The following is a 448,472-nucleotide window of genomic DNA, read 5'->3' on the forward strand; positions in this document are numbered from 1 at the left end:
ACACTGGACAGCGCGGCCGATCGTGCGGGGCCGAGACGCCCGAACGCCGCCCCGGCGATTAGGTCGGGCACGCGGCATCCGGTAGCATCGAGGTTTGTCTGCGCGCACTCCAGCGTGTAGTTCGTACCCCTCCTTCGAAGCCGGCCCACGGTCGCGCCCGAATCGGGGTGCAGACAAGGGATCTTGGGTGGCACCGTCCGGTGTCACGGTACAGAAGGAGACATCACCATGGCAGCAGTGTGCCAGGTGACTGGAGCGGTTCCCGGCTTCGGTCACAACATCTCGCACTCGCACCGCCGGACGAAGCGCCGCTTCGACCCGAACGTGCAGAAGAAGACCTACTACGTTCCCTCGCTCGGTCGCAAGATCACGCTGAACGTGTCGGCCAAGGGCATCAAGGTCATTGACGTCCGCGGCATCGAGTCGGTCGTGAAGGACCTCATCGCGAAGGGTGTGAAGCTCTAATGGCGAAGAAGGCTCAGGACGTTCGTCCGATCATCAAGCTGCGCTCGACCGCCGGCACGGGGTACACCTACGTGACGCGCAAGAACCGCCGCAACAACCCCGACCGCATCGTGCTGAAGAAGTACGACCCGGTCATCCGCAAGCACGTCGAATTCCGAGAGGAGCGCTGATCGCATGGCCAAGAAGAGCAAGATCGCGCGCAACAACCAGCGCAAGGAGATCGTCGAGCGCTACGCGGCCAAGCGGGCCGAGCTGAAGAAGGCTCTCGTCAGCCCCACCAGCACCGACGAGGAGCGCGAAGCCGCCCGCCTGGGCCTGCAGAAGCTGCCCCGCGACGCGTCGCCCGTTCGCCTGCGTCAGCGCGACGCCATCGACGGCCGTCCGCGCGGAAACCTCCGCAAGTTCGGCATCTCGCGTGTGCGCTTCCGCGACATGGCTCACCGAGGCGAGCTGCCCGGTGTGACCAAGTCCTCCTGGTAACACGCGCCAGCCGCTGAAGGGCGGGAGTTCTCCGGAGCTCCCGCCCTTCACGCATCCCCGAGGACACCGAGGACCCCGATGCCCCTTGACCCGATCTTCGCCGAACGCCTCCGGGTGCACCGGCGCTACCTCATCGGCCAGGCGCTCGCCGCCGCGAAGAAGCGCCTCACGTCGCTCTGGCCGTTCGCGCACGCGCTGAGCGCAGGGACGCAGAAGACGCGAACGGATGCCGCGGCGCGCCCATCCCGCCGACCGGCGGCCCCCGATCGCACCCCCGCCGGCCCGCGCGCCCGCGCGCGGGCGAAGCATCGCCGGGCGGCGCTCGCGTGGGACCGGAAGGAGCTCGAGACCGTCGGGATCCCGGGCCCCGACATCCGGACCCAAGAGCACCTCGTCGACGTGCCCGGGCGTCCTGCCGTGCGCGTGCGCGTCTACGACCCGCGCCCGTCGCCCGACCCGACCGGAGACCCCACCGGGCCGCGCACACCCCTTCCCGCCGTCCTCGCCTTCTTCGGCGGCGCGTTCCGCATCGGCGGGATCGACTACCCCACCACCGACGCCGGCTTCCGTCGCCGGGCGGTCGACGCCGACATCGTCCTCGTCGCCGTCGACTACGCCCTCGCTCCCGAGCACCGCTATCCGGTCGCCGTCGAGCAGAGCGCGGTCGCGCTCCGCTGGCTGTTCGCCCACGCCGCCGAGCTCGGGGTCGACGCCGGCCGGATCGGCATCCTCGGCACCTCGGCCGGAGCGAACCTCGCGGCCGCCGTGACGCTCATCAACCGCGACCATCCGGATCCGCTCCCTCTCCGCCTCCAGGTGCTCGAGGTGCCGGTGCTCGACCTCACCGGTCGCCATCTCGATCTGGGGGCGACCCGTGCGCTGGGCGTGCCGACCGTCATCGCGCTCCGCGAGCTCCGCTCCGTCGCTCGCACCTACCTGCCCCACCGCCGGGCCGCCCGGGAGCCTCTCGCATCGCCGCTCTGCGCCGCCTCGCACGAGGATCTTCCCCCCGCGGTCATCCTCACCGCCGAGTTCGATCCGCTCCGCGGCGACGGTGCCGCGTACGCCGCGGCGCTCCGCGCGTCCGGCGTCGACGCCAGCGCAGTGCAGTACCTCGGTGTCACCCACGACACCCCGATCTTCACCGGGGTCCTCCCGGCCGCCCGGCGCTGGCACGCCGATGTCGTCGCCGCCCTCCGGCGGCTTCACGGTGCCTGACCGATTCCCCGGCCGAGGTCGGCGATCCGGCGCGTCCGCGCGCCTCAGGCGTCACAACAGCACCACAGATCGGGCGACACGCCGCCCATTCCGTCCGCCAGGAGCCGAAATCCGCGAAATTCCGCGGTTCCGTGGGTATATTCGACCCCGGTCGGTCCGACCAGCCGGCGGCGAACCCCGCCCCGGTCCACGTAGCAGAAGGCGACCCGCGGTCGCCCTGGAGGACAATCCACATGGCTGACAAGTCCATCACCAAGACCGAACTCGTCGCGAGCATCGCGAGCGCCACGGGTCAGAGCCAGTCCGCCGTGTCCGGCGTGCTCGACTCGCTCTTCTCCACGGTGTCGGAGGCGGTGGCCAAGGGCAGCAAGGTCTCCATCCCCGGATGGATCTCCTTCGAGCAGGTCGAGACCTCGGCTCGCACCGGCCGCAACCCGCAGACGGGTGAAGAGATCAAGATCCCCGCGGGCAAGCGCGTCAAGGTGACCGCCGGCTCCAAGCTCAAGGCTGCGGTGAAGTAATCACCACCGCACGCTGATCAGAAGGGGGATGTCGCACACGCGGCATCCCCCTTCGGCGTTCCCCGGCACCCAGCCCTCGCCCACCGCCCCCACGTAGGCTGGAGGGGTGAACTCCCGCGCGCTGCGGGCCGCCGGGCCCGTGATCCTGGTGGCCGCGGCGCTCGTCACCCTGATCGCAGGACTCGCCCTCGGCGGGGGCGCCGCCCCGCTGCTCATCGGCGACCCCGGCCCCGTCGCCCGCTGGGGCCTGCCGGTCGTAAAGCTCCTGGTCAACCTCTCCGCCGCCGGCATGGTCGGCGCCCTGGTCCTCGCCCTCTTCGCCCTCCGCGCGGGCGAGCGCGAGTTCGACGTCGCCCTCGACACCGCCTCGGTCTCGGCGGCGATCTTCACCGTCTCCGCCGCCGCCACCGGCTTCCTCACCTTCGTCGACGCGTTCAACCCGGCCATCAACGCCGGTGCGGAGTTCGGCGCCCAGCTGGGCCGCTTCCTCGTCGACACCGAGCCCGGGCGCGCCTGGCTGATCACCACGATCGCGGGCGCCGCGCTGACGGTCCTCACCTTCGCGGTGCGCTCGTGGCTGGCCACGATGATCGTCGCGATCGCCGCCATCGCCGCGCTCATCCCGATGGCGACGCAGGGTCACTCCGGCGAGGAGGCGAACCACAACTCCGCCGTGGTCGCCCTCGCCCTCCACATCATCGCCGCGGCGGCCTGGCTCGGCGGGCTCCTCCTCCTCGTCATCCTCCGGCCGGTCCTGGACCGCTCCCGCCTCACCGTCGTGCTCAGCCGCTACTCGAGCATCGCCCTGGCCGCGTTCCTCGTCGTGGCCCTCTCGGGAACGGTCCGCGCCGCCATCGGCGTGGTCACCCCCGCGGCCCTCCTCAGCCCGTACGGCGCGATCCTGGCCGTCAAGGTGATCGCCCTCCTCGCCATCGGTGTCTTCGGAGCCTGGTACCGCCGCGGCGCCATCGCGCGACTGGATCAGAAGCCGGATGCCGCGGGCCGCCGCTTCTGGGGAATTATCGCCGTCGAACTGGCCTTCATGGGCATCGCCAGCGGCGCCGCTGCGGCGCTCGCCCGCACGCCCCCGCCGGTCGACACCGCCCTCCCCACGGTGCGCACCCCGGCCGAGGTGCTCACCGGCGCCCCCCTGCCGCCCGAGTTCACCCTCGACCGGTGGCTGACGGCGTGGGACCTCGACCTCCTCTGGGCGACCGCCGCAGGGTTCGGGCTGTTCTTCTACCTCGCCGGCGTCTGGCGCCTCACCCGCCGCGGCGACCGCTGGCCGCTGTACCGCACGGTGCTGTGGACCCTCGGCATCGTGCTGCTGTTCTGGGTGACGAGCGGGCCGATCAACGCCTACCAGGACTACCTCTTCAGCGTGCACATGCTCGGCCACATGCTGCTGTCGATGGCGATCCCCGCCCTCCTCGTCGCGGGTGCCCCGGTGACCCTGGCGGCGCGGGCGATCCACAAGCGCGACGACGGCACCCGCGGCGGGCGGGAGTGGATCCTCTGGGCCGTGCACACCCCGCTCTCCCGTATCCTGACGAATCCGTTCGTCGCTGCCGGGCTCTTCATCGGGTCGCTCTGGGCGTTCTACTACACCGACCTCTTCCGGTGGTCGCTCTACGACCACCTCGGCCACGAGTGGATGATCGCCCACTTCCTCATCACGGGCTACCTCTTCGCCCTCACCCTCATCGGCATCGACCCGGTGCCCTGGCGTCTTCCCTACGCCGGCCGACTGCTGCTGCTCATCGGCGTCATGGCCATGCACGCCTTCTTCGGGGTGGCGATGATGATGCAGACCGGCCTCATGGTCGCCGAGTGGTTCGGGTCGATGGGACGCACCTGGGGGCCGACCCCGCTGGAGGACCAGTACATCGGCGGAGGCCTGGCGTGGTCGATCGGCGAGATCCCGACCCTCATCCTCGCCATCACCGTCGCGATCCAGTGGAGCCGCAGCGATGCGCGGGATCAGAAGCGCAGCGACCGTCACGCCGACCGCACGGATGACGCCGAACTCGAGGCCTACAACGCCCAGCTCGCCGCGCTCGCCAAGCGCGACGCCGAGCGTGCCGAGCGCGACGCCCGCGTCAGCCGCTGACTCCCGGACGACCCGGCGTCGCGGGCGTCACCGGCTCACTGCGTCTCCGAGCTCGTGATCGAGATCGTCGCCCGGTTCTCCGGGTCGACCGTGATGCTCCCCGCCAGGGTGAACGGCACGTCCTCCTCGGTGCTCTCCACGCGGCCGTCGAAGAGCGAGCGGATGTCGACGGCGATGCGCGCCACGGCCGGGGTCGGCGGGATGATCCAGTTCGCCCCGTCCGGCTCGAGGCGGACGACCGGCTGCTGCGCGATCGACCAGGTCGGGGGTGAGACGATGCGGTCCTGCACGCGGTAGCCGAAGGGGCATCCGGTCGGCTGCAGCACCTCCTGCGCCGCGCACTCGGTGAGGAAGGTCTCCACCCGCTGCTGCACGACCGAGACGAACTCCTCGGTCGGCTGGGCCTCTAGCGACACCGGCACCGAGGTGAAGGGGCTGTCGGAGACGACGGCGACCCCGGGCGTCGACGCGATCGGCGTGTCGACCGAGACGGAGTAGATGCCGGGGGAGAAGACCAGCAGCGACACCGGCGCCGACGGGTCGGCGTCGATGCCGTCGGGTGAGACCTGCCGCTTGTCGAGGGAGAAGCCGTTGACGTCGAAGGTCATCGACCCCTGCACCGCCACCTGCATCACCGCAAGCGGGCTGGTCGCGAACCGCCAGGTGGGAAGCGGCCCCACCGAGCCGTCGCGCTCGACCTCGAACGTCGTCGTGCCCTCGAACTGACCGGTCCGGTACGCGGCGGTCACGCGCGTCACGCTGCGGTCCTCCTCCTCGCCGACGATCTCGACGCCGCCGAGGGCGGCGAGGGCGTCGCGGCGCAGCAGGGCCTGCGACGCGGTCGGGGGAAGACCCGCGGCCTCGAGCGCCTCGATGTCGACGGCGACCCCCGGGGTCGCGAGCGCCTCGGCGGCCCGTCCGTCGGCGAGGAGCCCGAGGTAGCGTTCGACGAAGGCGGCGGGGCTGTAGAACTCGCGGTAGAGCGTCGCGCCGGCGGCGAGGAAGGCGGCGACGAGCAGCGCACCGACGACGCCGAGCAGCGCGAGGTCGGTGGCCAAGCGCGAGCGCGAGCGCCGCCTGCCCCCCGCCGCCCCCTGCTGCATGGGCCCAGTCTAGGAAACCGTTCCCCGCTCCGCGTCGATCTCCCGCGCGACGAGCTGGTGAACGGCCGCCGCGGCGGCCAGCTGACCCGCCGCGATCGCGACGGCGAGCGATGCCATCGGTCCGGGCATGGCCGCGGTGTGCGCCATGTCGCCCGCCGCGAAGACGCCCGGCACGCTGGTGCGCCCCATCGGATCCACCTCCACGCTGCCCGAGGCGAGCGTCCGAAGCCCCAGCTGCGCCGCGAACGGCGCACGCTGGGTCGAGGTGGGCTGCACGAACAGGCCCCCGACCTCGATCGCCTCGCCGTCCCGCAGCCGCAGCACCAGACCCTCGGCGACTCGGTCGACGCCGACCACGACGCCCGGATCGACCACCACGACCTCCGATCCGATCGGCGAGAGCATCGCCCGGTGCGCCGCCGCGTGCGCCCCCGACCCGAGTACCGCGATCCGGCGCCCGCTCAGCTCGTGCCCGTGGCAGAACGGGCAGTGCGCGACCTCTCGCCCCCACGCCTCCGCGAGCCCCGCGATCGGCGGCAGCTCGTCACGCAGCCCGGTCGCGAGGATCAGGACGGATGCCGCGAACACGCCGTCCTCGGTCACCGCGGCGAACCCGCCGTCATCCCGCGCCTCGACGGCGCGAACAGTCGTGTCGACGATGCGCACCGTGTCGTAGTCCGCGAGGTCGGCGCGGGCGAGCCGCCGGATCTCCTCGGGCGCCCGGCCGTCGTGCGTCACGAGGTTCTGAGCGTGCGCGACGGAGGCGTTGCGGTACTCGCCCGAGTCGAGCAGCCCCACCTCGCGGTGCATCCTGCCCAGGGTCAGGGCGGCCTGAAGTCCGGCGGGTCCCCCGCCGATCACGATGGCGTCGAACATGATTCCTCCTCGAGAGTTGCGATGAGGGCCATCGTGTGACTTCATGTCGACATGAAGTCAAGCGGTCTGTCCATCGGCGATGCGGCGGCGCGCTTCGCCCTGCCCACCCACGTCCTCCGGCACTGGGAGGACGCGGGCCTTCTCGCACCGGATCGCGACGGCGGGGGACGCCGGAGGTACGGCGACGACGATCTCGTGCGGATCGCCGTGATCCTCCGCAGCAAGGCGGCGGGGATGTCGCTGGAGCAGATCCGCGTGCTGCTGGATGATCAGGCGCCCGAACGCCACCGCGTGCTCGAGGCCCACCTCGCCGACCTCGCCGAGCGGATGGCGGAGATGGAGCGGTCGCGCCTCATGACCGAGCACGCCCTGCGCTGCCAGGCCCACGACATCTCCACCTGCCCGCGGTTCCGCGAGATCGTCACCGGCGTCGTGGCGGGCACAAGGCGCTGGCCCACAGATCCCCCGGTCGAACAGACGCCGGGCCGCGGCATCCGTCTACCATGAACCGGTGACCACGCCCGCGCTCTCCGCCGAGCAGGAGGCGCTGTTCCGGCTCATCGAGGACTCGCGCGACCACGTCTTCGTCACCGGTCGCGCCGGCACCGGCAAATCGACCCTGCTGCAGCACCTGGCCTGGAACACCTCCAAGCAGATCGCGGTCTGCGCGCCGACGGGCGTCGCGGCGCTGAACGTCGAGGGGCAGACGATCCACTCGCTGTTCCGGCTGCCGATCGGACTCATCGCGAACACCGACCTCGACCAGTCCGATGCGACCCGGCGGATCCTCAACGCCATCGACACCCTGGTGATCGATGAGATCTCCATGGTCAACGCCGACCTCATGGACGGCATCGACCGCGCCCTCCGGCAGGCGCGCGGCCGGCGGGCCGAGCCCTTCGGCGGCGTGCAGATCGTCATGTTCGGCGACCCCTACCAGCTCGCCCCCGTGCCGCCCCGGGGTGATGAGATGCGCTACATCCGCGACCACTACCGCTCGTTCTGGTTCTTCGACGCCAAGGTGTGGACGGGCGAGGTCGCCGGCGACGGTCTGATGGAGCTCGGCGCCTACGGCGCGTCGCTGCACGTGCGCGAACTCGCCGAGATCCACCGGCAGGCAGACCCCGCCTTCAAGGCCATGCTCAACGCCGTCCGCCACGGACGGGTCACCGCCGACATCGCGCAGGTGCTCAACGACACCGGCGCCCGCACGCCCCCGCACCCCGACGACGGCGAGCACCCGATCATCACGCTCGCCACCCGCAACGACATCGTCAACAACATCAACCGCCGTCACCTCACCGAGCTGGTGGGCCGCGAGCAGACCGCGGTCGCCGAGATCAACGGCGACTTCGGGCGGGGCGAGGCGAACTACCCCGCCGACACCGAGCTGAAGCTCAAGGTCGGCGCGCAGGTGATGTTCCTCCGCAACGACACCCAGGGCTACGGCGACCCGCCGCGCTGGGTCAACGGGACCATCGGCACGGTCACCCGCATCGCCGGCGGCTCGGTGCGCGTCGAGGTCGACGGGCAGGAGTTCGACGTCGAACCGGCGGTGTGGGAGAGGTTCCGCTACGCCTACAACGCCGGGTCGCGCACGCTCACCCGCGAGGTCGTGGCCGAGTTCACCCAGTTCCCGCTGCGGCTGGCGTGGGCGGTGACGATCCACAAGTCGCAGGGCAAGACCTACGACCGCGCGGTGATCGACCTCGGCTCGGGCGCCTTCGCACCCGGGCAGACCTACGTGGCGCTGTCGCGTCTCACCTCGCTCGACGGGCTCTACCTGTCACGGCCGCTCCGGCCGAGCGACATCCGCGTGGATCCGGATGTCGCAAGATGGATGCACGAGCACGTCCGCCGGCCCGCGGCATCCTGATCCTCAGGCGACGGCTGCGGCCTTCGCGGCGGCGAGGTCCTCGAACAGCTCGGTGTTGTAGCGGTAGGCCCGCAGCACCTCGCCGATGACGCGCTCCTGCTCGTCGGCGTCCCACGGGGCGGCGTCGAGCTGCTCGCGGTAGACCTCCTTGAACGCCCGCGGGTCGGCGATCTCGTCGAACAGGTAGAACCCGATGCCGTTGGTCTCGAAGCCGAAGCGTCGGGCCATGAGGCGCCCGATGAACAGGCCCCCCGACAGATCACCGAGGTAGCGCGTGTAGTGGTGGGCGACGAATCCGCCGGGCCAGGTGGCGCCGACCTGTCGGATGCGCTCGACGTAGGCCCGGGTCGTCGGCAGCGGGCTGATGCGGTCGCGCCAGTCGTCACCGAGCAGGAAGGCGAGGTCGGCTTCCAGGGCGGGGAGCCGGGTCAGCTTGTCGGAGATGAAGACGGATGCCACGGGATCGCGGCGCATCCGCTCGGCGGCCGACTCCAGCGCGTCGTAAATGAACCAGTGCTGGGCGACGAGGGCGATGTAGTCCTCACGGGTTCCCGCGCCCTCGAGGAGATCGGCCATGAAGCCGGAGCGCTCACTGGACGAGTGCGCGCTGCTCGAGCGCTCGCGCAGCGCCGCCGAGAACGGGATGAGGTCGGCCATGCGCTCATCATAGGCGACTTAGGGTCACCTAACCAGCGCGGATCAGTGCGGGCGCGGGGTCACGCCCAGGCGACGGCAGGCCTCGTCGTAGAGCGCGACGATCTCGCGGCGCACCTCGGGGCGCTCGGTGATCGCGCCCCCGGGCCAGTCCACCCGCACCGCGACCTCCTCGCCCGCCTCGGTCTCGGCCGCCCATTCGCCGCCGGCGCCGTCGAGCCCGGTCATCCTCGCAGCCCGGTACGTGCCCGACGGGCCGAAGGCGCTGACGATGAGCACGTTGTCGCCTCGATGGTCGTCGTTCATGTGGCGGAGGATCGCCGCGACGGTGGATTCGTCGAACCGGTGGGTCACAGGGGAAACCCTACGGCCCGGGCGATCGCACAGCCCCCGTGTGCTTAGATTCTCCGAGGACGTCGATGCTCCTGGGGGGTGACATGCGGCTGCGTTCGGATCGATCGCGCGCTGTTCGTGGTGCCCTCGCGGCCGTCATGGCAGGCGTGGTCGCGCTCGGCCTGTCCGCCTGCTCTCCCGATCAGACGGTGCCGATCGATGTGCCCGCTCAGGTCGAGGGCTCGCTCCCCGACGACATGGTGACGCAGCTGCAGGACGCCGTGACCTTCGCGATGGCCGCCACCGGATCATCCGGCGCAGTCGTGGGCGTCTGGGCGCCGTGGAGCGGCTCATGGGTGTCGGGCGTCGGAACGAGCGCCCCCGGCGGTGCGGAGACCTCCGCCGACAGCACCTTCCGCGTCGGCCAGGTGACCCGGGCGATGACCTGCGACGCGGTCTACGTCGTCGCCGAGCGCGGACAGATCGACCTCGACGCCCCGATCACCGACTACGTCTCGGGGTTCGCCGGGCTCGCCGACATCACCGTCGAGCAGCTGTGCGACGGGACGTCGGGCCTCGGGGATTACGCCCCGCGGCTGCTCGGGAGCTTCCTCACGACGCCCAACCGCGTGTGGAACCCGCGGGAGCTCGCCGGGTACGGCGTCGGCACCACCGCCGATGTGACCCCCGGGGCGGCGTTCCGCGACTCCGACGCTGGTTACCTGCTCGCGGGGCTCGTCCTCGAGCGCGCCACCGGCCGGAGCGCCGCTGAGGTGCTGCAGGACGAGGTCTTCGACCCGCTCGCCCTCACCGGCACGCGACTGCCGGGCCCCGCGGCATCCGCACCGGCGGCGGAGGGGCCGGTGCTCGACGGACTCTGGTCGCCCGACGGCGAGGGCGGCATCAATTGCGCCGAACCGCTGAACCTCACCGAGGCCTCGGCGAGCTTCGGCTGGACCGACGCCGGGGCCGTGTCGACCATCGCCGACCTCGGCCGCTACGCGCAGGGTCTCGCCGCGAACGCGCTCGGCATCGACACCGACGAGCGCTACGACGCGCCGCTCCCGCCCTACGACGGTGCCCCGTCGTGGCAGACCACGGCCGGCGGCGTCGTGCAGGCGGGCTCGATGATCGGCCAGTACGGCTCGACCCCCGGCTACATGACCGCCGCCTTCGCCGACCCCGCGACGGGCCTCACCGTCGCGGTGTCGCTGAACAACTCCCGGGCCGCCGACGGCATCGGCGCGTTCCTGGCTTGGCAGCTCGCCGCGATCGCGTCGAAGGCGCCCGCCGCCTCCGGCCAGACCGCCCCCGAGGCGGGGCTGCCGTGGACGCCCGAGCAGCAGCGCGACGCCATCGCCCAGAACGCGATCTGCCCCCTACCGTGACCCTGCCGGTCTGGTGAGCGCCCGGGCTCCGAGCCCCGCCGTCCTCCTGGTGGTGGCGGGCCTCGCCTGCCAGGAGGTGGGCGCCTCGATCGCGGTGCTGCTGTTCCCGCAGGTCGGTCCCCTCGGCATGGTGCTGCTGCGACTGGCGTTCTCGGCCGTGCTGCTGCTCGCGATCGCCCGCCCCGCGCTCCGCGGGCACTCCCGCGCGGCCTGGCGCGCCGTCATCCTGTTCGGTCTGGTGCTCGCCCTGATGAACGGGCTGTTCTACCTCGCGCTCGAACGGCTCGCCCTCGGGGTGACGGTCACGATCGAGGTGCTCGGGCCCCTTGTCCTCTCCATCGTCGCGTCCAAGCGGGCCTCGCCATGGCTCTGGGCCGTGCTCGCCTTCGCCGGCGTCGTCGCGCTCGGGGGCGGCGGGTGGGACCGGCTCGACCCGATCGGGGTGCTCTACGCCCTCGGGGCGGCGGCGAGCTGGGCGTTCTACATCCTTGCCTCGGCACGGGTGGGACGGGAGTTCCCGAAGCTCGACGGGCTGGCGATCGCCATGGCCGTCGGCGCCGTCGTGATGCTGCCGCTCGGGATCTGGGATGCCGGGTCCGCCCTCCTCCGCTGGGATCTCCTCGCCCTCGGCGCGGCTGTCGCGGTGCTGTCGTCGACGATCCCCTATGCGCTCGAGCTCATCGCGCTCCGCCGGCTCCCCGCGGCCGCCTTCGCCATCCTCATGAGCCTCGCGCCGGCCACCGCCGCGCTCGCCGGTTTCCTGCTCCTGGGCCAGGAGCTCGCGTGGCTCGAGATCCTCGGCATCGCCCTCGTCATCGCCGCGAGCATCGGGGCGGTGCGCTCGTCATCCCGTGCTGCGCGCGAGACCGCCGAGCCGCTGCCGTAGGCCGCCGGCGGCCGCCTCCGCTTGCGAGCGAGCCGCACACTGTGTGCAATATGTCAGGTGCCGATCCCTCCCGCGTCCTCGTCGCTTCCCCGCAGCCTGCTGCGCGATGACGTCTACCTGCGGCTGCGCGATGCGATCGTCGACGGCACCTTCGAGCCGGGCGAGCAGCTGAAGGACGCAGACCTCGCCGCATGGCTCGGGGTCAGTCGCACCCCCGTGCGCGAAGCGCTGCTCCGGCTCAGCGCGAGCGGACTCGTCGTGGCGCAGCCGGGCCGCTCGACGACGGTGAGTCCGATCGACGAGACGGCGCTGCGCGACGCCCGAGACGTCGTCGCCGTCATGCACGAGCTCGCCGTCCGCGAGACGGTGGCACGGCTGGACGCCGACGACATCGCCCGCATGCGCGAGGCCAACCGGCGCTTCGTCACCGCCGCCGAGGGCGGCGACGTCTCGGCAGCCCTCGACGCCGACGACGATCTGCACGCTGTCCCCGTCGAGGCGCTCGGGAACGCGGCGGTGACGCGGGTTCTCGAGCAGTTCGGTCCGATCGTCCGCCGCGCCGAGAGGCTGCGCTTCGGCACCGACGCGTCGGCGGCCGCCGAACGCCACGAACGGTTCATCGCGCTGTGCGAGAAGAGGGATGCCGCCGCCGCAGCCATGATGGCCTACGAGACGTGGCACACGCTGCCGGTGACGGCGCCGCGAGCGACCGGCTGACCTGCGGCCCGCGTGAGATGTGGAGGGGGTGACGGGAATCGAACCCGCGCTCTCAGCTTGGGAAGCTGATGTTCTGCCATTGAACTACACCCCCGAAGGGTGCGCCGGAAGCGCCCCGCAAGGATAACACCAGCGACCGCGATAGTCTGATCCGCGTGCTGCTGAGCGACCGCGACATCCGCTCCGAGATCGACGCCGACCGCATCGGCCTGACGCCGTGGAACTCCGAGATGGTGCAGCCCTCGAGCGTCGATGTGCGCCTGGACCGCTACTTCCGGCTATTCGACAACCACAAGTATCCGTTCATTGATCCCGCGCTCGACCAGCCCGATCTCACGCACCTCATCGAGGTCGATCCGGCGGAACCCTTCATCCTCCACCCGGGGGAGTTCGCACTCGGCGCGACCTTCGAGCAGGTGCGGCTCCCCGACGACATCGCCGCGCGTCTGGAGGGCAAGTCCTCGCTCGGACGTCTCGGGCTTCTGACCCACTCCACGGCCGGGTTCATCGATCCCGGATTCACCGGGCACGTCACGCTCGAGCTGTCGAATGTGGCGACCCTGCCGATCAAGCTCTGGCCGGGGATGAAGATCGGGCAGCTGTGCTTCTTCCGACTGTCCTCGCCCACCGACACCCCCTACGGGTCGGGGCCGTACGGCAACCGCTACCAGGGCCAGCGGGGGCCGACCGCGTCGCGCTCCCACCTCAACTTCCACGTCACCGACGTCGGCGCGACCGACGCCGGAGCCCGCGGCGCCTGAACGCCACGGGCTCGGCTGTCAAGCCTTTGCCGTCGGGAAGGGGACGGGCGAGGCTGGGGCCATGCCCGCACTCGCACTCATCCTCCTCATCGTCGGCATCGTGCTGCTCCTCCTCGGCGTATTCGTCGAGGCGGTGAAGTTCCTCCTCTGGCTCGGCATCGTGCTGCTGGTCCTGGCGGTGATCGCCTATCTGATGCGCTTCATCCGCCGCCAGACCTGATTCCGCTTCGGTCAGACCGCGTCCGCGTCGGGACGGGGGCCCGCACCGCGGAAGCCATGGTGCGGGTTGCCGCCGAAGCGGTTGACCGGGCGTGGACGCGCCGCGGCAGCGGCCGCCCCGGTTGCGGCGACGACGGTGTCGGCGAGAAGGGCGCGGCGCGCGCGGCCGTCGGCGGTCAAGGCCCACGCGTCGCCGTCCCGCGACACCCAGCCGTGCGCGGCGAGGCGGTCGAGCGTCTCGGCAGCGACGTCGGGGGCGCCGGGGTCTGGGATCGCCCCGGCCAGAGCGCTCAGCGCCATCCATTCATCGCGGTCGGCACCGTGGTGCGCCAGCGCGGCGTCGATCGCGCGTGAGACCTCCGCGTGGGGATTCATGTCCGACAGCATGTCACCCTGGCCGCGATCACGCGATCGCGCGACGGATGCACGACGCGTGGGACGGGTGTGGTCTGGTGGGGCGCCCGAGCCGCGGCAGGCCGGGTCGGCCGTGCTACCGTCGCGCCTCAGCGCGGGGCGCGCACCGGCAGCAGCAGGAGAAGTCCGACCAGTACGACCAGCACGATCCCGAGGATGCCGAAGGCGGTGACCCCTCCGATGATGATGAAGACCGACCACATCGCCGAGGCCATCCAGCTCGCCGCGCGCCCCGTGGTGGCGTAGAGGCCGAAGATCTCGCCCTCGCGGCCCGCGGGTGTGACCCGGGAGAGGAAGGACCGCGCGGCGGCCTGCGCCGGGCCGACGAAGGCGCAGAGCACGAGACCGCCGATCCAGAACACCGTGGTCCCGGCGTCGACGAGGAAGAACACGGCGAGCCCCGCGATCACCATGCCGGACAGGGAGAAGACGATCACCGACTTCGGGCCGAAGCGGTCGTCGAAGCGGCCGGCGATGATGGTCGAGACCCCGGCGATGAGGTTCGCGGCGACCCCGAAGATCACAAGGTCGAGAAAACCGAACCCGAACACCTGCGCGGCGATGACCGCTCCGAACGCGAAGACCCCGCCCAGTCCGTCGCGGAAGACGGCGCTGGCGAGGAGGAACCAGAAGGTCTGGCGCGTGCCGGGGTTCTTGTACAGCCCGATGACGTCGCGGACGAGCAGGCCGTAGGCGGCGAAGAAACCCACCTTCCGCTCGGGGCGCCCCGTGGAGGGCTCGGGCACGGCGAGGAAGATCGGGATCGAGAACACGATCGCCCAGATCGCGCAGCCGACGGCGATGATGCGGAACGGCAGACCGTCGGCCTCGGAGAGCCCGAACCAGTCGGCGCTGTAGAACACGACCACGAGCACCAGGGCGATGATGCCGCCGAGATAGCCGAAGCCCCATCCCAGGCCCGACACCCGGCCGATCGTCTTGCGGTTGGCGATGCCGATGAGCATCGCGTTGGAGTTCACCGCGGCGATCTCACCGAAGACCGTCCCGGCGGAGATGAGGGCCACGCCCAGCCAGAAGAACGCCGGTGCGGGCTCGACGAACCACAGCCCGAACATGCAGAGGATGAGAGCGCCCGTGCCGATGCCGAGCCACAGTTTCTGCCGGCCGCGGGCGTCGGCCTGCTGCCCGAGGATCGGCGCGATCGCGAGGATCAGCAGCCCCGCGATCGTGCCGCCCCACCCCAGGCCCACCGCGAGATCGGCGAGCGCGGCCTCCTTCGCCGGCGCGTCGTCCGGAAGGGCCGCGATGTCGGCGGGGAGGAAGGCGTCGGTCGTGAGGTAGAGCGCGGTGAAGATGAAGGTGAGGATCACCGTGTTGAACGGCTGGGTCGCCCAGTCCCACAGCGCCCACGCGTAGATCTGACGCCGCGGCGCGGAGGTGTCCTCCCGCAGGTCCAGCCCCATGACGGGGATGGCGGCGCTGTCGGCGGTGGCGGGCGGAACGCCCTCGGCGGGTGCGGTCATGACCGTCACGCTAGGCCCCTTCGATGAACGGGGGAAGAAGCGCGCGGTCGCGTCGCGGCATCCGAACTTGAGCCAATTCATATCAAGTTCATTTGACGGATGCCACGGCGGCGGCGTAGTGTTGAGCCAACGCGACTCAACCCTCGTTGACCGTCGCACGCAGACTTTCGGACAACGCCCCGGGTCGAGGCTCTCGGCCCCGTGAAAAGGAGAAACACACATGGCACGTGCTGTTGGTATCGACCTCGGAACGACGAACTCCGTCGTCGCGGTGCTGGAGGGCGGCGAGCCCAAGGTCATCGCGAACGCCGAGGGCTTCCGCACCACCCCCTCGGTGGTCGCCTACACCAAGGACGGCGAGATCCTCGTCGGCGAGACCGCGAAGCGTCAGGCGGTCACCAACGTCGACCGCACCGTCTCGAGCGTCAAGCGCCACATGGGCACCGACTGGTCCTTCGAGGTCGACGGCAAGAAGTGGACGCCGCAGGAGATCTCGGCCCGCATCCTGCAGAAGCTCAAGCGCGACGCCGAGCAGTACCTCGGCGACACCGTCACCGACGCGGTCATCACGGTTCCCGCCTACTTCAACGACGCCGAGCGTCAGGCCACCAAGGAGGCCGGAGAGATCGCGGGCCTGAACGTCCTGCGCATCATCAACGAGCCCACCGCCGCTGCCCTGGCCTATGGTCTCGACAAGGGCAAGGAGGATGAGCTCATCCTCGTCTTCGACCTCGGTGGCGGTACCTTCGACGTCTCCCTCCTCGAGGTGGGCAAGGACGACGACTTCTCCACCATCCAGGTGCGTGCGACCGCCGGCGACAACCGCCTCGGCGGTGACGACTGGGACCAGCGCCTCGTCGAGTACCTCATCAAGCAGTTCAAGGACACCACCGGGGTGGATGTCTCGGGCGACAAGATCGCGCTCCAGCGCCTGAAGGAGGCCGCGGAGCAGGCGAAGAAGGAGCTGTCGTCATCGACCTCGACGAGCGTCAACCTCCCGTACCTCTCGCTGACCGACTCGGGCCCGGTCTCGCTGTCGGAGACGATCACCCGCGCGAAGTTCGAGGACCTCACCAAGGACCTCCTCGACCGGACCAAGAAGCCCTTCGAGGATGTCATCCGTGAGGCCGGGATCAAGGTCGCCGACATCGACCACGTCGTGCTCGTCGGCGGCTCGACCCGCATGCCGGCGGTGTCGGAGCTCGTCAAGCGTGAGACCGGCAAAGAGCCCAACAAGGGCGTGAACCCGGATGAGGTCGTCGCCGTCGGCGCGGCCCTCCAGGCCGGTGTGCTGAAGGGCGAGCGCAAGGACGTCCTCCTCATCGATGTCACCCCGCTGAGCCTCGGCATCGAGACCAAGGGCGGCATCATGACGAAGCTCATCGAGCGCAACACCGCCATCCCGACCAAACGGAGTGAAACCTTCACCACCGCCGATGACAACCAGCCGTCGGTGGCGATCCAGGTCTTCCAGGGCGAGCGCGAGTTCACCCGCGACAACAAGCCGCTCGGCACCTTCGAGCTCACCGGCATCGCCCCGGCCCCCCGCGGTATCCCGCAGATCGAGGTGACCTTCGACATCGACGCGAACGGCATCGTTCACGTCTCGGCGAAGGACAAGGGCACCGGCAAGGAGCAGTCGATGACGATCACCGGCGGCTCGTCGCTGCCGAAGGAGGACATCGAGCGGATGGTGCGCGAGGCCGAGGAGCACGCCGCCGAGGACAAGAAGCGCCGCGAGGCCGCCGAGGTCCGCAACCAGGCGGAGACCCTGGCCTATTCGGTCGACAAGCTCATCAAGGACAACGACGACAAGCTCCCCGCCGACGTCAAGGAGTCGGTCCAGGCCGACGTCGACGCGCTGAAGACTGCGCTCGCCGGTGACGACGACGACGCGGTGAAGTCGGCGTTCGAGAAGCTGTCGCAGTCGCAGGGCAAGATCGGCGAGGCCATCTACTCGGCGAACCAGTCGGCGCCACAGGCCGACGGTGCGGCGACCGGCGACGAGGGGGGGCCCGCGGGCGACCAGCCCTCGAACGACGAGGACGTGGTCGACGCTGAGGTCATCGACGACGAGGAAGACAAGAAGTAATCATGGCCGAAGACAAGGACGACCCCACGTTCCCGGGCGAGGAGCCCGAGAACGCCTCGTCGCCCGAGTCGGCTGACGGCAACGGCGGCGGCGAGGGTGCGGACGACTTCACGGTCGACGACATCCTCGGCGCCGCCCAGTCCGCCGATGCGGCGGCGGCGGATGACACCGACGCCGTCGCCGACCGCGTCGAGGCCCTCGAGTCGCAGCTGCTCACCGACCTCAAGCGCCTGCAGGCGGAGTACGCCAACTACCGTCGGCGCACCGAGGAGCAGCGCGAGATCGAGATCGAGCGCGCCAAGGGTGCGGCAGCCAAGGGCCTCATCCCGGTGCTCGACGATCTGGACCGTGCCGAGAAGCACGGCGACCTCGGCGAGGGCACCCCTTTCGCCGCGATCGCCGAGAAGGTGCGCGCGGTCGTGGAGCGCATGGGCGTGGAGGCGTACGGCGCGGCCGGCGAGGCCTTCGACCCGCAGCAGCACGAGGCGATCTTCCAGCAGCCGACACCCGGCGCGACCGAGGCGACGATCCTCGAGGTGGTCGAGACCGGCTACCGGCTCGGCTCGGTCGAGCTTCGTCCGGCGAAGGTCGTCGTCGCGGTGCCGGCAGAGTAGGCCGGAGACGCGATGGCGAGCCAGGACTGGTTCGAGAAGGACTTCTACAAGGTGCTGGGGGTCTCCAAGGAGGTCTCCGACGCCGATCTGAAGAAGACCTACCGGAAACTCGCACGGCAGTACCACCCCGATTCCAAGCCGGGGGATGCTGCGGCCGAGGCGAAGTTCAAAGAGATCAGCGAAGCGTATGCGGTGCTCTCCGACCCGGAGCAGCGTGCTGAGTACGACCAGATCCGCGCCATGGGCTCGGGCGCCCGCTTCACGGCGGGCGGCCCGGGCGCCGGCGGATTCGAAGACGTCTTCAGCGCGTTCGGACAGGGTCTAGGAGGTGGGCGCTACGAGTCCGCCGACTTCGACGACATCTTCTCGATGTTCAACCAGCAGCAGGGCGGCGGCTTCGGCTCGGGCCGGTTCGGGCAGCCCACCGGCGGCTTCCGCGGCTTCGGCGGTCCCACCCGCGGGGCGGATGTCACGGCCCGCACGACGATCGACTTCGTCACCGCCACCAAGGGCGAGACCATCACCCTGCAGGGCGAGGACGGCAAGCCGTTCAAGGTGAAGATCCCCGCCGGCGTCGCCGACGGACAGCGCATCCGCCTCCGGGGCCGGGGTCGTCCCTCGCCCGACGGCGGCGAGAGCGGCGACATCGTCGTACAGGTGACGGTGCGCCCGCACCCGGTGTTCACCCGTGAGGGACTGAACCTCCGCGTGGTGGTGCCGGTCACCTTCACCGAGGCCGCGCTGGGCGCGACCATCGAGGTGCCGACCCTCGGCGGTGACCCCGTGAAGCTCCGGGTCGCGCCGGGCACCCCCTCGGGGCGCGTGCTGCGCGTCAAGGGGCGCGGTGTCGCCACGCAGAAGGGCACCGGAGACCTCCTCGCGGAGGTGCAGGTGGTCGTACCGTCGCACCTCGAGGGAGCCGCGCGCGAGGCGCTCGAGCGGTTCCACGAGGTGGAGCCGAAGGAGAACCCGCGGGCGGACCTCATGGCCAAGGCGCGCGGCTGACACGGGAGGGACGGATGACGGACCACGTCGACATCGACGGCGACGCGCCGATCTTCGCGATCGCCGCGGCGGCGCAGCTGTCGGGCATGCACCCGCAGACCCTCCGTCAGTACGACCGACTGGGCCTCGTCGTCCCCGCCCGCACCGAGGGAGGCTCGCGACGCTACTCCCTGCGTCACGTCGAGCAGCTGCGCGAGGTCGCGCGGCTCTCGGCCGACGGCATGAGCCTTCCCGCGATCGCCCGGCTCATCTCCCTCGAGCAGCGGGTGCACGATCTCACCCGCCGGGTCCGCGACCTCGAGCAGCAGCTCGAGATCGAACGCCAGTCCCGTCCCGGGGCCCGGGTCTTCGCCGCGGGGGCGACGGGATCGGTCGTCACCCTCCGTCACGGCACGCGCGTGCGCCGTGCCACCGAGCTGGTGGTGTGGCGTCCGCGGCACCCGCTCTCTCCCGGCGCCGAGGACGAGTCGGCCTAGCGCCGGCAGGCTCAGGCGTCGATCGCCCGGTGGCGGCGGAAGGTCTGCCAGTCCTCGTACGACAGGTCGGCGTAGGCGTACGCCCACTCCACGACCGCCTCGGCGAACCTCCCGCCGTCGCCGCTGTACCCCGCGGCCGTCGCCCCCGCCGGTGACTGCCCGTGCGCGCGGGCGAGCGTCGCCGCGCAGGCCACCGCGTACCAGCGGAACGGCTTGTCCTCCATCGCCTCGAGGTCGAAGCCGCCCTTCATGTCGTGGAACTGGCGGACGTAGAAGTCGCGCAGGGCGCCCTCGGATGATCGACGGATATGGCCGAGGAACGGGTCGGACACCGCCTGCAGGATGCGCTGCAGCGCGACGACCCGACCGCCGTTGCCGAACTCCTCGATGAAGCCGGCGACCGCCGGGGGCTGCGCCACGCGCCCGTACTCGACCAGGACGCTCTCACCGGCCTCCTTCCCCTGGAGGAGGAGCACACCCCCGTCGCCGTCCTGCAGCGCGATGAGGAGGCAGCGGGTGCCGACGCTGCCCACGCCGACCACGCGCGCGGTGACGTCGGCCATCGCGTACTTCTGCAGCAGCAGCCGGATGTCGACGTTGACCGACAGCTGGTATTCCTCGAAGACCCGCCAGGCCCGCGCCTCGGCGCCCGAGGGAAGGTGCGTCATCACCGGGGGATCGACCACCGCCGCGGTCTCGGGGTCGCTCGAGAGGTGCGCGCCGAGGGCGTCGAAGTGATCGAAGTACCGCTCGAGCGGGGAGCGCTTCGCGGCCGCGCAGAGGGCACGCTGATAGGTGCGGACGGCCTGCCGCGCAGCATCCTCGATGACGGAATCGTCCCGCGAGGTCGCGCGTCCGGCGATGACGACGCTCGTCGCCAGGCGCTTGACGTCCCACTCGGAGGGCGCCCACGCCGACTCGTCGAAGTCGTTGAGGTCGAACACGAGCGTCCGCTGGGGCGAGGCGTAGAGGCTGAAGTTCGACAGGTGGGCGTCTCCGCAGGAGGCCACGAGGATGTTCGTGCTCGGGCACCGCGACAGGTCGTCGGCCATGATCGCGGCGCTACCGCGGTAGAACGCGAAGGCGCTCGCACCCATGCGGGCGGTGCGCAGCGGCACCAGCTCGGGGACGCGGTCGACGTCCTGCGCATCGAGCACCGCCATCGGGTCGCGGCCGGTGCGCACGAGGTGCGCCAGCGCCGAGCGGGGGACCCGGCCTCTCTCGACCTTGCCCTCGGCGGCGTGGGCGGCGCGACTCGGGGGTGCACGCCAGGGGTCGTGTGGCATCGCCGCTCCTCTCGTCCGGCGGGCATCTCGTCGGCTGGGAATCTCGTCCGGCGGGTATCGCCTGATCAGAACGTAGGGGGTGCGGGCCGCGCGACGCCAGCATCGGCGCGCGCTCCCGGCCTCGCGGGGCGGTGGCCGTTAATGTCGTGCCGTGACGCAAGAGCGGTGGCACCAGCTGACCTACTGGCCGCTCATCGTCACGTCGCTGATCTTCATCGTGGTGTACTCCTGGCAGGTGATCGCCGACCTGCAGGGGTCGGCCTACCTCGCCGCACGCGTCGTCATCGCGGCGACCTGGGTGGTCTTCGTCATCGACTACATCGTGCGCTTCGCACTCGCCGATCCCCGGTGGCCGTGGTTCCGCGCGCACCTGTTCGACCTGGCCGTCGTGGCGATCCCCGCGCTCCGGCCGCTGCGGCTCCTGCGGGCGCTGACCGTCGTGCAGACGCTGCAGCGCACGGCGGGCTCGGCGATCCGCAGCCGCGTGGCGATCTACGGAGCGGGCGCAGCGGCGATCCTCATCTGGATCGCCGCCCTCGCCGTCCTCGAGGCCGAGCGCGGCGCCCCCGGCGCCAACATCGAGAACTTCGGCGACGCGGTGTGGTGGGCGTTCGTCACGATCACGACCGTGGGCTACGGCGACTTCTACCCGGTGACGACCTGGGGCCGCATCGTCGCGGTGCTGCTCATGTGCGGCGGCATCGCGGTGGTCGGCGTCGTGACGGCGACGGTGTCGTCGTGGGTGATCGAGCGCGCGGCCGCCACCGCGGGCGATGACAGCGAGCCGGCCACGCGGGGCCAGGTGCGCGACCTCGCGCATCAGCTCGCTGCGGTCAGCGCGAAGCTGGGCGATCCGCCCGCACGCTGACCGGCCGCGCCTACGCTGGCGTGATGGCTCCCGTTCTCGTCCTCATCGACATCCAGCGCGACTACTTCCCCGGGGGTCGATTCCCCCTGGTGGGATCGGATGCCGCGGCGGAACGCGCGGCGGAACTGCTCGGGGCGTTCCGCGCGGCCGGGCTCCCGGTCGTGCACGTGCGCCACGCGGCATCCGGTGCGGGAAGCTTCCTCGAGTCCGGGACTCCGGGAGCGGAGATCGACCCGCGGGTCGCGCCGAAGGGCGACGAGCAGGTCGTCGTCAAGCATCACCCGAACGCGTTCAAGGACGGGGTCCTCGGCGGGGCGCTCGCCGCCCACGCCGGCGCTCCGCTCGTCGTCGCCGGGATGATGACGAGCATGTGCATCGACGCCGGCGTCCGCGCGGCCTCCGACCTCGGGTGGGAGGTGACGGTCGCCGCCGACGCGTGCGCCGCGCCCGACCTGACCTTCGGGGGCGTCACCGTCGGCGGAGCCGACGTGCACGCGGCCTTCCTCGCCGCGCTCGCGAGCGCGTACGCGCGGGTCGAGCCGGTCGCGGCGCTGGTCGCGGCGCTCGGCGCCCGCACCTCGGCCTGACCCGCGCCCGCGCGCCACGCGCCCGCTCGCGCGCCCGAGCCTGCCCGCCGCGATCCGTCGATGAATGCGGCCTGGCTCGCCCGTGGGTGACGTTTTTCGACGGGTCGCGCGCCGTTCGACGTCTCCTGCACAGGTCGCCGTGCCCACGTGTCATCCACCGATCACGCGATGGCGCGGCATCCGCCTCTCGCGATCATCGACGCTGGGCTTCATGCCGTCCCCGAAGCCGCTGCCTGCCGCCTTCTCGGGTCGTGCGTTCGCCGTTCCGGTCGCCGTCGCCTCCGGTGTGACGGTTTCCCGCCTGCGCGCGGGCGACCTCGACGCTGCGTTCCATGGGGTGCGGGCGCCGCTCGGGCGCACGCGATCCTTTCGCGACCACGTGCGCGCCGCTTTGCCGCGTCTGCGACCGGGCGACTACTTCAGCCATCTGGCCGCGCTCGCCCTGGTCGAAGCCGACGTCATCGGCAGCCAGCACTCGCCGGTCGACGTGAGCTCGCTGTCGCCCCTGGCGAGAGTGAGGGCCAGGGGGTTCCGCGGCCACGAGATCGGCGCCGAATCCGTCCGCCTCGGCGCGGTCGGGGGGGGGGTGCCCCTATGTGGTTCGTCAAGCGAAGTGTTCTAGAGCAGCGATCCGAGGTCGGAGCCGAGCGAGGGGTAGGTGGCGGTGGCGGATTTGAGTTGCTGGGTGGTGAGGCCCAGCTTGATAGCGAGTCCGAAGGTGTTGATGAGTTCGGAGTAGTCCAGGCCGAGGAGATGTGCGCCGAGGATCCGGTCGGAGGCGGTGTCGATGATGATCTTCGCGGCCGCGGCGGTTTCGGCGACTCGGTAGGTGGAGTACCAGTGGCTGGTGTCGGTGAACCGGACCGCAATGTCGTGCCCGGCTTCGACCGCTTCGTGCTCGAGGAGTCCGACACGGTTCAATTCGGGGATGGTGAACACAGTGGTGGGCACGCCGGTGTAGTCGGGAGCGGTAGTGGTGCCTCTGATCATGTTGGATGCGGCTACTTTGCCTTCGAACACGGCGACGGGGGTGAGAGGGCGGCCAGGCGTGTCTGCGGCGTCGCCGGCGGCGTACACGGCCGGGTTGGTCGTGCTCCTTAGGTGGGCGGCGACCGTGACACCGCGCGAGCCGCTCGCGATGCCGGCGTCGTCTAGATGCAGGCTGGCGAGGTTGGGGACCCTGCCGGCACCGTGGACGACGAGGCCTGTGTCGATGCTGCCCGCGCTGCCGGTGGTGTCGATGCCTACCCGGTGGCCGGCCGGCGTGGCTTCGACTCCGGTGACGGTCGTGTTGCGAAGGACACGGATGCCGGCCTGCTCGGTTCGGCTGATGAGCAACTCGACAAGGTCGGGATCGAACTCGCGCAGCGGGCGCGGCCCGCGGTCGATGATCACGCAGTCTGCGCCCGCACGGGCGGCGATGTGGGCGAATTCGAACGAGATGAAGCCGCCGCCGATGAACACGATCTTTTGCGGTAGCTGATCGAGATCGAGGAACCCGGTGCTGTCGATGAGATTCCCGGCACCGGGGAAGTCCAGGGGGCGCGGGGTCGCACCGGAGGCGATGAGGAACCTGTCCGATCGATGGGCGGTGCCGTCGATGGTGAGCTCGTTGGTTCCGGTGAACTCGGCGTGCCCGTGGAAGGTGGTGACGCCATTGCCGGTGAGTTCGTTCTCCATCCGCTTCGGGACACGATCCGTGAAGCCGCGTTTCCGCTCCATCAGCGCTGGCCAATCCAGGGCCATCCCGTTCTGGTCGATACCGGTGCCGCTCATCAGTTGAGCTGCGTCGATGACCTCTGCGCCACGGCGCAGGATCTTTTTCGGATCGCAGCCGCGCAGCGCGCATGTTCCGCCGTAGGGGAGTTCGTCGACGATCCCGACCCGCCATCCCTGCGTGGCGCACTTGTTAGCCGAAGCGATTCCCGCCATGCCCGCGCCGATCACGATCAGGTCGAACGTGTCGCTCATTCCGCAGCTGCTTCCGCGTGGGCGATCGCGTCGCGCAACTGTTCCAGCGTCGGGGATCCGGCAAGACCGTTCGGGGTCAGGTAGACCCGGCAGGACAAGCCCGGCGGCGCATCTGGCGCGGGGAACAATGCAGCCCCCTCGAGGAGAAGCGTGGGGGAGCCACGGAAATCCAGCGCTTCCGCGTCCGCCTGCGTGGCTACGCGCTGACGTTTCACCGTGAGCTCAGAACGCTCCGCGGCGATCATTGCGACGCGTTCCGCGGCGGTCTCCCAGTTCGGACACCCGTCGAAGTACTGCACCGTGATCTCCATGCACCGACCATAAACGTTGTAGTCAGATGCAAGGTCAAGTGGTGTGATGGAGACATGCGCATCGGAGACCTCGCCGAAATGTCCGGCGTCAGCACACAGACCATCCGGTTTTACGAACGCGAAGGTCTGCTGCCGGCCCCCCACCGAGAGAGCAACGGATACCGGTCGTACGAAGACCGTACGGTCGCACGAATCGGGTTCATCCGTGCCGCGCAGGCCGCCGGCCTGAAGCTGACCGATATCGCAGGAGTTCTCGAGCTGCGAGAGGCTGGACAAGCTCCCTGCTCACATGTGGAATTCCTGCTGGCCGAGAAACTCTCCGAGGTCCGTGCGCGGCAGGAAGAGCTTGCCCGACTCGAAGCGGAACTTGTCGGCATGATTGCGGCAAGCCCGATGCTTGACCCGGCGGAATGCTCCGCAGGCAGCGTCTGCAACCTGATCCCGCAGTAACTGCCTGCGCAATGCGACGCTCTCCACGTCGAGGCCATAGACCTGGCGCCGCCTCAGCTGGCGTCTTCCCGGAGCGAGCAGCCCATACAGGTCGCGAAGGATGCTCGCCGGTAGCATCTGGCTTGTGCAGAATGCCGATATCGACCCGAAGCCAGCGGTCGCACTAGGGTGCTCATGCTGCGGACGAAGCTATCAGCGTTCGAAACTTCACGCACTGGGGGACTCGGGGGCCTTCATCTGTCGGCGCTGCGGTCTATACGTCGCGCTCCGACTTAGACACGACCCCGTCCCGCGAGCGGACGAGTAGCCCACCGCTAAGCCGGATTGTCGTGACAACCATTGCATCTCACTGTAGGCGGCGGCCCAGCGGGGCGTCTGAAGTTGTTGTGCCTCAGGCGACCAGTCTCGTCGGAGACGGCTGGTAAAGGCTCCCGTCCCGGAGCATCGCGTAGAGGACGTCGGATCGTCGGCGGGCGAGAGCGAGCAGCGCTTGGTTGTGGCGTTTGCCCTGGCTGATCTTGCGGTCGTAGTAGGCGCGGGATTCGGGGTCGCGTAGCGCGGCAAAGGCGGAGAGAAACATCGCGTTCTTGAGGATCTTGTTCCCGCGGCGCGATGAGTACTCACCCCGGATCGAGGACCCCGATCTTCGAGTAACGGGTGCCAAGCCGGCGTAGGCGGCGAGGTGTCCGGCGGTGGGGAAGCGTTTGCCGGCGACTTCGGTGAGGAGTCTGGCTGCGGTCCTGACGCCGACTCCGGGCATGCTCGTCAGCACGGGCTGAAAAGGGTGCGCATCAACCATCTTCTCGACCTCCGCCGCGACATCGTCACGTTGCTTCCGCAACGTTGCGAGCTGCGCGGCCAGTCGCGGGACCACCATGGCGGCCGCGTTCGTGCCGGTGACCACGACCGTCTGCTTGCCGAGCGCGGCAATGATCTCGTGCGCCCAGTCGCGACCTTTGCGCGGTGCGTGTTTCAGCATTCGCGTAGCGACCCGTTTCTCGCCGGCGGCGCGCATCGCAGCCGGTGAGGGGTATCGCTGCAGGATGTCGAGGATCGCGGGGTGATCGAGCCGTGGCCCGATGGCGCGTTCCAGTGCGGGGTGGATCTGGGTCAGCAGTCCGCGGACGCGGTTGCCGACTTGGGTGATCTGGGCGGCGAGGTCGTCGTCGAACCCGCAGAGCATCGCGAGCTCGGCAACCTGTTCATCCGTCGCCTGGATCGAGCGAAGCGTGTGCGGCATTGTCCGCGCGGTCTCCGCGATGATCGCCGCATCCCGCGCATCGGTCTTCGCCTCGCCTGGGTGCAGATCTGCGATGCGGCGCATCGCAAGTCCCGGTAGATATCCGACCAGGGCGCCCGCGGCTTGCGCAACCGCGATCGGCAGCGCGCCGATCGTTGCCGGCTGATCCACGATCATCAGCACGATCCCGTGCTTCTGCAGGTTGGTGAGCACCGCGCGGAGTTTGCGCTCGTCGTTCGGGAGCGCCCGGTCGTAAAGCTTCTTGCCGGTGCGGTCGAGAGCGACCGCGTGGTGCTCGCCTTTCCCGACGTCGAGACCGATGAACACGTCGACCTGGTCGTAGTTGTCGATCTGGATGACCACTGCTCCTCCGTTCGGTTGGGAACGACAGCTGCGACGGTGCGTCTCGGCATCCACGTTACGAACGACCTCGAGCGTGCTCGGGCCTGGCCCCTATCAGCGATCACCCACCGCCAACCAGGCTCGGTGACAACACCCCCCGGATCATCAAGGACAGGGGGGACCAATCATGCCGAGCCCGGCAGGCTGCCACCGCCCGGCATGCTCACCAAGCGGCTACGAAGAAGGTAACGGGGGGGTTCCTGCCGTGCATCCGGTCGATGCCTGGTGTCAGCTGGCGGTGCACGCCTCGGTCACCGAACTCGTGCTCGTCGGCGATGCACTGGTGAGACGCCGGAAACCGATCGCGCAGCGTGACGACCTCCGCGACGCCGTGAAGCGGTGGGCCGGTCGTCGCGGGGCAGGGCGCCTCCGCGAGGCGGAGGCTCTCGTGCGCGACCGCACGGCCTCCCCCCGTGAAACCCGCCTGCGCCTTGCGGCGGTCGATCATGGCCTCCCGGAACCCGTCGTGAACTTCCCCGTCTACGACGAGCACGGCGTGTTGGTGGCGATCCTCGATCTGGCGTACCCGGAGTATCGCGTCGGGCTGGAGTACGACGGCGATCACCACCGCACCGACACCGTGCAGTTCCTCCACGATGTCGAGCGGCTCGACGCCCTCAGCGCCCTCGGATGGCGCGACATCCGCATCACCAAAGAGCATCGCGGCGATCTGCTGACAGCTGCGCTGGAGCGCGTGCGCATCGCGCTTCGCGAGCGCGGATGGTCGGGCGCGGCTGCGCGGCCGCGATCCGTCGCAAAAGGCGGTGAACGTCGCTGACGGGCCGCATCCATTGACGGGTCGCGCGCCCGGCGGCACGCACGCGGGAGAGCCCGCGCGGATCAGGCGCGCGGCTCGATGCGCAGCACCTCGGGGGAGTCCCCGAGCGTCAGATCATCGATGACACGGATGCTGCGAGCCACCTCATCCACGTAGGGGATGACCGTCCCCACCCGCTCGCGGTCGGAGCACACGGCGGTGAGCGTGACGAGGTGGGTGCCGGTGTCCCACGTGTAGGTGGCGAACGGAGGTGTGTGCGGCTCGGGCGGAAGCGCCATCACCAGGCGCTCGCCGACACCGAGGTGCGGGTTGTGGAACGACTCGGTGTCGTCGTACTCGATGGGCATCATCGCCCGCGCGGTGCGCAGCTGCGGGGTCAGCTCCTGCAGTTGGGCCATCATCACGACGAGCTCGGGGTCGGCCTTCCAGACCCAGATCAGCACCCGGCCGTCCGCGCGGCGCATGAGCAGCGGTGCCGCCTGGCTCATGATCCAGGCCATTCCGCGGCTCCCGGGTCGCTCCTCGGCGCCCATCGCGCGATTGGCCTGGCCCAGCAGCATCCGGATCGCGGCCTTCCGATGGCGACGCCCGCGGAATCCGAGCGAACCGGTGACGGGAACCCAGCGATCGGGCGAGGCATCGGCCTGGAGTCGAGGCATGACCCCAGGGTAGGCGTGCGGCCTGCGGAAACCCTCGACGCGCGTCCGCGGGCGTCGCGCACCTCGGCGCACGGCCCCGCCTCGATTAGAGTGGGACCGCCGCGCGCCCCTGCGCGGCGCCATCCTCCGCCGCAGAGAACAGGCACACCTCCCGTGACCACCCCCGCGACGCCCGATGACCCCACACGCTCCGACGCCGTGAAGCGACCGCTCCGGGTCCTCATCGGCTGCGACACCTTCGCCCCCGACATCAACGGCGCGGCCCGCTTCGCCGAGCGCCTGGCCGCCGGTCTCGTGGCCCGCGGCCACGACGTGCACGTCATCGCCCCCAACAGCGCCTACCGCAAGAGCCCGCCCCACACCGAGGTCATCGAGGGCGAGCCCATGACCATGCACCGGCTGCCCTCGGTGCGCTGGCCCCCGCACGACTGGCTGCGCTTCGTCTGGCCGTGGCGGTCCAAGCACTACGCCCGGAAGGTGCTCGACGAGGTCAAGCCCGACGTCGTGCACATCCAGTCGCACATCGTGATCGGTCGAGGGCTGGCGCGCGAAGCGCGCAAACGCGGCATCCCGATCATCGCGACCAACCACGTGATGGCCGAGAACATCCTCGACTTCACGACCCTCCCCGACGCGATGAACCGGGTGGTGCTGAAGCTCGCCTGGGCCGACGCGCGGCGCACGTTCCAGATGACCCGCGCCGTGACGACCCCGACGCGCCGCGCCGCCGACTTCCTCGAGTCGACGATCGAGATCAAGAACGTGATCCCGATCAGCTGCGGCATCGACCGCTCCAACTACGCGCCCGACCTCGCGCCGCGCGACCGCCGCCGGGTGCTGTTCGTCGGGCGCCTCACGAGCGAGAAGCACATCGACGTCCTCCTGAACGCCGTCGCGACGCTCGACCCCGCCCTCGACGTCTCGGTCGACATCGTCGGCGGCGGCGACCAGCGCAAGAACCTCGAGCATCTCACCGCGCAGCTCGGGCTCACCGACCGGGTCACCTTCCACGGCCACACCTCGGAGGAGGAGCTCCGCCGGATGTACTCGCGCGCGAGCGTCTTCGCGATCGCCTCGATCGCCGAGCTGCAGTCCATCGCGACCATGGAGGCGATGGCGTCGGGGCTGCCGATCGTGGCGGCGAACGCCGTCGCCCTCCCGCACCTCGTGCACGACGGCGAGAACGGCTACCTGTTCGAGCCGGGGAACGTCGCCGAGATGGCCGACAAGCTCACCGCCGTCCTCACCGCCACCCCCGAGGAGCGGCAGCGGATGCAGCAGGCCTCGCTCGACGGGGTCATCGTCCACGACATCGGCCGCACGCTCGACACCTTCGAGGCCCTGTACCGCGGCGAGCCCATCCCGCAGTGAGGCGCCGGCCGTGCACATCGTGATGTTCGGCGACCAGCACGTCGAGTCCTCCGGCGGTGCGCAGGTGTCCATGAGGCTGCAGCGCCGATTCCTCGAGCGCGCCGGACACACGGTCACGATCGTCCAGCCGCGCCTGCACGCCCGGCCGGTCGCCGACCCCGCTTTCCTCGATCTGCCCTCGCTGCCGGTGACCCTCGACCGGGAGTACGGGATGACGCTGCCGACCCGCGCCGCCGACCGCGCCGTCGATGCGGGGATGGTCGGGCGTCCGCCGGTGGACGTCGTTCACGTGCAGGGCGACTTCTGGGGCGCGATCCTCGGTCACCGGTTCGCGGCCCGGCACGCGCTCCCGGTCGTCCACACCATGCACAACCGCGTCGACGTGGGGATCGCGGCGACCACCCCGTTCCCGCGCCTGGCGCTGCGAGTCCTGAACGCCTGGGCGAGCCGGGCGATCCGACCGCGCGCGCCGCGGGAGTCGGGAACCGACGGGTGGGCCTACCTCCGCCGCTTCGGCGCGCGCGCCGCAGCGGTGACCGCGCCGTCCTCCCACTTCGCCCATCGCCTGATGGCCCACCACGTCCGTCCCGGCGGGTCACCCGACGGCCGGGTCGACGTGGTGTGGAACGGCATCGATGACGAGATGCTGGATGCCGCGGGCGCAGCCCCCGCGCCGGCGCCGGCGAAGACGCCCCCCCGCCTGGTGTGGGTCGGCCGGATGAGTCCGGAGAAGCGGCTGCTGCCCTTCCTCGACGCCCTCGCCGACTCGGGCGTCGCCGCCGACGTGACGGTGATCGGCGGCGGCGGGCAGGCGCGCGCGGCGCGACGGCTCGTCGCTCGGCGCCGCCCCGCCGCGCGGGTGACCTTCGCCGGTCGACTGCCGTACGCCGAGACGCTCCGGCGGCTCGCCGCCGCCGACGCGCTGGTGCAGAGCTCTGTCGGATTCGAGACGCAGGGGATGACGGTGTTCGAGGCCGCCTCGCTCGGCACCCCGGCCATCGTGGCAGACCCCGACATCGCCGACGAGCTCGGCGGGGGAGTCTGGCGGGTCGGTACGGAGCCGGAGGCGTTCGCAGCAGCGCTCCGCGACGCCGTCGCCGACATCGACGCCGGGCGCGCGCCGCGGCCGCGCCCCGAGATCGCCGAGTCGTTCCGGCAGTCGTCGCGCACCGAGGCGATGATCGCCGTCTACGAGCGGGTCAGGCGGCGCTGAGGATCACCGGGTAGAGCACGTTCCACAGCACGGCGCTCACGAGGGCCAACCCGCCCGCCCCGAGGGCGATCGCCGCGAGCACGGGCGAACGGTCGCGCTGGAAGAGTCCGACCAGGCCGAGCACGACGGTGATGAGGGCGACGAGTCCCTCGACGATGCCGAGGATGCCGGTGATCGGCCCGAACAGGTCGTACGTCTGCGACAGCAGCACGGCCACCTGGGCGAAGAGCTGCAGCACGAGGACCAGCACCAGGACAGCGGCGGAGATGATCGCGGCGAGACCCCAGGGGTTCCTCCGCCCGCGCGTTCCGGCCGGCCGCGGGTCGACGCCGGCAGGCGCGTAGCCGGGCGGCGGCGCGAACCCTGCCGCCGGACCCGCCGGAGAGGCGTTGGACGCGGGGGTGGGCTCAGCGGGAGTGGGGTAGGACACGGCGACCTCGTCTCATCGAGGTTCCGAGTCTAGGGTCACGGCAGCCGGGCACGATCGGTCGGCACGCGGCGGTAGCCGTCCCGGCGAACGGCGATGGTCGTGGCGACGATGCTCCACACGGAGGCGGCGGCGAGGATCAGTAGAAGAGTCATGGCAGAAAAGCTACGCCTGGCGCTATTCTGCCACCAGTGGCAGGATGGACACTATCCGAGTGATTTCTGCCATACGGTGAGGGGCGGAACAGACCGCCTAGAGAGGAGACACACGCCGATGAAGACCGTCGCCTGCATCGTCACCCCCGGGTTCGCGCCGTTCGAGTTCGGCGTCGCGTGCGAGGCGTTCGGCCTCGACCGCTCCGCCGACGGGGTTCCGAACTTCGACTTCCGCGTCGTCACGCCCGATCCCGGAACCGTTCCGTCCAAGCTCGGCTTCTCCCTCCTCGTCGACGCCGATCTGACTTTCGCCGACGAGGCCGACCTCGTGGTGGTCTCGCCCACCCCGCAGGAGTACTGGGGAGATCCCGACCCGCGGGTGATCGAGGTGATCCGTCGTGCCGTCGATCGCGGCGCCTGGGTGCTGAGCGTCTGCAGCGGCTCGTTCGTGCTCGGCGCCGCCGGCGTGCTCGATGGCCGACGGGCGACCACGCACTGGATGTACGCGGCGAAGATGGCGCAGATGTTCCCGGCGGTCGAGGTCGACCCCGATGTGCTCTACGTGCAGGACGGCCGCATCATCACCAGCGCCGGCACGGCGGCGGGCATCGACGCGTGCCTGCATCTGCTCCGCCAGGAGCTCGGCGCCGAGCTGACGAACAAGATCGCCCGCCGCATGGTCGTACCGCCGCAGCGCGACGGCGGTCAGGCGCAGTTCATCGACAAGCCCCTGCCGGTGTCGACGTCGCAGTCGCTCGCGCCGGTCACCGACTGGATGCTCGACAATCTGCGCAGCGACCTCACCGTCGAGCAGCTCGCCGCGAAGGCCCACATGTCGCCGCGCACCTTCGCCCGCCGGTTCAAGGCCGACCACGGCGCGACCCCCGCCGCGTGGCTCGCGCGCCAGCGTCTCATCCACGCGCAGCGGCTGCTGGAGACCACCGATCTGGGCCTGGACCGCATCGCCTGGGAGAGCGGCTTCGGATCGGCCGCCGTCCTTCGCCAGAACTTCGCGCGCACGCTCGGGATCACCCCCACCGCCTACCGTGACCGGTTCTGCTGCGTGCGGGAGGGGTCCATGACGAACAAGACGGATGCCGCGGCGAACGTCGTCGCCGCGGCATCCGTCTTGGAGCCCGTGGGCTGAGCGTCAGCGCATCGCGACCTCGGTGTGGTGGCCGTGGTCGTGCAGGAACCCGCCGCCCGGCGTCGAGGAGCCGCCCGTGGCGCCCGCGGAACCGTCGTCGGCGGTGAGGATCGACGTGTCGAACGCGAACGTGATGACCGCCGACGCAAGCGCATCGGAGTTCACGTCCAGGGCGGTGCGGTTGACATTGCCCGTGAGGCGCTGCTTCACCGACCGGGCGAGGTCCTTGTAGACCGCCTCGTCCTGGCCCTCACCGGTGAGGTTGTCACACAGCTGGTGGTAGCAGGGGTCGTAGGCGACACCCGCCAGCCCGCCGAAGCGTGCGGCCTCCTCCTCGGTCTTGATGCCCTCCGCGCCGGTGAAGAGGCCGCCCGCCGGAATGCCGACGGCGATGAAGGGGCCGTAGTCGGAGCGTCCCGAGAACTCGGTGTCCTGGAACGGAACACCCTGCGAGGCGTAGAACCGCTCGAAGACGTCCTCGATCTGCGCGGAGCCGGCCGGGATGAAGCCCTCCGGAGCGGTGCCGCTGGAGTTGTCGCCGTCGTAGACCCCGTAGACGTAGTTCGGCGAGCCGATCATGTCGAAGTTCAAGTACAGGGCGATCTCGTCGATCTCCTCCGGGGTGAGGTTGGAGACGTAGTAGTCGGCTCCGAGGAGGCCCTCCTCCTCCGCGCCCCACCACGCGAAGCGCACGGTGTTGGTGGGTTCCACGCGCTGCATCTGGATGGCCGTCTCCAGCAGCGCCGCGCTGCCCGACCCGTTGTCGTTGATGCCCGCGCCCGCCTGCACGCTGTCGAGGTGCGCGCCCGCCATGACGACGTTGGAGTCGTCGCCGGTGTTGGTCTCGGCGAAGACGTTGTAGGTCACGCGCTCCTCGGCGAAGTAGTCCACGGTCACCGTGACCGTCGCTCCGGGCGTGGCGTAGAGGTCCTGCCCGACCTCGGTCGAGGCGAACACCGCGGGGATGGTCAGGCCCGTGGCATCCCCGATCATTCCGACAAGCCCTGCGCGACCGTCGTTGGAGACGATCACCGCCGAGGCTCCGGCGGCCTGGGCGTTGACCGCCTTGAGGGAGAAGTCGCACGAGCCGCGCTGCACGAGGGCGACGCCGCCGGCGGGGAAGCCGGCGAAGTCTTCGGCCTCGCATCCGCTCGTGCTCGTGCCGTCGGCGGGGAAGGCGGGTTCGAAGTCGACCGGGACGAGGGGCCCGGTGCCCGTTCCCTCCGGGCTGCCGCTGTCGAAATTGTTGCGGAGGAAGTCCTGGCCGTCGACCCACGTCGTCGCGGGGTCTTCACGGGTGAGCGCGCTGTTCTCCTCGGCGTAGGTGAAGGGGAACTCCTGCACCTCGGGCGCGTACCCGGCCCGCGTGAGCTCCTTGACGATGTAATCCACGGACGCGTCGTAGCCGGGAAGACCCGACGCGCGGTTGCCGTCATTGGCATCCGCGATCCGCTGCAGCTGCTTCAGGTGATTCATCACCTGGCTGATCTTGACGGCTTTGACGATCTTCTCCGGTGTGTCGGCGACCGGCACCGCGTAGGCCGGTGCGGCCAGTCCCATCGTGGCGATCACTGCCGTGGCGGCGGTGACCGCTGCGATCCTGCGCTTCGTGAGCGGCATGGCTCTCCCTTCGGATGTCGGCGACCTCGTCGACGCCGACTCTCCCGACCGTAGTGACGCGCGACCGGGCGGGAAAGGGAAATCTGACGAGATGAGAGGGGTCTCATCTGCGGCCCCCGTTGCCCACGCGGCATCCTGCTGGTAAAGTTGAGTCATCTTGACTCAGGTTTGAGTCCCACAGATTCCCAGGAGACCCCATGAACGCCACCCAGATGCCCGGGCAAGAGGAGCAGCAGAGCGCCCTCGAGCAGTTCGGGATCAACCTCACCGACCGCGCCCGGCAGGGCAAGCTCGACCCCGTCATCGGGCGCGACAGCGAGATCCGCCGCGTCAGCCAGGTGCTCACCCGCCGCACGAAGAACAATCCGGTGCTGATCGGCGAGCCGGGCGTCGGCAAGACCGCCGTCGTCGAGGGTCTCGCGCAGCGCATCGTCGCCGGCGATGTCGCGGAATCGCTCAAGGACAAGGAGCTCATCACCCTCGACATCTCGGCGCTCGTCGCGGGCGCGATGTACCGCGGGCAGTTCGAGGAGCGACTGAAGAGCGTGCTGAAGGAGATCACCGAGTCCGACGGGCGCATCATCACCTTCATCGACGAGCTGCACGTGCTGATGGGCGCGGGCGGCGGCGAAGGATCGGTCGCGGCGTCCAACATGCTCAAGCCCATGCTCGCCCGCGGTGAGCTGCGGCTGATCGGCGCGACGACCCTCAACGAGTACCGCGAGTTCATCGAGAAGGATGCGGCGCTGGAGCGGCGCTTCCAGCAGGTCTACGTCGGCGAGCCGTCGGTCGAAGACACCGTCGCCATCCTCCGCGGCCTCAAGGAGCGCTACGAGGCGCACCACAAGGTGGCGATCTCCGACGGGGCGCTCGTCGCCGCGGCATCCCTGTCCCATCGCTACATCCCGAGCCGCCAGCTGCCCGACAAGGCCATCGACCTCATCGACGAAGCGGCCTCGCGGCTGCGGATGGAGATCGACTCGGCGCCGCTCGAGATCGACGAGCTGCGCCGGCACGTCGACCGGCTGAAGCTGGAAGAGCTGGCGCTGAAGAAGGAGAAGGATGACGCGTCGCGCGAGCGTCTTGCGGCGCTGCGTGACAGCCTCGCGAAGGAGCAGGCGAAGCTCGACGAGCTTCAGGCTCGGTGGGAGCGTGAGCGGTCGTCGCTGAACCGGGTCGGTGACCTCAAGACCCGACTGGATGCCGCCCGCATCGAGGCCGAGCGCGCGCAGCGCGAGGGGAACCTCGAGAAGGCCTCGCGGATCCTGTACGCCGAGATCCCGCGGCTGGAGCGCGACCTCGTCGAGGCGGAGCGCGAGGAGCCGGCCGGCGACCGGATGGTGAACGACCAGGTCACCGAGGAGGACATCGCCGCGGTGATCGCGGCCTGGACCGGGATCCCGGTCGGGCGCCTCATGCAGGGCGAGACCGAGAAGCTGCTCCACCTGGAGAAGGAGCTCGGCAAGCGCCTGATCGGCCAGCGCGACGCGGTGCGTGCGGTGTCGGACGCCGTCCGCCGCTCGCGGGCGGGCATCAGCGACCCGAACCGGCCCACGGGGTCGTTCCTCTTCCTCGGCCCGACCGGTGTCGGCAAGACCGAGCTGGCGAAGGCCCTGGCGGAGTTCCTCTTCGACGACGAGCACGCCATGGTGCGCATCGACATGTCGGAGTACGGCGAGAAGCACTCGGTCTCGCGGCTGGTCGGCGCCCCTCCCGGGTATATCGGATACGAGCAGGGTGGACAGCTGACCGAGGCCGTGCGTCGTCGGCCGTACTCGGTCGTGCTGCTCGACGAGGTCGAGAAGGCGCACCCCGAGGTGTTCGACGTGTTGCTGCAGGTGATGGATGACGGGCGCCTGACCGATGGGCAGGGGCGCACGGTCGACTTCAAGAACGTGATCCTGATCCTCACCTCGAACCTCGGGTCGCCGATCCTCATCGACCCGACCCTGACGACCGAGGTCAAGCGCGAGCAGGTGCAGGCCCTCGTGCGGCAGGCGTTCAAGCCCGAGTTCATCAACCGGCTCGACGACATCGTCATCTTCCAGGCGCTCACCGAGGACGACCTCGCCCAGATCGTCGAACTCGCCGTCGACGCACTGCAGCGACGGCTGAAGGACCGGCGACTGACGCTCGCCGTGACGCCCGACGCGCGCGCCTGGCTCGCCGAGCGCGGGTACGACCCGGTGTTCGGGGCGCGGCCGCTGCGCCGGCTCATCCAGTCCGAGATCCAGGACCGCCTGGCGATGGCGATCCTCTCGGGCGGGGTGCGCGACGGCGACCTCGTGCGCGTCGACGTCGCCGCCGACGGGTCGGCGCTGGTGCTCACGAGCGACGGTCCGGCGGCCGCGCCCGGGGGCGGCGCCGGCGGTGCGGCCGATGCGGACGACGACGAGGTGATCGAGGCGATCCTCGAGGACTGACACGCCGCGGCGCCCCGGGCCGCGGGGGTCCGGGGCGGCCCGGCCTGCCCGCGAGGGTGCACTCCCTGCCCGCGAGGGTGCACTCGCCCGATAGCGTCGAGGGATGCGGATCGTCCGGGCGCTGTGGGGCTCCTCCCATCCGGGGCCGACCCTCGTCGTCACCGCGCTGTCGGCCTGCCTCGGCCTCGCGGCGGGTCTGGATCCCTGGCGCATCGCGCTCGTCGCAGCCGCCGTGTTCTTCGGGCAGCTCTCGATCGGCATATCCAACGACGCCATCGACGCCGCCCGCGACCGCGCCGTCGGCCGCACCGACAAGCCCCTCGCCCGCGGCGAGATCAGCGTGCGAACGGCGTGGATCGGCGCGGTCGCCTCGATCGTCGTCGCGCTCGGCCTGTCAGCCTCGTTCGGGTGGGGCGTGGTCGCCGGCAACGCCGTGATCATCCTTTCGGGATGGATCTACAACCGGCCGCTGAAGTCCACGCCGTTCTCGATCGTCCCCTTCCTGATCGCCTTCGGATCGCTGCCGTCGCTGGCGACGCTCGCCGCGCCGGCCCCGTCCGTCGCGCCCCTGTGGGCCACGGTCGCCGGCGCGGTGCTCGGCGCCTCGGTGCACCTCACCAACGTGCTGCCCGACCTCGACGCCGACCGGAGGACCGGGGTGCGGGGGCTGCCGCACCGGCTCGGTGCGCGCGCGTCGACCGTGCTCGCCGCCGCCGGTGTCGTCGGGGGCGCGCTTGCGGTGCTGATCGGGCCCGTCGGGGGTGACATCTCGCGGGTCGCCGTCGTGTCGTGGGTGCTGTTCGCCGCTGTCGTCGCGGTGGCCGTCTTGACCGTCGTCCTGACGCTCAACCGCGCCCCCGGGCGCACGCTCTTCCGGCTGGTGATGCTGGCGGCCCTGCTGCTGGCGGCGCAGCTCATCCTCTCGGGCGGTGCCCTGCGGGCATGACCCGGGTACGTGTCGGGGTTTCGCACCAGGGTCACCGGGAATCTGCAGAACCCCGACATCGCTCGGGGGAAGGGGAGGACTCCGGAGCGCCGGACGTGAGGGTCAGGGGGCGACGACGCGGAACGTGCAGGCGCGGGCGCGAGGGGTGATCGTCTCCTCGACCGAGGAGGGCTCGTCGGCGTACTTGTCCCAGAGCGCGGTGTCGATGCGGTCGTTGATCGGGTCGTCGGCGGGGATCGCCTCGAGGGCGACGCGTTCGCGGGGAAGCGTCAGCGCCGCGTCCTTATCGCGTTCGGCGATCGCACCATCCGCCATCGCGAACTCGACCTCACGGCCGGCCATCACGTGGCGACACCACCAGGCCTTCTCGCCGTAGGCGGATCGCACGTATGGCTCGCCGTCGATGACGACCGCCCAGATGGGGGTGGCCGTGGGCGACCCGTCCTGTCGGCGGGTGATGATGGCGACGACGCGGGTGGCGTCGAGGTGGTTCACGACATCGATGAAGGACACGCGTCCACGCTACGCGCCCCGCGCCCCGAGCCGCCACGGCCCCAACTCCTGCAGAATCGCGTCCTGCGATCTCGAACCCTCTCTTGAGCGAGGTCGGAAGCCCGGCGTGCAGGAGTTGAGGACACCACGGCACGCACCCTCACGCGTCGCGGTCGAGGCCCATCGCGTACGCGTGGGCGGAGGCCCGCCCGCCCGGTCCGGCGAGGAGGGCGCGCAGCGCGGCGCGCCGCGCCGCATCGCCGGCGGCGCCGAGCGGTCGACCGAGGCCGGTGTTGAGCGACGCCAGCAGCGCCGCGCGCCGCGCCGAGGCGACCCGCCGCCGCTCCCACCGGCCGAGCTCCGCGTCGGGCGCCTCGCCCCCGCGCACCCACGCCGCCACAAGCGGGGCGAGGGTCGCGGCATCCAGCAGCCCGAGGTTCATCCCTTGCCCGCCGATGGGGCTGACCTCGTGCGCCGCGTCGCCGATCACGACGATCCGCCCGCGGCGAAGGCGCGGGGCGACCGCCCGCCGCACCCCGAACGACGATGCGCTCCCGATCGCCGCCCCGGCGGCAGGGCCCACCCGCTCCACGACGGCGGCTCGCAGCCGGGCCGCGCGCGCGGCGGGGTCGTCGTCGCCGGGCGACGGGTCCCAGGCGACGAACCGCCGCACGCCCCCGGGCATCGGGAACGACTCCAGCACTCCGCCCCGGTCGAGGTGCACCTCCGCCACCGCGCGGCCCTCGCCCGGAGCATCGGCCATGAGGTAGCGGTCGGGGTACTCGTGCACGGCGACCGCGCCCGGGCGGAAGACGAGATCCCGCGCGCCCGCGCCGGACGCCACGATCACCACGCCCGCGCGCACCTCGCCCGCTCCGCCCTCCCCCCGCTCGACGTCGATCCGCACGCCGCCGCGCTCGGCGGACACGCCGCGCACCGTCACCCCGCGCTCGACCCGCGGCGCCGCATCGGTCAGCACCCGCTCGGTCACCGCCTGCGGCAGCGTCGCGACGAACGGGAAGCGACGAGACAGCCGGTCGAAGCGCACGACCCCCAGCACCCGACCGCCGCTGCGCGCCTCGCCGCGGTCGACCCGCAGCGCCTCGGCGAGCAGTCGATCGGTGTATCCGCCCGGCTCGAGCGCCGAGAGTGACGGCGAGTGCAGCCCGATCGCCCGGGAGCCGGGCCCCGCCACGGGCCGGCGCTCGAGCACGGCGACGTCGATGCCGTGTCGGCGCAGCTCCGCCGCCGCCAGCAGCCCCACCGGTCCTGCGCCGACGACGACGACCTCAGGCATCCCGACCCTCCGCGACGGCGAGCACCCGGAAGGGCGCCGGCTGCTCGACCCGCCACCCGGGCCCGAGAGCGTCGGCCAGTTCCGGCGCGGTGAAAGAGCGACGGATGCTGCGGAGTCCGTCCGTGCGCAGGAACGACCCGGGAGCAAGCGGCGTAATCCCCACGGCATACAGCCCGTACGCCGCGCGCCCGCGCGCGATGTCGCCGTGCAGCACGAGCCCGCGAGGACCGCCCTCGACCAGGGCGAGCGAATCGTCGCGGAACGCGGCGAATGCGGCCTCGTCGAGGTGGTGCAGCACGTGGTTCGAGATCACCAGGTCGAACCGCTCACCGGCGGCGCGGAGCGCCGCCGAGTCCGTCGCCTCGAACCGTATGCCCGGACCGGCATATCGTCGGGCGACCGCCAGGGCCCGCTCATCGGGGTCGACACCCACCCATTCGGCCACCAGGCCCTCCCGTCGCGCGAGCGCGGCGAGCCGGGCGACGACGTCGCCGCCGCCGCATCCGAGGTCCAGCACCCGCGCGGGCCGCCCGAGCCTCCGCAGATGCGGCGCGACCCGCGACCGGTAGACCGCGCCCCACCCCGACACCAGGCGATTGACCATCGAGAACCGTCGCAGGGTCGTGTGCAGGCGCGCGAGGTCGCAGTCGGGGTCGTCCATCAGCTCCCGCAGGCGAGTGTCGCGCGCGGCGAGCGTCACGGCCGCCCGCCGGTGCGCGCGGTGAGGAGGGCGGCTTCGACGGTGAGGCCGGGACCGAACGCCAGGGTGGCGACCCGCTCGCCCTCGGCCACGCCGCCGCCGAGCACCCGCTGCAGGATGAACAGGATCGTCGCACTGGACATGTTGCCGAAATCGCGCAGCACCGCCCGTGAGGTCTCCAGCGCCGGCCCCGGGAGCGCCAGTCCCGACTCGATGCGGTCGAGGACGCTCCGCCCACCGGGATGCACCGCCCAGGTCGTGGGGCGGTCGTCGCCGAGGAATCCGCCGACGGCCTCCTGGATCTCGCGCCCGATGATGCGCGGCACCTCGGCCGACAGGGTCATCTCGAACCCCTCGTCGCCGATCGTCCAGACCATGTCGGTCTCACCCTCGCTCGTGAGCGTCGTGGCGAACCGGTCGAGGTCGAGCACCGTGCCCGCCACCCGCTCGGCGAGATCGTCGCGTGCGGTCACGACGGCTGCCGCCGCCCCGTCGGCGAAGACCGACGCCGCGACGATCTGCTGCGGATCGTCCGAGGCGCGGATGTGCAGCGAGCACAGTTCGGCGCAGGCCACCAGCACGACCGCATCGGGCTCGGCGGCCGAGATGCGCGCGGCGGCGCGGAGCGCCGGAATCCCCGCCGCGCAGCCGATGAACCCCAGGTGGTAGCGCTCGACGGTCGGCGACAACCCGAGATCGCGCACCAGGCGGTAGTCCGGTCCCGGTGCGAAGAAGCCGGTGCACGAGACGGTCACGACATGGGTGATCTCGGATGCCGCGACGCGGCCCCCCGCCAGCGCCTCGCGTGCCGCCCGCGCGTAGAGCTCGGGAACCAGGGCCGTGTACGCCGCGTTGCGCTCCCCGGTGGAGGGGACGCGAAGCTCGCCCTCCGGGCCGACGAACCCTCCGCCGGGCGCCGCGGGCGCGGCATCCGTCCCCCTTTCACCCCGCAGGCGACCGAACTCGTGCAGCACTGTGTGCCGACGCTCGATCGCGGCGGCGTCGAAGGCGGCGCCGATGAGCCGCGCGGTCAGCCGGTCGACCCCCGGCTGGGCGACGAAGAAGTCGCGCACGTCGCCCTGCGCGAGCACGGTCGGCGGCACGGCGGTGCCGATCGAGAGGATGCGCGCGACCATGCTCACACTCAACCACGCTCCCGGGCGGCGCGGGCCGGGGGTTGCCTACGAGGGCGGCGGCGTCTACGCCTCGGCGTGCGCGTCGGGGAGCTCCCGCATGCCCCAGAAGGGTCCGATCACGACGAACAGGCACGACAGCAGCTCGCCGGCGGCGGCGAGCCACAGCGTCGGCACGGTGCCGATCCACGTTCCGAGGGCGCCGGCGACGAGGGCCGCGATCGGCATCACGCCCCACACGACGAACCGGATGGACGCGTTCATGCGGCCGAGGAGGCGCGCGGGGGTGATGCGCTGGCGGAACGAGACCTGCGTGATGTTGTACAGCAGCACCGAGAAGCTCAGCCCGAAGAACTGGATGACCAGCAGCGGGAACGCCAACTCCGGGACGAGCGAGATCGCGGGGAGGAAGAAGGGCACCAGGCAGAAGATGATGGCGCTGATCGGGATGGCGCGGGCCTCGCCGATGCGCTTGACGATGTGAGGGGTCGCGATCGCGCCGAGGAGCCCGCCGACGGCGGAGAGCGAGAAGACGACGCCGAGCATCTCGGGGGAGAGGCCGAGCTCGCGGAGCACGAAGATCGGCAGGAGCGTCGTGGCGATCGTGCCGAAGAAGTTCGCCGTGCCCGTCGTGCAGACGATGCGGCGCAGGAGCGGGTTGCCGAAGACCCACCCCAGCCCCTCGCCGATCTCGCGGTGCAGCGGCCGCCGGCTCTCGCGCTCGTGGGGTGGCTCGTGATCGCGGGTGAACAGCAGCGCGACGAAGGAGGCGAGGTAGGTGGCCACCGTGGCGAGGATGGCGACGGGGGCGGCGAGGACGCCCACGAGCCATCCGCCCACCGCCGGTCCCGCGAGACCGGCGACCTGGTGGGTCGCCTCGAGCTTGCCGTTGGCCTCGGCGATCTGGCCGGGCCGCACGAGTGAGGGGATGAGGCTCTGGTACGACACGTCGAAGAACACCGTGGCGACACCCATCACCAGGGCGACGACGATGAGGTGCCAGATCTCGAGGATGCCGGCGAACCACAGCAGCGGCAGCGAGCCGAGCGCGAGCGCGCGGACGAGGTCGGCCCAGATCATGACGTGGCGCTTGCGCATCCGGTCGATCCAGGCGCCGGCGGGAAGCCCGACGATGAGGAACGCCGCGACGTTTGCCGCGTTCAGCACCCCGACCTCCCACTCGGTCGCCTGCAGCAGGATGACGGCGAGGACGGGGATCGCGAGCTCGGTGATCTGCGAGCCGAACTGGCTGAACGCCTGCCCGGTCCACATCGTGAGGAAGTTGCGGTCGCGCCAGAGAGACCCCTTCGGTGCGGTGTCGGTCGCGACTGATTGAGACATGTCGATCAGTGTGACGCGGTGATTGAGAGATGTCAATCGGTGTGATTGGGTGGGGACGTGAGTCGCGAGCGTGTCGAGCTGCGCCCGGGGGATCCCGAGGCCGAGGCGCGCATGCGCGCGCTCAGCTCGCCGCTGCGGCTGCGCGTGCTGCGCCTGTGCGCCTTCGAGGCGCGCACCAACAAGGAGCTGGCGGAGCTTCTCGGGGTGAACCCGGGCACGATGCTGCACCACGTCCGCACGCTCGTCGGCACGGGCTACCTCGTCGCCGAGGCCGAGCGCAGCGGTGCGCAGGGTGCGCGCGAGGTGCCCTACCGGGCGACCGGGCTGTCGTGGCGCACGTCGATGTCCGGCGGGTCGCACGTGCTGGTCGAGACGTTCCTCCAGCAGATCGAGGGGCTCACCGACGACGACCTGGATGCCACGTGGCTGGGTCTGAAGCTCAACGAGGAGCATCGGCGCGAACTCCAGGACCGGCTCTACGCCCTCGCGAACGAGTTCAAGGAGCGCGGGCCCGATCCCGACGGCGACACCTATTCCCTCTTCACCGTGCTGCACCCCGACCGGAACCCGCCCGGCGCCGGCGCCGGGCCGCTCTAACTCCTGCAATCCGCGCCGGAACAGCCGTTCCGGCCGCCTCCGCCGGGCGGAAACGCCGATTCTGCAGGAGTTGGGGACGAGCCCGATCGGCGCAACTCCTCAGAAATCGACGCGAAGCGCCCTGCGGGCCCTGATTCCGACTTCCGTGGCCCGGATCGGAGGAGTTGTGCAGGCGCAGGCGCGGCGGTGCGGACGCGTGCGGGGCTGGACGCGCACCGCGCGACGCGTCAGGCTGGCACCACACCGCTCAGGAGGACCCATGTTCACCACCGACCACGCTTTCCCCGGCTTCAGCGTCGACGACATCGACGCCGCACGGCGGTTCTACGGCGAAACGCTCGGGATGACCGTCGCCGACGACGACATGGGCTTCCTCGTGCTCGACTTCGCCTCGGGCGGGCGCGTGCTCATCTACGACAAGCCCAACCACCAGCCGGCGAGCTACAGGATCCTGAACTTCCCGGTGCGCGACCTCAGCGCCGCCGTCGACGACCTCAACGCCCGCGGGGTGAACACGAAGATCTACTCCGACGACGAATTCCCCACCGACAGTCGAGGCATCGTCCACGCCACCGACAACGGGCCGGACATCGCCTGGTTCAAGGACCCGGCCGGCAACGTGCTCGCGGTCTTCCAGGACGACGATCTTCCCGGATGACGGCCGACCTCCCGGCCCCTCCGGCCCGACCACCGGTCTTCGACGACGACTTCTCGCGGGGGCTCGACCCCGACCGGTGGGTCGCGCACTACCTGCCGCACTGGACGACGCCCGACCGGTCGGCCGCGCGCTACGCGCTCGGCAGCGACGGTCTGCGCCTGCGGATCGAGGCCGATCAGCTCGACTGGCGACCAGAGGATGCTCCGCTGCGCGTCTCGAACGTCCAGACCGGTACGTTCTCCGGCCCGGTCGGATCCACCGTCGGAACCCATCGCCACCGCGATGACGGGCTGATCGTCCGCACCGAGACGCCTACCCGGCTGCTCTGGGCACCGACTTCCGGCCGGGTCGACATCACCGTCTCCGCCTCGACCGATCCGGGCTGCATGCTCGCGGCCTGGTTCGTGGGCACCGAGCACCTCTCCTCCGACGACGCCGGCGAGATCTGCGTGTTCGAGATCGACGCCGCGGCGGTCGGCGCCACCACGACCGCGCGCACCGGCATCAAGGCCCACTCCGATCCGCGTCTGGTCAGCGACATGACCGAGGTCGCGCTCCCCTTCGACGCGTCGCGGCCGCACACCTGGACGGCGATCTGGGGTGGCGGGCAGACTCTCATCGGCTGCGAGGGGCGGGTGCTGAAGCGGATGCCGCAGGCCCCCGTCTCACCGATGTTCCTGCTCATCGATCTCTTCGAGATCGGTGCGCCCTCGGGTGCCTACCCGAAGACGGCGACGGTGCATCGCGTCCGCGCGTGGGACGGCGAGGCCCCCTAGCCCGGCGGCCTACGGCCGCGGCCACCCCTCCGGGCCGTCGGTCCCCGCGGGGTACTCGTCGAGGGGCACCTCGCCGCTTCGCCAGGCATCCAGCACAGGCTGCACGATCCGCCAGCACTGCTCGGCGGCGTCGGCGCGCACGGCGAGCATCGCGTCGCCGTCGAGGATGCCCGACAGCACTTCGGCGTAAGCCTTCAGCGTCCCCTCGCCGAGGTCTGCCACGAGCGGGGCGCGCTCGAGCTCGAACGCGTCTCCGTCGCCGCTGACGTTCATCTCCAGCGTCATCCGGTCGGGGCCGAGGGCGAAGCGCAGCACCGTGGGCGCGGTGCTGCCGGTGAGACCCTGGGGCAGGTGCCGGACGGGCTTGAAGCGCACGATGACCTCGCGCTCGGCGTCATCCAGCGCCTTTCCCGACCGGAGGGTGAACGGCACCCCCTGCCAGCGGGCGTTGCGCACCTCGAAGACGACCTCGGCCAGCGTCTCGGTGTCGCGCGCCGGGTCGACGCCCGGCTCGTCGACGTAGGACGGCAGGGGTCGGGCCTGGACGACGCCGGCGGTGTACCTGGCGCGACGGGAGGATGCGACGGGGTCGCCCTGCCACACGTGGGTCGCCCGGAGCACGGCACCCGTCGCCTCGCGGAAGTCGATCTCCGACAGCGACGCCGGCGGCTCCATCGCCACGATCGCGAGCACCTGGAGGAGGTGGCTCTGGATCATGTCGACTAGCGCCCCGGCGTGGTCGTAGTAGCCGGCGCGTCCCTCGAGCCCGAGGGTCTCGTCGTAGCCGATGAAGATCGACTCGATGTGCTCGGCCGACCACACCGGCTCGAGCACCCGATTGGCCAGTCGGGCGCTCAGAATGTTCAGGGTCGTGGAGCGACCGAGGAAGTGGTCGATGCGGAAGATCTGCGTCTCGGGCACGATCTTCGCGATCGTCTCGTTCAGGGCGTGCGCGGTGGCCTCGTCGCTGCCGAACGGCTTCTCGATGGCGAGGATGAGCCCCTCGGGCACCTCGAGGGTCGTCAGCGCCTGGCAGGCGCGCTCGGTCACCGCCGGCGGCACGGCGAAGTACAGCGCGATGCGGCCGTCGTTTCCGGCCAGCAGCGCGGTCAGGTCGGCGGGGTCGGTGATGTCCGCCTTGGTGTAGGTCGTCGCCGCCACCGAGGCGAACGCCTTCTCCGACCCGGTCGTGGCGAACGAGGCCTTCACCGTGTCGCGCCAGCGGTCGTCGTCCCAGTCCTCCATCCCCGCGCCGCGCAGACGGATCTTCCGGTCGGGCTCGCGCGTGAGCAGCTGCCCGAGGGCGGGGAGGAGCAGCCGCGAGGTGAGGTCTCCCGAGGCCCCGAGGATGATCAGCGTGGTCAGGTCGGTGGCCGTCTTCTGCGCAGCGCTCATGCTCGCCACCCTAGTTCGCCCAGAAGAAGAGGGGGGATGCCGGCACTCCGGCATCCCCCCTGGCGCGGCGCCTCAGGCGGCCAGCGCCTCCCGCAGCTTGACGCGTGCCCCCATGCGCAAGAGCGAGTTCTCGTAGATCTTCGCGCCGACGAGGATCGCCCCGACGCAGGTCGCGGCGAGGATCGCCAGCGACACCAGCGGCTCCCACCACTGCGCCTCGCCGAGGAAGAGCCGCATCGGCATCCCGACCGGGGCCGAGAAGGGTACGTACGACATGATCGTCAGCACCAGCGAGTTGTCGTTGAAGAAGATCACCAGGAAGTACGGCGCCATGATGAGCATCGTCAGCGGGGTCGTGGTCGAGCCGATGTCCTCCTGACGTGACACCATCGCCGCCGCGGCGGCGAACAGGGCCGCCAGCAGGATGAAGCCGAAGAGGAAGAACACCGCGAACCACGCGATCGCCGAGCCGAGCCCCTGAAGAAGCGCCGTCTGGCCGGTGACGGTGAGTCCCACGACCGCCACCGCGGCGAGGATCAGGATCTGACCCATCGCGAGCACGGTGTTGCCGATGACCTTCCCGGCCAGCAGCGCCCGGGTCGGCACGGCCGAGATCAGCAGCTCGACCACCCGGGTCTGCTTCTCCTCCACCACGCTCTGCGCGATCGTGCCGCCGAACAGCGAGGCGGCCAGGAGGAACACGATGCCGAACCCGAGGGCGACGAAGTAGCGGATGAGCGGATTGGTCTCATCGGGGTTCAGCAGCTCCACCGGCGGCACCTGGGCGAGCAGGAGCATCAGGTCGGTGGGCGGGCTCGAGTCGGCGAGGATGACGAAGCCGAGGGGCGACGACGAGTCGCCGACGACGGCGGCGTCGACATCGCCCGCGGCGACGAGCTCCTCGGCCTGCGCGCGGTCGCTCACGTCGGTGACGTCGAGGCCTTCGACGCCGTCGACGTACTGCGAGGCGTTGCTCGTCACCGCGACGGGCGTGCCGGAGGAGTTCTGCGCGCTGAAGCCGCCCCAGATCACCAGCGCGAGTGCCCCCAGGATGAGGATCGCGGTGGAGATGATGAAGGCCTTGCTGCGCAGCTTCGACCCGATCTCGCGCTCGGCGACGAGCCAGACGCTCTGCGCCGTGCTGGGCGCGGTGGGCAGGGTGGACGTGCTCACTGGATGACCTCCTTGAAGATCTGGGCGAGGGTGGGATGCTGCGGGGCGAAGCTTGCGACATCCCCCTGGGCCACCGCGCGGCGGAGCACCCGCTGCGCGGCGTCCTCGGATTCGACGTCGAACACGGCATAGCCACCGTCGAAGTCGATGACGCGCACGCCGGCCTCGTCGCGAAGCCATCCGGCGTCCCCGGCCGACACCAGCTCGTAGCGGTGGGCGGAGTGCTGGGCGCGGAGCGCATCGCGGGCGCCGGCAGCGCGCACCTGTCCGCCGGCGATGATGACGAGGTCGTCGCAGAGGCGCTCGACGACGTCGAGCTGGTGGGAGGAGAAGAGGACGGATGTCCCGGCCGCGGCCCGCTGCTGCAGGACGCCCGCCACGACGTCGACCGCGAGGGGGTCGAGGCCGGAGAACGGCTCTTCGAGGATGAGCACCTCGGGCTGGTGCACGAGGGCGGCGGCGATCTGGGCGCGCTGCTGGTTGCCCAGCGACAGCGTCTCGACGTTGTCGTCGAGGCGCTCGCCGAGACCGAGCTCCTGCAGGAGCGAGGTCGCGCGGGCGGTGGCGTCGGCCTTGGAGAAGCCGTGCAGGCGCGCCAGGTAGACGATGTGCTCGAGCACCTTCATCTTGGGGTACAGCCCCCGCTCCTCGGGCATGTATCCGAAGCGACGGCGGTCGGCGGGGGTGACGGGCGAGCCGTCGAGGGTGACGGTGCCGGCATCCTTCCCCAGGACGCCCAGGATGATGCGCATCGTCGTGGTCTTGCCGGCGCCGTTGCCGCCGACGAAGCCCGTCAGCCGTCCGGGGCGGACGTCGAACGAGACGTCGTCGAGCGCGCGGCGGCCGCCGTACGCCTTGGTGATGCCTCTCAGCTCCAGCATGGATGCTCCTTCTGTCGTGACCGGCGGGGGATGACATCGACGTTACGGACGGCGCCGCGCGGCGACATCCGTCCCCGGGTGGGTTTCCCGCCCGGCCGGTCCTCCCCCCTGCGGGGGATACTTCGACGTCGAGAGAATTTTCCATACGCGGGAATACATAAGGGATGCCGCGACTTTCACCCTCTTGGAATGTCCGACGGCGGTCTCCCGCCGGGAGACACCATCTATGGAGGAGAACTCAATGAGCAACCGCACCATCGGGTACATCGTCGGGAGCATCTCGTCGACGTCGATCAACCGGCGCCTGGCCGAGGCCCTCGCGCGCCTCGCCCCCGAGGGCACGACCCTCGTCGAGATCCCGATCAAGGACCTGCCGTTCTACTCGCCCGACTACGACGCCGACTACCCCGAGGTCGCCCGTGACTTCAAGCAGGCGCTCGCCGACGTCGACGGCGTGATCATCGTCACCCCCGAGTACAGCCGTTCCATCCCCGGCGTGCTGAAGAACGCCCTCGACTGGGCCGCGCGTCCGTGGGGTCAGAACTCCTTCGACGGCAAGCCCACCGCCGTCATCGGCACCTCGCAGGGCGGCATCGCGACCGCCGCGGGTCAGCAGCACCTGAAGGCGATCCTCAGCCACTTCAACGCTCCGTCGCTCGGACAGCCCGAGGGCTACATCCAGACCACCCCGGGTCTGTTCACCGACTCGGGCGAGGTCACCAACGACGAGACCGCCGCGTTCCTCGTCGGCTACCTCGAGGCGTTCAACGCCCTCGTCGACCGCTACGCGCGCGAGCTCGTCAGCGCCTGACGGATTCCCCCTCGACAGCCCCGGTCCCGCTTCGGCGGGCCGGGGCTGTCGCTCTTCCCGCCGCACCCGAACGGGGCGAGGATGGTCATCGAGCACGCCGAGGGGGACCCCATGACCGGACGCATCACGATCGACCTGTTCGTCTCGCTCGACGGTGTCGCGCAGGCGCCGGGCGCGCCGGACGAGGACCGCGCGGGCGGCTTCCCGTACGGCGGCTGGCAGGCGCCGGTCTCGGGCGAGAGGGAGGGTCGCGAGATCGCGCGGGGCATCGACGAGATGGACGCGCTCGTGCTCGGGCGCCGCACGTACGACATCTTCGCGGCGTGCTGGCCGCACCACGTCCAGGGCGACGGGGCCGGTCGGATCGGTCGGAAGTTCGCCGCCATCCCGAAGTACGTCGCGTCCCGGGGCGCTCCGGCGCTCGAGTGGGAGGGGTCGATGCTTCTGGGTGTGGACGCGGTGGCGGATGTCGTCGCGCTCCGCGAGGTGCACAAGAGCATCCACGTTATCGGGAGCGTCGACTTCGTCCAGTCCCTGCTGGCGGCTGACGCCTACGACGAGCTCCGCCTCTACACCTACCCGGTCGTGATCGGGCGTGGGAAGAAGGTGTTCCCCGAGGGTGCCGCGCCCGCGACGCTCGCGCTGCTCGGCGACCCGATCGTCTCGGAAAGGGCGCGGTCGTTCTGCGATACGGCCCCTCGGGCCCACTCCGAACCGGCGCGATGGGCGACTGAGCCGGGGCGGGTCAGGTGAGGCCGTGGCGGTGGGCGTAGACCACCGCGGCGACCCGGTCGCGCGCGCCGAGCTTCTGCAGCACGTTCGACACGTGCGTCTTCACCGTGGCCTCACCGATGAAGAGGCGCTCGGCGATCTCGGCGTTGCTGAGCGCCTGCGCGACGAGGCGCAACACCTCGGTCTCGCGATCGGTGAGCTCGACCGCGGGCGCGGCGGGTGCGGCCGGCGCCCCGGGTGCGGCGTCCGTCGCCGCCGTCGTCGGCCCCGGCGCGGACATTCGGCCCAGACGCGGACAATCTGACGCGAGAGATCCGCCGCTGGGCCGATTCTCCGCGCGCACGCCGTCGCCGTCGCCGGCGTCCGCGCCCGCGAAACGCCGGATCACCCGGCGGGTGACCTCGGGTGCGAGCAGCGCATCGCCGGCGGCGGCGACGCGCACCGCGTGGACGAGTTCCTCGGGCCCGGCGTTCTTCAGCAGGAACCCGCTCGCCCCGGCGGACAGCGCTTCGAAGAGATAATCGTCGCGGTCGAAGGTCGTGACGATCAGCACGGCGGCCTCCGACCCCGCGGCGACAAGCGCGCGCGTCGCCGCGATCCCGTCCATCCCGGGCATCTGCACGTCCATGCAGATCACGTCGGGAGAAAGAGCGGATGCCGCGGCGACCGCCTCCGTGCCGCTCGCGGCCTCCCCCACCACGGCGATGTCGTCTTCGGACTCCAGGATCATCCGGAACCCGGCCCGCATCACCGCGTGATCGTCGACGAGGAGCACCCGGATCATGTGGTCACTCCTTCGCCGACAACGGTGTCGTCTGCAGGGTCGGCGGAAGCGGTCGCGGGCGCCGGGACCGCGCGGTCGGGGCCGACCTGAACCCGAACCCGCACGCGGAATCCGCCACGCGAACGGGGACCGGTCTCGATCTCACCGCCCGAGGCCGCCGCGCGTTCTCTCATTCCGACGAGACCGAGTCCGGGCCGGATCATGGTCGCGACCCGCCCGGTGTTGGTGATCTCGAGCTCCACCGCGTCGCGGTCGTACCGCAGGCGCACGTCCGCGCTCGCGTCGGGTCCGGCGTGGCGGCGGGCGTTCGTCAGCGCCTCCTGGGCGATGCGGTAGAGGTTCACCTGCACGACGTACGGCACCGGCGTGGGGTCCCCGATCACGGTGAAGGTCGTCGGGAGGCCGTTCTCCTCCGCGTAGGCGATCAGCTCGCCGAGGTCGTCGAGCGACAGCGTCGACCCCTCGGTCGAGCCCGCGTCGGGTGTCCGCAGCGTCTCGAGCAGCTGTCGCAGCTCGTGCAGGGCGGAGCGGGCGGAGGTCTCCACTCCCGAGAGCGCCGTGCGCGCAGCATCCGGATCCTTCTCGATCACCGCCCGTGCGGCCCCCGCCTGCACCCCCATCGCCGAGACGTGGTGGGCGACGACATCGTGCAGTTCCCGCGCGATCTTCACCCTGTCCAGAGCCACCGCCTGCGCGGCAGTGACTTCTCGCTCATGCTCCAACTCGGCGGTCCGCAGCTCGAGCGCGCGGCGCTGCAGGGCCGATGCGTAGGCCCGGTCGCCCATGTAGTACGCCCCCCCCGAAGAAGGCGACGTTCACGAGGAACTGGATGAGCATGTAGGCGACGAACGGGGAGAAGATCCCCTCCCGGGAGAGTCCATCGTCGGTCGGTGCGGTGGCAGCCTGGAACGTCGTCACCAGCAGCCAGAAGAACATGCCGACGGTGATGAGCACGCGGACGAGGATGGCCCGCCGACGATCATCGACCCAGGCGCCAACCGTGTAGAAGGCGATGAACACCGCGATGTTGCCGACGTAGAGTTCCGGGACGCGAGCGCTCATCCCGATGAAGAACACCAGCGACACCGCGACAGCGATGATCTCGGGGTAGCGGCGGCGGAGTGCCAGGGGGAGGGTGAGGGCTGCCCCGTAGAGCAGGGACCACTGGATTTCCGCAGTGTCGGTGCCGTAGAAACCGGCGACGGAGCCGAGGGCGGCGCTGAGGATCGCACCGACGAAGAGGCCCACCGCCAGAACGAGGTCGGCTCGGCGATCGGCAGGTGTCGCCGGTGCCCGCGCGATCGTGGGTGGCAGGACCGTCATGCTTCCACGGTACGGGGGGTCGCTCGACGGGACATCCGCCTGCGGGCGGATCGGCGGGATTCCACCCCGCGGGGGAGGCGCGTGGCCTTCCATGTTGACAGAGTGTTCCCGAACGAACGGAAGGAGCGCACGATGTCGAAGATCGAGAACCTCCTCTGGGGCGACCGAGACGACCCCCGGCGCGAGCTCGCCGAGCTGTTTCCCGGAGAGGGGGAGTCGGTCACGGTGCGTGCCCGCGACTGGGCCCGCCGCGTCGTCGATGAGGCCGGTGTACCGGGCGATGACGAACTCCGGGTCATCAAGACCCTCCGTGACGCGGAGCCGCGGCTCTCGCTGAAGCCCGCGCGCTACCTTGCGGCGCAGTTGAACGTCTGAGGCCCGGATCCTCGGTGTCCGGGTCATCCGCTGCTAGCGTGCGGCGGGTGAGCGAACAGCAGCAGACCGACGGGCCGGCGGCGACGGAGCGGACGGTCCCGATCGGGGTCGTGATGGTCGGGATGTCGCTGGTGGTGTGGTGGCCCGCCTTCACGATCGGGGCCTGGGGTGACCTCTTCTTCGATCAGCTCCTGACCCTGTGGGCGGCGTCCACGGCCGCGCTCGTGTTCGTCCTCGTGGAGCGCAAGCCCGTCGGCGCGAAGCTCGTGCGCGCGCTGCTGCTGCTCACCCCGTCGCTGTGGATCGTGCTGTCCTTCGTCTTCAACGAGAACGAGACCAACATCGCGGTGCTGCTGCTCGCCGTCGGCGGCATCCTCGTCATCGTGGCCGGTCTACCGCTGACCATGTGGGTGCTCGTGCGCATCGTCTGGCCCGACTTCGCCTCGTTCACCCGCCGCTCGACGCGGTGGCTCATCCTCGGGGTGGTCGGGGGGATCGCGATCGTGTCCTTCGTGCTCGGACTCACCCAGTCGCAGTGGCTGTACTGCGAGGACTTCGCGATCAGCGGCAACTCCGAGCCCGCCGGGTGCACGCCGGAACCTCCCGACCTCTACGAGTGAGGCTGCGATCTCAGCGGGGGGCGCACCTCGCCGTAGAACTGGCCGTGATACCCGTGCAGCACGGCGTGCGGAAGCTCGGCCCGTGCGACCTCGGTGAACGACGTGGCGTCGAGCACCAGGAGGAACGAGGTCTCGGCCGCGGCATCCAGGACCACCGACAGCACCACCCCGTCGTCCTCCGCCTCGCGGCCGGGGCGCCCGACGAAGACGCCCTCACCGGGGTAGCAGCCCTCGGCATGCCAGGTCAGCGTGGTGCGGGAGGACGTGTCGATCTTCACCAGCCGGTCGTAGAACCCCGGCTCGTCGCCGAGGCTCACCCCGTAGACGTAGCGGTGGTCGGGGCGGGTGTTCATGCGCGCGTAGTCGAGGCTCGGCAGCTCGATCGGCGTCGGCGAGAGCTCCTCGCCGGTCACGGTCTTGGCCCCGCCCGCGAGCGGCAGGCGGAACCGCCGGAGCGTGCCGGGAGGGATGCGGGCATCGGGCTCTTCGAGCCGGTGGAGGTAGAACGCCTCGATCACCGAGGCGTCGTCGTAGCCGACGAGGTCGACCACCACCTCGTCGCCGTCGTCGTAGGCGTTGACGTGGTGGAAGGCGAAGAAGGCCGACGACGTCAGGGTCTTCACGTGCGCCCCGGTCCGCCGGTCGAACACGTGGAACTTCGTTCCCCGCTCCGGCCTCCAGCGGAAGTTCTCGATGTAGGGCTTCAGCCACAGCAGGAGCGAGATGGGGTTCACCACGAGCGGGAACTCCGCGAGGACGAGGTAGCGCTCGGACATCCCGAAGGAGTGGATGTAACCGGGTTCACCCACCCTCTTCCGCGCCAGCGTCGTCGGCGACGCGCCCGGGGTGGTGGTGTCGAGGTGGCGGAAGACGTACTGGCTCGAGGCGTTGAATCGGGTGACGAGGTTGATCGCCTCCCCGCGGGCGTCATCGAGCTGGGGGTGGACCGTCGTCATCCGGCCGAAATCCGACGTGTCCCACCCGGTCACCCCGACCGTCTTGAGCGTCACCGGGTCGAACTCGACCTGGATGGGCGTCTCGGCGAGGGCGAGGAATTTCTCGGCGACCTTGGCGATGTTCACCTTCGCGCTGTCGGTCGGCTTCGGGTCGAATACGGCCATGGCGCGGGCGAACAGCGACCGGCAGGGATCGGTGGCGAACTCGGGAAAGGCGATCCGGCCCTCGTCCCGCGCGGCGCGGTAGGCCTCGGTCTCGAGGAAGCGGTTCTGGTACGACACCCGGCCACCCGAACCGGAGCCCTGCGAGATCGTGAACCGGTGGAGCATCGCCAGGCCGTCGAACCAGTGCCGATACCGGCGCTCGCCGACCTGGAACGACCCCGGCCCGTTGCGCAGGAGCGATCCCTCCAGCCAGTCGGGAAGGATGCCGCGGACCGGCACGTCGTCGATCTCGACCTCGGGGCTCTCGCCGAAGCCGGCCGCGAAGCCCTGCGCCGTCGTCCCCGCGCTCATGAGGGCACCTCGTCGGCGATGCGCGTCGTGTCGGCGTCGCCGGCGCGTCGGGCGCCGACCGGAGGGAACTCCGCCGCGATGAGCCCGGCGGCGATCTTGCCCGAGGCGAGCACCGCCGGAACCCCGGCGCCGGGGTGCGTGCCGGCGCCGACGAGGTAGAGGCCCCGCACGGCGCGCGACCTGTTGTGGGGGCGGAACCAGCCCGACTGGAAGAGCGTCGGCTGCAACGAGAAGGCCGCGCCGCGGGGCGTCTGCAGAACGTCGCGGAAGTGCTCCGGCCCGATCGCATGCTCGGCGACGATGTGATCGGACAGGCCCGGGAGGAAACGCTCGTCGAGCGTGTCGAGCACGAGGCGCCGCACCCGCGCGGCCTCGTCGACGGCGGCCTCGGGTGACCGCGCACCGTGTGCGGGGAGGGCCGGGGAGGCCACCAGCACGTACAGCGCCTCGCAGCCGGGCGGTGCGACCGAGGCGTCGGTGCGGGTCGGCACGTGCACGTAGAGGAACAGGTCGTCGGCCGTCAGGTGCGCGCTGCTGTCGAGATCGCGGGGCTTCGGGCGGAAGACCCGCTGCATGACCGTCTGCGCGTCGCCGCCGAGGAGCAGGTTGTGGTGGTGCAGCGGGGTGTCGGGCCAGGTGCGGTCGGCGCCGAAGTACAGCACGTGCAGCGACATGCTCGGCGTGCTCCGGCGCATCCGCATCCGCGACGGCGCCGCCTGCGGCGTTCCGGCGAGCAGGCGCTCGTACGTGGCGCCCGGGTCGGCTCCCGAGACGACGACGTCGGCCTCGATCTCCGACCCGTCGACCAGTCTCACCCCCGTGACGCGGCCGCCCGCGTGCAGGATGCGGTCGACCTCGGCTCCGCACCGGATGGTGCCGCCCAGGCGCTGCACGAGTGCGCCGATCGCCTCGACGAGGGCGCTGGTGCCGCCGATGGCGTAGTGGACGCCCCAGCGCCGCTCGAACTCGACGATGAGGGCGTAGAGCGACGGGGTGCGCGCGGGGTCGCCGCCGATGAGGAGCGGGTGGAAGGCGAGCGCCCGGCGGAGGAACGGCTCGCGGACGGTGGTGTTCACCAGGTGCTGCATGCCGCGTGCCGCACCGTGGCGCAGGAGGTACGGGAGCATCCGCAGCATGACGTGCAGCTGCATCATCGGGCGCTCGGTGTAGGGGTAGAACGCGTCGAAGATGCCGCTGATCTTGCGCTGCAGGCGGTCGAACCCGCTGACGTCCGCCGGGCTGCGCCTGGCCACCTCCTCGCGGAAGTCCTCCAGCGCGGCACGGAAATCGAAGCGTCCGCCCTCGGCGTCGAAGGCCCGGTAGAACGGGTCGAGCGGGACGAGTTCGACATGGTCGGAGAGCTTCTCGCCGGCGAGGGCGAACAGCTCCTCGAACATGAATGGGGCGGTCAGCACCGTGGGGCCGCCGTCGAAGCGGAACCCGTTGATGTCGTACCGGTACGCCCGGCCCCCGATGAGGTCGCGCTTCTCGAGCACGGTGACCTCGTGGCCGGCGGCGGCGAGGCGGGCGGCGGCGGCGAGCCCCCCGAATCCGGCGCCCACGACGACGACGCGCGCGCCCCCGGCGATCACCGGCGACCGCTCGGTGCGACGGCCGCCACGGAGAGCGAGGTCATGGCCACGGCCACGCCTCGTCCCCACCCGGAGGATGTCCCCCGGGTCTCTGGCACGCTCCCCATTGCGCTCCCCTTTCGAGGATGTGGGGCTAGCATACGGCTCCCCTGAGCGGGGCAGGGTTGTCGGGGCGAGGCTTCGGGGTTCAGCCGAAGATCATGGGGCGGTCGTCGTCCTCCTCGACCGGCGGCTTCAGATCGAGGTCGACCACCACCGGCACGTGATCGCTCGGAAGCTCGCCCTTCCGCTCGTTGCGGTGGATCTCGGCGCCGGTGACCTTCTCCGCCAGGCCCGTCGATCCCAGGATGAAGTCGATCCGCATCCCCTCGTTGCGGGGGAACTTCAGCCGCTTGTAGTCCCAGTAGGTGAAGCCGGTCGGAACGAGCGGGCGCACGACGTCGGTGAGCCCCGCCGACTGCAGGGCCGCGAAGGCCTCACGCTCGGGCGGGGAGACATGGGTGGAGAACCCGGGCACCACCGCGGGGTCGCCGTTGTCGGCGTCGGTGGGGGCGATGTTGAAGTCGCCGACCAGGGCGAGCGGGAGGGTCGGTTCGGCGGCGAGGGTGTCACGGGTGTACTGCTCGAGGGCGGCGAGCCAGTGCAGCTTGTAGTCGTAGTGCGGGTCGCCGAGGGCGCGGCCGTTGGGCACGTAGAGGCTCCACACCTCGACCCCGTCGATGCGCGCGCCCAGTGCCCGCGCCTCCTGCGGAGCATCCGGACCCTCGTGTCCCTTCGCGAACCCGGGCATCCCCGGGAAGGCGGTCCGGACCTGCTCGATCGGCGCCTTGCTGGCGATCGCGACGCCGTTCCACTGCGAGAACCCGTGCGCCTGCACCTCGTAGCCGGCCTCATCGAAGCGCTCGTAGGGGAACTGCTCGGCCTTGCACTTGATCTCCTGCATCGCCAGCACGTCGACGCTCTCGCGGACGGCGAAGTCGACGATGCGGTCGACGCGGGCGCGGATGGAGTTGACGTTCCAGGTGGCCAGGCGCATGCCTCCAGCGTAGATCCGCGCCGGATCTAGACTCGTCGTCGTGACCGTCGCCTCCACTGCCGAGCTCGAAGCCGACCGCCAGGCCCTCATCCGCCTCATCACCGACGAGGCGGTGTTCCACGGCGACTTCACGCTCTCCAGCGGCAAGAAGGCGTCGTACTACGTCGACATGCGCCGGCTCACCCTCGACCACCGCGCCGCGCCCGCGATCGGGCGGATCATGCTCGACCTCATCCGCGATGTCGACGGCGTCGTCGCCGTCGGGGGACTGACGCTCGGTGCCGATCCGATCGCCAACGCCGTGCTGCACGAGTCGGTGCGGGCGGGGCGCCCGCTCGACGCGTTCGTCGTGCGCAAGGAGCCGAAGGACCACGGCCGGGGCCGGCAGATCGAGGGAGCGGATGTCGCGGGCAAGCGCGTCGTCGTCGTCGAGGACACCTCCACCACCGGCCAGTCGGCGCTGAAGGCCGTCGAGGCGCTGCGCCGCGAGGGTGCCGAGCCGGTCGCGGTCGCGGTGATCGTCGACCGCAAGACCGGGGCGCAGGATGCCGTCGAGGCGGCCGGGCTGCAGTGGCTCGCCGCGATCGACCTCGACGATCTGGGTCTCGCGCCGCAGTAGACCGCTCCGCGCGCTCAGCCGGGGCTACTCGCCGTCGCGCGGCCCGCGGCGGGAGCGGATGAGCTGCCACAGCAGCACCACCAGGGTGCCGGCGACGATGATGGCGCTGGTGATCAGCAGGAGCGTCTGCTCGGTCTCGGAGATCATGGGCGTCGTCCTTCCCTCGCGTCGACGACGATCTTCCCGATGCGCGCCGCGCGGGTCTCGGGTCTGCGGGCGGTGTCGACCTGGGTGATGCCGAACTTGCGGGATGACGGCGGGAAGCCGTCCCACGCCGCGCGGGCCTCGGGCGCCGCATCGAGGGCGGCGGCGAGATCGTCAGGCTCGCGCAGCGCCTCGGCGTTGTCCAGCACGCTCCAGGACCCGTTGGCCTTGGCGACCTCGATCGCGCGGACGCCGGCCTCCTCGAGCAGCCCCTCGGCCTCCAGTCGTGCGACCCGCGCCTTGTTCGTCGCCGCCCACCCGCTCGTCGGCCGGCGTGGCGCGAACCACAGCCCGCTCGTCTGCTCGTCGAACACCCTCACCGGGCCGTCGACCCAGCCGAAGCACAGCACCTGGACGATGGCGTCTTCGTAACCGACGAGCTCGAGTCCCGAACCCGGCCGGGGGCGGACGAGCCAGGCGCCGGTCGACGTGCGGTGGTTCTCGGCGAGCCACGCCCGCCAGACGGCGGCGTCGGCCGCCGTCACCTTCTCCCCGTCGTCGAGGGCGCCCATATCCGTGCCGCCGGGGTCACACCCCCTCGGGCATCTCCGATTCCAGCGGTTCGGGGGCGAGCAGGTCGGCGACGGAGTCGACGACCTCGTCGGGGCGGAACGGGTACCGCTCGATCTCGGTCTGATCGCTGATGCCCGTGAGCACCAGCACCGTGTGCAGGCCCGCCTCGATGCCGGCGACGACATCGGTGTCCATCCGGTCGCCGATCATGCCGGTGGTCTCGGAGTGCGCTCCGATGCGATTCAGCGCCGACCGGAACATCATCGGGTTGGGCTTGCCGACGACGTAGGGCTCCTTGCCGGTCGCGCGGGTGATCAGCGCGGCGAACGACCCGGTCGCGGGCACCACTCCCGAGGGGGTCGGCCCCGTGGCATCCGGATTGGTGATGATGAATCGCGCCCCGTCGTTGATGAAGCGGATGGCCTTGGTGATCGCCTCGAAGTTGTATTGCCGCGTCTCGCCGACCACGACGTAGTCGGGCTGGGTCTCGGTCATGACGTAGCCGGCCTCGTGGAGCGCGGTGGTGAGCCCCGATTCGCCGATGACGAAGGCGGTGCCGCCGGGAAGCTGCGAGCGGAGGAAGTCGGCCGTGGCGAGGGCGGAGGTCCAGATCCGCTCCTCGGGGACGTCCAGGCCCGACCGGGCCAGCCGGGCGCTGAGATCGCGCGGGGTGAAGATCGGGTTGTTGGTGAGGACGAGGAAGGGCGTCGCCTGATCGCGCCACTGCGCGAGCAGCTCGGCGGCGCCGGGGATCGGACGGTTCTCGTGGACGAGGACCCCGTCCATGTCGGTGAGCCAGCATTCGATATCGGCGCGGGTCCGCATGGTGCCAGCGTACCGGGGGAGTCGGGGGTGCCACCGGGCGATTGAGGTCTACTGTCGGAGGGTGACCGCGCCCGAGTGGGACCCCGATGCGCTGCCGGACCTGACCGGCCGCACCTACCTCGTCACGGGTGCCACGCGGGGCCTGGGGTACTTCGCCTCGGAGCAGCTGGTGCGGGCGGGGGCCCGGGTCGTGATGACCGGCCGCAATCCGAACCGTCTCGTCGCGGCGCGCGCGGCCGTGGAGCGCCGGGTGCCCGAGGCCGCCACGGTCGGCCCCACCAAGACCCTGCTGCTGGACACCAGCAACCTCGGCTCGGTGCGGGCGGCTGCGGCGACGGCGCGCGCCCGGTGGAGCATCGACGGTCTGCTGCTGAACGCCGGCGTCGTGCACCCGCCCCGCACGCGCGAGACGACCCACGGCGGTAACGAGGTCGTCTTCGCCACGAACGTGCTCGGCCATTTTGCGCTCGCCGGGGCGCTCCTGACGTCGCTGTCGGCGGCGGAGGGGCGGATGGTGTGGGTCGGCAGCGTCTCCACGACGATCTCGCCGTACGACCCGGTCGACCCGCAGCTCGTCGAGGGCTACACGCCCTGGCGCGCATACGTGCAGTCGAAGGTGGCGTGCACGGCGCTCGGGCTCGACGCCGACCGCCGCCTCCGCGAGGCGGGGGTGCCGGTCTCGAGCGTCGTCGCCCACCCGGGCTACAGCATCAGCGGGCGCACCCCGGGCATCCACGGCGTGAACGAGCCGTCGCGCTGGGCCCGGTTCGTCGACAACCTGCAGGGCCCGGTTACCCAGTCGAAGGAGCAGGGCGCGTGGCCGCTCGTGCGCGCGCTCGTGGACCCGGTGGTGGAGGGCGGGGAGTTCTGGGGCCCGCGGTTCACGCTGCGGGGCCGACCTGCGAAGCAGCGGGCGTCGAAGATCACGCGGGACCCGGAGATCGCCGACCGGCTGTGGCGCTTCTGCGAGGAGACCTCGGGCATCCACTGGCCCTGAGGGAACGGGCGGTCAGGCGCGCAGCCACACCGCCGACGCCGCACCCTCGGGGAGGGTGAGCGGCGCGCCGCCGTCGACCGACACGCGTCCGGCGGGGCGCACCTCGATCTCGTGGCCGACGGCGACGCCGATGGCCTCCAGGGCGCGCAGCAGGTCGGGGTCGCGGTCGCTGACGCGCAGCACCCGGCCGCGGTGCCCCACCGGCGCCACCTGCAGCAGCACGAAGGGCTCGCGCTGCACGCGCCCGTCGGCGTCGGGGATGGCGTCGCCGTGCGGGTCGAACCGCGGGTGCCCGAGTCGCTCGTCGATGCGGGCGAGCAGCCGGTCGCTGACGGTGTGCTCCAGAACTTCGGCCTCGTCGTGGACCTCGTCCCAGCTGTACCCGAACTCCTGCACCAGCCAGGTCTCGATGAGGCGGTGCCGGCGGATGATCGCGGCGGCGCGCCGCTCACCGGTCTCGGTGAGCGTCACCGGGCCGTAGGGGCGGTGGGTGACGAGGCCCTGCGCGGCGAGCTTCTGCACCATCTCCGTCACGCTCGAGGGCGCGAGGCCGAGGACCACGGCGAGCTGGGACGGCGTCATCCGGGCGTCCTGCCACTCGGTGTGGTGGTAGATCGTCTTCAGGTAGTCGTCGACGGCGGGGGAGGCCACCGCTCCAGGCTACCTAGGCCCCGGGACGCAACCGGCGGGTGAGCCGCCACACATTGCCGCCGGCCTCGCCCGAGTGCTCGAGCTCGTCGAGCGTGGCGAGCGCCAGCGCGAGCCCGCGGCCCGACTCGGCGTCGTCGTCGGGCATCGACACGTCGCTCAGGTCGATCAGCGCCGGGTCGGCGTCGTCGAAGAAGACGGCGCGGAGGCCCTCGTCGTCGACCGACAGGTCCAGGCGCACCGAGATCTGCTCCCGGGCGCGCGCGTGTTCGACGATGTTCGTCGCTATCTCGCTGACGGCCAGCGTGAAGAGGGTCCGGTCCTCCTCGTCGACGTCGGGGCGGCTCGTCCACAGCACGTCGAGCACCTGGTGCACCTCGTCGATGAAGGCGTCGTCGGCGCGGGCCTCCACCCGCATGCCCTCAACGCTCATCGAAGGCCGCCTCGACGGTGTCGTACTCCCGGAGGACCCGGTCGAGGTTGGTGAGCTTCAGCACCCGTCGCACCGGCTCGGTGACCCCTGCGATCCGCAGGTCGCCCCCGGCGAGACGGGCCGACTTCAGGCCGCCGATCAGCGCGCCGAGTCCCGACGAGTCGACGAACTCGGTGTTCGAGAGATCGATGACGACCCGGATGCTGCCGGCATCGACGAGTTCGCTGATCGCCGACCGGAGGCGCGGCACGCTCGGGGCGGTCAGGCGGCCCTCCAGGGCGATCACGGCGTAGGCGCTGCCGGGGGTGACGGTGAGGTTCACGAGGCGATCTGCCTTTCGTCGGTGAGGGTGGCCTGGGGGCCACGATAGAGGGCGGCCTGGATGATCACGCTCAGCACGGCGAGGTCGTAGACGACCCAGACGGTGTTGACCAGCGTGCCGGTGCCGTCGGCGGTGCCCACAGCGATGCGGGCGAGCCCGATCCCGAGGGCGAGCACGAGCACGACGATGGCGGTCAGCTGCGGCCAGATCTGGCGCCAGGGCGGACCGCCCTCGGCCCGGCCGTCCTTCTTCGTCACCGCGAAGCCGAGCGGCTGCTTCAGCACCACGTTGGCGAAGGCGGTGACGCACGCCTCGATCCACACCGGGAAGAGCGCGAGGGCGTACTGCTGCCCGCGCCAGGTCTTGATCCCGCGCGCGACGACGAGGAAGAGGATCTGGTTGATGATGAAGTACGGCAGGAACCGGGCGAAGAAGTCCACGCTCCAGGCCGTCACGGGCATGACGCCGAAGACGAGGTAGATGACGGGCGCCGCGAGGTACACCAGCGCGGTGAAGCCCGACAGGTAGCTCCACATCGTGGCGAAGTACATCAGGCGCTGCCCCGCCGACAGCCCCTTCTTCACCAGCGGGTTGTCGCGGAGCATCACCTGCAGGGTTCCCTGCGCCCAGCGCAGGCGCTGGGTGAGCATGGTGCGGAGGTCTTCGGGGGCGAGACCGTGCGCGAGGATCTCGTGGTGGTACACGCTCCGCCACCCGAGCGAATGCAGCTGCATCGCCGTCGCCATGTCCTCGGTGACCGAGATCGTCGCCATGGGCTGCACCGGCTGCGCCTCGCCCGGGCGGTCCACGCGCAGCGCGTCCAGGAGCGCCGAGACCGACTCGACCGCGCCGAGCGGCGACATCTCGCGGGTGGCCAGGGCGTCGAGGGCGGCGTCGTCGATCACGAGCGCGTCGAGCTCGCTGTCGCGTTCGATCGGCAACCGCGCGATGACGTCGAGGTCTGCCTGGAGCGCCGCGAGATCGCGGGAGACGAGACGGCGGGATGCCGCGTCCACGGCGCTCTGCACGCGGTAGGTCACCTCGCCGATGGGTGCGCCGTCGGCGATCAGCCGGCGCGCGCCGGCGACCTCGTCGCGGAGCGCGGTCAGCTCGCTGCGCACCGCGTCGTCGGCGTCGCGGTCGCGCGCCGCGCGCGAGAGCAGCGACTCGGCCGCCTTCAGCGTCCGCGCCGTGGACTGCTCGAGGTCGCGCACATAGCCGACGATCCCGAGCTGCATGAGCGCGTCGCGGCGGAGCACCGCGTTGGACCCGCAGAAGAAGGCCGCGTTCCAGCCATCCTTCCCCTGCTGGATCGGGCCGTAGAACAGCGGCGCCTGACTGCCCAGCGGATCGGCGTCGTCGACGTTGACGAACCACTGCGGCGTCTGCACGAGCGCGACCTCGGGGTCGTCGGCGAAGTAGCCGAGGGTGCGGTGGAGGATCAGCGGATCGGGCACCTGGTCGGCGTCGAGAATCAGCAGGAACTCGCCGTCGGTGTCCATCAGGGCGTTGTTGAGGTTGCCGGCCTTCGCGTGACGGGGCTTGCCCGTCCAGTCCTCCGAGCGCGTGATGTACCCGAGCCCCGCCGCCTCGGCGGCGGCGGCCATCTCGGGCCGCGACCCGTCGTCGAGCACCCAGGTGCGGTGGGGGTAGGCGATCCGCTGCGCGGCCAGGGCCGTGGCCATCACCATCTCGATCGGCTCGTTGTAGGTGGTGATGAAGACGTCGGCGGTGCCCTGCGGCGGTGAGGTCGGGGCGGGCCGATCGCGCGCCCGCCACATCGTCACGGCGAACAGGAAGGTGTCGATGAGGCTGTATGTCTCGGCGATGACGAGCGGGACGGCGATCCACCAGGCCGACCAGTTGATCGAATCCAGCCACCGCCACGCGATGTAGTTGACGCCGAGGAGGACCGACAGCAGCGCCAGAATGCGGATCCAGACGAACCGTGCCGTCATCGATCCCTCCGCACCATCAGCACGGTGACGTCGTCGGGGGCCTTGCGCTCCTCGGCGAGCCGGAGCGCCTCGAGGACGGCTCCGGCCGGTCCCTGGTCGCCGACGACCCGGGAGACGTGGCCGAACGGGTCGTCGGGGTCGAGGATGTCGAGGAGCCCGTCGCTGCAGCACAGGAACGCGTCGCCGGGCTCGAGCTGCACCGTCGTCACCGAGCGCTCCATGTCGAAGCCCATGCCCAGCGGCAGACCGGTCGAACGGAGGGGCCGCCACTCCCCGGACGCACGGAGGACGAACGCCAGGCTGTGCCCGGCGTCGACCCAGCTGAGCGTCCCGGTGGCGGGGTCGAGCTCGGCGTGGACGGCCGTGACGAAGATGCCCGAGCGTCCGATGTCGTTCTCGAGCAGCCTGTCGACCTCGCTCACCGCGGCGGCGAGATCGCGGTCGGGTGCGGTGCGCAAGGCGGCGCGGACGGATGCTGCGATGATCGCCGGGCCCGTTCCCTTGCCCATGACGTCGGCCAGGCTCACCCGGAGCTTCCCGTCGTGCAGGTACCAGTCGTACATGTCGCCCATGAGCTGCCCCGACGCGATCGCGGCGCCCGCCAGGGTGTAGCCGGGCACCTCGGGGGAGCCGTCGGGAAGCAGGGCGCGCTGCACCACGGTGGCGAGGTCCAGGTCGTCCTCGGCCATCAGCTCCTTCTGCACCCACGTCGCCATCTCACGCAGGAGTTCGATGTCGCGGGCGTCGAGGGTGCGCGGCTGGGTGTCGAGGATGCAGAGTGTGCCGACGTGCTCGCCGCCCGGGGCCTGGAGAGGGTGCCCGGCGTAGAACCTCAGGTGGGGGTCGCCCACGACGAAAGGGTTGTCGGCGAAGTAGTCGTCGACGCTGGCGTCTTCGACGATGAGCGTGTCGCCGGTGCGCACGGTGAGATCGCAGAACGCCCCCTCCCGGGGGGCCTCGTTACCGCCGAGGCCGATCTGCGACTTCCGCCACTGGCGGTCGCGGTCGATCAGGGTGACGCTCACCATCGGGACGTCGAAGAGCTCTTGGGCGAGGCGGGTGACCCGGTCCACGCGCTCGTCGGGGCGTGAATCGAGGATGCCCAGCGCCTCGATGGCGCGCTGACGCCTGTCGTCGTCGAACAAGGAATCCCCCACATGGTCTCGCCGTCGCCGAGTCTCCAGTATGTCGGGGAATCGCCCGCGGCGGGAGTTTCGGAAAGGGGTTCCAGGCCCGGCGGTAGCCTGGTGCGGTGGATGCCGCGCCGACCGATCCCGACCCGTCGGACCCGGTGCTCCCGCACGGCGTCGGACCCTGGCCGGGTGGTCCGGATGCCTGGCCGGACGACCCGCGATACGACCGCGAGCTGCTGGCCGCCGGCGACACCCGCAACGTCGTCGATGCGTACCGCTACTGGCGGATGGACGCGATCGTCGCCGATCTCGACCGGCGCCGCCACCGGTTCCATGTCGCGATCGAGAACTGGCAGCACGACATGAACATCGGCTCGATCGTGCGGAGCGCGAACGCCTTCCTCGCCGCCGAGGTGCACATCGTGGGGCGACGTCGCTGGAACCGGCGCGGCGCCATGGTCACCGACCGCTACCAGCACGTGCGCCACCACGAGGATGTCGCGGCCTTCGCCGCGTGGGCGGCGAGCGAACAGCTGCCCGTCATCGCGATCGACAACGTCGAGGGCTCGGTGCCGCTCGATCGCGCCGTTCTTCCCGAGCGCTGCGTGCTGCTGTTCGGTCAGGAGGGCCCGGGCCTGTCGCCCGAGGCGCTCGCCGCCGCGTCGGCGGTGGTCGAGATCACCCAGTACGGCTCGACCCGGTCGATCAACGCCTCGGCCGCGGGTGCGGTCGTGATGTACGAGTGGTGCCGCCGCTGGGCGTGAGCCCCGACGGGCCCCGCCCCGGCAGGCGGCGGCCCGGCGCGCCGTTCCCCTGGTCCGGGCAGGCGCTGCCCGCCATGCTGAGACCATGACGCTGCTGCGTGCCGTGTGGCGATACCCCGTCATCACCGCGACCGTCCTCGTTCTGGCGGCCGTGGTCGTCATCGCGAACACGACCGGCGCGGGCGCGGCGCGGTGGGTGGCGAGCGCGTACGTCGCCGTCTTCGTCGCGTTCACCCTCGTCCGGATGATCCGCGACGTCCTGCGCGGTCACGTCGGGCTCGATGTGCTCGCCGTGGTGGCGATGGTCGCCACCCTCGCGGTCGGCGAGTACGTGGCATCCCTCATCATCGTCCTGATGCTCTCGGGCGGCGAGGCACTCGAAGACGCCGCCGCGCGCCGCGCGACGCGGGACCTCACGGCCCTCCTCGATCGCGCGCCTCGAACAGCGCACCGGGTCGCTGCCCGACCCGGCCCGGGGGGCGCCGAGCGGATCGACGACGTTCCGGTCGACGAGGTCGCCGTCGGCGACATCCTGCTCCTGCGGCCCGCCGAGATCGTCCCCGTCGACGGAGAGCTTCTCAGCGCGTCGGGCACCTTCGACGAGTCCTCGCTCACCGGCGAGAGCATGCCGGTGAGCCATCCGCAGGGGAGCGAGGTGTTCTCGGGCGCGGTGAACGGGTCGTCGGCGGTGCGCATCCGGGCACGGCGGCGGAGCGCCGACAGCCAGTACCAGCAGATCGTCGCCCTCGTCAGCCAGGCGCAGGCGTCGCGGGCGCCGGTCGTGCGCCTCGCCGACCGGTTCGCCGTGCCGTTCACCGCCGTCTCGCTCGTGCTGGCGGGCACCGCGTGGGCGATCTCGGGCGACCCGACCCGGTTCGCCGAGGTGCTCGTGCTCGCCACCCCGTGTCCGCTGCTGATCGCGGCGCCCGTGGCGTTCCTGGGCGGACTCTCGCGCGCCGCGAAGGCGGGGGTGATCGTCAAGGGCGGCGGAGTGCTCGAGCAACTCGCCCGGGTGCGTTCGGCGTGCTTCGACAAGACCGGGACCCTCACCGCCGGACGGCCGGAACTGGTCGAGGTGCGCCCCGCCGACGGTGTGGACCGCGACGAACTGCTCGCGCTCGCCGCCTCGGCCGAGCAGTACTCCACCCACGTGCTCGCCGAGGGGGTGCGCCGCGCCGCCGTCGCCGAGGGCCTCGCCCTCCGGCCCGCCGCAGAGGCCCAGGAGGTCGCCACCAACGGTGTCACCGCGGTCATCGGCGAGCGGGTGGTCGCGGTCGGAAAGCCCGCCTTCATCGCCTCGCGTGCACCGGCGCTCGTACGGTCCGACCTCGCCCCCGGGCAGGCCGCCGCCTACGTCGCGATCGACGACCGGTTCGCCGGTGCGCTGATCCTCGCCGACGCGGTGCGCCCCGAATCCGCCGGGGTCGTGCAGTGGCTGCGGGGGAACGGCGTGGAGCGGGTGACGATGCTCACGGGCGACGCCGCCCCCACCGCCCGGTCGATCGCGGGGCAGGTCGGCATCACCGAGGTCCACGCCGAACTCCTCCCGCCCGAGAAGGTGCACCTCGCCGCCGGGATGCGCCCCCGCCCGACCCTGATGGTCGGCGACGGGGTGAACGACGCACCGGTGCTCGCCGCATCGGATGTCGGGGTCGCGATGGGGGCGAGGGGGGCGACGGCTGCCGGCGATGCCGCCGACGTGGTGGTCGTCGTGGACTCCCTGGCCAAGGTGGTGGAGGCGATCGCGATCAGTCGGCACACCCTGCGGGTCGCGCTCACGGCGATCTGGATCGGGATCGCCCTCAGCATCGGTCTCATGCTCGTGGCGATGACCGGCGTCATCCCGGCGGTGGCGGGCGCCCTCATCCAGGAGGGCGTCGATCTCGCAACGATCCTCTATGCCCTCCGCGCGCTGCGGGGGACGGTTCCCGACCTCGCCGCCCCGCCCGTCACGCCCCCGCCCGTCACGCCCCCGCCCGTCACGCCCCCGCGGTCAGCCACGCCCGACCGCGCACGCGGCGCCCGAGGGTGACCAGCCGCGCGAGCATGTAGACGCCGAAGAACGCCACCGCGAGCCAGGCGAGACCCGCGGCGCCGGTCGGCGCGAGCATGGCCACCGCGATCAGCACCGGCACGAACGGCACGAGGTTCAGCACCCCCACGATCGCGAGGTATTTCCCGTCGCCGGCGCCGATCAGCACCCCGTCGAGCACGAACACCACGCCGCACACCGGCTGCGCGACCGCGAGCACGAGAAGGGCCGGCTGCACGAGGGTCGCGAGCGCAGGGTCGCCGGTGAAGACCAGGCCGATGACCCCGGACGCCGCGGCGATCACCGCACCCACGATGACGCCGAACCACGCTCCCCACGCGACCGTGCGGCCGAGGACGCGCCGCACGAACGGCTCGTCGTCCGCGCCGAGCCCCTTGCCGATGAGGGCCTGCGCGGCGATCGCCAGGGCGTCGAGCGCGAAGGCGGCGGTGGAGAAGATCGTGAACGCCACCTGCCAGCCGGCGAGCTCGTCGGTGCCGAGACCGGTCGCGACCGCGACGGTGGCGAGCAGCGCCGCGCGCAGCGACACGGTGCGCAGGAACATCCACCCGCCCTGCAGGGCCGAGCCGCGCACGCCCTCGCGCTGCGGACGGACGGATGCCGCGTGCCGGCGCGCCAGCCGGCCGATGACCACGACGTAGGCGGCCACCATGCCCCACTGGGCGACGACCGTGCCGGCGGCGGAGCCTGCGATCCCCCAGCCGAAGACGTAGATGAAGATCCAGTTCAGCAGCGCGTTCGCGCCGAACCCGAGCCCCGCGATCCACAGCGGCGTCACGGTGTTCTGCATTCCGCGCAGGAGCCCCGTCGCGGCGAAGACGATGAGCATCGCCGGCAGGCCCCACATCGAGATGCCGAGGTAGATCTGCGCGTCGGCGGCCACATCGGCGCCCGCGCCGAAGAGCCCGACGAGGAACTGGGTGGCGAGGTACCCGGCGAGGGCGAGGATCGCCCCGATGCCGAGGGCCAGCCACATGCCGTCGATGCCGACCGACACCGCCCGCGTCGGATCGCCGGCGCCGAACCGCCGGGCGACGGCGGGGGTGGTGGAGTAGGCGAGGAACACCATCAGCCCGACGATGGTCTGCAGCACCGCCGCCCCGATGCCGAGCGCCGCCAGCGGCACCACCCCGAGGTGCCCCACGAACGCCGAGTCGAGGATGAGGAAGAGCGGCTCGGCGATGAGCGCGCCGAGCGCGGGGACGGCGAGCCGCAGGATGTCGCGGTTCAGCGTCATCCGCCCGGTCTTCTGATCGCTCTCGCTCACCCCACCGAGCGTAGGACCCGTCGGCGACACCGCCCGAGATCTGCTCCCGGGTCGAGGAGAAGAAGCGCTCGGAAGGGGGCGGCGCGGACGCGGGTGGGCCCGCCGGCGACACCGCTCGGACGTCCCGCACAGAAACCCGCGCCTATCCTGGAACCCATGACCGATGCACTCCGCTCCGGCCTTGCGCTCGACGACCTCAGCGACGAGATCCGCCCGCAGGACGACCTTTTCCGCCACGTGAACGGGTCGTGGCTCGACCGCACGGAGATCCCCGACGACAAGGCGCGGTGGGGGTCGTTCCACCTCATCGCCGAACAGGCCGAGAAGGACGTCCGCGCGATCATCGAGGAGTCGCAGGACGCCGAGCCCGGCACCGAGACCCGCAAGATCGGCGACCTCTACGCCAGCTTCATGGACACCGCCCGCATCGCCGAGCTCGGCGCCGCGCCGCTGACCGCGCAGCTCGCGCGCATCGACGAGGTTGCGAGCATCCCCGATTTCCTCCGCCTCGTGGGGGCGTTCGAGCGCGAGGGTGCCGGTTCGCTGATGGTGCTCTACGTCGAGCCCGATCCGGGTAACCCGCAGCGGTACGTGCCGTTCTTCGTGCAGGGCGGCCTGAGCCTCCCCGACGAGAGCTACTACCGCCTCGAGAACTTCGCCGACACCCGCACGGCGTTCCGGGCGCACCTGGAGAAGATGCTCGAGCTGGCCGGAGTCGCCGACCCCGCGGCATCCGCCGATCGCATCTTCTCCCTCGAGACCGAGCTGGCGACCCACCACTGGGACAACGTCAAGAGCCGCGACGCCGTCGCGACCTACAACCTCCGCACCTGGGAGCAGGTGAAGAGCCTCGCCGGGGCCGACCTCCAGCCGTGGCTGGAGGGCCTCGCTCCCGGGTACGAGGGCGCGTTCGACGAGGTCGTCGTCTACCAGCCGAGCTTCATCGAGGGGCTCGGCGGGCTGCTGCGCGAGGACCGGCTCGAGGACTGGAAGGCCTGGCTGCGCTTCCAGGTCATCCACGCGCTCGCACCGTTCCTGTCGGATGACTTCGTCGAGGCGAACTTCGCCTTTTACGGCACTCAGCTCACCGGCGTCCCCGTCAACCGCGAGCGCTGGAAGCGCGGGGTGGGCCTCACCGAGGCGGCCATGGGCGAGGCGATCGGCAAGGTCTACGTCGACCGGCACTTCCCCCCGGCCGCGAAGAGGGCGATGGACGAACTCGTCGCCAACCTCATCGAGGCCTACCGGCAGAGCATCTCGGAGCTCGAGTGGATGACGCCCGAGACCCGCGAACGGGCGCTGGCGAAGCTCGGGGCGTTCACGCCCAAGATCGGGTATCCCGTGACCTGGAAGGACTACTCCTCGCTCGAGATCGACGCCGCCGACCTCGTCGGGAACGTCCGACGCTCGCACATCTGGGAGCACGACCGTCAGCTGGCCAAGGTCGGCGGGCCCATCGACCGCGACGAGTGGTACATGACGCCCCAGACGGTGAACGCCTACTACAACCCGCTGATGAACGAGATCGTGTTCCCGGCGGCGATCCTGCAGTACCCGTTCTTCGACGAGACCCGGGACGCCGCGGCGAACTACGGCGGCATCGGGGCGGTCATCGGTCACGAGATCGGTCACGGCTTCGATGACCAGGGCAGCCGTTTCGACGGCGACGGGTCGCTCCGGGACTGGTGGACGGATGCCGACCGCGCGGCCTTCGAGGAGCGGACGGCGGTGCTCATCGAGCAGTACAACGCCCTCGTGCCGCAGGGTCTGTCGGACGAGAATCGCGTGAACGGCGCCCTGACGATCGGTGAGAACATCGGCGACCTCGGGGGCCTCGGCATCGCGATCAAGGCCTACCGCCTCTCGCTCGGCGCCGACGTCGACGGCGCCCCGATCGAGGGACCGGAGATCGACGGGTTCACCGGCATCCAGCGGCTGCTGCTGTCGTGGGCGCAGATCTGGCAGCAGAAGGGCCGGGACGCCGAGACTATCCGGCTGCTGACGATCGACCCCCACTCGCCGAACGAGTTCCGCTGCAACCAGATCGTCCGGAACATCGACGCGTTCTACGACGCGTTCGGTGTCACGGAGTCCGACGCGCTGTGGCTCGAGCAGGACAAGCGCGTCACCATCTGGTGAACCGGCCGCCCTGGTGGTGACCGCGGTCTTCGCGTAGACATTTGATCGAACCGTCTGGCAGGAGGGAGAGTCGCGTGGCGATGCCCATCGAACCGCCCTCGCGGGGCTCTTCCACCCCGGGCTCCCGCCGCGAACCCGACGCGCTGCGCGGACCCCGGCGCGGTCGCGCCCGCACCTCCCGTCGCGGGGGCGGTGGTGCCCGCAGGTTCACCTCGACCCTGCGCGCGCTCGACACCGTCGCCGCCTCGGGCGCGCAGGTCTCGGTGCGCATCACCGACCTCGATCGCGGCACCACCGTGCTCGCCGGCGACGACCACGTCACGCAGCCGGTCGCCGGCCTCGGGGTCGTGCCGCTCCTCATCGAGGTCGCCTCTCAGTTCGAGGCGGGCACCCTCGATCCGCTCGAGCTGTTCGACCGGGCGAGCCTCGCCGGCATCGAGGGAGCGGGGCTGTGGCAGCACCTGAAGGTGCCGACGCTGCCCCTCGTCGACATGGCGGTGCTCGCGGCTGCGACCGGCGACGGACTGGCCGCGAACGGACTGCTCGAGCGGGTGGGCCTGCCGGCGGTGCGGGCGCAGATCGAGGCGCTGGGACTCGGCCGAACGGCGCTCCTCGACCGGTTCCGCGACCACCGCGGACCCGACGATGCGCCGCACTTCGCGCTCGGCTCCGCCCGTGATCTCGCGGAGGTGTTCGGGGCGCTGGTGAACAGCCAGGCGGTGTCGCCGGCGGTCAGCGCCCAGGTGGCGGAGTGGCTCACCCTCAATCACGACCTCTCCCTCGTCGCCTCCGCCACGGGACTCGACCCCTTCGCGCACGAGAGCGACGAGCACGGACTGCTCTTCCTCAACAAGACCGGCCGCGACCGCGGCATCCGTGTCGAGGCCGGCGTCATCGCCGGTCCTCGCGCCGGTGTCTCCTACGCGCTGATCGTGTGCTTCGACGACCTGTCGGTCATGCACCGCGTGCGGGCGCACGAGGCGTTCCGCACCCTCGGGGTCGAGCTCATGGAGTACGTGTACTGAAGCGGGGCGGGGACTCATTCCCCGGCGGTGGCGAGGGGGCGAGGAGTGCCTCGACCTCGTCGGCGAGGTCGGACACCGGTCGGCGCCCGTCGAGCTCGAGCGTCGCCGATCGGCGGAGGAGCGGCTCGACCTCGATCGTGTAGTGGCGGATGTCGTCCTGCTGCTCCGCTGTCTTCCCGTAGGGGTTGTCGGTGCGGCGCCGGACGCGCTCGAGCAGGACCTCGATCGGTGCGCTCAGCAGGATGACGTGGGCGAAACGATCGCGGAAGATCCCCTGGTTCTCGGCGGTGCCCGAGACGACGACGTCCTCGTGTGTCGCGAGCAGTCGCGACATCCGCTCCTCGTCCCAGGGCCCGCCGTCCCCGTCGGTCCAGCCATCATGATCGGTGTCGACGGTGAGGTGGCCGCGGCGGGCGAGTTCGGTGAGGAGCGTCGATTTTCCGGCGCCCGACATGCCGGTGAGGAGGATGCGGGGCACGCGGCCCTCCTCAGTTGTTGTCGTTCGACTTCTCGGGCAGGTAGGGCTCGATCGCCGCGGCGAGTTTGGCGGGCGTCATCGACTGCAGCCAGACGTGGCCGGGCCCGTGCAGCTGGGCGAGGAAGAGCGAGTCGCCGAAGAACTTGTTCTTGATGCCCTTGATGCTGGCGAATTCGAGCGGCATCTCAGCCCGGTATAGCGCGAGGTGCCCGGGATGGATGAGGAGCGACTGCCCCGCCGCGAGGTCGTACTCGACGATCTCGCCCGCCAGCTGCACCCACGCGGTGCCGTTGCCCGCGAGCTTCTGGAAGACCACACCGGCGCCGCCGAAAATGCCCGCGCCCAGCTTCTTCTGCAGGCCGACCGAGACTTCGACGGCAGGAGTGCTGGCCATGTAGGCGCCGGACTGCACCATGAACTGGTCCTGCGGGTCGATCGCGATCTCGCGGATGGTGCCCGGCAGCTGGGCGGTGAACGCGACGAAGCTCCCGGGCGCCTGCGCGGTGTACTGGGTGAGGAAGAGCTGCCCGCCGCCGACCATGCGCTTCAGACCGCTCATGAAGCCGCCCTTGCCGCCCGAGCCGAACGCGGTGGAGGTCTGGATGTCGAACCCGGGGGTGAGCCACGACACGTCCCCTCCTTCGGCGATGATCCGCTCTCCCGGGTCGAGCGTGAGCTCGAGAACCGGCATGGTCGTCCCGGCGATGGTGGCCTTCATGCGCACACCATAGCGAGGCGTCCGGTCGGGCGATACCCGCCGCCGGGAGCGTGCGACCTGCCAGGATGTCGGAATGGCCCTCGCCGCGTCATCCGATCTGACCTCCTCTCCGGGGGAGGCCGCGACCGGTGGCGGTCGGCCGCTTCGCAAGGTGTCGCCCGCGCGGCAGGTGCTGACTCTCTTCGGCGACTACTGGTGGCGCAACGACGATCCCCTTCCCTCGGCGGCGCTCGTCGGTGCGATGGGCGATCTCGGGATGAAGGAGCCCGCGGCGCGGGCGACGCTCGCGCGGCTCGTGCGGTTGGAGCTCCTCGAGCAGCGTCGGGAGGGCCGCCGGACCACCCACGGCCTCACCTCGCGGGGACGGGCGATCATCGAAGACGAGGCGCTGTGGCTCGAGAGCTTCGGGGTCGCGCCGGTCGTGTGGGACGGTGCGTGGAGCGTGGTGACGTTCTCGATCCCGGAGTCGCAGCGAGCCCTCCGCCACACGGCGCGCTCGCGGCTGAAGTTCCTGGGATTTGGACCGCTCTACGACGGCGTGTGGATCTCCCCCTCGGATGTCGCGGCGCTCGCTCGAGCGGAGCTGCTCGCCCTCGGGGTTCCGGATGTCACGACGATGCGTGCGCAGCTGGATGTCGCGGGGCCGGGCGGACCGCAGCGCGCGTGGGATCTCGCCGGCGTCGGTGAGCGCTACGAGGTGTTCCGTCGCGAGCTGGTCGCCTCGACGGCGGAACTCACGGGGGCGGCGGCTCTGGCGGAGCGGACGGGGCTGATGATCCAGTGGCAGGCGTTCCGGGGCGTGGATGCGGGGCTTCCGGCGGCGCTGCTGCCCGCCGATTGGCCGCGCGAGGATGTGCGCGCCCGGTTCGGCAGGCGCTTCGACGAGCTCGGCCCGGCCGCGGAGGATCGGATGCGGTGGCACGTGTCCCGGGTGGATGAGCCGCTCGCGCGCGGGGTGCTCGAGCGGCGGCTCGCGGAGTCGTAGATAGTTTCGTATTTTCGAAGTATTCTGTCCGATCAATGTCGGAACCCTCTGCGATGATGTGGGTAGGTCATCGAGACGGGGATACGAGTGGACGCGGACGAGAAGCGGCGGCGGGCGGAGGAGAAGCGCGCCGGGGTGTTCGCGGACGAACTGGCGAAGCTGCGCCGGCGGCGGGCGGCGTTGGAGGCGAAAGAGGCCCGGCTGCTCGCGGACGCGTACGCGTTGACGCTGGAGCAACGGTCACGGATCGGGTCAGTGTCCTCGCGAGAGCGGGACATGCCGCTGCGGTCCATGGCGCTCGAGCTCGGCATGGCCGTGCGGGTGAACGACCGGTCGATGCAGACACAGATGCATGACGCCCACGAACTGGTCGAGCGGTTCCCGCAGACGATGGAAGCCCTCGTCGAAGGCCGGGTGTCGCGGGCGCATGCGCAGGTGATCCAGGACGCAGGCCGCGTGATCGAGGACCCGGTGGATCGGGCGTCGTTCGAGCGGGTCGTGTTGGTGGAGGCGGAGCGGCAGACGGTGCCGCGGACGAAGACGTACGCCCGCCAGCGCGCCGCGGTGTTGGATCCGCGGCCGTTGCAGGAACGACACGATACCGCGATACGGCAGCGGCGGGTGTGGGTCACCGACCTGGATGACACCCTGTCGGCGTTGACGATCGTGGGCGGCAACGTCTACATCCACGGCGCCTACCACCGCCTCACCACCCAGGGCACCACCATCAAGAACGTCGACCGCGCGAAGCGGCGCGCCTACGCCGCCGCGCGGGCCGAAGCGGAAGCGAACGGTAGCGACGGCGCGCCCGCTGAGGATGCGGAGCCGTGGTTCGATGAGCGGACCCTGGATGAGATCCGCTGCGACCTCGCGCTGGACATGCTCCTCGCAGGTTCCCCGGTGATCGACCCCACCGACCCCACCACCGGCGGTGGGCTCGGCGCGATCCGGGCCGAGGTGCAGATCACCATCCCCATCACCACGCTGACGGGGGTGACGAGCTCGGGGGCGGAGTTGAACGGGGTCACCCCCGTCGACCCGGACACCGCGAGGCGGATGGCCGGGACCGTGAAGATCTGGGAACGGGTGATGACCGACCCCATCACCGGCGTCGTCACCGCCGTCGACAGGTACCAACTCCATCCCTCGCAAACCCGGTATCTGAATGCCCGGGATGTGACCTGTCGAACACCGGGTTGTCGAAGGCCCGCGAAACTGTGCCACATCGATCACTCGAAGGACTTCGCCCACGGTGGGAAGAGCTGCAACGACAACCTCTGCAACGAATGCGCGCGACACCACACGCTGAAACACGCCACCAACTGGCACGTCGAACAACTCCCCGGCGGCATCCTGAATTCACCAGCCCCGGCGGGAAGACCTACGACAGCCACCCACCCTCCCGCGTCACCTTCATCCCCACCGGCGACAACGGCGGACTCGCCGTCGCACCCTTCTGATCCGATTGCGCGTACGCTCGCGCAGGGGGGACGACGATGAAGCGAACCATGGGGGCCGTGTGCCTGACGGCGACGATCGTGGCGACGGTGGTCGCGCTGACAGCCGGGATGAGTCCTGTACCGGTCGCCGCGGCGGCCGAGGACGACCTTGCGATCTCGGTGCCGGAGGGGCTCGTGGTCGAAGATCTTGTGAAGCCCGGCGTCGTCGGCGACATCCTCATCGAGGGATGTGCGGACGGCACCAGTCTCATCAATCTCTTCTACTCCCCGCTCGATCGCTCAGACGATCCCGGTCCGTCGCTGCGGGATGTCTTCTTGATCCCCGACGATGACGGTGTGACGCGCCTGCCCGTACAGACGGTGTCGACCTGGTTCTCCTCGGCGCCCCGCCCGCCCGGTGGCTCGGTCGAGATCACGGTCGAATGCGACACCGCCGGTGTTCGCGAGTACGCCCTCGCCGCCGTCGCGTCGATGGGGCTCCGCGTGGTCGTTCCTGCGGGCATGACGGTGGGGACGCTTCGCGCCGCCGGCTCACCGAGCGCCGTGACGATCGAGGGCTGCACCGGCGGCGCCGTCTCCGCACAGTTCAGCTACGCCTATCCGCTCGCCCCGGGGGTGCCGGAGGTGTCGACGCCGATCGTCCTCGTGCCGCCCGTCGAGACGGTGGACAGCTCCGTCGCGATCCCCCTCGCGGCCGTCTCGGAGTGGCTGCGTCTGAATGTTCCCGAAGCACGGGAGGGGGAGCGGATCATCGTTGCCGCGCAGTGCGTGGGACGAGACGGCGCCGACGGGGTCATCCCGTCTGATCTCTCGGTCGTGCCCGAGATCCCCGACGCCGAACCGCTGCCCGACGCCGAGCCGGTCTCCGGGGTCGCCCCCGTTCGCGAGAGCGGGACCGGCTCTCCTCAGCAGGGACGCCCGCTCCCCGCCACGGGCTGAGGCGCGAGCCTCCGCCGAGACCGTGCCCCCGGGGCGGTGCGTGCCGCGCCCGGGCGGACCTCGGCGCGCCCGAACATCGACTACAAACTTTCATTGACGCTCGTCACTGTGACTTCTACTATGACTCGCGTGCGACGATGACGCCGCATGTCAACGACGATGACGTCGAAAGGTTCGGGACCTATGACCTCTGCTCGAGCGCGCCTGTGGGCGTGTACGACCGCGACGGTGGCGCTCCTCGCCTCCGTCCTCACCCCGGTGGCGGCCTTCGCCGCACCACCAGACGCGGCCATCGAGGTGCTCTCCGGACGCGCCGACAGCGTCTCGGGCGGCGACGCCCTCATCGGCATCTCCGGTGTCACCGACGAGATGCGTGTCACCGCAGCCGGCGCGGACGTCACCGCGGCGTTCGCGCCGCTCGACGGCAGACTCGTCGGCGAGGTCACGGGCCTCCCGGTCGGCGTCAGCGAGATCACCGTGACGTCGGCGACGGGGGCCGAGGTCGCGAGCCTCGAGGTCGAGAACCACCCGGTCACCGGTCCGGTCTTCTCCGGCCCGCAGCATCCGATGTACTGCACCGCGTCGGGCGCGCCCTGGAATCTCGGACCCGTCGACGAGGACTGCCACGTCGAGGCAGCCGTCGTGTCCTATCGCTACCGCACCACGGGCGGACAGTTCGCGAACTACCCGACCGACGGCTCGACCCCGGCGGATGTCGCCACCACGACGACCATCGAGGGTGACACGGTTCCCTACGTCGTCCGCATCGAGCGGGGCACCATCAATCGCGCGGTGTACGAGACCGCGATGCTGCACCAGCCCACCGACCCCGAACCCACCCCGTTCGCGAGCCCCGCGGGATGGAACGGGCGCCTGGCCTACACCTTCGGCGGGGCCTGCGGTGTCGGGTACTGGCAGGGGTCGTCCACCGGCGGTGTCGAGAACGACCTCCTCCTCAGCCGCGGGTACGCGGTGGCATCGGCGACCTTCAACGTCTACGCCCAGAACTGCAACGACGTCACCAGCGCCGAGACCGCGATGATGGTCAAGGAGCACGTCGTCGAGCAGCTCGGCCCCGTGACGTACACGGTCGGCTCGGGCGGGTCGGCGGGAACCATGCAGCAGCTGCTGCTGTCGAACAACTACCCCGGCATCCTCGACGGCGTCCTGGGCGAGATCGGCTACCCCGATGAGCGCTCGACCACCATCGGCGGACACGACTGCCGCGGTCTGCTCGGCTACTGGAACTCGCCCGCCGGAGCCGGCTGGACCGACGCGCAGAAACTCGCCGTCACCGGCCACGCCACCACGGGCACGTGCTTCGGCTTCACCTTCTTCGACGGTGTCGACGACCCCAACCGCGGCTGCAACCCCGCGATCCCGGTCGAGGACCGGTGGTCGCCGACCAACCCCGACGGCCTCCGGTGCACGATTGCCGACATGGTGAAGAACGTCTACGGCACCGACGAAGAGGGCCGCGGCCTGCGCGTGGAGCCCGACAACGTCGGCATCCAGTACGGATCGAACGCCCTCGCGGACGGGGTGATCACCGCCGAGCAGTTCCTGTCGCTCAACGAGAACATCGGCGGCATCGACGTCGACGGCGCCCGCACGGCAGAGCGCTCCGAGGCGAGCGTCGAAGCGATCGAGCGGGCGTTCGCCACGGGCCGGGTCAACATGATGACCGGCGGACTGGAGACCATTCCGGTGATCGAGATCCGCAACTACACCGACCCGACGGGCGACTTCCACGAGCGGTACCGGTCCGCCATCATCCGTGAGCGGATGCTGCAGGCCTGGGGTGATGCCGACACCCACGTCAACTGGACCGGCCCCAACAACGGCCCGGCGACGGCGGCGATGCGTGCCGAAGCGCTGACCCAGCTCGAAGCGTGGCTCGACGCGATCGTCGAGGCAGGAGGGCCGGGCGATCGTGCCCGCACCGTCGCCGCACGGCCCGCGGGCCTGAGCGACGGGTGCTTCGACGCCCAGGGCGGCTTCATCTCCGAGGTGCTGGACTACGACGACCCCACCACCACGTGCAACACGCTGTATCCGTACCACTCGCAGCCGCGAGCGGAGGCGGGGATGCCGCTGTCGGCCGAAGTGCTGAAGTGCCGGCTCACCGAGCCGGTGCGGGGCGACTACTCCGAGATGACCGATGACGAGTGGAACCGTCTCACGGCGCTGTTCGACACCGGTGTCTGCGACTACACCCAGCCGAGCCAGGGCTTCACCGAGCTCGAGGGAACCTGGCTGGACTTCGGCGACACCGAGGTGGCAGCGCTCGACGGTGTGGGGATCACCGGCAGCGCGCGTCTGGGTGCCGAGCTCACCGCGACCGGCACCTCGTCGACCGCGGAGGCGACGCTGTCGTACCAGTGGTTCGCCGACGGGCAGCCGATCGAGGGTGCGACCGGAGCGACCTACGTCGTCGAACCAGGCGTTGCCGGGGCGGCGATCACGGTGCGGGTGACGGCATCGGCGCCGGGTTTCGTCGACCGCAGCGTCGTGTCGGACCCCACCCTCCGGGTGCTGCAGGCCACGACGCCGACGATCGACGGCACGCCCGTGGTCGGAGAGCGGCTCACCGCGGTGCCGGGCGCCTGGACCGAGGGGGCGAGGCTCACCTATCAGTGGTACGTCGGCGATCGCGCCATTCGCGGTCAGAACAGCGCCACGCTGAAGGTGAGCGCGGCCTACCTCCGCCAGCCGCTCAGCGTCGAGGTGACCGGCACGCTCGACGGCTACGAGACGGTGACGCTGCGGTCGGAGCCGACGCTGAAGACGGCGCTCGCCACCGAGGGCTTCGTCATCGGACTGCCGTGGGTGGGGACCAAGGTCACCGCCGTGGCCGGGGTCTGGACCCCCGGCGCGTCGATCAGCTACCAGTGGCTCCGCGACGGGGAGCCGATCCCCGGTGCGACCGGCCGCCAGTACACGCTGACGAGGGATGACCGCGGCGCGAGCATCTCGGTCGCCGTCACCGGCACGCTGGAGGGGTACCCGACGGTCACCCTCGAATCGCGGAACGCGGTGCGACTGCGCTGATCGGAAAGCTCACCCCTCGACACACGTGACCCCGTGTGTCGAGGGGTGAGCGCCGCGCCGGCGCCGTGATTACGCTCGACCCATGTCCACGCCACCGTTCCGCGCCGACATCGTCGGCAGCTTCCTCCGTCCGCCCGCGCTCGCCGAGGCGCGCGCGCGACACGCCGCCGGCGAGCTGGATGCCGAGGGGCTGCGGGTCGCCGAAGACACCGCGATCGCCGAACTCGTCGTGCAGCAGGCGGACGCGGGGCTGCAGCTCGCCACTGACGGCGAATTCCGTCGCTCGTGGTGGCACTTCGACTTCTTCGGCCTGCTCGACGGCGTCGAGATCGTCGAACTCGACCACGGCATCCAGTTCCAGGGCGTGCAGACCCGGCCGCGGGGCATCGAGATCACCGGGCCGATCGGGTTCAGCCAAGGGCATCCGTTCCTCGACCACTATCGGTCGCTGGCGTCGCTGCTCGAGCGGACGACCGGCGCCGTGCCCAAGTTCTCGATCCCCGCGCCGACCGTGCTCGACTTCCGCCTCGAGCCGGGGCACATCGACGCGGGCACCTACGGCGGGCGTGACGACATCGTCGACGACCTCGTCACGGCCTATCGCGACGCGCTGCAGGCGTTCTACGACGCGGGCGCCCGGTACCTGCAGTTCGACGACACCGCCTGGGCCTACCTCTGTTCCGAGGAGGAGCTGGCCAAGGCCGCCAGCCGCGGCATCCGCACCGACGGCATCGCCGAGCGGTACGCCGATCTTCTGAACCGCATTCTCGAGGGGCGGCCCGACGACCTCACCGTCACCACGCACGTGTGCCGCGGCAACTTCCGGTCCACGTGGATCTCGTCGGGCGGATACGAGCCGGTCGCCGAGCAGCTTCTGGGAGTGGTCGATTACGACGGCTTCTTCCTAGAGTACGACAGCGAGCGCGCGGGTGGCTTCGAGCCGCTGCGATTCCTGCCCGAGGGCGACAAGACGGTGGTGCTCGGGCTGATCACGACGAAGAGCGGTGCGCTGGAGGATCCGGATGCCGTGCGTCGTCGTATCGACGAAGCCGCGGCGTTCGCGCCGCTCGGGCAACTGGCGCTCAGCCCGCAGTGCGGTTTCGCCTCGACGGAGGAGGGCAACCTGCTCACCGAGGACGAGCAGTGGGCGAAGATCCGCGAGGTCGTCGCCGTCGCCGACGCCGTCTGGGGCTGATCGACCGGGTCAGGGCTTCTTGTAGGGCTCGCCGCGCATGGCGGCGGCGTCGATCTCCTCCTGGTTCTCCACGAACGGGGTGCCGTGCGTGTGGAAGGTGGGAACCGTTTTCGCGCCCCAGGCCTGACCCTTGGCACGCTCGGCCTGGCTCCACTCCACGACCGGCCAATCCGGGTCGAGGATGAGCCGCGCCCCGGCGTTCGCCAGCTCGATCCGGTTGCCGCCCGGCTCCCAGACGTAGATGAAGAACGTCTGGTTGATCGCGTGCTTGTACGGCCCGAACTCGATGTGCACGCCGTTCTCGAGGAAGATGTCGGCGGCCTTGAGGATGTCCTCGCGGGTGTCAGGCGCGAAGGCGAAGTGGTGGAAGCGCCCCCGCTCGCCGGTCCAGTCATCGGAGTACACCACGTCGTACGACTTCTGCTGGAACCGGAACCACCAGGCTCCGTAGCGACCGTCGTCCAGGCGCACTCGTTCCGACTCGCGCGAGCGCATCACGTCGCGCCAGAACTCCCCCGCCGCGTTGACGTCGGACGCGAGGTAGTTGATGTGGTCCATGCGGCGCGCATTGACCCCGCGCCCCGGGAACGCCGACGCCTGGTTCTTCAGAGCCGGCCGGTCCTCGTCGTCCGAGACGTAGTGCTCGGTGTCGTAGTACACCGCCATCAGATGCCCGTCGGGGTCTTCGAACTCGTACGACCGACCGACGCCGACCTCGGGCTCACGCCATCCGTGACCCAGCCCGGTCGCCTCGATCGCCGCGACCCGCCGCTCCAGCGCCTCGGGGCTGGTCGTGCGGAAGAGCGTGCGGCCGATGCCGTTGGTGTCGGAGGAGGTGAGCTTCAGCGTGTACAGCTGGTACTCGTCCCAGCACCGCAGGTACACCGAGTCCCCCTGCTCGGCGACGACGCGCATCGCCAGCAGATCGCGGAAGAAGTGCAGGCTCTCGTCGAACTTCGGGGTGAACAGCTCGACGCCGCCGATGTGGGCGAGGTCGAAGTTCTCGCTGCTGGCCATGATCGGTCCTCTCTGACGCGGGTGGGTCTGACGTTGGCGGGGTGGGCGGTCAACGGCGCGGCCGCGGGAACACGGTGCCGTCGAAGATCTTGCGGGCGGTGCGTAGGGACGCGGATGTCGCGCGCCAGACGCCCTGGTCGCCGGCGGCAACCCGCACCCGTGAGGTGAGGATGCCGCTCGGGTGCTCGATGTCGAGCGCGAGGCCGTCGGCCGGCTCGCCATCCGGCTTGCGAGCGACGTCCGCGGCGACGGTCCCGGGCACGCAGATCCCGGCAGCAACCGACGCCGCCATCAGCACGCCGATCGAGGAGTGGACCCGATGAGGGATGAAGGCGCGCGTCGAGACCGCCCCCTGCGCGGCGGGGGGAGACACGAGGATCACCTTGGGCACGGTCTGGTCGGCCACATCACCGAGCCCCATCAGCGGGCCTGCCGCACGACGCACCTCTTCGACGGCGGCGCGCACACCGGTGTCGGCCTCCAGGGCGTCGGGGGTCTCCGCCCCCGTCGCGCCGACGGCTTCCGGACGCACGAGCACCACCGGCATCCCGTTGTCGATGAGGGTGACGGTGCGGCCGGCGACGACGTCGGTCACATTCCCGGTGGGGAGGAGGGGACGGATGCCGCCCGATTCCAGTTCGATCGGAGCGGCCGTCCCCGGCACGCCGTCGATCGATGCGTCGCCGTCGTAGCGCGGCATCCCGCCCTCGAGCGGGAAGGTCGCCGTCGCGACATCCCCGGTGTTGACCAGGCGTATACGGATGACGGCATGGTCGCCCTCGACATCGACGAGCCCGCGGTCCACAGCGAACGGACCGACGCCGGCGAGCAGATTGCCGCAGGTCTGCGTCGTGGCGACCGTGGGCTCGTCCACGCCGACCTGGAGGAACAGGTAGTCGACGTCGACGTCAGGCTCGCTCGACCGGCTGACGATCGCGACCTTCGAGGTGAGCGGGTGCGCACCGCCGAGCCCGTCGATCTGGCGAGCGTCGGGGCTGCCCATGATGCGCAGCAGGAGGTCGTCTCGGGCGTCGGCGTCGGCAGGGACATCGCCCGCGACGAAGTACGCGCCCTTGGAGGTGCCGCCCCGCATCAGCATGCAGCGAACGCCGTCAGCGCCCGCCACGGTGATATTCCTCCTGCGTCATGTACGTGACACCGAGCTCCGCCAGCAGCGGTCGAAGCCCCTTGCGGTCGAGGCTCAACTCGCGTCCCGAACCGTACGCCTCGCGATCGGCGTCCTCCTTGGTCACGCGCGCGTCTGCGGCGGCCAGCGCCGTCTCGGCCTCAGCGCGCGGCACCACCACGACACCGTCGTCGTCGGCGATCACCACATCTCCCGGGTTCACCACGGCGCCCGCGACGACGACCGGCACGTTCACCGAGCCCGGCGTCGCCTTCACCGTGCCCTGCGCGTGCACGCCGTTCGACCAGACCGGGAAGCCCATGGCGCGCAGGTCCGCGATGTCGCGAACGCCGGTGGTGGTGACCAGGCCGCGGACCCCGCGCGCCTTCAGCGCCGTGGCGAAGAGGTCGCCGAAGGCCCCGTCCGTGGAGGGCGAGGTGGTGGTCACCACGAGCAGGTCACCGGCACGGCACTGCTCGATCGCCGCATGGATCATGAGGTTGTCACCCGGGGCCGAGGAGACGGTGACGGCGCTGCCGGCCACGCGCGCGGCATCCTGAATCGGACGGATCCCTGGCCCCACGAGGCCCCTGCGGCCCATCGCCTCGTGCACCGTGGCGACCCCGTGGGCTGCCAGGGCATCGATCACGCCGGGGTCGGCCCGGGCGATGTCGGTGACGATGACGGGCCGGGCGCTCATGACAGGACGTTCGTGACCTGCGGGAGATAGCGCATGTACGCCTCGCCCATGGTGTCGTGGGGGAGGCCGAGGTTCGGGCCCGCGTTGCGCTTGACCTGCACCCCGCGACGCACGGCGAGGTCGGTGTAGTACGACCACATGTGCTTCTGGGCGGGGAGGCACTCCATCGCCGCGCGCTTGCGGGGGAACGCCTCGGTGATGTCGAGCAGCACGTTGGGGGTGAAGTCGCACTGCTCGGGCTGGTGCGGCTCGAAGAAGAACACCGGCGGAGCGCCGATGATCTGCTCCTTCGTGGGCGTCGATCCGTCGCCGTTCGGGACGCCGATGGCCTGCGCGAGGATCCGCGCCTCCAGGGCCATCCGCGCCGCGGCGGGGTGGTCGCCGTTGTAGGGATCGTGCAGGGTGTGGGTGAGCACGACGGTGGGCTGCACCCGCCGGTAGAGGTCGACCAGCTTCACCACGGCCTCGCGCGACTCGACGAGCGGGTAGTCGCCGAGGTCGAGGAACTCGATCTCGGCGCCCAGAGCGGATGCCGCGGCCTCGGCCTCTTCGCGGCGGATGGCCTTGATCTCGTCGAGCCCCTTGCCCTGCAACCACTGGCTGGCGGACTCGCCCCGCTCGCCATAGGACAGGCAGGCGACCACGGCACGGTCGCCCCGCATCGCCGCGGACGCGATCGCGCCCCCGGCCCGCCACACGAAATCGCCCGCGTGGGCGCTGACCACCAGCAGTGTGCCCTGAGCCTCTGACATGCCGTAAGGGAATCACACCCCTAGCGGAATGGTCAAGATTTTGTCTACAATCTGGGCTACCGGATCCCTTCGCTCGTAGGGATGTCGCCCACCGTCGCCGCACGTGCGGATGCCGTGCTGACAAGGAAGTCGAGGACGCCCCATGGCCGCCACCCTCCAGGAACTGCTCGATGAGCGCGGGAACACCGTGGAGATGCTCCGCAACTCCCGCCTCGGCACCTACATCTACCCCGTGGTGCCCGCCGAGTTCACCAACTGGCGACGCGAGCAGAAAGCCTGGCGTGAGACCGCCGTGCTCTACGACCAGTCGCACCACATGGTGAACTTCTTCATGTCGGGCCCCGGTGCGCTCCAGCTGCTCTCCGACACCGGGATCAACAGCTTCGCCGACTTCCCCGTCAACGTCGCCAAGCAGTTCGTCCCCACCGCCTCCAACGGCGGCGTGATCGGCGACGGCATCCTCTTCCACGAGGCCGAGAACGACTACGTCTACGTCGGCCGCGCGCCCGCGGCGAACTGGCTGCAGTTCCACGCCGAGACCGGCGGCTACGACGTCGAGACCCGCTACGACGACCGCTCCCCCTCCCGGCCCTACGGCGCCGCCGTGCACCGCGAGTACTACCGCTTCCAGATCCAGGGCCCGAACGCCTGGGCGATCATCGAGAAGCTCGCCGGAGGCGAGGTCGAGAAGGTCAAGTTCTTCCACATGGGCGAGATGACGATCGCCGGCGAGAACGTCCGCACCCTCCGCCACGGCATGGCCGGTGCCCCGGGCCTGGAGCTGTGGGGTCCGTACGAGCACCACGGCAAGATCCGCGACGCGATCCTCGAGGCCGGCGCCGAGTTCGGCATCGAGCCCTGCGGTTCGCGCGCGTACTCCTCCAACACCCTCGAGTCGGGCTGGATCCCCTCGCCGCTTCCGGCCATCTACACCGGCAGCGACATCGAGCGCCGCTACCGCGAGTGGCTTCCCGCGAACAGCTACGAGGCCATCAACGCCCTCGCCGGCTCCTTCGTCTCCGACAGCATCGACGACTACTACCTGAACCCCTGGGAGCTCGGCTACGGCTCGTTCGTGAAGTTCGACCACGACTTCATCGGCCGCGAGGCGCTCGAGCAGATCGACCCCGAGCGTCAGCGCAAGAAGGTCACGCTCGCCTGGAACGACGAGGACCTCGCGAAGATCCTCGCCTCGCCCCTGGACCGCGAGGGCCCCGGCTACCAGTTCTTCGACCTGCCGAACGCCAACTACGGCTCGTCCAACTACGACGCCGTCATCGACGCCGACGGCAACACCGTCGGGCTGTCGCTGTTCACCGGCGTCACCGCGAACGAGAAGCGCGGCCTGTCGCTGGCGACGGTCGACCGTGACGTGCCGATCGGCGCCGAGGTGCGCGTGGTGTGGGGTGAGCCCGACGGCGGGTCGGGCAAGACGACCGTCGAGCCGCACGAGCAGATCGCGGTGCGCGCCGTGGTGAGCCCTGTGCCCTACGCCGAGACCGCCCGCACCGAGTACCACGGCGGCTGGCGCACCACCGGTCAGGCCTGAGCGACGCGGGGCGTCGCCGGTCCGCCCGGCGGCGCCCTCAGTCCGGGGCGCCCGCGGCGCGGAGCCGCGCGAGCCACGCGAGCGTCGCGCGCGTCATGTCGGTGGGGGCGCCCAGGGCCTCGAGCTCCGCAAGGGCGTCGTGCATCTCCTGCTCGCGCCGGGCGGCGTGCGTGCGGGTGCCGTCGACGAGTCGTGCGACGCGCTGGGGACCCTCGCCGTCGACGTCGAGCTCGGCGGCGATGTGGTCGCGCATCCACGTCTCCGCGCCCGCGGCGCGGGCGGCGTCGAGGCTCTCGAGCACGACGGCGGCGAGCCCCTTCATGAAGACGCTCCGCAGGAGCTTGCGCTCGGCAGCCGCTCCCGCGGGCGCGTCGATCACCTCGACAGGCACCCCCAGGGGGCCGACCAGGGCGGCGAACGACGGGGCCCCGTCGCCGGACGCGAGGAGGGGTGTCCCGTGGCCGGCCCGCGGTACGGGGGCGAGCACCGCGACATCCGTCATCGACACCCCGCGCTCGGCCGCCATGCGCGCGACAGTCCGCATCGCGTCGGGTGAGGCCGCGTTGAGGTCGGCGTAGACCGTGGGCGGCGTGATGTGGGGGAGGAGGCTCGAGGCCACCTCGAGCGCGAGCCTGCCGTGGACGAGGCTCAGCACGAGATCTGCTCCGGCGACCGCGGTCGCGGCATCAACGGCGTGGGCGACGCCGGGGAGGTCGGGGGCGTGGTGCGGATCGAAGCCCCGCACCCGGGCGCCGGCGGCGGCGAGCCCCGCGGCGTAGCGGCTCCCCGCTTCCCCGAGTCCGATCACGGCGATCGTCGGCTCACTCACCGCGCACCACGATCCCGGCGTCGTGAGGGTCGCTGGTGAGCTGCTCGAAGTACTCCAGCGATCGCTCCGACCCGCGCACGAGCGAGCGGATGCCCAGGGGGTGCTCCTCCGCGTCGGCCCGATACGCCTCGGCGAGGTCCTTCGCGATGCCCGCCGCCGCGCGGCGGAGCAGCCCGATGTACGGATGCGGCGACGCGCCGTCGTTGGGGACGACGAACCCGACCGCGGCGTAGACCGAACCGTCGGGCCCTGAGACCGGCACGGCGATTCCCCGCGACTCGGCATGGATGTGCCCGTCGTTGACCGCGAAGCCGTCGGCGCGCACCTGCCGGAGGCGTGCCCGCAGATCCTTCTCGGTGCGGAGGGTGTGCTCGGTGTAGACGCGGAGCCCCTGCCGGATCACCTCGGTCACGAGCGCCGGATCGGCGAAGGCGAGGAGCACGAGTCCGCTCGAGGACGCGTGCAGCGGCATCCGTCCCCCGATGAGAGTGGCGTTCAGCACCGCGTCGCGGGTCGAGAGCCGCTCGATGAAGAGCACGTCGGTGCCGCTCAGCACCCCCAGCTGCGTGTGCTGTCGCACCCTCTCGTGCACGGCGGCGAGCCACGGGCGGGCGATCTCGCGCAGCCCCAGGGCGCCCGGCGTGCGGCTGGCGAATTCCCAGAGGCGCACGCCCAGACGGTAGGTCCGGTCCGGCAGGCGCTCGAGCAGACCTTCGCGCTCGAGTTCGCCCACGAGGCGGTGCGCACTGGATCGAGGCAGCCCCGAGGCATCCGCGATCTCACTCAGCGTCAGGAACGGATGCCACGCGTCGAAGGTCTCCAGGATGCGGAGGTGTTTGTGGAGCACCGACTCCCCCGCGGATCCGCGTGCCATGGAGTCATTCCTGCCTTCGCGCTTGCCGCGCGTCGCGGCGCGCGCGCAGGGCGAGCAGTGCCGCGACGGTGAACGGCACCATCGCGAGGTGGCAGAGGGCGAGGGCGACGGTGCTGCCGGTGTCGAAATCGGCGGGGATCGTGAGTGCGAAGATCGTTCCCACCTCGAGCAGCACCGCCACGACCAGGCCGACGAGGAACACCCAGCGCCACCAGTGCCCGACGATCGCCGCCACCGTCAGCCCGACGAGAAGCGGGACGGCGGTGAATTGGATCAGCACCGGGGGCAGCACCTGCAGCGGCCCGCCCGCGGCGGTGAACCAGAACTCCACGCCGGCCAGGCGCGCGACCCCGTAGATCGCGAGGTTCGCCAGCACGGCGCCCACCACCGCGATGAGGATGATCCAGACCGATCTCAATGACGCATATCGGTCCATCGCGCGGCGCATGCTCGCACGCTACCCGAGATCAACCCCTCCTCGAAGCGTCGTGCGCGTCGCGCCCACACGGATATCCGCGCTCCTGAGGACCGATCCGGGGGGCGCGGTCCTCAGGAGCGCGAATCTCCTCGCGACGGAGGGGAAAGCGGCCGACGTGAGCGAGCCGGCGCGCACCGCGCGACGGGTCAGTCGTTCGCGCGATACACCGTGCGGGCGTACTCGTGGTACGGCGCCGGTGCGACGGTCGCGCGGATGCGCACCTGGCGGTGCTGTTCGACCGAGTGCTTGCGCGAGATCGGGTCCTCGCCCCAGAGCACCTCGACCTCGGCGCCCTCGGGCACGTCGTTGTCCAGCGTCGCGAGCGACATGTACAGCTGATCGAAGGCGACGTAGCCTGCGTCGGTCGAGATGCCCACGCGGCGCCCGTCCTGCTGGATCTCGTCCATCTGGTAGAGGCCGTATCGCGCCTTGGGGAAGTCGAGGTACTTCGCCGGCACGCCGGGCTCGACCTGCGACCGGACGACGTCGGCGACATCCGAGGAGTTCCAGATCAGCGTCACCTTGCGACGAGCCGGGGCCTCGGCGATTTTCTCCAACGCCTCCCGGCCGTGGAAGTCGTGGTCGAAGCGCACCGATCGACCGAGACCCAGATCGAACGGCGTCATGTAGTAGTCGTGGATGTCGGTCGAGTACAGCGATCCGCCGATCGACCCGATGCGCGCGGCGGGGAGCCACTCGCGATACTCGGCGAAATCGTCGTCGAAGACGGCGGGGAACGGGGTGGGCACCCATCCCGACTCCAGCGGCGACGACGAGTAGGCCTTCGCGCCCACGCGACGGATGTCGAACTCCTCCCCGGCCTCCATGATCGCGTTCAGCACGATCTCGTTGTCCTCCCACGGACCGTAGAACTCGAAGCCGGGCTGCCCGGCCATGCCGTGGCGAAGCGCCTTGACGGGGCGACCGGCGATTTCGACGTCGCCGATGTGGAAGAACTTGATCGCCGGAGCCGGCCCGCCGAAGATCTTCTCCATCACGCGGTCGGCGTGGGGGCCCTGCAGCTCGTAGCGGTAGAACGTCGGGGGACCCTGACGCATGTGCGAGTTGGGGTCGAGGCGGTACCGCACGTCCTTGCCGGCGGCCTCGGCCTTCTCGATGTTGAACCGCACCCAGTCGATGAGCATGTGGTGCCCCACCAGCACGAGGCCGTCGGGACCCTCGTGGTTGTAGAACAGGATGCCGTCGCCGATGAGATAGCCGTCCTTGTTCACCGAGATGAGCTGCTTGGCCACACCGGGCCGGAAGGTCGCGAACGTGTTCGGCGAGATGCTCTGCAGCAGGGGGATCAGGTCGGCGCCGTCCATGAACAGCTGCGTCATGTGGTGGGACTGATCCATCAGCGCCACCGAGGTGTTCCAGGCGCGCTGCTCGTCGCGCCAGTTCGTGAACTCCGGCGCCACCGGGAAGGTGAATGCGGGCCAGTTCTGGTTCCGCAGCAGTTCCACCGGGCTTCCCTCGCGGGCGATCGCCTGGGCCAGTGTTTCGGTCATCGTCGACCCTCCATTCGTCGGCGTCACACTATGCGGCGAGATCGTCACCGCGGCGCGTTGTTCCGTTCAACGGAAATCTACGGCAGCAGCCGGCCGACCCGCGCCACGATCGGACCACGAGGTCACGAATGGGCCACAGTCATTCAATCTGCGCACCAAAATCGTTGACAATTTCTACGAAGATCGCGTAGCGTCCCCTCACGGGATGACTCGATCCCTGGTCAGAGCAGAGACGCGACGACGGAAGGCGGGCAATGGGTGCTCGATTGACGGTGTCGGACGTCAGCCTCCACTTCGGCGGTGTCCGGGTGCTCGAGGATGTCTCCTTCACCGTGGAACCCGGAAGCATCGCGGGGCTCGTCGGTCCGAACGGAGCCGGCAAGACCTCGCTGTTCAACTGCATCAGCGGGCACTACAAGCCCTCGAGCGGGTCGATCACGATCGACGGATCCGAGGTGCTGGGGTCCACTCCCGCGAGCCTGGCCAAGCACGGGCTCGCCCGCACATTCCAGCATCCCGCCCTCCAGCTGCGGGAAACCGTGCTGGAGAACGTGCTCCTCGGCGCCCACGGACGACTTCCCGGCGGCGCTCTGGAATGGTCGATCCGGATGCCGCGGACGCGGCGTACCGAGAAGGAGCTGCGTGCCGAGGCGCTGGCCCTGCTGGAGCGCAACGGCCTCGCATGGACCGCGAACGTGCGGGCCGACGAGCTGTCGCACGGCCTGCACAAGGGCATCGAGCTCTGCCGGGCGCTGATGAGCCGGCCCTCGCTCCTGCTCCTGGACGAGCCGGCAGCGGGCCTGCCGCACAACGAGGTCGAGCAGCTGATCGAGACCGTCCGACGCGTTCGCGACGACGGCATCACCGTCGTGGTGGTCGAGCACAACATGGGCCTCATCGCGGCGCTCACCGATCACGTCGTCGTCCTCGACCACGGGCGCAAGCTCATGGAGGGCACCGCCGCCGAGGCCCAGTCCGATCCGCGCGTGATCGAGGCGTACATCGGAAAGGACGCCGCCGATGACGCTGCTTGAGCTGAAGGACGTCACCGCGTTCTACGGACCCGTCCAGGTGCTGGAGGGGGTGTCGCTGAGCGTCCCGGACGGCGGTGCCGTCGGCATCCTCGGGGCCAACGGCGCCGGCAAGACGACCACGCTCCGGGCGATCAGCGGCACGGTCCGCGCCGGCGGCAGCATCCTCTTCGAGGGCAAGGACATCCGCGGCTCCAAGCCGGAGAAGGTCGCGGCGATGGGGATCGCACACGTGCCGGAGGGACGCGGCACGCTCGGGGGCCTGACGGTGCGGGAGAACCTCCGCGTCGGCGCCTACCTCCGGCGCGACCGCAAGGGGATCGAGAGCGACATCGAGTACTGCCTCGACCTCTTCCCGCAGCTGCGCGACCGCATCCGTTCGAACGGGTCGGCCCTCTCGGGCGGCGAGCAGCAGATGCTCGCCGTGGCCCGCGCCATCATGGCGAAGCCCCGCCTCATGCTCCTGGACGAAGCGTCGCTCGGGCTCGCGCCCTCCACCGCCAAGACCGTCTACGAGGCGATCGGGCGGCTGCGCCGCGAATCGGGCATCGCGATGCTCATCGTCGAGCAGAACGCGAACCTCGCCTTCACCCTCGTCGACAGCGCCACGGTGCTCGAGACGGGACGCAACGCCCTGACCGGCTCGACCGCGGAGCTGCGGGGCATGGACGAGATCCGCCGCGCGTACCTGGGAGGCTGACGTGCAGACCTTCATCCAACTCGTGGTCGACGGCCTGTCGACCGGGTCGATCTACGCGGCGCTCGCGCTCGCGATCGTCCTGGTGAACCAGGCCACGGGCCTGATCAATTTCGCCCAGGGCGGCATCGCGGTGCTCTCGGCCTACATCGCCTACCAGTTCACCGTGTGGGGGCTGCCGCTGATCCTGGCGATCCTCGCCTCGGTGGTGGTGTCGTTCTTCGTCGGCGCCTTCATCGAGCGCTACCTCATGCGCCGCTTCGAGAAGGGCGACCCCGACACCGCGGTCGTGGTCACGATCGGCCTCCTCACGCTCATCACCGGCATCTGCGCGTGGATCTGGAGCTACAACAACCTCCAGTTCCCCTCGCTCTTCCCGCTCGACACCGTCACCATCTTCGGCGCCGTGGTCAGCGTCCGCTCGCTCGGGACGATCTTCGTCATCGTCGTGATCATGCTGATCCTGCAGGGCCTGTTCGTCGGCACCAAGCTGGGTCTGGCGCTGCGGGCGGTGGCGATCAACCCCGAGTCGGCGTCGTTCTCGGGATTGAAGGTCGGCCGGCTCCTGATGGTCGGCTGGGGGCTCGCGGCAGCTCTCGGCGCCGTCGCCGGCGCGATGGTCGCCCCCCAGCTCACCCTCACCCCCGGGATGATGGACGGCGCCCTGGTCTACGCCCTCGCCGCCGTCATCATCGGCGGACTCTCCAGCCCGCTCGGTGCTGTGGTCGCGGCGTGGCTGATCGGTGTGCTGGAGAACCTCGCCGCGGTCTACGTGCCCTTCATCGGGTACGACCTCCGGATCGCGGTGCCCTTCATCCTCCTGTTCATCGTCCTCATCCTGAGGCCGCAGGGCCTGTTCGGCCGGAAAGTCGTGGTGCGGGTGTGATGACGACGGCAACCGGCTTCCTGCAGCGCCCCTGGGTGAGATGGGCGGGTCTCGCGCTCGGCGTGCTCGCTGCGATCATCCTCCCGCTGGTCTTCGACGCGGGGACGAACTCCACCCTCGCCCGCATCGGCGTCTTCGCCGTCGCCGTCCTCGGGCTCAACGTGATCATGGGCTACACCGGCCAGGTCATGCTCGGCCAGATCTTCTTCGTCGGGCTCGGGGCCTACATCACCGCCTACGGGGTGTCGCAGGAGTGGAACATCATCCTGGTGTTCATCCTCGCCCTGGCCCTCACCGCCCTCGTCGGTCTCGTCATCGCGCTGGCCGCCGCCCGGCTCGGGGGGCTCGCGATCGCGATGGTGACCATCGCCCTCCCCATCGTCGGCGTTCCGCTCGCTCGGCGCCTCGGGGAGTTCACCGGCGGATCGCAGGGCCTGTCGGCGCGGTTCTCGGGCGCCCCGGAGTGGGCGCCCCTATACGACGACCAGTGGCAGCTGTACCTCGTGCTGCTGATCGGCGGCATCACCTTCCTCCTCACCCGCAACCTCGTGCGGGGGAAGTACGGTCGCGCATTCGCCATCGTGAAGGAGAACGAGGCGGTCGCGGCATCCATGGGCATCTCGCCCTACAAGTACAAGGTGCTCGCCTTCACCATCGCCGCCCTCATCGGCGGGGTGAGCGGGTTCCTCTACATGGTCGTGATCCAGTACACCTCGCCCGAGACGCTGAGCTTCGGTCACTCGATCGAACTCGTCATCTCGATGGTCGTCGGTGGGGCGGGCAGCATCGTCGGGTCGATCCTCGGCGGCGCCTACTACGTCCTCGTCCCGCAGCTGACGAACATCATCGACCCGAACCTGACCGCGATGCTGCAGGGCGCCATCCTGCTGCTCGTGCTGTTCCTCCTCCCCGGCGGGCTCGTCTCGCTTCCCCGGGTCATCGGGCGGCTGGTCCGCCGCGGTGATCGGGGGGGAGGACCCGGCGCGCGGTCTCAGGCGGCGACACCGCAGCCGGTCGCCGCATCCCACCCATCCACCGAGAGAGAGCAAGACACATGAGCGAGTTCCACACGAAGACGTGGGGACGCCGGGCACGGGTGACGACCGTCGTCGCCGGCATCGGCATCCTCGCCCTGGTGGCCACGGGCTGTGCCCGCGGCGCGAACACCGGGGGCGGCGACGCCTCGGGCGACGCCGTCGCGGCGAGCCCCGGCATCACCGACGACAGCATCACCCTCGGCATCACGACGCCGCTGTCGGGCCCCACCGCCGGCCCCGGCACCTGCACGGTGGCGGGCCTGGAGGCGTACTTCGGCGCCGCGAACGCTGCGGGAGGCATCGAGTTCGGTGACGGCAACACGCGCACCGTCGAGATCGAGGCCCTAGATGACGCCTACGACCCTCAGCAGGCGGCGGCGAACTTCGAGCAGCTCAAGGACAGCGTGTTCGCCATGACATCGGGCCTCGGCACGCCGACCAACCGCGCGTGGCGCGAGGCGGCGATCGACGATGAGGTGCCCCAGGTGCTCATCATGACCGGCGACCCGCTGTTCTCCAACACCGACGAGAGCCCGTGGCAGCTCGGCTTCGTGCCGATCTACCAGAACGAGGGCGCCGCGTTCGGCGAGCTGCTGGCAGCCTCCGGCGAAGACCACAAGGTCGCCATCCTCGCGCAGAACGACGACTACGGCGAGGGCTACGTCGAGGGCTTCAAGGAGGCGATCGAGGGCGCCGACAACGTCGAGATCGTCGAGGAGCTCACCTACGAGGCGACCGACACGTCGGTCGATGCGCAGCTCACCGAGCTCGCCGCGTCGGGCGCCGACGTCTTCTTCAACGCGATGTCGATCACTCCGCTGGTGATCTCCTCGCTGCAGAAGGCGCAGGAGCTCGGATGGCTCCCCTCGTGGTTCCTGCCCTCGAACACCTCCAGCCCCACGGCGATCCTGGAGCCCGGTGGCGCGACGGCCTTCCCCGGCGTCTACTCGGTGTCGTTCGCCAAGGCGCCTGCGAGCCCGGCCTACGCCGAGGACGAGGACGTGCAGAACTTCCTCACCAACCTCGCCGAGTACGCCGACTACCCCGATGTGCCGGCGTTCCCGCACTGCATGTGGAGCTACATGATCGGCGGCACCCTCGAGCAGGTGTTCGGCGAGATGACCGAGCCGACCCGCGAGAACTTCATGGAGGCCCTCCGCAACGTCTCGGGCTACGAGGCGCCGCTGATGCTCCCGGGCACCCTGGTCGACACCACCGAGGCCGGCCAGCCCGCCGTCTCGAGCGTCGTGGTGCAGAAGTACAACGGCCGCGGTTACGACACGGTCGAGTCCTTCGAGTAACCCGTCGTCCCTTCGCGAGGCGCGTCGTCCCGTTCGGGGCGGCGCGCCTCCGTGTGCGCGGCGGGGGCTGGGCGTGTGCGCGACCCGTCGCAGGATGCGGCTCGAGGCGCGCGCAGGCCGCAGTTTCTGACGGGTCGCGGGTGGAAGCTGCGGGTGTGGGCAGATCGTGCGGGTGGCGGGGCGCAGGGTTCACCACGACGCGCGCGACCCGTCACAGGATGCCGCCCGTGCCGCGCGCAGGCCGCAGTTTCTGACGGGTCGTGCGCGGGCTGGCGCGCGCAGGCCGCAGATTTCGACGGGTGGTGCGCGGGCTGCCGCGCGCAGGCCGCAGTTTTCGACGGGTCGCCGGCGGGCGGGGCAAGGGTCGAGCGCGCGGGAAGGGGATCGCGCGGTCCTGCGCGGGAGGTCAGCCGAGCGCGTGCAGCACGCCGACGATGCCGTTCAGGTGAGCCCGGGTCGCGGCATCGGCCGCCTCGGGGTCGCGGGCGAGCACCGCGTCGATGATCGCGATGTGCTCCGGCGCCGACTGCGACGCCCGCCCCGGGTGGAACGCGAGGCGGAACTGGTGCCGCGCCGACTGGGCGCGCAGTCGCTCGAGCAGCTGGGTCGCGGTGACGTGGCCGCTCTCCTCGCGCAGGCACCGGTCCATCTCCTGGTTCAGGCGCGCGTACTCCACGAGGTTCCCGGTCGCGATCGCCTCCTCGATGCCGTCGCGGATGGCGCGCAGCTCGGCTTCGCCCGCCGGGGAGAGGTTCTCGGCGGCCTTGCGGGCGCACAGCGACTCCAGCCCCACGCGCACCTCGACGATCTCGACGGCCTCGTCGATGCTGATCGCGCGCACGCGGGCGCCGCGGTTCGGCAGGCGCTCCACGAGGCCCTCGCCGGCGAGGTTCAACAGCGCGTTGCGCACCGACGCCCGCGACGCGTCGAAGCGTTCGCTGAGGTCTGCTTCGATGAGCCGCTGATGGGGGGCGAACTCCGCGCTCAGGATCGCGTCGCGGATGCGCTGCGTGAGGTCGGGGCGCGCGGGCGCGTCATCCAGAACGTCTGCGTCGGTCATCCGCTCCACCTCTCCATCGACGTCGACCGGGCACGCGGCCATCGCCGAGGAGAAGGATCCGCCGCGTACGCTCCGAGCGTACTCCGAAACGGCGATTGCCGACGAGATCGCCGCGGATTATGTCGCCAATCCGGCGGGCCTGCGCACTCGAGCGTCAGCTCACCCGATCGACGAGATCGAGGCCGCGCCGGGCCCACTCGATCTCGCCGCGGGCGCGCTCGACGAGCCCCTCGTAGGCGAAGCGCTTGTAGGCGATCGTGCGCTCGCGTTCCTCGTCGGGGGTGCCGGCGAGCCGGCGGACGAGCATGGGGTTGCTGAGCGCATCGATGCGGGCGAGCTCCCCCTCCCACTGGGCGAGCTCGGCCGACCAGACGGTGATGTGGCGGGCGAGGAACTCCCGCGCCGCTTCGGGCGTCGTGGTCTCGAGGTAGGCGGCGCGAAGGTGGGCGGGGTCGCGCACCCGCTGGTAGTCCAGCGGCGCCGTCATCCAGTCGAGGAACGCCCGATCACCGGCATCCGTCACGTGGTAGAGCCGTCGACGGCCGCGCTCGCCGCGGGTCTGCTCCTCGGCCTCGACCAGGCCCTCCTGCTCCATCTTGCGCAGCTCGGGATAGATCTGGGAGTCCGGTGCGTGCCAGACGTGACCGACCGAGAGCGAGAACTGCTTCTGCAGGTCGTACCCCGAGAGCGCGCCGACCCGCAGGATCGCCAGCAGCGCGTATCGCAGACTCATGAAGCTCCTTGCCGGGGTCTGGGGGTGAGGGTAGCAAAAGGGCCCGGACGCGTACGCCCGAGCCCCTCCGCCATCACGGTCAGTCGTTCTTGTATCCGGTGCGCCATCCGCCCTGGTAGGTCTGGCGGGCCACCGTGGAGTACGGCACCGGCGAGACCACGACGCGGACCTCGGTCTGCTCGTGCGGCTCGACCGACGCCTTCGACGAGCCGCCGTTCGGCTCGCCCCAGACGACCTTGAGCTCGGTGCCCTCGGGCACGTCGGGGTCGACGGTGCCGAGCGACAGGCCGCGCTTCTCGTTGGCGCTGTACCCGGTGAACATCGAGAACCCGACGACGGTGCCGTCGGCGTCCACGACCGAGTCGTAGTTCGCCGAGCCGTAGTTGGCCAGCGGCAGGTCGAAGAACTTGTAGCTCGGGCCGTCGACGTCCAGGAGCGACGACCACACCCGGCCGAGGTCCTCGGCGTTCCAGGCCAGCGTGACCTTCTTGCGCTGGGTGGCGGGGTCGATCTTCTCCAGCGCGTCACGTCCGATGAAGTCGTGGTCGAACTTCACGAACGAGCCGTAGCCGAGCTCCCACGGGGTGAGGTAGTAGTCCTCGATGTTGTTCGACACGAACGAGCCGGCGAGTGTGCCCGTCGCCTCGTAGCTGTCGACGCCGAGCCACTCGCGGTACGCGCGCTCCTCTTCGCCGGTGTAGATGGCGGGGAGGGGAGAGGGGATCCAGCCCGACTCGAGCGTGTTCGAGGGGTAGGCGCGCGAACCCACCGGCACCAGGCCGAACTCGGCCCCGGCCTCGACGATGATGTCGCGGACGCGGTGGTGGTCGGCGTAGGGACCCCAGATCTCCAGACCCGGAGCGCCGGCCATGCCGTGGCGGAGCGTGCGGACGTTCATGCCCTCGATGTTCATCGTCGACATCGCGAAGAACCGCAGCTGCTCGAGCGGGCCGCCGTTGAGCTTCTCGATGACCTTCCAGGCCGCGGGGCCCTGGATCTGGAAGCGGTAGTACCGGCGCGAGACCGCGTCGCCGTAGGGACGCGACGGCGAGCGGCGGTCGACCTCGATCTCGAGGTTCTTGTAGCCGCCGGTCTCACCGTGGAACATCAGCCAGTTCGACGCCGGCGCGCGGCCGACGTAGACGTACTGGTCCTCCTCCTCGTGGAAGAGGATGCCGTCGCCGATGACGTGACCCGACGCGGTGGTCGGCACGTACTGCTTGGCGCGGTTGACGGGGAAGACCTCGACCGAGTTGATCGCGGTGTCGCGGATCAGGTTGATCGCGTCCGAGCCGCGGAGGAACACATTGTCCATGTGGTGCGACTGGTCGTACAGGACCGCGGTGTCGCGCCAGGCCTTCTGCTCCTTGATCCAGTTCTGGAAGTCAGCGGGCACGACGGGGTAGATGTACGAGCCGATCTGGGAGTTGCGGAGCAACTCGACCGGGCTTCCCTTCTCGTCCAGCAGCTGCTGCAGATTCTCTGCCATGGGTGGAACCTCTCTGTTCGGTAGGTGGTCTTCGGGAGGGTGCGGGGGATCGTCAGGGGCGGTCGCTGAAGACGATCGTGTGGTTGCCGTGACGGATGACGCGGTCCTCGGCGTGCCACTGCACGGCGCGCGAGAGCACGGCGCGCTCGACGTAGGCGCCACGGGCCTGGAGGTCTGCGGCGGTCATCCGGTGATCGACGCGGGCGACGTCCTGCTCGATGATCGGTCCCTCGTCGAGGTCGGCGGTGACGTAGTGGCTCGTCGCGCCGATGAGCTTCACGCCCCGCTCCTTGGCCTTCTTGTAGGGGGCCGCCCCGATGAAGGCGGGGAGGAAGGAGTGGTGGATGTTGATGACCGGCACGCTGATCTTCTCGAGGAAGTCCTCGGAGAGGATCTGCATGTAGCGGGCGAGCACGACGAAGTCGACGTTGCCGTCGAGGAGCTTGAGGATCTCCGCCTCGGCGGCGGACTTGTCGGGGCCCTGCGAGTGCACGTGCACGAACGGGATCCCGAACGAGCGGACGTCCTCGGCGGTGTTGGTGTGGTTGGAGATGACCATCGGGATGGTGACGGGAAGCTCGCCGCGGCGGTGACGCCAGAGCAGCTCCAGCAGGCAGTGGTCGCTCGTCGAGGCGAGGATCGCCATGCGCTTGGGCACCGACTGGTCGGTGAGCACCCATGTCATGCCGAGCGGGCCGAGGGTCTTCTCCAGGTCGGCTTCGATCGCCGGCATCGTCGCGGTGAGATCGGCGCGGTGGAAGACCACGCGCTGGAAGAACTCCCCGCCCTCGGGGTTGTCGGAGTACTGGTCGAGGGTGACGATGTTGCCCTCGTTGCGCGCGATCAGCGACGACACGGCCGCGACGATCCCAGGCTGGTCGGGGCCGTGGACGATCAGGCAGGCGTGGTCGCGCCGGGCATCGGTGTGCAGCGTCATGAGAACTCCTCAGGATTGTGGGGCGCGGAAATCGCGCACCCACTCCGAGGTCGCGCGCAGGCCGCCGAATGTGTAGAAGTGCAGTCTGACATTGCCGAGCGTGCCGTTCTGCGCCAGTAGGTCTGCGAGGTCGGTGACGAAGCGGTCGGGGCCGGCGGTTCCCATCAGGTTGGTCAGGGAGAAGCCGTACTTCTTCACGATCATGGCGTTCGCGCCGATTCCGAAGCGGCGGGCGAAGCCCAGCAGGCGCTTGATGCCGGCGGGTCCGGGCGTGCCGATCCGGATCTCGGCGGTGATGCCGCGGCGGCGGACCTCCTGGATCCAGGCCATCACCGGGTCGGTGTCGAAGGCGAACTGGGTGAGGATGACCGCGTCCAGGCCCTGCTCCGAGAGCGCGGCGATCTTGTCCTCGAGGTGGCGCCACAGGATGTCGTCGGCGATGTCGGGGTGACCCTCGGGGTACCCCGCGATGCTGACCTCCTTCACGCCGTACTCCTGCAGGATGCCGGAGCGGATCACCGACAGCGAGTCCTCGTACGGGCCCTCGGGCTCGGCCGGGTCACCGCCGACGGAGAAGACGTGCTCGCTGGCACCGACGGTCTGGAGGTGGGAGAGGAATTCCCGCAGCTGCTCGGCCGACTTCAGGCGCCGCGCCGAGATGTGCGGAACGGGCACGAAGCCCGCCTCCTTGACCGCCTTGGAGGCGGCGACCCGCATCTCGAGGTCTTCGTTGCCGAGGAAGGTCACGTTCACCTTGGTGCCAGCGGGGATCGAGTCCCGTGCCTCCTGGAGACCCGGGATGTCCTTCCCTGTCATCTCCAGCGAGTAGTCCTGTACCAGCGCGCGAGCGGCTGCGGAATGTTCGGAGGTGGTGCGTGCCACGTCGAGGTCCTTTCCTCTGCGATGAGCATCGGTGCTCTCGAGATCACGATAACTATGTCCATAGGTAATGGCAAGAGGCATTTCCGACTGGCAGATTCAACAATTCGGTGACGCTCGTCACAAAAGTCTTGACAAGCGGATGTCGCCTGACCGACCATGAACACGTCAGGCCACGAGGATGTGACGACCCGACGCAGCACCGACGTCACGCCTCGAGACCGGCTCCACTCCGACACCAACGAGAGGCCCGTCAATGAAGAAGAGGCTCGCCGCATTCGGCCTGATGGCCGTAGCCGCACTCGCCCTCGCCGGTTGCACCGACTCCGCAGCCGGCCCCACCGCCGAACCCAGCGACAGCGCCGACGCCGGCGGCACGACCGAAGAGGTCCGCGATGTCCGCGTGGCCGCCCTTCCCATCGCCGAGTCCGGCGCGCTGTGGGCGGCGATCGACGAGGGGATCTTCGAGGAGTACGGACTGAACGTCGAGGTCGTGCCCGCCCAGGGCGGCGCCCAGGCCATCCCTGCCCTCCTCAGCGGCGACATCGACTTCGCGATCGGTCAGCCCTTCGGCCCGATCCGCGCCGATTTGCAGGACCTCGGCGTCGTGATCTTCAGCAACTACGCCTCCTCGCTCACCTCGGGTGAGGACGTCAACGCCGTCGTCGCCCTCGGCGACGCGGGCATCGCCGGCCCCGCCGACCTCGCCGGCAAGCGCGTGGCGGTCAACAGCCTCGGCGCCGCCGGTGACCTCACCATCCGCAAGGCCGTCGACGACGCCGGCGGCGACTCGTCCACCATCGAGTTCGTCGAGGTCGCCTTCCCCGACGCGCAGGCGCAGCTCGAGGCCGGCAACATCGACGCGGCGTGGGTGCCCGACCCGTTCCGCGGCATCGTCGTCGGTGGCGGCGGGGTCGAGGTCGTGGCGCCCTACCAGGCGACGATCCCGGGCCTGACGGTGCTGACCAACTTCACCACGCAGGCCAAGATCGACGAAGACCCCGAGCTCGTCGCCGACTACGCCGCGGCCATGGCCGACGCGCTGGAGTTCGCCTCGCAGAACAAGGACGCCGTCCGCGCCGCCATCGCGACGAACCTCGAGATCCCCGAGGAGGCTGCGGCGGGCATCGTGCTGCCGGAGTTCACCGCCGACCTCGGCAGCGCCGGCATCGAAGACCTCGCCGCCCTCGCGGTCGAATACGGCTACATCGACGCCGAGCCCGACTTCTCGCGGCTCATCCAGCAGCAGTAGTCCGCGCGGAGCGGGCGGCCGCGCTCCCGCGCGCCGCCCGCTCCGTTCCCCCTTCGATCCCGAGAGGTCCCCCGTGTCCGAGAACGCGGTGCTCCCATCACCGAAGACGACCGTGCCCCCACGGCAGCTCCGACCCGAGGCCCCGAACCGCCTGCGCTCGGCCCGTCGGGCCCGCACCTTCCGCAAGGTCGCCCTCGGAGCGCTCGGCATCGCCGGGTTCCTCGTCACCTGGCAGCTGATCCCCACCCTGGGGCTGCTCGACCCGCGCTTCTTCCCGCCGCCCACCGAGGTGCTCGCGCGCCTGGCCGCAGACCTCCGCGACCTGGAGTTCTGGCGCAACATCGGCCGCACGATGACCGCGTGGGCCATCGGCCTCGCCATCGCCACGGTGCTCGCCGTCGTCCTCGGCACGATCATCGGACTCGTCCCGTTCCTGCGCAAGGCCACCCACACCACGGTGGAGTTCCTCCGGCCGATCCCCTCCGTCGCGCTCATCCCGCTCGCGATCCTCATGTTCGGCCTCCGCATCGAGGCGGCACTCGTGATCGTCGTCTACGCCAGCTTCTGGCAGATCTTCGTGCAGGTGCTCTACGGCGTCGCGGACGTCGACGCCGTCGCCCGCGACACGGCCAAGAGCTTCCGGCTGCCTCGCGCCGAGCGCATCCGCTATCTCATCCTCCCCACGGCGCTGCCCTACCTCATGACGGGTCTGCGCCTGGGCGCGGCCGTCGCGCTGATCCTCGCCGTCACCGCCGAACTGACGATCGGAAACCCCGGGCTCGGTCGCGCGATCGTCGTCGCGCAGTCGGCGGGCGACTACGTGCGCGTCTACGCGCTGGTCATCGTCACCGGCATCCTCGGCCTCATCATCAATCTCGTCTTCCGGGTCATCGAGCGCCGCTCGCTCTCGTGGCACCAGTCGGTGCGAGGGGAGGAAGTGCTGTGACCCTCTACACCAGCACCGTGGTCACGCCGAAGCCCCGTTCGCGTCGCTGGGCAGGGCTCGGCTCGGGCATCGGATACGCCCTCGGCTTCCCGCTTCTGCTCCTGGTCATCTGGGGTGTCTGGTCGTCGTTCGCCACGACCCCGTTCTTCCCGAGCCCGCTCGTCATCGCCGAGGCGTTCGTGGAGACCTGGGTCGGGCCGGCCTTCGTCACCGACGTGCTCCCGAGCCTCGGGCGGCTCGTCGTCGGTGCGGCGCTGTCCATCGTCGTGGGCATCGTCGCCGGCCTCGTCATCGGACTCACCCGGTGGCTGAGCGAACTCCTCGAGCCGATCCTGGAGTTCTTCCGCGCCATCCCGCCGCCGGTCCTCATCCCGATCGTGGCGGTGCTCCTCGGACCCACCGACTCGATGAAGATCGTCGTCATCGTCGCCGGCTCGCTCTGGCCGGTGCTGCTCAACACGATCGACGGCGTGCGTGCGACGGACAGCGTCATGACCGAGACCGCCCGATCGTTCGCGCTGACGCCGGGCGAACGCATCCGCTACCTCGTCCTTCCCGCCGCGAGCCCGCGCATCATGACCGGGGTGCGCCAGGCCCTGTCGATCGCGCTGATCCTCATGGTCATCTCCGAGATGTTCTACTCCTCGTCGGGGCTCGGCTACCGCATCGTCTTCTTCCAGCGGAACTACCTCATCGCCGAGATGTGGAGCGGCATCGTGTTGCTCGGCCTCATCGGCGTGCTGCTCGCCACGATCTTCGGATTCGTCGAGCGGCGGGTGCTGCGCTGGTACCACGGAATCAAGGAGGTGGAGCGTGCCTGAAACGCTGCTCGAGGTCCAGAACCTCAAGAAGGTCTACGAGGCGGCGACCGGGAACGTCGAAGCCATCGGCGACATCAGCTTCCAGATGAGGGCCGGCGAGCTGGTCTGCATCGTCGGTCCGTCCGGCTGCGGCAAGACGACCCTGCTGAAGTGCATCGCGGGACTCCTGCGTCCGACCGCCGGCTCGGTGGAGCTCGACGGCCAGCCCGTGACGAATCCGCCCGAGAGCATGGCGCTGGTGTTCCAGGAGTACGGCCGGTCGCTGTATCCGTGGCTGACCGTGCGCGGGAACGTCGAGCTGCCGCTGAAGCACAAGCGGATGTCGCGGGCCGACCGCGACCGCCTTGTCGACGACGCACTGAAGGCCGTCGGCCTGGATCACGCCGACAAGAGCTACCCCTGGCAGCTGTCGGGTGGGATGCAGCAGCGCGTCGCGATCGCGCGAGCCGTGGCCTATCAGCCCGAGGTGCTGATCATGGACGAGCCGTTCGCGGCCGTCGACGCCCAGACCCGCGCCGACCTCGAGGACCTGGTGCGCACGCTCCACCGCGAGCGCGGGATGTCGATCCTCTTCGTCACCCACGACATCGACGAGTCGGTGTACCTCGGTGAGCGCGTCGTGGTGCTCTCGAAGTCGCCCACCTGGGTGCAGGAGGATCTGGCGATCGACCTGCCGCCCACGCGCGACCAGATCACGACGCGCGCGATGCCCCGGTTCACGGAGCTCCGCACCCACGTGTACGAGCAGATCCAGCGCGCCAAGCGCGGCGAGGCCGTGAGGCCGGGCGCAGTGGCGTGACCTCCCCCGTCCTCCGGTCGGCGCCGCCCGACCGCACCTTCCTGACGCGCAAGCCCCGTCAGCTCCTGCTGGCGTTCTTCGGCGAGTACGTGTGCGACCGCTACTTCGAGCCGCTGCGTGCGAGCGTGCTGCTGGGCGTGCTGGAGGGGGCGGGGGTCGCGGGCCCCGCGGTGCGGACGAACCTCGACCGGATGGTCTTCACCGGACTCGTCGAACGGCGCCGCCTCGGGCGGGAGATCGGCTTCGTGCTGACCCCGCACGGCAGCGACGTGCTGCGCGAGGCGTCGCACCGCGTGCACAGCCCGACGCCGTTCGCGCGGGAGGGGGAGGGGTGGACGCTGGTGACCTTCAGCGTTCCCGAGCATCAGCGCACCCTCCGCCACCGTCTGCGGGCGGCGCTCACCTGGTCGGGGTTCGCGCCGCTGCGCGACGGCCTGTGGATCGCCCCGGGGGAGGTCGATCTGGCGGCGGCGCTCGCCGCCATCATCCCGGATCTCAAGCCCGGCTCGGTGACGGCGTTCGCCGCCCGGCAGCTCGAGGGCTTCCCGATGGGGGAGGCGGTACGCACCGCGTGGGACATCGCGTCGATCCGACGCGCGCACCACGAGTTCCTCGCCCAGTGGGATGACGAAGTCGACCCCGACGCTCCCGGTGCGCTGGCCACCCGCATCCTGCTCGTCGCCGACTGGCTGGCGCTGCTGCGGGCAGACCCCGCACTGCCGGCGCAGTACATGGATGACGACTGGCCGGCCGAGCGCTCGCTCGAGCTGTTCACCCGCCGCCACCGCGAGCTGGCGTTCCCGGCGGTGCGAGAGTTCGCCGCGCTCGTCGGGTGAGGGTCAGCCGCGGGGCGTCCGGATGAAGGTGACGTGGACGACGCCGCTGGAGGAGACCTCCGACGACACGTCGTAGTCGCGGTCGAGGCCGCGCAGTTCGTCCCAGAGGCGGATGCCCTTGTCGAGGATGATCGGGGTGATCCCCACGTGCAGCACGTCGACGAGGCCGGCGCGGAGGTACTCGCGGGCCATCGTCGGTCCGCCGCCGATGCGGATGTCCCTGTCGCCCGCCGCCTCGCGCGCGATGGCGAGCGCCTCGGTCGGGGAGGCCTCGAGGAAGGTGAAGGTCGTTCCGCCCTGCATCTGCAGGGGCGGGCGGGGGGTGTGGGTGAGGACGAACACGGGGGTGTGGAAGGGCGGGTCATCCCCCCACCAGCCGCGCCAGTCCGGGTCATCCGGGTGGGCGTGGAGACCGAACTTGCCGGCGCCCATGATCTCGGCGCCGACCCCGTCGAAGTAGCCGCGGGCGTACTCGTCGTCGAGTCCGGTGGTGCCCGCGCCGCTGGTGTCGTGCAGCACCTGTTCGCGGAAGGTGCGTGTCTGCGTGTAGGCCTCGACGAGACGGCCCCAGTCCTCCCCGAACGGGTTCTCGGGTGTCTGGTCGGCCGTGGCGGCGATGCCGTCGAGGGAGATGTTCAGGTCCATGCGAACGAGACTCATGCGCCGACCCTGACACGGCCGGGGGCTCCGCCTCAAGGGGAGCGCCGGGCGTGCGGCGGTCGCCGGGGCTGCACGAGATCGGGGTGGCGAAGGTGGTCGCGTTTTGTCGCGGGGTGCGACCATTTGTGCCACGTCGATGTGGTGGGGGTGATCGGGGTGGCGGAGGTGGTCGCGTTTTGTCGCGGGGCGCGACCATTTGTGCCACGTCGATCACTTCGCCGCGGATAGCCCCGCTCCGCTACCCGCCGAAGCGCGTGCGCAGCTCGGCCTTGCGCACCTTGCCCGACGCGGTGCGGGGCAGCTCGTCGACCACGACGACGTTCTTCGGGATCTTGTACCGGGCGATCCGCCCCTCGAGGTGTCCCCGCACATCCTCGAGCGACACCTCGGTGCCCGGCGCCACGGTGAGGATCGCCCACGGCACCTCGCCCCAGCGCTCGTCGGGCACGCCGATCACGGCGACCCCCGTCACGCCGGCGACGTCGCTGATGAGGTTCTCGACCTCGGCGGGGTAGATGTTCTCGCCGCCCGAGATGATCATGTCCTTCAGCCGGTCGGCGATGAAGAGGTACCCGTCGGCGTCGAGGTATCCGAGGTCTCCCGAGCGGAACCAGCCGTCTGCGGTGAACGCCGCGGCCGTGGCATCCGGCAGGTTCAGGTACCCTGCGAACACGTTCGGTCCCGAGATCTCGATCTCGCCCACCGTGCCGCGCGGCACCATCGCGCCCTGCTCGTCGGCGATGCGCACCTCGGTGAAGAAGTGCGGCAGACCCACGCTCCCCTGCTTCTCGCGCGTCTTCTCCGGCGACAGCGACGTCGCCCCGGGGGAGGTCTCGGTCATGCCGTAGCCCTGCGAGAACGACATCCCCCGCTCCTCGTAGGCGTTGAGGATGCGGGTGGGCACGGCCGATCCACCGCACGTGAGCTTCCGCAGCGACGACAGGTCGGTGCCGGCCCAGTCGGGATGATCGGCCATCAGCTGATACGTGGTGGGCACACCGCTCAGCATCGTCACCCGGTGCCGCGCGATGAGGGCCAGCGCCCGGCCCGGGTCGAAGCCCTTCTCGAGCACGAGGGTGCCGCCCTTGAGGAAGACCGGCAGCGCCCCCATACCGAGCGAGGCGACGTGGAAGAGCGGCGAGATCATCAGCGCGATGTCGGTCGAGACCACGTCGTAGTCGATGATGCAGTTCAGCGCCACCCACGTGAGATTCCCGTGGGTGAGGACCGCACCCTTCGCCTTCCCGGTCGTGCCGGAGGTGTAGATGATCGCCGCGGGGTCGTCGGGGCCGACTTGCTCGTCGGCGTGACCGCCGGACGCCGCGCGGATGAGCTGATCAAGTCCCGGATGCTGCGCATCACCCTCCCCGGTCGGGATGACGTCGCCGATGCGGGCCCCGTCGATCCCCGGCTGAGCGCGCTCGCGAAGCGCGGGGTCGACGATCACAACGCGGGCGCCCGAGTCGGCGAGCACGTGGGCGACCTCGGGCGGGGCGAGCCGGGTGTTCACGGGTACGAACACGGCACCCAGCTGCGCCGCGGCGAACATCACCTCGAGGAACTCGGGGCAGTTCTCACCGATGTAGGCCACCGCGTCGCCGCGTCCGAGCCCGCGGTGGCGGAGCACCGACGAGATGCGGTCGGCCTGGTCGGCGAACTGCCGATAGGTCACCTGCACGTCGCCGGCGACGATCGCCACCTTGTCGGGGCTCTTCCGGCGGCGTGTGGCCGCCCACGCTCCGATGCCGTGGTTGTGCATGCACTTCTCCTTCGAAGTCGGATGCCGGGACGCGCCGCCGAACGGCGCTCAGGCGTAGAAGCGGTACAGGCCCCGTGCGACGACGGCGGGCTTCTCGGCGCCCTCGATCTCGATGGTCTGGTCGACGGCGAACTGGTAGCCGCCCTTGACCTCGGTGACCTCGGCGATGACGGCGGTCATGCGCACGCGCGCGCCGACCTTCACCGGCGAGACGAAGCGCACCTTGTCCAGGCCGTAGTTCACGCGGGTGCTGACACCGGTGACGTCGAACAGCTCCGACCAGAACTTCACCGTCAGCGACAGCGAGAGGAAGCCGTGCGCGATCGGCGCGCCGAAGGGTCCCTCCGCGGCGCGGGCGGGGTCGACGTGGATCCACTGGTGGTCGTCGGTGGCGTCGGCGAAGAGGTTCACCCGGTCCTGGGTGACCTCGAGCCAGTCGGTGTAGCCGAGGTCGGTGCCGGCGAGGCCGGCGACGTCGTCGTAGCTGACGGTGGTGGTCATGGATGTCTCCTTGGGTGCGGTGAGCGAGGTGGCGGGTGGTCAGGTGAACGCCGAGGCGCCGGTGAGGGCGCGCCCGACGATGAGGGCGTTGATCTCGTGCGTGCCCTCGTAGGAGTACACGGCCTCGGCATCGGCGAAGAACCGCGCGGCGTCGTGGGCCAGGAGGATGCCGTTGCCGCCGAGCACCTCGCGGCCGAGGGCGACGGTCTCCCGCGCGAGGCGCGCAGTCTGCATCTTCGCCAGCGCCGAGTTCTCGTCGGCGCAGGCTCCGGAGTCGTCCTGATGCGCCGACAGCTCGACGACGAGCGCGAGGGAGGCGACGGTGTTGCCGAGCATGCGGGCGAGCTTCTCCTGCACGAGCTGGAACCCGCCGAGCGGCCGGTCGAACTGCCGCCGCTGCCGCGTGTAGCGGACGGCGGCGTCGAGCACGCCCGCCTGGAGGCCGGCGGCGATCCACGCGACATCCGACCTCATGGCCCGGAGGATCCGCGCGACGTCGCGCCAGCCGTCGACCCGCTGCAGCCGGTCGGCCTCTGCCACCCGCACCCCGTCGAGCGTGATGCGGGCGTTCTGCATCGGCCGGAGCGAGGTCTTGCCGGTGATCGCTTCGAGGCCGACGCCGGGCGCATCGGTCGGCACGAGAAAGGCCTTGACGGCGGAGTCGGCGACGTCGCGGGCGAAGACGACCAGAAGATCGGATGCCGCGGCCCCGCCGATCCACGTCTTCGTCCCGTCGATGACCCAGGCGTCGCCGTCCCGGCGCGCCGTGGTCGACAGACCCCCGGCGATGTCGGAGCCGTGGTCGGGCTCGGTGAGGGCGAAGGCGCCGGTGACCTCGAAGCTGCGCACGCGCGGATCGAGCGCGGCCGCCTGCTCCGGTGACCCGCCGAGCGCGACGGCGGAGCGGAAGAGGCCCGACTGGGCGTTGTACAGGGTCGCGACCGACACGTCGGTGCGGGCGAGGACGTAGTTGCGGAAGCCCGAGAACATCGTCGAGCGCGCCTCGGCGGCATCCATCCCCGACGGCTGCATCAGGTCGAGCGGGATGAGCGCGTCGAGGATCGCCTCAGGCATCACCGCACGCTCCCAGGCGTCGGCGAGGAGCGGGCGCGCGTCGCGGTCGAGAGTCGCCTGCAGCCGCGTGAGCGCCGCACGCGCCGCCGGGCTGAGGTGCCGTGCGGCGATCGCGTAGGGGTCGAACCCGAACGCCTCCTCCGGCTCGAGCGCGGGCATGTCAGCCGCCGAGGCCGAGGAGCCGCACGGCGTTGTCCTTGAGGATGCCCGGCATGACCTCGGGTTTCAGTGCCGTCGCGGCCGCGTCGCGCTGCCAGCGGTCGGGGGTGAGGAGGGGGAAGTCCGACCCGAAGAGCACGCGGCTCTTCAGGTACGAGTTCGCCGCGCGCACGAGCGACTCGGGGAAGTACTTCGGGCTCCACCCCGACAGGTCGATCCAGGTGTTGTGCTTGTGGGTCGCCACCGACAGCGCCTCGTCCTGCCACGGCACGGAGGGGTGGGCCATGATGATCTGCAGATCGGGGAAGTCGGCGGCGACGGGGTCGAGGAGTATGGGGTTCGACAGGCCCAGGCGCATGCCGCGCCCACCGGGCAGCCCCGCCCCGATGCCGGTCTGGCCGGTGTGGAAGAGGGCGACGACACCGGCATCCTGCAGGATCGCGTAGAGCGGATACCAGCGCTCGTCCGAGGGGTCGAACCCCTGCACCGTCGGGTGGAACTTGAACCCGCGCACCCCGGAGTCGTCGATGAGGGCGCGCATGCGGTCGGCGGCGTCGGGGCGGTGCGGATCGACCGAGCCGAACGGGATGAGGACGTCGTTGTGGCGGGCGGCGCCCGCGGCGACCTCGGCGCTGGAGATCGGCGGATGCCCGAGCGTGTGCTCGGCGTCGACGGTGAAGACGACCGCGGCCATCGCGCGTTCGCGGTAGTGGTCCGCGACGGAGTCGAGGTCGGGGCGGGGGCCGTCGGCGGAGAAGTACCGGGATGCCGCGGCGACGAGGTCGTCCGGGAGGGAGTGATGTCCGTGCCCGTCAACCTCGATGTGCACGTGGACGTCGATGGCGGTGATCGCGTCGACGTCGATCGCGGGCTCGTATCTCATCGTGTTCCCCGGTGCGCGAGCCCGGTCGTTGAGCGAGGACGCGCGCAGCGCGCCCGAGTCGACACGCGTCTCACCGCTGCAGATCCTCGGGAAGCGGCGGGAACTTCTCGCCGACGCTCTGCAGCTCGCCCACGGCATCGCCGAAGCCCTCGACGAGCGCGTCGTAGGTCCAGCCGCCCTCGCGGTACGCGGTCGCGACGGCCTCGGGGTGCGACCACAGCTGGAGGCGGTCGCCGCCGATGCCGATCGCCTGACCCGAGACGCCGGAGGCGGCGTCGGAGGCGAGGAACGCGATGAGGCCCGCGACGTCGTCGGAGGTGCCGAAGCCGAGGTCGTGACGGAAGAACGCCGGCATCGGCTCACCCTTCTCGTCGGCCTCGACGGCGGCGGCGAAGTAGGGCACGGTCGCCGTCATCGCGGTCGCGGCGACGGGGATGACGGCGTTGGCGGTGATGCCCGCCTTCTTCAGCTCCAGCGCCCAGGTGCGGACCATCCCGACGATGCCGGCCTTGGCGGCGGCGTAGTTGGTCTGGCCGAAGTTGCCGCGCTGGCCGGTGGGCGAGCCGATGCAGATGATGCGCCCCGCGATCTCGTTGGCGCGCATGTAAGTCGCCGCAGCGCGGACGCACGTGAAGGTGCCGCGCAGGTGCACGCCGATGACGGTGTCGAAGTCGTCGTCGCTCATCTTCCACAGCACGGTGTCGCGGAGCACCCCGGCGTTGGTGACGAGGATGTCGAGGCGTCCGAAGGTGTCGACGGCGGTCTGGACCAGCTGCTCGGCGGTCTCGGTCGGGCCGACCGGGGCGACGACGGCGACGGCCGCACCCCCCGCGTCGGTGATGCTCTTCACGGCGGCATCCGCAGTGGCCGCGTCGACATCGTTGATGACGACCGATGCGCCCTGCCGTGCGAGTTCCTGGGCGTAGGCCAGACCCAGGCCGCGACCCGAGCCGGTGACGACAGCGACTTTGCCGTGAAGTGACATGAGAGCTCCTTCGATCACCACCCATTGAATCGGACGATGATTGAAGTTGTCAACTATTCGCGCGACGGTCGGATGCCGCTACGAATCGAATCCCATCCCGACGGCGTCGAGCGTGCGGAGCAGGAGGTTCCGGCGGCCCTGGTTGTGGTCGGCGCGATCGAGCGACCACTTGGTGAGGGTGACGCCGAGCGCCGCCACGGGCTCGGGCGGGAAGGGGATCGGCTTGTCCTTCACCATCTTCAGCTCGGTGCGTTCGGTGGGCGTTCCGCCGAGGAGGTCGAGCATCACGTCGGCGGCGAAGCGCGTCGCACCCACACCGAGCCCGGTGAAGCCGGCCGCGTAGGCGACCGTGCCGCCGCGCGCGACGCCGTAGAAGGCGCAGAACCGTGAGCAGGTGTCGATCGGACCCGACCACCGGTGCGAGAAGCGCAGACCCTCGAGCTGCGGGAACGTGGTGAAGAAGTGCGACGCGAGGGTGCGATAGCTCGACGCCCGCTCCTCGTAGGCGGGCCGCACCTTCCCGCCGTAGTGGTAGATCGCGTCGTATCCGCCGAACAGGATCCGGTCGTCGCGGGTGAGCCGGTAGTAGTGGAACTGGTTGGCGAGGTCGGCGATCCCCTGCCGGCCCTCCCACCCGATCGCCGCCTTCTGCTCGGACGTGAGCGGCTCGGTCATGAGCACATAGTCGTAGACCGGCACGGTGTAGAGCCGCGTGCGGGTGAGGAGCGAGGGGAAGACGTTCGTCGCGAGCGCGACCTTGGCGGCCCGGACGGCACCGCCGTCGGCGGTGCGGACGATCGGGCGCGCTCCGGCCTCGGAGTCGATGTCGACCACGCGGGAGTGCTCGAAGATCTCCACGCCCGCCTCGACCGCGACCCGAGCAAGCTCCGCGGCGAGCTTCCCGGGGTGCACGAGCGCTGTCTCGTCGCGCTCCCAGGCGCCGGCGAGGTAGGTCGGCGAGTCGACGAGGGCGCGCGTCGCCGCGGCATCCAGGAACCCCTCCTCCTCTGCCAGCCATTCGATCTGGTGGGGTTCGACGGCGACGGAGAGGGTTCCGGTGCGCTCGAACTCGGCGTCCATGCCGTACCTGGCGACGGTCTCGCCGATGGCGTCGAGATTCTCGCGCCCCAGCTCGTCGAGCCGGGCGATTTCGTCGGGCCACCGGGTGGCGCCGTTGTCGTGGCCGTGGGTGAGGCTCGCCTCGCAGAAGCCGCCGTTGCGGCCGGAGGCTGCCCAGCCGACGGTGCGGGCCTCGACGACGATGACGCGTCGACCGGGGTCGCGCTCCTTGGCGCGCAGCGCCGTCCACAGACCCGCGTACCCGGCTCCGACCACGACGAGATCCGCGAGGTGCGTGCCGACCATCCGCGGGTAGGTGGGCGGGGTGATGTCATCGAGCCAGAACACGCTGTGCCGAGTGGTGGCGAGCGCATGGTCGATCACCGAGGCCGCGGGCGGGCGTCGTTCGAAGACGGTCGTGTGCATCGGTCCTCCTCGAGCGTGGCGAAGTCCGCTCAGCACCACTGTGCACATCGGCGGTGCGATTCGCCAGTGGCGCGCGCTGCGCGCCGCGCGGCGCGACGCTCGGCGCTCAGGAGGCGAAGGCGAGGCGGCGCAGCAGCGCCATGAGGGTCCGACGCTCATCGGCGTCGAGGTCGCCGTGCACCGCTTCCTCGGCGCGGCGGGCGGTCTGCTGGGCGTCGCGGGCGAGCTCCTCGCCGGCGGCGGTGGCGACGACGGCGTTGGCCCGACGGTCGTGGGGATCGGCGCGGCGCTCGACGAGGCCCCGCTGCTCGAGCTGGTCGATGAGCGCGACGACCTGGCTGGGGTCCAGGCGCAGGAAGTCGGCGAGCTCGCGCTGCGAGGGCGGCGGGGTCGCGCAGGCGGCGACCAGCACGGCGTAGGAGCGGGCCTTGAGGTCGTGCGCGGCGAGGGCGGCGTTCCCCGCGCTGAGCGACAGCGCGTTCGCCCGGGCGAGGAGGAAGCTGAGGTCGTCGCCGAGGACGGATGCCGCGAGCCCCGTGCGCGCGAGCGACGGCGCCGCGGTCGTGTCATCCCTGGTCGGCATGACGCCGATCGTAGCGCCAGATCGTTGAGTTTCCCAACGATTCGGGCGGGGTCACTCCAGCACGAAGCGCGGTCGCCCGGCGAGGATGCCCACCCCGCTCTGACCCAGGAGCACCAGGAGCAGCAGGGTGAGGGGCCAGATCCACGAGCCGGTGGCGGCATACAGCGCGCCGAAGACGATCGGGCCCGCCGCGGCGACGAGGTACCCGACCGACTGCGCCATCCCCGACAGGGCCGACGAAGCGACGTGGTCACGCGCACGCACGGCCATGAGGGTCAGCGACATGCCGAGCGACGCCCCGGACGACAGCCCGATGAGCACCACCCACCCGGTGATGAGGTCGGGGGCGACCATGAGTCCGACGGTGCCGACCACCGCGAGCACCGGGACGGTGGCCGGGGCCCAGCGCTCGAACCGGCCCCGCAGCAGCAGCGGCAGCACCAGCGCGCCGGCCGTGGAGAAGAGCTGGTAGAGCATCACATCGATGCCCGCGGCGACTTCGCTCCTCCCCGTCGAGACCGAGATCGCGGCGAACCACGTGACGCTCATGTAGAACATCGCCGACTGCAGTCCCATGTAGGCCGCGACGAGCCACGCGACGCCGTCGCGCCAGATTCCGGTGCTGCGGCGGGGCGGCCGGGCCGCGGCATCCGCTCTCCGCCGACCCGACGCCGCCGCCCACCCGGCGATCGCCGGAGGGATGAGCACGCCGCCGACGAGCACGAGCGCCCACCGCCAGCCGAGCTCGCCGCCGGCGCTCGGCAGGTGGGACAGGGGGACGACGACACCCGAGGCGAGGGCGCCGAACCCGCCGAGGAGCGCGGTGTAGACGGCCATCATCAGCGGCACCCGGGCGGGGAAGTCGCGTTTGACGACGGCCGGCATGAGGACGTTCACCACCGCGAGGGCCATGCCGATGAGGGCGGTGCCGATCCACAGGAGCGCGACGGGTCCCGGGAGTGAGCGGACGACGGCGCCGACGAGGAGGAGCACGAGCGCGCCGAGGATCGCGCCGCCGAGCCCGAAGCGCCGCGCCACGTCGTGCGCGAGCGGCGAGAACAGTGCCCACGCGGCGAGCGGGACGGCGGCGAGGACGCCGAGCACGGCGAGCGAGAGGCCGGTGTCGGCGCCGATCTGATCGAGCACCGGCCCGAGCGCGGTGATCGTGGGGCGCATATTGGCCGCGACCAGGCAGACCGCGACGACCAGGAGGGCGGTGCGCGCCGCGGTGCGGGACGTCGTGCGCCCCGGCTCGCGCGTGGGAGGCCGCACCGGTGAGGTCATGAGCACCGAACCTAGCCGAGCCCCGCCCGCGGTCGACCCGCGGGCTCACTCACCGGGACCGCGGGGGTGCACTCCCTCCCGGCGTGGGGGCACGCACCCGCGCACTAGCCTGGGCGGGATGTCCGTCCGAACGCCCCGCTCACCGGCACCCTCGCTGTGGGGCGTCGCACTGACGATCGTCCTCACCGCGGCGGTGCTGCGCTCCCCGATCGTCGCGGTCGCCCCGGTGGCCCGCGACATCCAGGCAGACCTCGCCGTCTCGGCGGGCGTCGTGGGGCTCCTCACCAGCATCCCGGTCCTGGCCTTCGCCGTCTGTGCCCCGCTCGCCGTGGCGACCATCCGCCGCCTCGGGCCCGACCTCGCCCTCACCCTGGCCCTCGCCGGGGCGGTGGTGGCCTCGGTCGTGCGGTCGGCCGGAGGGCTCCCCGCGGTCATCCTCGGCACGGCCCTGCTCGGCGTCTTCCTCACCGTCGGCAACGTCGTCGTGCCGCTCATCATCAAGCGGGAGTTCCCGCCCGCGCGGGTGCCGTGGGTGACGAGCCTGTTCACCTCGGCCATGAACGTCGGCACCATGACGGTGACCCTCGCCACCGTGCCGATCGCGGCCGTCACCGATTGGCGGGTGGCGATCGCGGTGTGGGGCGGTTTCGGACTCGCCGCGCTCGGCGTCTGGGTCGGCCTCCGTCGCGCCGAGGCCCTGCGACCCGACCCCGAGGCGTCCACGGCGACCGCGGTCGCCGGGCGCCTGGACGGAAGGGGGCGCGCCGCGGCCCTGACGCTCAGCACCTGGCTGCTCGCCCTCGCCTTCGCCGGGCAGGCGTTCGCCTTCTACGGAACCACCGCGTGGCTGCCCTCGCTCCTGGTCGACGGCGGGATGCCGGCGGTGCAGGCCGGGGCGGTCGCGGCGATCTTCCAGGTGATGGGTGTGGCCGGCGCCCTCCTGACCCCCGTCCTCACCGGCCGTTTCTCGGCCGCGCCGGCGGCCGTCATCATCGGGGTGGGATGGCTGGCGATTCCGCTCGGCTTCCTCCTGGCTCCGGACGGATGGCTCGTGTGGTGCCTCGTCGGAGGTCTCGCCCAGGGGGCGGGGATCACCTGGGTCTTCATCATGCTCAACGGCTTCGGCGGCGATGAGCGGGTGGTCGCGGGCAGGTCGGGCACGGTGCAGGGGGTCGGCTACGCCGCGGGCGCCCTCGCGCCGCCGCTCCTCGGCGGCGTGCACGACGCGACCGGCGACTGGACGCCGGCGCTGCTGATCCTGCTGGGAGCCGTCGTGGTGCTCCTCATCGCCGGAGCGGCGGGCGCGAGGATCGGGGTGCGCGAAGCCCGCGAACGCTGGTGAACCTGCCCGGCCGGCTGTGACGCAAGGCCGGATGCTGCGGCGCCGCGGCAGACCCGGCTCAGCCCGCCTGCGGCAGCGGCCAGCCCGTGTAGGCCTCCGCGAGGTAGGTCTTCCCCGCCTCGGACTCCACGACCGAGCGCAGTTCGCCGATCTGACGCTTGCGGTCGAAATCGGTGGCGTCGGGAGCGACGTGGAGCATGCTCGTCATCCACCACGAGAAGTGCTGCGCCTTCCAGATACGGGCGAGCGCCGTCTCGGGGAAGGCCTCGATGAGGCGGGCGTCGTTCTCGAGCAGCAGGGCGCGCAGCGCCCGCTCGAGCACGATCACATCGGCGATGGCGAGGTTCATGCCCTTGGCCCCGGTCGGCGGAACGGTGTGGGCGGCGTCGCCGATGAGGGCGACGCGGCCCCGGAGCAGCTCGTGGGCGACGAAGCTGCGGAACCGCAGGACGTCGCGCTGGAAGATGGGCCCCTGGTTCAGGGTCGTCCCCGGCACCCGCACCTGCAGCTCGTGCCAGAGCTGCTCCTCGCTGTAGGAGGCGGGGTCGACCTCGGGGTCGCACTGGAAGTACATCCGCTGCACGGTGGCGTTCCGCTGGCTGATCAGGGCGAAGCCGTCGGGGGAGTTGGAGTAGATCAGCTCCTCCGAGCTCGGCGGCGCCTCGCAGAGGATCCCGAACCACGCGAACGGGTACTCGCGGAAGTAGCCGCCGGTCGCCGATCCCGTCACCGCGGGGCGCACCACGCTGCGCGAGCCGTCGGAACCCACGACGAAGTCGGCCTCGATCTCGAGCGGCCGGCCGTCGGCATCGACGGCGATGACCCGCGGATGGTCCGTCTCGGCGTCTTCGACCCGCTCGGCGGTGACGCCGAGGCGGAGGTCCTGTCCCTCGGCCAGGCGCACGGCCACGAGGTCTTTCAGCACCTCGTGCTGCGGGTAGAGCCACACCGCGCGGCCGGTCACCGACGGGAAGTCGATGCGGTGACCCTCGCCCTCGAAGCGCAGCTCGATGCCGTCGTGGCGGTTGCCGACGGTGCGCACGCGCGAGGATGCGCCACTGGACTCGAGGATGTCGACGGTGCCCTGCTCGAGGATCCCGGCGCGGATGGTCGTCTCGATCTCCTCGCGGGTGCGCTGGTCGATCACCACCGATTCGATGCCGGCCTTGGCGAGCAGGTGCGACAGGAGCAGGCCGGCGGGGCCGGCGCCCACGATCGCGACGCGGGTGCGGATGCGGGTCATGAGGTCCAGTGTGCCGCGGCCCGGGCCCGCGGCATCCGATATTTCTCGTTCAATGAGAACTCGACCGCAGCGCGTGTTCCACGCCCGCGGCGGCCGACCGCAGCTCGTCGCGTGCCCCCGCGGTCGGTGCGTCGCGGGGGAGGACGACCGACAGTGCCGCGACGACAGGCCCCGACCGGCCCTCGCGGATCGGCACCGCCACTCCGGTCGACACCGCCTCCACCGTGCCGGCGGCGACCACGAAGCGGTCGCGGCGGATCCGGGCGAGAAGGCGCCGGAGCTCCGCGGCATCCGTCACCGTCTCCGGAGCCAGCGCGGTCAGGGGGCCGGCGAGCACCCGCTCCTGAACCTCCGGGGCGGCGAAGGCGAGGAGCACCAGTCCCGATGACGACGCGTGGAGCGGGAGCCGTCCCGCCACGCGCGTGATGTTCGCCCCCGCCTGGGGGTGGCTGAGACGTTCGAGGAACAGCGCCTCGCCCTGCTCGAGCACGGCGAGCTGGGTGTGCTCGCGCACCCGTGCCTGGACCCGCTCCATGAAGGGCAGCGCCGCCTGCCGCAGGCGCAGCGCCAGCGAGCCGCGCTCGGCGAGCTCCCACAGCCGAAGGCCGAGCCGCACCCGGTGATCCTCGTCGCGCTCGAGCAGCCCGGCGGCGACGAGATCGCCGACGAGGCGGTGCGCGGTCGAGGGAGGAAGACCGGCGCGGCGACCGATCTCGGACGCCGTCTGCAGCGTGCGGTCGGCGTCGAAGGTCTCGAGCACGCGCACGAGGCGGTCCAGACCCGAGTCGCCGGAGGGCGAGTTGGCCATGCCCACACGATCTCACGACGGGACCCTCAGCCCAGGTGATCGTCGGCGGTCAATTGCCGGATCCCGTCGTCGTGCAGCACGAACTGCGCCCGGAGGTCGACGCCCTCCGCGCCGCACTCGAGCGCCATCGCCCGCGCCCACGCGCGCTCGTCGGGGGTGAAATCGCGCGATCCGCGCCGCTCCCAGACGATCACCGCCCGGGCCGCGCCGATCCCCGTGAGGAGACCGCCGATCCAGGCCGCAAAGATCTCGGCGCACGGCACGAGTCCGAGGTCGTCGGTCTTCTCCAGCCCGTAGGGATCGAGCGGGTAGTCGTCGCACGGCATCACCGGGCCGGTGAGACGCTGCTCGGCGTCCAGGAACAGCAGCCACACCTGCCGGGGGTTCAGTGCCCGGTCCAGGAGCAGTTCGAGCACCTCCTCGAGGTCGCTGTCGTGGCGCAGCACACGGTCGGGGCTGAGTCTGCTGTCGGGACTGGGGTGGGAATCGGCCATCGTCATGCCCTCACGCTGGCCGATCCAACGGCGCGGACGACGCCCCCCGGCGCATCTGGGGACAGCTCGCCGCACCGGGGCGCCTGTGCAGGAGGGAACGCGGGGACCGTAGTGTCGGAGGGTGCGCGAGGATGCCGAACAGCGGGAAGACCGGGCCCCTTCGGGGGAGGGCCTGCTCGACCGCGCTCTCCGGGTGCTCGGATCGTTCAGCGAGGACGATCCCGCCCTCACCGCCGCCGAGCTGGGTGCCCGGGCGACCCTGTCGTCATCCACCCTGCATCGCCTCCTCGCGCGACTGGTCGACCAGGGCCTGCTCGTGCGGCTCCCCGACCGCCGTTATGCCATCGGCCCCCGGCTGTGGGAGCTCGGCGAACTCTCCCCCCTCGCCCTGCGGCTGCGCGAGACCGCGCTCCCGCACATGCTCCGCCTCTACGAGGCCACCGGCGAGAACGTCCATCTCGCCGTCCTCGACGGGCCGAGCCCCGAGGGCTCTGCGGCGCTCTACGTCGGGCGGGTGACCGGGCGCCACTCGATCCCGACCCTCAGCCGTATGGGCGGCCGCGGGCCGCTGCACACCACCGGCGTCGGCAAGGCGCTGCTGATGACGAGGGATGACGCGTGGCTCGCGCGCTACTTCACCGCACCTCTCGAGCGCGAGACCGTGCACTCGCTCACCGACGAGAACGCCCTGCGCACCGACCTCTCCCGCGCTCGCGCGCGGGGCTTCGCCACGACGCGCGAGGAGATGACGCTCGGAAACGTCTCGGTCGCGGCGCCGCTGCCGCGCATCGACGGGCTGCCGCCTACGGCGATCGGACTCGTCGTGCACCTCGAGCGCGCCGACGAGCGACGCCTCGGACCCCTCGTCATCCAGACCGCTCGGGAGCTGGCCGACGACCTGCGGTAGGCGCACACCCCCCGTCGCCCGCCCCCTTCGCCCCGCCCCGCCACTTCTTGCTCACTTCGCCGCGCTCCGCCCCGCTCGACGCGGCACACGGAGGAGATCCGCACAGCGGAGGCGCAACCGTGCGCGGCTCACCTCCCTCGTGCGGATCTCCTCCCGTGTGACGGCGACGAAAGCGCAAGCGCCCCGCCACGGCATCCTCCCTCCCACCCAGTGAGACACCGACCCGGCTCACGCGCCCCGCGGTGTCACCCTGGACGCACCCGGACCCGTCGAAGGAGACCCCGATGACACTCGCGGACCAGGCGTCCACGCCCCCCGCCGCCGCGGCCTCGAACGGCCAGGCCCACGCCGCGGCCCCGGAGTCGCTGCTCGCGACCCCGGTGCAGGTGAGCCAGGCCGAGATCACCCAGGAGATCCGCGATCTCCACGCCGAGTACGAACGGCGAGAGGCCGCGGGCGAGCAGCTCCCCGCCACGATGTGGGACTTCCCGCCCTATCGCTCGAGCATCCTGCGCCACCCGACGAAGAACCCCAAGCTCGTCGACCCCGAGACGATCGAGCTGCTCTCCCCGGCCTTCGGCCAGCGCGACGTGGCCGCGATCGAGTCCGACCTCACGCTGCAGCACTCCGGCGAGCCGATGGGTGAGCGCATCACCGTCCGTGGACGTCTGCTCGACTCGTGGGGCCGCCCGATCACGAACCAGCTCATCGAGATCTGGCAGGCCAACGCCGCCGGGCGCTACATCCATCAGCGCGATCAGCACCCCGCCCCGCTCGACCCGAACTTCACCGGCGCCGGCCGCACGGTCACCAACGACCAGGGCGAATACCTCTTCACCACCATCAAGCCCGGGCCCTACCCCTGGAAGAACCACACCAACGCCTGGCGTCCCGCGCACATCCACTTCTCGGTGTTCGGGAGCGCGTTCACGCAGCGCATCGTCACCCAGATGTACTTCCCGGGCGACCCGCTGTTCGCCCTCGACCCGATCTACAACACCATCCGCCGCCAGCGCGACCGCGATGCGCTGATCAGCATCTACGACCACGACCTCACGGTGCCCGAGTTCTCGATGGGCTACCGGTTCGACATCGTCGTGGACGGCCCCGACGCCACCTGGTTCGAGCCCGAGGAAGAGCACTGATGCCCCGCCCCACCGGTCCGAAGACCCACACCCCGTCCGCAGGCCAGACAGTCGGCCCCTTCTTCCACTACGGCGTGACCTACGACGCCATGCACCAGGTCGCGTTCCCGCATTCGCCGGGGGCGATCGTGCTGTCGGGCACCGTCACCGACGGCGCGGGCGCGCCGATTCCTGACGCGCTCGTCGAGATCTGGTCGGCCGACAGCGACGGCACCGTCTCGCGCGCCCGCGGCGCGCTCCGCCGCGACGGCCACACCTTCACCGGATACGGCCGCTCGGGCACGACCGACGACGGCCACTACGAGTTCTGGACCCGAAACCCCGGGGCCGAGGCGGGCAAGGCCCCGTTCTTCGCGGTGATCGTCTACGCCCGGGGCCTGCCGAACAAGCTGCACACCCGCATCTACCTGCCCGACGACGAGGCGCTCCTCGCCGCCGACCCGCTGCTGGCCTCACTCGACGCCGACGAGCGCGCTACGCTCATCGCAACGCGCACCCCCGACGGACATCTGCGCCACGACATCCGGCTGCAGGGGGAGAAGGAGACCGTGTTCCTTGCCTTCCCCGACGCCCCCGCCTGACACGTCCGACGACGGTGCGATCGACGTCGGCCTGCTGAGCCCGGTCACCGTCGGTCATGACGCCGGGGTGTCGGATGCCGCTGTGCTCGACGCCCTCGTGACGGCCGAGGTCGCCCTCACCCGCGCCTACGGCCGAGTGGGTGCGGCACCTGAGGTCGCCGTCGCCGAGGTCGCCTCGACCTTCGGCTGGCGGGACGGGCAGAGCGGATGCCGCGGGCACGGCGTCGCACTGGGTGATCTCGCCACCGCGGCGGTGGCCGGGGGGAACCCCGTCATCCCGCTCGTGGGCGCGCTGAAGGCCCGGGTGTCGCCGGAGGCGGCGACGTGGATCCACCGCGGGGCGACGAGCCAGGACATCCTCGACACCGCCCTCGTCCTCGTCGCCCGCGATGCGACCGCCGAGGTCGCCGCCTCCCTCGCCGCCACCTCCGTCTCCCTCGCGCACCTCGCGCGCGCGCACCGCGACGAGGTCGCCGCCGCCCGCACGCTCACCCAGCACGCCGTTCCCACGACCGTCGGCGCCCGGGTCGCGGGCTGGCTCCGCGGGGTCGACCGCGCGCGGGCGCGGCTGGACGCCGCGCGCGCGGCGCTCCCCGCGCAGCTGGGCGGCGCAGCAGGCACGGCCGCGGCGTTCACCGAGCACCTCGGATCGCCCGAGGACGCCGCCGCGCTCATCGACGCCTACGCCGCAGAGCTCGGCCTCGCGGCCCCGGCAGCCCCCTGGCACACCGAGCGCTGGCCGATCACCGAGCTCGGCGACGCGCTCGTGCAGGCCATCGACGCGGTCGGCAAGATCGCCACCGACGTCGCCACCCTCAGTCGCACCGAGATCGGCGAGGTCGCCGAGGCCGCCGGCGGCGGCTCGTCGGCGATGCCGCAGAAGCAGAACCCCGCGGCATCCGTCCTTCTCCGTTCCGCGGCGCTGCGCGCCCCGCAGCTGGGGGCGACCCTGCACCTGGCCGCCGCGCTCGCCGCCGACGAGCGGCCCGACGGGGCCTGGCACGCCGAGTGGCCGACGCTGCGCGAGCTCCTCCGGCTCGCCCTCGGCGCGAGCGCGCACGCCGCGCGGCTCACCGGCGGCCTGCGGGTCGACGCCGCCGCGGTGGCGCAGAACCTCGCCACCACCGGAGGCCTCCTCGTCTCGGAGCGCCTGTCGATCGTCCTCACGCCGCTCGTCGGCGCGGCGCGTGTGCGCGACCTCGTCGCCGCCGCCGGACGCGGTGAGGATCTGGCCGCGCTGCTGCGCACCGTCCCCGAGCTCGAGGGGACGGATGTCGCCGACCTCCTCGATCCCGCGCGCTACACCGGGCTGGCCGGCACCTTCGTCGACCGCTCGGTCGCAGCCTCGCCCGCCCCCGACGCTGCGGAGGACGCCCCATGACCCGCCCCGTGCTCACCCTCACCGACGCCGGCGGCCCGGCGGGCGCACCCCTCGTCGTCCTCGGCAACTCGCTCGGCACCTCCACGATCCTGTGGGACGAGGTCGTTCCGGCGCTGCGCGCCCGGTTCCGGGTGCGCGCGTTCGACCTCCCCGGCCACGGTGTCTCCCCGGCGGCGACCGACGCGTTCACCGTCGCCGATCTCGCCGACGCCCTCGCCGCCGACATCGCCGAACCCTTCCACTACGCCGGGGTGTCGCTCGGCGGCGCTGTCGGTTTGGAGCTCGCCCTGCGGCATCCCTCCCTCGTCCGCTCCGCGACGATCATCGCCTCGGGCGCGAAGATCGGCACCCCCGAGGGGTGGCACGAGCGGGCCGCCCAGGTGCGGCAGCAGTCGACCTCGTCGCTCATCATCGCCTCGGCGGGGCGGTGGTTCGCCCCCGACACGATCGCCGGGAACCCCGACCTGACCGGGCGGCTCCTGCACTCGCTGCGCGACGCCGACGCCGAGAGCTACGCCCGCTGCTGCGAGGCGCTCGCCGCCCACGACGTGCGGGGCCGCCTGGGCGAGATCACCGTTCCGGTGCTCGCGGTGTGGGGCGGACACGACCAGGTCACCCCCGAAGCCCTCGCCCGCGAGATCGCCGACGGGGTCGCGCGAGGCCGCGCCACCGGCATCCCGGGAGCTGCCCACCTGCCGCCTGCCGACGATCCCGCCGCCACGACGACGGTGATCGCGGACTTCATCAGCGAGATCGAGAGGACAGCGGATGACACGGCCTGACGGCGAAGGACTGACCGACCAGGAGCGCTACGACCAGGGCATGACGGTGCGCCGCGAGGTGCTCTCGGACGCCCACGTCGACCGGGCGATCGCGGGGACGACCCCGCTGACGGCCGACTTCCAGGACTTCATCACGCGTGTCGCCTGGGGAGATGTGTGGTCGCGCCCGGGGCTCGATCGACGCTCCCGCTCGGTGGCGGTGCTCACCGCGCTCATCGCGCTCGGGCACCACGAGGAGCTCGCGATGCACCTGCGCGCCGCGCTTCGCAACGGGCTCACCGTCGACGAGGTGCGCGAGGTCATCCTGCAGTCGGCGATCTACTGCGGGGTGCCCGCCGCCAACACGGCGTTCCGCATCGCTGCGGAGGTCTACGCCGACGCGTCATGATGTGAGCATGAGCGCAGAGCCGCCCGTCGCGGATGCCACCGCCCCCGCCGATCGGGTGACGATGCGTTTTCTCGCCCTTCCCCACGACGCTGCGGCGGGCGGACTCACCGTCGCCGCGGGAAGCGTCATGGAATGGATCGACCAGGCCGGGTATGCCTGCGCGGTCGGCTGGAGCGGGCGGTACTGCGTCACGGCATACGTCGGAAACGTGCAGCACACGCGCCCGATCGCGCCCGGGTCTCTCGTGGCGGTTCACGCCCGGGTCGTGCACACCGGCCGGTCGAGCGTGCACGTCGCCGTGACCGTCGAGGCCGGCGACATCCGCTCGCGCCGGTACGAGCCCGCGACCACCTGCATGCTCGTCTTCGTCGCGGTCGACGACGACCGCCGACCGGCGTCGGTGCCGCAGTGGACACCGCGCACCGACGCCGATCGCGCGCTCGGCGAGATCGCGACCTCGCGCATCGCCGCGCGCGACACGATCAAGAAGGCAATGCTCGGCCAGGTGTACACCGAAGACACCGCGGCGCCCCGCTCGCAGATGCGCTTCCTCGCGCCGCCGAGCGCGGTGAACTTCGGCGGCGCCGCGCACGGCGGCACGGTGATGGGGTGGATCGACGAGGCCGCCTTCGCGTGCGCGGCGGCGTGGTCGTCCGACAAGGCCGTCGCGGTGTACTCCGGCGGCATCCACTTCCTCGCCCCGGTGCGGATCGGACACCTCGTCGAGCTCGACGCCCGCCTGATCTACACCGGGCCGCGCAGCATGCACATCGTCGTGCGGGTGCGCTCCGCCGACCCCCGCACCCCCGCCGAGAAGACCCTCACCACGCAGTGCATCATGGTCTTCGTCGATCCCGGTCCCGACGGCCGCGCCCGGCCCGTGCCGCGGTGGGAGCCCGAGCTCGCCGAGGACGTCCGGCTCGTGAGGCATGCCGTCGAGCTCATCCACGAGCGGGAGCGGATCGTGCCGATCCCCGCCGAGCTGACGCTGCAGGACTGAGCCCGCGCCGCTTCGCTGTCCCCAACTCCTGCAAAACCGGCTTCTGCCGCGTGATTCGGCCCATTCCGGCGCTGCGCGTTTTGTTTTGCAGGAGTCGGGGACACCCACGTTCCCGCGAAGGTCGAATCGGCGCCCCCTGTCGTTCCTTCCCCCGTTCATTCGTCGCATACGTACGCGGGCCGGGCCAGAACACGTACGTTTGCGACGGACGAACGGGGTGGTGCGGGTCAGGCGAACGGGGGTGGGTGCGGGTCGGGCGAACGGGGTGGTTCGGGAGAGGCGAACGAGCGACGCCACGAGGGGGTCGCGACGACCCGCGCCGCGGCGTACACTGAGTACGACATACGTACAGGTGTACGTATCGCGAACACAAGGAGAATCCGGGTGATCGACAAGACCGTGGCGGGCGTCGCAGACGCCGTCGCCGACATCCCCGACGGGGCCACCGTCATGATCGGCGGGTTCGGCCGCGCCGGCCAGCCGGTCGAGCTCATCGACGCCCTCATCGCGCAGGGCGCGAAGGACCTGACCATCGTGAACAACAACGCCGGCAACGGCGACGTCGGGCTCGCCGCGCTCCTCGCCAATCGGCGCGTGCGCAAGATCATCTGCTCCTTCCCCCGTCAGAGCGACTCGTGGGTCTTCGACGGCCTCTACCGCGACGGCGACATCGAGCTCGAACTCGTTCCGCAGGGGAACCTCGCCGAGCGCATCCGCGCCGCCGGCGCGGGGATCGGCGCGTTCTTCTCGCCCACCGGGGTCGGCACCGAACTCGCCGAGGGCAAGGAGGCTCGCGAGATCGACGGCCGCACCTATGTGCTGGAGTACCCGATCAAGGCCGACGTCGCCCTGATCAGCGCGCTGAAGGGCGACCGGTGGGGCAACCTCGTCTACCGCGAGACGGCCCGGAACTTCGGCCCCATCATGGCGACGGCGGCGACCCGCACGATCGCCCAGGTAGACCAGATCGTTCCGCTCGGAAGTCTCGACCCCGAGTCCGTGGTGACCCCCGGCATCTTCGTCGACCGCCTGGTCGCCGTCGGTGAGCGCCCCTGGCTGAAGGACGGCACCTTCGTGGGCGGCGTCGACCTGGAAGGACGGCCCCTCTGATGAGCACCCGCATCTCGCGAGACGACCTCGCCCGCCGCATCGCCGCCGACATCCCCGAGGGTGCGTACGTGAACCTCGGGATCGGCGCCCCCACTCTGGTGGCGAACTTCCTCCCCGCCGACCTCGAGATCATCCTCCACACCGAGAACGGCCTCCTGGGCATGGGACCGGCGCCGGAGGCCGGCGCGGTGGACCCCGACCTCATCAACGCCGGCAAGCAGGCCGTCACCGCACTCCCCGGGGCGGCGTACTTCCATCACGCCGACTCGTTCGGCATGATGCGCGGCGGCCACCTCGACGTCTGCGTGCTGGGCGCGTTCCAGGTGTCCGAGACCGGCGACCTGGCCAACTGGTCGACCGGCGCGCCCGGCGCGATTCCCGCCGTCGGCGGCGCGATGGACCTCGCCATCGGCGCCAAGGACGTCTACGTGATGACCGACCTCCTCACCAAGACCGGGGAGTCCAAGCTCGTCGAGGCGTGCACCTACCCCCTCACCGGCGTCGGCTGCGTCACCCGCGTCTACACCGATCACGCGATCTTCGACGTGACCCCCGAAGGCTTCGCAGTGCGCGAGGCGTTCGGTGAGAACACCGTCGCCTCGCTGCAAGAACTCACGGGCCTGCGCCTGGCCCCGGCGGAAGGACACTGACATGCCCGCGACCTACATCTACGACGCCGTCCGCACCCCGTTCGGCCGCGCCGGCGGCGCCCTCTCCGGCGTCCGACCTGACGACCTCGTCGCCGTGGCCATGAAGGCCGTCGTCGAACGCGCGGGCCTCGACCCCGCTCGCATCGACGACGTGATCTTCGGTGACGCCAACCAGGCCGGCGAGGACAACCGAAACGTCGCGCGGTTCGGCGCGCTCCTCGCGGGGTTCCCCACCACGGTTCCCGGGGTCACCGTCAACCGCCTCTGCGGGTCGAGCATGGAGGCCGTCATCCAGGGATCGCGGGCGATCGAGGCCGGCGACGCCGACGTCATCCTCGCCGGCGGAGTGGAGTCGATGAGCCGCGCGCCCTTCGTCGTGGAGAAGTCGCCGAAGCCCTGGCCTGCCACCGGCAACCAGACGATGTGGAACACCTCGATCGGCTGGCGCATGACCAACAAAGCGCTTCCGAAGGAGTGGACGATCTCAAACGGTGAGTCCGCCGAGAAGCTCGCGTCGATCTACGGGATCTCCCGAGAAGAACAGGATGCCTTCGCCCTGCGCAGTCACGAGCGTTCCGCCCAGGCGTGGGCGGACGGCGTCTTCGACGGTGAGATCACCCAGGTCCCCGGCGCCGAGCTCGCCCGCGACGAGGGCATCCGCGCCGACACGACGCTCGAGAAGCTCGGAGGCCTGCGCGCGCTCTTCGCCGCCGACGGCACCGTGACCGCCGGCAACTCGTCGTCGATCAACGACGGCGCCGCGGCGATCCTGCTCGGCGCCGAGGGAGCCCTCGAGGCCGAGCCGCTCGCGCGCATCACCGGCCGCGCCGCCTTCGGCAACGATCCGGACGTCTTCGGGGTCGCCCCCGTCGAGGCCGCCAACCGGGCGCTCGCACGGGCCGGCCGCACGTGGGCCGACGTGGACATCGTGGAGCTCAACGAGGCGTTCGCGTCGCAGAGCCTGGCGTGCCTGAAGCTGTGGACCGAACTCGACCCCGAGAAGGCGAACGTGTACGGCGGTGCGATCGCGATCGGGCACCCGCTCGGCGCCTCCGGCGCCCGTGTCATCGGCCGCGCGGCGCACGAGCTCGCCCGCCGCGGCTCGGGCGTCGCCGTCGCGGCGCTCTGCATCGGCGTCGGCCAGGGGCTCGCGGTGGTCCTCGAGCGGTGAGCGCCGAAGGCTTCGAGCCCTCGAGCGAGTTCGTCCAGTCGCTGGCGCGCGGGCTCGGAGTCATCCGCGCCTTCGACGGCGAGCATCCCTCGCTCACCCTGAGCGACGTCGCGCGTCGCACCGATCTCACTCGCGCCGCGGCGCGACGGTTCCTGCACACGCTGCAGACCCTCGGCTACGTCCGCAGCGACGGCCGCGCCTTCGCGCTGACGCCGAAGGTGCTCGAGCTCGGCTTCAGCTACCTGTCGGCACTGTCGCTGCCAGAGGTGGTGCAGCCGCACCTCGAGGCCCTCTCGCGCGAGGTGGACGAGAGCGTTTCGGCGGCGGTGATCGCCGGTGCCGAGGTGGTTTACGTCGCGCGCGTGCCCACTCGTCGCATCATGAGCGTCCGCATCACGATCGGCACCCGGTTCCCCGCGTACGCCACCTCGATGGGAAGGGTGCTGCTGGCCGCGCTCCCCGAGGCGGCGGTCGCCGACATCCTCGCCCTTCTCCCGCCCGAGCCCCTCACCGATCGCACCCTCACCGACCCCGAGGCGCTCTCCGCCGAGCTCGCGAGGGTGCGCGCTCAGGGGTGGGCGCTCGTCGACGGCGAGCTCGAGTCGGGGCTGCGCTCGATCGCGGCCCCCGTCCACGACCGCACCGGTGCGGTGGTAGCGGCGGTCAACGTGTCGACGAGTGCCACGCGCGACACCGTCGACCGGGTGCGCGAGACCTACCTCCCGGCGCTCCTGGCGACGACGCGCGCGATCGACGCGGATCTGCGGCTGGTGTAGGAGGGCGGGCGTTTCGCCTCGCTGCGGCGCGGTTCCTGAGCCTGTCGAAGGGCGCTCAACGACCGGGGCAGTCGTCGGGCGGGTTACGGTGGGCTCATGCGGTCTCGGTCGGTGGCGCTGCCCGGCGTCCTGATCTGTGCAGCGGCGCTGGCATCGTGCTCGGGTGCGTCGCCCGACTCGCCCGAGACGCCGCCCACCGCGACCGGCGATCCCGCCGCCAGAGCCCAGGCGGAGGCCTGGCTGGAGGCCGCCGCGCTCCCACCCGGAGCCGAGCCGTCGGACGAGGATGCCGCGGAATTCCTCTCCTTCACAGGGTGGCCTTGCACCCCGGTCGAAGAGCTCGAGGGCTACTGGATCATTCCCGGGGCGACGGTGGCCGAAACGGCGAACTGGCTGCAGGCCAACCCGACAGCCGACCTCGTGACGACGGCGACCGGCCCCTACCCCGACGCCCCAGAGCTCGACAACCTGACCGTCGGCTACATCCCCGCCGACGGCGCACAGGAGGGCGTCGTCTACACGATCGTCCGCACCCCCGACGGTGTCGCCGTGCGCGCCGAGGTCGCCGCCCTCACCGCGTCGGCGGAGTGTCCGGAGCTGCCCGACGGGGGAACGCTCGGCTCTCCCGGGCAGGGCTGAGGACCGGCAGGATGAAGGGGTGACGAGAGCCGCGAACATCGAACTCCAGGGGACCATGGTCCTCGTCCGGCACGGCGAGACCGAATGGAGCAAGAGCGGACGCCACACCGGGCTCACCGACATCCCCCTCACCGAGACCGGAAGGTACAAGTCCGAGCTCGCCGGCACCCTCCTCGCCACCCGGCGCTTCGACCTCGTGCTCACCAGCCCCCTCCGCCGCGCGGTCGAGACCGCCCGGCACGCCGGTTTTCCCGGCGCCCGACCCGACGAGCGCCTCCACGAGTGGGACTACGGCGCCTACGAGGGGCTCACGACGCCGGAGATCATCGCGCAGCTCGGCCACCCCTGGTCGATCTGGGACGACGGCGCTCCCGCGGGTGAGACCCCGGGGGAGAGCGTGGGCGAGGTCACCGCTCGCGCGGAGTCGCTGCTCGGCAGCATCCGTCCCCGCCTCGAACGCGGCGAGCACGTGCTGATGTTCTCCCACGCCCACTTCATCCGCGCGCTCACCGGCACGTGGCTCGGGCTGACCGCCGCAGGCGGCCGCTACTTCTGGCTCGGCACGTCTGCGGTGAACGAGCTCGGCTACGAGCACGGGCGGCCGGTCGTGCTCGAGTGGAACCACGTGCGCGGGCGCTGACGATCCCAAGCCGGGCCCACCCCGCCGCCGGATCGATGTGGCGCAGATCGCCGCCGGCGAGCCTGAAAGGCGACCATCTCCGCCACCTCGACCGCACCGCTGCCATCGAGGTGGCACAGATTGCCGCCCGCGCCGCCCGAAGGCGACCACTTCCGCCACCTCGATCGCGCAGCCGGCGGGCCCGACCTCAGCCCGGTGCCCGCACCGCGATGTCGGACCCCCGTGCGACGATGCGCCCGGGGAGGAGGCCCGATGCGCGACGAGGCGACCGTGCTGCACGCCGATCTCGACGCGTTCTACGCCTCGGTCGAGCAGCGCGACGCGCCCGCGCTGCGCGGCCGCCCGGTGATCGTCGGCGGCGGTGTCGTGCTCGCCGCCAGCTACGAAGCCAAGGCTCGTGGCGTGCGCACCGCGATGGGCGGACGTCAGGCGCGGGAGCTCTGCCCGGATGCGATCGTCGTTCCCCCTCGCATGGAGGCGTACTCGGCGGCCAGCAAAGCCGTGTTCGAGATCTTCCGCGACACCACGCCCCTCGTCGAGGGGCTCTCGATCGACGAGGCCTTCCTCGAAGTCGGCGGGCTCCGACGCATCGCCGGCCCTCCCGCCGACATCGCGGCGCGGCTGCGCGAACGCGTGCGCACCGAGGTCGGACTGCCGATCTCGGTCGGGGTCGCGCGCACGAAGTTCCTCGCCAAGGTCGCCAGCGCCGTGAGCAAACCCGACGGGCTCCTCGTCGTCGAGCCCGACGGGGAGGAGGCGTTCCTCCTGCCGCTGCCGGTGGAGCGGCTCTGGGGCGTGGGGGCGAAGACCGCCGAGAAACTGCACGGCCTCGGCATCCGCACCGTCGGACAGCTCGCCGAGCTCGAGGCGGCGACCGCTGAGCGCCTGCTCGGCCGGGCGGCGGGCGCGCACCTGCACGCCCTTGCGCGCCTGCGCGATCCGCGGCCGGTCGACACCACGCGCCGCCGCCGCTCGATCGGGTCGCAGCGCGCCCTCGGCACCCGCCCCCGCACCCCCGACGAGCTCGACGTCATCCTCAGTCAGATCGTCGACAGGCTGGCCCGCCGCCTTCGCGACGGCGACCGGGTCTGCCGGAGCGTCGTCCTCCGCCTCCGCTTCGGTGACTACACCAAGGCGACCAGGTCACGAACCCTCCGGTTCCCGACGGATCGCACGTCGCTGCTGCTCGACACGGCACGGATGCTGCTCGCCGCCGCCTTTCCGACGATCACCGAGCGCGGGATCACCCTCCTCGGTCTCTCGCTGTCGCACCTCGAGCGCGCCGATGCCGTCCAGCCCGAGCTGCCGCTCGACTTCAGCGGGGAGGGGGAGGTCGACGGCGCCCTCGACACCGTGCTCGACCGGCTCCGCGATCGCTTCGGCGCAGCCGCGGTCGCCCGCGCCGCGCAACTCGGTCGCGACCCCGGATGGTCGACCCCGATCCTCCCCGAGCACGAGTAGAACGAAAGGACCATCGGCCCGATCGCTTCGACCGCCTCCGCCTATCGTGCGGCCATGAACACCGTTCCCTCGTTCCGGGGCGCCGCAGGGTGATCGTCTTCGTCGTGCTCGGCGTCGCGCTGGGCTTCGCCATCGGCATCCCGCTGGGCCGGCGCATCGACCGCGCCCACCCGACGCAACGGCCGAGCGCGCTGGCCTGGACAGCCCTCGCCCTCAGCGTCGTCGCGGTCGGGCTGCTCGCGGGCGCACTCCTCTCCCCGCTGGCCCTTTCGGGCCCCGCCGGCTCGGCCATCAACGCCACACCGCTCTCGATCGCGCTGTCGATGGCAGGGGTGACCGCTGCGGCCTGGGCGATCGCCCGAGGCTACCGCCGCTGGGTCTCGTGGACCGCGGGCGGGATCGCTGCTCTCCCCACGGTGTTCTGGATCGTCTTCGCGCTCGGGTATCTCATCGACCTGAGCCCCGCGCCCGGGTGACACATCCCACGGCGGCGCCCGCAGGGCTCTCGATCAGCTGCGCGGCGCGGAGGCGGTTTCCTCACGCTGAGCGATAATCTCGCTCCGTGCACGGAAATGAGCGGGGTTCATGAGTCTCGACGTCGACGGGTTCCGCGCCCAGTTCCCGTCCCTCGCCTCAGGGATCGCGCACTTCGACGGCCCCGGCGGCACGCAGACGCCCCTCGCGGTGGCCGAGGCGATCGCGCGCACGCTGACGGCGCCGCTGTCGAATCGGGGCTCGTCGGTGCGGAGCGAACGGAACGCGGATGACGCGGTCACCGCGTTCCGCGAAGCGGTGGCCGATCTGCTGGCCGCTGACCCTCGGGGCGTGGTCTACGGGCGCAGCGCCACGCAGCTCACCTACGACCTCTCCCGCACGCTCGCGGACTCGTGGGCGGAGGGCGACGAGATCGTCGTCTCCGAGCTCGACCACGACGCCAACGTCCGTCCCTGGGTGCAGGCGGCCGAGGCGCGGGGCGCCACCGTGCGGTGGCTGCGGCTCGATCCCGCCACCGCCGAACTCGACCTGACACGCCTCGACGAGATCGTCAACGAGCGCACCCGGCTGGTCGCGGTCACCGCGGCATCCAATCTCCTCGGCACCATTCCGCCGGTCGCCCGCATCGCCGCCCGCGCCCACGCCGTCGGCGCCCTCGTCCACGTCGACGGGGTGCACTACGCCGCCCACGCGTCGGTGGATGTCACCGCCCTCGGGGCCGACTTCTTCGTGTGCTCGCCGTACAAGTTCTTCGGGCCGCACTGCGCCGTGCTCGTCGCCGATCCTGCGCTGCTCGAGACCCTGCATCCCGACAAGCTCGTGCCCTCGAGTGATCGGGTGCCCGAGCGCTTCGAGCTCGGCACGCTCCCCTACGAGACCCTGGCGGGCGTCACCGCCGCTGTCGAGGTCATCGCCGACCTCGCCCCGGCGACCGGCGAGCCGGGCATCACCCGCCGCGAGCGCCTCGTCGCGGCGCACGAGCTCATCGACCGGCACGAGACGGCTCTGCGCGAACGCATCGAGACCCGCCTGGCAGAGCTCGGTCTCCAGGTGCATTCGCGGGCCGCTCGGCGCACACCGACGCTCTACGTCACCCTCGGCGACCGCGTCGCGGCGGCCGCGTCGAGCTTCCTCGCCGAGCGCGACATCCTGGCCCCCTCCGGAAGCTTCTACGCCTGGGAGACCTTCCGGGCGCTCCGCCTCCCGGTGGAAGCCGGCATGCGCATCGGGGTGGCCGCGTACACCAGCGACGACGACGTCGATCGCCTTCTCGAAGGACTAGCGGAGTTTCTGACACGATGACCACTTCAGTCCCCACCCCCGCCCCGACGTCCTCGGCCGCCGAGCAGCCGCGCCTGTCGGGGCTCTTCGGCGACATGGAACTGCTCGTCGTCATCCTGCTGGGCATCGTGTCGGTGGCGACCGCGTACACCTCGTTCCAGTCCACGCTCTACGACGGGATGACCGCGTCGTCGTACTCGCAGGCGCAGAACACCCAGACCGAGGCGGAGTCGCTGTTCCTCGAGGCCAATCAGGTCTACGTGCAGGACGTGCAGACCTGGGGCCGGCTCACCGAGCTCTCGGTCGACATGGACAACCCCGACCCCGTGATCGCCGAGGCCGCAGCCGCCAAGTTCGACACCCTGCAGTTCGTGCTCGTCGACGAGATCTTCGACGCGGCCATCACCTGGTCCGACGAGGAGACCACCGCCACCGGCGATTACGTCGGGCCCTTCGACTCCGAGGAGTACTTCGCCGCCCGCTTCGGCGCGTGGGCGGACGAGGACGAGCGCAGCACCGCGCTCTTCGAGACCGCGGAGGAGTACAACACCCTCGGCGACCGGTTGCAGCTCAACACCGTGCTCATGGCGATCACTCTGTTCCTCCTCGGTGTCGCAGCCGTGGTCAAGCGCCGTCGCATCCAGTGGATCCTCATCGGATTCGGTATGACGATCTTCACCGTCGCCGCGGTGCTCACGGCCCTGGTGCCGTTCGCCTGGTTCTGATCGGATGGTTCTGGCCGGCCTGATCTGAGGAGACGACACGATGGCATCCACTCCCGAGGACTCCGACCGGCCGGTGCTCACCCCCCTGGCCGCCCTGACCTCGAGTTTCGTCACCGAGCAGTCGGTGTACGGGGTGATCCTGGTGTCGGGGATGATCGTGGTGAGCGGCGCCGGAGACCCGACGAGCCTCAGCGTCTTCGTCGTCGTCGTCAGCACCGTCGTGGTCTTCTGGGGCGCGCACGTCTACGCCGCCACGGTGGCCGGGCACGGCTTCGGGAGCGATGCGCGTCCGCTCTCGCACGCGTTCCGCCGAGCGGTGCGGCAGTCGAACGGGCTGCTGGTCTCCGCGCTCATCCCCTGCGTGATCCTTCTGCTCGGCACCGCGCGCCTGGTCGACGACCAACTCGCCATCTGGGCGGCTCTTCTGTCGGGAACCGTGCTGCTCGCCGCGCTCGGATGGATCGCGTTCCGCCGGCGCGGCGCCTCCGTGGCGCGGAGCCTCGCCGGTGCGGCCATGACAGCCGCCTTCGGCGCCGTCATGGCGCTGCTTAAGGTCATCGTGGTGCATTGACCGCCGCCTTCGGCGCGGCCATCGCGCTGCCGACGGTTGTCGTCGTGCGTCGATCGCGGTGAAGACGCGTGCGCCGCTACGGTGAGTGCGTGCCCTTCGCCGTCGCGCTCACCGTCCTGCTCGTCCTTCTCGGCGCGTTCCAGCTGGCCCTTGCCGCCGGCGCTCCGCTCGGCCGCTTCGCGTGGGGCGGGCAGCACCGCGTGCTGCCGACCCGGCTGCGCATCGGGAGCGTCGTGTCGATCCTGATATACGCGGTCATCGTGCTCCTCGCCTGGAGCCGCGTCGGCGCGATCGACCTCTTCCCGCTCGTCGTGTCTAAGGTGGGCATGTGGGTCGTGTTCGGCTACTTCGCGCTCGGCATCGTGATGAACGCGCTGTCTCGTTCGAGGCCGGAGCGGTTCACGATGACGCCCGTCTGCCTCGTTCTGGCGGCGCTGTCGTTCTTCATCGCGATGGGCTTCGACGACATCGAGATGGAGACGCTGACGCTGGCGCTCTGATCGGCGTCTCCGCGCACTACCGCGCCCCCCAGGTCCACGCCGGCCGGTCGAGCACTCCCTGCCCCGCGACCTGCGTGCCGCCGGTCCCGCCCTCCAGCCGATGGGTGAGAGAACCGGATCTCTCGAGCGCTGCGGCGAGGCGTTCGGCGTGTGTGACGACGATCACCTGGGACTGAGCGGATGCCGCGGCGATGAGTTCGGCGAGCGGGTCGAGCAGGTCGGGATGCAGGCTCGCCTCCGGCTCGTTCAGGACGAGAAGCGGCGCCGGGCGGGCCGGGAGGAGTGCCGCGCACAGCAGCAGGTAGCGCAGGGTGCCGTCCGAGAGCTCGCCGGCTGCGAGGGGACGGAGAAGGCCCGGCTGCCGCATCGCCAGGGTGAACCGACCGTCCGCAGCGTCGATCTGCACGCGAGCGCCCGGGAAGGCGCGGGCGACAGCGCCGTCGAGATCGGCGCCGACGCCGGCATCGCGGATGGTCGCCCAGACCGCCGCGAGGTTCTCGCCGCCGTGCGCCAGGGTGTGCGAGCGTGTGCCGACCTGCGGCGTTCTGGCGGGAGCATCGGCATCGACGCGGAAGTGGTCGTAGAAGCGCCAGCCGGCGAGAGTGCGGCGGAGCGTCAGGAGCTCGGGCCCGGTGTCGCCGTCGGCGAGGTCGGTGACGATGCTCTCCCACGCAGCGAGCGGCTGGGCGAGGGTCGTCCATGACTCATCCCGCACCCGCGTCGCCGCACCTTTGCGGTCGATGAGCAGCGCAGCGGGCTTCGCGACAGGCCCCGCGAACACCTGCTCGCGTTTGATCTCAGGGTCCCTGCCGAACAGGCTCTGATCGGCCTGGGGGATGCCGAGGTCGACGAGGAAGCCCAGTTCGTCCGAGGCATACCCGAGCTTCACCGCGATCGGCTCGCGCCGCACGGTTCCCTGCGAGCCGCCGTTCTCAGGCCCGGCCCACAGCAGCGAGGGCAGGCCGCCCTCGCGCGCGACGGCTCCGATGAGCGAGCCGGTGGCGGTCTGGGCGAGGAGGCGCATCGCCCGGTAGAGGTTCGATTTGCCCGACCCGTTCGGGCCGGTGATCACGGTCAGCGCGTCGAGCGGAAGCGCGAGGTCGCGCAGCGACCGGTACCCGGCGACGGCGAAGGTGGTCAGCACCCCGCCATCCTGTCAGGGGCCGACGACGTCGTCGCGCAGCCGGTCGGAGAGCACCTTGGCCCCCGCGGATGAGGCGAAACCGCCGTCGACGGGGATCTCGGCGCCGGTGACGTAGGCCGCGGCATCCGAGAGCAGGAACGCCACCATCTCGGCCACCTCCTCCGCCTCACCGGTGCGCTCCAGCGGCGTGAGATCGAGCTGCGCGGCGCGCATCGCGTCGGGTGCGTTCCGGGTCATCGGCGTCTCGATGAACCCGGGGTGCACGATGTTGACGCGGATCCCCCGCGGCCCGAGCTCGGTCGCCGCGGCGTGGGTGAGGCCCCGCAGGGCCCACTTCGAGGTGGTGTAGGCCACGGGGTAGTGCCCGCTCACCGCCGCGATCGAGCCGACGTTCACGATCGACGACCCGCGCTCCATGAGGGGCGCGAGCGCCTGGATGCCGAGCATCGCCCCGGTCACGTTCACGGCGAGCACCCGGTCCCAGTCGATGCGGGCCACGGCGCCCAGTCGCGCCCGGTGGGTGATCCCGGCGTTGTTGACGAGGCCCCGCACCGGAGGGCCGCCCGCGAGTTCGGCCGCGAGCGCGCCCCAGGCGCCATCATCCGCGACGTCCATCGACCGGTAGGTCACGCCTGATCCAGCCAGTGCGGGAGCCTCCACGGCGAGATCGGTCGCGATCACCCGCGCTCCCTCCCGCGCGAGCAGGACCGCCTCGGCGGCCCCCTGTCCTCCGGCGGCGCCGGTGACGACCACCACGCGGTCGGCGAGTTCCGGATGACGCCCGTTCGGCGTCATCCGCTACTTCACGCCCTTCATCAGCGCGAGCACCGGCTTGACCGACACCAGCAGCCCGATACCGACGACGATCGCGAGCCCGCCGAGGATCGCGAAGTACGGCCCCTCGTTGTTCACGTCGAAGAACTGGGCGAGCCAGCCCGAGATCGAGGTGCCGAGCGCGACCGACAGGAAGAACAGCGCCACCATCTGGGTGTGGAACATCTCGGGCGCGAGCTTGGTCGTCACCGACAGGCCCACGGGCGAGACCAGCAGCTCGGCGACGGTGAAGACGAACAGGATGCCCACGAGCGCGAGGAGCGGGGTGGAGTTCGGCCCTCCGCCGGCGAACGGCAGGAAGAGCAGGAAGGCGACGCCCATGATCATCGTCCCGATCGCGAACTTCACCGGCGTCGACGGCTGGCGTGTGCCGAGCTTCAGCCACAGGGTGGCGAAGACGCCGGAGAGGATGATGATGAAGATCGGGTTGATCGACTGCACCCACGACACCGGCATCGTCCAGCCGAAGATGTCGCGGTTCAGCTTCTGGTCGGAGTAGATCGTCACCACGGTGAACTGCTGCTGGTACAGCGACCAGAACGCGACGCTGGTGATGAACAGCGGCAGGAACCCCCAGACCCGCGAGCGCTCGGTGGAGGTGATGCGGCGGCTGGAGAGGATGACGAAGAAGTAGGCGATCGTCGCGCCGAGGGTCACCACGATGACGACCAGCGAGAGGTTGTCGACCGTGATGACGCCGACGAGCAGCAGCACGACGATGAGCCCGAGCCCCGCGGCGGCGATGCCGATGAAGAGGCCGTAGCGGTGGCGCGGAAGCGGGTTCGGCACGATGCTCGCCTCGGGCGGGAGCTGCTTGCGGCCGAAGGAGTATTGGATGAGCCCCAGGGCCATGCCGACCGCAGCGAGGCCGAAGCCCCAGTGGAACCCCATCGTGGTCTGGAGGAGACCGGTGAGGAGCGGACCGAAGAACGCGCCGAGGTTGATGCCAAGGTAGAACAGCGAGAACCCGGCGTCGCGACGCGGGTCGTCGGCGGTGTACAGCGTGCCGACCACGGACGTGGCGTTGGCCTTCAGTCCGCCCGAGCCGAGTGCGACGAGGATGAGGCCGACGGTGACCCCGAGGAATCCGGGGAGGAGCGCGAGGGCGATGTGCCCCGCCATGATCACGATCGCGCTGTAGAAGAGCACCCGCTCGGATCCGAGGATGCGGTCGGCGATCCAGGCGCCGAGGATCGTGGAGAGGTACACCGAGCCGCCGTACGCGCCGACGATGCCCGCCGCGACCGTCTCGGGCAGGCCGAGTCCGCCCTGCGTCGTGGAGTAGTAGAGGTAGATGAGCAGGATGCCCTGCATGCCGTAGAAGCTGAAGCGCTCCCACATCTCCACGCCGAAGACATGGGCGAGCGCCCACGGCTGACCGAAGAACCGGGTGTCGTGGTCGCCCTTGCCGCGCCCGAAGGTGGCCGCGGCGTCGGTGCCGCTGTTTTCGGCGGCGCGCCGACCCGCCCGGGTGCGGACGTCGGGGTCGGCCGCCGCCGTCGCGCCGGTCGGTGGTCCGACGGGGACCTGCTCGGGTGCCCGGTCGCGGTCGTCGCTGTCCATGCGATGACGATACGCCCGCGGGTGCGCCCGTGCAGACCATTTCGCCGAGGCGAGGAAAACCGGCCGAGCCGCGTACATCCGCGGCTGGAACGTCCGCGCCCCGGCGGATCGTACGCGTCTCAGCCGGTGACGCGCTCGTGCTCGGGCAGCGCGGGATGGCGTTCGCGGGCGTCGTGGCGGCGCGGGATGAAGAGGGCGACGACGAGCGCGACCGCCGCGGCCGCCCCGCCGAGGATGAAGGAGACCTGGAAGGCGGTGCCGGTCGGCACGTCGACGCCCTGGTACGGCGTGACGTAGGTGGCGAGCACCACCCCGATGACGGCGGCGGCGGTGCTCGTGCCGAGCGAGCGGAACAGGGCGTTCAGGCCGTTCGAGGCGCCGGTCTCGGACTGCGGCACCGATCGCATGATGAGCATCGGCATCGCGGCGTACCCGAAGCCGATGCCGACGCCGATGAGGATGTTCGCCACGAGGATCTCCCACACCTCCTGGGAGAACAGCAGCGTGTAGCCGTACGCGGCGATGAGGGCGAGTGCCCCGAGGACGAGGAGGAGGCGCGGCCCGAAGAGGCGCGCGAGACGCCCGGAAAAGGGCGAGAGGAGCATCATCATCAAGCCCGCGGGCATGACGACGAGGCTCGCGGCGATGAGTGAGAGCCCGAAGCCCCCGGTGGCGACGGGGAGCTCGAGCATCTGCGGGTACACGACGTTCGAGGCGAACAACGAGAACCCCATCGCGATCGAGGCGATGTTGGTCAGGAGCACCGGGCGGCGCGCCGCGACACGGAGGTCGAGGAGCGGGTCGCTGATGCGCAGCTCGTACCACCCCCAGGCCAGAAGGACCACGAGCCCGCCCATCCCGAGTGCGAGCACGGCGAGTGAGGCCCATCCCCACTCGTTGCCGCGGGAGATCGCGAGGAGGACGCCGAGGAGCCCGATCGACATGCCCGCCGCGCCGACGAAATCGAAGCGCCCCGCGGTGCGGAGGGTGCTCACCGGCACGATCCACAGCACCAGGACGAAGACGACGACGCCCAGGCCCGCCGACATCCAGAACAGCACGTGCCAGTCGCTGCGCTCGGTGATGAGTGCGCTGATCGGCAGGCCAAGCGCGCCGCCGACGCCGAGCGTCGCGCTGATGAGCGCGATGGCGGTGTCGACGCGGTTCTCGTGGAGCACGTCGCGGAGGATCGAGATGCCGAGCGGCACGACCCCGGTCACCGCCCCCTGCAGGGCGCGGCCCACGATGACCCCGACGATCCCGGGCGACAGAGCGGCGATGACCGAGCCGACGACGAGGAGACTCAGGAGCACCAGCACGATGCGGCGCTTGCCGTACATGTCGCCCAGGCGCCCCGCGACCGGCGTGCTGATGGCGGCGGCCAGGAGCGTGGCGGTGACCACCCAGGCGGTGTCCTCGCGGCTGGCGTCGAGAAGCTCGGGGAGTTTGGACTGGATCGGCACCACGAGGGTGAACATGAAGGATGACGCGAGTCCGGCGACCGCGAGGACGGCGACGATCGCACCCTGCCGGGGCTGTCGGCTGAGGTTCTTCCGGACGCCCTCAGCTCGATCTCGCACCGACTCAGCCTACTCCCGAAAGGCGGTGGCGGCGCTCGCAGTGTGAACGAGCGTGCGCTCAGCGCACATCGATCCTCCTGTCGACGACAAGCCTGATCGCGGTGGGTAAGTTGGGCGCATGCCCGAGGCATCCGTTCCCGCTCCGCCCGGAATCACGCTTCGCCCGCTCGACACGGTCGAGGCGGTCCACACCGCCTCGGCGGTGCTGTCCGAGGTGTGGGGCGGCGACCGGTCGGGCATGCCGCCGAACCTCCTCCGGGCTCTCGCCCACGCCGGCAACTACGCCGTGGGTCTGTACGAGGATGACCGGATGGTCGGCGCATCGGTGGCGTTCTTCGCCGCGCCCGCCGCCCGATCGATGCATTCGCACATCACCGGCGTGCTGCCCGGGCGGCAGAGTCAGGGTCTCGGGCGGATGCTGAAGCAGCATCAGCGCGAGTGGGCCCTTGCGCGCGATGTCGGCCACATCACCTGGACCTTCGACCCGCTCGTCGCGCGAAACGCCCATTTCAACCTGCAGGTGCTCGGCACCCGGGTGACCGAGTACCTCGTGAACCACTACGGCGCGATGGACGACGGGGTCAACCGCGGCGACGAGACCGATCGCATCATGGTGTCGTGGGCTCTTGCCGCGCCGCCGGTGCCGACGCCCCCCGACGACCGGGTCGTGGCCGAGGTGCCAGTGCCCCCCGACATCGCCGCCATCCGCCGCGACACCCCGGCCGAGGCCGCCGCTTGGCGGCGGCACGTGCGGGCGGCCCTCCTCGGGCATCTCGCCGACGGTCTCGTGATCGGCGGCTTCGACGCCCCGCGCGGCTACCTGCTGGTGCGCCCGTGATCCCGGCGGACTGGACCCCTCACCGGCGCGACGACGGCGAACTGATCGGCTGGATCCGGCCCGAAGGCGAACACTGGGTGGCGATGGACCTCTTCGGTCGGCCGTCGTCCGGGGCCGTCGAGTGGCTCGAGGCGGAGGAGGTGCTTGAGCAGCGCGGACTGTCGTGGTTGGCCGAGGTGTGGATGCTCGAGCGGGAGGACGGAGAGCCCCTGCGCGTCCGCATCGCCGAGGTGACCCCCGGTGGCGTCGGAGAACAGGGTCAGGTCGTCGTGCACACCGATGACTTCGGGGCGATCGACGTACCGTACGAGCGCATCGCGCTGCCCTGGCCGGTGCCCGCGACGCTGCGACCCCGGCGTCCGGATGACCCGGACGGGCGTCTGTTCGGCTGAGGCGTATCAGACCGGGCCGTCGGGCCTCTCCTCCTGTGACGCTGCGGCGTCGACGACAGGGGAGTCCGACATGAATCTGCGCACCGCACTGCTTCCGAGCACCGCACTGTTCCCGACGAGCGCTGACGACGCGGGTCGCCGCCTCACAGCGCGCATGGCGCGGCGCCTTCGCCCGCGCCGCGCGCGGTCGACCTTCCGCCCGCTCATCGCCCCGCGCACCGCCTGAGCCCCGGCGTACGCTGAGCGCATGCCGATCGCTCAGCCCGCTGCATCCGTGTCTCTCGACGGGTTCGAGTTGCGGGTGCTGCATCTGCCGCTGGTTTCGCCGTTCACCACCTCGTTCGGCACCGAGACGGTGCGCGAGGTGATCGTCGTGCGGGCGCTCACCGCCGACGGCGAGGGGTGGGGCGAGATCGTCACGGGGGCGGCGCCGCTGTACTCCAGCGAATACACGCAGGGCGCGTGGGATGTCGCCACGCGCTTCCTCATCCCGGCGCTGCTCGAGCGTGGCGACGTCGCGCCGCACGAGGTGCCGGGCGTCTTCGCGCCGTTCCTCGGGCACCGCATGGCCAAGGCCGGACTCGAGCTCGCGGTCGTCGACGCGGCGCTGCGCGCCGAGGCGCGCTCGTTCGGCGACTACCTCGGCGCGGCGGTCGACCGGGTGCCGTCGGGGGTCTCGGTGGGGCTGCAGCGCGATCCCGCGGCGCTCGTCGACGCCGTCGGAGCCTACCTCGCCGAGGGGTACGTGCGCATCAAGATCAAGATCAAGCCCGGGCGGGATGTCGCCGACACCGCCGCGGTGCGCGAGGCGTTCGGCGAGGTGCCGCTGCAGGTCGACGCGAACTCCGCGTACACGCTCGCCGATCTCGACACACTCGCTGCGCTGGACGCCTTCGACCTGCTGCTCATCGAGCAGCCGCTCCAGGAGGACGACCTCGTCGATCACGCCGTGCTCGCCGAGCGGGTGCGCACGCCCATCTGCCTGGACGAGTCGATCGTGTCGGCCAAGGCCGCCGGCGATGCGCTTGCCCTGGCGGCGGCGAAGGTGATCAACATCAAGGCCGGACGTGTCGGCGGATACCTCGAGGCCGTCCGCATCCACGATCTCTGCGTCGCCGCGGGGGTGCCGGTGTGGTGCGGCGGGATGCTCGAGACGGGGATCGGCCGGGCGGCGAACGCCGCCCTCGCCGCCCTTCCGGGCTTCACCCTGCCCGGCGACGTGTCGGCCGCGAGTCGGTTCTACCACCGCGACATCGTGACCGAGCCCGCCGTGCTCGAGGACGGGCACGTGCGGGTGCCGACGGGTCCCGGCCTCGGGGTCGAGGTCGACCGCGCGTTCCTCGACGAGGTCACCGTTGAGCGGCTGGAGATCCGGAGGTAGCGCCGGTGCGGTCTGCACAGCTCCTCAGATCCGGGCGCCCTCGGGCGCGCCACGCCGGGATACGGCGCGGTGGCCGCGTGTTTCTGAGGAGTTGTGCGGTCGCGGTCGTCGGGCTTGCGCTGGTCGGCTGCGCCGGCGCCGGCGCCGGCGCGCCGGGTGAACCCGCCTCCCGCGGCTCGACGGCCCTCGCCGCGGGCGTCACCGTCGAGATCGTGCAGCTTCGCGCGGATGTGGCGCTGCGCCAGGCGCAGGTGCACGTCGTCAACGGCGGCGACACCGACCTGCAGATCGGCGAGGTCGCCGTCGACGACCCCCGCTTCACCGCCCCGGCGACCCGCGTGCTCGCCGGGCGCACGAGCACGGTGCCCGCGGGCGCCGAGGTCGACATCCGCGTGCAACTCCCCGAGGTCGCCTGCTCCGCCCCCGTGGCGGCGGCGGCGCAGCCGGCGGTGGAGCTGACCTTTCTCGCCGACGGCGTCGGGGGCACGGCGCGCGTCGTCGCCGCCGACCCGCTCGGCTTCCTCGCACCCCTCCACGAGCGGGAGTGCCGGGCCGCCGCGCTCGCCGAGGCGGCGACGCTGGCGTTCACCGGGTTCACCCCCGCGCCGCCCGGGCAGCCCGCGACCCTCCAGCTCACGGTCACCCCGACCGGTCGCGGCGAGGCGACCGTCGTGGCGGTGCAGGCCACGAACCTCCTCGACTTCGGACCGGCGACCGTCGACGGCGCGTTCCCGCTCGATCTGCCGGTGGTGCCCGGCGACACCGACCCCACCGTCGTCGACATCCCGCTCCTGCCCTCGCGGTGCGACCCGCACGCGGTGCAGGAGGACAAGCGGGGCACGATCTTCGACATCCGGCTGAGCCTCGACGGCGAGCCCGGCGAGATCGAGCTGTTCGTCGGCGACGCGCTGCGCGGCGACATCCTCACCTGGGTGTCGAGCTGGTGCGGGTTCGCCGGCGCCGGTTAGGACGGCGGCTCGGGAGCGACCCCGCCATGCACCGCGACCCCGTCGAGCGCGTCGAGGATCGCGACGCCGAGCGCGCCGCCGGCATTCCACGGGGTGTAGGCCTCGGTCCACCAGCGTGCGTCCTCGGGTGGAGTGGTGCCCGGGAGCACACGCGCGAGTTCGCCATCGCCGGGCACGAGTCGCGGCCGGAGCACCGACAGCACCACGGCGCCCTCGGCGACGACCTGCAGCACCGCACCGTCGTCGACGGGACGCAGCTCGAAGGGTGCGGCGTCGGCTCCGGCGACCTGATCGTGGACGGATGCCGAGGCTCGCCCGACAGCGGCCGCGTCGACCGGCTCGCGGGTGAGCACCACAGTGCTACGGGGCATCGGTCATCCTCCGTCGGCGTCGGGGTCCGGGGGCGGCGGGCTCGGTGTCCGGTCCTGGCGTGGGCTCCGGCTCGGCCACCGCCGGCACCACCCCCGCCGGCGCCGCCGCCGGCGCCTCCGCCGCCGGCGCGGGCGCCACCGCCGCACCCGCCTCGAACCGCGCGACCTGGACGAGCGTCGGTCGTTCGCCGCGGCGGGCGAGCCGTCCGCGGCCGGCGATCATCGGCTCGGCGTAGAGCTTGGGCAGCAGCTGCCCCTCTGCCCGGTCGCCCGACATGATGAGGGCCGTGCCGCCGGTGTCGCGGATGCCCTGCAGTGCGAGGTCGAACATCGCCCGCGACGCCCCGGCCACCGGCCGACTGACCACGACGTTCAGGCGCAGGTCGCGGGCCGAGGCGAGGTAGGGCAGCAGCGGGCGGAGGGGCTCGGTGCCGCCGGCGGCGAGGATGTCGAAGTCGTCGGCGACGACCAGGATGCGCGGTCCGGGGGCCGAGCGGTCGAGGGCGCGCTTCTCCAGTTCGGTCGCGATCGAGTCCGCCAGCTGGCGGGCCTGCCGGCCCGAGGTGGCGTGGCCGCCGAGGTAGGCGTCGGGAACATCGGCGGCGAGCTCGCCGCGCGCGTCCATGAGCCCGACGACCAGCTCCTCGGGTGAGAACCGGTCGATCGCCCCCTGCACCAGGCCGCGGAGGGTCGTGGTCTTGCCGCATCGGCTGTCGCCGAAGACCAGCAGGTGCGGGTCGCCGGCGGCGAAGTCGAGGGCGACCGGCTGCATCGTGTCCTGCCGGATGCCGAAGGGGATCGCGTCGGGCTCGTCGAGGGCGTCGGGCAGCTCGGCGGGCTCGAGCACCTCGGGGAGCAGCCGGATCGGCGCGGCTTCGGGGCCCTCCCACCGTGCCGCGCTCTCATGGGCGATGCGCTCCAGCGCCGCGCCGATGTCGTCGTCCTCGGCCTCTTCCAGGAGCGGCAGCGCGATCTGTGCGAACAGCTTCTCGTCGGTGAGCACCCGTCCCGGCTCGTCGGCGCGGAGGGTGGTGGAGAGCTTCCGGGCGATCTGCGAGTCGGCGGGGTCGTTCAGCTTCAGTTCGAGCCGGGTGCCGACGAGGTTCTGCAGGTTCATCCGCAGCTCGTTCCACCGCGACAGGGTCACCACGACGTGGATGCCGAAGCTGCCGCCCCGCTCCAGGAGCTGCGCGATCGGCGCTTCGAGATCCTCGAACTCGGTGCGGACGGCTCCGAGGCCGTCGACGAGCAGCACGACGTCGGCGCTCGGTAGCTCGGGGAGCCGGCCCGCGGCGTGCTGGCGGCGCATGTCGGCGAGCGAGTCGAGATTCTGCTCGCGGAACACCCGCTCGCGCACCGCGAGCATGCCGGTGAGCTCCTCCAGGAGGCGCCCGAGGCGTTCGCGATGCCCGCGGGTCGCGACCCCGCCGACGTGGGGGAACGGCTCGATCCGGGCGAGTCCGCCGCCGGTGAGGTCCATGCCGTACACGCTCACCTCACGCGGCGAGTGGGTGAACGCCAGCGCCGTTGCCAGGGTCCGCAGGAACGTCGACCGGCCCGATTGCGGGGCTCCCATGATCGACACGTGGCCGCCCGAGCGGGTGAGGTCGAGCAGCCACGGCTCCTGTCGCTGCCTGCTCGGGTCGTCGAGCAGACCGATGGGCGCCCTGAGGGTGCCGGCCACGGCCTCCTCCTCGCTGCTGGGGAGCACACCGCCGAGGGTGAGCACCGGCGGGAGGGGTGGGAGCCACACCGGGCGCGTGCGGGCGACACCGCGGGCGACGCGCTCGGTCGCCGCCTGCACGAGGGTGCGCCCGGTCACCGGGACCTCGGGCTGCGAGCTGTCGAGTCCGTCCGCCTCGGCGGGGTCGGGATCGCTGACGCGCAGGTCGTAGGGCGGGAGGGCGAGGACAGGGGGTGCGGCGTCGCGCTCGGGACCCCGCTCGATCCGCTCGGGGACGGGGCCCGAGACGTATCCCGCCCGGAACCGCGTGTACACCGAGGTGTCGACCTTCAGGTAGCCGAACCCGGGGATCGCGGGCAGGTGGAACGCATCGGGGCTGTCGAGGACGACCGCCGACTCGGCCTCGCTGAAGGTGCGCAGACCGATGCGATACGACAGGTAGGTGTCCAGGCCCCGCAGGCGTCCCGCCTCGATGCGCTGGCTCGAGAGCAGCAGGTGCACGCCGATCGATCGACCGATCCGGCCGATGGTGAGAAGCAACTCGACGAAATCCGGCTCGGCGGTGAGGAGCTCGCCGAACTCGTCGATGACGAGGAAGAGGTGCGGCAGCGGCGGCAGATCGTCGCGTTCCCGGCGCAGCTGACGGTAGTGACCGATGGATGCCGCGTTGCCGGCCTCCTTCAGCAGACGCTGGCGGCGCACCACCTCGCCCTGGATGCTCGCGCGGGCCCGCTCGGTCAGCTGCGGATCGTCGGCGAGGTTGTCGATGATCCCGGCGACGTGCGGAAGCTGCGCGAAGGGGGCGAAGGCCGCGCCGCCCTTGTAGTCCACGAGGATCATCGACAGGTCGTCGGGGGCGTGGGTCAGCGCGAGCCCGAGGATGAGGGTGCGCAGCAACTCGCTCTTGCCCGACCCGGTCGCGCCGATGCAGATGCCGTGGGGGCCCATACCGAGCTGGGCGGATTCCTTCAGGTCCAGCAGGACGGGCGCGCCGCGGTCGTCGATGCCGATCGGCACGCGCAGGAAGTCGCCGGCGCTGCGCGGTCGCCAGGTTGAGGCGACGTCGATCGCGTCGACGTCGGCCACCCCGAGCAGCTCGGTGACGTCGGGGGCGAGCACCGCGCCGCTGTCGGTGGAGCTCGTGCGGGTGAGGCGGAGGCCGGCGAGCGGGCGCGCGATCACTTCGAGCAGGGCGATGTCGACCGGATCGGGCTGGATGTCGGTGACCGCCGGCTCCCCGCTTCCCGGCGTCTCCACCGTCGCCGTCCCGTCCGCAAGGGTGATGCGGGAGGCCACGGAAGAGGGCTCCTTCAGCCGGTCGTCGACGAGGTGGATGACGGTGACGCCGAGGTCGGCCAGGTCGAAGGCGGCGTCGATGCGGGGGAGCGGGGTCGCGGGCCCGCCGTCCTCATCGAGGAAGATGACGAGTCGCCCGGGCTTCGTGCGACGTCCGGCGCGGCGGGCAGCGGCCGTGGCGGCGGCGCGGTCGCGCAGTTCGTCGCGAAGAAGGGTGAGGAGCTCGGGAAGGCTCGGGGCGATGCGTCGCGCGGCGAGGGCGCCGGCAGGGATGTCGCCGGCGGCGACGTGGGGCAGCAGGTCGAAGCCCCGCCACTCATCGCGCACCCGCTCGGGGAGGACGGCGGCGAGGTGGACATCGTCGGGCGAGTGGAGCGCGGCGATCTGAGCGGCGAGGCTGCGGCAGACCCGGAGGGTCTCGTCGCGGTCGCCGACGACCGACACCTGACCGCCTCGTTCGAGGTCGACCAGGGCCGGCATCCCCTGCGACAGGCCGGCCAGGCGCACCATGCGCTCCGCCGATTCGCGCATGACGGGATCGAAGGGCTGGACGGGGTTCTGCTCCGGCGGCAGCGACACGTCCACGGCACGCAGGTCGGCGGTCCCCATCCTCACGCGGAGGAAGTCGGCGTCGCCGGGGCGACGCTCCCACCGTCGCGCGGGGTTGAGGGCGATCTCGACGAGGGTGGCCGGTGCCGGGTGCAGCGCGAGCGCGGCCTCGCGGTGGGCATCGGCGAGATCGCGCACCTCGCCGCGGGTGCGTTCGAGATAGTCGAGGTAGCGCTCGCGCTGCAGGCGCCGCTGTCGGGCGGCGTTGCCGCGCGAGCTGAAGGCCATGCCGACGCCGCCGACGAGCGCGACGACGAGGATGACCGCGCCGACGACGACCATGATCGGGTTGTTGCGCAGCAGCACGATCATCGTGATAGAGGACAGGCTGCCGACGACCGGGAGGAGCGACTGGATCGGGAATCCCGACGCCCCCTCGCCGAGCGGCGGGGGCGGGGCGAGGGTGATCTGGGCGGGCGGCTCGACAGGGGTGGTGACCCGGGCGGGACGATGGATGACGCGGAGGGTCATGCCGCCACCTCCCGTCCACCGGCCATGAGCGCGGCGGCAAGGCTCAGCACCGCGCGTCGCGCTGCCCGCGCAGCGCGCGGGACGAAGACGACGGGATGCGACGAGGTCGCGGCGACCGCGCGGGCGACCGCCGCGGAGTCGGGATCGGTCTCGGTGAGCGCCAGAACCACGGCGGGGCTTTCGGGGAGGGCGGAGATCGCCGGGATCACGGCGCGGGCATTCTCGGCCGCGCCCCGTGTCGCGTCGGCGACGAGGCACACGACGTCGCTGAGCGCCGCGCACGAGCCGAGATCGGCGAGCGGGTGGTGGGCACCGAAATCGGTGACGGCCACCTCGAAGAAGCGCGCGATGGGTGCCGCCTCCGACAGCCACGCGCCCACCGGGTCGTCGGCGACGGCGGGCGGACGCAGGCCCACGATCCCGCGGCGATCCTCGAGGCCGGTCACCGCCTCGACGCTCGTCCGCGCACCGGCACGCGTCTCGCTCGGAGAACTCTCGGCGATCTCGAGCGCGCGAGCCAGACCCCCGTCGGCGGTGACATCGACCGCGAGCACCGATTCCGCGCGGCGGGAGGTGATCGTGCGCGTGACCTGCAGCGCGAGCGGTGTGACGGACTCGTGCGCCGTGAGGGAGAGGAACCCGATGCGACGCGTCGTGGAGAGGGGTGCGCGGATCGCGGCATCCTGTGTCGCCAGCACGGTCTGGGCGGCGGTGGCGCTGCCGAAGACGATGCGGGGAAGGGAGGCCAGACCGTGACTCATGCGCCGCCGCCGAACATGCCGAGCAGCTCGTCGTAGACGCCGAGCGCGCCGAGGAGGAGCGGCAGGAGGGAGACGACGGCGAGGGTCTCGAGGATGTTGCCGAGCCCGCGCAGGCGCGCGCGGGCGGCGGGGCGCGGCGAGACGATGCTCGCGGCGGCGATGACGGCGGCGACGGCGACGCCGACGGCGGGGGCGATCCAGCCGAGCGCGGCGAGCTGGGTGAGGAACGCGGTGAGCGCGATCGCTCCGACCGCCGCCCACAGTGCCCAACCCTGCGCCCGCAGCGGGAACGCGCGGAAGCGGAGTGCGGCGACCACGGCGATGGCGAGGGCGACGAGGCCCGGCCAGAGCGCGTCGGCGAGGACGAGCGCGACCCCCGTGATCGCGAGGGCGGAAGCGACCGCGAGCACGCTCCAGGTGAGGGCGGCGTAGGCGTCGTCGATCGCCGAGAACGCCCGGCCGCGACCGATGCGCTCCCCGGCGGCGGCCTGGGCGTCGAGGGTCGTGAGCCCGGCGGCCGACAGCGCGATCCAGGGGAGCGGGCCGGTGGCGAAGGCGGCCACGACCCCCGTGATCGCCGCGGCGGCCGGGTCGGAGACGCCGGCGAGGAGCAGGACGAGGAGGAGCGTGCCGAGAACCGCCCCGAGAGCGCCGCCGGCGAGGGCGCCGGGCGCGCGACGGGCGACGCCGATCGCGACGAGTACGGTGGTCGCCGCGGTGGCCAGTGCGACCGCGGCGCCCAGGAGCAGATCGGACGTGAGGGTGGCGGCGAGGATCGCCAGCACCGCGGCGAGACCCCCGGCCGCGGCCCCGACCGCGGCCGACACGCGACGGAGCCCGCCGAGCCCGAGCCCGGCCGAGGCGGCGAGGAGGACGGCGAACGCGGTGATCTGGGTCACCGCGGCTGCCTCTCCGGGAAGGGGGAGCAGCAGCGCGCCGCCGCCGACGGCCGAGGCGATGCCGATGCCGGCCGCGAGCGCTCGGGCCCGCGCGTCCCAGCGGTCGGGTCGGTCGTCGTGGGCGTCGGCCGCGGCGTCGGTGACATCGATCACCACCGGTGAGGGCGGGGCGGCCTCGAGCCGCTCCAGGCGCAGCAGGGTGCCGTCGAGCAGGTCGAGCTGCGTCGGGGTGCGGGCGATGTCGAGCTGCTCGCCGTCGGGGGTGACGAGGGTGAGCGGCCGCGCGACGGTGCCCTCGGTCTCGCCGAGGAGGTCGAGCAGACGCGGAAGGGCCGAGCCGAGCGACTCGTCGCTCGGGACGACGACCTCGGCGCGGGCGTGGGCGCCGGCGACGGTGACGCGGGTATAGATGCTCACGAGGCCTCCGGTGCGTAGGGCAGGACGATTCCGGCCGGGGTCGCATTCGCCTGCTCCCGCGCGGCCGCCTGATCGGCCAGGAGCTGGCTGACGAACGAGATTCCCGCGCACACGGCGCAGGCGATCGCCGCGACGATGATCGAGCCGATCAGTCGTTTCATGTGGTCGTTGACGGTGCGGCGCTCATCGATGTGCCCGTAGAGGAGGGCCGACCCCAGTCGCATCCGCTGGATCTTCGCCTGCTCGATGAGCACGGCGTCCTTCTGATCAGGCATCGGCACCCCTTCCGCGGTCGAAGAACGTCCGGGCGACAGCCGGCGCGAGACCCAGCAGGCGCCACAGCTTCTCGCGGTCGAGGGGGGCGACCACCTCATCGAGACGCTGCCATCCGCCGCCGTCGATCGAACCCAGGGGGATCAGGACCCCGGGGAGGCGGGGGCTGCCGACCGTCGTGCCGCCCACCTCGGCGGTCCAGGAGGCGGCGTCGACCCCGAGGGCACGGACGCCCGGGGGACCGACGAGCAGGGCGAGGGGCTCGGGTGCCGGCGACGCGGTCGCGCGGCGAGCGAGGTCGGGTGCGCCGAGGGCGCCGAGCGCCATGCCGATCAGCGGCATGCCGACCGTCGCGGCGGCCGCGAGCGAGCGGCGGGCGAGTCCTGCGAGATCGGCCGACGCCGCGTCATCCGCTCCCGCTACGTCGGAGACGACCCGCGTCGTCTCCTCCAGCCCCTGGCTCGTGCGGCCGATCTGCAGGGTGGCGACGAGTGGGCGGGGGGAGTGCGAGACGGCGATCCAGCGACTGTCGCTCGGCATGCGGCGACGGCTGCGCTCGGTGAGGTCGTCGCGGTCCCAGGCGGCCAGCAGCGGTTCGAGCGCGCCCCAGTGCGACGGGGGTGCCTGGGTCACGGCCTCCGACACGGCGTCGAGGACGCCGCCGAGGCGCACGGGACGGCTCACCCGGTGGCGGGTGGACACCGTGACGACCAGCTGCACGCGGCTCTGGATCGTCGCGCGCACGAACGCCGGGTGCACACGGCTCGGGTCGAGCGGACCGCCCGGCGAGAGGACGGCGTCGGGGGTGTCGAGGCGCACGCCCGAGCGGGCGTCGTAGAAGCCGTCGCTGCGCGTGCGGATGATCCAGTGCCCCTGGGTCGCCGAGAGGGCCTCGGCGAGCGGTTCGGTCATGCGCGCGTGCTCGCCCGAGACGACGAGGGGGCGGCGCCCCTCGGCGGCGGTGCGCCCGATGAGGTCGCTCAGTCCCTGCGACAGGCTCAGCACCTCGCCGTGGATCTCGGTGAGCACCCAGCCCTCACCGGTGGCATCGGCGAGCGGGTGGTCGATGGTGAGCGTCATCGTGCCTCCGTCACCGACAGGCTCCGGTCGCCGAGGTCGATCTCGGCGGGGAGCGGAAGCGGGGTGCGCTGGTGCGCGATGAGCGGATGCCGGCTGCCGGCCGTGCGCACGAAGGTGCCGTTGGTCGAACCGAGGTCGGTGATCCACAGGCGCGCGCCGTCCCATTCCAGGCGCGCGTGCGACTTCGACAGCGAGCGCGAGAGGTCGGGCCACTGGAACACTTCGGCCGGTGCATCGGCGGGGGCGAGCGGGGTGCGTCCGAGGATGAGCGCCGACTCGAGCGAGAGGCGCTCGCCGGAGTCGAGGCGGACGAGCGGCGCGCCACCACGCGCCCCGGCGCGGGGGCGCGGCGCGGGGGCCTGGGCCTCGGGGAAGGTGACCGGCGCCAGGGCGGGCGCGAACGGGTCACGGCCTCGGCGGAGGTCGAAGGTCTCGAGCTGTCCGCGCAGGAGCGTCGGCAGGAACGAGCGACCCGCGGCCGCACCGGTGCGTGCGCTCACGGTGCGAAGGCCCACGGCGAGACCGCCGAGGGCGCGGCCGGTGCGCGCGAACTGCACAGCGGTGACGGCGACGAGGAGCGCGGCGACGACGAGGAGCGCGATGCCGAGGGCGGGCGCGCCCGTGACGAGGGCCAGGATGCCGCCGATCGTGGCCACGAGCGGAGCGGCGAGGTCGATGAAGACGGCCCCGGCGAGCTGTCCGGCCCGAGCGCGGGCGGTGAGCACGAGGGGGTCGACGTCAGCCAAGCGCAGCGATTCCTGTGTGGTCATCGTGTTCTTCCCGTTCCGGCGAACCCTCCGATCCTAGTCGGGGGCTGCCCGGCGCCCCCTATCCGGGCACCGCCGCGGTCATCGTCAGAATGACTCGCCCTCCCGAAGCCGCGCGAGCATCTGGAGAGCGATGCGGTGCGCCTCCGCGGCGTCGACGACCTGCCTCGCTCGCGGGTTCACGGCGTCGCGATCCGCCGCAGTTGTCCTTCTCGTACGAGGTCGCGGATGCCCATCGAGGGATCCTGGACCGCGAATCGGATGCCGCCCCCTTCGCGTCCGAACCACGGCGGTGTGACGGTGGCGGCAACCCGGATCGGTGCCGTCGTGAGGAACGACTGAAGGGGCTGCTCCAGGGCGGTGACCGGAAGCGAGCGCGCCTCCAACGACGTGCCGGTCGGGTAGAGGAGGAACCCGTCGAGGGCTCCGATCCGGTCGACCAGCAGGCCGGCGGGGAGGTCGATCACGGTGTCCCTCACCCCGCGGCCGGCCAGATCCATGACATGCGGAGCCGCCCACGTCAGAAGCCGTTCGCGCTCGGCGTCGGGGATGTTCTGCGGCTCGGGGAGCGGCGAGAGTGCGTACTGGTAGAGCGCGGTGACGATCTCCGCCGCTGATGGGCGCCGCAGCAGCACGCGTACCGTTCCGTAGTCGACCGTCGAGAGCGTCCACCGATCGCCGGCGTCGGCGACGACGAGCGCTCCCTCCCACGGCACCCCGTCATCCCCAGGGAGGAGGACAGCTCGATCGTGGATACCGTTCTCGCGCAGGGTTGACCGGACGTCACCCCAGGAGGTTTCGGGCGTCATCAGTCTCCTCTTCCATCGCGAAACACCGCAGACAAGCCTATGCACACGGCCGGATCGTCGCTCGACAGCAGAATAGGAATATGGATGACGCTGGGATTCTCGCGATGTGGGCTGACCGCCTGGGCTACCTCCCGATGACGAGCGACGGGACGTTCCTGGTCGGGTGGGGCGACCTGGAGACGGCATTCGCCATTCGGCAAGCCCGCGAGGGGTTCACCGTCGACAAGCAGAGTCGGGGTCAGTGGGCAACGCTCGGATGGTTCTCGTCGCGGTCGGAGGCGGAGGCCTTCCTCACGGTCTGCCTGGCATCGATCTGGCGCGCGGACCGTGGGCTCGGGGATGTCTTTCCCGCCGAACCCGCACCGGACGCCGCCGTCACACGGACCGATCAGGGATACGACGTCGAAGCCCGAGGAAACCGAGCGTCCTTCCGTCAACGGACGGACGCGAAACGCTACACCTACGTCGCCGGCCGCGGACTGCGTCAGGTCAACGACTTCCTCATGCAGTAGACGGGCCGGCCGGGTGATCCTCCGAAGCCAGCGCTCGAATCTGTGCGTCCACGTCACGAACCGAAGGAAGCGCGAACGGCGCCCCACCGTCCTTCGGCACGACGATCGGCGCGTTCCCGATCAACATGGCGTCGATGTCGCCGCCCTCGACGTATCCTCGCCCCTGGTAGAAGAACACCCAGTGCCGACCGGACTCGACCGGATCACCGAGGACGATGCGCTCGATACCGTCCTCGGCCGTCGACTGCTGGAGTGAAGCTTCGACGAGTCGGCGAGCCTCCTCCGCCGTCCGCGCGCTCACGAGGCGGCGTCATTCGTCGGTACTGGACCGTCGAGCGCGCAATTCAGGACCTTGCCTTCGGCCACCGCGAGGTTCGACACGGTGTCGGTGCCGCGCGGCGTCGACACCTCCAGTGTCGGGTTCCGCCCCGCGTGCGCCATGACGGAGATCACCTCGTGCGCCCGCTCTGCACGGAAGTTCAGGGGGTCGTCAGCGGTGATCGTCCATCCGGCGCTCGCCACCCCATCTCGCACGCGACGGCCCAGCAGTTCGGCCAGCTCGGGCTCGGAGGCGTCCGCTCCGGTCGCGAGAAATGCATCTCGGAGCCGGAACGCCTCGTCACCGAACCAGCGCGAGACCTCGGCGTCATCGAGCTCACCGATCGGCCGGTCGTGGGTTCGCAGCCACGTTCCCGCCGCGGTCCACCAGAGCTCACTCACAGCCCACCTGCTGACGAGGATCCGCACGTCTGCGTTTACCTCACACCTCTCCGCTTGCAGTTCTCAGCTGTTTCATCTGCTCGCGCGCGGGCTCCGCGCTCACCAACCGCGAGCGAACGGCGAGATGATCACTCACGCTCGCGGATGCGGGCGAGCTGGACGTCGGCCGGCTCCGCGCTCCCCAGGCGGAACGGCGGCGACCCATCCTTGGGTATGGCGAAGGGGCCATTGCCTGCGAGAGCCTGCATGACGTCCCCGTCCTCCATGAAGGCGCGGCTCTGGTAGCCCTGCACCCACCAACGACCGTGATCCTCTGGTTCACCGACGAGCACGCAGGGGACGCCTCCGCTCCGCTCTCCCTCGGCCAAGAGCTCCACGGCGATGCGCTGCGCCTCGACAGCATCGACGACGTCAGCCATTCTTCGTCACCATGAGTCCGATCCTCGACACATCTTCGAGGCGGGCGAATGAGCCGGTCTGCGCATCCAGGAACACCACGCCGTTGCGATCGTGAATGACGTTGAACACGTGAGCCGACCCATTCGGTCGCGCGATGTAGACGACCCCGCGGCTGCCCTCGGGCATGGCGGTCATCTGCGTCACGATGTCCTGATATCCGCCCATCCACTGGAAGTTCGGCTGGATGCCGAGACCGGTGAAGATGTCTCCCACGTCGCGTGGCACGGCGGAGGGCATCGCTGATGCCGGAGTTCCCTCCATGACGCGATCGAACGCGATCACGCAACGCGTGCAATTCTGATCCCATCCCCGAGCCGCGAATGCCGGGTCGAGGGTGCCGGCCTGAAGTCCGTCGAAGCGCGTCGCATTCACGCCGAGGAGCCCCGGGTACTCGTGCCGGATGATCGAGCGCTGCAGATCGGCGGGGATGCTGTCGAAGTGAAGTGCCGTCACATCCACGGAACCGGGGACCGGCGAGGAGAAGTCGCTGAGCGCGTTGGCGCCCGCGTCGAGACCGGAGGGCACCGTCGGGGTCGTCGACTCGATGATCCGGTAGTCGTTGGACAGCAGCTGCTCGACGCTCAGAACACCGTCGACGTCGTCGACGAACTGCAGCTGGATGCCGCCACCCGGCTGACCGAACGCCGGAGCGACCTCGGAGACCTCGATGTGGACCCCGGGAGGCAGCTCGTCGGTGAGGCGGAACACGTGATACCCGGCGTTGAGGTTGCCGCCCGGCAACGCCCGCTGCTCGAACAGCACCCCCTCCGGCGAGAGGTACGCGCCGCCGCTCCCGCCGAAGCGGTCGATCGTGTCGCCGTAGTCACGGCGGAACGCCTCCATGTCGGTGTACGACACCCGGGATCCAGGAACCGCGCCGTCGTTGCCGGGGTAGATGGGCCGGTTGTCCGGACCCATGTACCGCTCTTCCCATTCGGCCCGGGTGTAGGGCTCGCCGTCCGCACCGCGACCGTAAGGCGCCTCCGGATCGGAGACGAGGTGCCGGATGTCCGCCGGCACCTCCGCCGGCGGCGCGTACTGGTCGGCGAGCGTGCCGTGATCGGCGCGAGGCTCGCCGTACTCGGGATCGATGTCTCCCCCGCGGTGCTCCGGGCCCTGCGTCCAGCCGTCGCCCTCGCCGCCACGATCGACCGGAGCCGAACCGTCGCCCGGTCCCGAACCGTCGCCCGCACCAGCCGCGTCTCCGCGCGGTGCATCCGCATCGCCGCCAGACGTGCCGTCGCCGCCGGACCCGCCGGTCTCGGTGCGCACGGGCGCCTCGTCGACGATCGCATTCACCGGCGCAGGGGCCGTCTCGCCCCGCACGCCCCCGGCGTTCACCAGTTCGGGCTCGCGCACGGGCGCCGTGACGGAGGCATCGGTCCCGCCGCCGCGCAGGCCACCGCCCGCGGCGTTGTCGAACGTGCCCGCCGGCATCTCGATCACACCGCCGGGGAACTCCAGCACGGGCGTGCCGTTCTCATCGACGCGGGCGAAGACGTTCTGCGGGTCGACACCGGCCTCGTCGAGGAGGCGCATCGCCGACGCCGAGTCGGTCGCGGTGTACACCTCAACCGGGCCGAGGTTCATGTCGACGGGCGTGGTGTCCAGGCGCCCGATGAGGTTGTCCAGGCTCCCGAGCCCGGCGCTTCCAAGACGCATCGTGCCGTTCACGGCCCAGGCGGCCGGGTCGACGAAGTCGGCGACGCGCGCCATCCGGGAGAGGACGGATGCTGCGGTCGAGGCCGTCTTCACACCGGCGACGGCCGCGCCGCCCACCGGGATGAGCGCGGTGCCGACGTTGAACACCGACTCGCCGAGCGCGGTGCCCGGGTCATCGGCCCACTTGTCCCAGGCGATGAGCGCCTTGCCGGTGTTGATCGCGGCCTCGTCGGCCTGCGCCTTGAAGTCCCGCACCTCCTGCGGGAGGAACCCGTCGCCGCCGAGGTGCTGCATGAGCGTGTCGGCGTGGAAGATCGGGGCGAGCACGCCGCCGTTCGCCATCCCCGCGAAAAGCAGATTGCCGAGGTTCCCCCACGCGGCGCCGTAGGCGTCGCCCGAGAAGAACTCGCCGGTCGCGGGGTTGTAGCCGAGCACGAGGGTGCCCAGGCCCTCGACCGTGCCCCAGATGCCGCCGACGGCGATGCCCTCCCAGAGGAAGTCCTTGAAGACGAACTTCGCTGTCGCCTCGCCGCAGCCCTCGGTGCGCTCCACCTCGGCGCCCCAGGGCATCTCGGTGCCCTCGGGGATCTCCTCGATGCCGTAGCCGAGCGCGTCGTCCTCCGACTGCGCCGCCCGGAGCGGATCGGCGCCGTAGAGGGCGCGGATGGTGTTCGCGCAGTCGCGCTCGGCCTCCCACAGCAGCACCTGCTGGGCGTTCACCTGCGCGATGAGATCGTTGTTGCGGTCGACGTACTCCTGGACCTCGTGCCACTCCTTCGTGACGGTCCGGTACTGCTCCACCGGCTCGGACGCGCTCGTCGAGCCCGCCGCTCCGTAGGCGTTCCACGAGCCGGAGTACGACGCCGCGGTCGTGCCGTACGACCCGTACGCGGTGTAGGCGGGGTTCAGCTCCTGCACCTGCACGCCACCGGCGATCTCCGCGCGGAACGCCTGCGCGTCCAGGCGCAGCTGATCCAGCGCCGCCTTGATCGGGCGCACCGCCTCGGCGAACCCGCTCAGCGCCTGGGAGACGACGGAGAGGTTGTCGCCCACCTGCGTGGACTGCGTGTTCACCGGCTGCATGAGATCCAGCACGGTGCCCGATTCGGGCGCCTCGTACACCGCAGCCATGCCCTGCCACTTGGTGTGGACGGCAGCGCCGTGATCGCGCACCTGTCCGGAGATGGTGTTCACCGTGCCCGCGTGGAGCTCGATGGTGTCCGGATCGATGTCTTTACCCGGAATCGCGTCCGGATCGATGGCACTCGGCATCGGTCACCTCACTCCCGGCGGCAGCACGGGCGGATAGACCGTCGCGTGCGCCGCGGACTGCGCGTTGGCCGCCATGTCCAGGTCGCCCTGCACGTACGCCTCGGTCGCGCTCACGACACCCGTCGCGGCAGCGCCGATCCGGGTGCTCATCCCCTGGATGCGGGGACCTTCTTGAATCTGGAAGTACGACTGCACCGCCTCAGCGATCGCGGCCGACTGCGTGGCGGTCACCGCCCCCTCGAGGGCGGGACTGAGGTTGTTCAACGCGGTGCCGAGGGCCTCGGCATCGACGTTGACGTCCTGCAGTACGGCGACGACCCCTGACGGTTGGATTCTCCAGCCCGTCACAGGTCAGCCCCTCTCAGCCGATGGATTCGACCGCGGTGCGTGCCTTGCTGAGGGCGGTCTGCGCCGACTCGTCGTTGCGCTCGAGCGACGAGCGGAGCGTCTGGATGATCGAGCGCACCTCGCCGGCGGCGTTCTTCCACCGCAGCTCCTTGGCCCGGTAGTCCTCCGAGACGCCGTCGGCGGCGTAGTCGGCCATCGCCGCGTTCACGTCGCGGTCGTGCGCGTCGATCAGCGTCTCCAGCTGAGCGGCGACACGGTTGAAGTTGTCCTGCGCGTTCTGCGATGCCGGGATGCTGTAATCCCGACGGTCACCCTGATTGGCCATGATGATCCCCTCCCGTCATCGAGCGCCGAAGCGCGCCGCGTCGAACGATGAACCCGACTCGAGGCTGGTGGTGGAGTCGACCATCGACGCCTCACCCTCCTGGAACGACCGGTCCATTCCGGCGATACCGCCAAGCACGCCGTCCAGGGCGAGCTTCAGCTCACCCGAGATCGCGTCCGTGCGGGCCTTGAAGCGGTCGAACGCCACGCGTCCCGCGCCCTGGAACTGGCCCTCCAGCGGCTCCGCCGCCTCCAGCAGCTGGCGCACCAGCAGCGCGAGCTCGTCGCTCGACCCCGAGGTCGCCTTTCCCAGCACGCCCAGCGTGTCAGCCCCCATCGCGAACTTCATCGCGTACCTCCCCGAACCGTTGACAACGACGTCACCACCCTAAACAGGGCCGATACTTCGGTCCAACCAGATGAGAGAACTCTCCTTTTCGCCCGTGTCACCTGCCACGATGGGTCCAACGGCCACGAGAGGCCGGAGGGGACGGGACTCGTGGCGGACTACCCCAACATCGCCGACCACGGCGTGATCGGCGATCTGCAGACCGCGGCCCTGGTGTCGACGGACGGCACGATCGACTGGTTCTGCGCGCCGCGCTTCGACGCGCCGAGCATCTTCGGCTCGCTCCTGGACGCCGAGCGAGGCGGGTTCTGCAGCATCCGCCCCATCGCCGACGACGTGGTGACCCGGCAGCTCTACCTCCCCGACACCGCGATCCTCGTCACCCGTTTCATGACCGAGGACGGTGTCGGCGAGGTCGTCGACTTCATGCCGATCGCCGGAAGAGGGCACACCCAGCGTCATCGCATCGCCCGGCTCATCCGCGTCGTCCGCGGCGTCATGGAGTTCGAAGCCGAGGTCCGCCCCCGCTTCGGCTACGGGCAGCACCCCGAGAGCATCGAGGCCTCCCCCGAGCACGGCGTGGTGTTCGCCGGCGCCGGCCAGACCCTGACCGTGCATCGTGTCGGCGACGTCATCGAGCGCGACGGCGCCCCCGCGGGCCACCTGGAGATGGTGGACGGGGCCTTGCGCGTCCGCGGCGAGCTGCGCGCCGGGGAGAGCACCGGGCTGCTGCTCGAGACCGGGGGTGCCGCGGCATCCCGCATCGACGCCTCCGAGCTCGACCGCATGTTCCGTCGCACCCAGCGCTTCTGGCGCGAGTGGGTCGACCGCTCCACCTACCGGGGTCGGTGGCGCGAGATGGTCAGCCGCTCGGCGATCACGCTGAAGCTCCTCACCTATGCGCCGAGCGGCGCGATGGTCGCCGCTCCCACGACCGGGCTCCCCGAGCAGGTGGGCGGCGAACGCAACTGGGACTACCGCTACACGTGGATCCGCGACGCCTCGTTCTCGGTGTCGGCGCTCCTCGGCCTCGGCTACGTGGACGAGGCGGAGGCGTTTGTGGGCTGGCTGACCGACCGCGTGCAGGAGAGCGTCGGCGACGATTCGGGGCCGCTGAAGATCATGTACCGCGTCGACGGCACCTGCGACCTCGACGAGACGACCCTCGCGGGCTTCTCGGGCTATCGCGACTCCCGGCCGGTGCGCATCGGCAACGGCGCCGAGAATCAGCTGCAGCTGGACATCTACGGCGAGGCGATGGACTCCATCGCCGAGGCCGACGCGCACGGCCTGCGCCTGCCGCACCGCGGCTGGTCGCAGGTGAGCCGCATGCTCGACTGGGTCTGCGACAACTGGCAGCGCGACGAGGAGGGCGTCTGGGAGACCCGCGGCGGGCGCCAGCGCTTCACCTTCGGTCGCCTCATGTGCTGGGTGGCGCTGGACCGCGGCATCCGATTGGCCGAGTCGGGCGGTCGTCCCGCCGACATCGTCCGCTGGCGCACCGAGCGCGACGCCCTGTACTCGGAGATCATGACGGCGGGATGGGATGACCGCCGGCACGCGTTCATCCAGCACGAGGGCACCCACGTGCTCGACGCCTCCCTGCTGGTCATGCCTCGGACGGGTTTCCTCTCGCCTCGCGACCCGATGTGGATCTCGACGCTGAAGGCGATGGACGAAGAGCTCGTCTCCGACAGCCTCGTCTACCGCTACAACCCGGCCGCCTCGCCCGATGGACTCCGCGGATCGGAGGGGACCTTCACCCTCTGCTCGTTCTGGTACGTCGACGCCCTCGCCCGATCGGGACGACTGGATGACGCGCGGCTGACGTTCGAGAAGATGCTGACCTACGCCAATCACCTGGGCCTGTACGCCGAGGAGATCGGCCTCACCGGGGAGCAGCTCGGCAACTTCCCCCAGGCCTTCAGCCACCTCGCCCTCATCAACGCCGCCGTCAACCTCGACAGGATGCTAGGAAAATGACCACGCCACCACCCGTCCCGCCGTCCGCCCAGCCGATGAGCGCCGCCGACGAGAAGCTCTGGGCCACCCTCGTCCACCTCGGCGGACTCTTCTTCGGATTCCTCGCCCCGCTCATCGGCTACCTCGTGCTGAAGGACCGCGGCCCCTTCGTCCGCGCGCACACCGCCACGGCGCTGAACTTCCAGCTGACGCTGATCATCGCCTACTTCGCGGGCGTCATCCTGACGTTCTTCTTCATCGGCCTTCTCGTCATCCTCGCGGCCTACGTGCTGAACATCGTGTTCTGCATCATCGCGGCCGTGAAGGCCAACCGCGGCGAGTGGTACACCTACCCGATGTCGATCCCGATCGTCCGATAGCCCTCACTAGACTCGACGGGTGCCCGACCAGTCCCGTCTCGATAAAGTCATCGCCCTCGCTCGCCACCGCGGGTTCGTCTTCCAAGCGGGCGAGATCTACGGCGGGTCGCGCTCGGCGTGGGACTACGGTCCCCTCGGCACCGAGCTGAAGGAGAACATCCGTCGCCAGTGGTGGCAGACGTTCGTGCGCGGGCGCGGCGACATGGTGGGCCTGGACTCCTCGATCATCCTGCCCAAGCGCGTGTGGGAGGCCTCGGGCCACGTCGCCACCTTCACCGACCCGCTCGTGGAGTGCCTGCAGTGCCACAAGCGCTTCCGCGCCGACACCCTCATCGAGGACTTCGAAGCCCGGAAGGGCCGCGTCGCCGAGAACGGACTGGCCGACGTGCCGTGCCCGAACTGCGGCACGAAGGGGCAGTACACCGAGCCGAAGGCGTTCTCGGGCCTGGTGAAGACCTACCTCGGCGTCGTCGACGACGAGTCGGGTCTGCACTACCTCCGCCCCGAGACCGCGCAGGGCATCTTCGTCAACTTCTCCAACGTGCTCACCGCGAGTCGCAAGAAGCCGCCCTTCGGCGTCGGGCAGGTGGGCAAGGCGTTCCGCAACGAGATCACGCCGGGGAACTTCATCTTCCGCACCCGCGAGTTCGAGCAGATGGAGATCGAGTTCTTCACCCCGCCGGCCGAGGCCGAGACCTGGTTCCACGACTGGGTCGAGGCCTGCTGGAACTGGTTCGTCGACCTCGGCATCGACGAGGCCAACATGCGCCGCTTCGACGTTCCCGCCGAGGACCGCGCGCACTACTCCGCCGGCACGATCGATCTGGAGTACCGCTTCGGGTTCCCGGGCAAGGAGTGGGGCGAGCTCATGGGTGTCGCCAACCGCACCGACTACGACCTGAAGAGCCACAGCGAGGCATCGGGTCAGTCGCTGACCTTCTTCGATCAGGCCTCGGGTGAGAAGTACACGCCGTACGTCATCGAGCCCTCCTTCGGACTGACCCGGTCGATGATGGCCTTCCTCGTCGACTCGTATCACGAGGAGGAGGCGCCCAACGCCAAGGGCGGCACCGACAAGCGCACGGTGCTGCGCCTGGACCCGAGGCTGGCGCCGGTGAAGGCCGCCGTGCTGCCGCTCTCGCGCAACGAGCAGCTCTCGCCGATCGCCCGGGAGGTCGCCGACGACCTGCGCGGAGCGTGGAACGTCGACTTCGACGACGCCGGCGCGATCGGTCGCCGCTACCGTCGTCAGGACGAGATCGGCACCCCGTTCTGCGTCACGATCGACTTCGACTCGCTCGAAGACCGCGCGGTCACCGTGCGCGACCGCGACACGATGGGTCAGCAGCGGGTGCCGCTCGAGGGCCTGCACGCCTACCTCGCGGAGCGGCTGAAGGGCGCCTGATCAGCTCGTCACCGTGATGGCGGCGTACTCGCCGCCTCCGCTTGTGACCGACGCGAAGCTCTGCACGAGGATGTGGCGCAGCACGTCGAGATCGACCTTCTCGAGGTCGGTGATGTAGAGGCACGACACGCTCGAGGTGTGCGGTCCGAGCTTCGCCAGGTCGTCGGTGTGCGCGGCGACCGCGTCCACGTAGACGGTGGTCGAGGCCTTCCTCGGCGCGAACGACAGCAGGGGCATGTCGCCCTCGGTGCCGGTGGGGTAGCGGTAGTGGCAGCTGCCGAAGCCGATGATCGTGCCCCAGAGCTCCGGCTCGCGACCCGAGATCTCGCGCATCATCGTCACGAGCGTCTGCGCGTCGCGGCGGCGACGCTCCGGCGTCACCGCGGCGATGTACTCCTCGACGCTCCCGCCGGTGGCCTTCACGACGACTCCTTCGCCTTCGCCTTCGCCGCGCGCTTGTACTCGCGCACCTTCGTCAGCGACTCCGGCGACACGATGTCGGCGACGCTGCGGAACGACCCCTCCTCGCCGTACGGCGCCGACGCCTCCCGCCAGCCCGCGCCGGTGTAGCCGTACTGCTTGCCGAGGAGGGCGAGGAAGATCTTGGCCTTCTGCTCCCCGAAGCCGGGGAGCTTCTTCAGGCGCTTCAGCACCTCGGCCCCGTCGGGTTCGCCGCGCGTCCAGATCGCCGCGGCGTCGCCGTCCCACTCTTCCACCACCGCAGCGCACAGCGACTGCACGCGCGCGGCCATCGATCCGGGGAAGCGGTGTACCGCGGGGGTCGCCGAGAACAGCGCCGCGAACGCGTCGGGTTCGAAGCTCGCCAGCGCGGCCGCGTCGAAGGTGCCGGCACGCTCGGAGATCTTCAGCGGTCCCGCGAAAGCGGTCTCCATCGCGACCTGCTGGTCCAGCAGCATCCCGATCAGCAGGGCCAGCGGGTCGTCGGTGAGCAGCCGGTCGGCGGTCTCATCACCGGTGATGTGCAGCGTCATGCCGCCAGTCTCCCACCCGTTAGGTTGTCAGGAGCCATCGATGCGGACGACCAGCGATGAGACCAGGAGGTGCGTGACGTGGCGGATTCGCGCAGTCTCGTCACCGCCCGCCTCGTCCTGCACAGAGCCCGTGCCCGCGCCGGCTCCCTCCTCGCCCTCACGGCCACCGTCGCCGCGGCGGTCGCCGCCGTCATCCTGATCCTCGTCGTGACCGACGGTGCCGCCGCGCTCGGACGCGCCGCCGCGCCCGCGGGCACGCCCGACGACGAGGTCGCCGCCGCGGTCTCGATCGGCGCCGCCTCGCTCTCGTCGGCGCTTCCCTCCCTGCTCCTCACCGTCGCGGTCGTCGCGGCGGCCGCGGTGGCGCAGCTGGGGCGCCTCCTGGCCGCGGCGCGTGAGCACGAGACCGACACCGTCCGGGCCAGGGGGCTCTCGCGCGGCCAGGCGCTCGCCCTCCACACGATCGAGGCGGTGATCGTGGGCATCGCCGGCACGGCCGCGGGCGTCGTCCTCGCCGCCGGACTGGCGATCGCGGTCGGGGGGACGGATGCCGCGGGCGCGGCCCTCTCACGGTCGGCGGCCGGTGCGGTGGTCGCGCTGCTGCTCGCGATCGTCCTCGTCGCGGCGCTCGCGCGCCGCTCGGTCACGCGACGCCGGGGAGCGCGGGCGACGAGCATCGCCGCCGTGGCCCTCATCGTCGCCGCCGCGGCCCTCGGCCTGTGGCAGCTCGGGTTCGCCCGGCCCGGCGGGTTCGACCCCGTCGTGGCGCTCGCCCCGACCGTCGTCCTCCTCGCCGCAGCTCTGGCCGCGCTCGCCGTGTTCGGCGCGATCGCACGCGTCGCCGCGCTGCCGGCGGGCCGCGCGAGAGGGCTCGAGGCATCGCTCGCCCTGCGCCAGATCGCCCGACGGCTTCCCCTGTCGGGCGTGGCGGTGCTGCTGGTGGCCCTCACGGTCGCGCAGGCGATCCTCGCGGGCGCGTTCGCCGGAACGTGGACCGCGGCCGCGACCGACTCCGCGGCGCTCCGCGTCGGCGTCGACCTGCGGGTCGACCTCGCGCCGCAGAGCGCCTCGCCCGCCGAGGTCGCCGCGGTGTCGGGGATCGACGGCATCGACGAGGTGGCCGCGGCGGTCACCGAGATGCTCGAATTCGGCGACGACGAGGTCAGCCTCGTCGCGCTTCCCGCGCCCCTCGCGCCCGTCGTGATGGCCGACGCCGGTGGTGCGGCCGACCCGGCGGCGCTCGTGCGGGCGGTGACCGGCGGGGCGGACGGGGATGACGGCCGGGACGGCGACAGCGGAGACGTCGGTGCGTCCGCCGCCGGCGCGGTCCGCGCCGACCCCGTCCCGCTCGGCGACGACGCCACCGGGCTGTCGCTCGCGGTGACCGCCGAGTGGACGGGCGCCGATGCGAGCGCCTCGCTGCAGCCGCTCGCCGTCCTTCGCGACGGGCGTGGCACCGTGATCGCGCAGCCGCTCACCCTCTCGGCGGTGAGCACCGATCAGGTGACCGCCGCCGCGACCCTTCCGGAGGGGGACGGTCCCTGGTCGCTGATGGCGCTCGTGATGCGGATCGGCCCGACCCCCGGCGTTCCCACCGGGTCGGTGACCCTGCAGGAGGTGTCCGCGGTGGGAGGGGAGGTCCTGGACCTCTCCGGGACGGTGACCTTCGAGGGCGGGGATCGCGAGCGGGTGATCTGGCTCGCCGACGGCCGGGACGCCGCCGCGGTGGACGCAGCCGCCGACGGCCCAGCCCCCCAGGCGCTGCGGGTCGCCGTCTCGGACGCCTTCTCCGCCCGGTTCGGTGTGGGGGAGGGTGACCGCCTCGACTATCGGGTCGCGGGCACCGGTCGACGCGGCGAGGTGCTCGTCGCCGCGGTGGTCGAGGCGATCCCCGGCGCATCGCGCGCGGACGCGGTGTTCGCGACGACCGACGATCTCCTCGTCGCCTCCCTCCAGCGGGGGACGACGTTCGCGCCGGCGACGAGCGTGTGGGCGGCCGGCCGGACCGACGCCGACGGCGCCCTGAGCGCGGCGCTCGACGACCGCGCCGTCCGGGTCGCCGCTCCCGGTGTGGCCGATCGCATGGTCGGGGTTCTCGTGACGGGATGGTGGGTGTCCGCCGCCGGCGCGGCCGTCCTCGCGCTCATCGCCACCCTCGCGATCGTGCAGTCCCTCGCCCTCGCGCGGGGTCCGGAACTCGCCGTGCTCCGCGCGCTCGGAGTCACCGCCGGTCGGCAGGCGCGCCTCCGGGCCGTCGAGCTCACGGTGATCCTCGGCGGTGCCGCCCTCCTCGGCGCCGGTGCGGGCGCGGCGGTCGCGCTCCTTCTCACCGCGCCTTTCGTGGCGGCGACGACCCCCGGCATCCTCCCGGTCGCCCTCTCGCTCGAGCCGGCGTGGGGCCCGCTGGGAGGCCTGTGCGCGGGGCTCCTCCTCGGGCTCGCCCTCATCGTCGGGGGAGCGAGCGCGCGGGTTCGTCGCGCCGCTCGCGACGCCCTCGTGGACGAGGAGGCGCGATGAGCGGCCGGGTGAGCAGGGCGGCGCTCCTGCGTCACCACCTGGGCTTCGCCTCGGGCGGCGGCGTTGTGGTCGCCGTGCTCGTCCTCGTGCTCACGGTGCTCGCGACCGCCGCCCCGGTCGCGCTCGCGCGCCTCGGGGATGCGACCGTGCAGTACCGGCTCGCGGGCCTGAGCGCCGTCGAACGCGACGTCGCGGCCGACGAGAACGGCATCCCGCAGCTCGCCCCCGAGGTGCTCTTCTCCAGCCCCACCGAGGTCGCGGACGTGTGGGACGGATTCGCCGCCGAAGTCGAGCGCATCCGCGCCGAGGCGGCCGCGCCGCTTCCCGACATCCTGCAGCCGGCACGCACCGTCGCCGTCGGCTCGGCCTCCGCCCTCGCTGACGAGCCGGGAACCGCCGAGATCGCCGTCGCCGTCGACCCCGCCTACGAGGGCGAGATCGATATCGTCGAGGGGCGGCTGCCCGATCCCGCGGTGTTCACCGCGCTCGGCGAAGAGACCGCGGAGGGGCAGGCGTTCGGCAGGATCGAGATCGTCCTCTCGACCGACACCGCCGACGAGCTCGGCTGGGACGTGGGTGTGACGCGTCAGATCACCGGCGCAGGCGGCGTGGTCGACATCGTGCTCGTCGGTCTGTTCGCCCCCGCCGATGCGGGCAGCCCCTACTGGCAGCACGTCCCGTCGGTGCTCGAGCCGAACATCTTCGACGACGGGAACAGGCCGCGCGTCGTCACCGGCACGGGTTTCACCCACCCCGCCTCCCTCCGCGCGACCTTTCCGCAGCAGGCCGCCGTGACGACCACCGTCTGGTACCCCTTCGACGAGACCGCCGTGGACGCGCGGGACGCGGAGGACGTCGCCGCAGGGCTTCGCCTTCTCACCGCCGTCGGGCACACGGTCGCCGAGACCTCCGCCGGCACCGGCGGCATCCTGAGTCTGCGCTTCACCGCCGACGTGATCGGCGCGATCGAGGCGGCGCTGGCCCAGGAGGCGGCGACCGCGGGGGTGGTCGCCATGATCGCGTCCGGCCCGGTGGGCGTGGCCGCCGCCGTGCTGATCCTCGGGTGCCGGCTCGTGTTCGAGCGGCGTCGGCCCGCCCTCCGCCTCCTCTCGGCCCGCGGCGCCGATCACCGGCAGCTGCGCGTGCTCCTCGCCCTGGACGGGGTCGCCTGCGGCATCCTTCCCGCGCTCGCCGGCGTCGGGATCGGCGCCGCCCTCACCCAGGCGACCCTCGGCGCCCCGCCGGAGGCCACCGGCGCCCTCCTCGCGCTCGCGGTCGGTCTGCTCCCGGCCGTCGTCCTCGCCGCGCTCGCCCCCTCGGCTGCGGACCGACGCCCCCGCGCCGACCTCGGCGGACGGGGCTCTCGCCTCCGGGTCATCCTCGAGGGCGCCGTGCTCGTCCTCGCCGGGCTCTCGCTCACCCTGCTGCTGGTGCGCGGGGCGGGTGACGGCGCCGACCTCCTCACCGCCGCCACACCGCTCCTCCTCGCGCTCGTCGCGTGCGTCGTCACGCTCCGGCTCTACCCGATCCCGCTCGCGGCGCTCCTCCGCCGGTCGCGCTCGGGGCGCAACCTCGGCGGCTATCTCGGTGCGGTGCGGGCGCTGCGCGAACCCGCGATCGGCCTCACCCCGGTGCTCGCGCTCGTCGTGGGTGTGTCGGTGGCGGTCTCCTCCGGCATCCTCCTCTCCACCGTCCAGGCCGGAATCGACCGTTCCGCGCGGGCGCAGATCGGCGCGGACATCCGGGTGGCGGGCGGCATCATCACCCGCGACCAGCTCGCTCAGCTCGATGCGATCGACGGCGTCGCGGGGGCGACGGGGATCTCGGGCGCCGACCCGGTCACCCTCGACATCGACGGCGAGCGGGTGGGCACCTCCGCCTTCGTCGTCGACGCCGAGAATCTCCGCGCGGTGCAGGGCGAGGGACCCGGGATGCTGCCGCCCGGCGTCTCGCTCACCCCGACCGGGGGCCCGCTCCCGATCGTGGTCTCGACCGCGCTCGCCGCGGAGATCGACGGGCGCGGGGGCCTGCGGGTCGGCACCGTCCCCGCCGAGGTGGTGGGGGTGCTCGACGGTCCAGCGCCGATCGGTGCGCGGGCGGCGTGGCTGGCGCTGGACTCCTCGGCCGCCGAGGAGGCGCTCGGGCGGGACCCGAGCGACCGCACTGCCGTGCTGCGGCTGGCTCCCGGCGCCGATCCCGCCGCGATCGTCGAGGAGGTGCGGACGGTGGTGAGCCCCACGCTCCGCATCGACACCGCCCGCGAGATCATCGACGACGTCCAGGCGAGCCCTGCTGTCGCGGGCCTGCGTGCCGCGCTCCTCACCGCGACCGCGCTCGCCGCCCTCCTCGGCGCCGTGGCGGTCGTGATGACGCTCACCCTCGCCGCCGCGCCCCGGACGAGGCTTCTCGTGCTCCTGCGGACCCTCGGCGCGCCCGCCCGGATCGGGCGGTCGCTCGCGACGTGGGAGGTGGCTCCGGCCGCCCTCGCCGCCCTCGTCGCCGGCACGCTCTTCGGCGCTGTCGTCCCCCTCGTCGTGCTCGCCGGGGTCGACCTCCGCTCGTTCACGGGGTCGACCGCGGCGCCCGCCTACGCGGTGGACCCCCTCATCCTCGGGGTCACCCTCGGTGCGTTCGCCGCGCTCGTCGCATCCGCCACCGTCATCGCCCTCGCGGTCTCGCGCCGCGCCCGTGCCTCGCGCTTCCTGCGCACGGTCGAGGAAGGATAGGACCATGCACTCCACCACCCGTTCGCACCCGGGCGCGGCGCCGGACGCCGACATCTGGTGCGCCGACCTCGTGCGCATCTTCCAGGTGCCGACGGCCTCGGGCCCGGGGATCGAGGTGCAGGCGCTGCAGGGCCTGAACCTCCGGGTCGACCCGGGTGAGCTCGTCGCCGTCGTGGGAGCATCCGGCTCGGGCAAGTCGACGCTCCTGTCGATCCTCTCCAGCCTCGACCGGCCGACCGCCGGCGTCGCCGTCGTCGCGGGCCACGACCTCCTGACGATGAAGGAGAAGGAGCGGGTGGGCTTCCGGCGACGCAGCGTCGGGTTCGTGTGGCAGCAGACCTCGCGCAATCTCCTCCCCTACCTCACGGCGGCCGAGAACGTCGCGGCGAGCCTGGCCGTGACCGGCGAGCCGCGCGGGGCCGCCGCCCGGCGGACGCGGGTGACGGAGCTTCTCGATCTGGTCGAGGTGGGGCACTGCGCGGCGCGGCGGCCGGCGGAGATGTCGGGCGGCGAGCAGCAGCGGGTCGCGATCGCCGTGGGCATCGCGAACAACCCGCGGGTGCTGCTCGCCGATGAGCCGACCGGTGAGCTCGACGACACCACGAGCGCCCACGTGCTCGAGGCCCTGCGCACCGTGAACCGCGAGCGCGGCATCACCACGCTCATCGTCACCCACGACCCCGGGGTGTCCGACCACGTCGCCCGCACCGTGCAGATCCGCGACGGGCGCACCTCCACCGAGGTGCTGCGCTCCACCCGCGTCGACGAGCACGGTGCCGAGGAGCACATCGCCGAGGAGTACGCCGTGCTCGACCGGGTGGGGCGGCTCCAGCTGCCCGACGAGTTCGTCGCCGCGCTCGACCTCCGCGACCGGGTGCGCCTGGCTCTCGAACCCGACCACGTGCAGGTGCGCCCGGGGGAGAGAGCGGATGCCGCGGCGCAGACCTCCGGCGAGGATCGGCCGTGAGCGCGGCCGGCTCGGTGGCCCTGCGCGGGGAGGGCCTGTCGCGGACATTCCGCAGCGCCGCCGGCGACGTGCACGCCTGCGTCGACATCGACCTCCAGGCCCGCCCGGGTGAGCTCGTCGTCGTCACCGGCCCCTCGGGCGCGGGGAAGACGACCCTCCTGAACATCCTCGGCACCCTCGATCGCCCCGACGCCGGTCGCGTGTGGGTGGGCGAGACCGAGGTCACCGCGCTCGACGAGGAGGCGCTGTCAGAGGTGAGGCGACGCGACCTCGGCTTCGTCTTCCAGTCCTTCGGCCTGATCCCGGTCCTCTCCGCGGCCGAGAACGTCGAGCTGCCGCTGCGGATCGCCCGCACCGATCCGGCCGAGCGCGAGGCGCGCGTCGCCGAGGCGCTGCGGCTGGTGGGACTCGCCGACCATGCCGCGCAGCGCCCCGGTGAACTGTCCGGCGGCCAGCAGCAGCGGGTCGGCATCGCCCGCGCGATCGTCGCCGAACCGCGCGTGCTCATCGCAGACGAACCGACGGCGCAGCTGGACTCGCGCACCGCGGCCACGGTGATGGACCTCATCGTCGATCTCGTCCACACCCGCGGGATCGCCGCGGTGGTCGCCACCCACGATCCGATCCTGCGCGCCCGCGCCGATCGGGTCACCGAACTGCACGACGGCCGACTGCTGGCCGCCGAAGGGAGACTGCGCCGTGACCGACGACGCTGACGCCGCCACCGTTCCCGCGAACCCCGCCGACACGGCGGTGGTCGTCGTGGGCGGCGGGATCGCGGGACTGGTCGCCGCGCTGGAGTGCGCCAAGGTCGGGATGAATGTCACCGTGCTCGAGCGCGACGCCCGGGTGGGCGGGGTCATCCGTCGCGAGACGCTCGGCGGCGTCGAGGTCGACCTCGCCGCCGACGGCTTCTCCCTGCGCGGCGGGGTCGTCACCGCGGTCCTCGACGAGGTGGGGCTCGGCGGTCAGGTGGTCCGGCCCGATCACGGCGGGGTGTGGATCGCCGGTGGGAGCGGGCCTGCGCCGCTTCCCGACGACACGGTGCTCGGCATCCCCGCGAATGCGTGGGCCGAGGACGTCCGCCGTCACATCGGGTGGTCGGGCGCCTGGCGGGCCTACCTCGATCGTCTTCGACCCCCGCTCACGATCGGACAGGAGCACAGCCTCGGACGACTCGTGCGGACGCGGATGGGCGATCGCGTCCGTGACCGGCTGGTCGCACCCCTGAGCGTCGGCGGCTACGCGGTCGACCCCGACGACGTGCTCGTCGACGTCGCCGCACCGGGCCTGAACGCCGCGCTCACCCGCACCGGATCGCTGGCCGGCGCCGTGGCCGCGCTGCGCGCAGAGCGCGAAAGCGGGGCCGGTGAGGACGGTGACGGTCTTGCCGGACTCCCGGGAGGGATGTCGCGGCTCGTCGACGCACTGGTCGCGCGCCTCGACGACTTCGGCGTCGAGATCCGCACCGAGGCGGCCGTCAGAGGGATCCGATCATCCGGAGTCGCGGGCGCAGCGCCGTGGCGGGTCGAGACCGGTGACGGCGAGATCGACGCCGACGCCGTCGTCGTCGCGGTCGACGAACCCGCCGCGAGGGGGCTTCTCGCCGAGGCTGCTCCGTCGTTCGCCTCGCTGTCGGCCGATGTCGCGCCGACGGTGTCGCTCGAGTGCCTCACGCTCGTCTTCGACGCCCCGGGCGGCGCCGCGGACCGCCCCGGGCCGGTGGTGCACGCGGTGCCCGGCACCCGGCGCGCTGCGACGCTGCTGCACCAGACCGGCCGGTGGGCCCCGCTTCGCGAGGCGGCGGGCCCGCGGGGGCTCGTCGTGCGCGTGACCTTCGGCGGCCCGGGGGCGGCACCCGCCACGGCCGATCTCGACGACGCTTCGGCGACCGCGATGGCGCTCGCTGAAGCATCCGCTCTCCTGTCCGTGCCGTTGGACGAGGTGCGATTGCGCGGCACGCGCCGCGACCGCTACGCGCAGCCCCCGCCTGCGACGGCCCGCGGCGTGGCCGAGCGTGCCGCCCGCGCCCGGGGCGCGCTCGCGCCGGCGCCCGGGCTCGCGATCGTGGGTGCGTGGCTCTCGGGAACGGGGCTCGCGCAGGTCGTCGAGGACGCTGTCGCGGAGGCCGATCGGCTGCGGCGACGGCTGCTCTTCGGCGGCGCCGCCGGGTGATTGTGCCCGGCGCGGGTGCGCGCGTCAAGAGCGGATGCCGTCAGAGGAATACGCCGCTACTGTGTAAGGGATTTCACCCGACGAACGTGAGGAGACGTCATGCGAGGCAAGATCGGGCTGGTCATCGGACTGGCCGCCGGCTACGTCCTGGGATCCCGTGCGGGGCGTGAGCGCTACGAGCAGATCAAGACCCAGGCCGAGAAGCTGTGGAACCAGCCCCCGGTGCAGAAGCAGGTCGCGAAGGTGACGGAGTTCGCCAAGTCCAGCGCCGCCGCCCTCCCCAGCACCCTGTGGGACAGCGCGGTCAAGGTGACGAAGGCCGCCACGTCGAAGGACACCAGCGGCGACCAGAAGGTCGCCGAGGTCAAGCGCGCCGCGAAGTCGTCGGCGGAGGCTGTGAAGGACGTCGCCGCCGACGCGGCGTCCGACGCATCGGCTGCGGCGGCCAAGGCGTCGCCCGCGTCCCCCTCCGGAGCCTGATATGACGACACCGCGGGGATTCCGCGATCGGGCCGACGACAGCCTGCTGACGCTCGTCGGCGAGATTCCCGAGCTCGTCAAGAACCTCATCGTCGCCGAGATCGACTCCGCGAAGAAGTGGTTGGCGAAGACCGCGAAAGATGCCGGCATCGGGGCTGGCTGGTTCATCGCCGCCCTGTTCGTGCTGTTCTGGTCGGTCCCGGTCCTCGGCACCTTCGTCATCGCGGGTCTGTCGTCGTGGTGGCCCGTCTGGCTGTCGGCCATCGTCGTGTTCGCCGTGATGATCCTCATCGCGGTGGTGCTGGCCCTGTTCGGCTACTTCCGCTTCCGGCGGCTGTCGAACCGCGAGAACCCGGTGCAGTCGATCGCCCTCGACGTGAAGGAGGTGCGCGATGAGCTCTGAGATCTCGCCGCGCAAGAGCGCCGTGGCCCCGGTCCCCGTTCCGCGGACCGCGGTTCCGATCGGTATCGCCGACCCCGTCGAACAGGCGCGGGCCGAGCTCAAGGCGGCGCTTGCCGCCATCGAGGTCAAGGCGAACGTGCCTCGTCGGGTGGCGGAGGTGACCGACCGAGAGATCGAGCGCGCCCGCGATTTCGCGCGGCGCAGTCCCGGCGCCGCGACAGCCGCCGTGGTGGCCGCCGCGGCCGCGGTGGGCGGTCTTGTCTGGCTGTTCGTGCGGTCCTACACCCGGTGATCTGAGATATCGGTCGCGAGGCGGTCTCGCGCGGCCCGGGGTATGCTCGGGAAGCAGGCAGTGCAATGGAGCGGATGCTGCCGATCGCGCGTGTGCACCCGCGCGCGTCGGTTGCTCGAAGCGCGGGCGGCCGAACACGCCCCACGAGAGTCGACTGAATGAACCACGCAGCTCAGGACCCGCACGCCAAACCCCTGGGGGGTTGGCGCGTCCTCGTGCCCCGCGGCGGCCCGTGGGGTGACGGCGTGGCCGCTTCGCTGCGTCGACAGGGGGCGACGCCGGTGATCGCTCCCTTGATCAACTTCGCCCCCACCCGCGATCACGAGACGCTCGAGAAGGCCCTGGCCGACCTCGCTGCCGGCGCGTTCCGCTGGCTGACCGTGACGAGCGCCACCACCGTCGACGTCCTCTACGCCTACCGCGCGACCATTCCGGCCTCGACCAAGGTCGCCGCCGTGGGAGAGACCACGTCCGCCGCCCTGCAGGCCGTCGGCTATCGGGTCGATCTCGTTCCCGAGCGCGACAACTCCGCCGCGGGCATGGCCGAACAGCTGATCGCCCTCGAGCCCGAGCCCGTCGACATCCTCACCCTCCGCAGTGAGATCGCCAAGCCGGTGCTGACCCGCAGCCTCAGCGACGCGGGTCATCGCGTGCGCAGCGTCGTGGCCTACCGCACCGTCGGCGTGCCGGTCGCCGACCGCGTCGCCCGCGACGTCGAGAGTGGACGCATCAACGCCATCCTCGTCACCAGTGGGTCGGTGGCCGAGCAGGTCCACGCCCAGTTCCCCCACATCCCCGACACGACGGTGATCGCGGCGATCGGTCCGCGGACCGCGCGCGACGCACGGCGTGCCGGTCTCGAGGTCGATGTCGTCGCCGACACCCAGACCGTCGAAGCGCTCATCGCCGCCGTCGCGACGTTCTCGCTGCCTCACGCGGCCGACGAGTTCGCACCGCAGACCGGGGTCATCCGGCTGCCGGGCGTCGCCCGCGAAGACTGAGGGGTGCCCGACCTCAGCGCATTCGCGTGGGTGCTCCTCGCCCTCGCCGCGGTCGTGATCGGGCTGTCTAAGACGGCGGTTCCCGGTGCCGGCACCCTCGCCGTCGCGGCGTTCGCCGCAGTGCTGCCCGCGCGGGAGTCGACCGGCACGATCCTGCTGCTGCTGATCCTCGCCGACATGTTCGCCATCACCATGTACGTGCGGCACGTCAACTGGCGCGCGCTGCTGCGCCTGGCCCCGGCGATCGTCGCGGGCCTCCTGGTCGGGGTTCTCTTCCTCGCCATCGCCGACGATGCGTGGGTCAAGCGCACCATCGGCGTGCTGCTGCTCGGCGTGATCGCGGTGACGCTCGTGCGTCGCCGGATGGCGTCGGCCCTGGCCGATGGACCCCCGCGGCGCGGTGCGGCCGCCGTGTACGGCACCCTGGGCGGCTTCACGACGATGGTCGCCAATGCGGCGGGACCGGTGATGTCGATGTACTTCCTCGCCGCACGCTTCCCGGTGAAGGAGTTCCTGGGCACGGCGGCGTGGCTCTTCGCCATCGTGAACATCAGCAAGGTCCCCTTCTCGGTCGGGCTCGGCCTCATCACGGTCCCCGGTCTCGTGCTCGACGCGATCCTCGCCCCGCTCGTCGTGGCGGGCGCCCTCGGCGGGCGCTGGATCGCCGACCGCATCGACCAGCGGCTGTTCGAGCGCCTCGTCATCGTCCTCACGGTCGTCGGCGCGGTGTACCTGCTGATCTGAGGGCGGTCGCGCGGTAGTCTGCCGCCGTGACACCGCTTCGCACCGAGAGGCTGCTGCTCGCCCCGCTCGACGCCGGCGATCGCGACGCGTTCGTCGCCTATCGCCGCGACCCCGACGTCGCGCGGTGGCAGTCGTGGACTCCCGACTTCAGTGCCGACGACGCGGGCCGCCTTCTCGAGGGGCAGCCGACCGGGTTCCCGCCGCCGGCGGGCGAGTGGCTGCAGATCGCGGTGCGGGATGCCGCCTCCGGCGCCCTCCTCGGCGATGTGGCCGTGCACACGTCGGCCGACCAGCCCGACACCTATGAGGTCGGCGTCACGGTCGCGGCCGAGCATCAGCGTCGGGGTATCGCCGGCGAAGCGCTGGGCGCGGTCGTCGCCGCACTCTTCGATGACCACGGGGCGCACCGGGTGACGGCGACCTCGGACCAGAGGAACACCGCTGTCGCGCGGCTGCTGACGGCGCTGGGCTTCCGGCACGAGGGGCGAGCGGTGGAGGCGGACTGGTTCAAGGGCGAATGGACGACCCTCGACTCGTGGGCGATCCTGGCCCGAGAACGGTGAGGTGTCTGCGGTCGAACCCCTGACGGGCTCGGACCCCCGACGATAATGGACCGGTGGAGCCCTGGCAGATGCACGAGTGGTTCGCCGACTACATCGATGCGGCCAATCGCCACGACCTGGAGGCGATCCGCGGGTTCGTGCACGCCGAGGTGCGGCGGGCCCATCGCCCGGCCGGGGTGGAGGCGTGGCTCGCCGATCTGGCCGATCTCTTCCATGCGTTCCCCGACTGGCGGTGGCGGATCATCCAGGTGGTGGCCGAGGACGACCGCGTCGCCGCGCACGTGCGCGGTAGCGGTACCCATGCGGGCGTCTGGGAGGGCATCGCGCCGACGCGGCGTCACGTGAACGTCGCCGAGTTCGCCGTCTACACGCTGACGGCAGGGCGGGTCGCCGCGTTCTCGGGGTCCGAGCCGTTCGAGCTGCGGGCGCAGCTCAGCGAGTCCCGCGTCTGACGCGTGCGGAGCCGCTGGGTCGTCGAGCCCAGTCGGGTGCCCGCTCGGGCCTGACGCCCACCCCGATCGCGAATGCCGGGATGACCGTGAGCGCGGGGAAGACGTGCACGAGGCGCAGGAGCCAGGCGGGCGGGTCGAGCGGCGCACCGCGCAGGCCCGGCATGATGAAGCGTGCGTGGAGGATCCGCTGGAGGGTCTGGATGACGACGACCGCCGGGAGGCGGCGACGCCGGACCCGGCCGAGCAGCCGGCTCCCGCCGGGTCGCTGAAGCTCGCCGCGGGCGAGCGGGCCCGCGAGAAGGCGGGCCGTGGCGACGGCGTCCTGGATCGCGAGGTTGATGCCCACGCCGCCGACCGGTGACATCGCGTGCGCGGCGTCGCCGATGCACAGGACGTTGTTCGCGTGCCATCGGTCCAGGCGCTCCAGGCGCACATCGAGGTGCTTGACCTCGTCCATGCTCTCGATCCTGTCCGCCGCGTCGGCGAGTTCGGGGAAGAGGGTCGCGGCGTCGGCGCGGAACGCGCCGACGCCGCGGGCGCGCACCTCGGCGTCGGTGCCCTTGGGGCCGAGGGCGGCGACCTGCACGTAGCCGCGGCGGGGGATGCCGATCGCGACCTTCCCGTCGCGCACGCGGGGGAGGAGGCTCTCGTCCAGGTGTCGGTCGGAGGTCAGGCGGTACCACCAGACATCGAAGCCCACGGGGATCTCGCGGACCGGGAGCCCGACGCTTCGGCGCACAGTGGACCAGCGGCCGTCGCATCCCACGACCAGGTCGGCGGTGAGCAGGCCGTCGCCGGACGGCGAGCGGTAGGCGACGCCCGTCACCCGGCCGTCGCGTCGCGTCACCGTCGTCACCTCGTGCTCGCGAAGAAGGGTGAAGGTCGGTTCGGTGGCGGCGGCCTCCGCGAGAAGATCAAGCAGATCCCACTGCGGAACCATCGCGATGTAGGGATGCCGCACCGGCAGCCTGCGGAAGTCGGCGAAGACGTCGGTGCCTTCCCGGCCGGGGAAGTACGCGCGACGGATCTTCGAGTGCGGGAGGGCGTCGAAGCGCGCGAAGAGCCCCAGGTCGTCGAGGAGGCCGAGGGTGGCGGGGTGCACGGTGTCGCCGCGGAAGTCGCGAAGGAAATCGGCGTGCTTCTCGAGCACCGTCACCGCGATGCCCGCGCGGGCGAGCAGGAGTCCGAGGACGATGCCTGCGGGGCCGCCGCCCACGATGGCGCAGGTCGTGTGCGCGGGCGCGGCGGCGGTGCCTTCGGTCACGCGACGAAGATACTCGGGGGAGAAGGTGTTCCGCGAGCAGAGAGCCGCGGGAGAGGGAAGGAGCGATGAGGATGGATCTCGACAGGGTCGACCCTGAACTTCGCGCCGCGACACGTCGGGTGCGCCTGCCCGACGTGTCGCGGCGATGGATCCGTTCCCCGCTGCGGTTCGTCACGCGTGTGATGCCGGTGCCGCGGATCGAGGGTGTCCGGGTGGATGTGCGCCGCGTGGGAGCGCAGCGCCTCCGGGTGTATCGGCCGCAGGAGCGTTCAGGAGAAGCTGTGCTGCTGTGGGTGCACGGCGGCGGGCTCCTCTTCGGCGATGCGCGCCAGGACGAGCGGCTGTGCGCCGACACGGCGCGTGACCTCGGCATCGTCGTCGTCTCGGCGAACTATCGGTTCGCGCCCGATCATCCGTTTCCGGCTGCGCACGACGATGTCTACGCCGCCTGGGGGTGGCTGAAGGCGGAGGCCGGCCGGCTGGGGGTGGACCCCGCTCGGGTCGTCCTCGGTGGAGAGAGCGCCGGCGGGGGACTTGCGGCGGGCGTGGCGCAGCGCCTCCGCGATGAGGGCGGCGTGCAGCCGATCGGCCAGTGGCTGTTCGCGCCGATGATCGATGACCGGACGGCCGCCGATCGCTCGCTGGATGCCCTCGATCACGCGGTGTGGAACAACCGACACAACCGGGTCGGCTGGACCGCCTATCTCGGGGGCCCGGCGGGTGGAGGATCGGTGCCGCCCTATGCCGCCCCTGCGCGACGCGAGGACCTGACCGGGCTTCCGCCGACCTACCTTGCGGTGGGTGACATCGAGCTCTTCTTCGCCGAGGTGCAGGGCTACGCACAGCGTCTCGCCGCCGCCGGAGTGCCGACGACCCTCGATGTCGTACCGGGCGGTCCGCACGGCTTTGAGAGCTGGGCCCGCGACACCGAACCTGCTCGAGCGCTCCTCTCCCGTGCCCGCGCCTGGCTGAGGGATGTCATCTCGACGCCGGCCTGACGGCATCACTCCTCCATCAGATGGGGGCTGCACCAGCTCAGAAGGGTGCAACGCTGTACCCGCCGTCGTCGGTCGGGACGAACGCGACCCGTGAGGGTGGGTGGCTGTCGTAGGTCTTCCCGCCGGGGCTGGTGAATTTCAGGATCCCGCCGGGGAGTTGCTCCACGTGCCAGTTCGTCGCGTGTTTCAACGTGTGGTGTCGGGCGCATTCGTTGCAGAGATTGTCGTTGCAGCTCTTCCCACCGTGGGCGAAATCCTTCGAATGGTCGATGTGACACAGCTTCGCGGGCCTTCGACAACCCGGTGTTCGACAGGTCATATCTCGGGCGTTGAGGTACCGGGTTTGGGAGGGATGGAGCTGGTACCTGTCGACGGCGGTGACGACGCCGGTGATGGGGTCGGTCATCACCCGTTCCCAGATCTTCGCGGTCCCGGCCATCCGTCTCGCGGTGTCCGGGTCGACCGGGGTGACCCCGTTCAACTCCGCCCCCGATTTCGTCACCCCGGTCAGGGTGGTGATGGGGATGGTGATCTGCACCTCCGCCCGGATCGCGCCGAGCCCACCGCCGGTGGTGGTGGGGTCGGTGGGGTCGATCACCGGGGACCCGGCGAGGAGCATGTCCAGGGCCAGGTCGCACCGGATCTCATCCAGGGTCCGCTCATCGAACCACGGCTCGGCGCCCTCATCGGGCGCGCCCTCGTCGCTACCGTTCGCTTCCGCTTCAGCCCGCGCGGCCGCATACGCGCGGCGCTTCGCACGGTCGACGTCCTTGACGGTCGTGCCCTGGGTGGTGAGGCGGTGGTAGGCGCCGTGGATGTAGACGTTCCCGCCCACGATCGTCAACGCCGACAGCGTGTCATCCAGGTCCGTGACCCACACCCGCCGCTTCCGAATCGCGGTGTCGTGCCGTTCCTGCAACGGCCGCGGGTCCAACACCTCGGCGCGCTGTCGGGCGTACTTCTTCGTCCGCGGCACCGTCTGCCGCTCCGCCTCCACCAACACGATCCGCTCGAACGACGCCCGATCCACCGGGTCCTCGATGACCCGTCCGGCATCCTGGATCACCTGCGCATGCGCCCGCGACACCCGACCCTCCGAAAGGGCCTCCATCGTCGCGGGGAACAACTCGACCAGTTCGTGCGCGTCATGCATCTGCGACTGCATCGACCGGTCATTGACCCGCACGGCCAGGCCGAGCTCCAGCGCCATGGACCGCAGCGGCATGTCCCGCTCCCGCGAGGACGCGGACCCGATCCGCGACCGCTGCTCCACCGTCAACGCATACGCGTCCGCCAGCAGCCGGGCCTCCTTCGCCTCCAACGCCGCCCGCCGCCGACGCAGCTTCGCCAACTCGTCCGCGAACACCCCGGCGCGCTTCTCCTCCGCCCGCCGCCGCTTCTCGTTCGCGTCCACCTGGTGACCCCGTCTCGATGACCTACCCACATCATCGCAGAGGGTTCCGACATCGGCGTGCTGACAAGGGTCGATAGCTAGAAGAAAAGTACGAAGAGTGGCGCGCCCCGACTCACGCCCACCGGATGTCCGCCACACCCGAGAGCTCTCGCCACCCGTCCGCCCGCGCGCCCGCCGGCGACAGCACATCCGCCCCGACGAGCGGACCGAAATCGACGCCCGACGCCGCGGCGACGTCGCCGATCGGCACCTGGAAGGTCCGGAACGCCCCCAGCCGATCGACCGCGACCACGCCTTCACGGGTGTCGACCAGCGCAGACTGATCCAACACGAACCCCGTCGCCTCGAGCGCCCCGGCGCGCACCCACGCGGCGACCTTGAAGAACCGTAACGGCACGCGCACGCCGCGGTACGGCGGATCCACCTCGCCGAAGATGGGCGCCGTGAACACGCTCACCCGCTGATCGGATGCCTCGGCGAACGCCAGTACGTGGTCCTCGAGCCCGAGCCACAGCTCCTTGGACTGGTTGAAGTCGGCGGCCTGGGGAGCGGCGTTGGTGTAGAAGAAGGTCGCCTCCGTGGCATCCCGTGCTTCGGCGGGCGTTCCCCAGCCGGGATCACGCCGTCGCACCAGGTGCCCCCGGTCGAGGTCGTTGCGGGCATAGACCTCCGGCCCCACCTGCTCGCTCTCCGGTGCGCGGGGGTCGAGGCGCCATTCGCCGGTGCGCGGCAGGTCGAGCAGCCGTGCGCCGTCGATGTTCACCCCGGTCACGGCGGCAAGCCGTCGCTCCGCATCGAGCTGCACGCTGAAGCGCGGGTAGGTCAGCAGCCTCCCGCCCCGCGAAGACGCGGGCAGCGGTACATCGATACCGAGGAACCCGGCGTCGTAGCCGCTCATCCGAGCACCGCCGTCGTCCGCGCTCCGAGTCCGATCCCGCGGGCCTCCCGCAGCTGCTCGGCCGTGTCGACGTCGCGCCGGAGCGTCGAGTCGCCCGGTACCTCCAGCACCTCGCAACCGAGGGCGCGATGCGCGGCGAACGATCCCTCGCCGAAGGCCGATTCCCAGGCGAGACCGGCGCGGGCCGTCACGAGCGTCGACCCCGTGCCTTCGGCGTCGGCGACGACACCGCGGTCCACGGCCGCCGCGGCGTGCAGCGCGACGGCCAGGTCCTCGCCCCGCAGCGACGGCACATCTCCGAGGAGTGCGGCCCGCGGCATCCGCTCGCCTGCGGCCTGCATGCCGGCGGCGATGGCGGCGTTCAGCCCGCGGGCCTCGCCCTCGGGGACGAATCGCAGCCCCGCGATGTCGGCGGCATGGAGCGGCAGGGTGGCCTCGTCGGTGACGACGATCACCTGCGACACCGCGGAGCAGGATGCCGCGGCGGCGATGGTGTCGAGCGCGATCGCCCGCGCGAGCGCGGCGCGGTCCACCCCGTCGACGGCCAGGCGCGACTTCCCCCGGGTGGCCGCCTTCACGGGGACGACGACCACCCAGGAGGAGGGGTCAGGCATCGGCGAAGCGGGCACGCAGACGCGGCAGGATCTCTTCGCCGTAGGTCCGCAGGAACTCGGCCTGGTCGTGACCGGGGTCGTGGAAGACGAGGTGACGGAACCCGAGGTCGACGTAGCGGGCGATCCGCTCGACGTGCTCCTCGGGGTCGGTGGAGACGATGAACCGCGACGCGGCGCGTTCGATGGGCAGCTCGGCGGCGCGGCGCTGCATCTCGATCGGGTCGTGGATGTCGCGCTTCTCCTCCGGAGACAGGGCCAGCGGCGCCCAGAAGCGGGTCTTCTCCATCGCGGTGGCGTGGTCGGGGTGGTACGAGACCTTCACCTCCATGAGGGTGTCGATCGCGTCGCTCGGGCGCCCGGCCTTCTGCAGCCCCTCCTCCAGCGCCGGCAGCAGGGTGTCGGTGTAGAGCGAGGGGTCCTTGCCGCTCGTGGTGATGTACCCGTCGGCGATCCGGCCCGCCAAGCGTGTGGCGGCGGGACCCGACGCGCCGATGTAGATCGGCACCTTCTGGTCGGGCCGGTCGTACACCGTCGCCCCGTCCACCGAGTAGTAGGTGCCCTCGAAGGTCACCCGCTCGGCCTCCCACAGCTTCTCGATGAGTTGGATCGACTCCTTCAGGCGCTGGAACCGCTCGGGCGGGTCGGGCCACTCCAGGCCCAGCGTCACCTCGTTGAGCGCCTCGCCGGTCCCCACCCCGAGCACGACGCGTCCCGGGAACATCACCCCGAGGGTCGCGAACGCCTGCGCGATCACCGCCGGGTGGTACCGGAAGGTGGGGGTGAGCACGGAGGTGCCCATGATGATGGTCGAGGTCCGCGCGCCCACGGCGCCGAGGAGCGGGATGGCCGCCGGGGCGTGCCCGCCCTCGTGCATCCACGGCTGGAAGTGGTCGGAGACGAAGACGGAGTCGAACCCCATCTCCTCGGCGAGCACGGCGAAGTCGGCGAGCTCGGTCGGACCGAACTGCTCCGCCGACGCCTTGTATCCGAACCTCAGCGGTACCGTCATGTCGATTCCTTTCCTCGTGCTCCCACCGGTGTGCCGGTGAATTCCGATCCATCCGCTTCTGCCAGCCGCCGCCGGAAGGCGTCGACCGTTCCCGGCCAGAGGAGCGTCAGTCGCCCCGACCGTTCGTCCACGTACCAGTTGCGACAGCCGCCCGAAAGCCAGGGGGTGGATGCCGCGGCGGCGGCGATCTCGCCGACGTAGGCCTCCTCGGCGGCGGGGTCCACCCGCAGCACCCCGTCCGGCGCGAGTGCGCGGCGCTCGAGCGCCGCGACGGCATAGGCCGCCTGCTCCTCGATCATCAGCACCGAGGAGTTGTGGCCGAGCGACGCGTTCGGCCCGTTCAGCACGAAGAGGTTCGGGAAGCCGCTCACCACGGTCGACGCGAACGCGCTCATGCCGTTCGACCAGTGGGCGGCGAGGGTCGTCCCGGCCTCGCCGCGGACGAGTTCGGCGTACGGCTGGCGCGTGGAGGCGAACCCGGTGGCGAGCACCACCGCGTCGACCTCGACGCGGCGCCCGCTCGCGGCCACGAGCGTCGACCCTTCGGCTGCCGCCAGGGCCGAGGGCTCGAGGGTGACCGCGTCGGAGGCGACCGCGGGGTAGAAGTCGTCCGAGAGCAGCACCCGCTTGCACCCGAAGGCGTAGTCGGGGGTGAGGGCTCGGCGGAGCGCAGGGTCGTCGACCTGCCGGCCCAGGTGCGCCAGCGCGAGCGCGCGGGCGGATTCGGATGCCGCGGCGTCGCCCGAGCGCGAGGCGAACCGTCGCTCCCCCTCGAGGTAGAGGGTGTCGCGCAGGCGCGCGAGCTCCTCGGGATGGGCGGCGAAGCGCGCCCGCTCGGCGTCGGTGTAGGCGCGCGCCTCGCGCGGGACGATCCACGCCGGCGTCCGCTGGAAGAGGGTCACGTGTGCGGCTGTGCGGGCGAGCTCCGGCACGAGTTGGATCGCGCTGGCCCCCGTTCCGACGACCGCGACGTGCCGACCGGCGAGGTCGGCGCCGTGATCCCACCGCGCCGAGTGGAACAGCGGGCCGGGGAAGGTCGCAAGGCCCGGCACCTCGGGGATGAGCGGCTCGGTCAGCCGACCGCAGGCGAGCACGAGGGCTTCGGCGGTGATCTCGCCCGCCGGTGTGTGCACGCGCCACCGCGCAGCATCCTCGTCCCACTCGGCGCCCAGCATCGGCGTGCGCAGCCGGATCCGTTCGCGCAGGCCCTCGCGGTCGGCGACGTCGTCGAGGTAGCGGCGGATCTCGTCGCCGCGCGCGAAGACGCCCGACCAGTCGGGGTTGGGGTGCGCGGCGAAGCCGTAGAGGTGGCTCGGCACGTCGCAGGCGACACCCGGGTAGGTGTTGTCGCGCCAGGTGCCCCCCACCGCGTCGGCCCGCTCGAGGATGACGAGGTCGTCGTGTCCGGCGCGCCGAAGGGCCATCGCCATGCCGAGACCGGCGAACCCGGCGCCGATGATGACGACCTCGGCGCTCCGCGGGAGCGGGAGCGGAGGTTGAGTGGGGATGCGGGTCACTCGGCCGCTCCGTTGCCGGGAGCGGGATGCTGAGGGGTGCGGTAGTCGGTGGTCCGCAGCCGGAAGGGGCGGAAGAGGCGCGCGGCGATCGCCGCGGCATCCGCCACCGACAGCTCCTGGCCGTGTTCGACGCCCGCCGCGGGCTTGACCCGCCCGTCCAGGAGCGTCCCGCCGAGGTCGTCGCCGCCGGCGCCGAGGAGCACGGCGGCGTCCGCACGTCCGACCCGCGTCCACGGGATCTGGATGTGCGGGATGCTCCCCGACAGCAGCAGACGCGACACCGCGACCATCGCGCGGTGCTCGTCGATCGCGGCGCGGCCCGCGACGAGCGGCACACCGCCCGCGGGTCCCGGAAGGGGGATGGGGACGAACTCGGTGAAGCCGCCGCCGGCCTCCTGCAGATGCCGGAGCCGGCGGAGGTGCGCGACCCGCTCGGCGGCGGTCTCGACGTGGCCGTAGAAGAGCACGGAGGTGGAGCGGAAGCCGGCCCGGTGGGCGGCGGTGATGCCCTCCTCCCACCGGTCGATCTCGAGGTCGCCCGGTGCGACGGCGACGCGGACGCGCTCGCTCAGCACCTTCACACCCGTGCCGGGCACGGTGTCGACCCCCGCCTCGCGGAGGGCCTGCAGCGCGCCGGTGAGACCGAGGCCGCCGCGATCGGCGAGGTCCCAGACGTCCTGCGGGCGGTAGGCGTGCAGGTGCAGCGTCGGGGCCGCCGCGCGCGCTGCCCGCGCGATGGCGAGGTAAGCGCGCGGGTCCTCTCCGGCGGGGAGGCGCCCCTGGATGCACAGCTCCGTGGCGCCGAGCAGCGCCGCGTCGGCGGCGATCTCGGCGACGTCGTCGAGGTCGAACGTGTCGGGTCCCTCGGCTCCCGCGGCGCGGAAGCCCGTCGAGGTGAGGTTGCGGTTCACCACCAGGCTCACCGCCTCGCCGACGGTGTACCGGCGCACATCGTCGGCCGTCGCCGTGAGTGCGTCGAGATCGGAGCCGGTCGCCGCCAGCAGGCGCTCCCACTCGGCGTCGTCCACGGCGAGCGGGTCGGCGGCGGCCCGCTCGAGCAGGACGCCCAGATCGCGGCCGCCGCCCGCAGGGGAGAGGCGCAGTTCGGTGCGGGGCGGGCGAGCGGATGCCGCGTGCGGCGACGTCTCGGGCTTGGCCAGGCCCGTCGCCGGGTCGGCGAGGAGCGCCACCGCATCGTGGAGGCCCGGGTCAATCCACTCCGTTCTGGCGGTGACGTACTCGGGCTGGGCGGTCAGGCGCTCGGCGAGGGTGAAGCCGAACTCGGCCGTGCGCGCCGCGAGCTCGTCGATCTGCGGCCACGGCCGCTCGGGGTTGACGTGGTCGGCGGTGAGCGGCGAGACCCCGCCCCAGTCGTCGGCGCCGGCGCGGACGAGGAGCTCGAGTTCGCGCGGGTCGGAGAGGTTCGGCGGCACCTGAACCCGGGCGCGGGGCCCCAGGACCAGCCTCGCCGTGGCGACCGCCGCGAGGTACTCGCGCATCGTGGCGTCGGGGGCGCCCTGCATCGCCGTCCGGGGCTTGGCCCGAAAGTTCTGCACGATCACCTCCTGCACATGCCCGAGTCGCCGACCCCCCGGGCCGTCGACGCGATGCGCCTCGTCGGCCGCGCGGATCGCGACGAGCGACTCGGCGCGGTCGCGGATCGTCTCGCCGATCCCCACGAGGATCCCCGTCGTGAACGGCACGCGTGCGCGACCGGCATCCTCGATCACCGCCAGGCGGACGGCGGGGTCCTTGTCGGGCGAGCCGTAGTGCACCTGGCCGGGCTCGGCGAAGAGCCGACGCGAGGTCGTCTCGAGCATCATCCCCATCGAGGGGGCGGTGGGCCGCAGCTGTTCGAGCTCGCTCAGCGTCATCACGCCGGGGTTCAGGTGGGCGAGCATCCCCGTCTCGGCGGTAATGAGGCGGGCGATGTGGCCGACGTAGTCCAGCGTCGAGGCGAAGCCGTGCTCATCGAGCCACGCGCGGGCCTCGGGCCACCGATCCTCGGGGCGGTCGCCGAGGGTCAGGAGCGCCTCCTTGCAGCCCATCGCCTGACCTTGGCGCACGACGGCGAGCACCTGTTCGGGCGACATGAAGGCCGGCTTGTGCTTCTTCTTCAGCTGCAGCGGGGTGTCCACGAACACGCAGTAGTGGCAGCGGTCACGACACAGCGTCGTCAGCGGAACGAACACCTTCCGCGAATACGTGAGGATCCGGCCGCGTCCGGCGGCGTCGAGACCGGCCGTCCGCACCGCGGCGGCGAGCTCCAGCATCCGCTCGAAATCCGCGCCGTCCGCCTGGAGCAGGATCTCGGCGTCGTCGACGTCCAGTCGCGCGCCGGACTCCGCTCGCGCGAGGACGTCGCGGGCGGAGAGATGGGAGGTGCGGACCGGATCGAGCAGGGTCACGCTCCCAGTCTTGCACCGTCGCCCGACAGCCGGGCGCGGCGATCGTTGCGGCTCTGTGAGCAAAAGCGTTCTCGAGCGCCCGCCGGGCGCTGGCAGACTAGTCGCATGGTGACCCTGCTGCTCGACTCGACGCGGCTCGAGGTCGCGCTGTCGGTCACCGAGCGCGCGCTGTCATTCCGGAAGGGGAATGTGCTGATCGAGCGGTCGGCGATCACCAAGGTGCAGTTGACGGATGACCCCTGGACGTGGCTCCGCGGCGCCGCGAGCCCCGGCACGTTCGTGCCCGGGATGGTCGCGATGGGGACCTTCAAGATCGCCGACGGCGCCGATTTCGCGATCGTCCGGCGACGACGGCCCGGTGTCGTCATCGACCTCGACGGGCACCCCGAGTACGCGCGCGTGATCCTCACCACGCGCCACGGCGTCGCCCTCGCCCAGGCCCTGCGCCTCGACACCGACGCGACCCCCACCGACGTCGTCGACATCATCGCCGCCACCGGGCCGATGGAGACGATCGCGCCGCCGATGAAGAAGAAGCCGCGCCGGCGGCCGTCGCCCTCTCCGGCGCCCGCGCCCGCTCCCTGACGGGCTCGGGGTGCGAGTGGCTGTGCCTGATGGACCGGATGCGCCCTGATGGACCGGATGCGGGTCAGGTGACGTCGCGGCGCCAGCTGACGAGGTGCCCGAGCACGACGAGCACAACGGCGTAGCCGACCAGCACGAGGCCGCCCGCCCACCAGGCGAGGGGCTCGGCGCCGCCGGCGCCCGAGGTGGCGGTGAGGATGCTCTCCCCGACGAGGGCGTCGCTCGCGGCGCCGGGGAGGAAGCGCAGTGCATCGCCGAGGCCCTCGACGAAGGACGCGGCGAGGCGCGCGATCGGCTCGAGGAACAGGGTGAAGACGAGCACCCCGACGATGGCGCCCACCTGGTTGCGGACCAGCGCACCCACGCCGATGCCGACCCACACCCACACCACGAACGCGACGAGCATCCGTCCGATCAGGGCCCAGGTGTCACCCGAGGTGAGGTCGGTGTCGAGGCCGTAGCCGGCGAGGAAGGCCGCCGACGGGCCCACCGCGGCGATCACGCCGAGCGCCCCGAACAGCAGGCCGACGACGAGCCCGACGACGAGCTTCGCCCCGAGGACGAGGCCGCGGCGCGGGGTGGCGAGGAATGTGGAGGTGAGCGTCTTGTGGCGGAATTCGCTCGTCACCATCAGCGTGCCGATGAGGAGGGGGAAGACGTAGCCCACCGCGGTGGCGGTGCTGTAGAGGAGAGCGGGGATCCCTTCCGCCGGCGCCGGCGGCGCGCCCTCGCCGCCGAGCGCCCCGGTCGAGGCGGCGGAGAAGACGAAGGCCAGGGCGGCGGCGTTCAGCCCGATGTAGCCCACGAGGACGATGGCGAGCACCCACCAGATCGACGTGGTGAACAGCTTCGTGCTCTCGGAGCGGCTGGCGGCGATCAGGCTCATCGCGCACCTCCCTCATCGCTCGAACGGTCGCTGTCTCCGCGGTCGTCGCCCGCGCGGTCGTCTTCGGGGCGGATGACGTCGATCACCCCGGTGCTCGCCACGGAGAACGAACGATCGGCCGCGGGGGCCGGTTCGCCCACGGGATCCGGGGGCGTCACGCGATCCACCGCGGTGCCGGGCGGTGGGCCCGCCTCAGGCTCCGGCTGGAGCTCCGCCTGAGGCTCCGGCTCCGGCTCCGGCGCCGGCTCTGGCTCCGGTGCCGGCTCGGACTCCGGGGCGGGCGACGTCACGGCGTCAGCGGCTGTCGGCCCCGCGGCGCTGGGGTGCGTGCGCACGCCGTTGACGAGTTCGAGGAACACCTCCTCGAACGCCGGGCCCTTCCGCTGCAGCGACGAGAGGGCGACGCCCGCCTCGGCGGCGACCCGGCCGATCTCCTCGGTCGAGTGCCCGCGGACGGTGAGGCCGGTGCGCAGCACCTCCCCCTCGATCCCCGCCGCCGCCATCGCCGCCACGAGCGCCGCGCGGTCGGGGGCGTCGACGACGGTGGCGAACTCGGCCGGATCGGCGAGATCGGCGATCTCGCCCTGGAAGACCAGGCGCCCTCGCGAGATGATCAGCAGCGCGTCCACGGTCTGAGCCACCTCCGCGAGGAGGTGCGACGAGACGAACACCGTCCGGCCCTCGGCGGCCAGCTGACGCAGGAACCCGCGCATCCACTTGATGCCCTCGGGGTCGAGACCGTTGGAGGGCTCGTCGAGCACGAGCACGCCGGGGTCGCCGAGCAGGGCGTAGGCGAGCCCCAGGCGCTGGCGCATGCCGAGGGAGAATCCGCCGATGCGCCGGCCCGCGACATCCGCCAGTCCCACCAGGCCCAGCACCTCGTCCACGCGCGAGTCGGGAAGAGACGCCGCCTGCGCGTACACCTTCAGATGGTTCGCGGCGCTGCGCCCCGGGTGGTAGCTGGAGGCCTCGAGCACCGCGCCGACGGTCTGCAGCGGATGGCGCAGCTGCGCGTAGCGCTCGCCGCCGATGAGTGCGGCGCCGGCATCGGGGCGCACGAGACCCAGCAGCATCCGGAGTGTGGTGGTCTTGCCGGCGCCGTTCGGGCCGAGGAAGCCGGTGACGACGCCCGGCTCGACCCGCGCCGTGAACCCGTCCACCGCCGCGACGGCGCCGAACCTCTTGGTCACCCCGGAGAAGTCCAGCACGTGTCCGTCGGGCATGCCGAAGTCCCCTCGTCATGGAAAGCCTTCCCCCCATCTTGGCCGATCACCCCTTTCCGGGCGAAAAGGCCCGCGGCCGGTAACGTGGCACTGTGACCGACACCGACCGTTCTCACGTGCTCACCCGCGTCGCGAACGGGCTCGGCCGCCTCACGCTGAACCGCCCACGAGCCATCAACGCGCTCGACCTCGGCATGATCCACGACCTGCACGCGGCCCTGGACGCCTGGGAGCGGCATCCGGGGGTGGACCTCATCGTCCTCGACGGCGAGGGGGAGCGCGGGTTCTGCGCCGGCGGTGATGTCCGGGGCCTGCGTGAGCAGATCCTGGGTGGAGATCCGGATGCCGCGGGCGTGTTCTTCCGCGCCGAGTACGCGCTGAACGCGCGGATCGCCGAGTATCCCAAACCGATCGTCGCCCTCGCCGACGGCGCCACGATGGGCGGCGGCATCGGCCTGGCCGGGCACGCGGCGGTGCGCGTCGTGACCGAGCGGTCGCGGCTCGCGATGCCCGAGACCCGGATCGGATTCACCCCGGATGTCGGGGGCTCCTGGCTCCTCGCCCGGGCGCCCGGGCGTCTCGGCGAATACCTCGCGCTCACCGGGCGCACGATGGACGCCGCCGACGCCCTCTACGCCGGCTTCGCCGATCACCTCGTCGTCGCCGACAACCTCGACGCGCTCCGCGAGGCGCTGCAGAATCGCGCCGATCCCGCCAGCCCCACCGAGATCGTGCTGCTCTTCGACGACACCGCCGGGGCGCCCTCGCTCGCGGCCGCTCGGCCGTGGATCGACGACGCCTTCGCCGCCGACACCGTCGTCCAGATCGTCGAGCGCCTGCGCGCCCGGCCCGAGTCCGAGGCGGCTGCGACCGCCGACACGCTGGCGGAGCTCTCGCCCACCGCGCTCGCCGTGACGCTCGAAGCGGTGCGCCGCGCCCGCGCGCTCCCCGACCTTCGCTCCGCCCTCGCGCAGGAGTACGGCCTGGTGCTGTGGTTCGCCGCGACGCAGCCCGACCTGGTGGAGGGGATCCGCGCGCAGCTGGTCGACAAAGACCGCTCGCCGCGGTGGAACCCCGCGCGGCTCGGCGACGTGTCGCCCGAGACCGTCGCCGACGCCTTCGCCTTCTCGCCGTCCCGGCCGCTCTGGGGGTGACCACGATGTCGCCGAGGTCGGAGCGTGCGCGGCGTCGCCGCATCTCGCGCGGGGCGGCGGTCGACTGGTTCTTCTTCGTCTTCGCGGGTCTCGCCGCCATCTGGCTGGCCTACCTCAGCCTCACCGAGTCGTTCCGGGTCGGCTGGTGGGGGATCCTCGTCGCCATCGCCTTCTGGGTGCTGCTGGCCTACCTCGTACTTCCGCGCCTGCACCGCATCCTCACGACGATCTACGTGCCCGACTACTTCATCGGCCGCACGCGCACGAGCGACGGACTGCTCGGCGACCCCGTGAACCTCGCGTTCATCGGCGAGGCGGAGCAGATCAAAGCCGCCCTGCGCGCGGCCCGCTGGACCGAGGCCGATCCGGTCACGCTCGCCTCGTCGTGGCGCATCGTCACCTCGACGCTCAGCCGTCGCAGCTACGGCGAGGCGCCGGTGAGCCCGCTGTTCCTGTTCGGACGCCAGCAGGACTTCGCCTTCCAGCAGGAGGTCGACGGCAACCCGGCCAAGCGTCACCACGTGCGGTTCTGGCGCTGCCCCGACGACTGGCTGCTGCCCGGCGGCTACCGTGTCGACTGGCTCGCCGCCGGCACCTTCGACACCGCCGTGGGATTGTCGCTGTTCACCCTGCAGATCACCCACCGCATCGACGCGGACACCGACATCGAGCGCGACCACATCGTCCGCTCGCTGCGGGAGGGGGCGCCGGAGATCACCGTGAACGTCATCGCCGACTTCTCCACCGGCTACCACTCGAGAAACGGCGGCGGCGACAGCATCCGGACCGATGGCGACCTCCCGGTGGTCGACGTGCGCGCGGTGCGGGTGCCGCCCGTCGAGGCGCCGCGGAGTGCGGGGGAGGTGAGCGCATGAGGCAGGACGACCACCCCAAGAAGCGGGTCGCCTTCGAGCCGGCCGAGCGTCTGCTCCAGCCCACCGGCTACGACCCCGACATGAAGCGTCCGCCCACGATCATCGCGGGCACCCTGCTCGTCCTCCTCGGCGTGCTCGCCGGGGCCGCGTGGGTCGTCGCCTCCTCCGGCGTCTGGCCCGAGTGGGTGGGAGAGGTCGCCGCGATCGTCGGCGGCGACGGGGGAGACGTACCCGACCGCGTCGAGCAGAGCACCTTCATCGTCTTCGCGGCATTCAGTGCTGTGTTCCTCGCGGCCGAGGCGACGATGGCGCTGCTGGTCTTCCTCGGGGTGAACTGGGCGCGGGTGCTCGTCATGGTCTTCGCGGCGCTGACGATCTCGGCGGCGTTCGTGCGGTGGTGGGCCGAGGGTCAGCAGATCGAGATCACAACCACCTTCGTCTCGCTCGGCATCGACATCCTCATCCTGCTCGCGCTGTCGAGCCGGAGCGCCGCGGCCTACGCCCGGCGGAAGGAGCGCTGAGTCGGGCCGGCGCGGCCGGTCAGGCGCCGGCGGTGAGCCGCGACAGCTCCGCGACGAACGCGTCGACGTCGTCCTCCGTGGTGTCGAAGGAGCACATCCAGCGCACCTCACGGCGCGCGGCGTCCCAGTCGTAGAACCGGAACCTCGCGCGCAGCTGATCGGCGACCCCCTCGGGGAGGATCGCGAAGACGCCGTTGGCCTGCGTCGGCTGGGTGAACTCCACTCCCGAGATCGAGCCGTCGGCCAGGCCCGCCTCGACACCGGCACGCAGGCGCTGGGCCATCGCGTTGGCGTGGCGGGCGTTTCGCAGCCACAGGTCGCCCTCGAGGAGGGCGACCAGCTGCGCCGAGACGAAGCGCATCTTGCTCGCCAGCTGCATGTTGAGCTTGCGAAGGTAGGTCAGCCCCGTCGACGCTGCGGGGTCGAGCACGACGATCGCCTCGCCGAGCATCGCGCCGTTCTTGGTGCCGCCGAAGCTCACCACGTCGACGCCGACGTCGCGGGTGAACGCCCGCACCGGCAGGTCGAGCGCGGCCGCCGCGTTGGCGATCCGCGCCCCGTCCAGGTGCAGCCGCATCCCGAGCGGGTGGATGTGATCGGCGATCGCCCGGATCTCCTCGGGGCTGTACAGGGTGCCGAGCTCGGTGGACTGCGTGATCGAGACGACGAGCGGCTGGGCACGGTGCTCATCGCCCCAGCCCCACGCCTCCCGATCGATCAGCTCGGGCGTGAGCTTGCCGTCCTCGGTGGGAACCGTGAGGAGCTTGATGCCCGCCACGCGCTCAGGAGCCCCGCCCTCGTCGACATTGATGTGCGCGTTGGATGCGGCGATCACGGCGCCCCAGCGCGGGAGCATCGACTGCAGCCCGACGACGTTGGCGCCGGTGCCGTTGAACACCGGGAAGGCCTCGACCCCCTCGCCGAAATGCGCCGCGAAGACCTCCTGGAGGCGTTGGGTGTACACGTCTTCGCCGTAGGAGATCTGGTGGCCCTCGTTGGCGGCGATGATGGCCGCGAGCACCTCGGGGTGGATGCCGGAGTAGTTGTCCGAGGCGAAGCCGCGCACGGCGGTGTCGTGGATGGTCGTCACGTCGAACAAGCCTAGGTGTACGGATCAGGCGTCGAGCGTGACGACCTCGTCGTTGACCGTCGACGCGTCGGCGGAGAACAGCGCGACGAACTCGGTGGCGACGCGCTCCTCGAGACCCTCGAGGCTCTTCACGCGGAAGACGACCGCGGCGCCCGACGCCGGTTCACCGGCATCCCTCGCGGCCTTGGCCAGGCCGTGCGCGACAGCGCGCGTCCACGCCTCGCTCGCGGCCTTCACCGCGGCATAGTTCGCGCCGCCGGCCAGCGGCCGGGCGACCGCGGTCGAGGAGATCATCGCGAGCCGCCCGACGGGCGAGGCCACGAGGTCGTCGAAGAACGCGCGGGTGACGTGCCGAAGGGCGGTGAGCGAGGTCTCGAGCACTCGGTAGTCGTGGTCGCTCTGCCCGGCCAGGCCGCCGCCGCCGCGCCATCCGCCGACGAGGTGCAGGATGCCGTCGACGCGGCCGTGCGCGGTGCGCACCCTCTCCGCGAGCCCGGTGACGGCTGCCTCGTCGGTGAGGTCGACCGTCTCGGTCGCGACGCCGGAGACGGCGGCGGCGAGAGCGGCGAGCTTCTCGGGATCGCGCCCCGCGACCACCACCCGCGCGCCCGCGGCGGTGAGGGCCTCGGCCGCGACACGACCTACGGTGCTCGTGCCGCCGGCGAGCAGCACGACCCGGCCGGCGACGGGGTCAGTCATCGGTGCCCCGGATGCCGGCGGTCGACTCGATCACCGGACGCATCTTCTTCTCCAGCGCCTCGAAGAACATCGACAGCGGGAACTCGTCGTCCAGCACCGCGTCGGTGTACCCCTTCGGCGCGCCCGCGAGGACGTCGTCGGGGAGCCCGCGTGCCCAGCGCGACGCCGGGTGCGGGGCGAGGGTCTGTCGCACGAGGTCGTAGGCCGCGAGCCAGTGGGCGGTCTTCGGCCGGTCGATGGAGCGCCAGTACAGCTCGTCGATCGCGTCGCCGAGCGCGACGACCGCGGCGGGAACGCCTTCCCAGTCGAACGCTAGCGAGGTGTCGGTCCAGTGCAGCACCCCGCGCTGGTGGAGCCACGCGAACAGCAGCTGCCCGCCGAGACCGTCGTAGTTGCGCACCCGCGAGCCGGTGATCGCGAAGCGGAAGATACGGTCGAAGATCACCGCGTACTGCACCAGGATCGCGTGCTCGAGCGTCTCGGCGTCGGTGTCGCCGAGGGTCTCGCCCGCCTCGACCCGGGCCCGGAGGCGCGCGGTGAGGCCGACGCACTCGCGGAACGCGGTGAGGTCGCAGCGCAGCTCCTCCAGCGAGTACAGGAAGTAGGGCATCCGCTGCTTGATCATGAACGGGTCGAAGGGCAGGTCGCCGCGCATGTGGGTGCGGTCGTGGATGAGGTCCCACATGACGAAGGTCTTCTCCGTCAATCGCTGGTCGTCGAGCATGCGCGCGGCACCCTCGGGAAGGTCGAGCTTGGTGATCTCGGCGGCGGCCCGGGTGACCCGGCGATAGCGGGCGGCCTCGCGGTCCTGGAAGATCGCGCCCCACGTGAAGGTCGGGATCTCCCGCATCGCCACGGTCTCGGGGAACAGCACGGCGCTGTTGGTGTCGTAGCCGGGGGTGAAATCCAGGAGCCGGAGCGACAGGAAGAGGCGGTTGGTGTACTCGGTCTCGAGCTGGGCGATGAACTCCGGCCAGATCACCTCGACGAGCACGGCCTCCAGGTGGCGGTTCGGCGAGCCGTTCTGGGTGTACATCGGGAAGACGACGAGGTGGCGCAGGCCGTCGACCCGGTGCTCCTGCGGCTGGAAGGCGACGAGGGAGTCGAGGAAGTCGGGCTCGGCGAAGCCGCCGTCGGCCCAGCGGCGAAGGTCGACGACGGATGCTGCGAGGTAGGCCTCGTCGTGCGGGAAGCGCGGTGCGAGGGCGGTGATCGCGTCGGCGATGACGGCGACGAGCTCGCGGGCGCGGTCGTGCACCTGCGGATCGGGTATCGAGCCGTCCTTCACCTGCAGGGTCTGGATCTCGATGGCGGCGGACTTCAGGGCGAGCCACTCGGGCGAGGTCTCGACTCCGGACGCAGTCAGCGATGCCGCGGGCGCAGGGATGACGGTGCTCATGCGCCTCAGTATAGGAAAGGTTCCGGTCATTCGCCATTTGGACAGGATGATTTCCTGTCGCGCGAGCGTGCACGCTACGCTCGACCCATGAGCGGAGGCGACGCGAACGGCCCGACTCCCCGCCTCGACGACGACATCGACGCCGGGATCGTCTCGGTCGTGAGCACCAACGCCCGCGCCACCCTCGCCGAGCTCTCCGCGGCGGTCGGGCTGTCGGTCTCGGCGGTGCAGACGCGCCTGCGGCGCCTGGAGGCGCGCGGGGTCATCACCGGCTACCGCGCGCAGCTCGACGCCGAGGCGGTCGGCAAACCCCTCTCGGCGTTCGTCGAGATCACCCCGCTCGATCCCGGTCAGCCCGATGACGCCCCCGAGCGCCTGGAACACCTCGCCGAGATCGAGGCGTGCCACTCCATCGCCGGCGATGCCAGCTACATCCTGTTCGTCCGCGTCGAGAGCCCGCGCCATCTCGAGGCGCTCATCCGCGACATCCGCGCTGCCGCCCAGGTGAACACCCGCACCACCGTCGTGCTGCAGACCTTCTACGAGAACCGGCCGATCCGGGTGCCGCGGGGTACGGTCGACCAATGACGACCGACGGTTCGGGCCTGCTCATCCTCCGCAACAGCCGGTCGGGGACAGCGGTGATCCGCACCGACCCCGCCGACCTGTTCGCCGAGCGTCTCCCCGGAGCGCGGGTGTACGAGCTGTCGCAGGGACAAGATCTGGCGGATGCCGTCGACGCGGCGTTCACCGGGGGCGACCCGCCCCGCGTGCTGGGCGTCCACGGCGGCGATGGATCGGTGTCCCGCATGGCGGGCCTCGCGCGGGAGCGCGGAGTGCCGCTGCTGGTGATGCCCGGGGGGACCTTCAACCACTTCGCCCGCTCCGCCGGTCTCGAGGAAGTCGAAACCGCGGTCGATGCCTACCTCGCCGGCGACACCGTCGAGGTCGCCGCGATGGAGGTGCGCGAGGGGCAGGGGGAGGCGATCCTCGCCCTGAACGCCGCGTCGGTGGGCGCCTACCCCGAGCTGATCGAGGAGCGCGACAAGCGGCGCCGCCGGTTCGGGAAATGGCTCGGCGGCATCATCGCCGCGTGGCGGACCATGCGCACCGCCGAGCCCCTGGAGATCGTCCGCGACGGACGCCGGGCGCGTGTCTGGTCGGTCTTCGTCGGCGTCGGTACGAACGACCCGAAGCGGGTGGCGACCATGCAGCGCGAGACGCTGGAAGATCCGGTGCTCGACATCCGGATCCACCACGCGCGCGGCACACGGCTGCGGGCGATCGCTTCGCTCGCCTTCGGCAAGCGCACGGCGGCGGTGCTCCGCGCCGTGCGGCTGATGCCCGAGAAGCGCGACGTCGAGCGGCTGCTCGAGACCGAGTTCGAGATGACCGTGCGTCCGGGGCCCGGCCGGCCCGAGGTGTGGGTGCACGACGGCGAGCTCGAAGAGCCGCGCGGCGAGGAGTTCACGCTGCGCTTCACCGTGATCCCCACCGCGCTGACGGTCTTCGCCCCGCGCCCTCGCTAACCCCCTCCTCTGATCCGCGAGAGTGCATCTGGGCGCCGAGGATGCGGGTAGACCCCTGATTCTCGGCGCGCAGATGCACTCTCGCGGTGGAGAGTGGAGAACGAGGCGCGTCAGCTGTGCTGCGGGAAGCCCAGGTTGATGCCGCCGTGCGACGGGTCGAGCCAGCGGCTCGTCACCGCCTTCTCCTGCGTGAAGAAGTCGAACCCGTGCGGCCCGTACGCCTTCGCGTCGCCGAAGAGCGACGCCTTCCACCCGCCGAACGAGTGGTAGGCCACAGGCACCGGGATCGGCACGTTGACACCGATCATCCCGACCTGCACCTCGTGCTGGAAGCGACGAGCGGCACCGCCGTCGTTGGTGAAGATCGCGGTGCCGTTGCCGAAGGCGCCGGAGTTGATCAGCTCCAGCCCCTCCTCGTACCCGTCCACCCGGACGACCGAGAGCACCGGGCCGAAGATCTCGTCGCGGTACGCCGCCGAGGTGGTCGGCACACGGTCGATGAGGGTCGGTCCGACCCAGAACCCGTTCGGGTCGCCGTCGACCTCGATGCCGCGTCCGTCGACGACGACGTCCGCGCCATCACCGGCGGCCACATCGACGTACGACGAGACCTTGTCGCGGTGCGCGGCGGTGATCACCGGGCCCATGTCGCAGCCGCGCGTGCCGTCGCCGGTCCGCAGCGTCGCCATGCGCGCCGAGATCTTCTCCACCAGTGCGTCGGCGACCGCGTCGACGGCGAGGACGACCGAGATCGCCATGCACCGCTCGCCCGCCGACCCGAAGCCGGCGTTCACCGCCGCGTCGGCGGCGAGGTCGAGGTCGGCGTCGGGGAGGACCAGCATGTGGTTCTTCGCCCCGCCGAGCGCCTGCACGCGCTTGCCGTGCCGGGTTCCGGTCTCGTAGACGTAGCGGGCGATGGGAGTCGAGCCGACGAACGAGATCGCGCGCACCTCGGGGTGCTCGAGCAGGGCGTCCACGGCCACCTTGTCACCGTGGACGACGTTGAGCACGCCGTCGGGAAGGCCCGCCTCGGTCAGACGCTCGGCCATCCAGTTCGCCGCGGTCGGGTCCTTCTCGCTGGGCTTGAGCACCACGGCGTTTCCCGCAGCGAGGGCGATCGCGAAGAACCACATCGGCACCATCGCGGGGAAGTTGAACGGGCTGATGATCCCGACCACGCCGAGCGGCTGGCGCAGGGTGTAGACGTCGATGCCGGTGGAGACGTTCTCGGAGTACGCGCCCTTGGTCAGGTGCCCCAGGCCGCACGCGAACTCCACGACCTCGAGGCCTCGCGCGATCTCGCCGTGGGCGTCGGAGATCACCTTGCCGTGCTCCGAGGTGAGGATCGCGGCGAGCTCGTCCTTGCGCTGATTCACCAGCTCGCGGAACGCGAACATCACCTGCTGGCGTTTGGCGATGCTGGCGTTCTTCCACTCCGCTGCGGCGGCCGAGGCGACACCGACAACGTGGTCGACGTCATCGGTGGTGGCGAAGCGCACCTCCTTCTGCACCGTCCCCAGGGCGGGGTTGTACACCGGGCCGGTGCGGTCGCCCGCTCCCGCCCAGGGGGCTCCTCCCACCCAGTGATCGAGGATCGCGGTCGCGGACGGCGTCGTCTGCTCCAGGGTCGTGGTGTCGGTCATGTCTTCCTTCCGGTGGGTCCCCTCGTGAGGGACACGTGGTTCCAGTCTGTCGTCAGAGTCGAACGGTCGCGAGGGCGGCGTCGTAGATGTCCAGCGCCTCGGCGACCTCATCGGCGGTGACGACGCACGGCGGCACGACGTGGATGCGGTTGTCGGCGGTGAAGGGCAGCAGGCCCCGCGCCATGAGGTCTTTCTTCAGCGCGCCGACGGCGGCTGCCGGCAGCGGTTCACGCGTTTCGCGGTCGGTGACCAGCTCCAGGGCCCAGAAGACGCCCTCGCCCCGCACCTCCCCGATGACCTCGTGCTTCTCCGCCAGAGCGACCAGCCCTGGGCCGATCGCCTCCGCACCCATACGGCGGGCGTTGTCGACGATGCCCTCGGACTCCATCGCATCGAGCGCCGCGATGATGGATGCCGCGGCGAGAGGGTGCCCGCTGTAGGTGAGGCCGCCCGGGAAGACGCGCTCGTCGAACGTGGCGGCGATCTCGTCGGAGATGATCACCCCGCCCACCGGCACATAGCCGGAGTTGACGCCCTTGGCGAAGGTGATGAGGTCGGGCACCACGTCGTAGCCGTCGAACGCGAACCAGCGCCCGGTGCGACCGAAGCCCGCCATCACCTCGTCGAGGATCAGGAGGATGCCGTAACGGTCGGCGAGCGCGCGGACACCCGCGAGGTACCCCGGCGGGGGGAGCAGCACCCCGGCGGTGCCGGGCACCGACTCCAGCAGAAGAGTGGCGATGCTCGCCGGGCCCTCGGCCTGGATGACCCGTTCGAGGTGGTGGAGCGCCCGTGCGCTCTCCTCCTCGGGCGTGGTCGCCCAGAACTCCGAGCGATACAGATACGGGCCGAAGAAGTGCACGTGCCCGCGGGCGTACTCGTTCGGGATGCGGCGCCAGTCACCGGTCGCGACGATCGCCGCCCCGGTGTTGCCGTGGTACGAGCGGTAGGTCGACAGCACCTTCTCGCGCCCCACCTCGCCCTTGGCGGCGGCGTGGAGGCGCGCCATCCGGATGGCGTTCTCGATCGCATCCGCCCCGCCGTTGGTGAAGAACACCCGGTTCATGCCCTCGGGGGCGCGAGCGACGATGCGGGCGGCGGCCTCGCCGCGCTGCAGGTTGGCCGTCGCGGGCCCGATCGTCGCCAGTCGCGCGGCCTGCTCCTGGATGGCGGCGACCACGGCGGGATGCTGGTGACCGATGTTGACGTTCACGAGCTGGCTCGAGAAGTCCAGCATCCGATTCCCGGCGTGGTCCCACACCGTCGTCCCCGACCCGCCGGCGATGACGGGAAGGTCCAGGCCCGCCTGCGCCGACCACGAGTGGAAGACGTGCGCGCGGTCGAGCTCCTTGGCCCGGGCGTCGAGATCGGTCTGGATGTCGGTGGTCATGGTTGCTCCTTCGCAGCAGGCCCCTCATCCGCGAGGCCGCACAGGCAAGTCTCGCGGATGAGGGGGCGGTTGGGGAGAGGGCTAGTTGCCGCCCTCCTGCAGCTCGACCTCGATGGGCTCGAACGACTCGCCGAACACATCGACGCCGTCGGCCTCGAGCTCGTCGAGCGCCTGCTGGATGTACTCGTTCGAGTACGCCGTCGCCGGCGGCTCTTCGGTGATGAGGCGCGCGCCGGTCTCGTTGACCGCGGCGAGGGCACCCTCGACGGTCTGGGTCCAGGCGGCCTCGTCGATGATGCCGATGCCGTCGGCGGCGGGCCAGATCAGCTTGTTGGTCTCGTTCATCATCCACAGCTCGTGGCTCGGGCCCCAGCCCGACCCCGACGCGAGGGTGATGTCTGCCGCCTCCTCGGGGTTGTCGCGCGCGAACGCCCACCCCTTGATGACGGCCTTGAGGAAGGCCACGGCCGTCTCGGCGTACGCCTCGTCGGATTCGAGACGCTCGGTGTCGGCCCAGATGGCGTCCTGCAGCATGGCGCCGACGGTGTCCTGATAGCTGATGACCGAGAAGTCCTCGGGCTGGTACAGCTCACCGGTGTCGGGGTCGACGGTCTCGAGCAGCTGCGCGTACTCGTTGTAGGTCATCGCCTGGGCCGCGTCGATGTCGCCCTGCAGGAAGGCGTTCATGTTGAAGTCCTGCGTGATGATCTCGACCGTGGTGGAGTCCAGGCCCTCGGCGGCCATCGCCGCGAAGATCTCCCACTCGTTGCCGAAGCCCCACGAGCCGATGCGCTTGCCCTCGAAGTCGGCGACCGACTCGATGCCCGCGTCGGCCCACGAGACCTGAAGGGTGCCCGAGCGCTGGAAGATCTGCGCGATGTTGGTGAGGTTCGCGCCCGCCTCGATCGAGCCGAGCACCTTCGGCACCCACGCGATGGCGAAGTCGACGTCGCCGGCGGCGAGGGCGTCCTGCGGCACGATGTCGCCGCCGGAGGGGATGATCTCGACATCCAGGCCCTCCTCTTCGAAGAAGCCCTGGTCGGCGGCGGCGAAGTAGCCGGCGAACTGCGCCTGCGGCAGCCACTGCAGCTGGAGCTTCACCGGGGTCAGTTCGCCGTCGGACCCGCCGCCCGAAGCGTCACCCCCGCCCGCATCGGAGCCGCCCGAAGAGCAGGCGGAGAGGACGAGCGCCGCGGTCAGCGCGGCGGCTCCGGCCGCGAGGATGCGGCGTGTGCTGTGTCTCATGGTGGTTTCCCTTCGAATCCCTCGCGGGATCACGTCGTGCGATGGGATGGTGCGGTGCCGGCCCCGCCGGGTGCGGGGACGCTGTCGGAGGCGGGCATCATCGCCCACCTCTCGGAGCCAGGCGGCGCAGGACCAGGCGCTCCAGAGCCGCGGTGGCGAGGAAGAACAGCAGGCCGAGCGCGATCGCCGCGGCGACGTAGGCCCACGCGCGGGCGTAGGCGCTCGTGGCGGCGGAGGTGGAGATGAAGCTCCCCAGGCCCCCGCGGGGTCCGCCGAAGTATTCGGCGACGAGCGCGGAGATGACCGCGAGCGAGCTGGCGATCCGGATGCCGGTGAGAAGGAACGGCGCCGCCGTCGGCAGCGTCACCACGCGGAAGGCCTGCGCGGAGCTCGCCGCGTAGCTGCGCATGAGGTCGCGGTGCACCGGCCGGGTCTGGCGGAGGCCTCGCAGGGTGTTGACGAAGACGGGCACGAACGAGGCCAGCGCCGCGATCGCCTGCCGCCCGAACTGGCTGTCGGCCCCGAACATCGAGTTCAGCACCGGGGCCAGCGCCACGATCGGCACGACGGCGAGGGCGGCGACGATCGGCGCCGACATGCCGTCGACCGCCTGCCATCGGGCGGCGAGGGCCGCGAGCACCACCGCGAGGATCGTGCCGACCACCAGGCCGATGAGGGCGTTCGTGCCGGTCACGAGCGTCGCGTCGGCGATCGCGGGGGCGAAGGCGACGAACTCCTCCGCGATGGCCGCGGGGCTCGGAAGGAGGTAGTCCGAGACACCCACGACTCCCACCAGCAGCTGCCAGACGCTGAGGAAGACCAACCCGACGACGATCGGGGCGATGATCCGGAGGCGCTCAGCGGTCGCGGTCGTCATCGCATCTCCCGGGTCGCGGCGCGCTCGCCGTCGGTCTCGCCGTGGAGTGCGGCGCGCACCGCGGTGACGCTGTCGAAGAAGACGGATGCCTCGCGGAGGGCCTCGTCACGTCGGGTGGCCCCGAAGCTGACGTCGACCACCGCGGTGATGCGGCCCGGGCGCGGCGACATCACGACCACCCGGTCGGAGAGGAAGACCGCTTCGGGGATGGAGTGGGTCACGAAGACGACCGCCGCCCCCGTCTCGGTCGCGATGCGGGCGAGTTCTGTCTGCATGCGCTCGCGGGTCATCTCGTCGAGCGCGCCGAACGGCTCGTCCATCAGCAGCAGCCGCGGCTGCTCGGCGAGGGCTCGGGCGATCGCGACGCGCTGCTGCATCCCTCCCGACAGCTGATCGGGGTACCGGTCGGCGAAGTCGGTGAGGCCGACCATCTCGGTGAGCTCGGTGACGCGCGAGCGTCGCTCCGCGGCCCCGACGCCGTGGATCTCGAGGGGAAGGGCGATGTTCGCCGCCACGGTGCGCCAGGGGAGGAGCCCGGCCTGCTGGAACGCGATGCCGTAGTCCTGGTCGCGGCGCGCGCGGGACGGATCTTTGCCGAACACCTCGATCCGCCCCGACGAGGCGATGTCGAGGTCGGCGATGAGCCGCAGCAGCGTCGACTTGCCGCACCCCGACGGACCGATGAGCGACACGAACTCGCCCGGGGCGACGGTGAGGTCGACGGCGGTGAGCGCCTGCACCTCGCCCGCCGCCGTCGCGAACGTCTTCGTCACGTCGGTCACCGAGACCGCGGCGGTCGTGGTCGGTGCTTCGGTGGTGGGGGTGGGGGCGCTCATGCGGTGACCTCGCCTCGTCGGTAGTTCTTCAGGATGACGCCGAGGAGCGCGATCGACCCGGCGGCGATGAGTCCGAGGGCGACCGCGCCGAAGATCGGGCCCCAGGCCTTGGCGGGGTCGCCCGATGCCTGCCCGGCGAACTGGATGAGAAGGCGCCCGATCCCGCCCTGGAGGCCGGTGGACACCTCGGCCACCACCGCGCCGACGACGGCGTTGGCGGCGCCCAGGCGCAGGGCCGGGAGGAGGTAGGGGACGGCGGCGGGGAGCCGAAGGCGCCAGAGTGTCTGCCAGTACCCCGCGGAGTAGGTGTGGAAGAGCTCGGCATGAAGGCGCTCGGGGGACTGCAGGCCCCGGAGGGCCCCGACCGCGATGGGGAAGAAGGCCAGGTACGAGGCGATGACCGCCACCGACATCCAGTCCTGCCACTGGGCGCCGGCGATCTCGATGCGCGACCCCCAGCTGCGGACGATCGGCGCGAAGGCGATCAGCGGGACGGTCTGACTGAGGATGATCCAGGGGAGGAGTCCCCACTCCGCCAGACGCCAGCGCTGCATCACCAGGGCGAGCGCCATGCCGACGACGAGGCCCACGAGCCATCCGGCCGCGGCGATCCCGAGCGTGGTGAGCGCGGCGAGCGCCACCGCCGCCCAGAGCGGAGGCGAGCCGTCCTGCCGGGTGACCGGTTCTGCCAGGCGCACGACCATGTCCCAGACGTGGGGCATCGCGAGGTCGGTGGTGCGCGGAAGGATCCGCACGTCGGCGACGATGACCCCGTCCTCGGGGGCGAGGAGCTTGTACCCCTCCCAGAGCAGGATGACCGCGGCGACGCCCACCACACCCCACAGCCACGCCGCACCCCGGCGCCGGCCGCCACGCCCCGCGGGGCGCGTGGCGGTCACCGACGTGGACCGGGCGGCGGCGGTGACGACGTCGGGAGCAGCATCCGCTCGTGTCATCCGGCCCTCACTTCTTGGCCGCCACGTGCGCCTGAAGGGCCGGGATCACCGTCTCGCCGTACACGCGGAGGGTCTCCTCCTTGTTGTCGTGCTGCAGGTAGCCCGCGAACTGCGTGACCCCGAGGGCGCGCAGCTGCTCGAGCTTGGCGATGTGCTCCTCGGCGGTGCCGAGGATGCAGAACCGCTCGACGATCTCGTCGGGCACGAAGTCGACGTGATCGTTGTCGGCCTTGCCGTGGGTGTTGTAGTCGTACCCGGTGCGCCCCGCGATGTAGTCGGTCAACGCGTCGGGCACGGCACCGTGCTGGCCGTACTTGGCGACGATGTCGGCGACGTGGTTGCCGACCATGCCCCCGAACCACCGGCACTGCTCGATCATGTGGGCGCGGTCGGTGCCGATGTACATCGGCGCTGCCACGCAGAACGCGATGCTGTCGGGGTCGCGGCCGGCGGCCTCCGCGGCGTTCCGCACGGTCGTGATCATCCACGCGGCGATGTCGACGTCGGCCAGCTGCAGGATGAAGCCGTCGCCGACCTCGCCGGTGAGCTTCAGCGCGAGCGGGCCGTAGGCGGCGACCCACACCTCCAGCTCGGAACCGCGGCTCCACGGGAACTGAAGGGTCGCGCCGTTGTACTCCACGGGGCGGGAGTTGCCGAGCTCCCGGATGACGTGGATGGACTCCCGCAGCTCCTTCAGCGTCGTCGGCTTGCCGTTCGTCACCCGCACCGCCGAGTCGCCGCGGCCGATGCCGCAGATCGTGCGGTTGCCGTACATCTCGTTGAGGGTCGCGAACACCGAGGCGGTGACCGTCCAGTCTCGGGTCGCCGGGTTCGTCACGAACGGACCGACGATGACCCGTTTGGTCTCGGCGAGGATCGCCGAGTGGATCACGTACGGCTCCTGCCACAGCAGGTGCGAGTCGAAGGTCCACACGTGGCTGAACCCGTGCGCCTCGGCGAGCTTGGCCAGCTGCACGGTGCGCGCCGCGGGCGGGTTGGTCTGCAGGACGACGCCGAAGTCCATGGCCGCACTCATACGAGGTACTGGCTCAGGCCGCGACGCAGGTACTGCCCGTCGCCCTTGCTGCCGTGGTAGGTGCCGCCGTCGACGATGATCCTGCCGCGCGAGATGACGGTGTCCACGTGCCCGTCGACTTCGAAGCCCTCCCACGCCGAGTGGTCCATGTTCATGTGGTGGCTGGCCGCCGAGATCGTGGTGTGCCCGTGGGGGTCGTACACCACGACGTCGCCGTCGGCGCCGGGCTGGATCACCCCCTTCTTGCCGTAGAGCCCGAACATCCGCGCCGGGGTCGTGGAGGTCAGCTCCACCCAGCGCTCAAGCGAGATCTTGCCGGTGACGACACCCTGGTACATCAGATCCATGCGGTGCTCGACGGAGCCGATCCCGTTGGGGATCGCGCGGAAGTCATCCTTTCCCAGCTCCTTCTGCCCCTTCATGCAGAACGGGCAGTGGTCGGTCGAGACCATCTGGATGTCGTTGGTGCGCAGGGCCTGCCACATGTGGTGCTGGTGCCCCTCGCCGCGGCTGCGCAGCGGCGTCGAGCACACCCACTTCGCCCCTTCGAACTGGCCCCACTCCTCGCTGAACGCCCCGAGCTGCTCCTCGAGGGACAGGTAGAGGTACTGCGGACAGGTCTCGCCGAACACGTTCCAGCCCTGGTCGCGCGCCCAGGCCAGCTGATCCACGGCCTGCTTGGCGCTCACGTGCACGACGTACAGCGGCGCGCCGGTGAGGTTCGCCAGCATGATCGCGCGGTGGGTGGCTTCCTCCTCCATCTGCCAGGCGCGGGCGATGCCGTGGTAGTACGGCGCCTTCTTGCCCGCCTCAGCCAGCTGGGCGGCGAGCACGTCGATCGCGGGGCCGTTCTCGGCGTGCATCATCGTCAGCAGGCCCGTGTCGGCCGACTTCTGCATCGCCCGGAGGATCTGCGCGTCGTCGGAGTAGAACACCCCGGGGTAGGCCATGAAGAGCTTGAAGCTCGTGACGCCCTCGTCGATGAGCGAGTCCATCGCCCGCAGCGAGTCGTCGTCGACGCCGCCGATGATCTGATGGAAGCCGTAGTCGATCGCGCAGTTGCCGGCGGCTTTCTCGTGCCAGGCGGCGAGGCCGTCTTCGACCCGCTCGCCGTAGCGCTGCACGGCGAAGTCGATGATGCTCGTCGTCCCGCCCCAGGCCGCTGCACGCGTGCCGGTCTCGAAGGTGTCCGAGGCGGCGGTGCCGCCGAAGGGCAGCTCCATGTGCGTGTGGGCGTCGATGCCGCCGGGGATCACATACTTGCCGGTCGCGTCGACGACGGTGTCGACGGATGCCGCCAGGTCGGTGCCCAGCAGCTGCGAACCGGGCGCGAGCACCGCGACGATGGTCTCGCCGTCGATGAGCACGTCGGCCTCGCCGCGGCCGGTCGCGGAGACGACGGTGCCTCCGGTGATGAGTGTGGTGGTCATGAAGTGATCTCCTTGGTTGTTGCTGCGCGGCGCAGGCGGCGCCGACGTGCGATCCGGCTTGCGGCGGCCGCTGCACGATCCGGCGGTCGCCGACGCATGCCCCCGCGGCGGCCTCCGGCCACCGCTCCCGCCAGACCCGATGCCAGCGTCGGCGACCGCCGGATCGCTCCGCTCGGATGCGCTTGAGTGCCGTCCATGTCGTCGCGGATCAGGGGCGGGCGATCTTCGTGTAGGAGTCGGGGCGGCGGTCGCGATAGAACTGCCAGTCGTCGCGCATCTCGCGCACCATCTCCATGTCGAGGTCGCGCACGAGGATCTCCTCCTCGGTGCCCGAGCCGCGCTCGCCGACGAAGTTCCCCCGCGGGTCGATGACCTGGCTGGTGCCGTAGAAGTCCACGGCGAGGTCGCCGTACTCGTTGTCCTCGCGTCCCACGCGGTTGGGCTGCAGCACGAAGTAGCCGTTGGCGACCGCGGCCGCAGGCCCCTCGACCTCCCAGAGCCGGTTCGACAGGCCGGGCTTGGTGGCATTGGGGTTGAACACCATGTGCGCGTCGTTCAGGCCGAGTTCGCGCCACCCCTCCGGGAAGTGCCGGTCGTAGCAGATGTACATGCCGATCCGGCCGACAGCGCTGTCGAAGACGGGGTAGCCGAGGTTTCCCGGACGGAAGTAGAACTTCTCCCAGAACCGGTCGAGGTGGGGGAGGTGGTGCTTGCGGTACTTCCCGAGGATGGTGCCGTCGGCATCGACCAGCACCGCGGTGTTGTAGTACACGCCGGTCTCCGCCTCCTCGTAGATCGGGAGGACCATCACGGTGCCGAGCTCCTTGGCCACCGCGGCGAAGCGCTGCACGATCGGGCCGTCGGCGGCCTCGGCGAAGCGGTAGTACTTCTTGTCCTGCGTGATCCCGAAGTAGGGCCCGTAGAACAGCTCCTGGAAGCACACCACCTGTGCGCCCTGTGCGGCGGCATCCCGAGCGAAGCCCTCGTGCTTGTCGAGCATCGACTCCTTGTCGCCGGTCCAGGTGGTCTGTGTGATCGCTGCGCGCACCGTCGTCATCTACGCATCTCCATCCGTGTCGTCCAGTACTTCTTCGTGCTGACGCCGACGGGGACCGGTGTCGGGACCGTCCGGTGAGTACTCACCCCGTGGACTGATCCTTCTTCCCGGACGTTTCCCGCCGGTTTCGGCCTGTGTCCGGACAGTAAAGCCTCGGGCCGCACGCCCACAAGGGGGGGGTGTCCGCGTCGCGGAGATACATCGGAGGGCGGATGCCACGCGGCATCCGCTCCTCTAGCGTGAAACGGTGTTCCGACCGCTTCGTCCCCTCCAGACCGCGACCGACATCGCGCTGGCGGCCGGCTTCTTCTTCGTCGCTGTCGTCTTCGAGCTGAACGCGGGTGTCGGGGTGCTCGGGCCACCCACCGGGACGCTGACCGTGCTCGGGGTCGTCGGTTACGTGCTGCTGTTCAGCGTGGCGCTGGGGTTCCGCCGGTTCTCGCCGGGGGTGGCGCTGGCGCTGGCGTGGGCGGGCGCTGTTCTGCAGATGAGCCTGCTGCGCGGGCCGAGCCTGGTCGACGTCGCGATCTTCGGCGTGCTCTACGCCGCTGCCGCCTACGGGAGCGTCCGGGTGTTCTGGGCGGGGCTCGTCTCGGCAGTGACGGGCGCCGTCGTGATCACCCTCTACCTGTACCTGGGTCCGCTGTACTCGGGTCCGCTCGACCTGTCGGTGCTGCCCATCGCGGTGATCGTGCTCGGAGGAGCGACCTTCGCGCTGATGCTCGCCTGGACCTGCGGGGCGCTCGTGCGCACCGCGCGCCGCGCGCGGGAGAACCGGCTGGCCCAAGAGCGGGCCGAGGAGGAGGCGCGGTCGGAGTTCGAGCGCGCGCGGATCGCGCGCGACATGCACGACGTCGTGGCGCACTCGCTCGCGGTCGTCGTCGCGCAGGCCGACGGCGCGCGGTACGCGGCCGCGGCCGACCCGCAGGCGGCGACCGCCGCGCTCCAGACGATCGCGTCCACCGCGCGGGCGGCGCTCGCCGACGTGCGTCTGCTTCTCACCCAGCTGCGGCACAGCCAGGGCGATGGGCCGCAGCCGGGCCTCGCCGACCTCGAGGAGCTGTGGGCGCAGGTGCGCGCCGCCGGCGTCGACCTGCGCGTCGACATCGATCCCGCCCCGCCGGGCGAGCCGCCGGCATCCGTCCAGATCGCCGTCTATCGCATCCTGCAGGAGGCGCTGACGAACGCCCTCCGTCACGGGGAGGCGGGCGGCCCGGTCGATGTGCACCTGTCCTGGTGGGCGGACCGCGTCGATCTCACCGTGCGCAACCCCGTCGCGGCTGGGTCGTCGGCGTCGACCCGCACGGGGCACGGGGTGATCGGCATGCGGGAGCGCGCGCAGCTCGCCGGCGGCGACTTCGCCGCGGCGGAGGAGTCGGGGTCGTTCGTGGTGCGGGCGTCGATCCCCGTGGAGGGGCGCGCATGACCCGGGTGCGGCTGCGCACTCGGCGGCCGGGCGCAACGGCTGCGTTCGCGCCGCCGCCGGGCGCAACCGCGGGTCTTCCGGGCGACACGCCGGGCCGCGTTGTCGGTGGGCGGCGTGTCGCCGCGGCGACCCGCTGTTGCGTCCGCATCAAGGGGGGAGAGCGATGATCCGCGTCGTGCTCGTCGACGATCAGGCGCTCTTCCGGGCGGGGATCCGAATGGTCGTCGACTCTCAGCCCGACCTCGAGGTGGTCGGCGAAGCCGCCGACGGGCGCGAGGCGCTGGCCGTCGTGCGCGCGGCGCGACCCGACGTGGTGCTGATGGATATCCGGATGCCGGTGATGGACGGCCTCGCCGCCACCGCCGAGTTGCTGGGCGACCCCGACCCGCCGCGCGTTGTCATGCTGACGACGTTCGACCTCGACGAGGCGGCGGCGCGGGCGATCCGCGGGGGCGCGAGCGGATTCCTGCTGAAGGACGCCGATCCCGAGTTCCTCCTGGCCGCGATCCGCACCGTCCACGCGGGGTCGGCGGTGATCGCGGCGTCGGCGACGCGAGATCTGTTCGCCCGATTCGCCGAGGCCGCGCCGCGGCCCGTGCCGCCGGCCTACGGCGAGCTCACCGAGCGCGAGCGGGAGATCTTCGCCCTCGCCGCGCGAGGTCTCTCGAACGCCGAGATCGCCGCGCGGGAGTACCTCTCCGAGGCGACGGTGAAGACGCACATCAGCCGCATCCTGACCAAGCTCGCCCTGCGCGATCGCGTGCAGCTGGTGGTCTTCGCCTTCGAGCACGGCCTCGCCTGAGCGAACGGCCGTCCGCGGTCGCGGGGTGGGATCGAAGTGGCGGAGGTGGTCGCTGTGGGGCGTTCTCCCCGGCCATTTGTGCCACCTTGATGTCGGGGGTCCGATCCGGGTGGCGGAAGTGGTCGCTGTGGGGCGTTCTCCCCGACCATTTGTGCCACCTCGATGTAGGGGTGGGATCGAGGTGGCGGAGGTGGTCGCTGTGGGGCGTTCTCCCCGACCATTTGTGCCACCTCGATGTAGGGGTGGGATCGAGGTGGCGGAGGTGGTCGCTGTGGGGCGTTCGGCCTGGCCATTTGTGCCACCTTGATGGGGGCCGTGAGAGGTGGCGACGCGGCCCCGCGTCATCCTTCCGATGTACACGGATCGGCCCCGGGGCCGACGCGCGAGCACCCCGTCGATTCCTAGCGTCGAAGGCATGCACATCTCCTCCACCGACCTGGGCCTGGCCGCCCGGGTGCAGCAGCTGACCAAGACCTACGGCACGGGCGACAGCGCCGTGCGCGCGCTCGACGGCGTGACGATCGGCATCCGTCGCGGCGAGTTCACCGCGATCATGGGACCGTCGGGCTCGGGCAAGTCCACGCTCATGCACGTCATGGCGGGGCTCGACGCCCCCACGTCGGGCCGCGCGTGGCTCGGCGACACCGAGATCACCGGGCTCACCGACCTCGAGCTCACCATCCTTCGCCGCCGCCGAGTCGGGTTCGTGTTCCAGGCGTTCAACCTGGTGCCGACCCTCGACGCGCTCGGCAACATCCTCCTGCCCTTCGACCTCGACGGACGGCGCCCGTCCGCCCTCGAACGCGCCCGCATCGACCGGCTCGTCGACACGCTCGGCCTCACCTCGCGCCTCGGACACCGCCCGCACCAGCTCTCGGGCGGCCAGCAGCAGCGCGTCGCGATCGCACGCGCCCTGGCCACCGCCCCCGACGTGGTGTTCGCCGACGAGCCGACCGGCAACCTCGACTCCCGGAGCGGCCGGGAGGTGCTCCGCCTCCTCGCCGACGCCAGCCGCGAGCACGGTCAGTCGATCGCGATGGTCACCCACGACCCGGTCGCGGCGAGCCACGCCGACCGCGTCATCGTGCTCGGCGACGGCCGCATCGCGGCGGACAAGCCGCGACAGAGCGCAGAGGAGATCGCCGCGTTCCTCCTCGCCGGCGAACTGTCGGGCTCCGCATCCGCGCAGGTGACGGCATGAGCGCGCTCGCCCTCGCAGAGAGAACAGACCGGATGCCGCGGACCGCCGCCCCGCGAGGGGCATTCCTGCGCGAGCGCGGCATGGGCGCGAGCATCCTCGTCGCGGCGATCTCGAGCGCGTTCGGTGTGATCCTCGTGTCGGTCACCGGCTACCTCGCGGCGATCCTCCGCGCCGACCCCTACATCGGCGACAGCGGGACGCTGGCATTCGTGCTCAGCTTCCTCACCGTCATCCTCGTCGGTGTCGCCGTCTACGTCGCGGGCATCGTCACCGCGAACACCTTCGCCACGGTCATCGCCGGACGCACCCGGCAGATCGCCCTGCTGCGCCTCATCGGCGCGTCGGCACGCGCGCAGCGCCAGGAGGTGGCCCGGCAGGGACTGGCCGTGGGCGTCATCGGCGCCCTCGCGGGGCTCATCGTCGGCACCGTAGTCGCCGCCGTGGGTGTGGCCGTCGGCACGGAACTGCTGGGGATCGAGGATGTCTCCTATGGGGTGGTCACGCCGGAACTTCTCGTGCCCGCCGTGATCGTGGCGCTCACGACCTGGGTCGCCGCGTGGGCCGGGTCTCGGCGCGTCCTGACCGTCACCCCCATGCAGGCGCTCGGGAGTGCCGTCGAGGCGACCCGCGACGAGGTCACCCGCCGAACCGGACGCAACATCACCTCCGTTGCGCTGTTCGCGGCCGGCGGGGCGCTCCTCGCCGCGGGAATCGTGCTCGGTCTCGTCTCACCGCTGGGTGTCGCGGTCGCCTTCCTCGGGGGCATCCTCTCCTTCACCGGGATCGCGCTCGGCGCGACCCTCCTCATGCCGCCCGTTCTGCGGCTGATCGGCCGCCTCTTCGGGGGGTCGGCGACCGCGCGGCTGGCTGCCGAGAATGCACTCCGCTACCCCGAGCGGTCGAGTCGCATGGCGATCGGCGTCGTGATGGGCGTGACGCTCGTGACGATGTTCGCCGTGGCCATCGAGTCGACCAAGGCGGTGCTCACCGCGTCGGCGGGGGGAGAGCTGCCGAGCGAGATGGCGACGGTGCTCGACACCTTCGCCGCGGTGATGATGGTGCTCGTGGCGATCTCTGCGGTCATCGCCGCGGTGGGCCTGGTGAACCTGCTGACCCTCGGTGTCGTGCAGCGCCGTCGCGAGCTCGGGCTCCTCCGCGCGCTGGGCCTGACCGCCCCGCAGGTGCGGCGGGTCGTGCTGCTGGAGGCCGCGCACCTCACCATCGCCGCGCTCGCCACCGGGCTCGTGCTGGGGGTGGCGTACGGATGGGCGGGGGCCCAGTCGCTCCTCGGATCGGTGCCGGGCGACCCGAGCCTGCCGGCGGGGCCGACCCTCGTGTGGCCGGCCGTGCCGTTCCTGCCGGTGCTGATCGTGGTCGCGGCGACCGCGGCGCTCACCCTCATCGCCGCCGTGACCCCCACGCGCCTGGCAACCCGGGTCGCGCCGGTGGAGGCGCTCGCGGAGTGACGCGGGCGCCGCGGTCCTGCGGGGGCGCGCGGGCGGGTCCTGCGGGGGCGCGCTCGCCGGGCCGCTCGCCGACACACGGGAGGAGATCGACACACCGGAGGACGCGCCGCGGCGCAGCCGCCTCCCTCGTGTCGATCTCCTCCCGTGTGTCTCCGAGTGAATGGGCTCGGCGCGGGACGTCAGGACGCGGGCGCCGCGTCCGATCCCGACGCGGGCGCCGCGTCCGATCCCGACGCGGGCGCCGCGTCCGCGGGCTCCGGATCGTGCGCCCACGTCGGGGCGAGCGCGCGGATGCGCGCCGCGCGCCACTGCCAGGCTGCCCACAGCCCCGGCCAGAGCACGGGAGCCGCCGCCCCGCCGATGACGAGACGGTCGCGCCACAGGGTCTTCGTCGGATCGCCCGGCGCGGGGGAGACCGCCATCTGGTGGTCCCACACGTCGAGGCTCGCGAGCGGCCCGGAGATCGGGATCCCGCTGTCGCGGAAGATGCGGATGGGGCCGTCCGGACCCTTCATCGTCCGATCGCTCGCGTGGATGATCTGCCGTCCGAGCGACACCCGACCGCCAAACCTCATCTCGACGCCGACCTCGGCGCCCGGCTCCCACGCGGTCGGCAGCTCGTCGGGGTCGAGGGGGGTCAGCTGCACGAGCGGGCCGTAGAGTTCCGCGACCGCGCGCGGGGAGTGCAGCGCCCGCCACGCGGCATCCGCATCGCAGTCGATGACGAGCTTCAGCATGATCCGCATAGGCCCACTCTGTCATTCCGCGCCGGCGTGCTCGCCCGTTTAGGCTGACGGAATGCCCGCGCCCTTCGATCAATCCCGCTACCAGGTGCGCCTGGACTGGGGGCTGGACGCCCTCGCGCGCCTCGCGCCCGCCGACGTTACGGTCGTCGTCGACGTGCTCCGCTTCTCCAGCACCGCGATCGACGTCGTCGACCGCGGCGAGGAGATGATGCTGGATGACACCGCCTTCGCCGTGTCACTGAACGGCGCCCGCGTCGCCGCCGCCGCCGCCGCAGCCGCGGGGCCCGAGCCGGTCGGCCTCCACGCGGTCGAGGACGAACCCGCCGGCCCGATCGTCCTCCTCGCGGGTCTTCGCAACGCCTCCGCCGTCGCGCAGGCCATCGCCGACGAGCAGTCCAGGCGCGGCCGGCGCACCTCGGTCGCGGTCATCCCTGCGGGCGAGTTGGGTCACGGCGGGGCCCCGCTCCGCTTCGCCGTCGAAGACCTGCTCGGCGCGGGCGCCGTCATCGACGCCCTCGCCACGCGCGGGATCGATCACTCCTCACCCGAGGCCGCGACTGCGGGCGAGGCGTTCCGCGGCCTGCGCGGCGCGGTGCGTCACCTGCTCACCGCGAGCGGCTCGGGCCAGGAGCTCATCGAGAAAGACCTGCGGCCCGATGTCGTCCGCGCCGCCGAGGTCGACGCCTCAGATGCCGTGCCGGTGGTGCGCGGGGACCGCATCGCCCGACTCTGATCCGCCCGGACCGGCATCGGGTCGCGGTGTCAGCGCCGCGAGCCGCGTCGCGGCGGAGATCTCGCGCCGCGTCCAGGTGAACAGGTACCGGCGGTCGAACCGCGGTGCGCAGGCGACGCACGACGTCGCCCGCGGTGGTCGCCGGTGCCGGTAGGCCGTGTGCCCCGCGGGGCACACCCCCACCCAGGGCGCGAGTTCGACCGCGGTCTCACCGTCGTGGGTGGTGCCCCCGACGTACCCCAGCTCCCGCGCAATGCTCTTCCACTCCGCGCCGTGGCCCGCCGCGGGCCCCGCGAGGGCGTGGGCGACCTCGTGCAGGAGCATCTGGTGATTGGTGTCGTCGTCGTACCGCGCCGACAGGTAGCGCGAGACGCTGATGCGCTTGCGGCGGAAGTCGCACAGGCCCGCGCGCCGCTTGGCGTTGTCGAAGCCGAAGGACCAGGAGGGATCGAGGTGCTGCCGGATCAGCGCGTTGGCCCAGACGCGCACACGTTCAGGTTCTGACATACCCGAGACGGTAGAACGTACCTACGACACTCAGCTCGCGACCGACGTGCGCATGCGCCGCCGCTCGGCCGCGTCGATGGCCAACAGGGTCGATTCGAGCTGCTCGTCGGGCGCGCCCGACTCCTGGCGGAGGAACAGCGCGCGCTTGAAGTCGGTGCGCGCGGCGTCGTAGTCCTCGCCGTCGTACCGGGTCTTGCCGCGGTGCTGGTACGCGAAGGCGGCGATGGAGGCCCAGCCCTGACCGTCGGCCTCCTCGGCGCACGCCGTGAGTTCCTGATCGGCGGCGGCGAGCTGTCCGCGCACCTGCAGCACGGTGGCGTGCAGGATCCGAGCGCGCAGGAGGTCCTTCCGCGTCCCCGCCATCCGGGCCACACGCACCGACTGCTCCGAGAGCACCAGCGCGTCGTCCAGGCGATCGAGCACCTTCAGCAGCCACACCCGCTCGAGGAGGGCGGGAAGGCTCCGCTGCTCGCCGATCTCGTCGAGACGCCCTTCGCAGCGGTCGGGGTCGACCTGTTCCCGCAGAGTGTCGGGGTCGTATCCCAGGATGTAGCTCATGATCGACTCCTTCCACGCCCGAGGGTCCCGCGCCCACGCTCCCCCAGTCTGCGCGACCGCGACGCCGGCGCCGGCGTGGCACGCCGCAGGGCGGCATCCGGATCGGAATTCATCGTTCGAAGACGGATGCCGCGGGCTTGGGCGACGGCGTGGAGTCGGCGTCGGTCGCGATGCGCGCTCCGCGCGCGAACTCGACCACCTCCTCGCCCTCGGCGACCTTCGCCGGGTGCGGGCCTGCGGCCATCAGCCGCGGGAGCCACTGCGTGGGAAGGGGCGACGGGGAGGCGGCGACGACGAGGTTGCCGAACCGGCGGCCCTTCAGGGTCTGCACCTCGGCCAGCACGATGACGTGGGGGAGCACCTCGCGCACCGTCGCCACCTGTCGACGGGCGAAGGCGAGCCCCGCACCGTCGGCGACGTTGACCAGCAGCACGCCGTCGGGAGCGAGCAGCGCGGCGGCCTCGCGATAGAACTCCACCGTGGTCAGGTGCGCCGGGGTCTGCGCCCCCGCGTACACGTCGGAGACGAGCACGTCGACGGCGCCGTGCAGGGCGCGGGGAAGTCGCGCCAGCCCGATCCGCGCATCGCCGATCCGCACGCGGATCGCCGCGCCGCGCGGCAGCGGCAGATGCTCGCGCACGAGGTCGACGAGGGGCTGCTCGAGCTCGATGACCTGCTGGCGCGAGCCCGGCCGGGTCGCCTCGATGTAGCGGGGCACGGTCAGCGCCCCGGCGCCCAGGTGGACGGCGGTGAGCGGTTGACCGGGGAGCCTCAGGCGGTCGATGACCGCCGCCATGCGCGACACGTACTCGAAGTGCAGGTGCGTGGGGTCGTCGAGGTCGACGTGCGACTGCGGCGTCCCATCCACGATGAGCTCCCAGCCGGTGTCGTACTCCGACGGCGCGATCATCGCGAGCGTCCCGTCGCTCAGCCGCGCCCAGGGTCGCACCTGTTCCACCCGAGCGCGCGCCATGTCTCAACGCTAGTCCGCGGCATCCGTCCCCCACGCCGTGAGCGTCGAAACAGAATCGCAACCTCACCGTGACCATCCGCGCGACGACGCGCGGGTACGGTCGAGGAATCACACTCCGTGGGCCGGTGCTGTCACGCGCATCGCTGTGCTCGCGACCCGGATGGGGGCCTCTGAGAGGCCCCGCAAGGGAACCCCCGAAAAGGAAGGTGCAGTACACGATGCTCCACTCAACGAGGAAGCGCCTGTTCGCAGGCGCCGCCGCCATCGCGATCGGATCGCTGATCCTGACGGCCTGTGCGAGCCAGCGCGAAGAGGGCGGCGGAAGCGAGGAGCCGAGCGAGGTCGATTCGACGTTCATCTTCGGCGCCTCCGGCGACGTGTCGAGCCTGGACCCGGCGTTCGCCAGCGACGGCGAGTCGTTCCGCGTCTCGCGGCAGATCTTCGAAGGCCTCGTGGGCGTCGAGCCCGGCACGGCCGACCCCGCTCCGCTGCTCGCCAGCAGCTGGGAGCAGTCGGAGGACGGCCTGAGCTACACCTTCACCCTCGAGGAGGGCGTGACCTTCCACGACGGCACCCCCTTCAACGCTGAAGCGGTGTGCTTCAACTTCGACCGCCAGAACAACTTCACCGGCATCGCCCAGAGCGAGAGCCTGTCGTACTACTGGGGCAAGCTCATGCGCGGCTACGCCGACACGGGCACCTCGATCTACGGCGGCTGCGAGCCCAACGGCGACACCGAGGTCACCGTCACGCTGACTGAGCCCTTCGCCGGGTTCATCCCGGCCCTGTCGCTCCCCGCCTTCGCGATGCAGAGCCCCACCGCCCTGGAGGAGTACGGCGCCGACGACGTCGGCGGCACCTCCGAGGCCCCGACCCTCAGCGAGTACGCCACCGGGCACCCCACCGGCACCGGTCCGTTCCAGTTCGAGTCGTGGGACCCGGGCAGCACCACCACCCTCACCGCCTACGAGGACTACTGGGGTGAGCAGGGCGTGGTCGAGGAGATCATCTTCCAGGTGATCGGCGACACCACGGCGCGCCGTCAGGCGCTCGAGTCCGGCAGCATCGACGGCTACGACCTCGTCGCCCCGGCCGACCTCGGCGCGCTGGAGGAGGCGGGCTTCACGCTCATCAACCGCGACCCGTTCAACGTGCTCTACCTCGGCATGAACCAGGCCGTGCCCGAGCTCGCCGACGAGCGCGTCCGCCAGGCGATCGCCCACGCGATCGACAAGGAGCAGCTCATCTCCCAGGTGCTCCCCGAGGGCACCGAGGTGGCCACGCAGTTCATGCCCGACAGCGTGATCGGCTGGAACCCCGACGTCACCACCTACCAGTACGACCCCGAGCAGGCCCAGGCGCTGCTGGCCGAGGCGGGCTTCGACGAGTCGAACCCCCTCACCATCACGTTCAACTACCCGGTCAACATCTCGCGGCCCTACATGCCCAACCCCGAGCAGATCTTCACCAACCTGCAGTCGCAGCTCGAGGCGGTCGGAATCGTCCTCAACCCGGTCTCCAACGAGTGGGGCGAGTACCTCGACCTCATCCAGGGCGGCAGCGAGCACGGCATCCATCTGCTCGGCTGGACGGGTGACTACAACGACCCCGACAACTTCGTGGGCACGTTCTTCGGCGCCCCGTCGAACGAGTGGGGCTTCGACAACAGCGAGATCTTCAGCGCCCTGACGACCGGACGCGGCCTCGCCACGGCCGAGGAGCAGGAGTCGGCCTACGCCGACGCGAACGCGCAGATCATGGAGTTCCTCCCCGGCATCCCGCTCGCCCACCCGGTGCCGACCCTCGTCTTCGACGAGCGTGTCACCTCGTACCCGGCGAGCCCCGTGCAGGACGAGGTCTACAACCTGGTCGAGCTCTCGGAGTAAGTGACGATCCGGATGTCGCGGCGCGGCCTGAGACGCCGCGCCGCGACATCCGCTCGTCTTCTCCTCCGCTCGTCGTCGAAGGCTGTCATCCGTGATCCGCACCATCGGCAAGAGGATCCTCTTGCTCATTCCGACGCTGTTCGGGCTGTCCATCCTCCTGTTCCTCTGGGTCCGCGCCCTGCCGGGCGGGCCCGCCGTCGCGCTCCTCGGTGAGCGGGCGACCCCCGAGGCGGTCGCTGAGATCAACCGCCTCTACGGGTTCGACCGGCCGCTGTTCGAGCAGTACATCGTCTGGCTCGGGCGCCTGCTGTCGGGCGACTTCGGCACGTCCATCCAGACCGGGCGGGCCGTCACCGAGGAGTTCTGGCGCCGCTTCCCGGCGACGCTCGAGCTCTCCAGCGCCGCGCTGCTCATCGCCGTCGGCGTCGGCATCCCGCTCGGGTACTGGGCCGCCCGCCGGCACGGCAAGGCCACCGACCACCTCACCGTCGCCGCGAGCCTCCTCGGCATCACGATCCCGGTGTTCTTCCTGGCGTTCCTGCTGAAGTGGGTGTTCGCGGTCCAGCTCGGCTGGCTGCCCTCGGAGGGCCGCCAGGACCCGCGCATCGATGCGACGCACTACACGAACTTCTACATCATCGACGGCATCATCACCGGTGAATGGGATGCCGCGTGGGACGCGATACTCCATCTCATCCTCCCCGCGGTGGCCCTCGCGACCATCCCGCTCGCCATCATCGTGCGGATCACCCGCGCCTCGGTGCTGGAGGTGCAGAACGCCGACTACGTCCGCACCGGCATGGCCAAGGGCGTGTCGCAGGGAACGATCCGGGGACGGTTCATCCTGCGGAACGCCCTGCTGCCGGTCGTGACGACGGTGGGCCTGCAGACGGGGCTGCTCATCTCGGGGGCGGTGCTCACTGAGACGGTGTTCGCCTTCCCGGGCATCGGGTCGTTCCTGGCGCGCGCCATCTTCACGCGCGACTTCCCCGTGCTGCAGGGCTTCATCATCTTCATCGCGATCGCCTACGCGCTGATCAACCTGATCGTGGATGTCTCCTACAGCTTCATCGACCCGAGAGTGAGGGTCCAATGACCTCGGCGATGCTTCCCCCCGCACCCAGCGGCGGGCCGGTCGACGACACCGCGATCGACGACCGGGAGCTCCTGGGCGCGCAGGTGCGCGGCGGCTTCTGGCGAGACGTGTTCCGGCGGCTGCGCCGCAACCCCTCGGCGTGGGTGGGCGCGGTCATCATCGCGCTGTTCATCCTCGTCGCCGCGCTCGCACCGGTGCTCGCGCCCTACGGCCCCACCGATCTGCCGGGGCAGCGGTACATCACCCCGACGTACATCCCGGGTCCGGGCGAGCTGGCGCAGTTCCCGCTCGGACTCGACCGCTTCGGCGGCGACGTGCTGTCCAAGCTGATCTGGGGTGCGCAGGCGTCGCTGACGATCGGCGTGGTGTCCACGGCGTTCGGGCTTCTGGGCGGCATGCTGCTCGGCCTCATCGCCGGCGCCTTCGGCGGGTGGGTCGACGCGGTGGTCATGCGCTTCGTCGACATCCTGCTCTCGGTGCCCTCGCTGCTGCTGGCGGTGTCGATCGCGGCCATCCTCGGTCAGACCCAGCTGTCGGTGATGATCGCGATCGGTGCCGCGCAGGTACCGGTCTTCGCGCGGCTGCTGCGCGCGTCGATGCTCCAGCAGCGCTCGGCCGACTACGTGCTGTCGGCCCAGACGCTTGGCCTCGGCCGCGGCAAGATCACGATGAGCCACGTGCTTCCCAACGCGATCGGCCCGGTCATCGTGCAGGGGACGCTGTCGCTTGCGACCGCGGTCATCGAGGCGGCGGCGCTGTCGTTCCTCGGGCTCGGCGGCGGATTGCCGCAGACCGCGGAGTGGGGGCGCATGCTCACCTATGCGCAGCTCGAGCTCGCGATCGCGCCGTGGCTGGCGTTCCTCCCGGGTGCATGCATCACGATCACCGCCCTCGGGTTCACCCTGCTCGGCGAGGCGCTGCGCGAGGCGATGGATCCCCGCACCCGGGCGCGGTAGCGCCGGCTCGTCGCGGCCCGCTCCTCCCTCCCCTCGCGCGGGCTCCCCCGTCACGTTCGGCCTCTCCTCGCCGCTTCCCCCGTCACGTTCGGCCCCTCCTCGCGCTTCCCCCGTCACGTTCAGCCCCTCCTCGCGTCGGAGAGGGGCGAATCGTGTCGGGGGAGCGGCGGGTGGCGGCGGAGTGGGGGCTTCGCCTGTCGCGATCGGCGCGTCGGCGGGTCGCCGCGGCCGGTTCTCCTCCCCGGGCGCTCCCCCGTCACGTTCGGCCCCCTCCTCACCGGTTCCCCCGTCACGTTCGGCCCCTCCTCGCGCCGGTGAGGGGCGAATCGTGTCGGGGGAGCGGCGGGGGATGCCGGTGTGGGGGCTTCGCCTGTCGCGATCGGCGGGTCGGCTCGACCGTTTGCGACAGGTGAAGGTCGCCCGGCGGGACGCCGCCCGCCGCCCGCCGCCCGCCGCGACCCCCGCCGCGGGGCGCGACAGCTAGACCGCGATGTCGAGCTCGTTGCCCGGGATCGATGCGAGGAGGCGCCGGGTGTAGGGGTCGCGCGGGTTGGTGAAGATCTCCTCGCCCGACGCCGCCTCGACCAGGTGGCCGTCCTTCATCACGCAGACGTAGTCGCTGATGAGCCGCACCACCGCGAGGTCGTGGGAGATGAAAAGGTAGCTCAGCCCGTACTCGCGCTGCAGGTCGCGCAGGAGCCGCAGCACCTGGTCCTGCACGAGGACGTCGAGTGCCGAAACGGGTTCGTCGCAGACGATCAGCTCGGGCGACAACGCGAGAGCCCGCGCGATCGCCACGCGCTGACGCTGGCCGCCGGACAGCTCCGACGGATAGCGCCTCATCATGGACGCCGGCAGCGCCACGTCATCCAGCAGCTGCCGCACCCGCTTGGTGCGCTCGGCCGATGAGCCTCGCCGGTAGAACTCCAGCGGCTCCTCGATCAGCCGCTCGATGGTGAACATCGGGTTCAGCGACGAGTAGGGGTCCTGGAAGATCGGCTGCACCTTCTGGCGGAAATCCCTCAGCGCCCGACCCTTCAGGGTCGACACGTCGACCCCGTCGAACGAGATCGTGCCGCTCGTGGGCTCGACGACCTTCAGCATCATCCGCGCGGTCGTGGTCTTCCCCGACCCCGACTCCCCGACGATCGCGACGGTCTGGCCGCGCGGGATGGCGAACGAGACGTCCTTCACGGCGACGAAGTCGTCCTTCTGTCCGCGCACCGGGAAGACCTTCGTCAGACCCTCGACCTCGACGATGTGGTCGGGCGCAGCCCCGGCACCCGGCGCACCCGGCTCACCGGGCGCAGCCGGCTCGGTCACCACGACGGGCGCGGATGCCGCGGGCACGGCCGGCTCGGCGGCATCCGTCTTCTCGGCCCGGCGGAAGACCTCGGGACGAAGCCGCACCGCCGCCACCGACGGCGCGGCCTTGACGAGCGCCTGGGTGTAGGGCTGCTGCGGGTCTTCGAGGATCTGCCGCGCGGGCCCCTGCTCGACGATGCGTCCGCGATGCATCACCACCACCCGCGAGGCGCGCTCGGCGGCGAGCCCGAGGTCGTGCGTGATGAGCATCACCGAGGTGCCGGTGTCGCTGGTCATCCGGTCGAGCTGGTCGAGGATCGTCTTCTGCACCGTCACGTCGAGCGCGCTCGTGGGCTCGTCGGCGATGAGGAGCTTGGGGTTGCACGCCAGTCCGATCGCGATGAGCGCGCGCTGGCGCATGCCGCCGGAGAACTCGTGCGGGTACTGCTTCGCGCGGGCAGCGGCATCGGGGAGGCCGGCGGCCTCGAGGGTCTCGACGACCTTCCGGTCGACGTCCTTGCGGGTGGCCAGGCCGTGCGCGAGGAGGGTCTCGGCGACCTGGGTGCCGATCTTCGCAACCGGGTTGAGGTTCGACATCGGGTCTTGAGGAACGAGGCCGATCGAGCGGCCGCGCACCTGGCGCATGACCGACTCGGGTGCTCCGACGAGGTTCTCGCCTTCGAAGAGGATCGAGCCCTGCGTCACCCGTCCGTTGCCGGGCAGGAGGCCGATCACGGCCATCGCGGTCGTCGACTTCCCCGACCCCGACTCGCCGACGATGGCGAGGGTCTCGCCGGCGGCGAGATCGAGGTCGACCCCTTCGACGGCGTGGACCGTCCCGTCGACGGTGCGGAACTCCACGGCCATGTCGCGGACCTGCAGCAGCGGCGTCCCTGCCGCGGGCCGCTCGAAAGATCGAGGCATCCCCCCATCCTGCCTCGGCGCGGGGGTGGGCGCATCCGCCGGGGGGAGCCTTTACGCATCCGTAACGTTGCGCCTCGGCGTAGCGTGAACGCATGGGCGCGATCGACCTGAATGCCGACCTGGGAGAGACGGTCGACGGGATGCCGACGGCCGACGATGCGGCGATGTTCGCCGTGATCTCCAGCGCGAGCATCGCCTGCGGCGGGCACGCGGGCGACGAGGCCTCGATGCGCGAGTCGGTGGCGCGCGCGACCGCTCACGGCGTGGCCGTCGGGGCGCATCCGTCGTATCCCGACCCGGCGAATTTCGGACGGGTGCCGATGGCGATCGCGGCGGCCGACCTGCGGATCGAGGTCGCCGAGCAGCTGCGGGCGCTCGCCGCCGCGGGCGCCGAGATCCGGTACGTCAAGCCGCACGGCGCGCTCTACCACGCGGTGTCGGCCGACGCGGACCAGGCGGGCGCGGTGGCCGAGGCCGTGGCCGCGTTCGCGGGATCGCTCGGCCGCGCGGTGCCGATCCTCGGAATGCCGGGCGAGATCGCTCGGGCCGCCGAAGCGGTCGGCCTGCCGTTCGTGGTCGAGGCCTTCCTCGATCGGGGATACCTCCCGGGCGGGGGCCTGGTGCCCCGGGGGCGTCCCGGAGCGGTGCTCGACGACGCGGCCGCGGCGGCGGAGCGGGCGATCCGGCTGGCGCGATCGGGGGAGGTCGTGGCCATCGATGGGACGGTGCTCGACGTCGCGGCCGCCTCGCTGTGCCTCCACGGCGATTCGCCGGCCGCCGTGGCGATGGGGGAGGCGGTGCGACGCGCGCTGGATGCTGCGGGCGTGACCGTGCGGGCGCCGTGGTGAACATCCTGACGATGGGCGACCGGGCGGTCCTCGTCGAGGTGGCGGGACTCGACGAGGTGCTGGCGCTGCACGGCCGCCTCGTGGCATCCGTCCCCGCCGGCGTCATCGACATCGTCCCCGCGGCGCGCACGGTGCTCATCACCGTCGATCCCGCGGTGCTGAGCCTCTCACGCGCGCGGGCCTGGGTGACGGATGCCGCGGGCGCGGCCCCACCACGGGCGGCGGCGGCCGCCGCGGAGGTCGTGCTCGACATCCGCTACGACGGCCCCGATCTCGCCGAGACCGCGGAGCTGCTCGGAGCGTCGGCCTCCGAGTTCGCGCGGCGCCACGCGGACGCGACGTGGACCGTCGCGTTCACCGGATTCGCGCCCGGGTTCGGGTACCTCGTGAGCGACGAATGGCCCTTCGACGTGCCGCGGCTGGACACCCCGCGCACCCGCGTGCCGGCCGGAGCGGTGGGGGTGGCGGGGCAGTTCTCGGGGGCGTATCCGCGCGAGACCCCCGGCGGGTGGCGCCTTCTCGGCACGACCGACGCGCCGCTTTTCGACCCCGCCGCAGAGAACCCGGCGCTCCTCGCGCCGGGAACGCGGGTGCGGTTCCGCCCGGTCGGCGCCGTCACCGCGGCACCCGGAGGCGCCGCACCGGTCCCCGTCCCCGCGCCCGGTATGGGGCGCGACTCTCCCTTTGGGGCGGAATCGTCGCGCCCCGACCGGAGAAACGCGCCCCGAACGGGGGGGCCGAAGCGCACCCCGGCGGGCGCGGGGGCAGCGAAGGAGGCGGGCGCGGGGGCGATCCGGGTCGAGGAGCCGGGGCTGCTCGCCACCGTGCAGGATCTCGGCCGGCCGGGGGCCGCGGCTCTCGGCATCGCCCGGTCGGGCGCGATGGACCGCCGGGCGCTCGGCGCCGCGAACCGCCTCGTCGGAAACCCCGAGGGCGCGGCGGCGATCGAGATCACCCTCGGCGGGTTCCGCGCCGTCGCCCTCGCCGAGCTCTGGTTCGCCGTCACCGGCGGGGGCGGGCCGCTCCGACTCGCCGGGCGCGACGTCGATCCCTACGTCGCGCACCCGTGGCCCGCCGGTGCCGAGCTCGAGGTCGGGTGGATCGAGCGCGGCGCGCGCGCATACCTCGCCCTCCGCGGCGGCGTCGAGGCGCCGACGGTCCGCGGCTCGGCGGCCACCGACATCCTCTCGGGCCTCGGACCCGCACGCCTCGCCGCGGGCACCGTGCTCGCCGTGGGCGCCCACTCCACAACCCCCGTCCCGCCCGCCCCCGACGCCCCGTGGGGCGCGCCCGACGGTGACGATCTCGAGGTCGAGCTCGCTCCCGGGCCGCGCGCGGACTGGTTCACCGCCGACGCGCGGGCAACGCTCTTCGAGGCGATATGGACGGTCTCGGGCGCCGCCGACCGCGTCGGCATCCGCCTCGACGGTCCGGCGCTCGCTCGCGCGCGCCACGGCGAACTCCCGAGCGAGGGAATGGTGCCCGGCGCCCTGCAGGTGCCGCCGTCCGGCCGGCCCACGATCCTCGGACCCGACGCCCCCGTCACCGGCGGCTACCCCGTGATCGCGGTCGTGACGGATGCCGCGCGCGACGCGCTCGCTCAGGCCCGGCCGGGCAGCCGCATCCGCTTCCGCCACGCGCGTCCTCCCGACTGACCGCCGCGCGCGCAGGCCTCACCAGTGGGCGAGGAGCGCGGCGGCCTCGTCGCGCGCGTCCGCGGGAAGGGCCAGCGCGATCGCCTCGGCGAGCGTCAGGTCGTTCCCGCGCTGCTCGCCGGCGGCGACCGCCGCGGGATCGGCCGCGCGCATCGCGTCGAGCTGGGGCGTGTGCACCGTGAACGCCTCGGCGTCGAACACGCCGATGCGGTGACGGATGACCGCCGCGACAGCCGACAGCGCGCCTGCCCGTTCGCCGTCGCCGCGAGCGGCGGCCACGGCGCACAGCCCTTCCAGTCCGTACGCGATCCCCTCTTCGAAATGCAGGCGCAGCGACACCAGGAGCGTGCGGACGCACTGCGCCTCGGCCGTGTCGATCTCGCCGCGCACGAGCTGAAGGCGCGCGAGGTGGTTGCCCGCCACCGACGTGGTGAAGAGGTCGCCGCCGGTGGCGGCCGCTGCGGTCGCGCGATCGAAGTGGGCGAGCGCGTCGGCGGTCTGGCCGCGGAGCCAGGCGAGCCGCCCGCGGGCGACCTCGGTGATGGCCTCGGCCCAGGTGTTGCCGAGCTCGTGGAGCCTCTCCACCGCAGAGGTCAGCTCGCGATCGGCGGTGTCGAGGTCGGGGAGCTCGAGCTGCAGGCGGGCCGTTGCCCGTGCCGCGAGCGCCATCGCCGCGGCATCCTCGTCTCCGCTCTCCTCGAAGAGCCGGATGCACTCGCCGAGCCCGGCCACCGCCTCCTCGCTGGGGCGTTGCCACATCTCGCCCCACAGGGCGAAGAACCACGCGACGGCGCGGGTGTGCGGGGTGATCGGCTGGTCCTTGCCGAGGAGTTCGAGCATCCACACCCGGACCTCGGCGAAGAAGCCCGCCACCCACCAGTAGATGAGGAGCGACCACGCGAAGTCCCCGGCGTCGTCGAGGCGGCCGGTGTGGATGAGGTGACGCACCGCCGCGCGCAGGTTCGGCAGGTCGAGCCCCAGCTCCGCGACGGCGTCGGCTTGGCCGGGCCCGCCCAGCCGCGGGGCGATGCGGGCGACGAGGTCGCGATAGTGATCGGCGTGCGCGGCGCGCACCGCCGCGGCATCCCCCCGTTCCTTCAATCGCCCCACCGCGTATTCGCGCACCAGCGCCAGGAGCGAGAACACGGGGCGACCGGCGACGTCGACCGGCTTGACCAGCGACGAGTCGACGAGGGCGGCGAGGTCTTCCATCGCGTTCTGCCCCCAGGATCTTCCCCGTCCGATCGCCTCGACCGCGTCGAAGGTGAACCGGGTGGCGAAGACGCCGAGGTCCTCCAGCAGCGCACGCTGCGAGGGCGGGAGGAGGCTGACGCTCCACTCGATCGTGGCGCGCATCGTGCGGTGACGGTCGGGAAGGTCGCGCACCGCCGCGGTCAGCAGCGGCAGGCTCTGCTCCAGACGCTCGGCGATCCCGCGCGTACCGAGGACCCGCACCTTGGCCGCGGCGAGCTCAATCCCCAACGGCAGCCCCTCCAGGCGGCGGCAGATGTCGGCGACGTCCTGCGCGTTGGTGTCGGAGAGGGCGAAGCCGGGACTGACCGCACCGGCCCGATCGGCGAAGAGACGGCACGCGGGGGTCGCGCGCACGCGTTCGAGCGTCGCCCGGGTCCACGAGTCGGGGACGGGCAGCCCCGAGACGTCGAACACCTGCTCCCCGCGGATGCGCAGCACGATGCGGCTCGTGACGAGGAAGGTCGCCATGGGCGAGGCGTGGGAGAGGCGCACGAGGAGGGGTGCGGCCTCGATCACCTGCTCGAAGTTGTCCAGCACCACGAGCACGCGCCGGCCCGACAGGGCGCGCGCGATGCGCTCCTCGAGCGGTGCCTCGCCGTTGTCGCGGACCCCGAGGGAGTAGGCGATCGTCGGGACGACCAGACCGGCCTCGAGGACGCCCTCCAGAAGGACGAAGTACACCCCGTCGGGGAAGAGGTCCTCGCTCGCGCGGGCGACCTCGATCGCCAGCCTGCTCTTGCCCACCCCGCCCGGGCCGATGAGGCTCACCACGTGAGCGGAGCCGGTCAGCAGATCGCGGATCGCCGCGACATCCCCCTCCCTCCCGATGGTGGTGGTGTACGGGATGGGGACCTTCGGCGCCGCCACGGGCACGACCTCCGACACCTCGAGATCGGCGGGCGGTCGGGAGGCGTCGAACCGTTCGGCGAGGAGGGTGGCGAGGTCGTTGCGCACGTGGTCGCGCAGTTCGTCGACCGACGCGAAGGGGAGGTAGGCGGCGGTGTCATCGGCGCGGATCCGGTCGATGAGCTCTTCCAGGCGCGGATCGCGGCCCGTCGATGCGCGGATGTAGATCAGCTTCGGCATGTCGCGTGGCGCGAGGTTGTACTCGTCCTCGAGGCCCGAGACCTGATCGTCCGGGGCCACCCACCCGTAGCTGTCGCCGTAGATCCCCACGAACACGTCGCTCTGCGCGAGGTAGGAGCGGTAGAGCGCGCGGGGAGGGTGCGGCCGCGCGCCGAGCTCGAACATCACCGGCGCCAGCCGCAGGCTCTCGATGGCCTCGCGGACGGCGACCCGCTCATCGGCGAGTTCGCGCAGCGTGGAGCTGACGAAGATCCTCAGGCGCTGGTCGGGCGTGCGGATCACCCGCTCCCGCCCCGCCCCGGTCGCGGACTCGACGAATCCCGCGGTGGCGGCGTCGCCCCCCGTCATGGAGACATCATGGCGTTCGACGCTCCTCTCCACCAGATCCCGGGGAATGACGGGGGATTTCGCGGGGTTATACCCGAGGAACATCCACTCGTCAAGGATTGCGCTGGACACGGCGCGTCATCCGGACTATGCTTGTTCCTTGCGCTCTTGGTTTCCCCCTGCCCTCATATGGTGGTCGGCTGTGACTGCACGCCCCCGCTTCACCGCGGTGCGCGACGTGCAGGCTTCGGGGACGACTGAGCACTCCACCTGACGACAAGGAAACGAAGCCCGACACCGGGCTCACGGAGGTTATCCCCTTGGCTGCTGCGCCCAACGCATCCAATCCCACCACCACCCCCAAGAACGGCCGCGGCGCATCGCGGCTCTCGTTCGCGAAGATCTCCGACACGCTGACGGTTCCCGACCTTCTCGCGCTGCAGACCGAGTCCTTCGACTGGCTCGTCGGCAACGACCAGTGGCGCGCCCGCGTCGCCGAGGCCAAGGCCGCCGGCCGCAGCGATGTCCCCGAGATGAGCGGACTGGAGGAGATCTTCGAGGAGATCTCCCCGATCGAGGACCTGAGCGAGACGATGCAGCTCTCGTTCACCAACCCCTACCTCGAGCCCGAGAAGTACTCGATCGAAGAGTGCAAGGAGCGCGGCAAGACCTACGCCGCCCCGCTGTACGTCGAGGCCGAGTTCATGAACCACCAGACCGGTGAGATCAAGACCCAGACGGTCTTCATGGGCGACTTCCCGCTCCAGACCGATAAGGGCACGTTCATCATCAACGGCACCGAGCGTGTCGTGGTCTCGCAGCTCGTGCGTTCCCCCGGTGTCTACTTCGACAAGACCCCCGACAAGACCTCCGACAAGGACATCGTGTCGGCGCGGATCATCCCCAGCCGCGGAGCGTGGCTGGAGTTCGAGATCGACAAGCGCGACCAGGTCGGCGTCCGCATCGACCGCAAGCGCAAGCAGTCGGTCACGGTGTTCCTGAAGGCCCTGGGCCTTTCCAGCGAGGACATCCTGAACGAGTTCGCCGGTTTCGACTCGATCGAGGAGACCCTCTCCAAGGACACGATCCTGTCCAAGGAGGACGCGCTCCGCGACATCTACCGCAAGCTCCGTCCGGGCGAGCAGGTCGCCGCCGAGGCCGCCCGCGCGCTGCTGGACAACTTCTACTTCAACCCCAAGCGCTACGACCTGGCGAAGGTGGGTCGCTACAAGATCAACCAGAAGCTGGGGCTGGATGCTCCGCTGTCGGACTCGGTGCTCACCGTCGACGACATCGTCGCCACCATCAAGTACCTCGTGCGCGTGCACCGCGGCGACGAGACCTTCGAGGGTGTCCGCGGTGGCAAGAACGTCGAGATCCGTCTCGACGTTGACGACATCGACAACTTCGGCAACCGCCGCATCCGCGCCGTCGGCGAGCTCATCCAGAACCAGGTCCGCACGGGCCTGTCGCGCATGGAGCGCGTCGTCCGCGAGCGGATGACCACGCAGGACATCGAGGCGATCACCCCGCAGACCCTGATCAACGTGCGCCCCGTGGTCGCCGCGATCAAGGAGTTCTTCGGCACCTCGCAGCTGTCGCAGTTCATGGACCAGAACAACCCGCTGGCGGGCCTGACCCACAAGCGCCGCCTCTCGGCGCTGGGCCCCGGCGGTCTGTCGCGCGAGCGCGCCGGCGTCGAGGTCCGTGACGTCCACCCGTCGCACTACGGCCGCATGTGCCCGATCGAGACCCCGGAAGGCCCGAACATCGGTCTGATCGGATCGCTGGCCTCGTTCGCCCGCATCAACTCGTTCGGCTTCATCGAGACCCCGTACCGCAAGGTCGTCGACGGCAAGGTCACCGACCAGATCGACTACCTCACGGCCAGCGAGGAGAGCGACTTCATCATCGCCCAGGCCAACGCGCCGCTGAAGGCGGACGGCCACTTCCAGGAGGACCGGGTCCTCGCGCGGAAGATCGGCGGCGAGGTCGACCTCATCCCCGCCGATGAGATCGGCTACATGGACGTCTCGCCGCGCCAGATGGTGTCGGTCGCGACATCCCTCATCCCCTTCCTCGAGCACGACGACGCCAACCGCGCGCTCATGGGTGCGAACATGCAGCGCCAGGCTGTGCCGCTGCTGCGCAGCGAGTCGCCCGTGGTCGGAACCGGTATGGAGGGCTACGCCGCCGTCGACGCCGGTGACGTCGTCACCGCCGAGAAGAGCGGTGTGGTCCTGGAGGTGTCGGCCGACGTCGTCACCATCCAGCTCGACGAGGGCGGCACGCAGGACTACTTCCTGCGCAAGTTCGACCGGTCCAACCAGGGCACGAGCTACAACCAGCGCGTGATCGTCTCGGCGGGCGACCGCATCGAGGCCGGCGAGGTCATCGCCGACGGCCCGGCGACCGAGAACGGCGAGCTCGCGCTCGGCAAGAACCTGCTCGTGGCGTTCATGACCTGGGAGGGTCACAACTTCGAGGACGCCATCATCCTCAGCCAGGACCTGGTGAAGGACGACACCCTCTCCTCGATCCACATCGAGGAGTACGAGGTCGACGCCCGCGACACCAAGCTCGGCAAGGAGGAGATCACCCGTGACCTCCCCAACGTCAGCCCCGACCTGCTGAAGGACCTCGACGAGCGCGGCATCATCCGCATCGGCGCCGAGGTGCGCCCCGGCGACATCCTCGTCGGCAAGGTCACGCCCAAGGGCGAGACCGAGCTCTCGGCCGAGGAGCGACTGCTGCGCGCCATCTTCAACGAGAAGAGCCGCGAGGTGCGCGACACCTCGCTGAAGGTTCCTCACGGTGAGCAGGGCACGATCATCGCGGTCAAGGAGTTCAACGCCGAGGACGGCGACGACGAGCTCGGCTCGGGCGTGAACCGCCGCGTCGTGGTCTACATCGCCCAGAAGCGCAAGATCACCGAGGGTGACAAGCTCGCCGGCCGTCACGGCAACAAGGGCGTCATCGCCAAGATCCTGCCGGTCGAGGACATGCCGTTCCTCGCCGACGGCACGCCGGTCGACGTCGTCCTGAACCCCCTCGGCATCCCGGGCCGCATGAACTTCGGCCAGGTTCTGGAGACCCACCTCGGGTGGATCGCCAAGCAGGGTTGGAAGGTCGAGGGCAACCCCGAGTGGGCCGTGCGCCTGCCCGAGGAGGCTCGCGAGGCCGCTCCGGGCACGAAGGTCGCCACCCCCGTGTTCGACGGCGCCGCTGAGGAGGAGATCGCGGGTCTGCTGGACTCGACGACGCTCACCCGCGACGGTGTGCGCCTGATCGACTCGTCGGGCAAGACCCAGCTGTTCGACGGCCGGTCGGGTGAGCCGTTCCCGGCGCCGATCTCCGTCGGGTACATGTACATCCTGAAGCTGCACCACCTCGTGGACGACAAGATCCACGCCCGTTCCACCGGCCCCTACTCGATGATCACGCAGCAGCCGCTGGGTGGTAAGGCGCAGTTCGGCGGTCAGCGGTTCGGTGAGATGGAGGTGTGGGCACTCGAGGCCTACGGCGCCGCATACGCGCTCCAGGAGCTCCTCACGATCAAGTCCGACGACATCCCCGGTCGCGTCAAGGCGTACGAGTCGATCGTCAAGGGCGAGAACCTGCAGGAGCCCGGCATCCCCGAGTCGTTCAAGGTGCTCATGAAGGAGATGCAGTCGCTGTGCCTGAACGTCGAGGTCCTCTCGGCCGACGGCACCGTGGTCAGCCTCCGCGACAGCACCGACGAGGCGTACCGCGCCGCTGAGGAGCTCGGCATCAACATCTCGAGCCGCTTCGAGTCGTCGTCGATCGACGAGATCTGATCCGTCGACGCCGACCGCAACCCACTTTTGACAACAGGAGAACTAGTGCTCGACGCAACAACGTTTGACGAGCTTCGCATCGGCCTCGCCACGGCCGACGACATCCGCCGCTGGTCGTTCGGCGAGGTCAAGAAGCCCGAGACCATCAACTACCGCACGCTCAAGCCCGAGAAGGACGGCCTCTTCGGAGAGCAGATCTTCGGGCCCAGCCGCGACTGGGAGTGCGCCTGCGGCAAGTACAAGCGCGTCCGCTTCAAGGGCATCGTCTGCGAGCGCTGCGGCGTGGAGGTCACCAAGTCCTCCGTCCGCCGCGAGCGGATGGGTCACATCGAGCTGGCCGCCCCGGTCACCCACATCTGGTACTTCAAGGGCGTGCCCTCGCGCCTGGGCTACCTGCTCGACATGGCGCCGAAGGACCTCGAGAAGGTCATCTACTTCGCCGCCTACATGGTGATCTCCGTCGACGAGGAGGCGCGTCACCGCGACCTCGCCACCCAGGAGAACAACATCCGCCTGGAGATCAAGACGCTCGGCGACCGCCGTGACGCCAAGATCGCCGCGCGCCTGTCCAAGCTGGAGGAGGAGCTCGCTGCCCTGGAGGCGGAGGGTGCCAAGGCCGACCAGAAGAAGAAGGTCAAGGACGCCGCCGAGAAGGACATGGCGCAGGCCCGCAAGCAGGCCGACGACGCCATCGCCAAGCTCGAGCGCGTGTGGGAGGACTTCCGCACCCTCGAGGTCGGCTCGCTCAAGGGCGAGGACGAGATCTTCCAGGAGCTGCAGGACCGCTTCGGTCAGTACTTCGAGGCCCACATGGGCGCCGAGTCGATCAAGCGGCGCCTGGAGTCGTTCGACCTGGCCGCCGAGGCGGAGAGCCTGCACCTGCAGATCGCCGAGGGCAAGGGCCAGCGCAAGATCCGCGCGATCAAGCGCCTGAAGGTCGTGAACTCGTTCCTCCAGACCGGCATGAGCCCGGCCTCGATGGTGCTCGACGTCGTCCCGGTGATCCCGCCGGAGCTGCGCCCGATGGTGCAGCTGGACGGTGGCCGCTTCGCGACATCCGATCTGAACGATCTGTACCGTCGCGTGATCAACCGCAACAACCGTCTTCGTCGCCTGATCGATCTCGGCGCTCCCGAGATCATCGTCAACAACGAGAAGCGGATGCTGCAGGAGGCCGTCGACGCGCTGTTCGACAACGGCCGTCGTGGTCGCCCCGTCACCGGTACCGGGAACCGTGCGCTGAAGTCGCTGTCGGACATGCTGAAGGGCAAGCAGGGTCGGTTCCGCCAGAACCTGCTCGGAAAGCGTGTCGACTACTCGGGCCGTTCGGTCATCGTCGTCGGTCCCCAGCTGAAGCTGCACCAGTGTGGCCTCCCCAAGCAGATGGCGCTGGAGCTGTTCAAGCCGTTCGTGATCAAGCGCCTGATCGACCTCGGTCACTCGCAGAACATCAAGGCCGCCAAGCGCGCCGTGGAGCGCACCCGTCCCGAGGTCTGGGACGTGCTCGAGGAGATCATCCGCGAGCGCCCGGTGCTGCTGAACCGTGCGCCCACCCTGCACCGCCTGGGCATCCAGGCGTTCGAGCCGCAGCTCGTCGAGGGCAAGGCCATCCAGCTCCACCCGCTCGTGTGTGCGGCGTTCAACGCCGACTTCGACGGTGACCAGATGGCCGTGCACCTGCCGCTGTCGGTCGAGGCCCAGGCCGAGGCCCGCATCCTGATGCTCGCCTCGAACAACATCCTGAAGCCCTCGGATGGCCGTCCGGTGACCCTGCCCTCGCAGGACATGATCATCGGCCTCCACCACCTCACCACGGTGAAGGAGGGCGCCGCGGGCGAGGGTCGCGTGTTCGGCTCTGTCTCCGAGGCGATCCTGGCCAAGGACGAGGGCACCCTCGACCTGCAGGCGAAGGTCCGCATCCGGGTTCCGGGGCTCACCTTCCTCGAGGGCGAGGCCCCCGAGGGCTACGAGCGCCACGGTCTCGTCGACACCTCGCTCGGCCAGGCGATCTTCAACGACGCGCTGCCCAAGGGCTACCCGTTCGTGCGCGAGCAGGCCGACAAGGGCAAGCTCTCGCAGATCGTCAACAAGCTCGCCGAGGAGTACCCCAAGGTGGAGGTCGCCGCGACGCTCGACCGCATCAAGGACGCCGGCTTCTACTGGGCCACGCGTTCGGGTGTGACGGTCGCCCTCAGCGACATCCTCACCCCGCCCAACAAGGCGGAGATCGTGGGGCGCTACGAGAAGCAGGCCGCGAAGGTCCAGTCGCAGTTCGAGAAGGGTCTCACCACCGACGCCGAGCGTCGTCAGGAGCTCATCAAGATCTGGACCGAGGCGACCGACGAGGTCCAGAAGGCGATGCGGGACAACTTCCCGGCCGACAACACCATCAACCGCATGGTGTCGTCGGGTGCCCGTGGTAACTGGCTGCAGATCCGGAACATCGCCGGTATGCGAGGCCTGGTGAACAACCCCAAGGGTGAGATCATCCCGCGTCCGATCATCTCCTCGTACCGCGAGGGGCTGTCGGTGGCGGAGTACTTCATCGCCACGCACGGTGCCCGTAAGGGTCTGGCCGACACCGCCCTGCGTACCGCCGACTCCGGGTACCTCACCCGGCGCCTCGTGGACGTCTCGCAGGATGTCATCATCCGCGAGGAGGACTGCGGCACGTCCAAGGGTCTGGAGCTGCCGATCGCCGCTCCCGGCTTCGACGGCACCCTGGTCAAGGACGCCAACGTCGAGAACTCCGTGTTCGCGCGCACCCTCGCGGCCGATGTCGTCAGCCCCTCCGGCGAGGTCCTCGCCGCCGCGGGCTCCGACGTCGGTGACGTCGTCATCAACGCGCTGGTCGAGGCGGGTGTCGAGACCATCAAGGTGCGCTCGGTGCTCACCTGCGACTCCGCTGTCGGTGTCTGCGCCCGCTGCTACGGCCGCTCGCTCGCCACGGGCAAGATGGTCGACATCGGCGAGGCCGTGGGCATCATCGCGGCCCAGTCGATCGGTGAGCCCGGTACCCAGCTGACGATGCGTACCTTCCACACCGGTGGGTCGGCGTCGGCGGATGACATCACGCAGGGTCTGCCCCGCGTGCAGGAGCTCTTCGAGGCCCGTACCCCGAAGGGTGCGTCCCCGATCGCCGAGGCCGACGGCCGCATCACGATCGAGGAGACCGACAAGAGCAAGAAGATCATCCTCACGCCCGACTCTGGCGACGAGCCGGTGGTCTACCCGGTGCTCAAGCGCGCGACGCTGCTGGTCGAGGACGGTCAGCACGTCACCGTCGGTCAGCCCCTGCAGGTCGGCACGCTCGACCCCAAGGAGGTCATGCGTGTCATGGGTGCCCGCGAGGTGCAGAAGTACCTCGTCAACGGCGTCCAGGGCGTGTACCGCTCGCAGGGTGTGCCGATCCACGACAAGCACATCGAGGTCATCGTGCGCCAGATGCTGCGGAAGGTCACCGTGGTCGACCACGGCGACACCACGCTGCTCCCCGGCGAGCTGGTCGACCTCAAGCGCTACCAGGGCATCAACCGCGAGGCCGTCGCCTCCGGCAAGCGCCCGGCGTCGGGTCGTCCCGAGCTCATGGGTATCACCAAGGCGTCGCTCGCGACCGAGTCGTGGCTGTCGGCCGCGTCGTTCCAGGAGACCACGCGTGTTCTCACGCAGGCCGCCATGGAGGGCAAGAGCGACCCGCTGGTGGGCCTGAAGGAGAACGTCATCATCGGAAAGCTCATCCCCGCCGGCACCGGCCTTGCGAAGTACCGCAACGTCGTGGTCGAGGCGACGGAGGAGGCGAAGAGCGAGCGGTACCCCAACCGCATCTTCGCGTCGGACGGCGCCTACAGCGACGCCGACCTGAGCTACGTCGACTTCGACAGCTTCTCCACGGACGACTTCGGCACCTACAACTGAGTCGAGGCGGGTCTCGTCGAACCCCGCACCACCGAAGGGCCCCGGCATCGCCGGGGCCCTTCGCGTTGCCGGCGGGGGAGGTGCGCGACGCGCGGCGAGCCGTACCAGGCGGCGCCCGTGCGCCGCCGTACCGTGGATCCGGAGGTGGAAAGGTGGCGCGCATCCCGGGTCGGAGCCTGTGGCTCTCCGCCCCGGTCGGACTTCTCTGCGCGGCGGTTGTCGCAGCACTGGTGTGGCTGGCCGCCCCGATGGTTCCGACCGTGGTGACCTGGGCCGGCGACACCCTCCGGGCCGCCACCGCCCGCGCCGAGGCAGCGGCCCCCGACGATCCCCTCGTGGCCGCCCTCGCCGGCGAGGCGCCGCTGGACTGTCGCGACATCTACCCCGACGACCTGTGGCGTCAGCTGGCGTGGTTCCCCGGTGCCCTCCTCGCGCAATCGGCGGCGGTCCCCGAGACGGCCGCGCCGCCCCTCGTCGACGCGCTCGCCCCCGACATCCGCATCTCCTGCCGCTGGCACACCAGAGACGGCGCGACCCTGCAGACGGCGCTCGCCACCGTCGCCCCCGACGCCGTCGCTGCTGGCGAAGCGGCGCTGCGCGCCGCCGGCTTCGCGTGCACCGCCGCGGCGCCGGGCACGACCTGCAGCCGGACGGCCGGCGACTTCGTCGAGACCCACGTCTTCCGCGACGGGTGGTGGCTCGTCAGCGTCGAGGGCGGCTGGCACCCCGAGGACTACGCAGGCCGCATCGCAGCCCGACTCTGGGGGTGACGGGCGAAGACGGCTGCCCCGGCGTCATCCCGCTCTCTCAGCCCGCGGGCCAGATCGCCGACACGATCGAGGACGTGTAGCCGCTCGGCGCCAGATTCGAGTACGAGGTGTCGATCAGCAGGTCGTCGCGCCAGAAGAGCGTCCGCCCGTTCGTGACGGGATACTGCTCGCTCTCCCACGTCTTCTCGCACCGCGTGCCGCCGTCGGGGGTGTAGCAGGTGAATCCCTCCTCGGCGGCGAGCCCGTTGAGCAGATCGAGTGCCGGGCCGCGGTTCATCGGGACGTACGAGGTCTCCAGGAACGTGGTGTCGGCCTGCGGATAGCGCCAGAGGCACACGAGCGACCCGTCGGACTGCGGCCCGAGCTCACCGCCGCCCGTGGGATCGTTCAGCGGAATGCCTTCGAGCTGCGCGAGCACCCCCTCCGACAGCGGCGCCTCGCAGTCCTCGGGCACGGCGGCAGCGCCGACGGCCGTGGTCGGCGTGGGGGTGGGTGAGGGCGAAGGGGAATCGGATGCCACGGGGGACGGTGTCGCGCCGGCGTCGGCCGTGGGGGCGGTCATCGTCCTGTCGTACCCCTCCGGCGCGCAGCCACCGAGTGCCGTAGTCAGAAGAAGGACGGATGCCGCCGCTGCCGCGACGACCGCACGGTGCGCCATGGCCCCACTGTACGAAGGTGTCAGGCGGGCCGCCGGAAGACGCGCGGGAGAGCGGACCCGCTGCCATATTCCCTGCGGGGAATGCCGCGGAAGCGGCGGTGACGGGCCGGATCGGCGAATCGGAACGCCGCCGCGCGGCACGCCTGCGCGGTTCCAGGCCCCGGTGCCGCTAGTTTCGCTCTGCGGGACGCCAGTCCCGCGTGAGGAGTGCGAACGATGAGTGATTCCAAGTCGTCGTACGGCGACCCCGTCGAGGAGCCCCGTCCGGCGAACGACGACGTCGTCACGCGCGCGAACGAGGGTCTCGCCGACGCCGAAGCCGCCCGTGCGGCCGCCGTGCGCGAGGATGCCGCCCGCGCGGCCGATCCGGCAGACCACCGTGTCGACGGTTCGCACCAGGACAGCACCGCCGACCGCCCCGTCGACGACGGCGAGCACCGTGTCGCCGAGGCGGCCGCGCCCGCGGACGACCGGGCCTACGCCCCCGCGAGCGAGCCGGCGCGATGGGACGCCCCTGCGGATCGGGACAGCGCCGCCTACCAGGACAGCGCGGACTTCCGAGACGACGCCGAGCGCGATCGCTTCGCCGCCTACGCGGCCTCCGCCGACAGCCCGGCCGACACCTCCGCCGACCGCTCTGCGGCACCGGCTGCCGGCGCCGCCGCAGCGGGCGCCGCCGCGGGAGCCGGAGCCGCCGCCGCATCCTCTCGCCCCCAGGTGACCGCGAGCGAACCTGCCTCCGACCGCGGTCATGACGCCCCCACCGTCGTGGCCGCCCCCCTCCCGCAGCAGACCGCTGCGCCGCAGCCGATCTTCGTGCAGGCGCCCGAGGCCCCGCGACCCCGCGGCAATCGCGCCGCCGCCGGCGCGATCGGTCTCCTCGCCGCGCTCCTGTTCGGGCTGCTCTACCTCGCCGCGTGGGTCGGCCTCGGCGCCCTCGCGGGCGACGTCACCGTGGACAACCTGACATCGACCACGCTCGCCGCGCTCGCGAGCTGGTCGCTGTGGATCCCGGTGCTGGTCTTCTTCATCGCGTTCTGGCTGCTGGGTGCGATCATCAACCGCGGCCGCTGGGGCGCGTGGGTGATCTTCGGGCTCCTCGTCGGTCTCGCCGCCTGGGCCGGACACATCCTCGGCCAGCTGTTCCAGGCGCCGTTCTGGACGCTGACCGCCCGCGAGGGCGCGGAGATCACGGCCGAGCAGGTGCTCGCACCGCTCGCGATCGTGGCCTTCATCCTCGGTCGTGAACTCACGATCTGGTTCGGTGCCTGGGTGGCCTCGCGCGGCCGACGCGTCACCGAGCTCAACGACGAGGCGCAGCGCGAGTACGAGCGCACGCTCGAGGCCGGGCCCCAGCTCGTCCGGCAGTGAACCGGGCGCGCTGAGGCGACGAGGCCGCTGAGACCGATCCCCACCGGCGGCGGCAGGGCGACGTGACCAGTCGATGTGAGATCCCTCGACGTGACCGGGGCGAGACGATCGGGGTGACGTGATCGAACCTGTCGACGACCGACCCCGGGTGCCGGTCCCCCCGCTCATCGCGGTCACGTTCGCCACCGTCGGGTATGTCGCGCTGATGATCTTCGGGCTCGGGATGACGAGCCTCGCGCTCGACCGGAGCGTCATCGAGGTGCAGGGTCTCGGCCCCCTTCCCGGGGTCTTCGCCGCCACCGCCTCCACGCTCGCGGTCGCCGGAGTGCTGTTGAGCGCGATGCCGCGCCCGCTCCTGCCACCCCCACCGCTTCACGCCCTCGCCCCCGAGGCCGTTCCCGCCGCGCCCGACAGCCCGGCACCGCTCGCCGCACCGCGGTACTCGGTCGGGCTGTGGACGGCGCTCGGCGCCTACGTCGGCTATGTCGTGGTCGTCGGGATCGCGGTCGTGGCCTCGGGCGAGGAGCTGCGCACCGCGACGACCGTGGCCGGCGGCGTCGCGGCATCCTGGTTCGGCATCGTCCTGGCCGCCGCCGGGGCGATCGCGGGCATCAGCGGCGTCGCCATGGTGCGCACCCTCGGCTCGCGTCCGCGCTGGCCCTGGGAGGGGGAGGACAGGGATGACACCTGACGCCGCCGGTCCGCAGCGATACCGTGGGAGGGTGGAGCGGTCGCTCGAGACCCAGGTCAGCCAGGCGGTGGACGCCTGGCTGCGGTGGCTGCCGCGCTGGGAGCCGGCGACCCATCGCGGGCGGGTGGCACCCTGCCGGCGGTGCTTCGGTTCGCCCGTGCTGTCGGCAGCGGGGCTCGGGGCCGACGTGCCGCACGGTGTGCAACACGGGCTGTCCACCCGGATCAAGACCATCGTCGACCACGCCGTGGCCGAGTACACCGCGCTGAACCTGCCGATGCTGCAGGCCGAGCTCGATCAGCAAGCCGCCCGCAACCGCGCGCGCAGCTACCGGCCCGGGGAGGGACTGGAGCCGGAGTTCGAGGGGCTGCCGCTGGATCCCGAACCGACCCCCGGCGCCCCGTTCCTGTTCACCCTGACGGGTCTCGCCGCCCAGGCCGACTCCGACGTGCCCGAGCTTCCTCCCCTCACCGAGGAGGCCAAGGCCGCGCTCCGACAGGAGGTGGGGCTCGCCGACGACTACGCGAACATGGTGGGGCGCGAGGTCTGCACCATCCTGCTCCATCATCGACTTCGCATCCAGGCCGGGATCACCGAGTACGTCGAGCCCCAGATCGAGGCCATGCTCGACGAACTCACCCGATCGCTCGACGCCCCGTTCGATCCCAACGATCCGCATCCGCTGCCCTGATCCGGACGGGCGTCGGTAACGATCCAGGCGCGGTTCCCAGGGCTCTCCGCAGCCCTGGGCGAGGGTGCAGGCGGGCTTTGTTAGCATTGCCGGGTTTCCAGCGTCGTTGCGCTGTGATCCCGCCGGTCGGGCGGGTGGGATTCCGGGGAGGGGATGCGGTGACGACTCGCCTGCCCTCCGCACCCCCGATCCTGCCGGGGCTGTCGTACATCCGTCCCCTCGGCTCGGGCGGTTTCGCCGACGTCTTCCTCTACGGGCAGGACATGCCGAGGCGGGATGTCGCGGTTAAGGTGCTCCCGAGCGACGTGGGCGACCCGGAGCTGCGGCGCATGTTCAACGCCGAGGCCGACGTCCTCGCCCACCTCTCGGCGCACCCCTCGATCGTGACCGTCTACCAGGCCGGGATCTCCGCCGACGGCCGTCCGTACATCGTGATGGAGTACTGTCCGGGCTCGCTGGCGCAGCGCTACCGGATCGAGCGGATGCCGGTGGACGAGGTCCTCACGATTGGTGTGAAGATGGCGAGCGCCCTGGAATCCGCCCACCGGGCGGGGCTCGTGCACCGCGACGTCAAGCCCAGCAACATCCTCGTCACCACCTTCGGTGCCCCCGTGCTCGCCGACTTCGGTATCTCCTCCTCGCTCGCGCGGGTGAGCGCCGGCGAGGTGCTGGCCATGTCGATCCCGTGGAGCGCCCCCGAGGTCGTCGCCGAGGAGACCGCGGGCACGATCGCCAGCGAGGTGTGGAGCCTCGGCGCGACGGTCTACTCGCTCCTGGCCGGTCACAGCCCGTTCGAGCGACGCGAGAAGGGCCAGAACACCAAGGAGCTGCTGCGGCGCCGGATCGCGAAGGCCAGCTACACCCCGATCAACCGCAGTGATGTGCCCGACGCCCTCCAGGATGTCCTCGGCCGCGCGATGAGCCGCGATCCGCGCGAGCGGTACGCCACGGCACGGGAGCTCGCCGACGCGCTCCGCGAGGTGCAGTCGGGGCTCGGCCTCTCGCCGACGCCGCTGGAGGTGCCCGTGGCCGACTGGGCCGCGAGCGGCGGAATCGATCTCTCCGACGACGCCCTCCGCGGCCCCGCCCGCAGCCGGCTCGAGCGCGAGGTGACCCGCAAGCGCGTCGCGACGACGGGCGTCGCCTCGCTGCTGCGCGATGAGGACACCTCCCTGTCCTCGCCCGCGCCGGCGCCCGCGCCGCACCGCGCGCTTCCCTGGATCCTCGGGGGCGCGGGCGCCGCGGCGCTCGTCGCCGTCGTGCTGGCGGCCCTCCGTGCGGCGGGGGTGCTCTGATGGCCGCGCGACGGGCACGGCCGGCGCACGCCCCGCGGTCGGGGGCGGGGCGGATCCCCCGCCGCGGGCCCCTCCTCGCCCTCGTCGCCGGCGGGGTGGCCGTCGCGACCGTCGTGGTGGCGAGCATCGTCTGGCCCGGGCTCGACGCGCAGGAGACGCCGCCCGTGGACACGACGGTCTGGGCGCTGCAGACCGGCGAGGGCACCCGCTACGCGCGGGTGAACACCTCGATCCTCGAGCTCGACACCGTCCGCACCGTCTCCGATCCCAGCCAGGTGGCGCAGTCCTCGGCGGGCACGTTCCTCTTCACCGGCAGCAACAGCCGGGTGACCCGCGTCGACGAGGCCCTTCCCGTCGACCTCGACGATGAGGCGCTGCGCGAGTCGCCGGCCACCCCCGACGGAACCGTCGAGGTCGTCACGGCCGGCGAGTTCGTCGTCTACCGCACCGAGTCGGGCGTGCTCTACACCGGCACCCTCTCCGAGGGGCGTACCCCGACGCGACTGGAGCCGTTCCCCTCCGACGACGAGGACGCGCCCTCCTACGCCGCCGACGCCGTCGCCCTCGACGACCGCGGCATCCTCCTCAGCTTCTCCGAGGGCGACGGGTCGGTCCTCACCTACGACATCCCGGCCTCGTCCGTGCGCTCCCGCGACGTCGTGTCGATCGACGATCCCGCCGATCCCGCGATCACCGGCGCGGGCGACGCCTGGGTGCTGGTCGATCGCGAGGACGGGTCGTACCTGGTGGAGGGGACGGATGCCGCGCGGCCGGCGCCGGTCACCGGAGCCGTGGTCGCGAGTTCCCCCGACCCCGACGGCGACGCGGTCTACCTCGCCTCCGACACCGGTCTCGCCCGGATCCCGGTCGACGGCGGTGAGCCCGAGCCCGTGGTCGGCGACACCACGCTCCTCGGCACGCCGGCCCAGCCGCTCGTGCAGGACGGCGTGGTCCACGCCGCGTGGCTGGCCGAGGGCGACCTCGGCGGGCAGCTGTGGACCTCCGAGCGCGGCACCCTCAGTCCTCTCGACTACGCCGGCCAGGAGCTCTCCGACCAGCGGCGTCCCGTCTTCACCTCCAACGGCGACACCGTGATCCTGAACGAGACGCGCACCGGCTGGGTGTGGACCGTCCCCGACGGGCGCCTGGTGCCCTCGAGCCAGCGGTGGAGCCTCGACGACGAGGTCGTCTCGGATGCGCAGCCGAGCGAGGAGCAGCTGAGCGTCGTCATCGACCCGAAGGCCCCGATCGCCGAACCCGACGCCTTCGGGGTGCGACCGGGGGCACTGGTGAGCCTCCCGGTACTGCTGAACGACCACGATCCGAACGAGGATGTCCTCAGCGTCGACCCCGCCTCGGTGACGGGGCTCGACCCGGGCTTCGGCACGGTGTCGATCACCGACGACGGGCAGCGCCTGGCCGTCCGCGTCGCTCCGGGGGCGAGCGGTGCGGCGAGCTTCTCCTACGCCGTCACCGACGGCACCGCTCCCGGCGGGCTCGCGTCGCCGTCGACGACGGTCACCCTCCTCGTCGCCGGCGACGAGCAGAACGGCGCCCCGGTATGGTGCGGCGTCGAGCGGTGCCTCGCCGAGTGGCCGAGCCCCGAGGTCGCCCGCGGCGGCACGGTGACCGTACCGGTGATGACCGGCTGGGTCGACCCCGATGGCGACCCGATGCTGCTGCTGTCGGCCGAGAACGCCTCCGGGGTCGGCAAGGTGGCCGCGACCCCCGCGGGTGACATCGTCTACCAGCACGCCGATGACGGCAGCGGCGCCGAGCAGCTCATCGAGATCGTGGTGTCGGTCGCCGACACCCGCGGGGCGGTGGCGACGAAGTCGCTGGTCATCCGGGTCTCGCCCCAGCCGACGCTGTCGATGCAGTCGTTCGCCGTGGTCGACACCGTCGGGGCCACCACGACCGTCGACGTCGGACCGCATGTCACCGGCACCGCCGGGACCGTGCGCCTGGACGCGGTCCGCGTGCTCGACGACGCGCGCGCGAGCGCCACGATCGTGGGCGGCTCGACCTCCTTCGACTTCCGCGCCGAAGAACCGGGCACCTACCGCGTGGACGTGACAGTCACCGACGGCACGACCCAGGAGAACGGCACCGTGCGTGTCACGGCGCTCGCCGCCGACGCGCCGACCGAGCTCGCCACCGCGCCGGTGGTCGCCTTCGTCCGCCCGCAGCAGGACGCCACCCTCGACATCCTCGCCGCGGTGTCGAACCCCACCCGGCGCGTGCTGCTGCTCAGCGACGTGCAGGCCCAGCCCGACGCGGGGGCGTCGCTGTCGTTCGACACGCTGTCGCAGAACTATCTCCGGGTCTCGGGGTCGACCGCCGACGGTGCGCCGGGGCGGCTCGGCACGATCACCTACACCGTCACCGACGGCACCGAGAACCAGGGGTCGTCGGTGGAGGGTCAGGCCACGGTCTACCTCCTGCCCCCCGCCCCCGAACTCGCCCCCATCGCGGTCGACGACACCGTCGTGGTGCGCGCCGGCACGCAGATCGACATCCCCGTCCTGGAGAACGACGTCGCCCCCGCCGGCGGGCGCCCGACCCTCAATCCGGCGACGGTGACCTCGACCTCGCCCGCCGCCCTGGCCTTCGGCGCGGGCGAGGTGCTGCGCTACCTCGCCCCCGACGAGCCCGGCGAGTACGCCGTGGACTACGACGTCTACACCACCGGCGCCCCGTCGCTGTCGGATCAGGCGCGGGTGACGGTGCAGGTCCTGCCCGACGACGAGAATCGCGCGCCGGCCCCCGACACCGTCGAAGGGCGCGTGCTGAGCGGTCAGTCGACGCGGATCGAGTTCGACGGCTACGGCGTCGACCCCGACGGCGACACGGTGTCGCTGGACCGCATCATCGCCCAGCCCGAGTCGGGGGTCGCCACCATCTCAGCCGAGGGCGACGCCATCGTCTACACCAGCGTCTCGGGGTTCAGCGGCCAGGTCACCTTCCCCTACCGCGTGGTCGACGAGTTCGGTCAGACCGGGGAGGGCATCGCCCGCGTGGGTGTGCTCGACAGCGATGCGAACCCGAGCCCGGTGACCTTCACCGACTACGTGCAGGTGCAGGCGGGGGCGGACAGCACCATCCGCGTCAATCCCCTCTCCAACGATAGCGACCCGACGATGGGCGAGCTGACCGTGGAGGAGGTGCGTCCCGACGTGCCCGAGACGCTCGAGGACGGTTCGGAGAACCCCGAGTTCGCCCGCCTCGACGAGCGGATCCGCTCCGTCGGCGAGCGGCAGGTGGTCATCGCCGCGGGCACCGAGCCGGGCACGATGTCGTTCCTCTACGACGTCTCGTCGACTTCGGGGAACACCGGGCGAGGACTCATCGTCGTCACGGTGGTGCGCGAGAGCGTGCCGGACTACCCCGTCGTGGAGGACACCGTCCTCACCGCCGAGACCCGGGAGGACTTCGTCGACGGGGTCGACGTGCTCTCGGGCAACGTGTCGTGGTCCGGCGGCGACATCAACGATCTCGAGCTCGCCCTCTGGGGCGAACCCGGCGACGTCGCCGTGCGCGGATCGGAGATCTCCGGTCCGCTCCCCGACACCACGCGCGTCATCCCCTTCTCCGTCACCGGCGAGGGCGCCTCCGGCGAGGTGACCAGCTACGGCTTCCTCCGCGTGCCCGGCGACGCCGACCTGTCGCTGGCCCTGCGCTCCTCGGCGCGTCCCGTCGAGGTGCCCGAGCTCGAATCCGTCACCTTCGACATGGACGACCTCGTCGCGATCCCCCGCAATGCCGACCTCGAGGTCGGCGACGACGTGCGGGCCTCCGGCGCACGGGGCGAGGCGGTCTGCACGGCCGTGGGTGACGGGCAGATCCGGTACGACGCGGGCGCCGGTGCCCCCTGGACCGACGCCTGCCAGGTGCCGGTGCGAGTGGCCGGCACCGAGGACTTCACCTACCTCGCCGTCCCGATCCTCGTCGAGGCGACCGACCCGCAGCCGGAGCTGCGCCCGGGTGCGCTCACCGTCGGGCCGGGCGAGACCGCGACATTCGACCTCCGCAACATGACCACGTGGCAGCTGCGGGAGGACTGGGACGGCATCGCCTACGCCCTGTCCTATCCCGGCGGGGCCTTCGAGGTGTCGCTCGAGGGTTCGATCGTCACAGTGACCGGTGCGGACACCGCCGTCCCGGGGCGCGAGGAGGTCGTCACCGTCTCGGCGCCGAGCCATCCGAACACCCCGCCCTCGCGGCTCATCCTCCGCGTCGGGCAGGCGCCGTCGACCCTTCCGCAGGGCGGATCGGTCACCCAGCAGTGCTCCCAGGCGGGCGGCTCGTCGTGCACGATCACCGTGATCGGGGCCGCCGGCGAGATCAACCCGCTGCCGAGAACCCCCCTCGAGGTGGTCGACGTGCGCCCCACGGGCGCGTGCGCGGGCGTGAGCTTCCAGGTGTCCTCTCCGCGGACGGTCACGGCGTCCTGGGCGCCGGATGCTCCGGGGGCGACGTGCTCCGCGACGTTCTCCGTCGTCGACGCGCAGGGCCGGCGCACCGCGGGCGAGCGGGACGGCCGTGTGCTGCTCGACCTCCAGGGCTTCCCGCGGCCGCCCGCCGCGCTCGTGCAGACTGCGTTCGGCAACGAGTCGGTCACCCTCCGGGTCGACCCGGGCGACGCGCGCCTGGCCTATCCCGGGCTGAGCGGCTTCCGCATACGATACGCCGGTCAGGTGGTCGCCGAGTGCGGCCCGGGCGGCACCTGCCCGCCCATCTCGGCGCCCAACGGCGAGCGGCGGACCTACGAGGCCGTCGCCGTCAACGCCGTCGGCGAGTCGCGGGGCGCGGTGCGCACCGAGGCGTGGGCGTACGACGCCCCGCCGGCGCCGAGCAGCGTGCAGTGGATCCCTCTCGAGACGCGCGGCGAGGGCGGATACATCGCCCTCCGGATCGAGGGGGTCGACCCCTCGCGCACCGGGTCGCTCGAGATCACCAGCCCCACCGGCGAACGCTCGGTGGTGAATGTCGGCAGCCGCGACACCACGGTCGACGTCCGCTCCTACCGGGTCGGGTCCAACGCCCCGACGCCCGTCACGGTCACCCCCTATTCGCGCTTCGACCGGCCGCCCGGGCTCGGCGGTGGCGGGGTGAACGCCGGCGCCTCGGTCACCGTCAACGCCAACGGCGTGGGCGCGCCCCTCAGCCCCGCGCTCGACCTCGAGTCCGTCTCCGACGGCGACGGCACCTCGACGATCACGGCGCGTGCGAGCGCGGGGCCGAACGGCGCAGGCTCCACCCTGCGGTTCGGGATCGTCCAGGAGGGCGACCGCTGCGTGACGAGCGACAACGGGGCCACCGCGACCTTCCCCGGCTTCGAGGACGGCGAGGAGTACGAGTTCGAGATGTGCGTCGACTCGGTCTTCCAGGGCGAGGTGTACGGCACCGCGACCGCGACCGCGACGGTCCGCGCCGCGCAGTCCGCCGCCGCCCCGACCGGGTACACCTTCGTCGTCGACGGGCGGCCCAACGTCGGGCAGAACCGCGCGGACTGGATCATCCGGGACCAGCCGACCTCGAACGCGGAGGTCCCCAACCGCAATCAGGTGCGCTTTTCGGGCCTTCCCTCGACGGTCTTCGGGCAGGACCCGCGCGTGCGCGTCTGGTACGAGCACCAGTTCTGGGGTACGCGCTCGGCCGAGGCGACCGTCACCCCGCGGGAGGGGAGTGCCCCGTGGCAGATGACCGCGTCATGGCGGGCGACCTCCTGCGTCGGCGGCAGCACCCTGACCCTCGTCGGCGACTCGTCCACCGGCCCGGGGGGCAACGGGGCGGCCATTTCGTTCAGCCCGGCGAACCTGCGGTACTTCGACGCCGACAACAACGTCCTGCCCCACACGGCCGACTCCTTCGCCGTGCCGCAGGGCGCCGACCGGGTCGAGGGCATCACCGTGACCGTCGATTGGTCGGCCCGTGGCTGGGGCCTGCAGAACGTCACCGAACGGTTCAGCGCCGACTGCCAGCCCGGCGCCGGCGGCGCCCCGCCCACCAATCCCTGATCCCACGCTCCACCGACCACCGAGGAACGACACGATGACCATCACGCAGGAGCAGGCGACCTGGTTCGCGCAGACCTTCAGCCAGCTCGCCGACAACGTCGAGCGGGCGGTGCTGGGCAAGCGCCACGTGGTCGAGCTGGTGCTGACGGCGATGCTCAGCGACGGTCACGTTCTCCTCGAAGACGTCCCCGGCACGGGGAAGACCTCGCTCGCCCGCGCGATGGCGCAGTCGGTGCAGGGCACCAACACCCGCATCCAGTTCACCCCCGACCTGCTGCCGGGAGACATCACCGGCATCTCGGTCTACGACCAGAAGAGCGGCACCTTCGAGTTCCACGCCGGGCCGATCTTCGCCAATATCGTCCTGGCCGACGAGATCAACCGCGCGAGCCCCAAGACCCAGGCCGCGCTCCTGGAGGTCATGGAGGAGGGCCGGGTCACCGTCGACGGCGTGAGCCGCCAGGTGGGCGTTCCCTTCCTCGTGCTGGCCACGCAGAACCCGGTCGAGCAGGCCGGCACCTACCGGCTTCCCGAGGCGCAGCTCGACCGCTTCCTCATGCGGACCTCACTCGGCTACCCCGACCATGCCGCGACCGTGCGGATCCTCGACGGCGCCGCCGTCGCCACCTCCGACCTGCCTCCGGTCATCACCCCGCAGGCTCTCGTGGGCATGGCCGACCTCGCCGCGAACGTGTACGTCGACGCGCTGGTCCTGGACTACATCGCGCGCCTGGTCGACGGCACCCGCTCCGCCGACGAGGTGCGGCTCGGCGTCAGCATCCGCGGCGCCCTCGCGCTCACTCGCGCCACCCGCACCCGCGCCGCCTCCCAGGGCCGCACCTACGCGACCCCCGATGACGTCAAGGCGCTCGCCGTGGCGGTGCTCTCGCACCGCCTCATGCTCCAGCCCGAGGCCGAGTTCGACGGGGTGACCCCCGAAGCCGTCGTCGGTCAGGTGCTGCTGGACGTCGCGCCCCCGACCCGTCGCGAAGCGACCGTCTGAGGTTCCTCCCCGATCCCATGAGCGCCACCGAGTCCCGCGTGACCCGCACCTCCCGCACCGGGGGGCGGACCGGCGCGGGCGGGCACACCCTGCACAGCACCGTGCAGGGGACGGGGCTGCAGAGCACGACGCAGCTGGCACCGGGAGGGCGCTCGGGCCGGCTCGTCCGCGCCGCGGTCGCCGTGACCTCGGCCGCCCGGGCCCTCGGCGACGCCTCGCGGGTCGCCGGCTCGTGGGCGGCGCGCACCATCCGCCCCGCCGGCGCGCTCGTCGCGCTCGCCGCGACGGCGGGCCTCGTGATCGGCATCGTCTTCGGCTGGACGGAGTGGGTGGTCGCCGGCGGCATCTCGCTGGTGCTGCTCCTCCTCAGCATCCCGTTCCTCTTCGGCGCCCGGGCGTACGACGTCGACCTCGCCCTCACCCATGAGCGGGTGGTGGCGGGCCAGGGCATCTCGGGCGAGATCACCGTCCGCAACGACAGCCGGCGGATCGCCCTCCCCGGACGCCTCGACATCCCGGTCGGCCGCGGGCTCGTCGAGTTCGGCGTGCCGCTCCTGCGCCCGGGCCACACCGTCTCCCAGCCGCTGGAGATCCCCTCGCTCCGCCGCGGGATCGTCCCGGTCGGACCGGCGACCACGGTGCGGTCCGACCCCCTCGGACTCCTCCGTCGCGAGCACAGCTTCGACGACGTGCACGAGGTGTTCGTCCACCCCCGCACGGTCGCCCTGCCCTCCACGAGCGCGGGGCTGGTGCGCGACCTCGAGGGAAGCCCCACCCGCCGTCTCGTCGACGCGGACATGTCGTTCCACGCGATCCGCGAGTACGCCGCAGGAGATTCGCGCCGGCACATCCACTGGAAATCCACCGCCAAGACCGGTCGACTCATGGTGCGCCAGTACGAGGAGACGCGCCGCTCGCGGATGGCGGTGGTGCTCGGCGTCGCCGAGAACGAGTACCTCGACGACGACGAGTTCGAGCTCGCCGTCAGCACCGCCGCCTCTCTCGGCCTCCGCGCCGTCCGCGACGCCCGCGACCTCGACATCGTGGTCGGATCGGAGATCCCGCGCGTCGTGCGGGGGCGGCTCCGCGCCATCCGTCACCTGCCGACCATCTCGCCGCGCGCGATGCTCGACGGCTTCAGCGGGGTCGAGCGCCTCGAGAGCACGATGCCGATCGCCGATGTCTGCCGCCTCACCGCCGAAGCCAACGAGCGGCTGTCGGTGGCGTTCCTCGTGGTGGGGTCGACCGTGACCCTGCCCCGCCTGCAGCAGGCCGCACTGACCTTCCCGGCCGACACCGCCGTGGCCGCGGTCATCTGCGACGAGCGGGCCCACCCGCGGATGCGGGTGCTCACGGGCCTCAGCGTCCTGACCGTCGGCACCCTCGACGACCTCTCCGGCCTCCTCGTGCGGGGGGCGGCCTCGTGAGCGCCGTCGCCCAGGCACCCGAACGGGCCGTGGCGGAACGCGCCGACCGGCCGAGCGCGCTGCCGCGCCTCCTGGCGGGGGGTGTGTTCACCCTCCTCATGGTGCTGATCGCCGCCGTGGCCGCGTGGCCGGTCTACCGATCGGCGTCGTTCGTGATCCTCGTCGCGGTGGCGGCCACGCTCGCCGCGTCGATCGTCGTCGTCGCGCACCTCCGGCGATGGAGCGGATGGCTCGTGGCCGCCCTCCTCGCGGGCGTCTTCGTCGTCGCCGGGGTCCCCCTCGCGGTGCCGTCGCGCCTGACCGGTCCGGGGGAGTTCCTGCGCGGTCTCGCCGAGCTCGGCGCGGGCGCGGTCGTCGGCTGGAAAGACCTCGTCACCGTCGAGCTGCCGGTCGGGTCGTACCGCAATCTCCTCGTCCCCGCGCTGGTGGTCTTCCTCGTCGGCACGGCCGCGGCCCTCCGCCTGTCGTGGCGCGAGGACCGCCTGGCCTACGCCGCGGTGCCGGTGGGCCTGGCCATGGCCGGTTTCGGCCTGCTCTTCGGTCAGCCCGTCGTCAGCCCCCCGCTCGCCATCGGTCCGCTCACCCTGGCCGCCCCCGTCGAGACGGCGATCGGGGCTCTGGCCGTCCTCACCGGCATCCTGTGGATGGCCTGGCGCACGCACGACGAACGCACCCGCGCGCTCCAGCGCGCCGCCCTTTCCAGCGGCGTGCGCATCACCCGCCGCCCGTCGCGCAGCGAACGGCGCCGCACCCTCCTCGGCGCCGGCATGGTCGTCCTCGCACTCGTGATCGGAGCGGGCGTCGTGCCGCTTCTCACCCCCGCGGGCTCCCGCGACGTGCTGCGCTCGGCCACCGGTCCCGACCTCGACCTCTCGCGCGAGGTCAGCCCCCTGGCCGAGTACCGCGCCCTGTTCGCCGACGACCGCGCCGATGATGTGATCTTCACCGTCACCGCCGACGGCGAGCGGACGCCCGAGAGGGTGCGGCTTGCCACCCTCGACACCTACGACGGCGAGGTGTTCCGCAGCGGCGCCGACGCGGCATCCCGATTCGTCCGGCTCCCCTCGGCGCTCGATCCGGGAGCAGGCGCCCCGATCACGGCCGAGATCGAGGTCGGCGAGTACGACGGGATCTGGATGCCGGCGCTCGGCCGCGTCGCAACGGTGCGCTTCGAGGGCGACCGGGCGGACGCCCTCACCGATCGGTTCTACTACAACGCCGACCTCGCCGCGGCCGTGCAGACCGCCGACGGCGGACTCGCGACGGGCGACCGGTACACCGTGGAAGGCGTGGAGCCCGCGCTGCCCGCGCTGTCGAGCCTCACCGCGCCGGGAGCCCCGGACGACGGCGCCCCCGCCGCTCCCGAGAACCTGTCGAGGTGGGTCGAGCGTCACGCCGCGGGAGAGGGCGGGGCGGCGCTGGAAGGTCTGGTGTCGCTGCTGCGCGAGCGCGGATACCTCAGTCACGCGCTCGAGATCGGCGAGCCGGCGCCGGTGTGGATGAGCGATCTGCCCGACTACCGCTTCCAGCCGAGCGCTGCGGGCCACTCCCTCGCCCGCATCGACGACATGTTCGACACCCTGCTCGAGCGCGAGAGCGATCCGCGTGCCGCCGAGACGGGCAACTACGTCGCGGCGATCGGCGACGACGAGCAGTTCGCCGTCGCCGTCGCCCTCATCGCGCGCGAGCTCGGCTTCCCCTCGCGGGTCGTCGTCGGCACCCGGCTCGCCTCTCCCGACACGGGGGTGTCGGTGTGCGATGCGGGGGTGTGCCGCGCGCAGGACGTCTCGGCGTGGACCGAGGTGCAGGGCGGCGACGGCCGCTGGGTGCCGATCGACGTCACGCCGCAATACGCCCAGTCGCCGAGCCTCGAGGTCACCGAGCAGCGCGATCCCGAGAACGTCACCGAAGTGCTGCCCGATCCGGTCGAAGAGGTCGTTCCCCCCGACCCCACCCAGGAGGACTCCGCCCGCGATGCCGCTGACGACGAGCAGCAGGGACTCGATCTCGCGTGGCTCTGGCCGATCCTGCGCGTCACCGGGCTGGTGCTGCTCGTCCTGCTGCTGGTCTTCGGGCCCTTCCTGGCGATCATCCTCGCCAAAGCGCTCCGCCGCCGGGACCGGCGTCGCCGGGGCGACGCGGCCACCCGGGTCGCCTCGGGCTGGGACGAGTACGTCGATGCCGCCGTCGACGCCGGCCGCGACGCGCCGGCGTCGCTGACCCGTTCGGAGTTCGCGGCCGCGCTGGATGCCCCGGCGGGACGGGCGCTCGCCGCCACCGCGGACCGCGCCGTCTTCTCCCGATCCGACCTCTCCGAGGCCGAGGCCCGCGCGTTCTGGCGGGGCGTGGACGCCGAACGGCGGCGGCTCCGCCGTGAGCGTGGCTTCTGGCGCGGACTTGCCGCGACCGTATCGTTGAGATCGTTCATCCGACATCTGTCGCCCGGGGGCGACAGCCCGCGCACCGTCGAGAGGGGGAAGCGCCGGGGATTCCTCCCTGCGCGCGCAACGACATGAGCGCAACCGACGCATCGCTGGTCGTGACGGTGGGGGTCTCCAGCGCCCTCGTCGTGATCGTGGTCTACGTGTGGACCGCCCTCGCTCTCGGCGCGGTCTTCCGCAAGTCCGGCGAGCAGAGCTGGAAGGCATGGGTGCCGATCCTGAACCTCGCGGTGCTGCTGCAGCTCGGCGGGTTCTCGGGGTGGCTGGTCCTGCTGCTGCTCCTGCCGGTCCTCGGCGGTCTGCTGGTGTGGGTGGCGATGATCGTCGCCTGCCACCGCATCGGCCGCGAATTCGGCTTCGGGGCCGGGATGACGGTGCTCGCCGCGCTCCTCCTCCCCGTCTGGGCGTCGGTGATCGGCTTCGGGTCGGCCCGGTGGGTGGGAACCGACGACGCGGGTCCCCGCCGAAGCGTCAATCCCGACCTCGGGGGAGCGGTCGACGACTTCGACGACAGGGTCTACGGCGTGCCGACCGCCCGCGGGGCGGTCTACACCCCGCTCCTCCCCGCTCCCGACTACGCCGCATCGCACGGGGGAACCCGGAGCGAGGCGTCGTGGGACGACACGGTCCGAGGCTCTGGTGAGGGGGACCCCGCGGAGACCGATCTCACCGCACCCGAACTGGATGAGGACTCCTCGACCGATGAGGCGCGGCGGTCGTCGTCCGGTGCCCCGGTCGTGGCCGCCGAGTCCAACGACACAGCGCCTATCGCGAGGGGCGGGGCCGGGAGGCTTCGCGGGAGCGACGACACTATCGACGGCGACGGCGCGGCGGACCTGGACGATGCCGACGCCGCCGATGCCGGCGACAACGCGCTGGCCGGTCTCTTCGCCGAAGCCGACGTCCCCCGCTTCACCCCGCCGGTGGGGGATCCCGGGCCCGAGCCTGCCTCCGCGCCCGAGCCTGCCTCCGCGCCCGAGCCTGCCTCCGCGTCGGGGGCTGACGGCGCGGCATCCGATCCTTTCTCGATCCCGTCGTGGCCGGCGGTCCCTCCGACGGCCGAGCCCGAGGCGCCGGTCCGGTCGGGTCCGGTGTGGCCGTCGGTGGAGCCCTTCCGCCCGGTGCGGTCGTGGGATCCCGACCCGGTGACGGACGTCCCCGCCGCCGCGACTCCCGCCGCACCGCGCGGCGAGGGCGCCTCGGGGCCCGAGGTCGTCGCCGAGGCGGTCATCCGCGCGTCCGCCGAGGAACCCGGCGGCGATGCGGGGGATGCCGGCCCCGCGTCGTCCCGCGCCGAGATCCGCCGCTCCGAGTCGGTGTGGAACGGCTTCGTCCTCGATCAGGACGTCACCGGCGAAGTCACCGGCGCCGTCACCGGGGCTCCCGCGCCGATCGCCGCCGTGCCGGGGGCCGTGGGAACCCAAGGCTCCGACGACGCCGTCGACCGAACGGGCGACGAGACCGATGGTGGCGGCGTCCCCGGCATCCGACGCCGCAGCGCCGACGCCGACGCCGACGAGGTCGACGCCGGTGGGGACGCCGCCCCCGCGTCATCCGCCCCGCTCTTCCAGGCCCCGCTCACCCGGGTGCCGCCCGCCGACCCCGCGCCGTCCGCGCCTGTCGCGCCCGCCCCGACGCCCGCCGACGATGAGCCGTGGCGCCCTGCGCACTCGCCCATGCCCGAGTCGGAGCCGTTCCCCGAGACCTCGGGGCCGGTGTCGGCCATCGCGGGCGCGCCGGTGGCCGGTGCCCCCCGTGCCGCGGGCGGCGCGGTGTCGGCGCAGTACGCACGCCCCGGGGTGCCCGACCTCGACGACGGTCTCGACCAGACGATCGTCGCGCGTCGCCGCCGCACCAACTGGGCCGTCGTGACGCCGGCGGGGGAGTCGATCGCGATCTCCTCCGACGTCGCGATCCTCGGCCGCCGGCCCGCACCCGACGCCGAGTACCCGCGCGCCCAGCTGATCCGCATCGACGACTCGACGGTCTCGAGCACGCACGCGCGGCTCGAGCTGCGCAAGGACACCTGGTACATCACCGACCTGGGCTCCACCAACGGCGTCGTGTTCGCCACCCTGATGGGCACCGAGGTGGAGGCGCCCTCGGGCGTCGAGGTCGAGGCGGGCGACCGGTTCTTCCTCGGCGACGCCGAGATCCGTCTGGTGCGCAGCAACAGCTGACATGACCGATCACCCCGACGAACGGACTGCGCCGTCGCAGCGCCACCCTCCCGAGGCGCAGGAGCCGGTCGAGAGGACCGTGCTGTCGCGGCGTCAGGCTCCGGCCGAGACCACCGAGCCCTCGGCCAGGCGCGCCCCCGCCGAGGAGACGGCGATCTCGGGGCGTGCGCGCAGTCGAGGCGACGGTGTCGACGAGTGGACGGTGCGCACGGCGGATGCGCGGTCGACAGGTGTCATCCGTCCGGCTCCTGACGCCGAGGGGAGCGAGGCCGACGCGTCCTCGCGCACGGCGCGCCGCCCGGGCGCCGACGCCCCCGCGTACGCACCCCGCGCCGACACCGCCGCCCGGGTGCCGCGGACGGCCCCGGCTCCGCAGCCGGCGCAACCCGTCGTCGACGCCGCCCGCGCGGCGGCCGAACGGCGACGGCGGACGCGCTGGCGGGCCGCGGTGGTGGTGATCGTGGCGGCGATCGTCATGGCGGCGGCGGTCGCGGGAGTCGTCGCGCTCCTCGCGCTTCCCGCCTGAATTGCCCGGTCCCCGAAAGGGGCGTATCATTGAGCGGGTGTGCGCTCACGCGCGCCGTCCGCTGTGCCTCACGACAATCGAGTCCGGCGAGCGGCCGTCCCGGCGCCGCACAGGGATTGGTTCTGCGAACAGGCCACCCCCACGGCATATCCACCCTCGAAATCGCGTCAGGTCATTCTGCTGCGCCGGTGGATCTGTGGTGAAACCACGACGCTGTCACCGTGCAGCACTGACAAGGAGAGAACGTGCCAACCATTCAGCAGTTGGTTCGCAAGGGTCGCTCGCCCAAGGTCTCGAAGACCAAGGCGCCCGCCCTGAAGGCGAACCCGCAGCAGGCGGGCGTGTGCACCCGCGTGTACACCACCACCCCTAAGAAGCCGAACTCGGCGATGCGCAAGGTCGCCCGTGTGAAGCTGCGCAACGGCACCGAGGTCACCGCCTACATCCCCGGTGAGGGCCACAACCTGCAGGAGCACTCGCTGGTGCTCGTGCGCGGCGGTCGTGTGAAGGACCTCCCCGGTGTCCGCTACAAGATCGTCCGCGGCGCCCTGGACACCCAGGCCGTGAAGAACCGCAAGCAGGCCCGTAGCCGCTACGGCGCGAAGAAGGGTTGAGTTAGATGCCTCGTAAGGGACCCGCTCCTCGCCGCGTCGTCGTCAACGACCCGGTCTACGGCGCGCCGATCGTCACCCAGCTCGTCAACAAGATCCTCGTCGACGGCAAGAAGTCCATCGCCGAGTCGATCGTCTACAACGCCCTGCGCGGCGTGGAGGCCAAGAACGGCCAGGACGCCGTCGCGACCCTGAAGAAGGCGCTCGACAACGTCCGCCCCACCCTCGAGGTCAAGAGCCGCCGCGTCGGTGGTTCGACCTACCAGGTGCCGGTCGAGGTGAAGCCGCACCGCGCCAACACGCTCGCCCTCCGCTGGCTCGTCAGCTACGCCAAGGGCCGTCGTGAGAAGACCATGACCGAGCGCCTCCAGAACGAGATCCTGGATGCCTCGAACGGCCTGGGTGCCGCGGTCAAGCGCCGTGAGGACACCCACAAGATGGCCGAGTCGAACCGCGCCTTCGCGCACTACCGCTGGTAATCAGCCTTCGCGTCGCCGCGTTTGTCTCGCGGCTTCGCCGCTCGCTCGACGATCGGCCGGATGACCGGTCGTCGAGCGGGCGAAGCGAGACGAAACGCTCCACCGCAACCACAAGTTAGGAAGACACCCCGTGGCACAAGAAGTGCTCACCGACCTCAAGAAGGTCCGCAACATCGGCATCATGGCGCACATCGATGCCGGCAAGACGACGACGACCGAGCGCATCCTCTTCTACACGGGCGTCAACCACAAGATCGGCGAGACCCACGACGGCGCTGCGACCACCGACTGGATGGAGCAGGAGCAGGAGCGTGGCATCACCATCACCTCCGCCGCGGTGACGTGCTTCTGGGAGAAGAACCAGATCAACATCATCGACACCCCCGGTCACGTCGACTTCACCGTCGAGGTGGAGCGCTCGCTCCGCGTGCTCGACGGTGCCGTCGCCGTCTTCGACGGCAAGGAGGGCGTCGAGCCCCAGTCCGAGACCGTGTGGCGTCAGGCCGACAAGTACGACGTCCCCCGCATCTGCTTCGTCAACAAGATGGACAAGCTGGGCGCCGACTTCTACTTCACCGTCGACACCATCGTCAACCGCCTGAAGGCCAAGCCCCTCGTTCTGCAGATCCCGATCGGCGCCGAGAACGACTTCGTCGGCGTCGTCGACCTGGTCTACATGCGCGCTCTGGTGTGGCCCGGCGATGCCAAGGGTGACGTCACCATGGGTGCGAAGTACGAGATCCAGGAGATCCCGGCCGACCTCGTGGACAAGGCCAACGAGTACCGCGAGAAGCTCATGGAGACCGTCGCCGAGAGCGACGAGGTTCTCCTGGAGAAGTACTTCGGCGGTGAGGAGCTCACCCACGAGGAGATCAAGGGTGCCATCCGCAAGATGACGATCGCCAGCGAGGTCTACCCCGTGCTGTGCGGCTCGGCGTTCAAGAACCGCGGTGTGCAGCCGATGCTCGACGCGGTCGTGGACTACCTCCCCTCGCCCCTGGACGTCCCCGCCATCGAGGCGAAGGACCCCAAGAACGAAGAGATCATCATCGAGCGTCACCCCGACCGCGATGAGCCCTTCACGGCGCTGGCGTTCAAGATCGTCACGCACCCGTTCTTCGGTCGCCTGACCTACATCCGCGTGTACTCGGGTCACCTCGACTCCGGCGCCCAGGTCGTCAACGCGACCAAGGGCAAGAAGGAGCGCATCGGGAAGATCTTCCAGATGCACGCCAACAAGGAGATGCCGGTCGACTCGGTCACCGCGGGTCACATCTACGCCGTCATCGGCCTGAAGGACACCACCACCGGCGACACGCTCTCCGACGCCGGCAACCAGGTGGTCCTGGAGTCGATGACCTTCCCCGAGCCGGTCATCGAGGTCGCCATCGAGCCCAAGACCAAGGCCGACCAGGAGAAGCTGGGTCTGGCGATCCAGAAGCTCGCCGAAGAGGACCCGACGTTCCGCGTCGAGCAGAACGCCGAGACCGGCCAGACGGTCATCCGCGGTATGGGCGAGCTGCACCTCGACATCCTCGTGGACCGCATGAAGCGCGAGTTCAAGGTCGAGGCCAACGTCGGAAAGCCCCAGGTGGCGTACCGCGAGACGATCCGCAAGACCGTCGAGCGTCACGACTACACCCACAAGAAGCAGACCGGTGGTTCGGGTCAGTTCGCGAAGATCCAGTTCGCGATCGAGCCGCTCGAGGTCACGGCCGACAAGACGTACGAGTTCGAGAACAAGGTCACCGGTGGCCGCATCCCGCGCGAGTACATCCCTTCGGTCGACGCCGGCTTCCAGGACGCGATGAACGTCGGTGTCCTGGCGGGCTACCCGATGGTCGGCGTGAAGGCCGTCCTCCTCGACGGTGCGGCGCACGACGTCGACTCGTCGGAGATGGCGTTCAAGATCGCCGGGTCGATGGGCTTCAAGGAGGCCATCCGCAAGGCGAACCCCGTCATCCTCGAGCCCATCATGGCCGTCGAGGTGCGTACTCCCGAGGAGTACATGGGTGACGTCATCGGCGACCTGAACTCCCGTCGCGGGCAGATCCAGTCGATGGAGGATGCCGCCGGCGTCAAGGTGGTGCGTGCCAACGTGCCGCTGTCGGAGATGTTCGGCTACATCGGCGACCTGCGCTCGAAGACCTCGGGCCGTGCTGTGTACTCCATGGAGTTCGACAGCTACGCCGAGGTTCCGCGCAACGTCATGGACGAGATCGTCCAGAAGACCAAGGGCGAGTAACCCTCCGGGGCTGCGCGCACACCAACCACCAGAAACCCTCTCTACTACACTGAGAGCCATCCCCGTAGACGACCGGTCGCAAACCAGTGCCCGGAACTTCTACACGACCGTCCTGAGGAGGACCCAGTGGCTAAGGCCAAGTTCGAGCGGACCAAGCCGCACGTGAACATCGGAACGATCGGTCACGTCGACCACGGCAAGACCACGCTCACCGCCGCGATCTCGAAGGTGCTCGCCGACAAGTACCCGTCGGCCACCAACGTGCAGCGCGACTTCGCGTCGATCGACTCGGCTCCCGAGGAGCGTCAGCGCGGTATCACCATCAACATCTCGCACGTCGAGTACGAGACCCCCAAGCGTCACTACGCTCACGTGGACGCCCCGGGTCACGCTGACTACATCAAGAACATGATCACCGGTGCCGCTCAGATGGACGGCGCGATCCTCGTGGTCGCCGCCACCGACGGCCCGATGGCTCAGACCCGTGAGCACGTTCTGCTCGCCAAGCAGGTCGGCGTGCCGTACCTGATGGTCGCGCTGAACAAGGCCGACATGGTCGACGACGAGGAGATCCTGGAGCTCGTCGAGCTCGAGGTCCGCGAGCTGCTGTCCAGCCAGGGCTTCCCCGGCGACGACGCTCCGGTCGTCCGCGTCTCGGGCCTGAAGGCCCTCGAGGGCGACGAGAAGTGGGTCGAGTCGATCATCGAGCTGATGGACGCCGCCGACGAGTCCATCCCCGACCCGGTGCGTGACAAGGACAAGCCGTTCCTCATGCCCATCGAGGATGTCTTCACCATCACCGGTCGTGGCACCGTCGTCACGGGCCGCGCCGAGCGTGGCACCCTCGCCATCAACTCCGAGGTCGAGATCGTCGGCATCCGCCCGACGCAGAAGACCACTGTCACCGGTATCGAGATGTTCCACAAGCAGCTCGACGAGGCGTGGGCCGGCGAGAACTGTGGTCTGCTCCTTCGTGGTCTCAAGCGTGACGACGTCGAGCGCGGCCAGGTCGTCGTGAAGCCCGGTTCGGTCACCCCGCACACCAACTTCGAGGGCACGGCGTACATCCTGTCCAAGGAGGAGGGCGGCCGTCACAACCCGTTCTTCACGAACTACCGTCCGCAGTTCTACTTCCGCACCACCGACGTCACCGGCGTCATCTCGCTGCCCGAGGGCACCGAGATGGTCATGCCCGGCGACACCACTGACATGACGGTCGAGCTCATCCAGCCGATCGCCATGGAGGAGGGCCTCGGCTTCGCGATCCGTGAGGGTGGCCGCACCGTCGGCGCCGGCACGGTGACCAAGATCCTCAAGTGATCTCCGCGCCCTAGGCGCACCCTTCGAGAACCCCCCGGGCTGACGCCCGGGGGGTTCTCGCTTTCCCCGCGAGGGTGCACCCCCTCCCCGCGAGGGTGCACCCCCTCCCCGCGAGGGTGCACTCGCTCCCCGCGAGGGTGCACTTGTTTCCCCGGAGGGCTTCCGTGCCGACATCCGTGGAGGCCATGATGGGGGCACGACGCCGAAGGAGTCATCATGGGAATCGACGACCTCGTCAACCAGGGCAAGCAGTTCCTCGATCAGAACAAAGACAAGATCGCAGAGACAGTGAAGTCGGAGCAGGCTGAGGACGTGAGCGACAAGGCGCTCGACGCCGCAGCGGAGTTCGTGAAGAAGGTTGCCCCGGACAGCGTCGATCAGCATGTCGACAACGTGCGGGACAACATCGACAAGCACATCGGCAACCAGTAAGGGCCCACCGCTCCTGCACAGACGGGGATTCCGCGATCGTCTCCACCGATCGACGGCGATCCCCTCTGTCGGCTGTCGATGTGGGCCACGCTCTACGGGTGACGACCACGCCCACCCCCGACATCCTTCGCAGCTCTTCGTTCCGCACACCACCGCACGGCTTCTCGAAGTTGCGCGCCGGCGCTCTCGTCCGCACCGAGGTGTGGGTGGGCGCCTTCGCCGACCACCGGCAGATCCTTCGAGCCACCGCCGTCGCCGGGTCGGCGCGCTCCGCCATCGTCTTCTCGCATGTGACGGCAGCGGCGCTCCACGGGATTCCCCTGAGTCGCCCGCACGATCGTGTGCACATCATCCCCCGGGGGGAGAACCCGCCCAAGACGCGGGGCGACGTCATCCGACACAAGCTGGCACTGCCCGATGGGGACATCGTCGAGATCAACGGGATGCTGGTGACGAGCCTGGATCGCACCGTCGCCGATGTCATCCGCGTGTTGCCCGCGCCGGCTGCCCTCGCCGCGTTCGACGGCGCGATGCGTCTCGTCGCGTGGGACGACGCGCGGCGCGAGCTCGATCAGGCTGCGGCTGACGCGTTCCGCGGTCGCGTCCGGAAGCGGATATTCGCCGCCCGTGGTGGTCGGGGAGTCCGTGTAGCTCGCACGTTGGTCGAGATCGCTGACGGACGCGCCCAGCTCCCAGGTGAGAGCGAGAGCCGATATCTGATGTGGGAGCTCGGGATGCCGACCCCCGCGCTCCAGCTGCCGGTTGACACGTCCATCGGTCGCTTTTGGCTGGACTTCGCCTGGCCGGCTCTCCGCCGATTCGGTGAGTTCGATGGACAGGTCAAGACCAGCGAACCGCGATTCACCCGCGGACGGTCGGGGCCGAAAGTCCTCGTGGATCAGGCCGAGCGTTCCAAGGCGATCCAGGCGGCGACAGGCTGGACCGGCATGCACTGGGGCTGGGTGGAGAGGGCGGATGCCGCGACCCTGTGGGCCTCGCTGGTCGGCCAGGGCTGGCCGACCCGTGCGCGCATGTGAGTGATGAGCGCACCCTCGCGGGTGGGGAGCGCACCCTCGCGGGTGGGGAGCGCACCCTCGCGGGTGGGGAGCGCACCCTCGCGGGTGGGGAGTGCACCCTCGTGGGTGGGGGCCGCCCGACATGCGGGCGCGACACGCCCGAGTTTGCGACACGCCCGGGCGACACGTAGACTGTTCCAGTTCCACATTCCGGCGCGCTTCGGCGTGCGACGGATCACTGCCAGGGCAGTGCATAGGCGGTGCGCAAGCGCCAGAGGCCTAGGCCGCGGGCAGCAGAACAACACAATCCTTCCCCATCCGGCTCGAGAGCCGCGCGCACGCGTGCCGAGGGACAAGGATGCCGGGGGCCGAGCGTGCCCGGATTGACAGCAGAACAGCGGTGCAGCACGCACTGCGCAAGCGGTGCGAAAGTGCCACGGCGCGTCAGCGCCACCGTGCGTCCAATGCCCCCGGGCCCTCCGGGACGGTAAGACGCGGAAAGAGAGTGAGCAGACACATGGCGGGACAGAAGATCCGCATCCGACTGAAGTCGTACGACCACGCCGGTCTCGACTCGTCGGCGCGCAAGATCGTCGACACCGTGACCCGTGCCGGCGCGACGGTCGTGGGCCCCGTGCCCCTCCCCACGGAGAAGAACGTCGTCGTCGTCATCCGGTCGCCCCACAAGTACAAGGACAGCCGCGAGCACTTCGAGATGCGCACCCACAAGCGTCTGATCGACATCATCGATCCCACGCCCAAGGCCGTCGACTCGCTGATGCGCCTTGACCTGCCGGCCGACGTCAACATCGAGATCAAGCTCTGAGGTTCGTCGACATGGCACACATCAACGAAAAGGTTTCCAAGGCTCTGCTGGGCACCAAGCTCGGCATGACCCAGGTCTGGGATGAGAACGGCAAGCTCGTTCCCGTCACCGTGATCGAAGTGACCCCCAACGTGGTCACCCAGATCCGCACCGCGGAGAAGGACGGCTACTCGGCCGTCCAGATCGCCGCCGGCGCCATCGACCCCCGCAAGGTGAACAAGCCCCTGACGGCCCACTTCGAGGCCGCGGGCGTCACTCCCCGCCGTCACCTCACCGAGGTCCGCACCGCTGACGCCGCTGACTACTCACTCGGTCAGGAGCTCACGGTGGACGGCGTCTTCGAGGCCGGCCAGCTGGTCGACGTCGTCGGCACCAGCAAGGGCAAGGGCACCGCGGGTGTGATGAAGCGTCACAACTTCGCGGGCGTCTCGGCCTCGCACGGTGCACACCGCAACCACCGCAAGCCCGGTTCGATCGGCGCGTCGTCGACCCCGAGCCGCGTCTTCAAGGGCATGCGCATGGCCGGCCGTATGGGCGGCGAGCGTGTGACCGTTCTCAACCTCACGGTGCACGCCGTGGACGCCGAGAAGGGTCTGCTGCTCGTCAAGGGCGCCGTCCCCGGCGCCCGTGGCCGCACCGTCTACGTCCGCAACGCAGTGAAGGGTGCCTGATCGACATGGCTGACTCCACTCTCGCGCTCGACGTCCTCAAGGCCGACGGCACGGCGGCTGGTTCCGTCCAGCTGCCCGCCGCGCTCTTCGACGTCAAGACGAACATCCCGCTCATCCACCAGGTCGTCGTCGCCCAGCGCGCCGCCGCCCGCCAGGGGACGCACGCGACCAAGACCCGCGGCGACGTCTCGGGTTCGGGCCGCAAGCCCTTCAAGCAGAAGGGCACGGGTAACGCCCGTCAGGGCTCGGTCCGGATGCCGCAGCACCGCGGCGGTGGCACCGTCCACGGTCCGCAGCCCCGCGACTACTCGCAGCGCACCCCCAAGAAGATGATCGCCGCGGCGCTCCTGGGCGCCCTGAGCGACCGTGCCCGTGGCGAGCGCCTCCACATCGTCGAGTCCCTCGGCGTGACCGATGCGCCCTCGACCAAGGCCGCGGCATCCGTGCTCACCGCACTCGGCGCCGTCAAGAACGTCCTGGTCGTGGTGGAGCGCACCGACGAGATCAGCGTCATGAGCGTCCGCAACCTCGCGTACGTCCACGTGCTGTCCTTCGACCAGCTCAACGCCTACGACGTGCTCGTCTCCGACGACATCGTCTTCACCAAGGCCGCGTACGACGCCTTCGTGTCGGCTCGCACGGCCACCACCCAGGAGGTCTCGGCATGAGCAACATCGCCGTCAACAAGGACCCGCGCGACATCATCCTGAAGCCGGTCGTGTCCGAGAAGAGCTACGGGCTCATCGACGAGGGCAAGTACACCTTCCTCGTCGACCCGCGCGCGACCAAGACCGAGATCAAGCTCGCGATCGAGAAGATCTTCGGCGTCAAGGTGGCCGCGGTGAACACGCTCAACCGCACGGGCAAGGCCCGTCGTACCCGCTTCGGCATGGGCAAGCGCAAGGACACCAAGCGCGCCATCGTCACCCTGAAGTCGGGCACCATCGACATCTTCACCGCGGTCGGCTGACCGGCGGGATAAGGACGAGAGAACATGGCTATTCGCAAGTACAAGCCCACGACCCCCGGTCGCCGCGGCTCGTCGGTGGCGGACTTCGCCGAGATCACCCGATCGACGCCCGAGAAGTCCCTCCTCCGCCCGCTGGCTAAGACCGGTGGCCGCAACAACCAGGGCCGCATCACCACCCGTCACATCGGTGGTGGCCACAAGCGCCAGTACCGCGTCATCGACTTCCGTCGTGACGACAAGGACGGCGTGAACGCCAAGGTCGCGCACATCGAGTACGACCCCAACCGCACCGCGCGCATCGCGCTGCTGCACTACGTCGACGGCGAGAAGCGTTACATCCTCGCGCCGAACAAGCTGGCGCAGGGCGACGTGGTCGAGTCGGGTCCGTCGGCCGACATCAAGCCGGGCAACAACCTGCCGCTGCGCAACATCCCCACCGGTACCGTCATCCACGCCATCGAGCTCCGCCCCGGCGGCGGCGCGAAGATGGCGCGCTCGGCCGGCGCCGCGGTGCGTCTGGTCGCCAAGGACGGCCCGTACGCCCAGCTGCGTCTGCCCTCGGGCGAGATCCGCAACGTCGACGTCCGCTGCCGCGCGACCATCGGCGAGGTCGGCAACGCCGAGCAGTCGAACATCAACTGGGGCAAGGCCGGCCGCAAGCGCTGGAAGGGCGTCCGCCCGACCGTGCGCGGTGTCGCCATGAACCCCGTCGACCACCCGCACGGTGGTGGTGAGGGCAAGACCTCCGGTGGTCGCCACCCGGTCTCGCCGTGGGGTCAGGCCGAGGGCCGCACCCGCCACGCCAACAAGGAGAGCGACAAGCTCATCGTCCGCCGTCGCAACGCCGGCAAGAAGCGCAAGTAGGTAGGAACTTCAGATGCCACGCAGTCTTAAGAAGGGCCCCTTCGTCGACGAGCACCTGCTTCGCAAGGTTGTTTCGCAGAACGAGGCGGGAACCAAGAACGTCATCAAGACCTGGTCACGTCGCTCGATGATCGTGCCGGCCATGCTCGGCCACACGATCGCCGTGCACGACGGCCGCAAGCACATTCCGGTCTTCGTCTCCGAGACGATGGTCGGCCACAAGCTGGGCGAGTTCGCGCCCACCCGCACCTTCCGCGGTCACGAGAAGGACGACAAGAAGGGCCGCCGCCGCTGACGCGGGGGCGCAAGGAGAGAGAAATGGTGGAGTCCATCGCACGCGTGCGACACATCCGCGTGACCCCTCAGAAGGCTCGTCGTGTCGTCGCTCTCATCAAGGGCAAGCAGGCCCAGGAGGCCCTGGCCATCCTGAAGTTCGCTCAGCAGAGCGCCAGTGAGCCCATCTACAAGCTCGTCGAGTCGGCCATCGCGAATGCTCGCGTCAAGGCCGACAAGGAGAACGAGTACCTCGACGACGCCGACCTGTACGTGAAGAACGCGTACGTGGACGAGGGCACGACGCTCAAGCGTTTCCAGCCCCGTGCCCAGGGTCGCGCGTTCCAGATCAAGAAGCGCACCAGCCACATCACGGTCGTCCTCTCGACGCCCGAGGTGGCCGAGTCCGCTCCCGCAGCTCCGACGAAGAAGGCGAGCAAGTAATGGGACAGAAGGTCAACCCGTACGGCTTCCGCCTCGGCATCACCACCGACCACGTGTCGCGGTGGTTCTCCGACTCGACGAAGCCGGGTCAGCGCTACGCCGACTACGTCGCGGAAGACATCAAGATCCGTCAGCTGCTGCAGAAGCAGCTCGACCGCGCCGGTGTCAGCAACATCGAGATCGAGCGCACCCGTGACCGTGTCCGCGTCGACATCCACACCGCCCGTCCGGGCATCGTGATCGGTCGCCGCGGCGCCGAGGCCGAGCGCATCCGCGCCGACCTCGAGAAGCTCACCGGCAAGCAGATCCAGCTGAACATCCTCGAGGTGAAGAACCCCGAGGCCGACGCTCAGCTGGTCGCCCAGGGCATCGCCGAGCAGCTCTCGGCTCGCGTGGCGTTCCGCCGCGCGATGCGCAAGGGCCTGCAGGGCGCGCAGCGCGCCGGCGCCAAGGGCGTCCGCATCCAGGTCTCCGGCCGTCTCGGCGGCGCGGAGATGAGCCGTTCGGAGTTCTACCGCGAAGGCCGTGTGCCCCTGCACACGCTCCGCGCGAACATCGACTACGGCTTCTACGAGGCCAAGACCACCTTCGGCCGCATCGGCGTGAAGGTCTGGATCTACAAGGGCGACCTCACCAACAAGGAACTCGCACGCGAGCAGGCCAACGCGCCGAAGTCGCGCGGTCGTGACGACCGCGGCGACCGCCGCCGCGGCCCCCGCAGCGAGGCCCCCGTCGCAGAAGGAGCGTCGGCGTAATGCTCATTCCCCGCAAGGTCAAGTACCGCAAGCAGCACCACCCGGGTCGCTCGGGCCAGGCCACCGGCGGCACGAAGGTCTCCTTCGGCGAGTTCGGCATCCAGGCCCTCACCCCCGCGTACGTGACGAACCGTCAGATCGAGTCCGCTCGTATCGCGATGACCCGTCACATCAAGCGTGGCGGCAAGGTGTGGATCAACATCTACCCCGACCGACCGCTCACCAAGAAGCCCGCCGAAACCCGCATGGGTTCCGGTAAGGGTTCGCCGGAGTGGTGGGTCGCCAACGTCAAGCCGGGCCGGGTCCTCTTCGAGGTCTCGGGCGTGAACGAGCAGCTCGCTCGTGAGGCGCTGACCCGTGCCATCCACAAGCTGCCCCTGAAGGCACGCATCATCAAGCGCGAGGAGGGCGACGCGTAATGGCGATCGGCACCAAGACGCTCGCACCCAGCGAGCTGGACACGTTCGAAGACCAGCGCCTGGTCGAGGAGCTGCGCAAGGCCAAGGAAGAGCTGTTCAACCTGCGCTTCCAGTCGGCCACCGGCCAGCTCGAGAGCCACGGCCGCATCCGCGCCGTCAAGCGCGACATCGCGCGGCTCTACACCGTGATCCGTGAGCGCGAGCTCGGCATCCGTGCCACGCCCGCGCCCGTCGAGACCGCGACGAAGACGAAGAAGACAACAAAGGCCAAGCGGCGGGTTGAGCCTGTCGAAACCAAGGCGGATGCCGCTGACTCGGCCGCGAAGGAAGAGGGGGCTGAGTGATGGCCACCGCCAAGAAGGCCGACGCCGCCACGGAGCAGGTCAAGGGCCACGAGAGCGCCGAGCACGATGTGCGCGACGCCGGTGCCCGCGGGTACCGCAAGGCCCGCCGCGGCTACGTCGTCAGCGACAAGATGGACAAGACCATCGTCGTCGAGGTCGAGGACCGCGTGAAGCACCCGCTGTACGGCAAGGTCATCCGCCGCACCTCCAAGGTGAAGGCGCACGATGAGGGCAACACCGCCGGCGTCGGTGACCTGGTCGTCATCAACGAGACCCGCCCGCTGAGCGCGACCAAGCGCTGGCGTCTGGTCGAGATCGTGGAGAAGGCCAAGTGATCCAGAACGAATCCCGGCTCAAGGTCGCCGACAACACCGGCGCCAAGGAGCTGCTCACCATCCGCGTGCTCGGCGGCTCGAACCGTCGGTACGCCGGCGTGGGCGACGTCATCGTCGCCACCGTCAAGGACGCCATCCCCGGCGGCAACGTCAAGAAGGGCGACGTCGTCAAGGCGGTCGTCGTCCGGACGGTCAAGCAGACCCGACGTGCCGACGGCTCATACATCAAGTTCGACGAGAACGCCGCCGTCATCCTGAAGAGCGACGGGGAGCCCCGCGGCACCCGCATCTTCGGGCCGGTCGGCCGTGAGCTGCGCGACAAGCGGTTCATGAAGATCGTCTCGCTCGCCCCGGAGGTCATCTGATCATGGCGAAGATCAAGAAGGGCGACCTGGTTCAGGTCATCTCGGGCGCCAAGCCCGAGCGCGGCGGTGACCGCGGCAAGCAGGGCAAGGTCCTCGAGGTCCTTCCCGAGCAGAACCGCGTCATCGTCGAAGGCGTGAACTTCGTCACCAAGCACAACCGCGTGGGCCAGTCCCAGCGCGGCACCAAGACGGGCGGCATCGAGACGATGGAAGCCCCGATCCACATCTCCAACGTCTCCCTGGTCGACCCCCAGACGAAGAAGCCGACCCGTGTCGGTCACCGCGTCGAGGAGCAGGTCAAGGACGGCGTGAAGCGCACCGTGCGCGTCCGCTACGCGAAGAAGTCAGGCAAGGACCTCTGAATATGAGCAGCGCAACTGCCGTCGAGGCTGGCAAAATCCAGCCCCGCCTGAAGCAGAAGTACAAGTCCGAGATCCAGAAGAAGCTGCAGGACGAGTTCGGCTACGCCAACGTCATGCAGATCCCCGGTCTCGTGAAGGTCGTGGTCAACACCGGTGTCGGCGAGGCAGCTCGCGACAGCAAGGTGATCGATGGTGCGGTCGACGACCTCACCAAGATCACCGGCCAGAAGCCGGTCGTGACCAAGGCCCGCAAGTCCATCGCGCAGTTCAAGCTGCGCGAGGGCCAGGCCATCGGCGCGCACGTCACCCTCCGTGGCGACCGCGCGTGGGAGTTCCTGGACCGCCTGATCAACCTCGCTCTGCCCCGCATCCGCGACTTCCGCGGCCTGTCAGGCAAGCAGTTCGACGGCAACGGCAACTACACCTTCGGCCTGCAGGAGCAGTCGGTCTTCCACGAGATCAACCAGGACAAGATCGACCGCGTCCGCGGGTTCGACATCACCATCGTGACGTCGGCGAAGACGGACGACGAGGGCCGCGCTCTTCTGCGCCACCTCGGTTTCCCCTTCCGCGCCGAGGGCGCACAGCAGTAGCACCTGACCATGGAAGGTCGTCAGTCGTGTAACGGCTGCCGATACCTCATGAACGAAAGAAGCTGAAAAATGACGATGACAGACCCGGTCGCTGACATGCTGACCCGTCTGCGCAACGCGAACTCGGCGCACCACGACTCCGTGTCGCTGCCGAGCTCGAAGCTCAAGACCCACATCGCCGACATCCTCAAGCAGGAGGGCTACATCTCCGACTGGGCCGTCGAGGACGCCCGTGTCGGTCAGACCCTGACCCTGACGCTGAAGTACGGCCCGAACCGCGAGCGGTCCATCGCCGGCATCAAGCGCGTGTCGAAGCCCGGCCTCCGCGTCTACGCGAAGTCCACCGAGATCCCCACGGTCCTCGGCGGCCTCGGCGTTGCCATCCTGTCCACCTCCTCCGGTCTCCTCACCGACCGGCAGGCCGAGCAGAAGGGCGTGGGTGGGGAAGTCCTCGCCTACGTGTGGTGATCTGACATGTCGCGTATCGGACGTCTGCCGATCGACATCCCCTCCGGCGTCACCATCACGGTGACCGGGCAGGATGTCGCGGTCAAGGGCCCCAAGGGCGAGCTCGCGCTCACCGTGGCCCGTCCCATCGAAGTCAAGGTCGAGGACAACCAGGTGATCGTCACCCGTCCCGACGACGAGCGCGAGTCGCGGTCGCTCCACGGCCTGACCCGCACGCTCATCAACAACAACATCATCGGCGTCACCCAGGGCTACACCAAGGGCCTCGAGGTCGTCGGCACCGGTTACCGCGTCGCGCAGAAGGGCAGCTCGATCGAGTTCGCGCTCGGCTTCTCGCACCCGGTGCTCGTCGAGCCCCCCGCGGGCATCACCCTCACGGTCGAAGGCAACAACAAGGTCACCGTGAGCGGCATCGACAAGCAGGCCGTCGGCGAGGTGGCTGCGAACATCCGCAAGATCCGCAAGCCCGAGCCGTACAAGGGCAAGGGTGTGCGCTACGCCGGCGAGGTCGTCCGGCGCAAGGCCGGAAAGGCTGGTAAGTAACCATGGCTGTGAAGACGAAGTCCGACGCGCGTTCGCGCCGTCACGCCCGCCTTCGCAAGAAGGTCGTCGGCACCTCCGAGCGTCCCCGCCTGGTCGTCACCCGTTCGGCACGCCACGTGTTCGCCCAGGTCGTCGACGACAGCAAGGGCCACACCGTGGCATCCGCATCGACGCTCGAAACCGACCTGCGCGGGTTCGACGGCGACAAGACCGCCAAGGCCCGCAAGGTCGGCGAGCTGGTCGCTGAGCGCGCGAAGGCCGCCGGCGTCTCCGACGTGGTGTTCGACCGCGGCGGCAACCGATACGCAGGTCGTGTCGCGGCCATCGCCGACGGCGCCCGCGAAGGGGGGCTCAACCTGTGAGTGACAACAAGGAGAACAACGTGACCGCAGAGGCCGCTGCCGAGGCTCCGGCCGAGGCCGCCACCGCTACCGCTCCCGCCGAGCGTGAGCGCGAGCCGCGCCGCGGTGGACGTGAGCGCAACCCCAACCGCGACCGTGGGTCGCGCGACCGCAGCGAGAGCCAGTTCCTCGAGCGCGTCGTGACGATCAACCGCGTGTCGAAGGTCGTCAAGGGTGGCCGCCGGTTCAGCTTCACCGCGCTCGTCGTGGTGGGAGACGGCAACGGACTCGTGGGTGTCGGCTACGGCAAGGCCCGCGAGGTGCCCCTGGCGATCTCGAAGGGCGTCGAAGAGGCCAAGCGGAACTTCTTCCGCGTGCCCCGCGTCGCCTCGACCATCCCGCACCCCGTCCAGGGTGAGGCCGCTGCCGGTGTGGTGCTCCTGCGCCCCGCCGCCGCCGGTACCGGTGTGATCGCGGGCGGCCCCGTGCGTGCCGTCCTCGAGTGCGCGGGCATCCACGACGTGCTGTCGAAGTCGCTGGGATCGTCGAACACGATCAACATCGTCCACGCGACCGTCGAGGCGCTGAAGCAGCTGGAGGAGCCCCGTCACGTCGCCGCGCGTCGTGGACTGGACTTCGACCAGGTCGCTCCCGCCCGTCTGGTCCGCGCCGAGGCCGAGGCCGCGGCTGCAGCGAAGGTAGGTGCCTGATGGCCGCGCGTCTGAAGGTGACGCAGATCAAGTCCAAGGTGAGCGAGAAGCAGAATCAGCGCGACACCCTCCGGAGCCTGGGTCTCAAGCGGATCGGCGACACCGTCGTCCGTCCCGATGACGCCCAGACCCGCGGGTACGTGCGCACCGTCGCCCACCTCGTGAAGGTTGAGGAGATCGACTGATGGCGGAGAAGAAGGAAGAGACGGCCGAGGCCGTCGAGTCCGCGCCGAAGAAGACCACGGCGCGCAAGGCTGCGCCGAAGAAGGACACCGCCGCGAAGAGCGCGCCGAAGAAGGATGCCCCGGCTTCGCGCCCGGGCGTGCTCAAGGTGCACCACCTCCGCCCGGTCCCCGGCGCTCACACCGCCAAGACCCGTGTGGGTCGCGGTGAGGGCTCGAAGGGTAAGACGGCCGGTCGCGGTACCAAGGGAACCAAGGCCCGGTACCAGGTCAAGGTCGGCTTCGAGGGTGGGCAGATGCCCCTGCACATGCGTACGCCGAAGCTGCGCGGGTTCAAGAACCCGTTCCGCGTCGAGTACCAGGTGGTCAACCTCGACAAGCTCGCCGAGCTCTACCCGCAGGGCGGCGACGTGACCATCGGCGACCTGGTCGCCAAGGGCGCGGTGCGCAAGAACGAGAAGGTGAAGGTGCTCGGCACCGGCGACATCTCGGTCGCGCTCAACGTGTCGGTCGACAAGGTGTCGGGCTCCGCCGAGCAGAAGATCGTCGCCGCGGGCGGCTCGGTCTCCGCCGGCGAGTCGGGGGGCACCGCCCAGTAAGGCCTGCAGGAGGGGTCGGAGTTCGCTCCGGCCCCTCCTCGCGTTACCCTGGGAGTCGGCGTGCCCACGTGGTCGTCGGCATCCCCAATGGAGGCAGCCTCTTGTTCAGCGCCATCGCGCGTGTCTTCCGCACTCCGGATCTGCGGCGGAAGATCGCATTCACCCTGGCCATCATCGCCCTGTACCGCCTCGGCGCGCACGTGCCGGCACCGTTCGTGGACTTCCCGAACGTGCAGTCCTGCCTGCGCGACAGCGCCGGCACCGAGGGCCTGCTGTCGCTTGTGAACCTGTTCTCGGGCGGGGCGCTGCTGCAGCTGTCCATCTTCGCGCTCGGGGTGATGCCGTACATCACGGCGACGATCATCGTGCAGCTGCTGCGCGTGGTCATCCCGCACTTCGAGGCGCTGTACAAGGAGGGCCAGGCCGGTCAGGCCAAGCTCACCCAGTACACCCGCTACCTCACCATCGCTCTGGCGCTGCTGCAGTCGACGACCCTGGTGACCGTGGCCCGCAGCGGTCAGCTGTTCGGCATCACCGGCATCCCCGAGTGCGAGCAGCTCCTCACCAACGACGTGTGGTGGGCCCAGCTGCTGATGATCATCACGATGACCGCCGGTACGGGCCTCATCATGTGGTTCGCCGAGCTCGTCACCGAGCGCGGCATCGGCAACGGCATGTCGCTGCTGATTTTCACCTCGATCGCCGCGGCCTTCCCCGCCTCGATGTGGGCCATCGCCCAGTCGCGCGGCTTCGAGGTCTTCCTCCTCGTCCTCGCCGTCGGCATGGTCGTCGTCGCGCTGGTCGTCTTCGTCGAGCAGTCGCAGCGGCGCATCCCCGTCCAGTACGCCAAGCGGATGGTCGGTCGACGCACCTACGGCGGCACGAACACCTACATCCCGATCAAGGTGAACATGGCCGGTGTCGTGCCGGTGATCTTCGCCTCGTCGCTGCTGTACATCCCCGCGCTCATCGCGCAGTTCAACCAGCCGCAGCCGGGCCAGGAGGTTCCGGGCTGGGTGGCGTGGATCCAGCAGTACCTCGTGTCGGGCGATCACCCGCTGTACATGGCGCTGTACTTCCTGCTCATCGTCGGGTTCACCTACTTCTACGTCGCCATCACCTTCAACCCGGTCGACGTCGCCGACAACATGAAGAAGTACGGCGGCTTCATCCCGGGCATCCGTGCCGGGCGTCCCACCGCGGAGTACCTCGACTACGTGCTGACCCGCATCACGCTGCCGGGCTCGATCTACCTGGGCCTCGTCGCCCTCCTGCCGCTGTTCGCGCTGGCGCTTGTGGGTGCGAACCAGAACTTCCCGTTCGGCGGCGCCTCGATCCTCATCATCGTCGGTGTGGGACTCGAAACCGTGAAGCAGATCGACGCGCAGCTGCAGCAGCGTCACTACGAAGGGCTCCTTCGCTGATGGCTCGTCTTCTCATCGTCGGCCCCCAGGGCTCGGGCAAGGGCACCCAGGGCGTCCGCATCGCCGAGGTGCTGGGTGTCCCGGTCGTCTCGACCGGCGACGTCTTCCGCGCCAACGTCGCCGGGGGCACCGACCTCGGCGTGCAGGTCAAGGAGATCATCGACGCCGGGCAACTGGTCCCCGATGAGCTGACGAGCGCGGTCGTGCGCGACCGACTGTCGAAAGAGGATGCCGCGGGCGGCTTCCTCCTCGACGGCTACCCCCGGAACCTCCCACAGGTGATGCACCTGGATGAGTTCCTCGGCGGCCGCGAGGAGAAGCTCGACGCGGTGATCGTGCTCGAGGTGCCCCGCGAGGAATCGATCGCGCGACTGAGCAAGCGGGCGCTCGAGCAGGGCCGTGCCGACGACACCGAGGCGGTCATCGCCCAGCGCCTGGCGATCTACGAGAGCGAGACGGCTCCGATCATCGGCGTGTACGCCACCCGGGGCATCGTCGACGAGATCGACGGCACGGGCTCGGTCGACGAGATCACCGATCGCATCCTCGCCGCGCTCCGGGCCCGGGGGCTCGGGAGCCCGGCAGCGGTGTGAGCCCGACCGTGGGTCTCCGCCGCTCGATCTACAAGACCCCCGCCCAACTGCGGGCGATGGTCGAACCCGGCCTCATCACCGCCGACGCCCTCGCCGCGGTGAAAGCCCTCATCGCCCCCGGTGTCACGACGGCGGAGCTGGATGCCGCGGCATCCGATCTCATCGTCTCGCGCGGGGCGAAATCGAACTTCCAGATGGTGCGCGGGTACCGGCACACCGTGTGCGCGTCGGTGAACGAGCAGGTGGTGCACGGGATCCCCGGCGACCGGCCGCTCGAGCCCGGCGACATCCTCTCAATCGACTGCGGTGCGGAGTACCAGGGGTGGAACGGCGACTCGGCGTTCACCGTCGTGCTGCCCGACCCGTCGCGCCCGGAGCTCGTGGCCGAGCGGGAGCAGCTCTCACGGGTGACGGAGGGGTCGCTCTGGGCGGGGATCGCCGCTCTCGCGACCGCGCGACACATCGCCGACATCGGCGTGGCGATCGAGGATTACATCCTGGCGCACGGCGAGGGCTACGGGATCCTCCGCGAGTACGTCGGGCACGGCATCGGGCGGAAGATGCACGAGTCGCCCTCGGTGTTCAACTACCGTGTCGACGACCCGGGTCCCGAGGTTCGACCCGGCCTCGCCCTCGCCATCGAGCCGATGGTGGTCGCCGGGTCCGATGCCACGTTCGTCGAGGATGACGGCTGGACCGTCTCGACCGTCGACGGCTCGGCCGGCTCACACTGGGAACATAGCGTCGCGGTGCATGATGAGGGTGTGTGGGTGCTCACGGCGCCCGACGGCGGCGCAGCTGGGCTCGCGCCATTCGGCGTCACCCCGGCACCGATCCGGTAGCGCCGGGAATCTTCAGGGAGGACGCCGATGGCAACCGCCGCGCGCAAGGTCAATTGGTTCGCGATCCTCGTGAGCGTCGCCGTGGTGCTCGCGCTCGTGGTCACCGCCGCGATCGTGGTCTGGTCGAACAACCAGTCGGATGACGCGGGCCCGGCGCCCCAGGCGGCGTCGATCAACGCCGAGACGGGGGCGATTGAGGTCGGGACGGGGGAGCAGACCCTCGACACCTACATCGACTTCATGTGCCCGATCTGCAACCAGTTCGAGCAGGCGTACGGGGAGTCGATCCAGGGGCTCGTCGACGACGGCACGCTCACCCTCAACATCCATCCGATCGCCATCCTCGACCGGTTCTCGCAGGGCACGGAGTACTCCACGCGCGCGGCGAACGCCATGTACTGCGTCGCCGAGACGGCGCCCGACGCGGCGGTGTCGTTCATGCAGACGCTCTACGCCAACCAGCCCGCGGAGGGTTCGACGGGTCTGACGGACGAGCAGCTCATCGAGATCGCCGGATCCGTCGGCGCCGAGGGCGTCGACGCGTGCGTGACGGAGCAGCGCTACAGCGGGTTCGTCTCGTCGATGACGCAGCAGACGCCGATCCAGCCCGGACAGTCGGGCATCGCGACCCCGACCCTCGCGGTCAACGGCGAGGTCATCGCCAACGACACCATCCCCGCCCCGGCGGACTTCGCCTCGCTCTTCTCCTGACCCGCGCCCCGCGCGCCGCGGGGGACCGGTGCCCCGCCCGCGCTCAGTGCCCCGCCCGCGCCCGCCCGCCCCCGCGCAGCGCCCCGCGGCCCTTCTCCTTTCCTTCATCCGTCACAGATGTACGCCCAGGGCGGGCCGCGCGTGCATATGCGACGGATGAACCCTCGCGGGGCCCCGAGGGGCGACGGGTGCGCCCGCCGCTGGCCCCGCGTTGCGCGCGGCCCGCGCCGCGCCATCACCTTCCTTCATCCGTCACAGATGTACGCCTGGGTCCCGCCGCGCGTGCATATGCGACGGATGAACCCTCACGGGGGCCCCGAGGGGCGACGGGTGCGCCGGGCGCGGAGGGCGGAGGCGGCGGCGGCGGCGGACCGGGAGCGGCGGGACGGTTTGCCGCGGCATCCGTTATCACCTATAGTTGATCTTTGGTGCGTTGCGCCTTTATTGGCGTGTCGCCGCACCACAATCCCATCCACCGCAGACCGGCCGGTCTGCATGCAAGCGATAGCGAGTTTATGGCGAAGAAAGACGGTGTCATCGAGATCGAGGGTGTCATCTCCGAGGCGCTGCCGAACGCGATGTTCCGCGTGGAGCTCACCAACGGTCACAAGGTGCTCGCCACGATCTCAGGCAAGATGCGGCAGAACTACATCCGCATCATCCCCGAGGACCGCGTGGTCGTGGAGCTCAGCCCCTACGACCTCACCCGCGGCCGGATCGTCTACCGCTACCGCTAGACCGGTCGAGAAGTAACGCCCCACGCGGGGTCGGAAGAGCCTGCGTGCCCGGCGAAGACAGCGAACAGGAAAATCATGAAGGTCAACCCCTCCGTCAAGCCCATCTGCGATCACTGCAAGGTGATCCGTCGCCACGGCAACGTGATGGTGATCTGCAAGTCCAACCCGCGCCACAAGCAGCGCCAGGGCTGAGCTCAGACCTCACGACGAAGACTCACAACTGAACACACACAGGCAGGATCAGAACCCGCAAGGGGGACACCTCGGGGCGGAGGCCCGGGCACCGATCCTGCTCCACACCTCCACCAACTCCTAGGAGAGCCGCATGGCACGTCTTGCCGGCGTCGACATCCCGCGCGATAAGCGCGTGGTCATCGCCCTGACCTACATCTACGGCGTGGGCCGTACCCGTTCGCACGAGATCCTCGCGAAGACCGAGATCGACGAGAACATCCGCGTGAAGGACCTGAGCGACGACCAGCTCATCGCCCTCCGCGACTACATCGAGGCCAACTACAAGGTTGAGGGTGACCTCCGCCGCGAGGTGGCCGCCGACATTCGCCGCAAGGTCGAGATCGGCTCCTACGAGGGAATCCGTCACCGCCGCGGCCTCCCGGTGCGCGGTCAGCGCACCAAGACCAACGCGCGCACCCGCAAGGGCCCGAAGCGCACCGTCGCCGGCAAGAAGAAGGCGCGCTGAGCGCGGCCTGCAGGGTTTAGGAGAACACGCACATGGCACAGGCCAAGTCCGCCGCGCGCAAGCCGCGTCGCAAGGAGAAGAAGAACATCGCCGTGGGTCAGGCCCACATCAAGTCGACGTTCAACAACACGATCGTCTCGATCACCGACCCGTCGGGCGCCGTGATCAGCTGGGCGTCCTCGGGTGGCGTGGGCTTCAAGGGCTCGCGCAAGTCCACCCCCTACGCCGCAGGTATGGCCGCCGAGTCGGCCGCCCGCCAGGCGCAGGAGCACGGCGTCAAGAAGGTCGACGTCTTCGTCAAGGGCCCGGGCTCGGGTCGCGAGACCGCGATCCGCTCGCTGACGGCCGCCGGCCTCGAGGTCGGTTCGATCCAGGACGTCACCCCGCAGGCGCACAACGGGTGCCGCCCGCCCAAGCGTCGCCGCGTCTGACGCTTTCGATTTTCCGGATGCCGCGGGGCGCGGTCCCTCGTGGTGCGCGCCCCCGCGGCATCCCTGAACACAACTCAATACTTCACCCACCGCACGTGTCATATAGCGGGCACGTGACTGAAAGGAACACATCGTGCTCATCGCACAGCGTCCCACTCTGACCGAGGAGAAGATCGGGGAGTTCCGCAGCCGATTCGTCGTCGAGCCGCTGGAGCCGGGCTTCGGCTACACCATCGGCAACGCGCTGCGTCGCAGCCTCCTGTCGTCGATCCCCGGCGCTGCCGTGACGTCGATCCGCATCGACGGCGTCCTCCACGAGTTCAGCACCATTCCCGGTGTGAAGGAGGATGTCACCGAGATCATCCTCAACATCAAGCAGCTGGTCGTCTCCAGCGAGCGCGACGAGCCCATCACGGCGTACCTGCGCAAGACCGGCGCCGGTGAGGTCACCGCCGCCGACATCTCCGCTCCCGCCGGCGTCGAGGTGCACAACCCCGAGCTGGTCATCGCGACCCTCAACGACACCGCGCGCTTCGAGCTCGAGCTCACGATCGAGCGCGGCCGCGGCTATGTGTCGGCAACCCAGAACCGCAACGAGTACGCCGAGGCCGGGCAGATCCCGATCGACTCGATCTACTCGCCCGTGCTAAAGGTGTCGTACCGCGTCGAGGCGACCCGTGCCGGTGAGCGCACCGACTTCGACAAGCTCGTGCTGGATGTCGAGACCAAGCCCTCGATCGCCCCGCGCGACGCCGTCGCGTCGGCCGGTCGCACCCTCACCGAGCTGTTCGGCCTCGCCCGCGAGCTGAACGTCGAGGCCGAGGGCATCGAGATCGGCCCGGCGCCGGTGGAGACCGTGCTCTCCAACGAGCTGTCGATGCCGATCGAGGACCTCGACCTGTCAGTGCGTTCGTACAACTGCCTCAAGCGCGAGGGCATCAACACCGTCAGCGAGCTTGTCGCCCTCTCGGAGACGCAGCTGATGAACATCCGCAACTTCGGACAGAAGTCGGTCGACGAGGTGCGCGACAAGCTCACCTCCCTCGGCCTGTCGCTGAAGGACTCGGTCCCCGGGTTCGACGGCGCGCACTTCTACGGCGGCTACGACGACGAGACCGTCTGAGCTGCGGCATCCCGACTGACTTTCGACTGGAGTAACTGACATGCCCAAGCCCACGAAGGGACCCCGCCTCGGAGGCGGCCCCGCCCACGAGCGCCTGCTGCTTGCGAACCTCGCCGCGGCCCTCTTCACCCACAAGTCGATCCAGACCACCGAGACCAAGGCCAAGCGCCTGCGTCCGCTGGCGGAGCGCCTGATCACCTTCGCCAAGCGCGGCGACCTGCACGCGCGTCGCCGGGTGCTGAGTGTGATCGGTGACAAGGAGGTCGTGCACGTCCTCTTCACTGAGATCGCGCCGCTGGTCGCCGACCGCCCGGGTGGCTACACCCGCATCACCAAGATCGGCAACCGCAAGGGTGACAACGCCCCCATGGCTGTCATTGAGCTCGTGCTCGAGCCCGTGACTCCGAAGGTCAAGAGCTCGCGCTCGTCGGCCAAGGCGGCCCCGGCTGTCAAGCCCGCTTCGGATGACGCCGCCGCGGAGGAGACTGTCGCGGAGGACACCACCGAGGAGGCCCCCGTGGAAGACAGCACCGCTGACGAGAGCACCGACGCCGGATCGGAGTCGCCCGAGGAGGGCGCGGCGGCCGAGAAGGCCGCGGAGGACGCCGTGGTGGAGGGTGACTCCACTGAGGACGCTGACGCTGACGCCGACGCCGACAAGAAGTAACGACCCCGGTCGCACCGAGACCCGCCGCCCCTGTGGGGTGGCGGGTCTCGTCGTTTCCGTGCCGGGTGAAGGTGTCGCAGATTGCGGGGTTGAAGGTGTCCAGGTCGCCATCTGCGCCACCTCGGCAGGGCTCGCGTGAGCGAAAGTGGCGCGGATTGCGGGGTTGAGGGTGCGAAGGTCACCATCTGCGCCACCCACGCGGGGGCCGCGCGGCGGGCCTACTCGAACTCGCGGCCCACGGTGAAGTGCGCGCGCCGCCAGGCGCGCAGCTCCTGCTCGTAGGCGAGGAGGGCGCGGTGCTCCTCGGCCCGCTCGACGGCCTGCCCCACCGCGTCGGCGAAGACCGCGCCCCCGCCGGAGTCGGGGTGGATCTGGTCGCCGGCGAGCAGCTCGGGCCGCGGCGCGATCGCGCCGGACCAGTCGGCGATGAAGACGCGCGGGTGGGTCGCGGCGAAGTCGGCCAGCTCGGTGTTGACGCCCGGGATCCAGTCCCGCGGCGCGAAGGCGTTGACGAGGACGAGCGTGCGGTCGGGCCCGGCGATCGCCGCCATCCGCTCCAGCGCGTCACGATCGACCGGGCCGTTGGTCCCGAGGCCCAGCACGACGTAGGGGCGCAGCTGGCCGCTGTCGGCGAGCTGCTGCAGGATCCCCGGCCCCGCCCACGCCGAGCGTGAGACGGCCGCGTCGACGGCGATGCCCGGGAAGCGCTCCAGCAGCGCCGGGGCCGAGGCGAGCATCACCGAGTCGCCGACCGCGGTGATCTGATCCCCGGTCACCGGCGTCGGCGCGGGCCGGGGCACGCCGGCGTCGGAGGGAACGCCCGGCATCGGAGCCGGGGGTGCGGATGCCGCCGACTCGGCCGGCGAGGGAGCCGGCGCCGCGGGGGCGTCGACCTCTGCGAGCGCCCGCTGACCGGCATCCACCATCGCCTGTCCCGACGACACCGCCGGGGCCGCAGCGACCGCGGCGCCGGTGCCGGCGACGAGCGCGACCGCGACCGCGCCGGCGGTGAGGGCGCCGATGCGCGCACCGGCACCGCTGCGCAGCGCCCGACCGAGCCGTCGGAGCGACCCGCGGAACCCGTGCCGGCGCACCGGCGTCTCGACGAAGCGGTACGACAGTTCCGCGGCGACCAGGGTGAGCAGAAGCGCGGTGATCCCCACACTCCCGGGCACCCCGGCTTCGGCGCCGGTGCCCTGGAGCCCGGCCAGCAGGAGCACGAGGATCGGCCAGTGCCAGAGGTAGATCCCGTACGAGCGGTCGCCGATCCACCGCAGCGGCTGCGCGTCGATCGCCCGGCCGAACCGCGACCCGGGCCACACCCCGGCGACGATCGCGGCGGCCGAGAGGAGGCTGGCGACCACAAGTGCTCCGGGGAAGGTCGCCACCCCGTCGACGGGCGCGAGGAACGACAGCAGCACGAGTCCGAAGATCGCCAGGGCGCCGACCCCGCCGGTCCACCGCGGCGCGGTCCTGGGAGCGGCGCGTCCGAGTACGGTCGTCGTCGCGAACGCCAGGGCCACGCCCAGCAGGATGCCGAAGGCGTGGGTGTCGGTGCCGAAGTAGACGCGGGTGAGGTCGCCGCCGGGAGTGCCGAACCCCGAGGTGACGAGCACCGCCATCCACCCCGCCGAGGCCGCCGCCAGCAGCAGCGCCGCGCCGGCGCGCGCCCAGGCGCGCGGGAGGAGCAGGAACAGCGGCAGCACGAGCGGCCAGATGACGTAGAACTGCTCCTCGACGGCGAGCGACCAGAAGTTGCGGAAGAGTTCGGGGGTGGCGGCGGAGAAGTAGCCGCCGTCACCGGCGAGCGAGACCCAGTTGTAGCTGAAGGTCGCCGCGCCCAGCACCTGGGCGCCGAGCCGCACGAGCACGTCGCCGCCGACGAGGAACGCCGCGCTCGAGCACACCAGCACCACGAGCGCGAGGGCCGGGAGGAGCCGACGTGCCCGCCGTCGCCAGAAGCCCACGAGGGCGATTCGCCCGCTCCGCGCGTGCTCCCGCAGCAGCAGGCTCGTGATGAGGAATCCGCTGATCACGAAGAACACATCCACGCCGATGAACCCGCCGGGCAGCATCACGGGGAAGAGGTGGTAGATCACCACGAGTGCGACGGCGACGGCTCGCATCCCGTCCAGTCCCGCGTAACGGCGCGGAGGAACGGCGGGCTGCGAGCTGGGGCTGCTGAGGCGTGTGGGGGCGGTGAGCGTCATGGGAAAACGGTCAGGTCGACGATCCTCTGGAGGGGGACACCACAGTGTACGTCGGACCTCGCCGCGGTCTCCGGGGAAGCTCCGAGAGTCGGCCCGGCGGCGAACTACGCTGGTGCGGTGCGCATCCGCCTCGATCTCTCCTACGACGGCACGCACTTCCGCGGGTGGGCGCGCCAGCCAGGGCTCCGGACGGTGCAGGAGACGCTGGAGTCCGCCCTCGGTCGTGTGCTGGGGGGCGCGCCGCGGGTCGTGGTGGCCGGGCGCACCGACGCCGGCGTCCACGCCACCGGGCAGGTCGCGCACGTCGATCTCGACCCGGCGCAGGAGGAACGCCTGGCCGCAGCCCGCGCCCCGCGCGGGTCGGCGAGCCCGGATGCGCAGCCGTTCGTGCCGACGGCACAGCTCGCTCGCCGCCTCAACGGGGTGCTCGGCGCGTACGCCGACCTGGCCGTGCGCTCGACCACTCTCGCCCCCGAGGGGTTCGACGCCCGCTTCTCAGCGGTGTGGCGTCGCTACGTCTACCGCATCGCCGATCGCCGCACCGGCTACGACCCCCTCGAGCGCCACCGCACCACGAGCGTGCGCTCGCACCTGGATGAGGAGCGGATGGATGCCGCGGCGCGCTCCCTCATCGGACTCCACGATTTCGCGGCCTACTGCAAGCCCCGCGAGGAGGCGACCACCATCCGCACCCTGCTCGCCTTCGGCTGGCGCCGCGATCCCGACGGCGTGCTCCTGGCCGATGTCAAGGCCGACGCGTTCTGCCACAGCATGGTGCGCGCCCTCGTCGGCGGGTGCGTCGCCGTGGGCGAGGGGCGCCTCGAGCCGGAGGACCTCGCCGCGATCCGCGATCGGGGCGGCAAGGTGCCCGAGATCCACGTCCTCGCCGCACGCGGGCTGACCCTCGCGGAGGTGGGTTACCCCGCCGACGAGCTGCTCGCCGCGCGCGCGGCGCAGACCCGCGCGCGCCGGGAGACCGACTGACGAAGCCTGATCATCGTTTATGCGTCACCTCCCGGACAGCCCCGGTGGGCCGCGACGGTCGTAGGCTGGGCGGCGATGAGAGTGATCTCGTACAACCTGCGCAAGCATCGCGCCGCGGGCGAGCTGGCCGAGCTGGTCGAACGCCACGGCGCCGACGTCCTGTGTCTGCAGGAGTACGACACCTCCGACATTCCCGACGAGATCGCGGGGCTGCGCCTGGCCGACGCCACCTCGCGCAACAGGCTGGGTCTTGCGGTCTACTACCGCGCCAACACCTTCCGCGCCGTCGAGGTGCGCGCCCTCGCCCTGAAGAAGTCGCTGCACGATCATCTGCTCAAGCCCGCGGAAGAGCGGATGCTGGGGGTGCGGCTGCATGACATCGATCACGGCACCGACCTCATCGTCGCCTCCTTCCATGCGGCGCCCCTCACCGCGCTGAACTCGCTGCGACGCCACCAGATCCGCACCGCGCTGTCGGAGCTGGAGCAGCTGGGGGAGGGGCTTCCCGCACTGATGGTCGGCGACTACAACTACCCGGTGTTCAAGGAGAACCTCGGTCAGAAGGTGCGCGAGCAGGGGTACGAGCTGAGTCTGAGCGATGCGCGCACCTACACGCGGTACCGGTTCTTCCGCGGGCACTACGACTTCGTGACCTCGACCGGGTTCACGATCGACCGGGTCCGCACCCTTCCGCAGGGGCTGTCGGACCACCTCCCGATCCTGGTGACGGCGACGATCACGTCCGGCCAGCCGGCGGAGGTGCCGACGGCGGGCTGACGAACGGGACGTCGGAGGCTCGAAGCCCGGGTCCTCGTGGCTAAACTCTGCGTATGTTGACGGGGGGCAGGCCGCGATCGGCCGACGCGGCCCCGGCGCCCGCGGCGACGTGGTCGACGGCTCCCGACACCCGGGTCCTCGCTCCCGCGTCGATCTCCAGCCGCACCCGTTCGATCTGGCTCAGCCAGCTCGTCCTCGGCGCGACGGTGCTCGCCGTCGTCATCCTGCTGCTGTTCATCCAGCCGGCGCAGCTGGCCAGCTGGACGTTCACCGGCGGCATCCTGCTGCTGGTGGTGATCACCGCGGCGACCCTGATCGCACCGTGGGCGAGGCTGTCCTCCGCCGCGGTGCTCATGGTGCCCTTCGCCGACCTCTTCGCTGTGGGCCTGCTGAACCTCGACGGCGATCTGCGGTTCGCGTTCCTGTGGACCTTCCCGATCGTGTGGATCGCCCTCCACTACGGCGCACGCACCCTCGCGGTCGCCCTCGGCTCGGTGGGGCTGTTCCTCCTGATCGTCGCGAGTCTCACCCCCGGTACCGATTCGACGATCCGCGTGGTGCTGATCATCATCGTCCTGAGCTTCATCGGCATCACCCTCTACGTCGGCTCGCGGCGCACGCGGGCCTTCAAGCGTCTGCTGCGTCAGCAGGCGCGACGACTGCGGGCGACGCTGGATCGGGCGACCGCGCAGGAGCGGCGCATCGCCGAGATGATCGACGGCATCGACCTCGGCATCGTGCGCCTGGCGCCGGGCGGGGAGCTCCTCGCGCTCAATGCCGCCTACCGGCGCCTCTACGGGCTGGCGGAGCAGGAGAACCCCGCCGAGGCCCGCGTGATCGAGCACGTCGGGGTGGACGGCCCGGAGGTTCCCGTCGGTGATCGCCCCTTCGCGCGCGCCGCGCGCGGTGAGGCCTTCGAACCGCAGACCTACTGGATCGTCGACCCCGAGGGCACCTGGCGCGCCGTGACCGCGTCGGCCAGTCCGCTGGCGTCGCGAAGCGAGGATGAGGCGAGCACGCTGCTCGTGGTGCGGGATGTGACCGCGCTGCTGCACGCCGAACGGGCCCGCGATCAGGTCGTCGCGATGGCGTCGCACGAGATCCGCAACCCGCTCACCGTCATCCTCGGCCGCGCGGAGCTCGCGCTCGAGCGCGAGCTCGACCCCGGCACGCGCGACGACTTCGCTGTCATCGAGGCTTCCGCCGAGCGCATGCTCACGATGCTCGAGCAGACCCTCCTGGACTCGCGCGCCTCGTTCACGGCGCCGCGGGGCACCGACGAGATCGACCTGCGCACCGTTCTGGAGGCGTCGCTTGCCGGCGTGAAGGCCAACGCGCGCTCGCGCAACATCACCCTCCTCACCGAGCTTCCGCCGCTCCTGCCCGTGCGGGCCGACGCGTTCCGCGTGCGTCAGGTGTTCGACAACCTCCTCACCAACGCCGTGAAGTACACCCCCCGCCAGGGGACGGTGTCGGTGCGCGGGGCGGTCGAGGGACGTGTCATCCGCATCGAGATCTCCGACTCGGGAATCGGGATCGCCGGCGACGAGATCGACCGGGTGTTCGAGCCGTACTTCCGCTCGGCGGGGGCCGGGCGCACCGCGCCGGGGACGGGTCTCGGGCTCGGCATCGCCCGCGACATCGTCGAGGCGCACGGGGGCGAGCTGACGCTCACCTCGGAGCTGGGGGCCGGGACGACGGCCCGCGTGACCCTCCCTCGGGCGGCGGAGTGATCGACGGCATCCCCTCCTTCAGCGGCCCGAACCTCGCTCTCGCGCAGGCCACGGTGGCGACCCTCGGCGTCGTCATCATGATCGGGGTGGCCTTCCTCGACCGCCCCCACCGCTCCACGCTGCTGTGGTCGATCGCGTTCCTGCTCGCGATGATCTCGTCGTGGGGCGTCGTCCTCGCGGAGACCATCGACTCCGAGGCGGTGCGCCGGGTGGCGCTCGGCCTCCTCATGGGGGCGCCCGGCTTCATCTGGGCGGGGTTTCGGACGCTGCGCGGGGCGGCGTCGAGGTGGTGGCTGGCGGCACTGCTGTCGGCGGTGAGCCCCGCCCTTCTCGTCGCGGCGGGTGCCACCGAGGTGTACAGCGTCCTGTTCCGGCTGATCTTCTTCCTCTCGGCGGTCTTCGCCTTCCTGCTCCTCGTGGAGTGGCTGCGCCTTCCCGATCGCGGGGACACCGTGCTGTACCCCCTCGTGGTCATCTCGGTGCTCAACTCCGCGCTCGCCGCCTTCGTCGCGGTCGCGGGCCTCATCTTCCCCGCATCCAGCGGCGACGACCTGCAGTTCGTCCGGTCGGTCAACCAGCTGGGCTTCATCATCTACATGGTCTGCGCGCTGGTGTCGCTGGTCGGGTTCGCCACCCGGCGCGAGCGGGTCGTCCTCCCGGGGGCGCGTTCGGCGTGGGAGGACTTCGTCGCGGGATGCCGCGATCGTCTCGTCCGCGCGAGAAGACGCGGGGAGCGTTCCTGGGCGCTGCTGGTCTTCCGTCTCGACGACGAGGCCGACGTCCGCGACGCCGTCGGGGTCACCGGGTTCGATGCGGTGTGCGACAGCTTCAGCCGGGCCATCTGCAACGCCCTCCCCGCGGACGCCGACATCGCCGAGCGGCGTCCGGGCACGGTGGCCGTCCTCGTCTCGCGTCCCGAACCCGTGATCCGGGCGGCGCTGCGCGGGGCTCTCGGCCGGGTGGGCCGAATGGAGAACGCCGGGGGGATGGAGATCCAGGTGTCGGCGAGCGTCGGCTGGGTCGCGGTCGATTCCGGCGACATCGCGGAAGGCGACGGCGACGTCGAGGCGCTGATCGAGCGCGCCGAGGCCGCGGCCGACACGGCGACCCGGGCCGGCGGCGACCGGTGGGAGCGGGTCAACGCCTGAGGGCGCGGACCCTCAGCCTTCGGACTCCGACTCGTCGGACTCGCCCGGCACCGCGGCGATGGCGACCGTCACCGTGTCACTCGCCGTCTGCTTGGCGAACTCGTTCGAGGTCGGCGTGGTCTGCACCAGGAAGTCGTAGCTGAACTGCAGCTGCACGTGGGTCGCCTCGGCGGGCACCGAGCCCACGTTGAAGGTCTGGGAATAGCTGTAGGGCGCGAGGACGAGGTACCCGGGGGCCACCGAGGACTGATCGATCTGCGCCTCCAGGGGCGCCATCGCGCCATCCGGTCCCTGGGGCACCGCCACCATCACCGCCCGCTGCAGGTAGACCTTCTGGCCGTCGTCGGGGGTCACCGTCGTCGTCATGGACAGGTTGACGGGCTTCAGGGCCTCGGCGGTCCACCGGTCCATCGACAGCGTCGACCAGTAGTCGACCGAAGCGGCGACGGCGCCGGCGACGAGCTCGCGCTTCGTCGATCCGCTGGAGAGGTCGTTGGGCACCGGGGCCGGTGCGGCCGATGCCGAGCTGCTCCGCGTGGCGCTCGGCGTCGGCTCGGCGCCGAAGTCCCACGGCGCCGGCCCGCAGCCCGTCAGGGCGAGGGCGAGCGTCAGGGCGAGCGTGGAACTCGCGACGCCCACGACGGCACGGCGATGGGGACCCATGGAACCTCCCGGGGCGGGTGAGACGATGCGCCTTCCGGCCGGGGAAGACAGTGGCGTCATTCTACGGACCTCCCAGCGCAAGGCTGGCGCAAGATCACCTCAAGAACCTCAAGATCGTCGATCGGCGTGGTTGTGTAACCGGCGAGGGGTGGGACCGGTCGCTTTCGCAGGCCGCCCGAACCCGAACCGGGCGGTGTGCCCACAGTTCGCGGAATCGGCCGGCCCCCACCCCGTCCGAACCGGCACGTCAGGAGTCCCGCCGTGAGCACCTCAGCCCCCCGTATCCGCCGTCCGCGCCGGCTCCTGGCCGTCGCGGCCGCCGGCGCTCTCGCCGTGGCGCTGTCCGGGTGCGCTCAGGTCGTCGATGCGTTCAACCAGTTCCAGCAATCCACGGGCGCACCGGCCGCGGCGGCGACTCCGACGCCCCTGGCGTCGCCGTCGATGGATTTCGACTCCCAGTTCACCTATGACGGGTCGGTGGCGCTGTCCACCGAGGTCGCCGACCAGCTCGAGGTGCGCCTGGACGTGTGGGCGGCCGACCCGAAGCGGACGCAGGAGTGGACCCCCACCCGCATGAAGACCCTCGGCTTCGCCGTGAACGTCCACGACTACCGGGTGGACGAGAAGGCGGTGCTCACCGACAAGCGCCGGGTCTACCTCTCCTCGGTCTCGGTGACCTCGCAGACCGCGCAGACCAGCGGCCAGGTGCAGAGCCCCTTCCAGTTCAGCGCCGATCCGCGCACGCTCGTGCCCACCGACACGCTGCGCTCGGACCGCGGGCTGCTGCTGAACAGCTTCCAGGGCGGCCTTCTCGTCCCCGAGACCACGATCAGCCAGCTGCCCGGCGACACCTACGGGATCACCCTCGAATTCGCCCTGACGGTGTGGGTCGAGGGCAACGCCAACGACGAGAACTCCTTCCAGCAGCAGACGGTCTACCAGTACCTGCCCGTGGCCATCTATCCCGACGGCTCGGCCGCGGTGGCGGGTCCCCCCACCCAGCCTTGAGGCAACCTTGCGGGGGGCTTCACGAGACCTCGGGTCCGCGTCGCGGTCGGGCGGGCAGGGTGGTCTCAGCGGCAGGAAGCCACCCGGCAGAAGCAGGCCGCTCTGAACGACACAGGATGTCACGATGACCGACCAGAACACCCCCGTCGCCTTCCCCCGCACCGCTCCCATGTCACCGGCGCCGCGCCCGCCCGCCGACCTGCCGGCCGAGCCCGGGTTCGCCGACGACTTCTCCTCGGTCCTGGAGAACCTCACCGGTCACCGCTCCACGATCGGATGCATCATCCCCGCCTACAACGAGGAGGAGTCGATCGCCGGGGTGATCGAGTCGCTCCTCAGCCAGACCCGGGTGCCCGATGTCATCCACGTCGTGGTCAACAACTCCTCCGACGCCACGGTGAAGGTGGCCTCCGAGTTCGCCGGTCCCCACCAGATCACCAACGACCTGGGTGAGCAGTTCACCGAGGTCTTCGTGCACGACATCGGCAAGAACCCCGACAAGAAGGTCGGGGCCCTCAACTACGGCTACTCGCTCGTCGAGGGCTACGACTACCTGCTGGGCGTGGACGGCGACACGATGGCCGACCCCAAGGCGGTGGAGCTCCTCGAGACCGAGGCGGTCTCGGACTCGCGCATCGGCGGCATCTCGGCGATCTACTCCATCGACGACCGCCCCATCAAGGGACTCGTCGGCAAGTTCCTCATCGCCGGTCAGCGCACGCAGTTCGCCGCGTTCAACCTCCAGAACCTGCTGCGCGGCCGCAACATGGCGGTGCTGGGCGGGCAGTTCTCGATCTTCTCCACCAACGCCCTCCGCGACGTGATGCGCCAGAACCACCAGTCCACCCCCTGGGTCCGCGACAGCGAGGTGGAGGACTCGCTGCTGTCGCTGCAGATCAAGAGCGCCGGCTACCTCACCAAGATCAGCCCCTACGCCCGCGCGGATGTCGGCGGCATGACCACGCTGAAGGGCTACGACGCCCAGCAGGTGAAGTGGACGTATGGCGCGATCGAGCTGATGTGGCCGGGGCAGCGCGGCGACACCAAGGGCCAGCCGTTCCACCCGAACCTGCGCCTGCGGTGGTTCGAGAACTTCGGCATGCTGACGAACCTGTTCGTGCGCGTCGCCTTCCTCATCCTCCTTGCCGGCTCGCTGTCGATCGGGGCGTTCATCTTCTCGCCGTGGTGGCTGATCCCGCCGGTCGTGGCGACCCTGCTGAACCTGCGGATCGCCCGCACCATGAAGAGCCACAACTCCCGCGACCTGCTCTTCGCCGGTCTGGTCTTCCCCGCCGAGATCTTCATGTGGATCCGCCTCAGCCACTTCCTGCGGTCGTGGACGCGCTTCCTCTCCCGCAAGAAGGTCGACAACTGGGCCATGCAGGCCAAGGCCGAGAAGGGCGGCGGCAGTGCCCACTGGCTGCCGCTGCTGCTGCTGGTCGCGGTGCTCGTGGCGATGGCCGTGATCTGGACCATGCTCGGTCCGATGGTGCAGTCCACCATCCTGTGGATCGGCTGGCCGATCGTCGGTGTCGTCACCGTGCTGCAGACCCTGCTGATGTTCTTCAAGCTCATCCGCCGGTACCAGGGATACAAGGTCTGACGTCGAGAGACCGTGACGGCGACGCAGGACGGGAGATGTGTAGCATGACCGTGGACAGCGCTTCCGCTAGGCAGACCGCCGTGGCTGCTCCGCTTCTCCTCGACCACTGGGAGCATCCACCGATGAGCGACCCTTCGATTGCCCTGCGAACGGCCGTCATCGTCGAAGACGATCCCGACATCCGTCACCTCCTCGTCGAGGTGCTGGAGGCGGCGGGCTTCTCCACGGTGTCGGTCGGCAACGGCATCGACGGCGTCCGCGCCGTGGTGTCCTACCAGCCGCTCATCACCACGCTCGATGTGAACATGCCCGGCATCGACGGCTTCGAGGCGGCACGGCGCATCCGCGCGCAGTCGGACACCTACATCATCATGCTCACGGGCCTGGAGGACGAGGCCGACGTGGTCCTGGGCCTGGGAGCGGGCGCCGACGAGTACATCGTCAAGCCGTTCCGGCCCCGCGAGCTCCGCGCGCGGATCGATGCCCTCTTGCGTCGCCCTCGCACCCAGCAGACGGCGCCCGCGCCCCGACAGGACAGCGTCGGGCCCTCGTTCCCCGGCGCCCGTCCGATCGCCCAGCGCCCGTACGAGCCGCAGGCGCCGGCGCCCTACCCGTACCCCTACGAGGGCATGCCCGGGATGCCGCAGATGCCGTCGGGGCCGGCGATGCCCTTCCCGGGGTACGCCGGCGAGCAGCCGGGGCACCCGGGCCCCGCGGCCGCGCCCACCGGGCCCGGAACCCCGCTCGAGCCGATCATCATGGCCGCGCAGTCCGCCTCGCAGGCCGCCGCCGAGCCCACGGCCGACCCGAACGCCGGCACCGATCTCGTGCCCGCCGACCAGAGCCCTCGCGAGCTCGTCGGCGCCCAGGTGCTCTCCCACCGCGATCTCCAGCTCGACCCCGACACGCGCATCGTGATGGTGGCCGGCGACACCCTCGATCTCACCCGCACCGAGTTCGACCTGCTGGCGACCCTCATGGAGTCCAAGCGTCGGGTGCGCAGCAAGGCCGACCTGACGCTGGTGCTGCGCGGTGAGTCCTACGTCACCTCGTACTTCGTGGGCGAAGCCGACAAGCGCGCCATCGAGGCCCACATGACCAACCTGCGGCGCAAGCTCGGCGACAACCCCACGAACCCCCGCTACATCGAGACCGTGCGGGGCGTGGGGTACCGGCTGACCTCCGAGCTCGTCACCGGCGCCTGACCCGGCAGGCCCGCGCCGCTCAGTCGACGTCGCGGGTCAGCTCGACGGCGGCCTTCGGCCACCAGACGCCGGCGGCGGGGCCGCCGTTGCACTCGCCGTCGGACTCGCCCGGCGGCTTGATCCAGAGGTTCGTGTCGACCACGTCGTCGGCGAGGGTGCCACCGGGTTCGCCGATGAGACGGCCGCGCGGGTTGCACCACTCGCCGTTGGACCCGGCGCCGCTGCGCGAGGTGTCGACGACGGCCTTCGCCCCGCCGAGGAGGTTCGACAGCACACGGGCGTAGGCGAACTCCTCGCTGGCATGGTTGTAGTTGGAGACGTTGGTGGCGAACCCGCGGATGCTGCCGGCGCGGTCGAGCTGCGAGATGAGGCGTGCCATCTCCTCCGCCGGAAGCCACGTCGAATGTCCCCCGTCGACGTAGATCCACGTGTTCGGACCGGCAAGACGATCGATCGCCCCGCGCAGCTGTGCGACCCGCTCGGCGACGTTGCCGCACTCGGGAGCGAGGGCGAGACTGTCCGGCTCGAGGATGACGATCTTCTGGAGGTCGCCCGCCGCGCGCAGGCCCGCGGCGATCTCCTCGGTCCAGGTGACGTAGTCGGGTTCGTCCAGACCTCCGGCGGAGAAGTTCCCGCAGTCGCGGCCGGGAAGCCCGTAGACGACGACCGCGATCGAGGCGTCCTGCTCGCGCGCCTCCTCCGCGAGGTGGGTCATGCGCCCGAACACCTCGCCGATCGGGTCCTCCTCGGGGGTGAGCCAGTAGGCGGTGGGCTGAGCGGCGAGGTACTCCGTCGCGGCATACTCCTCGGTGCCGGGGGCCTCGGTCGCCAGGGCCTTGGCCGCCTTGGACTCGTCGGGCACGACGATGGTGGTGCCGAGCGCGGGCGGGCGGGCGCTGAGCATCTGGAACCCCCAGGTGGCGATCCATCCGATCGCGGCGAGGATGGCCAGCAGCCCGGAGGCGGCCAGCACGACGAACGCGATGATGAGCCACCGCGGCATCCCGCGGCGGCGACGGCGCACGGGTGCGGGGGCGACGGCCACGAGAGTGATGCTATCGGCGCGCGCGTCCGCGCCGGAGGACGGCGGCGACGGCGAGCGCGATCCCGGCCAGCAGCAGCGCGCCGCCGCCGACGAACAGGCCGATGAGCGATCCAGTCTCCATCCCGGTGATCGGCAGCGGCCCGTCGGGTGAGGTGACCGTCACCGCGGCGGTGCTCCCCGCCGACGTCGAGGAGACCGCGGCGATGTTGTAGGTGCCCGAGGCGTTCTGGGGCAGCGTGATGCGCACCGGGGCGACGGAGCCGTCCTCGGCCGAGGTCGTCGTGCCGCTGGCGGTGGTGATGGCGAAGCGCACCATGCCGATGTCGGCGCCCGCCCCGTTCTCGCCGGTGACGGTGATGGTGACCTGCTCCGAGCTGGAGAACGTCGCCGGTGCGCACTGGAAGTCGAAGCCGCCCCCGGGCGCGACGGTTGCGGGGCTGGTCGTGCACGATCCGGAGGGGGGATAGATCGAAGAGGCGTCGACGACGGATGCCGCGTGCGCGGCCCCCGGCACTCCGATCGCCGCCAGCGCCACGAGGGCGATGAGCGCGACGCGGGGGGAGCGGCGGGACACGCCTCGAGTCTAAGCGGGCTCGCAGACCGCGACGAGGTCGGGAGGGGAAACGAGGGTGGGGGTTGACACGAGCTCCAGCTGGGGGGCAGAGCCCTCGGGTGCGGTGACGGAGACCGTCGCCGTCGCCGAGGCCCCGGGGGCCACGTCGACGGCGAAGCTCAGCACCCGGCGCCCGTCGTGGGTGCCGCCGCCGAATCCGACGTCGCCGGTGATCGTGGCATCCTGCAGCTCGAATCCTTCGGGCAGATACACGTACCCGACGGTCCGGGCGATGCCGGGGGCGACGTCGAAGGCGCCGCCGCCGGTGATGTAGCGGGGGAGCGCCGTGGCGGCATCGGCGGGGGCGTTGTTGGTCAGGGTGACCGTGAGCGTCGCGGTCCCCGACGCCGTCGGAGACGCCGGTGAGCCGCCTCTCACGCAGGCATCCCACGTCAGGGTGGGCGTGGCGGTGACGTAGTAGTCCATCTTCGAGCCCGTGCCGTCGTTGAGGTACACCCCGAAGCGGGCGACGTCGCCGTCGGTCTCGGGCAGGGGGCCTGCGAGGGTCGTGCCGGCGAGGAGGGCCTGCTCGTCTTCGCGCGCGCTCCACAGCAGCAGTCGTCGCTCGTCCCCCGCCCGCGTCAAGGCGTCCACCAGCGCCGCCGGATCGGTGCCGCCGGCGGTCAGCGCGCTGAACACCGATGCCGCCGCGGCCGCGAAGAACGCGTCCTGATCGGCAGGGTCTTCGTAGCGGAAGTAGACCTCGTTCAAGAGCAGGGGCACCGCGTTCTCGGCGGTGAGCACGTCTCCGGTGGGAAGGGTCACCGGCCCCGTCGCGCCGAGGAGGTAGGAGAGGGCGACGGGGTCGATGGCGATGACCCCGTCGACCTGTTCGCCCCCGCGCTCGCGCGCCCACATCTCGCGGGCGAGGGCGCCGGAGACGGCGAAGTCGGGGATCTGCGTGACATTCTGGATGAAGCGGCCGGGGCGGGCGGAGAAGATGCCCTCGACGTCTGCGCCGAGGGGCAGGACGGATTCGTCGTAGCGCGGGAAATCCGATGACGATGCCTGCTCCGCCAGCGAGATCGCGCCGCCGTCCGTGCGCACGAGGGCGGTCGCGCCGGGGATGCCGCCGAGCGAGCGCCACTCGGCGTTGTTCTGGAAGAGCACGAGGTAGGAGCGCGGCCCGTCGGCGCCGAGCATCGCCGGGAGCAGGGTGGCCGCGCGGGTGAGTGCACCGGTGGCGGTCTCGGTCTCGTCGAGGAGGGCGCCGACCTCGTCGACGGCGTCGCGGAGCGGGCGCACGAGCGGTGCGCGGTCGATCCCGGCCACCGCCTCGGCGGCGCCGCCGATCGATGTGGCGCCGGTCGCCGCCGCCTCCCGGATCTCGGTGAACGGTGCGAGGTCGATCCTGCCGTCCTTCGGACGCAGGGCCGCCAGATCGAACCCGCTCGCGACGTCGGCAAGGGGTGCGAGGGCGGACCCTGCGACATCATCGACGGCGGCGGCCACGGTCGACACCGCCGAGAGCTGAGGGCCCACCCAGGGGAGGGCTTCGGCGATCCGCCACAGCGGATCGGAGGTCAAGGCGCGAGCGGCGGAGGTGTCGGCGGCGACGTCGGCGATGGCCGCCGATGCCAGGGCGGGGTCGGTGAGATCGTCGCGCACAGCCGCGGCCGTCGCCTGGGCGTCGGTGAGGTGCTGGTACGCGAGGAACCCGCGCACCCCGACCCACCCGGCGAGGAAGACCAGGGTGACGAGGAAGGCGGCGAGAACCCAGGCGAAGACGACGCCGGCCTGGCGCAGGGCGCGGGGGTTGGCCGATTCGCTCACCCGATCACCCTAAGCGCTCGCACGCGAGCGCACCGGAACGCGACGGAGTATGCTCGCACCATTCATCGCGCGGCAGGGTCGCGGCGCCGGACCCGGAGGGACCGCGTGACCGCACATCCGACGACGCCCGCTCGCAACGGCGCATCGCACCTCGCAGCGATCGTGCTGCTCTGCGGGTACGGCCTCGCCCTCGTCCTCATCGCGTTCTGGCCGACCCCGGTCGACCAGGGCGCCGGGCCGCTGCTGCGCACCATCACCCGTGCGTTTCCCTGGCTGACCTACGACGTGATCGAATTCACCGCCAACATCCTGCTCTTCGTGCCCCTCGGCGCGCTGCTGGCGGTGATCCTCCGCGCCGAGCGACCGCTGGTGCTTCCGGTCATCCTCGCCACCACGCTCCTCGTCGAGGGAGGGCAGCTGCTCCTCCCCGAGCGCACCGCCACCCTCCGCGACGTCGTGGCCAACACCCTCGGTGGCCTGATGGGCTGGGGGATCGTGGAGCTTCGGCGCCGCCGCCGACCTATGCCTCCGCATGGATCGTGAACATCTCGTTACAGCGGGCGATTCGATTGGCGGCGGCATCGGCTCGGGGAGCACAATGGCCGGGTCCGCGTCACCCGAAGTCGCGGGCGAAGTGAGGAGAGCCATGTCCGACGTCGACGAGCCGCCGCAGCGGCGGCGCACCTCGGCCTCCGCAGACGCCCCCGCGGAGGCACCCGACGGAGCCACCGCGGTCTATCGGCGCAGGAAGCTCGGAGCGGTCAACGCCACTCCGAAGATCGTCGCCGAGTATCACGGCATGCGGGGGTGGGAGCCGGTGAAGGATCAGCGGCTCGACCCCGAGACCGCGCGCGCACTCCTCGCGCTCGGCGTCTCGCAGGTGCGCGTCCGACGCGCGTTCTCCACGGTCGAGGTCACGCTCCGCCGCTATCTCGGGTCGGCTTCGTGAGCCTCACTCCCGAGGGTGCGCGGTTCGTGGCCGACCGGCACCTCGCCACGCTGTCGACGATCGGTCCGCGCGGTGACATCCACGTCGTCGCCGTGGGCTTCACCCTCGTCGACGGCGTCGTCCGCGTGATCACCACCGACGGCACCCAGAAGGTCCGCAATGTCGAGCGTGACGGGCGCGCCACGGTCGCCCAGGTCGAGGGACCGCGATGGCTGAGCATCGCCGGCTCTGCGCACATCGAACGCGACGCGGAGGCGGTGCGCCTCGCCGAGCGTCTCTACGCCGAGCGCTACCGGCCGCCCCGGGAGAATCCCCGACGCGTGGTCATCCGGATCCAGGCCGACGTCTTCCTCGCCTCGTCGGGACTGCTCTCGCGCTGACCTGCACCGCGCGCTGCGCCTGCCCCTGGGCGGTGTCGGCGCACGGGAGTAGCCTGTGACCATCGGCCGGAGAGAGGACTCCCATGGCCGAACGATGGAACCCGATCCTCGCCGCGGTCGAAGGCCCGACCGGAACGTGGCGCATGGTCGATCCGGCCGGCGATGAGTACGGAACGGTGGAGATTCGACGGGTGATGAACGGCGCAGACGTGCGGTACCGGGCGATGTATCGCGGCGAGATCCTGGGGTGGTCGACCACCCTGCGGCTGGCGTGCGAGCAGATCCACCGTGCGTACCTCCGCGCCCACGGTCCCGGCGGTGGGGCGATCGCCGACTGGGGTCGGCGCCCGGTGGCGCGATGACCGCCCACGACGAGGTGGAGGACTTCGACGGTCTCGACGCCCTCGCCCAGCCGGCGTGTCCGGAGTGCGGCACGGCGCTCCACGACATCCGCGGCGGGTACCGCTGTCCGGCGTGTGCGCTGGTGTTCCTGCCCGACCTCTCCCCGCAGGGGGCAGCCCTCGCCCCGCAGGCGACGCAGGACGACGCTCAGCTGATGCGGCCGACGTCCACCGACACCTCAGCAGGCCGTTGACGACGTCGCGGACGCCTTCGACAAGTGAGCCGGCGCCCGGCGTACAACACGCGCTGCGGCTTGGCAAGGCCCTCCCCGTCCATGCCGGTCGGCGTAGCGTCGAACGCAGCCGATCGAAAGGAGATCCATCATGGGACTCGACGACAAGATCCGAAACGCCGCCGAAGAAGCCACGGGCAAGGCCAAGGAGGCCTTCGGCAAGGCCACCGACAATGAGCGGCTCGAGGCCGAGGGCGAGCGCGACCAGACCAAGGCCAACGTCAAGCAGGCCGGCGAGAACGTCAAGGACGCCTTCAAGTAAGGCCCCGCCTCCCGCACGACGAAACGCCCCGTCATCCGATGAGATGCCGGGGCGTTTTGCGCGCGTCAGTCGATCGGATACTGACTCGGAGAGCCGGGCGCACCCTGCAGGGCGGCGTCGTTGCGGATCCGCGACAGCATCCCTCGCAGCACTTCGTTGAGAGCGGCGACCTCCGACGCCTCGAGCCCTGCGGTGATGATCTCATGGCCGCGCATCGACACCGGGAGCATCTTGTCGTGCATCTCCGCGCCCGCGCGGGTGAGGTAGAGCGGACGCGAGCCGCGCGGACCGTCGCTGAGGACGATGAGCGTGCGCAGCTGCAGCCGGGTCACCGATCGCGAGACGACGGCCTTGTTCATGCCGAGGAACTCGCACACCTCCGTCGCCGACATTCCGGGTCGCATCGACAGCGCCGAGATCACCCGCCACTCGTTCGTGCCGAGCTTGAATTGCCGGCGAAGCTCGTGGGATTCCCGGTAGACCAGCGCGTTGGAGAGCAGGGCGAGCAGGCGCGGGGTGAATTCGTCAGGGTCGATGACCGTTCCGAGTGGCTCTGTGACGACATCGTCGGTCGCCGCGGCGATCGGGGCGGAGGTCATCGGGAGGTCCCTTCGTCGGCGCCGCGGCGCGGGGTGGATGCGGCGGGGGATCCGGCCGTCGCCGACCGGACCCCCCAGCCTGTCGATCAGTGGGCCATTCCGGCGAGAGCGTCGGGGTCGATGGTAGCGATGGAGCGGGTGTCCTGGAACGCCCGCACCCCCTCGATCCCCTGCTCCCGGCCGAAGCCGGACTGCTTCATACCGCCGAAGGGCGCGCGCAGGTCGAGCCGGGTCGCGCCGTGGTCGTTGACCCACACGTATCCGCAGACCAGCTGGGAGCCCACGCGCTGCGCCGAGGCGGGGTCGCCGGTCCAGACCGATCCGCACAGGCCGCCCCACGTGTCGTTGGCCAGGCGCACCGCCTCCTCTTCGCTGTCGAAGGGGAGGATCGGGATGACGGGACCGAACTGCTCCTGCGTGACCACGCGCAGCTGCGGGTCGGGGTCGACGACGATCGCCGGGCGCAGGAAGTTGCCGCCGGCGAGGTCGCCGCCGGGCAGCTCGCCGAACTCGCGGACATCGGCCCCCGCGTCCTTGGCCTCCTGGATGATCTCCTCCACGAACGCCTTCTGCGCAGGCTGGTGCAGCGGGCCCATGGTGGTGCCCTCGTCGAGCCCGTAGCCGATGACGGCCTTCTCGAGCCGGGCGGAGAGCCCGGCGACGAGCTCGTCCATCCGCGAGCGGTGGACGAAGACGCGCTTGGCGTTCATGCAGATCTGGCCGGTGGTGTCGAAGATCGCCGCGTAGAGCCGGTCGAGGTGGGTGTCGTCGAGGATGGCGTCCTCGAGGAACACCGCCGCGTCGTTGCCGCCGAGCTCCAGCGTCACCCGGGTCAGGGTCTTCGACGCCATCTCCATGATCCGCTTGCCGCCGTTGACGCTGCCGGTGAAGCAGACCTTGGCGATGTCGGGGTTCTGGATGAGTCCCGCCATGTTCTCGTCCTTGCCGGTGACGACGTTGAGCACGCCGGGCGGCAGCTTCTCGGCCACGCGCTGGACGACACGGGTGGTCGCCAGCGGCGCCGAGGGCGGCGGCTTGACGATCGCGGTGTTCCCCGCGAGGAGGGCGTGCGGCAGAGCGGCCCCGAGGATCGCGATGGGCCAGTTGAAGGGCACGATCACGGTCACGACGCCGAGGGGCTGGTAGGCGACCTCGGTGTTCACCGGGATGGCCCCGGGGACGACCGGGAGGGTGTGGCCCTTGTCCACGTCGCCCGCGAGCATGAGCGCGAGGTTCCATCGGATCTCGAACACGAGGGCGTCCACCCACGCCTCGAAGCGGATCTTCCCGTTCTCCTGGGAGAGGATCGCGGCGTCGGTGTCACGGTCGTCCGCAATCCCCGCGATCGCCTCTGCCATGAGGCGGGCGCGCTCCTCGGCCCCCATCGCCGCCCACGCGGGGAACGCCGACTTCGCCGCCGCGACGGCGTCCGCGACATCCTGGACCGAGGCGGCGGCGGCCGTGCCGACCGTCGCTCCCGGCTTCGCCGGGTCGGCCACGGTCAGGACGTCGTCCGTGAACCGCTCCTCCCCGCCGATGAACAAGCCTGTCGACACTCCGGCCGACGTCATCACATCTGTCATGGCTGAAACTCACCTCTCTGTGGGTTCTTCGTTCCCGGGCTATTGTCCATCACCGTGCGAACGTGCGGGCCGCCGACGGGATGATGACCCGTGCGGCAAGTTTACGTGCATCCCTCTTTACTTGTAAATGAGTCGGTGGTAGCTTCGCCGACATCCCTCCCCGTCGAGGGATCTCAGCCGGCCGAGGATGGCCGGTTGACCCGACACCGTGTCATTCAACGAGGAGGCATGTGGTGAGTTCGCCGACCCTGACAGCAGGTCGAGAGCACAGCGTGGCTGAGCTGGAAGACCTCGCGTTCGAGCTGCGATCGAAGCTCCTGCAGCTGTGCGGCACCTACGAGGGCGCCGTCCACATCGGCGGAGACCTCTCCGCCGCCGACATCCTGACCGTGCTCTTCAGCTACGGACTGCGCGTGGATCCGTCCGACATCGCCGCCCCCGAGCGCGACCGGTTCGTGCTCAGCAAGGGGCACGCCGCGGTCTGCATGTACATCGCCATGGCGATCCGCGGCTTCTTCGAGTACGACGACATCGTCGCCACCTACGGCCAGCTCGACAGCGCCTACGGCATGCACCCGTGCAAGGTTCAGCTGCCGGGCGTGGAGTGCTCGACCGGGTCGCTCGGTCACGGACTCCCCCTGGCTGTCGGGATGGCGCTGGGCGCCCGCCACCGGGGGGAGACGCACCGCGTGGTGACCCTCCTCGGCGACGGCGAGACCGGTGAGGGATCGGTCTGGGAGGCGGTGATGGCCGCGCGCAGCAATCGCCTCGGCAACCTCGTCGCCTTCATCGACCGCAACAAGCAGCTCATGACGAGCTTCGCCGAGGAGCGGGTCATGTTCGAGCCGTATCCCGACAAATGGCGCGCGTTCGGCTGGAACGTCGTCGAGGTCGATGGCCACGACATGGCCGACCTCGTCGCCGCGGTCGACGCTCTCCCCGACCCGTCCAGCGACGTGCCGACCGTCGTGATCTGCAACACCGTCAAGGGCAAGGGAGTGGACTTCATGGAGCACAACCTCGCCTGGCACGCCGGCTCGCTCGGCGCTGCCGACCTGGAGCGCGCGCTCGCCGCGCTCGAGGCATCCCGTGCGAAGGAGAGTGTCTGATGCCCGTCACCTTCACCTTCGGTGAGTTCCTCGGAGCCCGATCGGTCATCGGCTCGACCCTGGCGGAGCTGGGGGAGGAGCGTGAGAACCTCTTCGTGCTCACCCCCGACATCGGCGCCACCCTCGTGGAGTTCCGGGACCGCTTCCCCGACCGCTTCATCGACGTGGGGCTCGCCGAGCAGGCGTGCGTGGGGATCGCGGCGGGACTGGCCTACGACGGCAACATCCCCGTGGTCTCGGGCATGCTGCCCTTCCTCAGCATGCGGGCGCTGGAGCAGATCCGCACCGACATCTGCTACCCGAACCTTCCCGTGAAGATCATCGGCACCCACGGAGGCCTCGTCGGCAACGGCGGGTCGACCCACTACGCCGTCGAAGACCTCGCCCTGATGTCGGCGCTGACGAACATGACGGTCACCTCGATCGGCGACCCGCTCATGGTCGGCGAGATCATCCGGCAGTCGATGAGCATGCCCGGTCCCCTCTACATCCGCCTCGCGGTCGGCAAGAAGGACATGGTCCTCTACGAACCCGGCCAGCACGACATCCGCATCGGCAAGGGCATCATCGCCCGCGAGGGCACCGACCTCACCCTCTTCACCCACGGCACCACCGTCGCGCAGGCGCTCACCGCCGCCGAGCAGGTCGCCGAGGCGGGGATCTCGGTGCGGGTGGTGGACATGTTCACGCTGAAGCCGATCGACGAGGAGCTGATCCTCGACTCCGCCGAACGGACGGACGGCCGGTTCGTCGTGCTCGAGGACCACCTCGCCTACGGCGGACTCGCCAGCCGCATCTCCGACGTCATCGCCGATCGCCGCCTGCACCTGACCGCCTTCGAGCGACTCGGGATCCCGCAGGTCTACGCCGGTTTCGGCGAGGACGAGCAGCTGCGCGACAAGCACGGCTACGGCCTGTCGGCCACCGTCGCCGCCATCCGCAGGGCTCACGCGGCCTGAGAACGGAAGAGGGGTCACCATGAAGACGGTCGCCGTCACCCGGGTGGGGAACCTGCGCGCCGAGGACGCCGACGAGCGCGGGGTCATCGGTCTCGCCGACTTCCCCGCGCAGCCGCTCGGCCCGGAGGACGTCCGTATCCGCGTCGCCTACGCCGGCATCTGCGGATCGGATCCCCACGTGGCGGAGGGTTACTTCGGAACCGAGGTGCCGATCGGCCTGGGCCACGAGATCTCCGGCGTGGTCGAGGCGCTCGGCGAGCGCGCCCATCGCACGGGTCTTCAGGTCGGCGACCGTGTCGCGGGCAACTTCCTTCGGTTCTGCGGCACCTGCCTGCCGTGCCGCGACGGGCGTCAGCAGTTCTGCGAGTTCATCCAGGAGTACAACCGTCCCGGGATGGCCGAGACCGTCACGTGGCACGAGTCGCAGGTCTACCGGCTGCCGAGGGAGGTGAGCCTCCGCCAGGGCGCCCTGCTGGAGCCTGTGTCGGTGGCCGTGCGCATCGCCGACAAGACCCGCCTCCGCGTCGGCGATCGTGTGCTCGTCTGCGGCGGCGGACCGATCGGACAGCTGGCGCTGCAGGTGCTGAAGCTGCACGGCGCGACCTCGCTGACGATGATCGAGCCGATCGCCGACCGGCGGGAGATGGCGCTGCGCGGCGGGGCCGACCACGTGATCGACCCGCTCGTCGAGGACCAGGCCGCCCGGGTCGCGGAGATCACCGGCGGCAAGGGCTTCGACGTCGTCGTCGACGCGTCGGGAGCGACCCGCGCCGTTCCGGGCCTGCTCGATCTCGCCGCGCACGGGGCCACCGTCGTCTACGGCGCGATGTACCCGGCCGATTACGAGCTGCCGCTGAACCTCTCGTCGTACCTCTACCTCAAAGAGCTCACCCTCACCGGTGTGTTCGTCTCGCCCTACGCCTTCCCGCGCGCCGTGCAGCTGCTTCCGCATCTGCGGCTCGACGATTTCACTCGGGCGGTCTACGACCTCGACGACGCCGTCGCCGCCTTCGCAGAACACCTGAGTGGACGTCACCCGAAGGTCCTCATCCGGTGCAACGACATCCCCGACGGGAGCTGAGGAGCATGACGACCGTGGAAGAACGTCCGCAGACGGTGGGAACCCCCACGCCGACCCTCCAGGTGGAGGGGATCGTGAAGCGCTTCGAGGGCGTGCACGCCCTCAATGGCGCCAGGCTGGAGGTGCGGCCCGGAGAGATCCACGCCCTGCTCGGCGAGAACGGCGCCGGCAAATCCACGCTGATCAAGATCATCACCGGCATTCACGAGCCCGACGCGGGGTCGATCCGGCTGAACGGCGACGAGGTCGAGTTCGCCAGCGTCCGCGCCGCGAACCGCGCGGGGATCGTCGCGCTCTACCAGGAGCTGTCGATCGTCCCCTCGATCAGCGTCGCCGAGAACATCCTGCTGGGCGAGGAGACCCCGAGCGTGGCGGGCGTGGTGCGCTGGGCGCACCTGCGCCGCCGGGCCAAGGAGCAGCTGCAGCGCATCAACCAGAAGATCCCCCTCGGAAAGCTCGCCGGCGAGCTCTCGCCCGTGCAGCAGACCATGGTCGCCTTCGCCCGGGCCCTGGCCACCGACGCGCGGGTGCTCATCCTCGATGAGCCGACCGCCTCGCTCACCGACACCGAGATCCGCGATCTCTTCGCGGTGCTGCGGTCGCTGCGCGACGAGGGCGTGTCGATCGTGTACGTCTCGCACCGCCTCGAGGAGGTGTTCGAGCTCTGCGACCGCCTGACGATCATGCGCAACGGCGAGACGATCATCACCAAGCCCGTCGCCGACTCCCACATCGACGAGGTCATCTCCCTCATGGTGGGCCGTTCCCCCGATGCCCTCTATCCCGATCGGGGAACGACGACGGCCACCCCGGTGATGACGGTGTCGGGGCTCAGCGGCCGCCGCGTGTCGGATGTATCGTTCACGGTCCACGCCGGCGAGGTGCTCGGGATCGGCGGTCTCGCGGGGTCGGGCCGCAGCGAGCTGCTGCGACTCATCGCCGGCGCGCAGCGTCACACCGCCGGCGAGATCGCCGTCGGCGACACCGTCCTGCCCCGGCGGGGCGGCGTGGGTCGCGCCCTCGAAGCGGGTATCGCCCTCGTTCCCGAGGAGCGTCGCAGCCAGGGGGTGATCCTCGGTGCGTCGATCCAGGACAACATCACCCTCGCCAACCTCGGCACCGTCAGCTCCGCCGGCTACGTCGCCGGGGCCCGCGTGGCGGACATCGCCAAGCGCGGCATCGCCGACCTCCGCATCAAGGCGCGCAGCCCCCGCCAGCACGTCGGCGAGCTCTCCGGCGGCAACCAGCAGAAGGTGGTGCTCGCCAAGATGCTCGCCCGCAACCCCCGGGTGCTGCTGATGGACGAGCCCACCCGCGGCATCGACGTGGGAACCAAGGCGGAGATCTACCGCCTCATCCGTCAACTCGCCGCCCAGGGCACCGCCGTCATCGCGGTGAGCTCCGAACTCCCCGAGCTCATCGGGATGAGCGATCGCATCGTCATCCTCCACGAGGGTCGTGTCTCGGGCGAGGTCCCCGCAGAGGGCGCCGACGACGAGATCCTCCTGTCCTACTGCTACGGAAAGGCGGTCTGACATGACCACCACGGAAAAAGAGCGCACCGGCACCGTCATGGTCGCCGGTCACGCCCGCACCGTCGGCACCCGGCTCATGCAGGGCGGCACCGTCGTCGCCCTCGTGCTCCTGGTCATCTTCTTCTTCGCCATGCGGCCCGACGTGTTCCTCACCTTCACCAACGTCCGCAACATCCTGTATCAGGTGTCGATCCTCGCGATCATCGCGGGCGCCCAGACGCTCGTCATGGTCGTGGGCGACTTCGACCTGTCGGTCGCGGCGACCTCGGCGCTGGCAGGCGCCGTCGCGGCATCCCTCATGCTCCAGGGCGTGCCGGTCATGCCGGCCATCGCGATCGCCCTCTTCGTCGGGCTTCTCATCGGCATGATCAACGGGGCGCTGGTGGCGTTCCTCAATCTCTCGGCGTTCGTGGCGACATTGGCGACGATGACCTCCGTCATCGGCCTGGCCTTCCTCGTGACGCAGGGGACGACGCTGTTCAACCTGCCTCCCGAGTTCAACGCCCTCGGTCAGGGCCGGTTCCTGGAGATCCCGCTGCCGGTCTTCATCGCCATCGCGATCTCCGCGGTCCTGTGGTTCATCCTGCGCTACACCACGCTCGGCCGCCGCTGGTACGCGATCGGCGGCAACGCCGAGGTCTCGCGTCTGTCGGGTGTCAACGTCAAGCGCGCCCGCTTCCTCGCCTTCTCGGCGGCCGGTCTCGTCGCCGCTGTCGGCGGGGTGCTGCTGGCCGCGCGGCTGGGGAGCGCGAGCGCGATCCAGGGCGAGGACAACCTCATGTTCTCCGTGGCCGCGGTCTTCCTCGGCATGACCATCGTCCGCTCGGGTGCTGCGAACATCGTCGGCACGATGGTCGGTGTCGCCATCATCGGCGTCATGAGCAACGGCCTGAACATCCTGGGCGTGAACGCCTACGTGCAGCAGGTCGTCACGGGCATCATCATCATCGCCGCCGTCACCCTCAGCTCGTTCAAGAACCGAGAACGCTAGCCGTTCTCACCCTCCCGGCGACACCCGCGCCGGGGCACCAAGAAAACGCAACCATCACAAAGGAGTAGAGAAGTGCGTAACAGAATCAGGGCATTCGCAGTCCTCGCCGTGGCCAGCGCCCTCGCGCTCGCCGGATGCGCCGGTGGCTCCGGCTCCGGGGGAGACGCAGGGGGAGGAGACGCCGGCGGCGGCGGCGATGAAGCGCTCCGCGTCGTCGCCTTCACCTCCGGCAACCAGACGCCCATCGGCGCCTGGTGGGTCAAGGAGGTCGAGGCGCAGGCCGCCGAGCTCGGCTGGGACCTCACCATGGTCCAGGGCGACTTCGACTTCCAGAAGATGAACCCCGCCGTCGAGAGTGCCATCGGCCAGGGCGCCGACCTCGTCTACAACGGCTACACCGACGTCGCCTCGATCGGCTCCATCGTGACTGCGGTGAAGGATGCGGGCATCCCGATGTTCGCGATCGACGCCGGCGTGGAGCCGACCGACGCGTACGCGCTCAACATCACCACCGACCAGCAGGGCATCGTCGACCAGACCATGGGCGCGATCTCCGACGCCATCGGCGGGCTCGAGGGCAAGAACATCATGGTGATCGGCCACGACCCGCACGCCGGCATCCGCACCCGCGCCGCCCTCGCGGCCGAAGCGGTCGAGGCCGCCGGTGCCACCCTCGCCGGCGGCGAGATCCAGCAGGTCGTCTCGCCTGCCACCGGCCGCACCGAGGCCCTGGCCCTCGTCGCCGACTACCTCTCGGCCAACCCCGACGGCCTCGACGCGGTCTGGGTCGGCTGGGATGACGCGGCCCTCGGCGCCGTGCAGGCCGTTACCGAGGCCGGTGCCGACGTCGCCGTCACGGGCGTGGATGCCACGAGCGAGGCGATCGCGGCGGTGAAGGCCGGCACGATGCTCGCCACCGTCGAGCAGCCCTGGCCGCTGATCAACGACGCCGTGCTGGAGGCGATCGCGCAGTGGCGCTCGTCGGGCTCGGCGCCGTCGAACAACTTCGAGGAGGAGGCCACGACGCTGGTCACCTCCGAGAACGCCGACGACATCACCCCGTCCGACCAGCTCGGCTGAGAAGACCTCTCGGGGGCGGGCTCTTCTCTCGGGCCCGCCCCCGAGCGGCACCAGCGAGAGGTCACCAGTGAAAGGAATCCCCATGCGCCTGGAAGGCAAGGTCGCCATCATCACCGGCGGCGCGAGCGGCATCGGTCGCGCGACTGTCGACAAGTTCGTCCGCGAGGGCGCCAAGGTGCTCATCGCCGACATTTCGCTCGAGGCGGCCGAGCGTGCCGTCGCCGAGGTCGAGGCCGCCGGCCACACGGGCATGACCGCCGCGTGCCGGGTCGATGTGTCGGAATTCGCCGAGGTCGAGCAGATGGTCGCCACCGCGGTGTCGACCTTCGGAAAGCTCGACGTCATCTTCAACAACGCCGGCATCGCCGGTGGCACGCCGCTGCTGGATCACGATCCCGCGAAGGACTACGTCCCGATGATCCGGGTCGATCAGGACGGCGTCTACTACGGCATCCTCGCCGCGGCCCGTCAGTTCCGCGATCAGGGCACGCCCGGGGTCATTATCAACACGTCCTCGATCTACGGCGAGCAGGCGGCCGAGCTCGCCTTCAGCTACAGCGCGGCAAAGGCGGCGGTGATCTCCTTCACCCGATCCGCGGCGTACGAACTGGCCGAGCACGGCATCCGGGTCGTCGCGATCACGCCCGGCCGGGTGGGGACGGCCATCATCAACCAGTTCAGCGACGAACTGAAGACGGTGTTCGCCTCGGAACAGCTGCGCAACACCATGACCCAGCCGTCCGAGATCGCCGACGTCGTGGCCTTCCTCGCCTCGGACGAGGCGAACGTCATCAACGGCACGGTGGTGCACGTCGACGACGGCTACTCGGTGTTTAAGCAGCGACTGGACCTCCCGGTGTTCTGATGACCCACACCGCCGACATCCCGATGACCCTCGATGTGGCGTGCCACCTCAACGTGGCGGTCGCCGACGCGTCGCCGGCGAGCCTCGAGCGCGCACTCCCCGCCCTCGCCGATCTCGGCATCCACCGGGTGGTCCTGCCGCCCCTGGACCCGGCGGCCACCGATACCCGCGCGATGCGCGAGGCGTTCGCGCGTTCGGAGGTCTCTCCCATCACGATCGCCGGGCAGGCCCCCGGTGCCGATGTCTCCTCGGATGACGCGGACGAGCGTGCCGCGGGCGTCGCCGCGCTCCGGCAGGCGCTGCGCCTGACCGCCGACCTCGGCGGCGACCAGATGAACGGGGTGCCCTACGGACTCTTCGGCCCGCCCGGCGCCCCCGTGCCCGGGCAGCGGGTCGAGGAGGCCGCGCGCCTGGTCGGCGAGGTCGCCGACGAGGCGGCCGCCCTCGGCATCGTGATGACCTTCGAGGTGCTGAACCGGTACGAGACCTCGGTGGTCAACACCGCCGAGCAGGCGATGCGGTTCGCCGAGGCGAGCGGGTCGGAGAACCTCCGCATCCACCTCGACACGTTCCACATGGCCGTCGAGGAGGCGGACCTCGAGGCGGCGATCCGGCTCGCGTTGCCGCGCCTGGCCTATCTCGAGCTCGGGCAGTCGGGCCGGGGCCCTCTCTCGGGCGGCGCCGTCGACATCCCGCAGATCGTCAGACAGGCTCTGGACAACGGATACCGGGGGCGCTTCGGCGTCGAGGCCTTCTCGCGCTCGGTCCTCGCCGAGCCGGTCGCCGACATGCTGGCGATCTGGCGTTCGCCCTACGACGACGGGGTCGAGCTCATGCGCGACGCGCTGCGCGTCATCCGCTCGGGATGGGCCGCGAGCACGGCCGGGCGTCGGGAGATCAGGCTCGCCCGCGGGGCGATGGTCTGACTCAGCGGGTCGCGCGGCGCAGGGCCTCGTCGATGTCGGCGAGGAGGTCCGCGGGGTCTTCGATGCCCACCGAGAGGCGGACGACCTCGACCGGCACGGCCGCATCGGTGCCGCGCACCGAGGCGTGGGTCATCGCGTCGGGGTAGTTCACGAGCGACTCCACGCCGCCGAGCGACTCGGCCAGCTGGAACAGCTGCGTCGACTCCGCGAAGCGGCGGGCGATCTCGCCCGACGCGAAGGCGACCGAGACAATGCCGCCGAAGTCCGACATCTGGCGTGCCGCGATCGCGTGGCCGGGGTGGTCCTCCAGCCCGGGGTAGTAGACGTGCGCGACCCCCGAGTGGCTGCGGAGCGCGTCGGCGATCGCTGCCGCGTTGGCGCTGTGGCGTGCCATCCGGATCCCGAGCGTCTTGATGCCCCGCGAGGCCAGCCACGCGTCCATCGGGCCCGAGACGGCGCCGACGGCGAACTGGAGGAAGCCGATCTTCTCGGCCAGCTCGTCGTCATCGAGCACGAGCGCCCCGCCGACGACATCCGAGTGGCCGCCGAGGTATTTCGTCACCGAGTGCACGACGACGTCGGCGCCGAGGGTGAGCGGGCGCTGGAGGGCCGGAGTGGCGAAGGTGTTGTCGACGACGACGAGCGCGCCGGCCTCGTGCCCGATCGCGGCGAGCTCGGCGATGTCGGTGATCTTCAGCAGCGGGTTCGACGGCGTCTCGACCCACAGCACCCGCGCGGGGCGCTCCGCGAGCGCGGCGCGGACCGCCGCGGGGTCGGACATCTCGACCGTGCGCATCTCGACCCCCCACGGGGCGAGCACGCGGGCGAGCAGCCGGTGGGTGCCGCCGTAGACGTCGTTGCCGAGCAGCACGCTGTCGCCGGGCGTGAGCGTCGCGCGCAGCAGCGCGTCTTCGGCGGCGAGACCCGACGAGAACGAGAAGGCGTGGGCGCCGCCCTCGAGTGCGGCGAGCTGGCGCTGCAGCGCCGTGCGGGTGGGGTTGCCGCTCCGGCCGTACTCGTATCCCTGGCGTAGCCCGCCGATGCCGTCCTGCGCGAAGGTCGTGGAGAAGTGCACCGGCGGGATCACCGCACCCGTGGTGGGGTCGAACTCCTGGCCGGCGTGGACGGCGAGGCTGTCGAAGCGGTGCGTATCGGGGTTCACGCTCACGGGAGGTTCCTCGTCATCCACTCGTCATCGAAGATCTTGCTGATGTAGCCGCGGCCCGAGTCGGGAAGGATGACGACGACGACGTCGTCCTCGCTGAGCTCGCGCGCGGTGCGCAGGGCTGCGACCACCGCCATGCCGCACGATCCGCCGACGAGGAGGCCCTCCTCGCGTGCCAGGCGCCGGGTCATCTCGAACGATTCGCGGTCGTCGACGCGCTCGTAGCGGTCGACGACGCTCGGGTCGAACGTGGTGGGCCAGAAATCCTCGCCGACCCCCTCGACGAGATAGCCGTGCACGGGCCCGCCGGAGTAGATCGACCCCTCGGGGTCGGCGCCGATGACCGAGACGCGGCCTTCCGAGACATCCTTCAAGTACTTTCCGGTGCCCGTGATCGTGCCGCCCGTGCCGATGCCGGCGACGAGGTGGGTGACCCGGCCCTCGGTGTCGTCCCAGATCTCGGGGCCCGTCGTCTCGTAGTGCGACAGGGGCCCGTTGATGTTGGCGAACTGGTTGGGCTTGAACGCCCCCGGGATCTCGGCGGCGAGGCGGTCGCTGACCGAGTAGTACGAATCCGGATGATCCGGCGGCACGTTCGTCGGGACGGTGACGATCTCGGCGCCGTAGGCGCGCAGGACCGCGGTCTTCTCGCCGGAGAACTTCTCGGGGACGACGAAGATCATGCGGTAGCCGCGCTGGAGGGCGACGAGGGCGAGCCCCACGCCGGTGTTGCCGCTCGTTGCCTCGACGATGGTGCCGCCGGGCTGGAGCTGGCCGCTCTCCTCGGCGGCGTCGATCATGCGGCGGGCGATGCGGTCCTTGACCGATCCGCCGGGGTTGAAGTACTCGACCTTCGCCAGCACGGTCGGCTTCACGTCAGCGACGACGCGGTTCAGGCGGACGAGGGGGGTGCGGCCGACGAGGTCGGCGACATGGGAGGCGTAGCGCACAGTGTGTTCCTGAGTCGGGGCCGCTCGTGGCAGCCGGAGGTGAGTGGTCGTCGAAGGTGCGCCGAGGGGCGCTCACTCACAACAACGACACGTCAGGGTCACGTAGGGAGGGTATCAGCATCCAGGGTCGCCATGAAGGCGCGGGTGCGGTCGGCGGCGCTGCGCAGGAAGTCGGCGATGGCCTCCTGCGCGGCGGGTCCCGAGCGAGGCGTCAGCTGCGGTCGCTGGGGCCGCCCGTGAATGGTTCTCGCGGTGAGCGCTCAGCGGTCGGAGCCCGGTGTGGAGCCGAAGCGCGCACGATAGGCCCGATGGAACGTCCCGGCGTCGAGGTAGCCGTGGTCGCGCGCGATGGCGGCGATCGGGCGGCCGGCGTGCGCAGGGTCGCGCAGCATCTCACGAGCGCGATCGAGGCGCTCCGCGGTGAGCCACGCGGAGAACGACGCGCCGGCACGGGCGAATTCGAGTTGCACGGTGCGGGTCGAGCACCGGAACGTCCGAGCCACCGCGCGAAGGTCCATCGACGGATCGCCCAGTCGTGCCAGTGCGAACGACCTCATGCCGTCGATGCGGCGGGGAGTGACCGGATCGGTCAGTGAGAAGCCATCGAGCATCTGCAGGATGGCGGTGCCCATCGTCTCGGCGAGGGGGCGCATCCCGCCTTCCACCGCGGCCACGAAAAGCGAGATCTGAGCGCCGAGCTGACGGCCGAAGCTCGTTCCGGCGAGGCGATCGTCGAGGGCGGGGAGCGCCGCGCGCGCTCGCGCGGGAAGTAGTTCGTGCGGCACGCGGACAGACGTCAACCGCAGACGCCGGCTGGGGTCGGCCACGACGGTGAAGGCGGCGGCGTTGTCGAGGACGAACGCTTCGCCGCCCACGGCCGTCCATCGCCTGCCGCGCTGCTCCAATGCCCAGCCTGACGGTGAGTGGTTGAGGAACACGGCGTCATCAGCGACGGTCCGCAGCGACACCGCGTCGCGATCGGCGGAGACACCTGGGGTGTTGATACGCCCGAGCGACAGATCGCCGATCGAGTAGAGGGCATAGTCCGCATCGAACCTTCCGTCCGGGCGGCGGGGCCGCACCCCGACGTACACATCGGCGATCGAGTCGCAGAAATGCTCGTAGTCGCGACCAGGGTCGAGGCCGCGAGTCGTGCCGCGGAGGTAGGGCTTCAGCGGGGCTTCATCCATTGCCGGTGTTCTTCGTCGGACGCCGGTGTCGACGTGTTCGGGTGGGCACTAGCTTCGCATCAGCCGACGATGTCCGCGAGAAAGGTGTCGATGATGATCCGTCCCACTCTGGTTTTCGTCCACGGTGCCTGGCACGGTTCGTGGGCCTGGGAGCCTGTGACGACGATCCTCCAGGAGCGCGGATGGAGTACCGCCGCGGTCGACCTGCCCTCCGTCCACGCCGTCGATTTCGAGACGAAGACGCTCGCCGACGACGCGGAGGCCGTGGAGGCTGCCGTCGCGGCGGTCGACGGGCCTGTCGTCGTGGTCGCACACTCCTACGGGGGTGTTCCGACCACCCAAGCCGCGCTCGACGACCGCGTCGTGCACGTCGTCTTCATCTCCGCCTTCGTGCTCGACGAGGGTGAATCTCTGTTGGCGGCCGTCGGCGGGGTGGCACCTGGCTGGTGGGTCGTCGATGGCGATGTCGTGAGCGCCGGGACGACGCAGGAGCCACCACTCGTGCTCTTCTTCGGCGACGTGGACCGCGCGACCGCCGATGCGTCCGCGCGCCGACTGAAGACGCAGGCGCGGCGGCCGTTCGTCGATCAGGTGACCCAGGTGTCGTGGCGTGACCGACCGACGACGTACGTGATAACAGAACAGGACTACGTCTTCCCCCTTCCCGCTCAGGAGGCACTGGCAGCACGCTCCGAGTCACGCGCCGTTCGGCTGCCGTCGAGCCACTCGCCGTTCCTGTCGCAGCCCGAGGCCGTCGCCGACATCGTCGAAGAGGCCGCGGCGGGCTGACCATCGAGCGCGCCGCGCCGATCCGCGAGAGACTGGAGGGTGATGAACACCCTTCAGGCTCGCGTGCGCGACGACTTCCCCTTCCTCGCCGCGCATCCCCATCGCGCCTACCTCGACTCCGCGGCGACCTCGCAGCGCCCGCGACAGGTGATCGACGCCGAGGCGGCGTTCGTCGCCGCCGACTACGCCGCGGTGCACCGGGGCTCGAGCATGGCGACCGGCGCGGCGACGCAGGCGTTCGAAGACGCCCGCGCGCGCGTGGCGTCGTTCGTCGGCGGGGCGCCCGACGAGATCGTCTGGGCCGAGAACGCCACCGATGCGATCAACATGGTCGCGCTCGGGATGTCGGATGCCGCGCTCGGCCTCGGCTGCGACGACGCCCGCGCACGGTTCGGCCTCGGGCCCGGCGATGAGATCGTCGTCACGGAGGCCGAGCACCACGCGAACCTCATCCCCTGGCAGCGCCTCGCGGCGCGCACCGGCGCGACGCTCCGTTGGGCGGCGGTGGACGACGACGGCCTCTGGGGAATCGACGATCTCGCCGCCGTGGTCACCGACCGCACCCGTGTCATCGCCTTCGCCCACGTCTCGAACGTCACCGGGCTCGTCGCCCCCGTCGCCGACGTCGTCGCCCTCGCTCGACGTGTCGGTGCGCTGACGGTGCTCGATGCGTGTCAGTCGGTGCCGCATCATCCGGTCGACTTCTCGGTGCTCGGAGTGGATTTCGCCGCGTTCTCGGCCCACAAGATGCTCGGCCCCACAGGCATCGGCGCGCTCTGGGGGCGCAAGGACCTCCTCGACCTGCTGCCGCCCGCCCGCACCGGCGGATCGACGATCACCACCGTGACGATGGAGTCCGCGCAGTTTCTCCCCGCCCCGTACCGCTTCGAGGCCGGCACGCAGCCGGTGAGTCAAGCGGTCGGGTTCGCTGCGGCATCCGATTTCCTGCGAGAGATCGGGATGCCGGCTGTCGCCGCCCATGAGCACGAGATCACCGGTCTGCTGGTCGACGCGGTCGCCGCCGTGGAGGGTGTGCGCCTGATCGGTGCGGCGCTCGGGGCCGAGCGCGGACCGCTCGTGAGCTTCGTCGTCGAGGGGGTGCACGCGCACGACGTGGGGCAGTTCCTCGATGACCGCGGGGTCACCGTGCGCACGGGGCACCACTGCGCCCAGCCCCTCCACCGCCGGCTCGGGGTGGCGGCGACCACGCGCGCGAGTGCCTACGTCTACACCGACGCCGAGGAGGTGGCGCGCTTCGCCGCGGCGCTCACCGAGGTGCGCCCCTTCTTCGGAGCCGACCGATGAGCGACCTGGAGAGCCTGTATCGCGAGGTGATCCTCGATCACTCGCGTCACCCCGAGGGACGCGGCGACGTCTCGGGCTTCGCGGTGACCCACCACGAGCTGAACCCCTCGTGCGGCGACGAGATCACGCTCGGCCTGTCGGTCGAGGACGGCGTCGTGACCGAGCTGGCCTGGGAGGGTCAGGGCTGCAGCATCTCGATGGCCTCGGCGTCGGTGATGTCAGGCCTGCTGAAGGGCGCAGACGTCGAGGCGGCGCGGGCGCTCATCGACGACTTCCGCACGATGCTGCGCTCGCCCGGGGTCGAGCCGCCCGAGCGCCTCGAGGATGCTGCCGCGTTCCAGGGCGTCGCCCGCTACGTCATGCGGGTGAAGTGCGCGATGCTCGGCTGGGTCGCGGCCGAGGCGTGCTTGCTGCGCGCCGTGGGCTGAGCCCGCGCGCGAGAAAGTGGCGCAGATGGTCGGATTGGGGCGCTCGAGGTGACAATCTGTGACACTTCCTCCCGCACGCCCGGCGAGAAGGTGGCGCAAATGGTCGGGTTGGAACGCTCAAGGCGACAATCTGTGACACTTCGATTTCCCGCACGCCCAGCGTCGGCACCCCCGATCAGAACGTCGCGGTCAGCCCGCCGTCGATCGTCAGCACCTGACCGGTGATGTAGGTGTTGTCGCGGCCAGCGAGGAAGACCACGGACTCGGCGATTTCCGCGGGCGAGGCCGGCCGTCCGAGGGGGAGGCGGCCACCCTCGACATAGGTGGCGAGGAACGCTTCGGTCTCCGTCTCGTCGCGCCCGTCGGGCAGCATACTCATGCGGGTCCGGACGAACCCAGGCGCCACCGCGTTGACCAGCACTCCGTGCTCGGCGAGGTCGAGCGCCGCCGAGCGCGTCGCGGCCTCCAGCCCCGCCTTCGCCACGTCGTAGGCGATGCTCTCCCGGCTTCCGACGCGGGCGTGCACGCTCGTGATGTTCACGATGCGGCCGAACCCGACGGGTGCCATGACTGCGGCGGCCAGGCGCATGAGGTCGAGGGGAGCCTCGAGATCGACCGCCCAGACGGAGGCCCAGTCGGCGGGCTTCGAGGTGAGCACGCCGCCCTCGCGGAAGATCCCCGCGGCGTTGACCAGCACGTCCACCCCGCCGAGGGCGGCCAGAGCATGCTCGAAGCCCGTCGCACGCGAGGCGGGATCGGCGAGGTCGGCGGCGACGATCTTCATCGGCCCCGCCCCGGGGTCGATGTCGATCCCGACGACCGCCTCGCCGGCAGCGACCAGCCGCTGCGCGATCGCCGCACCGATGCCGTGACGCGCCCCGGTCACGAGGCAGCGAAGCGGTTGGTCCGCCGTGGGTGCTGCGGTCATGCTCGCCCTCTTTCGCCGGCGGGCGCTCCGGCCCGGTTTTCGGTGACCCCGATGTGCAGATGCGTGGACCAGGTCATGCTCTCCCCGGGTGAGAGGTCGATCGCGCCGTCCGGGTACGCGGTGCCCGCGCCGTGCGGTGTCGTGGTCGGTTCGATACCGAGGGCGTGCACGGCCCCGTTCCAGGGTGCGTCCGGGCTCGCGCCCATCTCTTCCCAGAGCAGGGCGTGGGCGAGGCCCTCCCACGACACGGTCGCCCGAAGCGTCGGCCCGGTCACCGTGACGATGCCGGGGGAGGGATGCCGCAGGGCGGCCACCCGCGCCGGTGTGCGCCTGTCCACGTGTGCCCAATCCTCGCCTGGCCAGGCGGCCTGCCGTCCCGTCGGGCTGCCCGAGTAGTCGAGCTCGACGAGCGTTCCCGAGGCGTCGATCTGCAGTGTGTCGCCGGCGTCCACGACCGGGGCAAGGACTTCGCCGCCCAGGATCAGATGCTCGGCGATCCCGATCCGACGGCTCGCCTCGCCGCCGTTGCTGGCGGTCGTGACGGCCGCCAGCGTCCTCTCCCACACGCTCCACCGTCGGCGGATCGACAGACCTGCCTCATCGGCCCAGTGCAGTTCGACTTGTGTGTCATCGGTGTCGCCGACGCTCCATCGGTCCTGGGATGCGACACCGTGGAAGCTCTGCGCCGGTCGTGCATCCGGGTCGGGGGCGCCGGCGTTCGGGAAGCACAACTGCCATCCGCCCTTCCATCGACCGACCCACGTCGCCTCGTCAGGAGCGGCTCGGCCGCTGGCGAGCACCTCGGACGCCCAGGGGGTCTGTGCGAGCACCGACGCGCCGTCGACCGTCAATTCGGCGGCCACACCGCCGTGATCGGGCAACACGAGGGCGCGGGTGCTGCCGGCGGTGAGGGTGACGCGGTTCACGTGACAGTGTCGCCGCGCGATCCGCTGAGGGCTTGGATCAGAGCAGTCTTCCCGTCGAGAACGACGTCGAGCATCGCCTCGGCCGCGTGTTCGCCGCGTCCCCGGTGGATCGCGTGAAGGACGGCGGCGTGCTGCTCCACATCACCGGCGAACACCTCCTCGCCCGAGGCGGTCTGCTGCTGGACGCTGAAGCTGAGGTACATGAAGTCGGCGATGACCGCGCCGAACTGCCTCAGGAGGACGTTGTGGGAGGCGCCGTAGACGGCAACGTGGAAATCGACATCGGCGTGCGCGTAGCTCTCTCGATCGGCGGTGGCGGCGCGCATCGCGCTCAGAGCCGTCTCGAGCTTGCGCAGGTCCTCCATGCTCGCGCGTCCGGCCGCGAGCCGAGCCGCCTGGGGCTCCATGATCTGGCGCACCTCGACGAGATCTCGGAGGATGCTCTCCCCGCGGCCTTCGTCGCTGTGCCAGCGCAGGATGTCGGCGTCGAAGACGTTCCACTGCTCGGTGCGCCGCACCCGTGTGCCGATCTTCTGCCGGATGTCCACCAGACCTTTCGCTGCGAGCACCCGCATCGCCTCGCGCACCGAGGTCCTGCTCACCCCGTACGCCTCGGTCAGCTCCGCCTCCTTCGGGACCAGCTCCCCCGGAGCGTAGTCGCCGCGGATGATGGCGCGCCCGACCCCCTCGATCACGCGGCCCTGCAGACCACGCATCGTGTACCCCGAGCCGTGCTCGGGGTCGCGGGTCTCGGCCACCGTCATCTCCTCACGCCTTCACGGTTGCCTTCACTTTAGGTGCGACCGGTTCGGCTGTGGGGCTGCGGAAGACGGCTTCGCCGTCGACGAGGATCTCCACGTCCCTCAGGTAGGGTCCGAGCGCGGCCAGATCGACGTCGACGCCGAGCCCCGGCGCGTCGGGCGCATGGATCTCGCCATTGCGATCAGGACGCAGCTGCGTCGTCGAAATCGCCAGGGCCACCGGCTTCGGCTCGACGGGGAACTCGGCGATCCGATGATCGGCCATTCCCGCAAACGGTTGGAGAGAAGCGGAGAGGGCGAGGTGGGAGGTGAAGGTGTGATTGACGAAGGTCACCCCCTTCGCCACGGCGTGCTGTGCCACATCCCACGCCGGTCCGATCCCCCCGATGCGGGCCGCATCGATCTGGATGAAGCGAACCCCGCCGTAGTCGATGAGGTTCGTGGCCATGTGCACGGTGTGCGCCCCTTCGCCTCCCGCGATCCCGACAGTGCCGGCTCGGGCGGCGAGCTCGGCATACGCCCCGAATGCATGCGGCACGAAGGGCTCCTCGAGCCAGGTGACCCGCGCCTCTTTCAGCGCGGCGAGACGCTCGGCGGCTCGCGCGGCGTCGTCGCCCCAGATCTGGCCGGCGTCGACGAGAAGGATCCCGTCGTCGCCGAGCCCCTCCCGCGCCGCCACGAGATGATCGGCATCGATCCGGGCGTCGCCGGTGCCGAAAGAGCCCCAGCCGAACTTCACCGCGCGGTATCCCGCTGCGACCTGATCTCGCGCACGTTGCCTCGTCGCGTGGGGGTCGGCGCCGAAGAGGAGGGAGGCGTAAGGGAGCTTCCCTTCCGTCGTGCCGTATCCGAGCATCCGCCAGACCGGTTCGTCACGGGCCCGGCCGAGCAGGTCCCACAGGGCGATCTCGATGCCCGACCAGGTGTGGGCGGCCTGGAGGAGGTCCATGCTGTGGCGCTCGACCAGGGAGGCGATGCGCCGGATGTCGGCGGGGCCGTCGAGGCGCTCGCCCATCACGCTGGCGGCGACGGGTTGGCAGACGCCGTGCGAGCGAGGCGTGATGAAGGCGGCGATGGAGGTCAGCGGGGATGCCTCGCACTCGCCCCAGCCCTCGTGATCGCCGGCGCGCACGCGGACCAGGAGCGCGTCCTGGCTGCCGTCGGCTTCGAGAGTGACCTCGGGCATGGAGGCGTAGAAGAAGTCGACGGTGTCGATGTTCATCGGGCGTCCGTGTTCATGAGGATGATGCCGCCTTCGCATCTCGGGGATGAGTGACCGGAGGCCTCGCGCGCACACAGCCTCACTGCGGTCTGCCGCCTCGTGTTACATCATATGTAACCCGGCTCTGAATGCAACTAGGTGGATAACCTGTCCGCAACAATTCGTGGATTTCATCGTTCACGTATGATGTAATCCTGTCACGCGGCGCCATCGGCCCGCGGACGATCGATGTGGATGGGACGATGATGTCGCAACGCCCGAGCAGTGGGGCCCGTGCCGTCGCTGCATGTTCGCCGTCGCCCTCTTCCGCGCGCTCCTCCCGTGAGCGGCGCCTGCCGCCCACGCGTTGCATCCAAGGAAGGACACAGCAATGAACACACGCGCGCTCGGCGGGCTCGTTCTCGCCTCAGGGCTCGTCGTCTCGCTGGCGGCGTGCGCTCCCGCGGGGGGCGGTGAGTCCGGTGAACAGGAGCTGGTCATCTGGGACACCGGCATCCTCGGTCGCACCCTCGAGAGCGGTGAGGCCGACATGGAGAACTCGTTCATCGATCAGATGGCCGCCGAGTTCGAAGAGCAGAACCCGGGGCTGACCGTCACCGTGGTGCAGCAGGGCGGCGACATCTCCTCGAACGGGGCGCAGTTCCAGGCCGCCTCGATCGCGGGCGACGGGCCGGACATCCGCATCCAGTACGCCGGCGGACCGACCATCTCGTTCGCGGAGTTCTTCGAAGACCTCGAGCCGTACCTGACTCCCGAGATCATCGATTCGATGGCCGGGTTCAATGTGAACCGCGAGGACTTCGACCCCGAGGGCGCCATCCTCGGGATGCCGTACGGCGCCGGGAACCTGTTCACGGTGTTCGCGAACAACGAGATGCTCGAAGAGGCCGGGCTCGACCCCGCCGACCCGCCCACCTCGTGGGAGGAGCTCATGGCCAACGGCGAGCAGATCGTCGAGAACACCGATTACAACGCGTTCTGGATGGCCAACCTCGAGGGCTACGTCGGCGCGTGGATCATCAGCGCCCTCGTGGGCGGCGAACTGGGAGAGTCGGCGTTCACTCAGATGTACGCCGGTGAGATCCCCGTCGACGACCCGGCCATGGTGAAGGCCTACGAGGCGTTCGCAGAACTCGGCGCCTCGGGCCTCACCAATCCCGACGCCGGACAGGTGTCCAACGGCGAGTCCACGGCGGGCTTCGTCGGTGGGGACGGCGCGTACTACATCGTCGGCAGCTGGGAGAACAACGGCATGTACGAGGCGTTCGGCGACGACGTCAGCGTGTTCTTCATCCCGATGTTCGAGGACGCGCCGTATCCGAACATGGCCGCAGGAGGCCCGGAGATCTCGATCTCGATCACCAACTACTCCGACCAGAAGGAGCTCGCGGGCGAGTTCCTGCAGTTCCTGGCCGAACCCGAGAACCAGGATCGGTTCGTCGAGCTGTACCAGACACAGGCCTCCAATCATCGGGACGCTGATCCGTCGCTCATCGAGAACCCGCTGCTGCAGCAGGAGTTCGAGCAGCTGCAGGAGGCCACCGACGGCGTCGTCTTCGCCTTCGACTCGGTGATGCCCCAGGCGACGATCGACCTCTTCTACCGAGTGAACGCCGGCGTCTTCCTGGGCACGATCACCCCCGAGGACGCCGTGCGCCAGCTGGCGGACTCCTACGCCACGGAGATCGCCAACCAGTGACTTCCGCCTTCGAAGGCTCGATGATGGGCGCCTCGGACCAGGCGCCCATCATCGAGGCCAGCGCTCAGAAGCACCGCAGACCCGGGGGCCTGCGCCGGCGTGACCGCCTCGTGGGGCTCGCGTCGGTGCTCCCCGCCTTCCTCGTGGTCGTCGGATTCATGGCCTTCCCCGTCGCGTTCGCGGTCTTCATCTCCTTCACCCGGACGAACGGTCTCACCTTCGAATGGAACTGGTTCGCCAATTACACGGCTCTGCTGACCGACCCGGTCGTGCACCAGGTTTTCCTGAACAACCTGAAGTTCCTCATCTCGGTGCCGCTGGTCATCTTCGTCGCGCTCATCGTCTCGGTGCTGCTGTTCGAACGCGTGCGGGGGTGGCGGTTCTTCCGGCTGATCTTCTTCCTGCCGAACGTGTTGTCCGTCGCGGTCATCGGCATCATGTTCCGCAACGCCTTCGGGTACTACGGCGGTGTCAACCAGGCGCTGGCGCTGTTCGGTCTGGAGCCGGTGCAGTTCTTCACCGACGGCACGCTGGCGATCTCCGTCATCATCCTGGCCCTCGTCTGGTCGGGCTTCGGCTACCAGTCGCTCCTGCTGCTGGCGGGTCTGACCTCGATCAACCCGGCCGTGTTCGAAGCGGCTGCCATCGACGGGGCGGGGTGGTGGAAGAGGCTCTGGTACATCACCCTTCCCAACATCCGTCGGGTTCTCGGCTTCGTCTTCATCATCAACGTGCTCTACACCTTCACATCGCTGTTCGGCTTCGTCTTCGTGATGACCGCGGGCGGGCCGGGCTTCGAGACCACCACGATCGACTACCTCGTCTACCTCCGGGCCTTCTCCAGCAGCAATCTCGGGTCCGGTGCGGCGCTGGCGGTGGTGCTGTTCCTCTTCATCGGCATCCTCACCCTGATCCAAAACCGCGTGTTCCGCCTGCAGGAGGAGGACTGATGACCGACGTGGTGAGTTCGCGCCTGAGCAGCAGGCGCACGAGGTGGCCGATCTTCATCGCCCTGTGCCTGGTCGCGGTGTCGATCCTCTACCCGCTGTGGTTCGTGGTGATCACCTCGCTTCGGCCCAACGCCGACTACCTGCGCGATCCGTTCGGCCTGCCCGGCGAGTGGACGCTGTCGAACTACGTCACACTGGCCAATTCGTACGGCCTCGGTCAGGCGTTCCTCAACAGCATGTTCGTCACGACGGTGTCGGTGGTCATCGTGCTCATCCTGGCCACGATCGCCGGGCATGCACTGGCGAAGCTGCCGGTGCCGGGAGCGAAATACATCACCGCGACGTTCGTGTCCGTGATGCTCATCCCCGGCCCGGTGCTGATCATCCCGATCTACCTGCTGCTCGCCCGCCTCGGCCTCGGCGGCTACGCCGGGTTGATCCTGGTCTACGTCGCGACAGGGCTGCCGTTCGCGACGTTCTTCCTGACGCTGACCTTCCGCGGCATCCCCGACGAGGTCATGGAGGCGGCGCGCATCGATGGTGCGGGGCTGTTCCGCACCCTGTGGTCGATCGTTCTGCCCATGGGGTCGAGCGGCATCGCCACCCTGGCGGTGCTGCAGTTCCTCGGGGTGTGGAACGAGCTCATCTTCGCCATCATCCTCATCCGGGACCAGTCGATGTGGCTGCTCACTCCGACATTGGCGACGATCGGCGAGAGGTTCGTCACCGACCAGCCGCTGGTGTCGGCGGGTCTGTTCGTCACGGCGTCCGTGCCCCTGATCCTGCTCGCCTTCGCCTCGCGCTACATCATGCAGGGTCTGCAGGTGGGTGTCAGCCGCTGAACCAGCCTCGCGGGTGGTGGGTGGCGTCGAGGGGCAAGCCCCGTCCGGTCGGCGCCGCCCACCGAACACCGTTGGCGAGCACCCGCTGGATGTCGGGGTGGTGGTAGACCGGGTACTCCTGGTCGCCGGGGGAGAAGTAGAAGACCCGGCCCGCACCGCGGGTCCAGGTCGCTCCCGAACGGAACACCTCGCCGCCGGCGAAGGTGGAGAGGAAGATCAGTTCCTGCGGGACCGGGATGTCGAAGAACTCCCCGTACATCTCCTGCTCGCCGATGACGAGGGGATCGGGGATGCCCTGGGCGATCGGATGCCGCGGAGCGACCGTCCACACCACCTCGCGCTCGCCGTCGTTGCGCCACCGCAGAGAGCAGGTCGTCCCCATCAGGCGACGGAAGATCTTCGAGTAGTGACCGGAGTGGAGAACGATGAGTCCCATGCCTCCGAGCACCGCCTCGTGGACCCGATCGACGACGGCGTCGTCGACGCCCTGGTGGTCCTCATGGCCCCACCAGAGCATCACGTCGGTGGCTTCGACCACCGCGGCGGGGAGGCCGTGCTCGGGCTGCTCCATCGTCGCGGTGGCGACCTCGACGTCGGTGCCGAGGTGGGCGCGAAGACCCGCGGCGATCGCCCCGTGGATGCCCTCGGGGTACAGCTCGGCCGGCCGGGTGCCCTCCCGACGCTCATGTCGGTTCTCGTTCCACACCGTCACGCGGATCGTCACAGCGTCACCTCTTTCCCTTCGGCGGCGGATCGGTAGCAGGCATCGATGATCTCGGTGCGGTGGAGGGCGAATTCACCGTGGTGCCCGGCCCAGTCGCCCGAGCGGACCACGTTGATGAACTCGGTGATGACGAGGCCGTGCTCGCCCCCGGGGACGGTCACGGCGGGGCGCATCGTGACGGGGGCGCCCGCCTCCTGCCGGTAGACCCAGAGCGTGTCCTGCGGCTTGTAGCGCGGGACGAAGAGGCGAAGACCACCGTCGACGCCGAGGAGCTCGATCGAGATGTCCTCGTCGTCGGTCGTGTGACCGGCCCAGCTGATCTCGAGCGCGACGCTGGCGCCGTTCTCCAACCGCAGCAACGCCGACACGAGGTCCTCCACCTCGAAGCGGCCCGAACCGGCCATCTGCTCGCGGTTGTCCATTGCGCCGTAGCCGGCGCGTCCGAGTTCGCCGTGCGCGACAGCGCTGACAGCGACCACCCGAGGTTCGCCCATGAGATACAGCAGGGAATCGAGGACGTGCGGCCCGAGGTCGATCAGGGCGCCGCCCCCCGCCAGATCCCGAGAGGTGAACCAGGAAGTCAGGCCGGGGATGCCCGATCGCCGCTTCCAGGAGGCCCGGGCGTGGTAGATGCGCCCCACACCCGTCTCCTCCAGGTAGCGATGGGCCCACTGCACGTCGGCCCGGCGGCGGTGGTTGAACGCCACCTCGAGCACCCGGTCGTTCTCCGTCGCGGCAGCGACCATCGCCCGCGCGGCCTCGGATGTGATCGCCAGCGGCTTCTCGCAGAACACGTGCTTGCCCGAGCGAAGCGCCGCGATCGAGATCACGTCGTGCAGGGCGTTGGGCGTCGCGACGCTGACGATGTCGATGTCATCCCGGCCGACGATCGACTCCCAATCGGGATAGACGTCGGCGACGCCCCAGGCGGCGGAGAGGGCTGCCAGGCGGTCGGCCTCCTTGCCGGCGACGGCGACGACCTCCACGCCGGGGATTGCGCGGTAGGCCTCGCCGGCGGTGGTCCCGGCGTATCCGGTGCCGACGATACCCACGCGAAGGGGTGCGGGGGTCAGGGGAGAAGAGGTCACGTGTGCTCCGTCTGTGAAATGGATTGATCGTACCAAAGTGGGTCACTGACGCCGGGACCTCCCGCTTGACGAGCGTTCGGTCGTGTTAGATATGATCTAAGAATCCCCGCCACCCTGAGGACGATGATGACCCCAGACTCACCGGTTGATGCCGAACTCACCGGCGACGGCGCCGAGCTCCGCCTGGAAGGGCGGGTCTTCGCCCGGCTGAAACGGGGGTACGTGGTCGCCGATCGCGACGGTCTCACGCACGACTGGACTCTCGTGCGCATCGGATCGGGCGGCGTCTGGGAGATCCGCCTCGAGCTCCGCAATGCCGGCGACGCGCCGGTCACCGTGACGCGCATGGATTCCTGCGCCCTCGACCTCGACGTGGGCCCGGACCCTACCCGCTGGCGGACGAACTGGTATCGCTCGGCGTGGGGGGATGAGTTCCGACCCCGCCACGGCACCACGCGTCACGACCTTTTCCTCGATGTCCGGTCAGGTCGATCCTCGCACGGCTCGGCGCCGTGGCTGGGCATCGAGCGGGAGGATGACCGCGCCGCGGTGATCATCTGCCCCGCATGGAGCGGGAACTGGCACATCACCGCCCTCTCGGGAGGGTCTGTCACCGCCGGCATTTCGCCGTGGCGGTTCTCGGTGATAATTCGCCCCGGCGAACGCGTCACAGCTCCTTCGGTGGTCATCGCCGCCGCCACGAGTCTGGACGCCGCCGCCGTGGAACTGCAGCGCGCGGTGCGTGATCACTGGCTCGCCCGGTCGCCCTTCGCCGACACCGTGCCCACAGAGTGGAACCACTGGTGGCCGTACGAGGACGTCGAGGTGACCGAAGAGGTCATCTCCCGCAACGCGGTGACAGCTGCCGAGGTGGGTCTGGAGGTCGCGACCGTCGACGCCGGGTGGTTCGGCGCGTCTGATGCGGCCAGCGACTGGCAGGAGCAGCGCGGGGACTGGACGGATGTCAACACCGAGCGCTTTCCCTCGGGCCTGACCGCGCTGGGGGACGCCATCCGTGCGACGGGTGCGCTTCCGGGCATCTGGATCGAGGCCGAGGCGGTCGGCCGCAGCGCGCGGGTGCGGGCGGAGCATCCCGATCTCCTCGCCGCTGCCGACGGGAACACGCAGCCCGATCCCTCGTACCGTCGGATGACCGTGTCGCTCGATCCCGCGGATCCGGGGTTCCTCGGCTACGTCTGTCTCGGCTCCCCCGCGGGACGTGCGCACCTGCGCTCGTCGCTCGGCGATCTCATCGAGCGGGTGGGCGCACGTTGGATCAAGCTGGACTTCAACGTCGACCCCGACGCTGGCTGTACCCGCACCGACCACGGGCACGGCGCCGGTGACGGGCTGTTCCGTCACTACGAGGGGCTCTACCGGGTTCTCGACGAGGTTCGCGAGAAGTACCCCGACGTCTTCCTGGAAGCCTGCTCGTCGGGGGGTCTGCGCATCGACCTCGGCCTCGCCCGTCACGTCCACGCGTTCTTCCTGAGCGATCCCGACTACACCGAGCACCACCTCGAGGTGCTGCACGGCGCCTCGCGCATGCTGCCGCCGCTCGGCATCTTGCACTGGTCGCAGTCGCAGTGGCGGGGAGACTATCCCCCGCAGCAGCGGGAATGGGCGCAGGTGCAGCCGGAGGAGTTCCGCACGATGCTGCGGGCCGCGATGCTGCACCGCTTCGGCGTCAGCCTCCGACTGACCGATCTCGCCCCCGCGCTCCTCGACGTGCTGAGGGAGCACGTGCGTCTGTTCCGCACCGAGGTCGCACCGCTCGTGCGCGACGGGGTGCTCCGCCCGCTGTCGCCGACGCCCGAACGCGGCGGTGTCGGCGAACGGGCGCCGGCATTCCAGCTCTCGTCCGATCGGGAGGACCGTCACGTCGTTGCTGCCTTCGTGCTCTCCGGCGGACGGCCGCCCACGCGCCTTCGGCTCCGTGCTCTCGATCCCGACGCGAGCTACCGCGTGACCGACCTCGCCACGGGCGAGATGTCATCCGCCGACGGTCGCACGCTCGTCGACGTCGGAGTGGCGCTCTCCGCCTCCGGCGACCCGACCTCGTGGCTCCTCGCCGTTGCGCCGGCATCCTGACTCCCCTCCCCGCCCTGAACGCCCCGGACCCTCAAGGAAGTCACCGTGCACAGCGATCACGCCCTCGTCGAAGCCCGGCTGCGCCGCTTCACCGTCGACCGCTTGACCCCCGCGATCTACCGGGATGCGCAGCCGCTGCGAGCCGCGGCCTGGAACGTGCCCCGTGAGCCCGTCTCGTTCGACGAGGCCATGGGGCAGACGTTCGAACCCGTTCCGCTCGGCTGGCGGTGGGGGCGCGCCTGGTCGACCGTATGGTTCCGCGTCACCGGCGCACTCCCCGCGGCGTGGCGGGCCGGTGCCCCGGCGGGGACGAAGATCGAGGTCCTCGTCGACTTCGACTACAACCGCTCGCGCTCCGGCTTCCAGGCCGAGGGGCTCGTGTACCGGCCGGACGGCACACCGATCAAGGCCATCGCGCCGCTGAACTCCTGGGTGGCGTGGAACCCCGCGGACGGTGACATCGACCTCGTCATCGAAGCCGCGGCCAACCCCGATGTGGCGGGCGAGTACACCTTCGAGCCCACGCCGCTCGGAGAGTGGGATGCCGCGGGCGAGGAGCCGCTCTACGAGCTGCGTCAGCTCGAGGTGGCGCTCCGGGACGAGACCGTCTGGGAGCTGGTCCAGGACGTCTGGACCCTCACCGGTCTCATGGAGCAGCTTCCCGACACGTCGTCGCGACGCCATGAGATCCTGCGCGCTCTGGAAACCATGATGGACGCGGTCGATCCCGACGATGTCGCCGGTACGGCAGAACGCGGTCGACAGATGCTGCGGGGCGCGCTCTCGGCGCCGGCGAGCGCGTCGGCGCACCGCATCCTCGCGACCGGTCACGCCCACATCGACTCAGCATGGCTGTGGCCCATCCGCGAGACTGTTCGCAAGTGCGCGCGGACCTTCACCAACGTCACGGCGCTGATGGACGACGATCCCGCCTTCGTCTTCTCCTGCTCGTCCGCACAGCAGTACGCCTGGCTCAAGGAGCATCATCCCCGCGTCTACGCACGCATTCGCGAAAAGGTGGCAGCCGGCACGTTCGTCCCGGTGGGCGGGATGTGGGTGGAGTCCGACACGAACATGCCCGGGTCGGAGGCCCTCGCCCGTCAGTTCATCGCCGGCAAGCGGTTCTTCCTCGAAGAGTTCGGGATCGAGTGCGAGGAGGCGTGGCTGCCCGATTCGTTCGGCTACTCCGCCGCCCTGCCGCAGATCGTGGCGGCAGCCGGTGAGCGCTGGTTTCTGACGCAGAAGATCTCCTGGAACCAGACCAACCGCTTCCCGCACCACACCTTCCGATGGGAAGGCATCGACGGAACCCGCGTCTTCACGCACTTCCCGCCCGTGGACACCTACATCAGCGAGTTGTCCGGCGCCGAGCTTGCGCACGCCGAGCGCAACTTCAGCGAGAAGGGTCGCGCGACGATGTCGCTCGTGCCGTTCGGGTGGGGCGACGGCGGTGGCGGCCCCACGCGCGAGATGCTGGCGGCCGCCCGGCGCACCGCCGATCTGGAGGGGTCGCCGCGCGTCGCGGTGGGTTCGCCGCGCGACTTCTTCACGGCCGCCGAGGAGGAGTACCCCGACGCCCCCGTCTGGGCGGGGGAGATGTACCTCGAGCTGCATCGCGGCGTGTTCACCTCGCAGCTGAGAACCAAACAGGGAAACCGTCGGAACGAAGCGCTTCTGCGTGAGGCGGAGCTGTGGGCCACGACCGCTGCCGTTCGCCGGAATCACCCGTATCCCGCGGAGCGGCTGCACCGCGCCTGGGAGACGGTCATGCTGCTGCAGTTCCACGACATCCTCCCCGGCTCGGCGATCGCCTGGGTGCATCGCGAGGCGGAGGAACGGCACGCCGCGGTCACCGCGGAGCTGGAGGAGCTGATCACCGACGCCCTCGACGCGCTGGGTGCCGACGGATCGATCGAGCACGAACACGGAAGGGTGCGCGTGAACGCCAGCCCGTTCCCGCGCGCGGGGACCCCGGCTCTGGGAGCCGGAGTCGCCGCGGAGCCGCTCCGCGCGGTCGAGGTGACCGGAGCCGATTCCGCCGACGACGACATCGTGCTCGAAAACGGCATCGTGCGGGTGGTCATGGACGGACAGGGCCACATTCGCTCGCTCATCGCCGACGCGGACGGGCGCGACGCGGTGCCATCCGGGTCGGCGCTCGGCGTCCTCCGCCTTCACCGGGATCTGCCGAACCTCTGGGACGCGTGGGACCTCGATGCCCATTACCGCCGGACGGTCACCGAGCTCACCGCCGTCGACGAGCGAAGCGTCGAGCGCGACGCGGACGGCGGGGTGACGGTCGTGGTCGTGCGCCGCTTCTCTTCCTCGTCGGTGCGCGAGCGCATCGTGGTCCGCCCAGGCGCCGCCGACGTCGAGCTGATGTTCGAGGTCGATTGGCACGAGCGCGAGAAGATCTTGAAGCTCGCCATGCCCTTCGACGTCCACGCCGATCGGGTCGCCGCCGAGACGCAGTTCGGACACGTCTTCCGGCCCACACACACCAATACCAGTTGGGACGATGCGCGCTTCGAGGCCTGTCAGCACCGCTTCGTCCACCTGGCCGAGCCCGGCTGGGGCGTGGCCGTGGCGAACGATTCCACCTACGGATACGACGTCGAGCGGCATACCCGCGCGGACGGCGGCACGACCACCTCGGTCCGCTTCTCCCTGCTCCGCGCCGCGCTCTTCCCCGATCCCGACGCTGACCAGGGCGTGCACGTGCTGCGATTCCGGGTGCGACCGGGCGCCGAGGTGCTCGACGCGGTCGCCCTCGGCTACGACCTGGCCTTCCCGGTGCGTGATGTGCCCGCGGCCATCTCGCCTTTGGTCTCCTCCAGCGCACCGTCGGTCCTGGTCGAGACGGTGAAGCAGGCCGAGGACGGCAGTGGGGATGTCATCGTCCGCCTCTACGAGGCCGGTGGAAGCCGTGCCCGCACGCGGATCGAGTTCCATGCGCGATCCGCCTCGGTGCATCTCACCGACCTCCTCGAACGCCGGAGCGACGACGACGCGGGTCCGGTGAACACCACGGATGCCGGGTGCGCGATCGACCTGGACTTCCGGCCGTTCCAGTTCCGCACGCTCCGTTTCTCGGGGGTGAGCGCATGACCATCCGGCCCGAGCAGCCACAGCCGCTGGACGACCCCGGTCCGCCGATCGGTACCGCTCCGACGGTGGCGAGCTGGACCACGGATGTTGCGGAGTGGACTCTCGACGGCACCTGGGACTTCCGCTGGTCACCCTCCTCGGCTCAGCGGATGGACGAGGGGTGGGGATCGATCCCCGTCCCGACGAGCTTCGTCATGCCCTCCCTCGACCGCGACGCCGCTCCTGCGGGTGACCACGGCCGTCCGGCCTACACGAACAAGTGGTACCCGTTCCCCATTGATCCCCCTCATCCTCCGGATGCGAATCCGGTAGGCGAGTATCGGCGACGCTTCCTCCTTCCCGACCCGCCGCCGCGGGCCGAACTGCGCTTCGGCGGCATCGAGGGTGCCGCCGACGTCCGGCTGAACGGAGTGCTCCTCGGGTCGACGCGGGGCAGTCGCCTTCCGATGGCGTTCGATGTGTCGGGACTTCTCGAGACCGAGAATCTGCTCGAGGTGCGAGTGCACCAGTTCAGCGCCGCGACCTACCTCGAAGACCAGGATGCCTGGTGGCTGCCGGGCATCATCCGGTCGGTGGTCCTTCGGGCCCGACCCGTCGGTGGCGTCCGCGACGTGCGGGTGCGCGCCGAGTGGACCGCCTCCGGGGGAGTGCTCACGGTCGTGCCTGACCTCGAGGACGACAGTCATGGCGATGCCACGATCGAGATCGCGGAGCTGGGGGCGACGCTCACGGCAGGCCGCCCGACCCCCATACCTGACGCACTCCCCTGGTCGGCCGAGGACCCCGTCCTGTACACCCTCCGCGTGCGCACGGCCGCCGAGACGGTGACGCACCGGATCGGCTTCCGCACGGTCGGCATCGTCGACGGGGTGTTCCAGGTCAATGGCGTCCCGGTGTCGTTGCGCGGCGTGAATCGGCACGAGCACCATCCACGCCTGGGCCGTCACGTGCCACCCGAGGTGGTCACCGCCGAGCTCCTGATGATGAAGCGGCACAACATCAATGCGGTCCGGACATCCCACTATCCTCCCGACCCGATGTTCCTCGACCTGGCCGACCGGCTCGGGTTCTGGGTGGTCGACGAGTGCGACGTCGAGACCCACGGCTTCGGCGAAATCGACTGGCGCGGCAACCCGATGGACGATCCGCGCTGGGAGGCCGCGCTGCGCGACCGCGTTGCCCGCATGGTCGAGCGGGACAAGAATCATCCCTGCGTCATCCTATGGTCGCTCGGCAACGAAGCGGGCGAGGGATGCAACGTCGCGGCGATGGCGGACGAGTTCCGCTCCCGCGACGACACCCGGCCGCTCCACTACGAGGGCGATCAGTCCAGCGCCCACGTCGATGTGTGGTCGCGGATGTACGCCCATCCCGATGAGGTCGCCGCGATCGCTGCCGGGACCGAGCCGGCACTTGCCGACCAGGCGCTGGACGCACGGCGCCGTGCGATGCCGTTCGTCCTCTGCGAGTACGCCCACGCGATGGGCACCGGGCCAGGAGGACTGACCGAGTACCAGGACCTGTTCGATGCCCATCCCCGTCTCATGGGGGGGTTCATCTGGGAGTGGCTCGAACACGGTGTGCAGGTCGACACCGACCGGGGCACGGCGACCCGATACGGCGGCGACTTCGGCGAACCGCTTCACGACAGCAACGACGTGATCGACGGACTGGTCTCGGCCGAGCGCAGCCCGCGCGCTCAGCTGACCGACCTCGCGCAGGTGTTCGCGCCGCTGCGGTTGACGATCGACGAGGCGCGGCTGCACGTCCTCTCGCGCCTGGATCACACGGATTCGTCGCGGTACGCCCTCCGGTATCGGATCGAGGACGCAGCGGGTGTGCGCGGCAGCGGCTCCATCCCGATGGCGCCACTTCCGCCCCGTGGCCGGGTGACGCTCGATCTTCCCGACGCCCCGCCCTCAGCGGTGCTGACCATCGAAGTCGTCCAGGTGGGCGAGACGGCCTGGGCACCCGGCGGGTGGGTCGTCTCCCGCTCGGCGACGGCCGTCCCCGGCGAGATCACGGCGCGGCGCCGGGGGGTGCCGCCTGCGCGCCGCCTCACCCTCGCCGACATCGACCTCGATCCCGGAACAGGCGGGCTGCGACGCCTGGGCGAGGTGGAGATGACCGACTGGCGGTTGATGCTCGACCGGGTGCCCACCGACAACGACCGGCACGCGGGGTGGGACGAGATCCTCGATTTCTCCTATGCGGAACGGTGGCGGCTGCTCGGGCTCCACGACCTGCGTTCGCGCCTGGTCTCCCTCGAGCGCGTGTCCATCGATCACCCGGACGGCGAGATCCGGGTCCGCACCGTGGTCGGAGGGCCGGCGGTCGACGCGCGGGTGTCGTGCCGCTGGCGATGGCGGGCCGTCGACGGCGGCATCCGTCTCGATCTCACCGTCGAGCCGGAGGGGCACTGGCCCGCGTGGACCGCGCACTGGGCACGCGTCGGCGTGGGGTTCTCGCTCGCGGGCGAGGGGAGGCTGGAGTGGTGTGGGCGAGGGCCCGGGCCCTCCTACCCCGACGTGGGCCAGGCGGCGACGGCGGGATGGTTCGCCGGCACGGTCGACGAACTCCAGGAGCGCACGGTGCGCCCGCAGGAGGCCGGTGCACGGGCGGCCTCCTGGATGCGGGTGAAGGCCGGGGGGCGGGCGCTCGAGATCGGGCTGGACACCACGTCGCCGCGCGGCCCGGTGAACGATCCGGCCATCACCGTGCGGCCGTGGTCGGACGCGGCACTGTGGGCTGCCGCGCACGACGACGAGCTGATCCCCGACGGGCGCACCCACGTCGTGCTCGACCTCGTCCGCGCGGGGGTGGGCACGGCACGGTGCGGCCCGGGTGTCCTCCCCGCCTACCGGCTGGTGGCGCAGCCGGTGCGCGGGTCGCTTCAGTTCTTAACGCCCGATGCGTCCGGCACGAATGGAGACCGTCATGTCTGAACCTGAGCCTTCCTTTCCCGCCGCCCCGGAGGCCGGCGGAGATCGCCAGCCCCGCGACATCCGCACCGGTGTGGACGGCATCGTCCTGCGGCTCTCACCGATCGACCGCGTGACGTTCCGGTCGTTCGTCGACTGCAACATGGCGGCGGCATGGGTGGAAGACCGGTTCCGGATCTTCCCGGGCAAGTACGGCGAAGACCCGGTGTGGGGCGCCGCCGATGATCTGAAGATCGGCGAGGGTGCCACAGTGAGCGAGGCGTTCGCCAGCGAGCCCGAGGCCTTCCGCACGCCGGTCCTGCCGCCCAACGCACCGCCCGGCACACCGGGCCTCCACGGGGCCATCTGGTTCGAAACGGTTTACCAGGACCCTCGAGATGACACGGGGAAGACCCTTTACGCGCTCTACCACAACGAGAACTACCCCGAGACTCTGCCTTTCGATCCGGCGACGGGCGAGGGGATGAGCGATCGGGATTGGCCGCCGGGGCTCAAGGGCGACGACTCCATCCAGGCCGCCCCCCGTATCGGCATCATGCGCTCGGTCGACGGCGGAGAGAGCTGGGACGACCGCGGCATCCTGCTGGAAGATCGAGACGAGCGGATGATCCGGCTCCCGGTCAACCACAACTACTGCTTCCCGGGCGGGGTGGGCGATCCCAGCGCCGTGGCCAGCGGTGACCACCTCTACGTCTTCTTCGGCGAGTACGCCTATCCCGCGCCGTTCGATGCGTCGACCTGGAGTGCCGAGGTCGAGGCATCCGGACAGTGCGTGAGCGTCGCCCGCGTCGCGCTGGCGGACCTGGATGACCCGGCCGGGGCCGCGCGCCGCTGGGACGGCGAGGCGTTCGCGGCACCTTGGGATGCGGCGGGTCAGCCCATCCGCGCCCTCCAGATCGAACGGCGGGACGGGGGCGGCGCGGTCTCGCAGGGCGACGAGCGCTACTACTGGGGCCCGTCGGTCAGCTGGAACGAGCATCTCGGTGTCTGGGTGATGCTCATGGGTCGGGTCGACGGCGCCTTCTGGGTCGGCGACAGCATTTTCGTCTCGATCAACCCGCATGCCGACCTCGGTCAGGGGCGGAACGCACAGGACTGGTCGCCGCCCGTCGAAGTGCTGCGCAGGCCGGGCCACACCCTGTGGTACCCCGCCCTGCAGCCGACCGACAGCGAGGAGGATCGCGCCGCGCGGCGCACGTCGCTGCGGATCGGCCGCGAGGCGCGCCTGTTCGTCAAGGACATCACCGACACCGACTCCGATTACGTGTGCGACTTCGCGGTGGAGTTCTTCCGCGAGAAGTAACCGGTCACGGCCGGCTCGGCGGTGCACGGTTACGATGCCCCTAGCGGACGGAGGGGGATCGTATGGCCGACGCCGTGGGTGACGAGCCGCGACTCGTCGGCAGTGACCGCGTCCTCGCCGTGCTCTCGGCGCTCGGATCCCATCCCCGCGGCGCCACCTTGGATCAGCTCAGTCACGAGGTGTCCAGCCCCAAGCCGACCGTCCATCGGGCGCTCGCCGCGCTCCGCCGGGCAGGGTTCGTCGAGCAGATCGAGCGCGGCGTGTACGCGGTCGGCGACGAGCTCCTGCGTATCGCCTTCCAGGCCGCCAGAGAGCGACCCGATGTCGCCAGGGTCCGGCCGGTGCTCGAAGAGCTGACGGCGACCTTCGGGGAAACTGCCCACTACGCCGTCCTCGACGGGGCGGAGGTCGTCTATCGGGCCAAGACCGACCCACCCGCCGGCGCGGTGCGCCTCACCTCGGTCGTCGGCGGCCGGAACCCCGCCTACCGCACGGCGGTCGGCAAGCTGCTGCTCAGCGGCCGGGTGCAGGGCGAAGCCGACCTCCGCGCGATCGTCGGGGAGGGACCCCTCGACGCCCGGACGCCCCGCACCATCACCGATGTCAGCGCTCTGTGGCGGGAACTGGAGCTCAGCCGAGAACGGGGCTACGCCGTCGACGACCAGGAGAACGAGCTCGGCATCACCTGCGTCGCCGTGGCGCTGCCGTCGGTCGATGGGGAGGCGCCGGTGGGCGCTGTGAGCGTCAGTGCCCTGGCCTTTCGCATGCCGCTGGCAGACCTCGTCTCCGCCGTGCCGAGGATCCAGACCATCGTCGCCGGTGGCAGCGGCCGTCGCGGCGACGAGGGGGAGCCCGGTCAGTAGACGGCGCGGCCGCCGCTGATGTCGTAGACGGCGCCGGTCGAGAAGCTCACCCGGTCGGACGCGAGCCACGCCACGAGCTCGGCGACCTCCCGCGGCTCTCCGACGCGCTTCATAGGGATGAGACTGGTGATGTGGGCCAGCACGTCAGGTGCGGTCGTGGCGTTCATCGGTGTGGCGATGACCGCGGGGGCGATGGCGTTGACGAGGACGCCGGTGGTCGCGAGTTCCTTGCCCGCCGACTTCGTCAGCGCGATGACGGCGGCTTTGGATGCCGAGTACGCGGCGAGATTCGGGTTTCCGTCCTTTCCCGCCATGCTCGCGAAGTTCACCACGCGGCCCCAGCCACCCGCCACCATCCCGGGGACGAAGGCGCGCATCATCGACACGACGCCGAGGACGTTCACCTCGAAGGTCGCGCGCCACGCGTCGAGCCCTGTCGCCACGAGGGGAAGATTCGGTCCCACGATGCCCGCGGAGTTGATGAGGATGTCGACCGAGCCGGTCCGTCGCGCGAGGTCGTCGACCGCTGCTTCGTCGGTGACATCCACGCGCTCGTCCACATCGCCCGCGCGATCGACCCGGATGACGTCGACGCCGTCGGCACTCAGCCGCTCGGCGGTCGCGGCGCCCAGGCCCTGCGCCCCGCCGGTGACCACGGCGCGCCTCATCGCGGCTCCACGACCGTCTGGCGCTGCGCGCCGAGCCGATCGATCGAGACGTCCATCACGTCTCCCGGGCGCAGCCAGAGCGGGGGTGTGTGTCCCATGCCCACTCCCGGTGGGGTTCCGGTGTTGATGAGGTCACCGGGCTCGAGCACGAGGAACTGACTGATGTAGTGCACGAGGAAGAACGGGTCGAAGATCATCGTCGCGGTGGACCCGTCCTGACGACGCGTGCCGTTGACGTCCAATTGCATGCCAAGGGAGCGGACGTCGGGGATCTCGTCCGGGGTGACGAGCCAGGGCCCCGCGGGGTTGAACGTCTCCGCCGACTTGCCTTTCAGCCACTGGCCGCCGCGCTCCATCTGGAATGCCCGCTCGCTGACGTCGTTGACGACGGTGTACCCGGCGATGTGCCGGCGCGCGTCCTCGGGGCTAGCGAGGTAAGCGGCGCGAGCGCCGATGACGATGCCGAGCTCGACCTCCCAGTCGAGCTTCTCGCCGCCTCGCGGCATCCGCACGTCGTCGTTCGGGCCGACGAGGGTGTTCGGCGATTTGGTGAAGAGGATCGGTTCGGCGGGCACCGCCTGGCCGGTCTCGGCCGCATGGTCGGAGAAATTCAGCCCGACGCAGATGATCTGGTGGGGGCGTGCGATCGGTGAGCCGAAGCGTTCACCCGTCCGCCGGTGCACGAGTCCCTGTGCAACGCGGTCGTCCACGACGCTCCGCAGCCGGGCCACACCGTCGGCAGCGAAGAACCTCTCGTCGATGTCGGCGGTGACGTCGGAGACGTCGACGTATTCCTCATCGCCGACGAAGACCACGGGCTTCTCTGATCCGACGGGTCCCAGGCGCGCAATCCTCATGGCGCGAGTCTAGGCCTATTCCACTTTCTGATGTGGACTTCCAGATGTCGGAATTAGTGAGTCTCTACCCGCGCGCCCGCCGCGGACTCCTCCGCGGCCAGCCGGTCGGCGGCGGTGACGCCGAACACGCGGTGCACCGCGGCGTCGAACACGCGGTCGGGAAGGAGCCACCGCGCGAAGACGATCGCCTTCGCCGCGAACGGCACGGTGTAGCGGATCCGCGGCTTCGCGGCATCCACCGCCCGCCCGATCGCCTCCGCCACCACCGACGGCCCGGGCGCCGTCTCGGTGTCGGCCGCGGTCAGCGCCCGCATCAGCGCGTGCGCCTGGGCTGCGTACGCGGTCTCGCCCGAGACCTCGAGGGCGCTCCGCCGCGAGATCTCGTTCCACTCGGTGCGGATCGCCCCGGGCCGGATGAGCACCACCCGCACACCGTGCGGCTCGACCTCGACCCGCAGCGAGTTGCTGAGGCCCTCCACGGCGTACTTCGTCGCGTGGTACCACGCCCCGAGCGGCTCGTAGATGCGGCCGCCGATGGAGGAGATGTTCACGATCGTGCCGCGCCGCTGGCGCCGCATCGTCGGCAGCACCAGTTGGGTGAGCCGCGCGAGGCCGAAGATGTTCACCTCGAACTGCCGCCGCGCCTCGTCGATCGGCACGTCTTCGACAGCCCCGTACGAGCCGTATCCGGCGTTGTTGACGAGCACATCGATGCGGCCCTGATCGTTCAGGATGCCGGTGACCGCGGCCGTCATCGACTCGTCGTCGGTGACGTCCAGACGGATGACGCGCGCACCGCGCTCGGCGAGGTGCGCCATGCGCTCCACCCGCCTCGCGCCCGCGTAGACGACGAATCCGCGGCGGATCAGTTCGAGGACGGTGGCCTCTCCGATTCCCGAGGATGCTCCGGTGACCAAGGCGACGCGTGAATCCATAGGGAACACAAAACCAGCTACTCCTGCATGTCTCCTCCGCGGATCTGGTGCGTTTGCCTAGCCTGGCCGGGTGGGGGAGCGGGCACGACGTCGACGCCGCGCTCGGCTGCGGCGCACGGGCACGGTGCTGGGCGGCATCCTGCTGGTCGCGACCCTGACGGTGGCGTGGCTCGCCCTGACCCTCGGGCCCCTCAACGGGGTCGCACGGGCCGCGGCTCCCCTGACGCCCATGCCCACCGCTCCCGCCGACGCTGCGCCGACCGCCCCCGCCGGCACGGCTTCCGCCGCGCCCGCCGCCGCCCCGACCCCCGAGCCCACTCCTCTCCTTCCGACGCCGGTCTTCCCCGACCCGCGCGCGTCCCCCGCCGCGCCGCCGCCCCCACCCGCGCCCGCGCCCGCAGCCTGGGTGATCGGCGACTCTCAGGCCGCCGCCGATGCGTCGTGGGTGGCCCGCGCCCCGGCCCAGCTCGGATACGAGGTCACCCTCTCCGCGCGCGGAGGAATCGGGTTCGTCGCCGCCCCACCGGCCGCGGGCGCGACCCCGGGGCACCCGAGCATCCGCGACGCCCTGGCCGCCGGGCTCTGGCAGCCGCCCGCCGACCCCGAGCTCATCATCGTCCAGTCCGGCGGCAACGATCAGACCTTCCCGCTCGATCAGGTGCGCGCCGGCGCCGAAGCATCCCTCGACCAGCTGCGCGCCGCCTTCCCCGAGGCGACCCTCGTCGTGGTGGGTCCGCTCGTGCAGGTCGAGGCGTGGGCGCCCCAGCGACGCGACGTCAGCGCGACGCTCGCCGAGGTCGCGGCCGCCCGCGGCATCGCCTTCGTCGACACGACCGGGTGGGTCGCGGCATCGGGCCTCGCCCCGTTCCTCGTCGACGACCGCCACTTCTCACCCGCAGGGCACGACGCCCTCACCGGCATCTTCGTGCGGGCGCTCGCCGGGGTGGGGGTGGCCGACCCCGCGGCGACGGCGCCGTCAGCAGCCTCCTGAGCCCGCGGCATCCGTCCCCTCGGACACCCGCTCCCCGCCCGCGATCTCCGCGGCCAGCGCCTCCGCCGCCGGCCAGTACGGGGCGTAGTGATCGGGCTGGGCGTTGATCTGGGTGCGATGGGCGACGAGCGTCGGCTCCATCGCGAGCCGTTCGGGCTCGGGCACCTCGTCGAGCATCGCACGGTAGAACATGGTCGCCGCGGTGTACGGATCCATGCGCGCGTCGCGCGGACCCCACTCGTCCTGCTGCTGGAAGAGTCCGACCGAGGTCGTGGGGCTGCCGTCGGGGTTTCGCACCCCGCTCGTCTCCCAGTCGCCGTAGTCGAGGTTCCGCAGCGACGACTCGCCCATCGCGGTCATGACGGCGATCGTCTGGTCGCGCTCCGACAGGCCGAGGTCTTGACCCGCGCGGATGATGGTGGCGGCGTTCTCGCGCTGCTCAGCCGTCCACGTGCGGCACTCCGGCGCGCTGCCTCGCGGGGAGAACAGCACCACGACGGCGATCACGGCGATAACCGCGACGGTGACGAGACCCGCGAGCACGGTCTGGATTCGGGATGCCGCAGAGGAGCGCACCCGCACATGCTGGCACCTGTTCCTGTGATCAACCCTCCGGGAGTCGGCGGCCCCGCGGACGATCAGAGCTCGCGCAGGTAGCAGAGCATCCGGTAGTCCTCGCCGGGCTCGATGTTCACGAACCCGTGCCGCTCGTAGAACCGGCGGGTGTCGTGATCGATCTCGTCGACGTTGATGTGCATCTCGCCGGCCCCGCGGCGACGCACCTCGTCGATCGCCGCCGTGAGCACCCGCGTGCCGATGCCCTCGTCGCGGAGCGCCGGACGCACGTAGAGCTCCTCGAGCTGAGCGAGCGGGCCCCGGTAGTAGGGCGTTGGCCGGAGGGTGAGGAAGGCGAAGGCCACCGCCTCGCCCGCGTCGTCGGCGAGGACGACCAGCACGTCGTCGCGGCGCAGCAGCTCGGCGAACCGCTCGCCGAAGAACGCCGCGCCCGGCGTCGGCGACTCGAACTCGGTGTTGAAGTCGTGCAGGAGGGCGCCGACCGTCGCGGCATCCTCAGGGGTGGCGAATCGCACGGTGACAGGCGCGGTCATGGGTTCATCATTGCCGACGGCGGCGCGCGCCGGTAGCGTGCGGCGCGTGGGTCATCCGGTCATGTTCGAGCAGACGGATGCTGCGCTGCAGCGCATCCGCGGGATCGCCCTGGCCTTCCCCGGCGCGGCCGAGCGGGTGTCGCACGGGCGGCCGAACTTCTTCACAGCGAAGACCTTCTGCTACTACGGCGGGGCGAAACGCGGCGAGGTCGGGGAGTTCCGGCACGACCGTGCCATCTTGATCCGTCCCGACCCCGTCGATGAACCGGCCCTGCGCCAGGACCCCCGGTTCTGGGAGCCCGCGTACCTCTGGAACACCGGCTGGCTCGGGATCGACCTGCCGCACCCCGACCGCGACGACCCGGGCTGGGCGGAGGTCGCTGAGCTCATCGACGCCTCCTTCCGCGTCACCGCGCCGAAGACGCGGGTGCGCGAGCTCGACGCGCGCTCGTCCGCGTCGGGCTGACCCCCGCCGCCCCCGCCCGCAACCCCTCGCACCCACCCGGGCTGCGCCCCTAGAGTGCCCCCATGGGAGAGGATGTCGCACCGCAGGAGTTCACCCGCGCCGACCGCACGCGCCACCGCGAGAAGGTGCGGCAGAATCTCGACGTGTTCGCGCAGATGCTGCGCGAGTCGCGCTTCGACACCGATGATCCGCTGACGGGGCTCGAGGTCGAGTTCAACCTCATCGACGAGGTCGGCGATCCCGCGCTCCGCAACGCCGAGGCACTCGACGCGATCGCCGATCCGGCGTTTCAGACCGAGCTGGGTCAGTTCAACATCGAGATGAACGTGCCACCGGCGCGCCTGCGCGGGGGAGGGCTGACGACCTTCGAAGAGGGTCTTCGCGGGAGCCTCAACCGCGCCGAGGAACGCTCGGCGAGCGTCGGTGCGCACCTGGTGATGATCGGCATCCTGCCGACCCTCGCCGAGGGGCATCTCACCCGCGAGACGCTCAGCGCGAACCCCCGCTATGCGCTCCTCAGCGAGCAGATCCTCGACGCGCGCGGCGAGGACATCGCGCTGTCGATCACCGGTGCCGAGAAGCTTCGCACCACGGCCGACTCGATCATTCCCGAAGCGGCATGCACCAGCACGCAGTTCCATGTGCAGACCTCGCCCGACGACTTCGCCGCGTACTGGAACGCCTCGCAGGTGATCGCCGGGGTGCAGCTCGCGGTGTCGGCGAATTCGCCGTACCTCCTCGGCAAGGAGCTCTGGCGCGAGACCCGCATCCCGCTGTTCGAGCAGGCCACCGATACCCGAAGCGAGGAGCTGAAGGCGCAGGGTGTCCGTCCCCGGGTGTGGTTCGGCGAGCGATGGATCACCTCGGTGTTCGACCTGTTCGAGGAGAACGTGCGGTACTTCCCCGCCCTCCTCCCCGTCGTCGACGGCGAAGACCCCGCGGTCGCTCTGGAGGAGGGCCGGGTGCCGTCGCTGGCGGAGCTGAAGCTCCACAACGGCACCGTGTACCGCTGGAACCGCCCGGTGTACGACATCGCCGACGGGATGCCGCACCTGCGCGTGGAGAACCGGCTTCTGGCCGCAGGCCCCACCGTCGCCGACATCATGGCCAACGCCGCCTTCTACTTCGGGCTCGTGCGTGCGCTCGCCGAGGACGAGCGGCCGCTGTGGTCGCAGATGTCGTTCAGCGCGGCCGAGGAGAACTTCCACGCCGGGGCGCGCGACGGCATCGAGGCGCGCGTGTACTGGCCGGGTGTCGGGCAGGTGGCGGCGACCGAGCTGGTGCTCCGACGACTGCTCCCTCTCGCCCACCGCGGCCTCGAGGCCTGGGGTGTCGACACCGCCGAGCGCGAGCGCCTCCTCGGGATCATCGAGCAGCGGTGCCTCACGGGTGTGACGGGGGCGGAGTGGTTCATCGGGCGCATGCACCGGCGCCGCGGCATGGAGCGCTTCGACGCTCTGCGTGCGACCCTCCTCGACTACACCGCCGGCATGCACACGAACGAGCCGGTCCACACCTGGGAGCGCTGAGCTCGTGCCCGCGCCCGCGCTTTGAGCTACGATGTAGCACATGAGGGAGGTGGGCATTCGAGCGCTGAAGCAGAACGCCTCGGCCGTCGTCGCGGCGGCCGCTGCCGGTGACGTCGTGGTGATCACCGATCGGGGTCGCCCGGTCGCGCAGTTGAGCGCGCTCCCTTCCACCGGCCTCTCCCGCCTGCTGGAGTCGGGTCGGGCTCGTCCGGCACGTCGGCGCCTGGCCGATCTCCCTCCCGCCGTCGCCGCGCCCTCCCTGTCGGAAGAGCTCGCGGCGATGCGCGACGCCGAGCGCTTCTGAACCCGGGTTCTGTGACGCCATGGCTTGGTACCTCGACACCTCTGCCCTGACGAAGCTGATCGTTGCCGAGCCGGAGTCCGACGCTCTGCGTCGTTGGCTGCTCGACGGTGAAAGAACCGTGGTGTCGAGCGATCTTGCCCGCACCGAGCTGGTGCGCTCCGTCCGACGTGTCGACCCAGGTCTCACCGTGCTGGCGAAGGCCGTACTCGACAGCATCGTTCTGCTGCAGCTGTCGACGGCGATACTGGAGCGCGCCGCGCTCCTCGACCCGTCAGTGCTTCGTTCGCTCGACGCCGTTCATCTCGCTGCCGCCCTCGAGGTCGGCGACGATCTGGAAGGGCTTGTGGCCTATGACACGAGACTCGCTGATGCCGCCGCAGTGCTCGGCATCGACGTCGTGGCCCCGCGCTGAGTCGATCCCACGACAATCGCCCGCTCAGCGCGGCTTCTTCTCCGACGTCTCGCCGCGCCTCCAGTAGCCCTTGATGACGGTCTGCTCGGCCGGCACGCCCCACCGCTCGAGCAGCAGCTCACGCCCGGGCTTGACGATCGACTGCTCCGCCGCGACGAATCCCAGGATGCTGCCGCTCGGCCGCTGCCCTGCGCCGAGGGCGCTCAGCCGCGCAGCCAGGGCCGATCCGGGGGCCGTGCTCCCGCGGTGCACCTGCTCCACGACGACGCCCGCCGGGGCGTCGATCGGCAGCTCGTGGGCGGCGTCGGCGACCTCGACGAGGACGCGCCCGCGCGCCTGGTCGTCCATGAGGCCGGCGAAGCGGCGCATCGCCGGCACCGCCGTCTCGTCGCCCGCGAGCATCCAGAAGTCCGGGCGTCCGTCGACGACCTTCGAGCCGCGCGGACCGCCGACTCCGGCGAGGGCGCCGATCGGCGCGCTCGCGGCCCAGGCGGCTGCCACGCCCCCCGTCCCCGCCGCCGGGTCGCCGTGGACGGCGAACTCCAGGTCGAGCCAGTCGGCGTCGAAGCGGGCGGGCGTGTATTCGCGGCTCGGCGCCGCGCGCAGCTCCTCGACCGTCTCGGGCTCGCCCTCGGGGAAGAAGATGCGGATGTGGTCGTCGGCGCCGAGCGAGGTGAACCCGATGAGTTCGTCGCCGACGAGTCGCATCCGCACGTAGCCCGGGGTGAGCCACTCGCGGCTGTGGAGACGGACGCGGCGGAACTGCATCTCCAGACCTTCGAGGCGGAGGGAGAAGGATGACTCGTGCATGGCGCTCTTTCGTTCGGGTTCGTCCTCCACCCTGTCACCCTTCCGGCTCGAAGCGCAGAAGGTCGCCGGGCTGGCAGTCCAGCGCCTGGCAGAGCGCGTCGAGGGTCGAGAAGCGCACGGCCTTCGCGCGACCGTTCTTCAGCACCGCGAGATTGGCGGGGGTGATGCCGATCATGTCGGCGAGGGTACCGACGGCCATCTTCCGCCTCGCGAGCATCACGTCGATGTCGACGATGATCGGCATCAGATCACCTCGTCGAGCTCGGCGCGAAGCCGCCCCGCCTCGACCTCGCGGGCGATGGCCTGCGTCAGCAGCATCCGCATCACCACCACCAGCAGGGCCATGCCGGCAAGGACCAGGGCGAAGCCGGAGATGAGGCCGACGATCCCGGGCGCCGCTTCGCCGAAGCGGAGCACGATCGCGAAGGCGAAGGTGACGACGGATGCCGCGATCACCGCGCCGATGATCACGTCGACGTAGCGGAATGCGGCCGGGGTGAACACCGCGCCGCGGCGCACCATCGTCAGGAGCTTCCAGACGCACACGGCGAAGATCTGGAGGGTGAGAACCCCGAGCACGGTGAGGACGGCGATGCTCACGCGCGCCCAGGCCGGAGCGCCGTCGAGGTCGATCCACAGCAGCGGCACGATCACCGTCTGCACGATCAGTGACCCGACCAGCGACAGCGCGATGATCACGCGCAGCGCCAGAATCGTCTTCTTGCCCATTGCTCCTCCTGTTGGTCGAGAGGAATCTATCGAGAAACGATAGCTCAGGCAACTCGCGGCCAGCGAAGATACCCCCGGGGGTATGGTGGCAGCATGGCTCCGAACACCCCACCCCGCAGAATTGTCATCGTCGGAGGCGTGGCCGGCGGCATGAGCTGTGCCGCCCGCGCCCGGCGGCTGGACGAGTCCGTCGAGATCGTCGTGCTCGAGCGCGGCCCGCACGTCTCGTTCGCGAACTGCGGCCTGCCGTACTACGTCGGGGGCGAGATCGCCGAGGCCGACAAGCTCCTCGTGCAGACCCCCGGGTCACTCCGCGCTGCTCTGAACCTCGACGTGCGCACCGGTCACGACGTCACCGCGGTCGACACCGCGGCGCAGACGGTCACCGTCATGACCGCGGACGGGGTGGAGGAGATCCGCTACGACGCGCTCGTGCTCTCCCCGGGCGGGCAGGCGGTGCGTCCGCCGCTTCCCGGACTCGACTCCCCCCGGGTGCGGACCCTCCGCACGGTGGACGACGCGCTCGCGCTCCGCAACCGTGTCGAGGCCGGCGCACGCCGTGCGGTGGTGCTCGGCGCCGGGTTCATCGGTCTCGAAGCCGCCGAGGCGCTCGCCGGACAGGGGCTCGCGGTGTCGATCGTCGAACTCTCCGACCACGTGCTGCCGCCGCTCGAGCGGGAGCTCGCCACGCTCGTCGCCGACGAGCTCGTCACCCTCGGCATCGACCTGCACATCGGTGTCGGCGCGAGCGCGGTCGAGCCGGGCGACGAGGGCGATGTCGTCGTGCTCGCCGACGGCACCCGCATCGACGCCGACCTCATCGTCCTCTCGGTCGGCGTCCGTCCCGACACCGGCCCCTTCGAGGCTGCCGGCATCGCGTGCGAGCGGGGTGCGATCGTCGTCGACGAGCACGGACGCACCTCCGCTCCGCGGGTCTGGGCGGTCGGCGACGCCACCGCCGCCGTCGACGCGGTGACCGGCGTCCGACGCCCGATCGCCCTCGCTGGCCCCGCCAACCGCGCCGGCCGGCTCATCGCCGATGACATCCTCCGCCCTGGCTCCGCACGCGCGGTGCCGTCGTCGGTGGGGACGGCCATCGTGCGGGTCGGATCGCTCACCGCCGCCCTCACAGGCGCCAACCGCGCGGCCCTCGACGCCGCGGGCACGCGCTACCGCACCCTCCACCTGCATCCGAATCAGCATGCCGGGTACTTCCCGGGCGCCGCGCAGCTGCACCTGATCGTCCACTTCCGCGAGGAGGACGGCCTCCTCCTCGGCGCTCAGGCGGTCGGGGCGGACGGCGTCGACAAGCGCATCGACGTCCTCGCCACCGCCATCCGCTCCTCCCTCGCGGTCGATGACCTCATGGATCTCGACCTCGCCTACTCGCCGCCCTACGGCGCCGCGAAAGATCCCGTGAACCTCGCCGGCATGCTGGGCGAGAATGTCCGCACCGGGCAGCTGCGGCTCTGGTACGCCGACGATCTCGACCGGGTCCTCGATGAGGCGCTCGTGCTCGACGTGCGGTCGGCCGACGAGGTCGCGACCGGGCACCTGCCCGGCGCCCTGCACATTCCGCACACCGAGCTTCGTGCCCGGCTGGCCGAGGTGACGGATGCTGCGGAGGGTCGCCCGGTCCGCGTCATGTGCGCGTCGGGGGTGCGGTCGGCGATCGCCTATCGCGTGCTCGTGCAGGCCGGCTTCGATGCGGCGTCGCTGTCGGGCGGCATCCTGACGCTTCGGGAGACCCTCGGCTCGCGCGCCGCCGACCTGCTGCGCGACTGGTCCGCCCCCGCCCCCGCCCCCGCCGCCCCCGCCCAGGAAGGAGCCCGCTGATGCGCACCGCCGACCCCGAGGTCCAGCGCCGGATCGTCAACCGGCTGCGCCGCGCGCGCGGCCAGCTCGATGCCGTCATCGCCGCCGTCGAGCAGGGCAAGCCCTGTCGCGACGTCATCACCCAGCTCGCCGCCGCCGGCAGCGCCATCGATCGGGCGGGTTTCGCCATCGTCTCCACGGCGATGAAGGAGTGCCTGGCCGACCCCGAGGCCGCGTTCGACGACGACGGCACCACCCCCGAAGAGCTCGAGAAGCTCTTCATGATGCTCGCCTGACCCCCCGAGGAGAAACGCCATGTGCTACCCCGTCACCTGCTCCACCTGCGGCAAGACCACCTGGGACGGATGCGGCCAGCACGCCGACCAGGTCATGAAGGCCGTCCCCGCCGGTCAGCGCTGCGCCGGTCACGAGTCGGCGCCTCGCGCCGGCATCCTCGCGCGCCTGTTCGGCGGCGCCTGACCTCGCGGCCCGTCGGCCGCGTCGCGTATCCGCGCGGTCGCAGGATCCCGCGCGGTCGCAGAACCGCCCCGCGGTCGCAGGATCCCGCGCGGTCGCAGAACCGCCCCGCGGTCGCAGGATCCCGCGCGGTCGCAGAACCGCCCCGCGGTCGCAGGATTCTGGCGAGATCCTGCGACGGTCGTGCGATCCTGCGACGCACGGGCCTGCGCAACCTGAGGTCGATCACAGAATCGCGCGAACTCCACAGAATCGCGGCGCTTTCGTGTGGCATTGGCGTGCTTCTGTGGAGCTCGCACTCGGGAGAGGCCTTTCCCCAACGCATCCGCTTGGGTAACGTGGCGGCCGTGCCCCAGCTCTCGCCTCCCGCACCCGACGCCGCGACCATTCCTCGCCCGCGCACGGCCCTGGCGGGCCGGGAGTTGGTCGTCCAGATCCGGCGCCTGCTCATCGTCACGCTCGTGGTCTGCCTCGTGTACCCCACCTTCATCGGCGCGTCGAGCTCCTTCTGCCCGGGTGGCTTCGACGCCGACGGCGGGTTCCTCGATGGCAACGGGCAGCCGACCGAGATGGCGCCCGAGTGCCTGTCGCTGCAGATGGGGCCGAGTCCCCTCGTCTTCGCCGCCATCGCGGCGATCGTGCTGGTGACGCTCGGTCGCGTCATCCGGGTGGCGAACGATCTCGAGTCGGCGACACGGATGCTGCGCCGCGCCGCCCTCGCGATCATGATCGTCGGAGGGGTCTCGGTCGTCGTCGCGCAGGTGTGGTTCGGGCTGCTGCCGGTGCGCGAGTGGGACCCGCAGAGCGGGTACTTCTTCCTCTTCCCGTTCCCGTTCGCGGGCGTCGACCTGACGGTCGCGCCCCTGGCGCCCTGACCGTCGGGCCGCCCCCCACCCGCCCGGTCGCAGAATCGCGCCAACGTCGCAGGATTTCGGCGGAATTCTGCGACGGACGTGTGATTCTGCGACGCAGGGGAGCGCGAAGCGCGGACGCCGTTGCGAGGGCGCGCGTGCCGCAGATGTACATCCGCACCCGCGGCGCGGCCCGCCCGCCTCAGGCCGCGGGCTGCTGCTGGGTGATGCAGTGGATGCCGCCACCGCGGTCGAACAGGGGGCGGGCGTCGACGGTGACGACCCGGCGCCCCGGGTAAGCATCGGCCAGGATCTCCCGCGCGCGGGCGTCGGCGACCTCCTCGCCGAAGCCGCAGGCGATGACGCCGCCGTTGACGACGAGGTGGTTGACGTAGCTCCAGTCGACGAACCCTGCCTCATCGCGTAGCGTCGCCGGCGCGGGGAGCCCCGTGATCGTCACCTCGCGTCCGCGGGCGGCGAAGCCCGCCTCGAGCTCTCCGCGCAGCTGTCGCGACACGGCGAAGTCGGGGTGGTCAGGATCCTGCTGCTCGTGCAGCAGCACCCGGTCCGGTGAGGCGAACGTCGCGACGATGTCGATGTGGCCGTTGGTGCCGAGATCGTCGTAGTCGCGGGTGAGTCCGCGCGAGAGCCAGATCGCGTCCGTCGCGCCGATCGTGCGCGCCATCTCGGCCTCCACGCGCGCCTTGTCGGCGAAGGGGTTCCGACGCGGGTCGAGCTGCACCGTGTCGGTGAGCAGGACCGTCCCCGCACCGTCGACGTGCAACCCACCGCCCTCGCTGACCAGCAGCGAGCTGATGACCTCGATGCCGATCAGTTCTCCCACGAATCGGCCGATCAGCGCGGACTTCTGCCATTCGGCCCAGTTGGGCGCGCCCCAGCCGTTGAACACCCAGTCGACGGCGCCGAGGGTGCCGGGTCGGGCGTCGTCGACGACGAACGTCGGGCCCATGTCGCGCATCCAGAACTCATCGATCGGCGCTTCGACGATCTCGATCCCAGAGCCGAGCATCCGCCGCGCCCGCGCCACCTCGCTCGGGTCGACCACCATGGTCACCGGCTCGAACTCGGCGATCGCGTGCGCGACCGCGGTCCACGCGGCATAGCCCTCCTCGCGCTCCTCGGCGCTCTCACCGAGCGTGAAGCCCTCGCGGGGGAACGCCATCCACGTCCGCTCGTGCGGCGCGGTTTCGGCGGGCATCCGCCACCCGGGGGCCGAGAGCGAGTTGTCTGTCATAGGGGGGATCCTTCCGTGGTCGCGAGGGCACCCGCCACCGCGCCGGTGAAGCCGCGCGCGACGACGATGACGAGCGGTCCGAACGGCGGCAGCCACTCGCTGAAGGGCGTCGTGTGCGCATCGGCGTCGAGGTGGTGCCGGCCGTCGACCCGGGAACCGCTCGCGGTGACGGTCACCCGGACACCGTCGACAAAGGCGACGACCTCGTCGATCGGTCCGCCGTCGACGGTTGCCGTGAACGACACCGCGAGATGGTCGTCGACCCGCTCCACTCGCACCGTGTCGATCCGCACCGCCACCGGCCCGGCCGCAGCCGGCCGCGGCATGTCGAACAGCACCTCGTCGGCGAGGGCCGGCGTGCGCGGCGGTGTGGTGCGCCGGCGGCCGAGGGCTTCGATCGCCGCGCCCACCCGCACCAGCTGTACGTCGGTGTAACCGGCGCCGGCGATCGTGACGCCGACCGGCATGCTCGTGTCATCCATCGTCCCCATCGGCACGGTGACGGTCGGGATTCCCAGGTGCCGGGGGACGAGATTTCCGTTCGACACCCACACGCCGTTTCGCCACGCGATGTCGGCCGAGGCCTCGTTCACGTCAGCGTCGGCGGGCCCGACGTCGGCGTGGGTGGGGAAGATGACGGCGTCGAACCCCTCGGCGGCGAGCCAGTCGTCGAGGTCGACCTTGCGGGTGTGCTCGAGCCCTCGCATCCCCTGCTCCACACTCGGGGTGTCGCGGGGCTCCCGCACCCCGGCGCGGGCGGCGTCGACGTACTCGGCGATGTCGTACGCGATGTCGAAGGGAAAGATGCCGTACCGGTCGGGGAGGGCGCCGGTCGGGCGCGGGAAGATGCGATTGCCCTCGACGTCGGCGAGTCGGTTCAGCTGCGGGTCGCCGTTGTGGCGCAGGAAGGTGTCGAAGCCCCACACGGCCAGATCGCCGACCTCGTCGGCGAGGAACTCACGCGGGACGAACCCGCGATCGACGAAGTCCTCGTCCCCGGCATGGAGCTTCTCGTAGTTGTTCACCGCGGGGAAGTCGACCTCGACCACCTCCGCTCCGGCGGCCTCGAGATCAGCGCACAGCGCGCGCCAGAGCGCCATCACCGACGGGCGGGGCTCGATCGGGAAGGCGCTGTCGGGGTCGGCGCCCACGTAGATGCGGGGGACCGCGAACCGCATCCCCGCGAGATCGGCGGGGGTGAGAGCGGCGAACGACTCCGGTCGCACCTCGGAGGCGCGCGGAAGCTCGATCCACGACTGACTCCGCCACAGGTCGCCCTCGGTCTCGGGGTCGTCGTCGACGACCGCGTCGAGCACATGGGCGAGGTCGTCCATCGTGCGGGTGTGGGGGACGACCACGTCCATCGTCGGCACGAGGGGCCAGTTGCCGCGCACTGAGATCACGCCGCGCGAGGGGGTGTACGCGCAGAGGGCGTTGTGGGATGCCGGGGCGCGACCCGATGACCAGGTCTCCTCGCCCAGCCCGAAGGCCGCGAAGCTCGCCGCGGTCGCCGTGCCTGAGCCGTTGGACGAGCCCGAACCGAACGCCGAGGTGAGGTAGTCGGCGTTGTAGGGCGACTCGGCCCGGCCGTACAGGCCGCGCTGCATGCCGCCCGCGGCCATCGGCGGCATGTTCGTCAGGCCCAGGAACACCGCTCCCGCCTCGCGCAGCTTCGCGACCGCGAACGCATCGCGCTGGGCAATGAGGTTCTCGAAAGCAGGGGATCCGGATGCCACGGGCAAGCCCGTGACGCAGTAGCTGTCCTTCGCGGTGAACGGGATGCCGTCGAGCACTCCCCGCGTCTCGCCGCGGGCGCGGCGTTCGTCGGAGGCTCTCGCCTCGGCGAAGGCGGCGGGGTTCAGCACGATGACGGAGTTGAGGGCGATGCCCGCGCGATCGTAGAACGCGATGCGGTTGAGGTAGCGGGCGACCAGCTCGACGCTCGTGACGCGACCGTCGCGGAGCGCGGCGGCGAGCACGGCGATCGGCGCCTCGACCACGGTGTCGAGCGGTGTCGCCGGAGGGGTGGACAGGGGGGTGGTCATGGGCGTAAACATACACCGTATGTTTTTTATTGCGCCACCGTTTCCTGCCGAGACGTCCGCGTGAGCTCTACCCGACCTCGAGGAGTCCGATATCGCCAGGCCGCCCCGCCCCCTGCTGAGCCGTGAGCTCATCGCCACGACGGCGCTCGCGCTCGTCGACCGGTACGGGGCCGAGGGTGCCAGCATCCGCCGGGTGGCAGCCAAGCTCGGCGTGAATCCGACCTCGCTCTACAACCACGTGCCGAACCTCGCGGCGATGATCGAGGATGTGCGGTCGCTCGTGTCGGCCCGCATCGACTCCGCCCCGCTCCGCACTCGCGCGTGGGAGGAGGGCCTGGGCGAGTGGGCCCGCTCCTACCGTCGGGCGTTCGCGGATCACCCGCGGGCGGTGCCGCTTCTGATGACGCATCCGGTCACGGCGTCGGTGCTGCTGGCGGAGTACGAGGACTTCGCGGTGGCGGCGCGTGCGGTGGGGTGGCCCGACCGCGACATCCTTCCCCTCCTCACCGCGTTCGAGTCGTTCATCCTCGGGAGCGTGCTCGACATGTCGGGCCCGACGGTCGTCTTCGATCCGCGCGGTCAGGAGGAGCAGTTCCCCACGTTCGCCGCGGCGTTCGCGACCCTCGACGACGAGGACCCGGATGACCCCATCGCGACGCGCGCCTTCGAGATGGGCCTGCAGATGCTCATCGCCTCGGCCCGTCCTCCCCGCTGACCCCGCTGGCGCGACGACGCCGCCCCGCCCGCCCCGCTGACCCCGCTGGCGCGACGCGGCCCCACCTGCCCCCGATCCGACGTACCCTCGCCTCATGACCCCGACGGCCGCCGCAGAGATCACCCTCTCGCACCGCTTCGCCGACGAGCTGCCCGAGCTCGCCGTCGACTGGCAGGCGGTCGAGCCCCCGGCGTCGCAGCTCCTCGTGCTGAACGACGCGCTCGCCGCCGACCTCGGTGTCGACCCCGCGTACCTCCGCTCGCCCGAGGGCGTCGGTTTCCTCACCGGCGTCGCCGTCCCCGAGGGGGCGCGGCCGGTGGCGCAGGCCTACGCCGGGCACCAGTTCGGCGCGTTCAACCCGCGGCTGGGCGACGGTCGGGCCCTGCTGCTGGGCGAGATCACCGACCGAGAAGGTGCGCTCCGCGACATCCATCTCAAGGGATCGGGGCCCACGCCCTTCTCGCGCGGCGGCGACGGCTTCGCCGCAGTGGGCCCGATGCTGCGGGAGTACATCGTCGGCGAGGCGATGCACGCCCTCGGGATCCCCACGACGCGCGCGCTCGCCGTCGTCGCGACCGGCCGCACCGTGCGTCGCGAGAGCGACCTCCCCGGCGCGGTGCTCACCCGCGTCGCGTCGAGCCACCTGCGGGTCGGCACCTTCGTGCTGGCCCGCGCGACCGGCGACATCCCTCTCCTGCAGCGCCTCGTCGACCACGCCATCGCGCGGCACTACCCGCACCTCGGTGGCGCCGAGAACCGGGCGCTCGCCCTCCTCGACGCGGTGATCGACGCCCAGGCGCGCCTCATCGCGCGCTGGATGCTCGTCGGGTTCGTCCATGGCGTCATGAACACCGACAACATGACGATCTCGGGCGAGACCATCGACTACGGCCCCTGCGCCTTCCTCGACGCCTTCGATGTCGGCGCGGTCTTCAGCTCCATCGACCAGCAGGGCCGCTACGCCTACGGCGCGCAGCCGGCGATCGGCGAGTGGAACCTCGCTCGCTTCGCCGAGGCCCTCCTGCCGCTGCTGGCGGAGGGCGCGGATGCCGCTGGTGTGGATGCCGCTGTCGCGGCCGCCCAGCAGTCGCTCGCCGCCTACCGCGAGACCTACAACGCCACCTGGGCCGAGGGCATGCACGCCAAGCTCGGCGGCACTCCCGACGATGAGCGCACGGCCGTGCTCGTGAACGACATGTTCGACATGCTGGCGATGGCGCGGGTCGACGACACCTCGTTCTTCCGGCGCCTCGCGTCGGCCGCGCGGGGCGATCGCGAGCCCGCGCGGGCCCTCTTCGCCGACCCGGCGCCGTTCGACCTGTGGGTGGAGCGCTGGCTGACGCTCGCACCCGATCCCGACCTCATGGACCGGGTCAACCCGCTCTACATCCCCCGCAACCACCTCGTGGAGGAGGCGCTCGCCGCCGCGACCGACGGCGACCTTGCGCCTCTGGACGACCTCGTCGAGGTCATCCGTCATCCCTTCACCGCCCGGCCGGGTCTCGCCCGTTACGAGGAGCCCGCCCCCGCGGCCTTCGGCCCCTACGTCACCTACTGCGGCACCTGAGACCGGGCTGGGCACCGAGACCGGGGCCCCGATCGGCGGTGGCCCGGACCATCGGCGTCCCACGGTCTATCCTGGCCCCGTGACCGACGACGCACCCGGCGACCCGTTCGACGACCCCGAGGTCAGAGCTCTCATGGCTCGACACGGCATCGTAAGAAAACCTGGGATGGCGGCCGATGCCCTCGCCGAGATGGCGCCGCTCCTCGCTGACGAGGGCATCGACCTCGATGACCTCGAGGCCGCCGACCTCCCGCGCGTGACCGCCGCCCTCGCGCGAGCGACCGAACGACGAAATCTCGAGCTCTTCACCCCGGTGGGCGCTCAGCGCGACCAGTCCCTGATCCTCCTCGCGCGTCTTGCCGCCGCCGTCAATGCGGATGACCCCGAACAGGCGTCTTTGCTCCTCTCGGCGATCGCACCCGAACCCGGGCCCGAGACCCCCGCGATCTCCGACGTCATCGGTGTGAGCGTCGGGTTGCTCGATGAGTGGGCGGCCGATCCCGACCTCGCCGGGGCGATGCGTTCGGTCAAGCCGCCCCGCTGGGCGGAACGTGCGAAGCGTGCGACCACCGACATCCTGGCCCTCGGCTCCAAAGGGCGCGCTTTCGCCGCCCTCGAGGCGCTCCACCGATCCCACTCGGGGCTTTCGATCTTCGAGGGCGGTGCCCTCGCGGTCGCCGCGATCGTCGCACTGCACGCGACGCGCCAGGGGCGCGGCGTCGCGCAGACGGCGAAGGATCTGCTCGGCGTCGACCCCGCCGCATCCGGTTCCGCGCCACCGGCGACGGGAGCCGCCTTCGGTATCGGCCGGCGGCTGCTCCCGGCGGTGCCCGAAACGTCTTCTGGTTCGTCCGACCTCGAGGAGGAACGGATCCTGCTGCACGACTTCCGCGCGTGGCTCCGGAACAGCGGTGCGGAAGCCGCCGATGCCGCTGACGCGGCGGGTCTGCTGCGCGACCTCATGAAGATGGCGCGTCGAGGCGGCGCCGACCTGCGGGAGCCCGACGGCGTACTCGACATGGCGGCGTTCCTCATCGAGGCCGCAGACGAGGAGGATCCGAACTACGCCGCGCGACTGGGAGGCACCCTCGACGTCTTGGAAGACTGGATGAACTTCCATGCGGAGGCGGTCGGTGGTGCGGCGTGGGCGGAGGCGCAAATCGAGCTCGAAGAGCTTATCGACGACGTTTTCAGCGACGGCGAGCCTCCGTTTCGTGATCTGCTCGTCGACGCACTCGATGCTGCTGGTCGTATCGACGAAGCCGAGCGCCGCGCGGTTATCGCGCAGGTCGCTGTCGTCGAGGCCGTGGGTCGTCTCCTCTCATGGCTGGAGCACGGCCGGCCCGTGACATCCGCCGGTCTTCTTCGGCGGGCCGACATCGCACCCGTCGCGGCCTTCCTCGGGATCGATGCGGTGGGTGTCGCACGCTATCCAGACGAGGACGAGGCGGACGCCGATCCGTATCGTCGGGGCCCGCTACGCGTGCGGAGCATGACCGAGATCCCGCAGCTGGCCCTGTGGTGGGAGTCGCTCCTCGCCGCCGAGCTGATCGAGATCACGCCCACCCGGGTGCGCCCAGGCTCGCATGCGGGGGAATGGATGACCGACCCCGCACCGCCGCTGCTGCTCGCGGAGCAGTTCCTTGCGATGAACATCGTGCAGACGATCATCGGGTACGACCTCGAGGACTCGTGGGTGCGCGCGGGTGTCGCTCAGACCATGCGGCGACTTCTCGTGTCCATCGATCCCGACTCCGACCGGGCGGCGGCCCTCGATGCGGAGGGCGACGCCCCCCATTCGCCAGGGGTGGCGCCCTGGGGTGAGGTCGTCACCTTCGATCTCCGCCGGCTCCAGGTGGTCGCCGGCGACGCCGGCCACTTCGTCGTCCCCCCAGAACTGCGCGGAGCGATGGCCCGGGCGCTCATGATCACCCTGACTCTTCTCCCGATCACACCGGGATGACGCTGACCCAGCGTTGATCCGCGGGCGCGAGCGACGCCCGCAACCTGGCGTCGAAAGTGGCCAGCACCGCGTCGTGCGATGCGGCGAGGTTCACGAGGTGGAAGTCCGTCACCTGTCGGTGCCCGACGAGCGCAGCGAGGTCGATCGTCGTGTCGGTGAGCGATGACGCGTCGGGAAGGAAGCGGTGATCGCCCTGCCTCCGCAGCTGCTCGAGGATGCGGATGGCCAGCCCCGCGTCGTGGGATTCCCCGACCACGACGGGGTTCAGGATGAGACGGATCAGCCCCGCCTCGGTGAACGGAGTCGACGCCCACGACTCGACGTCGCGGAACCACCGGTGTGCCGCCGCGTGATGCTCGTGATGCTCCGCGACGAGCGCGAGGAGCACGTTGACGTCGGGGAGGGCGAGTGTCATTCGTCGTCTCGATGCGCGGCGACCACGTCCGCGGTGATGACGGGTGCGTTCGCGGGACGGGGGAGCAGCGGGAACCCCGAGGGCGTGCTGCTCGTCGCGCCCTGGGGATCGGCCAGCCCGCGAAGAGCCAACTCCGACACCGCGCGTCCCAGGGAGATGCCCCTTTGGGCAGCCAGTGCCCGCGCGGCGCGAAGGACCCGGTCGTCGACGTCAAGGGTAGTCCGCATCATCGCATCATAACATCATCCCATCATGTTCCCCCCCACTGACCTAGGCTGATCTCGTGACATCGGCAGCCGCGTGGGGGGAGCGCCATCAGGTCTGGCTGTTCGTCACCGCCATCGCGCTCGGGGTCGTCGTCGGGCTGACCTTCCCCGCCGTCGCCCCCGCGCTCTCGCTCGCCACCACCCCGGTGCTCGCCCTGCTCCTGTTCGCCACCTTCCTCGGGGTGCCGCTGATCGAGGTGGGGCGGTCGCTCGGCGACATCCGGTTCCTCGGCACGGTGCTCGCCCTGAACTTCCTCGTCGTCCCGCTCGTGGCGTTCGGCCTTTCGCGCTTCGTCGCCGACGACCGGGGCCTCCTCCTCGGCGTGCTGCTGGTGCTCCTCACCCCCTGCGTGGACTACGTCATCGTCTTCACCGGGCTCGCGGGCGGCGCCCGCGAGCGGCTCCTCGCCGCCACTCCGCTGCTGATGCTCCTGCAGATCGTGCTGCTCCCGGCCTACCTCTGGCTCTTCGCCGGCGGCGCCGTCGTCGCCGAGATCGACCTCGCCCCCTTCGTCGAGGCGTTCCTCTGGCTCATCGTCGTGCCGCTCGCGGCGGCGGCGGTCGTGCAGGCGCTCGCCCGCCGGCGCCGGATCGGCCGCGGGATCGAGCGGTTCTTCGCGGCGGCGATGGTGCCCCTGATGATGGCGACGCTCGCGGTGGTCGTCGGGTCTCAGATCGCGGATGTCGGTGCCGCGGCCACCGCGCTCGTGCGCGTCGTACCGATCTACCTCGCGTTCCTCGCGATCATGCTCGTCGTCGGGTGGGCCGCGGCGCGCGGGGTGCGTCTGCCCGTCCCCGAAACCCGGGCGCTCATCTTCAGCGGCGCGACGCGCAACTCGCTCGTCGTGCTTCCGCTCGCGCTCGCCCTGCCGCCGGCTTTCGCGATCGCACCGCTCGCGGTGGTCACCCAGACCCTCGTCGAGCTCGTCGGGATGGTCGTCTTCCTCCGCGTTGTCCCCGCGCTCACGCCGGTCACCCGTCCGTCAGCGCCTCCAGCTCGGCCAGGGCGCTGAGCGCCGCCTCGCGGCGCTCGTCTTCGGGTCGGTCCCACCAGTACGGGCCGCGCTCGCCGAGCCCGTGCTTGGCCAGATCGACCCGGGCCCGCGCGGCGGCGAGAGCGTCGGGATCGGCGCCCGGGCGGCGCGCGGTCCGCACCGCCGACCGTGCGCGCCCGAGGTGCGAGGTCAGCGCGGCCACGACATCCTCCGGCAGCGACGGGTCGGTGCGCCGCCAGCGGCGACCGTCGATGACGAGCCACCGTTCCGCCTCGCTCGTCTCCTCACCCCCGTCGCCCGCCACGGTCCCATGATGGCGCCCGCCCCGCCGTCACCACTAGAGTCCTCGCATCGGTCGTGACGTGGCCGGTCGTGACGCAGCCGGTCGCGACACAGCGGATGCCGGAGGTAGGCGCATGACGACACCAGACGACGCCGGCACGCAGCTCGAAGCCATCGCGACGGCGCTCAGCACACTTGCCACGGCGGAGAAGACCCGCGCCGAGGCAGCCTCCACCCTGGCGACGACGCAGAAGACGCTCGCCGACGCGCAGACCGTTCTGCTGCAGAACGAAGCGGCGCGCGCTGCCGCGGCGACGACGCTCGAGAAGACCCGTCTCGAAACTGACGCGCAGCGGCTTGCGAATGACAAGGCGGCGAGCGATCAGCGGATCCTCGAGCGCAAGGAGCTCATCGCCTCGGTCACCGGAGCCGTCCCCGACCTGTCGGCGGTGGCCAAGAACACCGTCACCTACGCGGATGGCGCGGCCGTGCGTGGCGCCGAGCTGACGAACTCCGCCCTGGGGAAGGCCGCCGCAGAAGTGGCATCCGCCATCCTCGGACGGCCGGAGTGGTCGACGAATGCCGCGACGCGAACGCTCCTCGTCACCTCGACCCGATCGCTCATCGCCGACCTCGCGCTGCGCGATCAGATCTCCGCCGAGCTCGCGCACCTCGTCGAGGCACTCTCCGGCGCCGTCGAGACGCTCTCGGGCGCGCTGAATGCCGCAGCCACGGCACTGGGTGCCGACCGTGACCTCCCCATCGACACCCGTATGCTCACGCCGATCGACGGCGCGCTCGTCGTTGCCGCCGCGGCCGGAGCGACGGCGACCCAGCTCGCACGTCTGGCTGAGGTCGACGCGTCTGCGCGGATGGCCACGGTCGCCGTCCCCGCTCGAGCCGTGCATGCCGCGGTGATCGCCGCGCTGCGGGGTGCCGGGAACGGTCGCGGTCTCCGCATCAGGCATGAGTCGATGGCGGTGCCGTCCGCAGCATCCGCGATCATCGCGCGGCTTTCCGAGGCGCGCACTGCTCTGGTCACCCTCACCGCCGAGCGTGCCGAGGTGCCGGCGCTCGCCGCTCAGCTGACTGCGCGGGTGTCCGGGGCCGAGGGGGACGAGGCCTCTGGACCCGTCGACGGCTCGGCCCCACCCGCCGACGGCGCCACGACGCCACGCTACGCCGCCCTCCTCGCGACGCTCACGCGCGCGGATGCGCGTGCGGCCTCGCTCATCGACCAGCTGACCGCGTTCAGCACGCGCGTCACGGCCGCGGCGGATGACGGACGCAGCCCCCTCGCGACCGCCTTGTTCCTGGAGGGGCTCGACACGGCGTCGGGCGTCCTGATCGTCGGCGACGCCACCGCCGAAACGGTGCAGATGACGGTCGCGCGACGGTTTCTCATGCCGCGCCTGCACGTCTCGGCCGGTGTCGGCTTCGACTGGTTCCTCCTCGAGGATGACCTCATCGTCGCCGCCGGACACGCGCACGGCGCCGAGTCGACGTCAGGACGCGTCGGCTGGGGCCGGCTGAAGTGGCGAACCGCGTAGCCGGAGCGCGCTGACCTTTCACCCCGTCCATCCGCTCCTACACGCCGTCCATCCGCTCCTACACGCCGTCCATCCGCTCCTGCACGCCGTCCATCCGCATGGTGTCGCCACCCGGGCCACTTGTCCCCGAGCCGGCGCCGGCGTTCTTGCTGCGCCGGGCCAGCACGATCCACGTGATCACGATCGCGAGCAGCAGCACGACGAGCGCGATGATGATCCCGATCAGCAGCCCCGAGCTGTCGCCCGCCGGCTCCGGCACCGGGCTCGGGCTCGCCGTCGTCGGGGTGGGCGTCGGGGTCGGTGAGGGCGCGGCGGTGATCGTGACGTCCACCGACGCGAGCGGTGTCTCCCCGTCGCCGACGGCGATGACGAGGTCACCCGCCTCCGTGGCGGTGAAGGTCGTCGTCGCTTCGCCGTTCGTCACGGGTACCTGAGCCGACGTGCCCCCGCCGTCGAAGGTGCCGCTTCCGGTGCCGCCCAATCCGAAGGACGCCTGCTCGAGCCCGCCGAGCCCGGTCGCGGTGATGGTCGTGCTCTCGCCTGTCTCGATCGAGGTCGGGTCGGCCGTGAGGGTCGCGCCGCCACCCCCGCCGCCGGCGGTGACCGTGATCTCCACGGTCGCGAGAACCGTCTCTCCGTCACCGACGGAGATCGTGTTGGTGCCCTCGGCCAAGGCGCTGAAGGTCGCCGTCGCCTCGCCGCCGGTGACCGGGGCTTCGTAGATGCTGTCGTTGTTCTCGGTGAAGACGGCCGCCGACGGGTCGCCGAGCCCGAAGAACGCCTGCTCGAGCCCGCCGAGCCCGGTGGCGGTGACCGCCGTGGTCTCGCCGACCGCGAGGGAGCTCTGGGCCACCGTCACCTCCGGCGTGCTCGATGCCCGCGCGGCGCCCCCGCCCCCGACGGCCAGCACCAGGGCGCCGACCGCGGCGAGCAGCGCCAGCACGGCGATCGCGAGAAGTCGGGAGGAACGATTCCGACGGATGACGGTGGTGGAGGTCATTGGCTGACTCGCTCTCGTGCCCACGGTGGGTTGTGTCGAACGGTACACCCGCACACCGCCGTGGAAAGGGCAACACATGGCGGTGCATCCGCGGCGGGCCTACCGTGAGAACAACCTGGTGAGCGCTCGTCGCCTCGCGGAGCGTTCGACGCCGAGAGCCAAGGAGCCACGATGTCCACCAAGACTGCGTCTCACACGACCACCGAGCCGAGCACCCGCACCCGGGCGATCGCGCGGCAGGTCATCATCCTCGTCAGTTCGATCCTCGCGATCGTCGCGGCCTTCATCGGCTCGGGGGTGTTCTTCGGCACCCCCATCCAGGAGGCGGCGGGCGGTTTCCTCAACTCCGACTCCACCCTCATCGCGCCCGGCACCGGGGCGTTCCGCATCTGGAGCGTCATCTACACCGGCATGCTCGCCTATGCGATCTGGCAGGCGCTGCCCGCGCAGCGCTTCGACGAACGTCAGCAGCGGATCGGCTGGTGGGTCGCTGCGTCACTCATCCTGAACGCCGTCTGGATCGGGGTCGTCCAGCTGAACCTGCTTTTCCTGAGCCTTCCGGTGATCGCCCTGCTCCTCGCGGTCCTCTGCCGGATCTTCGTCATCCTGCGCCGGACCCGCCCGAAGAACAAGGTCGAGGTCGTCGTCGCCGACGGAGCGATCGGCCTCTACCTCGGCTGGGTCATCATCGCCACGGCGGCCAACGCGACCGCCATCTTCTACGCGGTCGGCTTCGACGGGTTCGGCATCGCCCCCGAGGTGTGGTCGTCGGTCGTGCTCGCCGTCGCAGCGGCGGTCGGCATCGCCCTGGCGTTCTGGGGCGGCGGTCGCATCGCCCCGGCGCTCTCGCTGACGTGGGGCATCGCGTGGGTGGCGGTGGCCCGCTTCACCGACGAGCCGTACTCGCCCCCGACCGGTGTCGCAGCGATCATCGCGGTCGTGCTGATCGTCGTGGCGACCGTCGCGGCGCGCGTGCGCCACGATCGCGCCGTGCGTCGCTGACTACGCCTCGTCGGTTTCGTCGTCCGATGTCGCTCGGGCGTCGACGGCCGCGCCGATCGTGAGGCCGAAGACCAACCCGAGCGCCGTCCCGATCGCGATGTTGTCGAGCAGCAGCATCCCGAGGACAGCACCGAACGCCAGGCCGAGCGCGATCCCGAGGGCGACCCCGTTCGTAGGCTTCTTCCTCGTGTCCCCCATGGATACGACACTAGGCGTCCGCGACGAGCCGCCCCAAAATCTCGGGTCGCCGGGTCACGGCGATGAAGTGCCCCTCGCCGGGCCATCGGATGAGCCGCCCCTGCGGCAGCCGCGCCGCCAGCTCCTCCGCCCAGGCGGGCTCGATCAGCTGGTCGGCGCTGCCCTGGTGCACATCGACCGGCACCGCGACCTCCTCCGGCGCGAAGCCCCACGAGGCCACGAAGACCCGGTACTCGTCGGTCGCGCCGCCGAGGTCGTCCATCGCGCCGAGCGCCGAGGTCACGAACCACTGCTCGTGCGTGCGGATCACCTCCTGGTCGGTGGCGTCGAGAACCCGAGCGGATGCTGCGGCGAACCGCTCCGGCACACGCCGCCCCATCCGGCGCGCGGCTGCGAAGTACGCATGCGCGAGCGTCGGCGCGTGTTCTGACAGGGCGGCGAGGCGTCGATCCGGTCGGTTCAGGTGGGCGCGGTTCTGCGGGTCATCCAGGGGGAGGGCGCCGGCGATGACCGCGGCGCGCGTGACGTGCGCGGGCAGTTCGTGCGCGACCGCGAGGGCGTACTGTCCACCCTCCGACCAGCCCATGACCGCGCAGCGGGTGATACCGAGGTGGTCGAGCAGGGGGCGCACGTCGCTGTGGACCCACGGCAGCATGCCCGCGTGGCCGGTCCGCGAGGTGCCGCCGACGCCGGGGCGGTCGGGCGAGAGGATCCGGATGCCGCGCTCGCGCGCGACCTCGTCGGCGAGGGCGACGTCGCGGCCGTCCATGAGTCCGCCGTGACAGTTCAGCACGACGGTGTCAGCGGCCGGGTCGCCGAACTCCCACCACGCGAGGGTGCGGCCGTCGGGGAGGACAAGGGTGTCGGGGGCGTCATCCGCCGGTGAGGATCGGTGCGTCGTCGTCGCCTCGGTCATCGGTCCACCTCGTCGTTCGGGCACCGTCGGGTCGGTGCCGTCGCACTCACTCTATGACCGGCGTCGCAGCGCGAGCAGATGGCGGCCGACCTCGTCGCCGAACGCGCCCCGCCGGAACGGGACGCCCTCGCGGCGGGGCTCGAGAGGCTGGCCGATCGCTACGAGGCCCCGCCGAGACGCGTGGCCAGCGCGCGCGGCGCCTCGCGCGGCGCGCCACGCAGATGGAAGCGGCCGGGTGGGTCAGCCTCGCCCGGCTCGCCTTCTTCCGGCCGCGGGTGCCGCCGGGGGCGGTCGCGGTGTCGTATCACCGTCCGGTCACCGGCATCCTGACGATCTTCATCGTGCTGTCAGCCCTCGAGGTGCCGATCATCGATCTGATCGTGCACCCGCGGCCGTTCGTGCGCATTCCGCTGCTGATCCTCGGCATCTGGGGCGTCGTCTTCATGCTCGGGATGCTCGCCGGCTACCTCACGCGTCCCCACGCCGTCGGGCCGGAGGGGGTGCGCATCCGTCAGAGCACCGACCTCGGGATCGCGCTCACCTGGGACGACGTCCTCTCGGTGGCCCGTCGCAAGGACGTGCGTCATAAGGGTCCGAAGTTCACACCCGGCCGGTCGGATGACGCGTGGGTGCTCCATCTGCCGATGCAGGACGAGACCAATCTCGCCGTCGAACTCGAGCGGCCGATCGAGGTGGCGATGCCGCGGGGCGCGGTCCGCATCGATGAGATCCGCTTCTGGGCCGACGATCCGACGACCTTTATGGATGCCGCGAGACCCCACCTCGAGGCGGCGACACCCTCCGCGACCGGTCATTAGTCTCAGGGGATGCGCCCCGCCCGTCGCACCGTCGCCGCCGTTGCCGCTCTGATCGTCGTGGGCACGCTTTCGGGATGCTCTCTCGACACCGTGATCTGGGGTCCGGAGGGTGCGGCGGTGATCCAGCAGACGGATCGCGTGATTGCCGCGGCGGCGTCAGGAGAGGCGGACGTGCTCGCCTGTCCGGACAGTGTCGCAGACTTCGGTGCGCCGTCCGACTGGCAGGGACTGGGGTCCGGCGAGCCCGAGCCCTTCAATCCGGGCCGCTGGCCTGGGCGAGAGGCGCTCGATCTGGCCTGGACGATCAATCTGGAAACGGGCGGTTCCCAGATCCTCAGCGGCCAGTCCTATCCGGTCGATCTGCTGCTCCGCGACGACTCCGCGGGCCTGTGCGTGGTCGAGGTCGCCTGGGCGGTGATCGAGTCGGCCGGCTGACCAGACGGAAATGGCCCCCTCGAGCGCTCGTCTGGCGAGGGGCGCTCGAGGGGACCCGGACTCGACCGGCCTGGTGGCGAAACGGGGGGAGTTCGCACGTCACCGCATGCCGGGGGAGTGCATGCGGGCGTTGCCTGACCGGGGGAGTCCTCGTCCAGCGTAGATGCGCAGCCTGAGAGCGGCCATGGGCGCGCGGGGCTGCTCTCGCATTCGTAACAATCGGATGCCGCGCCGCGGCCTCCGATCAGGTGTCGACCCTGACGGTCCTCGCCGTGGTGAGGGGACGCTCGTGCTGGTCGGCGACCGAGATGCTCCGACCGACGAGCAGGCCGGCGGTGATGGAGAGGGCGATCCAGGCGACGACGGCGATGATCGCGATGAGGAGGAGGGTGGTGACCATAAGACTCTCCTTCGAGTCTCGGTGGTGCTTCCGAACGGGTTGTCACCCACGATAGGGCCGCCCCGCGTGGACAGGCCGCTCATTGAGGCAGCCCTGTGGAAATGTTGAGCAAGAACCCATCGTGCTCGCGCGTCTCTACGTGCTGAGCCACAACCGGTTTGCCTCTGCGGTGGGTGGCTTCTCACAATCGTGGGATGCGCGTCACACCTCGCCGGTTGGCCTGAAGCATGAGTCTCTGGCCGCCGAACCTCTTCAGCGGCATCCGTGTCCGACGTTTTTCAGACGACTGGGCGGAAGCGGTCGTCGACCTCCACGTCAATCGCTTCACCCGGAATTACGTGGGCACCGCTTTCGGCGGATCGATGTTGGCGATGACGGACCCCTACTTCTTCATGCTGGTCATGCATCAGCTGGGCCGCGACTATGTGGTCTGGGACACCCGCGGCGAGATCGAGTTTCTCAAACCGGGACGCGGCGTACTCACCGCGCGGTTCCAGGTGTCGCCCGAGCAGGTCGCCGAACTGCGTGCACGCGCCGCCGGTGGCGCGAAGGTTCGCGAGTGGTTCGAGACGACCATCACCGCCAGCAGCGGCGACGTCGTTGCACGCTGCCGTCGTGAGGTCTTCGTTCGTGAGAAGCGGCGGGTGACCGAGTCTCAGCTCTCCGACGTTCCCTGAGCTGTCGGGTGCGCCCGTCGCCGGTCTCACGTCAGAAGGGTGCGACAGCGAGTCCACCGTCGTCGGTGGGGACGAAGGCGACGCGGGAGGGTGGGTGGCTGTCGTAGGTCTTTCCGCCGGGGCTGGTGAACTTCAGAATGCCGCCGGGCAACTGCTCCACGTGCCAGTTGGTCGCATGTTTGAGCGTGTGGTGTCGGGCGCATTCGTTGCAGAGGTTGTCGTTGCAACTCTTCCCACCCAGGGCGAAGTCCTTCGAGTGATCGATGTGGCACAGTTTCGCCGGCCTCCGGCAACCCGGTGTTCGACAGGTCACATCGCGGGCGTTGAGGTATCGGGTTTGGGAAGGATGGAGTTGGTACCGGTCCACCGCGGTGACGACCCCGGTGATCGGGTCGGTCATCACCCGTTCCCACACCCGGGCGGTGCCGGCCATCCGTCTCGCGGTTTCCGGGTCGACGGGGGTGACCCCGTTCAACTCCGCCCCGGAGTTCGTCACCCCGGTCAGGGTGGTGATGGGGATGGTGATCTGCACCTCGGCCCGGATGGCTCCGAGCCCGCCGGTGGTGGGGTCGGTGGGGTCGATCACCGGGGAACCTGCGAGGAGCATGTCCAGGGCCAGGTCGCACCGGATCTCATCGAGAGTCCGCTCATCGAACCACGGCTCCGCATCCTCACCCGGCCCGTCGCTTTCGTTGCCGAGTCCGAACGCGGCCCCCGAACCATTGCGCCCGTCCGACCCGGCACCGGCGTCCGACCCGGCGCCAGCGCACGCCCGCGCGGCCGCGGAGGCGCGCCGCTTCGCGCGGTCGACGTTCTTGATGGTGGTGCCCTGGGTGGTGAGGCGGTGGTAGGCGCCGTGGATGTAGACGTTCCCACCCACGATCGTCAACGCCGACAGGGTGTCATCCAGATCGGTGACCCACACCCGCCGTTGCCGGATCGCGGTGTCGTGACGTTCCTGCAACGGCCGAGGGTCCAACACCTCGGCGCGCTGGCGGGCGTACGTCTTCGTCCGCGGCACCGTCTGCCGCTCCGCCTCCACCAACACGATCCGCTCGAACGACGCCCGATCCACCGGATCCTCGATCACCCGGCCTGCGTCCTGGATCACCTGCGCATGCGCCCGCGACACCCGACCCTCCGAGAGGGCTTCCATCGTCTGCGGGAACCGCTCGACCAGCTCGTGGGCGTCATGCATCTGTGTCTGCATCGACCGGTCATTGACGCGTACGGCCATGCCGAGCTCGAGCGCCATGGACCGCAGGGGCATGTCCCGCTCCCGCGAGGACACTGACCCGATCCGCGACCGTTGCTCCAGCGTCAACGCGTACGCCTCCGCCAGCAGCCGGGCCTCCTTCGCCTCCAACGCCGCCCGCCGCCGGCGCAGCTTCGCCAGCTCATCCGCGAACACCCCGGCGCGCTTCTCCTCCGCCCGCCGCCGCTTCTCGTCCGCGTCCACTCGTATCCCCGTCTCGATGACCTACCCACATCATCGCAGAGGGTTCCGACATTGGTGTTCCTGAGTTCCGAGCATATCTCGAACAAGCGTTCCCCACCCCTGACCAATGTCACCCCAAGAGGTGACACCCCGACACTGCCGGTTCACGTCGCTCTCGAGTGCGATGGAGTCATGCCCACAACGCAGCCTCACGACCCCGTCCCGACGGCCCCCGTCCCGACCCGCCCCGCCGGTCGCCCGATCGACAGCACCCCCGGAACAACCCCTGACACCACCTCACACACCACCTCCGACACCCGCCGCGTCCACTTTCTCCGTCGCCCCTTCCGCCTGATTCGCGAGAATCTCCGCGCCTACCTCTTCCTCAACCTCGCGGCCTACGGCCTCGTCGCGATCGGCTTCGTGGTCGGGCTGATCTTCCCCGAGCTCCCCGCCGCCCGCGCTGCGGCGCTGGAGGCCGACGGCACGGCCGACACCGTGCGCGGCGTGCTCGACTCCGCGCCGCTCTTCGCGCTGCTGATCTTCGCGGTCAACGTGTTCCGCCTGAGCCTGGCCACCATCATCCTGCCGTCGCTCATCGTGCCGTTCGCGGGCCTCGCCGTCTTCGGCTACTGGGCCGTCGAGACCGGAATCACGCTCGTCCCCACGACCCCGATCGGCTGGGTCGCGCAGATCCCGCACTCGCTGACCGTTCTCATCGAACTGCAGGCGTACGTGCTGTTCCTGCTCGGGGCGTACCTCCTCGGCCGCAACTGGCTCTTCCCGAAGCTCATCGGTGCGCCCACCCGCCGCCGCGGGTACCTCGAGGGCCTGAAGAGCATCGGCCTCCTCGCGCTTCCCGCCCTGGTGCTCCTCATCATCGGCGCGATCTGGGAGGGCTACTCGCTGCTCTACCTCGTCCACCCGCTGAGCCAAATCCTCCTCTGATCGGAACTCTCATGCCCACCCCCTCCTGGCGCGCTCGCCTGGCCGAGCGTCGCGTGAAGCCGGGCGATGGCCGCCCTCTCCCGCCGTTCCGCTGGTGGCAGATCCTCGGCCGCTCGCTCTTCCTCCTCGATCTCGAGGGGGTGGGCGGCGTCACCACCACCTTCGCCGTCGACGTCCGCCAGCTCGGCGACCGCGACGACGGCGAGGTGCGTGCGCGCCTCTACCGCGACGGAGTGCAGGTCGCCGTCTCGCGGCTGCCGGCCAGGTTCGCCGTGCCCGGCGGTCACATCGAGGTCGCTGCGCGTGCGTCCGGCCTCCGACGGTGCCATTTCGTTCCGGATGCCGGTGAGGAACGTCAGCTCACCCCTCACCCTCGCTCGGCGGAGGGCTTGCGGGCACGGCTTCATCACCGTCATCCGGTTCTGAGCCGGGTCATCGGGGTCATCGCGACCGCGATCGTGCTCGTCGGCGTCTGCATCACGGTGCCGCAGCTGGTCGAGACCATCTCGCAGGTGCCGGCGATCGCCGAGTCGGTCGGCACCTTCACCTCCCCGATCCATCTGCCCACGACCGTCAACATCATGCTCACCCTCGCCGTCATCCTGGCCAGCACCGAGCGCGCCCTGCGGCTGCGCTCGTCGTGGCTGGATGAACTGGCGAATTGATACCGGAGGATCGACATCATGATCACCGCGAACCTCACGCCCGACTTCTTCTTCGGTGCCGCCGAGGTGGAGTCCACTGAGCGGGGCCTTCGCCCGCATCGTCTGCCGCGTCGCGTGCGGCAGCGCGACGCCGACCCGCAGCTGACCATGATGGAGGCCCAACCGTCGGGAGTGCGGCTGCGCGTCATCACCGCGGCGACGACCGTGGCGCTCGCGCTGCACACGACTCGCGTGGCTTACCGCGGCTTCGACCGGCCCCGCGGGGCGGTCGATGTCGTGGTCGACGGCGTCCGGGTCGCGACCCATCCGCTGCGGCACGGCGACGCACTCGAGCTCGATCTGCAGACCGGAACGCCGACCTTCCTCGCCGGCGACACCGACACGATCGAGACGGTCCTTCCCGGATCCGGCGAGAAGACGGTCGAGCTGTGGTTGCCGCACAACGAGCAGGTCGACGTCGTCGCCCTGCGGGCCGACGCTCTCGTGCGCCCGGCGCCCGAAAGCGGACCCCTCTGGGTGCACCACGGCAGCTCGATCAGCCAGGGCTCGAACGCCGCCACACCCACGGGCATCTGGCCGGTGGTCGCGGCCCGGCGCGCGGGCGTGCGGCTGCAGAACCTCGGCTTCGGGGGCAGCGCCCTGGTCGACCCGTTCACAGCGCGCATCATCCGCGACACCCCTGCCGATCTCATCAGCGTCAAGCTCGGCATCAACGTGGTGAACCTCGACGGCATGCGCCTTCGCACCTTCGTGCCCGCCGTGCACGGCTTCCTCGACACGATCCGCGAGGGGCATCCCGACACCCCGCTGCTGCTGGTCTCGCCGATCTTCTGCGGCATACATGAGAGCACTCCCGGGCCTGGAGCGTTCGATCCCGTCGCCGCGGCAGCGGGCGAGACCCGCTTCATCGCGACGGGCACCCCCGGCGACACCGCCGGGGGCCGGCTGACCCTCGAGGTCATCCGCGACGCCCTCGCGGAGGTGGTGGCCGCCCGATCGGATGACACGCAGCTGAGGTATCTCGACGGGCGCGCGCTCTACGGTCCCGAGGACGCCGAAGACCTCCCTCTTCCCGACGCGCTGCACCCCAGTACCGAGGCGCACGCCCTCATCGGCTCGCGCTTCGCCGACCTGGCGCTCCGCCCCGGCGGGATGCTGCGCCCCTAGCCGCCGCGGTTACCCCGGCGAGGAGGCCAGCGCACCGTCCACGAGGAGGTGCGCGAGGCGCTCGGGGTCGTAGCCGGGCGCCTCGCCGCCGATGCACAGGTTCCCGATACCGCGCAACAGGGCGTAGGCGTCAACGTGGGCGCCGTGTGGCGCCGCGGCGGCGAGCAGGTCGGCGCAGACCGGCACGAGTCGCTCGGTGAGCAGCTGGTGCAGCGCCGCGGAGCGCTCGGTGTCGCCCTGCAGGGCGTCGGCGAGGCCGTGCTTGGTGACGAGGAACTGCACGAACAGCCGTACCCAGGCGTGCAGGGCCGCGGCGGGGGTCGGACTCTCGCGCAGCAGCGCGGGACCTGCGGCCGCGGCGGCGTCGACCTGGTGCCGGTAGACGGCGACGACGAGGTCGGCCCGGGTGGGGAAGTGACGGTACAGCGTGCCCATGCCCACCCCGGCCCGCTCGGCGACCGCGCGCACCGGCGCCTGCACGCCCGATTCGACGAACACCGCCGCCGCGGCGTCGAGGATCACCTGCTCGTTGCGCTGCGCGTCGCGGCGCCTGCCGCGCGTCATCTCGTCGGTCATCGCACCCTCCTTGCAAAGCGGAGCAGTGCTCCGTATAGTTACGGAACGTTGCTCCGCTTAAGTATGGCCGAGCACGCGACATCCGGAAAGAAGATCCCCGTGCAGATACTCGCACCCCTCCACGACTCCGCCCTCCTCGCCGCCCTCGACACCGTGACCGGGCCCGCGGTCCCGGTCGTCTCGGTCGCCCCCGTGATGCTCGATGCGCCCGGTCGCGCCTTCCCGCTCGAGGTGCGGGTCTCGGCCCCCGCGATCGGCACCGACCTGCCGCTCCTGCTCTTCTCGCACGGCAATGGCTGGTCGCTCGACGGCTATGCGCCGCTTGCGACCTCCTGGGCATCGCGCGGCTTCGTCGTCGTCCAGCCGACACACCTCGATTCGCGCCGCCACGGCATCGGGTTCGACGACGAGCGGTTCGGATCGATCTGGATGCAGCGCCGCGACGACCTCGTGCGGGTGCTCGATCAGCGGGCCGTCGCCGAGGCCGCGGTCCCCGGCCTCGCGGGTCGGCTCCACCCCACCGCCACCGCCGCGGCGGGCCACTCGTGGGGTGCGCAGACGGTGCAGATGCTGCTCGGTGCGAGGGTGCTCGACGCCGACGGTGCGCCCGGCCCCGACCTCGGCGACGCGCGCGTGCAGGCCGGCGTGCTGATGGCGGCGACCGGGCTCGGCGGCGACGAGCTGCATCCGTTCGCGAAGGCGAACTTCCCCTTCATGAACCCGTCGTTCGCCGAGCTGACCACGCCGACCCTGGTCGTGGCGGGCGACCGTGATCAATCGCGGATGTCACAGCGCGGCCCCGACTGGTTCACCGACGTCTTCCACCTCAGCCCCGGCGCGACCGATCTGCTCACCCTGTTCGAGGCCGAGCATTCGCTCGGCGGGATCCCCAGCTGGGAGGCGGCGGAGACCACCGACGAGAACCCCGAGCGCGTCGCGGTGCTCGCCGGCTCACCGCGATCTACCTCCGCGCGACGCTCACCGGCGACGATGCGGCCTGGGAACGGGCGCGCCAGGTGTTCGCCGAGCTCGGCGCGGCGATCGGCGAAATCGACCGCTGAACCGAGCCCTCAGCCAAGCGCCGCCAGCGCGACCGCGGCCGCGGCGGCGACGAGCGCGTCGTCGGTGGCGGCGCCCTCGGCGCCTGGTGTACATGCTCGCCGAGCGTTCCGGTGCACGAAGCAGGTCGGCGTGCTCAAGGCCACCCACGAGATGCCCCCCTCCTAGCCCGCCCGCGAGGAGCACCAGGTCGCCCGGCTCTGCCGGCTGGCCCTCGACGCCGACCTCGATCCCGCCCTTTGCCGAGAAGTGGCTCAATTTCTGCTCTGCATATCGACGCCCGCCCACTCGGGCGACCGCGGTGAGGCACTGTCCGCCGGTCCGATCGCCAGGCGCCGGATGTTCCGATGAGCGAGACGCTTGCCGTCCGTATCGATCAGCGAGACAGGTCCGTGACGACGGAACGCGCCTCCAGTAACGTCCCGAGCCAGTTGGGCGCCCGCGGACCATCCCGGACGCCGTTGTCGAGCGATGAGGCTCCGGTGACCGAACCCTCCCGCTCGTCCCGAAACGAGGAAACGAGGAAACGGATGGGATCGCTGACCGAGGCCGTGAAGAAGGCCGGAAGCCCCGTGGAGCTGCTCCGCAATTCGACGGCAAGCCCGCAGGTCGTGCCGATCGAGGTGCCCCGCGAGTACACCAACTGGGAATCGGAGCAGCTCGCGTGGCACACCACGTGCGGACTTCTCGACCAGAGTCACCACATGGTGACCATCACGCTCGAAGGGCCGGACCTCGTGCCGTTCCTGGCGCGCATCGGCATCAACACATTCGCCAACTTCGGCGTCAACCGCGCGAAGCAGCTCGTCGCGTGCTCCCCCGAGGGCTTCCTCATCGGCCAAGGGATCCTGTTCCGCATCTCCGAAGAGAAGGCAATGCTCGTCGGCCCGTGGGGCGTCATGGACTGGGTCGAGTATCAGCACGCGATCACCCCGAACAGGCTCCGCTTCCGCCGAGAGGGCACCTCGTTCTCGCGTGCGGGGGACCCCGAGTATTTCCGCTACGAGGTGCAGGGACCCACCGCGCCCGACGTCGTCCGCGACCTGCTCGGGGGCGAGCTCCCCGAGCTCGGCTTCTTCCACATGTCCCAGGCGAGCGTCGACGGTCGGGAGATCACCTTCCTCCGGCACGGCATGGTCGGCCAGCCCGGCTACGAGATCTTCGGCAAGTGGGAGGACAAGGACGTCGTCACGCGTGCCCTCCTCGCCGCCGGCGAGAAGCACGGGATGATTCGCACGGGCGCCTACGCCTACTTCACCACCGCCGTCTACTCGGGATACCTGCCGGGCGTCCTGCCCGCGATCTACACGAGCCCCGAGCTCGCCGACTACCGTGACTGGCTGAGCGACCGGTCGTTCGAGGCGACGGCGCCGCTCGGCGGCAGCTTCTTCTCCGACGACGTCGAGGACTACTACCTCACCCCGTTCGCGCTCGGCTACGACCGAGCGCTGAAGTTCGACCACGACTTCATCGGCCGCGAGGCGCTGCAGAGGATGGTCGACGACGGCGTCCCGGCCCGGAAGAAGAAGGTCACGCTGATCTGGAACCCCGATGACGTCGCATCGATCTATCGCTCGTGGTTCGACGAGGGCGAGAACGCCAAGATGCTGCAGCTGCCCGGCGGACCCGGCTACACGACCTTCCGATACGACTCGGTGCGCGCCGACGGGGTGCACGTCGGGACCTCGGGATACCCGGGTGCGGCGTCGATCTACCGGAAGGTGCTCTCCGTCGCGATCCTGGACAGCGAGTACGCCGTCGAGGGGCGAGAGCTGACGCTGCTGTGGGGCGAGGAGCCGAACTCGGGCAAGGCCCGCGTGGAAAGCCACCGCCAGAAGGAGATCCGCGTCACCGTCGCGCCCGCGCCCTTCAGCGACTACGCGCGGACCGACTACCGCACGAAAGCCTGACGAGACCGGCGCCGCCTTCGGGCGGCGCCGGTTTCCCTTTCCACCCCATCCAGAGATGACGAAGGAGTTATCAGACATGACCATCGAGAGTTTCGAGATCCCGTCCTCGGTGACGACGCCGGAGGGCGCGGAGGGCTGGGAGCGGATGTACCCCGCGTACATGCGCTTCTCGCCCGAGAACCGTGATGACGAAGACGCCACCCTGTGGTTCTGGGATTCCATGCATCACATGGAGGCGCTTCCGCCGTTCGACATGATCAGCCACGAGGCATGGGGGGTCGGCCTCGGCGAGTTCAACTCGCGCATCTTCCCGGTGCCGCCCGCATACGGGATCGACCAGCGCATCCTCAACGGCTACCTGTACATCCGCCCCGTCGCGGTGGGCGACGTCGAATGGATCGGTGAGCGGGCGCGGCTGTTCGCAGAGCGAGCCACCTACTACTACGAGAACTGGGACGACCTGTTCGAGAAGTGGAAGGAGAAGATGGAGGCGCTCATCCGCGAGGTCGAGGCGCTCGAGATCCCCGAGCTCCCGCGGCTCGAGGACGAGAAGATCGTCACCGGCGCCACGGGCGTCAGCAGCGGGCATGTCCTCATCGGCGCGTACGACAAGCTGATCGAGAGCATCTTCCTCGCCTACCAGTACCACTTCGAGATGCTGAACCTCGCGTACGCCGCGTACCTCAACCTCCTCAGCTTCTGCAAGGAGTCCTTCCCGGGCATCAAGGACGAGACGATCGTCCAGATGGTCGCGGGCAACGAGATCCTGTTCTTCCGTCCGGACGACGAGATCAAGGCCCTCGCCCGTCTCGCGATCGAGCTCGGCATCCACGAGGAGCTCACCGACGGCGCCGACGACCCGCGGGCCACGATCGCGCGGCTCGCGGGGACGCCCGAGGGCGACCGGTGGATCGAGCGGCTCGAAGCGGCCAAGGAACCGTGGTTCAACTTCTCCGGCGGCACGGGTCTTTACCACCACGAGCGCTCGTGGGTAGACGACCTCACGGTCCCGTGGGTCGCGCTCACCGGGTACATCGGGAAGCTCCTCGCAGGCGAGAGCATCGACCGCCCCACCCACGAGATCCTCGCCCGCCGCGACCGGGTCACGAGCGAGTACCGCAATCTGCTGCCCAACGACGAGGAACGCGTCATCTTCGACCAGAACGTCGACCTCGCGAGACTCGTCGATCCGTATGTCGAGGACCACAACTTCTACATCGAGAACTGGTTCCACACGATCTTCTGGAACAAGATGCGCGACGTCGGCGACCGACTGGTGACCGGCGGGTTCATCGAGGACCGCGAGGACGTGTTCATGCTGAACCGCTGGGAGGTCGGCCAGGCACTCTTCGAGATGGTGTTCGGCTGGGCGACCGGCGCGCGCAAGCGCCACACCCCGTGGAAGGCCGAGATCTCGGACCGCAAGCGGATCCTCGCCGCCCTGCGGGGCTGGACTCCGCCGCCCGCGCTCGGCCCGATCCCCGATGAGATCTCGGAGCCGTTCACGGTGCTGCTGTGGGGCATCACGACCGACCGGATCAAGGTCTGGCTGGGCGACGGCGACGACGACCCCGATGCGCTGCGGGGCGTGCCGGCGTCGCCGGGCGTGCGAGAGGGCACCGCACGCGTGATCCGCGACGCGAGCCAGCTGAGCGAGGTCGTTCAGGACGAGATCCTGGTCTGCCCGATCACCGCGCCCGCGTGGGGCGCGATCTTCGGCAAGATCCAGGCCGCCGTCTCCGACATCGGCGGCATCATGAGCCACGCGGCGATCGTGAGCCGCGAGTACGGCCTGCCCGCGGTCGTCGGGACGGGCAACGGCACCACGAAGATCAAGACGGGAGACCGGATCCGCGTCGACGGGGACACGGGACTGGTGACCATCCTGGAGCGCGCGTAGCGCTTGGGTCGGTCTGAGAGGAGAAGACATGAGCGAGCAGATCATCTGGTTGACCCCCTCCACCCCGCCCGACCCGGCAGTGCTGGGCGGCAAGGGGGTCGGCCTCGTCCGGCTGATCGGATTGGAGGCGCCCGTGCCCTCGGCCTTCGTGGTGACGACGGGCGCGTACCTCGACCACATCCGCCGGACGGGGCTGGACGAGCGGATCGTGGCGATCTCGAGCGGGGCGGAGTCGGTCGACGAACAGGCGCGGGCCTCGCAGGAGATCGAAGAGCTCTTCCTCTCGACCCCTCTCTCCCCCGAGCTCGCCGACAGCCTCCGCGAGGCATACGGGCGGTACGACGGCGCACCGGTCGCCGTGCGCTCGAGCGCGACGGCGGAGGACACCGCGGAGGCGTCGTTCGCGGGCCAACAGGAGAGCTACCTGTGGGTCCGCGGCGGCGACTCCGTGGTCGAGCACGTCGCGAAGGTGTGGGCGAGCCTCTTCACGCCGCAGGCCATCGCCTACCGCGTGAAGAACGGCGTCGACGTCCGCGAGGTCTCGATGGCGGTCGTCGTCCAGGAGATGGTCGAGTCGAGCGTCGCGGGCGTCATGCTCACGCTGAACCCGACCACGGGCGACGCGTCGGAGATCTACGTCGAGGCGACCTACGGGCTCGGGCTCGGCCTGGTCTCGGGCGAGGTCACGCCGGACAGCTTCGGCGTCGACCGTGTGACCCTCGGCTTCCGGACGAAGGCCGTGGGATCGAAGGAGAAGGCGTACCAACTCGACTCGGAGGCCGACGAGGTCGTCCTCCGGATCGTCTCGGACGAGGATCGAGCGGTCGCGTGCGTGACCGACGACGAGGCGCTCGCGATCGCCCGGATGGGCAAGTCGGTCGACGAGCGGCTCGGGTCTCGGCAGGACATCGAGTGGGCTCTCGGTCCCGGCGAACCCGGCGCGCGGGAGCTGTTCCTGCTGCAGACTCGTCCCGAGACGGTGTGGAGCAATCGTGTCGCCACCAAGCGCACGCGCGGTGCAACGCCCGTCGACCGCATCCTGTCGATGATGCAGACGCCGATGCGCCTGCACGACTGATCCTGCTCGCGCCGGCCGGGCTCACTCCGCCGAGCCCGGCTGGCCCGGTGCGCCCAGCTGTCGTGACAGCGCGCGGGCCGCCACGGCGACGGCGGGTCCCATCTTGGTGAGGTCCGTGGAGGACAGATGCACCGATACCGACAGGGCTGCGACGGCGCGGCCGTTCGCGTCGAGCACCGGAGAGGCGGCGCACCCGACATCCGCGACCGACTCCTCCCGCTCGTATGCCAGTCGGTTCATCCGGATCGTGTGGAGCTCGCTGCGCAGGACTTCCGGGTCGGTGATGGTGCGCGGACCGAGCGCCGCGAGAGGGGGATCCCCCAGGCGATCGAGTTCCTCCAGCGGCCTGAACGCGAGCAGCACCTTCCCGACACCGGTCGCGTGCGCCGGAAGTCGACCGCCGATGCGGGAGGGCAGCGGCGGTGTGAGCTTGCTGCGGATCCGGTGGACGTAGACGACCTCGGTGCCCTCCAAGACCGCAAGGTGCACGGTCTGCTTCGTGGCCGACATGAGCTCGTACATGTAGGGCGCTGCGACGCGCCTCAGATCCGTCGTCCGGCTTGCCTGCTGGCCGAGCTCGAACAGCCGGATCCCGAGGCGGAAGTGGTCCCCGTCGCGCTCGAGGATGCTCTCGTCGACCAGGTCGCGTGCGATCCGCGAGACCGACGCCTTCGGGATGCCGGTGCGGCGGCTGATCTCCGACACCGTGAATTCGCTCTCCTCGCGCAGGTAGAGCTGCAGGATCGTGGACACGCGGCTGATCATCGACGGCATCGTCGCGTCTCGCTCAATGGAACGCATGCGCAGAGTGTCGAGGCCCTGTCGATTCATCGTCAACCCCCCTATCCGATTTGCGAACCCGAGGAGACCTCATGACCCCCAGCGCCCCCGCCCGCCGTGGCTGGATCATCGATGTGGACGGCTGCCTCGTGCGTGCTGCCCGCTACGGCGGCGACGGCGGACAGCCGATCGCGGGCTCCGCCGAGTTCATCGCGCTGCTCGATCGCGTCGGCGAGCCGTACGTCGTCTGCACGAACGCGTCCGGCAACCCGGCGAACACGTACGCGGCAGGTCTGCGAGCCGAGGGCATCCCGGTCGACGACGCGCACTTCGAGACGGCGGGCAGCATGACCGCCGATCTCATCGCCCGACGGCATCCCGGGGAGACCGTCGCCGTCGTCGGCAGCCTCGCGTTCGCCGACACCGTCCGGTCATACGGCGTCGAAGTCGCCGTGGGCGAGCGTGCGAGGTCCGCGAGTGTCGTCGCCGTAGGCGACGCGGTCGAGTTCCGAACGGCCGACCTCGACGCGGCGGCGCTCGCGGTCGACGCCGGAGCAGCCTTCTACAGCACGGTCGGCCAGCGCTGGTTCCATGGCGGGATGCAGAAGGGCATCACGAGCTCGGCATTGATCGCGGCCGGCATCGCCTGGACGACGGGGGTGCAGCCGGAGGTCACCGGAAAACCCTCCCGCGAACTCGGGCTCGCGCTCGCCGCGCGGATGGGAGTGGCTCCAGAGGACGTCGTCGTCGTCGGCGACGCGCTCGCCGAGGTCGAGCTCGCGCGCGCGATCGGCGGGACGTCGTGCCTTGTGCTGACGGGCGGCGTCGACCGTGCGACCGCCGACGCCCTGCCGGCGGAGCGCCGCCCCGACGCCGTCTTCGAGGACATCGGCGGAGTCCTCGCGCGTACGCGGGCGGAACTCGGCGACGTGTAGCCGGCCCGTAACGTCACCGCTGGCGTATCCCATGCGCCGGAGGAGATACTGAACGGTGGGATCGTCGAAGGAGACGACGTGGGACCCGACCCGCTGCAATATCACGTCCTCGCCAGCGCCGACGAAGACGAGCTTCGTGATGCCGGGAGCCGGATGTTCTCCCCGCACCGGCTGAGGCTCGGGGCGGGGGAGGCGCGCCTCGGGGCCGTCGATCTCGACGAGCTCCTCATCGGTCGCCTCCGCTACGGCTCCGACGCCGTGGTCGCGACGGATCCTATCCACTACTACTCCGTGCAGCTTCCGATCACAGGGCGCGGCGGCGCGCGCGTCCTCGACGAGGCGGTCACGATGCGGCGCGGGCAGGGACTCGTGCTCAATCCCGGGGATGCCGTGGCCTTCGAGCTCGACCGCGACCTGGATCGCATCGCGCTGAAGATCCCGGAGGCGGTGATCACCCGGCACCTTGCGATCCTGCTCGGGTATCCGGTCGGCGGTCCCCCGCGGTTCCGGCGGTCCTCGGAGTCCCCCCGTTCCCCCTGGGTGTCCGCGCTCTACCTCCTCGCGCGCGAGGTCGATCCGTTCGGCACGCACCCGGTGCCCCGACCGCTCGCCGGCCGGGTCGTGGATGCCTTCCTCACGAGCCTGCTTCTCAGCCAGACGCACGACTGGTCGGCGCGGCTGCACGACGCGCCGCTCTCGGAGCGCAGCGCGGTGACATCCGTGGTCGACCGAATCGAGGCGGACCCGCAACTGCCCTGGTCACTCGCCACCCTGGCCGCGGAGGCGGGCGTCGGCGGGCGGTCGCTCCAGATCGCCTTCCGGCGCGAGCTCGGGGTATCCCCGATGCGGTACCTCCGCGACGTGCGTCTGCGCAGGTGCTATGCGGCGCTGCGCGACCCCGCCTTCGCGGGCATCTCGGTCTCCGATGTGGCGGCGGCGAACGGGTTCACCCATCTCGGGCGCTTCGCGCAGGTGTTCCGCGAAATGTACGGGCTGCTGCCGTCGGAGGTGCGCCCCTCCGTGCGGTAGCCGGAGGCGGCGGTCGAGACCGGGGCTGTCTCGGTGAGCGGATCGCCTCCTTGGCGGATTCGGCGGCGGACGCGACAGTGGCATCACCCGACAGCGAGGTCGCACCATGACAGCCCCACTCCTCTCCGACACCGCCGAACGTCTCCTGGCCGCGCGACGTGATCGTCGACCGATCGCCCCGCTGGGTCTCGACAGCATCGACGCGGCGTACGGGGTCCAGCTGGAGCAGGTCGAGGTGTGGCGGGCGGCGGGCGGCCGCATCGCCGGCTACAAGGTGGGGCTCACGTCCGCGGCGATCCAGCGCCAGCTCGGCGTCCACAGCCCCGACTTCGGTCATCTCCTCGAGGACGACTTCGTGCTCAGTGGCGCGCCGATCTCGGCGGACCGCTTCATCCAGCCGCGCGTCGAACCCGAGATCGCCTTCATCCTGGGGCGCGATCTCGCCGGACCCGGGGTGACCGCCGCGGACGCCGTGCGCGCGATCGACGCCGCCGTCGCCTCCCTCGAGATCATCGACTCCCGCATCGCCGACTGGAAGATCTCCCTCACCGACACGATCGCCGACAACGCCTCCGCCGGGGGCGTCGTGCTCGGCAGCACGCCCCGTTCGCTGGACGGCGTCGATCTCCGCCTGACCGGAGCCGTCCTGCGGCGGAACGGCCGGATCGCGCACACGGGAGCGGGGGCAGCCGTGCTCGGATCGCCGATCTCGGCACTGGTCTGGCTCGTCAACACGCTCGGCGCCCTCGGCACGACCATTCCGGCCGGATCGGTCGTGCTTCCCGGCGCGGTCACCGCCGCCGTCTCCGCGGCTCCCGGCGACATCATCACCGCTGAATTCGCCGGGCTCGGCTCCGTCACGGCGCGGTTCGCCGGCTGAACCGAAAGGACACATGTGGATACGGGGACGCGGCGACCGCGGGTCGCCATCGTCGGTCCGGGCAACATCGGGACCGACCTGCTCATCAAACTCATCCGCCGCGACGTCTTCGACGTGCGCTACATGGTCGGTGTCGACCCCGAATCCGACGGTTTGGCGCGCGCGCGACGACTCGGTCTCGAAGCGTCGGCGGGCGGTGTCGACTGGCTTCTCGCGCGGCCTGAGCTGCCGGACATCGTCTTCGAGGCGACCGCCGCCGGGCCGCATCTTGCCAACGCGCCGCGCTACGCCGAGGCGGGAATCACCGCGATCGACCTGACGCCCGCCGCGGTCGGGCCGTTCGTGTGCCCGGCGGTGAATCTCGACGTGCACCGCGACGCCGACAACATCAACATGATCACGTGCGGTGGCCAGGCGACCATTCCGATCGTGCACGCGATCAGCCGGGTCACGCCCGTTTCCTACGCCGAGATCGTCGCGTCGATCTCGTCGCGCTCCGCCGGTCCCGGCACGCGCGCCAACATCGACGAGTTCACCGCCACGACCGCGCGGGCGATCGAGCAGATCGGCGGCGCACAGCGCGGAAAGGCCATCATCATCCTCAACCCCGTCGATCCGCCGCTGGTCATGCGCGACACGGTGTTCGCCGCCATCGGCGGGGATGCCGACCGCGATGCGATCACCGCCTCGATCCACGACGCCGTGGCCGCCGTACAGGAGTACGTGCCCGGCTACCGGCTGAAGGCCGACCCGCAGTTCGACGACCCGCATGAGCGTTGGCACGGCGATGGCCGCGTCGCCGTGTTCCTCGAGGTGGCCGGCAACGGCGACTACCTGCCGCCGTGGGCGGGCAACCTCGACATCATGACCGCCGCCGCGAACCGCGCGGCCGAGCTCCTGATCGGGGAGCCCGAGACCGGTCCGGCGCACCCGCACGGGATGGAGGCCCCGGCGTGAACGCATCGCCTCGCGTCCGGATCACGGACACCACGCTCCGCGACGGTTCGCACGCCGTCGCCCACCGGTTCACCGTCGAGCAGGTCACGGCGGTGGCCGCCGCGCTCGACGCCGCCGGCGTCGATGTCATCGAGGTGACGCACGGCGACGGACTCTCCGGCTCCTCGTTCAACTACGGCTTCAGTGCCGTGCCCGAGCTCGAGCTCATCGCCGCCGCCGCCGGCTCGGTGAAGCGGGCGCGGATCGCCGCGCTGCTCCTGCCCGGGGTCGCGACCGTGGAGGACCTGCGGGAGGCGGTCGCAGCGGGCGCCACGTACGTGCGGATCGCGACCCACTCGACCGAGGCCGACGTCAGCATCCAGCACTTCGGGGCGGCGCGCGAGCTCGGTCTGCAGACGGCCGGGTTCCTCATGCTCTCGCATCGGACGCCACCCGGCGAGCTCGCGCGACAGGCGCGCATCATGGCGGATGCCGGATGCCAGTGCGTCTACGTCGTCGACTCCGCCGGCGCGCTGCTGCCCGACGGCGTGCGCGACCGGGTCGCCGCGCTCGTAGACGAGCTCGGCACGGACGTCGAAGTGGGCTTCCACGGACACATGAATCTGGGCCTCGGCGTCGCCAACTCGCTCGCGGCCTACGAGGCGGGAGCGCGCCGCATCGACGGCACGCTGCGGGCGCTCGGTGCCGGTGCCGGCAACACCCCGACGGAGGTCCTGGTAGCGGCCTTCGACGCTGCGGGCGTGCCCACCGGCGTCGACCTCCCCTCGATCCTCGCGGCCGCGGAGGACGTCGCCGCTCCGCTCATCCCGACCGTGCCGAGGATCGACCGCGACGCGATCGTTCAGGGCCGGTACGGCGTCTACAACTCGTTCCTCCTGCATGCGCAACTCGCGGCGCAGCGCTACGGCGTCCCGTCCCACGAGATCCTCCGCCGTGTCGGGGAGGCCGGTTACGTGGGCGGTCAGGAGGACATGATCATCGACGTCGCGATCGAACTCGCGGCCGAGGTCGGCTCTCCCGATGCGAACGATCCCGACGCGATCGGAGTGACACGATGAGCATCCAGGACATCTCCTCCGCGGTCGCCGCACTCCGGCGCGCGGAGGCGACGCGGACGGCCCGCGGCCGTCTCACCCGAGAGTGGGAGGGTCTCGACCTCGACACGGCCTACAGGGTGCAGGACGCCCTCGTGGAGGAGCGTGTCGCCGCCGGCGAAACCGTCGTCGGCATCAAGCTCGGTCTGACCAGCCGTGCCAAGCAGGAGCGGATGGGGATCTCCTCCCCGCTGACCGCAGTGCTCACCGACGCATACATCCTCCCGGCCGATGTCCCGGTGCCCCTCGACCGGCTCATCCAGCCGCGGGCCGAACCCGAGCTCGTCTTCGTCATGGGACAGCCGCTCCGCGGTCCCGGGGTGACGGCCGCCACGGCGCTTGCCGCCGTGGACCGGGTCTACGGCGGGTTCGAGATCATCGACAGCCGGTACGTCGATTACGACTTCGCGCTCCCGGACGTCGTCGCCGACAACGCGTCATCCGCCTTCTTCGTGGTCGGCGGCGTCGGCCGGCGACCCGATGAGCTCGATCTCGCGCTCGAAGCCGTCGTCCTCTCGGTGGGCGGCGACGTCGTCGACACCGCCACGGGCGCGGCCGTGCAGGGGCACCCGGCCGAGGCGCTCGCGCTCGCAGCGAACGCGCTGGGCGCGCGCGGGCAGGAGATCCCGGCGGGCGCAATCGTGCTCACGGGGGGTCTCACCGACGCCATCGCGCTCACGCCGGGCTCATCTCTCGCGGCGGAGTTCACACACCTCGGCACTGTCCATCTGAGCGTCGAGCGGTAGCACCGCCGCGCCGTATCCATCCGCCACACCGCATTCGAAGGAGAACGCCTGATGAACGCTTCAGCGCACGACTTCCCGGAGCCGATCTTCGACGTCGCCGACCTGTCGACGTTCGAGCTCTTCTCTCCGGTCGTCGACGAGACCGTCTGGTTCTTCACGAACCTGCTCGGCATGATCGAGACCGCCCGCTCGGGCGACTCCGTTTTCCTGCGCGGCTACGAGGATCCGTACGCGCACTCCCTGAAGATCACCCATCGCGAGAAGCCGGGGATGGGGTACGCGGGCTGGCGGGCCACGTCGCCGCAGGCCCTCGAACGCCGGGTGGAGGCCATCGACCGGTGCGGGCTCGGGCGGGGCTGGGTGGAGGGCGAGGTCGGCGTCGGGCCCGCGTACGAGTTCACGACGCCCGATGGATCGGTGCAGCGCATCAACTGGGAGGTCGAGTACTACCGTCCTGAGAAGGACCAGCGCAGCGTCGTGCTGAACCGCGTGCAGCGCCGCCCGCTCTCCGGCGTCCCGGTGAGGGCACTCGACCACGTCAATCTGCTGTCGCTGGATGTGACCGCGAATAAGCGCTTCTTCGCCGAGCAGCTCGGGTTCAAGCTGAGCGAGCACATCGTCCTCGGCGACGACGTGGAGGCCGGTGCGTGGCTGCGCAGCATGACGCGATCCCACGACGTGGCGCTCGTGAAGGATGCCGGAGGGGGCGGCCGCCTGCACCACGTCGCCTTCCTCTACGGCAACACGCAGCACCTCATCGATGCGTGCGACGTGCTCACCGACCACGGGATCGAGTTCGAGGCCGGTCCCGCCGCGCACGCGATCAGCCAGGCGCAGTTCATCTATGTGTTCGAACCCGGCGGCAACCGCATCGAGCTCGTCGGCACGCCGGGATACCAGGTCACCGACCCGTCGTGGGAGCCGGTGCGCTGGGCTCAGGACACGATCGACGACGCGATCATCTGGTACGGCTCGCCCCTGCCCGCCGAATTCGACACCTACGGCACGCCCCACTCCGGGCCGACCGCGTACCGCACCCCGAATCGCTACGTCGCCGCGGAGGCCGGCATGATTCTCCGCGCCGATTCGTCCACCCGAGGCTGAGGATCAGAGGTTGCCATGCCGTTCGTGCAGATATCCATCGCCGAAGGACGCGATCCCGACCAGATCCGTGCGCTCATCGGCGGCGTCACCGACGCCGTTGCCGAGTCCCTATCGGCGCCCGTCGAGAGCATCCGCGTGATCGTCACCGAGGTGCCGTTGACGCACTGGGGCTCCGGGTCCGCCACCCTCGCCGAGAAGCGCGGCGCGCCGCCGCCGCCGGCGACCGGCTGACGGCGCCCGGGTCAGGATCCGGCCGTCACGAGAAGACGATCGTCCTTGGGGGATGCCGCGTCATCCGCCCGTCATCAGCATGCGGAGCATGAGCCGTGACCTGCTGATCGGCACCCTCGTCGACTCCGCGCCCGCGACGACTGCCCGCGTCCTGGCGCCGAGGCTGAACCGCCACACGTTCTGGTGCGGGGAGAGCGGCTCGGGCAAGACGTACGCGCTCGGCGTGCTGCTGGAGCAGGTGCTGCTGCACACGCGGCTGCCCCTGGTCGTGCTCGATCCGACGCACCGCCGCGGCCGCCGCCGCGCGCCACAATGGCATCCTGCGATAGGGCTTGTCGATCAACAGGTAGCCACCACTGCCGCACACCGCGCCGTGATCGGCGTGAAACCCTTTCCTCAGGCCGCAGTACGACCGACCGTTCCGTACGTGGCTAGCATTCGTCCATGGGCGAATCCTCTTCGTTCGTGCCGCCGAAACCCTCTGTGCAGCCCGACGTTCGCGTTCGTGGCGCCCGCGAACACAATCTGCAGGATGTCGACCTCATGGTGCCGCGCGATGCAACGGTCGTCTTCACCGGTGTGTCCGGCTCGGGAAAGTCCTCGCTGGCGTTCGGGACGCTGTACGCCGAGTCGCAGCGACGCTATCTGGAATCGGTCGCACCGTACGCCCGCCGCCTGATCGATCAGGCGGGAGTGCCCGATGTCGACTCGATCACGGGGATGCCGCCGGCGGTCGCCCTGCAGCAGCAGCGCGGTGCCGGCAACGCCCGATCGACCGTTGGCAGCATCACCACGTTGTCGAGCTTGATACGAATGCTGTACTCGCGGGCAGGGGACTACCCGGATGGGCAGCCGATGTTGTATGCGGAGGACTTCTCCGCGAACACGGTCCAAGGGGCCTGCCCGGAATGCCACGGCATCGGCCGCGTGTACGCGGTGAACGAGGAGCAGATGGTCCCTGACCCCTCGCTCACCATCCGTGAACGCGCCATCGCTTCCTGGCCGACCGCGTGGCACGGCCATCAGCTGCGCGACGTGCTGGTTGCGCTCGGTTACGACGTCGATGTGCCGTGGCGGGACCTGCCGAAGAAAGACCGGGACTGGATCCTGTATACCGATGAGACTCCCTTCGTTCCGGTCCACTCCCGGCTCACGCTCTCTGAGTCCAAAGCAGCGATTGAAGCAGGCGTGGAACCGAGCTACTCGGGCACATTCGTCGGAGCTCGCCGGTACATTCTGGACACGTTCGCGAACACGAAGAGTGCCTCGATGAAACGGCGCGTCGCGCAGTTCCTCACCGCTGCGATCTGCCCGGCCTGCGGTGGCAAGCGGCTGAAGCCCGAGGCGCTGTCTGTCACGTTCGAAGGTTTCGACATCGCCGAATTCTCCCAACTGCCGTTCCGGGAACTTGCCACGATCCTCTCGGGAGTCGTCGCACGCTTGGAGGACCACGAGGCCGCCTCTTCCGACGCTGCCTCTCCGCGTGCCGCGGGGGATGAGCAGGTCGCTGCTGGCAAGGCTCCCCTCGCCCCCTCGCCCGATGTGCGATCCACCGCACGCCGAGCGCCGGAGAAGCGTGCTGCTGCGGTCCAGCTCGCTTCAGGGGTGCTGCAGCGGCTTCGTCCACTGGTCGATCTGGGACTGGGCTACTTGTCGTTGAGCCGGACGACGCCAACGCTGTCGGGCGGCGAGCTCCAGCGACTCCGGCTCGCGACGCAACTCAGCTCCGATCTTTTCGGGGTCGTCTACGTCCTCGACGAACCATCGGCGGGTCTGCATCCGCAGGACGTGGCGGCGCTCCTCGAGATCCTGGATGGACTCAAGGGGCGAGGGAACAGCCTGTTCATTGTCGAACACTCCGTGGCTGTGATGCGGCATGCGGACTGGCTGGTCGACATCGGCCCCGGCGCCGGTGAACACGGTGGCCGCGTGCTCTACAGCGGCACGCCCGGCGGGCTCGCCGATATCGAGGAGTCCGTGACACGCGGATACCTCTTCGGCGGCCGCGGTCTCCCTCTTCGCACACCCCGTGAGGCACGCAGTTGGCTGCGCCTGGAGAACGTGACGCGGAACAACCTGCACGACCTCACGGTCGATATCCCGCTAGGTGTCTTCACCGCGGTCACAGGCGTGTCCGGGTCCGGCAAGTCGAGCTTGGTCAGCCAGGCGCTTCCGTCGCTGCTTGGCGATCGCCTTGGCCGGGCCGTCCGGGCCGATGACGAGCCGGTCAGCGACGAGTCCCTCCTCGCGGATGCGCCGGAGCGTCTCGATGGGCGCGTCGCCGGGCCCGTCACCGGTGTACAGCGGCTCGTCACCATCGACCAGCGGCCCATCGGCCGGACCCCGCGGTCGAACGTCGCCACCTACACCGGGCTGTTCGATCACGTACGTCGTCGATTTGCAGACACCCCGGAAGCTCGTCTCCGCGGGTACAAGCCTGGCCGATTCTCCTTCAACGTCGCCGGCGGACGCTGCCCGACCTGCGAGGGCGACGGATCGGTGATGGTCGAGCTCCTCTTCCTGCCTTCCGTGTACACCGAATGCCCCGACTGCCACGGCACCCGATACAAGGCATCAACGCTCGAGGTCACGTGGCGGGGGCGCTCGATCGCTGACGTGTTGTCGATGAGCGTCGAGGAGGCGAACCTGTTCTTCGTGGGCGATGAGGAGATCACTCGATCGCTGGCAGCTTTGTCAGACGTGGGACTCGATTACCTCCGGTTGGGTCAACCGGCGACCGAGCTTTCCGGGGGTGAAGCGCAGCGTGTCAAGCTCGCGACCGAGCTGCAGCGTGCGCAGCGCGGAGACACGCTGTACGTCTTGGACGAGCCGACCTCCGGGCTCCACTGCGCCGACACGGATCGTCTGGTCGCGCATCTGCAGACGCTGGTCGATGCAGGCAACACGGTCGTCGCGGCGGAGCTGGACATGCGCGTTATCGCGGTGGCCGATCACGTGATCGATCTTGGACCCGGCGCGGGCGACGCCGGCGGGACCGTGGTCGCAGCTGGTACGCCGGCCCACGTCGCGGATGAGGGCGTCGGTGCTTCCGCGGGCTACCTCGCCGCCGCACTGCAGGCAGCCACCAACGTCACCCCATCGTGACGAGCGTGCCGCTGTGCGATATGAGAATCGGACAGCGGCACGCTCGGGGTCACCCCCCGCGATTGGGAGACACGCCCTAGCTCTGGGCCTCGCCGAGGCGCGCTTCGGGCGTGAGCTCGGCGCGGAGACCACCGCCGGTCGCAGCCCGGGCAAGAGCGCGACCCAGCGCAGGTGCCTGCTTGAACAAATTGTGACCGGCCACAAAAAGGACGGAGCCTGCCTCCCACACGGCCACGCCGTCCTCACTCCACGGGAGGTCGGTCACCCAGCAGTGAAGGAAGTCGCGCGGCTCTGGGTGGAGACCGGGCAGCGCCCGTGTGACGTATTCGCGTGCGCGTTCGTCCAGCGATCGAATCGCCGCCGGGTCGATGAAAGTTCCGTCATCGCGGACGCCAACGGTGTCGCTGAGTCCGACCGAATAGCTGCTGTTGCCCGGTAGCGGCGTCGCGTAGACGCCGACTTCGCCGAAGACGCCGCTGCTGTCCTGCAGGCACGCGACTCGTGCCGGGGCGGCGGCTTTCACGTCGAAGGTCAGCCTGACGTGTGCGGCAAGGCGAACCGGCAGCGACAGGCCGACGCTGCGTGCCAGGCGGGCGGTCTCGCGGCCGGCGCACACGACCACCTTGGAGTAGACAGCCCGGTCGGTGACGCTGCGCACCTCGACCGTCCCGTCGGCGCGGGGATCGATGGAGATGACCTCACCGGTGGTGACCGCATCTGCGAGGGCACCCGTGAGTGCCGTGATTGCGGCGCGGGTGCGGATCGCTCCGCCCGACTCGTCGAGCACCGCTGGCCCCGAGTACCCAGCGAGCAGCGGCATCCGCTGGGCGACCTCGGCCGCGTCGATCTCGTGCGCTTCCACGCCGCCGACCTGGTCGAGCACCCGCAGCCGCGCCAGGGCGCTGTCTCCGATCGCCAGGACACCGTCTGATGAGACCAGCTCGACGTCGAAGTGTTCGGCCCACTCATCCCATACGCCGCGGCTTTCGCGCGCGAAAGCGACGAGTCGCGGGTCGTCGTGGGCATGCCGGAAGATCCGCGACTCGCCTGCGGACTGACCCGACCCGGGCAGACCAGCCTCATATAAGCGCACCGGCACGCCCTGCTCCCGCAGCGCGTACGCCGTCGACAGACCGACGATCCCGCCTCCGATCACTGCTACCTCGGGTGAATGCGTCGTGACAACGCCGTCGCCAGTTCCTGTCATCGCGGTTCCCCGATCTGTTGGTGATTAGCGATAGGCCGCAAGAGAAGGGGCCGCTGCCACGAGGTCAGCGGGCTGTGTAAGCCCGAAGTCACCGCGCGCAGCGACCCCTCCCTTTTTTGGGCCAGTACTCCCGGTCTGTGGTGTCAGGCGGGGAGTTTGCAGCCCAGGACGTCGAGCTTTTCGATCGTCGGTTCGCTGAACAGTTTGCCGGTAGTCACCCTCATGACGTCACCTCTCCCTGGGTTGAATTGCTGCTTGCAAATTTCGCCACGATCGTGTCGCAGAACTCAGGCAGGTCATCGGGCGAGCGGCTGGTGATCAGATTCCCGTCCACCACGACATCCTGGTCGACGACGTCAGCACCGGCGTTGCGCAGATCCGTGCGGATGCTCGGGAAGGACGTCAAGGTGCGACCTTCGACCACACCCGCCTCGATCAGCGTCCACGGCCCGTGACAAATCGCCGCAACGGGCTTGCCGCTTTCGACGAACTCGCGGACGAAGGAGACCGCGTCGGGGTCGACCCGGAGTTGGTCGGGGTTCACCGTGCCGCCCGGGAGAAGCAGGGCGTCATAGTGGGCGACAGAGGCGTCCGCGACCAACCCGTCGACAGTAAACGTGCCCGCGGCATCCAGATCGTTCTCACGGGCCTGGATCTCACCGTCATGGATCGACAGAACCTCGGTCTGTGCACCAGCCTGCTCCAGCGCCTCGCGGGGCTTCTCGAGCTCGACGCGCTCGACCCCGTCGGCGGCGAGGATGGCGACTCTCTTGCCCCGCAGCGTCTCGGCCATATCAGTTCGCCTTCTTCTCGGTCGCCATTCCGGGCTTGATGAGAACCTTGGTCCAACCCTTGGACCGGGCGTCGAAGTTCTTGTAGGCATCGGCAGCCTGGTCCAGCGAGATCTCGTGGGAGACGATCCACGAAGGGGTCGCCTTGCCGGCGGCGATCAAGTCCCGCAGCTGGCGGTTGTACCGCTTGACCGGGGCCTGACCGCTCCCCATGGTCTGACCCTTGAACCAATGCGTTCCGAAGTCGATGGCCGCCATTCCCTGCTTGGCGAGGTCGTCCTTGGCTCCGGGGTCCTCGGGGACGAACACGCCGACGGTGCCGATTCCTCCGGTGAAACGCACCGCGTTGATGAGCATGTTCAGCGTGGCGGCGATGTCCTCGTTGCCTTGAGGATCGTGGGCCTGGTAACCCACGCATTCGCAGCCCCGGTCAGCTCCCAGTCCCATTGTCTCGTCGAGCACGGCTTGCACGGGATCGACCTTGGAGTCGTCGATGGCGATCGCGCCGATCTGCTCGGCCAACGCTAGCCGGTCAGGGTGACGATCGACCACCATCACCTTCGCGGCGCCCTTGATCATCGCGGACAGGGCGGCCATCAGCCCGACCGGACCCGCCCCGGCGATGACAACGCTGTCGCCCGGGACCACGCCGGCCATCTCGGTGGCGTGGTAGCCGGTGGGGAAGATGTCGGAGAGCATGACGTAGTCGTTCTCCTTCTCCTCCGCATCCTCGCCCAAGCGCAGCGCGTTGTGGTCGCCGAAAGGCACACGGAGCAGTTCCGCTTGGCCACCGCCGTAGGGACCCATGTCGGCGAACCCGTAGGCCGCACCGGCCAATGATGGGTCGGGCTGGGTGGTGAGGCAGTAGTTGGTCAGGCCGCGTTCGCAGTTCTTGCAGAATCCGCACGAGATGTTGAACGGGAGCACAACCCGGTCTCCGACCCTGACCTTCTCCACACCACTACCGACCTCGATGACCTCCCCCATGTTCTCGTGACCGAACGTCCGGCCCACCTCGAAGGACGTCCGCCCCTCGTACATGTGCAGATCCGAGCCGCAGATGTTCGTCGTCGTCACCCTGACCAGGACATCGGTAGGGCGCTCGATCTTCGCGTCCGGGACGTCCTTCGTGCTGACCTGACGGGGCCCCTCGTACACCACTGCCTTCATGTCCACTCCGATCCGATGTGTTGCTCGATGTTCCTTCGGCAGGGCCTCGACGACGCCGGCCCTCCGCGAGACAGCGAACGACCTCACGAACCACATGTCAAGGGGCTTGCCGAAGAAGACGATCTGTCGAGCGAGCCGCGAACGCTCACCGAAACCAGCTGCTGATCTGCGTTTTCGGCGCGCATCTTGGGGGTCCTGGGCACGTTGCCGGTGGGACTTCCGTGAATCGCCCCGGGTTTAGTGGAGGGCGAGTTCTCCCAGCGCCGACTGGTGCTGGGGGTTGACTCACGGGAGTACTCGTTCTCCTTCTCGATCGGTGTGAGGTAACCGATCGATGAGCGCAGCCGGTTCTCGTTGAACCAGTGCACCCAGGACAGCGTGGCGGCTCGGCGAGCACGGCATCCCCCGCGGCGGTCGGTGTCGCCGGTGACGTGAGCCGAGCCGACATCATCGCCACCGCGCCCAGCGCGGAAAGTCCGCTCTTCGATGGCGCGACGGTCCGGGATGACGCGATGGTCGTCGCGGTGGGCTCCACCATCCCGAACGCAGGGAGCTCGATCCGGTCCTGATGCGTCGAGCGATGGTGGTGATCGAGGACGTCCCGACGGCGTTGCGTGAGTCCGGCGACGTGGTGATGGCGATCGCGTCGGGTGCGCTGCGTGCCGAACCACTCGTGCCCCTGGGCGACCTGATCCGAGCGGACGGCCCGAGGGGTCACCTGACCGCCTTCGCGTCTCATCCCAATCGACCCTGATCGGGTCTGCTGATCCTCCCGACGAGAACGCAGCGGCATCACAGCCGCCCAACCCCGACCGTCCGGGAAGCCGGGGCACGTCGCATGGCCTGTGCTGCGGGCGTGTCGAGTGGGTCGTCCAGGGGCGACGCAGGGAGCGTCGACGCGACGTGCTGAGAGGTGGTTCTAAGGCATGGCGATAGGTCAGGAACGGCGTCGCTCCCTGCGCAGGAGGGAGCGCAGAGTCTCGGCGTTCGCGTAGCCGACCCGTAGCGCGATCTCGGCGGAGGTGAGGTCCGTGGTTGCTGAGAGGTGCCGAGCTCGTTCGATGCGAAGCCGTTGGACGAAGCCGAGCGGAGTGAGGTTGAGCGCCGCACGGACTCGTCGTTCGAGGGTGCGCCGGCTGGTGCCGAGCGACTGCGCGACGAAGGCGACGTTGAACGGTTCGTCCAGGCGGGCGCGCACGAAGCGTTCGAACTCGACGACGATCGGGTCCTCGTGCCGCAAATGTTCGTAGGCGACGAAGGCTGCCTGCGACGGGCGCTCGTCGATGATGAGGAGCTTGGCGACATGTTGGGCCAGGTCGGGGCTGATCGATCGCACGAGTGAGAGCGCGAGGTCGATGTGGGCGAACGCGGCGCCGGCGGTGACGAGGTTCCCGTCGACCACGACCATGGTGTCGAGATCGAGGGCGACGGTCGGATAGCGCTTCAGGAACTCCGGCCCCAGGAACCAGCTGGTCGTCGCCCGCCGATGATGCATCCGTCCGGTCTCGGCGACAGCGAACACGCCGGTGCACGCCGCGGCGATCCGGGTGGTCGCCTCGTCGAGGCGCCCGAGCGAGGCGATGACCGAACGAGCATCTCGGCTCTGGAGGACGTCGTTGGTAGCGGCGGCCGTAAGGGTTCCAAGCGCAGGGACGACGACCACGTCGAACTCTCCGGACTCCGACAGCGGGTGGTCCACCGACAGCGTCATCGATGCCGTCGTGGTCACTCGCCGTTTCGGTCCGAGGATGGCGAGCTCGATCGGGTCGATCCGCGGGTCGACATCGCCGCGGGCTCCGTCAGCCACCCGCACGATGTCGATGATCGACGCGATAGCCGAACCGAAGCAGCCGTCGATCGCGATCAGTCCGATACGCATGACGTAAACAATAGCAATACTGCCGTATACGCCACTGCCCACCGGCCCTCGCTCGTCATACGCTGAACTCGTCCCACGAAGAATCCCGACTTCAAGGAGAGTCCCTCATGTCCACACCCGCATCACTTCCGTATGCCTTCGTCGCCAAGATCGTCGCGGCCGATGGACAGCACGACGCGCTCGCCGATCTGCTCGCCGGCGCTGTCGCACTCGCCAACGAAGAAGTAGGGACGATTGTCTGGTTCGCGGTCAGGACCCACGCCGACACCTTCTGGATCTTCGACGCATTCCCCGACGAGGCCGCTCGCGACGCCCACGCCAACGGCGCCATCGTCGCAGCCCTGATGGCCAACCAGCACCTCCTCGGCGCAGCACCCGAGATTCTGGCGGCCGACGTCCTCGCGTCCAAGCTCCCGTAGTCCGCCAACCCACGAGACGATCGCGCCCCGCCGAGCCGTCGGACCCGACCGCCTCGACACCCGTACCACGTTGACGATCCCCGACGGGCCGATCACGGGGGCGCCAGGCTAGGCGCTGTGGGCGGGTCTTGGTTGCGATCCCTTGCCGTGACGGGAGACGCGTTGCGCGTCGCAGCGATGACGGGTCGTTGGCGTTCCGGGGCCGTTGCGTTCGTGCGCGCCGCGCGTGCGGCATGGAGCATCTCGCCGCGCACACGACGATCGCTGCGCCGACGCACCGTTGACACCTCGCACGTCCAGGTCGCGACACAACGCCCCGCCGCGTTGCCAGGCGGAGCGAGGCCTACCGGCACACGGACAGGATGCCGGCCGCGAGCGCTCAGCCTGCGAAGGGTCCGGTCACTACATCTGCACGGCCGTCAACGACGCCGTCCTCCACGGGATGCCGCATGACTACGCCCTGCAGCCGGGCGACCTCCTCACCCTCGACCTCGCGGTGCTGAAAGACGGCATAGCCGCCGACGCCGCGATCAGCTTCATCGTCGGCCAGCAGACCCTCGAAGCGACCGGGAACCCCGGAGCCCAAGCGGACGCCGCCCTCATCGCCGTCACAGAGCGCGCGCTCGCCGCCGGCATCGAGGTCGCCCGCCCGGGCAACCGCATCGGCGACATCTCCCACGCGATCGGCGCGGTGCTCACCGAGGCCGGGTATCTCGTGAACACCGAATTCGGCGGACACGGTATCGGCACCACCATGCACGGCGACCCGCACGTGCCGAACATCGGCCGCTCGGGGCGGGGCTACAGGCTGCGGCCCGGACTCCTCCTGGCCCTCGAGCCCTGGGTGATGGCAGACACCGACGTCCTCGTCACCGACCCCGACGGCTGGACGCTCCGCAGTGCCACGGGATGCCGCACCGCCCACACCGAGCACACGATCGCCATCACCGACGGCGAACCCGAGATCCTCACCCTCCCGCGCTAGCTGTCGCCCTCCCGCGAACGGCGAGCCCCGGCATCCGTCCGAGAGAATTCGGATGCCGGGGCTCGGCGCTCGACAGTCAGCCTGCGCCTTGGCGTCAGCCGAGCTCTTCCACGAGGTCGAAGCCCGACCCGTTGAAGCGCATCACGGCCACCTCGCTCATGGCAGGACGGTCCTCGACCGTGGTGTCGATGACGTCTCCCGGCAGCAATCCGGGGGCGGCGAAGTCGGAGATGGACATCAGCGACTCCATGAAGTTCTCGCGCGTGGGCTCGGTCATCTTGCCGAAGGCTTCCTCCAGCACCGACGCTCCGATCCAGCTCCACAGGCACTGCGGGAAGGTCGGCACCTCGGTCTGGTTGGTGTGCGCGGCCAGGGCCTCCAAGAAGCGCTGCCCCTCCTCCGACTCCGCGAAAGAAGGTGCTGCCGCGTTCTGCGAGGAGGCGGTGGTGTAGATGGCGGGGAAGCTGTCGGCCACGCCCGAGGGGATGAGCAGCGCCTGCGGGCTCGAGGTCGTGGACGGCAGGAACCAGCTGGGGTTCCATCCGACGTTGTTCGCCTGCTGCAGCGAGCCGATGACCAGCGGCGCGAGCGACGACATCGCGTTGAAGAAGATGTCGGCGTCCGTGGAGGCGAGGTCGGTGATCTGCGCCGACACGTCGGTCGCGGTCGCCTCGTAGCTCACCTGCTTCACGATCTCGACGTTGTCGGCGCCCTCCACCGCGGAGAGGAACCCTTCGACGTATCCCTCGCCGAAGTCGTCGTTCTGGTAGAGGATCGCAACGCGGTGGTTCTCGGGTGACGCGGCGAGCAGCTCGCCGAACGCCTCGCCCTCCTGCTGGTAGATCGGCAGGAGCCCGAGCTGCCAGGGGCTCTCTTCGCGGTCGCTGAAGATGGGGTCGCCCGTCTGCAGCAGCACCTGGGGGGTCTCGGCAGCGATCGCCGCGTCTCGCCAGGCGCGGTTGGTGGGGGTTCCGAGGCTCAGCACCGCGGCGAAGACGCCGTCGGTCGTCATCTGCTGGAAGTTCGCCAGCGACCGCTGCGGGTCGTACTTGTCGTCGTAGGTGATGAAGTCGACGGTGCGGGTCTTCCCGTCACCGAACTCGATTCCGCCCTCCTCGTTCTTCATCGCGAAGTACGCGGCGGCGCCATCGGCGGCGCAGTTGCCGACGCCGGCGGCGTTGCCGGTGAGGGGATTCGTGGACCCGAGCGTGATGGTGGTGTCGGTGATGCCGGGCGACGCCGGCACCGCGTCAGCCGATTCCGTGCCACCCGGCGTCGCCGGCGCCTGCCGCGCGCACGATGCCAAGGTCACGGCCAGAGCAGTCGCCGTCACGAGTGCGGCGAGTCGTTGTGCAGTCTTGATCGTCATTGATCTGCCTCCCTGGCGGTATCCTCTCGGCAGGCCGCTTCGACGGTCAACGTGAGTAATCAGACCAACTAATGCGATTTTCTCGATGAAGATCTCGGCGCAATGATGCGGGCGGGGAATGAGACATGGATGACACGGGACTTCTCCGGGGCGAGCTGACCTTTCGACAACTGGGCCATTTCGTCGCCGTCGCCGAGGTCGGTTCGATCGCCGGTGCGGCGCAGCGCCTGCAGTTCTCGCCGTCGGCGGTGTCGGCCTCGATCAGCGAGCTCGAACGCGCCCTCGGTGCACAGCTGTGCATCCGTCGCCGGGCTCAGGGCGTGACGTTGACGCCGACCGGGAGTCTGGTGCTCCTCCGCGCCAAGCGACTGCTCGCCGATGTCGCGGAACTCAATCACGCCGTTCACGGCGGCGGTGAGCTCGTCGGTCCCCTCGTCGTCGGCTGCTTTCACTCCCTCGCTCCTACGCTCCTGCCGAGCCTCCTCGAAGAGTTCGAGAGCCGGCACCCCCGCGTATCGATCGACTTCGTGGTGGGGGCTCAGGATGAGCTCCAGCACGACATCATCGCCGGCCGGATCGATGCGGCGCTGATGTACGACATGAGCGGCACGGAGCAGCTCGAGCGGGCGGTGCTCTTCGAAACCCGCGGATATGCGCTGTTCGGCGCCGCGAACCCGCTGGCTGAGCAACCCACCGTCACCCTCGAGGAGCTTGCTCCTCTGCCCCTCGTGCTCTACGACCAGGTGCCGAGTACGCACTACGCCACGGCGATGTTCGAAGCGCGTGGGCTGGTGCCGAACGTCCGCTACCGCACGCATGCGTTCGAGCTGACCCGGGCGATCGTCGCGCGGTCCGACACGGCCTACGGCATCCTGGTGCAGCGCCCCGAGAACACGTTCAGCTACGAGGGTCTGCCGATCATCGAGCGCGACATCGAGCCGCCCCCTCCGGCCGCGACGGTGGTCTTCGCCTGGGCGCGGGGCGCCGAGCTGTCGCCGCGCGCTGACGCGCTGCGAAGACTCCTGCGGGAGCGGTACCCCGACTCATCCTCGGGAAATCCGCGTTTGATCCCTGAATAGTTCTGTTTGACCGTGCTTCGTTCTCTCGCGGATGCTGTCTGTCAGATGTCGGAGCGGTGTTGCTTCGGCAGAAGGGACAGCCATGACCACGGTGCTCACGCCGACGAACTCCCCGCGCTCCGCGCCGACGAACCTGTCCGCAAATGACGTCGTGCAGGCGTCGGAGGATCTCATCCCCCTCCTCCGCGAACGCGCTGCCGAGGTCGACGAGCGTCGCAGGATCTCAGACGACACCTACCGCCGTCTCGGCGACGCGGGGTTCTTCCATGTTCTGAAGCCCAAGAAGTACGGCGGACTCGAGCTGACCGAGCACGAGCACGCCCGTATCGCGATGAACCTCGCCCGCGGGTGCGCCTCGACGGCGTGGGTCTTCTCGATCCTCAGCTCCGACAACATGGCGATCCTGGCGTACCCGGAAGAGGTGCAGGAAGAGATCTGGGGCGAGGACTCGTTCGCCACGCTGGCGGGCAACACCAACCTCAATCCGAAGGCGACCGCGACCCGGGTGAAGGGTGGATACCGCCTGACCGGTCAGTGGGGCTTCTGCAGCGGGTCCGACTTCTCGGAGTGGCTCATCTTCAACGCTCCCGTCGGTGACGACGGCGAGGGCCACATGTTCATCGTCCCGAAGGACGAGGCCGAGACCATCGACGATTGGTACCCCACCGGTATGCGGGGGACGGGCAGTCGCACGATGTCGGTCAAGGATGTCTTCGTGCCCGAGCATCGCGCGCAGGCGACGCGCGACACGGTGCGCAAGCTCAAGGAGCGTCGGGCGCTCCACCCCACCTTCAGCACTATGTGGGCGACCTGGCCGTCGAGTGGCCGTTTCCCCTTCGCCGCGTGCGCGGTCGGGGCCGCCTGGGGTGCCGCCGAGCACTTCGCAAGCACGGTCGGCACGAGCACACGCGTCGCCGGTGCGCTCGGAGGAGCCGTGCGGCTCGCCGACCAGGACTATGTCGCCACCGAGTTCGGGCAGGCCGAGGGTGATGTGCAGATGGCGCGTCTTCTCATCGAGAAGCGCAGTTTCGAAGCATCCGAGCGGGCTCGTCAGCGTCGGGAGTCGACCGAGCAGGAGATCGGTCGCGACCTTCGCGACAATGCCCTGGTGACCCGGACCGCGCTGCGCTCGGTGCAGACGATCTTCTCCCTTGTCGGCGCGAAGGCCGGCCGGTCGGACCACCCCGTGTCGATCGCGAAGCGGGATGTCGAGATGATCTCGCACCACGTCACGCTCAACTGGCGTCAGAACACCGTTCGGTATCTGGCGGCGGTGTCCTGACCCGGCGTCGGATCCGGTCATGACGCACACGATCGACAGCGCAGCCGAGACGTCGGCCTGGTGGCGGGCGGCGCTGGGGGAGTATCCCACCGGCGTGTGCCTCGTCACCGGGGTGGCCGCCGACCGCAGCCCGGTGGGGATGGTGGTGGGGAGTTTCGTGGCCGTCAGCGAAGATCCGCCCCTCGTCGGGTTCTTCGCCGGTCGGCGCTCGAGCACCCTGCCGGTGCTGAAAGAGAGCGGACGCTTCACGGTCAGCGTCCTCGCCGACAGGTCGGAGTCGCTGTGTCGTGCCTTCGCCACGAAGGATCCCGGCCGGTGGGAGCAGGGCGCCTTCGAGTCGTCGGGGACGGGCGCCCCGCGGGTCTCTGATGCGGTGGCGTGGTTCGATGCCGAGATCGAGGACGTGCGGGAGTACGGCGATCACTCGTTCCTCGTCGGGAGGATCACCGACGCCGGTGCGGGTTCGGGGGCGGCGGACATGCCGCTTCTGTTTCGGCGCGCCGGGTACGGCACGTTCGCGGCGCCCAGCGACACCTTCGACACGCGGGCCTTCATCGAACGGCTGCGATGGGCGACCGTCGGGGAGCGGGAGATCAGAGAGCTTGCCGACGACTTCGGCGTGCATGTGACCGTGACCAGCCAGATCGGTGATGCCGTGGTGACCCTCGCCGCCGTCGACCCGTCGTCATCGGCCAGTTCGTACGAGAACGTCGGGGCGTCGCATCCGTGGGCGGCGCCGATCGCTTCGATCTTCGCCGCCTGGGCCCCGCCCCATCGCCGGCGGGCCTGGGAAGAGGCGTCGCGGCACCTCACCGGCGCCGTCGATCGGCCGCTGCTTCAGCGCATCCTCTCCGGTGTGCGAGAGCGCGGATACGCTGTCGCCGGAGACGCGACCCTTACGGCCGACTTCCTGCGCCTCGCGCGCAGCGCCGGTGTCGAGCGCGAGACGTACGCCCGAATCTGGGCCGACATCGCGACTTCGCGCGCCGAGCTCGAACCCGACGGGTCGGTCGACTGGAGCAGGGTCGCCGTCGTGCAGATGCCCGTCTTCTCTCCCGACGGCGAGGTGGCGATGGCGCTCTACGCGATCACGTCGGCCTCTTTCGACCGCGCCACGGGGGAGCGCCTGGTGGAGCGGATGTCGCAGACGGCGACCAGGATTGCGCGGTCGATCCCGCTCGCGCCGCGCAGCGAGCATCCCGTTGCCGCGGCCGGCCTGTGGGGCGACTCGTGGGAGCTCGACGGCTCCTGAGCGCGCGCACAGCGAGGGCGCCGAGCGCGCCGGCGCTGGTCCCGGTCAGCCCGCTCGCATCGCAGGCCCCCGCGTTCGCTTCGCGACCGCCGTTGCCTCGAGCTCCCGGATGCCGGGGCTCTCTCGCCCCCAGCGCGGCGTCCTGGTAGAACCGCTCCATGACCACCCCGCCCGATCCCCGCACGTTCTCCGGCATCCAGCACCGGGCGGGCTTCCGCGTCGCGATCATGTTCGCGGTGTTCGTCGTCGCGACCCTGGTGGTCGGCGTCGCGGGGGAGTGGGTCTTCGCGCCCGCGGTCGGCTGGATCGCGGCGGCGGCGACCTACATCCTCTGGGTGTGGCTCGGCGTCCTCCGGCTCGGCCCGGCCGAGACCGCCAGCCACGCGACCCGCGAAGACCCGACACAGCCGATCGCCCAGACGCTCCTGATCGTGGCGACGTTGGCGAGCGTCTTCGCGATCGGACTGCTGCTGGTCGAATCCGGCGCCGTACTGGGGGCCGCGCGGTTCGGGCTGGCTGCCGCCGCGCTCGCGACCGTCGCAGCATCCTGGTGCCTGGTGCAGACCCTCTTCACGCTCCGCTACGCGGGCATTTACTACCGTCTCGGCGGCGCCGGCATCGACTTCAACCAGTCCGAGCCGCCCGAGTATCGCGATTTCGCCTACGTCGCCTTCACCCTGGGCATGACCTACCAGGTCTCCGATACGAGCATCACCAGCTCGCTCATCCGGCGCCAGGTGCTCCGGCATGCGGTGCTGTCGTTCGTGCTCGGGGTGATCGTCCTCGCGGCCGCGATCAACCTCATCGCGGCGTTGGCCCGATAGGCGTACGGATGACACAGTGGTCGCCCGACCTCGAGGGTGTCGTGACGTTACCGGGCGGTCGGCGCATCCGCGGACGCGCGCTGAGAGACGGCTCGGCGGGTTTCGAGCCTGCACCCGATTTCGGCCTCTATCTCACGGCACAGTACCACGAGGAGCGCTGGCCGTCACGGTGGATCGCGTGGCCCGACTTCCGCCTGCCGCGCACGCCGTCAGACGCGATCGCCGCGCTTCGCGAGGCCTACGACCGGTCCGCGACGGAGCGGGTTGAGGTCGCGTGCGACGGCGGCACCGGCCGCACCGGCACCGCGCTCGCCCTCCTCGCCAGATTCGACGGTGTGCCCGCCGACGAGGCGGTGGCGTGGGTTCGCGCCAACTACCGACCCAGAGCAGTCGAGACGCCCTGGCAGCGCCGGTTCGTCCGAAGGGTGCACCTCAGCGCATGAATCCGGCGCCGCGTCCCCTCAGTCGTCGACGACCGTGACGGTCACGTCGATGTTGCCGCGCGTCGCGTTCGAATACGGGCACACCTGGTGGGCGGCGTCGGCGAGCTGCTGCGCGACCTCACCATCGACACCGGGGACGTTCACCTCGAGCAGCACGGCGAGCTGGAACCCGCCGTCGCCGTTCGGTCCGAGCGACACCCGCGACCCGACGCTCGAGCCCTCGACCTTCACCTTCTGCGCCCGCGCGACGCTCTGCAGCGCGCTGTGGAAGCAGGCCGCGTAGCCGGCCGCGAACAGCAACTCGGGGTTGGGGGCGCCGCCGGCGCCGCCGAGCTCCTTCGGGACGCGCACGTCGGTGTCGAGAATGCCGTCGGCGGTGCGCACGTGGCCGTCGCGGCCGCCTCCGGTGGCGAGGGCTTCTGCGGTGTAGAGGGCGTTCATGAGTGTCCTTTCGTGGGGGGAGGAAGAGATGACGGATGCCACGGCGAAACGCGTCACGACGCCGCGCGCAGTTCGCCCGCGAGCGCCCGCATGTTCGCGGTGATCGCGTTCAGCTGCGCGAGCAGCTCGGGCACGCTGCGACCGCTGTCGACGAAGCCGGGCACGAGGCACCCGGCCGCCGCGACGACGTCGGCGTAGACCGATCGCCCCTCGTCGGTGAGGCTGACCCGCACCACGCGCTCGTCGGCGCCGTCGCGCCGCCGGTCGACAAGTCCGCGCGACTCAAGCCGCCGCAAGAGCGGCGAGAGCGTCCCCGAGTCGAGGTGGAGTTCCTCGCCGAGCGAGCTCACCGTCCGCTCGCCGGTGGCGAGGACGACCATCGCGAGGTACTGCGGATACGTCAACGACCACGGCTTCAACACCTCGCGGTACGCCTGGGTGGTCGCGTGCGACGCGGTGTACATCGCGAAGCAGACGAAGTCGTCGAGCGCAACGGGAGGCATGGCCAAAGCATTGCACGCAATTCAGTTGTGCGCAATCCAGTTTCGAACCCAGGCCCCACCGCGCACCCGCGAGGAAATCCGCCTCCACGAGGATGCCGGCCGCGCGACCGCGGTGCGGCAGGCCTCGGAGGGTTCGAACCTCTCGCTCGTCGACGTCTCGAAGGACGGGCTGGATGCCACGGTGCAGGCCGTTCGCGACGCCGCCCCCGACGCGAAGCTGGTGACCGCGGCGAGGCTCCCGAGATCGCGTCGGTCGTCGCGTTCCTGCTGTCGGATGACGCGTCGTACGTCAACGCGACGGTGATCCCGATCGACGGCGGGCAGTCGGCGAAGTACTGACCTGAGCGGTGAAGACCACCCCGGCCCGAGAATCGGACCGGGGTGGTCTGTTGCGGAGGGGAGACCGACCGTCTCCTAGCGCGACTTACGCGGCCGCACCGACTCTGCTGCGGCCTTCGCGCGCTTCACCTCCCGCTTCTCCTTCAGGGAGAGTTTCGGTTCCTTCTTGACGTTGACCTTTTGTGGCGTTTTCCCCGCCATGGCGATGCACGCTTCCCTTCTTCAGCTGGCGTGTTCCGGCCCGACGGGCCGGCGTGTGCGATGGGTGTGGTCATTCAGCGATCAGGTCTGCCTCCTTCTCGGGTCGGATCTCAGCCCAGCGCGAGCCACTTAGACCACGGCGCCGGGGCGACGCGTGGGGAGGGGTGCACGGCATCTGCCTGGGAGGCGGCGCGGGCAGCGGCGGTGCGGCGTCGTCGTGTCAGCACGCGATGCACGGTGCGTGGGGTGGCGGTCGCGGGAGTGGTGGTGAGCATGAGGGCTCCTTTCGTCGAGAGGTGTGTGCGCGGGTCAGACATAGGCGTTCGTGCCGAGGTCGCCGATCGGAGCGCGGGCGATGTCCGTCCAGCGCAGGGCGATGCCGCCGTCCAGGCACTCGCGTTGACGGACCCGTGCGGTCAGGCGTTCAGCGAGGCGTGCGCCGTCGTCGCAGCGTCCGATGAGCACTGCGGTGATGATGATCGTGCGGGCGTAGGCCTGCTCGAGGCGGGAATGGATGCGACGGGCGACGGCGTCGCACGTGCGCAGCAGACTCTCGTCGGCGGAGACCGGTGAGTCGCTCTCAGCGAGCACGACGTGCTCCAGCCGCCGAAGTCGTCCGGCAAGCGTCACGCACTGCAGCTCGGTGTCGCGGAGCACAGTGCGCAGTTGGCGGCGATTCCGCAGTTGTGTGATGTCGACGCCGATGACCACCGCTCGGTGGCCGCAGGTCACCTCGTGTTCGCTGTCGACCGCGAGGGCTTCCGGCGCTGATCGCATCGCCGTCAGGCAGTCGAGCGGGTCGCCGATGACGGCGATCGGTGGCGTGACTCTAACGTCGGTCGACATTGCGCTGACAATCGATGCAGTTCTCGGCGTACGGCATGACGTCGAGTCGGGCCGCGACGATTGTGCCGCCGCATCGGATGCAGCGGCCGTACGTCCCCGCTTCGAGCCGATCAAGGGCGGCGGTGATCTGTTCCATCACCCGCTGGGTGGACTGCGCGGTCGCCCACGACACGGGGTCGACGTTCGGCGCAGCGGTCGGGCTGACATCGCGCAGGATGGCTTCTCGCTCGCGAAGCTGCTCCTGAAGAAAATGGCGAATGCGTGCGTGGTCGACTTTCGGTGCGGGTCGAGATGTGGTGTTCAAGGGCATGAGAAACTCCAAGAAAGGGGATCGCTGAAGAATGCGGAGAGGGCGCGGAGGGCATATGAAAAATGCGCCGCATATGCGACGCGCCAAGAGCCGAAAAGGCCCGATGAAGAATGGACCGATCAGGGCGGCGCGCGGCGGGTGGAAAGCTGAGGAGAAACCGCTTCTGCAGCGGTGATCCGTGGCGGGAGAACCTCATGGCGGGCTCCTGCAATGTCCAGGGCGGCCCGCACAACGCCAGCGTTGCGCCGAAGCGCTGCGCCGGTGAGAGGGGCTGTCGTGAACATGCCCTCACCATAGCCCGGAAAAAGAAAAAGGCAAGTCGGCACCTTTTCGTCGGATAATTTCTTTGGCGCGAGGGTGGAATTCATGGCGGGATGACTCCGACCTCGTCAGTTGAAGGGGAAATCGGGTGCGGGCAAAACGGTGACGCGAGTGATTTGCGGTCGGCGCTTCCGTCAGGGACATGTGCGGGCCGTCGGTGCATCCGGCATGCGCGCCTGTCCCCGGTCGACGAGTCTCAGAAGGGTGCGACGCCGTATCCGCCGTCGTCGGTGGGGACGAAGGCGACGCGAGAGGGTGGGTGGCTGTCGTAGGTCTTCCCGCCGGGGCTGGTGAATTTCAGGATGCCGCCGGGCAGTTGCTCGACGTGCCAGTTGGTCGCGTGTTTCAGCGTGTGGTGTCGGGCGCATTCGTTGCAGAGGTTGTCGTTGCAACTCTTCCCACCCAGGGCGAAGTCCTTCGAATGATCGATGTGACAGAGTCTCGCCGGCCTTCGACAACCCGGCGTTCGACACGTCACATCCCGGGCGTTGAGGTATCGGGTTTGCGAGGGATGCAACTGGTACCGGTCGACGGCGGTGACGACGCCGGTGATGGGGTCGGTCATCACCCGCTCCCACACCCGGGCGGTTCCGGCCATCCGCCTCGCGGTCTCCGGATCGATCGGGGTAACCCCGTTCAACTCCGCCCCCGAGTTCGTCACCCCCGTCAATGTGGTGATAGGGATGGTGATCTGCACCTCCGCCCGGATCGCGCCGAGCCCACCGCCGGTGGTGGCGGGATCGGTGGGATCGATCACCGGGGAACCTGCGAGGAGCATGTCCAGGGCCAGGTCGCAGCGGATCTCATCCAGGGTCCGCTCATCGAACCACGGCTCCGCATCCTCACCCGGCCCGTCGCCTTCGTCGCCGAGTCCAAACGCTGCCCCCGAACCATCGCCACCGTCCGACCCGGCACCGGCGTCCGACCCGGCACCGGCGCCCGCCGGCGCGGTGGCGTAGGCGCGTCGCTTGGCGCGGTCGACGTCTTTAATGGTGGTGCCCTGGGTGGTGAGGCGGTGGTAGGCGCCGTGGATGTAGACGTTCCCGCCCACGATCGTCAACGCCGACAGGGTGTCATCCAGATCGGTGACCCACACCCGCCGCTGCCGGATCGCGGTGTCATGCCGTTCCTGCAACGGCCGCGGGTCCAACACTTCCGCGCGCTGGCGGGCGTACTTCTTCGTCCGCGGCACCGTCTGCCGCTCCGCCTCCACCAACACGATCCGCTCGAACGAGGCCCGATCCACCGGATCCTCGATCACCCGGCCGGCGTCCTGGATCACCTGCGCATGCGCCCGACTGACACGCCCCTCCTCGAGGGCCGCCATCGTCTGCGGGAACAGCTCGACCAGCTCGTGCGCGTCATGCATCTGCGACTGCATCGACCGGTCATTCACCCGCACCGCCATCCCCAGCTCGAGCGCCATGGACCGCAGCGGCATGTCCCGCTCTCGCGAGGACACCGACCCGATCCGCGACCGCTGCTCCACCGTCAACGCATACGCCTCCGCCAGCAGCCGCGTCTTCTCCGCCGCGATCTTCGCCTCAGCCCGCTGCAACCGAGCCAGCCGATCCGCGAACACCCCGGCGCGCTTCTCCTCCGCCCGCCGCCGCTGCTCGTCCGCGTCCACTGGTACCCCGTCTCGATGACCTACCCACATCATCGCAGAGGGTTCCGACATTGACTCCGGTACGGTAGCCATCAAATAGAAGAAAAATACGAGATACCTGCGGCTGTTCTTCCTTGCGGCGCCCGCCACAAGAGCCCGTCAACCCGAGAACAGTCGCGGGATCGACGCCGGTCGCAGGCTGATCGGGCTTGGGGCCGTCAATCTAGCTGTTTGATGGCCAGACATCTATCCCGGCGGCCGGTGCAGCGTCGGCAAGTCGCGCATCGAGGGTGGCGAGAGCTGAACCGGTGCGTTCTGCACGCGTCGCATCAGTGCCGGCGGCCGTCCTCGACCAGGGAGCGGACCTCGACATGATCATCGCCGAGCGCGGCGCGGAAGGCCCGCATCTCGTGAGCGAGGTCGGGGGCCTCTGCTCGTGGCGGCGTCGCCGACACGAGCTTCGCAACCGGGCGTCCATGCTTGGTGATGGTGATCTCGTCGCCACCCGCGGCGCGCTCCAGCAGCCTGGATAGGTGGGTCTTCGCTTCATGGGCACTGACACTGGACGTGGAAACATGACTAGTCGAAGACTGGTCGATCTGCCATGTTCGAAAAGAGGATGACGCCTCCGAGGCGTCGTCGGTCTAGGGAACCAGTTGTCGACAGTCACGCCTATGGGCAGGCCACAGCCTCAGATGCAGAGCGGGTCGCCCAGATCGATCCGCTTCCCGTCGACCGTGAAGCTGCCCTCGGCGCACAGGAGGGTGTCGGGGCTCGGACGAACGACAAGGGTCGTGTACGCCCCCTGCACATTGTGCTCCGTCGCCTCCTGGCGATCGGGCCCGTTCGGCGCGGTCTCGGGGTAGATGGCGATGGTGACGGTGTTGCCCTGGCCGAGACCGTCGTACCGCGTGATGCGGCCCCACCCCGCCTGGCACTTGTCCGACCAAACGATCTCGAGAAGCGAGTTGTCGGCGCGTGTGTCGCCGGTCGCCACCCGCGCATCCTCGACGCACGCCGTCAGCGCGGGATCCTCGCCCGTCGCCACGGAGATCTGCGGCGCGCCGGGACCGGCCGCGAGCGCGTTCGTCACGATGAGCGTCGTCGTGATCGCCGATCCCGCGACGCCGGCGAGGAACGTCCCCGTCGCGAGCAGAACAGCCGCGCGCCGAGACATTCCCGCCGTCGCGGGACGGGACGGCGAGGCCACCTCGACATCAATCGTGTCCCTGCGCGCGCCAATCGCAGCGAGCGCGTCGCGCCGGTCGAGCCACGGGCCGGGGTCCTCGCCGCACGCCCTCACGATGCCGTCGACCGTTCTCGCCGTCGGCAGCTTGGCCCCGTTGAAGGCCTCGGACAGGACTGTCCGGGAAATGCCGGTTTCCGCCTGAAGGCGAGCAAGTGTCGGGTTGTCCGCCTGCAGCCGGAGCCTGCCGAGATCTCGAGCGAACTGCTGGATCGAGTCGCTGCTGCCTTCGCCCTCGACGTGCTCCGATTCCGCCACGGGCCCCCCTCTGTCGCGTTCTTCGTGCGCTGCCCCGAGCGCCACAGTATGTATACCAGTGAATGCGACCCACGCTGGTAAGCGGTTGTCGAATCGGGTTCGAGGCGGACGGAAACGCGCGAATCCTCCGTTCCGTGCACTTCCTGCGCATCGGCCGAGGGCAGATGCGCAACGCTTATTCGTGCCCGAGATCTGGGGACCGGTCGTCATGGCGACCGAGGGCATTGGACGGATGCCGCGGCACGGCGTCGACCGGGGGAGTCGGCCGTGCGGGGGCGCGGCATCCGTCGCCATCCCTGCTTATCCCAAGCCCTATCCCGCACAAATCCCCTCCTGACCCACATCAGGAGGGGATTCGTGATGTCTCACGCCACCACGGCTACCAAATGGAGGCGAGAAATTCCGGCGTCGGCATCGGCGCGATCCGATCGATGTCTTCCAGGGTTATCGATGTGAGCTTTTGGAAGCCGCGATCGCCCTTGGCGCTCCAGGACCCGAAAACCTCAGTGAAGCTGTAGCTGGTTGCGATGTTTCCGGCGACAACAGACTCTGTGACCTGAAGATTCGACCAGGTCCCGTGGAGCATGTTGGCCCCGACGATCTGATACCCCTCCGCGTAGACCGGGTAGCGCAGCTGTCCGATGGGGCCGCCGAAGAACGCCGACTCGGAGATCGATCCGCCTCTGTTCGCCCCGGCGATGACCCCCTGGTTCGACGACATGAAGACCGCCGCATCGTCGAACACCACGTTGGAGATGACCCCGTCGCCGGCTGTGGTGACGAACTGCACCGTGTCGATGTGTGCCGTCGAACCCTTCACCTTGTAGTTCGGCGCGGCGTAGAAGCCGACAAACCGAACTCCGTCGATGTCGGAGCCGTCTGCAGACTTCACTTCAACGCGATCGCCGGTCGCATTGACACGAGCGTCGACTCCGGCAACGACTTCCACGATGTCCACATCGCGGACGTCATTCCCTCCGTTGCCCGTGACCAAGAGGGTGGGAACGACGGTGTATCCGAGACCGAAGGACTGAGCATTCCGGATCATCACCGGCTGAGCCGAGAAGTCGATGCCGACGATCGAGACCCCCTTCACGCCGACGAAGGAGATCCCCTTGTCGCCCACGGCCTTGACTGTTCCCACGCCGTCGCAGGCGCTGACCAGGATCCGAGACGCGCGTTGCGCGTTGCCGACGTTCTCGATCACTCCTCGCGAGCTCGAGCCGGCCCCGTTCCCACCGACGATGTTGCCGGGCGCGACGCAGATCACGACGGCGTCAGATGAAGTTGCGTTCGCTTTGATGGCGTTCGAGATCGCGGCCCACGTGGGCGCCACTGTCACGACCCGTGCCTCGCCGGCACGGGGAGTGTTCGTCGGCCAATGCGTCCCATCCGGGCCGTAGCGGGCCGTCGTCAGCGCAGCAGGAGGCGGAGGCGTCGGCTCGGCGACAGGCTCCTCCATCGGCTCCGTCGGCCCCTCTACAGGAGAAGTTGGTGCCGCATCGGGGGTGAACACGGGGTCCACCATGAAGCTGTAGGCCGAAGGGGTGGCGGGGAACACGCTCGCTGCTGCGTAGCTGTAGACGCCGGCCCCGACAGGCGTCGACAGCCCGTTGACCGTGAGGGCGGTGGCGAAGGCGTCCTCGGTCACCGGCGGGCGCCCATTGGAGTCGTAGACGCTGACGGTGTACGTCGCGCCGGCCTCGAGCTGCACATCGACCGGCACGGTGCGCCACCCGATCGGCGCGCTCGGGTTGACCGCCACGGTGGCGAGGCGCTCGCCCGTCGATGACCACACCGACGCGCTCGTGACGCCCGAGTTCGAGGCGTTCTGGTAGAACTGCACGGCCGACAGCGAGCCTGAGGTGTCGGGCGAGAATTGCAGGCCGACCTCGCCGCGTCCGGTGATCGGCGAGACGAGGATCTGCGGCGTGGCGGTGTCGGAGAGGACGCCGACGGCCGTGGTGGCGGCGGCGGTGGCATCCGCGGTGAGGATCGCACCCACGAAACTGGCAACCGTGGCGGTGACCAGCAGGGTGCGCGTGCGTCTGCGAGGGGTGGGGGAAGCATCCTGGGGGGAGATTTCGGCAAACAAGGGTGTGTCGCTCTCTGTCGGCGCGCTGAGGGCGTGAAAAACTGCGGAAGCCCACGCCCTTGGGATGCCGCTTGCCCACTTGTTCGAAAGACTAGTGGGTGTGATCTGTGTTACGTCAAGTGTTTCGTGGTGCCGATGTGAATGCTGTTACTTGGCGTTCATAGAAGCCGACACAGGCAACGATCGACCCAGGCGACAGCGGCCCCCTCGAGCGGCGGGGAGAGGGGGTGCCGGAGTCTCGAGGGGGCCCGGTTCCCACGCAGTTTGCGGCCATTGGGGAGGCCGCTTCCTGCCGTCTGCGATGCAGTCGCCAGGTAGGTTCCGGCGCCAGAATAGCCGTGGGAAAACCGCCGATCCGCCCGGTTCTCGAGGTTTTCTCACACTCGTAACATGCGCGTCTCAGCGTCAGTGATCAGGGTCGTCCCATGCCGAAGTACTGCCAGCCGGCGGCGCGCCAGGCGTCCGCGTCGAGGCAGTTCCGTCCGTCGATGACGACGGTGCCGCGCACGAGGGTGGCGGCGTGGGCGGGGTCGAGCTCACGTCGGTATTCGTCCCATTCGGTGACGACGATCACGGCGTCCGCCTCGCGCAGCGCTTCGTCGCGGTCTTCGACGTAGTTCAGCTGCGGGTGGATGCGCTGGGCGTTCTCGATCGCGGCCGGGTCGGTGATCGTGACCCACGCGCCGAGTCCGTGCAGTTTCACGGCGACATCCAGCGCGGGAGAGTCGCGGATGTCGTCGCTGTGGGGCTTGAACGCCGCTCCGAGCACGGTGACGTTCTTCTTGAACACCGATCCGCCGAGCGCTTCGACGACGAGCTGGGCGGCGCGGTCGCGGCGGCGGAGGTTGATCTCGTCCACCTGACGCAGGAACGCCACCGACTCCCCACGGCCGAGCTCTTCGGCGCGAGCCGAGAACGCGCGGATGTCCTTCGGCAGGCACCCGCCGCCGAACCCGATCCCGGCGCCGAGGAACCGGCGCCCGATCCGGGCGTCGTGCCCGATCGCGTCGGCCAGCTGCGTGACATCCGCACCGGTGACCTCGGCGATCTCGGCCATCGCGTTGATGAACGAGATCTTCGTGGCCAGGAACGCGTTGGCCGACACCTTCACCAGCTCCGCAGTGGCGTAGTCGGTCACGATGAACGGGGTGCCCTTCGCCACCGAGGGGTGATAGACCTCGCGAAGAACGGATGCCGCGGTCTCGCCCTCCTCGCCGGCGGGAACGCCCGCGACGAGGCGGTCGGGGTCGACGGTGTCCTGCACCGCCCAGCCCTCGCGGAGGAACTCGGGGTTCCACACCAGCGTCGCCCCGGTCTCCGTCACCCGCGGTGCGAGACCCGCGGCCGTGCCGACCGGCACCGTCGACTTACCGGCGACGACGTCACCCTCCGACAGATAGGGCAGCAGTCCGTCGACGGCGGCGTTGACATACGTCAGGTCGGCGGCGTACCCGTCCTTGACCTGCGGGGTCCCCACACCGATGAAGTGCACCTTCGCGCCCTTCACGGCGGACATGTCGGTGGTGAAGAAGAGCTTCCCCGACGCGATGCCCTCGGTCAGGATCTCCTGCAGCCCGGGCTCGAAGAAGGGCGCCTCGCCCTTCGACAGCGACGCGATCTTGCGCTCGTCCACGTCGATGCCGACCACCTCGTGGCCGATCGACGCCATTGCCGCCGCGTGAACGGCGCCCAGGTACCCACAGCCGATTACTGACAGACGCATGACGCTCCTCTGAAGCCGGTGATTCGTCGCACCGGCATTCCTCGGCGGCCACGACACGCCTCTGTTTTCTATCAGATGCGGATGACGGCCATGTATCGTCGCCGGTTCGAGTACCGTTGGGCCCGAGCCTACGACTGCGCGAGCGCGCGGGGCTCGAGTGCGTGGCCGTCATCTTGTTAACTGACCGTCTTCACGCTGTAATGTTCCGCGGTGATGGGGCCGGTACGTTGTGGCGTGGAGGTTGTTCTCCCTCCGAAGGATGCACATGCCCCATCTCTCCCGTCGCTCGGCGCTCGCCCTGGCGGTCGCAGCTCCCGCGTTGATCCTGGCATCCTGCGCGCCCACGCCACCAAGGGCTCGACCGACTCCGTGGGGAACGCCGTCGCCGGAAACGACCACGGCGCCGCCCATTGAGGGCACGGCCTGGCCGCCGGCGCCTGTCATAGACGCGAGCTTCGGACCGACGGGAGCGCACTGGCCGTCGCGCACGCCTGGGCCCCAAGACCAGTTCGACCGGGAGGTCGAAGTGGATGCGTCGTGGGCGGCCATCGCCGCGGCGATCGCCGACGTTCAACAGACCATGCGGTCAGGCGGCCGTGCGGTGGTGCGAGTTTCTCCCGGCGTCCTGCCCGGGGACGGCGCAGGATCCTCCGCGGCAGCAGTGCTCAACGATGTCGGCAGTGCAGGCAACGACTTCCGGGTGCTGGTGGTCCCACGGGACGGTGCCGGGACGGTGACGCTGGGTGACTCCATCCGTCTCGAGAAGGTTCGCGGCGTCTCGTTCGTCGGCATCTGGAACCACCCGAACTCCATGGTCATCTCGGCGAGCCAAGACATGGCATGGGCCTGGTCGAAGGGACAGGCCTTCAACATCTCGGCGAACTCGTCAGAGCCGACAGCCGACATCGAGCTGGTCGAGTGCGTGACACCCGACGCGAGGCTGTCCGACCAGGATTCCTGGGCGTTCCGCACCGCCGGTCAGCCGCTCGATCGCGTGAGCGTCATCGGGTGCTACATCGCCGGCTCGTACAAGACAGCGGGCTCCGACGCCCACACAGACACGTTGCAGCTCTCAGGAGACTCTCCCGCCACCGGGATTCTGATCAAGGATTCGGCGATCTTCGCGTCCACGAATGCCGCGTTCATCCCGTTCACGTTCGCCTCGGACATCGTCTTCGACCACTCCCTGGTCGTCGGCGGAGATCGGATGCTGCTGCGCCACCCGCTGCCCGATGGCGCCAACGACTTCTCGTCGGGCTATCCCGCTGCCGTCAACGGCGCGGGTTCGGTGGACCAGATGTCGGCCAACGACTCGATCTTCATCGGCAACGTCCGCGGTCAGTTCGTCTCGAGCGAGAACACGCAGACCTCTTTGTCCGACCCGCCTGCCGCCTCATCGGGCGCGTTCGTCTCCGCGCCCGCGCTCTCCGATGCAGACGCCGCGTGGCTCGATACGGAAGTACCGCTTCCCACCGACGACGTGCTGCGGAAGATCTGGACCGTGACATGATTCCGACAGCACGAACCCGGGGGAGTTCTCTATGTCTGCGCGTACCCGTGCGCTCTCATTCCTGCGATCCGAACGCCTGATCAGGGCGGCGGATCGACTCGTTCTTCGACGTCGGCCGACCGCGTCATCCGGTCCCGACGTCCTCATCGCGCCTCCCGGCCGTGGGAACATCGGCGACCAGGCGCTCGTCGAGGCCTTCGCCGAGTCGGTCGCCGGCTTGGTCGTCGTGGTCGTGCGCGATCGGCGCGACTTCGTCGTCCCCGACCACCTGACTAATCGAGTTTCAATTCTGCCGCTCCCCGCACTCATCTACGGCACGGCGATCGGCCGAGCGCGAGACCTGCGGCGTCTGCGACCGGTCCTTGCGACCGCGAACTCGGTCAGCATCATCGGCGCCGACGTGATGGACGGCGCCTATGTGCTGCGGGCGTCGGTCAACCGCGCCGCGCTGGCCGAGCGGCTGGTGCAGCTGGGGTGGCCGGTGCGGATCATCGGCTTCAGCTGGAACGCCTCGCCGCACCCCGCGGCGCTGCGCGCGCTGGCTCGCGCGTCTTCGGCCGGAGTGCGACTGCTCGTGCGCGACCCTCGCTCCGCTGAGCGGGCGCGCTCGGACGGACTCGCCGTCACCGAGACCGCCGACATCGTGTTCCTAGCACGCTCGCGCGACCCCGAGGGAGCTGCGCTATGGATGCCCGGTGAGCGGCCGTATGCGCTGCTGAACGCCTCGGGGCTGGTCAGTGAGGGCGGCTCAGCGCTCGCAGAGTACAGCCGGATCGTCGACGATCTCGTTTCTCGGGGGCTCGATGTCCTGGTCGTGCCCCATGTGTCGCGGCCCGGCGCCGATGACCTTCCCCTGTGCTCCGCGATCGCCGAACGGGGGCACGCTGAACACGGCGACCGCGTCCGTCTCATCCCAACGTTGCTGGCGCCCGCGACGATCAGGTCGCTCGCGGCTGCTGCGCGCGTCGTGGTGACCGGCCGCATGCATCTGGCCGTGATGTCTCTGATGTCCGGGGTGCCCGCAATCACGGTCGCGACCCAGGGGAAGGTCGAAGGTCTGATGGACCTCTTCGAAGCCCCCGAGCTCTGCGTCCAGCCGGGCGAGGGTCTCGACGTGCGCGTCATCGCCGCTCTCGATACCGTGCTCGCCGAAGGAGAAGACTCCCGAGCTCGGCTCAGCGAACGGGTTCACGCGGTCACCGAGCTCGCTCGGCAGAACGTCGAGGGGCTCGACGAGGTCGAGTTGGCGACGACGGTGACCCGATGACGCCCCCGCCGCGCCTCAACGGACTCATCCTTCTCCAGCAGGCCCAGCGCGCCCGCGACGCGGCGCTGACGCTGCTCGCGGCGCCGGGTTTCGCCGAGTTCGGCAGGGGCAGCCGCATCATGTTCCCCTTCCGCGCGGGCAATCCTCACATGGTCTCCGTCGGCCGCGACGTGCTGATCGGGCCCTCGTCGTGGTTCATGGTCCCGCTCCTCGACGCCGACGGGCCGGTCATCCACATCGGCGACCGGGTACGAATGAATCAGACCTCCATCTCGGCGGTCGAAGAGGTGCGCATCGGGCGCAGCGTCGGAATCGGCCGGGGCGTCTACATCTCGGACCACTCGCACGGCTTCGCCGACCCATCACTGCCCGTTCGTGATCAGCCGCTCGAGCGCGTCGCCCCCGTGCGCGTCGGTGACGGCGCGTGGCTCGGTCACAACGTGGTGGTGCTCCCTGGCGTCACGATCGGCGAGGGAGCCGTGGTCGGTGCCAACAGTGTCGTGCGGTCCGATGTACCCGCCCGCACCATCGCGGTCGGCTCTCCGGCCCGCATCGTGAGGAGGATCGACGAGTGACCACCGCCACCGCCCTTCGAGATTCCGACGTGCACGACTACGTCTTCACGTTCTCGTACGAGACCTACAACGACGCCGTGGAGCGGGGCATGATGCGCCCACCCGACCGGATCCTGCAGACGCTGATGACGAGCGACCGGGTGGGCGGCCTGCTGGTCGCCAATCCGTTCCGGTCGCTGCCGAGCGTCCTCGGACGACGGATGACGAATGCCGACGCGCCCTTCCCATCGGGGCCCCGTCGCCGGCTCGTGCAGCCGTCACGGCTCGTGCGAGCGGACCCCACCTCGCCCTCCCGTCTTCTCGCGACCATGCGGCGCTTCGACGACGTGCTGCGTGAGAACGCGGAGGAGATGGGTTTGACGGCGCCTCGCGTCATCACCACGAATCCGCTGGTCGCCGCGTTCGCGCCGTTCGCCTGGGCGGCCACGGTGACGTACTTCGGACGTGACGACTGGTTGAGTGCCGAGGCGCGCAGACCCTATTGGCCGGCCTACCGCGCCGCGTATCAACAGATCTCCGAGGCCGAGACGGGTGTCGCCGCCGTGTCGCAGCAGATCATCGATCGCATCCGGCCGCGGGGTCCGTGGGCGGTCGTTCCCAATGGTGTCGATCCGGGTGAATGGACGGGGCCCGTCCCGCCCGCTCCGGAGTGGCTGGCTCGGATCCCGGGGCCGCGTGCAATATACGTCGGGACGCTCGATTCACGCCTGGACGTCGACGGACTCGTGGTGCTCGCTCGTGCGCGGCCGGACGTGAGTTTCGTCCTCCTCGGACCGAGTGGCGACGGGTCGGCCGTCAGCGTCGCACGCAGCATCCCGAACATCCACGTCCACGATGGCGTCGGACGCGCAGAGCTGGTCGCCAGCCTGCGCAACTCGCAGGTGTCGCTCCTCGCCCATCGTCGTACCCCGCTCACCGAGGCCATGAGTCCCTTGAAGGTCTACGAGTATCTTGCGGCGGGTCTGCCCGTGGTCTCCGTCGATCTCCCGCCCGTCCGAGGGCTCGGCGACCGCGTGCTTTTCGCCGATTCGACGGCGGAGATGGTGGACGGCCTCGATCACGCCCTGCGTCTCGGCGTGCTCGGAGAGGATCGGCGATTGCGTTGGTTGGACGAGAACAGCTGGTCGGCGCGCCATCGCGCCATTCTGCAGCTGGCCGGTCGATCGCGAATGTTTCACCGCCGTGACGAACAGGGATCCGATCGGTGAAGAGATCATAGACCATCTATCGACGGCTTCCGTGCCCGTCTAGCATGGAGGAGAAGCGAGGCCCTGAACCCTCGCGAGGGCATGTGTGGGGTGCCTTCAGTACCGATTCCTTGTGGGGGGAATCGCGGAGCCGACGACGTCTCCATCGAGTCGGAACTACTGGGGGACGCATGGGGACGTACACATGTGCCATGGCGAGTTGAGCCATGGCCGAAGCACTGATGGTCTGCTCTGGGGGCGGACATCTGAAGCAACTCTTCACACTGTCGGAGCGCTTGGGCGTCGATCCGGATGACCAGGTCTGGATCACATTCGAGAACGGGCTGAGCACGTCGTTGCTGGCAGACCGGGAGGTCTACTTCGCACCGTTCGTGGCACCTCGCGAGCTTCGCTCGCTCTGGCGGTTCCGGCAGGTGGTGGCCGACGTCATTCGTCGTCACTCGTTCGACCGTGCCTTCAGCACGGGCTCGAGCCCCGGGGTGGCGGCTCTTCCGATGGCGGCAGCGGCCGGGGCCAGGGCTTCGTATATCGAGAGCGCCGCACGGGCCGACGGTCCGTCGGTCAGCGGTCGCATCCTTGCGCAGTTCCCGTCGGTGCGCACGTTCACCCAGTACCCCGGGTGGGCGACCAAGCGCTGGCAGTTCCGCGGGTCGATCTACGATTCCTACTCCCCGGTCGAGCCCCATCGGGGAGAGAAGCCGCTGCGTCGTGCGGTGGTCACCGTGGGCACGCAGGAGGGGTACGGCTTCGATCGGCTCTTCAGCGCCCTCGTGCCGCTTCTGGCCGACTTCGACGACGTGCTGTGGCAGACCGGACCGCAGGATGTCTCGCGGTGGGGGATCAGCGGTCGCGTCACCGTTCCGCACGAAGAGCTCCGCTCAGCGATGCAGGAGGCCGACGTCGTCATCGCCCACTCCGGAACGGGGTCCGCCCTGTCTGCCTTCGAGGCGGGTAAGGCGCCGATCCTGGTGCCCCGCCTCAAGGCGCACGGCGAGCACGTCGACGATCATCAGGTGCAGATCGCGGCGGAGATGGACCGGAGGGGCCTCGCCATCATGAGTTCTCCCGAGGCGATCACCGCGGCGACCCTCGCCCGTGCGGCATCGATGGGTGTGACGTCGATCGACGCGCCCCCGATGCACCTCGACGATGATCACGGAGACGGGCGGACAGATGTCACCCGCCTGTTAGCCCAGCGGGAACGCGCTGCGGCCGAGAACGCCAGGGCCGCTGAGCTTCGACGTCCCGGCAACGTCTGAACGAACAAGGGGGCGGCGCGAATGCGCCGCCCCCCTTGTTCGTTCCGGTCGTCTAACTCGATGCACTCACCGCGAGCAGCGGCCAGGCCACCGACGCGATCTTCTGCTGACCCGAAGCGGAGGGGTGGAATCGGTCGAGCGAGGAGATGTCCTCCGCGGCGAACTGCATCTCGTGCAGTGCGCCGGCGTCGTAGACGCAGTCCGCCGTCGCCGCGCAGGCCGATGAGATGGCGGCGTTGTACTCGTCGATCACGGCGCCCATCGCCTCCCGGCGCTCCACGTCCTCCGGCGCATCCGACTGCGCGTTGCCGAGGATCGAACGGCAGGACGGGCTCTCGTTCCACAGCTCGGCGATCCGCGCGTCACTGCGTCCGATGTCCCACAGCTGAAGGAGGTCGGGGATCGAGAGTGTGACGATGCGGGCGTCGGGAAGGCCCTCACGCAAATCGGTCAGCATCTGGTTGTACGTGGCGGCGAACGTCTCGGGTGGGGTCACATCGCCCACCGAGGGGCGGCAGACGTCGTTGGCGCCGACGAGAACGAGCACGATGCCCGACTTTGCGGCGACGACCTTGTCGACCGCCGAGGCGGCGTTGGTGACCGTGCCGCCGTCGCGGGCTCCCCAGATGTGCTCACGCTCGGTGCCCTCGGATTCGGCGAGCTGGGCCGATACCGATGACACCGCCGGGTTGTCGCCGAGCGCCCACGAGACCTCGGGGCATGGGCCCACGCTCTCGCACGCGTTCACGCCGAGGCTCATCGAGTCGCCGAGGACGGCGATCGGGCCCGCGGGCAGTGCCTCGGCCGTCGGGCTCGGCTCAGCGGTGGTGGCCGCAGGCTCGGGCGCGCCGCCGCAGGCGGCGAGCCCGAGCGTGAGCACGACCCCGATCAGGCTGACGAATGCAGATCGGGCGGTTCGCATCAGCGTGTCTCCTTCGCGCGACGCCGACTGGCGGCATCCGTCATCACTTCTTCTTCGATGTCGGCGAGCGCCGGCTCGGTGGCACCGAGGGTGGTCGCTTCCTGATCGACCGGCGACGCGCCGGCCTTCTGCTTCGGCGTTCCGCGAGCGCTCTTGGCGAAGTCGATGATCGCAGCGATGTCGCGACGGTAGGCCGGGATGATCATCGAGGCTGCGATGGCAGCGACTCCGGCGAGCCCACCGACGATGACCTGGAGTAGAGCAGGTAGCACCGGCGCGGTGAACTGGACCGCGGCGTAGGCGGCGGCGAACCCGAGCGGGGCGACGATGACCGGCCGCACGAGCGGCGAGACGATGTCTGCCCAGCCGCGGAGGAAGGTGCCGTGGATCGCGGCCCAGAAACCGGGGACGAGAAGGGTCAGGGTGATGAGGCCGTAGACGAGGGCGAGACCGTTGAGACCGTCCCACCAGACGCCCACGACGAAGCCCGCAATCACAATCGGTCGGGTGATGAGGTAATACACCAGCTGCCGGTGCGCACGTCCGAGAGTGATGTAGAGCCAGCCCTGGACGTTGCCGATCGCCTGCGCGACGCCCGCGATCGCGAGAAGGGCGAACACCGCAGCCGCGGCGTCCCATCCCGGCCCGAGCAGAACCTCCATCAGCGGGAAGGCCACGGCGGCGGCGATCGCGTAGGTGGGAAGCGAGAGGTACCCGATGATCATCAGCGAAGCGCGCACATACCGGCGGTAGCGGTCGGGTTCGTCCTGCAGTCGGCTGAGCACGGGGAGAGCGACGCGGCCCAACGGACCGTTGAGCTGCTGCTGCGGAAGGAGGAACAGTGCGTAGGCACGGGAGTACTGTCCGAGTGCCGCCGGGCCGAGCTGCTGACCGATGATGACGTTGTCGAGATTGCGCGAGGCGTAGTTCAGCAGCTGCACGCCGAAGATGCTGCCTCCGGTGGAGAGCAGCGGGTAGATGTCGCGACCGATGCGCGGCGCACCCCAGTGCAGCCGGGCGCTCACCCAAAGGGCGATGAGCCGGTAGACCTGGCCCGCGCCCGCCAGGATGACCAGCGACCAGACCCCGAAGCCGAGCAGTGCGGCGACGAGCGACAGGACGACACCGACCAGCATCGACACGATGTCGATCATGGCCAGGGTGCCGAAGCGGAGGTCGCGCTGGAGGGCCGCCTGCATCGGCATCGTGAGGGCGTTCAGCAGCAGGGTCGGCGCGATTGCGAGCGTGAGCACGATGAGGCGGTCTTCGCCGTAGAGGATCGCGATGAGGGGCGAGGCGGCGGCGATCGCGATCATCAGCACCATGCCGAGACCGGACGAGAACCACAGCAGGCTCGACCACTGTTTCGGCGTCAGCTTCTTCGCCTGCAGGATCGCACCGGTCATGCCGAAATCGCGCACAAGGTCGGCCACACCGACGATCGCCATGATCATCGCGATGAGACCGAAGTCCGTCGGGTCGAGAAGCCTCGCGAGCAGCATCGTCGAGGCGAGCTGGATGAGCGTCTTCAGCCACAGGCCACCGGCTGTGACGGCGGCGCCTCGCGATGCGGCCTGCTTGAGCGAGAGCGCCGGCCGCGACGAACGCGTCGGGCTCATCGGCGCGCCTCCTCACGAAGGGACGTGTCGCGCGACCAGTCCACTCCGGACCCTGCACTGTCCATTCGCCGAGCCTTCACGAGTGGCACACCGAAGCCGTAGAGATAGAAGGGCAGCGCACCCCACAGCGGGGGCCTTCGGGCGACCCGGCCGAGCAGTCGCCGATAGCGGACGGTGGCCGGCTCGACGCTTGCGTTCTGCACGGTCGTCGGCAGCTGCCGGTTGCCGGCGGCGATGCGAGTCGCGCGACGAAGATGAGCGCCCATCGTCGCCGGGGCGCGGACGGTGAACTCGCCGTCGACGGTGATGCGCTCGTTGGAGAGGAACAGCTGCTGCACGAACCGGTCGTCCGCGATCACGTCGGGAAACTCGTCCCACCGCGCCCGGCCTTCGAGGTTGACGGCGTACACGCCCGAGCCGATATGCCCGGTGAGGCGGTAGTCGGACTGCTCCCAGATGCGCAGGTACTGCCGCACCGGGAAGGTGCTGCGCGAGCCGTCGACCCGCAGTCGCGGCGAGGCCACCGCCGGGCCGGTTCGCGTGCGCAGCGCGGCGGCGAGGAAGCGAAGGGTCGCGGCCGATACGACGACATCGGCGTCGAGGTAGATACGTGGGAAGGTGGTGGCGGCCATGTCGCCGAGGTTGAGGCCCGCGATCTTCGAGGCGATCGCCGTCTCGACGACGGTCACCCCCGGGACGGACGACGCCTGGGCGACGGTATCGTCCGTGCACCCGTTGGCGGCGACCACAATCTCGAACTCCCCGGGGAGCGCATCAGCGAGAACACCCCGGAGGGTGGAAGCGATGAGCGCCCCTTCGTCGTGGGCGGGAATGACGATGCTGGCGGTCGCCGTCATCCGACCAGTGCCTTCGCAGGGACCGCGGCACGGGCCCGCTTCGCGGCGATGGCCGGAGCGCTGGATGTCAACAACCACGCCCCGAGGGCGAGCATGATGAACCAGATGAAGAGCGTCTGGTAGAACCCGAAAGCATCGAAGAAGAAGAACGACGCGCAATACCCGGCGCCCGCAACCGCGAGGGTGAACGCGAGCATGGCGTAGGGCGGGTCATTGCGAGCGACAGTGAATGCCCATCGCAGCAGCAGGATGACCGGAACGACCATCAGGGCGATGAGGCCGAGCAGGCCGACGACACCCGTTTCGAGCAGGGTGCCGAGCACCTGGTTGTCGAGGATGAACGCGTTCTGCTCGTCTCCGACCACGATGCGGCTACCGACTCCCGTGCCGAAGAACGGGAACCGGGCGAACTCCTCCATCGCCGGGCCCAGGTCGGCCAGGCGACCGGCGCCTCGCCATCCGGGCGAGGTCTGCTGTGAGGCGATGAGGCCGTCGACGTCGAGGAACGACAGCAGCATGGTTTCGAAGACCCGAGGCAATGCGACGAGCCCGATGAAGAGCGCCGGGAGTGAGAGCGAGATGAGGGTGACCCCGAGCCACGGCCGGAAGATAAGGGTCACGAGGATCATCACCGCCATGACGACGACGGCGGTCCGCGAGACCGCGGACAGGACGCCTCCGAGCAGGACGACGGTGGCGAGGCCGTAAACGACGCGGCGGTTGATCTCGTTACGCGGCCACAGGCCGAACTTGGCGAGGTAGATCGCGAGCGCGACCATGAGGCAGAACATCACCGACAGGGCGATGGGATGCTGCGACGAGGCGAACGACCGGTATCCGCCCGCACGGAACGCCTCGGGCTCCTCAGCCAGCACCTGCAGGGGCAGGAACTCGTGCAGACGCACGAAGAAGTTCGAGCGGGTCGCGCGTTCTACGATGGCGAAGAGCGCGATGACCACGCCGCCCCAGACGAGGCCCACGAGGACGCCGTTCACCATCCGCTCGGTCGTGACGATCTGACGGACGATGAAGAAGACGCTGAACAGGATGAGGTAGTTCACCAGAGAGCTGACGGCCGTCGACGCGAGCCCCTGATCGACGAGAGCGTCGCCGTTCGCGGGAATGGAGATGACGAGGCTGGCGAAGAAGATGCCGATCGGCCACCCGAAGGCGATCGGCTGCCACGTCCGCGTGCGGTCGAGGATGAACGCCAGCACGAGCGCGAGCAGCAGCACCGCCAGCACCGCACGGTAGGCCTCGAGAGCGAACGGCAGGGGTATCGGCAGCGCGTACTGCCGTACGGGGATGACGAGGATGACGCCGATCAGCAGCCCCAGGGCGCCCGGCCAGGAGAAGAGCGTGCGTCGGACGAGGATGAGGATCCCGAGCCCGATCATGATCCCCCCCGCCACGAGGGCGGGCAGGGCGAAGGCGCTGATCGCTGCGATGACGGTGAGGATGACCCACGCCCAGATCTGACGACCGACGGGCAGGGTGACCTCCGGGCCCCGCCACCGCCGCGGCGCGGCAGAGGCGGGGGCCGGCGGCGGCGTGGGGGCCGCGTCGGTCGATGTGGTGCTCATGATGTGCTCGGGTGCGGCGAGCGAGCGCTCAGCCGACGCGCGCCGGCTCGCGGTCGCTCGACGGGGTCAGCTCTTCGATCGGCTCGTCGCCCGTCGACACGGGCGTGCGGCGACGCCGACCGCGGGGGCGGTTGTCGTCGCCTGCCCCGGCGGGAGCATCCGCGGCGGCGGCAGCAGCGGCTGCCTCTTCCTCCGCGGCGCGCTTGTTGCCGCGTGATGCCTTGGACCCGGCGATCAGGAATGCCGCGACCACGAACAACAGGAAGATGCCGAGCGCGGCGACGACGACGGGGATGGCCGGGTTGCTTCCCTCCTCCTCGGTGGCCTGCACCTGGTCGAGGACCGAGAGACGCACGCGGTTGCCCTCGGGAACCTGTGCGGCCTCCTGTTCCTGCAGCACCTGGTCGAGGAAGAGCTGGGTTGCGGCGGCCGAGATCTCCTCTGCCCGCTCGGGCTCGGTGGAGATCCCGACGACGTCGATGATGGGAAGGGTGAAGCGTCCGGGGAACGCCTCGTCGCCACCCGGCTGCGTGGTGCGCCGAAGAGCGGTGAGCGCCTCGGTGTCGGCGAATTCACCGACGGTGTTCTCGACGCCGGTGCGGATCTGCTCGCCGCTGACGAGGTAGGCGTAGAGGATGGCCTTCTGGGTGAGGTCGACGTCGGTGGGAGGGGTCGTGCCCTCGACGACCTGCTGCCCAGGGATCACCGCCTGGTACAGCGGCTGGGTCGTGCTGTCGACGAGCACGGTGGTCCGCGCGGTGTAGGTCTGCTCGGTCCGCGACACGAGCTGACCGTTCTCCAGGGTGAAGCCGGCGAACATTCCGCCGATCACGGCGACGACGAGTCCGACGAGCAGAAGCCACTTGGACTTCCACAGGATCATCAGGTACTTCGGAACTTCCATGCTGTTAACCCCCAGTCGCCCCTCCCCCGGGGCGCAATCAAGTGATGCGAAAGACGCCGCCGGTGGCGCGAGAGGGGTACGGAAGACTTCCGAGCCCTTCATACAGAGTGGGGGACGCCGATGCCGGCGGTGTTGCTGATGTGTTAACGGCTGACGACGTCCTGTAAAAGGTCAGCAACACGATCCGGAAATGACGGGCCCCGAGTTGCATTGTTCAGCACTCTCCGCACATAGTCAAAGCAGAACGTCGAGTGGGGGACTCGGCGAAATCGACACTGGGGGCCCGCGTGAGGATACTGTTCTCGTTCCCGCACGCCCTGGGGGCGCCGGGTATCGGATGGACCGCATGGCAGCAGGTGACAGGCCTGGCCGCACGCGGACACGAGGTGCATGTCGTCACCGCCAGCCTTGCGCGCCCGCTTCCGGACGGCGTCACCGTCACCACGAGCCTCGCGCGCGGCCGCGCGCGCATCCCGCATCGTGCGATCGGACGCGATCGCGCCTTCGCGTGGCACGATCGGGTGGCCGCCCGGCAGATCGCGTCGACGTCGCCCGACCTCGTCCACGTGTGGCCCCTCGCGCCGGGCGCCACCGCGCGTCTCGCACGTGACCGCGGCATCCCGGTCGTGCGCGAGGCACCCAACACGCACACCGCGCACGCCTACCGGGTCGTCGCGCGGGAAGTCGATCGTCTGGGGCTGACGGGCCGGGTTCCTTCGGCGCACTCCGAGAATGCCGCGCACCTGCGGATGGAGGAAGCCGAGTGGGCCGCCGCCAGCGCCATCTTCGCCCCCTCGGATGCCGTGGCCGAGACCTTCCTCGCCGCCGGTTTCGCCCCCGATCGCGTCGTCCGTCATCAGTACGGCTACGCGCCGACCAGTCGCCGGGTCTCTGCCCGCACCCCGCGTCGCCGAGGCCTTCGCGCCGTCTTTGCCGGGTACGGTGAACCGCGCAAGGGCCTGCACCACGCGCTCGATGCGTGGCTGTCGTCCTCCGCGCACACCGACGGCACCTTCACGGTGGTCGGACGGATGATGCCGGCCTACGCCGACCTGCTCTCGACCCCGCTCGCCCACGACAGCGTGCAGCTCGCAGGGTTCACGAACGACATCGCCGGTGCCCTGGGAGCGGCGGACGTGCTCGTGCTGCCCACCCTTGAAGAAGGAAGCGCCCTGGTCACTTACGAGGCGCAGGGTGTGGGGTGCGTTCCGCTCGTCTCCACCGCCGCCGGCGCGCTCATCGATGACGGCGTCCAGGGGCTGTTGCACACCCCGGGCGACGTGGCGGCGCTGACCGCCCAGTTCGACCGGCTCGCGACGGATCGCGACGCGCTCTCGCGCATGAGCGCCGCGGCCCTCGACCATGCGCCCGACCTCACCTGGGCGGCGGCCGCCGAGCGGCTGGAAGCGGCGTACCTCGAGGTCGCCCAGCCCGGTCGAGCGGCCTCCCTTCCCCGACCGGTGCGCGCGCACTCCGCGACCGGAGAGGTGGTGACCGATGCCGACGCCGCATGATGTGACGATCGCGGTGTGCACGCGCAATCGACCGGCCATGCTCGCCGAGGCGCTCGCCGCCATCGCGGCGCAGACGCCCGCAGAGGTCCAGGTCCTCGTCGTCGACAGCGGATCCGAGACGAACGAGACCCGGCTCGTGGCCGAGGCCGCCGGGGTCGATTACGTGCGGTCGGTGCGAGGCCTCTCTCTCGCTCGGAACGCCGCGCTCGCGGCATCCGCTCGGCCGATCGTCGTGTACACGGACGACGACTGCCAGCCGCTCGAGGGCTGGATCGAGTCTCTGCTGCCGCACTTCGACGACGACACTGTCTCGGCGGTGACCGGCCGGATGCTCGACCACACCGTCCCCCTCGATAGTCCCTACGTCCGTCCGGCCCGGCACACCGCGCCGATCGACGGTATCGATGCCGGGCATGGCGCGATCATGGCCTTCCGGCGGGATGTCCTGCTGCGGCTGGGTGGGTTCGACGACGCCATGGGAGCAGGGCAGTTCCTTGCGGGGGCCGAAGACCTCGACATCTTCGTGCGGTTGTTGCGCTTCGACACCGCGATCGTGCACGAGGCGCGCTGTGTCATCCGGCACTCCAACACCCGCGTCGGTGACGAGTATCTCGCCCTGCACCGGGGTTACGGCCGCGGCCTGGGGGCCCTGGCCACCAAGTGGCTTCGACGCGAGCCGGTGCTCGGGGCACGCATCCTCTGGCGGCTCGTCGGTCGAGCGTCCACCCGCGTCGTGCGTAACCGGCTGCGTGGCAAGCCATGGCGGCACGAGGCGGCACTCATCCGCGGTATCGGCGAGGGGATGTCCGTGACGTGGCGGCTTCCCGTCATCGCCGAACGCTTCGTTCCGCCCTGGCAGCAAGGAGGCTTGCCGGCACTCTTCCCCCCGACCCCAACCCGAGAGGTCACGACATGAGTGCGCCGACGAAGCCGATCAGCGTGGAGCTGATGGCCACGCTCGACGAGAAGAACCTGCGCTCGAGCATCGAGTTCACTGCCGCTCACATCGGCGCGATCATGGTCATCGATGCTGCGCCGCTCCTCACTGAGGATGGCCGCATCGACCGCCCGAGGGTTCTTCGTGCGTTCGATCGCGCCATCGCGAAAGTGCCCGAGTTCAGCAAGCGGATGATTCCCGCTCCGCTCGGCCTCACCGCCGCAGTCTGGGTCCCCGACGAGAGCTTTGATATCGCTCGCCACGTCTACATCGTCGATGAGGTGACCCCCCTCGAAGACCGCACGCTGCGCCGCCTCGCGGGCTTCGAACGCGACCTGCTCGATCGCCGGCTGCCGCTCTGGGACGCCACCGTCACACTGCTCGACAACGGCCAGATCGCTGTCGGTGTGCGCCTTCACCACGTCGTCGGTGACGCCAAGTGGGCCTTCGATACGCTGACGCTGCTCACGGAGGAGGAGCTGTCCGTCGACGACGGCACACCCCCATTGCACGCCCGCGACACCGGACGCGCGCCGAGGACGCGGCTGCTGCTTCCCCTTCGGGTGCTGCGCGACTGGTGGCGGGAGCAGCCGTCACTGCGGGCCGCGTGGGCGGAGTACTCGCGCAAGCCGGTGAAGAAGCGCATCTCGCGGATGGTCGGACGCAACATCCGCTGGTACAAGGAGTGGGTCATCCGTCGGCGGAACCTCGCGGCCCAGTACCTGCCCCCGAACCGTTCGGCGTTCTTCTCGATCTCGCGCTCCTCGGCGGAGGCTGCGGCGAGCTCGCTCGGCGGTTCGCTCACCGACCTCATCGTCGCAGCGCTTCTCACCGCGGTCGACGACGACGACCGCGGCCGCGATGCGCTCGTGCCGGTCACCCGGCGGGTCAAGGGCGATCGGTCGGTCCGCAATGACGTGAGCGTGCTGCGCGTGCACGTCCCGCCGGCCGCTTCGGCGGCCGAGATGGTCAAGGCGGTCCGCCGTCAGATCCGCCTGTACGTCGTCGGCTCCTCGGCGGGCGAGCAGCCCGAGGGCCGCAAGGTGGGGTACGCCACCTACCTGCCGTGGTCGCAGACCCCGCGCTTCCTGCTCGGCTCGCCGATGCGCGAGTTCATCGCGTTCCCCGCCGTCGACCCGCGCGACGAGATGAGCGCCTTCGCGCTGACCTACGCAGACCGCTTCGTCGTCACCGTGACGGGGCGCGCCGAGTTCGACGTCTCGGGCACCGCCGAGGCGGTGCGAGCGGTCACCGAGGGCGCTCTCCGCCCGGTCGAGGCGCAGGCGTGAGCCGCGTCCGGCGCGCGCTGCGGTCCGTCCTCGATCTTCGGGTTTACGGTCACGCCTTCCGTCTGCTCCACTTCTACGGTTATGCCCACGTCAGCCAGGTGCGAAGGCTCACGCTCGGAAGGAACGTGACCTTCGCGCCGAACGTGTCGTTCCGCAACGCCGAGCGCATCGAGATCGGCGCCGGCAGCCACATCGGCGAGTACTCGACGCTCTGGGCCGGCAACAGCACCGGGCGGATCACGCTCGGTGAGAAGTGCCTGCTCGCGCCGCGCGTGACGATCACCGCCTCGAACTACGGCATCGTGCAGGGGACGCCCGTCATGGATCAGCCGAAGATCGAGCGCGACATCGTGATCGGCGACGACGTGTGGCTGGGCATCAACACCGTGGTGGTGGCGGGCGTCACCATTGGGGACGGTGCCATTGTCGCGGCGGGCGCCGTCGTGACGAAGGATGTGCCCGCGCAGGCGATCGTCGCGGGTGTGCCCGCCAAGGTGATCGGCGCCCGCCCGGTGGAAGGCGCGGCAACGTGACCGCTTCGATCGACGTCGTGATCGTCAACTTCAACACGCGAGAGCGGACGACCGAGTGCATCGCGTCGGTGCTCGATCAGAAGATCCCCGGCGTGCAGGTCATCGTCGTCGACAATGGCTCCACGGACGGCAGCGCCGAGGCCTTCCGCACGAGGTTCGCCGACGTCACCGTCATCGAGGCGGGCGAGAATCTGGGCTTCGCGCGCGGCGTGAATCTTGGAGCAGCCGCCGGTGTCGGCGATTTCGTGCTGCTGCTCAACCCTGACGCGTCTGTTTTTCCCAGCTCCATCGAGGCCCTCCGGGATTTCGCGCTGACCCATCCCGAGCACGGGCTTTACGGGGGACGTACCCTGCGGCCCGACGGTTCGCTCGACCCGTCCTCGTGCTGGGGTGCGCCCACGCTGTGGTCGCTGGCGATGTTCGCCACCACGCTGTCTACGGTGTTCAAGCGGTCTCTCGTCTTCGATCCCGAGTCGCTCGGCCGGTGGGAGCGCGATACCGTCCGCGAGGTGCCCGTCATCACTGGGTGCCTGTTGCTCACGAGGCGCTGGCTCTGGCAGTCGCTCGGCGGCATGGACGAGCGATTCTTCCTCTACGGCGAAGACGCGGAGTTCTCGCACCGCGCCCGCCGACAGGGCCTGCGCCCAGTCATCGTTCCGGACGCCGTCATCGAGCACGACGTGGGAGGGTCGACCGCATCGAGTGGACGCAAGATGGCGATGGTCATGGCGGGAAAGGCCACCTACCTTCGTGCCGCGTGGAATCCTCTCGCGGCCGGGCTCGGCATCGCTCTCCTCCAGGCCGGTGCCGGCACCCGCGCCGTGCTCGAGCGAGTCGCCCGCGCGTCGAAAGGCACCTGGCGCGATGTCTGGGCCTCCCGGTCGGACTGGCGTGACGGTTACCCGCGTGCGGAGCGAACGCTTTTCGGCCGCACGCCTCCTGCTCTGGTCGACACCGCCGACGCGGCGGCCGTTCCGGCGACCCGGCCGCTCGTCATCGAAGCGGAGCCGGCGTTCCGCACCGCCCACGCCAACCCCTACAACGCAGACCTGGCGCGCGCACTGCAGCGCCGGGGGCACAGCGTGCGAGACCTCAGCTATGCGCGCCTGCTCTTCCGCCACGTCGACGTCGTCCACCTCCACTGGCCCGACCTGACCTTTCTATCCGGCACGCGCCGGGTCATCCATCTCGCTCGCCTGACCTTCTTCTACTCCTTCCTCGCGGTTGCGCGACTGCGGGGCACCACCCTGGTCTGGACCGTGCACAACGTCGACGCGCACGAGGAGCGGTCGACTCCCTGGCTCCGCCACCTCGCCTGGCGGCGCCTCACCCGCAATCTCGACGGCATCATCGCGCTCACGAGCGGCGGGCTGAAGGCGGCGCGGGAGCGGCATCCTGAACTCTCGGCCGTGCCCGGGGTCGTGACCCGGCACGGCCATTACCGACGCGCATACGACCTGACCATCACCCGAGCCGAGGCGCGCCAGGCGCTCGGACTCGACGCCGAAGAGGCTGTCGTGCTCTCGCTCGGTCAGATCCGTGCGTACAAGAACGTGCCGCACCTCGTCCGGACCTTCCGTGACGTCGATCGCGACGCGCGGCTCGTTGTCGCGGGTCACGCGCCGGCGGCGCTCGCCGCCGAGGTGACCGCTGCCGCCGAAGGCGACCCGCGCGTCGACCTGCGCCTCGGGTTCGTGCCCGAGGCCGAGATCGCGGCCTACCTCCGCGCCGCCGACCTCGTCGTGCTCCCGTACCGCAAAGTGCAGAACTCGGGCTCGGCGATCCTCGCCCTTTCCGCCGACCGTCGAGTGCTCGTTCCTGACCTGGGCGCCATGCGCGAGCTCCAGGACGACGTCGGCGAAGAATGGGCGCGACTCTACGCCGATGAGCTGACCGGCGAGACTCTTGCCGCCGCCATCGACTGGGCACGAGAGTCCACCGCAGGGTCGGTAGACCTCAGCCTTTTCGACTGGGACGTGATCGCCCAACAGACCGAACGGGCCTACCTCGCCTTCGGGCGCCGCGGGCCCGGAAACACCTCTTCGAGACGTGCTACCGTGACGGGCGAACCCGCGGCAGCGCTCCACGGCTCGGGAGTCCACTAATGAAGAAGGATGCTGCCGTGAAAAGCAATCTGCGATCCCGAGCGCGCGCCTGGGGCGCCGTGCTCTCGACCGTGGCGGTCACCGCCACCCTGGCCCTCGCTCCGACCGTCGCCTCGGCGTCCGGCGCGATCGTCACGACCGCCGCCACCGGCCCGAGCGGCTACGTGGTGTGGCTGGATGACAGCGTGGATGTCGCGAAGCTCGCGGCGCGCGCCGGGGTCAAGCCCCAACAGCGCTACGACGATGCGATCAACGGGTTCTCGGTGACCCTGACCGCTTCACAGGCCAAGGCACTCGGAAGGCTTCCGGGCGTCAAGTCGGTCATTCCCGACATCGCGATCGAGGGTCAGGCGCAGACGCTTCCGGCGCACGTGAAGTCGGTGGAGGCCGATCAGGGGCCGGCGCGGGCCGGTGACGGCACCGGTACTTGGAATGGGCCGGCCGTCGCAGTGATCGATTCGGGTGTCAGCACCCACCCCGACATCAACCTCAAGCTGCAGGTCAATTGTCTCAGCACGGGCACTGGTTCCGACGGGAACGGCCACGGCACCGCCGTCGCGGGTTACATGGCAGCGATCGACGATGACAAGGGCACGGTGGGTGTCGCGCCTGGCGCGCCGATCTACTCGGTCCGGGCGATGGACAATAACAACCGCGGCACCCTGTCCTCCCTCATCTGCGGGCTCGACTGGGTGGCGGCCAATGCCGATCGCTATGGGATCCGCGTGGTCAACCTGAGCCTCGGCGCCCCAGGAGCCGACGACGGGGCGTGCGGGTCGCGAAGCGGAGATTCCCTGCACGCCACCGTCTGTCGTCTCGTTGATCAGGGTCTTCTCCTCGTCGCTGCGGCCGGCAACAGCAGCAAGGATCTGGCGACCTACGTCCCCGGTGCCTACGATCAGGTTCTGACGGCGACGAACGTGGCCGACTATGACGGGCGGCCGGGCGGTCTCGGCAAGACGACATGTGGTACCACGACGCCCGATGACACCCCCGCGGTGAGCAGCAACTTCGCCGTCTCCGCTGCCGACGCCGCCCACGTGCTGGCTGCGCCGGGCACGTGCCCGTACACCACCCTTCTCGGCAACCGATACGGGACGATCCAGACAGGAACGAGCATGTCGACGGCGGCGCTCTCGGGCGTGGCCCTTACCTGCATGCTCCCGGGTGGTGCCTGCGCGAGCACCGACCCGGCCACCACCCGGTCGATCCTCCGCAACAACGCCGAGAAGGCCGCGCAGCGTGGACACACGTACGTGGGTGACCCGGGCAACCGCCCGACGGCCGGTAAGTATTACGGCTATCTCGCCTCGAGTATCCCGGCGGGCGGAACCCCCACTCCGACTCCGACGCCGACCCCCACTCCGACGCCGACGCCCACGCCGACGCCGACCCCCACTCCGACGCCGACCCCCACTCCGACGCCGACCCCCACGCCGACGCCGACGCCGACGCCCACGCCGACTCCTGACACCCAGGCGCCTGTCGTGTCGATCGTTTCTCCCGCGGCCGGTGCGACGGTGAGTGGTTCGGTCACCCTGCGGGCTACGGCAACGGACAACGTCGGAGTCACCGGCGTCACGTTCTGGTCGGGCTCGACCCGTCTTGGCACCGCGGCCCGGGAAAGCTCCACGGGTGACTGGATCGCGGCGGTGAATTCGCGAAGCTACCCGAACGGCACGTATTCGGTGACCGCGCGGGCAACCGACGCTGCCGGCAACACGGGCGTCAGCGCGCCGCGCTCGATGACCCTTCGCAACTGAGGGCCAGCAGGACGAGAACGCACGACTGAGGGGCCGGCACCTACGGGGGCCGGCCCCTCAGTCGTTCCTCAGTCCTCTTCGCGCTCGTCTGCGAGGAGGGTTTCGACGGATGCGGCGAGGTATTCGTCGGGCAATCCGGAGCGGCGGATGGCGATGTACGAGAGCAGTCCCGCGATCGGAGCGCCGATCACAGCGACGAGGAAGGCCGGTACGGCGATAGTCGAAGGCGCGGTCACCGACTGCATACCGAGACCGGCGACGCTCACAAGGATCGCTGCGAGCGTCCCACCCGCGAGCGCCTGGGCGGTCGTCCGTTTGAACGCGCGGTGCGCGGATCGTCGCTGGGGGGACTCGAGATGCGCCACGCCACCACCCTAAAGCAACGGCGAGCGGTGGCCGGGGCGCCACGCGCCCTGACCACCGCTCGCCGGGTGGGGGAGATCCGTCAGCTGCGTCGAGAGCGCAGGAGTGCGGCCCCTCCGAGGATGAGTCCGCCGCCGATCACCGCGGCAGCCAGTGTCGTGCCGATCGCCATACCGGTCGCAGCGAGATCATCGTCACTGTCGGCCGAGGGGACAGGCGTCGAGGTCGACGATCCGCTCGGGGTGGGGGTGGGCGACCCCGTCGGGGTGGTCGGCGTCGGAGTGGGCTCCGTCGGCGTGGGGGTCGGTGTCGGGGTGGTGGGCGTCGGCGTCGGCGTCGGGGTGGTCGGCGTCGGCGTCGGCGTGGGAGTCGTCGGAGTCGGGGTCGGTGTCGGCGTCGTGCCGCATCCCACAACGGTGATCCGCGGGTCGGGCGGGGTCACGAGTCCCGTGGTCCACTCCACCGGCCCGCCGGGGGTCGAGCTCGCGTACGCCTGCGTCGAGGTGTCGTCGACATCGGCGCAGGGGTGGCCGACGACAGTCGTCGTCCAGGTCCACGTCTCGCCGGGCTCGAATCGCCGCTCGCTGAAGTTGTAGGTGCGGTCGTCGGGTCCATAGACGACGGCCCATCCGTAAGCGGGAACCGAAGAGGTGTTGGTGGCCGTCACGGCGACCTCGACCGTCTGCGATCCCGTGAACGTCAGCACCGCCGAAGCGTCTCCGGTGATGGCTGCGTCGTCTGCGAAAGCGGCAGTGCCGACGGCGGCGCCTGCCAGAAGCGCCCCGCCGATCGCGAGCGCGGTCAATGCACGTTTCTTCAATTGATCCCCCAGGAGTCGGGGGGTCACACGCGACCGCAGCACCTGAGGCGCCGCGGCAGCGTCGCCCCAAGTTGGTCCGACTTTACACAGGAACCGCTCAGGTCGCTACTTCAGCGGCAAGATTGAGCAAACGCTTTCGCAAAGCCGCCTGTTTGGTAGGCGAATTGGTACGCCCACGCGATCGGGGACAGCCGGCTGGGCGCGGCGATCACCGTGACATCCATCGGCGAACAGTCCTCCGCGATGTATCGCGTCCGGCTGATGTGCGGGGTGAACGTGATGACGACCGCCGTCGCGTCCGCTCCATAGAGGGAATTGAGCAGCCTTATCTCACCCGCCGTTGTGAACGGCTCGGGGTGCAGGCACGAAACGTGGTCACCCTGACAGATGTCGAGGTTGTCTGCCGACTGCTCCCCGGTTTTCGGAACAGAGATCAGGATGTCGCGGGCGACGCCGTCACCCCTCAGCTTTTGAGCCAGCGCGATGCGCTCCTCCGTAGGAGGACCGATGACATAGATGACATCGGCTGACGAGGGGACTGCCTCCGTCGCAGGGTTCACGTAGAACGTCACACCCAGGGCGATCCAGCAGGCGAATGCCGCGGTCACCGTCACTACCAGAGCGGCGAGTGCCCGTCGGTGCGTGCGCCGCGGTGCGTGTTGGCCCGCAGTAATGGGTGATTCGGTCGGAGCCGACGTCGACGGGCTGGACACCATTCACGCCTCCTGTGTCGAGGGGGCGGCCGCCGTGGGCGCACGGAATGTCTATCACGCGAGGTCCGGGAAAACGAGCTGACCGCTCCCGACGCCGGCGGGCCGAGCGGTGATCGTTTCACTCGCGTAACCGAGAAGACACATCGACCCTGTTATCGTTCGTGTCTGGGGACGGGTAAGCCTGGGGGGAAAGGCAGACGTGACGTCGAGCGTGAACATCGACGCGACAGGGACGTCGCCATCTATGGCGGAGAACGACGGGCGGCCGGCCACACCGGTCACCGGTCGAAACGGCGCAGCGCGCCCCGTTCAGGGCGCGCCGGCCGAGCAGGCACCGCGGCTGCACCGTTGGCGTCAGCTGTACGCCACCCGGCTGTGGTTCAGCGATCTTCTGGTGCTCATCTGGGTCGTGTTCGGAACGCAGCTCCTCTGGCTGGGTTTCGACAGCGGTGACGTCGCCACCGGCGACCTTCCCATCGAGCTGTCGTACTGGTTGTTCTCGGGCATCCTCGTGGTCCTGTGGATGGCCGTGCTGTCTCTGATTGATTCCCGCGATTACCGCATCATCGGCAACGGCAACGTCGAGTACATCCGCGTCGCCGACGCCAGTCTCCGCCTGTTCGGCGGCATCGCGATCGTCGCCTTCCTCCTTCAGATGCCGATCGCACGCGGATATCTGCTCGTCGCGCTGCCCCTCGGAATCGCGGCTCTGGTCCTCGAGCGGTGGCTGTGGCGGCAGTGGCTCATCGCTCGACGTATGACCGGCACGTACTCCGCCCGAGTCCTCCTGGTGGGTTCCGAGGCGTCGGTCACCCAGGTCGCGCGCGAGCTCCTGCGAAATCCGATCGCCGGCTATCAGGTCGTCGGCGCCTGCGTGCCCTCGGGCAGGCTCGCCGCCACCATCCCTGGCACCGACATCCCGGTGATGGGGAGCGTCGACGCCGTCGACCGTGCCGTGTGGATAACCGGCGCCGACACCGTTGCGGTGACGAGCACCGACGAGCTCCCGGCCGACAAGGTGAAGCAGATCTCTTGGAGCCTCGAGGCGGGTCGTCAGCACCTCGTCCTCGCACCGAGCATCGTCGATGTCGCCGGCCCGCGTCTTCACACCCGCCCGGTGGCCGGGCTCCCGCTCATTCACGTGGAGACTCCGAAGTTCACCGGCGGTCAGCGCTTCATCAAGCGCTCGGTCGACCTCGTAGCATCCGTCCTCGGTGTGATCGTCATCAGCCCGCTGCTGATCGCGCTCGCGATCACGGTACGCCTGACGAGCGATGGTCCGGTGTTCTTCCGTCAGACCCGCGTCGGGCTTAAGGGTCGCGAGTTCTCGATGATGAAGTTCCGCTCCATGGTCGTCAACGCCGAGGAGATGCTGGCCGACCTCGAGCGCGAGCAGCGGGACGCGGGCAACGAGGTGCTCTTTAAGATGAAGAACGACCCTCGGGTCACCCCGATCGGGCGGGTGATGCGCAAGTTCAGCCTCGACGAGCTGCCGCAGTTGTTCAACGTCATGGGCGGATCGATGTCGCTCGTCGGGCCGCGCCCGCCGCTGCCGAAGGAAGTCGCGCAGTACGCGACCCACGTGCACCGCCGATTCCTCGTCAAGCCGGGCATCACGGGCCTGTGGCAGGTGAGTGGGCGCTCGTCGCTGTCGTGGGAAGAGTCCGTACGCCTCGACCTCTCCTACGTGGAGAACTGGTCGCTCCTCGGCGACGTCGCGATCCTCCTAAAGACGGCAAAGGCGGCGCTGGCGCCCGGCGAGACCGCGCACTGACGGCAGCAGCGAGGACGCGTGGGTCGGCGGGGCTTCAACAACGCACTCGCGGCTCAACGTGGGTCGCTCCCTGGCGGTTCCAGACAAGAATGGCATGCACCAACGCCGTGAGGACGACACGCAGCGTTACGTCGACGAGACCCTCGCGGCCGTCGGTCGCATCGACGGCTTCTTCAACAACGCCGGCATCGAGGGGAAGCAGAACCTCACCGAGGACTTCTCGGCCGACGAGTTCGACCGCGTCGTGTCGATCAACCTGCGGGGTGTCTTCCTCGGCCTCGAGAAGGTGCTGAAGGTGATGCGCGAGCAGGGGAGCGGCGCCGTGGTGAACACAGCGAGCGTCGGCGGCATCCGCGGGATCGGACGTCAGTCGGGCAACGCCGCCGCCAAGCACGGCGTCGTGGGTCTCACCCGCAATTCGGCTGTGGAGGGGCATCCCGCGACCACCGACCTCGCCGTCACGGTCGTCCTCGGTATCCGCGACCGGGCCCTCGTCATCGTCGACGCCACCGCCGAGCCTAAGGATGACCTCCCCGACGTCGTGGAGGACGCCGTCCTCCCGCTCCTCGACGACCTTCTCGCCCCGCTCAAGGGCCAGCAGCTCTTCGACGTCGGTCCGATCATCACCGCCCTCGAGGCCGTGATCCCGAGCGCTGCCCCCGACCTTGCCCTGGGCGACGACGTGCTCGCCCTCCGCTTCGGCGCCGACGGCGCCTTCACCCCGCAGCTCGACTCCGCACTGACCCCACCCCACGACTGGGGTGTCTTCCTCGACGCCGACCAGACGCTCGACCTGGTGCGCCGTCGCGTCCCTCAGGGCGTCCCCGTCCAGCTGAGCTGGCAGCCGAACGGCCCCGACCCGGCGATCGGAGCCTCGCTGTCGTACCAGCTCGAGGTCGTCGGCCTCGAGGTCGCCGCCGTCGTCGCGGTGCTGACGGTGAAGCCGCAGTTCGTCGCCCCGTCCGTCCTGCGGCTAGCGGCATCGTGGGGCATCGACCTCACCGGCATCCTCAGCATCGGCGAAGCCGAAGCGCGACGGCAGATCCGCAGCGGCATCCGCCGCACCTTTGCCACCGCGACCCACGACGGCCCGCAGTCGTTCTTCTTCGACATCCCGCTCCCCGCGCTCCCCGACATCCTCGGTTCGGTTCCGTCCTGGGCCGGCATCGGTTCGAACCACGACGGGATGACCCTGGGCGGCCCCATCCGCCCGGTCCGCCTCGCGCCCCGCGACCTACTCGACGTCACCGTCTTCCGCTTCGGACGGCCCGTGTGGTGGGGCAGCTGCCGCGAGCGGGCGGCGGTGGGCAGCGGAAACCCGTCCCGCGGCTTCGCCTCCAATGACCCCGGCGTCCGCGTGCAGGCCGGCGTGAACTTCACCGACGCCGGCGCCCTGTGCAGTACGACTCTCTACCCACCGCACGACCGGCTCGCCCCGCTGCTCGGCGCCGACGCCGCCCGAGCCGGCTTCGACCTCACCGTCGGTCAGGCGCGCGCGATCACGAGGGACGTCCGTATGCTCGTCCGCACCGCGCGCGGCGCCCGTGTCGTCGATCTCGGGCGCCCGAGCATCCGGCAGAAGGATGACGGCAACCTCGACGTCCAGGTCAACTACATCGACGACTGCTTGTACCTCTCCGGGCCTTGGCTCAAGGTGATCCTCGGCCAGACGCTGACCCTCGACGACCTCAAGACCGGGCCGCTCGAAGATCCCGACTGGCTCGCGCGCCTCGGCGCCCACCGCGGTTTCAACAGTCACATCGTCACCCTCGACGGGTTGACCGCGGGCGAAGCCATCACGGCCACCGCGCCGGGGCTACGAGTGACGGTGTCCGCCGACGAGGCGGGGCGTGCGGTCGTGCCGGTGTTCGCAGCGATCGGAGCCGTCGCGCACGACGTCACCATTGAGCGCGTCTCACAGTTGCCGCTCACGGGCGCGGTGAGCGTGGAGACGACCGAGTTCCGTTGGCTCGCCGACCTGGGAGAAGCGGATGCTGCGGCTGTCCGCGACATCGCAGGCACGGTGTTCCTCGGGCGCAGCCTCCGAGGTGAGGCGTTCATCGACGAGTGGCAGCCCGACGGCGAGGCGATGCTCCTCCGACGCGACGGCAGCGAGGTGGAGTTGAACCCCCAGCCCCTCCCGCCCGAACCGCCCGAGGCTGCCCGCCTCGCGGCCACCGCTGGCATCCACGACGTCGTCTCCGCGCAGCTCGTCCCCGGCTTCGACGCGCGGCTCGCGATCGTGCAAACGAAGGATGGCCGCGGCGCGATCGTCGCCGCCGGATCGGGCGGCCGGGTCGTCGGAGAGTGGGAGGGCCCCCTGATCGGCGTTCACATGGAGGGCGGCCACGCGCTCGCGCGCAGCGGCGGCACGGTGCAGCTCTTCTCCGTGCGCCGGCCAGGCCGCGTCACCTTCCGGGATCGGGTCCCCGTCACCGGCTGACCCCCGGGGCTCGTCAGCTCATCGGTGGACAGTTCCGGTAGTACGCGACATCGTCGGCGATGCCTCGCTGCTGCCAGTTCTCCACGCGTGTGAAGAACCCGTGATCGAACCACGGGCCGTTGATCGGGTGCGGCTCGCTGTCGACGTGGGGGAGACGGGTGTTGTCGAAGCGTTGGCCGAGCACCCGCGCCGGTGACGCGGCCGACCGCAGCAGATCGGCCAGCACCACGCGGTCAAGGCCCACCCGGTAGACCATGGTGCGGGCGACGTTCTGCCTGATGGTCGCCCATTCGTCGCGTGAGCGACGCCGCGGAGGCGTGTGCATGAGCACGAGCATGTCGATCTTCATCCCCCTGCGCCGCCGCCGACAGCGCGACGTTGCCACCGTGACTGTGGGCGTAGACCGTGTTGATCGACGGCTCGCCGCGGGTGTCAGACACCCACCGCACGAGCGAGGTGCCCGCGTGCCACCGACCCGCGTCGTCGTAGGCGCTGGTCCAGCGGAAGTAGTGCTCTCCGGCGTGCAGGTCATCGGACGCATGGGTGCGGAAGTGTGTGTGCAGCGGTTCACCCGGCGCCCACCATCGCCGCGGCGAGAGCCGGGCCCACGTGCCGTGCACCGTCGCGCTCACCGTGGGCGGTCCGTCAACGCTCTTCGGCGCGCCTGCGACGCGCGTCCGCACCGAAGGCCGCGACGCAGCCCCCGCATCCGGCACGAGCGGCCCCGTCGCCCCCGGGCTCGCGACGCTCGACGGGACGCAATCGCCTGAACCTCGGGTGACGTCGACCTCGCCGCGTGGTGCAGCACGTCCCGCGCGGGCCCGTGGCTTCCCTTCGCCAGGCTGTCCAGCGCCTGCGCACTGACGACGCGTTCGAGCGCGGTCGGCGCGCTCAGCGAGAGCTCGAGAAGGTGCTTCAGATCCTCCGGCCTGCGCGAGGAGTCGACCTCCAGGTGCGCACTGCGGAGCACCGACAGGGGTGTGCGCGTCGACGAGGGAAGGGTGTCTCTCGTCGACGCGCTCCAGTCGACACCGGCGCCATCGGTGCTCAATGCGGCTGCGCCGAGCGCCTCGGCGTCGCCGCTGACCTCGTCGAACCAACGCCGATCGGGGAGCGCTGACAGCGACATCGTCTGCAGCCTCCCCGCACGGGTAGCCGCAGCACCGGCGGCTGCTGAGCCGAGCAGCGCGCTGTCGGGAACGAGGGCGTTGGCAACACGGAAGGCCATCCCCCTTTCCTAGCGGAAACGGCCAGAAGAGGATGCCGCGGCCCGCCCGTGTCGGTGGCCGACCGAGGTTACGGCCGCCCCATCCCGAAGTACTTCCACCCGGCAGCCCGCCAGGCTCCCGCGTCCAAGCAGTTACGCCCGTCGACGACGACCTTGCCGCGCACCAGTGACCCGGCGTGCTCCGGATCCAACTCGCGCCGGTACTCGCCCCACTCCGTCACCACGATCACGGCGTCGGCTTCGCGCAGCGCCTCGTCGCGATCCTCGACGTAGTTCAGCTGGGGATGCACCCGCTGAGCGTTCGCAATCGCGGCGGGATCGGTGATCGTCACCCAGGCGCCGAGCCCGTGCAGCTTGACCGCCACATCCAGCGCCGGGGAGTCACGGATGTCGTCGCTGTGGGGCTTGAAGGCCGCGCCGAGCACCGTGATGTTCTTCTTGAACACCGACCCGCCGAGCGCCTCGACGACGAGCTGGGCGGCGCGATCACGGCGACGCAGGTTGATCTCATCCACCTGACGCAAGAACGCAACAGATTCCCCGCGCCCCAGCTCCTCCGCACGGGCGGAGAACGCCCGGATATCCTTCGGCAGGCATCCGCCGCCGAACCCGATCCCTGCGCCGAGGAAACGTCGCCCGATCCGTGCGTCGTGCCCGATTGCGTCCGCGAGCTGCGTCACGTCGGCACCGGTGACTTCTGCGATTTCCGCCATGGCGTTGATGAACGAGATCTTCGTCGCAAGAAACGCGTTGGCCGACACCTTCACCAGCTCGGCCGTGGCGTAGTCGGTCACGATGAGAGGCGTGCCCTTCGCTACCGACGGGTGGTAAACCTCGCGAAGAACGGATGCCGCGGTCTCGCCCTCCTCGCCCGCAGGGACGCCGGCGACGAGGCGATCCGGGTCGATCGTGTCCTGCACCGCCCAGCCCTCGCGGAGAAACTCGGGGTTCCACACCAACGTCGCCCCTGTCGCCGTCACTCGGGGTGCGAGGCTCGCTGCTGTTCCGACAGGGACCGTCGACTTACCCGCGACGATGTCGCCCTCGGCAAGATAGGGGAGCAGCCCGTCGATCGCGGCGTTCACGAAGGTCAGGTCAGCGGCATATCCGTCTTTGACCTGCGGGGTCCCCACGCCAACGAAGTGCACCTTGGCGCCGGCAGCTGCAGACATGTCGGTCGTGAATCGCAAATTCCCCAGAGCGATGCCCTCGGTCAGGATCTCCTGCAGCCCAGGCTCAAAGAATGGCGCCTCGCCCTCCGACAGAGACGCGATCTTTCGCTCATCGACGTCGATGCCAACCACCTCGTGGCCGATCGAAGCCATCGCGGCCGCGTGGACGGCGCCGAGGTACCCACAACCGATGACGGACAAACGCATATGACTCCTGGGTTTCTGAGCAGAAATTGGTGAACCGGCGACTGACTGTCTAGCAGATACCAATGACGCAGCCGTTTCCCGAGCAGCAGACGGGTCGCGATCAGTCGGCCAAGCAGCCGGTGAGGGTCCTTTCCGACAGAGGTGGGCTTGTCCAGGACGCCGGGTTCTTCTCCAACGGCACCGCAGGACCAGCTTCGTCGGCGGACCACACCGTACGCCAGGGGCTCCCCGACTCCGTGCGCGAACACCGCACCACCGTCGACATCCCTGCACCGCTTCAACTGAGACCCGAGACCGGGGCCGCGGAAAAAGCCGTCGCCGAGGAGCGGGGCGATCTTGTCATCCCCGATGTACTGCACACAATTCCTGAGCGACCTGCGCCACCCCGCCCAAAGGCTCCTGCACGCGATGAACAATTCGAGCCCGAACTGCGACCGATCTCCCAACGCCCGATCGTGGAGCGGCGCCATGACCACCAGAATCTGCCGCACATCCGTTCAAGATCGACGTCGACAACGGGAAAGCACCATCGTGTTGTCAAAAACCGAAACCGGCTACTTTGACACACCCCCCGGAGTGATTGGATGCAGACGCGTCCCAGGCCCGCGCGCCTGAGTGCCCTTCATGCTCTCCCCCTTACTGCGATCGATTGTGGTTGTGAGGTGCGTACATGAGGCGTTCCGTCGCGCCTATGAGGCGTGACGACCATCTTCGATCACTAGGAGACTTGCTGGCTGCGGTCCGGTGGTGTGCGGAGCGTGCAATTGCTTTCGAGCTCGAAGGAACTTCGCGAGAAGCGGGCAGCCCCGCGATCAGTAGCGGGCCAGGGCTCTGGCAAACTCTTGGGTGCGCTTGGTTCATCCGGAAACCTAACTGGGAGGTGGCGAGATGCTGCTCGCTCTGTGGCTGACGCTCTGCCTGGTTATAGCGCTGCTGTTCCGTCATCGCCCTGTGGTTCTCATTGGGATCCTCATGGCCATCAAGTTCGCCGTGCCGAGCGTGGCTTCCTCTGCTATCACGGGGCTTGGCGGCTCTCAACTACACCCGTCCGCCTACCTACTGGCAGCTTGTCTCACTGTCCTGGTTCTGACCACGCCGCATCTCTTTGGCCGCGAGCTAGGCAGAAACTTCTGGCTCTACTTCGCTCTCATCGTCGGTTTCTTGCTCGCAGTCACCGTGACAGCCGCGACGAGACCCCCTTCGTCACTTCTCTCACTAATCGATTCGCTGGGGTTCGGGATTGTCCTATTCCTTATTGTTAGGGTCGCGTTCCTCAACCGCCCGGGATCAGTCTGTCTGCTAGCCCTCACATTCGTTTGGCTCGCGTCGATAGAGGCAATGATTGCTCTGGGCCAGTGGGCGACGGGGCGCACGTGGTTCTGGGAAAGTCAGATGGAGACCTATTATTGGTACAGCCCGGTCCTTACGCGCGCCACAGGAACAGTGGGGGCATGGCTCGACCTCGCAACGCTGCTGACAGTCGCTATTCCGCTTGCGGTCCTTATCGAGCGACAGCTCGTTCGGCTTGTGGTCGTTCTCGTCCTGCTGGCTGGCGTGCTCGTAACGGAGAGTCGACTATCGTTTGTGGTTGCTCTGGCGGCGGCGGCGTACGCCGTTCTTCGACGTCAGGCGAAGATGGAGATAAAGTTCGTCAGTCTGGCGGCGGCTGCCTTTGGGGCGTGGCTGCTGCTGACCAGTCCGCTCGTGTCGGGTGTCCTCGACAGATTCGCTGGCGACACATTGTCGACGTACGCGCGCCAGGTAGCTATCGAGCATTTCTCTCGAGGAGTTGGTGCTCAACCATTCTTCGGGACGGGCTACAACTCGAGCTTCGACGAGCGTGAAACCATCCTCTCGAGTTTCGAGAACGGCTACCTGATGTATGTTTGGGACTTTGGATGGTTGACCACGCTTCTGATCTTTGGCGCAGTCGTGTCACAGCCCATCATCGCTTTGCTTCGCGGAGGCGCGCCCTATGGAGTGATCCCTGCAAGCGCGATCGCGCTACTGCTCATGGCATCGCATTCCGGTTTACAGACTCGGGGACCGAGTATGTGGATCTTGTTCTTCGCAATAGCGCTTTGCGCTGTCGATCCTGCGGTCGGTCTGCCTAGGGAGGCGTCGAAGCCTGAGGCGAAGAAGGATCAAGTTGTCGATTAGTTTCCTGTGCGCTGGTGCCGCGCCTGTGGCGCGAACTTTACTGGCTCATCGCGAATGAGGGTGTAGTGCTGGTCTGAAGCCTCCGGCTTCGAGGAGCGATCTGGCGATGTAGCGGGTGAGGTTGCGGAAGTCCAGCGCGGAGCCTCGGAGGTGCTCGAGGCGGCCGTTGATCGCTTCGGTGGGGCCGTTGGACGTGCCGGGCCGGTCGAAGAACGCGAGGATGTCGGCGGCGCGTTGCTTCAATGTTCGCCCGAGTCGGCGGACCTCGGTGAGAGCGGCGGGGACGCCGCTGCTGACGGCGTCGATCACGGCTTGCATCAATTGCTTGCCGTTGGACTTGTCGGGTTCACGGTAGGAGGCGACGATGCGCTGGTAGACGCCCCAGGTCGCTTCGACCTCGACATGCTCCTCGACGGCGAACACCGCGTCCAGGCGGGCGGTCTGCTTCTCGGTGAGGAAGTGATGGCGCTCAGCGAATGTCCTCAGAGTTGCTCGGTGAAGTTCCCCGGGTCGCGGGGTAACGCTAGCGCAGGTTCGTGCCGGTGGTGGCGCGGCGGAGTTCGTCGGCGGCGGCGTGGTGGTTGCGGAGTCGGTAGGAGGCTCCGTCGAGGGTGACGACGACGCTGCGGTGGAGGAGTCGGTCGAGCATCGCGGCGGCGACGGTGGTGTCGCCGAGGATCTCTCCCCAGGCGCCGACGGGTCGGTTGGTTGTGAGAACGATCGATGTTTTCAGGTAGCGCTGGTTGATGACCTGGAATAGCGCTGAGGCGGCTTCACCGGGGAGGGGCAGGTAGCCGAGTTCGTCGATGATGAGCAGGGTGGGGCGGGCGAAGAACCGCATCATGGTCGCCCATTTGCCTTCGATCGCGGCGCGGTGGCAGCGGGCGGCGAGGTCGGCGGCGGAGGTGAAGTAGACCCGGTAGCCGGCGGTGACGGCGGCGTGTCCGAGGCCGGTTGCGATGTGGCTCTTCCCCACGCCGGGCGGTCCGATGAGGAGGACGTTGGTGGCGGTTTCGAGGTAGCGGCAGGTGGCGAGCTCGGCGAGCAGGCTCTGGTCGATGCCGGAGGCGTGGTCGAGGTCGAAGTCGGCGAGGGTTTGGCCGGTGGGAAGGTTCGCGAACCGGAACCTGCCCGCGAGGCGCCGCGCGTCCGTCGCGGTCACCTCGATCTGCAGCAGCCGTTCCAGCGCGGTCGTAAGGGTCCAGCCCTCCGCTTGCGCCTGATCGAGGACTTTCGGGAGGGCATCGGCGGCGTCGGCGAGTTTCAGGTCGGTGAAGTGGTTACGTAGCTGCTGGTAGGTGCTCGCTGCGGCTGTCATGGTGGTCATCGGAGGGTGTTCGTGTTCTTCGCGGCTCGCTCGTAGGCGGCCAGATCGATCACGGTCGAGATGGGCTGTCCGGTGCCGGTGAGCGCCTGCGCGGCGCGGAGAGCGGCGGGTCCGGGTGGGATGCGTTCCTTCCGGCGGTGCGGGCGTCCCGGCGGTGCCGATGCCATCGCGATAGCGTCCAGGGCGGTGACGTGCCCGGTGTCGCGGATCGTGACGCCGAGCCCGGGTTCCGCAACCTGGTGTCGAGCAACGACCGAGCCAGCGGCGGTGACGATGTCGATCGTGGGGGCGCCGAGACGTTGCTGAACGGTCACCTTCGCCGCAGCCAGCTCCGGTGGGACGCTGTAACGGTTGCCGCGCCAATCGATCAGAGCCTGCCGGGTCGCGGCGCGCTCTTCGGAGATCACCACCGGGAACACCGCCAGTGGCAGCGGGCGCAGCCGTTCCGCAGCGAACATCGCCGCCGCGGTGGTCGTCCCGGCCTCGCTCGCACGGGCCCGGCCGTCCTGCCCTTTCGCGAACGCGTCGACGCTGGCCTGGGCCTGTTCTAACGTCATCTCGTCGGCGAGGGTGCGCCACCAGCGTTGCGCGGCGGTGTGGTTGTTCTTCTCGACCACGCCCTTCCGGTTCCCGCTGCGAGGGCGGCAAGCGACGACCTGGACGGCGTAGTGCTTCGCGAACGCCGCGAACATGGGGGTGAGATCGTCGCTGCCTGTGCGCAGGACGGTGCGCATGCGGTCGAACCGCCAGACCTTGCTCACCCCGCCCAGCAGCGTGAGCAGTGTGGTCATCGCGGCCAGTAGATGCGGCAGATCCATCGACGGAGACAACACCGCCCGCCAGACTCCGGAGTGGGCGAGGGATCCGACCAGCAGGAACGCCTTCTTCGTCGGGAACGCCCATCCCGCTGGCGGGTCGGGCAACTCGAGCCAGTCGAACTGCGTTTCTTCTCCGGGAGGGTGCTCGATGATTGCGTTCGGTCGTTTCGTGACATGCGCGCATTCCAGACACGGCGGCCGAAGGCCCCGGTCACGGATCTGTCTGCTCAACGTCGGATAGGACCCCGCGAACCCCAGCGGACGCAACTCATCCAACAACGTTGCGACCCAGAGGTGCGGGTCGTCATCGAAGCGTTCCCGAACGTAGTCGACGAACGGAGCAAACGCGTCCGGCTCGCGCTTACGGCAAACACCGGGGACGCGTCGCCGTTCAAGTACGCACGGATGGTCTTACGGTCATGGCCGGTGCGACGAGCGATCTCACTGATCGTCATCCCCTGCCGTTTCAGAGCGTGGATATCCACGCTGCTCCTCTCTGAAAGCATGAGGAACAGGGCCTCCCTCGGAAGCTGGTGTGTGGTCAGAGACCACCAGCATCGAGGGAGGCCCGCCTCACGCGACGGAGCGACCCAGGGTGGGGAATTTCACCGAGCAGAAGTGAGGAATTTCAGTGAGCGCCGTCAGAAGCTCGCGCCGGTGTGGAGGGTGCGGCGGACACCGTAGAGCGGGTCGCCGGCGTGACCGCGGTGGCCGAGGGTGTCCTGCTGGACGCGTTGCCGGGTGCGGTCCAGGGCGTCGCCGGCGAGGCGGACGACGTGGAACGGGTCCATCACCGGGACCGCGTCGGGAAGCTCCTCGGCCGCGGCGGTCTTGAACCCGCTGAACCCGTCCATCGCGACGACCTCGATCTGCGTCGACCACGAGGAGGGGCGTGCGGCGAGCCACAGCTTGAACACCTGCTTCGACCGCCCCTCGACCATGTCCAGCAGCCGTGCCGGGCCCGTCTTCTCCCGGGCGGGGGTGAGGTCGATGATGACGGTGACGTATTTGTCGCCAAATCTCGTGTGACGCCAGACATGCTCGTCGACCCCGATCGTGGTGACCCCGTCGAACCTTGCCGGATCGTCGATGAGGCGGCGTCGGCCGTCCGCGAGAACGGCGGCGTTCGCGGCGCTCCAGGACACCCCGAGACCTGCGGCGACGCGGGTCACCGTGAGGTGATCGATGACGATACCCCGCAGCGCCCACCCCAGGCCACCACGGGAGATCTTCGCCCGCGGCGCCGCCGCCAGGCTCATGTCCTGCCGCCACGTCCGCTCGCAGTGGTCGCACCGGTAGCGGCGCACGCGGACAACCAGCGTCGTCGGCCGATGACCGAACGGTTCGTGAGCGAGTTCCCGCGTGACCGTGCCACGCGGGATACCCTCGGCACCGCAGTTCCGGCACCACGGATCCGACTCCGCCAGGCGACACTCGATCACCGCTCGGTCGGGTTCGATCAGCTGCCCTACAGCGACGAGTCCGAGCTCATCGAGGCGGCAGAACGTGGTCAGGTCAGGGGCCGCGAACGTAGGGTGGAGCACGTCGAGGTCTTTCGGCGATGGGCAGCGTGAAGAACTTCCATCATCCGGGAGACCTCGACCCCTACCCGGCCACCGACGCGCTCAACCGCTACACCCTCATTCGCGAAGAGCCACTTCACTCTCTGACGAGACTGCTGAGTTGGGCTGTCCAATAGGATCCGCGGTGGCGCTGCGATAGTGCGACAGAGCCGAGCGCTGGCACAGGTGAGAGATCGAGGCGATCGGGTGGTGTAGCCTCATGCCGTGGCGCTCGGCGCGTGCGCGCCAGATCATTCTGGACGGGCGGCTTTCTATTTGTAGGGCTCGCTTCGATCGAGTTCATGGAGAGTGCTGCGTTGGCAAGATTCTTAATTGCGATATCGACCTACCGGCGGCCCGACGGGTTGCGTCGCCTGCTGGCCACTGTCGTCGAGTCAACCGCCCGCGCCTCGAACGTCGACGTGTTGGTTGTCGACAACGACACGATGCCCTCGGCTCAAGTGATAGCTGAGGAGTACGCACCGTTCGCGACCTATGTTCACGAACCTCGCCCGGGCATAGCTAGTGCTCGGAACCGGAGTCTGGAGTCCTTCGATGAGCGGTATGAGGCGATCGTGTTCGTCGACGATGATGAGTGGGTCGATGCGCAGTGGTGGGATGCTCTAACCTCTTTTGCGACCGAGAGTGGGGCGGACGTGGTCCAAGGGCCAGTCCTGACTATCATTCCGCCGGGTTCGCCGAAGTGGGTACGTGCTGGGGGCTTTTATCAGCGACCACTCCTCGTAAACGGGACCCGGCTCGATAGCGCTGCAACCAACAACACACTGCTTCGCCGCGAGGCCTGGGTACGTGGCGGATGCCCGCGGTTCGATCACGCGTTTTCAGAATCAGGTGGGTCAGATTGGGATCTGTTCTGGGGGTTGCGTCGCTCAGGTGCGCGGATTCTGTTCTGCTCTGACGCCGTTGTTTCCGAGGATGTGCCTGACGACCGCCTCCGGTGGGCGTGGATACGCAGACGTTACATCCGCAACGGTATGGTCGGCACGCGAGTGATTATCAAGCACGGCGATAGTCTCGTGCTCTATCTCCTCCGAGCCAGTGCGGTTGGAGCGATCGGTGTTGCCGAGGTCATTCGAGACCTGGTTCTGATGCGCGGATTTCGGGCTCGCGCCTTGTCCAGGGTGTTCGTTTCTATCGGAAAATTTGCACCTTTATTCGGTGGCACGATCAAGGAGTACAAACGCTCATGAATCCCTCGGTCTTTTGTCATGTACGCGCGAAAGTGACCCACCCGATCGGTGCGCCCACCGGGTGGTCGAACTAGTATGTCGGGCAAGTTCGGCTACTGGTTACGACGTCCACTCGTCATACTTTGGATGGTCGGGCTTGAACTTCAGGCGCGGCTGGGGAGGTCTCCAGTCGCGGTCGCGGGTGGCCCAGTCGTGTCGCTGACGTCGTATGGCGCCCGGGTCAAGAAATGCCACATCGCGGTCGAGAGCATCGCGCGTGGGCGCCTTCAGCCAGGGAAATTGATTCTCTGGCTTGACGACGCTGCGCTGCTCTCTGATTTGAGTCGTGGGCTGCGTCGGCAGCAGAGCCGAGGTCTTGAGATTCGCATTGCGGCCAATTATGGACCCCACACGAAATACTTCCCGGCGGTGCTCAGCGGAATTGCTGACGACGGACTAGTTACGGCAGATGACGATGTCTTGTATCCTCGCAATTGGTTGCGCAAGTTGATGGACGCTCAAAGCTCGAATCCCGGTTGTGTCGTGGCATATCGCGCACGGCAAATCACCCTGGACGCCCACGGCGACATTGCGAAATATCATGACTGGCCGTTCAGCGAAGGTCGTACACCGCGTGTGAGCAACTTTGCGACCGGCCATTCGGGAGTCAGCTATCCGAGTTCGATGATCGACGCCCTGCGCTCCCGAGGGGCCGCATTCGAAAGCTGCGCGCCAAGAGCCGATGACGTGTGGCTTCACTATGTTGCCTTCGAGTCGGGGCACATGGTCACTCTCGTCCACAGCAGATCCGTCTCATTTGACACAGTCTCGGGCACTCAGAAGGGCGCACTCAAACACAGTAACGTCGGTAACGCGGCGAACGACGAGCAGATCGAGGCCACATACGTGCCTGCACGTCGAGAGGCGCTTATTGCCAGGATCCGGTCCGAGGCGGTGGACGGCTCAAGGCATGCCTAGCAGTGGTAGGGGGGCACGCCATGTATTTATTGTGGCCATAGGTAACTTCTCCTCTCCGCTCGTCGCCCTGTTGACAGCTCCGTTACTAGCTCAGGCTTTGGGCGCGGCGGGACGCGGGGAGGTGGCGGCAGCGACGGCGCCGCTGATGCTTCTGGCTGCTGCGTTGACAATGGGCTTCCCGGAAGCCGTGACTCACCTCGTCGCGCGAGCCTCGGGAGTTCACATATCGCGCGTAGTCGTTCTCGTGGCTCTAGTTCTCTTCTTGGGCGGTCTCGGAACTGGGCTCGTCTGGATATGCGCACCCGGTCTGGCGGCGGGGGACAGCGTACTCACCGAGCTCATTCGTCTATGCTCGCTCGCCCTTGCCCCCGCACTCGTTATCGGTGTCGTGCGAGGCGTTGCCCGAGGACTGCAGAAGTGGAATCTGGTCGTCACCGACCAGGTGTTGGCATCGACCTTTAAGCTCGTTGCGCTCGCAGCGCTGGTAATCACTGATGATTTGACCCCTTTGACAGCGGCGGTGACGTTGAGCAGCTCGCTTCTAGTCGGAGCTCTCGCCTACATGCCACTCCTATGGGCGAGGCGATCTCCGGGTTCGCACCTGTCAATTCGCGGCACGGTCGCTTTCGGGCTGGCGGTCTGGCCTGGTGCCATAGCGGGGGTCGTGCTCTCCCGACTAGATCAGCTATTGATCATCCCGCTCTCCTCGGCAGCCGTGCTCGGAGTGTACGCCGTCGCGGTGAGCCTGTCTGATGCCGCCCGAATGTTCAACGCCGCCGTTCGCGACATCATGTTCGCACGTCAATCTGCGCGTGTTGATGACCAAGCGCTAGCGATCGCTGCTCGTATCTCGACATTGATCACCCTTTTAATCGCCATAATCGTTACGTTGCTCTCGATACCACTATCAGTTCCCATCTTCGGCCCGCAGTTCAGCCAGGTTCCTCTGGTTCTGGGAATACTGATGTTCGGGGCGGTGATCGGAAACCCGGGCTCTGTGCTCGGATCCGGTTTGGCCGCGCGTGGACGTCCGCTCCTGCGCAGTGTTGCCATGCTGGCTGGCATCGGCGTTAACGTCGGTATGCTGATCGCGCTGGTGCCCAACCTGGGAGCCGTGGGCGCAGCGATAGCGGCAGCGCTCGCAAACGCCTTGACTGGACAGTTGGTCGCGTTCATGGCGGGCAGGGTCCTGCGTTTGCGGGCACGCGAGATGCTCATTCCTACGAGCGCCGATGTTCAGTTGACCCTACGACTTGTGATCGCGCTGCTGAAACGGCGCTGAATAGCTAGCTTCCCCTGCTCGCGCGGCCAGCGTTTCGAAGGATACGCCAGGTCGCGGAGTTGTCTAGCAGGGTGAGCGGATAAAGAGCGACGTGAGCGAGCCAGGCGGTAATCCGGCGCTCTCTAGAGACCAAGGCGAGCCACACCGACGCGCGGGTGTAGGAGGGGCCTCGGCGGTAGTACCCGCAGAAATGTGCGATACCGGGTGCAACCGGCCGGCCATTTTTCTGAAACTTGGCGAGCCTTCTGGGCAAGCTGATCACCATTCTGCCTGAGAGACCGATGGGTGTGCACATGACCGTTCCGTCATCCGGGTCCGCATCGACATGGCTCTTCGCCATTCCAAGACTCAGGAGCGGTTCGTCAGCGACGGGGATCTCGGCTCTAAAATCTCCGAATCCGAGATTCCCGTACTCGCCCCAGAATGTTCGAGCGTTGTTGAAGACGGATGCAGAAACCGGTCCCCTTTCCCAGTAGATGAATCCACTATTGAATTTTGACATGGGTCCCTCGATGCCGCACCGCTCCCGTAGCGCAGCGATGTCACCTCCAAACCACGATCCCGCATAGTGTTGTCCACCTACGACAATGAATTCGTGCCCGCGGAAACGCGACCAGATATCGTCCAAAGACCGCGTCACCAGGCAGTCACTGTCGACGAACATCGTTCGTTCAAATGGAGAATATTCGTCGAGAAGAAGCTTGTGGTAAAGGGATGGACCATGCGTCGCATCCAGGGGGATGACGATGTCAAAGTCCTGGAGATCCTCATCCAATAGGTCAGTAACGAGGGCAATGGGTCGACCGGGGGAGAGGAGCCTGATACTACGAGCAAGATTCCGCGCAATGCGAACATAGTAGGGGTTACCGAAGGCAACCGTTATGTAACCTTCTGTGGTCACATCGACCTTCTTAATCATAAGCCTATCTGCCTAATGCCGGGTGCTGCGGCTTTCGCGGTCGGAGATACGTGAATCACTTTCTGTTGAGACGCGCCAGGATTTCCTCCGCTTTGCTTTCCCACCGAACCGATTCGGGGAGGGTCGACAGGTTACGTGGCACGCGGTCGTTTTCGTTGGTCCACCGTCTAATGGCGTCGGCGTGCTCCGCGCGAGGAAGTATCGTGACACCCGATAGGCCTCTGCGATCGGCGCCCTGTACGGGAGTGGTTAGGGTGGGCAGTCCGGCCGCGCGATATTCGTATGTCTTGATGACATCTCCCCCGACTTCGCCTTCGCCCACCCGATGTGGTACCCATCCGACATCGAACGTCTGCAGCAATCTGGGTACATCCTGGTAATGGACATCGCCCACCAATTCGATGTTAGGGACGTTCTCGAGCGGGGTGCGATACTCGCTGTCGAGAATCGGCCCCGCGAACACGAAGCGTACGTGCGGCAGATCTCGAGCCGTACCGACGATCAGCTCCAGATCGAGTCGCTTCCCAATCTTCCCGACATACCCGATTGTGATAGGTCCTACCGCGAGTGGTGATCTGTCGAATCGTTCCGGATCACACCCGTTCGGCAAGAACACAACATCGTGTCGGCCGAATCGCTTTGCCAGTTCTACGGTACCCTCCGCGTTCGCGGTCACAACGTGCGCGTGCGAGAACAACTCGCGATACGCCTCTTCCACTTTGGAACGGACGCCGGCGAAAGCGTAGTGAATCGTCCAGTCGTCGAGGAGATCGAACGCAACGGGGAGTCCGGACGAAACGACGTCGGGCCACACATTCGATAGCGCCAGAAACGGGTTCCATGTAACAACTGGCGTTGGGGCCGCGTGGCGTTGGTAGGCATTGAGAGACGAGACCCACCATCTCTGTCGATCGCGCAAGGGCGGCAGCGCCCAACTAAGGCTATCCACCGGGTGAGTATTCCTGGCGACTGAAGCCGCTGGATACGTTCGAAACGGGGCCAACAGACGAGGCTCTGGACGCGAGAAAACCGAAACGGACCCCGCGTTCTCTCGTTCCAAGATCTTTGCAAACCACTCAATGAGGTGGCCGTCTCGGGTGCGGTACCCCTCGTTCGACAACTTGTATTGGCCGTGCATAGGAAAGGCCGCCAGCCCTGTTCTGCCCATGTCATTCATGCTGGCTCTTCTCGATCGTGGCCGGTTGCGCCGGTCTGGAGTACCATTTCGTAGGCTTCCAGCACAGACCGCCATGTGTACAGCTCTTGCGATCGTGAAAGGTTCAGTGCGGAAAGACGATCTTGGGCGTCGGGGTCAAATGCGAGATCAAGAATTGCTTCGGCGATCGCGTGTGGCTTTGCATCGCAGAACACCGAGTCGTCGCCAAGCACCTCGCGATTGTAGACAGTGTCTCGGGCAACGATCGGCGTCGCAGCGGCGAGGGCTTGTACGAGCGTGGGATTCGTCCCACCGACGCTATGGCCATGAAAGTACACAGCGGCATGCTGCCATAGCGCGAAAAGGCGGCGATCATCGCTGATATGCCCGAGCCACTTAACTTGCCCATTTCGGGCCGCAATTTGTCCGGCTTTGGCATCGAGTTCGCCACCGTACCCAGATGAGCCGACAATGACGACCGGCAAATGTTTCGCGATTTCCTCGGCGGCATCCAAGAATTGCGGAATGGTGTTCTCTGGAACGAAGCGCGCAACTGCAAGGACGTAGCCTCGGTGCGCGAGGCCCGGCTCGACTGGCAAACTCGGGATCTCGTCACCGCCATACGGAATGAAAACCCCATCCCGCCCAAAGTCCGCTCTCCATCGACGCCCGATCTCGTGGGAGTCGAACACCAGGGTATCCCCGAAACGCGCGCTGAGTCTCGCCCCGGTCTTGAACATGGTCCTCGCTAAGCGGCCCCACTTTGCTCGATCCCACTCGATCCCATCGACATTCACGACCGTTCGTATTCCCCTTAGCTTTAGCAGAGGAAGAAAGAAGCCATTCGCGACGTTCATCACCAGCGCCACGTCAGGCTTGTAGCGCAGCGCGTGGAGGGAAGCCGTAAGGCCATACGACAGGGTGCTGACGGACTTCGTCTCAACGCCCCAAGTGGGGACTGATGCCACGCGAGGGTCCCGAGTGGGGTCGTCCATCTTTACGGCGCCCGGTCTGCTGTACACCGTGACATCCCAACCCTTGTCCGCGAGAAACGGCGCAAGCTTCCTAACTGCAGTCTCGAAGCCGCCGTAGTAGCTTGGGTACCCGCGTGTGCCGATGATGGAGATAGAGGGCAAGGTGGGCCTTTCAGCTTGCTCAATGTCGGTTCGGTAGTAATTGAAGGATCTGCGGCCGGCGTCGTGCATGCGAGGCGGTCGGCTAGCGGGCACTGTCTCCCGGCGCAAGCGCTGCACGGGCGGTCTTAGTGAGAATCGCTAAGTCGCCTAGCATCGTCCAGTTTTTGACGCAAAAGAGATCGAGCCGGACAGTTTCTTCCCAAGATAGGGTGGACCGCCCGCTTATCTGCCACAGCCCAGTTATGCCGGGTTTGACGAGAAATCGACGATGTACCTGACTGTCTGTGCTCGTCACCGCAACTGTGTCCGCGCCGGTCAGCTCCATCGCCCGCTCAACCGCGTTGACGCTTTCCATCATGGGGATGGACGTACCAGGGACCATATCGCCGACTTTGCCGCTCGGCGCACATGCTCCTATGACGATGTAGCCCGCTCGCGGGGCGCGCTCGGGCTCCCGGGCGACCTGAGCCACGGATTCGACAGAGCCGACGAGGATAATCCGGGCCGAATATTGGCCGCGCATGCGTTGCGCGATGAGCCATTGGCGCCACAGCCAGCGTGTGAGCAGCAGGGCAAGGATCCCGAGCGGAAGTGCGATTAAAAGATACCCGCGTACGTCGACTCGCGTACGGAAGGCGATGATTGCGATCGCGCCAAACAATCGCAAGCTTGCATCCACGATGCGGATGTACTGAGCATTACCGGTACCAACCGTGCGGTAACTGCGTGCGTCGACTAGCGCAAGCACCCACATCCATGCGATAACCAACCCACCGGAAAAGAGCCAGTAAGAGAATTCTGAGATGCGCGAGTCGGCACGGATGGCGACTTCGACGTTACCGAACCCGAACCACAAAAGTTGGGTCCCGTAGACCGACCACACCAGAGCGAGCAGATCGGTGAGCCAGAGCCGCCGAGAATAGCTCTTTCGCCAGTCCTCCCCCGTGCGTGGAGATAGAGCCACCGATTCTGCGGGCGGCGCCTGCGGTTCGGGGCGCCCCGGCGAATCCGGACCTGGTGCGTGCGGGGTGGTGTATGTCATATCAAGCGACGTCGTTGTCGAGTTGGTCTCAACGTGTGACGTCACTCATGCCCTTTCCCCGCAGATCAACGCTTTCCCCGCATGAACGATAGCAAAGCCGATGTGTCGTGTTGGTTACGGGGCTGGTACAGGTCACGCAACGCCCTCCAGCACCGCAAGCGCGTCCCTTGACCACACCAGCAGGTCGCCGTCGCGGATGGTGACGGCGGTGGGTGAAGCGGGGTCGGTGCCGGCCGCGCATCCGACGGGTTGAGGACCCGCGAGGTCGTTCTCGGCGACTCGACTGACAGCGGTGCCATCGCATGAGGCGTCCGCATGCGCGAGCACAATGTCGGGCCCGACGAGCGTCAGCGCGGCGACCCCGGTGGGGGTGAGGGGGGTCCAGTTTGCGCCGGTGCGCGTCCAGGCCACGCCGTCACAGATCAGCGCGGCAGTATCACCGCTCGTGCGGAGTCCGGTTGGTGCCGGGCAGGGGGCTGGGACGGGTTCGCCGAGGAGGATCACGAGGCTCGGGTCTGCGGAGTCGAGGTAGCGCGAGGCAGCGAGCACCTCAGGGTAGGGCTCCCAGAACTCGCCGCCTGTATAGGTGCGGAGGGCCTGCACCTCGCACGTTGGGCCCATAGCGGCGACCATCTCTGCGTCCGCGGCGGAGAACGCGTTCATCGCCATGACCTCGCCGATCCCGAGATAGCGCGGAGTCACGTCGGTCCAGGTCGCGCCCCCGTCATCCGATCTCTCGATCACCGGCTCGGTCACACCGCACTCGCCTGCGACTCCGCGCCACCAGACTGCGCTGCCGGTGGTGAGAAATCGTTCGTCGGCGCGACTGGCCTGAGGTTCCGGACTCGGCGCCTCCCAGGTCGGGGTTGGTGTCGGCGTCGTCACCCCAAGCGTGAAGGTGGGCACGGGGTTTGGCGCGGCGACGCCATCACTGCGGGAGTGCTGCAGCGCGAGTGCCACCAGCACCACGACTGTGATCGTAAGCGCGGCAACACCGGCGACCGCTACCCAACGGGCGCCGGTGAGACCCACCGAGCGTCGGGCCATGACGATCAGCGCTGCGTCGGGCGCCCGACGTCCGCGGACCTGCGGACGGTCGTGTCGGCGCCCGCCGGGCGCTCGCCCCTGTGCGGCGTGGTGGGGGCTGGAGCCGGCACCGGCGCGGCAGCAAGTGGCGCACCCCGTCGACGCCCCGCGCCATTGTCGGCCTTCGCGCGGCGACCCTTCGCCGGCTGCTCCTGGAAGTAGCCGTAGCCATATCCGTAGCCGGCGCCGTAAGCGAAATACGCGTCAGGCCCACGAGTCGGGACCATCGTCATCACAAGACCGGCGACCTTCGCGCCCACCGTCTGCAGCGCCTCCATTGCGCCGTCGAGCTGGTGGCGGTTGGTCTGGCCAGAGGCGACGATGACAATCGCACCGCTCGTTGCCTTGGCGAGAATCGCGGCGTCAGTCACGGGAAGAAGCGGCGGAGCGTCGCAGAGAACGACGTCAAAGTCGCGCTCAAGCACTTCGAGGAGCGTGTGCATCTGTGCAGAACCGAGGAGCTCGCTGGGGTTTGGCGGCACCTTGCCGGCCGGGAGGACATAAAGGCTCCGCTGACCCCACGGCAGCATGACGTCGCCGACTCGGGCGCGGTTGATGAGCACATCTGTCAGACCCGCGCCACCTTCGATGCCGAGGTACTCGGCGACCTTTGGCTTGCGTAGGTCGGTATCGATGAGCGCGACGCGCTTGCCAGCATCTGCCAGCGCGATCGCGAGGTTGATGGTCGTCGTCGACTTGCCCTCGTTGGGAACACTCGAAGTGACGACGAAGCTCGCACGGCCGTCCATGTCGAGGAACTGGAGGTTGGTTCGCAGCGCCCGGAACGATTCGGCGCGCGGGCTCAGCGGGTCGGCGTGCACGATGAGCGGCCGCTCTTTGACCTTCGGATCGAAGGGGATCGCGCCGATCATCGGGCGGTCGGTGACCTGCTCCACGTCGCGGGGCGAGCGGATGCGGGTGTCGAGCACGGAGCGGAGAACCGCCGCCCCGACACCCAGGGCGAGACCTACGAGTGCGCCGAGCGCGAGGTTCAGCGGCACGTTGGGGCTCGAGGGGGCCAGCGGCGGGAGAGCGTCCTTGACTCGAGTGAGCCGGACAGGGCTGGTGTCAGAGTCGTTCGGCGTTTCGATTTCTTCCACCGCAGCGGTGAGGCTCGAAGCCAGGGCGTTTGCGATGTCTGCCGCGCGGATCGGGTCTGGATCCGTCACGGTTATCGTGACCAGAGTCGTGTTGAGCGCTGAGGATGCCTCTACCTGGCCATCCAATTCCGCTGCCGTGATGCCAAGGTCGAGTTCAGCGATCACGGGGTTCATCACGATCGGCGTCGACACCAGATTCGTGTAGGTGGTCACTCGAGCCTGCGTGAACGTCGAGCCCTGCTGAAGCTCTTGAATAGTGGTGCCGCTTTGGCTGGAAACGAAGACCGTGCTCTGCGTCTCGTACTGGGGTGTGCGCGTGAGGGAGAACACCGCTGCGATGCCGATGCCCAAGAGCGTCGCGACCACGATGATCAGCCAGTTTTTCCGCAGAATGCGGATGTAGTCGATGAGCTCCATGGTGCCTCTCGTGTCCCGAACTTGCGGACCATACTGCCATGGGGGTGTTTCGGGGGAGTGTCCGACGGGCGCCACGGGGCGGTTTGCGGCGAGGCGTCCTCGCTGCTGTGGGTCTCAATACGCGCGCTGCGCGCGCTACTCGACCACCGAGGTGAGGAAGGCGAGCTTCAAAGCTCGGACTGTCGCGTCGACGGCGGGCTCCAGCTGGGAGGCGGACAGTTCGTAGGTTTGCCAGGAGCGGCCGTAAGGGTCGACGACGTCGTCATCGGTTGGATCCGCAGGCGGCAGAACGAGGCCGCGTTGTGATGCCACCGCTGCTGAGAGGGCGCGGACCCGAGACGCAGGATCCGAACCGCCGGTGTCCGCAGCCGAACGGAGCTGGTGGTCGGTGAGCGAGTCGGCGAGGCGGGCGAACTCGCGAATCGTGAACGTTGAACGCATGCGAGACGGGGCCAGCTCGACGACGTCGCGGCGGTGCTCGCGGGTCATCGCGAAAATGACGTCGGGCGAGGCGAGATGCGACTCCATCAGGAAACGGGAGCGGTGGGCGTCGATGTCAACGGGCGAGACGCCTAGGGACGTCGCTAGCGTGACAATCTCTTTGGTCATCGGTGCTTCGCGGAGACCACGCGTGCCAGCGCTGACGACGTTCACGTCGAGCGGCGCCAGGCGGGTGCGCAACAGCGCTGCGGCGAGAGGCGAACGGCAGATATTGCCCGTGCACACCGTGAGGATCTCGAACACCGGGTTGCCTTTCCCCTCGGGGTAACGTGAGCGAGTGCTCGATCACTCTAGCGATGTCGACACCACCGCCCCGCGCCGATCGTCGGGTCGGCGGGCGCGCACCGACTGGAGACTGGGTGGCCGCACGGTGCGTCGCTGGAACGAGTGGCTGCTCGCGATCGCGCTCATCGGCCTGGGAATTGCCGTCCTCGCAGGCGCCGTCATTGAATGGGCGTGGGATTCGTCGGTTGCGCCGTTGGTCGGCACCGCTGTGGTCGGCCTCGGGATGGTGGCGACCATCGTCCTCGCCTTCACCCGGTCCCGCCCCGTCGGCCTGTTGCGGTTCCGCCCGCTCGACCTGCTCTGGGGTGTCGGCCTTGGTGTGGGCCTTCGACTCGCGGAGGGACTCATCGCCGGCCCGCAGCCTTTGCCGACGTTCGCGACGATCGACGGCCGGGTGTCGGAGTGGTGGGCCCTCGACGCTGTTGGGGCGGTGGTCACCGCGCCCGTCATCGAGGAGCTCTTCTTCCGCGCCGTCGTCGTTGTCACGTTCTTCACGATCCTTCGTCGACTCGTCGGTCAGGTCGCCGCGGGGGTCATCGCAGCACTCGTGTCGACGGGTCTCTTCGTCATGACGCATGCGCTCGCCGGTGCGGCTGACATCGGACCTGTGATCGGGCTCACACTCCTCGGATTCGTCGCGTCCGGCGTGGTGCTGTTCACCGGGCGTATCTGGGGCGCTATAGTGCTGCACGCGATCTACAACGCGTCTTTCGTCGCGCTCAGCGCCCTTGGGACCGCGCTGAACTGAGGTTGCTCAGATTTTCTTTCCGGAGTGACGAGCCCCGGATTTCCGCGGGTTTCGGGTGGGTTTGTCCCCCAAACGGCGGACACGCCGCGCCAAAATGTTACTTCCTGGAAACTTCCTGGGTTATGGAAACCCCTTGCCCACCCGCTACCATTGCGAAGGACGGCGACTCAGCTCACACACAGCTAGCTTCATGTCGCTCACATCCTCAAATCCATATCCACGCCTAGGAACCTTGTGGGGGGTACCAGCGCATGATCAAAAAGACTCTGACCGCAGTCGGCATTGCCGGCTTCATCGTTCTCGCCGGAGCATCGGCGGCCAACGCCGATTACGCCTCCGAGGTCGAAGCCACCGTCGCTGACCCGACCGTGGTTCCTGGCCAGGCGACCATCATCACCGCGACCAACGTCGACGGCACCACGACCTTCGCGACGTCGGGTCCCGGCGTCACCGAGAACACCCTGACCTCGATCTCGTTCGCCGCCGTCGCGGCCGACACCGCGGTCAAGGAAGCAGGCGACGACCGCACGGCTCAGGCGACCTTCACGGCGCCGACGGCCGGTGGCACGTACACCGTCCGGATCACCGACGCTGACGGCGACACCCAGAGCGTCACGCTCACCGTCGCTGCCGCAGACAGCGGATCCGGTGGCACCGGCGGCACGGGTGGTTCGCTGCCCGCCACCGGTGGCGACGCCGTTCCGGCCGCCGCCATCTGGCTGGGTGCCGGCGCTGTCGGCCTCGGTGGCATCGCGGTGACCGCCGCGGTGGCTCGCCGCCGCGCTGCTGCGTCGAACCGCTGAAACGCGGCCAGAAGCAGCTAGCCTTTTCTCTATGACAACGGCCCCGGGCGCCAGCCCGGGGCCGTTGTTCCTTTTCGCCCGCGCCTACCAGCACCCGTGGCGGGCTCTGCTCATCGGCGCCGCCGGCTTCGGCACGGCCGCCCTGCTGCTCTACGTCGTCGACGCCACCGGGCCCATGTGGGCGGGAATGCCCGGTTGGCTCGCCGCCGCGGCATCGATCTTCGCCGCCAACGGCCCGCTCATCATCGCCGTCATCGCCGCCGCCACCTTCGCCTCGATCGTTGGATTCGGCCGCGCCACCGGCATCCGTCACTGGGTCTGGACCGACCTCGCGCTCGGAATCTCGGTCGGGCTCGTCGTCCGCGCCGCGGTCGAACTCGTCGCGCCCACCCTCGGCGGATTCGGCGGACCCCTGGGCGGTGCCCTCTCGGGTGACGCGACCCTCGCGCTCGTGATCGCCGCCTCGGCGGCGGTGCTGATCTCACCGATCGTCGAAGAGCTCTACTTCCGGGGGCTGCTCGTCCGCGCGCTGTTCGACGCGGTCGGCGAAGCCGGACGCATCGGCGCCTCGATCGTCGCCGTCGCCACCTCGACCGCCGCCTTCGTCGTGCTGCACATCATCGCCGCCGGTGCCCTCGTGCCCTTCGGGCTGCTCGTCGGCTCGCTCGGGGTCGGCATCGGCTGCGGCGTACTTGTCGTCGTCACCGGGCGTCTGGGCGGGGCGATCGTCGCCCACGTGTTCTACAACGTTTCGGGGCTCGCGCTGCTGCTCTGGTGAACCGGTGACGTGAGGGCGTCTTCGAGCAGGTCGAGCACCGCACCGGTGTCGGTGCCGGCCTGGGCGGTCACCGTCACCGACAGCTTGCCGTCGTAGAGCAGCGCGAACGTCGACAGCTCGTCGTGCGGCAGGCTCGCCGGCAGCACGATCACCTCGTCAAGACGCGCCCCCGCCAA

At 70.2% G+C, this 448,472-nt stretch carries 445 protein-coding genes, 1 tRNA gene and 3 pseudogenes (1 of these 449 only partly in view); 260 read left to right on the plus strand and 189 right to left on the minus strand.

Annotation, left to right across the window (positions count from 1 at the left end):
* Positions 1 to 228 precede the first annotated feature (228 nt).
* From rpmB to MA875_RS00360, 6 genes are all read left to right on the plus strand, one after another.
* Positions 229 to 465 (plus strand): 50S ribosomal protein L28, encoded by a 237-nt coding sequence (gene rpmB / locus MA875_RS00335; protein WP_124291907.1) that lies wholly within the window; start codon positions 229 to 231, stop codon positions 463 to 465.
* On the plus strand, positions 465 to 635 hold the full coding sequence (gene rpmG / locus MA875_RS00340; protein ID WP_005051772.1) for a 50S ribosomal protein L33: 171 nt from the start codon (positions 465 to 467) through the stop codon (positions 633 to 635). The genes rpmB and rpmG overlap by 1 nt, the downstream gene beginning before the upstream one ends.
* 4 nt (positions 636 to 639) lie before the next feature.
* Positions 640 to 945: a 30S ribosomal protein S14 gene (gene rpsN / locus MA875_RS00345; protein ID WP_179561001.1), complete on the plus strand. Its 306-nt coding sequence runs from the start codon at positions 640 to 642 to the stop codon at positions 943 to 945.
* Between the two features lie 78 nt (positions 946 to 1,023).
* Entirely contained in the window at positions 1,024 to 2,163 is a 1,140-nt protein-coding gene (locus MA875_RS00350; RefSeq protein WP_248239531.1) for an alpha/beta hydrolase, read from the plus strand.
* A 233-nt stretch (positions 2,164 to 2,396) separates the two neighbouring features.
* Complete coding sequence (locus tag MA875_RS00355; RefSeq protein WP_124291903.1) at positions 2,397 to 2,684, plus strand: HU family DNA-binding protein; 288 nt, start codon at positions 2,397 to 2,399, stop codon at positions 2,682 to 2,684.
* A gap of 106 nt (positions 2,685 to 2,790) precedes the next feature.
* Positions 2,791 to 4,794, plus strand: coding sequence for a bifunctional copper resistance protein CopD/cytochrome c oxidase assembly protein (locus tag MA875_RS00360; RefSeq protein ID WP_248239533.1), 2,004 nt, complete (start codon positions 2,791 to 2,793; stop codon positions 4,792 to 4,794).
* Between the two features lie 35 nt (positions 4,795 to 4,829).
* Here the strand turns inward: MA875_RS00360 and MA875_RS00365 are convergent, their stop codons facing one another.
* Positions 4,830 to 5,897, minus strand: a complete 1,068-nt coding sequence (locus tag MA875_RS00365) for a hypothetical protein (RefSeq protein WP_248239535.1) — start codon at positions 5,895 to 5,897, stop codon at positions 4,830 to 4,832.
* Between the two features lie 9 nt (positions 5,898 to 5,906).
* Complete coding sequence (locus MA875_RS00370; RefSeq protein WP_248239537.1) at positions 5,907 to 6,773, minus strand: NAD(P)/FAD-dependent oxidoreductase; 867 nt, start codon at positions 6,771 to 6,773, stop codon at positions 5,907 to 5,909.
* A gap of 51 nt (positions 6,774 to 6,824) precedes the next feature.
* On the opposite strand from MA875_RS00370, the gene MA875_RS00375 reads away from it, so the two are divergent.
* Positions 6,825 to 7,280, plus strand: a complete 456-nt coding sequence (locus MA875_RS00375) for a MerR family transcriptional regulator (RefSeq protein ID WP_248239538.1) — start codon at positions 6,825 to 6,827, stop codon at positions 7,278 to 7,280.
* Between the two features lie 4 nt (positions 7,281 to 7,284).
* Entirely contained in the window at positions 7,285 to 8,649 is a 1,365-nt protein-coding gene (locus MA875_RS00380; protein WP_248239539.1) for an ATP-dependent DNA helicase, read from the plus strand.
* 3 nt (positions 8,650 to 8,652) lie between these two features.
* On the opposite strand, the gene MA875_RS00385 is transcribed toward MA875_RS00380, so the two are convergent.
* Both MA875_RS00385 and MA875_RS00390 read right to left on the minus strand, forming a co-directional pair.
* On the minus strand, positions 8,653 to 9,306 hold the full coding sequence (locus tag MA875_RS00385) for a biliverdin-producing heme oxygenase (RefSeq protein WP_248239540.1): 654 nt from the start codon (positions 9,304 to 9,306) through the stop codon (positions 8,653 to 8,655).
* A 42-nt stretch (positions 9,307 to 9,348) separates the two neighbouring features.
* Positions 9,349 to 9,657 carry a DUF2470 domain-containing protein gene (locus tag MA875_RS00390; protein ID WP_248239541.1) on the minus strand — a complete coding sequence of 103 codons (309 nt, stop codon included), beginning with the start codon at positions 9,655 to 9,657 and terminating at the stop codon, positions 9,349 to 9,351.
* A 137-nt stretch (positions 9,658 to 9,794) separates the two neighbouring features.
* Between MA875_RS00390 and MA875_RS00395 the strand changes: the two genes are divergently transcribed.
* The 3 genes from MA875_RS00395 to MA875_RS00405 are packed head-to-tail and all read left to right on the plus strand — an operon-like array spanning position 9,795 to position 12,627.
* Positions 9,795 to 11,024 (plus strand): serine hydrolase domain-containing protein, encoded by a 1,230-nt coding sequence (locus MA875_RS00395; RefSeq protein WP_248239542.1) that lies wholly within the window; start codon positions 9,795 to 9,797, stop codon positions 11,022 to 11,024.
* Positions 11,025 to 11,037: 13 nt separating this feature from the next.
* Positions 11,038 to 11,910, plus strand: a complete 873-nt coding sequence (locus MA875_RS00400; protein WP_248239543.1) for an EamA family transporter — start codon at positions 11,038 to 11,040, stop codon at positions 11,908 to 11,910.
* A 57-nt stretch (positions 11,911 to 11,967) separates the two neighbouring features.
* The gene (locus tag MA875_RS00405; RefSeq protein WP_248239546.1) at positions 11,968 to 12,627 is read left to right on the plus strand and encodes a GntR family transcriptional regulator; all 660 of its coding nucleotides are present in this window, start codon (positions 11,968 to 11,970) and stop codon (positions 12,625 to 12,627) included.
* A gap of 20 nt (positions 12,628 to 12,647) precedes the next feature.
* On the opposite strand, the gene MA875_RS00410 is transcribed toward MA875_RS00405, so the two are convergent.
* A tRNA-Gly gene (locus MA875_RS00410) sits at positions 12,648 to 12,721 on the minus strand.
* A gap of 61 nt (positions 12,722 to 12,782) precedes the next feature.
* Between MA875_RS00410 and dcd the strand changes: the two genes are divergently transcribed.
* Together dcd and MA875_RS00420 are read left to right on the plus strand one after the other, a co-directional pair.
* Positions 12,783 to 13,388: a dCTP deaminase gene (dcd, locus tag MA875_RS00415; RefSeq protein ID WP_248239548.1), complete on the plus strand. Its 606-nt coding sequence runs from the start codon at positions 12,783 to 12,785 to the stop codon at positions 13,386 to 13,388.
* A gap of 61 nt (positions 13,389 to 13,449) precedes the next feature.
* On the plus strand, positions 13,450 to 13,608 hold the full coding sequence (locus MA875_RS00420; protein WP_164478128.1) for a hypothetical protein: 159 nt from the start codon (positions 13,450 to 13,452) through the stop codon (positions 13,606 to 13,608).
* A gap of 11 nt (positions 13,609 to 13,619) precedes the next feature.
* Here the strand turns inward: MA875_RS00420 and MA875_RS00425 are convergent, their stop codons facing one another.
* Together MA875_RS00425 and MA875_RS00430 are read right to left on the minus strand one after the other, a co-directional pair.
* A complete protein-coding gene (locus MA875_RS00425; RefSeq protein ID WP_248239550.1) occupies positions 13,620 to 13,982 on the minus strand; it encodes a hypothetical protein in 363 nt (120 codons plus the stop codon).
* A 128-nt stretch (positions 13,983 to 14,110) separates the two neighbouring features.
* Positions 14,111 to 15,505, minus strand: coding sequence for an MFS transporter (locus tag MA875_RS00430; RefSeq protein WP_248239552.1), 1,395 nt, complete (start codon positions 15,503 to 15,505; stop codon positions 14,111 to 14,113).
* 220 nt (positions 15,506 to 15,725) lie between these two features.
* On the opposite strand from MA875_RS00430, the gene dnaK reads away from it, so the two are divergent.
* From dnaK to MA875_RS00450, 4 genes are read left to right on the plus strand one after another with little or no spacing between them, the layout of a single operon-like run.
* A complete protein-coding gene (gene dnaK / locus MA875_RS00435; protein ID WP_248239553.1) occupies positions 15,726 to 17,597 on the plus strand; it encodes a molecular chaperone DnaK in 1,872 nt (623 codons plus the stop codon).
* Positions 17,598 to 17,599: 2 nt separating this feature from the next.
* Positions 17,600 to 18,211: a nucleotide exchange factor GrpE gene (locus MA875_RS00440; RefSeq protein ID WP_248239555.1), complete on the plus strand. Its 612-nt coding sequence runs from the start codon at positions 17,600 to 17,602 to the stop codon at positions 18,209 to 18,211.
* A gap of 12 nt (positions 18,212 to 18,223) precedes the next feature.
* Positions 18,224 to 19,216, plus strand: coding sequence for a DnaJ C-terminal domain-containing protein (locus MA875_RS00445; RefSeq protein WP_248239558.1), 993 nt, complete (start codon positions 18,224 to 18,226; stop codon positions 19,214 to 19,216).
* Between the two features lie 14 nt (positions 19,217 to 19,230).
* Entirely contained in the window at positions 19,231 to 19,692 is a 462-nt protein-coding gene (locus tag MA875_RS00450) for a heat shock protein transcriptional repressor HspR (protein ID WP_248239560.1), read from the plus strand.
* A gap of 11 nt (positions 19,693 to 19,703) precedes the next feature.
* Here MA875_RS00450 and MA875_RS00455 read toward each other — a convergent pair whose 3' ends face one another.
* The gene (locus MA875_RS00455) at positions 19,704 to 20,978 is read right to left on the minus strand and encodes a DUF2252 domain-containing protein (RefSeq protein WP_248239562.1); all 1,275 of its coding nucleotides are present in this window, start codon (positions 20,976 to 20,978) and stop codon (positions 19,704 to 19,706) included.
* 151 nt (positions 20,979 to 21,129) lie between these two features.
* Here MA875_RS00455 and MA875_RS00460 point away from each other — a divergent pair, with 151 nt between their 5' ends.
* The 3 genes from MA875_RS00460 to MA875_RS00470 all read left to right on the plus strand — a co-directional run bounded on the left by MA875_RS00460 (position 21,130) and on the right by MA875_RS00470 (position 23,055).
* The gene (locus MA875_RS00460; RefSeq protein ID WP_248239564.1) at positions 21,130 to 21,846 is read left to right on the plus strand and encodes a potassium channel family protein; all 717 of its coding nucleotides are present in this window, start codon (positions 21,130 to 21,132) and stop codon (positions 21,844 to 21,846) included.
* 23 nt (positions 21,847 to 21,869) lie between these two features.
* Complete coding sequence (locus MA875_RS00465; protein ID WP_248239566.1) at positions 21,870 to 22,433, plus strand: isochorismatase family protein; 564 nt, start codon at positions 21,870 to 21,872, stop codon at positions 22,431 to 22,433.
* A 211-nt stretch (positions 22,434 to 22,644) separates the two neighbouring features.
* Complete coding sequence (locus tag MA875_RS00470) at positions 22,645 to 23,055, plus strand: hypothetical protein (RefSeq protein WP_248239567.1); 411 nt, start codon at positions 22,645 to 22,647, stop codon at positions 23,053 to 23,055.
* Here the strand turns inward: MA875_RS00470 and MA875_RS00475 are convergent.
* Positions 23,052 to 24,404, minus strand: a complete 1,353-nt coding sequence (locus tag MA875_RS00475; RefSeq protein WP_248239569.1) for a dihydrolipoyl dehydrogenase family protein — start codon at positions 24,402 to 24,404, stop codon at positions 23,052 to 23,054. The two genes, MA875_RS00470 and MA875_RS00475, sit on opposite strands and share 4 nt — an antisense overlap.
* Positions 24,401 to 24,715 carry a thioredoxin family protein gene (locus MA875_RS00480; RefSeq protein ID WP_195691566.1) on the minus strand — a complete coding sequence of 105 codons (315 nt, stop codon included), beginning with the start codon at positions 24,713 to 24,715 and terminating at the stop codon, positions 24,401 to 24,403. The genes MA875_RS00475 and MA875_RS00480 overlap by 4 nt, the downstream gene beginning before the upstream one ends.
* Before the next feature lie 54 nt (positions 24,716 to 24,769).
* Here MA875_RS00480 and MA875_RS00485 point away from each other — a divergent pair, with 54 nt between their 5' ends.
* Positions 24,770 to 25,165, plus strand: a complete 396-nt coding sequence (locus MA875_RS00485; RefSeq protein ID WP_248239571.1) for a heavy metal-responsive transcriptional regulator — start codon at positions 24,770 to 24,772, stop codon at positions 25,163 to 25,165.
* A 391-nt stretch (positions 25,166 to 25,556) separates the two neighbouring features.
* Here MA875_RS00485 and MA875_RS00490 read toward each other — a convergent pair whose 3' ends face one another.
* Positions 25,557 to 26,756, minus strand: a complete 1,200-nt coding sequence (locus MA875_RS00490; RefSeq protein WP_248240096.1) for an IS110 family RNA-guided transposase — start codon at positions 26,754 to 26,756, stop codon at positions 25,557 to 25,559.
* A gap of 256 nt (positions 26,757 to 27,012) precedes the next feature.
* On the opposite strand from MA875_RS00490, the gene MA875_RS00495 reads away from it, so the two are divergent.
* The gene (locus MA875_RS00495; RefSeq protein ID WP_248239574.1) at positions 27,013 to 27,585 is read left to right on the plus strand and encodes a putative endonuclease domain-containing protein; all 573 of its coding nucleotides are present in this window, start codon (positions 27,013 to 27,015) and stop codon (positions 27,583 to 27,585) included.
* 62 nt (positions 27,586 to 27,647) lie between these two features.
* Here MA875_RS00495 and MA875_RS00500 read toward each other — a convergent pair whose 3' ends face one another.
* Positions 27,648 to 28,244, minus strand: coding sequence for a hypothetical protein (locus MA875_RS00500; protein ID WP_248239575.1), 597 nt, complete (start codon positions 28,242 to 28,244; stop codon positions 27,648 to 27,650).
* Positions 28,245 to 28,397: 153 nt separating this feature from the next.
* Between MA875_RS00500 and MA875_RS00505 the strand changes: the two genes are divergently transcribed.
* Together MA875_RS00505 and MA875_RS00510 are read left to right on the plus strand one after the other, a co-directional pair.
* On the plus strand, positions 28,398 to 29,615 hold the full coding sequence (locus MA875_RS00505; RefSeq protein WP_248239577.1) for a glycosyltransferase: 1,218 nt from the start codon (positions 28,398 to 28,400) through the stop codon (positions 29,613 to 29,615).
* A gap of 10 nt (positions 29,616 to 29,625) precedes the next feature.
* A complete protein-coding gene (locus MA875_RS00510; RefSeq protein ID WP_248239579.1) occupies positions 29,626 to 30,828 on the plus strand; it encodes a glycosyltransferase family 4 protein in 1,203 nt (400 codons plus the stop codon).
* Here the strand turns inward: MA875_RS00510 and MA875_RS00515 are convergent.
* Positions 30,815 to 31,258, minus strand: a complete 444-nt coding sequence (locus MA875_RS00515; protein WP_248239581.1) for a hypothetical protein — start codon at positions 31,256 to 31,258, stop codon at positions 30,815 to 30,817. The two genes, MA875_RS00510 and MA875_RS00515, sit on opposite strands and share 14 nt — an antisense overlap.
* A gap of 270 nt (positions 31,259 to 31,528) precedes the next feature.
* Here MA875_RS00515 and MA875_RS00520 point away from each other — a divergent pair, with 270 nt between their 5' ends.
* Complete coding sequence (locus tag MA875_RS00520; RefSeq protein WP_248239583.1) at positions 31,529 to 32,557, plus strand: GlxA family transcriptional regulator; 1,029 nt, start codon at positions 31,529 to 31,531, stop codon at positions 32,555 to 32,557.
* A 3-nt stretch (positions 32,558 to 32,560) separates the two neighbouring features.
* Here the strand turns inward: MA875_RS00520 and MA875_RS00525 are convergent, their stop codons facing one another.
* On the minus strand, positions 32,561 to 34,177 hold the full coding sequence (locus MA875_RS00525; protein WP_248239585.1) for a M28 family peptidase: 1,617 nt from the start codon (positions 34,175 to 34,177) through the stop codon (positions 32,561 to 32,563).
* A 197-nt stretch (positions 34,178 to 34,374) separates the two neighbouring features.
* Here MA875_RS00525 and MA875_RS00530 point away from each other — a divergent pair, with 197 nt between their 5' ends.
* Together MA875_RS00530 and MA875_RS00535 are read left to right on the plus strand one after the other, a co-directional pair.
* Positions 34,375 to 36,600, plus strand: a complete 2,226-nt coding sequence (locus MA875_RS00530) for an ATP-dependent Clp protease ATP-binding subunit (RefSeq protein ID WP_248239587.1) — start codon at positions 34,375 to 34,377, stop codon at positions 36,598 to 36,600.
* Between the two features lie 103 nt (positions 36,601 to 36,703).
* Entirely contained in the window at positions 36,704 to 37,546 is an 843-nt protein-coding gene (locus tag MA875_RS00535; protein ID WP_248239592.1) for a UbiA family prenyltransferase, read from the plus strand.
* A 102-nt stretch (positions 37,547 to 37,648) separates the two neighbouring features.
* On the opposite strand, the gene MA875_RS00540 is transcribed toward MA875_RS00535, so the two are convergent.
* The 5 genes from MA875_RS00540 to MA875_RS00560 all read right to left on the minus strand — a co-directional run bounded on the left by MA875_RS00540 (position 37,649) and on the right by MA875_RS00560 (position 42,509).
* Positions 37,649 to 38,059, minus strand: coding sequence for a DUF2255 family protein (locus MA875_RS00540; RefSeq protein ID WP_248239594.1), 411 nt, complete (start codon positions 38,057 to 38,059; stop codon positions 37,649 to 37,651).
* A gap of 139 nt (positions 38,060 to 38,198) precedes the next feature.
* Positions 38,199 to 39,335 carry an FAD-dependent oxidoreductase gene (locus MA875_RS00545; protein WP_248239595.1) on the minus strand — a complete coding sequence of 379 codons (1,137 nt, stop codon included), beginning with the start codon at positions 39,333 to 39,335 and terminating at the stop codon, positions 38,199 to 38,201.
* Positions 39,328 to 40,035: a methyltransferase domain-containing protein gene (locus MA875_RS00550; protein WP_248239596.1), complete on the minus strand. Its 708-nt coding sequence runs from the start codon at positions 40,033 to 40,035 to the stop codon at positions 39,328 to 39,330. Before MA875_RS00550 ends, MA875_RS00545 begins: the two co-directional genes overlap by 8 nt.
* Positions 40,032 to 41,171: a type III polyketide synthase gene (locus MA875_RS00555; RefSeq protein ID WP_248239597.1), complete on the minus strand. Its 1,140-nt coding sequence runs from the start codon at positions 41,169 to 41,171 to the stop codon at positions 40,032 to 40,034. Before MA875_RS00555 ends, MA875_RS00550 begins: the two co-directional genes overlap by 4 nt.
* 63 nt (positions 41,172 to 41,234) lie before the next feature.
* Complete coding sequence (locus tag MA875_RS00560; protein ID WP_248239598.1) at positions 41,235 to 42,509, minus strand: MFS transporter; 1,275 nt, start codon at positions 42,507 to 42,509, stop codon at positions 41,235 to 41,237.
* Between the two features lie 111 nt (positions 42,510 to 42,620).
* Between MA875_RS00560 and MA875_RS00565 the strand changes: the two genes are divergently transcribed.
* The 3 genes from MA875_RS00565 (at position 42,621) to MA875_RS00575 (ending at position 44,540) form a co-directional block, all read left to right on the plus strand.
* A complete protein-coding gene (locus tag MA875_RS00565; protein ID WP_248240098.1) occupies positions 42,621 to 43,106 on the plus strand; it encodes a helix-turn-helix domain-containing protein in 486 nt (161 codons plus the stop codon).
* Between the two features lie 259 nt (positions 43,107 to 43,365).
* Positions 43,366 to 43,764, plus strand: a complete 399-nt coding sequence (locus MA875_RS00570) for a VOC family protein (RefSeq protein ID WP_248239599.1) — start codon at positions 43,366 to 43,368, stop codon at positions 43,762 to 43,764.
* Positions 43,761 to 44,540 carry a BTB/POZ domain-containing protein gene (locus MA875_RS00575; protein WP_248239600.1) on the plus strand — a complete coding sequence of 260 codons (780 nt, stop codon included), beginning with the start codon at positions 43,761 to 43,763 and terminating at the stop codon, positions 44,538 to 44,540. Before MA875_RS00570 ends, MA875_RS00575 begins: the two co-directional genes overlap by 4 nt.
* A gap of 9 nt (positions 44,541 to 44,549) precedes the next feature.
* On the opposite strand, the gene MA875_RS00580 is transcribed toward MA875_RS00575, so the two are convergent.
* From MA875_RS00580 to MA875_RS00590, 3 genes are all read right to left on the minus strand, one after another.
* The gene (locus tag MA875_RS00580) at positions 44,550 to 45,935 is read right to left on the minus strand and encodes a glucose-6-phosphate dehydrogenase (protein WP_248239601.1); all 1,386 of its coding nucleotides are present in this window, start codon (positions 45,933 to 45,935) and stop codon (positions 44,550 to 44,552) included.
* Positions 45,936 to 46,007: 72 nt separating this feature from the next.
* A complete protein-coding gene (locus tag MA875_RS00585; protein WP_248239602.1) occupies positions 46,008 to 47,108 on the minus strand; it encodes an ABC transporter permease in 1,101 nt (366 codons plus the stop codon).
* Complete coding sequence (locus tag MA875_RS00590; RefSeq protein WP_248239603.1) at positions 47,105 to 47,989, minus strand: ABC transporter ATP-binding protein; 885 nt, start codon at positions 47,987 to 47,989, stop codon at positions 47,105 to 47,107. The genes MA875_RS00585 and MA875_RS00590 overlap by 4 nt, the downstream gene beginning before the upstream one ends.
* Before the next feature lie 241 nt (positions 47,990 to 48,230).
* Here MA875_RS00590 and MA875_RS00595 point away from each other — a divergent pair, with 241 nt between their 5' ends.
* Both MA875_RS00595 and MA875_RS00600 read left to right on the plus strand, forming a co-directional pair.
* Positions 48,231 to 48,800, plus strand: coding sequence for an NADPH-dependent FMN reductase (locus MA875_RS00595; protein ID WP_248239604.1), 570 nt, complete (start codon positions 48,231 to 48,233; stop codon positions 48,798 to 48,800).
* A 111-nt stretch (positions 48,801 to 48,911) separates the two neighbouring features.
* Positions 48,912 to 49,553, plus strand: coding sequence for a dihydrofolate reductase family protein (locus MA875_RS00600; RefSeq protein ID WP_308221485.1), 642 nt, complete (start codon positions 48,912 to 48,914; stop codon positions 49,551 to 49,553).
* Here the strand turns inward: MA875_RS00600 and MA875_RS00605 are convergent.
* Genes MA875_RS00605 through MA875_RS17700 form a run of 3 tightly spaced genes read right to left on the minus strand, consistent with a single transcriptional unit; the run spans position 49,546 to position 51,639 of the window.
* Positions 49,546 to 50,316 carry a response regulator gene (locus tag MA875_RS00605; protein WP_248239605.1) on the minus strand — a complete coding sequence of 257 codons (771 nt, stop codon included), beginning with the start codon at positions 50,314 to 50,316 and terminating at the stop codon, positions 49,546 to 49,548. The two genes, MA875_RS00600 and MA875_RS00605, sit on opposite strands and share 8 nt — an antisense overlap.
* Positions 50,313 to 51,101, minus strand: coding sequence for a sensor histidine kinase (locus MA875_RS17695; protein WP_308221486.1), 789 nt, complete (start codon positions 51,099 to 51,101; stop codon positions 50,313 to 50,315). Before MA875_RS17695 ends, MA875_RS00605 begins: the two co-directional genes overlap by 4 nt.
* Entirely contained in the window at positions 51,028 to 51,639 is a 612-nt protein-coding gene (locus MA875_RS17700) for a DUF7134 domain-containing protein (protein WP_308221487.1), read from the minus strand. The genes MA875_RS17695 and MA875_RS17700 overlap by 74 nt, the downstream gene beginning before the upstream one ends.
* Before the next feature lie 132 nt (positions 51,640 to 51,771).
* On the opposite strand from MA875_RS17700, the gene MA875_RS00615 reads away from it, so the two are divergent.
* Together MA875_RS00615 and MA875_RS00620 are read left to right on the plus strand one after the other, a co-directional pair.
* On the plus strand, positions 51,772 to 52,014 hold the full coding sequence (locus MA875_RS00615) for a hypothetical protein (RefSeq protein WP_248239607.1): 243 nt from the start codon (positions 51,772 to 51,774) through the stop codon (positions 52,012 to 52,014).
* A 47-nt stretch (positions 52,015 to 52,061) separates the two neighbouring features.
* Entirely contained in the window at positions 52,062 to 52,634 is a 573-nt protein-coding gene (locus MA875_RS00620) for a hypothetical protein (protein ID WP_248239608.1), read from the plus strand.
* On the opposite strand, the gene MA875_RS00625 is transcribed toward MA875_RS00620, so the two are convergent.
* The 3 genes from MA875_RS00625 to MA875_RS00635 all read right to left on the minus strand — a co-directional run bounded on the left by MA875_RS00625 (position 52,625) and on the right by MA875_RS00635 (position 56,734).
* Entirely contained in the window at positions 52,625 to 54,106 is a 1,482-nt protein-coding gene (locus MA875_RS00625) for a carotenoid oxygenase family protein (protein ID WP_248239609.1), read from the minus strand. The two genes, MA875_RS00620 and MA875_RS00625, sit on opposite strands and share 10 nt — an antisense overlap.
* Positions 54,103 to 55,698: a phytoene desaturase family protein gene (gene crtI / locus MA875_RS00630; RefSeq protein ID WP_248239610.1), complete on the minus strand. Its 1,596-nt coding sequence runs from the start codon at positions 55,696 to 55,698 to the stop codon at positions 54,103 to 54,105. Before crtI ends, MA875_RS00625 begins: the two co-directional genes overlap by 4 nt.
* A gap of 187 nt (positions 55,699 to 55,885) precedes the next feature.
* Positions 55,886 to 56,734 carry an exodeoxyribonuclease III gene (locus tag MA875_RS00635; protein ID WP_248239611.1) on the minus strand — a complete coding sequence of 283 codons (849 nt, stop codon included), beginning with the start codon at positions 56,732 to 56,734 and terminating at the stop codon, positions 55,886 to 55,888.
* 40 nt (positions 56,735 to 56,774) lie between these two features.
* Between MA875_RS00635 and pyrE the strand changes: the two genes are divergently transcribed.
* Entirely contained in the window at positions 56,775 to 57,353 is a 579-nt protein-coding gene (gene pyrE, locus MA875_RS00640) for an orotate phosphoribosyltransferase (RefSeq protein WP_248239612.1), read from the plus strand.
* A gap of 24 nt (positions 57,354 to 57,377) precedes the next feature.
* Here the strand turns inward: pyrE and MA875_RS17385 are convergent, their stop codons facing one another.
* Genes MA875_RS17385 through MA875_RS00650 form a run of 3 tightly spaced genes read right to left on the minus strand, consistent with a single transcriptional unit; the run spans position 57,378 to position 58,895 of the window.
* On the minus strand, positions 57,378 to 57,500 hold the full coding sequence (locus MA875_RS17385; RefSeq protein WP_282448550.1) for a hypothetical protein: 123 nt from the start codon (positions 57,498 to 57,500) through the stop codon (positions 57,378 to 57,380).
* Positions 57,497 to 58,069 (minus strand): YdeI/OmpD-associated family protein, encoded by a 573-nt coding sequence (locus tag MA875_RS00645; RefSeq protein WP_248239613.1) that lies wholly within the window; start codon positions 58,067 to 58,069, stop codon positions 57,497 to 57,499. Before MA875_RS00645 ends, MA875_RS17385 begins: the two co-directional genes overlap by 4 nt.
* A 16-nt stretch (positions 58,070 to 58,085) precedes the next feature.
* On the minus strand, positions 58,086 to 58,895 hold the full coding sequence (locus MA875_RS00650; RefSeq protein WP_248239614.1) for an HAD-IIA family hydrolase: 810 nt from the start codon (positions 58,893 to 58,895) through the stop codon (positions 58,086 to 58,088).
* 61 nt (positions 58,896 to 58,956) lie between these two features.
* Between MA875_RS00650 and MA875_RS00655 the strand changes: the two genes are divergently transcribed.
* A complete protein-coding gene (locus MA875_RS00655) occupies positions 58,957 to 59,892 on the plus strand; it encodes an SDR family NAD(P)-dependent oxidoreductase (RefSeq protein WP_248239616.1) in 936 nt (311 codons plus the stop codon).
* Positions 59,893 to 59,904: 12 nt separating this feature from the next.
* On the opposite strand, the gene MA875_RS00660 is transcribed toward MA875_RS00655, so the two are convergent.
* The 5 genes from MA875_RS00660 to MA875_RS00680 are packed head-to-tail and all read right to left on the minus strand — an operon-like array spanning position 59,905 to position 64,410.
* Positions 59,905 to 60,543 carry a metal-dependent transcriptional regulator gene (locus tag MA875_RS00660; RefSeq protein ID WP_248239618.1) on the minus strand — a complete coding sequence of 213 codons (639 nt, stop codon included), beginning with the start codon at positions 60,541 to 60,543 and terminating at the stop codon, positions 59,905 to 59,907.
* A 13-nt stretch (positions 60,544 to 60,556) separates the two neighbouring features.
* Positions 60,557 to 60,973 carry an ATP-binding protein gene (locus tag MA875_RS00665; RefSeq protein ID WP_248239620.1) on the minus strand — a complete coding sequence of 139 codons (417 nt, stop codon included), beginning with the start codon at positions 60,971 to 60,973 and terminating at the stop codon, positions 60,557 to 60,559.
* Entirely contained in the window at positions 60,963 to 61,295 is a 333-nt protein-coding gene (locus MA875_RS00670; RefSeq protein WP_248239621.1) for an STAS domain-containing protein, read from the minus strand. The genes MA875_RS00665 and MA875_RS00670 overlap by 11 nt, the downstream gene beginning before the upstream one ends.
* Positions 61,292 to 63,253, minus strand: coding sequence for a glycosyltransferase family 2 protein (locus MA875_RS00675; protein ID WP_248239622.1), 1,962 nt, complete (start codon positions 63,251 to 63,253; stop codon positions 61,292 to 61,294). The genes MA875_RS00670 and MA875_RS00675 overlap by 4 nt, the downstream gene beginning before the upstream one ends.
* Positions 63,250 to 64,410, minus strand: coding sequence for a PP2C family protein-serine/threonine phosphatase (locus MA875_RS00680; protein ID WP_248239623.1), 1,161 nt, complete (start codon positions 64,408 to 64,410; stop codon positions 63,250 to 63,252). The genes MA875_RS00675 and MA875_RS00680 overlap by 4 nt, the downstream gene beginning before the upstream one ends.
* Before the next feature lie 95 nt (positions 64,411 to 64,505).
* Between MA875_RS00680 and MA875_RS00685 the strand changes: the two genes are divergently transcribed.
* Positions 64,506 to 65,150 carry a TrmH family RNA methyltransferase gene (locus MA875_RS00685; protein WP_248239624.1) on the plus strand — a complete coding sequence of 215 codons (645 nt, stop codon included), beginning with the start codon at positions 64,506 to 64,508 and terminating at the stop codon, positions 65,148 to 65,150.
* Positions 65,151 to 65,235: 85 nt separating this feature from the next.
* Positions 65,236 to 67,182 carry a heavy metal translocating P-type ATPase gene (locus MA875_RS00690; protein ID WP_248239625.1) on the plus strand — a complete coding sequence of 649 codons (1,947 nt, stop codon included), beginning with the start codon at positions 65,236 to 65,238 and terminating at the stop codon, positions 67,180 to 67,182.
* Here the strand turns inward: MA875_RS00690 and MA875_RS00695 are convergent.
* A complete protein-coding gene (locus tag MA875_RS00695) occupies positions 67,130 to 68,440 on the minus strand; it encodes an MATE family efflux transporter (protein WP_248240100.1) in 1,311 nt (436 codons plus the stop codon). The two genes, MA875_RS00690 and MA875_RS00695, sit on opposite strands and share 53 nt — an antisense overlap.
* 186 nt (positions 68,441 to 68,626) lie before the next feature.
* Between MA875_RS00695 and MA875_RS00700 the strand changes: the two genes are divergently transcribed.
* Complete coding sequence (locus MA875_RS00700; protein WP_248239626.1) at positions 68,627 to 70,609, plus strand: M13 family metallopeptidase; 1,983 nt, start codon at positions 68,627 to 68,629, stop codon at positions 70,607 to 70,609.
* An 80-nt stretch (positions 70,610 to 70,689) separates the two neighbouring features.
* Positions 70,690 to 71,634, plus strand: a complete 945-nt coding sequence (locus tag MA875_RS00705) for a serine hydrolase (protein ID WP_248240103.1) — start codon at positions 70,690 to 70,692, stop codon at positions 71,632 to 71,634.
* On the opposite strand, the gene MA875_RS00710 is transcribed toward MA875_RS00705, so the two are convergent.
* Both MA875_RS00710 and MA875_RS00715 read right to left on the minus strand, forming a co-directional pair.
* Positions 71,615 to 72,112: a shikimate kinase gene (locus MA875_RS00710; RefSeq protein ID WP_248239627.1), complete on the minus strand. Its 498-nt coding sequence runs from the start codon at positions 72,110 to 72,112 to the stop codon at positions 71,615 to 71,617. The two genes, MA875_RS00705 and MA875_RS00710, sit on opposite strands and share 20 nt — an antisense overlap.
* A gap of 10 nt (positions 72,113 to 72,122) precedes the next feature.
* Positions 72,123 to 72,830 carry an AIM24 family protein gene (locus tag MA875_RS00715; RefSeq protein ID WP_248239629.1) on the minus strand — a complete coding sequence of 236 codons (708 nt, stop codon included), beginning with the start codon at positions 72,828 to 72,830 and terminating at the stop codon, positions 72,123 to 72,125.
* A gap of 73 nt (positions 72,831 to 72,903) precedes the next feature.
* Between MA875_RS00715 and MA875_RS00720 the strand changes: the two genes are divergently transcribed.
* From MA875_RS00720 to MA875_RS00740, 5 genes are all read left to right on the plus strand, one after another.
* On the plus strand, positions 72,904 to 73,815 hold the full coding sequence (locus MA875_RS00720) for a PaaX family transcriptional regulator (protein ID WP_248239632.1): 912 nt from the start codon (positions 72,904 to 72,906) through the stop codon (positions 73,813 to 73,815).
* Between the two features lie 87 nt (positions 73,816 to 73,902).
* Entirely contained in the window at positions 73,903 to 75,315 is a 1,413-nt protein-coding gene (locus tag MA875_RS00725) for an HNH endonuclease signature motif containing protein (RefSeq protein WP_248239633.1), read from the plus strand.
* A complete protein-coding gene (locus tag MA875_RS00730; RefSeq protein ID WP_248239634.1) occupies positions 75,312 to 76,214 on the plus strand; it encodes a hypothetical protein in 903 nt (300 codons plus the stop codon). Before MA875_RS00725 ends, MA875_RS00730 begins: the two co-directional genes overlap by 4 nt.
* Before the next feature lie 183 nt (positions 76,215 to 76,397).
* Complete coding sequence (locus MA875_RS00735; protein WP_248239635.1) at positions 76,398 to 79,265, plus strand: DUF6351 family protein; 2,868 nt, start codon at positions 76,398 to 76,400, stop codon at positions 79,263 to 79,265.
* A gap of 82 nt (positions 79,266 to 79,347) precedes the next feature.
* Positions 79,348 to 80,460, plus strand: a complete 1,113-nt coding sequence (locus MA875_RS00740; RefSeq protein WP_248239636.1) for a 5-methyltetrahydropteroyltriglutamate--homocysteine S-methyltransferase — start codon at positions 79,348 to 79,350, stop codon at positions 80,458 to 80,460.
* 9 nt (positions 80,461 to 80,469) lie between these two features.
* On the opposite strand, the gene MA875_RS00745 is transcribed toward MA875_RS00740, so the two are convergent.
* From MA875_RS00745 to MA875_RS00760, 4 genes are read right to left on the minus strand one after another with little or no spacing between them, the layout of a single operon-like run.
* The gene (locus tag MA875_RS00745; RefSeq protein ID WP_248239637.1) at positions 80,470 to 81,477 is read right to left on the minus strand and encodes a VOC family protein; all 1,008 of its coding nucleotides are present in this window, start codon (positions 81,475 to 81,477) and stop codon (positions 80,470 to 80,472) included.
* A 49-nt stretch (positions 81,478 to 81,526) separates the two neighbouring features.
* Positions 81,527 to 82,603 carry a 4-oxalomesaconate tautomerase gene (locus MA875_RS00750; protein WP_248239638.1) on the minus strand — a complete coding sequence of 359 codons (1,077 nt, stop codon included), beginning with the start codon at positions 82,601 to 82,603 and terminating at the stop codon, positions 81,527 to 81,529.
* Positions 82,590 to 83,303, minus strand: a complete 714-nt coding sequence (locus MA875_RS00755; protein ID WP_248239640.1) for a 4-carboxy-4-hydroxy-2-oxoadipate aldolase/oxaloacetate decarboxylase — start codon at positions 83,301 to 83,303, stop codon at positions 82,590 to 82,592. Before MA875_RS00755 ends, MA875_RS00750 begins: the two co-directional genes overlap by 14 nt.
* Positions 83,300 to 84,055, minus strand: a complete 756-nt coding sequence (locus tag MA875_RS00760; RefSeq protein WP_248239642.1) for a PIG-L deacetylase family protein — start codon at positions 84,053 to 84,055, stop codon at positions 83,300 to 83,302. The genes MA875_RS00755 and MA875_RS00760 overlap by 4 nt, the downstream gene beginning before the upstream one ends.
* A gap of 142 nt (positions 84,056 to 84,197) precedes the next feature.
* Between MA875_RS00760 and ligM (MA875_RS00765) the strand changes: the two genes are divergently transcribed.
* On the plus strand, positions 84,198 to 85,604 hold the full coding sequence (gene ligM / locus MA875_RS00765) for a vanillate/3-O-methylgallate O-demethylase (protein WP_248239644.1): 1,407 nt from the start codon (positions 84,198 to 84,200) through the stop codon (positions 85,602 to 85,604).
* Positions 85,605 to 85,641: 37 nt separating this feature from the next.
* Here ligM (MA875_RS00765) and MA875_RS17705 read toward each other — a convergent pair whose 3' ends face one another.
* The 4 genes from MA875_RS17705 to MA875_RS00785 form a co-directional block, all read right to left on the minus strand.
* Positions 85,642 to 86,433 (minus strand): NAD(P)-binding domain-containing protein, encoded by a 792-nt coding sequence (locus MA875_RS17705; RefSeq protein ID WP_248239645.1) that lies wholly within the window; start codon positions 86,431 to 86,433, stop codon positions 85,642 to 85,644.
* A complete protein-coding gene (locus tag MA875_RS00775; RefSeq protein ID WP_248239646.1) occupies positions 86,426 to 87,307 on the minus strand; it encodes an IclR family transcriptional regulator in 882 nt (293 codons plus the stop codon). The genes MA875_RS17705 and MA875_RS00775 overlap by 8 nt, the downstream gene beginning before the upstream one ends.
* Before the next feature lie 4 nt (positions 87,308 to 87,311).
* Complete coding sequence (locus MA875_RS00780) at positions 87,312 to 87,755, minus strand: DUF6069 family protein (protein ID WP_248239647.1); 444 nt, start codon at positions 87,753 to 87,755, stop codon at positions 87,312 to 87,314.
* A gap of 176 nt (positions 87,756 to 87,931) precedes the next feature.
* Positions 87,932 to 89,296, minus strand: coding sequence for an aminomethyl transferase family protein (locus tag MA875_RS00785; protein ID WP_248239648.1), 1,365 nt, complete (start codon positions 89,294 to 89,296; stop codon positions 87,932 to 87,934).
* A 254-nt stretch (positions 89,297 to 89,550) separates the two neighbouring features.
* Here MA875_RS00785 and MA875_RS00790 point away from each other — a divergent pair, with 254 nt between their 5' ends.
* Genes MA875_RS00790 through MA875_RS00810 form a run of 5 tightly spaced genes read left to right on the plus strand, consistent with a single transcriptional unit; the run spans position 89,551 to position 94,248 of the window.
* Positions 89,551 to 90,330: an ABC transporter ATP-binding protein gene (locus MA875_RS00790; protein ID WP_248239649.1), complete on the plus strand. Its 780-nt coding sequence runs from the start codon at positions 89,551 to 89,553 to the stop codon at positions 90,328 to 90,330.
* Positions 90,317 to 91,027, plus strand: a complete 711-nt coding sequence (locus MA875_RS00795; RefSeq protein WP_248239650.1) for an ABC transporter ATP-binding protein — start codon at positions 90,317 to 90,319, stop codon at positions 91,025 to 91,027. Before MA875_RS00790 ends, MA875_RS00795 begins: the two co-directional genes overlap by 14 nt.
* 1 nt (position 91,028) lies before the next feature.
* Entirely contained in the window at positions 91,029 to 91,910 is an 882-nt protein-coding gene (locus MA875_RS00800) for a branched-chain amino acid ABC transporter permease (RefSeq protein ID WP_248239651.1), read from the plus strand.
* Complete coding sequence (locus MA875_RS00805) at positions 91,910 to 92,968, plus strand: branched-chain amino acid ABC transporter permease (protein WP_248239652.1); 1,059 nt, start codon at positions 91,910 to 91,912, stop codon at positions 92,966 to 92,968. Before MA875_RS00800 ends, MA875_RS00805 begins: the two co-directional genes overlap by 1 nt.
* Positions 92,965 to 94,248 carry an ABC transporter substrate-binding protein gene (locus tag MA875_RS00810; protein ID WP_248239653.1) on the plus strand — a complete coding sequence of 428 codons (1,284 nt, stop codon included), beginning with the start codon at positions 92,965 to 92,967 and terminating at the stop codon, positions 94,246 to 94,248. The genes MA875_RS00805 and MA875_RS00810 overlap by 4 nt, the downstream gene beginning before the upstream one ends.
* Before the next feature lie 406 nt (positions 94,249 to 94,654).
* Here the strand turns inward: MA875_RS00810 and MA875_RS00815 are convergent, their stop codons facing one another.
* The 5 genes from MA875_RS00815 to MA875_RS00835 form a co-directional block, all read right to left on the minus strand.
* A complete protein-coding gene (locus MA875_RS00815) occupies positions 94,655 to 95,308 on the minus strand; it encodes a GntR family transcriptional regulator (protein ID WP_248239654.1) in 654 nt (217 codons plus the stop codon).
* A 154-nt stretch (positions 95,309 to 95,462) separates the two neighbouring features.
* Positions 95,463 to 96,041, minus strand: a complete 579-nt coding sequence (locus tag MA875_RS00820) for a PadR family transcriptional regulator (protein ID WP_248239656.1) — start codon at positions 96,039 to 96,041, stop codon at positions 95,463 to 95,465.
* 79 nt (positions 96,042 to 96,120) lie between these two features.
* Entirely contained in the window at positions 96,121 to 97,530 is a 1,410-nt protein-coding gene (ligM, locus tag MA875_RS00825; protein ID WP_248239658.1) for a vanillate/3-O-methylgallate O-demethylase, read from the minus strand.
* A 52-nt stretch (positions 97,531 to 97,582) separates the two neighbouring features.
* Positions 97,583 to 98,467 carry a formyltetrahydrofolate deformylase gene (purU, locus tag MA875_RS00830; RefSeq protein WP_248239659.1) on the minus strand — a complete coding sequence of 295 codons (885 nt, stop codon included), beginning with the start codon at positions 98,465 to 98,467 and terminating at the stop codon, positions 97,583 to 97,585.
* 9 nt (positions 98,468 to 98,476) lie between these two features.
* The gene (locus MA875_RS00835; RefSeq protein WP_248240104.1) at positions 98,477 to 99,283 is read right to left on the minus strand and encodes a methylenetetrahydrofolate reductase; all 807 of its coding nucleotides are present in this window, start codon (positions 99,281 to 99,283) and stop codon (positions 98,477 to 98,479) included.
* A gap of 319 nt (positions 99,284 to 99,602) precedes the next feature.
* On the opposite strand from MA875_RS00835, the gene MA875_RS00840 reads away from it, so the two are divergent.
* The 5 genes from MA875_RS00840 to MA875_RS00860 all read left to right on the plus strand — a co-directional run bounded on the left by MA875_RS00840 (position 99,603) and on the right by MA875_RS00860 (position 104,000).
* Positions 99,603 to 100,598 (plus strand): ABC transporter substrate-binding protein, encoded by a 996-nt coding sequence (locus tag MA875_RS00840; protein WP_248239660.1) that lies wholly within the window; start codon positions 99,603 to 99,605, stop codon positions 100,596 to 100,598.
* Between the two features lie 151 nt (positions 100,599 to 100,749).
* Entirely contained in the window at positions 100,750 to 101,544 is a 795-nt protein-coding gene (locus MA875_RS00845; RefSeq protein ID WP_248240107.1) for an ABC transporter permease, read from the plus strand.
* The gene (locus tag MA875_RS00850) at positions 101,541 to 102,365 is read left to right on the plus strand and encodes an ABC transporter permease (RefSeq protein ID WP_248239661.1); all 825 of its coding nucleotides are present in this window, start codon (positions 101,541 to 101,543) and stop codon (positions 102,363 to 102,365) included. The genes MA875_RS00845 and MA875_RS00850 overlap by 4 nt, the downstream gene beginning before the upstream one ends.
* Positions 102,358 to 103,164 carry an ABC transporter ATP-binding protein gene (locus tag MA875_RS00855; protein WP_248239662.1) on the plus strand — a complete coding sequence of 269 codons (807 nt, stop codon included), beginning with the start codon at positions 102,358 to 102,360 and terminating at the stop codon, positions 103,162 to 103,164. Before MA875_RS00850 ends, MA875_RS00855 begins: the two co-directional genes overlap by 8 nt.
* Entirely contained in the window at positions 103,161 to 104,000 is an 840-nt protein-coding gene (locus MA875_RS00860; protein ID WP_248239663.1) for a PaaX family transcriptional regulator, read from the plus strand. The genes MA875_RS00855 and MA875_RS00860 overlap by 4 nt, the downstream gene beginning before the upstream one ends.
* 3 nt (positions 104,001 to 104,003) lie before the next feature.
* On the opposite strand, the gene MA875_RS00865 is transcribed toward MA875_RS00860, so the two are convergent.
* The 9 genes from MA875_RS00865 to MA875_RS00905 all read right to left on the minus strand — a co-directional run bounded on the left by MA875_RS00865 (position 104,004) and on the right by MA875_RS00905 (position 113,373).
* Complete coding sequence (locus MA875_RS00865; RefSeq protein ID WP_248239664.1) at positions 104,004 to 104,660, minus strand: dihydrofolate reductase family protein; 657 nt, start codon at positions 104,658 to 104,660, stop codon at positions 104,004 to 104,006.
* 238 nt (positions 104,661 to 104,898) lie between these two features.
* Positions 104,899 to 106,419 (minus strand): acyl-CoA synthetase, encoded by a 1,521-nt coding sequence (locus MA875_RS00870; protein ID WP_248239665.1) that lies wholly within the window; start codon positions 106,417 to 106,419, stop codon positions 104,899 to 104,901.
* A gap of 48 nt (positions 106,420 to 106,467) precedes the next feature.
* Positions 106,468 to 106,920, minus strand: a complete 453-nt coding sequence (locus MA875_RS00875; protein WP_248239666.1) for a MaoC family dehydratase — start codon at positions 106,918 to 106,920, stop codon at positions 106,468 to 106,470.
* 39 nt (positions 106,921 to 106,959) lie between these two features.
* Positions 106,960 to 108,153: an acyl-CoA dehydrogenase family protein gene (locus tag MA875_RS00880; protein WP_248239667.1), complete on the minus strand. Its 1,194-nt coding sequence runs from the start codon at positions 108,151 to 108,153 to the stop codon at positions 106,960 to 106,962.
* Between the two features lies 1 nt (position 108,154).
* The gene (locus MA875_RS00885; RefSeq protein WP_248239668.1) at positions 108,155 to 109,036 is read right to left on the minus strand and encodes an amidohydrolase family protein; all 882 of its coding nucleotides are present in this window, start codon (positions 109,034 to 109,036) and stop codon (positions 108,155 to 108,157) included.
* Between the two features lie 70 nt (positions 109,037 to 109,106).
* Positions 109,107 to 110,021, minus strand: coding sequence for an SDR family oxidoreductase (locus MA875_RS00890; protein ID WP_248239669.1), 915 nt, complete (start codon positions 110,019 to 110,021; stop codon positions 109,107 to 109,109).
* A 78-nt stretch (positions 110,022 to 110,099) separates the two neighbouring features.
* Positions 110,100 to 111,506, minus strand: a complete 1,407-nt coding sequence (locus tag MA875_RS00895) for an NAD(P)/FAD-dependent oxidoreductase (protein ID WP_248239670.1) — start codon at positions 111,504 to 111,506, stop codon at positions 110,100 to 110,102.
* A 106-nt stretch (positions 111,507 to 111,612) separates the two neighbouring features.
* Positions 111,613 to 112,089, minus strand: coding sequence for a MarR family winged helix-turn-helix transcriptional regulator (locus MA875_RS00900; RefSeq protein ID WP_248239672.1), 477 nt, complete (start codon positions 112,087 to 112,089; stop codon positions 111,613 to 111,615).
* 51 nt (positions 112,090 to 112,140) lie between these two features.
* Positions 112,141 to 113,373, minus strand: a complete 1,233-nt coding sequence (locus MA875_RS00905) for an MFS transporter (RefSeq protein ID WP_248239674.1) — start codon at positions 113,371 to 113,373, stop codon at positions 112,141 to 112,143.
* Between the two features lie 118 nt (positions 113,374 to 113,491).
* Here MA875_RS00905 and MA875_RS00910 point away from each other — a divergent pair, with 118 nt between their 5' ends.
* Entirely contained in the window at positions 113,492 to 114,715 is a 1,224-nt protein-coding gene (locus MA875_RS00910) for an MFS transporter (RefSeq protein ID WP_248239676.1), read from the plus strand.
* Between the two features lie 58 nt (positions 114,716 to 114,773).
* Here the strand turns inward: MA875_RS00910 and MA875_RS00915 are convergent, their stop codons facing one another.
* Genes MA875_RS00915 through MA875_RS00925 form a run of 3 tightly spaced genes read right to left on the minus strand, consistent with a single transcriptional unit; the run spans position 114,774 to position 117,266 of the window.
* On the minus strand, positions 114,774 to 115,958 hold the full coding sequence (locus MA875_RS00915) for a 4-hydroxybenzoate 3-monooxygenase (protein WP_248239679.1): 1,185 nt from the start codon (positions 115,956 to 115,958) through the stop codon (positions 114,774 to 114,776).
* A 49-nt stretch (positions 115,959 to 116,007) separates the two neighbouring features.
* Positions 116,008 to 116,766 carry an IclR family transcriptional regulator gene (locus MA875_RS00920; RefSeq protein WP_248239681.1) on the minus strand — a complete coding sequence of 253 codons (759 nt, stop codon included), beginning with the start codon at positions 116,764 to 116,766 and terminating at the stop codon, positions 116,008 to 116,010.
* Positions 116,767 to 116,792: 26 nt separating this feature from the next.
* Entirely contained in the window at positions 116,793 to 117,266 is a 474-nt protein-coding gene (locus MA875_RS00925) for a hypothetical protein (protein WP_248239683.1), read from the minus strand.
* Between the two features lie 115 nt (positions 117,267 to 117,381).
* Here MA875_RS00925 and MA875_RS00930 point away from each other — a divergent pair, with 115 nt between their 5' ends.
* The 19 genes from MA875_RS00930 to MA875_RS01020 all read left to right on the plus strand — a co-directional run bounded on the left by MA875_RS00930 (position 117,382) and on the right by MA875_RS01020 (position 133,463).
* Positions 117,382 to 118,167, plus strand: a complete 786-nt coding sequence (locus tag MA875_RS00930; RefSeq protein ID WP_248239685.1) for an IclR family transcriptional regulator — start codon at positions 117,382 to 117,384, stop codon at positions 118,165 to 118,167.
* 284 nt (positions 118,168 to 118,451) lie between these two features.
* Entirely contained in the window at positions 118,452 to 119,312 is an 861-nt protein-coding gene (gene pcaH, locus MA875_RS00935) for a protocatechuate 3,4-dioxygenase subunit beta (RefSeq protein ID WP_248239687.1), read from the plus strand.
* Positions 119,312 to 119,893 carry a protocatechuate 3,4-dioxygenase subunit alpha gene (gene pcaG, locus MA875_RS00940; protein WP_248239689.1) on the plus strand — a complete coding sequence of 194 codons (582 nt, stop codon included), beginning with the start codon at positions 119,312 to 119,314 and terminating at the stop codon, positions 119,891 to 119,893. The genes pcaH and pcaG overlap by 1 nt, the downstream gene beginning before the upstream one ends.
* A complete protein-coding gene (locus tag MA875_RS00945) occupies positions 119,868 to 121,274 on the plus strand; it encodes a lyase family protein (RefSeq protein ID WP_248239690.1) in 1,407 nt (468 codons plus the stop codon). Before pcaG ends, MA875_RS00945 begins: the two co-directional genes overlap by 26 nt.
* Positions 121,271 to 122,056, plus strand: coding sequence for an alpha/beta fold hydrolase (locus tag MA875_RS00950; RefSeq protein ID WP_248239691.1), 786 nt, complete (start codon positions 121,271 to 121,273; stop codon positions 122,054 to 122,056). Before MA875_RS00945 ends, MA875_RS00950 begins: the two co-directional genes overlap by 4 nt.
* On the plus strand, positions 122,043 to 122,444 hold the full coding sequence (gene pcaC, locus MA875_RS00955) for a 4-carboxymuconolactone decarboxylase (protein ID WP_248239692.1): 402 nt from the start codon (positions 122,043 to 122,045) through the stop codon (positions 122,442 to 122,444). Before MA875_RS00950 ends, pcaC begins: the two co-directional genes overlap by 14 nt.
* A 7-nt stretch (positions 122,445 to 122,451) precedes the next feature.
* Positions 122,452 to 123,444 (plus strand): acyl-CoA thioesterase, encoded by a 993-nt coding sequence (locus MA875_RS00960; RefSeq protein WP_248239693.1) that lies wholly within the window; start codon positions 122,452 to 122,454, stop codon positions 123,442 to 123,444.
* A 384-nt stretch (positions 123,445 to 123,828) separates the two neighbouring features.
* Complete coding sequence (locus MA875_RS00965; protein WP_248239694.1) at positions 123,829 to 124,554, plus strand: 3-oxoacid CoA-transferase subunit A; 726 nt, start codon at positions 123,829 to 123,831, stop codon at positions 124,552 to 124,554.
* Complete coding sequence (locus tag MA875_RS00970) at positions 124,554 to 125,204, plus strand: 3-oxoacid CoA-transferase subunit B (protein WP_282448551.1); 651 nt, start codon at positions 124,554 to 124,556, stop codon at positions 125,202 to 125,204. The genes MA875_RS00965 and MA875_RS00970 overlap by 1 nt, the downstream gene beginning before the upstream one ends.
* A 1-nt stretch (position 125,205) precedes the next feature.
* Positions 125,206 to 126,375 carry a thiolase family protein gene (locus MA875_RS00975; protein ID WP_248239695.1) on the plus strand — a complete coding sequence of 390 codons (1,170 nt, stop codon included), beginning with the start codon at positions 125,206 to 125,208 and terminating at the stop codon, positions 126,373 to 126,375.
* Positions 126,372 to 127,151 (plus strand): IclR family transcriptional regulator domain-containing protein, encoded by a 780-nt coding sequence (locus MA875_RS00980; protein ID WP_248239696.1) that lies wholly within the window; start codon positions 126,372 to 126,374, stop codon positions 127,149 to 127,151. The genes MA875_RS00975 and MA875_RS00980 overlap by 4 nt, the downstream gene beginning before the upstream one ends.
* Positions 127,152 to 127,247: 96 nt before the next feature.
* Positions 127,248 to 127,790 carry a hypothetical protein gene (locus MA875_RS00985; RefSeq protein WP_248239697.1) on the plus strand — a complete coding sequence of 181 codons (543 nt, stop codon included), beginning with the start codon at positions 127,248 to 127,250 and terminating at the stop codon, positions 127,788 to 127,790.
* 19 nt (positions 127,791 to 127,809) lie between these two features.
* Positions 127,810 to 128,430: a histidine phosphatase family protein gene (locus MA875_RS00990; RefSeq protein ID WP_248239698.1), complete on the plus strand. Its 621-nt coding sequence runs from the start codon at positions 127,810 to 127,812 to the stop codon at positions 128,428 to 128,430.
* A gap of 252 nt (positions 128,431 to 128,682) precedes the next feature.
* Positions 128,683 to 129,891, plus strand: coding sequence for a DNA polymerase IV (dinB, locus tag MA875_RS00995; protein ID WP_248239699.1), 1,209 nt, complete (start codon positions 128,683 to 128,685; stop codon positions 129,889 to 129,891).
* 89 nt (positions 129,892 to 129,980) lie between these two features.
* Positions 129,981 to 130,367: a hypothetical protein gene (locus MA875_RS01000; RefSeq protein ID WP_248239700.1), complete on the plus strand. Its 387-nt coding sequence runs from the start codon at positions 129,981 to 129,983 to the stop codon at positions 130,365 to 130,367.
* Positions 130,368 to 130,476: 109 nt separating this feature from the next.
* A complete protein-coding gene (locus MA875_RS01005; RefSeq protein ID WP_248239701.1) occupies positions 130,477 to 131,688 on the plus strand; it encodes a cysteine desulfurase-like protein in 1,212 nt (403 codons plus the stop codon).
* Complete coding sequence (locus tag MA875_RS01010) at positions 131,685 to 132,392, plus strand: hypothetical protein (protein WP_248239702.1); 708 nt, start codon at positions 131,685 to 131,687, stop codon at positions 132,390 to 132,392. The genes MA875_RS01005 and MA875_RS01010 overlap by 4 nt, the downstream gene beginning before the upstream one ends.
* 40 nt (positions 132,393 to 132,432) lie before the next feature.
* Positions 132,433 to 132,963, plus strand: a complete 531-nt coding sequence (locus tag MA875_RS01015) for a hypothetical protein (protein WP_248239703.1) — start codon at positions 132,433 to 132,435, stop codon at positions 132,961 to 132,963.
* An 89-nt stretch (positions 132,964 to 133,052) separates the two neighbouring features.
* Positions 133,053 to 133,463, plus strand: coding sequence for a hypothetical protein (locus tag MA875_RS01020; protein ID WP_248239704.1), 411 nt, complete (start codon positions 133,053 to 133,055; stop codon positions 133,461 to 133,463).
* A gap of 16 nt (positions 133,464 to 133,479) precedes the next feature.
* Here MA875_RS01020 and MA875_RS01025 read toward each other — a convergent pair whose 3' ends face one another.
* The 4 genes from MA875_RS01025 to MA875_RS01040 form a co-directional block, all read right to left on the minus strand.
* Positions 133,480 to 134,607, minus strand: a complete 1,128-nt coding sequence (locus MA875_RS01025) for an AAA family ATPase (protein WP_248239705.1) — start codon at positions 134,605 to 134,607, stop codon at positions 133,480 to 133,482.
* Between the two features lie 12 nt (positions 134,608 to 134,619).
* Positions 134,620 to 135,402, minus strand: a complete 783-nt coding sequence (locus MA875_RS01030) for an SDR family NAD(P)-dependent oxidoreductase (RefSeq protein WP_248239706.1) — start codon at positions 135,400 to 135,402, stop codon at positions 134,620 to 134,622.
* Positions 135,403 to 135,405: 3 nt separating this feature from the next.
* The gene (locus MA875_RS01035; RefSeq protein WP_282448552.1) at positions 135,406 to 137,004 is read right to left on the minus strand and encodes a peptide MFS transporter; all 1,599 of its coding nucleotides are present in this window, start codon (positions 137,002 to 137,004) and stop codon (positions 135,406 to 135,408) included.
* Positions 137,005 to 137,123: 119 nt separating this feature from the next.
* On the minus strand, positions 137,124 to 138,584 hold the full coding sequence (locus MA875_RS01040) for an MFS transporter (protein ID WP_308221488.1): 1,461 nt from the start codon (positions 138,582 to 138,584) through the stop codon (positions 137,124 to 137,126).
* A gap of 118 nt (positions 138,585 to 138,702) precedes the next feature.
* On the opposite strand from MA875_RS01040, the gene MA875_RS01045 reads away from it, so the two are divergent.
* From MA875_RS01045 to MA875_RS01065, 5 genes are all read left to right on the plus strand, one after another.
* Positions 138,703 to 139,422, plus strand: coding sequence for a GNAT family N-acetyltransferase (locus MA875_RS01045; RefSeq protein WP_248239707.1), 720 nt, complete (start codon positions 138,703 to 138,705; stop codon positions 139,420 to 139,422).
* A complete protein-coding gene (locus MA875_RS01050) occupies positions 139,419 to 139,814 on the plus strand; it encodes a hypothetical protein (protein WP_248239708.1) in 396 nt (131 codons plus the stop codon). Before MA875_RS01045 ends, MA875_RS01050 begins: the two co-directional genes overlap by 4 nt.
* A gap of 70 nt (positions 139,815 to 139,884) precedes the next feature.
* A complete protein-coding gene (locus tag MA875_RS01055) occupies positions 139,885 to 140,040 on the plus strand; it encodes a hypothetical protein (protein WP_248239709.1) in 156 nt (51 codons plus the stop codon).
* A 21-nt stretch (positions 140,041 to 140,061) separates the two neighbouring features.
* The gene (gene menC / locus MA875_RS01060) at positions 140,062 to 141,195 is read left to right on the plus strand and encodes an o-succinylbenzoate synthase (protein WP_248239710.1); all 1,134 of its coding nucleotides are present in this window, start codon (positions 140,062 to 140,064) and stop codon (positions 141,193 to 141,195) included.
* 77 nt (positions 141,196 to 141,272) lie between these two features.
* Positions 141,273 to 142,163, plus strand: coding sequence for a hypothetical protein (locus MA875_RS01065; RefSeq protein WP_248239711.1), 891 nt, complete (start codon positions 141,273 to 141,275; stop codon positions 142,161 to 142,163).
* On the opposite strand, the gene MA875_RS01070 is transcribed toward MA875_RS01065, so the two are convergent.
* From MA875_RS01070 to MA875_RS01105, 8 genes are all read right to left on the minus strand, one after another.
* Positions 142,160 to 142,534, minus strand: coding sequence for a hypothetical protein (locus MA875_RS01070; protein ID WP_248239712.1), 375 nt, complete (start codon positions 142,532 to 142,534; stop codon positions 142,160 to 142,162). The two genes, MA875_RS01065 and MA875_RS01070, sit on opposite strands and share 4 nt — an antisense overlap.
* Complete coding sequence (gene eccCa, locus MA875_RS01075) at positions 142,524 to 146,594, minus strand: type VII secretion protein EccCa (protein ID WP_248239714.1); 4,071 nt, start codon at positions 146,592 to 146,594, stop codon at positions 142,524 to 142,526. The genes MA875_RS01070 and eccCa overlap by 11 nt, the downstream gene beginning before the upstream one ends.
* Positions 146,591 to 147,355 carry a hypothetical protein gene (locus MA875_RS01080; protein WP_248239716.1) on the minus strand — a complete coding sequence of 255 codons (765 nt, stop codon included), beginning with the start codon at positions 147,353 to 147,355 and terminating at the stop codon, positions 146,591 to 146,593. The genes eccCa and MA875_RS01080 overlap by 4 nt, the downstream gene beginning before the upstream one ends.
* Positions 147,352 to 148,671 carry an EsaB/YukD family protein gene (locus MA875_RS01085; RefSeq protein ID WP_248239717.1) on the minus strand — a complete coding sequence of 440 codons (1,320 nt, stop codon included), beginning with the start codon at positions 148,669 to 148,671 and terminating at the stop codon, positions 147,352 to 147,354. The genes MA875_RS01080 and MA875_RS01085 overlap by 4 nt, the downstream gene beginning before the upstream one ends.
* Complete coding sequence (locus tag MA875_RS01090; protein WP_248239718.1) at positions 148,668 to 148,946, minus strand: hypothetical protein; 279 nt, start codon at positions 148,944 to 148,946, stop codon at positions 148,668 to 148,670. Before MA875_RS01090 ends, MA875_RS01085 begins: the two co-directional genes overlap by 4 nt.
* Positions 148,939 to 150,024 carry a DUF6177 family protein gene (locus MA875_RS01095; RefSeq protein ID WP_248239719.1) on the minus strand — a complete coding sequence of 362 codons (1,086 nt, stop codon included), beginning with the start codon at positions 150,022 to 150,024 and terminating at the stop codon, positions 148,939 to 148,941. The genes MA875_RS01090 and MA875_RS01095 overlap by 8 nt, the downstream gene beginning before the upstream one ends.
* Complete coding sequence (locus tag MA875_RS01100; protein WP_248239720.1) at positions 150,021 to 150,794, minus strand: FHA domain-containing protein; 774 nt, start codon at positions 150,792 to 150,794, stop codon at positions 150,021 to 150,023. Before MA875_RS01100 ends, MA875_RS01095 begins: the two co-directional genes overlap by 4 nt.
* A 176-nt stretch (positions 150,795 to 150,970) precedes the next feature.
* A complete protein-coding gene (locus MA875_RS01105) occupies positions 150,971 to 151,600 on the minus strand; it encodes a TNT domain-containing protein (RefSeq protein ID WP_248239721.1) in 630 nt (209 codons plus the stop codon).
* Between the two features lie 80 nt (positions 151,601 to 151,680).
* Between MA875_RS01105 and MA875_RS01110 the strand changes: the two genes are divergently transcribed.
* Positions 151,681 to 152,112, plus strand: coding sequence for an Imm61 family immunity protein (locus MA875_RS01110; RefSeq protein WP_248239722.1), 432 nt, complete (start codon positions 151,681 to 151,683; stop codon positions 152,110 to 152,112).
* Here MA875_RS01110 and MA875_RS01115 read toward each other — a convergent pair.
* The 7 genes from MA875_RS01115 to MA875_RS01145 all read right to left on the minus strand — a co-directional run bounded on the left by MA875_RS01115 (position 152,102) and on the right by MA875_RS01145 (position 157,246).
* Positions 152,102 to 152,413: a YrhB domain-containing protein gene (locus MA875_RS01115; protein WP_248239723.1), complete on the minus strand. Its 312-nt coding sequence runs from the start codon at positions 152,411 to 152,413 to the stop codon at positions 152,102 to 152,104. The genes MA875_RS01110 and MA875_RS01115 overlap by 11 nt on opposite strands.
* Positions 152,410 to 152,832 (minus strand): hypothetical protein, encoded by a 423-nt coding sequence (locus MA875_RS01120; RefSeq protein WP_248239724.1) that lies wholly within the window; start codon positions 152,830 to 152,832, stop codon positions 152,410 to 152,412. The genes MA875_RS01115 and MA875_RS01120 overlap by 4 nt, the downstream gene beginning before the upstream one ends.
* Positions 152,833 to 152,960: 128 nt before the next feature.
* Positions 152,961 to 153,251 carry a YrhB domain-containing protein gene (locus tag MA875_RS01125; RefSeq protein ID WP_248239725.1) on the minus strand — a complete coding sequence of 97 codons (291 nt, stop codon included), beginning with the start codon at positions 153,249 to 153,251 and terminating at the stop codon, positions 152,961 to 152,963.
* A complete protein-coding gene (locus MA875_RS01130) occupies positions 153,244 to 156,225 on the minus strand; it encodes a glycohydrolase toxin TNT-related protein (RefSeq protein WP_248239726.1) in 2,982 nt (993 codons plus the stop codon). Before MA875_RS01130 ends, MA875_RS01125 begins: the two co-directional genes overlap by 8 nt.
* A 3-nt stretch (positions 156,226 to 156,228) precedes the next feature.
* The gene (locus MA875_RS01135) at positions 156,229 to 156,573 is read right to left on the minus strand and encodes a DUF6507 family protein (RefSeq protein ID WP_248239727.1); all 345 of its coding nucleotides are present in this window, start codon (positions 156,571 to 156,573) and stop codon (positions 156,229 to 156,231) included.
* A 13-nt stretch (positions 156,574 to 156,586) separates the two neighbouring features.
* Positions 156,587 to 156,898 carry a pore-forming ESAT-6 family protein gene (locus tag MA875_RS01140; protein ID WP_124291785.1) on the minus strand — a complete coding sequence of 104 codons (312 nt, stop codon included), beginning with the start codon at positions 156,896 to 156,898 and terminating at the stop codon, positions 156,587 to 156,589.
* A 15-nt stretch (positions 156,899 to 156,913) separates the two neighbouring features.
* Complete coding sequence (locus MA875_RS01145) at positions 156,914 to 157,246, minus strand: hypothetical protein (protein WP_124291784.1); 333 nt, start codon at positions 157,244 to 157,246, stop codon at positions 156,914 to 156,916.
* Positions 157,247 to 157,396: 150 nt separating this feature from the next.
* On the opposite strand from MA875_RS01145, the gene MA875_RS01150 reads away from it, so the two are divergent.
* From MA875_RS01150 to MA875_RS01160, 3 genes are read left to right on the plus strand one after another with little or no spacing between them, the layout of a single operon-like run.
* Complete coding sequence (locus tag MA875_RS01150) at positions 157,397 to 159,229, plus strand: glycoside hydrolase family 15 protein (protein WP_248239729.1); 1,833 nt, start codon at positions 157,397 to 157,399, stop codon at positions 159,227 to 159,229.
* Entirely contained in the window at positions 159,226 to 159,588 is a 363-nt protein-coding gene (locus MA875_RS01155; RefSeq protein WP_248239731.1) for a DUF4870 domain-containing protein, read from the plus strand. The genes MA875_RS01150 and MA875_RS01155 overlap by 4 nt, the downstream gene beginning before the upstream one ends.
* A gap of 19 nt (positions 159,589 to 159,607) precedes the next feature.
* Positions 159,608 to 160,993 carry a glycine--tRNA ligase gene (locus MA875_RS01160; protein WP_248239732.1) on the plus strand — a complete coding sequence of 462 codons (1,386 nt, stop codon included), beginning with the start codon at positions 159,608 to 159,610 and terminating at the stop codon, positions 160,991 to 160,993.
* Here the strand turns inward: MA875_RS01160 and MA875_RS01165 are convergent, their stop codons facing one another.
* A complete protein-coding gene (locus MA875_RS01165; RefSeq protein ID WP_248239733.1) occupies positions 160,994 to 161,416 on the minus strand; it encodes a DUF1801 domain-containing protein in 423 nt (140 codons plus the stop codon). It abuts the gene before it with no gap.
* Positions 161,413 to 161,985, minus strand: a complete 573-nt coding sequence (locus MA875_RS01170; protein ID WP_248239734.1) for an HhH-GPD-type base excision DNA repair protein — start codon at positions 161,983 to 161,985, stop codon at positions 161,413 to 161,415. Before MA875_RS01170 ends, MA875_RS01165 begins: the two co-directional genes overlap by 4 nt.
* Positions 161,986 to 162,063: 78 nt before the next feature.
* Here MA875_RS01170 and MA875_RS01175 point away from each other — a divergent pair, with 78 nt between their 5' ends.
* From MA875_RS01175 to MA875_RS01230, 12 genes are all read left to right on the plus strand, one after another.
* Positions 162,064 to 164,502 (plus strand): FtsX-like permease family protein, encoded by a 2,439-nt coding sequence (locus MA875_RS01175; protein WP_248239735.1) that lies wholly within the window; start codon positions 162,064 to 162,066, stop codon positions 164,500 to 164,502.
* Positions 164,499 to 167,228 (plus strand): ABC transporter permease, encoded by a 2,730-nt coding sequence (locus MA875_RS01180; protein ID WP_248239737.1) that lies wholly within the window; start codon positions 164,499 to 164,501, stop codon positions 167,226 to 167,228. Before MA875_RS01175 ends, MA875_RS01180 begins: the two co-directional genes overlap by 4 nt.
* Positions 167,229 to 167,232: 4 nt before the next feature.
* A complete protein-coding gene (locus MA875_RS01185) occupies positions 167,233 to 168,195 on the plus strand; it encodes an ABC transporter ATP-binding protein (RefSeq protein ID WP_248239739.1) in 963 nt (320 codons plus the stop codon).
* The gene (locus MA875_RS01190; RefSeq protein ID WP_248239740.1) at positions 168,192 to 168,911 is read left to right on the plus strand and encodes an ABC transporter ATP-binding protein; all 720 of its coding nucleotides are present in this window, start codon (positions 168,192 to 168,194) and stop codon (positions 168,909 to 168,911) included. The genes MA875_RS01185 and MA875_RS01190 overlap by 4 nt, the downstream gene beginning before the upstream one ends.
* Positions 168,895 to 170,370, plus strand: a complete 1,476-nt coding sequence (locus MA875_RS01195; protein WP_248239741.1) for a protoporphyrinogen/coproporphyrinogen oxidase — start codon at positions 168,895 to 168,897, stop codon at positions 170,368 to 170,370. Before MA875_RS01190 ends, MA875_RS01195 begins: the two co-directional genes overlap by 17 nt.
* A gap of 99 nt (positions 170,371 to 170,469) precedes the next feature.
* Positions 170,470 to 170,850, plus strand: a complete 381-nt coding sequence (locus MA875_RS01200; RefSeq protein ID WP_248239742.1) for a hypothetical protein — start codon at positions 170,470 to 170,472, stop codon at positions 170,848 to 170,850.
* A gap of 1 nt (position 170,851) precedes the next feature.
* The gene (locus MA875_RS01205; protein ID WP_248239743.1) at positions 170,852 to 171,253 is read left to right on the plus strand and encodes a phage holin family protein; all 402 of its coding nucleotides are present in this window, start codon (positions 170,852 to 170,854) and stop codon (positions 171,251 to 171,253) included.
* Positions 171,243 to 171,545, plus strand: coding sequence for a hypothetical protein (locus tag MA875_RS01210; RefSeq protein ID WP_248239744.1), 303 nt, complete (start codon positions 171,243 to 171,245; stop codon positions 171,543 to 171,545). The genes MA875_RS01205 and MA875_RS01210 overlap by 11 nt, the downstream gene beginning before the upstream one ends.
* A gap of 158 nt (positions 171,546 to 171,703) precedes the next feature.
* Positions 171,704 to 172,546 (plus strand): uroporphyrinogen-III synthase, encoded by an 843-nt coding sequence (locus MA875_RS01215; RefSeq protein WP_248239745.1) that lies wholly within the window; start codon positions 171,704 to 171,706, stop codon positions 172,544 to 172,546.
* Between the two features lie 3 nt (positions 172,547 to 172,549).
* Positions 172,550 to 173,290, plus strand: a complete 741-nt coding sequence (locus MA875_RS01220) for a sulfite exporter TauE/SafE family protein (RefSeq protein WP_248239747.1) — start codon at positions 172,550 to 172,552, stop codon at positions 173,288 to 173,290.
* Positions 173,291 to 173,316: 26 nt separating this feature from the next.
* A complete protein-coding gene (locus tag MA875_RS01225) occupies positions 173,317 to 173,853 on the plus strand; it encodes a GNAT family N-acetyltransferase (RefSeq protein ID WP_248239749.1) in 537 nt (178 codons plus the stop codon).
* Between the two features lie 53 nt (positions 173,854 to 173,906).
* Complete coding sequence (locus tag MA875_RS01230; protein WP_248239751.1) at positions 173,907 to 174,305, plus strand: ester cyclase; 399 nt, start codon at positions 173,907 to 173,909, stop codon at positions 174,303 to 174,305.
* Here the strand turns inward: MA875_RS01230 and MA875_RS01235 are convergent.
* Positions 174,286 to 175,569, minus strand: a complete 1,284-nt coding sequence (locus MA875_RS01235; RefSeq protein WP_248239753.1) for an FAD-dependent oxidoreductase — start codon at positions 175,567 to 175,569, stop codon at positions 174,286 to 174,288. The two genes, MA875_RS01230 and MA875_RS01235, sit on opposite strands and share 20 nt — an antisense overlap.
* Before the next feature lie 71 nt (positions 175,570 to 175,640).
* On the opposite strand from MA875_RS01235, the gene MA875_RS01240 reads away from it, so the two are divergent.
* On the plus strand, positions 175,641 to 176,567 hold the full coding sequence (locus tag MA875_RS01240) for an alpha/beta hydrolase (RefSeq protein WP_248239755.1): 927 nt from the start codon (positions 175,641 to 175,643) through the stop codon (positions 176,565 to 176,567).
* 37 nt (positions 176,568 to 176,604) lie between these two features.
* On the opposite strand, the gene MA875_RS01245 is transcribed toward MA875_RS01240, so the two are convergent.
* From MA875_RS01245 to cofG, 6 genes are all read right to left on the minus strand, one after another.
* Positions 176,605 to 177,981 carry an HNH endonuclease signature motif containing protein gene (locus MA875_RS01245; protein WP_248239756.1) on the minus strand — a complete coding sequence of 459 codons (1,377 nt, stop codon included), beginning with the start codon at positions 177,979 to 177,981 and terminating at the stop codon, positions 176,605 to 176,607.
* A 112-nt stretch (positions 177,982 to 178,093) separates the two neighbouring features.
* Entirely contained in the window at positions 178,094 to 178,879 is a 786-nt protein-coding gene (locus tag MA875_RS01250; RefSeq protein ID WP_248239757.1) for a DNA/RNA non-specific endonuclease, read from the minus strand.
* Positions 178,876 to 179,493 (minus strand): 2-phospho-L-lactate guanylyltransferase, encoded by a 618-nt coding sequence (gene cofC, locus MA875_RS01255; protein WP_248239758.1) that lies wholly within the window; start codon positions 179,491 to 179,493, stop codon positions 178,876 to 178,878. Before cofC ends, MA875_RS01250 begins: the two co-directional genes overlap by 4 nt.
* Positions 179,486 to 180,502 carry a glucose-6-phosphate dehydrogenase (coenzyme-F420) gene (gene fgd / locus MA875_RS01260; protein ID WP_248239759.1) on the minus strand — a complete coding sequence of 339 codons (1,017 nt, stop codon included), beginning with the start codon at positions 180,500 to 180,502 and terminating at the stop codon, positions 179,486 to 179,488. Before fgd ends, cofC begins: the two co-directional genes overlap by 8 nt.
* On the minus strand, positions 180,499 to 182,019 hold the full coding sequence (locus MA875_RS01265) for a flavin-containing monooxygenase (RefSeq protein WP_248239760.1): 1,521 nt from the start codon (positions 182,017 to 182,019) through the stop codon (positions 180,499 to 180,501). Before MA875_RS01265 ends, fgd begins: the two co-directional genes overlap by 4 nt.
* On the minus strand, positions 182,016 to 184,427 hold the full coding sequence (gene cofG, locus MA875_RS01270) for a 7,8-didemethyl-8-hydroxy-5-deazariboflavin synthase CofG (RefSeq protein WP_248239761.1): 2,412 nt from the start codon (positions 184,425 to 184,427) through the stop codon (positions 182,016 to 182,018). Before cofG ends, MA875_RS01265 begins: the two co-directional genes overlap by 4 nt.
* 105 nt (positions 184,428 to 184,532) lie before the next feature.
* Between cofG and MA875_RS01275 the strand changes: the two genes are divergently transcribed.
* Positions 184,533 to 185,012, plus strand: a complete 480-nt coding sequence (locus MA875_RS01275) for a hypothetical protein (RefSeq protein WP_248239762.1) — start codon at positions 184,533 to 184,535, stop codon at positions 185,010 to 185,012.
* 64 nt (positions 185,013 to 185,076) lie between these two features.
* Here the strand turns inward: MA875_RS01275 and MA875_RS01280 are convergent, their stop codons facing one another.
* Together MA875_RS01280 and MA875_RS01285 are read right to left on the minus strand one after the other, a co-directional pair.
* Positions 185,077 to 185,898, minus strand: a complete 822-nt coding sequence (locus MA875_RS01280) for an ABC transporter permease subunit (protein ID WP_248239764.1) — start codon at positions 185,896 to 185,898, stop codon at positions 185,077 to 185,079.
* Positions 185,895 to 187,121 (minus strand): ABC transporter ATP-binding protein, encoded by a 1,227-nt coding sequence (locus MA875_RS01285; RefSeq protein WP_248239766.1) that lies wholly within the window; start codon positions 187,119 to 187,121, stop codon positions 185,895 to 185,897. Before MA875_RS01285 ends, MA875_RS01280 begins: the two co-directional genes overlap by 4 nt.
* Positions 187,122 to 187,213: 92 nt before the next feature.
* Here MA875_RS01285 and MA875_RS01290 point away from each other — a divergent pair, with 92 nt between their 5' ends.
* The 3 genes from MA875_RS01290 to MA875_RS01300 are packed head-to-tail and all read left to right on the plus strand — an operon-like array spanning position 187,214 to position 189,671.
* Positions 187,214 to 188,275, plus strand: a complete 1,062-nt coding sequence (locus MA875_RS01290; protein ID WP_248239767.1) for an enoyl-CoA hydratase/isomerase family protein — start codon at positions 187,214 to 187,216, stop codon at positions 188,273 to 188,275.
* A gap of 5 nt (positions 188,276 to 188,280) precedes the next feature.
* Positions 188,281 to 189,150: an LssY C-terminal domain-containing protein gene (locus MA875_RS01295; protein ID WP_248239768.1), complete on the plus strand. Its 870-nt coding sequence runs from the start codon at positions 188,281 to 188,283 to the stop codon at positions 189,148 to 189,150.
* Positions 189,147 to 189,671, plus strand: coding sequence for a hypothetical protein (locus MA875_RS01300; protein ID WP_179558471.1), 525 nt, complete (start codon positions 189,147 to 189,149; stop codon positions 189,669 to 189,671). Before MA875_RS01295 ends, MA875_RS01300 begins: the two co-directional genes overlap by 4 nt.
* Positions 189,672 to 189,690: 19 nt before the next feature.
* Here MA875_RS01300 and MA875_RS01305 read toward each other — a convergent pair whose 3' ends face one another.
* Genes MA875_RS01305 through MA875_RS01315 form a run of 3 tightly spaced genes read right to left on the minus strand, consistent with a single transcriptional unit; the run spans position 189,691 to position 192,859 of the window.
* Positions 189,691 to 190,761, minus strand: a complete 1,071-nt coding sequence (locus MA875_RS01305) for a threonine aldolase family protein (protein WP_248239769.1) — start codon at positions 190,759 to 190,761, stop codon at positions 189,691 to 189,693.
* 24 nt (positions 190,762 to 190,785) lie between these two features.
* On the minus strand, positions 190,786 to 191,460 hold the full coding sequence (locus tag MA875_RS01310) for an SDR family NAD(P)-dependent oxidoreductase (protein ID WP_248239770.1): 675 nt from the start codon (positions 191,458 to 191,460) through the stop codon (positions 190,786 to 190,788).
* On the minus strand, positions 191,453 to 192,859 hold the full coding sequence (locus tag MA875_RS01315) for a DUF6421 family protein (RefSeq protein WP_248239771.1): 1,407 nt from the start codon (positions 192,857 to 192,859) through the stop codon (positions 191,453 to 191,455). The genes MA875_RS01310 and MA875_RS01315 overlap by 8 nt, the downstream gene beginning before the upstream one ends.
* 87 nt (positions 192,860 to 192,946) lie before the next feature.
* Here MA875_RS01315 and MA875_RS01320 point away from each other — a divergent pair, with 87 nt between their 5' ends.
* On the plus strand, positions 192,947 to 193,447 hold the full coding sequence (locus MA875_RS01320) for an Lrp/AsnC family transcriptional regulator (RefSeq protein ID WP_248239773.1): 501 nt from the start codon (positions 192,947 to 192,949) through the stop codon (positions 193,445 to 193,447).
* Positions 193,444 to 194,388: a diacylglycerol/lipid kinase family protein gene (locus tag MA875_RS01325; protein ID WP_248239775.1), complete on the plus strand. Its 945-nt coding sequence runs from the start codon at positions 193,444 to 193,446 to the stop codon at positions 194,386 to 194,388. Before MA875_RS01320 ends, MA875_RS01325 begins: the two co-directional genes overlap by 4 nt.
* 110 nt (positions 194,389 to 194,498) lie before the next feature.
* On the opposite strand, the gene MA875_RS01330 is transcribed toward MA875_RS01325, so the two are convergent.
* The 9 genes from MA875_RS01330 to MA875_RS01370 all read right to left on the minus strand — a co-directional run bounded on the left by MA875_RS01330 (position 194,499) and on the right by MA875_RS01370 (position 204,858).
* Positions 194,499 to 196,031, minus strand: a complete 1,533-nt coding sequence (locus MA875_RS01330) for a CoA-acylating methylmalonate-semialdehyde dehydrogenase (RefSeq protein WP_248239777.1) — start codon at positions 196,029 to 196,031, stop codon at positions 194,499 to 194,501.
* A gap of 52 nt (positions 196,032 to 196,083) precedes the next feature.
* Positions 196,084 to 197,421: an aspartate aminotransferase family protein gene (locus MA875_RS01335; RefSeq protein ID WP_248239779.1), complete on the minus strand. Its 1,338-nt coding sequence runs from the start codon at positions 197,419 to 197,421 to the stop codon at positions 196,084 to 196,086.
* 81 nt (positions 197,422 to 197,502) lie between these two features.
* Complete coding sequence (locus MA875_RS01340; protein ID WP_248239781.1) at positions 197,503 to 198,666, minus strand: ABC transporter substrate-binding protein; 1,164 nt, start codon at positions 198,664 to 198,666, stop codon at positions 197,503 to 197,505.
* Positions 198,667 to 198,763: 97 nt separating this feature from the next.
* On the minus strand, positions 198,764 to 199,543 hold the full coding sequence (locus MA875_RS01345; RefSeq protein WP_248239782.1) for an ABC transporter permease: 780 nt from the start codon (positions 199,541 to 199,543) through the stop codon (positions 198,764 to 198,766).
* Positions 199,540 to 200,379: an ABC transporter ATP-binding protein gene (locus tag MA875_RS01350; protein WP_248239784.1), complete on the minus strand. Its 840-nt coding sequence runs from the start codon at positions 200,377 to 200,379 to the stop codon at positions 199,540 to 199,542. The genes MA875_RS01345 and MA875_RS01350 overlap by 4 nt, the downstream gene beginning before the upstream one ends.
* Complete coding sequence (locus MA875_RS01355) at positions 200,376 to 201,335, minus strand: ABC transporter permease (protein WP_248239786.1); 960 nt, start codon at positions 201,333 to 201,335, stop codon at positions 200,376 to 200,378. Before MA875_RS01355 ends, MA875_RS01350 begins: the two co-directional genes overlap by 4 nt.
* Positions 201,336 to 201,342: 7 nt before the next feature.
* Positions 201,343 to 202,359: a TIGR03842 family LLM class F420-dependent oxidoreductase gene (locus MA875_RS01360; protein ID WP_248240111.1), complete on the minus strand. Its 1,017-nt coding sequence runs from the start codon at positions 202,357 to 202,359 to the stop codon at positions 201,343 to 201,345.
* 8 nt (positions 202,360 to 202,367) lie between these two features.
* The gene (gene hydA / locus MA875_RS01365; RefSeq protein ID WP_248239788.1) at positions 202,368 to 203,801 is read right to left on the minus strand and encodes a dihydropyrimidinase; all 1,434 of its coding nucleotides are present in this window, start codon (positions 203,799 to 203,801) and stop codon (positions 202,368 to 202,370) included.
* 208 nt (positions 203,802 to 204,009) lie between these two features.
* Positions 204,010 to 204,858 carry a nitrilase-related carbon-nitrogen hydrolase gene (locus MA875_RS01370; protein ID WP_248239790.1) on the minus strand — a complete coding sequence of 283 codons (849 nt, stop codon included), beginning with the start codon at positions 204,856 to 204,858 and terminating at the stop codon, positions 204,010 to 204,012.
* A 247-nt stretch (positions 204,859 to 205,105) separates the two neighbouring features.
* Between MA875_RS01370 and MA875_RS01375 the strand changes: the two genes are divergently transcribed.
* The 4 genes from MA875_RS01375 to MA875_RS01390 all read left to right on the plus strand — a co-directional run bounded on the left by MA875_RS01375 (position 205,106) and on the right by MA875_RS01390 (position 209,753).
* Complete coding sequence (locus MA875_RS01375) at positions 205,106 to 206,284, plus strand: histidine kinase (protein ID WP_248239791.1); 1,179 nt, start codon at positions 205,106 to 205,108, stop codon at positions 206,282 to 206,284.
* A gap of 163 nt (positions 206,285 to 206,447) precedes the next feature.
* A complete protein-coding gene (locus tag MA875_RS01380; protein WP_248239794.1) occupies positions 206,448 to 207,086 on the plus strand; it encodes a response regulator transcription factor in 639 nt (212 codons plus the stop codon).
* A 415-nt stretch (positions 207,087 to 207,501) separates the two neighbouring features.
* Complete coding sequence (locus MA875_RS01385) at positions 207,502 to 208,287, plus strand: ABC transporter ATP-binding protein (protein WP_248239796.1); 786 nt, start codon at positions 207,502 to 207,504, stop codon at positions 208,285 to 208,287.
* Complete coding sequence (locus MA875_RS01390) at positions 208,284 to 209,753, plus strand: ABC transporter permease (RefSeq protein WP_248239797.1); 1,470 nt, start codon at positions 208,284 to 208,286, stop codon at positions 209,751 to 209,753. Before MA875_RS01385 ends, MA875_RS01390 begins: the two co-directional genes overlap by 4 nt.
* A gap of 179 nt (positions 209,754 to 209,932) precedes the next feature.
* Here the strand turns inward: MA875_RS01390 and MA875_RS01395 are convergent, their stop codons facing one another.
* The gene (locus MA875_RS01395) at positions 209,933 to 210,499 is read right to left on the minus strand and encodes a hypothetical protein (protein WP_248239799.1); all 567 of its coding nucleotides are present in this window, start codon (positions 210,497 to 210,499) and stop codon (positions 209,933 to 209,935) included.
* 52 nt (positions 210,500 to 210,551) lie between these two features.
* Between MA875_RS01395 and MA875_RS01400 the strand changes: the two genes are divergently transcribed.
* Positions 210,552 to 211,232 (plus strand): 2-phosphosulfolactate phosphatase, encoded by a 681-nt coding sequence (locus MA875_RS01400; protein WP_248239801.1) that lies wholly within the window; start codon positions 210,552 to 210,554, stop codon positions 211,230 to 211,232.
* On the opposite strand, the gene MA875_RS01405 is transcribed toward MA875_RS01400, so the two are convergent.
* The 3 genes from MA875_RS01405 to MA875_RS01415 all read right to left on the minus strand — a co-directional run bounded on the left by MA875_RS01405 (position 211,185) and on the right by MA875_RS01415 (position 213,270).
* Positions 211,185 to 211,739 (minus strand): SprT-like domain-containing protein, encoded by a 555-nt coding sequence (locus MA875_RS01405; RefSeq protein WP_248239803.1) that lies wholly within the window; start codon positions 211,737 to 211,739, stop codon positions 211,185 to 211,187. The two genes, MA875_RS01400 and MA875_RS01405, sit on opposite strands and share 48 nt — an antisense overlap.
* Positions 211,740 to 211,769: 30 nt before the next feature.
* Positions 211,770 to 212,297 (minus strand): hypothetical protein, encoded by a 528-nt coding sequence (locus tag MA875_RS01410; RefSeq protein WP_248239805.1) that lies wholly within the window; start codon positions 212,295 to 212,297, stop codon positions 211,770 to 211,772.
* 109 nt (positions 212,298 to 212,406) lie between these two features.
* Positions 212,407 to 213,270: a spermidine synthase gene (locus MA875_RS01415; RefSeq protein ID WP_248239806.1), complete on the minus strand. Its 864-nt coding sequence runs from the start codon at positions 213,268 to 213,270 to the stop codon at positions 212,407 to 212,409.
* A gap of 218 nt (positions 213,271 to 213,488) precedes the next feature.
* Between MA875_RS01415 and MA875_RS01420 the strand changes: the two genes are divergently transcribed.
* The 3 genes from MA875_RS01420 to MA875_RS01430 all read left to right on the plus strand — a co-directional run bounded on the left by MA875_RS01420 (position 213,489) and on the right by MA875_RS01430 (position 217,208).
* Positions 213,489 to 215,156 carry an ABC transporter substrate-binding protein gene (locus tag MA875_RS01420; protein ID WP_248239807.1) on the plus strand — a complete coding sequence of 556 codons (1,668 nt, stop codon included), beginning with the start codon at positions 213,489 to 213,491 and terminating at the stop codon, positions 215,154 to 215,156.
* Positions 215,157 to 215,247: 91 nt separating this feature from the next.
* The gene (locus MA875_RS01425) at positions 215,248 to 216,252 is read left to right on the plus strand and encodes an ABC transporter permease (protein WP_248239808.1); all 1,005 of its coding nucleotides are present in this window, start codon (positions 215,248 to 215,250) and stop codon (positions 216,250 to 216,252) included.
* Positions 216,249 to 217,208, plus strand: coding sequence for an ABC transporter permease (locus MA875_RS01430; protein ID WP_248239809.1), 960 nt, complete (start codon positions 216,249 to 216,251; stop codon positions 217,206 to 217,208). The genes MA875_RS01425 and MA875_RS01430 overlap by 4 nt, the downstream gene beginning before the upstream one ends.
* A 480-nt stretch (positions 217,209 to 217,688) precedes the next feature.
* Here MA875_RS01430 and MA875_RS01435 read toward each other — a convergent pair whose 3' ends face one another.
* Positions 217,689 to 219,437, minus strand: coding sequence for an ABC transporter ATP-binding protein (locus MA875_RS01435; RefSeq protein WP_248239810.1), 1,749 nt, complete (start codon positions 219,435 to 219,437; stop codon positions 217,689 to 217,691).
* 92 nt (positions 219,438 to 219,529) lie between these two features.
* Between MA875_RS01435 and pxpA the strand changes: the two genes are divergently transcribed.
* Entirely contained in the window at positions 219,530 to 220,285 is a 756-nt protein-coding gene (pxpA, locus tag MA875_RS01440) for a 5-oxoprolinase subunit PxpA (protein ID WP_248239811.1), read from the plus strand.
* 11 nt (positions 220,286 to 220,296) lie between these two features.
* Positions 220,297 to 221,940: a 5-oxoprolinase subunit B/C family protein gene (locus MA875_RS01445; protein ID WP_282448605.1), complete on the plus strand. Its 1,644-nt coding sequence runs from the start codon at positions 220,297 to 220,299 to the stop codon at positions 221,938 to 221,940.
* Positions 221,941 to 221,958: 18 nt separating this feature from the next.
* Here the strand turns inward: MA875_RS01445 and MA875_RS01450 are convergent, their stop codons facing one another.
* Positions 221,959 to 224,628, minus strand: a complete 2,670-nt coding sequence (locus tag MA875_RS01450; protein ID WP_248239815.1) for a DUF4062 domain-containing protein — start codon at positions 224,626 to 224,628, stop codon at positions 221,959 to 221,961.
* Between the two features lie 299 nt (positions 224,629 to 224,927).
* Here MA875_RS01450 and rpoB point away from each other — a divergent pair, with 299 nt between their 5' ends.
* The 3 genes from rpoB to MA875_RS01465 all read left to right on the plus strand — a co-directional run bounded on the left by rpoB (position 224,928) and on the right by MA875_RS01465 (position 233,110).
* Entirely contained in the window at positions 224,928 to 228,425 is a 3,498-nt protein-coding gene (gene rpoB / locus MA875_RS01455; RefSeq protein WP_248239817.1) for a DNA-directed RNA polymerase subunit beta, read from the plus strand.
* A 45-nt stretch (positions 228,426 to 228,470) separates the two neighbouring features.
* The gene (gene rpoC / locus MA875_RS01460) at positions 228,471 to 232,340 is read left to right on the plus strand and encodes a DNA-directed RNA polymerase subunit beta' (protein ID WP_248239818.1); all 3,870 of its coding nucleotides are present in this window, start codon (positions 228,471 to 228,473) and stop codon (positions 232,338 to 232,340) included.
* A gap of 152 nt (positions 232,341 to 232,492) precedes the next feature.
* A complete protein-coding gene (locus tag MA875_RS01465) occupies positions 232,493 to 233,110 on the plus strand; it encodes a hypothetical protein (protein WP_248239819.1) in 618 nt (205 codons plus the stop codon).
* Between the two features lie 37 nt (positions 233,111 to 233,147).
* On the opposite strand, the gene MA875_RS01470 is transcribed toward MA875_RS01465, so the two are convergent.
* Positions 233,148 to 233,768, minus strand: a complete 621-nt coding sequence (locus MA875_RS01470) for a hypothetical protein (RefSeq protein WP_248239820.1) — start codon at positions 233,766 to 233,768, stop codon at positions 233,148 to 233,150.
* A gap of 216 nt (positions 233,769 to 233,984) precedes the next feature.
* Here MA875_RS01470 and MA875_RS01475 point away from each other — a divergent pair, with 216 nt between their 5' ends.
* The 46 genes from MA875_RS01475 to rplQ all read left to right on the plus strand — a co-directional run bounded on the left by MA875_RS01475 (position 233,985) and on the right by rplQ (position 274,808).
* The gene (locus MA875_RS01475; protein ID WP_248239821.1) at positions 233,985 to 235,139 is read left to right on the plus strand and encodes an ABC transporter; all 1,155 of its coding nucleotides are present in this window, start codon (positions 233,985 to 233,987) and stop codon (positions 235,137 to 235,139) included.
* Between the two features lie 118 nt (positions 235,140 to 235,257).
* Positions 235,258 to 235,830: a hypothetical protein gene (locus MA875_RS01480; RefSeq protein ID WP_248239822.1), complete on the plus strand. Its 573-nt coding sequence runs from the start codon at positions 235,258 to 235,260 to the stop codon at positions 235,828 to 235,830.
* A gap of 31 nt (positions 235,831 to 235,861) precedes the next feature.
* Positions 235,862 to 236,521, plus strand: coding sequence for a spermidine/putrescine ABC transporter substrate-binding protein (locus tag MA875_RS01485; protein ID WP_248239824.1), 660 nt, complete (start codon positions 235,862 to 235,864; stop codon positions 236,519 to 236,521).
* Between the two features lie 158 nt (positions 236,522 to 236,679).
* Positions 236,680 to 237,816, plus strand: coding sequence for a serine/threonine-protein kinase (locus tag MA875_RS01490; RefSeq protein WP_248239825.1), 1,137 nt, complete (start codon positions 236,680 to 236,682; stop codon positions 237,814 to 237,816).
* On the plus strand, positions 237,816 to 243,836 hold the full coding sequence (locus tag MA875_RS01495) for an Ig-like domain-containing protein (RefSeq protein WP_248239826.1): 6,021 nt from the start codon (positions 237,816 to 237,818) through the stop codon (positions 243,834 to 243,836). Before MA875_RS01490 ends, MA875_RS01495 begins: the two co-directional genes overlap by 1 nt.
* Positions 243,837 to 243,870: 34 nt before the next feature.
* A complete protein-coding gene (locus MA875_RS01500) occupies positions 243,871 to 244,839 on the plus strand; it encodes an AAA family ATPase (protein WP_248239827.1) in 969 nt (322 codons plus the stop codon).
* Positions 244,840 to 244,877: 38 nt separating this feature from the next.
* A complete protein-coding gene (locus tag MA875_RS01505; protein WP_308221489.1) occupies positions 244,878 to 246,266 on the plus strand; it encodes a DUF58 domain-containing protein in 1,389 nt (462 codons plus the stop codon).
* Positions 246,263 to 248,782 (plus strand): transglutaminaseTgpA domain-containing protein, encoded by a 2,520-nt coding sequence (locus tag MA875_RS01510; protein ID WP_248239829.1) that lies wholly within the window; start codon positions 246,263 to 246,265, stop codon positions 248,780 to 248,782. The genes MA875_RS01505 and MA875_RS01510 overlap by 4 nt, the downstream gene beginning before the upstream one ends.
* Positions 248,779 to 250,887: a DUF5684 domain-containing protein gene (locus MA875_RS01515; RefSeq protein WP_248239830.1), complete on the plus strand. Its 2,109-nt coding sequence runs from the start codon at positions 248,779 to 248,781 to the stop codon at positions 250,885 to 250,887. The genes MA875_RS01510 and MA875_RS01515 overlap by 4 nt, the downstream gene beginning before the upstream one ends.
* Before the next feature lies 1 nt (position 250,888).
* Complete coding sequence (locus MA875_RS01520) at positions 250,889 to 251,413, plus strand: hypothetical protein (RefSeq protein WP_248239832.1); 525 nt, start codon at positions 250,889 to 250,891, stop codon at positions 251,411 to 251,413.
* 245 nt (positions 251,414 to 251,658) lie between these two features.
* Positions 251,659 to 252,027, plus strand: a complete 369-nt coding sequence (rpsL, locus tag MA875_RS01525) for a 30S ribosomal protein S12 (protein WP_018171438.1) — start codon at positions 251,659 to 251,661, stop codon at positions 252,025 to 252,027.
* A 5-nt stretch (positions 252,028 to 252,032) separates the two neighbouring features.
* Positions 252,033 to 252,503 carry a 30S ribosomal protein S7 gene (gene rpsG, locus MA875_RS01530; RefSeq protein ID WP_124291717.1) on the plus strand — a complete coding sequence of 157 codons (471 nt, stop codon included), beginning with the start codon at positions 252,033 to 252,035 and terminating at the stop codon, positions 252,501 to 252,503.
* Between the two features lie 130 nt (positions 252,504 to 252,633).
* Positions 252,634 to 254,748 carry an elongation factor G gene (fusA, locus tag MA875_RS01535; protein ID WP_248239833.1) on the plus strand — a complete coding sequence of 705 codons (2,115 nt, stop codon included), beginning with the start codon at positions 252,634 to 252,636 and terminating at the stop codon, positions 254,746 to 254,748.
* A gap of 126 nt (positions 254,749 to 254,874) precedes the next feature.
* Complete coding sequence (tuf, locus tag MA875_RS01540) at positions 254,875 to 256,068, plus strand: elongation factor Tu (RefSeq protein WP_248239834.1); 1,194 nt, start codon at positions 254,875 to 254,877, stop codon at positions 256,066 to 256,068.
* 216 nt (positions 256,069 to 256,284) lie between these two features.
* Positions 256,285 to 256,500, plus strand: a complete 216-nt coding sequence (locus MA875_RS01545) for an Rv0909 family putative TA system antitoxin (RefSeq protein ID WP_248239835.1) — start codon at positions 256,285 to 256,287, stop codon at positions 256,498 to 256,500.
* A gap of 98 nt (positions 256,501 to 256,598) precedes the next feature.
* The gene (locus MA875_RS01550; RefSeq protein WP_248239836.1) at positions 256,599 to 257,537 is read left to right on the plus strand and encodes a type IV toxin-antitoxin system AbiEi family antitoxin; all 939 of its coding nucleotides are present in this window, start codon (positions 256,599 to 256,601) and stop codon (positions 257,535 to 257,537) included.
* A gap of 496 nt (positions 257,538 to 258,033) precedes the next feature.
* Positions 258,034 to 258,342 carry a 30S ribosomal protein S10 gene (gene rpsJ / locus MA875_RS01555; RefSeq protein WP_045246810.1) on the plus strand — a complete coding sequence of 103 codons (309 nt, stop codon included), beginning with the start codon at positions 258,034 to 258,036 and terminating at the stop codon, positions 258,340 to 258,342.
* 11 nt (positions 258,343 to 258,353) lie between these two features.
* Complete coding sequence (gene rplC / locus MA875_RS01560; protein ID WP_124291712.1) at positions 258,354 to 259,013, plus strand: 50S ribosomal protein L3; 660 nt, start codon at positions 258,354 to 258,356, stop codon at positions 259,011 to 259,013.
* A 5-nt stretch (positions 259,014 to 259,018) separates the two neighbouring features.
* Positions 259,019 to 259,681: a 50S ribosomal protein L4 gene (gene rplD / locus MA875_RS01565; protein ID WP_248239837.1), complete on the plus strand. Its 663-nt coding sequence runs from the start codon at positions 259,019 to 259,021 to the stop codon at positions 259,679 to 259,681.
* Positions 259,678 to 259,983 carry a 50S ribosomal protein L23 gene (gene rplW / locus MA875_RS01570; RefSeq protein WP_248239838.1) on the plus strand — a complete coding sequence of 102 codons (306 nt, stop codon included), beginning with the start codon at positions 259,678 to 259,680 and terminating at the stop codon, positions 259,981 to 259,983. The genes rplD and rplW overlap by 4 nt, the downstream gene beginning before the upstream one ends.
* A gap of 24 nt (positions 259,984 to 260,007) precedes the next feature.
* Positions 260,008 to 260,847 carry a 50S ribosomal protein L2 gene (rplB, locus tag MA875_RS01575; protein WP_124291709.1) on the plus strand — a complete coding sequence of 280 codons (840 nt, stop codon included), beginning with the start codon at positions 260,008 to 260,010 and terminating at the stop codon, positions 260,845 to 260,847.
* Positions 260,848 to 260,860: 13 nt separating this feature from the next.
* A complete protein-coding gene (gene rpsS, locus MA875_RS01580; protein ID WP_248239840.1) occupies positions 260,861 to 261,142 on the plus strand; it encodes a 30S ribosomal protein S19 in 282 nt (93 codons plus the stop codon).
* A 23-nt stretch (positions 261,143 to 261,165) separates the two neighbouring features.
* The gene (gene rplV / locus MA875_RS01585) at positions 261,166 to 261,564 is read left to right on the plus strand and encodes a 50S ribosomal protein L22 (protein ID WP_248239841.1); all 399 of its coding nucleotides are present in this window, start codon (positions 261,166 to 261,168) and stop codon (positions 261,562 to 261,564) included.
* Positions 261,564 to 262,319 (plus strand): 30S ribosomal protein S3, encoded by a 756-nt coding sequence (gene rpsC, locus MA875_RS01590; RefSeq protein WP_124291706.1) that lies wholly within the window; start codon positions 261,564 to 261,566, stop codon positions 262,317 to 262,319. The genes rplV and rpsC overlap by 1 nt, the downstream gene beginning before the upstream one ends.
* Positions 262,319 to 262,738, plus strand: coding sequence for a 50S ribosomal protein L16 (gene rplP, locus MA875_RS01595; protein ID WP_124291705.1), 420 nt, complete (start codon positions 262,319 to 262,321; stop codon positions 262,736 to 262,738). Before rpsC ends, rplP begins: the two co-directional genes overlap by 1 nt.
* Positions 262,738 to 263,082, plus strand: coding sequence for a 50S ribosomal protein L29 (gene rpmC / locus MA875_RS17400; RefSeq protein ID WP_282448556.1), 345 nt, complete (start codon positions 262,738 to 262,740; stop codon positions 263,080 to 263,082). Before rplP ends, rpmC begins: the two co-directional genes overlap by 1 nt.
* Positions 263,082 to 263,417 (plus strand): 30S ribosomal protein S17, encoded by a 336-nt coding sequence (gene rpsQ / locus MA875_RS17405; protein WP_282448557.1) that lies wholly within the window; start codon positions 263,082 to 263,084, stop codon positions 263,415 to 263,417. The genes rpmC and rpsQ overlap by 1 nt, the downstream gene beginning before the upstream one ends.
* Positions 263,414 to 263,782, plus strand: coding sequence for a 50S ribosomal protein L14 (rplN, locus tag MA875_RS01610; RefSeq protein ID WP_124291703.1), 369 nt, complete (start codon positions 263,414 to 263,416; stop codon positions 263,780 to 263,782). Before rpsQ ends, rplN begins: the two co-directional genes overlap by 4 nt.
* A 2-nt stretch (positions 263,783 to 263,784) precedes the next feature.
* Positions 263,785 to 264,144 (plus strand): 50S ribosomal protein L24, encoded by a 360-nt coding sequence (rplX, locus tag MA875_RS01615; RefSeq protein ID WP_124291702.1) that lies wholly within the window; start codon positions 263,785 to 263,787, stop codon positions 264,142 to 264,144.
* Between the two features lie 2 nt (positions 264,145 to 264,146).
* Entirely contained in the window at positions 264,147 to 264,737 is a 591-nt protein-coding gene (gene rplE, locus MA875_RS01620) for a 50S ribosomal protein L5 (RefSeq protein WP_179558517.1), read from the plus strand.
* Positions 264,738 to 264,806: 69 nt separating this feature from the next.
* Positions 264,807 to 265,205 (plus strand): 30S ribosomal protein S8, encoded by a 399-nt coding sequence (gene rpsH / locus MA875_RS01625; protein ID WP_179558518.1) that lies wholly within the window; start codon positions 264,807 to 264,809, stop codon positions 265,203 to 265,205.
* A 6-nt stretch (positions 265,206 to 265,211) separates the two neighbouring features.
* A complete protein-coding gene (gene rplF, locus MA875_RS01630; RefSeq protein WP_124291699.1) occupies positions 265,212 to 265,748 on the plus strand; it encodes a 50S ribosomal protein L6 in 537 nt (178 codons plus the stop codon).
* A gap of 2 nt (positions 265,749 to 265,750) precedes the next feature.
* The gene (rplR, locus tag MA875_RS01635) at positions 265,751 to 266,110 is read left to right on the plus strand and encodes a 50S ribosomal protein L18 (protein ID WP_248239844.1); all 360 of its coding nucleotides are present in this window, start codon (positions 265,751 to 265,753) and stop codon (positions 266,108 to 266,110) included.
* Positions 266,107 to 266,799, plus strand: coding sequence for a 30S ribosomal protein S5 (gene rpsE / locus MA875_RS01640; protein WP_372492499.1), 693 nt, complete (start codon positions 266,107 to 266,109; stop codon positions 266,797 to 266,799). The genes rplR and rpsE overlap by 4 nt, the downstream gene beginning before the upstream one ends.
* On the plus strand, positions 266,799 to 266,984 hold the full coding sequence (rpmD, locus tag MA875_RS01645; protein ID WP_124291696.1) for a 50S ribosomal protein L30: 186 nt from the start codon (positions 266,799 to 266,801) through the stop codon (positions 266,982 to 266,984). The genes rpsE and rpmD overlap by 1 nt, the downstream gene beginning before the upstream one ends.
* Positions 266,984 to 267,580 (plus strand): 50S ribosomal protein L15, encoded by a 597-nt coding sequence (rplO, locus tag MA875_RS01650; protein WP_248239845.1) that lies wholly within the window; start codon positions 266,984 to 266,986, stop codon positions 267,578 to 267,580. The genes rpmD and rplO overlap by 1 nt, the downstream gene beginning before the upstream one ends.
* Before the next feature lie 101 nt (positions 267,581 to 267,681).
* On the plus strand, positions 267,682 to 269,004 hold the full coding sequence (gene secY, locus MA875_RS01655; RefSeq protein ID WP_248239846.1) for a preprotein translocase subunit SecY: 1,323 nt from the start codon (positions 267,682 to 267,684) through the stop codon (positions 269,002 to 269,004).
* Positions 269,004 to 269,597, plus strand: a complete 594-nt coding sequence (locus MA875_RS01660; RefSeq protein ID WP_248239847.1) for an adenylate kinase — start codon at positions 269,004 to 269,006, stop codon at positions 269,595 to 269,597. Before secY ends, MA875_RS01660 begins: the two co-directional genes overlap by 1 nt.
* An 8-nt stretch (positions 269,598 to 269,605) precedes the next feature.
* Positions 269,606 to 270,439 (plus strand): type I methionyl aminopeptidase, encoded by an 834-nt coding sequence (gene map, locus MA875_RS01665; RefSeq protein ID WP_248240113.1) that lies wholly within the window; start codon positions 269,606 to 269,608, stop codon positions 270,437 to 270,439.
* Between the two features lie 27 nt (positions 270,440 to 270,466).
* Complete coding sequence (locus MA875_RS01670) at positions 270,467 to 271,150, plus strand: DsbA family protein (RefSeq protein WP_248239848.1); 684 nt, start codon at positions 270,467 to 270,469, stop codon at positions 271,148 to 271,150.
* A 515-nt stretch (positions 271,151 to 271,665) separates the two neighbouring features.
* Positions 271,666 to 271,887 carry a translation initiation factor IF-1 gene (gene infA / locus MA875_RS01675; protein ID WP_028496510.1) on the plus strand — a complete coding sequence of 74 codons (222 nt, stop codon included), beginning with the start codon at positions 271,666 to 271,668 and terminating at the stop codon, positions 271,885 to 271,887.
* Between the two features lie 75 nt (positions 271,888 to 271,962).
* Complete coding sequence (gene rpmJ / locus MA875_RS01680) at positions 271,963 to 272,079, plus strand: 50S ribosomal protein L36 (RefSeq protein ID WP_022893853.1); 117 nt, start codon at positions 271,963 to 271,965, stop codon at positions 272,077 to 272,079.
* A 133-nt stretch (positions 272,080 to 272,212) separates the two neighbouring features.
* Positions 272,213 to 272,587, plus strand: coding sequence for a 30S ribosomal protein S13 (gene rpsM, locus MA875_RS01685; RefSeq protein ID WP_248239849.1), 375 nt, complete (start codon positions 272,213 to 272,215; stop codon positions 272,585 to 272,587).
* A gap of 32 nt (positions 272,588 to 272,619) precedes the next feature.
* Positions 272,620 to 273,018, plus strand: a complete 399-nt coding sequence (gene rpsK, locus MA875_RS01690; RefSeq protein ID WP_013583990.1) for a 30S ribosomal protein S11 — start codon at positions 272,620 to 272,622, stop codon at positions 273,016 to 273,018.
* 133 nt (positions 273,019 to 273,151) lie between these two features.
* Positions 273,152 to 274,141, plus strand: a complete 990-nt coding sequence (locus MA875_RS01695; protein WP_248239850.1) for a DNA-directed RNA polymerase subunit alpha — start codon at positions 273,152 to 273,154, stop codon at positions 274,139 to 274,141.
* A gap of 40 nt (positions 274,142 to 274,181) precedes the next feature.
* Complete coding sequence (gene rplQ / locus MA875_RS01700; protein ID WP_248239851.1) at positions 274,182 to 274,808, plus strand: 50S ribosomal protein L17; 627 nt, start codon at positions 274,182 to 274,184, stop codon at positions 274,806 to 274,808.
* Between the two features lie 218 nt (positions 274,809 to 275,026).
* On the opposite strand, the gene MA875_RS01705 is transcribed toward rplQ, so the two are convergent.
* Positions 275,027 to 277,018, minus strand: a complete 1,992-nt coding sequence (locus MA875_RS01705) for an acyltransferase family protein (RefSeq protein WP_248239853.1) — start codon at positions 277,016 to 277,018, stop codon at positions 275,027 to 275,029.
* A 117-nt stretch (positions 277,019 to 277,135) separates the two neighbouring features.
* Between MA875_RS01705 and truA the strand changes: the two genes are divergently transcribed.
* From truA to MA875_RS01725, 4 genes are all read left to right on the plus strand, one after another.
* Positions 277,136 to 278,002 (plus strand): tRNA pseudouridine(38-40) synthase TruA, encoded by an 867-nt coding sequence (gene truA / locus MA875_RS01710; RefSeq protein WP_248239855.1) that lies wholly within the window; start codon positions 277,136 to 277,138, stop codon positions 278,000 to 278,002.
* Between the two features lie 75 nt (positions 278,003 to 278,077).
* Positions 278,078 to 278,779, plus strand: a complete 702-nt coding sequence (locus tag MA875_RS01715; RefSeq protein WP_248239856.1) for an endonuclease/exonuclease/phosphatase family protein — start codon at positions 278,078 to 278,080, stop codon at positions 278,777 to 278,779.
* 53 nt (positions 278,780 to 278,832) lie between these two features.
* Complete coding sequence (locus tag MA875_RS01720; protein ID WP_248239857.1) at positions 278,833 to 280,512, plus strand: ATP-binding protein; 1,680 nt, start codon at positions 278,833 to 278,835, stop codon at positions 280,510 to 280,512.
* Positions 280,509 to 281,660: a hypothetical protein gene (locus MA875_RS01725; RefSeq protein WP_248239858.1), complete on the plus strand. Its 1,152-nt coding sequence runs from the start codon at positions 280,509 to 280,511 to the stop codon at positions 281,658 to 281,660. The genes MA875_RS01720 and MA875_RS01725 overlap by 4 nt, the downstream gene beginning before the upstream one ends.
* A 12-nt stretch (positions 281,661 to 281,672) precedes the next feature.
* Here the strand turns inward: MA875_RS01725 and MA875_RS01730 are convergent, their stop codons facing one another.
* Positions 281,673 to 282,323 carry a hypothetical protein gene (locus MA875_RS01730; protein WP_248239859.1) on the minus strand — a complete coding sequence of 217 codons (651 nt, stop codon included), beginning with the start codon at positions 282,321 to 282,323 and terminating at the stop codon, positions 281,673 to 281,675.
* Positions 282,324 to 282,584: 261 nt separating this feature from the next.
* Between MA875_RS01730 and MA875_RS01735 the strand changes: the two genes are divergently transcribed.
* From MA875_RS01735 to MA875_RS01745, 3 genes are all read left to right on the plus strand, one after another.
* Positions 282,585 to 283,331 carry a fructose 1,6-bisphosphatase gene (locus MA875_RS01735; RefSeq protein WP_248239860.1) on the plus strand — a complete coding sequence of 249 codons (747 nt, stop codon included), beginning with the start codon at positions 282,585 to 282,587 and terminating at the stop codon, positions 283,329 to 283,331.
* 169 nt (positions 283,332 to 283,500) lie between these two features.
* Positions 283,501 to 284,934: a glycosyltransferase family 2 protein gene (locus MA875_RS01740; RefSeq protein ID WP_248240114.1), complete on the plus strand. Its 1,434-nt coding sequence runs from the start codon at positions 283,501 to 283,503 to the stop codon at positions 284,932 to 284,934.
* Between the two features lie 122 nt (positions 284,935 to 285,056).
* On the plus strand, positions 285,057 to 286,139 hold the full coding sequence (locus tag MA875_RS01745) for a response regulator transcription factor (RefSeq protein ID WP_248239861.1): 1,083 nt from the start codon (positions 285,057 to 285,059) through the stop codon (positions 286,137 to 286,139).
* Positions 286,140 to 286,158: 19 nt separating this feature from the next.
* Here MA875_RS01745 and MA875_RS01750 read toward each other — a convergent pair whose 3' ends face one another.
* Genes MA875_RS01750 through MA875_RS01760 form a run of 3 tightly spaced genes read right to left on the minus strand, consistent with a single transcriptional unit; the run spans position 286,159 to position 289,570 of the window.
* On the minus strand, positions 286,159 to 287,184 hold the full coding sequence (locus MA875_RS01750) for a glycoside hydrolase family 6 protein (RefSeq protein WP_248239863.1): 1,026 nt from the start codon (positions 287,182 to 287,184) through the stop codon (positions 286,159 to 286,161).
* Between the two features lie 10 nt (positions 287,185 to 287,194).
* Entirely contained in the window at positions 287,195 to 287,758 is a 564-nt protein-coding gene (locus MA875_RS01755; protein WP_248239865.1) for a cell wall protein, read from the minus strand.
* Positions 287,759 to 287,767: 9 nt separating this feature from the next.
* Complete coding sequence (locus MA875_RS01760) at positions 287,768 to 289,570, minus strand: DUF4012 domain-containing protein (RefSeq protein ID WP_248239866.1); 1,803 nt, start codon at positions 289,568 to 289,570, stop codon at positions 287,768 to 287,770.
* 105 nt (positions 289,571 to 289,675) lie between these two features.
* Here MA875_RS01760 and MA875_RS01765 point away from each other — a divergent pair, with 105 nt between their 5' ends.
* The 6 genes from MA875_RS01765 (at position 289,676) to MA875_RS01790 (ending at position 291,795) form a co-directional block, all read left to right on the plus strand.
* Positions 289,676 to 290,113 carry a VanZ family protein gene (locus tag MA875_RS01765; RefSeq protein ID WP_248239867.1) on the plus strand — a complete coding sequence of 146 codons (438 nt, stop codon included), beginning with the start codon at positions 289,676 to 289,678 and terminating at the stop codon, positions 290,111 to 290,113.
* A gap of 103 nt (positions 290,114 to 290,216) precedes the next feature.
* Complete coding sequence (locus MA875_RS01770; protein WP_248239868.1) at positions 290,217 to 290,519, plus strand: hypothetical protein; 303 nt, start codon at positions 290,217 to 290,219, stop codon at positions 290,517 to 290,519.
* Complete coding sequence (locus tag MA875_RS01775; protein WP_248239870.1) at positions 290,516 to 290,899, plus strand: pyridoxamine 5'-phosphate oxidase family protein; 384 nt, start codon at positions 290,516 to 290,518, stop codon at positions 290,897 to 290,899. The genes MA875_RS01770 and MA875_RS01775 overlap by 4 nt, the downstream gene beginning before the upstream one ends.
* Positions 290,900 to 290,982: 83 nt before the next feature.
* The gene (locus MA875_RS01780) at positions 290,983 to 291,261 is read left to right on the plus strand and encodes a hypothetical protein (RefSeq protein ID WP_248239871.1); all 279 of its coding nucleotides are present in this window, start codon (positions 290,983 to 290,985) and stop codon (positions 291,259 to 291,261) included.
* Positions 291,258 to 291,494, plus strand: a complete 237-nt coding sequence (locus tag MA875_RS01785; RefSeq protein WP_248239873.1) for a hypothetical protein — start codon at positions 291,258 to 291,260, stop codon at positions 291,492 to 291,494. The genes MA875_RS01780 and MA875_RS01785 overlap by 4 nt, the downstream gene beginning before the upstream one ends.
* Before the next feature lie 130 nt (positions 291,495 to 291,624).
* Complete coding sequence (locus tag MA875_RS01790) at positions 291,625 to 291,795, plus strand: CsbD family protein (protein ID WP_248239875.1); 171 nt, start codon at positions 291,625 to 291,627, stop codon at positions 291,793 to 291,795.
* Positions 291,796 to 291,860: 65 nt separating this feature from the next.
* Here the strand turns inward: MA875_RS01790 and MA875_RS01795 are convergent, their stop codons facing one another.
* Both MA875_RS01795 and MA875_RS01800 read right to left on the minus strand, forming a co-directional pair.
* Positions 291,861 to 292,394, minus strand: a complete 534-nt coding sequence (locus MA875_RS01795; RefSeq protein ID WP_248239877.1) for a MarR family winged helix-turn-helix transcriptional regulator — start codon at positions 292,392 to 292,394, stop codon at positions 291,861 to 291,863.
* 86 nt (positions 292,395 to 292,480) lie between these two features.
* Complete coding sequence (locus MA875_RS01800; protein WP_248239879.1) at positions 292,481 to 293,977, minus strand: aldehyde dehydrogenase family protein; 1,497 nt, start codon at positions 293,975 to 293,977, stop codon at positions 292,481 to 292,483.
* A 233-nt stretch (positions 293,978 to 294,210) separates the two neighbouring features.
* Here MA875_RS01800 and MA875_RS01805 point away from each other — a divergent pair, with 233 nt between their 5' ends.
* The 8 genes from MA875_RS01805 (at position 294,211) to MA875_RS01840 (ending at position 302,523) form a co-directional block, all read left to right on the plus strand.
* The gene (locus MA875_RS01805) at positions 294,211 to 295,086 is read left to right on the plus strand and encodes a transketolase (RefSeq protein WP_248239880.1); all 876 of its coding nucleotides are present in this window, start codon (positions 294,211 to 294,213) and stop codon (positions 295,084 to 295,086) included.
* Complete coding sequence (locus MA875_RS01810) at positions 295,086 to 296,045, plus strand: transketolase family protein (protein WP_248239881.1); 960 nt, start codon at positions 295,086 to 295,088, stop codon at positions 296,043 to 296,045. Before MA875_RS01805 ends, MA875_RS01810 begins: the two co-directional genes overlap by 1 nt.
* Positions 296,046 to 296,064: 19 nt before the next feature.
* A complete protein-coding gene (locus MA875_RS01815; protein WP_248239882.1) occupies positions 296,065 to 297,126 on the plus strand; it encodes a zinc-dependent alcohol dehydrogenase in 1,062 nt (353 codons plus the stop codon).
* 5 nt (positions 297,127 to 297,131) lie between these two features.
* Positions 297,132 to 298,661, plus strand: a complete 1,530-nt coding sequence (locus MA875_RS01820; RefSeq protein ID WP_248239883.1) for a sugar ABC transporter ATP-binding protein — start codon at positions 297,132 to 297,134, stop codon at positions 298,659 to 298,661.
* A gap of 1 nt (position 298,662) precedes the next feature.
* A complete protein-coding gene (locus MA875_RS01825; RefSeq protein ID WP_248239884.1) occupies positions 298,663 to 299,652 on the plus strand; it encodes an ABC transporter permease in 990 nt (329 codons plus the stop codon).
* 72 nt (positions 299,653 to 299,724) lie between these two features.
* On the plus strand, positions 299,725 to 300,732 hold the full coding sequence (locus MA875_RS01830) for a sugar ABC transporter substrate-binding protein (RefSeq protein WP_248239885.1): 1,008 nt from the start codon (positions 299,725 to 299,727) through the stop codon (positions 300,730 to 300,732).
* Positions 300,733 to 300,814: 82 nt separating this feature from the next.
* Positions 300,815 to 301,597 (plus strand): SDR family NAD(P)-dependent oxidoreductase, encoded by a 783-nt coding sequence (locus tag MA875_RS01835; protein ID WP_248239886.1) that lies wholly within the window; start codon positions 300,815 to 300,817, stop codon positions 301,595 to 301,597.
* A complete protein-coding gene (locus MA875_RS01840) occupies positions 301,597 to 302,523 on the plus strand; it encodes a sugar phosphate isomerase/epimerase family protein (protein WP_248239887.1) in 927 nt (308 codons plus the stop codon). Before MA875_RS01835 ends, MA875_RS01840 begins: the two co-directional genes overlap by 1 nt.
* A gap of 1 nt (position 302,524) precedes the next feature.
* Here the strand turns inward: MA875_RS01840 and MA875_RS01845 are convergent, their stop codons facing one another.
* From MA875_RS01845 to MA875_RS01855, 3 genes are all read right to left on the minus strand, one after another.
* Positions 302,525 to 303,691, minus strand: coding sequence for a cystathionine gamma-synthase (locus MA875_RS01845; RefSeq protein ID WP_372492500.1), 1,167 nt, complete (start codon positions 303,689 to 303,691; stop codon positions 302,525 to 302,527).
* Positions 303,688 to 304,638 carry a cystathionine beta-synthase gene (locus MA875_RS01850; protein WP_248239888.1) on the minus strand — a complete coding sequence of 317 codons (951 nt, stop codon included), beginning with the start codon at positions 304,636 to 304,638 and terminating at the stop codon, positions 303,688 to 303,690. The genes MA875_RS01845 and MA875_RS01850 overlap by 4 nt, the downstream gene beginning before the upstream one ends.
* Before the next feature lie 260 nt (positions 304,639 to 304,898).
* Positions 304,899 to 305,828, minus strand: a complete 930-nt coding sequence (locus tag MA875_RS01855) for an AraC family transcriptional regulator (RefSeq protein ID WP_248239889.1) — start codon at positions 305,826 to 305,828, stop codon at positions 304,899 to 304,901.
* A gap of 93 nt (positions 305,829 to 305,921) precedes the next feature.
* Here MA875_RS01855 and MA875_RS01860 point away from each other — a divergent pair, with 93 nt between their 5' ends.
* The 3 genes from MA875_RS01860 to sufU are packed head-to-tail and all read left to right on the plus strand — an operon-like array spanning position 305,922 to position 308,350.
* Positions 305,922 to 306,617 carry an alpha/beta fold hydrolase gene (locus MA875_RS01860; RefSeq protein WP_248239890.1) on the plus strand — a complete coding sequence of 232 codons (696 nt, stop codon included), beginning with the start codon at positions 305,922 to 305,924 and terminating at the stop codon, positions 306,615 to 306,617.
* Between the two features lie 42 nt (positions 306,618 to 306,659).
* Entirely contained in the window at positions 306,660 to 307,922 is a 1,263-nt protein-coding gene (locus tag MA875_RS01865; RefSeq protein ID WP_248239891.1) for an aminotransferase class V-fold PLP-dependent enzyme, read from the plus strand.
* Positions 307,919 to 308,350, plus strand: a complete 432-nt coding sequence (gene sufU / locus MA875_RS01870; protein WP_248239892.1) for a Fe-S cluster assembly sulfur transfer protein SufU — start codon at positions 307,919 to 307,921, stop codon at positions 308,348 to 308,350. The genes MA875_RS01865 and sufU overlap by 4 nt, the downstream gene beginning before the upstream one ends.
* A 175-nt stretch (positions 308,351 to 308,525) precedes the next feature.
* Here the strand turns inward: sufU and MA875_RS01875 are convergent, their stop codons facing one another.
* Genes MA875_RS01875 through MA875_RS01890 form a run of 4 tightly spaced genes read right to left on the minus strand, consistent with a single transcriptional unit; the run spans position 308,526 to position 312,187 of the window.
* Entirely contained in the window at positions 308,526 to 309,278 is a 753-nt protein-coding gene (locus MA875_RS01875; protein WP_248239893.1) for an SDR family NAD(P)-dependent oxidoreductase, read from the minus strand.
* Positions 309,275 to 310,204 (minus strand): aldose epimerase family protein, encoded by a 930-nt coding sequence (locus MA875_RS01880; protein ID WP_248239894.1) that lies wholly within the window; start codon positions 310,202 to 310,204, stop codon positions 309,275 to 309,277. Before MA875_RS01880 ends, MA875_RS01875 begins: the two co-directional genes overlap by 4 nt.
* A complete protein-coding gene (locus tag MA875_RS01885) occupies positions 310,201 to 310,962 on the minus strand; it encodes a FadR/GntR family transcriptional regulator (protein ID WP_248239895.1) in 762 nt (253 codons plus the stop codon). Before MA875_RS01885 ends, MA875_RS01880 begins: the two co-directional genes overlap by 4 nt.
* Positions 310,963 to 310,972: 10 nt before the next feature.
* On the minus strand, positions 310,973 to 312,187 hold the full coding sequence (locus MA875_RS01890; RefSeq protein WP_248239896.1) for a mandelate racemase/muconate lactonizing enzyme family protein: 1,215 nt from the start codon (positions 312,185 to 312,187) through the stop codon (positions 310,973 to 310,975).
* A 370-nt stretch (positions 312,188 to 312,557) separates the two neighbouring features.
* Here MA875_RS01890 and MA875_RS01895 point away from each other — a divergent pair, with 370 nt between their 5' ends.
* Genes MA875_RS01895 through MA875_RS01905 form a run of 3 tightly spaced genes read left to right on the plus strand, consistent with a single transcriptional unit; the run spans position 312,558 to position 315,678 of the window.
* Entirely contained in the window at positions 312,558 to 313,886 is a 1,329-nt protein-coding gene (locus MA875_RS01895) for an ABC transporter substrate-binding protein (protein WP_248239897.1), read from the plus strand.
* Positions 313,883 to 314,836, plus strand: a complete 954-nt coding sequence (locus MA875_RS01900) for a carbohydrate ABC transporter permease (protein ID WP_248239898.1) — start codon at positions 313,883 to 313,885, stop codon at positions 314,834 to 314,836. Before MA875_RS01895 ends, MA875_RS01900 begins: the two co-directional genes overlap by 4 nt.
* Positions 314,836 to 315,678 carry a carbohydrate ABC transporter permease gene (locus MA875_RS01905; protein WP_248239899.1) on the plus strand — a complete coding sequence of 281 codons (843 nt, stop codon included), beginning with the start codon at positions 314,836 to 314,838 and terminating at the stop codon, positions 315,676 to 315,678. The genes MA875_RS01900 and MA875_RS01905 overlap by 1 nt, the downstream gene beginning before the upstream one ends.
* On the opposite strand, the gene MA875_RS01910 is transcribed toward MA875_RS01905, so the two are convergent.
* Both MA875_RS01910 and MA875_RS01915 read right to left on the minus strand, forming a co-directional pair.
* Positions 315,668 to 316,396 (minus strand): ThuA domain-containing protein, encoded by a 729-nt coding sequence (locus MA875_RS01910; RefSeq protein ID WP_248240116.1) that lies wholly within the window; start codon positions 316,394 to 316,396, stop codon positions 315,668 to 315,670. The genes MA875_RS01905 and MA875_RS01910 overlap by 11 nt on opposite strands.
* Positions 316,397 to 316,398: 2 nt before the next feature.
* Positions 316,399 to 317,490 (minus strand): Gfo/Idh/MocA family protein, encoded by a 1,092-nt coding sequence (locus MA875_RS01915; protein WP_248239900.1) that lies wholly within the window; start codon positions 317,488 to 317,490, stop codon positions 316,399 to 316,401.
* 123 nt (positions 317,491 to 317,613) lie between these two features.
* On the opposite strand from MA875_RS01915, the gene MA875_RS01920 reads away from it, so the two are divergent.
* The 5 genes from MA875_RS01920 to MA875_RS01940 all read left to right on the plus strand — a co-directional run bounded on the left by MA875_RS01920 (position 317,614) and on the right by MA875_RS01940 (position 327,797).
* Positions 317,614 to 319,581, plus strand: a complete 1,968-nt coding sequence (locus tag MA875_RS01920) for an alpha-galactosidase (protein ID WP_248239901.1) — start codon at positions 317,614 to 317,616, stop codon at positions 319,579 to 319,581.
* A 45-nt stretch (positions 319,582 to 319,626) separates the two neighbouring features.
* Positions 319,627 to 322,689, plus strand: coding sequence for an alpha-mannosidase (locus MA875_RS01925; protein ID WP_248239902.1), 3,063 nt, complete (start codon positions 319,627 to 319,629; stop codon positions 322,687 to 322,689).
* Positions 322,686 to 325,634 (plus strand): glycoside hydrolase family 2 TIM barrel-domain containing protein, encoded by a 2,949-nt coding sequence (locus MA875_RS01930; protein WP_248239903.1) that lies wholly within the window; start codon positions 322,686 to 322,688, stop codon positions 325,632 to 325,634. Before MA875_RS01925 ends, MA875_RS01930 begins: the two co-directional genes overlap by 4 nt.
* On the plus strand, positions 325,627 to 326,934 hold the full coding sequence (locus MA875_RS01935; RefSeq protein WP_248239904.1) for a glycoside hydrolase family 183 protein: 1,308 nt from the start codon (positions 325,627 to 325,629) through the stop codon (positions 326,932 to 326,934). Before MA875_RS01930 ends, MA875_RS01935 begins: the two co-directional genes overlap by 8 nt.
* Before the next feature lie 62 nt (positions 326,935 to 326,996).
* Entirely contained in the window at positions 326,997 to 327,797 is an 801-nt protein-coding gene (locus MA875_RS01940; protein ID WP_248239906.1) for an IclR family transcriptional regulator, read from the plus strand.
* On the opposite strand, the gene MA875_RS01945 is transcribed toward MA875_RS01940, so the two are convergent.
* From MA875_RS01945 to MA875_RS01955, 3 genes are read right to left on the minus strand one after another with little or no spacing between them, the layout of a single operon-like run.
* Entirely contained in the window at positions 327,791 to 328,465 is a 675-nt protein-coding gene (locus tag MA875_RS01945; RefSeq protein ID WP_248239908.1) for an SDR family NAD(P)-dependent oxidoreductase, read from the minus strand. The two genes, MA875_RS01940 and MA875_RS01945, sit on opposite strands and share 7 nt — an antisense overlap.
* On the minus strand, positions 328,462 to 329,322 hold the full coding sequence (locus tag MA875_RS01950) for a fumarylacetoacetate hydrolase family protein (RefSeq protein ID WP_248239910.1): 861 nt from the start codon (positions 329,320 to 329,322) through the stop codon (positions 328,462 to 328,464). Before MA875_RS01950 ends, MA875_RS01945 begins: the two co-directional genes overlap by 4 nt.
* Positions 329,323 to 329,375: 53 nt before the next feature.
* Positions 329,376 to 330,257 carry an oxidoreductase gene (locus tag MA875_RS01955; RefSeq protein WP_248239912.1) on the minus strand — a complete coding sequence of 294 codons (882 nt, stop codon included), beginning with the start codon at positions 330,255 to 330,257 and terminating at the stop codon, positions 329,376 to 329,378.
* A 70-nt stretch (positions 330,258 to 330,327) separates the two neighbouring features.
* Between MA875_RS01955 and MA875_RS01960 the strand changes: the two genes are divergently transcribed.
* On the plus strand, positions 330,328 to 331,248 hold the full coding sequence (locus tag MA875_RS01960) for an SGNH/GDSL hydrolase family protein (RefSeq protein WP_248239914.1): 921 nt from the start codon (positions 330,328 to 330,330) through the stop codon (positions 331,246 to 331,248).
* On the opposite strand, the gene MA875_RS01965 is transcribed toward MA875_RS01960, so the two are convergent.
* Together MA875_RS01965 and MA875_RS01970 are read right to left on the minus strand one after the other, a co-directional pair.
* Positions 331,234 to 331,824: a peptidase M23 gene (locus MA875_RS01965; RefSeq protein WP_248239915.1), complete on the minus strand. Its 591-nt coding sequence runs from the start codon at positions 331,822 to 331,824 to the stop codon at positions 331,234 to 331,236. The two genes, MA875_RS01960 and MA875_RS01965, sit on opposite strands and share 15 nt — an antisense overlap.
* A 62-nt stretch (positions 331,825 to 331,886) precedes the next feature.
* Complete coding sequence (locus MA875_RS01970) at positions 331,887 to 332,357, minus strand: GNAT family N-acetyltransferase (protein WP_248239917.1); 471 nt, start codon at positions 332,355 to 332,357, stop codon at positions 331,887 to 331,889.
* 46 nt (positions 332,358 to 332,403) lie between these two features.
* Between MA875_RS01970 and MA875_RS01975 the strand changes: the two genes are divergently transcribed.
* From MA875_RS01975 to MA875_RS01990, 4 genes are all read left to right on the plus strand, one after another.
* Positions 332,404 to 332,823 (plus strand): MmcQ/YjbR family DNA-binding protein, encoded by a 420-nt coding sequence (locus tag MA875_RS01975; RefSeq protein WP_248239919.1) that lies wholly within the window; start codon positions 332,404 to 332,406, stop codon positions 332,821 to 332,823.
* 62 nt (positions 332,824 to 332,885) lie between these two features.
* Positions 332,886 to 334,352 carry a glutamate-cysteine ligase family protein gene (locus MA875_RS01980; protein ID WP_248239921.1) on the plus strand — a complete coding sequence of 489 codons (1,467 nt, stop codon included), beginning with the start codon at positions 332,886 to 332,888 and terminating at the stop codon, positions 334,350 to 334,352.
* Between the two features lie 40 nt (positions 334,353 to 334,392).
* Positions 334,393 to 334,656: a type II toxin-antitoxin system prevent-host-death family antitoxin gene (locus MA875_RS01985; protein ID WP_248239922.1), complete on the plus strand. Its 264-nt coding sequence runs from the start codon at positions 334,393 to 334,395 to the stop codon at positions 334,654 to 334,656.
* A 19-nt stretch (positions 334,657 to 334,675) separates the two neighbouring features.
* Positions 334,676 to 335,068, plus strand: a complete 393-nt coding sequence (locus MA875_RS01990) for a type II toxin-antitoxin system VapC family toxin (protein WP_248239923.1) — start codon at positions 334,676 to 334,678, stop codon at positions 335,066 to 335,068.
* 24 nt (positions 335,069 to 335,092) lie between these two features.
* On the opposite strand, the gene MA875_RS01995 is transcribed toward MA875_RS01990, so the two are convergent.
* From MA875_RS01995 to MA875_RS02005, 3 genes are read right to left on the minus strand one after another with little or no spacing between them, the layout of a single operon-like run.
* Entirely contained in the window at positions 335,093 to 335,878 is a 786-nt protein-coding gene (locus MA875_RS01995; RefSeq protein ID WP_248239924.1) for a siderophore-interacting protein, read from the minus strand.
* Between the two features lie 34 nt (positions 335,879 to 335,912).
* On the minus strand, positions 335,913 to 336,122 hold the full coding sequence (locus tag MA875_RS02000) for a helix-turn-helix domain-containing protein (RefSeq protein ID WP_248239925.1): 210 nt from the start codon (positions 336,120 to 336,122) through the stop codon (positions 335,913 to 335,915).
* Positions 336,122 to 336,607 (minus strand): DUF2975 domain-containing protein, encoded by a 486-nt coding sequence (locus MA875_RS02005; RefSeq protein ID WP_248239927.1) that lies wholly within the window; start codon positions 336,605 to 336,607, stop codon positions 336,122 to 336,124. Before MA875_RS02005 ends, MA875_RS02000 begins: the two co-directional genes overlap by 1 nt.
* Before the next feature lie 93 nt (positions 336,608 to 336,700).
* Here MA875_RS02005 and MA875_RS02010 point away from each other — a divergent pair, with 93 nt between their 5' ends.
* The 4 genes from MA875_RS02010 to MA875_RS02025 all read left to right on the plus strand — a co-directional run bounded on the left by MA875_RS02010 (position 336,701) and on the right by MA875_RS02025 (position 339,774).
* On the plus strand, positions 336,701 to 338,443 hold the full coding sequence (locus tag MA875_RS02010; RefSeq protein WP_248239928.1) for an FAD-dependent oxidoreductase: 1,743 nt from the start codon (positions 336,701 to 336,703) through the stop codon (positions 338,441 to 338,443).
* A complete protein-coding gene (locus MA875_RS02015; RefSeq protein WP_248239929.1) occupies positions 338,443 to 338,718 on the plus strand; it encodes a metal-sensitive transcriptional regulator in 276 nt (91 codons plus the stop codon). Before MA875_RS02010 ends, MA875_RS02015 begins: the two co-directional genes overlap by 1 nt.
* A 19-nt stretch (positions 338,719 to 338,737) precedes the next feature.
* Positions 338,738 to 338,902 carry a DUF8730 family Cys-rich protein gene (locus MA875_RS02020; RefSeq protein ID WP_248239930.1) on the plus strand — a complete coding sequence of 55 codons (165 nt, stop codon included), beginning with the start codon at positions 338,738 to 338,740 and terminating at the stop codon, positions 338,900 to 338,902.
* A gap of 344 nt (positions 338,903 to 339,246) precedes the next feature.
* Positions 339,247 to 339,774: a hypothetical protein gene (locus MA875_RS02025; RefSeq protein WP_248239931.1), complete on the plus strand. Its 528-nt coding sequence runs from the start codon at positions 339,247 to 339,249 to the stop codon at positions 339,772 to 339,774.
* A 178-nt stretch (positions 339,775 to 339,952) separates the two neighbouring features.
* On the opposite strand, the gene MA875_RS02030 is transcribed toward MA875_RS02025, so the two are convergent.
* Positions 339,953 to 341,005 (minus strand): agmatine deiminase family protein, encoded by a 1,053-nt coding sequence (locus tag MA875_RS02030; protein ID WP_248239932.1) that lies wholly within the window; start codon positions 341,003 to 341,005, stop codon positions 339,953 to 339,955.
* 347 nt (positions 341,006 to 341,352) lie between these two features.
* Positions 341,353 to 343,050 (minus strand): annotated as a pseudogene (locus tag MA875_RS02035) (amidase); the annotation flags it as partial.
* Positions 343,051 to 343,243: 193 nt separating this feature from the next.
* Here MA875_RS02035 and MA875_RS02040 point away from each other — a divergent pair.
* The 3 genes from MA875_RS02040 (at position 343,244) to MA875_RS02050 (ending at position 347,295) form a co-directional block, all read left to right on the plus strand.
* Positions 343,244 to 343,765 carry a TetR/AcrR family transcriptional regulator C-terminal domain-containing protein gene (locus MA875_RS02040; RefSeq protein WP_248239933.1) on the plus strand — a complete coding sequence of 174 codons (522 nt, stop codon included), beginning with the start codon at positions 343,244 to 343,246 and terminating at the stop codon, positions 343,763 to 343,765.
* A 94-nt stretch (positions 343,766 to 343,859) separates the two neighbouring features.
* Complete coding sequence (locus MA875_RS02045; protein WP_248239935.1) at positions 343,860 to 345,332, plus strand: protein adenylyltransferase SelO; 1,473 nt, start codon at positions 343,860 to 343,862, stop codon at positions 345,330 to 345,332.
* Between the two features lie 79 nt (positions 345,333 to 345,411).
* Positions 345,412 to 347,295 carry a hypothetical protein gene (locus tag MA875_RS02050; protein ID WP_248239937.1) on the plus strand — a complete coding sequence of 628 codons (1,884 nt, stop codon included), beginning with the start codon at positions 345,412 to 345,414 and terminating at the stop codon, positions 347,293 to 347,295.
* Here MA875_RS02050 and MA875_RS02055 read toward each other — a convergent pair.
* Positions 347,282 to 347,710: a TA system VapC family ribonuclease toxin gene (locus MA875_RS02055; RefSeq protein ID WP_248239939.1), complete on the minus strand. Its 429-nt coding sequence runs from the start codon at positions 347,708 to 347,710 to the stop codon at positions 347,282 to 347,284. The two genes, MA875_RS02050 and MA875_RS02055, sit on opposite strands and share 14 nt — an antisense overlap.
* Entirely contained in the window at positions 347,707 to 347,937 is a 231-nt protein-coding gene (locus MA875_RS02060) for an antitoxin (RefSeq protein WP_248239941.1), read from the minus strand. The genes MA875_RS02055 and MA875_RS02060 overlap by 4 nt, the downstream gene beginning before the upstream one ends.
* Positions 347,938 to 347,993: 56 nt before the next feature.
* Here MA875_RS02060 and MA875_RS02065 point away from each other — a divergent pair, with 56 nt between their 5' ends.
* Positions 347,994 to 348,989, plus strand: a complete 996-nt coding sequence (locus tag MA875_RS02065; RefSeq protein ID WP_248239944.1) for an arsenic resistance protein — start codon at positions 347,994 to 347,996, stop codon at positions 348,987 to 348,989.
* On the opposite strand, the gene MA875_RS02070 is transcribed toward MA875_RS02065, so the two are convergent.
* Complete coding sequence (locus MA875_RS02070) at positions 348,949 to 349,275, minus strand: biopolymer transporter Tol (protein WP_248239946.1); 327 nt, start codon at positions 349,273 to 349,275, stop codon at positions 348,949 to 348,951. The two genes, MA875_RS02065 and MA875_RS02070, sit on opposite strands and share 41 nt — an antisense overlap.
* Positions 349,276 to 349,387: 112 nt before the next feature.
* Here MA875_RS02070 and MA875_RS02075 point away from each other — a divergent pair, with 112 nt between their 5' ends.
* On the plus strand, positions 349,388 to 350,803 hold the full coding sequence (locus tag MA875_RS02075; protein ID WP_248239949.1) for a hypothetical protein: 1,416 nt from the start codon (positions 349,388 to 349,390) through the stop codon (positions 350,801 to 350,803).
* Between the two features lie 58 nt (positions 350,804 to 350,861).
* Here MA875_RS02075 and MA875_RS02080 read toward each other — a convergent pair whose 3' ends face one another.
* Positions 350,862 to 351,803, minus strand: coding sequence for a hypothetical protein (locus MA875_RS02080; RefSeq protein ID WP_248240121.1), 942 nt, complete (start codon positions 351,801 to 351,803; stop codon positions 350,862 to 350,864).
* Positions 351,804 to 351,974: 171 nt separating this feature from the next.
* On the opposite strand from MA875_RS02080, the gene MA875_RS02085 reads away from it, so the two are divergent.
* On the plus strand, positions 351,975 to 352,805 hold the full coding sequence (locus MA875_RS02085) for a TspO-related membrane protein (protein ID WP_248239950.1): 831 nt from the start codon (positions 351,975 to 351,977) through the stop codon (positions 352,803 to 352,805).
* Here the strand turns inward: MA875_RS02085 and MA875_RS02090 are convergent, their stop codons facing one another.
* Positions 352,806 to 353,003: a glycine zipper domain-containing protein gene (locus MA875_RS02090; RefSeq protein WP_248239951.1), complete on the minus strand. Its 198-nt coding sequence runs from the start codon at positions 353,001 to 353,003 to the stop codon at positions 352,806 to 352,808.
* Between the two features lie 10 nt (positions 353,004 to 353,013).
* Positions 353,014 to 353,919: an alpha/beta fold hydrolase gene (locus tag MA875_RS02095; RefSeq protein WP_248239952.1), complete on the minus strand. Its 906-nt coding sequence runs from the start codon at positions 353,917 to 353,919 to the stop codon at positions 353,014 to 353,016.
* Between the two features lie 221 nt (positions 353,920 to 354,140).
* Between MA875_RS02095 and MA875_RS02100 the strand changes: the two genes are divergently transcribed.
* Both MA875_RS02100 and MA875_RS02105 read left to right on the plus strand, forming a co-directional pair.
* A complete protein-coding gene (locus tag MA875_RS02100; protein ID WP_248239953.1) occupies positions 354,141 to 354,737 on the plus strand; it encodes a hypothetical protein in 597 nt (198 codons plus the stop codon).
* 9 nt (positions 354,738 to 354,746) lie between these two features.
* Positions 354,747 to 355,172: a hypothetical protein gene (locus MA875_RS02105; protein ID WP_248239954.1), complete on the plus strand. Its 426-nt coding sequence runs from the start codon at positions 354,747 to 354,749 to the stop codon at positions 355,170 to 355,172.
* 244 nt (positions 355,173 to 355,416) lie between these two features.
* On the opposite strand, the gene MA875_RS02110 is transcribed toward MA875_RS02105, so the two are convergent.
* Positions 355,417 to 355,572: a hypothetical protein gene (locus tag MA875_RS02110; protein WP_248239955.1), complete on the minus strand. Its 156-nt coding sequence runs from the start codon at positions 355,570 to 355,572 to the stop codon at positions 355,417 to 355,419.
* Between the two features lie 227 nt (positions 355,573 to 355,799).
* Between MA875_RS02110 and MA875_RS02115 the strand changes: the two genes are divergently transcribed.
* The gene (locus MA875_RS02115; RefSeq protein ID WP_248239956.1) at positions 355,800 to 356,249 is read left to right on the plus strand and encodes a DUF4442 domain-containing protein; all 450 of its coding nucleotides are present in this window, start codon (positions 355,800 to 355,802) and stop codon (positions 356,247 to 356,249) included.
* 31 nt (positions 356,250 to 356,280) lie between these two features.
* Here MA875_RS02115 and MA875_RS02120 read toward each other — a convergent pair whose 3' ends face one another.
* Positions 356,281 to 357,708, minus strand: coding sequence for an HNH endonuclease signature motif containing protein (locus MA875_RS02120; protein ID WP_248239957.1), 1,428 nt, complete (start codon positions 357,706 to 357,708; stop codon positions 356,281 to 356,283).
* Between the two features lie 171 nt (positions 357,709 to 357,879).
* On the opposite strand from MA875_RS02120, the gene MA875_RS02125 reads away from it, so the two are divergent.
* Genes MA875_RS02125 through MA875_RS02135 form a run of 3 tightly spaced genes read left to right on the plus strand, consistent with a single transcriptional unit; the run spans position 357,880 to position 360,467 of the window.
* Positions 357,880 to 358,635 (plus strand): hypothetical protein, encoded by a 756-nt coding sequence (locus MA875_RS02125; RefSeq protein ID WP_248239958.1) that lies wholly within the window; start codon positions 357,880 to 357,882, stop codon positions 358,633 to 358,635.
* 11 nt (positions 358,636 to 358,646) lie between these two features.
* Entirely contained in the window at positions 358,647 to 359,300 is a 654-nt protein-coding gene (locus MA875_RS02130; protein ID WP_248239959.1) for a hypothetical protein, read from the plus strand.
* 18 nt (positions 359,301 to 359,318) lie between these two features.
* Entirely contained in the window at positions 359,319 to 360,467 is a 1,149-nt protein-coding gene (locus MA875_RS02135) for a GDSL-type esterase/lipase family protein (protein WP_248239960.1), read from the plus strand.
* Between the two features lie 9 nt (positions 360,468 to 360,476).
* Here MA875_RS02135 and MA875_RS02140 read toward each other — a convergent pair whose 3' ends face one another.
* Positions 360,477 to 361,043, minus strand: coding sequence for a TetR/AcrR family transcriptional regulator (locus tag MA875_RS02140; protein WP_248239961.1), 567 nt, complete (start codon positions 361,041 to 361,043; stop codon positions 360,477 to 360,479).
* A 99-nt stretch (positions 361,044 to 361,142) separates the two neighbouring features.
* On the opposite strand from MA875_RS02140, the gene MA875_RS17710 reads away from it, so the two are divergent.
* The 4 genes from MA875_RS17710 (at position 361,143) to MA875_RS02160 (ending at position 366,990) form a co-directional block, all read left to right on the plus strand.
* Positions 361,143 to 362,270 (plus strand): alpha/beta hydrolase, encoded by a 1,128-nt coding sequence (locus MA875_RS17710; protein ID WP_248239962.1) that lies wholly within the window; start codon positions 361,143 to 361,145, stop codon positions 362,268 to 362,270.
* Between the two features lie 362 nt (positions 362,271 to 362,632).
* Positions 362,633 to 364,012, plus strand: a complete 1,380-nt coding sequence (locus MA875_RS02150; RefSeq protein WP_248239965.1) for an aminomethyl transferase family protein — start codon at positions 362,633 to 362,635, stop codon at positions 364,010 to 364,012.
* 76 nt (positions 364,013 to 364,088) lie between these two features.
* Positions 364,089 to 365,912, plus strand: a complete 1,824-nt coding sequence (locus MA875_RS02155; RefSeq protein WP_248239967.1) for a PEP-utilizing enzyme — start codon at positions 364,089 to 364,091, stop codon at positions 365,910 to 365,912.
* Between the two features lie 28 nt (positions 365,913 to 365,940).
* Positions 365,941 to 366,990, plus strand: a complete 1,050-nt coding sequence (locus MA875_RS02160) for a PEP/pyruvate-binding domain-containing protein (protein ID WP_248239969.1) — start codon at positions 365,941 to 365,943, stop codon at positions 366,988 to 366,990.
* Between the two features lie 21 nt (positions 366,991 to 367,011).
* Here MA875_RS02160 and MA875_RS02165 read toward each other — a convergent pair whose 3' ends face one another.
* Positions 367,012 to 367,791, minus strand: a complete 780-nt coding sequence (locus MA875_RS02165) for an IclR family transcriptional regulator (RefSeq protein ID WP_248239971.1) — start codon at positions 367,789 to 367,791, stop codon at positions 367,012 to 367,014.
* 71 nt (positions 367,792 to 367,862) lie between these two features.
* Here MA875_RS02165 and MA875_RS02170 point away from each other — a divergent pair, with 71 nt between their 5' ends.
* The 10 genes from MA875_RS02170 to MA875_RS02215 all read left to right on the plus strand — a co-directional run bounded on the left by MA875_RS02170 (position 367,863) and on the right by MA875_RS02215 (position 377,851).
* On the plus strand, positions 367,863 to 368,705 hold the full coding sequence (locus MA875_RS02170; RefSeq protein ID WP_248239972.1) for an HAD-IIA family hydrolase: 843 nt from the start codon (positions 367,863 to 367,865) through the stop codon (positions 368,703 to 368,705).
* Between the two features lie 78 nt (positions 368,706 to 368,783).
* A complete protein-coding gene (locus MA875_RS02175; protein ID WP_248239974.1) occupies positions 368,784 to 369,734 on the plus strand; it encodes an AraC family transcriptional regulator in 951 nt (316 codons plus the stop codon).
* Between the two features lie 106 nt (positions 369,735 to 369,840).
* Positions 369,841 to 370,614 (plus strand): 2-keto-4-pentenoate hydratase, encoded by a 774-nt coding sequence (locus tag MA875_RS02180; RefSeq protein WP_248239976.1) that lies wholly within the window; start codon positions 369,841 to 369,843, stop codon positions 370,612 to 370,614.
* Positions 370,615 to 370,629: 15 nt separating this feature from the next.
* A complete protein-coding gene (locus MA875_RS02185; protein WP_248239978.1) occupies positions 370,630 to 371,571 on the plus strand; it encodes an acetaldehyde dehydrogenase (acetylating) in 942 nt (313 codons plus the stop codon).
* Complete coding sequence (dmpG, locus tag MA875_RS02190) at positions 371,568 to 372,629, plus strand: 4-hydroxy-2-oxovalerate aldolase (protein WP_248239979.1); 1,062 nt, start codon at positions 371,568 to 371,570, stop codon at positions 372,627 to 372,629. The genes MA875_RS02185 and dmpG overlap by 4 nt, the downstream gene beginning before the upstream one ends.
* Positions 372,626 to 373,411 (plus strand): 2-keto-4-pentenoate hydratase, encoded by a 786-nt coding sequence (locus MA875_RS02195; RefSeq protein WP_248239981.1) that lies wholly within the window; start codon positions 372,626 to 372,628, stop codon positions 373,409 to 373,411. Before dmpG ends, MA875_RS02195 begins: the two co-directional genes overlap by 4 nt.
* A gap of 51 nt (positions 373,412 to 373,462) precedes the next feature.
* Positions 373,463 to 374,515, plus strand: a complete 1,053-nt coding sequence (locus tag MA875_RS02200) for a VOC family protein (RefSeq protein ID WP_248239984.1) — start codon at positions 373,463 to 373,465, stop codon at positions 374,513 to 374,515.
* A gap of 15 nt (positions 374,516 to 374,530) precedes the next feature.
* Positions 374,531 to 374,746, plus strand: coding sequence for a tautomerase family protein (locus tag MA875_RS02205; RefSeq protein WP_248239986.1), 216 nt, complete (start codon positions 374,531 to 374,533; stop codon positions 374,744 to 374,746).
* An 88-nt stretch (positions 374,747 to 374,834) separates the two neighbouring features.
* Entirely contained in the window at positions 374,835 to 375,425 is a 591-nt protein-coding gene (locus tag MA875_RS02210) for a helicase HerA domain-containing protein (protein ID WP_248239988.1), read from the plus strand.
* A 41-nt stretch (positions 375,426 to 375,466) separates the two neighbouring features.
* Positions 375,467 to 377,851: an excinuclease ABC subunit UvrA gene (locus tag MA875_RS02215; RefSeq protein WP_248240117.1), complete on the plus strand. Its 2,385-nt coding sequence runs from the start codon at positions 375,467 to 375,469 to the stop codon at positions 377,849 to 377,851.
* Positions 377,852 to 377,927: 76 nt separating this feature from the next.
* Here the strand turns inward: MA875_RS02215 and MA875_RS02220 are convergent, their stop codons facing one another.
* The 3 genes from MA875_RS02220 to MA875_RS02230 form a co-directional block, all read right to left on the minus strand.
* Positions 377,928 to 379,058, minus strand: a complete 1,131-nt coding sequence (locus MA875_RS02220) for an NAD(P)/FAD-dependent oxidoreductase (protein ID WP_248239990.1) — start codon at positions 379,056 to 379,058, stop codon at positions 377,928 to 377,930.
* A gap of 220 nt (positions 379,059 to 379,278) precedes the next feature.
* Positions 379,279 to 379,851, minus strand: coding sequence for a type 1 glutamine amidotransferase domain-containing protein (locus tag MA875_RS02225; RefSeq protein ID WP_248239992.1), 573 nt, complete (start codon positions 379,849 to 379,851; stop codon positions 379,279 to 379,281).
* Between the two features lies 1 nt (position 379,852).
* Positions 379,853 to 381,019: a glutathione-independent formaldehyde dehydrogenase gene (locus MA875_RS02230; RefSeq protein ID WP_248239994.1), complete on the minus strand. Its 1,167-nt coding sequence runs from the start codon at positions 381,017 to 381,019 to the stop codon at positions 379,853 to 379,855.
* Between the two features lie 580 nt (positions 381,020 to 381,599).
* Here MA875_RS02230 and MA875_RS02235 point away from each other — a divergent pair.
* Entirely contained in the window at positions 381,600 to 381,773 is a 174-nt protein-coding gene (locus MA875_RS02235) for a hypothetical protein (RefSeq protein ID WP_248240122.1), read from the plus strand.
* A gap of 183 nt (positions 381,774 to 381,956) precedes the next feature.
* Here MA875_RS02235 and MA875_RS02240 read toward each other — a convergent pair whose 3' ends face one another.
* Positions 381,957 to 382,898: a GlxA family transcriptional regulator gene (locus MA875_RS02240; protein WP_167991112.1), complete on the minus strand. Its 942-nt coding sequence runs from the start codon at positions 382,896 to 382,898 to the stop codon at positions 381,957 to 381,959.
* Between the two features lie 107 nt (positions 382,899 to 383,005).
* Between MA875_RS02240 and MA875_RS02245 the strand changes: the two genes are divergently transcribed.
* Together MA875_RS02245 and map (MA875_RS02250) are read left to right on the plus strand one after the other, a co-directional pair.
* Positions 383,006 to 383,317: a putative quinol monooxygenase gene (locus MA875_RS02245; protein ID WP_003941073.1), complete on the plus strand. Its 312-nt coding sequence runs from the start codon at positions 383,006 to 383,008 to the stop codon at positions 383,315 to 383,317.
* Between the two features lie 226 nt (positions 383,318 to 383,543).
* A complete protein-coding gene (map, locus tag MA875_RS02250) occupies positions 383,544 to 384,302 on the plus strand; it encodes a type I methionyl aminopeptidase (protein ID WP_308221490.1) in 759 nt (252 codons plus the stop codon).
* Between the two features lie 94 nt (positions 384,303 to 384,396).
* Here map (MA875_RS02250) and MA875_RS02255 read toward each other — a convergent pair whose 3' ends face one another.
* Positions 384,397 to 385,671 carry an ABC transporter substrate-binding protein gene (locus MA875_RS02255; RefSeq protein WP_248239996.1) on the minus strand — a complete coding sequence of 425 codons (1,275 nt, stop codon included), beginning with the start codon at positions 385,669 to 385,671 and terminating at the stop codon, positions 384,397 to 384,399.
* Between the two features lie 125 nt (positions 385,672 to 385,796).
* On the opposite strand from MA875_RS02255, the gene MA875_RS02260 reads away from it, so the two are divergent.
* The 5 genes from MA875_RS02260 to MA875_RS02280 all read left to right on the plus strand — a co-directional run bounded on the left by MA875_RS02260 (position 385,797) and on the right by MA875_RS02280 (position 390,551).
* A complete protein-coding gene (locus tag MA875_RS02260) occupies positions 385,797 to 386,750 on the plus strand; it encodes a LysR family transcriptional regulator (protein ID WP_248239998.1) in 954 nt (317 codons plus the stop codon).
* Between the two features lie 82 nt (positions 386,751 to 386,832).
* Positions 386,833 to 388,032: an acyl-CoA dehydrogenase family protein gene (locus MA875_RS02265; protein ID WP_248240000.1), complete on the plus strand. Its 1,200-nt coding sequence runs from the start codon at positions 386,833 to 386,835 to the stop codon at positions 388,030 to 388,032.
* 19 nt (positions 388,033 to 388,051) lie between these two features.
* A complete protein-coding gene (locus tag MA875_RS02270) occupies positions 388,052 to 389,284 on the plus strand; it encodes a flavin reductase (protein WP_248240001.1) in 1,233 nt (410 codons plus the stop codon).
* A 158-nt stretch (positions 389,285 to 389,442) separates the two neighbouring features.
* Positions 389,443 to 390,108, plus strand: a complete 666-nt coding sequence (locus tag MA875_RS02275; protein ID WP_248240003.1) for a DUF1345 domain-containing protein — start codon at positions 389,443 to 389,445, stop codon at positions 390,106 to 390,108.
* Between the two features lie 8 nt (positions 390,109 to 390,116).
* Positions 390,117 to 390,551, plus strand: coding sequence for a protein-tyrosine phosphatase family protein (locus tag MA875_RS02280; protein ID WP_248240006.1), 435 nt, complete (start codon positions 390,117 to 390,119; stop codon positions 390,549 to 390,551).
* 18 nt (positions 390,552 to 390,569) lie between these two features.
* Here the strand turns inward: MA875_RS02280 and MA875_RS02285 are convergent, their stop codons facing one another.
* A complete protein-coding gene (locus MA875_RS02285; protein ID WP_248240007.1) occupies positions 390,570 to 390,992 on the minus strand; it encodes an organic hydroperoxide resistance protein in 423 nt (140 codons plus the stop codon).
* A 53-nt stretch (positions 390,993 to 391,045) separates the two neighbouring features.
* Positions 391,046 to 391,495 carry a MarR family winged helix-turn-helix transcriptional regulator gene (locus MA875_RS02290; protein ID WP_248240009.1) on the minus strand — a complete coding sequence of 150 codons (450 nt, stop codon included), beginning with the start codon at positions 391,493 to 391,495 and terminating at the stop codon, positions 391,046 to 391,048.
* A gap of 27 nt (positions 391,496 to 391,522) precedes the next feature.
* Between MA875_RS02290 and MA875_RS17715 the strand changes: the two genes are divergently transcribed.
* The gene (locus tag MA875_RS17715; protein ID WP_308221491.1) at positions 391,523 to 391,834 is read left to right on the plus strand and encodes an SDR family oxidoreductase; all 312 of its coding nucleotides are present in this window, start codon (positions 391,523 to 391,525) and stop codon (positions 391,832 to 391,834) included.
* A 311-nt stretch (positions 391,835 to 392,145) separates the two neighbouring features.
* On the opposite strand, the gene MA875_RS02300 is transcribed toward MA875_RS17715, so the two are convergent.
* From MA875_RS02300 to MA875_RS02340, 9 genes are all read right to left on the minus strand, one after another.
* Entirely contained in the window at positions 392,146 to 392,310 is a 165-nt protein-coding gene (locus tag MA875_RS02300) for a hypothetical protein (RefSeq protein ID WP_248240010.1), read from the minus strand.
* A gap of 34 nt (positions 392,311 to 392,344) precedes the next feature.
* On the minus strand, positions 392,345 to 392,881 hold the full coding sequence (locus MA875_RS02305; RefSeq protein WP_248240012.1) for a hypothetical protein: 537 nt from the start codon (positions 392,879 to 392,881) through the stop codon (positions 392,345 to 392,347).
* The gene (locus MA875_RS02310; RefSeq protein WP_248240014.1) at positions 392,865 to 393,203 is read right to left on the minus strand and encodes a TraR/DksA family transcriptional regulator; all 339 of its coding nucleotides are present in this window, start codon (positions 393,201 to 393,203) and stop codon (positions 392,865 to 392,867) included. The genes MA875_RS02305 and MA875_RS02310 overlap by 17 nt, the downstream gene beginning before the upstream one ends.
* 107 nt (positions 393,204 to 393,310) lie before the next feature.
* A complete protein-coding gene (locus MA875_RS02315; protein WP_248240015.1) occupies positions 393,311 to 393,559 on the minus strand; it encodes a hypothetical protein in 249 nt (82 codons plus the stop codon).
* A 149-nt stretch (positions 393,560 to 393,708) separates the two neighbouring features.
* Positions 393,709 to 395,142, minus strand: a complete 1,434-nt coding sequence (locus MA875_RS02320; RefSeq protein WP_248240016.1) for an HNH endonuclease signature motif containing protein — start codon at positions 395,140 to 395,142, stop codon at positions 393,709 to 393,711.
* Between the two features lie 308 nt (positions 395,143 to 395,450).
* Positions 395,451 to 395,720, minus strand: a complete 270-nt coding sequence (locus MA875_RS02325; protein WP_308221492.1) for a type II toxin-antitoxin system Phd/YefM family antitoxin — start codon at positions 395,718 to 395,720, stop codon at positions 395,451 to 395,453.
* Between the two features lie 92 nt (positions 395,721 to 395,812).
* Positions 395,813 to 396,625, minus strand: a complete 813-nt coding sequence (locus MA875_RS17720; RefSeq protein WP_248240017.1) for a DUF2690 domain-containing protein — start codon at positions 396,623 to 396,625, stop codon at positions 395,813 to 395,815.
* 379 nt (positions 396,626 to 397,004) lie between these two features.
* The gene (locus tag MA875_RS02335) at positions 397,005 to 398,720 is read right to left on the minus strand and encodes a DUF4082 domain-containing protein (protein WP_248240018.1); all 1,716 of its coding nucleotides are present in this window, start codon (positions 398,718 to 398,720) and stop codon (positions 397,005 to 397,007) included.
* Positions 398,721 to 399,132: 412 nt separating this feature from the next.
* Complete coding sequence (locus tag MA875_RS02340; RefSeq protein WP_248240019.1) at positions 399,133 to 400,443, minus strand: UDP-glucose dehydrogenase family protein; 1,311 nt, start codon at positions 400,441 to 400,443, stop codon at positions 399,133 to 399,135.
* A 526-nt stretch (positions 400,444 to 400,969) separates the two neighbouring features.
* On the opposite strand from MA875_RS02340, the gene MA875_RS02345 reads away from it, so the two are divergent.
* The 5 genes from MA875_RS02345 (at position 400,970) to MA875_RS02365 (ending at position 406,262) form a co-directional block, all read left to right on the plus strand.
* The gene (locus MA875_RS02345) at positions 400,970 to 401,953 is read left to right on the plus strand and encodes a hypothetical protein (RefSeq protein ID WP_248240020.1); all 984 of its coding nucleotides are present in this window, start codon (positions 400,970 to 400,972) and stop codon (positions 401,951 to 401,953) included.
* 31 nt (positions 401,954 to 401,984) lie between these two features.
* Complete coding sequence (locus MA875_RS02350; RefSeq protein WP_248240022.1) at positions 401,985 to 403,220, plus strand: polysaccharide pyruvyl transferase family protein; 1,236 nt, start codon at positions 401,985 to 401,987, stop codon at positions 403,218 to 403,220.
* The gene (locus MA875_RS02355; RefSeq protein ID WP_248240024.1) at positions 403,217 to 403,795 is read left to right on the plus strand and encodes an acyltransferase; all 579 of its coding nucleotides are present in this window, start codon (positions 403,217 to 403,219) and stop codon (positions 403,793 to 403,795) included. Before MA875_RS02350 ends, MA875_RS02355 begins: the two co-directional genes overlap by 4 nt.
* Complete coding sequence (locus MA875_RS02360; protein WP_248240025.1) at positions 403,792 to 405,003, plus strand: glycosyltransferase family protein; 1,212 nt, start codon at positions 403,792 to 403,794, stop codon at positions 405,001 to 405,003. Before MA875_RS02355 ends, MA875_RS02360 begins: the two co-directional genes overlap by 4 nt.
* Positions 405,004 to 405,209: 206 nt before the next feature.
* Positions 405,210 to 406,262 carry a glycosyltransferase gene (locus MA875_RS02365; protein ID WP_248240027.1) on the plus strand — a complete coding sequence of 351 codons (1,053 nt, stop codon included), beginning with the start codon at positions 405,210 to 405,212 and terminating at the stop codon, positions 406,260 to 406,262.
* Between the two features lie 52 nt (positions 406,263 to 406,314).
* Here the strand turns inward: MA875_RS02365 and MA875_RS02370 are convergent, their stop codons facing one another.
* The 5 genes from MA875_RS02370 to MA875_RS02390 are packed head-to-tail and all read right to left on the minus strand — an operon-like array spanning position 406,315 to position 412,147.
* Positions 406,315 to 407,184: a GDSL-type esterase/lipase family protein gene (locus MA875_RS02370; RefSeq protein WP_248240028.1), complete on the minus strand. Its 870-nt coding sequence runs from the start codon at positions 407,182 to 407,184 to the stop codon at positions 406,315 to 406,317.
* Positions 407,184 to 408,803, minus strand: a complete 1,620-nt coding sequence (locus MA875_RS02375; protein WP_248240029.1) for a lipopolysaccharide biosynthesis protein — start codon at positions 408,801 to 408,803, stop codon at positions 407,184 to 407,186. Before MA875_RS02375 ends, MA875_RS02370 begins: the two co-directional genes overlap by 1 nt.
* Positions 408,800 to 409,660, minus strand: coding sequence for a glycosyltransferase family 2 protein (locus MA875_RS02380; RefSeq protein WP_248240030.1), 861 nt, complete (start codon positions 409,658 to 409,660; stop codon positions 408,800 to 408,802). The genes MA875_RS02375 and MA875_RS02380 overlap by 4 nt, the downstream gene beginning before the upstream one ends.
* Positions 409,657 to 411,243 (minus strand): O-antigen ligase family protein, encoded by a 1,587-nt coding sequence (locus MA875_RS02385; protein ID WP_248240031.1) that lies wholly within the window; start codon positions 411,241 to 411,243, stop codon positions 409,657 to 409,659. Before MA875_RS02385 ends, MA875_RS02380 begins: the two co-directional genes overlap by 4 nt.
* Before the next feature lie 28 nt (positions 411,244 to 411,271).
* Positions 411,272 to 412,147 (minus strand): hypothetical protein, encoded by an 876-nt coding sequence (locus MA875_RS02390; protein ID WP_248240034.1) that lies wholly within the window; start codon positions 412,145 to 412,147, stop codon positions 411,272 to 411,274.
* A 287-nt stretch (positions 412,148 to 412,434) separates the two neighbouring features.
* Between MA875_RS02390 and MA875_RS02395 the strand changes: the two genes are divergently transcribed.
* From MA875_RS02395 to MA875_RS02420, 6 genes are read left to right on the plus strand one after another with little or no spacing between them, the layout of a single operon-like run.
* Positions 412,435 to 413,661, plus strand: coding sequence for a glycosyltransferase family 4 protein (locus tag MA875_RS02395; RefSeq protein ID WP_248240036.1), 1,227 nt, complete (start codon positions 412,435 to 412,437; stop codon positions 413,659 to 413,661).
* The gene (locus tag MA875_RS02400; RefSeq protein ID WP_248240038.1) at positions 413,645 to 414,577 is read left to right on the plus strand and encodes a glycosyltransferase family 2 protein; all 933 of its coding nucleotides are present in this window, start codon (positions 413,645 to 413,647) and stop codon (positions 414,575 to 414,577) included. The genes MA875_RS02395 and MA875_RS02400 overlap by 17 nt, the downstream gene beginning before the upstream one ends.
* Positions 414,574 to 415,887 carry a wax ester/triacylglycerol synthase domain-containing protein gene (locus tag MA875_RS02405; RefSeq protein WP_248240039.1) on the plus strand — a complete coding sequence of 438 codons (1,314 nt, stop codon included), beginning with the start codon at positions 414,574 to 414,576 and terminating at the stop codon, positions 415,885 to 415,887. The genes MA875_RS02400 and MA875_RS02405 overlap by 4 nt, the downstream gene beginning before the upstream one ends.
* Positions 415,884 to 416,420, plus strand: coding sequence for an acyltransferase (locus tag MA875_RS02410; RefSeq protein WP_248240040.1), 537 nt, complete (start codon positions 415,884 to 415,886; stop codon positions 416,418 to 416,420). The genes MA875_RS02405 and MA875_RS02410 overlap by 4 nt, the downstream gene beginning before the upstream one ends.
* Positions 416,417 to 418,525 carry a glycosyltransferase gene (locus MA875_RS02415; RefSeq protein ID WP_248240042.1) on the plus strand — a complete coding sequence of 703 codons (2,109 nt, stop codon included), beginning with the start codon at positions 416,417 to 416,419 and terminating at the stop codon, positions 418,523 to 418,525. Before MA875_RS02410 ends, MA875_RS02415 begins: the two co-directional genes overlap by 4 nt.
* Positions 418,526 to 418,542: 17 nt before the next feature.
* On the plus strand, positions 418,543 to 420,288 hold the full coding sequence (locus MA875_RS02420; RefSeq protein ID WP_248240044.1) for a S8 family serine peptidase: 1,746 nt from the start codon (positions 418,543 to 418,545) through the stop codon (positions 420,286 to 420,288).
* 68 nt (positions 420,289 to 420,356) lie between these two features.
* Here the strand turns inward: MA875_RS02420 and MA875_RS02425 are convergent, their stop codons facing one another.
* The 3 genes from MA875_RS02425 to MA875_RS02435 form a co-directional block, all read right to left on the minus strand.
* The gene (locus MA875_RS02425; protein WP_248240046.1) at positions 420,357 to 420,653 is read right to left on the minus strand and encodes a hypothetical protein; all 297 of its coding nucleotides are present in this window, start codon (positions 420,651 to 420,653) and stop codon (positions 420,357 to 420,359) included.
* Between the two features lie 80 nt (positions 420,654 to 420,733).
* Positions 420,734 to 421,456: a hypothetical protein gene (locus MA875_RS02430; protein ID WP_248240047.1), complete on the minus strand. Its 723-nt coding sequence runs from the start codon at positions 421,454 to 421,456 to the stop codon at positions 420,734 to 420,736.
* 125 nt (positions 421,457 to 421,581) lie between these two features.
* Positions 421,582 to 422,079, minus strand: a complete 498-nt coding sequence (locus MA875_RS02435; protein ID WP_248240048.1) for a YdcF family protein — start codon at positions 422,077 to 422,079, stop codon at positions 421,582 to 421,584.
* 349 nt (positions 422,080 to 422,428) lie between these two features.
* On the opposite strand from MA875_RS02435, the gene MA875_RS02440 reads away from it, so the two are divergent.
* Together MA875_RS02440 and MA875_RS02445 are read left to right on the plus strand one after the other, a co-directional pair.
* Positions 422,429 to 423,958, plus strand: coding sequence for a sugar transferase (locus MA875_RS02440; protein WP_248240049.1), 1,530 nt, complete (start codon positions 422,429 to 422,431; stop codon positions 423,956 to 423,958).
* Between the two features lie 94 nt (positions 423,959 to 424,052).
* The gene (locus MA875_RS02445; RefSeq protein ID WP_248240050.1) at positions 424,053 to 426,401 is read left to right on the plus strand and encodes an SDR family NAD(P)-dependent oxidoreductase; all 2,349 of its coding nucleotides are present in this window, start codon (positions 424,053 to 424,055) and stop codon (positions 426,399 to 426,401) included.
* 13 nt (positions 426,402 to 426,414) lie between these two features.
* Here MA875_RS02445 and MA875_RS02450 read toward each other — a convergent pair whose 3' ends face one another.
* From MA875_RS02450 to MA875_RS02460, 3 genes are all read right to left on the minus strand, one after another.
* Entirely contained in the window at positions 426,415 to 426,750 is a 336-nt protein-coding gene (locus MA875_RS02450; RefSeq protein ID WP_248240052.1) for a hypothetical protein, read from the minus strand.
* A gap of 279 nt (positions 426,751 to 427,029) precedes the next feature.
* Positions 427,030 to 427,629 carry a hypothetical protein gene (locus MA875_RS02455; protein ID WP_248240053.1) on the minus strand — a complete coding sequence of 200 codons (600 nt, stop codon included), beginning with the start codon at positions 427,627 to 427,629 and terminating at the stop codon, positions 427,030 to 427,032.
* A 68-nt stretch (positions 427,630 to 427,697) separates the two neighbouring features.
* A complete protein-coding gene (locus MA875_RS02460; RefSeq protein WP_248240055.1) occupies positions 427,698 to 429,008 on the minus strand; it encodes a UDP-glucose dehydrogenase family protein in 1,311 nt (436 codons plus the stop codon).
* Positions 429,009 to 429,070: 62 nt separating this feature from the next.
* On the opposite strand from MA875_RS02460, the gene MA875_RS02465 reads away from it, so the two are divergent.
* Both MA875_RS02465 and MA875_RS02470 read left to right on the plus strand, forming a co-directional pair.
* A complete protein-coding gene (locus MA875_RS02465) occupies positions 429,071 to 429,571 on the plus strand; it encodes a hypothetical protein (protein ID WP_248240056.1) in 501 nt (166 codons plus the stop codon).
* A 325-nt stretch (positions 429,572 to 429,896) separates the two neighbouring features.
* Complete coding sequence (locus tag MA875_RS02470) at positions 429,897 to 431,168, plus strand: hypothetical protein (protein WP_248240057.1); 1,272 nt, start codon at positions 429,897 to 429,899, stop codon at positions 431,166 to 431,168.
* Between the two features lie 45 nt (positions 431,169 to 431,213).
* Here the strand turns inward: MA875_RS02470 and MA875_RS02475 are convergent.
* The 5 genes and pseudogenes from MA875_RS02475 to MA875_RS02490 all read right to left on the minus strand — a co-directional run.
* Positions 431,214 to 431,663 (minus strand): annotated as a pseudogene (locus MA875_RS02475) (transposase); the annotation flags it as partial.
* 28 nt (positions 431,664 to 431,691) lie between these two features.
* The gene (istB, locus tag MA875_RS02480; RefSeq protein WP_248240058.1) at positions 431,692 to 432,495 is read right to left on the minus strand and encodes an IS21-like element helper ATPase IstB; all 804 of its coding nucleotides are present in this window, start codon (positions 432,493 to 432,495) and stop codon (positions 431,692 to 431,694) included.
* Positions 432,492 to 433,418 (minus strand): Mu transposase domain-containing protein, encoded by a 927-nt coding sequence (locus tag MA875_RS02485; protein WP_248240059.1) that lies wholly within the window; start codon positions 433,416 to 433,418, stop codon positions 432,492 to 432,494. The genes istB and MA875_RS02485 overlap by 4 nt, the downstream gene beginning before the upstream one ends.
* Positions 433,419 to 433,540: 122 nt before the next feature.
* Positions 433,541 to 433,819: a helix-turn-helix domain-containing protein gene (locus MA875_RS17895; RefSeq protein WP_372492502.1), complete on the minus strand. Its 279-nt coding sequence runs from the start codon at positions 433,817 to 433,819 to the stop codon at positions 433,541 to 433,543.
* 144 nt (positions 433,820 to 433,963) lie between these two features.
* Positions 433,964 to 434,857: pseudogene (locus MA875_RS02490) on the minus strand (ISL3 family transposase); the annotation flags it as partial.
* 320 nt (positions 434,858 to 435,177) lie between these two features.
* Here MA875_RS02490 and MA875_RS02495 point away from each other — a divergent pair.
* From MA875_RS02495 to MA875_RS02505, 3 genes are all read left to right on the plus strand, one after another.
* Positions 435,178 to 436,086 carry a glycosyltransferase family 2 protein gene (locus MA875_RS02495; RefSeq protein ID WP_248240060.1) on the plus strand — a complete coding sequence of 303 codons (909 nt, stop codon included), beginning with the start codon at positions 435,178 to 435,180 and terminating at the stop codon, positions 436,084 to 436,086.
* A gap of 192 nt (positions 436,087 to 436,278) precedes the next feature.
* Positions 436,279 to 437,043, plus strand: coding sequence for a hypothetical protein (locus MA875_RS02500; RefSeq protein WP_248240061.1), 765 nt, complete (start codon positions 436,279 to 436,281; stop codon positions 437,041 to 437,043).
* Complete coding sequence (locus tag MA875_RS02505) at positions 437,036 to 438,325, plus strand: oligosaccharide flippase family protein (protein ID WP_248240063.1); 1,290 nt, start codon at positions 437,036 to 437,038, stop codon at positions 438,323 to 438,325. The genes MA875_RS02500 and MA875_RS02505 overlap by 8 nt, the downstream gene beginning before the upstream one ends.
* 4 nt (positions 438,326 to 438,329) lie before the next feature.
* On the opposite strand, the gene MA875_RS02510 is transcribed toward MA875_RS02505, so the two are convergent.
* The 7 genes from MA875_RS02510 to MA875_RS02540 all read right to left on the minus strand — a co-directional run bounded on the left by MA875_RS02510 (position 438,330) and on the right by MA875_RS02540 (position 445,925).
* Complete coding sequence (locus MA875_RS02510) at positions 438,330 to 439,244, minus strand: glycosyltransferase family protein (RefSeq protein WP_248240064.1); 915 nt, start codon at positions 439,242 to 439,244, stop codon at positions 438,330 to 438,332.
* Positions 439,245 to 439,299: 55 nt separating this feature from the next.
* Entirely contained in the window at positions 439,300 to 440,421 is a 1,122-nt protein-coding gene (locus MA875_RS02515; protein ID WP_248240065.1) for a glycosyltransferase, read from the minus strand.
* Complete coding sequence (locus MA875_RS02520) at positions 440,418 to 441,605, minus strand: glycosyltransferase (RefSeq protein ID WP_248240066.1); 1,188 nt, start codon at positions 441,603 to 441,605, stop codon at positions 440,418 to 440,420. Before MA875_RS02520 ends, MA875_RS02515 begins: the two co-directional genes overlap by 4 nt.
* A gap of 13 nt (positions 441,606 to 441,618) precedes the next feature.
* Entirely contained in the window at positions 441,619 to 442,578 is a 960-nt protein-coding gene (locus MA875_RS02525; RefSeq protein WP_248240067.1) for a sugar transferase, read from the minus strand.
* Positions 442,579 to 442,710: 132 nt separating this feature from the next.
* A complete protein-coding gene (locus tag MA875_RS02530; RefSeq protein ID WP_248240068.1) occupies positions 442,711 to 443,547 on the minus strand; it encodes a hypothetical protein in 837 nt (278 codons plus the stop codon).
* An 83-nt stretch (positions 443,548 to 443,630) separates the two neighbouring features.
* On the minus strand, positions 443,631 to 445,181 hold the full coding sequence (locus MA875_RS02535) for a tyrosine-protein kinase domain-containing protein (protein ID WP_248240070.1): 1,551 nt from the start codon (positions 445,179 to 445,181) through the stop codon (positions 443,631 to 443,633).
* Between the two features lie 135 nt (positions 445,182 to 445,316).
* On the minus strand, positions 445,317 to 445,925 hold the full coding sequence (locus MA875_RS02540) for an arsenate reductase/protein-tyrosine-phosphatase family protein (protein ID WP_248240071.1): 609 nt from the start codon (positions 445,923 to 445,925) through the stop codon (positions 445,317 to 445,319).
* A gap of 34 nt (positions 445,926 to 445,959) precedes the next feature.
* On the opposite strand from MA875_RS02540, the gene MA875_RS02545 reads away from it, so the two are divergent.
* From MA875_RS02545 to MA875_RS02555, 3 genes are all read left to right on the plus strand, one after another.
* Entirely contained in the window at positions 445,960 to 446,715 is a 756-nt protein-coding gene (locus MA875_RS02545; protein ID WP_248240072.1) for a CPBP family intramembrane glutamic endopeptidase, read from the plus strand.
* Between the two features lie 251 nt (positions 446,716 to 446,966).
* Entirely contained in the window at positions 446,967 to 447,518 is a 552-nt protein-coding gene (locus tag MA875_RS02550; protein WP_248240073.1) for a hypothetical protein, read from the plus strand.
* 31 nt (positions 447,519 to 447,549) lie between these two features.
* Positions 447,550 to 448,296, plus strand: a complete 747-nt coding sequence (locus MA875_RS02555) for a CPBP family intramembrane glutamic endopeptidase (protein WP_248240074.1) — start codon at positions 447,550 to 447,552, stop codon at positions 448,294 to 448,296.
* Here MA875_RS02555 and MA875_RS02560 read toward each other — a convergent pair.
* Positions 448,260 to 448,472 carry the 3' end of a hypothetical protein gene (locus MA875_RS02560; RefSeq protein WP_248240075.1) on the minus strand. The gene runs 603 nt beyond the window's last position, so 213 of the gene's 816 nt are visible here — the last part of the coding sequence; its start codon lies beyond the right edge, outside the window — the gene reads right to left on this strand; its stop codon occupies positions 448,260 to 448,262. The genes MA875_RS02555 and MA875_RS02560 overlap by 37 nt on opposite strands.

It is taken from the genome of Microbacterium kunmingense (assembly GCF_023155745.1).
In the GTDB taxonomy this organism is placed as follows: Bacteria; Actinomycetota; Actinomycetes; order Actinomycetales; family Microbacteriaceae; genus Microbacterium; species Microbacterium kunmingense.

What these genes read in the sequence shown, in the direction of transcription:
- rpmB (WP_124291907.1), top strand. Translation starts at nt 229, where the DNA reads ATGGCAGCAGTGTGCCAGGTGACTGGAGCGGTTCCCGGCTTCGGTCAC.
- rpmG (WP_005051772.1), top strand. Translation starts at nt 465, where the DNA reads ATGGCGAAGAAGGCTCAGGACGTTCGTCCGATCATCAAGCTGCGCTCG.
- rpsN (WP_179561001.1), top strand. Translation starts at nt 640, where the DNA reads ATGGCCAAGAAGAGCAAGATCGCGCGCAACAACCAGCGCAAGGAGATC.
- MA875_RS00350 (WP_248239531.1), top strand. Translation starts at nt 1,024, where the DNA reads ATGCCCCTTGACCCGATCTTCGCCGAACGCCTCCGGGTGCACCGGCGC.
- MA875_RS00355 (WP_124291903.1), top strand. Translation starts at nt 2,397, where the DNA reads ATGGCTGACAAGTCCATCACCAAGACCGAACTCGTCGCGAGCATCGCG.
- MA875_RS00365 (WP_248239535.1), bottom strand. Translation starts at nt 5,897, where the DNA reads ATGCAGCAGGGGGCGGCGGGGGGCAGGCGGCGCTCGCGCTCGCGCTTG.
- MA875_RS00370 (WP_248239537.1), bottom strand. Translation starts at nt 6,773, where the DNA reads ATGTTCGACGCCATCGTGATCGGCGGGGGACCCGCCGGACTTCAGGCC.
- MA875_RS00375 (WP_248239538.1), top strand. Translation starts at nt 6,825, where the DNA reads ATGAAGTCAAGCGGTCTGTCCATCGGCGATGCGGCGGCGCGCTTCGCC.
- MA875_RS00385 (WP_248239540.1), bottom strand. Translation starts at nt 9,306, where the DNA reads ATGGCCGACCTCATCCCGTTCTCGGCGGCGCTGCGCGAGCGCTCGAGC.
- MA875_RS00395 (WP_248239542.1), top strand. Translation starts at nt 9,795, where the DNA reads ATGGCAGGCGTGGTCGCGCTCGGCCTGTCCGCCTGCTCTCCCGATCAG.
- MA875_RS00420 (WP_164478128.1), top strand. Translation starts at nt 13,450, where the DNA reads ATGCCCGCACTCGCACTCATCCTCCTCATCGTCGGCATCGTGCTGCTC.
- MA875_RS00425 (WP_248239550.1), bottom strand. Translation starts at nt 13,982, where the DNA reads ATGAATCCCCACGCGGAGGTCTCACGCGCGATCGACGCCGCGCTGGCG.
- MA875_RS00430 (WP_248239552.1), bottom strand. Translation starts at nt 15,505, where the DNA reads ATGACCGCACCCGCCGAGGGCGTTCCGCCCGCCACCGCCGACAGCGCC.
- dnaK (WP_248239553.1), top strand. Translation starts at nt 15,726, where the DNA reads ATGGCACGTGCTGTTGGTATCGACCTCGGAACGACGAACTCCGTCGTC.
- MA875_RS00440 (WP_248239555.1), top strand. Translation starts at nt 17,600, where the DNA reads ATGGCCGAAGACAAGGACGACCCCACGTTCCCGGGCGAGGAGCCCGAG.
- MA875_RS00445 (WP_248239558.1), top strand. Translation starts at nt 18,224, where the DNA reads ATGGCGAGCCAGGACTGGTTCGAGAAGGACTTCTACAAGGTGCTGGGG.
- MA875_RS00450 (WP_248239560.1), top strand. Translation starts at nt 19,231, where the DNA reads ATGACGGACCACGTCGACATCGACGGCGACGCGCCGATCTTCGCGATC.
- MA875_RS00455 (WP_248239562.1), bottom strand. Translation starts at nt 20,978, where the DNA reads ATGCCACACGACCCCTGGCGTGCACCCCCGAGTCGCGCCGCCCACGCC.
- MA875_RS00465 (WP_248239566.1), top strand. Translation starts at nt 21,870, where the DNA reads ATGGCTCCCGTTCTCGTCCTCATCGACATCCAGCGCGACTACTTCCCC.
- MA875_RS00470 (WP_248239567.1), top strand. Translation starts at nt 22,645, where the DNA reads ATGCCGTCCCCGAAGCCGCTGCCTGCCGCCTTCTCGGGTCGTGCGTTC.
- MA875_RS00475 (WP_248239569.1), bottom strand. Translation starts at nt 24,404, where the DNA reads ATGAGCGACACGTTCGACCTGATCGTGATCGGCGCGGGCATGGCGGGA.
- MA875_RS00480 (WP_195691566.1), bottom strand. Translation starts at nt 24,715, where the DNA reads ATGGAGATCACGGTGCAGTACTTCGACGGGTGTCCGAACTGGGAGACC.
- MA875_RS00485 (WP_248239571.1), top strand. Translation starts at nt 24,770, where the DNA reads ATGCGCATCGGAGACCTCGCCGAAATGTCCGGCGTCAGCACACAGACC.
- MA875_RS00500 (WP_248239575.1), bottom strand. Translation starts at nt 28,244, where the DNA reads ATGCCTCGACTCCAGGCCGATGCCTCGCCCGATCGCTGGGTTCCCGTC.
- MA875_RS00520 (WP_248239583.1), top strand. Translation starts at nt 31,529, where the DNA reads ATGAAGACCGTCGCCTGCATCGTCACCCCCGGGTTCGCGCCGTTCGAG.
- MA875_RS00525 (WP_248239585.1), bottom strand. Translation starts at nt 34,177, where the DNA reads ATGCCGCTCACGAAGCGCAGGATCGCAGCGGTCACCGCCGCCACGGCA.
- MA875_RS00530 (WP_248239587.1), top strand. Translation starts at nt 34,375, where the DNA reads ATGAACGCCACCCAGATGCCCGGGCAAGAGGAGCAGCAGAGCGCCCTC.
- MA875_RS00535 (WP_248239592.1), top strand. Translation starts at nt 36,704, where the DNA reads ATGCGGATCGTCCGGGCGCTGTGGGGCTCCTCCCATCCGGGGCCGACC.
- MA875_RS00545 (WP_248239595.1), bottom strand. Translation starts at nt 39,335, where the DNA reads ATGCCTGAGGTCGTCGTCGTCGGCGCAGGACCGGTGGGGCTGCTGGCG.
- MA875_RS00555 (WP_248239597.1), bottom strand. Translation starts at nt 41,171, where the DNA reads ATGGTCGCGCGCATCCTCTCGATCGGCACCGCCGTGCCGCCGACCGTG.
- MA875_RS00560 (WP_248239598.1), bottom strand. Translation starts at nt 42,509, where the DNA reads ATGTCTCAATCAGTCGCGACCGACACCGCACCGAAGGGGTCTCTCTGG.
- MA875_RS00565 (WP_248240098.1), top strand. Translation starts at nt 42,621, where the DNA reads ATGCGCGCGCTCAGCTCGCCGCTGCGGCTGCGCGTGCTGCGCCTGTGC.
- MA875_RS00570 (WP_248239599.1), top strand. Translation starts at nt 43,366, where the DNA reads ATGTTCACCACCGACCACGCTTTCCCCGGCTTCAGCGTCGACGACATC.
- MA875_RS00575 (WP_248239600.1), top strand. Translation starts at nt 43,761, where the DNA reads ATGACGGCCGACCTCCCGGCCCCTCCGGCCCGACCACCGGTCTTCGAC.
- MA875_RS00580 (WP_248239601.1), bottom strand. Translation starts at nt 45,935, where the DNA reads ATGAGCGCTGCGCAGAAGACGGCCACCGACCTGACCACGCTGATCATC.
- MA875_RS00590 (WP_248239603.1), bottom strand. Translation starts at nt 47,989, where the DNA reads ATGCTGGAGCTGAGAGGCATCACCAAGGCGTACGGCGGCCGCCGCGCG.
- MA875_RS00595 (WP_248239604.1), top strand. Translation starts at nt 48,231, where the DNA reads ATGAGCAACCGCACCATCGGGTACATCGTCGGGAGCATCTCGTCGACG.
- MA875_RS00600 (WP_308221485.1), top strand. Translation starts at nt 48,912, where the DNA reads ATGACCGGACGCATCACGATCGACCTGTTCGTCTCGCTCGACGGTGTC.
- MA875_RS00605 (WP_248239605.1), bottom strand. Translation starts at nt 50,316, where the DNA reads ATGATCCGGGTGCTCCTCGTCGACGATCACGCGGTGATGCGGGCCGGG.
- MA875_RS17695 (WP_308221486.1), bottom strand. Translation starts at nt 51,101, where the DNA reads ATGGGCGACCGGGCCTACGCATCGGCCCTGCAGCGCCGCGCGCTCGAG.
- MA875_RS17700 (WP_308221487.1), bottom strand. Translation starts at nt 51,639, where the DNA reads ATGACGGTCCTGCCACCCACGATCGCGCGGGCACCGGCGACACCTGCC.
- MA875_RS00615 (WP_248239607.1), top strand. Translation starts at nt 51,772, where the DNA reads ATGTCGAAGATCGAGAACCTCCTCTGGGGCGACCGAGACGACCCCCGG.
- MA875_RS00625 (WP_248239609.1), bottom strand. Translation starts at nt 54,106, where the DNA reads ATGAGCGCGGGGACGACGGCGCAGGGCTTCGCGGCCGGCTTCGGCGAG.
- MA875_RS00635 (WP_248239611.1), bottom strand. Translation starts at nt 56,734, where the DNA reads ATGCGCCTGGCCACCTGGAACGTCAACTCCATCCGCGCCCGCGTCGAC.
- MA875_RS17385 (WP_282448550.1), bottom strand. Translation starts at nt 57,500, where the DNA reads ATGATCTCCGAGACCGAGCAGACGCTCCTGCTGATCACCAGCGCCATC.
- MA875_RS00645 (WP_248239613.1), bottom strand. Translation starts at nt 58,069, where the DNA reads ATGGGCGCCCTCGACGACGGGGAGAAGGTGACGGCGGCCGACGCCGCC.
- MA875_RS00650 (WP_248239614.1), bottom strand. Translation starts at nt 58,895, where the DNA reads ATGCGGACCCGCGCCGATATCGAATGCTGGCTCACCGACATGGACGGG.
- MA875_RS00665 (WP_248239620.1), bottom strand. Translation starts at nt 60,973, where the DNA reads ATGAGCGTTGAGGGCATGCGGGTGGAGGCCCGCGCCGACGACGCCTTC.
- MA875_RS00675 (WP_248239622.1), bottom strand. Translation starts at nt 63,253, where the DNA reads ATGACGGCACGGTTCGTCTGGATCCGCATTCTGGCGCTGCTGTCGGTC.
- MA875_RS00690 (WP_248239625.1), top strand. Translation starts at nt 65,236, where the DNA reads ATGACGCTGCTGCGTGCCGTGTGGCGATACCCCGTCATCACCGCGACC.
- MA875_RS00695 (WP_248240100.1), bottom strand. Translation starts at nt 68,440, where the DNA reads ATGACGCTGAACCGCGACATCCTGCGGCTCGCCGTCCCCGCGCTCGGC.
- MA875_RS00700 (WP_248239626.1), top strand. Translation starts at nt 68,627, where the DNA reads ATGACCGATGCACTCCGCTCCGGCCTTGCGCTCGACGACCTCAGCGAC.
- MA875_RS00705 (WP_248240103.1), top strand. Translation starts at nt 70,690, where the DNA reads ATGCCCATCGAACCGCCCTCGCGGGGCTCTTCCACCCCGGGCTCCCGC.
- MA875_RS00715 (WP_248239629.1), bottom strand. Translation starts at nt 72,830, where the DNA reads ATGAAGGCCACCATCGCCGGGACGACCATGCCGGTTCTCGAGCTCACG.
- MA875_RS00720 (WP_248239632.1), top strand. Translation starts at nt 72,904, where the DNA reads ATGGCCCTCGCCGCGTCATCCGATCTGACCTCCTCTCCGGGGGAGGCC.
- MA875_RS00730 (WP_248239634.1), top strand. Translation starts at nt 75,312, where the DNA reads ATGAAGCGAACCATGGGGGCCGTGTGCCTGACGGCGACGATCGTGGCG.
- MA875_RS00735 (WP_248239635.1), top strand. Translation starts at nt 76,398, where the DNA reads ATGACCTCTGCTCGAGCGCGCCTGTGGGCGTGTACGACCGCGACGGTG.
- MA875_RS00740 (WP_248239636.1), top strand. Translation starts at nt 79,348, where the DNA reads ATGTCCACGCCACCGTTCCGCGCCGACATCGTCGGCAGCTTCCTCCGT.
- MA875_RS00745 (WP_248239637.1), bottom strand. Translation starts at nt 81,477, where the DNA reads ATGGCCAGCAGCGAGAACTTCGACCTCGCCCACATCGGCGGCGTCGAG.
- MA875_RS00755 (WP_248239640.1), bottom strand. Translation starts at nt 83,303, where the DNA reads ATGAGCGCCCGGCCCGTCATCGTCACCGACATCGCCCGGGCCGACCCC.
- MA875_RS00760 (WP_248239642.1), bottom strand. Translation starts at nt 84,055, where the DNA reads ATGTCAGAGGCTCAGGGCACACTGCTGGTGGTCAGCGCCCACGCGGGC.
- ligM (WP_248239644.1), top strand. Translation starts at nt 84,198, where the DNA reads ATGGCCGCCACCCTCCAGGAACTGCTCGATGAGCGCGGGAACACCGTG.
- MA875_RS00775 (WP_248239646.1), bottom strand. Translation starts at nt 87,307, where the DNA reads ATGGCACGCGGATCCGCGGGGGAGTCGGTGCTCCACAAACACCTCCGC.
- MA875_RS00780 (WP_248239647.1), bottom strand. Translation starts at nt 87,755, where the DNA reads ATGCGCCGCGCGATGGACCGATATGCGTCATTGAGATCGGTCTGGATC.
- MA875_RS00785 (WP_248239648.1), bottom strand. Translation starts at nt 89,296, where the DNA reads ATGACCGAAACACTGGCCCAGGCGATCGCCCGCGAGGGAAGCCCGGTG.
- MA875_RS00790 (WP_248239649.1), top strand. Translation starts at nt 89,551, where the DNA reads ATGGGTGCTCGATTGACGGTGTCGGACGTCAGCCTCCACTTCGGCGGT.
- MA875_RS00795 (WP_248239650.1), top strand. Translation starts at nt 90,317, where the DNA reads ATGACGCTGCTTGAGCTGAAGGACGTCACCGCGTTCTACGGACCCGTC.
- MA875_RS00805 (WP_248239652.1), top strand. Translation starts at nt 91,910, where the DNA reads ATGACGACGGCAACCGGCTTCCTGCAGCGCCCCTGGGTGAGATGGGCG.
- MA875_RS00810 (WP_248239653.1), top strand. Translation starts at nt 92,965, where the DNA reads ATGAGCGAGTTCCACACGAAGACGTGGGGACGCCGGGCACGGGTGACG.
- MA875_RS00815 (WP_248239654.1), bottom strand. Translation starts at nt 95,308, where the DNA reads ATGACCGACGCAGACGTTCTGGATGACGCGCCCGCGCGCCCCGACCTC.
- MA875_RS00820 (WP_248239656.1), bottom strand. Translation starts at nt 96,041, where the DNA reads ATGAGTCTGCGATACGCGCTGCTGGCGATCCTGCGGGTCGGCGCGCTC.
- ligM (WP_248239658.1), bottom strand. Translation starts at nt 97,530, where the DNA reads ATGGCAGAGAATCTGCAGCAGCTGCTGGACGAGAAGGGAAGCCCGGTC.
- purU (WP_248239659.1), bottom strand. Translation starts at nt 98,467, where the DNA reads ATGACGCTGCACACCGATGCCCGGCGCGACCACGCCTGCCTGATCGTC.
- MA875_RS00835 (WP_248240104.1), bottom strand. Translation starts at nt 99,283, where the DNA reads ATGACAGGGAAGGACATCCCGGGTCTCCAGGAGGCACGGGACTCGATC.
- MA875_RS00840 (WP_248239660.1), top strand. Translation starts at nt 99,603, where the DNA reads ATGAAGAAGAGGCTCGCCGCATTCGGCCTGATGGCCGTAGCCGCACTC.
- MA875_RS00865 (WP_248239664.1), bottom strand. Translation starts at nt 104,660, where the DNA reads ATGAGTCTCGTTCGCATGGACCTGAACATCTCCCTCGACGGCATCGCC.
- MA875_RS00870 (WP_248239665.1), bottom strand. Translation starts at nt 106,419, where the DNA reads ATGCACAACCACGGCATCGGAGCGTGGGCGGCCACACGCCGCCGGAAG.
- MA875_RS00875 (WP_248239666.1), bottom strand. Translation starts at nt 106,920, where the DNA reads ATGACCACCACCGTCAGCTACGACGACGTCGCCGGCCTCGCCGGCACC.
- MA875_RS00880 (WP_248239667.1), bottom strand. Translation starts at nt 108,153, where the DNA reads ATGCCCGCGCTCGAGCCGGAGGAGGCGTTCGGGTTCGACCCCTACGCG.
- MA875_RS00885 (WP_248239668.1), bottom strand. Translation starts at nt 109,036, where the DNA reads ATGAGATACGAGCCCGCGATCGACGTCGACGCGATCACCGCCATCGAC.
- MA875_RS00890 (WP_248239669.1), bottom strand. Translation starts at nt 110,021, where the DNA reads ATGTCACTTCACGGCAAAGTCGCTGTCGTCACCGGCTCGGGTCGCGGC.
- MA875_RS00895 (WP_248239670.1), bottom strand. Translation starts at nt 111,506, where the DNA reads ATGCACACGACCGTCTTCGAACGACGCCCGCCCGCGGCCTCGGTGATC.
- MA875_RS00900 (WP_248239672.1), bottom strand. Translation starts at nt 112,089, where the DNA reads ATGCCGACCAGGGATGACACGACCGCGGCGCCGTCGCTCGCGCGCACG.
- MA875_RS00905 (WP_248239674.1), bottom strand. Translation starts at nt 113,373, where the DNA reads ATGACCTCACCGGTGCGGCCTCCCACGCGCGAGCCGGGGCGCACGACG.
- MA875_RS00910 (WP_248239676.1), top strand. Translation starts at nt 113,492, where the DNA reads ATGTCCGTCCGAACGCCCCGCTCACCGGCACCCTCGCTGTGGGGCGTC.
- MA875_RS00915 (WP_248239679.1), bottom strand. Translation starts at nt 115,958, where the DNA reads ATGACCCGCATCCGCACCCGCGTCGCGATCGTGGGCGCCGGCCCCGCC.
- MA875_RS00920 (WP_248239681.1), bottom strand. Translation starts at nt 116,766, where the DNA reads ATGGCCAACTCGCCCTCCGGCGACTCGGGTCTGGACCGCCTCGTGCGC.
- MA875_RS00925 (WP_248239683.1), bottom strand. Translation starts at nt 117,266, where the DNA reads ATGACGATGGCCGATTCCCACCCCAGTCCCGACAGCAGACTCAGCCCC.
- pcaH (WP_248239687.1), top strand. Translation starts at nt 118,452, where the DNA reads ATGACACTCGCGGACCAGGCGTCCACGCCCCCCGCCGCCGCGGCCTCG.
- pcaG (WP_248239689.1), top strand. Translation starts at nt 119,312, where the DNA reads ATGCCCCGCCCCACCGGTCCGAAGACCCACACCCCGTCCGCAGGCCAG.
- MA875_RS00950 (WP_248239691.1), top strand. Translation starts at nt 121,271, where the DNA reads ATGACCCGCCCCGTGCTCACCCTCACCGACGCCGGCGGCCCGGCGGGC.
- pcaC (WP_248239692.1), top strand. Translation starts at nt 122,043, where the DNA reads ATGACACGGCCTGACGGCGAAGGACTGACCGACCAGGAGCGCTACGAC.
- MA875_RS00960 (WP_248239693.1), top strand. Translation starts at nt 122,452, where the DNA reads ATGAGCGCAGAGCCGCCCGTCGCGGATGCCACCGCCCCCGCCGATCGG.
- MA875_RS00970 (WP_282448551.1), top strand. Translation starts at nt 124,554, where the DNA reads ATGAGCACCCGCATCTCGCGAGACGACCTCGCCCGCCGCATCGCCGCC.
- MA875_RS00975 (WP_248239695.1), top strand. Translation starts at nt 125,206, where the DNA reads ATGCCCGCGACCTACATCTACGACGCCGTCCGCACCCCGTTCGGCCGC.
- MA875_RS00985 (WP_248239697.1), top strand. Translation starts at nt 127,248, where the DNA reads ATGCGGTCTCGGTCGGTGGCGCTGCCCGGCGTCCTGATCTGTGCAGCG.
- dinB (WP_248239699.1), top strand. Translation starts at nt 128,683, where the DNA reads ATGCGCGACGAGGCGACCGTGCTGCACGCCGATCTCGACGCGTTCTAC.
- MA875_RS01005 (WP_248239701.1), top strand. Translation starts at nt 130,477, where the DNA reads ATGAGTCTCGACGTCGACGGGTTCCGCGCCCAGTTCCCGTCCCTCGCC.
- MA875_RS01010 (WP_248239702.1), top strand. Translation starts at nt 131,685, where the DNA reads ATGACCACTTCAGTCCCCACCCCCGCCCCGACGTCCTCGGCCGCCGAG.
- MA875_RS01015 (WP_248239703.1), top strand. Translation starts at nt 132,433, where the DNA reads ATGGCATCCACTCCCGAGGACTCCGACCGGCCGGTGCTCACCCCCCTG.
- MA875_RS01030 (WP_248239706.1), bottom strand. Translation starts at nt 135,402, where the DNA reads ATGACGCCGAACGGGCGTCATCCGGAACTCGCCGACCGCGTGGTGGTC.
- MA875_RS01035 (WP_282448552.1), bottom strand. Translation starts at nt 137,004, where the DNA reads ATGGACAGCGACGACCGCGACCGGGCACCCGAGCAGGTCCCCGTCGGA.
- MA875_RS01045 (WP_248239707.1), top strand. Translation starts at nt 138,703, where the DNA reads ATGCCCGAGGCATCCGTTCCCGCTCCGCCCGGAATCACGCTTCGCCCG.
- MA875_RS01055 (WP_248239709.1), top strand. Translation starts at nt 139,885, where the DNA reads ATGAATCTGCGCACCGCACTGCTTCCGAGCACCGCACTGTTCCCGACG.
- menC (WP_248239710.1), top strand. Translation starts at nt 140,062, where the DNA reads ATGCCGATCGCTCAGCCCGCTGCATCCGTGTCTCTCGACGGGTTCGAG.
- MA875_RS01070 (WP_248239712.1), bottom strand. Translation starts at nt 142,534, where the DNA reads ATGCCCCGTAGCACTGTGGTGCTCACCCGCGAGCCGGTCGACGCGGCC.
- eccCa (WP_248239714.1), bottom strand. Translation starts at nt 146,594, where the DNA reads ATGACCCTCCGCGTCATCCATCGTCCCGCCCGGGTCACCACCCCTGTC.
- MA875_RS01080 (WP_248239716.1), bottom strand. Translation starts at nt 147,355, where the DNA reads ATGAGTCACGGTCTGGCCTCCCTTCCCCGCATCGTCTTCGGCAGCGCC.
- MA875_RS01090 (WP_248239718.1), bottom strand. Translation starts at nt 148,946, where the DNA reads ATGCCTGATCAGAAGGACGCCGTGCTCATCGAGCAGGCGAAGATCCAG.
- MA875_RS01095 (WP_248239719.1), bottom strand. Translation starts at nt 150,024, where the DNA reads ATGACGCTCACCATCGACCACCCGCTCGCCGATGCCACCGGTGAGGGC.
- MA875_RS01100 (WP_248239720.1), bottom strand. Translation starts at nt 150,794, where the DNA reads ATGACCACACAGGAATCGCTGCGCTTGGCTGACGTCGACCCCCTCGTG.
- MA875_RS01105 (WP_248239721.1), bottom strand. Translation starts at nt 151,600, where the DNA reads ATGACGCCCGAAACCTCCTGGGGTGACGTCCGGTCAACCCTGCGCGAG.
- MA875_RS01110 (WP_248239722.1), top strand. Translation starts at nt 151,681, where the DNA reads ATGGATGACGCTGGGATTCTCGCGATGTGGGCTGACCGCCTGGGCTAC.
- MA875_RS01125 (WP_248239725.1), bottom strand. Translation starts at nt 153,251, where the DNA reads ATGGCTGACGTCGTCGATGCTGTCGAGGCGCAGCGCATCGCCGTGGAG.
- MA875_RS01130 (WP_248239726.1), bottom strand. Translation starts at nt 156,225, where the DNA reads ATGCCGAGTGCCATCGATCCGGACGCGATTCCGGGTAAAGACATCGAT.
- MA875_RS01140 (WP_124291785.1), bottom strand. Translation starts at nt 156,898, where the DNA reads ATGGCCAATCAGGGTGACCGTCGGGATTACAGCATCCCGGCATCGCAG.
- MA875_RS01145 (WP_124291784.1), bottom strand. Translation starts at nt 157,246, where the DNA reads ATGAAGTTCGCGATGGGGGCTGACACGCTGGGCGTGCTGGGAAAGGCG.
- MA875_RS01155 (WP_248239731.1), top strand. Translation starts at nt 159,226, where the DNA reads ATGACCACGCCACCACCCGTCCCGCCGTCCGCCCAGCCGATGAGCGCC.
- MA875_RS01170 (WP_248239734.1), bottom strand. Translation starts at nt 161,985, where the DNA reads ATGACGCTGCACATCACCGGTGATGAGACCGCCGACCGGCTGCTCACC.
- MA875_RS01180 (WP_248239737.1), top strand. Translation starts at nt 164,499, where the DNA reads ATGAGCGGCCGGGTGAGCAGGGCGGCGCTCCTGCGTCACCACCTGGGC.
- MA875_RS01185 (WP_248239739.1), top strand. Translation starts at nt 167,233, where the DNA reads ATGCACTCCACCACCCGTTCGCACCCGGGCGCGGCGCCGGACGCCGAC.
- MA875_RS01200 (WP_248239742.1), top strand. Translation starts at nt 170,470, where the DNA reads ATGCGAGGCAAGATCGGGCTGGTCATCGGACTGGCCGCCGGCTACGTC.
- MA875_RS01205 (WP_248239743.1), top strand. Translation starts at nt 170,852, where the DNA reads ATGACGACACCGCGGGGATTCCGCGATCGGGCCGACGACAGCCTGCTG.
- MA875_RS01210 (WP_248239744.1), top strand. Translation starts at nt 171,243, where the DNA reads ATGAGCTCTGAGATCTCGCCGCGCAAGAGCGCCGTGGCCCCGGTCCCC.
- MA875_RS01215 (WP_248239745.1), top strand. Translation starts at nt 171,704, where the DNA reads ATGAACCACGCAGCTCAGGACCCGCACGCCAAACCCCTGGGGGGTTGG.
- MA875_RS01240 (WP_248239755.1), top strand. Translation starts at nt 175,641, where the DNA reads ATGGATCTCGACAGGGTCGACCCTGAACTTCGCGCCGCGACACGTCGG.
- MA875_RS01250 (WP_248239757.1), bottom strand. Translation starts at nt 178,879, where the DNA reads ATGAGCGGCTACGACGCCGGGTTCCTCGGTATCGATGTACCGCTGCCC.
- cofC (WP_248239758.1), bottom strand. Translation starts at nt 179,493, where the DNA reads ATGCCTGACCCCTCCTCCTGGGTGGTCGTCGTCCCCGTGAAGGCGGCC.
- fgd (WP_248239759.1), bottom strand. Translation starts at nt 180,502, where the DNA reads ATGACGGTACCGCTGAGGTTCGGATACAAGGCGTCGGCGGAGCAGTTC.
- MA875_RS01275 (WP_248239762.1), top strand. Translation starts at nt 184,533, where the DNA reads ATGGTGACCCTGCTGCTCGACTCGACGCGGCTCGAGGTCGCGCTGTCG.
- MA875_RS01280 (WP_248239764.1), bottom strand. Translation starts at nt 185,898, where the DNA reads ATGAGCCTGATCGCCGCCAGCCGCTCCGAGAGCACGAAGCTGTTCACC.
- MA875_RS01285 (WP_248239766.1), bottom strand. Translation starts at nt 187,121, where the DNA reads ATGCCCGACGGACACGTGCTGGACTTCTCCGGGGTGACCAAGAGGTTC.
- MA875_RS01295 (WP_248239768.1), top strand. Translation starts at nt 188,281, where the DNA reads ATGTCGCCGAGGTCGGAGCGTGCGCGGCGTCGCCGCATCTCGCGCGGG.
- MA875_RS01300 (WP_179558471.1), top strand. Translation starts at nt 189,147, where the DNA reads ATGAGGCAGGACGACCACCCCAAGAAGCGGGTCGCCTTCGAGCCGGCC.
- MA875_RS01310 (WP_248239770.1), bottom strand. Translation starts at nt 191,460, where the DNA reads ATGACTGACCCCGTCGCCGGCCGGGTCGTGCTGCTCGCCGGCGGCACG.
- MA875_RS01315 (WP_248239771.1), bottom strand. Translation starts at nt 192,859, where the DNA reads ATGAGCACCGTCATCCCTGCGCCCGCGGCATCGCTGACTGCGTCCGGA.
- MA875_RS01320 (WP_248239773.1), top strand. Translation starts at nt 192,947, where the DNA reads ATGAGCGGAGGCGACGCGAACGGCCCGACTCCCCGCCTCGACGACGAC.
- MA875_RS01325 (WP_248239775.1), top strand. Translation starts at nt 193,444, where the DNA reads ATGACGACCGACGGTTCGGGCCTGCTCATCCTCCGCAACAGCCGGTCG.
- MA875_RS01330 (WP_248239777.1), bottom strand. Translation starts at nt 196,031, where the DNA reads ATGACCGACACCACGACCCTGGAGCAGACGACGCCGTCCGCGACCGCG.
- MA875_RS01335 (WP_248239779.1), bottom strand. Translation starts at nt 197,421, where the DNA reads ATGACCACCGACATCCAGACCGATCTCGACGCCCGGGCCAAGGAGCTC.
- MA875_RS01340 (WP_248239781.1), bottom strand. Translation starts at nt 198,666, where the DNA reads ATGAGACACAGCACACGCCGCATCCTCGCGGCCGGAGCCGCCGCGCTG.
- MA875_RS01345 (WP_248239782.1), bottom strand. Translation starts at nt 199,543, where the DNA reads ATGACGACCGCGACCGCTGAGCGCCTCCGGATCATCGCCCCGATCGTC.
- MA875_RS01350 (WP_248239784.1), bottom strand. Translation starts at nt 200,379, where the DNA reads ATGAGCGCCCCCACCCCCACCACCGAAGCACCGACCACGACCGCCGCG.
- MA875_RS01355 (WP_248239786.1), bottom strand. Translation starts at nt 201,335, where the DNA reads ATGACACGAGCGGATGCTGCTCCCGACGTCGTCACCGCCGCCGCCCGG.
- MA875_RS01360 (WP_248240111.1), bottom strand. Translation starts at nt 202,359, where the DNA reads ATGGACTTCGGCGTCGTCCTGCAGACCAACCCGCCCGCGGCGCGCACC.
- hydA (WP_248239788.1), bottom strand. Translation starts at nt 203,801, where the DNA reads ATGACCACCACACTCATCACCGGAGGCACCGTCGTCTCCGCGACCGGC.
- MA875_RS01370 (WP_248239790.1), bottom strand. Translation starts at nt 204,858, where the DNA reads ATGACGACGGTGCGCGCAGCGATCACACAGACCACCTGGACCGGCGAC.
- MA875_RS01380 (WP_248239794.1), top strand. Translation starts at nt 206,448, where the DNA reads ATGATCCGCGTCGTGCTCGTCGACGATCAGGCGCTCTTCCGGGCGGGG.
- MA875_RS01385 (WP_248239796.1), top strand. Translation starts at nt 207,502, where the DNA reads ATGCACATCTCCTCCACCGACCTGGGCCTGGCCGCCCGGGTGCAGCAG.
- MA875_RS01390 (WP_248239797.1), top strand. Translation starts at nt 208,284, where the DNA reads ATGAGCGCGCTCGCCCTCGCAGAGAGAACAGACCGGATGCCGCGGACC.
- MA875_RS01395 (WP_248239799.1), bottom strand. Translation starts at nt 210,499, where the DNA reads ATGCGGATCATGCTGAAGCTCGTCATCGACTGCGATGCGGATGCCGCG.
- MA875_RS01400 (WP_248239801.1), top strand. Translation starts at nt 210,552, where the DNA reads ATGCCCGCGCCCTTCGATCAATCCCGCTACCAGGTGCGCCTGGACTGG.
- MA875_RS01405 (WP_248239803.1), bottom strand. Translation starts at nt 211,739, where the DNA reads ATGTCAGAACCTGAACGTGTGCGCGTCTGGGCCAACGCGCTGATCCGG.
- MA875_RS01410 (WP_248239805.1), bottom strand. Translation starts at nt 212,297, where the DNA reads ATGAGCTACATCCTGGGATACGACCCCGACACTCTGCGGGAACAGGTC.
- MA875_RS01415 (WP_248239806.1), bottom strand. Translation starts at nt 213,270, where the DNA reads ATGGCGCGCGCTCGGGTGGAACAGGTGCGACCCTGGGCGCGGCTGAGC.
- MA875_RS01420 (WP_248239807.1), top strand. Translation starts at nt 213,489, where the DNA reads ATGCTCCACTCAACGAGGAAGCGCCTGTTCGCAGGCGCCGCCGCCATC.
- MA875_RS01430 (WP_248239809.1), top strand. Translation starts at nt 216,249, where the DNA reads ATGACCTCGGCGATGCTTCCCCCCGCACCCAGCGGCGGGCCGGTCGAC.
- MA875_RS01435 (WP_248239810.1), bottom strand. Translation starts at nt 219,437, where the DNA reads ATGCCTCGATCTTTCGAGCGGCCCGCGGCAGGGACGCCGCTGCTGCAG.
- pxpA (WP_248239811.1), top strand. Translation starts at nt 219,530, where the DNA reads ATGGGCGCGATCGACCTGAATGCCGACCTGGGAGAGACGGTCGACGGG.
- MA875_RS01445 (WP_282448605.1), top strand. Translation starts at nt 220,297, where the DNA reads ATGGGCGACCGGGCGGTCCTCGTCGAGGTGGCGGGACTCGACGAGGTG.
- MA875_RS01450 (WP_248239815.1), bottom strand. Translation starts at nt 224,628, where the DNA reads ATGACGGGGGGCGACGCCGCCACCGCGGGATTCGTCGAGTCCGCGACC.
- MA875_RS01470 (WP_248239820.1), bottom strand. Translation starts at nt 233,768, where the DNA reads ATGGCGCACCGTGCGGTCGTCGCGGCAGCGGCGGCATCCGTCCTTCTT.
- MA875_RS01475 (WP_248239821.1), top strand. Translation starts at nt 233,985, where the DNA reads ATGAGTGATTCCAAGTCGTCGTACGGCGACCCCGTCGAGGAGCCCCGT.
- MA875_RS01495 (WP_248239826.1), top strand. Translation starts at nt 237,816, where the DNA reads ATGGCCGCGCGACGGGCACGGCCGGCGCACGCCCCGCGGTCGGGGGCG.
- MA875_RS01500 (WP_248239827.1), top strand. Translation starts at nt 243,871, where the DNA reads ATGACCATCACGCAGGAGCAGGCGACCTGGTTCGCGCAGACCTTCAGC.
- MA875_RS01515 (WP_248239830.1), top strand. Translation starts at nt 248,779, where the DNA reads ATGAGCGCAACCGACGCATCGCTGGTCGTGACGGTGGGGGTCTCCAGC.
- MA875_RS01520 (WP_248239832.1), top strand. Translation starts at nt 250,889, where the DNA reads ATGACCGATCACCCCGACGAACGGACTGCGCCGTCGCAGCGCCACCCT.
- rpsG (WP_124291717.1), top strand. Translation starts at nt 252,033, where the DNA reads ATGCCTCGTAAGGGACCCGCTCCTCGCCGCGTCGTCGTCAACGACCCG.
- MA875_RS01545 (WP_248239835.1), top strand. Translation starts at nt 256,285, where the DNA reads ATGGGAATCGACGACCTCGTCAACCAGGGCAAGCAGTTCCTCGATCAG.
- rpsJ (WP_045246810.1), top strand. Translation starts at nt 258,034, where the DNA reads ATGGCGGGACAGAAGATCCGCATCCGACTGAAGTCGTACGACCACGCC.
- rplC (WP_124291712.1), top strand. Translation starts at nt 258,354, where the DNA reads ATGGCACACATCAACGAAAAGGTTTCCAAGGCTCTGCTGGGCACCAAG.
- rplD (WP_248239837.1), top strand. Translation starts at nt 259,019, where the DNA reads ATGGCTGACTCCACTCTCGCGCTCGACGTCCTCAAGGCCGACGGCACG.
- rplW (WP_248239838.1), top strand. Translation starts at nt 259,678, where the DNA reads ATGAGCAACATCGCCGTCAACAAGGACCCGCGCGACATCATCCTGAAG.
- rplB (WP_124291709.1), top strand. Translation starts at nt 260,008, where the DNA reads ATGGCTATTCGCAAGTACAAGCCCACGACCCCCGGTCGCCGCGGCTCG.
- rpsS (WP_248239840.1), top strand. Translation starts at nt 260,861, where the DNA reads ATGCCACGCAGTCTTAAGAAGGGCCCCTTCGTCGACGAGCACCTGCTT.
- rplV (WP_248239841.1), top strand. Translation starts at nt 261,166, where the DNA reads ATGGTGGAGTCCATCGCACGCGTGCGACACATCCGCGTGACCCCTCAG.
- rpsC (WP_124291706.1), top strand. Translation starts at nt 261,564, where the DNA reads ATGGGACAGAAGGTCAACCCGTACGGCTTCCGCCTCGGCATCACCACC.
- rplP (WP_124291705.1), top strand. Translation starts at nt 262,319, where the DNA reads ATGCTCATTCCCCGCAAGGTCAAGTACCGCAAGCAGCACCACCCGGGT.
- rpmC (WP_282448556.1), top strand. Translation starts at nt 262,738, where the DNA reads ATGGCGATCGGCACCAAGACGCTCGCACCCAGCGAGCTGGACACGTTC.
- rpsQ (WP_282448557.1), top strand. Translation starts at nt 263,082, where the DNA reads ATGGCCACCGCCAAGAAGGCCGACGCCGCCACGGAGCAGGTCAAGGGC.
- rplX (WP_124291702.1), top strand. Translation starts at nt 263,785, where the DNA reads ATGGCGAAGATCAAGAAGGGCGACCTGGTTCAGGTCATCTCGGGCGCC.
- rplE (WP_179558517.1), top strand. Translation starts at nt 264,147, where the DNA reads ATGAGCAGCGCAACTGCCGTCGAGGCTGGCAAAATCCAGCCCCGCCTG.
- rpsH (WP_179558518.1), top strand. Translation starts at nt 264,807, where the DNA reads ATGACGATGACAGACCCGGTCGCTGACATGCTGACCCGTCTGCGCAAC.
- rplF (WP_124291699.1), top strand. Translation starts at nt 265,212, where the DNA reads ATGTCGCGTATCGGACGTCTGCCGATCGACATCCCCTCCGGCGTCACC.
- rplR (WP_248239844.1), top strand. Translation starts at nt 265,751, where the DNA reads ATGGCTGTGAAGACGAAGTCCGACGCGCGTTCGCGCCGTCACGCCCGC.
- rpmD (WP_124291696.1), top strand. Translation starts at nt 266,799, where the DNA reads ATGGCCGCGCGTCTGAAGGTGACGCAGATCAAGTCCAAGGTGAGCGAG.
- rplO (WP_248239845.1), top strand. Translation starts at nt 266,984, where the DNA reads ATGGCGGAGAAGAAGGAAGAGACGGCCGAGGCCGTCGAGTCCGCGCCG.
- MA875_RS01660 (WP_248239847.1), top strand. Translation starts at nt 269,004, where the DNA reads ATGGCTCGTCTTCTCATCGTCGGCCCCCAGGGCTCGGGCAAGGGCACC.
- MA875_RS01670 (WP_248239848.1), top strand. Translation starts at nt 270,467, where the DNA reads ATGGCAACCGCCGCGCGCAAGGTCAATTGGTTCGCGATCCTCGTGAGC.
- infA (WP_028496510.1), top strand. Translation starts at nt 271,666, where the DNA reads ATGGCGAAGAAAGACGGTGTCATCGAGATCGAGGGTGTCATCTCCGAG.
- rpmJ (WP_022893853.1), top strand. Translation starts at nt 271,963, where the DNA reads ATGAAGGTCAACCCCTCCGTCAAGCCCATCTGCGATCACTGCAAGGTG.
- rpsM (WP_248239849.1), top strand. Translation starts at nt 272,213, where the DNA reads ATGGCACGTCTTGCCGGCGTCGACATCCCGCGCGATAAGCGCGTGGTC.
- rpsK (WP_013583990.1), top strand. Translation starts at nt 272,620, where the DNA reads ATGGCACAGGCCAAGTCCGCCGCGCGCAAGCCGCGTCGCAAGGAGAAG.
- rplQ (WP_248239851.1), top strand. Translation starts at nt 274,182, where the DNA reads ATGCCCAAGCCCACGAAGGGACCCCGCCTCGGAGGCGGCCCCGCCCAC.
- MA875_RS01705 (WP_248239853.1), bottom strand. Translation starts at nt 277,018, where the DNA reads ATGACGCTCACCGCCCCCACACGCCTCAGCAGCCCCAGCTCGCAGCCC.
- MA875_RS01715 (WP_248239856.1), top strand. Translation starts at nt 278,078, where the DNA reads ATGAGAGTGATCTCGTACAACCTGCGCAAGCATCGCGCCGCGGGCGAG.
- MA875_RS01720 (WP_248239857.1), top strand. Translation starts at nt 278,833, where the DNA reads ATGTTGACGGGGGGCAGGCCGCGATCGGCCGACGCGGCCCCGGCGCCC.
- MA875_RS01730 (WP_248239859.1), bottom strand. Translation starts at nt 282,323, where the DNA reads ATGGGTCCCCATCGCCGTGCCGTCGTGGGCGTCGCGAGTTCCACGCTC.
- MA875_RS01740 (WP_248240114.1), top strand. Translation starts at nt 283,501, where the DNA reads ATGTCACCGGCGCCGCGCCCGCCCGCCGACCTGCCGGCCGAGCCCGGG.
- MA875_RS01745 (WP_248239861.1), top strand. Translation starts at nt 285,057, where the DNA reads ATGAGCGACCCTTCGATTGCCCTGCGAACGGCCGTCATCGTCGAAGAC.
- MA875_RS01770 (WP_248239868.1), top strand. Translation starts at nt 290,217, where the DNA reads ATGTCCGACGTCGACGAGCCGCCGCAGCGGCGGCGCACCTCGGCCTCC.
- MA875_RS01780 (WP_248239871.1), top strand. Translation starts at nt 290,983, where the DNA reads ATGGCCGAACGATGGAACCCGATCCTCGCCGCGGTCGAAGGCCCGACC.
- MA875_RS01785 (WP_248239873.1), top strand. Translation starts at nt 291,258, where the DNA reads ATGACCGCCCACGACGAGGTGGAGGACTTCGACGGTCTCGACGCCCTC.
- MA875_RS01790 (WP_248239875.1), top strand. Translation starts at nt 291,625, where the DNA reads ATGGGACTCGACGACAAGATCCGAAACGCCGCCGAAGAAGCCACGGGC.
- MA875_RS01795 (WP_248239877.1), bottom strand. Translation starts at nt 292,394, where the DNA reads ATGACCTCCGCCCCGATCGCCGCGGCGACCGACGATGTCGTCACAGAG.
- MA875_RS01800 (WP_248239879.1), bottom strand. Translation starts at nt 293,977, where the DNA reads ATGACAGATGTGATGACGTCGGCCGGAGTGTCGACAGGCTTGTTCATC.
- MA875_RS01810 (WP_248239881.1), top strand. Translation starts at nt 295,086, where the DNA reads ATGCCCGTCACCTTCACCTTCGGTGAGTTCCTCGGAGCCCGATCGGTC.
- MA875_RS01815 (WP_248239882.1), top strand. Translation starts at nt 296,065, where the DNA reads ATGAAGACGGTCGCCGTCACCCGGGTGGGGAACCTGCGCGCCGAGGAC.
- MA875_RS01820 (WP_248239883.1), top strand. Translation starts at nt 297,132, where the DNA reads ATGACGACCGTGGAAGAACGTCCGCAGACGGTGGGAACCCCCACGCCG.
- MA875_RS01825 (WP_248239884.1), top strand. Translation starts at nt 298,663, where the DNA reads ATGACCACCACGGAAAAAGAGCGCACCGGCACCGTCATGGTCGCCGGT.
- MA875_RS01835 (WP_248239886.1), top strand. Translation starts at nt 300,815, where the DNA reads ATGCGCCTGGAAGGCAAGGTCGCCATCATCACCGGCGGCGCGAGCGGC.
- MA875_RS01840 (WP_248239887.1), top strand. Translation starts at nt 301,597, where the DNA reads ATGACCCACACCGCCGACATCCCGATGACCCTCGATGTGGCGTGCCAC.
- MA875_RS01855 (WP_248239889.1), bottom strand. Translation starts at nt 305,828, where the DNA reads ATGGATGAAGCCCCGCTGAAGCCCTACCTCCGCGGCACGACTCGCGGC.
- MA875_RS01860 (WP_248239890.1), top strand. Translation starts at nt 305,922, where the DNA reads ATGATCCGTCCCACTCTGGTTTTCGTCCACGGTGCCTGGCACGGTTCG.
- MA875_RS01865 (WP_248239891.1), top strand. Translation starts at nt 306,660, where the DNA reads ATGAACACCCTTCAGGCTCGCGTGCGCGACGACTTCCCCTTCCTCGCC.
- sufU (WP_248239892.1), top strand. Translation starts at nt 307,919, where the DNA reads ATGAGCGACCTGGAGAGCCTGTATCGCGAGGTGATCCTCGATCACTCG.
- MA875_RS01875 (WP_248239893.1), bottom strand. Translation starts at nt 309,278, where the DNA reads ATGACCGCAGCACCCACGGCGGACCAACCGCTTCGCTGCCTCGTGACC.
- MA875_RS01890 (WP_248239896.1), bottom strand. Translation starts at nt 312,187, where the DNA reads ATGAACATCGACACCGTCGACTTCTTCTACGCCTCCATGCCCGAGGTC.
- MA875_RS01895 (WP_248239897.1), top strand. Translation starts at nt 312,558, where the DNA reads ATGAACACACGCGCGCTCGGCGGGCTCGTTCTCGCCTCAGGGCTCGTC.
- MA875_RS01905 (WP_248239899.1), top strand. Translation starts at nt 314,836, where the DNA reads ATGACCGACGTGGTGAGTTCGCGCCTGAGCAGCAGGCGCACGAGGTGG.
- MA875_RS01920 (WP_248239901.1), top strand. Translation starts at nt 317,614, where the DNA reads ATGATGACCCCAGACTCACCGGTTGATGCCGAACTCACCGGCGACGGC.
- MA875_RS01930 (WP_248239903.1), top strand. Translation starts at nt 322,686, where the DNA reads ATGACCATCCGGCCCGAGCAGCCACAGCCGCTGGACGACCCCGGTCCG.
- MA875_RS01935 (WP_248239904.1), top strand. Translation starts at nt 325,627, where the DNA reads ATGTCTGAACCTGAGCCTTCCTTTCCCGCCGCCCCGGAGGCCGGCGGA.
- MA875_RS01940 (WP_248239906.1), top strand. Translation starts at nt 326,997, where the DNA reads ATGGCCGACGCCGTGGGTGACGAGCCGCGACTCGTCGGCAGTGACCGC.
- MA875_RS01945 (WP_248239908.1), bottom strand. Translation starts at nt 328,465, where the DNA reads ATGAGGCGCGCCGTGGTCACCGGCGGGGCGCAGGGCCTGGGCGCCGCG.
- MA875_RS01950 (WP_248239910.1), bottom strand. Translation starts at nt 329,322, where the DNA reads ATGAGGATTGCGCGCCTGGGACCCGTCGGATCAGAGAAGCCCGTGGTC.
- MA875_RS01955 (WP_248239912.1), bottom strand. Translation starts at nt 330,257, where the DNA reads ATGGATTCACGCGTCGCCTTGGTCACCGGAGCATCCTCGGGAATCGGA.
- MA875_RS01970 (WP_248239917.1), bottom strand. Translation starts at nt 332,357, where the DNA reads ATGACCGCGCCTGTCACCGTGCGATTCGCCACCCCTGAGGATGCCGCG.
- MA875_RS01980 (WP_248239921.1), top strand. Translation starts at nt 332,886, where the DNA reads ATGGGAGAGGATGTCGCACCGCAGGAGTTCACCCGCGCCGACCGCACG.
- MA875_RS01985 (WP_248239922.1), top strand. Translation starts at nt 334,393, where the DNA reads ATGAGGGAGGTGGGCATTCGAGCGCTGAAGCAGAACGCCTCGGCCGTC.
- MA875_RS01990 (WP_248239923.1), top strand. Translation starts at nt 334,676, where the DNA reads ATGGCTTGGTACCTCGACACCTCTGCCCTGACGAAGCTGATCGTTGCC.
- MA875_RS01995 (WP_248239924.1), bottom strand. Translation starts at nt 335,878, where the DNA reads ATGCACGAGTCATCCTTCTCCCTCCGCCTCGAAGGTCTGGAGATGCAG.
- MA875_RS02000 (WP_248239925.1), bottom strand. Translation starts at nt 336,122, where the DNA reads ATGCCGATCATCGTCGACATCGACGTGATGCTCGCGAGGCGGAAGATG.
- MA875_RS02005 (WP_248239927.1), bottom strand. Translation starts at nt 336,607, where the DNA reads ATGGGCAAGAAGACGATTCTGGCGCTGCGCGTGATCATCGCGCTGTCG.
- MA875_RS02010 (WP_248239928.1), top strand. Translation starts at nt 336,701, where the DNA reads ATGGCTCCGAACACCCCACCCCGCAGAATTGTCATCGTCGGAGGCGTG.
- MA875_RS02015 (WP_248239929.1), top strand. Translation starts at nt 338,443, where the DNA reads ATGCGCACCGCCGACCCCGAGGTCCAGCGCCGGATCGTCAACCGGCTG.
- MA875_RS02020 (WP_248239930.1), top strand. Translation starts at nt 338,738, where the DNA reads ATGTGCTACCCCGTCACCTGCTCCACCTGCGGCAAGACCACCTGGGAC.
- MA875_RS02030 (WP_248239932.1), bottom strand. Translation starts at nt 341,005, where the DNA reads ATGACAGACAACTCGCTCTCGGCCCCCGGGTGGCGGATGCCCGCCGAA.
- MA875_RS02045 (WP_248239935.1), top strand. Translation starts at nt 343,860, where the DNA reads ATGACCCCGACGGCCGCCGCAGAGATCACCCTCTCGCACCGCTTCGCC.
- MA875_RS02055 (WP_248239939.1), bottom strand. Translation starts at nt 347,710, where the DNA reads ATGACACTCGCCCTCCCCGACGTCAACGTGCTCCTCGCGCTCGTCGCG.
- MA875_RS02060 (WP_248239941.1), bottom strand. Translation starts at nt 347,937, where the DNA reads ATGCGGACTACCCTTGACGTCGACGACCGGGTCCTTCGCGCCGCGCGG.
- MA875_RS02075 (WP_248239949.1), top strand. Translation starts at nt 349,388, where the DNA reads ATGACGACACCAGACGACGCCGGCACGCAGCTCGAAGCCATCGCGACG.
- MA875_RS02080 (WP_248240121.1), bottom strand. Translation starts at nt 351,803, where the DNA reads ATGACCTCCACCACCGTCATCCGTCGGAATCGTTCCTCCCGACTTCTC.
- MA875_RS02085 (WP_248239950.1), top strand. Translation starts at nt 351,975, where the DNA reads ATGTCCACCAAGACTGCGTCTCACACGACCACCGAGCCGAGCACCCGC.
- MA875_RS02090 (WP_248239951.1), bottom strand. Translation starts at nt 353,003, where the DNA reads ATGGGGGACACGAGGAAGAAGCCTACGAACGGGGTCGCCCTCGGGATC.
- MA875_RS02095 (WP_248239952.1), bottom strand. Translation starts at nt 353,919, where the DNA reads ATGACCGAGGCGACGACGACGCACCGATCCTCACCGGCGGATGACGCC.
- MA875_RS02100 (WP_248239953.1), top strand. Translation starts at nt 354,141, where the DNA reads ATGGAAGCGGCCGGGTGGGTCAGCCTCGCCCGGCTCGCCTTCTTCCGG.
- MA875_RS02105 (WP_248239954.1), top strand. Translation starts at nt 354,747, where the DNA reads ATGCGCCCCGCCCGTCGCACCGTCGCCGCCGTTGCCGCTCTGATCGTC.
- MA875_RS02110 (WP_248239955.1), bottom strand. Translation starts at nt 355,572, where the DNA reads ATGGTCACCACCCTCCTCCTCATCGCGATCATCGCCGTCGTCGCCTGG.
- MA875_RS02115 (WP_248239956.1), top strand. Translation starts at nt 355,800, where the DNA reads ATGAGTCTCTGGCCGCCGAACCTCTTCAGCGGCATCCGTGTCCGACGT.
- MA875_RS02125 (WP_248239958.1), top strand. Translation starts at nt 357,880, where the DNA reads ATGCCCACAACGCAGCCTCACGACCCCGTCCCGACGGCCCCCGTCCCG.
- MA875_RS02130 (WP_248239959.1), top strand. Translation starts at nt 358,647, where the DNA reads ATGCCCACCCCCTCCTGGCGCGCTCGCCTGGCCGAGCGTCGCGTGAAG.
- MA875_RS02135 (WP_248239960.1), top strand. Translation starts at nt 359,319, where the DNA reads ATGATCACCGCGAACCTCACGCCCGACTTCTTCTTCGGTGCCGCCGAG.
- MA875_RS02140 (WP_248239961.1), bottom strand. Translation starts at nt 361,043, where the DNA reads ATGACCGACGAGATGACGCGCGGCAGGCGCCGCGACGCGCAGCGCAAC.
- MA875_RS02150 (WP_248239965.1), top strand. Translation starts at nt 362,633, where the DNA reads ATGGGATCGCTGACCGAGGCCGTGAAGAAGGCCGGAAGCCCCGTGGAG.
- MA875_RS02155 (WP_248239967.1), top strand. Translation starts at nt 364,089, where the DNA reads ATGACCATCGAGAGTTTCGAGATCCCGTCCTCGGTGACGACGCCGGAG.
- MA875_RS02160 (WP_248239969.1), top strand. Translation starts at nt 365,941, where the DNA reads ATGAGCGAGCAGATCATCTGGTTGACCCCCTCCACCCCGCCCGACCCG.
- MA875_RS02165 (WP_248239971.1), bottom strand. Translation starts at nt 367,791, where the DNA reads ATGCGTTCCATTGAGCGAGACGCGACGATGCCGTCGATGATCAGCCGC.
- MA875_RS02170 (WP_248239972.1), top strand. Translation starts at nt 367,863, where the DNA reads ATGACCCCCAGCGCCCCCGCCCGCCGTGGCTGGATCATCGATGTGGAC.
- MA875_RS02180 (WP_248239976.1), top strand. Translation starts at nt 369,841, where the DNA reads ATGACAGCCCCACTCCTCTCCGACACCGCCGAACGTCTCCTGGCCGCG.
- MA875_RS02195 (WP_248239981.1), top strand. Translation starts at nt 372,626, where the DNA reads ATGAGCATCCAGGACATCTCCTCCGCGGTCGCCGCACTCCGGCGCGCG.
- MA875_RS02200 (WP_248239984.1), top strand. Translation starts at nt 373,463, where the DNA reads ATGAACGCTTCAGCGCACGACTTCCCGGAGCCGATCTTCGACGTCGCC.
- MA875_RS02205 (WP_248239986.1), top strand. Translation starts at nt 374,531, where the DNA reads ATGCCGTTCGTGCAGATATCCATCGCCGAAGGACGCGATCCCGACCAG.
- MA875_RS02210 (WP_248239988.1), top strand. Translation starts at nt 374,835, where the DNA reads ATGAGCCGTGACCTGCTGATCGGCACCCTCGTCGACTCCGCGCCCGCG.
- MA875_RS02215 (WP_248240117.1), top strand. Translation starts at nt 375,467, where the DNA reads ATGCCGCCGGCGGTCGCCCTGCAGCAGCAGCGCGGTGCCGGCAACGCC.
- MA875_RS02220 (WP_248239990.1), bottom strand. Translation starts at nt 379,058, where the DNA reads ATGACAGGAACTGGCGACGGCGTTGTCACGACGCATTCACCCGAGGTA.
- MA875_RS02225 (WP_248239992.1), bottom strand. Translation starts at nt 379,851, where the DNA reads ATGGCCGAGACGCTGCGGGGCAAGAGAGTCGCCATCCTCGCCGCCGAC.
- MA875_RS02230 (WP_248239994.1), bottom strand. Translation starts at nt 381,019, where the DNA reads ATGAAGGCAGTGGTGTACGAGGGGCCCCGTCAGGTCAGCACGAAGGAC.
- MA875_RS02235 (WP_248240122.1), top strand. Translation starts at nt 381,600, where the DNA reads ATGGTGGTGATCGAGGACGTCCCGACGGCGTTGCGTGAGTCCGGCGAC.
- MA875_RS02240 (WP_167991112.1), bottom strand. Translation starts at nt 382,898, where the DNA reads ATGCGTATCGGACTGATCGCGATCGACGGCTGCTTCGGTTCGGCTATC.
- MA875_RS02245 (WP_003941073.1), top strand. Translation starts at nt 383,006, where the DNA reads ATGTCCACACCCGCATCACTTCCGTATGCCTTCGTCGCCAAGATCGTC.
- MA875_RS02255 (WP_248239996.1), bottom strand. Translation starts at nt 385,671, where the DNA reads ATGACGATCAAGACTGCACAACGACTCGCCGCACTCGTGACGGCGACT.
- MA875_RS02260 (WP_248239998.1), top strand. Translation starts at nt 385,797, where the DNA reads ATGGATGACACGGGACTTCTCCGGGGCGAGCTGACCTTTCGACAACTG.
- MA875_RS02265 (WP_248240000.1), top strand. Translation starts at nt 386,833, where the DNA reads ATGACCACGGTGCTCACGCCGACGAACTCCCCGCGCTCCGCGCCGACG.
- MA875_RS02270 (WP_248240001.1), top strand. Translation starts at nt 388,052, where the DNA reads ATGACGCACACGATCGACAGCGCAGCCGAGACGTCGGCCTGGTGGCGG.
- MA875_RS02275 (WP_248240003.1), top strand. Translation starts at nt 389,443, where the DNA reads ATGACCACCCCGCCCGATCCCCGCACGTTCTCCGGCATCCAGCACCGG.
- MA875_RS02280 (WP_248240006.1), top strand. Translation starts at nt 390,117, where the DNA reads ATGACACAGTGGTCGCCCGACCTCGAGGGTGTCGTGACGTTACCGGGC.
- MA875_RS02285 (WP_248240007.1), bottom strand. Translation starts at nt 390,992, where the DNA reads ATGAACGCCCTCTACACCGCAGAAGCCCTCGCCACCGGAGGCGGCCGC.
- MA875_RS02290 (WP_248240009.1), bottom strand. Translation starts at nt 391,495, where the DNA reads ATGCCTCCCGTTGCGCTCGACGACTTCGTCTGCTTCGCGATGTACACC.
- MA875_RS02300 (WP_248240010.1), bottom strand. Translation starts at nt 392,310, where the DNA reads ATGCTCACCACCACTCCCGCGACCGCCACCCCACGCACCGTGCATCGC.
- MA875_RS02305 (WP_248240012.1), bottom strand. Translation starts at nt 392,881, where the DNA reads ATGTCGACCGACGTTAGAGTCACGCCACCGATCGCCGTCATCGGCGAC.
- MA875_RS02315 (WP_248240015.1), bottom strand. Translation starts at nt 393,559, where the DNA reads ATGAATTCCACCCTCGCGCCAAAGAAATTATCCGACGAAAAGGTGCCG.
- MA875_RS02340 (WP_248240019.1), bottom strand. Translation starts at nt 400,443, where the DNA reads ATGCGTCTGTCAGTAATCGGCTGTGGGTACCTGGGCGCCGTTCACGCG.
- MA875_RS02350 (WP_248240022.1), top strand. Translation starts at nt 401,985, where the DNA reads ATGTCTGCGCGTACCCGTGCGCTCTCATTCCTGCGATCCGAACGCCTG.
- MA875_RS02355 (WP_248240024.1), top strand. Translation starts at nt 403,217, where the DNA reads ATGACGCCCCCGCCGCGCCTCAACGGACTCATCCTTCTCCAGCAGGCC.
- MA875_RS02365 (WP_248240027.1), top strand. Translation starts at nt 405,210, where the DNA reads ATGGCCGAAGCACTGATGGTCTGCTCTGGGGGCGGACATCTGAAGCAA.
- MA875_RS02370 (WP_248240028.1), bottom strand. Translation starts at nt 407,184, where the DNA reads ATGCGAACCGCCCGATCTGCATTCGTCAGCCTGATCGGGGTCGTGCTC.
- MA875_RS02375 (WP_248240029.1), bottom strand. Translation starts at nt 408,803, where the DNA reads ATGAGCCCGACGCGTTCGTCGCGGCCGGCGCTCTCGCTCAAGCAGGCC.
- MA875_RS02380 (WP_248240030.1), bottom strand. Translation starts at nt 409,660, where the DNA reads ATGACGGCGACCGCCAGCATCGTCATTCCCGCCCACGACGAAGGGGCG.
- MA875_RS02385 (WP_248240031.1), bottom strand. Translation starts at nt 411,243, where the DNA reads ATGAGCACCACATCGACCGACGCGGCCCCCACGCCGCCGCCGGCCCCC.
- MA875_RS02390 (WP_248240034.1), bottom strand. Translation starts at nt 412,147, where the DNA reads ATGGAAGTTCCGAAGTACCTGATGATCCTGTGGAAGTCCAAGTGGCTT.
- MA875_RS02400 (WP_248240038.1), top strand. Translation starts at nt 413,645, where the DNA reads ATGCCGACGCCGCATGATGTGACGATCGCGGTGTGCACGCGCAATCGA.
- MA875_RS02405 (WP_248240039.1), top strand. Translation starts at nt 414,574, where the DNA reads ATGAGTGCGCCGACGAAGCCGATCAGCGTGGAGCTGATGGCCACGCTC.
- MA875_RS02440 (WP_248240049.1), top strand. Translation starts at nt 422,429, where the DNA reads ATGGCGGAGAACGACGGGCGGCCGGCCACACCGGTCACCGGTCGAAAC.
- MA875_RS02445 (WP_248240050.1), top strand. Translation starts at nt 424,053, where the DNA reads ATGCACCAACGCCGTGAGGACGACACGCAGCGTTACGTCGACGAGACC.
- MA875_RS02450 (WP_248240052.1), bottom strand. Translation starts at nt 426,750, where the DNA reads ATGAAGATCGACATGCTCGTGCTCATGCACACGCCTCCGCGGCGTCGC.
- MA875_RS02455 (WP_248240053.1), bottom strand. Translation starts at nt 427,629, where the DNA reads ATGGCCTTCCGTGTTGCCAACGCCCTCGTTCCCGACAGCGCGCTGCTC.
- MA875_RS02460 (WP_248240055.1), bottom strand. Translation starts at nt 429,008, where the DNA reads ATGCGTTTGTCCGTCATCGGTTGTGGGTACCTCGGCGCCGTCCACGCG.
- MA875_RS02465 (WP_248240056.1), top strand. Translation starts at nt 429,071, where the DNA reads ATGACGCAGCCGTTTCCCGAGCAGCAGACGGGTCGCGATCAGTCGGCC.
- MA875_RS02470 (WP_248240057.1), top strand. Translation starts at nt 429,897, where the DNA reads ATGCTGCTCGCTCTGTGGCTGACGCTCTGCCTGGTTATAGCGCTGCTG.
- istB (WP_248240058.1), bottom strand. Translation starts at nt 432,495, where the DNA reads ATGACCACCATGACAGCCGCAGCGAGCACCTACCAGCAGCTACGTAAC.
- MA875_RS17895 (WP_372492502.1), bottom strand. Translation starts at nt 433,819, where the DNA reads ATGCTTTCAGAGAGGAGCAGCGTGGATATCCACGCTCTGAAACGGCAG.
- MA875_RS02495 (WP_248240060.1), top strand. Translation starts at nt 435,178, where the DNA reads ATGGAGAGTGCTGCGTTGGCAAGATTCTTAATTGCGATATCGACCTAC.
- MA875_RS02505 (WP_248240063.1), top strand. Translation starts at nt 437,036, where the DNA reads ATGCCTAGCAGTGGTAGGGGGGCACGCCATGTATTTATTGTGGCCATA.
- MA875_RS02510 (WP_248240064.1), bottom strand. Translation starts at nt 439,244, where the DNA reads ATGATTAAGAAGGTCGATGTGACCACAGAAGGTTACATAACGGTTGCC.
- MA875_RS02515 (WP_248240065.1), bottom strand. Translation starts at nt 440,421, where the DNA reads ATGAATGACATGGGCAGAACAGGGCTGGCGGCCTTTCCTATGCACGGC.
- MA875_RS02520 (WP_248240066.1), bottom strand. Translation starts at nt 441,605, where the DNA reads ATGCACGACGCCGGCCGCAGATCCTTCAATTACTACCGAACCGACATT.
- MA875_RS02525 (WP_248240067.1), bottom strand. Translation starts at nt 442,578, where the DNA reads ATGACATACACCACCCCGCACGCACCAGGTCCGGATTCGCCGGGGCGC.
- MA875_RS02535 (WP_248240070.1), bottom strand. Translation starts at nt 445,181, where the DNA reads ATGGAGCTCATCGACTACATCCGCATTCTGCGGAAAAACTGGCTGATC.
- MA875_RS02550 (WP_248240073.1), top strand. Translation starts at nt 446,967, where the DNA reads ATGATCAAAAAGACTCTGACCGCAGTCGGCATTGCCGGCTTCATCGTT.
- MA875_RS02555 (WP_248240074.1), top strand. Translation starts at nt 447,550, where the DNA reads ATGACAACGGCCCCGGGCGCCAGCCCGGGGCCGTTGTTCCTTTTCGCC.